The sequence below is a fragment of the Brachybacterium muris genome, assembly GCF_016907455.1.
GTDB classification, from domain to species: Bacteria; Actinomycetota; Actinomycetes; order Actinomycetales; family Dermabacteraceae; genus Brachybacterium; species Brachybacterium muris.
Window position 1 is genome coordinate 2,400,250 of the sequence record NZ_JAFBCB010000001.1, and the last position, 456,064, is coordinate 2,856,313.

Here is a 456,064-nt window from a genome sequence, read left to right on the forward strand (position 1 = left end):
GGCCTGCCACTGCTGCGGTGCCTGCCCCGGTGGGGCGGGTGCATCCCATTGCTGCGGCGCCGGCGACGGCTGCGCATCCGGCTGCGGGGCCGGAACCCCCCAGTCCTGCCCAACTGCGGGCGGGGGCGTGAGGTCGGGGATCTCGGGTGGGGCCCACCCGGTATCGGCGGCCGACTGCGCGTGCTGCGGCGGCGGGGCGTACGGGCTCGGCACACCGGGACCTGCCGCCCAACTGTCCGACTGCACCGGCTCGCCCTCCGCCGCCGACGACGCGCTGGACTCCTGCTGGCCTGCCCAGGCCGCGCCGGGTGTCGCCAGCAGGTTCTCGTGGGTGGTCACGGCGACCAAGGGCGACCCCAGGTAGTGCTCGGCACTGTGACGTTCGAAGTCGTCAGGGCGCGGCTTCATGGGGTTCCGGCCGGCTTTGATGTCCACGACAACGGAATCGACAGCCCGGTCGTGGAAGCCGCGCAGCAGCTTCTTGGGGTCCAGGAAGACCGACAGGGCCATGATCAAGGAGGCAAGGCCGTACAGGAACCAGCGTCCTAGGGAGCGCAGCAGACCGATGGGTCCGCCCTCGGTCAGACGCACGGTGCGCAGCCCCAGGATCAGCTTGCCCAGGGTGAAGCCCTTGGCCCCCTGAAGCCAGATCATCAGCACGGTGTAGGCGGTCGGCAGGGCCACCCCCACACCTACCAGGACCGAGGCGAGCACGCCGACCGTGTCCTGGGTGATGGCGAGCACGAGTCCGATGGTCAGAGGGACCAGCAGCACGGTGGCGATCACGCCATCCACCAGAGCGGCCAGGAAGCGCTTCAGCGGGCTCGCGGGTGTGCACCCGTCCAGCGGCGGCGCCATCTCCATCGCCCCCGAGGAGGCAGAGGGCCCGTCGACAGCGGAGGAGCCGGTCGCGGACGGCGCCCCGGATGCGGAGCCCTGCCCTGGTGCCTTCGTTGGAGGCTGAGTGACCATCATCTGATCGTACTGTTCCTGAGGTCGCAGTGCCGTCGCGCCCGGCGTCTTCGGCTGCAGGGCATCTTGGGAGATCAGCTCGATACCGTCCTGGTCGGGAACGGCTTCCTCCTCCGTGCCGAGGTCGCGGGATCGTGCACGAGGGGCCTGCGCCCACGCCCCTGGCGCATCGGTGGCGCGACGCTCGTACGGAGACTCCTGGTAGCGCGCGCCGCACTCCCCGCAGATCGCCGCTCCTTGCGACAGGAGGGTTCCGCACGTGCTGCAGTACCGCGTCTGGCTCATCATGACCTGCCCTTCTTCGTCACTGCCCGCGCTTTGCCGGAACTTCCCACCGGGGACCGCCGATGCCTCATCGTCCGGGCCCGACGCTCGGCCTGCGCTCGGTTCCGAGCCACTGTGCGGAGCCGGCGCTTCTGATCGCGCTTATCGGCCGCGCGGCGCCGGAACGATCGCAGGGAGAACAGTGCACGCACCCGACGGTGCCACGGCACGGAGGCGGTCATGGTACGCCGTGCATCCTTGACCTGGGCCCAGTACTCGTCCACGACGCCCTGGGGAAGATCATCCGGGCCGAACACCGCCCGGTCTGCCCTGCCTGCCAGGAGTGCGGCCCCCATACCGGGGACCTCGGCATCCAGCAGCGCGGCGGTCTCGGACCGGGTGCGGATCGGATCGGGCCTGCGCCCCATGTCGGCCATGAGGTCCAGGATCTCCTGCCACCCGCCGTCGATGCGATCGGGCAGCACTCCCCTGGTGCGCCGACGCTTGCGCCGCAGCACCTTCGCGATGACGATGGCGGCAAGGGTCGCGATCAGGAGCAGCACCGGGATCGAGGCAAGCCCCACGTACACCAGCCAGCTCGAGGTCTCCTCGGGCTCCGGCTCGGGCTCCGGGATGTCCTCACTCGTCGCGCCGGGCGGCGGCGACGGCGGTTCAGCAGGCGGGGGCGGGGGCTGTGCCACCTGCGGACGGGGCTCCTCCACCTCCGTGGGCTTGGGCTGGGTGGGATCCTGGTCGTCGTCCGGTGCGGGATCGAAACGGACCCAGCCGATGCCCTCGAAGGCGACCTCCACCCAGGCGGTGACGTTGTCACCGGTGATGGAGACCGTCCCCTCGGCCCCTTCGGGGACCTCGAAGCCCATCACCACTCGAGCCGGGATGTCGATCTCCCTGGCCATCACCGCGGTGAGGACGGCGAACTGCTCCTCGTCCCCGATCTTTCCGGTGGGCGCGGCGTCGGCCTGTTCCTTGTCGAAGCCGACCTCCTGCAGCATCGCCCACATCCGGCTGTAGCCGTGACCGGACAGAGAGGCGGTCTCGTCATCGATGCCGTGCGTGTAGAACGCATCGGTCTTGATCATCCGGGAGAGGTTCTGGAACTTGTCCCAGTCGGATTCGGGGGCAGCGGCCCACTCCTCGGCGAACTGGGCGAACTCCGGGCCCACCCTGTCGTTCGGCACGAGCGGGATATCGGCGAACCGTGCGGTGCGCTGCTGTTCGGGGGTGATGTGGGTGTACGGCTCGTACGAGAGCTTGTAGCTGTCGCCCGGTCGCAGACCGGTGGCGTTCACCGCGGTCTGGGACTTCTCGTTGAGGTACAGGTTCTCCGCCAGGGCGCCGGCGCGGTCGACGGGGAGATCGCCGAGGTCGATCCGGTTGGTGCGCTCACCGAGGGTGGGCATCCACACTCCGGTGTACTCGCCGATCGTGATGGTGGAGGTGCGCTGGTTCTCCCCGCCCTCGTGCAGGTCCACGCCATATGCGGTGCGCAGGAACGCCCCGGAGGGGTCATCCTTCTTCTGGGTGCCGGCCACGTTGTACACCTGCAGGTCGTACTGGTCCATGGTGGCCAGGCGTACCTTCTCTCCCCCGCTGACCCCGGTGATGGTGAAGAGCTCGGTGGCGCGCTGGTTCTTGATGTAGCCGCGGAACTCGGTCAGCGGGGAGACGTACTCGCGCGGGTCGAATGGCGGGGGGATCTCGTCGCGCACCGCGTAGCGGATGGTCCCCGCGGGCGGGTCCAGCAGTGACTGCGCACCGATCGCGATGCCGGAGGAGAGCGCCATGATCAGGGCGCCACCGATCACCCTGCGCCGCAGCACCGGGTTCTTCCAGGACCCCGGGCGCACTGTGTCGGAGATGATCGTGGAGCGGGCGCTGTCCAGACGGTCGCTCTCGAAGCGCCAGGTGAGCCAGCCGATGGAGAGCACGGCGAACAGCACACCGCGCACCACCGGCAGGGTGGCCTGGTTGGTGCCGAACACCACGCTGACCAGCAGAAGCCCGAGCGGGAACAGCCACGCGAGCACATAGAAACGGGTGCGCATCACGATCGTCATCGCGAACAGCACCAGCAGCAGCGTGCTGATCCACACCACAGCCAGCACGCCTTGGGCGGTCCCCACCGGAGGAGCGATCGTGAGCGTGGACATCCACGCGGTCACCGGGGCGAACAGCAGCTCCTTCAACGAGCCCAGTGTGGGGACGATCCCCCACAGCGCGCGCGTGGGGGCCGCGAACATCGAGCCGAACAAGAAGTAAACCAGCAGCAGCGCGGGGGTGGTGCGCAGCGGTCCCCAGCGGAACCGGGCGGCGATCAGCGCCACCAGCGTTGCCAGCGCCAGGGCCATCACTCCGGTGAGCAGGTACTGGACGCCGCCGTACACCGTCTGGAAGCCGATCAGCGCGAGCACGAACAGCGCGGCCAGCACCAGGACATCCACCGCTCGGCGCCCGTTGGAGACGGACGAGAAGTATGTGGGCCCGGTGTCCCGCTTCTTCGCCTTCGAGGCTGCGGCGTTCATCGACCCACCGCCCGAAGAGCCTTCGGCAGCGCCTCGAGATCGCCCAGCGTCACCACGTCCAGCCCTCCGATCGCGCTTCGGCGCACCTCGGCTTTGTCCACGCAGCGGATCGCGACGGCCAGCACGCCAAGAGGCAGCTGGTTCGCGGCGGAGTTCAGCTCGCGGGCCGTGGTGTGCGACCCGACCACCATCATCACCGCTGAGGCGTTGGGGGCCAGGTCGGCCGCCTGCTGCCCCAGCTCATGCAGTGAATAGCGTTCCTGCAACTGCTCCAGCACCGTGTAATCATCCATCATCACGCGGAAGGTGTTCGTACGCTGCAGGGCATCGAAGCTGAACGGGGTCAGCTCCTTCTCCTCGCGCATGGTCTGCGCAGAGATCGAGGCGGCGGCGGAGACGGCCAGTTCGAACTCGTCCTCGCTCGCGTAGTGATCAGCGAGGTTGTCCAGTGCCACCACCACGTGGGAACGGCGGGTCTCCTCGAACTGTCGCACCATGAGCTTGCCCGTGCGAGCGGTGGTGCGCCAGTGCACGTGCCGACGGTCGTCACCGGGGGTGTAGTCCCGCAGTGCATGGAAGGCGATGTCCGAACTGGACAGGTCGGAGGACGGGGTTCCCTCCAGGTCGCGCAGGTATCCACTGGCTGCCTCGTCCAGCCGCACCGTGCGGGGGTGCACGTACAGCTCCTGGGACTTGGCCCAGGTGACCTGACGCCGCATCAGCGACAGCGGGTCGTCGCGGACCGAGCGCACGGGCCCGACCACAAGAACAGCACGACGCCTGGTCGGTACGGCGAACAGCTCCTCATGGGACTGCTCCGCCGCCAGACGCGGCACCATGAACTGCGCGGTAGCAGCGCCCACGGCGAGCTCGATACGCGAGGGCAGGATGACCCGCTGGGTGGGGTTGGCGACCTCCACGCGGCCCACCGCACGGGTGCCCACCACCACGCGGTGGGTCTGCAGATCCAGCGTGACCTTGTACGAGGTGCGCCCCAGCACGAACAGGGCTGCGATGACCAGCGGCAGGGTGAGCGCCAGGGCGATCACGTTCAGCTCGGTGATCTTGAAGATCAGGCCCAGTGTCCAGCAGGCCAGGGCCACGCCCAGGACGGCCCACCCGATCGGCGAGATCACGTCGATCACGGGATGGATGCGCCGCATCCAGACCTCAGCCATGCGCTCGCGCAGGCTGACGGGCTTCTGCGCCGCCGAGGCGGAGGGCTGCGTGGCGTCCGCACCAGCCGCCCTCTCGCCCGATGCTGCTGCGCCGGTGGACGCGAGCCGCTTCTGCCTCCGGGCGAGGGCGCGGGCATCAGCACGCTCGCGCTTCCGGGCGGCCTTGGCGGCCCGGCGGGCGGCCTTCGCGTCGGCCGTGTTGCTGGGGAGAGGGGTCTCGACGTTCATGCCGTCTGCTGTCGGGCCTGGGGAGGCGCCACCTCGCTGAGGATCTTGTCCATCACGGTCTTGGCGGTGGTGCCGGCGAACTCCGCTTCGGGATCGAGCACGAAGCGGTGCAGCCACACCACGTCCACCAGTTCCTTGACGTCGTCCGGGATCACGTAGTGACGACCGTGGACCGCGGCCCACACCTTCACGGCGCGCATCAGGGCGAGCGCGCCGCGGATGGAGACACCTACGCGCACCTCGGGCGCCAGGCGGGTCTCCTCCATCAGCCGGGACACGTACTCCAGCACGGCGGGGTCCACGTGCACGGTGGAGGCCAGCTGGGTCATGTCATTGACGGCCTGCAGGGAGATGCGCGGGCTGAGCTGGCGGCTGCGGTCACGCAGCGCGGAGCCCTGGAGGATCTGCACGCTGGAAGCGTGGTCGGGGTAACCGAGCGAGGTCTTCATCAGGAAGCGGTCCAGCTGCGCCTCGGGCAGGCGGTACGTGCCGGCCTGCTCGATGGGGTTCTGGGTGGCGATCACCATGAAGGGGTTCCCCACCTCATGGGTGACTCCGTCCACGGTGACGCGCCCCTCCTCCATCACCTCGAGCATCGCCGACTGGGTCTTCGGCGAGGCGCGGTTGATCTCGTCGGCCAGCACCACGTTGGCGAACACGGGGCCCTTGTGGAACTCGAAGGACTTCGTGTTCTGGTCGTAGATCGTCACGCCGGTGACGTCGGAGGGCAGCAGGTCCGGGGTGAACTGGATGCGGGTGCTGGTTCCCTGCACCGTGGCCGCGATCGAGCGTGCGAGCGACGTCTTGCCGGTGCCGGGGGCGTCCTCCAGCAGCACGTGACCGGGGGCCATCATCGCCGTGAGGACCAGGCGCACCACGTTGTTCTTGCCCAGGACGGCCTGGCCGACGCTCTGGACCAGCTTGTCGAAGGTATCGGCGAACCATCGGGCCTGTTCGGGGGTCATGCTCATGGGCTATGTCTTTCCTCGAGCTGGTAGTGGGGTACGAGGCCGGCGAATGACTACGGCACGGGGCTGAGTAGTCGCGCACGGCGACGGTCAGTCCGGACTGTAGTACCGGCCTACTTCCTTTTGGCCGTTCGACCCATGGCTCACGTACACCACATTGGGGTTCCCCGTGTCTGCCCAGTGGCCGTAGAAGCGCGTCGGCGTCGTCGCGCGACCGTCAGCCCCTGCATTCAGATCGAAGGAGGCCCACTCACGGAACTGTCCATTGGGGTGGACGTTCTTGTAGACCACCGTGTAAGTCTGGCCTGGTTGGAGGTTCTGAAGGGTGATCGTGAAGTAGTAGCAGTTGTCGGAGCTGCACCCACTGGTCCCCGGAGGAACCTTCCCGCCCCAGTTGGGACCGCCCCCGGCCACCTGCGGATCCGGCGGGGTGTACGTGGAGGCCTTCCCGGTGGCCGAGCGCTCCTCGCTGTACATCTCGCGACCGCTCTTGGAGACCGTGCGAACTCGAACATCGATCTTCCGGGACTCCCCGGAGCCGAGCTTCTCCTCCCGGGTGTAGGAGGTGTTCCTGGCGTTCTCCCAGCCGCCTCCGTCCACACGGTACTGCAGGGTCTTACCGCCGGCGCCGCCGTCGCTGCCGTTGGCGGTCATGGTGAAGGTGACCGGACAGGTGTTCGCATCGGTGCAGGGCGAGCTCTTCGTGCTGATCACCGGGGGATCCGGCTTCGTGTAGGGCTTCACCGAGTTGGAGGCCTTGGAGACCTTGCTCTCGCCGCCCTTGAATCGGTTCCGGGCCTGGACCTGGAAGGCGTACGAGGTGCCATTGTCGAGCCCTGTGACCTCCAGTGATGTGGCCGGGGCCTTGACCTCGCGTCGGCCACCACCGCTCCAGGTGACGACGTACTCCTCGATCCGCGTGCCGTTGCCCGTGGCAGCGTCCCAGGTGACGGTCGCCCGACCATTGGGACCATTGCCGGCCCCCTCGTCGGGCATGGACGCCTGCACACCGGTGGGTGCCGCAGGAACCGCCCACGGGGTGACCGGGTTGGAGGGCGCGGAGGCCTTGACTCCCTCCCCCACCGAGTTCACACCCGTGTAGGTGAAGGTGAACTCGGTGTCCTGGTCCAGGCCCCGGAACGTGTGCGACCGGGTGGAGGCGTTCACGGTGGCGGAGACTCCGTTGGATGCACGGACGATGTACTCGGTGATCGGTTCGCCGTTGGCCTCAGCGGTGGTCATGGCCGGCCAGGTCACCTTCACACCACCGCCCAGAGGATTGTTCACGCGTTCTGCGGTGATGGCTCCGGCGGGCTTGCCGGGCCGGCCGGCCGGGTGCTCGGCCACGGACCAACTCGACCACTCCGAGGGCTCCGGCGCCAGATTGTGGGCACGCACGCGGTACTTGTAGTCGGTGCCATTGCTCAGGCCCTCCCACACGTGCTGCGTGACCCCGCCCTCGAAGTTCTTCTCCGTGAGCTCGCCTGTGACGGTGTTCTGCATCTGCAGGTCGTACCGCTGGATGGCGGAACCGCGGTTGGCGGGCGCCGCCCAGGTCACGGTGAGGCTGGTGTCCCCGCGCGTCGCCGACGGCGGGCCGGGAGCCTCCGGGCGCACATCGGGCCGCGCCGGCGCCGAGGGGGCCGAGGGTTCGGACTCCCCCACCTCGTTGATGGAGATCACCTGGAAGGTGTACTCCACATCGTTGGTCAGCCCCGTGATGGTGCACGAGGTCGAGGGGCAGTCCTGCGATACAGCGGGGCCGGAGGCCGTGGTCACGCGGTAACCGGTGATCGGGGCACCGTTGTCGTCACCTCCGGTGAAGTTGAGGTCCACCATCCCGTCACCCACCTCGGCGACGCGGGGCGCCAACGGCGCATCCGGCTTCCCGCGCACAGTCACCTGGATCTCCCCGGGGACATCACGGTCGGGGTCCTCGGTGTCGTCGCGCACGGTGTAGACGACGGTGAGGATGCCGTTGAAGTCGGCGGCAGGGGTGATCACCACGTTCTCACCCTCGACCGCGACCTCAGCGGTGCCGCTGGTGGCGACGGCGTTGGTGATCGTCCTGTTGCCACCCGGGAACGGGTTGGAGTCGTTGGCGAGCACAGGTACCGAGTCCGTGGTCCCGGCATCGATCACGGCGGTGTCCAGCACGGTCGTCAGCAGGGGCCGACTGGACCCGCCCACGGTGATCTGGACGGTGGCCTCGACCGGATCGTTCGTGCCGTCGGTGACGGTGACCGGCACCGAGATGATGGTTCCCTTCGTCGCCTGCGGAGTGGCCTGCGCCGTCACCGAGGTGCCGTCCAACCCGATCGTCACCTCCGGGTCCTCGGTGTACGCGCCGAGGGCGAAGGTCAGTTCATCGTCCTCAGGGTCCGACGCGGAGGCGGCCAGGTCCACCGAGGTCTGCGGGCCGCCCTGCTCCACCTCCATCAGTGCACCCTGCAGGGTGGGGGGCAGGTTCTCGTCCTCGGCGGCCACCTCGACCGGGATCGCGAGGGTCGCGGTTGCGGCCATCGGATCCCCCACCTCGCCGTCGGTGACCTCCACGGAGATCGTGTCCGGACCCGAGAAGTCCTCTGCTGCTCGGTACAGGAGGGTGGACTCGTCCTGGACCAGCTGGGTGCCGTCGGTGCCCCGGGCGACGACCAGATCCGGGTCGGTCACCCTCGCAGACTCGGCGCCCGGCCGAACCCTGATGTTCTGAGGATCGGAGAGGTCGATGGTCGTCTCGCTGCCGGCCTGGACCTGGATGGTCTCCCCCACCCACACCGGTGCCTGCTTGGCGCGGCCCGGCACCCAGATGTACCCGTTGGAGGTGCGATCGTCCGCGTCCTGGATCTCATAGCGGTACCGCTGCTGCTCATCCTGCGGGGTGACACGGACGATGCCGCCCTCGACGATCTCCACGCCCTCGGGGCTGCCCTCGAGGGTGACGGTGAGGTTGGCCGTGCTGCCATCGGGGTCGGAGTCGTTGGCCAGCACGTCCACCTCGATCGCCTCGGCCTCCGGGTCCAGCACGTCGGCCGCTGAGACGAAGTCGTCCCTGGCGATCGGGGAGCGGAACGGCGCGTTCTCATCGACCTTGAGGGTGACAGTGGCCGAGCTCTTCAACTGACCGTCCGAAGCGCTGTACAGCACCTGGTAGGTGCCGTTCTCGGACGGGGTGGTGGCGGTCACCATGTTCTCCGCGGCGTTCTCCGCCTCGCCGTGGACATGGATCTCGGAGAGTGCTTCGGTGTCGGCCGGGACGATGCTCAGCGGTGTCCCTTCCGGGTCGGTGTCGTTGTCCAGCGCATGGACCTGCACCTCGCGATCGGGCCGGACCTCGACGATGTCGTCCACCGCGTACGGGGGCTGATTCATCTCGTTGGGCTCGGCGATGCCCACCAGCACCTCGGCTGTGCCCACCGCCCCCTGGCGGTCCATCACCTGGTACCGGAACCGCTCGGTACCGACGGAGTTCTCATGCGGCACGTACTCGATCCACTCGCCGGTGGCAGAGACCACCTCGCCCAGCTGCGGGGTAGGACTGGTGACGCCCATCAGCATCACGGAGTCGCCGTCGGGATCGATACCGGTGGTGGGGACGGGGATGCGCACGGTGGTGCCGGCGACCGTACGTGCGATCAGGTTCTCCGGGCGCGGAGGAGCGTTGGAGGCATCGGCAGGGATGATCCGAAGCGTCAGGTTCGCGCCACCCTTACGACCTGTCTCGTCGACCGCCTCGTACTTGATGACGGCCTCGCCGCTGGCGTCGTCGTCGGCGATGAAGCGCACCTGGTCCTGGAGGGTCTCCACCCGGCCCTTGCCCTCGGCCTGGGAGCCATCGAGCTCCTGACCCAGTGAGAGCTTGGAATCCGTGGGAGAGATGTCGTTGCTGAGCACGTTGACCACGACCATGTCACCGGCCCGCACCGTGGCGCGGTCGGGCACACCGATGGGGTCGGCGAACTGGGTGTCAGTACTGGCCACCATCACCCGGATGGTGCCCTCCGCGGTACCGGCGGAGTTGGCGACCTGATACGTGAGAGCCACGGGCTCCTCACTCACCACCGCGCCTGGTTCAGCCTCCACGCGAACCAGGGAATGCGCGACCACGGTCACCTTCAGGCCGCTTCCCTCGGGGACCGTGACCGAGTTGACCACCAGGACACCACCGGTGGGGTCCACGTCGTTCTCGAGCGGGTCGACCAGGGTGTCGGCTCCGGTGGTGACCGTGCCCATGTCGTCCACAGCCACCGGCAGCAGCTGCTCGGAGCTGGGTTCCACCACGTCCACGCGGATGATCCCCAGGGACGCTGAGCTGGAGCTGCTCGCCGCGACCGTGTACTCGAGGTAGTAGGTGCCGGGTGCATCGCCGGCCACATTGACGGTTCCTGCTTCGAGAGCAGCGTCGACGGTGAGCGCCTCCGCCTCGGAGACATTGGTCAGTTCGAGCTGACCGCCGTTGGGGTTGAGATCGTTGGCCAATGGCTTGATGGTGGCGGTGCGGCCGGCGACGATGCGCACATGATCAGCAGTGGTGATCGGGGCGAGGTCGTTCTCAGCGACGGCTTCGATCTTGAGGGTGCCCTCGCCCTGCATGCCGTGCTCGTCACGGAAGGTCAGCTGCACATCCTTCTCACCGGTGGCGATACCGGCATCGGTGAAGGTGACGAGGCCGTCCGCCCGGAACGTCACCACATCCTCGGGCTCGACCGTGGCGTTGGCGAGGTAGAAGGCATCACCGTCCGGGTCCTGCCAGTACGGGAGGACGTTGAAGGAGACCTCCTCGCCGGAGCGCACCTGGACCTTGGTGACCATCTGATCCGAGGGCTCCGGGGCCCCGTTCTCGTTGGATGGCTTCACGTCGAGGGTCACGGTAGCGGTGTCGGACTCCTTGCGGCCATCGTCGACGCGATAGGAGAAGGTGGCAGTGCCAGTGGCATCGTCGTTCACCACGATCTGCAGCTGGGTGCCGCCCTGGATCGGGGTGACCGTGCCGACGGACGGCTGCTCCCCCTCCACGGTGACGGTGAGGATGTCACCGTCGGGGTCGTTGTCGTTGCGAGTGACCGGCAGCACGACGCTCTTGCCCGCACGCACACCGAACTGGTCATCGACCGCGACCGGCTTGCGGTTCTGCTCGTCGCGCTCCGCCGCGACATTGGTGATGGTCGTGGTGAGGGTCTTCTTCTCCCGCACCTCCGCTTCGGCCATCTCGATGTCCTGCTCGATCAGCCACTCATCCACGAGCTGCATCTCGTCGCCGATCATCCACGAGAGCCCGAACTTCTGGTCGTTCAGCACGACCAGATCGTGGTTCACGCGCAGGACCAGAGCGCCGTCGCTCTTGGCATCGGGGACCGACTCGCTGATCACCTTGTCGCCGCACGCGCGGACGTAGGCGAGCGATTCGTTCCATGCTCCGTAGGCGCATCCCTTCGCCTGGGCCGGCGCCACGGGGGTACCGGTGCCGCGCGCAGGATGGACCTGAGCGCTGCCTCCGTTCAAGGGGATGACGAACAGCGAGTCCTGAGTGGCCAGGACGACATTCTCGGAGGCGGGGCTGGGCTGCTGGATCCGCGCCGAGCCGAGATCGGCGACACCGTACTCGGTGAGCTGGTACTCCTTGTGCTTCGTGCCGATGCGCAGCATGCGCTGGGCTCGATCGAGGATCACGGGCTCCTCGCCCACTGCGGTCAGCTCCACCGTTCCCGCTTCCGTGGAGAGCCCACCGACCTCGATCGGGTCCTCCGCGGTGGTCTTGCGGGTGTCGATGTTGCGAGGGAACACCAGCAGGCTGTCACCCTCGAGCAGGAACACCGTGCCTGCGGTGCTCACCGCGACCTGGAGATCGCCGGACTTCGACTCGTGCGTGGGCTCCACCGACCCGGCCGAGAACGCGGCCGCTTCATCAGGGGACAGGATCCAGAGCCGGCCATCGGGAGCGGCGATCGCCACCCGGTCCCCTCCGAGGCGCACCTGGGAGTTGGGCGGGAGCTCCACCATGGCGTTGCGGCTCACTGCCGCAGTGTTGATCGGTGTCATGCCGCGCGGACCGGTTTCGATCACCGTGTAGCCCGCTTGCAGCAGTTCGAGATCATCACCGTTCTGGGCGAGACGCGCGTCGAGCTCCTGGGCAGCGACGTTGAGCCGCCCCATCAGCCGCTCCTGCTCGTTCATCACCCAGACGCCACCGTTGGAGACCTCGACGTCCGAGGACGACAGGCCGCGGAAGTTGATCGCGAAACCCGTGATGACCAGCGCCACGATCGCCAATACCGCCGCTGAGACCGTGCTGGAACGGCGTCGTCGCCGCTTCACCCCCGCGGTGATCGACATGGAACCCCCCTATGAAGAACGAACTGACGGACGCCCACCCACGAGCAGATCGTCCTCAGCGACGACATCCTCGGAACCGACCGATCGGTGCGCGCACTGGTCCAGGGTACTGTGCCAACGCACTCTCGGCTACGCGGCACTGGTCACGATGAGCGATACCACTGCTCCCGCACGCGAGACGGCCCGTCGAACAGCCATGATTCAGCGTCGACGCTCCACCAGAGTGCGGGTGAAAGCGATCAGAGCCTCCCGTACCGGCCCCTCCGGCAGCTCCTCGAGGATCGCGACGGCATCGTCGGCGGTGCGTTGGGCGAGTGCGCGGGTCTCTTCCAGCGCCGGGTCCTGACGCAGCATGGTGACGACCCGGGAGAGCGCCTCGTCATCGCTGAGATCGCTTTCGAGCGCATGCACCAGGGATTCGGCGCCGAGATCTCCCTCAGCGGCCCGACGACGCACCAGCAAGGTGGGCATCGTCGGAACTCCTTCCCGAAGGTCTGTACCAGGGGTCTTGCCGCTGGTATCGGGATCACTCTCGAGGTCGAGCACGTCATCGGCGAGCTGGAAGGCAACGCCCACCTTCTCGCCGTAGCGGCGCATCACATCGTCCACACCCTGCGGAGCGCCGGACAGCTGCGCACCGAGCTGACCTGCCAAGGCCAGCAGGGACGCGGTCTTGTCCGCCAGGACGGATACGTAATGGTCGAACGGGTCCTCACCCTCCTGGGGGCCCACAGTCTCGTGCAGCTGGCCGAGGCACAGCCGCTCGAACGTCAGGGAGTGCAACCGGACGGCTTCGGTACCGAGGCGCGAGCTGAGACCGCTGGCCCGGGCGAAGAGGAAGTCGCCGGTGAGGATCGCGACGTTGTTGCCCCACACCTCGTGCGCCGCGCGCGTGCCACGCCGGGTGCTCGCCGAGTCCATGACGTCATCGTGGTACAGGCTGGCCAGATGCGTGAGCTCCACCAGGACGGCACCGTCGATCACGTCGTCGCGGTGCATGTCCCCGAGGGCCGCGGCCAGCAGGACCAGCATGGGGCGAACGCGCTTGCCCCCGGCGTCCATGAGGTGTCGTGCGGTCCACCGCGCGAGGTGGTCATTGGTCGCCACGGAGTCTCGGAGCCGATCCTCGACGGTGACGAGACGCTCCATGACAGCCTGAGCCAGATCCTCATCGATGTCGGGCACGGCCGACAGGCTGGACGACATGGTTCTCCTGGGGGTTTTCTGCCGGCGAACGCGGGAGGCCGGCGGGATACGGTCACGATGGCGGAGGAATCCGTTGCCCGGTTGGGCGCGAGGACCGCAGCCCTCCTCGAACTCTCCGCAGCACACGAGTCTACCGCCCACGGACCGCAATGGTCGGCGATGATGACCGCACGGGCCCAACCGATCTCGGGCATGAAAAAAGGGAAGGGACGAAAGAGGAGCACACCCAAACAGGTGATGCTACAACTCCTTCATCCCTTCCCGAATGAAGATGTCCGGCGGCGACCTACTCTCCCACACCCTCCCGAGTGCAGTACCATCGGCGCAATCGAGCTTAGCTTCCGGGTTCGGAATGGAACCGGGCGTTTCCTCGACGCTATGACCGCCGTAACACAACGAGACCCAACCAGCCCCCAACACAACCCACTAGGGGCCATGCAGGCCGTTGTTTCCCAAGAACCACACAGTGGACGCGAACACACAGATAAACAATCACACAAGTGAAGTGTTTGAGTAAGTCATCAGCCATTAGTACCAGTCAGCTCCACACGTTGCCATGCTTCCACATCTGGCCTATCAACCCAGTCATCTACTGGGGGCCTCTCACACTAAAAGTGCATGGATATCTAATCTTGAAGCAGGCTTCCCGCTTAGATGCTTTCAGCGGTTATCCCTTCCCGACGTAGCCAACCAGCCATGCCCTTGGCAGAACAACTGGCACACCAGAGGTCAGTCCATCCCGGTCCTCTCGTACTAGGGACAGGCCTTCTCAAATATCCAACGCGCGCAGCGGATAGGGACCGAACTGTCTCACGACGTTCTAAACCCAGCTCGCGTACCGCTTTAATAGGCGAACAGCCTAACCCTTGGGACCAACTCCAGCCCCAGGATGCGACGAGCCGACATCGAGGTGCCAAACCATGCCGTCGATATGAGCTCTTGGGCAAGATCAGCCTGTTATCCCCGGGGTACCTTTTATCCGTTGAGCGACACCCATTCCACAATGAGGTGCCGGATCACTAGTTCCTGCTTTCGCACCTGCCCGACATGTCTGTCTCGCAGTCAAGCTCCCTTGTGCACTTACACTCAACACCTGATTGCCAACCAGGCTGAGGGAACCTTTGAGCGCCTCCGTTACTCTTTAGGAGGCAACCGCCCCAGTTAAACTACCCATCAGGCACTGTCCCTGATCCGGATCACGGACCGAGGTTAGGAATCCAGAACGACCAGAGTGGTATTTCAACAACGACTCCACACTCACTGGCGTGAATGCTTCCCAGTCTCCCACCTATCCTACACAAGCCGTCCCGAACACCAATACCAAACTATAGTAAAGGTCCCGGGGTCTTTCCGTCCTGCTGCGCGTAACGAGCATCTTTACTCGTAATGCAATTTCGCCGAGTTCGCGGTTGAGACAGTGGAGAAGTCGTTACGCCATTCGTGCAGGTCGGAACTTACCCGACAAGGAATTTCGCTACCTTAGGATGGTTATAGTTACCACCGCCGTTTACTGGGGCTTAAATTCTGAGCTTCGCTCCGAAGAGCTGACCCGTCCTCTTAACCTTCCAGCACCGGGCAGGCGTCAGTCCGTATACAGCGTCTTACGACTTCGCACGGACCTGTGTTTTTAGTAAACAGTCGCTTCTCCCTGGTCTCTGCGGCCCTCAGAGCTCTCACTCCTTGGGCCCCCCTTCTCCCGAAGTTACGGGGGCATTTTGCCGAGTTCCTTAACCACGATTCTCTCGAACGCCTCGGTATTCTCTACCTGATCACCTGAGTCGGTTTAGGGTACGGGCGACCGTATTCGTCACGCTGGAACTTTTCTCGGCAGTACAGGATCACTCACCTACGCCCATACGGGATCCCCATCACGTCTCACCCTCATGGCCACGCATTACCGTGACCGGGCTGCACGCTTAGACGGACTATTCCATTAAGTCCGCGGAAGCTACCTCTCTGCGTCATCCCTCGCGCTGACCTACTACACCCTTGGTTCCCAGCCTCACTCACGCACGCACCCCGAAGGGCACGAGGCAAGCTCGGGTGGTTAGCATCAGATGCCTCGGTATGGGTCCTCCTACGATCGGTTCGGGAATATCAACCCGATGTCCATCGACTACGCCTGTCGGCCTCGCCTTAGGTCCCGACTAACCCAGGGCGGATTAACCTGGCCCTGGAACCCTTGATCAATCGGCGGACGGGTTTCTCACCCGTCTTTCGCTACTCATGCCTGCATTCTCACTCGTACAGACTCAACCACTGGGTCACCCCGCGGCTTCGCTGTCTGCACGACGCTCCCCTACCCATCCCACAATAAAGTGAAATGACACAGCTTCGGCGGTGTACTTGAGCCCCGCTACATTGTCGGCGCGGAATCACTTGACCAGTGAGCTATTACGCACTCTTTCAAGGGTGGCTGCTTCTAAGCCAACCTCCTGGTTGTCTCAGCAACTCCACATCCTTTTCCACTTAGCACACGCTTAGGGGCCTTAGCTGATGTTCTGGGCTGTTTCCCTCTCGACTACGAAGCTTATCCCCCACAGTCTCACTGCTGCGCTCTCACGTACCGGCATTCGGAGTTTGGCTAAGGTCAGTAACCCGGTGGGGCCCATCGCCTATCCAGTGCTCTACCTCCGGCACGAAACACGCAACGCTGCACCTAAATGCATTTCGGGGAGAACCAGCTATCACGAAGTTTGATTGGCCTTTCACCCCTATCCACAGGTCATCCCCTCCATTTTCAACTGAAGTGGGTTCGCGCCTCCACGCGGTCTTACCCGCGCTTCACACTGCCCATGGATAGATCACTTCGCTTCGGGTCTAGAGCCGGCGACTGAACGCCCCGTTCAGACTCGCTTTCGCTACGGCTACCCCACACGGGTTAACCTCGCCACCGACCACTAACTCGCAGGCTCATTCTTCAAAAGGCACGCCGTCACCCCGTAAGGCTCCGACGGATTGTAAGCGCACGGTTTCAGGTACTATTTCACTCCCCTCCCGGGGTGCTTTTCACCTTTCCCTCACGGTACTTGTCCGCTATCGGTCACGAGGTAGTATTCAGGCTTACCAGGTGGTCCTGGCAGATTCACACCGGATTTCACGGGCCCGGTGCTACTCGGGAACAGCATCACGCCGCACAACAGTTTCGTCTACGGGGGTCACACCCTCTACGCCGTCGCACTCACCACGACTTCGACTACCAATGCACGTCCACGTCGGATCGCCGGCAGACAATCCAGATACGTCCCACAACCCCCAACCTGCAACCCCTGCCGGGTATCACACAGACCAGGTTTAGCCACTTCCGCTTTCGCTCGCCACTACTCACGGAATCACTATTTGTTTTCTCTTCCTGCGGGTACTGAGATGTTTCACTTCCCCGCGTTCCCTCCACACCACCTATACATTCGGTGGCGGGTACCGCGACATGACTCGCGGTGGGTTTCCCCATTCGGACATCCTCGGATCACAGGTCGGTTGTCACCTCCCCGAGGCTTATCGCAGACTCCTACGTCCTTCATCGGCTCCTCGTGCCCAGGCATCCACCGTACGCCCTTAAAGACTTGGCAAACACTACAAAGACACTCATATAAATTGCTTACAAGATGCTCGCGTCCACTATGCAGTTCTCAAGAAACAACCCCACACCACCACCTGAGCCGATACCGGCAACAGGAAGCAGGGAGGACCAGCCACACACCCCCACACAAAGCAGGGGCCGCGTGCAGCCTCACAACCCAATAGCGTGTCTCCACCTCAAACCACACCCACCACCCGTTCCACACCCCAAAGGGCCGTACTAGGACAATGACTGCAGCGAAGCGCCCATTCGTTGATGTTCCACCCTTGAGCAACCACCCCCACCACACGCGGGTGAGCAGATGGCCACCAAAATTGGTGATGCTCCTTAGAAAGGAGGTGATCCAGCCGCACCTTCCGGTACGGCTACCTTGTTACGACTTAGTCCCAATCGCCAATCCCACCTTCGACAGCTCCCTCACGAGGATAGGCCACTGGCTTCGGGTGTTACCGACTTTCGTGACTTGACGGGCGGTGTGTACAAGGCCCGGGAACGTATTCACCGCAGCGTTGCTGATCTGCGATTACTAGCGACTCCGACTTCATGGGGTCGAGTTGCAGACCCCAATCCGAACTGAGACCGGCTTTTTGGGATTCGCTCCACCTCACAGTTTCGCAACCCATTGTACCGGCCATTGTAGCATGCGTGAAGCCCAAGACATAAGGGGCATGATGATTTGACGTCGTCCCCACCTTCCTCCGAGTTGACCCCGGCAGTCTCCCATGAGTCCCCGCCATAACGCGCTGGCAACATGGAACGAGGGTTGCGCTCGTTGCGGGACTTAACCCAACATCTCACGACACGAGCTGACGACAACCATGCACCACCTGTGCACCAGTCCGAAGAAAACCCCATCTCTGGAGTCGTCCGGTGCATGTCAAGCCTTGGTAAGGTTCTTCGCGTTGCATCGAATTAATCCGCATGCTCCGCCGCTTGTGCGGGCCCCCGTCAATTCCTTTGAGTTTTAGCCTTGCGGCCGTACTCCCCAGGCGGGGCACTTAATGCGTTAGCTACGGCGCGGAAAACGTGGAATGTTCCCCACACCTAGTGCCCAACGTTTACGGCATGGACTACCAGGGTATCTAATCCTGTTCGCTCCCCATGCTTTCGCTTCTCAGTGTCAGTAATGGCCCAGAGACCTGCCTTCGCCATCGGTGTTCTTCCTGATATCTGCGCATATCACCGCTACACCAGGAGTTCCAGTCTCCCCTACCACACTCTAGCCTGCCCGTACCCACCGCACGCCCGAGGTTGAGCCTCGGGTTTTCACGGCAGACGCGACAAGCCACCTACAAGCTCTTTACGCCCAATAATTCCGGACAACGCTTGCGCCCTACGTATTACCGCGGCTGCTGGCACGTAGTTAGCCGGCGCTTCTTCTGCAGGTACCGTCACTTTCGCTTCTTCCCTACTGAAAGAGGTTTACAACCCGAAGGCCGTCATCCCCCACGCGGCGTCGCTGCATCAGGCTTTCGCCCATTGTGCAATATTCCCCACTGCTGCCTCCCGTAGGAGTCTGGGCCGTGTCTCAGTCCCAGTGTGGCCGGTCGCCCTCTCAGGCCGGCTACCCGTCATCGCCTTGGTGAGCCATTACCTCACCAACAAACTGATAGGCCGCGAGTCCATCCCCCACCGAAAAACTTTCCACAACACACCATGCGGTGCGAAGTCATATCCGGTATTAGCCCCGATTTCCCGAGGTTATCCCGAAGAGGGGGGCAGGTTACTCACGTGTTACTCACCCGTTCGCCACTAATCAGACAAGGCAAGCCCTGTCGTCATCGTTCGACTTGCATGTGTTAAGCACGCCGCCAGCGTTCGTCCTGAGCCAGGATCAAACTCTCCATGAAAACATAGAAAAAATCCCAGCATTCAAACAAACAACCAGCAAATTCATATCTGCTAATCATCCGAAAAATGCCATTCAAAATAATGGCATCAACAAACAGACACGCTATTGAGATATCAAGCAACACGCGCACATCGTTGACTGACCGCATTGCGGCTCGTCTCAGAGGCTCGGTGGCGCCGGTCGCCTTGCAGGATCTTGATCCTGCCCGGTCCGACTTTTGCTTCGTCGTCCCGGCGCGAGTCACTACTCTAGCAGTTCTCCGCGGCCGTTTCAACTCCGCTCCGTGTGGTCTGCGTCTCGATCGTTTCGCTGTGCGACCTTCTCGATCCGCTCACCTCGCGGCCGACCCCCGAGGGGATCGCATCCCCGCTCCTACTGCCTCTCCGCTTCGCTCCGACCCTCTCGGATCCGCTCTGCTTCGTGGCCGTCCTTGCGGCGACAAGGGAAGACATTACGGGGCTGCGGCACCTCCGTCAAACCGCCGATGTAACCCCTTGTTCACCTCGCCGTGCCCCCATCTCCGCAGGTCAGCGGGCTTTTCTGCCCGCCGATGCCCGGTTTCGGGGCCGAATGTGACCTGTTCTTGTTAGGGGTGTCACCAAGGTCAGTCGGACAGTTGCACCATAGCGGCCGTCTTCCTGCCGCGACGTAGCAGGAGGTGCTTGCCGGGCAGGGGCGAGAGCGCGGCCAGCTCACCGGCGAGATCATCGCCGGCGATCTTCTCGCCGTTCACGGAGAGGCCTCCTTCGTCCGCCGCTCGGCGGGCCGCCCCCTTTGAGGGGACGATCCCCGCAGCGACGAAGGCATCGACCAAGGAGGTGCTGCCGGGCAGCTGGGCCCCGGGCAGTTCACCCGCGATCGCACGGATCGTCGGCTTGTCCAGCTCGCGCACATCACCGCGGCCGAACAGCACGCTGGCGGCGGCCTTCGCCTGATCCGTGGCCTGCTGCCCGTGCACCAGAGTGGTGAGGTCATCGGCGAGGGCACGCTGTGCCCGCCTCTCATGGGAGGCATCCTGAGTGGCCTGCTCCAGCTCCGCGATGTCCTCGCGGTCCCGGAAGGTGAAGAAGCGCAGGTAGTTCATGACGTCCGAGTCCGCAGCGTTCAGCCAGAACTGGTGGAAGGCGTAGGGGCTGGTGAGCTGGGGGTCCAGCCAGACGGAACCGCCCTCGCTCTTGCCGAACTTGGTGCCGTCGGCCTTGGTGACCAGCGGCGTGGTCAGGGCGTGCACGTCGTGGCCCTCCACCTTGTGGATCAGGTCCACGCCCGAGAGCAGGTTCCCCCACTGATCGTTCCCCCCGTACTGCAGGGTGACACCGTGGCGCCGATGCAGCTCGAGGTAATCGATGCCCTGGAGCACCTGGTAGCTGAACTCGGTGTAGCTGATCCCCTCATCGCTGGCCAGTCGCCTGGCCACCGTGTCCTTGGCCAGCATCGTCCCCATGCGGAAGTGCTTGCCCATGTCGCGCAGAAACTCCAGGGCGCTGAGGCCGCCGATCCAGTCCAGGTTGTTCACCATGGTCACGCCGTACTCGCCCTCGAGGTCGAGGAAGCGGGAGATCTGATCGCGCAGCGAGTCCACCCAGCCGGCGACGACGGAGGAGTCATTGAGGACCCGCTCCCCCGACATGCGCGGGTCGCCGATCAGGCCGGTGGCCCCGCCCACCAGGGCGATGGGCTTGTGGCCGGCCAGCTGGAAGCGGCGCATGGTGAGCACCTGGGTCAGGTGGCCGACGTGGAGGGAGGACGCGGTGGGGTCGAAGCCGCAGTACAGGGAGACCGGTCCCTTGGCCAGAGCGCTTCCGAGCGCCTCGCGCCCGGTGGTCTGCACGACGAGTCCTCGCCAGTCGAGGTCGTCCAGGACGGTCTGCATCAGAGTGTTCCTTCCGGTGTACGGCGTGGCCCTGTCGTCGGATCGACCGGTGCGACGCTGGGCGCCGCGGCGTGGCCGGACATGACGTGGGGCCGGTCCCGAGGTGGGACCGGCCCCATTGTGGCAGGAAGCAGGGGCAGACCCCCAGCTGTTTTCGTCAGACGGAACGCTCCAGCGGCGCAGTGCGCTCCGAGAGCTGCTGGATGCGCGCGCCGGCCGCAGCGATCTGCTCACGCACCCGCACCGGCGCAGTGCCGCCCTTCCCGTCGCGGGAGGCGACGGAACCGGCAGCCGTGAGCACTCCCAGCACCTCGGGACTGAGGTGCTCCGAGATGGCGGCCAGGTCACCGGTCGTGAGGTCCGCCAGCTCGATGCCGCGCTCCTCGCACACCCGTACGCACGCCCCGGCGATCTCATGGGCACTGCGGAACGGGACGCCCTCGCGCACCAGCCACTCGGCGATGTCGGTGGCCAGGGAGAATCCCTGCGGTGCCATCTCCTCCATGCGCTCGGTGTGGAAGGTGAGGGTGGCGACCATGCCGGTGATCGCCGGCAGCAGCAGGTCCAGGGTGTCCACCTGGTCGAACACCGGCTCCTTGTCCTCCTGGAGGTCCCGGTTGTAGGCCAGAGGCAGGGCCTTCAGCGTGGCCAGCAGGCCGGTGAGGTCACCGATCACGCGCCCGGCCTTGCCCCGGGTGAGCTCAGGGATGTCCGGGTTCTTCTTCTGGGGCATGATCGACGAACCGGTGGAGAAGGCGTCATCGAGGGTGACGTAGGAGAACTCCTTCGTGTTCCACACGATGATCTCCTCCGCCATCCGCGACAGATCGATCGCGACCATCGCGCACACGAAGGCGAACTCGGCCACCAGGTCCCGCGCGGCCGTGCCGTCGATCGAGTTCTCCACGGAGTCGGAGAACCCGAGGTCTGCGGCGACGGCCTGCGGATCCAGTCCCAGCGAGGATCCGGCGAGTGCACCTGAGCCGTAGGGAGAGACGTCCAGCCGTGCGTCGAGATCGGCGAATCGTTCCGCGTCCCGCAGCAGCGGCCATACGTGCGCCATCAGCTGGTGGGCCAGCAGCACCGGCTGGGCATGCTGGAGGTGGGTGCGACCCGGCAGGATCGCGTCTCCGGCCTGCTCGGCCCGGTCGGTGATCACCTGCGCCAGGGCAAGCACCTGCTCGGACAGGGATCGCACCTGATCGCGCAGGTACATGCGGATCATGGTGGCGATCTGATCGTTGCGGGATCGTCCCGCACGCAGCTTCCCGCCCAGCTCCTCCCCCGCCCGCTCGAGCAGGCCGCGCTCCAGGGCGGTGTGCACGTCCTCGTCGTCCGGACCGGCGATGAACTCACCGGAGGCCACGTCATCGCGCAGCTGCACCAGTGCTCGGTCCATCCCGGCGAGCTCGTCGTCGGTGAGCAGTCCGGCGGCATGGAGCACCCGGGCGTGGGCGCGGGAGCCGGCCACGTCATAGGGCGCCAGGCGCCAGTCGAAGTGGGTGGACACCGACAGCGCCGCCAGCGCCGCCGAGGGCCCGGAGCCGAAGCGTCCGCCCCACAGGGCCAGCCGCTCCGCTGCCGCCTCGGGCTGGGGTGCCCCTGCGGGTCCCGGCGCGGTCACGCGTCGTCCTGCTGGGCGGCCTCGCCGAGGTCCTCGCCGTTGCCGTTGGCGACGTCGCGGGCCGCGGCCTGCTTGGCGGCGAGGCCGTAGATCTCGATGAAGCCCTTGGCGTGGGACTGGTCGAAGGCGTCGCCCTCGTCGTAGGTGGCGAGGTTGAAGTCGTACAGTCCGGTCTCGGAGCGGCGCCCGGTGACCTGGGCACGGCCGCCGTGCAGGATCATCCGAATGTCGCCGTTGACGTACCGCTGGGTGTCGTCGATGAAGGTGTCCAGGGACTTCTTCAGCGGGCTGAACCACTGGCCGTCGTAGACCAGCTCGGTCCAGCGGTCGCCCACGGTGCGCTTGAAGCGGGCCTGCTCACGCTCGAGGGTGACCCGCTCGAGCTCCTGGTGGGCGGCGATCAGCGCCATCGCGCCGGGGGCCTCGTACACCTCGCGGGACTTGATGCCCACCAAGCGGTCCTCGACGATGTCGATCCGGCCCACACCCTGGGCGCCGGCGCGACGGTTCATCTCCTGGATGGCCTGCAGCGGGGTGACCGGGCGACCGTCGATCCTGACCGGGATGCCTTCGGCGAAGGAGATGGTCACCTCGTCGGCCACCGGCGGGAAGGCCGGGTCATCGGTGTAGGTGTAGACGTCCTTGGTTGGCTCGTTCCAGATGTCCTCGAGGTAGCCGGTCTCCACGGCGCGGCCCCACACGTTCTGGTCGATCGAGAAGGGGTTGTGCTTGGTGGTCTCGATCGGCAGGCCCTTGCGCTCGGCGTAGTCGATGGCCTTGTCACGTGTCAGGGCCAGGTCCCGCACGGGGGCGATGCACTTCAGCTCCGGGGCCAGGGAGGTGATGGAGACCTCGAAGCGCACCTGGTCGTTGCCCTTGCCGGTGCAGCCGTGGGACACGGTGCTGGCACCGTACTTCTTGGCGGCGGCCACCAGGTGCTTGGTGATGACGGGGCGGGAGATGGCCGAGACCACGGGGTAGGCGTCCATGTACAGGGCATTGGCCTTGAGCGCAGGCATGCAGTACTCGGTGGCGAACTCGTCGCGGGCGTCTGCGACCACGGCCTCCACGGCGCCGCAGTCCAGGGCGCGCTGGCGGATGACGTCGAGGTCTTCCCCGCCCTGGCCGACGTCCACCGCGCAGGCGATGACCTCGGCGCCGGTGGCGTCGTGGATCCAGCCGATGGCCACGGAGGTGTCGAGGCCGCCGGAGTAGGCGAGGACAATGCGTTCAGTCACTGATGCTCCTATGAGTCGAATTCTTCTGGGTTCAGGATGCGGCATGGTGGGTCCTACCGCAGAACTGGTCTCAGGCGGGGGTGGTGCCCGAGGACGTGGTGGGGTCCGGCAGCGCCGATTGCACTGCCAGGGGATCGGCGGGGTCCGACTCGCGTCGACCGTCGGCGAGGTCCAGCAGCCGGGCGGCGAGCCGGTCCCCTCCGGAGGGGTCCCGGGCGACCAGCAGCACGGTGTCGTCGCCGGCGACGCTTCCGATCATGTCGGGCAGCACCGAGCGGTCCAGTGCGGAGGCCAGGTACTGGGCAGCGCCGGGAGGTGTGCGCAACACCACCAGGTTGCCACTGGCCTCCGCGGAGACAAGGAGGCCCTCGGCCAGCCGCGGCAGTCGGGCCTGCAGCAGCTCGCTCTCGCTGAGGGTGCGCTCGGATCGAGGGGACCCTCCATCAGGCGGCACCCGGTAGACGAGGGTGCCGTGGGCGCCCCGCACCTTCTCGGCCTGTAGCTCCACCAGGTCGCGGGAGAGCGTTGCCTGGGTGACCTCGGTGCCCTCTTCGGCCAGCAGGCGTGCCAGCTGGGCCTGGGAGACCACCTCCTGGTCACGCAGGAGGGAGACGATCTGCTGCTGGCGGGAGATCTTGGTCTGGGCCAGCGCGCGCTTCTGCTGCTCGGTCATCGCACGTCCTCCTGCCCGCGGGCGTGGGCGGCGGTGTGCTCGTCGGGATGCTGGAGCAGCCACGTGATCAGGGCCTTCTGGGCGTGGAGGCGGTTCTCGGCCTCGTCCCACACCTTTGAGCGGGGGCCGTCGATCACGGAGGCGGCCACCTCCTTGCCGCGGTAGGCGGGCAGGCAGTGCAGGAATATCCCCCTGCCGTCCTCGTTCGTGCCGCTCAGGTCCATCAGCTCCCCGGTGACCTGGTACGGGGAGAACGTGAGCTCGTCGCGGCCGTCCTGCCCCTCCTGCCCCATCGACACCCAGGTGTCCGTGATGACGGCAGTGGCCGAGGCCACCGCTTCGCGGGGATCATCCGTGACGGTCACCGATCCCCCGGTGGCCTCGGCGATCTCGCGGGCACGCTCGATGATCGCGGGGTCGGGCCGGTGGCTCACGGGGGCTGCGATCCGCACGTCCATCCCGGCGGTGGCTCCTCCCAGCAGGTAGGAGTGGGCCATGTTGTTCGCGCCATCGCCGAGGTAGGCGAGGGACCTGGAGGAAAGGGACGGGGCCTCCCCCCCGCTCAAACCCCCGGTGAACTCGGCGATGGTCTGCAGGTCAGCGAGGATCTGGCAGGGATGGAACTCGTCGGTGAGGGCATTGATGACGGGAACCGTGGCATGGGCGGCCATCTCCTCGATCCGTTCCTGACCGAAGGTGCGCCACACGATCGCGGAGACCATGCGAGTGAGCACCTCGGTGGTGTCAGCGATGGACTCACCGCGACCGAGCTGGCTGGAATTGGCCTCGAGCACCAGAGGACTGCCGCCGAGCTCCGCCACCCCGGTGGCGAAGGAGATCCGGGTGCGGGTGGAGGACTTGTCGAACAGGATCGCGACCGTGCGGGGGCCCTCGAGGGGGCGTGCGGCGAAACGCTCGGCCTTCAGCTGCTGGGCGAGCCTCAGGACCTCCTTCTGCTCACCCGGTGTCAGGTCGTCGTCGCGCAGGAAGTGGCGGGGCATCTCAGGCTCCTTCTGTGGCGGTTGCCAAGGCGGTGTCGAGCAGGCCGGGCAGGGCTGCGGTGAAGCTGCCGAGCTCCTCGGCGGTGATGATCAGCGGCGGGGCGATGCGGATGGTGGAGGGGTTCGGGGCGTTGACGATGAACCCGGCCTCCAGCGAGGCCGCGGCGACCTGGGGTGCGATCGGTTCGCTCAGCCCGATGCCGCGCAGCAGGCCTGCCCCTCGCACCTCGGTGATGCGGGGATCAGCGAGCGCCGACACCGATTCAGCGAACCGGTCCCCGACCTCGCGCACATGGTCGAGCAGTCCGTCCTCGGTGATGGTGCCCAGCACGGCAAGGGCGACGGCAGCACCGAGCGGGTTGCCGCCGAAGGTGGTGCCGTGCTGGCCGGCGCTCAGCAGTGCGCGCACCTCGGGTCCGAAGGCGATCAGGGCCCCGATGGGGAACCCCCCGCCCAGGCCCTTGGCCAGGGTCATCACGTCCGGGACCACACCGTCGGTGGCCTGGTGGGCGAACCAGTGGCCGCTGCGGGCGATGCCGGACTGGACCTCGTCCAGGATCAGCAGGGTGCCGTGCTCCCGGGTGAGAAGGCGCAGGGCCTGCAGATACGTGGGGTCCAGGGGCCGCACCCCGGCCTCGCCCTGGATCGGCTCGGCGAACACCGCGGCCACGTCCCCCGGCGCGAGGGCCGCCGCGAGGGCGTCCTCGTCGTTGGCCGGGAGGAACTCGACCCCGCCGGGCAGGGGCTCGAAGGGCACACGGTAGGCCTCCTTGGAGGTGAGGGCCAGTGCGCCCATGGTGCGGCCGTGGAAGGAATCGGTCAGTGCGAGGATGCGCGGCCGGTCCGCTCCCCCGTGGCGTCGTGCGATCTTGAAGGCCGCCTCGTTGGCCTCGGTGCCGGAGTTGGCGAAGAACACGCCGGAGCCCTCGGGTGCGCGGGCAAGGCGCAGCAGGGTCTCGGCCAGTTCGATCTGCGGGGCGGTGGCGAAGAAGTTGGAGACGTGGACCAGGTCCTCGGCCTGCTTGGCCAGCGCGCTGAGGATCGCGGGGTGACCGTGCCCGAGGGTGTTCACGGCGATCCCGCCGAGAAGGTCCAGGTACTGCGTACCGTGGTCGTCCCACACGTGCACGCCCTCGCCGCGCACCAGCACCCGCTGCGGGGTGCCGAACACCGGGATCATCGCCTCCGTGTAGCGCTGCGCGTAGCTCTGGCCGTCACCCGCCGCAGCGGCGTCCAGGTTCACGGTGCTCTGCTTCTCAGACATAGTCGTCCCTCCTGACCATGGTGCCCACTCCCTTGGTGGTGAAGACCTCCAGCAGCACCGCGTGCTCGATCCGCCCATCGATCATGGCGGCCGTCCGGACGCCCGCGTCGACCGCACCCAGCAGCGCCTCGGCCTTGGGGATCATGCCCTCGGTGAGGGCGGGCAGCATGGCGCGCAGTTCGCAGGCGGCGATCTCCGGGATCAGCGAGTCGCGGTCCGGCCAGTCGCGGTACAGGCCCTCGACGTCCGTGAGCATCACCAGCTTCTCGGCATCCAGCCCCTGGGCGATGGCTGCGGCGGCGAGGTCGGCGTTGATGTTGAGGACCTCGCCGGTGAGCTGTCCGTGCTCGTCCACCTCGGGGGCGATCGAGGAGATGACGGGGATGCGCCCGGCCTCCAGCAGGTCGCTGATGGACTCGATGCGCACGTCGTCCACCGCTCCCACGTGCCCCAGGTCGATGTCCTCGCCGTCCACGACGGTGCCACGGCGCTTGGCGGTGAACAGGTGGGCGTCCTCCCCCGACATGCCCACGGCGTAGGGGCCGTGCTGGTTGATCAGGCCCACCAGTTGGCGGCCCACCTGGCCCACCAGCACCATGCGCACGATGTCCATGGTGTCGGCGTCGGTGACGCGCATCCCGCCGCGGAAGGTGGAGTCGATGCCCACCCGCTGCAGCATGGCGTTGATCTGGGGGCCACCGCCGTGGACCACGACCACGCGGATGCCGGCCAGGTGCATGAAGATCATGTCGGCGGCGAAGGCGCGGCGCAATTCGTCGTCGATCATGGCGTTGCCGCCGTACTTGATCACCACGATCTTGCCGCGGAAGCGCTGCATCCACGGCAGCGCCTCGATCAGCACGGCCGACTTGTCCCTCGCCTCGATGCGGGCGGCATCGAGCGGGGTGAGGGGGTTCTTGCCGGTGGTGGTCCGGGGGGTGTCGTTCATGAGGAGTAGGCGCTGTTCTCTTCGACGTACTCGTGCGTGAGGTCGTTGGTCCAGATGTCCCCGGTGGCGGTGCCGGCGCCGAGGTCCACCTCGATGAGGGTCTCGCGCGGGGTCATGTCCACCTCGGAGCGGTCACGGTGCGCTCCCCCGGCGCGGCACACCTCCACGCCGTTCACGCTCACGGACAGGTCCTCGACGGCGAACGGGGCGACGTCCTCGGGCACACAGCCCGCGGCGGCGACGATGCGGCCCCAGTTGGGGTCGTTTCCGAACACGGCGGCCTTGACCAGGTTGGAGCGGGCGATCTCGCGGGCCACGGCGAGAGCGGCCTGCTCGGTGGTGGCCGAGCGCACCACCACGTGCACGTCGTGGCTGGCGCCCTCGGCATCGGCCACCAGCTGCCGGGCCAGGTCCGCCGCCACCTGGCGCACCGCGCCTGTGAGTTCGTCCGGCTCCGGGGTGATGCCGCTGGCGCCGGAGGCCAGCAGGATCACGGTGTCGTTGGTGGACATGCAGGCATCGGAGTCGACCCGGTCGAAGGTGGTAGCGGTCGCGGCACGCAGCACCGCATCGGCGGTGGCGGCATCCACGTCGGCATCGGTGGTGAGGACCACCAGCATGGTGGCCAGCTGCGGGGCGAGCATGCCGGCGCCCTTCGCGATACCGCCCACGGTGACGCCGGAGTCGGTGGTGGCGGACGCGGTTTTGGGCACCGAGTCGGTGGTCATGATGGCGCGGGCGGCGTCTGCATCGGCCGCGGGCCCGGTGGCGAGCACGCCCGCGGCGGTGGTGACCCCGGCCAGCAGGGAGTCCATCGGCAGGCGCTCGCCGATGAGGCCTGTGGAGCACACCAGCACGTCCTGGGATGAGAGGCCCAGCTCCTCGGCCGCGTGCTCGGCGGTGCGGTGGCTGTCGGCGAAGCCTTCGGGGCCGGTGCAGGCGTTGGCACCACCGGAGTTCAGCACCACGGCGCGGGCGCGGCCGTCGGCGACGGCCTGCTGGGACCACAGGACCGGGGCGGCCTTGACCCGGTTCGCGGTGAACACGGCAGCGGCGGTGTCGCGGGGACCGTCGTTCACCACCAGGGCAAGGTCGTGCGCGCCGGCGGACTTGATGCCGGCGGCGACACCGGTGGCGCGGAATCCGCGGGGGCGGGTGATCGACACGGTGTTCTCCAGGGGATCGTGGGCGTGAGGCAAGTGGGCCCGGGCGGCTCAGGGAGCCAGTGCCGTGCGGCTGAGGCCCGTCGTCTCCGGCAGGCCCAGGGCGAGGTTCAGGGACTGCAGTGCGGCACCGGCGGTCCCCTTGACCAGGTTGTCGAGGGCCGCGATGACGGTGGCCTGCCCGCTGCGGCGGTCCACGGCCGCACCGATGCGCACGGTGTTGGCGCCGGTCACCTCGCCGGTGCCGGGCATGCGCCCTTCCGGCAGCACGGTGATGAAGTGCTCGCCGGAGTAGTCGGCTCGCAGTGCTTCCAACAGGTCCCCGGTGGTGGTGCCGGCAGGTGCCGGGGCGTTCATCACCGCGAGGATGCCGCGGCTCATCGGTACCAGGACGGGGGTGAACGTGAGGGAGAGGTCCCCGTGGGCGCCTGCCCGGCGCAGGTTCTGCAGGATCTCGGGCACGTGCCGGTGGCTGCCTCCCACCGCGTACGGCGCTGCTGACCCTTGGGCCTCGCTGAACAGCAGGTGCTGCTTGGGGGTGCGGCCGGCACCGGAGTAGCCCACCGGCAGCACTGCGGTCATGGCGGTGCCGTCCAGCAGTCCCGCGCGCAGCAGTGGCACGATGCCGAGGGTGACGGCGGTCGCGTTGCACCCCGGGACGGCGATCTCGCGGGCGCCGACCAGCTGATCGCGCTGCCGACCGCCCTCGGCCAGGGGCAGCTCGGGCATGCCGTAGGTCCAGGTGCCGGAGTGCTCGGTACCGTAGTATTCCGCCCAGTCCTGGGCGCTCTCCAGGCGGTGGTCGGCGCCGAGGTCCAGCACGAGCACACCGGGATCCGCCTCGCGCAGCTGTGCTGCGATCCGGCCGGACTCCCCGTGGGGCAGGGCGAGGACGACGACGTCGTGACCGCGCAGCGTTTCGACGCTGGTCTCCTGCAGCACGGGGTCGTGGCCGAGGTCGATGTGGGGGGCGACCTCGCTCAGGTGCTTGCCCGCACTGGAGTGCGCGGCCACGGTGGCCACCTCCAGTTCGGGATGACCTGCCAGCAGGCGCAGGGTCTCGCCGCCGGCGTAGCCGGAGGCGCCGACGACCGCGACGCGGGGCAGGGACTGTGCTGCAGACATGCCGGAAGTCTATACATACCTATGCATGATCAGCCACTTGGCAAGGAAAGCTCGTACCACTCGCGTCGATAACAGTTCAATCACGCCTCAGGTCGAGTTGCGCGTCACACCCCTGGAGCGGTTAAGCTCTGGTTCAGCGGTTAAGTAGGGTCGGTGCACTGACGGGTCGACCCCGACCATCCCCTTCATTCCTCCGATGTGCCACCGTCGGCACTAGAGCAGGAGCAGACGTGACCAGTACGTCCACCGAGATGTCGCCCCAGGCGCCGGATGCCGAGGTCGACCGCGCCCCCGTGCGCGTTCGACCCCGCCGACGCATCCCCCCGAACCTGGTGTTCCTTGCCAAGCGCGCCGGGACCTACCTGGTGGTCTTCTTCATCTCCGTGGTCCTGAACTTCATGCTCCCGCGCATGATGCCCAACGACCCTGCGCAATCGATGATCCGCGACATCTACGAGAAGACGGGCCAGCGCCCGTCCCAGTACCAGATGCAGATCATCCACAACATGTACGGCGACCCGAACACACCGGTCATCCAGCAGTTCTGGAACTACCTGGTCCAGCTGTCGAACTTCGACCTCGGCCGCTCGATCATGTACTACCCGATGGAGGTCAAGGACCTCATCACCCAGGCCCTGCCCTGGACGCTGTACCTGGGCCTGATCTCCACCCTCCTGGGGTGGCTGATCGGCACCTACCTCGGTGCACGCCTGGGCTGGCGACCCGGCAGGATGCTCGACTCGATCATCACGCCGTTCGCGATGTTCTTCTCCTCGATCCCGGCCTTCTGGTTGGGCCTGCTGGCGGTCTGGTACCTGTCGTACAACAAGGGTCTCTTCCCCGCCCAGGGCGCAGTGAACCAGAGGATCCAGCCCGCCTCCTTCACCAACCCCGACTGGGTGCTCAGCGTGCTGTACCACTCCGCGCTGCCCCTGGTGACCCTGGTGGTGGTGGGCTTCACCGGCTGGCTGTTCAGCATGCGCAACATGATGATCACGACCGTCAACGAGGACTACGTGCACCTGGCCCGCGCCAAGGGACTCTCTCCCGAGCGCGTGCGCAACGCCTACGCCGCCCGCAACGCACTGCTGCCCAACATCACCGGTCTGGCCATGTCGATAGGCGGGGTGCTGATGGCCGTGGTGCTGGCCGAGTCCGTGTTCGTCTACCCGGGCATCGGTGGGCTGATCGGCGCCGCCACCGGAGTGCGCGACTACCCGCTGATGCAGGCACTGCTGCTGATCGTCATCGTCCTCAGCCTTGTCTTCAACTTCATCGCCGACAGCGTCTACGTGGTCCTGGACCCGCGGACACGAGAGGGGAGCTGAGCCATGATCCGTCGCTTCCTCACCAACCCCAAGGTGATCATCGGCCTATCCATCATCGGCTTCTTCACCCTGGTGGCCCTGCTGGGCAAGCCCTTCGCCACCCACGTGCTGGGCAGCACCCCCCAGTCGATATTCCCCGACGCCATGGGGCAGCCACCCAGCTGGGACCACCCGATGGGCACCACCGTCTCCGGGCAGGACGTGCTGACCTGGATGCTGCACGGCACCTACAACTCCATGTTCGTCGGCTTCGCCTCGGCGATCATCGCTTCCCTGATCGCGATCGCGATGGGCACGGCAGCCGGGTTCCTGGGCGGTGTCGTCGACCGGCTCCTCAACGGGATCATCCTCATCTTCCAGAACATCCCTTCTTTCCCCGTGCTGATCATCGCCGCGACGTTCTGGCGTGAGATGCCGCTGATCATCGTGTCGGTGCTGATCGGGCTGTTCGAATGGACCGGAGGCGCGCGTCGTATCCGGGCCCAGGCCCTCAGCCTGCGCGGACGGGACTTCACCACTGCGCTGCGAACGATCGGCGAGTCCAAGCTGCGGATCGTGTTCGTGGAGGTGATGCCCCACCTGTTCGGCATCCTCTCGCCCATCTTCCTGACCCTCATCGCAGCCGGCGTCGGCATGCAGGCGTCCATGGCGATGCTCGGCATCGGCAGCGCTGCCGAGCCCAGCTGGGGACTGATCATCAACTATGCCTTCGGGATGAACGCCCTGTTCCGCGGGATGTGGTGGTGGTTCGTCCCACCTGGTCTGTGCCTGGCCTTCCTCGGCTTCGCCACCACCATGGTCAACTTCGGCCTCGACGAGATCACGAACCCGACGCTCAGCTCGAAGCGGATGAGCCTGATGCGCAAGTTCCTCAAGCGCAACCGTCGCCCTGCTGACGCCCCCTCGTCCGACTCCACTGGTGGATCCTCCGCCGTTCCCGCCCCGTCCGGAGCCGCCTCATGAACATTCCCGAGACCACCACTGCTCCCACCGACACCACCGGCCACGAGGACGAGGTCATGGACACCTCGCAGGTCGTGGTGGAGACCTCCGCACAGATCGCTGAACGACTGGAGCGCTCCGAGCTGTTGCTGGAAGCCCGAGGCCTGGACGTCACCTACGTGACCGAGGACGGGGAGATCCCGGCCTGCAAGGACATCGACATCGAGCTGCGCCGCGGGGAGATCCTGGGCATCGCCGGTGAGTCCGCCTCCGGGAAGTCCACACTGCTCAACGCCCTCTCGCGCCTCCAGCGACCTCCGGCCGTGACCAGCGCGGGGTCGGTGATCTTCCACCCCGCCGACGGCGGGCCGGTGGACCTGACCGCCCTCAGCGAGGAGCAGCTGCGCCGCTACCGGTGGGACTCCCTGTCCATCGTGATGCAGTCGGCGATGGCCTCTCTGAACCCCGTGCTGAGGCTGGACACCCAGTTCATCGACGTGATCATGGAGCACGACTCCTCGATGACCAAGGACAGTGCCCGGCAACGAGCAGGCGAGCTGCTGGAGATGGTGGGCATCCCCGCGGGGCGACTGAAGTCGTACTCGTACCAGCTCTCCGGTGGCATGCAGCAGCGCGCCCTGATCGCGCTCTCCCTCGCCTCGAACCCCGAAGTGGTGTTCATGGACGAGCCCACCACTGCGGTGGATGTGGTGATGCAACGACAGATCCTCACCCAGATCCTGCAGCTCCAAGCGGCTCTGGGATTCGCGATCGTCTTCGTCACCCACGACCTTTCGCTGCTGCTGGAGATCTCCGACCGCGTCGCCATCATGTACGCGGGCCGGATCGTCGAGATCGGCATGCCGAAGCAGCTGTACGCCGAGGCCCAGCATCCTTACACCCGTGGTCTCCGCGCCTCGTTCCCTCCCCTGTCCGAACCGATCAAACGGCTCGAGGGGATCCCCGGGACTCCTCCGGACCTGCTGGACCTGCCGCCGGGCTGTTCCTTCGCCCCACGATGCCCCCTGGCCTTCGACCGCTGTCACGAGGAGCGTCCCGTCCTGCGCCGCAGCAAGGGGGGCGTGGCGGCATGCCACCTCGTCGAGCGCGACGAGGTGGGGCTGCAGGATGCCGTGAAGGAGATGGAACGATGACCGACAACGCGACCGCGCCCGTCTTCGAGACCCGAGACCTCTCCGTCCACTTCCGGGTGGACAGCCCCCGCGGGAAGGTGACCGTCAGAGCGCTGGACGGCATCGACTTCACCCTGCACCGCGGGGAGATCTCCGCACTGGTGGGTGAGTCCGGTTCGGGCAAGACCACCCTGGCTCGGGTGTTCTCCCTGATCTACCAACCCACCTCCGGGGAGGTGCTGGTGAACGGGATCCCGCTGGCGAAGGCTTCCAGGGACGAACGCAAGTACTACCGCGACGTCCAGCTGATCTTCCAGGATCCCTTCGCCTCCCTGAACGCGCTGAAGAAGATCCGGCACATCGTCGAACGCCCGGTGCGCATCCACAGGATCGCCAAGGGCCGCAAGGCCGTCACCGCCAAGGTGGTGGAGCTGCTGGAGAAGGTGAACCTCTCCCCCGCCTCCCGGTACATCGACCGCTATCCCACGGACCTCTCCGGCGGTCAGCGTCAGCGCATCGCCATCGCGAAGTCCCTGGCGGTGAGCCCCAAGGTCCTGCTGGCCGACGAGCCCACCTCGATGCTCGATGCCTCGATCCGCCTGGAAGTGCTGAACCTGCTCGCGGACCTGCGTGATGAGGAGGGCCTGGCTGTCCTCTACATCACCCACGACATCGCCAGTGCCCGGTACCTCTCTGACCGCATCAACGTCATGTACGGGGGACGGATCATCGAGTCCGGTCCCACCGAGCAGATCGTCAGCGATCCGGTCCATCCGTACACGCGGCTGCTGCTCGACTCCGCCCCGGACCCCGCCCATTACAAGGGCTCCGGGCACTCCGCGGCACTGTCGTCCTCCACGGCCGCTCCGGTCGACAACTCCGTGGAGGTCACCGGATGCCGGTTCGCCAACCGCTGCCCTCTGGCCCGCCCCGAGTGCACCGATCGGCCCATCCCCCGATACGTCGGGCCCGATGGCCGGGACGTGCTGTGCGTCCTGGCCGACGAGCGACCAGATTTCATCTCCATGTCCCCCGATGGCCACAACCCAACCACCACCCCTGATGCCGCTGCGGCGGCCCGTTGAGAAGGAACGATCAAGGATGATCAACTCGAAGATGACCCGCCGCGGCGTGCTCGGCGCACTCGGCATCGGTTCTGTCGGACTCACTGCTGTCGCCTGCTCCGGCGGGAGCAGCGGCGGCTCGGACGGCGGCGGCAATGGCGGTGGAGGTGCCGGCGGCGGCATCTTTGTCGTCGGCACCGGCGTGACGGCCACCAACCAGTTCGCCAAGAACTTCAACCGCTACGGCGGCGGCGACACCGCACCTGGCCTGGACCTGGTGTACGAGCCCCTGTTCCGCCTGTCCTCCAAGGACGGCGGCCAGCTGATCCCGATGCTCGCCGAGTCCGCCGAGCACACCGAGGACGGCCTGCAGGTGACCTACACCCTGCGCAAGGACGTCACCTGGTCCGACGGCGAGCCGTTCACCTCCAAGGACGTGCTGTTCACCCTGGGCTCCATCTACGGTGACCCGAACCCGGAGCCGGCCGAGGACGAGTTCGTGTGGCTCTCCGCCCCGATCGAGACCCCCGACGAGCAGACCGTGATCGTGAAGTACAACTCCGATCAGCGTCAGCAGGAGGTCAACCTCGCGCTGTACTACCCGATCGTTCCGGCACACATCTACCAGGACGGCGACAAGCTCGAGTTCCCGCAGGACATCATGGACAACCCGATCGGCACCGGTCCGGCCACCCTGAAGTCCTTCGACACCCAGCTGGTCACCTACGAGATGCGCGACGACTACTGGGGCGGCACCTCCGAGGTGGGTGAGGTGCAGTTCGTGCCCGCCGGACAGGCCGGCAACATCGAGACCCAGATCACCCAGGGAAATGTCGACTTCGCTGAGGGCGGCGCACCCGGTGTGGTCACCGGCTTCGCCTCCATGGCCGATACCAACAACTACCAGTGGATCGCGGATGGCGCTTCCCAGGGCGTCATCTTCATGACCGCACGCCCCGAGTCCCCCATGGCTGACGAGAACGTCCGAAAGGCACTGCGCGCCGCCGTGGACTACGAAGCGGTGATGACGGCCTCCGGGATCGGGTACACGCTGCCGAACTACGCCGGTGTGGACCCCGTGATGAACGAGTCCCTGCAGCAGCCGGAGTTCTCCGAGCCGATGAAGATGGATGTCGAGGCCGCCAAGAAGTTCCTGGAGGACTCCGAGTGGACGGTCAACGCGGCCGGCAACCTGGAGAAGGACGGCAAGGAGCACCCGCTCAGCCTGCAGATCCAGAACGACAACGCGACCTTCATGGTCACCATGCCGATCACGGTGGCGAACTGGAAGGACAACCTGGGGCTCACGGTCACCTTCGATCCCAAGCCCAAGGACGTCATGGACACCATCCTGTCCACCGGCACCTTCGACATGGTCGCGACGGGCCTGGGCTACCCGGGCTCCCCCTGGTCGAACTACACGATGTACAACCAGACGATCAAGCCCATCGAGGAGGAGACCAACAACGGCAACTGGGGTCGCTGGTACTGGGGCGAGGAGGCCGAGGAGAAGATGGAGATCCTCGTGTCCACCCTCAACCGCCCGGAGACCCAGGACAAGATCGCCGAGGGTGTCCAGGGAGTGCAGCAGGCCTTCCTCGAGCAGGCTCCCCACGCTCCCGTCCAGGGCGGCGGCACCGGCATCATGTACTCCACCATCAACTGGACCGGATTCCCCGCTCCAGCCGACGTGGACTACTTCCCGCGCGTGGGCGGCATGGGCAACCTGACCCACCTCCTGATGGCGATCAAGCCCGCCTGATCCCAGGCCGGCAGGCGCCCGTCCCGACGGGCCCGACGACGACAGGGCCGGTTCCTCCTCACGGAGGGACCGGCCCTGTTGCGTGCGGGACGCACCGCATCGTGCTCCCGCTGCCGAGGCGCTCGCTCAGCCCTCCCGGCTGCGCAGGCGCTCGCCCAGCCGTCGCGTCCAGGGGTAGTCGGTGGCGGTGATCGCATCGTCCAGGAAGGGGGCGCCGTCACGGTCGATCGCGTAGGAGAACACGCCCGCCTTGGTGGCCCCAGCGGGCTGCCAGTCCGCGTAGGCCACCGCCCGGGAGTCCTCGAAGGGCTCAGAGATGTCGTCCCATCGGTTGCGGTCGAACTCCTCGTAGAACGAGAAGCCGATCAGGTACCGCTCCGCCGGGATCAGTGGCGCGAAGGTCTCCCAGGTCGGCTGAAGACTGTCGACGGAGCGTCCGTAGGACTGCTGAATATTCGCCTCGCTGGGGTCCGCTGATCGAGGGTTCGGGTGCCACGTCGCTGCCGTAGCGGTGGCGTCGTTCGGGACCACCAGTGGTGTCGTTGGGGCCGCTCTGTCTACGCTCCTTCCGCCGTGTGTATAGGGCACGCGGCGGAAGGAGCAATCTGGAATGGTACGGAAGATCAGGGCGAAGCTGGTGCTCCAGCTGCGCGCAGAAGGTCTGTCGGGGCGAGCGATTTCGTCCTCGCAGGGCATGTCCCGCAAGTCCGTGAGGGCGGTGTTCGAGGCCGCTGACGCTGCAGGGATCGGGTGGGGCGATATCGCGGACGTCGCCGATGAGCAGGTGTATGCCCGGTTGTTCCCGGGCCGGGGCGAGCACGAGAGCGTGTTCGCACAGCCGGACTGGGAACAGGTCCATCGAGAGATGGCCAGGGTCGGCGTGACGCTGAAGCTGTTGCACGGCGAGTACTTCGACGCGACCACGGCGGCTGGGGATCCGGCGATGGGGTATGACCGGTTTTGCCGCACCTACCAGCACCACGTCATGGTCACCGGTGCCGCTTCGAGAGTCGGTCACAAGGCCGGCCAGAGCGTGGAGGTCGACTGGTCCGGCCCCACGATGGAGCTGGCCGATCCGGTCACCGGCGAGGTCTCGAAGGTGTTCTTGTTCGTTGCCTGCCTGCCTTTTTCTCGTTACGCGTTCTGCTTCCCGGCGCTGGATATGCGCCAGGAGTCCTGGCTGCGAGCGCACGTAGCGATGTTCGAGGCGCTGGGCGGGACGGTCCCGAGGATCGTTCCGGACAACCTCAAGACCGGTGTGGTGAAGCACCCCCGCGAGGGCGAGATCGTCCTGAACGATGCGTATCGCGAGATGGCAGCGCATTACTCGGCGGCGGTGCTCCCGGGGAGGGTGCGGAAACCGAAAGACAAGGCGAGCGTGGAGAACACCGTCGCGCACGTCGCGACCTGGGTCATCGCCGGGCTGCGGGATCAGCGATTCACGTCCCTGCCCGAACTTGCAGCCGCCATCGGGCAGCGGATGGAGGCCTATAACGCGGAGCCGTTCCAGAAGCGGCCCGGATCCCGCGCCAGCGTGTTCGACGCGGAGGAGCGGCCGCTGCTGACGCCGCTGCCGGCGGTGCCCTACGAGATCTCGACATGGCACTACGGACGACGAGTGGGCAGGAACGGGCACGTCACGTTCGCGCGGAACTTCTACTCCGCGCCGTTCGCGCACATCGGCGCGAAGGTCGATCTGCGCATCACGGCCCGGACGCTGGAGATCTATCAGGGCAGCCAGCGACTGACCAGTCACCTGCTGCTCCCGGAGACCGCGAGCAATGAGTACCGCACCAACGACGCGGACCTACCTGCGGGCGAGCGTTTCCAGGCCTGGGACGCGCAGAGGGTGCGGGCGTGGGCAGATCGGGTCGGGCCGGCCACGGTGATCGTGATCCAGCGGATCTTCGAGTCCGTGCCGATCGTGGAACAGGGCCTGGATCCCGCGTTGGCGGTGCTACGGCTCTCTCGCCGCTTCTCCGTAGATCGGGTCGAGGCGGCCTGCGCACTCGCGCTGACGGGACGGGTCCGTTCACCGCGCTATGCGCATCTGCACCCGATCTTGGCCACCGGGCAGGACAAGGTCGCCGCCCTGCGTCCACCCCGCGAGGAACCCGCGGAAGACGGCGGATACGTCCGTGGCGCCGACTACTACGCCGGAGGTGTCCGGTGAGCGTGATCGATAACGACACGAAGCGGAAGCTGCGCGAGATGGGCGCGACCGCGCTGCTGGACGCGATCGATGCCCAGGATGAGGCTCACGTGCTGGGGATGTCGTTCCAGGAACGGCTCCAGCTGATCGTGGACGAGGCGCATTCCATCTTCAATCATGGAAAGGTCGAGGGTCTGATCCGCCGGGCGGGGCTGCGTTATCCCGGAGCGGACCTGCGGCGGCTGGATCTGGTCGAGGAACGGGGACTGAACCGGAACGTGATCGCGCAACTGGCAACCTGCTCCTTCATCCAGCGGCAACAGAACGTGGTCTTCCAGGGCTTCACCGGCTCAGGGAAGTCCTACCTCGGCTGCGCGCTGGCGAAGCAGGCCTGCCAGCACCGGCTCCGAGCCCACTACATCCGAATGCCCGACCTCGAAGAGGCCTGGGCCCTGGCAAAGGACAAGCCGCAGGGCCAGACGAAGTTCCTGCGGAAGTACTCCACGTTCTCGCTGCTGGTGATCGACGAGTGGCTGCTGGACCATCCTGACGAGGGAATGCGTTCGATGCTGCTGGAACTGCTCGAGCGCCGCTATGACACCGGCTCGACCGTGTTCTGCACCCAGTACCCGAAGAAGGACTGGCACGCCCGGCTCGGTGGAGCAGTCCACGCCGATGCGATCATGGACCGCATCGTGCACAACACAATCTGGATCGACACCGGCGACAGGAACATGCGAGAACACACCGCACTGCCCCAGTGACCCGATGCCGGCGGGAGCCAGTGGTCCCCACCGCGGCGGCTACTGGCCCCCGTCGGCACGATCGGCGGTCCCCAAGAGCAAGATTCGGTGGCTCCCACGACTACGAATACTCATCGTGCCGGACTCCTTGCCCACCAGGCGCGACAGCTCATGGAACACGGTGGTGGCGCGCTCTGCCTGCTCCGCCGAGAGCCGGGTCTCCATGTCGATGTCCAGGCCGTCGAGCCCGTGTGCGTGCACCAGCTGCTCCACCAGGTGCTCGGCGAGTGCGCGGTTGCCGGAGGGTGTGTCGGGGAAGTCGGGGTTGAGCAGTGAACTGATGTCGGTGGTGCGGGCAACGGCGGTTCCCTGCTCGTGCAGCGCCGGCACGTACTGCTCGCGCAGGGTCTGCCAGAACGGGTTCTCCGGTGGGGTGAAGTCGGGGAACACGAAGGCCACGTCCACCTCGGCGGGGATCTCGCCGAAGCTGTTGGGCTTGGCGGGATCGGCCACGCGGTCGTGCCAGGTGCGGAAATAGGCCATCTGCAGGCCGGTGCGGGGGTGGGGGCTGATCGCCACGGGAAGCTCCTCGAGTCGGGGTGGGTGGTCGCGGTTCACGGTCGAGATGGTGAGGCGGGCCGGTGGACGGCCGGGGGCGTCGTCGTCGAGCGGCGCCTACTGGCGCTCCATGACGGCGGCGAACGGCACCAGCCAGGTGTCCACCAGGTCCAGGGTCTCGGTCTCACCCAGCACGTCGGGGCTGTCGCACCACACGGACAGGGACGCGCCCAGCACCGGGTCGGGCGCTCCCGCAGGAACGGGCGGCACGTCGATGTGCTGGTCCTGGGCGGCCAATCCCATGAAGCGGCGGGGAGCGAACTTCTGGGCCAGCAGGCCGAACCGGCGCTTGCCGTGGGGCTCGGGCACCCCGTCGCCGGAGAGCACGAAGTACAGCAGGTCGCCGTGGGAGTTGATCACCCGGTACCCGGAGTCCAGGTAGTCGGTGACCGAGGGCGTCCATGCTCGCCACCGGATCCACACGTCCACCACGGCACCCGTGGTGATGGGCACCAGCGGACGCTCGGAAGCGGGGACAACGTGGTCGTTCCACAGGATCGGGGTGCGGCCGCTCTCGAGCACCCGGGCGGCGAGGGCGTTCATGAACAGGGCGTAGGAGTCCAGCGCGGTCGCTCCCTCCCCCACCTCGTGCCGGGCGTGCTCGACCAGGGTCGGGAAGCGGTCGGGTCGCTGGGCGTCCTCGTCCTCCCATGGGGCGGCGAAGAACTCGTCCCCGCCCAGGTGCACGGCATCCCCCGGGAACAGGGCGGCCGCCGCCTCCGTGAGGGCGAGCGCGAACTCGAGGGACTCGGGCCTGGACACGTCCAGCCGGTCCGGGTGGACGGTGCCGTGGCGGTCGGTGAGCCGGAGGTGCTCGCGTCCTACCAGCAGTGCCCCGGCGTGCGAGGGCAGATCCACCTCAGGGATCAGGGCGATGCCGGCCCCCTGGGCCGCCTCGACGATCCGCGCGGCGTCCCCGGCCGTCCAGGCGTCATCGGCGGCGAGCTGCTCGAAACCGGGCAGCTGCACCCCCACCCGGTGGGTCTCGGTGAGGTGCAGCTTGAGGGCGGTGAAGCCGAGCGCCGCCATCCGCTCCAGCAGGCGCTCGATCGATTCGACGGAGAAGGCCTTGCGGCCCACGTCCAGACTGAGGCCGCGGTAGTCCGCGGTGCTCAGCCCACTTCCCGTCACCGCCGTAGACGCACTCACGCTCGCAGCACGCCTCCTACGGCGTCCTCCACCGCGCGGATGCAGCGCTCGCGGGCCGCACCGATCTGCTCGCCGGTGAGGGTGCCGTCCTCGGAGCGCAGCCGCACCGCGAAGGCAAGCGACTTCTTGCCCTCGCCGATCTGATCGCCGGTGTACACGTCGAACAGGCGCACGCTCTCGGCGAGATCTCCGATGCCCACCACGATCGCGGCCTCGACGGCCGAGGCGGGCACGTCCTGATCGACCACGAAGGCGAAGTCCTCCTTGGCCGGGGGGAACGTGGGCACCGGTACGGCCTCGACCACCGCGGGGGCCGCCGCGATCACGGCCTCCAGGTCCAGTTCGAGGGCGCTGCTGCGGGCGGGAAGGGAGTACGCCTTGATCACTGCGGGGTGCAGCTCTCCAGCATGTCCCACGACGGTCTGCTCGCCGTCGGCGCCCTGGACGGTCAGCTCGGCGGTGCGGCCGGGGTGGAAGGGCGCGTGCTCGGCCTGACGCACCTCGAGGTGCGCCCCCACGGAGGCGGCGACACGGTGCGCGAGGTCGATGGCGTCGGCCCACCCCCAGGCGGGTGCGTCCCCCATCCAGGATCCGGGGCCGCTGGCTCCACCGATCACGACCGCCAGGCGCCGGGTCTGTGCGGGCAGGGCGTCCTGCACGGCGGCGAGCTCCTCGTCCGAGGGTCGCTGCGCGGCCGAGGGCACGGGCGAGACACCGGCCTCGCCGCGGGAGAGCGACACCGACCCCACCTGGAAGATGGCCACGTTCTCCTCACCGCGGCCCAGGTTGCGGCGCGCCACCGGCAGCAGGGTCTGCAGCAGGGCGGTGCGCATCAGCGGCTCGTCGTCGGCCAGGGGGTTCAGCAGGCGCACGGCGCGGCGGCGCTCGTCCTGCGCGTCGTAGCGCAGCTGGTCGAACACGCCCTCGCCGATGAACGGGTAGGAGGCGACCTCCGTGAGGCCCGCCTCGGCCAGCGCCCGCCCGGCGTTACGGCGGCCCCGCTGGGAACGGGTGAGCCCGCGACCACCGGGGGCGGTGGGCAGCACGGAGGGGATCTGGTCGTATCCGACCAGCCGCGCGATCTCCTCGACGAGGTCCTCACGGACCACCAGATCGGGACGCCAGCTGGGCGGGGTGACGCGCAGCATGTCGCCGCTGTCGCCCGCCGGGGCGCCGGCCTCCTCGACGATGCAGCCGATCATCTCGAGGCTGCTGCGCACCTGCTCGGGGGTGTAGGCCACGCCCACGACGCGCTCGGCGTCCGCGATCGGGAAGTCGATCGCGGAGGGCTCGGTGATGGTGCCCTCGTCGGTGACGCGGTAATCGATCTCGCCGCCGCCGTACTGGACGATCAGCTCGGCGGCACGCTGGGCGGCCACCAGCGGCAGGTGCGGATCCACACCGCGCTCGAAGCGCTTGGAGGCCTCCGAGGGCAGGCGGTGGCGGCGGGCGGTGCGCGCCACGGTGATCTGCTGGAACGTGGCGGCCTCGAGGATCACGTTGCGCGTGTCATCGGTGACTTCCGTCTCCGCTCCGCCCATCACCCCGGCCAGGCCCAGCACACGATCCCCCTCTGGTCCGCCGCAGTCGGTGATCAGCAGGTCCTCGGGATCCAGGGTGCGCTCGACGTCGTCCAGCGTGGTCAGCTTCTCGCCCGGCCGGGCACGGCGAACGATGATCGGGGCGACCACCTTCTCCGCGTCGTAGGCGTGCAGGGGCTGGCCCAGATCCAGCATCACGTAGTTGGTGACGTCGACGATCAGGGAGATGGGCCGCATCCCGGCCAGGGTGAGGCGACGGCTCATCCAGCGCGGCGTGGGGGCGGTGGCGTCGGTGCCGCGAACCTCGAGGGTCACGAACCGGGTGCAGCCCTCGCCGCCCCGCAGCGGGGCATCGTCCCGCAGCTGCACCGGCACCCCGCCGCGGGTGCCCTCCGGCGCGTCGACGGTGGTCACAGGGTCCACGAACGCACCGCTCGTGGCGTGGGAGTACTCGCGGGCCACGCCGCGCATGGAGAAGCAGTAGCCACGGTCCGGGGTCACGTTGATCTCGACGGTCTCGTCCCCCAGACCCAGCAGGGCGATCGCGTCGTCCCCGGGCTCACCGGTGAGGCCTTCGGCGTGGCCACGGCCGAGCACGATGATGCCGTCCTCGCCGGCGGGGTCTGGGCCGAGCCCGAGCTCGTCACCGGAGCAGATCATGCCGTCGGAGGTGTGGCCGTAGGTCTTCCTGGCGGCGATCGCGAAGTCGCCGGGCAGCACGGTGCCGGGCAGGGAGACGACCACCAGGTCACCTGCCTCGAAGTTGTGGGCGCCGCAGATGATGCCGCGGGAGGGCTGCTCGTCCCCGGGCTGCGGGTCCTTGGGGTCGTCGTCGGCGTGGTTGTGCTCGGGGCCCACGTCCACGCGGCACCAGTTGATGGTCTTGCCGTTCTTCTGGGGCTCCTTCACCAGGTCCAGTACGCGGCCCACCACGAGGGGGCCGGTGACCTGGGCGCCGTGGATCGCCTCCTCCTCCAGGCCCACGGAGACCAGGTCGGCGGCGACGGACTCGGCATCGGCCCCGTCGCGCAGGGTGACGTGCTCGGCGAGCCAGGTCAGCGGGATGCGGGGCATCTCAGATCTCCGTTCCGTAGTGCTGGGAGAAGCGGACGTCGCCCTCCACCATGTCGCGCATGTCGGCCACGCCGTTGCGAAGCATCAGGATGCGCTCGATGCCCAGGCCGAAGGCGAAGCCCTGGTACTCCTCGGGGTCCACGCCGCAGGCGCGCAGCACGGCGGGGTTGACCATGCCGCAGCCGCCCATCTCGATCCAGCCGGTGCCGCCACACACCCGGCAGTCCGGGGCGGGGTCGTGGTCCAGGCCGTGGCGGGCATCGCAGGAGAAGCAGCGGAAGTCCATCTCCGCGCTGGGCTCGGTGAAGGGGAAGTAGCTGGGGCGCAGGCGGGTGATCGGCTCCCCGCCGAACAGCTCACGGGCCAGGGTGTCCAGGGTGCCCACCAGGTGGGCCATGGTGAGGTCCTTGTCGATCGCGAGGCCCTCCACCTGGTGGAACACCGGGGTGTGGGTGGCGTCGAGCTCATCGGTGCGGAACACCTCGCCCGGGCACACGATGTACAGCGGCACACCGCGCTCCAGCAGGGAGCGTGCCTGCACCGGCGAGGTGTGGGTGCGCAGGATCTGCCCGCTGCCCTCGCCACCATCAGGGCCTGCCACGTAGAAGGTGTCCTGCATCTGACGGGCCGGGTGGTCCACGTCGAAGTTCAGGGCATCGAAGTTGAACCACTCCGCCTCGATCTCGGGGCCTTCGGCGACCTCCCAGCCCATGCCCACGAAGACGTCGTTGATCCGGTCGGTCAGAGTGGTCAGCGGGTGCGCCGCGCCGCGGGGCCGGCGGTCCACCGGGAGGGTCACGTCGACCGTCTCGGCGGCGAGCGCGGCCTCCTCCTCGGCGGCGGCGAGCTCCTGCTGGCGGGCGGCGATGGCCTGCTGCACGCGTCCCTTGCCCTGACCGACCAGCTTGCCTGCGCCGGCCTTCTGGTCCTTCGGGAGGTCCTTGATGGCGCGGTTCGCGGTGGCCAGCACCGAGGAGTCCCCGGTGTGGTCGATGCGCACCTGCTTCAGCTCGGCGGTGCTGGAGGCAGCCGCGACGGCGGCGAGCGCGGCGTCGACGGCGGATCCGATGGTGGCCTCGTCGATCACGGGCGCCTCGGGGGCGGGGGGTGTTTCGGACACGGGTATCGCTTTCGTCCGGCGGGCACGGGGGCACCCGCGGCGAGCGCGGGCACCGCTGACCATTCTAGGAGGGATGGGGAGTGCACCCCATGCTCGTCCGAGTACAGATCGGACGCAATGGATCGTGCTCAACGGCACCTACCCTCTCCGACACGCACGATGCCAGGACGGGAGCTACCCCAGCTACCCACCCAGCCGCTCCATGGGGAGTACTCCCCATGTCCGTCGTTCCAGGAAGTCCCTAGAATCCTCGTAACTCACAAAGGGGCGATCACATGGTTCTGTACGGGGCGGACACCGAGCAGCTGCGGCAGCTCGCGGAGAACTACCGCAGCTGCGCACAGCGGATGCTCGAGACGAGCGGGCGGCTGACGGCCACCATCACGTCCGTGACATGGGAAGGACCGGATGCCGAGGGCTTCCGTCAGCAGTGGGGTGCGCTCGAGGCGCAGCTTCGATCGCACGGTGAGACGATCACCGAGCGGGGCGCCGATCTCGAACGTCACGCGGAGGAGCAGGACCACGCCTCCTCTTCGGCATCGGACCGCGTCAGGGACCTGATCGACAACGTCCGTGACGGCTTCGGAGACGTGCTCGGCGGGCTCCGGGACTTCTTCGGGGATGCCCTCGACTCCTTGGCCAGGAGCGCGGACGCCGGGGAGGCTATCGGCTTGAACGACACGGCAGCCCTGATGTCCCCGACGCAGATCACCCCCGACGACTTCGACAAGGAGCGCGGAGCGGACAGCAGCACGAACGAAGTCGTCCTCACTCTCCCTGACGGAACCAAGATCGCTGTCAGCATGGAAGGGGACGGTACCCAGACGTTCTCCATGAACGATCCCGTGAAGCTCGAGCAGAAGGGGAAGATCGCTGGCCTCGAGGTCAAGCACGAGGTCGAGATCGGCAACGAGTTCGAGGTGACGGTGAACCCCGACGGGACACTCACCTACACCTTCACCGGCAGCTCGTCCCAGACGTACGGAGCGTCCGAGAAGAACAAGTATGTCGATGGGGAGATCAGTACGTCGACGACCTCGGAATCGGTCTACAGCGTGACGGTGCCACCGGGGACCAGTTTCACCGACGCGATCGCGATCAATCCGTTCAACCCCGCCTCCATCCCCCCGGACGGGTCAGTGACCGTCGGCACCGGTGTCGAGCAGTCCACGAACCTCGGGGTGACCGGGAAGTACCGCGGGCTCGAAGTGGGACTGGGGATCGAGGAGACAGTCGGCAGCGAATGGAACAGTGTGATCTCCCGTGATGGCGACGGGAACCTCTCCATGCTCACCGGTCCCACCAACATGGTGCGCAACGATGGGACGGTCAGTGTCGGGGTCGAAGGGGCCGCATTCGAACTGGGCACGTCCCGGACCAAGGAGCACGGCGTGCTGGAGTACGTCGAGTTCTCGGGCGACGACGCAGGGAACAAGGCCTACAACGATGTGCTGTGGTCCGACGGCTACCCGAAGGACACGACTGCGGACGGGGTCCTGGACCGTTACACGCAGACCCACACCTCCACGTCCTCGGAGTCCAGCATCGGTTTCAAGATCGACGAGGTACTGGATGTGAGTCGGAGCCACAACACCTTCGCGGACGAGGTGATCCACCGCAGTTACCCGGACGGCAGGGAGGAATGGGCCCAGCAGATCCTGCCGCACGGCGAGGGCTCCGGGAACTCGGTGTACGTCCACGGCGGCACGGGCCGCGAGACGGAGTACCAGATGACACTGGGAGACCGGCCCGCCGGGGACGACAGCGGGTACGGGGACGAGTACTGGGGAGGCGCGCACCAGGGAGGCGACCTGGTCATGTCATTCACCCAGGACGAGTTGAACCTCATGCGGGAGAACTACGCCGGGTACAAGGGCAACCCCGACCACTTCAGGAACGAGACCGACTACCTCACCGCCCTCACCGCGTCGGCCTCAGGGAGCGATTCAGGGTTCGTGCTGAACCAGTTCATCACGCACTACAACTACCGGGCCCTCGAGGGGACCATGTGGGACCACGAGAATCCCGTTCATCCCGAGATCCGGGTCCCTGGACGGATGAACTGATCCCAGCGAGCACTCACGTTGTCCGAGCGCACGGTCTAGCCTAATGAGGACATCCCCGACCCTCGCACCGAGGAGTTAGGAGGACCCCGTGTCCTGGACCGTGAAGGGCGTCGTCGCCCGATCTGAGAAGCAGCCGGCGGAGCTGGTGGACATCGTGATCCCCGACCCCGGCCCCACCGACGTGGTGGTCGACATCGAGGCCTGCGGGGTGTGCCACACGGACCTCGCCTACCGTGACGGCGGCATCAACGACGAGTTCCCCTTCCTGCTCGGACATGAGGCCGCCGGCCGCGTCGCCGAGGTCGGCGAGGCCGTCACCCACGTCGAGGTGGGCGACTACGTGGTGCTGAACTGGCGGGCCGTGTGCGGCCAGTGCCGGGCCTGCCGCAAGGGCCTCCCCCAGTACTGCTTCGACACCCACAACGCATCGAAACCCATGACCTTGGAGGACGGCACCGAGCTCACCGCAGCCCTCGGCATCGGTGCCTTCGCTGAGAAGACCCTGGTCCATGAGGGCCAGTGCACCAAGGTGAACGAGGACGCCCCCGCCGAGGTGGCCGGGCTGTTGGGCTGCGGCGTGATGGCCGGCATCGGTGCGGCGGTCAACACCGGCCAGATCCAGCGCGGCGAGTCCGTCGCTGTGATCGGCCTGGGCGGTGTGGGCTGCGCTGCGATCGCCGGCGCGAAGCTGGCCGGGGCCACCACCATCATCGGGCTCGACGTGGACGACAAGAAGCTCGCTGCGGCCGAGGAGCTGGGCGCCACCCACACGATCAACACCAAGGGCCTGGATCCCCAGCAGACCGCCGAGAAGGTGCAGGAGCTCACCGGGGGCTACGGGGCCGACGTGGTGATCGACGCCGTGGGCATCCCCGCCACCTACGAGACCGCCTTCTACGCCCGCGACCTCGCCGGCCGCGTGGTCCTGGTGGGCGTACCCCGCCCGGACGTCGAGATCACGCTGCCGCTGCTGGACGTGTTCGGCCGCGGCGGAGCACTGAAGTCCTCCTGGTACGGCGACTGCCTGCCCGAGCGGGACTTCCCCTACCTCACCGACCTGTTCCTGCAGGGCCGGCTGCCCCTGGACCGGTTCGTCACCGGCCGCACCACGCTCGACGGAGTGGATGATGCCTTGGACTCCCTGCACGACGGCAAGACCCTGCGCACCGTGGTGGTGATCGACCGATGAGCATCCGACTCGATCACGCCGTCACCCACGGCACCTTCACCCTGGACGGCGAGACCCACGACGTGGACAACAACGTGTGGGTGCTCGGCGACGAGAAGCAGTGCGTGGTGTTCGACGCCCCGCATGACGTGGAGACCGTGGAGAAGCTGGTGGGCGACCGCGAGTGCGTGGGCATCCTGCTCACCCACGCGCACGACGACCACGTGCGCATGGCGCCCGAGCTCGCCATGGCGTTGGAGGCCCCGCTGCTGCTGAATCCTGCGGACCGCGAGGTGTGGCAGCTGACCCACGGCGACCTGCCCTGGGACGACGACGTGGCCGACGGCGACATGTTCAGCGTGGGTGAGGCAGACATCGAGGCGATCCATACGCCGGGCCACTCCCCCGGCTCCACCTGCTACTACGTGGAGGCTCTCGGCGCCCTGTTCAGCGGCGACACCCTGTTCCAGGGCGGGCCGGGGGCCACCGGCCGCTCCTTCTCCTCGCGCGAGACGATCGAGGAGTCGATCCGGGAGCGGCTGTTCGTGCTCCCGGAGGACACCGTGGTGCACACCGGCCACGGGGACGACACCACCATCGGGGCCGAGAAGGAGAACGCCACCGGCGACTGGCTCTGAGCCGTCCCCTTCTCGGACTCCGACTGTCGAGCGCCGCGCCCCACTCCGGGGCGCGGCGCTCTTGTCTGCAGACCGCAGCTGGGGGAGCGAGCGGGGCTCGTGCAGCAGGAGGGGGAGCGTCAGCGCGGGGAGTTCTCGCCCGGTGCTGACCCGGCTTCCGAGCTGTGCTCGTCCGGCCCCTGCTGCGCCGGGGCCTGACCCCGCATGGATGACAGGTACGCGTTGTAGGCGGCGAGCTCGGCGTCGCCATCACGATCGGCCTTGCGGTCCCACTGGGCCGCGCGGCGATCGTCCGAGCGCATCCACTGCACCGCGACCACCAGTGCGTACAGCACGGTGGGGATCTCGGACACGGCCCACATGATCGAACCGCCACGAACCTGGATCAGCTCCAGCTCCTCGACGGTGAACATCCCCAGGTCCAGGTACCAGCCCTCGGCGATCAGCCAGGTCGCCGAGACCACCGCCACCCCGAAGAACGCGTGGAATGCCAGGGTCACCAGCAGCGTCACCAGCTTCATCACCGGGTTGATGGGCCTGGTGGAGGGGTCGATGCCGATCAGCACCCAGGCGAACAGGTAGCCCGAGAGCAGGAAGTGCACCGTCATCAGCACGTGGCCGAGGTGGTGGTACATCGCCATCTCGAACAGCGGCGTGAAGTAGAAGACCACCAGCGACCCGGCGAAGAACAGCCCGGCCAGGGGCGGGGACGACACGGTGCGCGCATACCCGGAGTGCAGGGCGGCCAGCACCCACTCACGGATCCCCCGGGATCCATCGGTGCGCGGGGCCTGTGCCCGCGACAGGAGCGTGACCACGCCACCGGCCACCCACAGCGGCGGCACGATCATCATCATCGCCATGTGCTGGACCATGTGCGCATCGAAGCGGAAGCGTCCGTAGGCAGCGGCTCCCCCGCTCATCACCCAGGCGAAGGCCACGCAGCCCAGCAGGAACAGGACCGTGCGGAGCATCGGCCACGCGTCACCGCGTCGGCGCAGCCGCACCACCCCGGCCACGTAGAAGCCGGCCATCACCACGGCCAGCAGCAGCGCCACCCAGTCCGGCTCGACCTGGGTGAACAGGGCCGGCAGCGAGAACGGCTCCTGGGGAGGCAGGTACCCCACCAGCGACAGCACCCGCAGGTCACCGACCGCGGGGACCTCCTGCGGGACCGGAGGGGCGCTTCGCCCCAGTGCGATCGACGCGCCGATCACCAGCGCCATCACCGCCCCCTCGGTGAGGGCGAGGTGCCTGAACCGGATCCGGTCCCCCAGCCGTCGGCGCTGCAGGAAGCCCAGGACTGCAAGCGCCACCAGCGCCACGGCCTTGAACGCGACGATCCGCCCGTAGCCGGTGGTGACCAGCTCGTCGAGGGACGACATGCGGATCGCGGCACTCAGCACACCGCTGAAGGCCAGGCCCACCACCGCGGCAAGGGCCCAAGGTGAGAAGCGGCGGATGGTCGTGGCCAGCTGCGGCACATCCAGCATCGGGCTGATCAGGCCGATCGCCAGCAGTCCGCCGGCCCACACAGTGACGGAGACCAGGTGCACGGCCATGCCGTTGACGGCGTTGAGGTGGTCCAGGCTGGCCCCGGCGTGGCCGGCAAGCCCCAGGAAGCCCGTGCCGATGCCGGCGAAGGCGAGCCCCCAGGCGGCCAGCACGGTGGAGCGAGCGATCGCTGAGAAGAGAGCACTGATCGCGGCGATCACCGCGATGGTCAGCTGCAGTCGGCCCAGATCGGTGGACAGGGCCACTGTCCACGGGTCCAGCTCGGACCCGGCGCCGGTGGCCTCGAGACCGCCGAGCGGTACGAGGGCCAGGGAGGCGGCGGCCCACAGCGCTGCCCCCGCCGCGGCGATCCGCACGGTTCGCCCCCGGGGCCCGGCAAGGCTCGTCACCTCACGTCGGCCAGGACCAGGCAGCAGCAGCACGGCGGTGCCTCCCCCGCCGACGGCGAGCAGCAGCCCCAGGTGGTGCAGGGCCCGCACGATCGGGAGTCCCCAGGTGACCAGGGGCGAGGCGGGCACCAGGGCCTGCGGGGCCAGGGCGCCGGTGGCCAGCAGGCCCAGCAGCGCCGCCGTGATGCTGAGGACCAGCAGCGCGGGGACGGTGATCAGGGCAGGGCGACGGGTGCTCATCCCCGGCCTCGTCGGCGCAGGGTCTCGAACAGGCACACAGTGGCAGCGGTGTGGACGTTGAGGGACTCGGCACGGCCTGCCAGGGGGATCCGCACGGCCAGCGGTGCGGCGTCCAGCGTGGCCTGGTCCAGACCGTGGGCCTCATTGCCCAGCAACCAGCCGATGCGCGCCGGCAGCTCGGCCTGGAACAGGTCGAGCTCGGCGTACCCGCTGGTGGCGGCCGCGGTGATGCCTGCCTGGGCGAGGGAGGCGAGCACGTCGTCGATCTCGGCTCCGGTGACCACGGGCAGATGGAAGAGGCTGCCCACGGAAGCGCGCACGGCCTTCGGGGAGTACGGGTCCGCGCTGGTGCGGGTGAGTATCACCAGATCGGCACCGGCAGCATCGGCGGTGCGGATCAGGGTGCCCACGTTGCCGGGGTCGCGGACCTCGTGCAGGACGGCCACGGCGAGAGGACCTTCGCCATGAAGCGCTGCGATGGCGCTTCGCGCCGCAGCAGGATCCTCCTGGGGAAGCCTGGCCACGGCGATCGCTCCCTGCGGGGTGACCAGGGATCCCTCGCCCTCGCGCACCATGGCCCGCAGTACGGCGTCGTCGACCCGGTGCACGGTGACCCGTGCATCGGTGGCCAGGGAGGCGAGCTCGGGGTGCTCGGCATCCGCGCGCCCGGTGAGGTAGAGGTCCAGGGCGCCACCGGGCTGCTCGCCCAGCAGGGAGCGGACGGCCTGGGGGCCCTCCACCCGGAAGCGTTCCTGCTTGCGACGCGCCGAGCGCCCGGCCAGTGCCGCGATCCGGCGCACCCGCTCGGAGCGGGGCGAGGTGATCGGGGACTGGTCCGGGCGCTCGTTCGTCACAGAGGGCGCCGGTCAGGCCGCGGGGGCGTTGACGTCCTTGGGCAGGGCGCCCTTGGCGACCTCGACCAGGGCCGCGAAGGCCGGGGCGTCGTTGACGGCCAGCTCGGCCAGCATGCGACGGTCCACCTCGACACCCGCGAGGCCGAGGCCCTGGATGAAGCGGTTGTAGGTCATGCCGTTGGCGCGGGCCGCAGCGTTGATGCGCTGGATCCAGAGGCGACGGAAGTCGCTCTTGCGGACCTTGCGGTCACGGTAGTTGTAGGTCGCCGAGTGGAGCACCTGCTCCTTGGCCTTGCGGTACAGACGGGAGCGCTGGCCGCGGTAACCGCTGGCCTGCTCGAGGATCTCCCGACGCTTCTTCTGGGCGTTGACCGCCCGCTTCACGCGTGCCACGTGTACTCCTTCTTCGTTCTACGAGTGTGGGGCGGGGACGGACGTGCGTCCCCGCGCGGGCGTCAGCGGCCCAGCAGCTTCTTGATGCGCTTGGTGTCGGACTTGGACACCTCGGTGTCGCTGCCCAGACGGCGCTTGCGGGTGGAGGACTTGTGCTCCAGGAGGTGGCGAGCGTTCGCCTTCTCCCGCATCAGCTTGCCCGAGCCGGTCACGCGGACGCGCTTCTTGGTGCCCGAGTGGGTCTTGTTCTTCGGCATCTGCCTGTTCTCCTTCGTGCAGTGTCAGGACTCGGAATCGGCGCCGGTGACGGCGTCGTTCTCGGTCCCGTCGGGCGTGGTGGGCGCGGTGTCGTCGCCGCGCTTGTCGGCCTTCTCAGCGTCGGTACGACGCTTGCGCGCCTCCGCCATCGCCTGGGCCTTCTTCTTGTGCGGACCGAAGACCATCACCATGTTGCGGCCGTCCTGTCGCGGATGCGACTCGACGAAGCCGTACTCGGAGACGTCCTCAGCCATGCGGCCCAGGAGCTTCACGCCCATCTCGGGGCGGGACTGCTCACGGCCGCGGAACCGGATGATCACCTTGACCTTGTCACCGCCGGCGAGGAACTTCTCGACGTTGCGGCGCTTGGTCTCGTAATCATGCTTGTCGATCTTCAGGCCCATCCGGATTTCCTTCTGGACGGTGTTGGCCTGATTCTTGCGCGCCTCGCGGGCCTTCAGATTGGCTTCGTACTTGTACTTGCCGTAATCCATGAGGCGTGCGACCGGCGGGTTGGCCCCCGGTGCGACCTCGACCAGGTCGAGGTTCGCTTCGTTCGCCAGCCGGAGGGCGTCCTCCACCCGGACGATGCCGACCTGCTCGCCGGCGGGGCCGACCAGAAGGACCTTGGGCACCCTGATCTGACCGTTGATGCGCTGTTCGCTGATGTTGGCTCCTCACCTCGGTTCGTGTCGGGCATGACGAAGGCCCCCGCAGATGCGGAGGCCCCGTGACGCACGACGCCGAGGCGCCGACCGGGCTGAGTGCCCGGCTGCGATACTGACCCGGTGACCGATGGCCACGAGGTGGGAGGGGATCTCCACTTCCAGGGAACAGGCCCCTGGCCCCCGCGAACCTCCTGTGAGGCGCGGAAGAAAGGGAATCGTCATGTTCCGGTCCACTATCCTACCAGCAGCACGCTCATCGTCCAGGTGATGTGCGTCGCGCCAAGCGAGAGCCGAGGGGGAGCCGGTGGCGACCGATCACGAGGGTCCCGGGCCCCACGAGCCCGCAGGGCCCGAGGGACCCGACAGGCCCGACAGCCCGGTCGAGGACTCGCCGCCGGCTGAGGTCACCGGCCTGCATCCTTCCACCGGTGTGCCCACCGGGACGGCACCGCGGGCGGTACTGCGCCCGGTGCCCGAGGGTTTCCCCACGCCGCCTCCACGGCCAGCGCGCCCGAACCGTCGGCCCGCGCTGCCCGCCCCCGAGCCGCCCCCGGCGCCGCGGCGCTCCGGCACGGTCATCGCCGTCGCGGTCGGCGCCGCGCTGGTGCTGCTCCTCGGGATCGCCGGCGCGGTGCTCGCGATGCGGGCTCTCACCGGTGGCCCACCGGGCGGGGCTGCCCCTGCGGTCACGAGCGCCCCACAGGCCCCGGAGGCCTCCACCGAGACCGGCGCAACGGAGGACGAGTCAGCGGTGGAGCCCGATCAGAACCCCTCCGGTGCTCTCTCCTCCGGGACCGTCCTCGGTGATGTCACGGTCAGCGTGGTCTCCACCGAAGTGGGCGTGGCTTCCGTCGGTGACGACACGGCGGTGGTGGAGCCTCGCGGGCAGTTCGTCACCGTGGTCCTGGAGCTCACCAATGACTCCGATCAGGCCTTGTCCCTGGGAGATCGGGGCCAGGTGCAGCTGCAGACCTCCGACGGCGCGCTGTACTACCCGGACCCCGATGCCTCGGCTGCGCTCGACGCCCCCACTGCCCCCGACGGCGAGGTCCCCGCCGGCGGTACAGGCCGGGTCCATGCAGTCTTCGACATCCCCGCCGATGCCGAACCGCAGACACTGCACATCGACCTTACCGAGTACGGGGGCGCCGGCCCGGTTCCCTGGGCCGGCTGACCACGTCGAGACCGGTTAGCCTCTACTGTTGTGCCGTCGAGCAGGCAGGCGCCTGCGCCGGCACCCCACCGGGACCCGATCGCCGCGGTCCCTCCCCCGCACCTCAGGAGAGACGTGGACGAGTCCCAGAAGACACCGGCCGCAGCCGATGCCACCGCCGGCGACCAGGAACTGCGGGACATCGCTGATGTCGCAGCGGTGGAGGTCATCACCAGTTCCTGCGTGCACCTGATGAGCGCCGCCGCCGTGAAGGTCGGGCTCGCGGACGACGAGGAGACAGGCGGCTACCAGGACCTCGACGAGGCCCGCAAGCTGATCACCGCTCTCGCCGGGCTGGTCACCGCCGCGGCCCCCGAGATCGGCAGCGTGCACGCACGGTCCCTCCGTGATGGCCTGCGCTCGCTCCAGCTGGCCTTCGCCGAAGCACTGCCGTTCCCTGATCCGCCCGGGCAGGCTCCCGGCGAGAAGTGGACCGGCCGGGTGTCCTGACCCGGGATCACGAGCAGCGATCGCCCCGGGACGCCGAGGTGGCACCTCAGGCGGCGTCACCGAACCTGTCCTCGGCACCCGCCTGCGATGGACCCGTCGGATGCTCATCGCCACCAGCCCGCTCACTGCCACCACGGTGGCCAGGAGCGCGGCCGAGCCCACGCCCCAGGCCGGCCCGAAGCCGTCGATGACCGCACCGAACAGTGGTGATCCGACCGCGGAGCCGATCGTCATCGCGCTGCCGTGCCATCCCATGGCCTCGCCGCGCACCTGTTCGGGGACCCGACGCGAGATCGACTCGCTGGTGGCGGTGATGATCGGAGCCAGGGCCAGACCGGCGAAGAACACGGCCACCCCCAGCCACCAGGGGTTCTCCACGAACGCTACGGGGATCGACAGCAGACCGAGCGCCAGCAGCACCCACAGCGGGCCGATGGTGCGCCGAGCGGCCCCGTAGGCGAAGCCGCCCACCAGGGAGCCCGCGCACCACACCGACATGATCGGCGCGATCATCGCGGTCGAGCCGACGTCCTCGAGGATCGCCACCAGCGACAGGTCGGTTGCGGTGATGGTGGTGGAGCCGACCATGGTGGCGATCAGGGCCGCCATCCCGCCCAGGCTCAGCAGCGCCGTGCGGGCGCTCACGCCCACCTGCGGGTCGACCACCGGGGTCTGCCCGGTGGTGAGGTCCTCGGCCACCCGCTGTTCGGCGAAGCCCTCCTTCTGCGCGACAGCCGCGCCTTCGCTGGCCGCAAGTCCCGGCGGGAGCTTCGTGGGCAGCATGACCTGGTCGGAGCGGGTGGGCGGGTCCGCGATCAGCAGGCCGATGCCGGCCAGGGCGATCAGCCCGGCGACGATCAGCAGCGACACCGGGGTGCCGATGGCGATGGCGGCGATGGTGATCGCGGCGGGCCCCGCCATGAACACCAGTTCGGTGGACATGGAGTCCAGCGCGAAGGCGGAGCGGCGCTGCGCGGCCGGCACCAGCACTGACAGAGAGGTGCGCACGATCGACCACACCGGCAGGCTGAAGATGCCTCCCACGAAAGCGATCAGCACCAGCGTCTCGTAGGGGGGCCATCGACGCGGCGATCAGTGCGAGCGGCTGGATCACGATCGAGGGGATCACCGCTCGGCGCAGCCCGTACCGGTCCAGCAGTCTGCCGCGCCACGGTGAGGACAGGGATGGTGCCGATGGTGGAGGCCGCCACGATCAGGCCGGCCTCGAAGTAGCTGCGATCCAGGGTGAGCACCACGTGAAGGGTGAGCAGCAGGCCCAGGGTGGAGAAGGGGATCCGGGCCAGCAGACCCAGCAGCAGCACAGCGGTGGTGCCCGGGATGCTCAGCACCCGGCGATAGGCGTCCACGATCAGCCCTCCAGCGCGAGTCGCAGGGAACTGATCCTCTCGGCCACCAGGGGTTCGGCTCCGAGGTGCGCGGAGATCTCCTGGACCACGGCCTGCACCTGCTCGGCGCTCAGGCCGGGGACCAGGCCGAGGTGGAGGTCCACCTCGCTGCGCTGCCCGGGCCGGGCCACCAGGGAGGTGACGGGGCCGACGGCTGCCGCCACCTGGTCGAGCACGGAGATCAGTTCGGGGTCCTCATGGGGCGGGATCCAGGTGCGTCCCTGGGCCAGGGCCCACAGCACCGAGCGCGGGAGCAGGATCGGCCCGCCCTGCTCGGTGGGAGTGTCGGGATCCAGCAGGAGGGCCGTGCAGCCCTCCTGGACGGCGGCCTGGGCTGCCTGGGGCGCCACCACGGGCACGGGGCGCGCGTCGCCGCGCCAGGTGCTGAGGGCGGTCACCGAGGTGAACAGGGGCAGAACACGGCTGCCGTCCGGTGCGGTGATCGACACCATCGCCATGTCGGCACCGTTGTCCCCGGTGAGGCCGTGGGCGGTGGCCCCCAGCTCGGTGGCCACCGCCATGATCGGCACCAGCACCCGGGAGGTGGCGAGCACCTCCACCAGGGCGCAGCGGTGCGGGTCCTCACCGCGCCGGTGCACGGCCAGCGCGTCGGCCAGGGCAGGCGGGGTCGAGCCGTCGTCCTCGGGGAAGGGGCTGAGGGTGTAGTCGCGTCCGGCCCAGGGCACCCCGGCGGTGTCGGTCAGCGGGGACTTCTCCCGGAAGTGGGCGGGCAGGCTGCGCTGCGCCGCGCCGCCGGTGGCATCGGAGCTGCCACCGGGGACGGAGCTGTCGTCGGGGGCGGAGCTGTCGTCAGGACCGGGCTCAGTCATCCACGCGCCCTGCAACGTCGAGCGCCTCGGGCAGCGTGAATGCGCCCGCATACAGGGCCTTGCCGACGATCGCGCCTTCCACGCCCTCGGCCACCAGGCCACGCAGGGCCTCCAGGTCCGCGAGAGAGGAGACCCCGCCGGAGGCGACCACGGCGGCATCGGTGCGCGAGCACACCTGGCGCAGCAGGTCCAGGTTGGGGCCGCGCAGGGTGCCGTCCTTGGTGACGTCGGTGACCACGTAGCGCACGCAGCCGGCCTCGTCGAGACGCTCGAGGGTCTCCCACAGGTCCCCACCCTCGCGGGTCCAGCCGCGGGCGGCGAGGGTGGTGCCGCGCACGTCCAGGCCCACGGCGATGCGGTCTCCGTGCTCCGCGATCACCTCGGCGGTCCACTCGGGGTTCTCCAGTGCGGCAGTGCCCAGGTTCACGCGGCGGCAGCCCGTGCTGAGGGCGGCGGCCAGGGACTCGTCGTCGCGGATCCCGCCGGAGAGTTCCACGTTCATGTCCACCGCGGCGACCACCTCGGCCAGCATGGCGGCGTTGCTGCCCTTGCCGAAGGCGGCGTCGAGGTCCACCAGGTGCAGCCAGCGGGCGCCGCCCTGCTGGAAGGTGAGGGCGGCCTCCAGGGGTGCGCCGTAGGAGGTCTCGGTGCCGGCCTCGCCCTGGACCAGGCGCACGGCCTTGCCGTCCTGGACGTCGACGGCGGGCAGCAGTTCGAGCACGGGTGCGGTCATGGGGGCCTCCTGGGCGGGGTACGTGGGTGGGGCGAGAGGGACGAGGGGGAGTCGAGCGGTTCGCCGCGGTCCGGTCCTGCTGTCAGCCGGACTGCAGTCGCCAGACGGACACCCCGATGCACAGCAGGGCGAGCGCGGCCATGGCCACGGTCGCCCACCAGGGCTTGCGTGTGCGGTAGAAGGACCAGGTGCCTCCCAGCAGCATCCCGCCGGCGAACAGCATCACGAAGGCGAGGGTCATGCGTGGGCCCCCGACCGATCGGCGCCGAGGCCGGCGAGCCAGTTGCGCAGCAGGCGCGCCCCGGCGGCCCCGGACTTCTCGGGGTGGAACTGGGTGGCGGTAAGCGCACCGTTCTCCACGGCTGCGATGAAGCGGTCCCCGCCGTGCTGGGCCCAGGTCACCACCGGTGCAGCGATCGGGCCGATGCGCTCCATCTCCCAGGTGCGCGCGGCGTAGGAGTGGACGAAGTAGAAGCGCTCGTCCTCGATCCCGTCGAACAGGCGGCTCCCCTCCCCCGCCTCGATGCTGTTCCAGCCCATGTGGGGGACGATGTCGGCCTGCAGCCGGGTGACCTCACCGGGCCATTGGCCCAGGCCCTCGGAGCGTTCACCGTGCTCGTTGCCGGACTCGAACATGATCTGCAGGCCCACGCAGATGCCCATCACGGGGCGCCCGCCGGCCAGGCGCTGCTCGATGACGCGGTGCCCGCCCACGGCCCGCACCTGGGCGATGGTTGCGGCATAGGCGCCGACACCGGGGACCACGAGGCCATCGGCCTCGAGCGCTCGGGGGCGGTCGGCGGTGAGGTCGACGTGTGCCCCGGCGGCCTCGAGAGCGCGCACCACGGAGCGCACGTTGCCGGAGCCGTGGTCCAGGACGACGACGGAAGGGACCTTGCTCACCGGCGCTTCCTCCCGGAGGGGATCCACTGCAGGGCCTGGGTGCGGGAGATGGTGGCGGGGTCGATACCCTCCCCGAGGTCCGCGAGGGTGACGGCGCCCAGCAGCAGTTCCTCGACCGTGTCGGACACCGCGCCGAGCACCAGGGCCGGGGAGACGTCGTCGCCGCGCTCTCCGTTGCGGTACCGGGTGGCGGTCATGCGGTCGCCGCGGCGCCAAAACAGCACCAGGCCGTTGCGCTGGAGCGCGGTGGAGGTGATGGCGGCGAGGGCGTGCGCGTCCTGTTCCTGGAGGGGCCCTGCGGCGATGGCGCCGGTGTCGGTGTCCAGCACCCGGCTGCCGGCGGGGATGTCGGTGCCGTCGGTGCGGGCCTCCCGGCCCAGGCGGATAGCCCCGGCCAGTGCGGTCGCGGCGGCCACCGAGGTGGCGATCACGGCGATGGCGGGCTCGGTGTCCTCGGGGTCGGCCAGTACGTCCTCGACGGTCAGCGGGGTGTCGTCCATGCTGAAGCCGAGGTCCTGGGTGAGGCGGGCGAACTCGGCGTCGATGTCGGTGCCGGAGCCGTCGGGGGCGCCGGTTCCGGAGCGGTCCGGGTCGCGGGGCAGCTCGGGATCGGGTCGGTCGGCGGTGGTCATAGTGCTCCCTTCGTGGAGGGGACGTCCAGCACGCGATCATCCAGTGCGCAGGCGGCGCGCAGTGCCCGGGCGAGGGCCTTGAACTGGGCCTCGACGATGTGGTGGGGGTCCCGGCCGGAGAGCACCCGGATGTGCAGGCAGATCGCGGCGTGGTGGGCGATGGACTCGAAGACGTGGCGGGTGAGGGACCCGGTGAAGTGCCCGCCGATCAGGTGCAGGGCCTGGGCCTCGCTCTCACCGGTGTGCACGCAGTAGGGGCGCCCGGACAGGTCCACCACGGCCTGGGCGAGGGCCTCGTCCAGCGGCACCATGGCGTCGCCGAAGCGGGCGATGCCGCGCTTGTCGCCGAGGGCCTCGCGCAGGGCCTGGCCCAGCACGATCGCGGTGTCCTCGACCGTGTGGTGGGCATCGATGTGGGTGTCGCCGGTGGCGCGCACGGTGAGGTCGAAGCGGGCGTGGGCGCCCAGCGCGGTGAGCATGTGGTCGAAGAACGGCACGGTGGTGGAGACGTCCACCTGACCGGTGCCGTCGATGTCCAGGGTCAGCTCGATGCTGGACTCGCGGGTGGTGCGGGACACGCTGGCGGTGCGGCGCGGACGATCCAGATCCGTGCTGGGCTCCGTGGAACGGGTGGGGTCGGTCATCGGGGGTCGGCCTCCTCGAGTGCGGTGCGGAACGCGGCGTTGTCCTCCGGGGTGCCGATCGACACGCGCAGCCAGCCCTCGGGGCCGACAGCGCGCACCAGCACGTCACGGGCCAGCAGGCCCTCGAACACGGCGGAGCGGTCCTGAAAGGTGCGGAACAGGATGAAGTTGGCGTCGGAGGCGGCCACCCCGTGGCCGCGCCCGGTCAGGTGAGCGGCCAGGGCGTCACGCTCTGCGCGCAGCAGCTCCACCTGGCCCAGCGGCTCCTGGCGATGCGCGAGAGCGGTGCGGGCCACGGCCTGGGTGACGGCGGAGAGGTGGTACGGCAGCCGCACCACGCGCACGGCGTCCACGATCGCACGGTGGGCCACCAGGTACCCCAGGCGGGCGCCGGCCAGGGCGAAGGCCTTGGACATGGTGCGGGTGACCACCATCCCGGGGTGCTCCCCCAGCACGGTGAGGGCACTGGGAACCCCGTCGCGCCGGAACTCGGAGTAGGCCTCGTCCACCACCAGCAGACCGCGGGTGGGTGCCAGCGCCAGGGCCGCTGCCCGGACGGTGTCGAGGTCCAGTGCGGTGCCGGTGGGGTTGTTGGGACTGGTGAGGACCACGATGTCGGGGCGGTGCTCACTGATCGCGGCCGTCACGGTCTCGGGGGTGAGGGCGAAGTCGGGCGCGGGGCCACGGGAGGCCGTCACCCAGGTGGTGAAGGTGTCCCGGGCGTATTCGGGGTACATCGAGTAGTGCGGGGTGAAGCCCAGTGCGGTGCGGCCGGGGCCCCCGTAGGCCAGCATCAGCTGGTGCATGATCTCGTTGGATCCGTTGGCCGCCCATACCGACTCCACGGTGGGCTGTGCGATCCCGGCCTCGTGCGCGAGATAGGAGGCGAGGTCCTCCCGCAGGGCGAGGGCCTCCCGGTCCGGGTAGCGGTTCAGCCCCAGGGCCGCCTCACGCACGGCGGCGGCGATGTCGTCGGCCAGGGCGGCCGAGGGGCCGAAGGGGTTCTCGTTCACGTTCAGCGCATGGGTGACCGGCAGCTGGGGGGCGCCATACGGCTCGGCGCCCGCGAGGTCGGCGCGGGGCGCCGGCAGGCTCGTCTCCGCAGCGGTGGCTGCAGGGGTGGCTGCGGGGTTCTCGGACATGCCCACCATGGTAGGGCTCACGGCTGGGGAGCCTCGGACCGGTCCGTGGTGGGCGGCGCCGTGCGGCGGTGCTGTTCGGGCCCGATATTCTTGATGGATGCTTCGCTCCTTCGGTGCCCTGGTGGGCGATCTGCTGATCGCCCTGGTGTTCGTGTCCATCGGCCTGGTGCAGCACGGCACCCCGCTGACCATGCAGAACGTGTCCTGGGTGGCGTGGCCGTTCGCGGTGGGCGTGCTGCTGGGGCATCTGGCGATCCGCGCGTGGAGGGCTCCGTTCGCGCTGTGGCCGCAGGGCGTGTTCGTGTGGGCGATCACGATCGCCGCGGCGATGATGCTGCGCACCCTGCTGGGCGAGGGCACCGATCTGTCCTTCGTGCTGGTGGCCGCCGGGGTCACGGGCGTGCTGATGCTGGGCTGGCGCGCCCTGGCCCTCTTCCTCACCCGCGGCGAGAGGGTAAGTCCCCCGCGACCCGCGCCGGCCTCCGCACAGCAGACCGCTGATGCCACGGAGCCCGATTCAGCCGCACCGGAGCAGGACGCGGCCCCGCAGCGGGACTGACCCCCGCAGCGGGACTGAGCAGCCCTCGGGCCGCCGCGGTCACGCGTCCTGGTCGAAGCGGATGTCGATCGCGCGTCCGTGGGAGGGCAGGCCCTCGGCCTCGGCCAGCACGGTCGCGGCCCGGCGGGCCCCGGCGAGCGCCTCGCGGTCGTACTGGACCACGTGGATGCCGCGCAGGAAGGTCTGCACGCTCAGGCCGCCGTCGTAGCGGGAGCTGCCCCCGGTGGGGAGCACGTGGTTGGAGCCTGCGGCGTAATCACCCAGGCTGACCGGGGCGTAGGACCCCACGAACACGGCCCCGGCATTGGTGACGCGGGCGGCGACGGCGGGGGAATCCTCCGTGTGGATCTCGAGGTGCTCCGCCCCGTAGGCATTGACCACTGCGAGACCCTGGGTGACGTCATCCACCAGCACCACGCCGCTCTGGGGGCCGGCGAGGGCCTCCTCGATGCGCTCCCGGTGCGGGGCCTGGGAGACCTGCACCGCGAGCTGCTCCTCGACCGCGGCCACCAGCTGGTCGGAGTCGGTCACCAGCACGCTCGCAGCCAGCGGATCGTGCTCGGCCTGGGAGATCAGGTCGGCTGCCACGAACGCCGGATCCGCGGTGGCATCGGCCAGGATCGCGATCTCGGTGGGGCCGGCCTCCGCGTCGATCCCGACGGTGCCGCGCACCAGGCGCTTGGCGGCGGCGACGTACACGTTGCCCGGGCCGGTCACCAGGTCCACGCCGTCCAGGCCGCGGCCGTCGCCGAGGTCGGGGGCGCCGTGGGCGAGCAGGGCGATGGCCTGCGCTCCCCCGGCCGCGATCACCTCGGTGACCCCCAGCAGCGCGCAGGCCGCGAGGATGGTGGGGTGCGGCAGGCCGCCGAACTCCTTCTGCGGCGGGGAGGCGAGCACGATCTGCTCCACCCCGGCCACCTGCGCCGGCACCACGTTCATCACCACCGAACTGGGCAGGACAGCGCGCCCACCGGGCACGTACAGGCCCACGCGACGCACGGGGACCCAGCGCTGGGTGACGGTGCCACCGGGCACCACCTGGACGGTGTCCTCACCACGGCGGTGCTCGGAATCGACCCTGCGCACCCGGTCCGCTGACTCCTCCAGCGCCTCCCGGATCGCCGGGTCCAGCTGCGCCAGGGCACGTTCCAGCTCCTCGGTGGGCACCCGCAGGTGCTGCGGCCGCACGCCGTCGAAGCGCTCGGAGGCATCCAGCACCGCAGCGGCTCCGCGTTCCCGCACGTCCTCGACGACAGGACGGACCGCGTCGACGGCCGCCTCGACGTCCAGCTCAGCGCGGGGCAGCGCCGCGGTCAGCTCGGCGGCGGTGAGGGTGCGTGAGCGCAGGTCGACGGAGGTGAGGATCGGCATGGATCCAGTCTATGGTCGTGCCTGTGCTCATCGCTCTTCTGCTCACGGTCGTCGCCGGCGGTGCCACCAGCATCGGGGCCGCCCTCGGTGTGATGGGCCGCGGCACCTCGGCGAGGACCCTGGCCGGCGGGCTGGGCCTCTCGGCCGGGGTGATGCTGTACGTGTCCTTCGTGGAACTGCTCCCCGAGGGCGCCGCTGTGCTGTCGGGTGCCGGTGCGGGCAGCGGTGGGGGTGCCACCACCGCGCGGGGCACTGCTCTCTCCGTGGCCGCGTTCTTCGGCGGCATCGCGCTGATCGCCCTGCTGGACCGCCTGGTGCCCGAACCGGTCAACCCCCACGAGTTCTCGGGCAGGGTGGACCACTCCGATGTCCACGATGAGCACCGTGACCGCGCAGGCCTGGCCGCGGACGCGGCACTGCGGGCGCGGCTTCTGCGCACCGGCACCGTGATGGCGGTGGTGCTGGCCCTGCACAACGTGCCCGAAGGGTTCGCCACCTTCGTCGCTGCCCTGCAGGCCCCGGAGATCGCGATCCCCGTGGTGGTGGCGATCGCCCTGCACAACATTCCCGAGGGCCTGGCCGTGGCGGTGCCGGTGCACCGGGCCACCGGGTCCAGGGCGAAGGCGTTCTGGCTGGCCACCATGACGGGCCTGGCCGAACCCGCCGGCGCGGTGCTGGGCTACCTGCTGCTGGCTCCGCTTCTCGAGGGACCGGCGATGGGTGCGGTCCTGGCAGGCGTGGCCGGGGTGATGGTGTTCGTGTCGCTGGACGAGCTGCTGCCCGCGGCGGAGGAGACCGGGGAGCACCACACGGTGATCTACTCGCTGATCGCCGGGATGGCCCTGATGGCGGCGACCCTGATCGTGCTGTGAGACGTCGTGCTGCGACGAGGCAGGGCGGCCACCCCGGCCCGGGGTGACCGCCCTGCATCAGGTCGTGTCGCTCTGGGAGCGGATCAGTAGGCGGAGAAGCCGTCCTCGGTGAGCACGTGCTTCTCATCGCCGGTGATCGGCGGGTTGAAGATCGAGACCAGGACCAGGTCCTCGTCGTCGGAGGCCTCGAGGTGGTGCGGATCGTGCTTGTCCAGCACGTAGATCACGCCGGGGGTGATGTCGAAGCGTTCGGTGCGGTCGGCGTTCCACACGGTGCCGGAGCCGCCGATGCAGTAGCAGGCCTCGAGGTGGTTGCGGTACTCCAGTGGCGAGCTGGTGCCCTTGCGCACCACGGTGTGGGCCACGGCGAAGCCCATGTTGTCCTTGGCGGTGAGGACGCGCTGGCTGGTGCCGTTGCCCCACTCGACCTTCTCGACGTCATCGATGGAACGGGTGAACATGAAGCTCCTCCTGGATCGGTGAAACGGTCTCCGGCCCGGCGACCTCTCACGGCGCGGCCGGACTGCTCGAGCCTAGCAATCTGTTCCCTGCGTCACCTGCGTGCCTGTGGGATCCCTGGCCGATCACCGTCCGGTCACGATCCTCGACGGACCCCACCCACCCCCGAAGCAGATCTGTAGTGTCGTGACTCACACACCTCTACGACCCGGGGTGTGCATCTACTGCGAGGAGCCGACATGCGCGAACCCCAGCCGACCCCCGCCGAGCCCCGACCCGCGTCGGGGCCCGATGCCTCGGGAGGCGATCCGCCCAAGAGCGGCAAGCGCAAGGGATCGCTGTTCGGTCCGGGTCTGATCATCGCGGCGTCCTTCATCGGCCCCGGCACCATCACCACCTCGATCGTGACCGGGGCGAGCTACGGCTTCGCCCTGGCCTGGGCGATCGTCTTCTCGATCGTCGCCACGATCGTGCTGCAGGAGATGGCTTCCCGGCTGGGCCTGGGCGGGCGGATCGGCCTGGGCGAGGCGATGCGCCGCACCTTCGCCAACCCCGTCGCGAAGATCCTGATGGTGATCCTGGTGGTCTCGGCCATCGGCATCGGCGGTGCTGCCTACGCCGGCGGTGACACCACCGGCACCGCCCTGGCGGTCTCCTCCGTGCTGCCGATCCCCGTGTGGATCATCGTGGTGGCCATCATCCTGGCGATCGCCGGGCTGCTGATCTCCGGCAGCTACAAGGTGGTGGAGAAGGTCCTGATGGTGATGGTGGTGATCCTCGCGCTGCTGTTCATCGCCACCACCTTCGTGGTGCAGCCGCCGTTCCTGGAGGCCCTGAAGGGGATGTTCGTCCCCTCGATCCCTGCCGGTGCAGCGCTGACGGCCATCGCCCTGATCGGCACCACGGTGGTGCCGTACAACGTGTTCCTCCACGCCTCGCTGGTGCAGGAGAACTGGGGTGACATGGAGGAGAACAAGGCGATCCGCGAGGCCCGCATCGACACGGTCTCCTCGATCGCCATCGGCGGCATGATCACCCTGGCGGTGATGGCCACTGCCTTCGGCGGCATGTTCGTCCACGGGATCTCCGCCGAGACGGGCACCGACCTCGCCAAGGCCCTGGAGCCGCTGCTGGGCGATGCCGCCGGCTGGGTGTTCGCCATCGGCCTGTTCTGCGCCGGCTTCACCTCGGCACTGGCCGGCCCCCTGGGCGCGGCCTACGCGATCTGCGGGGTGCTGGGGCTGAGCACGGACATGAAGTCCTGGAGCTTCCGCCTGGTGTGGATCCTGGTGCTGGCCGTCGGTGCGATCATCGCGCTGACGGGTTTCGAGCCGGTTTCCATCATCATCATCGCGCAGGCGGCCAACGGGCTGCTGCTGCCGATCATCGCGATCTTCCTGCTGATCACGATGAACAACAAGGAGCTGCTGGGCAAGCACGCCAACGGCATCGTCTCCAACGTGGTGGGCGTGCTGATCACCCTGGTGGTGATCGGGCTGGCCGTCTACCAGCTCGGGGGCCTGATCGGCCTGTGGTGACCTGCTGACCCGGTCCCGTACCGTGGGGGCGTCGGCCGCGAGGAGCGGTCGGCGCCCCCTGCCGATAGTCTTGACGTCAAGACAGTTGCCGCACCGACCCGAGGGAGCCCCGCGAACCATGGCGCGCATCATCTACACCCACACCGACGAGGCACCGATGCTGGCCACTGCATCGTTCCTGCCGATCCTCGAGGCGTTCTCCACCACCGCCGGGATCGACGTCACCACCCGCGACATCTCGCTGGCCGGCCGCATCCTCGCGGCCTTCACCGATCTGCTGCCCGAGGACCAGCGCGTGGACGACGCCCTGGCCGAGCTGGGCGACCTGGCCAAGACCCCCGAGGCCAACATCATCAAGCTGCCGAACATCTCGGCCTCCGTGCCGCAGCTGAAGGCCGCGATCGCAGAGCTGCAGTCCCAGGGCGTGGCCCTGCCGGACTACCCCGAGTCCCCCTCCACGGACGAGGAGAAGGACATCCGCGCCCGCTACGACTCCGTCAAGGGCTCGGCCGTGAACCCCGTGCTGCGCGAGGGCAACTCGGACCGCCGCGCCCCCGAGGCCGTCAAGAGCTTCGCCCGCAAGCACCCCCACCGGATGGGCGCGTGGGACTCTTCCTCGAAGACGTCCGTGGCCACCATGGACGCCGACGACTTCCGCCACAACGAGCAGTCCGTGGTGATCGAGGCAGGCGGCGAGCTCTCAATCGTGCACGTGGGCGCCGACGGCTCCGAGACCGTCCTGAAGCAGTCGATCCCGGTACTGGACGGCGAGGTCGTGGACTCCACCGTGATGCGGGCCGAGGCACTGGATGCCTTCCTGCGAGCCCAGGTGGCCGCCGCGAAGGAGCAGGGCGTGCTGTTCTCCCTGCACATGAAGGCCACCATGATGAAGGTGTCCGATCCGATCATCTTCGGCCACGCCGTGCGGGCCTTCTTCCCCACCCTGTTCGCCGAGCACGGCGAGCAGCTGAAGGCCGCGGGGCTCTCCCCCGACAACGGCCTGGGCGGCATCCTCTCCGGCCTCGACGAGCTGGACGCCGAGGTCAAGCAGTCCGTCGAGCAGGCGGTCCAGAAGGACCTCGCCGATGGCCCGGCCCTGGCGATGGTCAACTCCGACAAGGGCATCTCGAACCTGCACGTGCCCAGCGACGTCATCATCGACGCCTCCATGCCCGCCATGATCCGCACCTCCGGCCACATGTGGGGCCCGGACGGCGAGGAGGCCGACACCCTCGCGGTGATCCCCGATTCCTCCTACGCCGGTGTGTACGACGTGGTGGTCGAGGACTGCAAGGTCAACGGCGCCTTCGACCCCACCACCATGGGTACCGTGCCGAACGTCGGTCTGATGGCGCAGAAGGCCGAGGAGTACGGCTCCCACGACAAGACCTTCGAGATCTCCTCCCCCGGCACGGTCGAGGTGCGCGACGCCTCCGGTGCGGTGGTGATGAGCCACGAGGTCGCTGCCGGGGACATCTTCCGCGCCTGCCAGGCCAAGGACGCCCCGATCCGCGACTGGGTGCAGCTGGCCGTGCGCCGCTCGCGCCTGTCCGGCATGCCGGCCGTGTTCTGGCTGGACCCGGAGCGCGCCCACGACCGCAACCTGATCGCCAAGGTCGAGGAGTACCTCGCGGCTGAGGACACCGAGGGCCTGGACATCCGGATCCTCTCCCCGATCGAGGCCACCCGGTTCACGCTGGAGCGGGTGCGCCGCGGCGAGGACACCATCTCGGTGACCGGCAACGTGCTGCGCGACTACCTGACCGACCTGTTCCCGATCATGGAGCTGGGCACCAGCGCCAAGATGCTCTCGGTGGTGCCGCTGATGAACGGCGGCGGCCTGTTCGAGACCGGTGCCGGTGGCTCTGCCCCCAAGCACGTCCAGCAGCTGGTGGAGGAGAACTACCTGCGCTGGGACTCCCTCGGCGAGTTCCTGGCGCTGGCCGAGTCCCTGCGCCACCTCTCCCGCACGGCCAGCAACGCGCGCGCCGAGGTGCTCGCCGACGCCCTGGACCGCGCCACCGCCACCCTGCTGGAGGAGGGCAAGTCCCCGCAGCGCAGGCTCGGCAGCATCGACAACCGCGGCAGCCACTTCTACCTGGCGATGTACTGGGCCCAGGAGCTGGCGAAGCAGACCGAGGACCAGGAACTGGCGGAGGCCTTCGGCCCCATCGCCCAGGAGCTCACCGAGGGCGAGGAGAAGATCGCCGCAGAGCTGCTGTCCGTGCAGGGGTCCCCGGCCGACATCGGCGGCTACTACCGTCCCGATCCGGAGAAGTCGGCCCGCGTGATGCGCCCCTCGGCCACGTTCAACGCGATCCTCGACGAGATCGCCCGGGCTCTCTGAGGTCGTCCCGCCCGTGCCCGTGATCAGTGCGCCGGTCGACGGCATCGACCTGCGCTACGACGTCGCGGGCGCGGGGCCCGCCGTGGTGCTGCTGCACGGCTGCGTGCTCAGCCGCGCCATCTGGCGGGGCCTGGGCTACCTGGGGCCGCTCGCCGAGCATCACACGGTGATCCGGGTGGACCTGCGCGGTCACGGCAGTTCGGGCACGCCGCACGATGTGGAGGCGTACACCCAGGAGCGGTTTGTGCGTGATCTGCTGGCCGTGCTGGATGCCGAGCAGCTCCCCCGCGCCTCCCTGCTGGGCTACTCCCTGGGGGCCCGCGTGGCGCTCAGCACCGCCGTGCACCACCCGGACCGGGTGGAGCGCCTGGTGTGCCTGGGCGGCTCCGCCTCCCGCCAGCACGGTGCCGTCGACGAGGTGTTCTTCCCCGGGGTGATCGACGCCGTGGCGACCGGCGGGATGGATGCCTTCTGCTCCGGTCAGGGTCTGGGTCCGGCCGTCGAAGGGCGCCGCGCCCGCGCCACCCGGGCGGCATTCCTGCGGGCCGACCACGAGGCCGTGGCCGCTCTGCTCGCCGCGACCGATGCGACCGCGGGAATCGACCCGGAGCTGCTGGCCGAGTGCGAGGTTCCTGCCCTGTGGATGGCGGGCACCGAGGACCACCCCCGCTTCGAGGAGTCCCGGCAGGCCGCCGCCGTGATGCCCCGGGCTCGGTTCGTGCCTCTGGAGGGGCGGGACCACGGAGGCAGCCTGTTCCCGCCCGGCCCGGTGCTGGAGCACGTGCTGCCGTTCCTGCAGGAAGAGCTGGCGGGCTGACCCGGACCCGGCGCGCTCCAGGCGATCAGAGGACCTGGCGCACCAGTGCCACCAGGGCGACCACCACGATGATCCCTCGCAGCACCCCGTCGGGCAGCTTCTTGGCCATGTGCGCACCGAAGTAGCCACCCAGCAGGGCGCCGACGGCGATGGCCGCGGTCGCGATCCAGATGATCTCCACCCCCCACACCAGGTGGGCGATCACGTAGACGGTGGCCGCCGCGAGGTTCACCACCAGGCTGGCCAGGTTCTTCACGCTGTTGACGTCGCCCAACGGGCGCCCGGTGAGCGCGCCGAGCACACCGAGGTAGAGGATCCCCTGCGCGGCGGTGAAGTACCCGCCGTACACCGAGGCGGCCCCCATCGCACCCAGCATGGCCGGTCGGCGGTAGGGGCTCGTGGCATCCGTGCTATCCGCACCGGTGGCGGTCGCGGCGGCTGCGGCGGTCCGTCGCGCCTGGCGCTCGCGGATCGCACGGGTGATGCGCTTCTGGAACACCACCATCAGCAGGGCCACCACGATCAGCACCGGCACCACCACGTCCAGCGCCTCGGACGGAGAGACCAGCAGCAGGACCGCACCCAGCGTGGCCATCACGGCGACGACCGCGACCAGAGGGCCCAGCTCGTGGCGCTGGGCGGCGATCTCGCGCCGGTAGCCGGCCACCGAGCCGATGGTGGAGAACAGGATGCCGATGGTGTTGGTGCGCACCGCCGTGCCCGGCGGGATGCCCAGCGCCAGCAGCACCGGAAGTGTGAGCAGTGACCCCGATCCCACCGCCGCATTGATCGCGCCGGCAAGCGTGCCCATCACGAACAGCACCACGAGAGAGAGGGGTTCCACGAGATCCGAGCCTAGTGGGCCAGAAGCGGCTCAGTGACGGAGCAGCCCTTCCAGGTGCTCCTGCAGCACCTGCGCATGGTTGTGTTCGGCGCTCTTGGCCGCATACACCAGCACGATGCTGCCGGCCCCGGCCTCCTGGGCGGGGGTGATCAGGGCGGCGGGCGCCTCGGAGGTCTCGAGCTCGTGGAGGTACCGGTCGCGGAACTCGGCGAAGTCGAGGTCACCGCCATGGAAGGCGCGGCGCAGCTCGGTGGTGGGGGCGACGTCCTTGTCCCAGGCATCCAGGGCTAGCCGTTCCTTCTTCACCCCTCGGGGCCACAGGCGGTCCACCAGGACGCGGTGCTCACCGCAGTCGGATCCGTCGTCGTCCAGAAGATCACGCACCCGCCCCAGGACGATCCTGGGGCGGGTGCGCGAGGTGGTCATGGCGACCGGTCCGGTGCGGTGAACGATCCGGTGGTCAGTTCAGGGCAGCGAGGGCGGCGTCGTAGTCGGGCTCGTCCGCGATCTCCGGCACCTGCTGGGTGTACGTCACGGTGCCGTCGGCGTCGATCACCACGACCGCGCGGGAGAGCAGCCCGGCCAGCGGGCCATCGGACATGGTCACGCCGTAGTCCTCACCGAAGGTGGAGCGGAAGGCGGAGGCGCTGACCACGTTCTCGATGCCCTCGGCGCCGCAGAAGCGGGCCTGGGCGAAGGGCAGGTCGCGGGAGACGCACACCACGGTGGTGTTCTCCAGGCCCGCGGCGAGCTCGTTGAAGCGGCGCACGCTCATCGCGCAGGTGCCGGTGTCCACGGACGGGAAGATGTTCAGCACCACCCGCTTGCCGGCCAGGTCACCGCTGGTGACCGGCCCCAGGTCGGTGCCGACCAGGTCGAACTCGGGGGCGGCGGAGCCCTTGGTGGGCAGCTCGCCGACGGTGGAGACGGGATCGTTCTTGAAGGTGATGGAAGCCATGCCCCCATCCTCACGCGCTTCGACGCGATCCACAAGGACGGAGGCCGGGAGAAGGACGGGCCCGGCCCCTGGAGCTCACGGCCCGTCCAGCTGCCGGTCACTCCCGCCCAATCACTCCCGCCCGGTCACTCCATGGTGGCGCGCAGACGGGCGATCTGCTCCTCGACGTCGAAGTCCGCTGCCGGCCACTGGGGGTCGATCGTCCGCAGGGCGTCCAGCAGCAGCTGCTGGACGGCGATGCGGGCGTACCACTTGCGGTCGGCTGGGATCACGTGCCAGGGCGCCTGCTCGGTGGAGGTGGCGGCCAGGGCCCTGTCGTAGGCCTCCATGTAGGCGGGCCAGTAGGCGCGCTCGTCCACGTCACCGGGGTTGAACTTCCAGTGCTTGTCGGGCCGCTCCAGGCGCTCCATCAACCGCTCGCCCTGCTCGGCGTAGGAGATGTGCAGCATCACCTTCACCACCACGGTGCCGCGGGCCACCAGCTCCCGCTCGAACGCCTCGATCGCCCCGTAGCGGCGCTGGATCTCGTCCTCATCGGCCCAGCCGTGCACCCGGTGGATCAGCACGTCCTCGTAGTGGGAGCGGTCGAAGACCCCGATCTGACCCGGGCGCGGGACGTGCGGGCGGATGCGCCACAGGAAGTCGTGCTTCTTCTCCTCATCGGTGGGTGCCTTGAAGGCGGTGATGTCCACGCCCTGGGGATCCATCGCACCCACCACGTGGCGGATGATGCCGCCCTTGCCGGAGGTGTCCATGCCCTGCAGCACCAGCAGCACGCTGCGATCGGCCGCCCCGGCGCGGCCGTCGGCGAACAGCCGCTCCTGGAGGTCGTCGAGCTGGTCGTCCAGTTCCCGCAGGCGCTGCTTCCCGGCCTTCTTGTCCCCGTCGAAGCCCGGGGTGGACCGGGGGTCGATCTCGGTCACCGAGCCGGTCCAGCCGACGGGGATCCTCACCCCGCGCGGGGCATCGGCGTGCAGGGGCGCGTCATCACGGTTCTCAGTCATGCAGCCCAGGCTAGTCCGGTTTGACGTGCGGCGCTGGTGCGGGAAGGGTCGGGACATGACCACCTTCGCGATCACCCACGCCCATGTCCAGCCCGTCACCGGCCCCGCCTTTGACGGCACCGTCGTGGTCCAGGACGGCACCATCACCGCTTCCGGCCCCGATGTCGAGGTGCCTGACGGCGCCGAGGTGATCGATGCCGGGGGTGCCTGGCTGCTGCCCGGTTTCATCGACGCGCACGTGCACCTCGGCGTGCACGAGGAGGGCGAGGGCTGGGCCGGCAACGACACCAACGAGATGACCGACCCGGTGATGGCTGCCGTGCGAGCGATCGATGCCATCAACCCGGTGGAGGTGGGCTTCGACGACGCCATCGCCGGAGGCGTGACGGCGGTGAACGTGAACCCCGGATCGGGCAACCCCATCGGCGGCCTCGCGGTGGCGATCCGCACCTACGGCCGCGTGGTGGACGACATGGTGCTGCGCGAGCCCTCCGGGCTGAAGGCGGCCCTCGGTGAGAACCCCAAGCGGGTGTACGGCGAGCGCTCGGCCACACCCTCGACCCGCCTGGGTGTGGCGCTGACGATCCGGAAGGCCTTCGCGAAGGCCCGGGACTGGGCGGCCAAGGACCCTGCAGAGCGCGAGAGCGACCTGGTCTCGGAGGCCCTTTCCCGGGTGCTGGAACGCGAGATCCCCTGGCGCCAGCACGCCCACCGGGCCGACGACATCGCCACCGCCCTGCGCATCGCCGAGGAGTTCGGCTATGAGCTCGTGCTGGACCACGGCACCGAGTCCTACTTGATCGCCGACCGCATCGCCGCAGCCGGGGTACCGGTGCTGTACGGGCCGCTGATCGTGTCCCGCTCCAAGGTGGAGGTGCGCCACCGCACCACCCGCGCCCCCGGCATCCTGGCCCGCGCGGGGGTGAAGGTCTCTATCATCACCGACCACCCGGTGGTGCCGATCGACTTCCTGGTGCACCAGGCCGCGCTCGCCGTGAAGGACGGCATGGACCCCGCCGACGCGCTCCGCGCGATCACCCTGAACCCCGCCGAGGTGCTGGGCCTGGGCGACCGGCTCGGCTCGATCGACGTGGGCAAGGACGCGGACCTGGTGCTGTGGGACGGAGACCCGCTGGACCTGCGCCACCGCACCCTGCGGGTGTGGCAGGCAGGCCGCGAGGTCATGCACCGCGATGAGGACGGCCAGCCGGTCATCGCCGAGCGCTGAGCCGCTCGACGTCAGTCGTCGATGCGCACGTCCTTGGTCTCCACGTCGACCACGACGTCCACGTCGTCGTTCGAGCCGGCCGGCATGATGTCGACCCCGTAGTGCACGCGGCCGTCATCGGAGTCCAGGGACCAGCCGGAGACCCGGCCGTCCTGAGCGCCGAGGGCCAGCTCGATGGCCTCCGCGTAGGGCATCGGGGAGGTGACGTCCACGGCGGGCTCGCCGTCGTCGTCCTGGTCGCGCTCGTGCTCGATGACCTCGCCGGTGATGGCGCTGAGCTCGATGTCGTGCTCCTCGGTGCCGTTGCGGATCTCGATCTCCCACTCCCAGCCGTTGCGGCGGTCGTGGTCGATGGTCACCGTGTGCACGTCACCGCCGCCGGCGGCGTCGAGGGCGCGCTGCACGGCGTCCTCCGCAGGGATCGGCAGCTCGGTGGTGGCGAGGTCGGCGTCGGCCGGGAGATCGGAATCAGCCGCGGCGGCGCCACCGCCGTCGGAGGCGGCCGGGGATTCCTCGGCGGCACCGCCACCATCGGAGGCACCGGTGTCGTCGGTCTGCTGGGTCTGCTGAGGCTGCTCGGCGGGGGTCTCGGCCTGGTCGTCCCCGGCGCCGCAGCCGACAGCAAGAGCGAGGACGAACGCCGTGCCGGCGGCGGAGCGGACGAGTCGACGAGTGGTCACGGTCATGGTGGTACCTCCACGGCTGTTGGGTCCTGCCGAGCGTGCAGCCACGGGGCACTGAACGACGGGGCCATGAATATCGACCTGACCAGCCTAGGGACGATTCCCTGAGTGCGTCGGTTCCTGAGAACACTCTCACGCAGTCCTCATGGATCGGCGGTCCAGCAGGTCGCCCTGTTCGCCCTGCCAGCCCTGTGACCTGCATCGTCGCCCCGGCCGACCGACCGTTCGCACCAGTTCCTGGGAGATACGGAGTGACGTGGGCTACGGTCGAGACGTCAGAGGATCCGTGGCCGGGCACATGCCCGGCCGCTCTCGGGTCCGAAGCTGTACGAGAGGAATGCACATGACTTTTCAGGGCAACATCCGAGACCTGCAGCGCGCGAACGTCATCGACTCCACCGGTGACAAGGTCGGCTCCGTCGGCCAGGTGTACGTGACCAATGAGGGCCAGGACCCGTCGTGGGTCACGGTCAACACCGGTCTGTTCGGCACCAAGGAGACCTTCATCCCCCTGTCCGACGCGCAGATCACCGATGGTGACATCCGCGTCCCCTACGAGAAGTCCTTCATCAAGGACGCCCCGAACATCGACGAGGACGGCGAGATCTCGCAGGAGCAGGAGGCCGAGCTGTACCGCTACTACGGCGTCCAGGATCCCTCGCGCGGCACCGGCACCCTCGATGCCGGCGACCGCACCGATCGCACCGTGGGCAACGACCACGCCGACCTCGACGACACCCACCGTGGCACCGCCGCGGGCGTTGGCGCTGCCGGCGCAGGCGCCGGTGTGGACCGCGATCACGACCGTCGTGACGGCGTGGACCGCGACCGTCGTGACGGTGTGGACGGCGACGGCGTCACCCTCCACGAGGAGCGCCTGAACGTCGGCACCGAGCAGCGGGAGACCGGCAAGGCACGCCTGCGCAAGTACGTGGTCACCGAAACCGAGCAGGTCGAGGTTCCCGTGCAGCGCGAGGAGCTGGTCGTCGAGCGCACCCCCGCCACCGGTGAGGACCGTGGCGGCACCCTCGGCGAGGACGAGACCACCGTGACCCTCCACGAGGAGCGCCCCGTGGTCGAGAAGGAGACCGTCGCCACCGAGAACGTGAAGGTCGGCAAGCGCACCGTCACCGACACCGAGACCGTCACCGAGCAGGTGGGTCACGAGGAGGTCGACGTGCAGACCGGCTTCGACAAGGACGGCTACGACCGCGACGGCTTCAACCGTGACGGTGTGAACCGTGAGGGCGTCCGCCGCGACGACCGCGTCTGAGCAGCATCCGAGGGAACCAGGACAGGCAGCGCGTCACGCGCCCTGACCCCTGAGTCCTGATCGACGAAGGGCGCACCACCTCCGAGGTGGTGCGCCCTTCCGCATGCCCGGACCGGATCGGCCCGGATCACCCCGGCGCAGTGATGGTCCCTTACTGCGGCGCGCGGATTGTCCTAGTGTGGAGGCACGGCATCGTCCAGCTCGCACCGTCGAGCACCGAGGAGGCACCATGTCCACCGTTCCGTCCTGGCCCGATGCGGCGCCGAAGGCTCCCAGCGACAGTGAGCTCGAGTCGATCCACGCCTGGTGGCGTGCAGCCAACTACCTCTCGGTCGGCCAGATCTACCTGATGGCCAACCCGCTGCTGCGCGATCCTCTGCAGCGCGAGCATGTGAAGCCGCGGCTGCTGGGGCACTGGGGCACCACGCCCGGCCTCACGTTCCTGTACGCCCATGCCAACCGTGCGATCCGTCAGCGCGGCCTGAAGGCCATGTACATCACCGGCCCCGGCCATGGCGGTCCCGGGCTGGTGGCGGCGAGCTACCTGGAGGGCACCTACTCCGAGGTGTACCCGGCAGTCGGCCAGGACGTGGACGGGCTGCGTCGCCTGTTCACCCAGTTCTCCTTCCCCGGCGGGATCCCCTCCCACGTGGCCCCGGAGACGCCGGGCTCGATCCATGAGGGCGGCGAACTGGGGTACGCCCTCTCCCACGCCTACGGGGCCATGATGGACCGGCCCGACGAGATCGCCTTCACCGTGGTCGGTGACGGCGAGGCCGAGACCGGCCCACTGGCGACCTCGTGGCACTCCAACAAGTTCATCAACCCCCACACCGACGGGGTGGTGCTGCCGATCCTGCACCTGAACGGCTACAAGATCGCCAACCCCACGGTGCTGGCCCGCATCGGGGACGACGAGCTCGCCGACCTGATGCGGGGCTACGGTCACACGCCGCTGTTCTTCACCGGGGGTTTCGATGACGAGGACCCGGTCCAGACGCACCGCCGTTTCGCCGAGGTGCTGGACGAGGCCCTCGACCAGATCGCCACGATCAAGAAGCAGGCGGCCAAGGACGCGAAGGCCGGCAGGACCACCGAGCGACCTGCCTGGCCGATGATCGTGTTCCGCAGCCCGAAGGGGTGGACCGGGCCCAAGGAGATCGACGGGCAGAAGACCGAGGGCTCCTGGCGCTCCCACCAGGTCCCCCTGGCCAGCGCACGGGACACCGATGAGCACCTGGCGGATCTGGACCGCTGGCTGCGCTCCTATGAGCCCGAGGAGCTGTTCGACGAGGACGGCGCCCTGCGTGCCGAGATCGCCGCGACCGCCCCGGAGGGCGAGCTGCGGATGTCGGCGAACCCTGCCACCAACGGCGGTGTGCTGCGCAAGGACCTCCGGCTGCCCGATTTCCGCGACTACACGGTGGATGTGCAGGCCCCGGGCGCGACGATCGCCGAGCCCACCCGGGTACTGGGCACCTGGCTGCGGGACGTGACCGCCCAGAACATGGAGACCTTCCGGATCTTCGGCCCGGACGAGACCGCCTCGAACCGGCTGCAGGCCGTCTACGAGGTGACCGACAAGCAGTGGAACGCGCAGTTCGAGGACCACGATCACACCGAGCACCTGGCCCCCACGGGCCGGGTGATGGAGATGCTCTCGGAGCACCAGTGCCAGGGCTGGCTGGAGGGGTACCTGCTCACCGGCCGACACGGACTGTTCTCCTCCTACGAGGCGTTCATCCACATCGTCGACTCGATGGTGAACCAGCACGCCAAGTGGCTGAAGATCACCAACGAGATCGAGTGGCGCGCCCCGATCTCCTCGCTCACCTACCTGCTGAGCTCGCACGTGTGGCGGCAGGACCACAACGGCTTCTCCCACCAGGACCCGGGCTTCATCGATCACATCGTCAACAAGAAGGCCGAGGTGGTCCGGGTGTACCTGCCGCCGGACGCCAACACGCTGCTGTCGACGATGGACCACTGCCTGCGCTCTAAGCAGTACGTCAACGTGGTGGTGGCCGGCAAACAGCCCAACCCTGTGTGGCTGAGCCGGGAGGACGCGATCACCCACTGCACCCGCGGTCTGGGCATCTGGGAATGGGCGGGCACCGAGGTGGCCGGCCAGGAGCCCGATGTGGTGCTCGCCTGCGCCGGGGACATCCCCACCATCGAGACCATGGCTGCCGCCAAGATCCTGCGGGAGAAGCTGCCGGACCTTAAGGTGCGAGTGGTCAACGTGGTGGACCTGATGCGCCTTCAGGACGACACGGAGCATCCCCACGGGCTGTCCCAGCGGGCCTTCGACGGGATCTTCGGGGAGGACATCCCGGTGGTGTTCGCCTACCACGGCTACCCGTGGCTGATCCATCGCCTGGCCTACCGCCACGACCGCCATGGCCGCATCCACGTGCGCGGCTACAAGGAGGAGGGCACCACCACCACCCCGTTCGACATGCTGATGCGCAACGACACCGACCGCTATCACCTGGTGATGGACGTGATCGACAGGGTGGAGGGGCTGGGCACCGCCCAGGCCCTGCTGCGCCAGGAGATGGAGGACGCCCGCGTGCGTGCCCGCGCCTACGCCTACACCCACGGTGCCGACGTCCCCGAGGTGGCCGACTGGCAGTGGGGCGACGGCGGCGACGCTACGACCGCAGCCCCGGGGGTGGCCGCTGAGACCGGCGGCGACAACGAGTGACCCGCTCATAGGAGGGGCCCGATCCGCACCGCGGATCGGGCCCCTCCATCTGGGAGCGGAGTACCTGGTGGTGGCTCCTGCGGGCGCGGTATCAGCCCAGGCTCCCCAGAGCCTCGTCGATCGGCTGGTCGCCGTCGTTGAACTCGATCACCCGGCCGATGGTGCTCTCGTGCTCGAGGGTCGCTGTGATCACCCGGGCCACGTTGGCGCGGGACACCTCTGCGCCCTCGGTGGCCGTGACGTCGATGCGCCCGCTGGGCTCCTCCAGGGTGAGGGCGGAAGGGCGCAGGATGGTCCAGGACAGCCCGCTGTTCTGCAGGTGCTCATCGGCCTCCGTCTTGGCCTGGGCGTAAGCGTAGAAGTCGTCGCCCTCCGGCACCCCGTGGCCAGGGCCGGCGCCGAAGTAGCTGACGATCACGAAGCGACGCGCTCCGACACGCTGGGCGGCGTCCATGGCGGCGATCGCGGCATCGCGGTCCACGGCCCAGGTCCGCTTCGGGTCGCCTCCCCCGGCTCCGGCCGTCCACACCACGGCCTCCGTGCCGCTCAGCAGCTCCCCCCAGCCCTCCGCATCGAGCCGCTCGATGTCCGTCACCACGGGTCGGGCGCCGGTGAGCTCGATGGCGGCGATGTGGTCCGGATTGCGCACCACGGACCGCACCTCGTGGCCCGCCTGCACCAGCAGCGGCTGGGCGAGAAGGGCGACCTTGCCGTGTCCTCCGATGAGTGTGATCTTCATGTTCCCACCCTGCCATCCCTGCCTGTGACCGTCGAGGGGCGGTACCGGGTGGTCGGGCTGCCGTCGCGCCTCCAGCTCGTCAGCGTATTCTGAGCCAGGCCGTGCCATCCGCCGGCCCTCGCCCCAGGAAGGAACCGCTCCCATGGCCGGTGGTCTTGCCGCCCTGCTCGATGACGTCGCCGCTCTGGCCCGCCTCGCTGCCGCGAGCGCCGATGACGTGGCCGCCGCCTCTGCCCGCGCGGGTGCGAAGGCCGCCGGTGTGGTGATCGACGACACCGCCGTCACCCCGCAGTACGTGCAGGGCATCAAGCCCAAGCGGGAGCTGCCCATCATCTGGCGGATCACCAAGGGCTCCCTGTTCAACAAGATCGTCATCATCCTGCCGATCCTGATGCTGCTGAGCGTGTTCGCCCCGTGGCTGCTGCCTGTGCTGCTGATCTGCGGTGGCCTCTATCTGAGCTTCGAGGGCGCCGAGAAAGTATGGGAGCTGGTACGCGGCCACGAGGAGAGCAAGCCCGCGTCCGCCAAGGGCGGGGACGCCGAGGACTCTGTGGTCAAGGGCGCGGTGCGCACGGACCTGATCCTCTCTGCGGAGATCATGGTGATCGCCATGAACTCCATCGAGCAGGACTCGCTGTGGATCCGCGCCGCGGTGCTGGTGGTGGTGGCCCTCGGCATCACGGCGCTGGTGTACGGCACGGTGGCGATCCTGGTGAAGATGGACGACGTGGGCCTGGCCATGACCAAGGACGAGGACGGCTCGGAGCCCAAGAAGCGCTTCGGCCTCGGTCTGGTCAAGGCCATGCCCGCCGTGATGAAGGTGATCAGCTACGTGGGCATGATCGCGATGCTGTGGGTGGGTGGCCACATCATCCTCGTCAGCACCCATGATCTGGGGCTGGCCCAGCCCTACGAGTGGATCCACGGCCTCGAGGTGGCCGTGGGCGGCGGCGTGCTGGGATGGCTGATCAACACCTTCTTCTCGTTCCTGATCGGCCTGGGCATCGGCGCGATCATCGTGGCGCTGATGCACGTGCTGCCCTTCGGCCGCCGCGGGGATGACGAGGCCGACGAGAAGATCGCTGCCGACGCGGGCCACGGCACCGGGGCTCAGGAGGGCGGTTCCCGCCGGGTGGACGCAGGGAAGCAGAAGCACCCCGCCGTGGGCGATCAGCGCGACACCGAGACCGCAGCCGACCCCCGCATCTGAGCATCGCCCTCCCCCGGACGGACGACGGCCCCGTCGAGCACCGGCTCGGCGGGGCCGTCCGCGCCGCGTGGCCCCGGGGTCGTCAGTGCTCGCGGTCCGCTGCGGGGCGGTCCGGGCCGGAACGAGCATCGCCCGGGCCAGCATGTTCACCATGACCATTCGGTCCGGGAATCGGGGGCCCGCATCGTCCCCGGGAGCGCCCGCAGGATGATGCCCTTGCCACGTGGCCCGGCAGAGGCATACTCGCCCCATGACTCCTCCTCCCCTGGGTCGTATGACGCCGTACGGCGTCGAGCACATCACCGTGCTGATCCTCATCGTCCTGTGCTCGGTCGCCCTGGTGCTGTGGACCCGGCGCACAGACCCCGCACAGGTCGACCGCGCCCTGCGGGTGGCCGGCTGGGTGCTGCTGGTCAATGCCGCGCTGTGGACGCTGTGGGGGTTCATGCCGTGGGCGTGGAACATCGACGAATCCCTGCCGCTGCACTTCTCCGATGCCCTGCGGTTCCTGCTGCCGGCCGCGATGATCCTGCGCCGCCCCTGGATGATCGTGGTGGCCTGCTACTGGGGCCTCACCCTGAACATGCAGTCCGTGCTCACCCCGGATGTGAACTACTTCGTCTGGGTGCCGCTGGAGTTCTTCCAGTACTGGATCTCCCACGGCAGCGGCGTCGTGGTCCCCGTGGTGCTGATCTGGGGCCTGGGGTACCGGCCCACCTGGCGGGGGTACGGCTTCTCCTACGCTGCCACGCTGGGATGGGCCGCCCTCGCCTTCACGGTGAACATGACGATGGGGACGAACTACGCGTACCTGAACCGGGCACCGGCCGGTCCCAGCATCCTGGATCTGATGGGCCCCTGGCCGCAGTACCTGCTGGTCGAGGCAGCGGTGATCGCGATCGGCTGGGCACTGCCGAACCTGCCGTTCGTGCTGCTGGACCGCAGGCAGAACACCCCCGCCACGGGCACCGGCGGTCTGATGAGTCGCGCAGCTCGGGCTTCGGCAGGGGGCTTGCCCACGCCGGCCTCGCAGCAGGCACCTGACAGGACGGGGCCCGGCGGGGCGGTCGACGCGAAGGCCCCGGCGGCTCAGAGCAGCAGTTCGACCTGAGCCAGCCGCAGCGGGCCCTCGGCGGCGATCACCACGATGCGGTGGTGGGTGCACTCCTGCGGCGAGGCGATCTCGAAGGGACGGGTCTGCCGCCGCCAGCGGAAGTGCTGATCGGAGCGCTCGTCCAGCAGCGTCCAGCTGGAGCCGTCGTCGGATCCCTCGAGCCGCCAGGCGATCGGGTCCCCACCCTCCTCGGCACCCGAGGTGAGCGTGAGGAAGCGCGCCCGGCCGGGGCCCGGCAGCGGCGGAAGGTCGATCACGCAGCTGGCGGTGTCCCAGTGCCGCTCCGTGCGCGAGTCGTCGTCCAGCAGCGGGTCCTCGGGATCGGTCTCCAGCAGGTCCACCAGGGCCTCGGGGTGCCCGCCCTCGGAGGTGGGCGAGGGGGGCACCTCGCCCCAGTCGCCGGGATCGGCCGCGAGCGTGAACCTCAGCTCTCCGTGCAGCTGCGCGTGCTCGATCGCGGCGACGCTGTGCTCACGGCCGCGCACGGTCAGGGAGGTGACGTACGGATGCGCGGGTGCCTGACCCTCGGCCACCACCGTGAACGCGGCGCCACCGAGGGGGCGCACCTCGGCCCGGTCGAACAGTGGGGCCACCACGTGGTACCGACCGCTGGCGAGCTGCAGGGGGTACAGGCCGAGCGCGGTCAGCAGCCACCAGGCGCTCATCTCGCCGTTGTCCTCGTCCCCGGGATAGCCCTGACCGATCTGCTCGCCCACGAACAGCCGGCGCTGCACCTCCCTCACGATCTGCATCGCGCGGTGCGGGGCTCCGGCGTGGTGGAACAGGAACGGGATGTGGTGGGAGGGCTGGTTGGACATCCCGAACTGGCCCATCCGCACGGCCCGCGCCTCGTCCATCTCGTGGATGACGTGGCCGTAGGTGCCCTTGAGGTCGGCTCGCTCCGGGGTCGCGAAGAACTCCTCGAGCTTCTCCCACAGGCCCTCGCGACCACCGTGGAGGGAGGCCAGCCCCTCGCCGTCGTGCGGGGCGTGGAAGGCGAAGTTCCAGCCGTCGGTCTCGGTGAAGTCCCCTCCCCACACGCACGGATCGAAGTCGTCGGGCCCCTGGGAGAAGGAGCCGCCGGGCCCACGCCCCTGGAAGAACCCGATGCGCGGATCGAACAGCAGCACGTAGTTCGCGCTGCGAGCGCGCAGGTAGGCGGCCTCCTCGCGGAGCGTACGGCGGCGCTGATCGGGCAGGTCCTCGTCGGCCGCCAGCAGCTCGGCCTGGGCGGCGAGCCCCGCGTCGTTGATGTGCGCCTCCAGGGCCCAGGAGACCGATTCGGGGGTGTCGGTGTCCACGTACCCGGTGAACACCGCACGTTCATTGCCCTTGCGGCCCACCTCGGCGAAGGGCGGGGCGACGGTCGCGTTGCGCAGTCCGGCCTCATAGGTGCCCAGCGGGTCCGGCAGGGGCACACCCTTGACGGCGGCGTCGGCGAAGGCGATGTCGGAGCTGGTGCCGGTCATGCAGTCGGCGTACCCGGGTGAGGACCAGCGGGCGATCCAGCCACCCTCGCGGAACTGCTGGACGAAGCCGTCGGCGAGCTCCGCGCACAGCTCCGGGTACAGCAGCGCATAGGCGGGCCAGGCGGTGCGGTAGGTGTCCCAGAAGCCGTTGTTGACGTGGATCCTGCCGGGCAGCACCTGCGCGTTGGTGCGGGTGTCGGTGGCGTTCCCCTTCACCGGCAGCACGGGGCTGGCGTGCACGGGGACGGGTCGCTCGATGGTGCCGGCGTTCTCCCAGTGCGAGTTGGGGTAGAGGTTCAGCCGGTAGAGGTTGCCGGCCAGGGTGCGGCGCTGGGCCGGGGTGGCGTGGTCGACCCTGATCACGTCCAGCCGCTCCTTCCAGGCGGCGTGGGCGGCGGCCCTGACCTGCTCGAGGCTGCGACCCTCGACCTCCTGGGCGTAGGTGCGGCGAGCCTGGTCCCGGCCGATGAAGCTGGTGACCAGCCGCAGGGTGACCCGCGTGGTGCCGGGTGCGAAGGTGAGCAGGCTGGCGCCGGGGTTCGCGCCATCGGCGGGCTTCACCGTCGCCGGGGCCGGGTCCAGCTGCGCACTGATGTACATGCGGGTGGCGCCATCGGCGCGGGCGTAGCCCTCCGCGAGCCCGGAGTCCACCCAGGCGTGCACAGAGCCGTCGAGCACGGCCCCGGCCGCATCGATCCGGGCATGCTCGTCCACCCCTTCCAGCAGCAGGTGGGCGGGCTGGCCATCGGCGGGGAAGGTGTACTCCTGGATCGAGCCGTGGTCAGTGGGCGCCAGCCGCACACCGATGCCGCCGTCGAGCTCGACGGCGTACAGGTCCGGCCGTGCTGTCTCACGCGCGTGGTCGAAGGCGCGGGCGCGGGCCTGCGGGGAAGCATCGGGGCCCTGGCCCTGCAGGGGCATCACCACGAACTGGTTGCGGTCCCCCATCCACGGGCTGGGCTGGTGGGAGATGCCGATGCCCTGCAGGCGCGGCCGGTTCTGCCCGTCGTTGGCGCGGTGGTACTCGTACACCCAGCGCCGGGTGCGGGCATCGGTCATCGGGGTGAAGAAGGCGAAGCCGTTGGGCCAGGCGGTCAGCGGCAGGGTGTTGCCGCGGGAGAAGTCCCCGGAGGCGTAGGTGCCGCGGCGGGTGTCCACCCAGGCAACGGGATCATCGAGGGGTGGGTCCTGCGGGACGGGCGCGAGGTAGGGGCCGTCGATCCAGGTGACGAGCTCACTGCTGCTGCGCGCATCCTCCTCGTCCGCGGCGTCCTCCGTGCCCTCGGTGAGCGGTGCCGGCGGCGGATCGGCCACCAGCAGCACCCGGGTGATGGTGCGGCCTGCCGCGGCCTCGAGCCCCACCTGGACGTCGTTCCACTGATCGGCGTAGAGGATCCTCCCCTCCCCCATTCCGCGTGCCGTGGCCTCGGTGCCGTACTGGTCCACGGGCCCCAGCTCGGACAGACGGGTGCCGTCCTCGAACTGAAGTTCCACGGCCACGTACGTGGCGCCCCAGGTGAGATCGGGGTCCAGCTCGGGGAACAGGTAGCAGCGCAGCACATCGCCTGCGCCGACCGTGTGGCCCCGGAGATCTCCCGCGCCCGGCATCGGGGGCAGTTCCTGCTCCAAGCGCTCCCCGGGCCGGGTGCGACATCGCAGCGCCGACTGCGCGACGAAGCCTGCACCGTCCTTGCTGGTGGGTGATCCGACGGGGCCGGCGGCATCAGTGGCGATCATCGCTCCAGGCTAGTCAAGCGCGTCCGGCCTGACGGAGACCGCAACGCACGGATGGGGATTTCTCCCCATCCGCTCACGGTGCACCACGGGCTCCGGTGCGGAATACTCGGTGCGGTGCATTCCGCATCATGAGGAGACGACATGAGTTTCGCGCAGCCCCTCCCCTCGGGTCCTGCTGGTTCACGGCCCGGCAAGGCAAAGCGGCCCACCTGGCACTGGGTCGTCCTGGGGGGCTGCTCCCTGCTCGCTCTGCTGATCGCACTGGGCGTGGCCGGCCTGGTGGGGTACCAGATCCTGAACCGCGGCAATCCCCAGGACACCCTCGAGAACTTCTACACCTCGATGGAGAACGGCGATTGCCAGCTGTTCGAGGAGTCCACCACCGAGGAGTACCGCCAGACCACCCAGCTGGCCGACTGCACGACCTTCGAGACGATGACCTCGCAGATGGGTGCGCTGGACTACACGGTCGATGAGCGCATCAACCGTCAGGGCTACGCGATCTTCGAGGTCACCGAGACGTACCAGCGCGACGGCCAGGACGTGGAGGCGCAGCTGCGGTTCTACGTGCGTCGTTTCGAGGGCGGCTGGTTCGTGGACGGCGTCGAGGTCGTCGACGCGCCCACCACCGGCTGAGTCGGCTCGGGGCCGACGGCCTGGGGTCAGGACTCCTCGAGCCGGGCCCGGAAGGCCCGCTCCGCTGCGGCGCCGAACGGCACCAGCACCACCGCGTCCAGGACGTGATCGACCTCGGGGGCGGTCTCGCGGATGGTGTCCACCGCGATGCGAGCGGCATCGTCGATCGGCCAGCCGTACACACCGGCGGAGATCGCGGGGAAGGCCACGGAGCGGGCTCCGAGGTCAGCGGCGGTGCGCAGCGACTCGCGGTAGCACGACGCCAGCACGGCGGAGCGGTCCTCACTGCTCGAATGGACGGGCCCCACTGTGTGGATCACCCACTGCGCCGGCAGGTCGCCGGCCGTGGTGGCGACGGCCTGACCCGCCGGCAGGCCATCGGGCAGGGTGCTCTCCCGCAGCTCCCGGCAGGCGGCGAGGATGCGGGGGCCTCCCCGCCGATGGATGGCGCCGTCAACGCCCCCACCGCCCAGCAGTGAGGAGTTGGCGGCGTTCACGATCGCGTCCACTGCGACGGCGGTGATGTCCCCGGGTTCGATGCGCACGTCCATTCCCTCAGGGTAGCCAGGTCCGGGAACACGGCCGAGGCTCCGTGGGCGGGCCCTGCGCAGCCCGGAGCAGCTGCCCGGGGCTGGGCAGGCCCGGGCTAGGGTCGAAGCATGCGCACCCGACGCCCCTCCCCGCTCCAGGGCCGACGACCCACGCGCGAGGACCTGCAGCGGTTCGCCACCGATGACCCGCACGCGATGGACGACGTGCTGCCCCCGCCCGGGGATCCGCTGCGTCTGCTGGTGGTGGGGATCAACCCCGGCCTGTGGACGGCTGCCGTCAATGCTCCCTTCGCCCGGCCCGGCAATCGCTTCTGGGCCTCCCTGCACCGCGCGGGCCTGACAGGGAACCTCATCGACGCCTCCTGCGGGCTCGACGAAGCCGATGGGCGGGAGCTGACATCACGGGGAATCGGCATCACCAACCTCGTGGGGCGGGCCACCGCCCGCGCCGACCAGTTGGACGTGCACGAGCTGCAGGAGGGCGGTCGGCACCTGGTGGAGCGGGTGGAGCACCTGCGGCCGACGGTGGTCGCCGTGGTGGGCATCACGGCCTACCGCAGTGCGTTCGGCCTGCCCCGGGCGCAGCTGGGCAGGCAGGCGTCTCCTCTTCCTGCCTGCTGGCCTGCCGGCACGGACCTGTGGGTGGTGCCGCAGCCGAGCGGACTCAACGCCCACGCCACCGTCGAGTCCCTGGCCCGTGACTGGCGTGCGGTGGCCCGGGCTGCCGGTGTCGCGCACGCGAACAGCACATGACGGCGGGCGAACATCCGGTGAGACCCGGATGGACACCGGACCGCATGCCCGAGTGCGGCGCGGAACGGGGGCGCTCCATGGCCTACAGTGCGAGGGATCGTTCTGCGGTGGAGGCCGACCGTCCTCACGGGTCCGGTCGGCCGCCCCGCCCCTGACCGAGGAGCACTGGTGAACAGCAATCGGCGTCCAGAGTCACCTGATGACCACAAGCGGTTCTCCCTGAACGAGGACTGGGCAGCCACCCTGGTGGGTCTGCTGCTGTTCGCCGCCTGCATGGCCGGGCTGATCTCCCCGGAGCTGATCCCGTGAGCGACTCCCGGCATCAGGATCAGGGCATCACCGCCACCGAGGCCTCCTCGCTCGCCCACCGCGACGAGACCGCAGCGCCTCCCCCGGCATCCTCCACCGGTGCCGGCTCCCCAGCCGCCACCGCCGCTGAGGCGACCCCGCGCAATTCCCTGCCGTGGACCATCGCCGGCCTGGTGATCGTGGTGGCGCTGGCCGGGATCGTGCGGCTGCTGACCGAGTGGCTTCCCGGCGCCACCGAGGGCACCGGCTTCGGGAAGGTCGCGAAGTCGATCGAGTACCCCGTCTACGCGATCGCACTGGGTTTCCTGGGCAACGCCGTGCTCTCCCTGACCGGGGTGCGGGACCGGATGACCGCCGCGTTCCGCACCGAGTTCTTCATCAAGATCGGGCTGGTGCTGCTGGGCGCCACCATCAACTTCGCGGTCGTGGTGCGTGCCGCAGGACCGGCCGTGCTCCAGGCCATCGCCCTGATCACCGTGGTGTTCCTGTTCACCTGGTGGTTCGCCGGGCTGCTGGGCATCGACGACCGCCTGCGAGCGCTGCTGGCCAGCTCGCTGTCGATCTGCGGGGTCTCCGCGGCGGTGGCCGCCGCGGGCGCCGTGCAGGCGAAGAAGGAGCAGCTCGCGTTCACCGCGACCCTGGTGATCGTGTTCGCGGTGCCGTCGATCTTCCTGCTCCCCTGGTTGGCGAACCTGATGGGGCTGCCCGATGCCGTCACCGGCGCCTGGATCGGCGGCAACATCGACACCACCGCAGCCGTGACGGCCGCCGGAGCCGTTGCCGGTGAGCAGCCGCTGCAGATCGCCTCGATCGTGAAGGTCACCCAGAACGCCCTGCTGGGCGTGGTGGCCGTGCTGCTGACCCTCTACTTCGCGGTGAAGGCTGCACCCGCCGGGGCCTCAGCCGGGACCGAGCCCACCGCTGACCAGCCGGCCGCACCGCCGCGCTTCGGGGACCGCGCGTCACTGGCGATGCTGTGGCAGCGCTTCCCGAAGTTCGTGCTGGGATTCATCGCCGCCTCGATCATCGCGACCGTGCTGGCCGAGTCCGTCGCGGCCGATGTGCTCGAGCCTCGCCTGGACGCGGCCAAGGAGCTGCAGACGTGGGCGTTGACCCTCGCGTTCGTGTCGATCGGGCTGGAGTTCAACGTGTCCTCCGCCAAGGACGCGGGCTGGAAGCCGGTGCTGGTGTTCTTAGTCGCGACCCTGGTGAACCTGGTGGTGGGCCTGGGGCTGGCACTGCTGCTGTTCCGCAGCTTCACCTTCTGACCGATCGGAGCCTCTGACCGACGATCGGATCCGGGCGCTGCCTTCGGGGCGATCCCCCTGGGTCCGGTGTGCTTCGGAGCCTTCCTGATGTACGCGGTCTAGCCTGGGAGGACACACCGGGCCCGCTCCCCGTGCGCCCGCCGAGCAGGGAGGGGCAGCCATGCCTGAGGGCTGGAGCAAGAAGCGAGAGCGCCAGTACGAGCACATCAAGGACGGGCTCGAGGAGCGCGGCGAGAGCGAGGACACCGCGCAGGAGATCGCCGCCCGCACCGTCAACAAGACCCGTGCCCAGCAGGGCGAGGCGGAGGAGTCCAGTCCCACCTCCACGAAGGACAAGTCCCCTGCCCAGCGCGGGGGCGAGCGCTCCGGCTCCGGCAGCTAGGGGCGCACCAAGGACCAGCTCTACCAGGACGCCAAGCGCCAGGGCGTCGAGGGCCGTTCCTCGATGAGCAAGGCGCAGCTCGAGGAGGCGCTCGAGGACCGTGACTGACCCGGACGCGCCCGCGGCACCCCGGCCCGGTCGGGCCGGGGTGCCGCGTGATACCCGCTTCAGTCCACCTGAGCTCATTTCACGGTCAGGGGCCTCACTGTAGACTGCGTCGGGCATCGGGGGAGTATCCCTAGCGCTGTGCACGTCAGCACGAAGACCGTCGTCGGCCTTCCGGGTGCAGCGGCCCGCCGGTGAGGATCCCCTCCTCGCCCGCGGGTGGAGAGACCCGGGTCCCTCCGTCGAACCCGGAAAGCAGAACTCGTGAGCGTCTCCCCCCTGATCTGGATCATCACCGTCATGGTGATCATCGGCCTGCTGGCCTTCGACTACATCTTCCACGTGCGCAAGGCGCACATCCCCACGCTGCGCGAGGCCGCGGTGTGGTCCGCCATCTACGTGGGGATCGCCCTGGTGTTCGGCGTGATCCTGTGGTTCTTCACCCCCGGCCACGAGATGGGCACCGAGTACTTCGCCGGGTACATCACCGAGAAGGCGCTCTCGGTGGACAACCTGTTCGTGTTCCTGGTGATCATGTCCGCCTTCCGGGTGCCCCGCGAGGACCAGCAGAAGGTGCTGCTGTTCGGCATCACCTTCGCGATCATCGCCCGCACGGGCATGATCGCCGGCGGCGCCGCGATCATCGACAACTTCTCCTGGGCGTTCTACTTCTTCGGCCTGATCCTGCTGCTGACCGCCGGCAACATGCTCAAGCCGGAGGATGACGACAAGGACGAGGCCAACAACTTCATCATCCGGATCGCGAAGAAGCTGCTGCCCACCACGGACAATTACGACGGGGACAAGCTGTTCACCCAGGTGGACGGCCAGCGGATGATGACCCCGATGCTGCTGGTGATGGTGGCCATCGGCGGCACCGACATCCTGTTCGCCCTGGACTCGATCCCCGCCATCTTCGGCCTCACCCAGAACACCTACATCGTGTTCACCGCGACCGTGTTCTCGCTGCTGGGCCTGCGTCAGCTCTACTTCCTGATCGACGGCCTGCTGGATCGCCTCGTGTACCTGTCCTACGGCCTGGCGGCGATCCTCGCCTTCATCGGCGTGAAGCTGATCCTGCACGCCCTGCACGAGAACGAGCTGCCCTTCATCAACGACGGCCAGCCCGTGCCGGTTGTGGAGGTGACCACGACGCTGTCGCTGTCGGTGATCATCGGCATCCTGGCCTTCACCATCGTGGCATCGCTGGTCAGCCGCAGGGGCCGCGCCAAGGCGGCGGTCTCCAGTGCCCGTCGCGACGCCGACTCGTACCTGCAGATGACCTACACCTCCTTCGAGGAGGAGCGCGAGCGCATCTTCCGGCGCATGCTGGAGAACGAGCAGACCATCGCCAACCTCCCGCCGAAGTACCAGGACCTGCTCGAGGAGCGCGACCAGAAGCCGCTGACCGAGCTGCTGCGCGAGGCGCACCTGGTGGCCGACAAGCGCTCCGCGGACCGCGAGAAGGGCGTGCGCACCGACACCAGCCCGGAGGGCCTCGAGCTGGCCGCCATCCGCGCTGCCGGTGACGCGGACAGCACGGCCCAGGACGCCGCACTCGGGGCGGACACCAACTCCGGCTCCCGCGGGAGCCACGAGGCCGACGCCCCCGCCGACGTCGACGGGCAGCGCAACCACCCCTGATCCGGCATGACGGCGGGCACGAGTCGGCCCTCGTGCCGCTCGCTCAGGACGGCCCCTGCACTCCGGTGCGGGGGCCGTCGGCCCATCTCCGAGCAGCTGGGCACCCAGATGGACGGCGGAGACGGCGGCGAGGATCCCCGGGCGATGCGCATGCCGATGAGAATGCCGGTCACACCCGGATCCGTGATGCCGTTCACCGGATTCTGCTAGACACGGACCATGACCGTCTACGGCTTCCACGCCTCCCACGAGCAGATCTCGCCCCGGCAGCTGCTGGCCGACGTCCAGCTGGCCGAGCAGGCAGGCTTCCAGGCCGCCATGTGCTCCGATCACCTCGAGCCCTGGTCGAAGCGGCAGGGCCATTCGGGGCTCGCCTGGTCCTGGCTGGGCGCGGCCCTGGCCACCACCGAGCTCAGCTTCGGCACCGTCAGCGCCCCCGGACAGCGGTACCACCCGGCGATCGTGGCCCAGGGCATCGCCACCCTGGGGCAGATGTTCCCGGGCCGGTTCTGGACCGCCCTGGGCACCGGCCAGTACGCCAACGAGCACGTCACCGGCGAGGGATGGCCCCGCAAGGAGGTGCGTCAGCAGCGCCTCGAGGAATGCGTGGAGATCATCTCCCGGCTGCTGGACGGCGAGACCGTCTCGCACGACGGCCTGGTGACGGTGGACCAGGCCACGGTGTGGGAGGTGCCCGATCCGAAGCCCAAGCTGATCGCCCCGGCCATCAGCGTGGACACCGCCGTGCGCGGGGCACGCTGGGCCGACGGCCTGGCCACCGTCAACCAGCCCCCCGAGAAGCTCACCGAGATGCTCGATGCCTGGGAGAACGCCGGGGGTGCGCCCCACCGCATCCTGCAGGTCCACCTGAGCTGGGCGCCCACGGAGGACGAGGCACAGGCCATCGCCTACGAGCAGTGGCGCTCCAACGTGTTCACCTCGCCCGCCAACACCGATCTGCGGGTGGCGGACTACGACGCCGTCAGCGAGGAGGGCGTCCCCGCCGAGCGCGTGGCCGGTGCGGCGCTGATCTCCTCGGACCTGGGCAGGCTCACCGAGCAGATCCATGGCCTCGCCTCGCTGGGCTTCGATGCGGTGTACCTCCACCACATCGGCCAGGAGCAGCGCGGATTCATCGAGGCCTTCGGCGAGAAGGTGCTGCCGCAGCTGCGCTGAGTCCCCACCCGTTCAGGTGGAGTCCCCTCCGATCCACCAGCCCCCGTCACGACCTGAGGAGCGATCATGCTGAAGACCGAGACCGCTGACAACTGGTGGAAGACCGCCGTCGTCTACTGCCTGGACATCGAGAAGTACTTCGATGCGAACGACGACGGCACCGGTGACATCGACGGCCTGTGCCAGCGCATCGACTACCTGGCAGAGCTCGGCGTCACCTGCCTGTGGCTGATGCCGTTCATGCCCACCGAGGGCCGCGACGACGGCTACGACATCACGGACTACTACGGTGTGGATCCCCGTCTGGGGGATCACGGCGACATCGTGGAGCTGATCCGCACGGCGAAGGATCGCGGGATGCGGGTCATCATGGACCTGGTGGTCAATCACACCTCCCACAAGCATCCCTGGTTCGTGAAGGCGCGATCCTCCAAGAGCAGCCCCTACCGCGACTACTACGTGTGGCGCGACCAGCCGCCCGAGGACACCTCCGAGGATGTGGTGTTCCCCGATGCGGAGAACTCGCTGTGGACCCTCGATGAGAGGACCGGCCAGTACTACCTGCACAACTTCTACTCTGAGCAGCCCGACCTCAACATCGCCAACCCGGCCGTGCAGGAGGAGATCGCCAAGATCGTCGGCTTCTGGATGCAGCTGGGCATGGACGGATTCCGGGTGGACGCGGTGCCGTTCTTCATCCAGGAGCGCGGCATCCCGCAGGAGTGGACCGACGTCTACTCCGACCCCCACGACTACCTGCGCGAGCTGACCTCCTTCATGAAGCGCCGACGGGGCGATGCCATGCTGCTGGGCGAGGTCAACCTGGAGTACCCCGACCAGATGGAGTTCTTCGGCGGCGAGAACGGCGATGAACTCAGCATGATGTTCGACTTCGAGCTGATGCAGCGGATGTATCTGTCCCTGGCCCGTCAGGACGCCACGGAGATGGCGCGCACCCTGAAGCGCCGCCCGCAGCTTGCCAGCAACAACCAGTTCGCGAACTTCGTGCGCAACCACGACGAGCTCACCCTGGACAAGCTCAGCGACCAGGAGCGGCAGGAAGTGTTCGACGCCTTCGGGCCCGAGGAGGACATGCAGCTGTACGACCGCGGGCTGCGGCGTCGACTGCCCCCGATGGTGGACGGGGACCCGCGGGTGATGCGCATGGTCTACTCACTGCTGTTCGCCCTTCCGGGCACGCCCGTTCTGTTCTACGGCGAGGAGATCGGGATGGGCGAGAACCTCGAGATCCCCGGTCGGCTCGCGGTGCGCTCCCCCATGCAGTGGACCCGTGGCAAGAACGGCGGCTTCTCCACCGTGGCCCCTTCGCGGCTGGTCGCGCCCCTGACCGGGGGCGGGTACGGTCCCGAGCACGTCAATGCCGAGGACCAGCGCTCCGACCCCGACTCGCTGCTGTCGTTCGTGAGCCTGCTGGCCCGCCGCTACCGTGAGTGCCCCGAGGTGGGCATGGGCGATGCCGAGGTCCTCGACCACGAGGCACCCTCCGTTCTGGCCCACCGCTGCACCTGGAGTCCCTTCGGCGGCGGCAACGCGAGCTCCGTGCTGGTGCACAACCTCTCTCCCGAGGCCACCTCCATCACCGTGACGCTCGAGGACGTCGAGGAGGGCACCGAGGTGCTGGACCTGTTCAGCAGTGACCGGTACGAGGTCACCAAGGGAGGCAAGCTCGCCCTGGAGGTGGGGGCGTACGGCCACCACTGGTTGCGCATCCTCCTGCCCGGGGACCGGCGGCTGCACTGATCGAAGGGCTGATGCTCGCCGTCCTGTTCGGCGGTGCCGGCCGCGCTGGTGATGGTGGGTGTCTCCTCGATTACCGGCGGGGTCATGCCCACGCGCCGAGGTCCAGCTCCTCCTGGTGCGGGCCGTGGGCCGGGGAGTCCGTGATGGTCTGTCCGGTGCGCAGCAGCCGAGCCAGCTGGGCGAGCCCTCCGGCCATCGACTCGATCCTGCCGGCGGCCGAGACCACTGCCTGCAGGGAGAAGGGCGGCACGGTGCCGTCGGCCTCCACATAGCCCGCCAGGTACTCCCCGGCGGGTGAGTCGATGCCGAGCCGCGCGGCGAGCAGCCAGGCCACGATCTCCGCCTCGAACTCGCGGCTGCGCAGGTCCAATGGCCTGCCGGGCCGCACCGTGGACTCCGTGCGGTGATCGAGATGCCTGGCGAACACGTGCCCGAGTTCGTGGAACGCCGTCACCAGGCGGGCCGTGGGGTCCAGCTGGGAGCTGACCACCACGGCGTGCCGCAGGGGGACGGAGCGGCGGGCGCCCTCGCGCGTGAGCGGCGGATCGATCGGCTCGACGGTCCCGGCGAGCTGCGAGCCGACGGCCTCCTCTCGGTAGAGGACACCGGCCTTGGGCAGCAAGGAGGTGAACGCGGTCAGGCCCTCCTCGGTGATCGGACCATCGATGCGGAAGGGGGCGAGGGCGCCCTCCGGGACGGGCTGTCCGTCGGTGTCGGCGATGTCGTACACCAGGTCCACCGGCCCGAAGGGCCGCAGGATGATGAGGGGCCTGGCCCCGGGCAGCACGTGGCGGTGGAACTCGCGGGCCCACACGCTGCGGGAGGCCACGTAGTGGGCGCCGGGACGCTGCAGCTGCACGAGAGCGGCGTTGTAGGGACCGAGCATCGGCAGTCGGGTGAGGAAGGCGCGCAGTTCGCGCAGGTCGTCGGCCTCGCTGCCGCGCTGCGACTGCTCCAGCAGCTCGTCCAGCCCCAGCAGCTCCTGGGGGCTCAGAGCGGTGCCCTCCCCGGGGTCGAGACCATCGTCGATGCCCATGATCTGAGGCTACGCCAGCTGGGCCGGCCGTCCCGGCAGGCGGGCAGGAGGTTCGCCGGCGGCAGCGAGGGGGCGGCCGCCCGTGAGACGCGCGACCCGGATGCGCACCATGTCACACCTGCGGGCACCGCAGGGCGAGGACCGGTCAAGAGCACTGGTCACGGCGGGCTCGTTCCCACCGACGTGGGTAGGGAGTTCCTCCCAGCAGCGGCACGTCCGGGTCAAATCTCCGTCAGGCACCCCGGAAGGCCTTGATCACCCGGGGCGGGGGCTCACTACGGTGGCCGACGTCCACACACCCGAGCAACGCGAGAGGACGGCTTCACATGGCCACACACGCGAAGACCACCAAGACCACCCTGCTGCGGCGCGGCATTGCCCGCACCGCCACCACCTTGGCGGGCGGCGCACTCGTCGCGACCGGCATGCTCGCCACCGGCACCGCCGCGAACGCGGCCTCCGGCTGGGACGACGTCGCAGCCTGCGAGTCCGGCGGCGACTGGAGCATCAACACCGGCAACGGCTACTACGGCGGGCTGCAGTTCTCCCAGTCCTCCTGGGAGGCCGCCGGCGGCACCCAGTACGCGCCTCGCGCGGACCTGGCCTCCAAGTCCCAGCAGATCGCCACGGCCGAGGTGCTGCTGTCGATGCAGGGCCCGGGTGCGTGGCCCACCTGCGGTGTGCACCTCAGCGGCGGCTCCGACACCAGCGGTGCCCCGGCTCCGGAGCAGGACTCCGGCGGCCAGGACTCCCGCGAGGACTCCGACCAGCAGGAGAGCCGTGGGGACTCCGGCGCCTCGAGCAGCCGCAGCGAGCGCAGGGACTCCGGTTCCTCCCAGAAGAGCGAGCCTGCCCGCGAGCGGCAGGGCGACTGGAGCTGCGATGGTGACGGCATCCCTGACAACTGCACCGAGAACGGCTTCACCAAGGAAACCGAGCAGGCACCCCAGAAGTCCGAGAAGAAGCAGCAGGCGCCTCAGCAGGCTCCCACGACGCCGGAGCGAACGGCACCGGCCGGTGCTCCTGATCTGAAGGTCGCCGGCACCCTCGAGGTGGACGGCAAGATGGGCCCCAAGACCATCACCGCCCTGCAGGACTGGCTGGGCGTGGAGCAGACCGGTGAGATGAACGAGGAGACCACCCTGGCGCTCCAGGCCTGGGCCAAGACCGACCAGGACGGCGCGATCGGCCCGAAGACCGTGGCCGGCCTCCAGCACGAGATCGGCGCCGCCCAGAACGGCTCCGAGGACATTGAGTATTCGTAGTCGTGGGAGCCACCGAATCTTGCTCTTGGGGACCGCCGATCGTGCCGACGGGGGCCAGTAGCCGCCGCGGTGGGGACCACTGGCTCCCGCCGGCATCGGGTCACTGGGGCAGTGCGGTGTGTTCTCGCATGTTCCTGTCGCCGGTGTCGATCCAGATTGTGTTGTGCACGATGCGGTCCATGATCGCATCGGCGTGGACTGCTCCACCGAGCCGGGCGTGCCAGTCCTTCTTCGGGTACTGGGTGCAGAACACGGTCGAGCCGGTGTCATAGCGGCGCTCGAGCAGTTCCAGCAGCATCGAACGCATTCCCTCGTCAGGATGGTCCAGCAGCCACTCGTCGATCACCAGCAGCGAGAACGTGGAGTACTTCCGCAGGAACTTCGTCTGGCCCTGCGGCTTGTCCTTTGCCAGGGCCCAGGCCTCTTCGAGGTCGGGCATTCGGATGTAGTGGGCTCGGAGCCGGTGCTGGCAGGCCTGCTTCGCCAGCGCGCAGCCGAGGTAGGACTTCCCTGAGCCGGTGAAGCCCTGGAAGACCACGTTCTGTTGCCGCTGGATGAAGGAGCAGGTTGCCAGTTGCGCGATCACGTTCCGGTTCAGTCCCCGTTCCTCGACCAGATCCAGCCGCCGCAGGTCCGCTCCGGGATAACGCAGCCCCGCCCGGCGGATCAGACCCTCGACCTTTCCATGATTGAAGATGGAATGCGCCTCGTCCACGATCAGCTGGAGCCGTTCCTGGAACGACATCCCCAGCACGTGAGCCTCATCCTGGGCATCGATCGCGTCCAGCAGCGCGGTCGCGCCCATCTCGCGCAGCTTCCGCTTCGTGTCGTTATCGATCACGCTCACCGGACACCTCCGGCGTAGTAGTCGGCGCCACGGACGTATCCGCCGTCTTCCGCGGGTTCCTCGCGGGGTGGACGCAGGGCGGCGACCTTGTCCTGCCCGGTGGCCAAGATCGGGTGCAGATGCGCATAGCGCGGTGAACGGACCCGTCCCGTCAGCGCGAGTGCGCAGGCCGCCTCGACCCGATCTACGGAGAAGCGGCGAGAGAGCCGTAGCACCGCCAACGCGGGATCCAGGCCCTGTTCCACGATCGGCACGGACTCGAAGATCCGCTGGATCACGATCACCGTGGCCGGCCCGACCCGATCTGCCCACGCCCGCACCCTCTGCGCGTCCCAGGCCTGGAAACGCTCGCCCGCAGGTAGGTCCGCGTCGTTGGTGCGGTACTCATTGCTCGCGGTCTCCGGGAGCAGCAGGTGACTGGTCAGTCGCTGGCTGCCCTGATAGATCTCCAGCGTCCGGGCCGTGATGCGCAGATCGACCTTCGCGCCGATGTGCGCGAACGGCGCGGAGTAGAAGTTCCGCGCGAACGTGACGTGCCCGTTCCTGCCCACTCGTCGTCCGTAGTGCCATGTCGAGATCTCGTAGGGCACCGCCGGCAGCGGCGTCAGCAGCGGCCGCTCCTCCGCGTCGAACACGCTGGCGCGGGATCCGGGCCGCTTCTGGAACGGCTCCGCGTTATAGGCCTCCATCCGCTGCCCGATGGCGGCTGCAAGTTCGGGCAGGGACGTGAATCGCTGATCCCGCAGCCCGGCGATGACCCAGGTCGCGACGTGCGCGACGGTGTTCTCCACGCTCGCCTTGTCTTTCGGTTTCCGCACCCTCCCCGGGAGCACCGCCGCCGAGTAATGCGCTGCCATCTCGCGATACGCATCGTTCAGGACGATCTCGCCCTCGCGGGGGTGCTTCACCACACCGGTCTTGAGGTTGTCCGGAACGATCCTCGGGACCGTCCCGCCCAGCGCCTCGAACATCGCTACGTGCGCTCGCAGCCAGGACTCCTGGCGCATATCCAGCGCCGGGAAGCAGAACGCGTAACGAGAAAAAGGCAGGCAGGCAACGAACAAGAACACCTTCGAGACCTCGCCGGTGACCGGATCGGCCAGCTCCATCGTGGGGCCGGACCAGTCGACCTCCACGCTCTGGCCGGCCTTGTGACCGACTCTCGAAGCGGCACCGGTGACCATGACGTGGTGCTGGTAGGTGCGGCAAAACCGGTCATACCCCATCGCCGGATCCCCAGCCGCCGTGGTCGCGTCGAAGTACTCGCCGTGCAACAGCTTCAGCGTCACGCCGACCCTGGCCATCTCTCGATGGACCTGTTCCCAGTCCGGCTGTGCGAACACGCTCTCGTGCTCGCCCCGGCCCGGGAACAACCGGGCATACACCTGCTCATCGGCGACGTCCGCGATATCGCCCCACCCGATCCCTGCAGCGTCAGCGGCCTCGAACACCGCCCTCACGGACTTGCGGGACATGCCCTGCGAGGACGAAATCGCTCGCCCCGACAGACCTTCTGCGCGCAGCTGGAGCACCAGCTTCGCCCTGATCTTCCGTACCATTCCAGATTGCTCCTTCCGCCGCGTGCCCTATACACACGGCGGAAGGAGCGTAGACAGAGCGGCCCCAACGACACCACTGGTGGTCCCGAACGACGCCACCGCTACGGCAGCGACGTGGCACCCGAACCCTCGATCAGCGGACCCCAGCGAGGCGAATATTCAGACATCGACGAGGACACCGTCGAGGTACTCCAGACGTTCCTGAACCTGTACTGATCCGCTGATCGCCACCGGTCCGCTGGTCCTGCGATCCCCGCAGGACCGGTGACCGCACGATCACCGGCAGCAGCCGCGGCCCCCGCATCCCGCCCACCCTGGCGAAGATGCGGGGGCCTTCGGCATGAGGCAGGGATGACACCCCCGTCCGTTGTCCCCCGCTCCCGTGCCGCTGGGCAGCTGTCCTCGCGTGCCGAGAACCGGACTTCCCCCGGCGGTGGGCAGCAGGCAGGATGGTGGCACCGACCCACCCCTGCCGATGAGAGAGGACCAGGCGATGATCCTGATCAACGTGAAGTTCCCGGTGAAGCCCGAGTACGCGGAGAAGTGGCCGGAGATCTCCCGAGAGTTCACCGAGAAGACCCTCGCCGAGCCGGGCAACAAGTGGTTCGAGTGGTCCCGCAGCGTGAAAGACCCCAACACCTACGTGCTGATCGAGGCGTTCACCGACGAGGGTGCCGCCCCGCACGTCCAGTCCGATCACTTCAAGGCCATGCAGGAGGAGTTCCCGCAGTACCTCTCGGCCACCCCGCAGATCGTCTCCCACCAGGTGGAGGGCGACGGCTGGGGCCCGATGGGCGAGCTGAAGGTCGACTGACCACCGATCCCAGGGCCACAACCGACGAAGGAGACACCATGAACGACAAGAGCGTGCGACTCGGGATCATCGGGTTCGGTGCCCAGGGAGGTGTGTACGCCGGATTCGTCGCCGAGGGGAAGGTGAAGGGCATGTCCCTCGGCGCGATCTGCGACATCGATCCCGCCAAGAAGCGGCTGGCCGAGGAACAGCACCCCGGGGTGGCCTTCTACGACGACTACATCGCGATGCTGGACTCCGGGGATGTGGATGCCGTGGTGACCACGGTCCCGCACTACCTGCACCCCGAGATGACCATCGCGGCCATCGGCAAGGGCATTCACACCCTGACGGAGAAGCCGGCCGGCGTGTACACGAAGCAGGTCGAGCAGATGAACGAGTTCGCCGCGGCGCACCCGGAGACCACCTTCGCGATCATGTTCAATCAGCGCACCAACCCGGTGTACACGGACCTGAAGGCCCTCATCGATTCCGGTGAGCTGGGCCGGCTGCGCCACACCTCCTGGATCATCACCACGTGGTGGCGCCCCCAGGCCTACTACGACCAGACGGAGTGGCGCGCCACCTGGGGCGGCGAGGGCGGCGGCGTGCTGGTGAACCAGGCCCCCCACCAGCTGGACCTGTGGCAGTGGCTGGCGGGAACCCCGAAGAAGGTGTTCGCGAAGCTGGCCTTCGGGTTCCAGCGCGACATCGCGACCGAGGACGAGGTCAACGCCCTGGTGGACTTCGGTGAAGGCGCCACCGGGCACTTCCTCACCTCCACCAGCGACATCGCCGGCACCGACCGGCTGGAGATGCTGTTCGACGCGGGCAAGATCGTGGTGGACGCCTCGACGAAGGTGACCATCACCCGCTTGACGCAGGACGAGCGCAGCATCAGCGACAGCATGTCCGTGGCCGATGTGGGCCGCCTGTTCAAGGGCGAGATGAACACCGCAGACCTGTTCAGCACCGAGGTGAAGGAGTACGAGTCGGTGTGGGGCGCCCAGCACGTGGACGTGCTGACCAACTTCGCGGCCCACATCAATGACGGCACCCCGCTGATCGCCGATGGTGCCGAGGGCATCAACGGCGTGCGCCTGGCCTCCGGCATGCAGCTGTCGGCATGGACCGGTCGCGAGATCGACCTGGTGGACTTCCCTGCCGAGGAGTACCTGACCGAACTGAACCGTCGCATCGAGGAGGAGGGGAAGTTCCCCACCCGCTCCTGACCCCACGGTCGGCGCCCCGGCTCACCACCCGGGGTCGGGGCGCCGAGCCCGCAACAACCCGCGCAACGCCCGCGGTTCGCGCAACCCCCGCTGCTGAGGTGCGCAGGGGCGCTGAGGCCGGTCGTCCCGCAGGCCCCACTGCGGCGCACGGCACCGCCGTCAGCGTGACACCCTGCAGGTCCGACGTGGCACCCTGCTGGTATGGACCAGTTGCTGCCGCACCCCGGGACCAGCGTTCCGCACCCCTCCCCGGTACCGCCGGGCAGCGGATGGCCGGGGGACCCAGCGCCCTCCGACACCATTCGCGCGACGACGCCCCCGCAGGTGGCGCGCCTTGCAGCGCGGGCCCGCGCTCTCGACGAGCTGGACGCGCTGGTGTCCGTGTGCCGAGCCTGCCCGGGTCTGGTCCAGTGGCGGGAACAGGTAGCAGGTCAGAAGCGCGCCGCCTATGCCGATCAGCCCTACTGGGGTCGACCCGCGCCGGGCTGGGGCGATCCGCAGGCGCACGCCCTGATCGTGGGACTGGCCCCGGCGGCACACGGAGCCAACCGCACCGGCCGGATCTTCACGGGGGACCGCAGCGGCGACTGGCTGTACGCGGCGCTGCACCGCGCCGGTCTCGCGAACCAGCCCACCTCGAGCCACGCGGCCGACGGGCTCGAGCTGACCGGGGTGCGGATCACCGCGCCGGTGCACTGCGCTCCCCCGCAGAACCTCCCCACCACCACCGAGAAGGCCACGTGCGCACCCTGGCTGGACCGCGAGATCCAGCTGCTCTCCCCCCACCTGGAATCGATCCTGGCGCTCGGTGGGATCGCCTGGACCGAGACCCTGCGCACTGCCCGCCGCCTGAGCTGGACGGTGCCCCGGCCCGCCCCGAGGTTCGGCCACGGCGCCCAGGCCTCGCTGGGCATGCCGGACGGCCGGACGGTGCGTCTGATCGGCTGCTACCACGTGAGCCAGCAGAACACGTTCACCGGTCGTCTCACCGAGACGATGCTGGACGAGGTGATGGGGATGCTGCGTCGCGCGTGAGGAGAGGCCTGGACTGGACCATCGTGCGGCCCTCCGGGCTCACCGACAAGCCAGCCGCCGGCTCCTGGCAGGCGCTGGAGACCTCCGAGCCCGGCACGCTGCGCGGTACGATTACGCGCGCTGATCTGGCCGCCTGCATGCTGGAGGTGCTGGAGGACAACGTGACGATCGGATCCGCCTTGGGTGTCAGCAGCTGAGTGCCGACAGACCCGCATGACGCCGAAAGACCGGCATGGCGTCGACAGACCGGGATGAGCGGCGGGGCCCATCCGCTGGCCACCCTGATCAGCACTACGATGCAGCCATGCCCTCTGCTCCGACGCGTCCGGCCAGGCTGGTCCTGACCCGGCGCGGTCGTCTCGCGCGCAGCATCCTGGTGCTGGCCGCGGTGATCGCCGTGGCGATCGCTCTGGTTCTCGGCATCCGCGCCATCAGTGACGGAAGTGATCCCGCCGGCTCGTCCACCACCGGCGGTGCCCCGACGACGAGCACCGCGCCTTCCGACGGCGGCGGTCCCTCCGACGCCGGTGGCGCGGAGGAAACACCCACACCGGAGACGGATCCGGAGCTGACCGGGGACGAGGAGGCCGCGGAACCTGGGCCCGGCCTGCGCACCGCCCGCAGCGGCATCGTCCGTTCGGACACCGAGGGCGACGGCACGTGGACCGTGGCCCAGCCGGTACCGCCGGCAGGGGAACCGGCCGGGACCGTGCACCGCTACGCTCTGCGCGTCGAGGGAGGCATCGGCATCGCACCAGAGGAGGCAGCCCAGGAGGTGGCCGCGATCCTCGCCGACGAACGCGGCTGGGCGTCCGTGCACGATGTGAGCTTCGAGCAGGTGGCCGATCCCGACCAGGCGGAGTTCACGATCTCCTTGGCGTCACCGCCCACGGTGGACGAGCTGTGCCTGCCGGCGCAGACCCACGGCATCTGGAGCTGCCGGATCGGCCCGGAGGTGGCGCTTAACTCCGACCGCTGGGTGCACATGACCCCCACCTATGACGATGTCGCCGAGTACCGGGCGTACATGGTCAACCATGAGGTGGGGCACTTCCTGGGCCACGGCCACGAGTCCTGCGGCGGTGAGGGCCTGGCCGCGCCGGTGATGATGCAGCAGAGCAAGGGCCTGCAGGGCTGTCGGCCGAACGCGTGGCCCACCAGCGACGGATCCTGACAGCCCGGTCGCCCCTCCGATTGCTCCGGTATGACCGGAAGGGGCTACGGTGAGCCCATGCTCAGACGCCTCATTGCCCGCACGTTCTGGGCATTCAGCCGCTGGACGCTGGTCACCGAGCCCGCCCCGCAGCGACCCACGATCCTGATCGGCGCCCCACACACCTCCAACTGGGACTTCGTGTACATGCTGGGGATCGCCTGGCAGCTCGGCATCGATGTGCGCTGGCTGGGCAAGCACACCCTGTTCAAGGGGTGGGCGGCGCCGTTCTTCCGGGCCGTGGGTGGGATCCCGGTGGACCGCTCGAACCCCCGTGGGATCATCGACGAGGTGGTGCGGCGCGTCCGCGCAGGCGAGGTGTTCGGCCTGGTCATCACCCCGGATGGGACCCGCTCTAACAAGACGGGCCACTGGAAGTCGGGGTTCTACCGGATCGCGATGGAGACCGGGATGCCGGTGACCCTGGGGTACGTGGACCTGCCCACGAAGACCACGGGTCTGGGCCCCACCATCGAGCTGACCGGCGACGTGGCCGCTGACATGGACCGGATCCGCGCGTTCTACGCCGACAAGGCCGGGGTGCGCCCGGAGCTGCGGGTCGAGCCGCGCCTGCGGGACGAGACCGGCAGCTACGGCACTGCGTCAGCGGCCTGATCCCCGTCGGAGCGGCGTCCGGACCGAAGGGTCACAGCCCCAGCACCGCGCGGGCGATGAGGGAGTAGATGATCAGCCCGGTCGCATCGACGATGGTGGTGATGAAGGGGTTGGCGAACACGGCCGGATCCACCTTCAGCAGTCTCCCGATCAGGGGCATCACCCCGCCCAGGGTCGCGGCCAGGGTGCAGATGTTCAGCAGGGTCAGGCCGATGACCGCTCCGATCTGCATCCCGTAGAACGCGGAGGCCACCAGGAATCCGAGCACGCCCAGCAGCACGCCGAGGGTGATGCCGACGCGGACCTCCCGCAGCGCGACCCTGAGGACGTCCCGGGTCGGACGTGCCCGAGTGCGAGGGCACGGGTGACGGTGGTGGCGGCCTAGTTGCCAGTGTTGCCGCCGGTGCCGATCAGCAGCGGGACGAACACGGACAGCACCACCATCTGCGCAAGGGTGTCCTCGAAGACCTCCAGCACCTGGACGGTGAGCGTGGCTCCGATGGCCAGCACCAGCAGCCACACACAGGGCTTTGGTCACCGGCAGGAACTGCCCGCCTGGGCCCGTGCCGCAGTGGGGCACACTGGAGCGGTGGAGGATCTGTGCGTGCCCGCGGGCCCCGGCGCCCCTCGGGGGCTGCGCATCCCGGCCGGGGAGCTCGTCGAGCAGTTCTCCCATGCCTCCGGCCCCGGCGGCCAGGGGGTGAACACCGCGGATTCCCGGGTGCAGCTGAGCGTGGACCTCGCCACCACGACCGCGCTGACCGAACCGCAGCGGAAGAGGGCGCTGGAGGCGCTGTCCGCCAGGCTCAACGGCACGGTGCTCACCATCAGTGCTGCAGAGCACCGCTCCCAGCACCGCAATCGTCGTGCCGCTCGGGAGCGCTTGGCGGGGCTCCTGCGTGAGGCGCTGATCCCGCCGGTCCCCCGTCGGGCCACCCGGCCGACGCGGGGATCGCAGCGCAGGAGGCTGGAGGGGAAGCGTCAGCGGGCGCTCACCAAGCAGCAGCGACGCAGGCCAGGGCGCGATTCGCTCTGAGGGTGCGGTGTCAGTGGCGGTGGCAGTATCGGCTGCGGTCGCTGTGCCGGCCGGTGTGGCCGCGTCAGCTGCGGCTCTCACGTCGGATCCGCCACATGCACCAGACAGCGGCCGCCAGCATGATCAGCAGCCCGATGCCTCCCAGGCCCGGGGAGTCGTCGAGCTGGCCCAGATGCATCACGAAAGCGCCGAGCGCGATCACTCCGGCGGCCGACAGGTACGGAAGGATCCTCATGTGGCCGGCCCCTTGGCGTCGAGGTCGCGGGACCGCTCCACGCGGCGGCCCTCTCGGGCCAGCCAGTAGAGGGTGCCTCCGGCGGCGCTGAGCGCCGCTGCCGCCTGCACCGGGCCGGCGATCCAGGTCGGTCGACGCAGGCTCCGGTGGATGGTGAGCCCTGCCGCGAGCGAACCGGTCAGCGCGGCCGCCGCCTGCACCCCAGGCGCGGCAGTCCGCCAGGACCCCATAATGGTGACCGCCGCGGCGGCGGCCACGGAAGCAGCGGCGGAGGCGAGGGCCACGGCGGTGTCCAGAACGGCGGCGTCACGTCGAGGCATCCAGCGGTCGGGCCGGCCGGCGCGGTCCCAGCGCCGGGGCAGCTGGGCGGGCAGATCCTCTCGTGCCGTGTAGTGCGCGATCACGGCGACGGCGAGTGCTGCGGGCAGTGCTGCCGCGATCCAGTGGGCGGAGGCCGGGGTGGAGGCGAAGGGCACGTCCTCGGCATCGGGCTCGATGATCCCGAGCCTGACGGCCAGTGCACCGAGGTTCAGGTCCCATCCGATGCCGAAGGCCCTGGGGACCAGGATCTCGGGGCGGGACGGATCCCACCAGGCGTGCTGGATTCGCTCAGCAGTAGGGCGGCGCAGGTCGTACGGAACTCCGGCGAGGCGGCCCACCAGGGGGCTGCGCACCAGCTCACCGGCCAGATCGGCCTGGACCGGGCCGAAGCGGTCCGCGAACTCCTGCACATCCTCGGTCCTGGCACTAGCAGGCAATGCCTCGCCGATCGCGGCCAGGAGCTGCTCGCGCAGCACCGGGGCGATCTCGGGGTCGACGTCGCGGACCGCTGCCGTGGCCCACTGCTCAGCCGCGCTGCGGGTGGAGGCGGGGAGGTGCGCGAGGGTCATGGGGTCTTCTTCACAAGGGCGTCGACATCGGTGCGCAGGGCGTTCCAGGCGCGCGTCATCTCTGCGAGCGCGCGGCTGCCCTCTGAGGTGAGGCGGTAGTACTTGCGCGGCGGGCCCACGGGGGACTCCTGCCAGGTCGAGGCGATCAGGCCGTCCTTGAGAAGGCGGGAGACCAGCGGGTAGACGGTGCCGGCCGAGAGTGCGAGCGCTGGGCGTTGGGAGAGGTCCTCGACCAGTTGCTGCCCGTAGCGGGGCCGTTCGCGCAGGAGGGCCAGCACAGCGAGCTCCACCACCCCGCGCCGCAGTCGGGCCGCGTGGTCCTGTTCCTTCGACATGGGTAGATGGTACTGCCGGGTACCTTGCCTTACAAGCTAGAGGGGGCTGGGAGAGGCCCACATGCATGCATGGGCTCATCTCGCCCGAACCCCGGAGCGGGAGCGATCGACCATGGGTGGCCGCGCGGTCCATCTCAGCCGTGACCCCTGCCCCCGAACCACGCCCAGAGGTTCACCACCGTGTTCACCACGAAGGACGGGACCCTGCCGGTGTCCCGGCGCCCTGGCCGGTAGGGGTTCTCCAAGGCGTCGGTGCCGCCGTCGACGATGATCGTGGTGCCCACCACCAGGCTCGCCTGCTCGCTCAGGGTGAAGGCGATGACCTCGGCGACCTCCTCGGGTCGGCCCTCCCTGCCGAGCGCGGAGGGGTAGGCATCCAGGCGATCGCCGAACAGTCGGTCCTCGCGCCGCTCCGCGATCAGCGGCGTGGTGGTCAGGCCCGGTGCGACGGCGTTCAGGCGGATGCCGTCCCGGGCCCAGTCCGCGGCATGGCGGCGCACCCACCATGCCAGGGCGGCCTTGCTGGCGGGGTAGGCCAGGGCACCGTGGAAGCGGCCGGCGACCGCGCGGGCACGGGCCTCGTCCCCACGCAGCAGCACGCGCGCCAGATGCGCCGGGTAGGCGGGGCTGGAGGTGATCGAGTTCGAGGAGAGCACCACCACGGCCCCACCCGCGCGGATGCCGGGGCGCAGGCGCTCGATCAGCTCGGTGGCGCCGAAGTAGTTGATCGAGACCAGCAGGGCGGTGTCGGTGTCGGTCCCGCCGCCGATACCGGCGCAGGCGACGATCCCGTCGATCTCCGGGGCGAGCTCGCGGATCCGCGAGGCGGCTTCTGCCCTGCCCGCCGGGGCGGACAGGTCGGCGCGGACGTCGATCCGCTCCCCCGCGGAGCGATCCACGCCGATCACGCGGTGCCCGCGGGAGCGCAGCAGCTGGGCGGTGGCGGCGCCGATGCCGGAGGCCGCGCCGGTGACGACGTAGATGTTCACCATCCACCGGATACTTGAGGGTAACTGGCCGTGCGGGCGTTCCAGGGCTCTTCCCGGGCTCTCCCCCGCCGAACCTTCCGGTCATCCCCCGGGCGGCCGAGGCCGGGCGGCGCCTACGCTCGATGCATGAAGAAGATCTTCGACTCCATCCGTGACCTCGGCTACCGCCGCGGGCCCAGCCGCCTGCTGGGCGGCATCGGCGGGAGCATCGCCGCGAAATTCGGGCTGAATGTGTGGCTGGTGCGAGTGCTGGTGCTGGTCTCGTTCCTGCTGCCGTTCCTGGGTGTGGGCGCGTACCTGGTCGTGTGGGCGCTCACCCCGTGGCAGGACGGACGCATCCCGCTGGAGCGGGTACTGACTGCCTGAGGGGCAGGAACGAGCCAGCCCCCTGCACGCGCACCTGCGCTGACCCGACAGCGGCCAGCACAGTGATCAGCTGCCCACAGGGGTGTCCTGACTGAAGGTGTTCCACCACCGGCCCTCCCGCTGCTGCCACAGTGAGCTGATGTACATGGCCTGCGACTGCTCGCTGCCGGGCACCGTGTACTCGGCGAGGTAGGAGAGCATCACGGCATCGGGCGCCACCTGCTGCACCCGTGCGTCGCTGAGCTGGTACTCAGCCATCGTCGGCCCGGAGGCCAGTGGAGCTGCATGCTGCTCGCGGTCCGAGAAGCCGCTCGGGTACACCCCGAGGAAGTCCTCCGAGAGCATCGCGCGGTCCGCCTCGGGATCACCGCTGACCAGCGCCTCCCACACCGCCGTCTCGAGGTCCACGAAGAACTGCACGTCCGGGATGTTCATGGCGTCAGCCTTGCACACGACACTGCCTGCAGCGCTCGCCGGCGTGCGATCCTCGGCGAGCCGCAGTGGACGCGACGTCATCGGGTCCATGGCGTCGTCGATCCACACGGCAGGGGCCGGACCGGTCATGGAACCGGCGTTTGCCTGCCGAAGCGGGCCAGGCAGTGGCACACCCGCTTGAGCGATTGCAGGTCATGGGCGCCGGAGCGTGCGGCCTGGCCGATCACAGCCGGGGTGAGCCCCTCGCCCAGAGCTCCCGCGAGTTCCACGTACTGGCGGCCGCGGTAGTCAGGATCGATCGCCCAGGGCGACACCACGAATCCGGGATGCCATTCGATCCGGCATCCCAGGGCCCGTGCCGCCTGCTCGACGACGGAACCGGCGAAACACGGATCCAGGACCAGCGCTTCGACGTCCCGACTGATCACCACTCCCCCGTGCACGTGCGCCTCGACGTAGCGGTCCAGAGGATCGAGCTCGCTCTCCTGTGACTCCTCGATCAGCGGGTCCACGGCCTCGGGGCCGACGATCCTCTTGGGCTCGAACGTCGAATCCGGGAAGCAGAAGGTGCAGCGTGAGGTCACCTCGGGTCGCAGTCGGAAGTGGGCGGAGCCGAAGCGGACGGAACCGCCGTACGGGTCCCCGGTCGGGTTGAGTGCCCCGTAGACGGGCCGGTCCTCAGCCGGGCCGTGGTCGTACCTGTCGGCGAAGAGCCGGCTCTCCCATCGCCATCGGTCGCCGTCCACGTGTGCGGTCAGACCGCCGTTGGATGTCCCGGTCACGAACTGGCTGCGGTATGCGCCGTCCCGCACGATCGACTCGAGCACGGTGCCGGCCCCGAACGGCCAGTCGGGGTGGAACTGGAGGGTCACCTGCACAGCGTCATGCTGGCACGGATTGTCAGTATGGGGCGCCTTGGTCGCATACAGACCGTGTCGGTCATCATCGCCATCGTGGCTCGGGAGGTGGCCGGTCGTTCCTTCCTTCATTGCTCGACGGATACGTCTCCGGTCTCGTCACTTTCATCGGCTGCATCTGGAATCTCGAGCACGGGCGGCTTCCTATCCGCGCGGCGGGCCCGGCTCAGAAGCGATCCCGCCGCGTCCCGTGCTCTGCCGGCGCCGCCCGCAACCGCTCCCCTGGCCCCACGCGCAGCGTTCTTGGCACCCGCCACCGAGCTGTCGAGCATTCCGCTGGCCGCACTGCTCGCCGCCGTGATGCGACCGACGGACGAACCATCCCCGGCAGCTCCCCCCGGCAGACTGAATATTCGCCTCGCTGGGGTCCGCTGATCGAGGGTTCGGGTGCCACGTCGCTGCCGTAGCGGTGGCGTCGTTCGGGACCACCAGTGGTGTCGTTGGGGCCGCTCTGTCTACGCTCCTTCCGCCGTGTGTATAGGGCACGCGGCGGAAGGAGCAATCTGGAATGGTACGGAAGATCAGGGCGAAGCTGGTGCTCCAGCTGCGCGCAGAAGGTCTGTCGGGGCGAGCGATTTCGTCCTCGCAGGGCATGTCCCGCAAGTCCGTGAGGGCGGTGTTCGAGGCCGCTGACGCTGCAGGGATCGGGTGGGGCGATATCGCGGACGTCGCCGATGAGCAGGTGTATGCCCGGTTGTTCCCGGGCCGGGGCGAGCACGAGAGCGTGTTCGCACAGCCGGACTGGGAACAGGTCCATCGAGAGATGGCCAGGGTCGGCGTGACGCTGAAGCTGTTGCACGGCGAGTACTTCGACGCGACCACGGCGGCTGGGGATCCGGCGATGGGGTATGACCGGTTTTGCCGCACCTACCAGCACCACGTCATGGTCACCGGTGCCGCTTCGAGAGTCGGTCACAAGGCCGGCCAGAGCGTGGAGGTCGACTGGTCCGGCCCCACGATGGAGCTGGCCGATCCGGTCACCGGCGAGGTCTCGAAGGTGTTCTTGTTCGTTGCCTGCCTGCCTTTTTCTCGTTACGCGTTCTGCTTCCCGGCGCTGGATATGCGCCAGGAGTCCTGGCTGCGAGCGCACGTAGCGATGTTCGAGGCGCTGGGCGGGACGGTCCCGAGGATCGTTCCGGACAACCTCAAGACCGGTGTGGTGAAGCACCCCCGCGAGGGCGAGATCGTCCTGAACGATGCGTATCGCGAGATGGCAGCGCATTACTCGGCGGCGGTGCTCCCGGGGAGGGTGCGGAAACCGAAAGACAAGGCGAGCGTGGAGAACACCGTCGCGCACGTCGCGACCTGGGTCATCGCCGGGCTGCGGGATCAGCGATTCACGTCCCTGCCCGAACTTGCAGCCGCCATCGGGCAGCGGATGGAGGCCTATAACGCGGAGCCGTTCCAGAAGCGGCCCGGATCCCGCGCCAGCGTGTTCGACGCGGAGGAGCGGCCGCTGCTGACGCCGCTGCCGGCGGTGCCCTACGAGATCTCGACATGGCACTACGGACGACGAGTGGGCAGGAACGGGCACGTCACGTTCGCGCGGAACTTCTACTCCGCGCCGTTCGCGCACATCGGCGCGAAGGTCGATCTGCGCATCACGGCCCGGACGCTGGAGATCTATCAGGGCAGCCAGCGACTGACCAGTCACCTGCTGCTCCCGGAGACCGCGAGCAATGAGTACCGCACCAACGACGCGGACCTACCTGCGGGCGAGCGTTTCCAGGCCTGGGACGCGCAGAGGGTGCGGGCGTGGGCAGATCGGGTCGGGCCGGCCACGGTGATCGTGATCCAGCGGATCTTCGAGTCCGTGCCGATCGTGGAACAGGGCCTGGATCCCGCGTTGGCGGTGCTACGGCTCTCTCGCCGCTTCTCCGTAGATCGGGTCGAGGCGGCCTGCGCACTCGCGCTGACGGGACGGGTCCGTTCACCGCGCTATGCGCATCTGCACCCGATCTTGGCCACCGGGCAGGACAAGGTCGCCGCCCTGCGTCCACCCCGCGAGGAACCCGCGGAAGACGGCGGATACGTCCGTGGCGCCGACTACTACGCCGGAGGTGTCCGGTGAGCGTGATCGATAACGACACGAAGCGGAAGCTGCGCGAGATGGGCGCGACCGCGCTGCTGGACGCGATCGATGCCCAGGATGAGGCTCACGTGCTGGGGATGTCGTTCCAGGAACGGCTCCAGCTGATCGTGGACGAGGCGCATTCCATCTTCAATCATGGAAAGGTCGAGGGTCTGATCCGCCGGGCGGGGCTGCGTTATCCCGGAGCGGACCTGCGGCGGCTGGATCTGGTCGAGGAACGGGGACTGAACCGGAACGTGATCGCGCAACTGGCAACCTGCTCCTTCATCCAGCGGCAACAGAACGTGGTCTTCCAGGGCTTCACCGGCTCAGGGAAGTCCTACCTCGGCTGCGCGCTGGCGAAGCAGGCCTGCCAGCACCGGCTCCGAGCCCACTACATCCGAATGCCCGACCTCGAAGAGGCCTGGGCCCTGGCAAAGGACAAGCCGCAGGGCCAGACGAAGTTCCTGCGGAAGTACTCCACGTTCTCGCTGCTGGTGATCGACGAGTGGCTGCTGGACCATCCTGACGAGGGAATGCGTTCGATGCTGCTGGAACTGCTCGAGCGCCGCTATGACACCGGCTCGACCGTGTTCTGCACCCAGTACCCGAAGAAGGACTGGCACGCCCGGCTCGGTGGAGCAGTCCACGCCGATGCGATCATGGACCGCATCGTGCACAACACAATCTGGATCGACACCGGCGACAGGAACATGCGAGAACACACCGCACTGCCCCAGTGACCCGATGCCGGCGGGAGCCAGTGGTCCCCACCGCGGCGGCTACTGGCCCCCGTCGGCACGATCGGCGGTCCCCAAGAGCAAGATTCGGTGGCTCCCACGACTACGAATACTCAGCAGACCGACGGACGCTGGCGGATCGGCTTGCGCCACCCGCGGCACCCCGATGATCAGCTGGTGGGCAGCCTCGAGGTGGAGGGCGGTTCCGTGGTGACCTCGGGCGTGTACCAGCGGAAACTACGGGAGGGCACGCGCACCTTCCACCATCTGCTGGACCCGAGAACCGGGCACCCGATCGACACCGACATCACCTCGCTCACCATCGCCTCGGGACGCTCGGTGGACGGGGAGATCTGGACCAGCCGCCTGTCCGGCAGGCCGGTGCCCGAGATCCTGCAGGCGATCGATGCCGAACCCGCGGTATCGGCACCTTGTTCAGTCGCTGGCCGGCGAGTAGGAGCCACTCACAGCTCGTCGCCGGCTCAGTTCAGCTCTCCCCCGGGCCCGTGACCTCACGGGGAAGGTGCGCGAGTTCGCGACGGATGTTAGGCGTGCGCACGAGTGCACGGATGCGCGTGAGCGAGGCCTGATCTGCGAGGAGCGGCCACAGTCGCCACAGCTGGTTGTCGCGGTGTCGCCGTACCCAGAACTCTCCATCCAGCTGCCCGATCCGCTCGGCCAGCGGGAGGACTCGCGGGTCTTCCGCCTCGGGATAGGAGGGCAGTTCTCTCAGCAGCTGATCGACCAGCAGCGAGCACTTCGCCGACTCGTCCACGTAGCCGGCGAACTCCCCCTCGAGAAGCTGCACGAGGTCGTCGTACGGAGCGATCTCCGCACTGGCCAGAGCCGCCACGATGTACATCTCCCCAGCCGCTCGTGGGTCTCCACCAGGCGGAGTGCAGCCAATGGTCCTTCTCGGCGGCCGACGGCCGCCACGAGGCTCAGGCGCAGTGCCACCAGCTCCTGTGTTGCTCTGCGCGGCTCGCAGCGGGGCCACTCGGCGAGGAAGCTGTGATGATCCCCCAGCTCCGCGAGGTGGTGGGCGACGTCGCGGTGGCCCCGCAGCGGTTCCTTCATCTGCCCCGCCACCGCATGGGCGTCCTCGAGGCGACCGTTCAGCACCATGGTGCGGATGCGCTGCCGGAGCAGCCCATCGGGTCGATGTTTGACAGCGTGCGCCTGATGACGACGGCATCCGCGGGCAGGTCGGCGAGATCGACGGCACGCAGGCGCACCATGATCTCTTGGGCCACCTCATCGCTGGGGTCGTGGTGGTACCGCACGAACAGCCGGCCGAACGTCGTCATGTCCCGATGATAGTGACCCCTGCACCGGGACTTCTCGGGGGAGCACCCGTGGCTCGCGTCGACCTGGAAGTGCGGTGGGCTCTCGGCTCAGCATGTCTCTGGGCGCAGCCAGGCACGCAGCACCCTGATCCACTCCGGGAACGCATCCAGGTGGGCATCGTGGGAGCCGCCTGCCAGGTCTACCCGATCCGTGGCCGGGCGCCTCCGGATGAGTTCATCCTTCTGGGCCTCAGAGAACATGCCGTCCATGGCGAACACCGCCAGTGTCGAGACCTCGAGTGCTTCCCACTCGGCCCAGCGCGGCTCATGGACCGCCCGGATCGTGCGTTCCATGACGTCGGCTTCGAACCGTGGTTGCAGCCCGTCCGGTCCCGCCTCGAGGTCCGCCACCCAGGCATCGACGATGGCGTCGTCGCCGAGGAACTCCCGGGCTGTGGCCTCATCTGCGAACGGGACCGGCCAGGAGGCGAAGTAGCGGCCCAGCATCGCTGCCTGGTCCGGGTCGTCGTTGCCGGCCACATGGCCTTCGAGCATCACCAGGCGGTCGACAAGGTCCGGCCTGGCCGTTGCAGTGAGGAAGGCTGTGTGCGCTCCCATCGATTGGCCGACCAGAACGCACCTCTCCCCCGGCACGACCTGTTCCATGACCGCGACGATGTCGGCGACGAACGCCTCCCGCGAGAGATCTTCCGGGCGGCGAGTGCTGCGGCCGTGGCCGCGCTGATCGACCAGCAGCACGCGGAACGAGTCGATGAGTGCGTCAGCGGTGGCGAGCATCTCCCGGGAGCTGCCCGCGAGGCCATGGAGCAGCAGCAGGGGCGGCCCGTCCCCGCTAAGGTCGGTGACGGAGATGGTGACGTCTCCGCGAGAGATCTGCAGACTCTCACCGGAATACGCAGAGGTCATGTCGAAGCGCTCCACGGATCGACCAGATCGACCCCGGTATGTGCGAAGTCCTTGATGTTGCGTGTCGCGCAGGTCGCGTCGTGCGCCAGGCAGATCGCGGCGATCTGCGCGTCCGCTGTACTGATCGGCGCACCTGAAGTCTCCCGCGCCATGAGTACATCGGCGTAGCGGTCGGCGGCCAGGTCGTCGAACGGCAGCACCGAACGGCTCCCGCGATAAAGCTCCAGTGTCGCGTCGATGCGCCTGGTCAACCCATCCTTACGACGTCCCTCGGGCAGTCGCCGCACCCCCGCCAGCAACTCCGCGAGCGTGACGGACGTGATCGCGACATCGCCCGTCAGCGACGCGAGCCACTCGATCACAAGCGCCTCCGGCGACGGTCGGAAGATCTCCGAGATGACGTTCGTATCCAGGACGATCACTCGAACTCCACCGCCCGAGCGACATCGTTGCGCACCGGGATCGGCAGGTCATCGACGCCACCGGCGTCCTGCGCAGCAGACAGCAGCGCCATTCCGAAGTGTGGTCGCCGGGCGGCTTTCGTCAGGATCTCGCGGACCTCGGCCTCCATGGAACGGCCGTGATCCTTCGCCTGCGCGGCGAGTTGCTGCTTCACCGCTTCGTCGAGCCCTCGAACAATGATGGATGACATCAGCGATCACCTCCCACGATATCAGCAACGATAGCACTCACCAGGCAATGCCGACGGACACCATCTTCAGAGGAACGCGCAATCGCGATGCAGGAGTCGGCGCCAGTGGCCGATGCCGACTACAGGCTCCCGACTACACGTTGAACCTAAACTCCACCAAGTTCGGGCACGAACCAACCTCTAGCGTTGTAGAGCTATCAGGCTCCCCTGCTGATGACGTAGTCCCGCGTGATTCCAGCCGTTGCGCGGCCCCAACCGCTCGCCTTCACGCGCTTCTGATGCGCGTCGAACGCCGACTGATCAGCGAACCTCTCCGCAACGGACCAGACAAGCGGGTCCTCCGTCTGGACGACCTCGAAGTGAAGACATCCAGCCTCTCCGCGAGTGAGCTCCACGTGTCGCGGCAGGTAACGAATGACAGTCTCCACCTCTTCGTCATCCTCACAGATCAGGCGACCCTTCAGCTCGATCGCGCTCATGCGGTCTTCAGCGGCGTGATCGCGGCGACCTTGTCGCACAGAGCCCGCCGTTCCAGCCGCAGCTCGTAGTTCGACTGCAGGTTCATCCACAACTCCTCGGACGTCCCGAAGTATCGCGCCAGACGGATCGCCGTATCAGCGGTGATCCCCCGCTTGCCGTGCACGATCTCGTTGATCCGACGCGGCGGCACCCCGATCGACACGGCGAGCTTGTTCTGCGTGATCCCGAAGCCCTCGATGAAGTCCTCCATCAGGATCTCCCCCGGATGGATCGGTCCGATCAAGTCGGCCTCAGTGGTAGTCGACGAGTTCGACATCTTCCGCGCCTCCCTCTCTCCAGACGAAACAGATGCGCCATTGCGCGTTCACGCGGATACTGTGCTGCCCCCGACGGTCGCCGACCAGTCGCTCCAACCGGTTCCCCGGCGGGATCCGCAGATCCTCGACATCCTTCGCCGCATGGATCAGTTCGAGCTTCCGCAGAGTCGCTCGCTGCACAGTCCGATCAACGCGCTTGACGTACTGCTCGTGCCAGATGCGCTCGGTGTCCTTACTGCCGAACGATCTGATCACGAGAGGAGCATATAACGGACACCGTCATTGACGCTAGCCTCGAGATTTCACGGGGGTGTGGTCTCGACCGGCGGAATGAATGGCGAAAGGTGCTCCTGGCCTGGGATGATACGAGGTGTTGAGACCCGTACCCATCCGCTGGAAGGAGCACCTTTCAGGTGTCCCACCCTACCTTGTTCTTCTACCCCCGTCCGCGGGTGGACATCGCCGAGGTTCCGGCCCTCGCGCATGCGGGCGCTGTGCTGCTGACCGACACGATTCACGCCACTGGCCTCGCTGCTTCGCTGCGTGAGGCGCTGGATTCGTGGACGAAACCGCTGGCAGAGCATCACGGCTCGAAGGTCCTGCTGGATCTCGCACTCACTCTCGCGATCGGCGGCGAGCACGCTTCGGATGCTGATCTGCTGCGGTGCGAACCGGACCTGTTCGGTGACGTCGCCTCGGCCCCCACGATCTCCCGCATGCTCACCACGCTGGCTGAGGACGCGCCCGCCGTGATCGAGGCGATCTCGAATGCCCGTCGCGCCGCGCGGGAACGGGCCTGGGCCTTGGCCGGGGAGCACTCCCCCGCCGCGGGGGCCAGTGCGAAGAGCCCGCTGGTCATCGACCTCGACGCCACCCTGATCAACGTCCACAGCGAGAAGGAGCAGGCCGCACCGACGTTCAAACGCGGCTTCGGCTATCACCCGCTGTGCGCGTTCCTCGACCACGGCAGCGAAGGGACTGGGGAACCACTGGCGATCCATCTCCGCCCCGGCAACGCCGGCTCGAACACCGCGGCTGATCACATCACCGTCACCAAGGCCGCGCTCGCGCAGCTCCCACCAGCCCTGCTGGCCCGGAGCAGGCGGGGGTCGAAGAAGATTCTGATCCGCACCGACGGAGCCGGCGGCACCAAGGAATTTCTCCAGTGGATGACCAGGCGGCGGCTGGCCTACTCCGTCGGGTTCACTCTCCCCGCGCACACTCCTGACCTGCTGGAACATATCGATGAGGCGCAGGCGTGGACTCCGGCCTATGACACCGATACCGACGGGATCCGCGAGGGGGCGTGGGTGGCGGAGCTGACCGGACTGCTGGACCTGTCCGGGTGGCCTGCCGGGATGCGGGTGATCGTGCGGAAGGAACGCCCCCACCCCGGAGCGCAACTACGGATCACCGATCACGAAGGAATGCGCATCACCGCGTTCGCCACCAACACCCCGCGCGGCCAGCTACCCGTCCTCGAGCTGCGTCACCGCCGCCGCGCACGATGCGAAGACCGGATCCGCAACGCCAAGGACCTGGGCTTGATGAAGTTCCCGCTGCAGGGCTTCGCGCAGAACCAGATCTGGTGCCAGATCATCCAGCTCGCCTCCGAGCTCGTCGCCTGGATGCAGACCATAGCTCTGACCGGCCATGACGCGAGGAAGTGGGAACCCAAACGGCTCCGCGCACGCTTGTTCGAGATCCCCGCGACTCTCGTGCGCCGCTGCCGGCACAAGGTCCTCCATCTCGCCGAACACGCCCCCGAAGCCCGAACCGTCCTAACCGGCATGAACCGGCTCCGCACCGCCGTCGCACAGACCTGACCAGGCGGCTCCACCCGCCCCACCGACCAGCAGAATCCTCCTCTCGGGAGTGGAACCCGACCGCCCGCAACGGACACTGCGACGATCTGTCACACCCACATGCCAGAATCAGCAGCTGAACACCGGCAACGACGCCGAACGCCCCCGCCCACCAGCCCGATGAAACATCGAGGCTAGACGTTAAACCGGAATTCCACCGCGTTCCGTAGCCGAACAACCTCTAGGGTTCAACTTCCGACACAGCCTCGTCAGGCCCAGAGCGGACTGCTGGTCTGCCAGTCGTCAGGGATGCCCATGTGCGCGACGGGCACGGCCTGAACTGCTGGATAGCTCTTCAGAACGGCCCGGAGCAGGCTGCTGCGGCCGAGCCCCAGCCGGTCCGATAGGAACTGCACGAGCGTCAACTGCCCGAACGTGCGACTCCAGTCCGCAGCGCTGGCGTCGAGATCAGCGTGACGGCCGACAGGTGGGAGCTTCGGTGTGAGCGTGTGCACCCGGTTGAAGAGACGGCCGTGATGAGCGCACGTGTTACGCACAACGTTGAGCGACTTTAGCCAGCTCGCCAGCTGGGAAGGGCTGGGCCCGCAAGCATCGGCGACGTCCTCGCGAACCCCGACTGGCGCGAAGTTGTAGAGATGCGTGAGGCTCCCCCAGTCGATGATCTCGACGGCAGCCCAGACCGGAAGACGCCCGCCGTACTTCATGTCGTGGTGCTTCACGAAGTCTTCACGTGACCAGTTGAGTTCGCGCTGGTACTTCTCCAGCCACCTCGGGTAGCGATCACCTTGGCGAGCTATCGGGCCGAGCAGTTCCGCGTCGAGGTGCGCGCAGGGATCGATGCGCCCGAGTTCATGGCCGAGCAGCGCGCGGATGGCCAACTCGACGGGAGTCAGCGTTGTGAACGTCGCGGCTCGAAGCCTGGCGTCGAACTCGTAGAGCGCGACCACGTCACTGAAGCGCGTGCCGTCGTAGAAGTCGTCCTCGCGCCCACCCTCAAACTGCTTGCGGAACGGATACCAGTAACCGCTCAGCCGGTAGTAGTTCACTCGCCGGAGCGTTGCCTCGGCCGACTCGCGGTCGCCCATGTCCATGCCACGGGCGGCGAGGATCTCGACCTGCCGGGCGTAGGACTCGTGCGCCTTGACGCCACTGTCCACGAACACCGCCTGAAAGAATGAGGACCGGCCCTGGACCTACCGAGGTAGGCGGAACCGGTCTTAGTAGTAGCCAGTGTACGCGAGCGGCCGACAGCCGACAACTCGCCTTCATGACCGTGGGAGGTCCTCGTCGAGCGGACGGACCCGTGGATTGGACGTACGAGGCGGCTCCCAGCCCTGCCGCTCGTGAACGCTGAGGGTCATGCTCGTGGCGTGCTCGGTGAGCTCGCTGAGCGCCGGGGCCGGCTCAGGGGAGGAGGTCGCGGATCCTGTCCTGGGTGGGCTCGTCCACGGCGAAGATCCACGGCTTGTCCGGGTCCGCCGGGTCACGGTGCGCGCGGCCGACCAGCCCGGAGAGTCCGCCGACGAACTTGAAGACGTTGCGCGTGCCCTCGTGCTCGATCCCCAGCCGATCCGAGATCTCCAGGCCAGCCTGTTCCCCTTCGCGCATCATCTCGGCTGAGCCGTTCTCCTCCGAGCCGGCTATCGCGGAGTCCTCGGCGTGGTCGAAGAGACTTCCCTCGTTCAGGGGCCGATCTGTCCCGGGGAACATCCAGTCGTCCGGGGCGTACGGGAACACGAACTCCGAGATGGTGTTCGCCGTGCCCAGCCAGGCCGTTCCTGGATTCGCTTCGATGAGGGCTCGGCAGAGCGCGAAGGTAATCTCCTGGGACTCTCCGTTGACGGCATGGTGGGCCGCGTCGAGAAGATCGGGGATCGCCGGGATCGCTTTCTTCCCGAACGTTCGCCAGAACTCGGGAGTCTTGATCTTCTTCAGGAACTTATCCAGGGCCTTCTGCGCCTCATCCATGGTCTTGTCCTTGGCCTTCTCCTCGAGCCACTTCTCGACGACCTTCTCCGCCCGCTCCTGGACGGTGCTCGGCGTCCCGGGGACGAGCCAGGGGGCGATGTCGGACAGGTCGAATCCGTCGGGGGACCAGGCGCCCCCGGACCCGCCGACCCAGGCGACGGCAGTCACCGCGCCCACCGAGGCCAGCAGCTCCTCGGCGAGCTCCATGAGCCGCTGCGCGCGGTCGCCGAAGGTGTCCGAGAGGTCGCGCAGCGCGTCGGTGTCCGCTCCGAGGAATGTCGTCTCGCGTCAGGAATCTAGCGACCGGCTCCCCGAGCCGCGATGGGGAGGACTCCCCAGCCCCCTCGCTCGCTCGAGCTTCGGCACCAGCACCTGCACCTGCACCTGCACCTGCACCTTATCGGCGCTTCCCGGTAGGGTGCCGGACGAGCCCCCGTCCCGATCCGAGAGGACCCCCGATGATCCTGATCAACGTCAAGTTCCCCGTGAAGCCCGAGTTCGCCGACCGCTGGCCGGAGATCTCCCGGCCCTTCACCGAGGCCACCCGCGCCGAGCCCGGCAACAAGTGGTTCGAGTGGTCCCGCAGCGTCGAGGACCCGACCACCTACGTGCTGATCGAGGCGTTCACCGACGAGGGCGCGGAGCCCCATGTGAACTCCGAGCACTTCCGCACCATGCAGCAGGAGTTCCCGCAGTATCTCGCCGCAACTCCGCAGATCGTCTCCCAGCAGGTCGACGTCGAGGACTGGGGCCCCATGGGTGAGGTCACCGTCGACTGACCGCCCCGGCGCCGACGGGCCGGACCGGCTGCCGGTCCGGCCCGTCGGCGTCTCGGCTCTCAGCCGCGCAGGTCCGCGGCGACGGCCCGCAGCGACTCCGCGGAGCGCTGCAGCGCCGCGCGCTCCTCGGCGTCGAACGGCGTCCCCGCGATCGGGCGCGCGCCGTGCCGACCCAGCACGCACGGCACCGAGAGCGCGACCCCGTCGATCCCGTGCTCGCCGCGGAGCACCGGCGCGACCGGCAGGATCGCGTGCTCGTCGCGCAGTACGGCTTCGACGATGCGGGCGCTCGACAGGCCGATCGCGTAGTTGGTGGCGCCCTTGCCACGGATCACCGTGTAGGCGGCATCGCGCACGTCCACCGCGATCCTCCCGAGCTCCGCCCGGTCGAAGCCCGTGCCGTCCTCGCCGCGCCACTCGAGGATCGGGACGGTGCCGATGGTCGCCGTGGACCACACCGGGAACTCGCTGTCGCCGTGCTCGCCGACGATCTGCGCGTGCACGCTCGAGGTCGACACCCCGGCGCGCCGAGCGATCTCCCACCTCAGCCGGGAGGAGTCCAGCGCCGTCCCGGAGGCGAAGACGCGCCCGGCGGGCAGGCCGCTGCTCTCGTCGGCCAGCAGCGTCAGCACGTCGCACGGATTGGTGACGATGACGTACACCGCGTCGGGCGCGACGTCGATCAGCTGCGGCATCAGGGTCCCCATGATCCGCGCATTGGTGGCGGCGAGCTCGAGGCGGGTCTGGCCCGGCCTCTGCTTCGCGCCGGCCGTGATCACGACGATGTCGCTGTCCGCGGCGACCGCGATGTCGCTGCCGCCGGTGATCTGGCTGCTGCCCGCGAAGAAGGAGCCGTGGGCGAGGTCGAGCACCTCGGCCTCGGTCTTCTCGGGGGCGATGTCGTACAGGGCGATGTCCCGGGCGCTCTCCCGGATGAGGGCCGCGTAGGCGACGCTCGATCCGACGGCTCCGGCTCCGACAACGGTCAGCTTCGAGGTTCCGCTCATGCAACGAGGGTAGACGCGCGGATCCGTCCTCCGACAGGGCCGTCCAGCTCCCGCTGGCAACCCATGGCAATCGGACTGTGCGTCAGCACTCAACCCCGAACGTAACCCAGATCCCTTCGGTGGGACAAGAACAACACTGCTGATCAGAACCCCGTTACCGACGAGTGGACATTCCACGATCGCCGGGGCGGCTCTGCAACCTCCGGCAACAACGGCACCGGGCCGCGGCGCAGACTCTCCTCGCCCCGACACACCGGTCTGCCGGAGAGCACCGCGATCAGAGCCGCCCGCACCCCGCGCATGCCGCTCTCGCGACTCAAGGATGAGCCCGAAGTCGCTACGACGATGAGCACCACCGCAGTGACACCCACAGAGACGAAGGGCGTCAGGCCGTTCAGCTGGCGCGACAAGATCGGCTACATGTTCGGCGACTGGGGCAACGACTTCACGTTCATCCTCCAGTCCACGTTCTTCATGATCTTCTACACGAACGTCATGGGCATCAGCGCCGCTCACGTGGGCACCCTGCTCTTCGTCGCGCGCATCCTCGACGCGTTCACCGACGTCGGCGCCCGCCGCCTGATCGACACCCTGAAGCCCCGACGCGCCGGCCGCTTCAAGCCCTGGCTGCTGCGGATCTGCCTCCCGGTGACCGTCATGGCGTTCCTGATGTTGGCGCCCTTCGTGGAGGACGACGCCTACGGCACCCGCCTGGCCTGGATGATCGCCACCTACATCCTGTGGGGCTCGGTCTTCTACACCCTGATCAACATCCCCTACGGCTCCATGGCCTCGGTGATCTCCAACGACCCCGACCACCGCGCCTCGCTGTCCGTCTTCCGCCTCCTCGGCGGCACCCTCGCGAACCTCGCGATCTCCGTGGTCCTGCCGCTCGTCGTGTTCGTGCAGATCAACGGCCAGTCGGAGATGTCCGGGAGCCGGATGATGTGGGCGGCCCTCGGCTGCGGCGTCCTCGCCGTCGTCTGCTACCTGCTGTGCTTCGTCAACGTCGAGGAGCGCATCGCGACCCCGCCGAAGGCGAAGGAGAAGCGCCAGGGCCTCGGCGAGGCGCTCGGCTCGATGGTCACCAACCGCGGCCTCACCGGCCTGATCGCCACCGCGCTCTTCATGCTGATCGCGTTCATGATGCTCGGCGGCATGATGCTCGGCGGCATGATGCCGTACATGCTGAACGAGTACTTCAACAACGGTCAGCTCCTGAGCCTCGTGAACTTCGTGGGCCTCGCCCCGACCCTGCTGATAGCCCCCTTCGCCTCGGCCCTCGCCAAGCGGTTCGGCTAGAAGGAGGTCGGCGGAAGCAGGGCGTGGTCGAGGAGTACTCGGCGCGGGTCGAGCCCCACTCCCCCGGGCTGCGCGAGCGGCTCTGGTACGGCGCCGGCTCCCTCGAGTCCGCGGTGTGGGCCGGGGAGCACGGGCTGCACCTGCTCTCCTCGAGCGTGATCTTTCCCGGGCCCGACGACGAGCCGGACTTCGCCGCGGTCCAGGCCGCGCAGATCCGTGCCTTCCGCGCCGCGGGCGGGACCCGCGCCTCCCAGGGCCTCGTCGTGATCCCGACCGACTCGGCGAGCGCGGCGCAGGAGGAGCGCTATCGCGCCTACGTCGCCGAGCGCCTCCCCCGTACCCGTGCCCCGCAGGGACCGCGCGGGATGCTGTTCGCCCCGGATCTGGTGGGCACGAGCGCGGAGATCGTCGAGCAGCTGTGGGGCCATGCGGGCTTCCGCGAGGTCGACGAGGTCGCCTTCGCGCTCCCCTTCAGCTTCGCGCCCGAGGACTACGTGCAGATCCTCACCGACATCGCCACCCGGCTCGGACCGGCGCTCGGCTGGACGCCCGCACGGGACTGAGCCGTCCCGGGGTCCGGGGCGCCGCGGTCAGGACGGCTCGGCTCCCGCCCCGCCCAGCTCCTCGGCGAGCATGACCAGGATCCCGCTGGGGCCGCGCAGGTAGGTCAGGCGGTACACGTCGCCGTAGGTGGCCACGCCCCGCAGCGGGTGGCAGCCGTGCCGAGCCGCGATCGCGAGCGCCGCGTCGGGGTCGCGCACGGCGATGCCGACGTTCTCCCGATGGATTCCCATGCCGCGAAGGGTAGCCCTCGGAGCGGACGAGGAGGAGGATGCCCGCATGAGCACCCCGCGTCTTGACGTGCAGACCTGCCTCTGGTTCGACGGCCGCATCGACGAGGCCGCCGACTTCTACGTCTCCCTGATCCCTGACTCGAGGATCCTCGCCCGCACCGCCTATGCGGCCGGCGGCGGACCGCCCGACGGACCGGACATGACCGGACAGGCCCTCACGGTCGACCTGCTCCTCGGCGGCGTCCCCTACACGCTGCTGAACGGCGGCCCCGCCTTCCCGCTCTCCGAGGCGGTCTCGATCGTCCTCACAGTGCAGACCCAGGAAGAGGTGGACCACCTGTGGGAGGCGCTGATCGCCGACGGCGGCGCCGAGTCCCAGTGCGGCTGGTGCCGCGACCGCTTCGGACTGTCGTGGCAGGTCGTGCCCGAGCGGCTCAACGAGCTGCTGCGGGGACCCCACGCCCAGGCGGTCATGCGCGAGATGATGACGCAGGTCAAGCTGGACATCGCTCGGCTCGAGGCCGCCGCGGAGTCCTGAGAGGCACGCGCTGGGCGGGGCTCTGAGGTCGACACTGTCGACGCACGAGCCAGAATGAGTCCCGAAATGGTTCGTCAGTCGACACTGTCGACCCCGGCGCGAAGGGAGGTGATCTGATGACGGACCTCCGCGTCGCTCCTGGGCCGGGCGCTCCCCAGGGGGTCGTGATCCCGGAGGCGGAGCTCGTCGAGCGCTTCACCCATGCCTCGGGACCCGGCGGCCAAGGAGTGAACACCGCTGATTCCCGCGTGCAGCTCAGCTGGGACCTCGCCGCGAGCACCGCGCTCACCCCGGAGCAGCGGGCGCGGGCCGTCGGCGTTCTCGGCGAGATCCTGCGGATCGAGGCGTCCGAGCACCGCTCGCAGCACCGCAACCGGGCGGCCGCCCGGGAGCGCCTCGCCGCACGTCTGCGCGAGGCGCTCGCCCCGCCGGTCCCGCGTCGGCCGACGAAGCGCACGCGCGGCTCGCAGCGCCGCCGGCTCGAGGCGAAGACGCAGCGCGGGGCGACGAAGCAGCTGCGTCGTCGGCCGGATATGTAGAGCACGGGTCCCAGAGGGGTCCCTTCCTGGCGGAATACGCTCTGCCCATGCAAGCACAGCCCGTGTCCTTCACCGAGGTGACCACCTCGGGCCTCGAGTCCTCCCCCGTCGCCGACGCCCTCGCCGGTCTGCGCGCCAACGAGGCGCGGTACTTCTCGACCAAGTACCGGCACGTCTTCGCCACCGTCCCCGCCGCGGAGGCTCCCGCGACCCGCGCCTGGGTCGAGGAGATCCTGCGCTCGGAGCGGGAGATCGTGCCCACCAGCCCCGCGCTCGAGGTGAGCGTCAACGACGTCGAGGGGATCCTCTGGGTGCACGTCTTCTACGCGTCCGGGCTCGCCGTGAACGTGCTGTGGACGCGCGCGGAGGGCGGCAAGCGGGCGGTCGGGTTCAAGCTCTCCGAGGGCATGGAGGTCCCTCCCGAGCTGGCGGCCTTCAGGTTCGCGCGCCAGCGATCGAAGCTCGCCGGGGAGATCCGCGGCTCGTTCTTCGTGATCAAGGGAGAGCATCCGCTGCCCGAGGAGGCATGAGTCGGGGATGGCGCTGCGGTGACCGGCCGCCATCCCGACCTCCCAAAGCACCTGTGCCAGCAGTCGGGGGTGATGCTCCCGAGGCCGTCGCCCCCCCCTGTTGCTGAAGCTGGTCCCGCTCGGCCTGCCCGTGATGATCATCTGAGCGGTCACGGTCGAGCACTACCCCGACGGGCTCGGGGGCTGTCTCGGCTTCCTCGGGACGGGCACCTGCGGCGCACCCCGGCCCGGTCCGACGACGCGACGGCCGACCTCGCCCTCAGCTCTCCCCGTCGGCGGGCACGAGCCGCGGCACCAGGCGGACCAGCATCACCAGGACGATCAGCTCGACGAGGGTCTGCGTGACCACGGCGAGCGGGGCGAGGGCGTATGCCGCAGGCAGGGCGAGTGCGAGCGGGAGGACCACGAGCGAGTTCCGGGTGACGCCGCTGAGCACGAGAGCGCGCCGGCCGGGGACGTCGAGGCGGGCGAGCCGGCCCGCGAGGAGGCCGAAAGCCCCCATCGCCGCGGCGAAGAGGACGTACACCGGCACCGTGCGCAGCAGGTCGCCGAGGCGGTCGCCGACGCCGGCGATCTGGGAGGCGACGACCACGGCGAGCGTCGCCACCATGAGCGGCACCATCGCATCCTGCATGCCGCCGCCCACCCGACGGGCGAGCGGGCTCCGGCCCGAGGCCCGCCGGGTGAGCGCCGCCGCGAGGAGCGGCAGCACGATCAGGAACGCGAAGGCCTCGAGGAAGGGCGCGAGGTCGATCGCGCGAGCGAGCTCCTCCCCCGCGAGCATCCACAGGAAGGCCGGCAGGAGCAGCATCTGGCCGAGCATCAGCAGCGGCGAGGCGGCGACGAGCCGTTCCGCATCTCCGCCCGCGATCCCGGTGAAGACGATGACGTAGTCGATGCACGGGGTCAGCAGCACCAGCAGCACGCCGATCAGCAGCGCCCGGTCGTCGGCGACCAGGAGCGAGAGCTGCCAGACGACCAGCGGCACGAGCACGAAGTTCGTCAGCAGCAGGGTCCCGAGGAAGCGGCGGTCGCGCAGCGCCCCGCCGATCCGCTCGATCGGCAGGCCCAGGAAGGTGGCGTAGAGCAGGAGCGCCAGCACCCCGGTGACGGCGCGCTCCGCCCCGGGCGCGATCGCAGGGACGGCGAGGCCGACGACGGCGCCGAGCGCCAGTCCCCCGAGGTAGAGCGGGATCTGGTGGCGCTCCATCCGCTCGACGATCGCGCGCATGCCGCTCCTCCTCAGGGCCGGCGGAGGTCGCTCGCCTCCTCCAGCGCCTCGAATCCTGCCGCACGATAAGTCGCGACCGCCGCCGCGTTCGCCGAGGGTGTGGCGACGATCGCGCCGTCCTCGTCGCGCACCTCGTCGAAACGGGCGCCCCAGCGCGATCCGGTAGCGAGGATCGCGGAGATCGCGGTGCCGCGCAGAAATGGCTCGGAATTAGGCCACGGGACGCCGAAGGGTGGGACGCGCCGGTTCTGCGCGATGTCGTCGCACGCGATCCGCAGGGCGACCACCCCCGCTCCCTGCTGGCCGTCCGGCACCTCGACCGCAAGCTCGACCGCCTCCCCCGAGTCGGTGGAAAGCTTCGACGCCCCCGCGGTGAGCAGGGTGATCGGGCCGCCCTCTGACCGTTTCTCGACCACCATCACCATCCCGCCGATCCTCTCCTCGTGGGCAAGGGGCTCGGCGCCGAGGGCGTCGAAGACGTGGTTCGGGAAGGCGGGATGCGCGCTCATCTCCCCAGCCTCGCAGTGCACCGCCGCGACGTGACGGAGTCCGACGCATCGACCGGCTCGGCCAGGCGCTCCGGAGGGGAGTCGAACGCGAGGAGGACACGAGGAAGATCAGCCTCCCCGGACGCCCGCTCCACGAATGCGGGCGACGAGGTCGTCCAGCCAGGCACCCACGCTCTGCCGCGCCTCCGGGGTGTCCGGGTACCGGCAACGTAGGTGGATGCCGGAGGTGTCGGTGACGAACCACAGCATCACTCCGTCAGTGCGGATGCCGGCGCTGATGTAGTGGGCGTCCAGGCCCCGGGTGTCGATCGTCACCGGCAGGCGACGCATGTCCAGCCACGACACGGCCAGCATCCCCGCCGCCTCGGGCATGCCGCCCCACGGAGTCATGAGCTCGGAGAGCGGATGGGAGCCGAGCCGCAGCGACTCCTTGATCGCGGCGGCACAGGCCGACGGGTCGGGGTCGCCGGATTCCAGCACCGAGTTCGTGATGAACCAGCCGACGCTGTCGTGCCAGCGCTGCTCGTAGCGGCTGTGCACCGGGAACACGGCTCTCAGCGCCGTGCCCGCGAGCTCCTGGGTGGTGCTCGTCATCGCGGAGATCGTCAGAGCGAGGGTCGAGACCCCCTCCTGCCGCGCCCGCTCGGAGTAGGCCGCCAGCGCGTCGCCGTCGAGCACGTCCCGGACGACCACCCTCTCGGGATGGACCGACGGATCTCCCAGCGGCAGCGGGAAGCGGGGCATCGCACCGCCGCCCGCGTCGATGACCTCGCGCCAGCGTCGATGCACCTCCTCCGGCGCCGCGGGACGGTCCCGGAGAGCCTCCGTGTGCTCGACGAAGGAGGGCACGGGCGCCGGTGCGGGGGACTCGCCGCGCTGGATCCTCTCGAGGGCGGCCAGGAGGTCCCGGACGATGACCAGCATCGACCACATGTCCAGGTGGGAGTGGTCGGCGGCGACCACGAGCGTGGGCCCGTCGGACGTCTCGATCATGCACAGCCGGTGCGAGGGTCGCGAGAGCGGTCGGCAGTGCGCGTCCAGGACGTCCTGCAGCGCGGAGCTCAACGACTGCCCGGGCGCGACCTCGTGCTCGACCCAGGTCCCGGGGCCGTACGTGACCTCGTGCAGCGACGCGGGCGCATCGCCCCGATCGACGAAGACGGTGCGCAAGGTGCCGTGGGCCCGGACCACCACCGTCCACGCGGCGGCGAGCTCGTCACGATCGAGAGGGCCGGGCAGCCGGAAGGCGAGAGCCATCCAGGACCCGGGCCGGTCCCCGAGCTGAACGTGCCGTGCCTGGTCGAAGGAGATCGGCAACGACCGTCCGGGCGCTGACGCCTCGAGATCGATCCCGAGCAGTGGCCCGAACGGCAGCCGCAGGTGGGAGACGTGCGTGAGTCGCATGGCGCTACTATAGGCGTGACCAGCGCAGATGCAGAGGCGGCGATCACATGCACAGGATCGAGGTCCCCGGAGCGCAGATCGCCTGGGCGTTCAGCGACGAGTCCGGCCCGCCCGTGGTCCAGCTCCACGGGCTCACCTCGAGCCGCTCACGCGATCGACTGCTGGATCTCGATCTCGGGCGCGGGCTCTCCGACACGCGCCTGCTGCGCTACGACGCGCGCGGGCACGGGCACTCCACCGGCCGTCCGGTCCCGGAGGACTATCTGTGGCCCACCCTCGCCGAGGACCTGCTGCACCTGCTCGAGGTGTGGTTCCCCGGCGAACAGGTGCACGGCGTGGGCCCCTCGATGGGCGCGGGCACGCTGCTGCACGCTGCAGTGCTGGAGCCCGACCGCTTCAGCGGGTTCACCCTGCTGCTCCCACCGACAGCCTGGGCGACGAGAGCGGCGCGGGCCGAGGAGTACCGCAGGGCTGCGACGCTTCTCGAGGCGCACGGCATCGAGCGCATGCTCGCGGCCGACGCCGCGGCCCCGGGCCCGCCGGCGGCAGCAGGCCGCCCCAACACGGTGCCTCACGTCGCGGCGGACCTCCTACCCGCCGTCTATCGCGGTGCGGCGCTCAGCGACCTCCCGACGCCGGAGCAGATCGCGCGCCTCACGCAGCCGACCACGGTGCTCGCCTGGATCGACGACCCGGGTCACCCGATCTCGACCGCCGAGGCGCTGGTCTCGCTCATGCCGAACGCCGCGCTGCAGGTCGCCTCGACACCCGACGAGGTGCGACGGTGGCCGGCCGTGCTCGCCGCCGACATCGCACGGTCGCCCCTCTCCGCCACGGCGACGCTCAGTCGTCCTCGAGGGTGAACTCCCCGGCGCCGTCGGTGAACAGGGCGGTCTACCGGGGCGGATCGCGTCCGCTAACGATCGGCCGTGGACCCGGCCTGCCGACCCGGTGTGGAGGGAGGCCGCGTCCTCGGTGATCAGTCGGCGGCCAGCAGCTCGGCGAGCGTGATGGACGTGATCGCGATGTCGTCCGTCAATGCCATCATCCGCTCGACGACGCGCGGCTCGGGCGTCGATCGGAAGAGTTCCGAGATGACGTTCGTGTCCAGCACGATCATCCGAAGTCCACCCACCCTGCGACGTCATCGCGCTCCGGAAGCGTCAGGTCGTCGATGTCGCCGACGTCCCGAGCAGCGTTCAGCAGTGCACTCCGATGTGCGGCCGCCTCGCAGCTCGCGTGAGGATCTCACGCACCAGCGCTTCCATGGACCGACCATGCTCCTTCGCCCAGAAGGGGCCGACGATCGGGAGCAAGCACATCGGCTCAGACGGCATGCACCGGGGCGAGTCCGGCACGCTCCGGCTCGACGGAATCGTCAGTGCACCCTCAGCTGACGCTGCGATCAGCCTCCATCGACCATAGGCAGCGCGGCGCACTCCGGGGGCGGGTCCGTGCGCAGCCGGCCGTAGGTGTCCACGTCAATCCGCTGCCCGTCGACGAGGAATTTCCCGCGCTCGGTGCCCTCCTTGACGAACCCCGCTCTTCTCGCGACGGCGCCCGAGGCCGGGTTGTTCACACGATGCCCGAGCTCGAGCCGTTCGAGGCCGCGCTCGGTGAGCGCCCAGTGCGCGACGGTTGCGGCGGCGCGGCCGGTGAGCCCGCGTCCGCGCGCGTGGTGCGTCATCCAGTACCAGAACCAGCCGCTGAGGTTCTCCTCGTCGACGGTGACCGCGACGAGCCCGATCAGCTCGTCCCCCTCGGCGATCGCCCAGGGCTCGTGAGACGAGTCGTCTGCAAACAGGTGCGCGAGGTAGCGCTCGGCATCCTCCGACGTGGCCACATCACCCTGGCGGGCCATGTCGTCGGCCGAGGCGAACGCGGCGTGCACCGCCGGGGCGTCGGAGGCGCGAAGCCGGCGCAGCATTGGCGAGGGGGAACGGCGCTCACCTCGTCGAGCGAATCCCGGGTCGAGATGACGTAGTCCCGTGCGATCCCTGCGGTGGCCTCGAGCCAGCGGCTCGTGCGAACCCTCGCCTGGTGCGCATCGAACGCCGCACGGTCCACGAACTGCTCGACGACGGTCCAGACCAGCGGGTCCTCGGTCGGCTCGACCTCAAAGCGGAAGCATCCGGGCTCGGCGCGGGTGAGGGCGATGTGCTCGGGCAGGTGCTGCCGGACCGTGGAGGCCTCGGTGAGGTCAGCGCAGAGGAGCCGCCCGGTGAGCTCGACGACGTCCGCGCTGTTCTGGTCCCTCGTACCGTCCGTCGGCCTGTCATCCATCGGTTGCCCCTCCCCGGCGCGCTCCGCGCCCAGCCGTCGAGACCCTACTCGCCCAGGGCTCAGCACGATGCCGTGGATCGCGGGCGCTGACGGGCAGGTGGTGGAGCAGGTCTCCCCAGCCTCGCTACGCTGGAGGAATGGCGACAGTTCTCCTCGTGCGGCACGGTCGCACCACGGCCAATGCGACGGGCTTCCTGGCGGGCCGAACTCCTGGCGTGAGCCTGGACGATGTGGGACGCGAGCAGGCCGCGCGGACCGGCGACAGGATCGCGGCGGTGCCCGTCGCCGCGGTGGTCTCGAGTCCGCTGGACCGCTGCCGGGAGACCGCCCGGGCCATCGTCGAGCGACAGGCGGTCGCGCCGCCCTCGTCGGTCGAGGACGAGATCACGGAGTGCGACTACGGCCGGTGGCAGGGCCGACGGCTCGACGATCTCGCGAAGGAGGATCTGTGGCGGACCGTGCAGTCGCATCCCTCCGCGGTCGTCTTCCCCGGCGGCGAGTCGATGGCCAGGATGCAGGCCCGGGCCGTGGCGGCGATCCGGCGCCACGACGCGGAGGTCGAGTCCGAGCACGGCCCGGGGGCGGTGTGGGTCGCGGTGAGCCACGGCGACCTCCTCAAGGCGATCCTGGCCGATGCGCTCGGCATGCACCTGGACATGTTCCAGCGGCTCGAGGCGGGTCCCGCGTCGGTGTCGATCGTGAGCTATGGGGCCGGCAGGCCGCGGGTCCTCGCGACCAACACCGACTCCGGCGAGCTGTCCTGGCTCGCGACGAGCGTCCCGTCAGCCGAGGCCGCAGTGGGCGGCGGCGCCGGCACTCCCACCGCCGACGGCCCGGCGCCTAGGATCGAGCCATGACCGACGCTCCCGCCCCTGTCTATGAGTTCGACTGGCCGGACCGCGTCGTCATCGGGACGGTCGGCCTCCCCGGATCCCGCACGTTCTACCTCCAGGCGCGCACCGGGCCGCGGATCGTGAGCGTCGCCCTCGAGAAGGAGCAGGCGGCGCTGCTCGCGCAGAAGGTCGACGAGATCCTCGACCGGCTCCGTGAGGTCGAGGGCAACCGCTGGAGCGTGCCCACGAGCACTCCCGTCGAGCTCGTCGACAACGACCCGCTCGACGCCGTCGAGGAGCAGTTCCGCGCCGGCGCCATCGGCATCGGCTGGGACCCGGCCACGGCCCAGCTGATCCTCGAGGCGCATCCGCTCCCGGACGGCGACGAGCTCGACGAGGATCTCGCGGAGGAGCCACCGGCGCCGGATGCCGAGATGATGCGGGTGAAGATGCCCGTCGGCACCGCCCGGGCCTTCGCCCGGCGGACCCGCGAGGTCGTGAACGCCGGCCGGCCGCTGTGCACGCTCTGCGGCCGGCCCATCGACCCCGAGGGCCACACCTGCACCTTCCCCGAGTTCTGATGACCGCGCCGGAACTGGTGACCGACGAGCTGGTGCTCACCGGTCGGCTCACGACGGCGTCGAACGCGACGTTCCTGGGCTCCATCGGCGAGGCGGTCGTCGTCTACAAGCCCGTCGCGGGCGAGGCCCCGCTCTGGGACTTCCCCGGCGGCACCCTGGCGCGCCGCGAGGTGGCCGCCCACCTCGTCTCCGAGACCCTCGGCTGGGACATCGTGCCGCGCACCTGGCTGCGCGACGGCCCGTTCGGCGAGGGGATGGTGCAGCTCTGGCAGGAGCCGGATCCCGACCAGGACGCCGTCAACCTGGTGCCGAAGGACGAGGTGCCGGATGCGGGCTGGCGGGCCGTCCTCGAGGGCGAGGACCAGGATGGTCAGCAGATCGTCCTGGTCCATGAGGACACGCCCGTGCTGCGGCGCATGGCGGTGTTCGACGCGATCGTCAACAACGCCGACCGCAAGGGCGACCACGTCCTCGCCATGGCGGGAGGGCACCGCTTCGGCGTCGACCACGGGCTCACCTTCCATCACGAGGACAAGCTGCGCACCGTCCTGTGGGGGTGGGTGGGCGAGCCGCTGGCCGTCGAGGAGATGGGCGGCATCGGCCGCATCGCCGACGCGCTGAGCGGCGAGCTCGGCCGGTGCCTCCCGGAGCTGCTCAGCGTCGAGGAGATCGACGCGCTCGCCGCGCGCTGCGCCCGGCTGCGGGCCGACGGGTGCTTCCCGGCTCCGGGCGGGGACATGCCCGCGGTGCCGTGGCCGCTGTTCTGACGGTGATCGCACACGACGCCGCCGGGGTGGTCGTGCGCGTGCAAGCGGACATCCCCGCATAGGGATCCCGCTCCGCCGGGAGAGCTCTTACGCCGCGCGTTCGATGCACTTCGTCGACGCCTCCAGCGCCGCCCAGGAGTCGAGCACAGAACCCGCACCCGCCACGACCGACGAGCGACGACGGCTTCTCCACCTCATGCAGCTCGAGCGCCTCACCGCTTCACACGTTGAAGCGGAACTCCACCCGCGTTCCGGTACCGAGGGGACTGGTGCGCCGATAGGTGACAGCTGGGTTTAGGCCGCCAGGCTGACGGTCGGGTTCATGATGGTCTCGTACTTGATGGGGGTCAATCGGCCCAGGCTGTCCTGCCGGCGGCGGCGGTGATAGGTCCGCTCGATCCAGGTGGGGGCACCTCCCGCTTGCGGGGGAATGATCGCGATCCGGAGCTCCTCTCGCGTGCGCCACCGCTTGCGGTCCAGGACGTTCTTCTGCAGCAGGGCGAAGAAGGACTCCATCGCGGCGTTGTCTCCGGCAGCACCGACTTTCCCCATCGATCCGATGAGGTGATGCCGGGTCAGGGCATGCACGAACGAGCGTGCTCGGAACTGGGATCCTCGGTCCGAGTGCACGATGCATCCGGCCACGTCACGACGCCGAATCACGGCGTTGTCCAGGGCGTTTACCGCGAGGCGTGCCTTCATCCGGTCGCTGATCGAGTAGCCGACGATCCGGCCGGAGAATACGTCTTTGATCGCGCAGAGGTAGAGCTTGCCCTCGCCAGTCGGGTGCTCCGTGATGTCGGTCAGCCATAGTTCGTTGACATCATCGGCGGTGAAGTCCCGCTGCACGAGATCGTCATGCACGGGCGGTCCGGGGCGCTTCCCGTTCTTGCCGCGCTTCTTCCCGAAAGCGGAGAACCACTGGTTGTCCCGGCAGATCTTCCACGCGGTCCGCTCACACATCACCTCGCCCGCTTCCGCGGCCTCGCCGACCAGGAACCGGTAGCCGAACTCGGGATCCTCCAGGTGGGCATCCAGCAGGGCGTTTGCTCGGTAGGCCTCGACCAGTTCGGCCTCGGTGACCTGCCGCTTCCGCCAGCGGTAGTAGGGCTGGCGGGAGAGCTTCAGGACCCGCAGGGACACTGCGACGGGGATCCCGTCGGCGGCGAGCTCGCTAACCTCGAGATTTCACGGGGGTGTGGTCTCGCCCGACGGACGGCATAAAGAAAGGTGCTCCTGGCCTGGGATGATGCGGGGTGTTGAGTCTCGTAATCCCTGGCCGGAAGGAGCACCTTTCAGGTGTCCCACCCTACCTTGTTCTTCTACCCCCGTCCGCGCGTGGACATCGCTGAGGTCCCGGCGGCCGCGCATGCGGGCGCGGTGCTGCTGACCGGCACGATCCACGCCACCGGCCTCGCCCCTTCGCTGCGTGAAGCTCTGGATCCGTGGACGAAGCCACTGGACGAGCATCACGCCTCGAAGGTCCTGCTGGACCTCGCGATGACTCTCGCGATCGGCGGGGAGCACGCTTCGGATACTGATCTGCTGCGATGCGAACCGGGACTGTTCGGAGACGTCGCCTCGGCCCCAACGATCTCCAGGAACCTGACCACGCTGGCCGAGGACGCGCCCGCCGTGGTCGAGGCGATCTCCCAGGCCCGCCGCATCGCGCGTGAACGGGCCTGGGCACTGGCCGGCGACCACTCCCCGGTCCGCAGGCTCAGTGCGAAGAATCCGCTGGTCATCGACCTCGACGCCACCCTGATCAACGTCCACAGTGAGAAGGAGCAGGCTGCACCGACGTTCAAACGCGGCTTCGGTTACCACCCACTGTGCGCTTTCCTGGACCACGGCAGCGAAGGAACCGGGGAACCGCTGGCGATCCACCTGAGCCCCGGCAACGCCGGTTCCAACACCGCCGCCGATCACATCACCATCACCAGGCAGGCCCTTGCGCAGCTCCCGGCTGGTCTGCTCTCCTCCGGCGGAAGGGGGTCGAAGAAGGTCCTGATCCGCACCGACGGAGCCGGTGGCACCAAGGACTTCGTCAAGTGGCTGACCGGGCAGCGTCTGGCCTACTCAGTCGGGTTCACCCTCCCCGCGAACACTCCCGACCTGCTGGAACGTATCGATGAGGCGAAGACGTGGACTCCTGCCTACGACACCGACACCGACGGGATCCGCGACGGAGCATGGGTCGCGGAACTGACCGGGCTGCTGGATCTTCAGGGTTGGCCGCCCGGGATGCAGGTGATCGTGCGGAAGGAACGTCCTCATCCTGGGGCGCAGCTGCGGATCACCGATCACGAGGGGATGCGCATCACCGCGTTCGCGACCACTCCCCCTCCTCGCTGCGCTCGGGGGAGGTGCCCCCACCCCGCGCGGCCAACTTCCCGTGCTCGAGCTGCGACACCGCCGCCGCGCACGATGCGAAGACCGGATCCGCAACGCCAAGGACATGGGCTTGATGAAGTTCCCGCTGCAGGGCTTCGCGCAGAACCAGGTCTGGTGCCAGATCATCCAGCTCGCTAGCGAGCTCGTCGCCTGGATGCAGACCATCGCGCTGACCGGCCATGATGCGCGGAAGTGGGAGCCCAAACGGCTCCGCGCACGGCTGTTCGAGATCCCCGCGACCCTCGTGCGCCGCTGCCGGCACAAGGTCCTCCACCTCGCCGAACATGCTCCCGAAGCCCGCACCGTCCTGACTGGCATCAACCGGCTCCGCACCGCCGTCGCACAGACCTGACCAAGCTGCTCCACCCGCCCCACCGACCAGCAGAATCCTCCTCTCGGGAGTGGAACCCGACCGCCCGCAACGGACACTGCGACGATCTGTCATACCCGAATGCCAGAATCAGCAGCTGAACACCGGCAACGACGCCGACCGCGACCGCTCACCAGCCCCATGAAACATCGAGGCTAGGCGTTGACGGACGGTGGTGACCATGTCGTTTCCGAGCTTGACGAGGTGGAACTTGTCGACCGAGACCGCAGCGCGGGGCAGGTAGGTCCGCAGTGCTTTGCGGAACGCGGCCGAGGGATCGATGGCGACGATCTCGATCCGCTCCCGCCAGAGCTCGGAGCGCTGGGCGAGCCAGTCGCCGACGGCGGTGGAGTCCCGGCCGTCGACGATACCGAGGACCTGCCCAGTGGTCAGGTCGACCAGGGTCGTCATCCAGGGCTCGAACCGTCTCCAGGCACCGTCGTCGGTGCGGAACCAGCGCACCGACCGGTAGCGGTGCTCATCGATGCCCAGGCGCGTCACCGGCACCTCGTCAACGGCAGGCAGGGCCACGGCGGCAGCCGCCAGCGCGGCCTGGACCAGCCACCACGAGACGCCATGGGCCTGAGCGACTTCCGAGGCTGCCCGGCCAGAGGTGATCACCGCGGAGACGATCTGGTTTCGCAGCCGGGTCGTCGAGCGCGCGCGGTGCGGGACCTGGTCGGTGGCTTCCCAGAACGTGCGCCGGGCGCAGGCCGGCTCGAGGCAGAACCAGCGCCGCTTGGCCCACACCACCTGTCAAGTCCCGGGTTTCGTTGAGGGTGTGCGGGTGATGGTTGCTCAGGCCGCGGTGGCGGTCTGAGGGGCGTGCTGACGGACCCGGTGGTCCGTCTCGATCTCGGTGGGGGTGCGGTGGTCGAGCTTGCCGTGGAGGCGGTCGGTATTGAACCAGTGGACCCAGTCGGCGGTGGCCGGCTCGACGTCCTCGATGCCGTTCCAGGGCCCATCGAGAAAGATCAGTTCGTGCTTGTAGAGTGAGTTCAGTGCCTCGGCCATCGCGTTATCGTACGAATCTCCCTTCGAGCCGACAGAAGCGACAACTTCGGCTTCCTCCAGCGCCTGCGAGTATTTGATGGCGCGGTATTGAACTCCGCGGTCGCTATGATGTATCAATCCACTCACGTCTTGGCCAGCTTTCCGACGGTTCCAGAATCCCATGTTAAGCGCGTCGAGGGCCAGATCGGTATAGAGCCGCGTCGAGGTTTGCCAGCCGACGATCATTCGTGAGAACACGTCGAGCACGAAGGCGACGTATACCCATCCCGACCTGGTGGGCACATAGGTGATGTCCGCTACCCATAGCTGATTCGGGGCGGTCGCGGTGAATTCCCGCTGGACGAGGTCCAAGGGGCGGCCGGTCTCCGGGGCCGGCTTCGTGGTGCGCGGGTACTTGCCCCGTACGGTGCCGCGGATGCCGAGGGAACGGCACAGTCGCTCGACTCTGCCCTTGCCGACCGCGATGCCCTCGCGGACGAGCTGCGCATGAATCTTCCGGATCCCGTAGACCCGCATTCGTGGATGAAAATGAATGCGCATAATCTCCTTCGATAATTCGGCATCACGAACACTGCGAGCCGAGGGAGGTCGGCTGCGGGCCGCATAGTAGGTCTGCGGGGCGATCTTCACATGAGTATTCGTAGTCGTGGGAGCCACCGAATCTTGCTCTTGGGGACCGCCGATCGTGCCGACGGGGGCCAGTAGCCGCCGCGGTGGGGACCACTGGCTCCCGCCGGCATCGGGTCACTGGGGCAGTGCGGTGTGTTCTCGCATGTTCCTGTCGCCGGTGTCGATCCAGATTGTGTTGTGCACGATGCGGTCCATGATCGCATCGGCGTGGACTGCTCCACCGAGCCGGGCGTGCCAGTCCTTCTTCGGGTACTGGGTGCAGAACACGGTCGAGCCGGTGTCATAGCGGCGCTCGAGCAGTTCCAGCAGCATCGAACGCATTCCCTCGTCAGGATGGTCCAGCAGCCACTCGTCGATCACCAGCAGCGAGAACGTGGAGTACTTCCGCAGGAACTTCGTCTGGCCCTGCGGCTTGTCCTTTGCCAGGGCCCAGGCCTCTTCGAGGTCGGGCATTCGGATGTAGTGGGCTCGGAGCCGGTGCTGGCAGGCCTGCTTCGCCAGCGCGCAGCCGAGGTAGGACTTCCCTGAGCCGGTGAAGCCCTGGAAGACCACGTTCTGTTGCCGCTGGATGAAGGAGCAGGTTGCCAGTTGCGCGATCACGTTCCGGTTCAGTCCCCGTTCCTCGACCAGATCCAGCCGCCGCAGGTCCGCTCCGGGATAACGCAGCCCCGCCCGGCGGATCAGACCCTCGACCTTTCCATGATTGAAGATGGAATGCGCCTCGTCCACGATCAGCTGGAGCCGTTCCTGGAACGACATCCCCAGCACGTGAGCCTCATCCTGGGCATCGATCGCGTCCAGCAGCGCGGTCGCGCCCATCTCGCGCAGCTTCCGCTTCGTGTCGTTATCGATCACGCTCACCGGACACCTCCGGCGTAGTAGTCGGCGCCACGGACGTATCCGCCGTCTTCCGCGGGTTCCTCGCGGGGTGGACGCAGGGCGGCGACCTTGTCCTGCCCGGTGGCCAAGATCGGGTGCAGATGCGCATAGCGCGGTGAACGGACCCGTCCCGTCAGCGCGAGTGCGCAGGCCGCCTCGACCCGATCTACGGAGAAGCGGCGAGAGAGCCGTAGCACCGCCAACGCGGGATCCAGGCCCTGTTCCACGATCGGCACGGACTCGAAGATCCGCTGGATCACGATCACCGTGGCCGGCCCGACCCGATCTGCCCACGCCCGCACCCTCTGCGCGTCCCAGGCCTGGAAACGCTCGCCCGCAGGTAGGTCCGCGTCGTTGGTGCGGTACTCATTGCTCGCGGTCTCCGGGAGCAGCAGGTGACTGGTCAGTCGCTGGCTGCCCTGATAGATCTCCAGCGTCCGGGCCGTGATGCGCAGATCGACCTTCGCGCCGATGTGCGCGAACGGCGCGGAGTAGAAGTTCCGCGCGAACGTGACGTGCCCGTTCCTGCCCACTCGTCGTCCGTAGTGCCATGTCGAGATCTCGTAGGGCACCGCCGGCAGCGGCGTCAGCAGCGGCCGCTCCTCCGCGTCGAACACGCTGGCGCGGGATCCGGGCCGCTTCTGGAACGGCTCCGCGTTATAGGCCTCCATCCGCTGCCCGATGGCGGCTGCAAGTTCGGGCAGGGACGTGAATCGCTGATCCCGCAGCCCGGCGATGACCCAGGTCGCGACGTGCGCGACGGTGTTCTCCACGCTCGCCTTGTCTTTCGGTTTCCGCACCCTCCCCGGGAGCACCGCCGCCGAGTAATGCGCTGCCATCTCGCGATACGCATCGTTCAGGACGATCTCGCCCTCGCGGGGGTGCTTCACCACACCGGTCTTGAGGTTGTCCGGAACGATCCTCGGGACCGTCCCGCCCAGCGCCTCGAACATCGCTACGTGCGCTCGCAGCCAGGACTCCTGGCGCATATCCAGCGCCGGGAAGCAGAACGCGTAACGAGAAAAAGGCAGGCAGGCAACGAACAAGAACACCTTCGAGACCTCGCCGGTGACCGGATCGGCCAGCTCCATCGTGGGGCCGGACCAGTCGACCTCCACGCTCTGGCCGGCCTTGTGACCGACTCTCGAAGCGGCACCGGTGACCATGACGTGGTGCTGGTAGGTGCGGCAAAACCGGTCATACCCCATCGCCGGATCCCCAGCCGCCGTGGTCGCGTCGAAGTACTCGCCGTGCAACAGCTTCAGCGTCACGCCGACCCTGGCCATCTCTCGATGGACCTGTTCCCAGTCCGGCTGTGCGAACACGCTCTCGTGCTCGCCCCGGCCCGGGAACAACCGGGCATACACCTGCTCATCGGCGACGTCCGCGATATCGCCCCACCCGATCCCTGCAGCGTCAGCGGCCTCGAACACCGCCCTCACGGACTTGCGGGACATGCCCTGCGAGGACGAAATCGCTCGCCCCGACAGACCTTCTGCGCGCAGCTGGAGCACCAGCTTCGCCCTGATCTTCCGTACCATTCCAGATTGCTCCTTCCGCCGCGTGCCCTATACACACGGCGGAAGGAGCGTAGACAGAGCGGCCCCAACGACACCACTGGTGGTCCCGAACGACGCCACCGCTACGGCAGCGACGTGGCACCCGAACCCTCGATCAGCGGACCCCAGCGAGGCGAATATTCATTCACATCGAGCTCTTTGGTGAGAACCCGGCAGATCGGTTCGATCCCCCACGTGTCTTTTTGTTCGTCGATGTAGGCGACGATCACTTCTGTGGGCGGTCGAACTCCGCCGCGAAAAAAGCCGTCGCGGACTTCAGGATCTCGTTCGAGCGGCGCAGCTCACGGTTCTCCGCCTCCAACTGACGAATCCGCGTTTCGGCGTCCACCGCCTCGGTCGGGATGTCTGCGGCTTCTGCCTTGCTGACCCAGTTCCGCAGCGCTTCCTTGTGCACGTTCGTCTGCTTCGCGATCCGCGCGATCGCGCCGATGCGTGTCGCCGGGTCGCGGCGGGCCTCGACGGCCAGGCGGGTCGCTCGCTCCCGCAGCTCGACGGGGTACTTGTAGTTGGCCATGGTGATCAGGGGGTCCTTCCAGGATGTCTGGCTCACCCTCTATCAAACCCCGGACGATTCAACCTGAACCGTCCCGGCCACGGGGACGTCTCGCACCTGCTGAGAGCGGCGGGAGTGGACCTTCGTCGCGATCACCCCGCACGACGGGCACCCGGGTGGGACGCTCGAGGCGATCACCACTTGACGCCCTCCGTCGGACAGGTCGATCGCGTCAACGACGCGGTAGTTGGGCAGGTTGAAGATCGTGCTCGCAGCATCACGCTGCGGACCAGTACTCTCATACACAGGCTCGTGGTCCTCTGAGATATGGATGTCTTGACAACACCCATCACAGCAGGACCACGAGCCGCTCTACGCCAGCGACGCGACGCTCTCCATCACCACGAACCGTGAAGAGCCGTCGATGTCGACTCCGAAGTACTGGTGCACCAGGATGTTGCGGAAGCCCCGAATCTGTGGCCAGGCGATCTCAGGGTGCGCCCCGGTGATCTCATCGGGAAGGTGGTTCACGGCTTCGCCGATGATCTGCAGGTTCCGCTCGATCGCATCCTCTGCCATCTCCGCGATGTCACTCTCACGGTCCAACGCAGCGACATACTTCCGGCATCGCTCAACTGCCTCAAGTACGTCAGCGATGCGCTGCTCCGGACTGCGGCTCAAAGCGGCACCGCCTCGGCGAGCGCCGAAGCGGAGACCGGACGCTTGAGCAGTTGGACAGGAAACACATCGATGTCATCGCGCTCGAACAGCGTGCGCGTCTCCTCGAGCAGACCGGATGCACGCATCAGGAGGTTCCCCTCGGCAGGGTCCATCTCGACGAGGATGTCGATGTCGGATTCTAAAGACGCTGTGCCGCGGGCGACGGACCCGAACAGCTTCGGATTGGTCGCGCCGTACCGGTCGAGGAGCACCTGGAACTCGCCACGGCGCGCAACGAGGAGCTCGCGCAGGGCGAGCGTCTCGGGCGTCATGACGGTCTCAGACATGCTTCAAGGGTACCGGGCCTGACAGCACGTCGACATGGCGCTCTACACGTTGAAGCGGAACTCCACCACGTCGCCGTCGGCCATCACGTAGTCCTTGCCCTCCATGCGCACCCAGCCCTTGGCCTTGGCCTCGTTCTTGGAGCCGGCCTCCATGAGGTGGTCGAAGGAGATCACCTCGGCCTTGATGAAGCCGCGTTCGAAGTCGGTGTGGATCACGCCGGCGGCCTGCGGGGCGGTGGCGCCCTTAGGGATCGTCCAGGCGCGTGCTTCCTTGGGGCCAGCAGTGAGGTAGGTCTGCAGGCCCAGGGTCTCGAAGCCGGCACGGGCCAACTGGTCCAGGCCGGACTCCTCCTGGCCGGTGGAGGCCAGCATCTCGGCGGCCTCCTCGGGCTCCAGCTCGATCAGCTCGGCCTCGAACTTGGCGTCCAGGAAGATCGCCTCAGCCGGGGCCACCAGCTTCCGCAGGGCGTCCTGGGAGGCAGTGTCTGCCAGGCCCTCCTCATCGGTGTTGAACACGTAGATGAAGGGCTTGGCGGTCATCAGCTGCAGCTCGCGCAGCGCGGTCACGTCGATGCCGGCGGCCTTCGCGCCCTGGTACAGGGTGGTGCCCTCCTCCAGCAGTGCCTTGGCCTTGGTGACGTTCTCCAGCACGGCCGGCTCGATCAGGCCGCGCTTGGTCTCCTTCTCCAGTCGCGGCATCGCGTTCTCGATGGTCTGCAGGTCCGCGAGGATCAGCTCGGTGGAGATGGTCTCCATGTCGCCGGAGGGACCGTCGGAGCCGGCCACGCGCGTCACGTCGGGGTCGGAGAACGCGCGGGTGACCTGGCAGATCGCGTCGGCCTCACGGATGTTGGCGAGGAACTTGTTGCCCAGGCCCTCGCCTTCGCTGGCGCCCTTGACGATGCCGGCGATGTCCACGAAGGACACGGTGGCCGGCACCAGCTTCTCGCTGCCGAACACGGTGGCGAGCTGGGCCAGGCGCGGGTCGGGCAGGGGAACCATGCCGACGTTGGGGTCGATCGTGGCGAACGGGTAGTTCGCCGCAAGCACCTCCGCGCGGGTCAGAGCGTTGAACAGGGTGGACTTGCCGACGTTGGGCAGTCCGACGATTCCGATAGTGAGAGCCACGGAAGGAGATTCTACGGGGACACCTGCCGCCAGGTCCCGGCGCCTGCCCGGATCGTGCGCGGAGTCTCGCCCATCTGCCCCGGGTCAGCCTGTCGACACCCTGCGCGCCTCATTCGAAAGCAGGCGGGCGAACGGTGGTGGTGGCGGGTTCGCAGAACGGCGGCAGGGGAAGGCAACCCAGGGATGAGCTCGAGATCCACACCTCACGCACGATCACCAGGAGTTCGACTCCCTCGGGGAGGTCTGCACGTGAGATCGTCGCGGCGGGATCGGTGACGGTGAGTTCGCCCAGGGAGCGGTGAGCGTTTCCTGAGCGGGGCACGCAGGGCAGGTACCCGTCCGGGGTCGCGGTGGTGGTGGCGAACAGGCGCACCTGCCTGTTCCGCACCGGAATGTTCTCGTTGGCCGGGACGGAGGATTCTGCGATCTCACGGCACCCGGTGCGCTGCCCGGATGCTGCCTGCGGTGCCGCGGACCACGCGGGCGTGTCCTCCAGCTGTGCCAGCACGGCGCCTTCAGGGTCATCGATGCCGGAAGGGACGGTGCGGTACTCGAGCTCCCACAGGTGGCAGTCCTGTGCGTGTCCGGCGAGGATCCAGCCACGGTCACGCGGCGCGATCTCGCAGTCGACCTCCTGAATCGTGACCACCGGCGGCCCGAACACGGGATCGAGCACGGCAGCATCGTCCTAGGCCAGCGGCGGGAGGTCCGCGAGCGCTGCCTGCAGCCCGATGGTGGCGTCGTCCTTCGCCGCCGATGGCAGCAGCACGAGGACCCGGAAGAACATGGCCGCCCAGATCAGCAGCACGACGAACAGGACAGCCAGGGCGGTCCGAGCAACTGCGCGGAAGCGACCACGCGGCCCTGGACCCTGGGCAGGGGAAGGGCCGTCTGACGTACTCATCGTCGCTGTCCTCGCTCGTCGGTCATGCGGCCATGACCGCCACACACTCGCCCCATGATGCACAGCCTGCTCCTGCCGCACCAGAAAGGTCCACCACCTCTACGACACCTATGCACCACATCCCGCGTCTCGGCAGATCTGCGCGCCTCGGCAGGTTCGTCACACCCCCGTGGTGTGCTGGATCCATGGACGGAACACAGATGCTCCTGCTGGGCCTGGCCCTCGGTGCGGCCCTCGGTGCCATCGTCACCTGGCTGGTGCTGCGCGAGCGCATGCGCACCCGTGAGGAGCAGCACCGCGCAGGAGCGGACGCCTCCACCCACCTGCTGCGCCTGGCCGACGAGCGCTTCGAGCGGGATGCGGCCCGTCGCGACGCCGAGCAGGAGGAACGCGAGGTCGAGCTGCAGCGCACCCTCGCACCCATCACGGCCACCCTCTCCCATCTGGAGCGCTCCCTGGCCCGCTCCGAAGCCGCACGGATCGATGCCGAAGGGGCACTGCGCGCACACCTGGGGCAGCTCGCCCAGCGCGCCCAGTCCTTGGAGACCGGCACCAACGCACTGACCGCCGCGCTGCGGGCACCGACGGCCCGGGGCCGCTGGGGTGAGGTGCAGCTGCGTCGGATCGTCGAGGCCGCCGGGATGCTCGAGCACGTGGACTTCTCCGAACAGCTGGCCGGTACCCGGGCCGATGGCGACAAGGGCCAGCGGCCGGACCTCGTGGTGCACCTGTCCGGGGACCGGCACATCGTGGTCGATGCGAAGGCACCGATGGACGCCTACCTCGACGCCACCGAGGAACCGGACCCCGCCCGGGCCGCCGCCCGCCGCACCGCCCACGCCAAGGCCCTGCGCCACCACGTGGGCGTGATCTCGTCCAAGGCCTATTGGAAGGCCCTCGGTGACACCCCCGAGTTCACCGTCCTGTTCGTGCCCAGCGACGGGGTGCTCGCTGCCGCCCTGGAGACCGACCCGGCCCTGCTGGACGACGCCTTCACCCGGGAGGTGGTGATCGCCTCCCCCGCCACCCTGGTGGCGCTGCTGCGCACCGTCGCCCACACCTGGCGCACCGATGCCCTGAACCGTGACGCCCGTGAGGTGCTCGAGGCAGGCCGCGAGCTGCACCATCGGCTGGGCACCTTCACCGCGCACCTGGGGAAGGTGGGGCGATCCCTGGACTCCTCGGTCGCCGCCTTCAACGACGCGGTGGGGTCCCTGCAGTCGCGGGTGATGGTCACCGCGCGCCGTTTCGAGGACCTGGGGCTGCCCGGCACGCGGCTGGACGAGGTGGAGCAGTTGGAGCGGCGCGCCCGCACCCTGGACGAGGCCGAGATAGCGAGCCTCGCTGGGGGTTCCCCGTTCGACGGGACGTCCCGGATCGGCCGGGATGCCCGTCGGCAGGACGCCGGCTGAGGCCCGGACGGGCCCGACAGCGTCTGGATGGGGCCGGCAGGGTCAGGCCTGTTCAGCCTTGGCGGGGGTCACCACCAGTTCGTTGATCACCACGTTCTGCGGGCTCTCCAGCACGAACATCACAGTGCGGGCCACGTCCTCGGCCGTGAGCATGAGGGCTCTGTCCGCGTCACCGGGCACCTCGGGTCGTTGTTCCAGGAAGTCGCTGTCCACGTCCCCGGGACACAGGTGACAGGCACGGATGCCGTGGTGGTTCTCCTGAAGGTTCAGGATCTCCGTCAGTGGCCCCAGGGCCGTCTTGGTGGCGCTGTAGGCGACGCCGGCCGAGGGCGAGGTGCGCCACCCCGCGAAGGACGAGATCAGCACCACCGTGCCGCGTCGGCGCTCCCGCATCGCGGGCAGCACCGCGTCGATCACGGCCACCGGGCCCAGCAGATTCGTGCCGGTGATCGCGGTGAACTCCGTGAGGTCCTGGTCGGACCAGGCGCGGCGCTTGGCATTCAAGCCGGCCGAGAGCACCACAGCATCCACCTCCCCCAGTTCCTGCTTGATCAGCGCTGCAGCGGCAGCGACCGCCTCGGGGTCGGTCACGTCCAGGGGCACGACGAGGGCGGTGCCGCCGTGAGCCTCGATCTGCGCAGCCACCTCGCCGAGCACCTCGCGGCGCCTGCCGGAGAGCGCCACCTGCCAGCCCGCCCGGGCGGCGGCGACCGCGCTGGCCCGGCCCATCCCGGAGCCCGCTCCGGTCACCCACAGAGTCCTGGTCGACATGCTTCGTCCTCCCCGTTCACGTGACGATCCCCGGCATCACCCGCAGGGGACGAGCGAGTGTGAGAGCGTCCTTGCATCACCGGTCAGCGTAGACGTCCCGGCAGCGAGTACCCCAGGAGGATCCATGCACATCGATCTCTCGCACCAGGTCGTGGTGGTCACCGGTGCCGGCCGCGGCATCGGCCGCTCCATCGCCCAGGCCTTCCACGACGAAGGGGCCCGAGTCATCGCCCTCGACGTCTCCCCCGGCCTGCTGAGCGTCCTAGAGGCCGACGGCATCGCAGACCTGTGCGTGCCCTGCGACGTCACCGATGTCGACCAGGTGCGCTCAGCCGTCGAGACTGTCGTGGAGCGCTTCGGCCGTCTCGATGTGCTGATCAACAACGCCGGCATCAACATCGAAGGGCCCGTGGAGGACTTCGATGCGGGGCTGTGGGACCGCGTGTTCGCCGTGAACGTGCGGGGCGTGTTCGTGACCAGCCAGGCCGTGATCCCGGTGATGAAAGAGCAAGGATCCGGGCGGATCATCAACGCCGCCTCGTTCGCGGCGATCATCCCCAGTGTCGGGGCCGCCGCCTACGGAGCCTCGAAGGCGGCCGTGGTGCAGCTGACCCGGGTGCTGGCCAGCGAGCTCGGACCCTACGGGATCACCGTCAACGCGTACGCGCCGGGCATGATCCCCGGGGAGATGAACACCTTCGCCTCACTGGACGAGCAGGCGGCCGCCGCCAAGCTGGACCAGCTCAGCGTACGCCGCTGGGGCGAGCCGGAGGACGTCGCGAAGCTGTGCCTGTTCCTGGCCAGCGATCTGTCCTCGTACATCACCGGGGCGCTGCTGGACGTCTCCGGAGGCAAGTTCGCCACCCAGGATCCCGGCGCTGCCTGGCGCGGAGAAGGTCCTGCCGGCCTGCACTGAGGCCGAACCGTTACCTCCACGAAGCGGTCAAGGACCTCGACCCGGCGTTAGGGCATGATGTGATCGACCGAACACCTGCCGCGGACCGACGAGGCCGTCATCGCGGCGGGCCAGCGGGACGATCCCGCGCCTTCGACCGCCGAACCTGCTCACCGAGGAGACACCGATGAGAATCGCACGACGGACTTTCACTGCACTTGGCCCTGTCGCCGCTCTGGGACTGCTTGCCGCATGCGGCAACGACGAGGGTGGCAGCGGCGGCACCAGCAACGGTGGCAGCGGTGGCGGCGAGGGCGACTTCGTCACCGACCTGACCTTCGGCACCGGCGGCACCGGCGGCGTGTACTACCCGCTGGGCGGCGAGTACGCCACCATCTACGAGAACAACATCGACGGCATCACCGTGAACTACACCGACTCCGGCGCCTCGGTGGAGAACATCGGCAAGATCTTCCAGGGCGAGTGGCAGCTGGGCATCTCCCAGTCCGACACCGCCAACGCCGCCGTCACCGGTGACGGCGAGTTCGAGGGCGCACAGGTGGACAACCTGGGCTGGATCGCGGCCCTGTACCCGGAGGCAGCTCATATCGTCACCCTGGCCGGCACCGGCATCGAGACCGTCGCAGATCTCGCCGGGAAGCGCATCGCCGTGGGCGACGTGGGCTCCGGCACGCGCAACGTCTCCGATGCGATCCTCGCCGCAGCAGGCATCGAGGAGGGCGGCTACGAGCCCTTCGAGCAGGACTTCGCCAGCTCCCTGAACCTGCTGCGCGACGGCAACATCGAGGCGTCCATCTTCGTGGTGGGCACCCCCACCGGTTCCCTGGGTGACCTGGCCGCCACCAACGACGTCAAGCTCGTCTCGATGGACGAGGCCGAGGCACAGGGCGTGGCTGACGCCAGCCTCTACGAGGTCTACACCATCGAACCGGACGCCTACGACTTCCTCACCGAGCCGGTCACCACGCTGTCGGTCGCGGCGGCCCTGGTCGGTTCCACCACCCAGATCAGCCCCGATCTCGCCTACGAGATCACCAAGGCCACGTTCGAGCATGCCGAGACGATCACCCTGCCCCAGGGCGACCTGATCAGCCACGACTACGCGCTGTTCGGCCGCGGCGATGTCCCGCTGCACCCGGGCGCGGAGAAGTACTACCAGGAGCAGGGACTGCTCTGAGATGACGCCCGCAGGAAAGAGGAAGGGATCGCGCCCCGCCGATGGTGAGCCGTCGGCGGGCGCGGTGCCCGTGCAGAACGACGTGCCAGGCTCCCCCACCGCCCAGGATCCCGTCGTCCCCCGGGACGACCACGTTGCGCCGGATTCCGCCGAGACGCTGCACGACGGTGAGGAGCACGCCCAGGAGGTGCTGCGCGAGCACGACACCGCCAGCCGGTTCCGCACGAACCTGGGCTGGTGGGCGTGGGTCGTGGGCGGCCTGTCCGTAGCGCTGACCCTGTTCCACCTGTACACCGGTGTGTTCGGCTCGCGCACCTCCCTGATCCAGGGTGCGATCCACCTCGGCGGTGCCACCTCGATCATCTTCCTGCTGTACCCGGCCGGGAAGAAGCTCGTCCGGCGCAAGGGTGGGGTGCCCTGGTACGACGTGCTGCTGGCCCTGCTGGGCCTGGCGGTGAACCTGTACATCGTGGTCGAGTACTCCCACCTCACCAGCAACATCGTGCAGATCATGGGGTACCGCGGCATCGACTATGCCGTCGCGGTGCTGGGCATCCTGCTCACGCTCGAGGCCACGCGCCGCTGCGTGGGCCTTCCGATTGTGGTCATCGCCCTGGGCGCGATCGCCTATGCGATCTTCGGGGCGGGCCAGTCATGGCAGGACTTCGCGGTCAGCACCTACTTCACGGCGCGCTCGGGGATCTTCGGAACTCCGATCCAGGTGTCCTCCACCTTCATCTTCCTGTTCCTGCTGTTCGCAGTGGTGCTGATCCACACCAACATCGGTGCGTTCTTCAACGACTTCGCGTTCCGCCTCACCGGGCGCTTCACCGGTGGCCCCGCCAAGGCCGCGGTCGCGGCGAGCGGGCTGCAGGGAATGATCTCCGGTTCCTCCGTGGCCAACACGGTCGCCTCGGGCTCGTTCACCATCCCGATCATGAAGAAGGCCGGCTTCCGCCCCCACTTCGCGGGCGCGGCCGAGGCGACAGCCTCCACCGGTGGGCAGATCATGCCGCCGATCATGGGTGCCGCTGCGTTCATCATGGCCGAGTACACGGGCATCCCGTACAGCCAGATCATCATCATCGCGATCATCCCGGCGGCTCTGTACTTCCTGGGCGCCTTCCTCTCGGTGCACTTCGAGGCGAAGCGGCACGGGATCAAGGGCCTGCTGCGCTCCGAACTGCCCAGCTGGAAGAGCCTGCTGACGCGGATCGACCTGCTGCTGCCGCTGATCGTGATCGTGTGGATGATGCTCTCGGGCTTCTCGCCGGCCAGAGCGGCCCTGTGGGGCGTGGGCGTGGCCTTCGTGCTGAGCTTCCTGCGCAAGTCCACCCGGCTGTCCTTCACGGGGATCGTGAAGACCCTCGAGGCGGGTGCCCGCACGGCCCTGCCGGTGATCGCCGCCTGCGCCACGGCCGGGATCGTGGCGGGCACCGTGACCGGGACCGGCCTGGGCGGCCGGCTCGGGAACAGCCTCATCGACCTGGCACAGGGCAACTTCCTGCTGGTGCTGCTGCTGACGATGATCGCCTGCCTGGTTCTCGGTATGGGCCTGCCCACCACCGCGAACTACGTGGTCACCGCCACGGTGGCGGCCCCCATCCTGTACAACAACTTCGACGTGCCGCTGATCTCGGCGCACATGTTCGTGTTCTTCTTCGGGATCCTCGCGGACATCACCCCACCGGTGTGCCTGGCCGCCTACGCGGGATCCGGGATCGCGGGATCGAACCCGCTGCGCACGGGCGTCACGGCGCTCAGGCTGGCGATCGCCGGGTTCCTGATCCCGTTCGTGTTCGTCCTGGAGCCGGCACTGCTGCTCGAGGGCACGATCGGGGAACTGATCCCGGCCCTGGTCACCGTGATCCTGGGCATGACCGTGATCGCTGCGGCCCTGGCCGGGCATCTGGTGGTGCGCACCCAGGTCTGGGAGAAGACCGTACTGATCGTCAGCGGCGTGATGATGGTGTACCCGTCGATACCTGTGTCGATCGTGGGCATGGTCCTGGCCGCTGTCGTGGTGGTGGTGCAGGTGATCCGCCGCCGCAATGCGGGGACCGGTGGCAGCGATTCCACAGGACGGGTGGATCCGAAGGCTGCAGCGACGGCCTGACGCTCTCGTCCTCGGCGCCCGTCCGACCCGGTCATGACGATCGGGCCGGGCGGGCGCTCTGCGTCCCGGCAGCGCGCCGCCGCGCTCAGCGCCCCCGTCGCACCAGCACCACGGCAGCGATCGCCGCCACCGCGAGAGCCACTCCCCCGCCGAGGCCCGCTAGCAGGGCCCACACCACCGGATGCAGCGAGAAGCCCGCCCCCTCCTGCGGCGCTTCCTCGAGCTCCACGGGCCCGTCGCCGCCCCCGTCAGACGCGGCAGCCACCTGGCCCGGGTCCGCTGCGGTGCGGTCCTCGGCCGATGCCGCCCCCTGCCCGTCCAGTTCCGGGCCCTCCGCAGGCTCGCCCACAGCATCGATGTCGATCGTGTACGGCACCTCGAACAGCCGGTCCCCGTCGTACCGCGAGGGGATCAGGGTCAGCTGGAGGTAGTAGTCCCCGGCCAGGAACGAGGAGCGGGCCTCGGTAGTACCCTGCTCCCTGTTCTTGAACTGCACGGCGGTGGCCTGGTTCAGCTGCACCTGGAGGCCGGGCCGGGCCTGCTCGGAGAAACCGGCGGTTTCGGCGCCGCCGTCCGGCGACACCATCGAGTACACCTCTCCCCGCAACGGGGACACAAGGGTGGCGTGCAGCGTCAGGTCCATCCCGTCCGGTGGGACGAACTCGCCCAGGGCGAGTGCGCTGCGCACCTGCTGGCCGTACTGCACAGGCACGCGGAAGAACTGAACCTCCCCGGGGATGATGGTGCCGCGAAGGGGTCCGTTCCCGGCCTCGACGGCGGAGGCGAAGGAGAACGCGGGCTGGATCTGCTCACCGTCGGAGGGCACGGCGAGCGGCTCGATCTGTCGGGGCCACTTCACTGCGGGCGGCAGACCGCTGGGATCCACCTCCTGCTCGGCGAAGAACTGCAGCTCCACCGGGATCGCCTCCGCCTCGGACGGGTTGCCGGTGCGCTCCACCTGCAGGATCACCGTGCCGTCCGCGTCAGCGCCGAAGCAGGAGAGGTACTCGGTCTCCGCCATGCGCGGCGTGGCGATGCTGGCCGTGATCGGCCCGTCGCCGAGGTCCGCCTCGGCGCGGGCGGCGACATTGCCGATGCGGCAGTCGGTGCCGTCAGTGGAAGCGGTACGCAGTTGCAGCTGGGCGAGCTTGTTGGTGGCGCCGCCCCCACCGGGCAGCACCATGGTGGCGGTCACGTGCGCGATCTCGCCGGGAGCCAGCTTCAGCCGGTAGTAGCGGGAGAAGCCCTGCCCGTCGTCGATGGCAGGGCTGCCGTGCTCGAGCACGTCCAGGTAGGAGCCTGGCACCAGATCCACCGCGTCCTCAGGGGTGGTGCCACCGGTGATCGGACTGCCTGCGGAGGAGTACCCCTGGATGGCGCGGGTCATCTTCACCAGCAGCTCATCGCGCAGGGTCTCGGCATCGGTGGCGTCGGCGAAGGTGCCGCCGGTGGCCTCGGCGATACATGCCAGTTCGTCCCTGGCGGCCTGCTCGGCCTTGAAGCCGATGGTGTGGATCCGCATCTCGGGATGCTGGGTGGCCAGTTCGGCGGCGACCTCGCACGGGGGCGGTCCACCGCACTCGTCGATCCCGTCGGACACCAGCACGATGGAGCGCATCTCCGCCTCCGGCAGTGCCTCCGCGGCCTTGCGCAGGGACAGGCCGATGGGGGTGAAGCCGGAGGGTTGAACCGCGTCGATCTCCTGCAGCAGTCGGTCGCGGTCCAGGCCGTCCGGTTCCACCAGCAGTTTCACGTCCTGGCAGCCGGCCTCCTGGCTGTTCGCCGTCTGGGCGTCGGAGTTGCCGTAGGTCATCAGCCCCACGCTGGCGTCCTCCAGAAGGAGGGGCACCAGACCGGAGACGGCCTCCTTCGCCACCACCATGCGGCTGCGGCCACCGACGTCTTCAGCCCGCATGGAGCCCGAGGCGTCGAACACGAGCATCGAGGGTGCGGTGCGGCCGGTGTTGTAGCCCTCGGCGAGCGCCGGGCCGGCCGGCCCCGCCATCACGACCAGAGCGGCGATCAGTGCGGCGACGAGTGCAGAAGACAGGCGTGAGATCACCGGGCCATCATGCCGGGTGATTCGCCCGTTCGTCAGCCTCGGATCGGTGGGCGGCCGTCGCCATCGTCCCGGGGCATGCGGCTCAGGTGAGCCCTGCGCCCTCCTCGGGCTGCTCGCGCACCTCGTCGACGTTCCCGGTGGGCTTCGTGCCGACGGAGCCGGACTCGGCGGTGGCCCCGGCGCCGGTGGGGCGCTTGCGGCTGTCGGTCACGCCCTTGGCCTTCATCTCCTGGCGCAGCTCGCGCGGCAGGGAGAACATGAGGTCCTCCGTCGCGGTGCGCACGGGCTTGACGTCCCCGTAGCCGCGTCGGGACAGCTCAGCGAGCAGCTCCTGGACCAGCACATCGGGAACCGAGGCCCCGGAGGTGACGCCCACGGTCTGAACGCCCTCGAACCACTCCTCGCGCAGCTCAGCGACGGAATCGATGCGGTGGGAGGCCTTCGCACCCGCCTCCTTGGCCACCTCCATCAGGCGCACCGAGTTGGAGGAGTTCGGGGAGCCGACCACCAGCACCAGGTCGGACTGCGGGGCGATCTTCTTCACCGCCACCTGACGGTTCTGGGTGGCGTAGCAGATGTCGTCGCTGGGCGGGGACTGCAGGGTGGGGAACCGCTCGCGCAGGCGGTCCACGGTCTCCATGGTCTCGTCGACGCTGAGGGTGGTCTGCGAGAGCCACACGACCTTCTCGGGGTCGCGCACGGTCACGTTGACGGCGTCGTCGGGCGAGTTGACGATCTGCACGTGATCCGGGGCCTCGCCCGCGGTGCCCTCGACCTCCTCGTGACCCTCGTGGCCCACCAGCAGGATGTCGTAGTCCTCGCGGGCGAAGCGCACCGCTTCCTTGTGCACCTTGGTGACCAGCGGGCAGGTGGCGTCGATGGTGCGCAGGTTGCGCTGCTCAGCCATCTCGCGCACCTTCGGGGAGATGCCGTGGGCGGAGAAGATCACCAGCGAGCCCTCGGGGATCTCGTCGACCTCCTCGACGAACACGGCGCCCTTGGCGCGCAGGCTGTCCACCACGAACTTGTTGTGGACGATCTCGTGGCGCACGTAGATGGTCTCGTCGTAATGCTCCAGGGCGCGTTCGACGGCGACGACGGCGCGATCGACGCCGGCGCAGTATCCACGCGGTTCGGCCAGGTACACGGTTCCGGTGCTCACCGCTCCATCGTAGGGAACGGGAGCTGGCTAGGGCACGGCGCTGGGGCATGCCTCACCATCCCTCCACAGGTCCCTCCCCTTTGTTCCTACTTGGCGCCTCCCCTGGTTCCTCTCTGGTGCCTCCCTTGGTTCCTGTCTGGTTCCTCCCCACGGCATGGTGATCCCCACCGCGGGGCGGGACGCTCATCTGTCCCACCGCCGTGCCACAGTGGTGGCCATGAGCGATTTCTCCACGGTTCCCGGTGGTGCTGATGGTACTGCCGGTGGCGGCACTGCCGCCGCCGCGCGCCGCACCCTGGCGCCCACCGCTGCGCAGACCACCGCGGAGAACCCGTGGCCGCTGCGGCAGCTGTCGGTGAAGGTGGGTGAGTACATCGCCCGCATGTCACCACTGTGGGTGGAGGGCGAGATCGTCCAGCTGAACCGAAGGCCGGGCTCCGGCATGTCCTTCATGACCCTGCGGGACATCGACGTGGACATGTCCTTCTCGGTGCCGATCCGCGAGCACGTGCTTCGCACCCTGCCCATCGAGCCGGTCGCTGGTGCCCGCGTGGTGGTGCACGCCAAGCCAACCTTCTGGACCCGCCGCGGCAGCCTGCAGCTGGAGGCCGACGGCATCCGCCCGGTCGGTCTCGGCGAGCTCCTGGCGCGCCTGGAGCAGCTCAAGCGCGTGCTGGCCGCGGAGGGCCTGTTCGACGCCTCCCACAAGAAGGCCTTGCCGTTCCTGCCGCGCACCGTGGGTCTGATCTGCGGCCGCGAGTCCGCTGCGGAGAGGGATGTGGTGGTCAACGCCCGGCGCCGCTGGCCCGCCGTGGAGTTCGCGGTGCGGGAGGTGGCCGTGCAGGGCACCAAGGCGGTGCGGGAGGTCTCTGCTGCCCTGCGTGAGCTGGACGGCCTGGACGAGGTGGACGTCATCATCATCTCCCGCGGCGGCGGCTCCCTGGAAGATCTGCTGCCGTTCTCCGACGAGCAGCTGGTGCGGCTGGTCGCCGGGGCACGGACCCCGATCGTCTCGGCGATCGGCCACGAGGTGGACACCCCGCTGATCGACCTGGTGGCCGACATGCGCGCCTCCACCCCCACCGATGCCGCCAAGCGCGTGGTGCCGGACATCCAGGCCGAGCTCGATCAGCTCACCATGGGCCGCTCCCGCCTGCGCACCGCGATCCGCAGCCGGCTGGAGCGCGAGCAGTCCACCCTCGATGCGATCCGCTCCAGGCCGGTGCTGGAGAACCCCTCCACGATCCTCGCCGGCCGGGCCGATGAGGTGCGAGCCCGCATCAGCTTGGCCCGCACCCTGATCGGGGCAAGGCTGGATCGTGCGGCCGACGAGATCGACCACCTGGGCCGGCAGGTGCAGGCCCTCAGCCCCCTGGCCACCCTGGAGCGCGGCTACGCAGTAGTGCAGGACGCCTCCGGCACCGTGGTGCGCGACCCCTCACAGGCCGAGGTCGACCAGGCCCTGTCCGTGCGCGTGGCCGCTGGCCGCTTCGGCGTGCGCCGCACCGTGGAGGACCCGTACCAACCACCGCCCCAGCCCTAACCCCGCCCCGCACCCCCAGCACCCAGCACCCAGCACCGGGCCGGACCTTCACCACCGACCGTCCCGCCTGACCCGAACGGAGACCTCATGACCCCCCGATCCGCTGACAAGACCACTGCCCCCGCAGGATCCGACCCCACGGCCGGCGACGGCGCACCCGTGGTGGAGCCTGCCGGCGTTGTGCAGCCGCTGCCCGCGGACATCGCCGAGCTCTCCTACGAAGCCGCCCGCGACCAGCTCACCGAGGTGGTTCGCCGCCTCGAGTCGGGGCAGGGCGGGCTGGAGGACTCCATCGGCCTGTGGGAGCGCGGTGAGATGCTGGCCCGTCGTTGCCAGCAGTGGCTGGACGGAGCCCGCGACCGCCTCGATCAGGCCGTCGCTGCCCGCCGGAACTCGGAGGACCAGTCCGACTGACCAGGACTTCAGCGGTCAGTCGATCGAGGTGATGGCCGCTTCGGCCAGCTCCCGCAGCTCCTCCGGCTCGGTGGCACCGTGGATCAGCAGGCCCCACCCGTCACCAGCGCAGGACAGGCCTGTATGGGGCTCGTCGTCGGTGCCGCCGGAGAGCACCTGGCACGGCACGCCGGCGATCTCCTGCTCCTCGCCCTCCACGGCACCCGGGAAGCTCGCCGAGAGCATCGGGGCGGAGATCTCCGGGGCCTGCACCATGGTCACCAGGTGACGCTGCGGCGAGGAGTAGCGCACCTCCCAGCGGTCCTCCGCATCGGTGAATCGTACCGACCGCACCGCCCACTCCTCCCCCGCCGCGGGCACGACCACCGGGTACGGGGCGGACTCCTGGGCCCGCTCGGCGGTCTGCGCCAGGTCCACCTCGGTGTTCGGCAGCGGCTCGCGTGACTGGTCACTGCCCACCCCGAAGAAGCCGATGCCCACCACGACCACGATCAGCATCGTCAGCCCGAGCGCCCAGATCATGTTCCGCAGCGAGGTGTTCTCCCTCGTGGGCAGCTGATAGTGGGACTTCGGTGCAGGCACCGTCGCGGGGGCGGGCGAAGCCTGCGGCTCGGAGGTGGGTCCGCTGCCCTTGCGGTTCGCGTCGCTGTCGTCGTCACGGTGTTCATGCATGGCGCCCATTGTCGCCCTGCATTCGCCCTGCTCCCTGAAACCTGCGATGATCGCCTGGTGACCGCGACATTCCTCACCGTCGGAGAAGCCCTCACCGATATCGTCGTCGATGCCGATGGCAATCGAGCAGAGCACCCGGGCGGATCCCCCATGAACGTGGCCGTGGCGCTGGGGCGCCTGGGCCACACCTCCCACCTGCTCACTCGCATCGGTGACGACCAGCGCGGACAAGCCATCCGCGCGCACGTCACGGACTCCCACGTGCAGCTCACCCCCGGCAGCATCACGGGCGCCCCCACCTCCACCGCCGAGGCGCAGCTGGATGCGAGCGGGGCCGCCACCTACACCTTCGACCTCACCTGGGACCCGGCCGCGACCGGCCTGCCCGAGCAGGTCCATGCCGTGCACACCTCCTCCATCGCCGCTGTGCTGGACCCCGGCGCGGCCACCGTCGCCCAGGTGCTGGACCGCTACCGGGACCACGCCACGATCAGCTACGACCCCAACGCCCGCCCCACCCTGATGGGTGATGCCGCCGCGGCCCGCGAGCGCATCGAGGCGATCATCGTCCGGGCCGATGTGGTCAAGACCTCCGACGAGGACGTGGCCTGGCTGTACGACACCGACGACGTCGAGGACGTGGTCTCCTCGTGGCGGGCCCTGGGCCCCGGGATCACCGTGCTCACCCGCGGCGGTGACGGCGCGGTGGGCTTCACCGACTCCGGCCGGGTGCAGGTCGCACCGGTGCAGGTGGAGGTGGCCGACACCGTGGGCGCCGGGGACACGTTCAGCGCCGGCATCCTCGACGCCCTCGCCGACAAGCGCCTGCTGGGTGCCGGCAACCGTGAGGCCCTGGCCGCCCTGCCCTCCGACGACGTCGCCGCCGTGCTGCGCCGCGCCGCCCGGCTGGCGGCCGTCACCGTCTCGCGCTCCGGGGCGAACCCGCCGTGGAGCCACGAACTGGGCTGACCCGCCGCCCCTTGGACACCCCGGGGCCGGCCGCACGACCAGTCCTCTGCACCCCGTCCTGCCCTGCCCCGCCCATCTTCTGCATCCCGTCCCGTCATCGCCGACCACTCACCGAGGGAGAGACCTTTGACCGAGAACGCTGCCGGCAAGAGCACCGCCGAGAACTCCGCCGCCCAGGGCACTGCCGCTGAGAGCACGTCCACGCCGGGCGAGTACCGCATCGAGCGCGACACCATGGGCGAGGTGCGGGTGCCCGCGTCGGCCCTGTACCGCGCCCAGACCCAGCGCGCTGTGGAGAACTTCCCGATCTCCGGGCAGGGCTTGGAGCCCGCGCACATCCATGCCCTCGCGCAGGTGAAGAAGGCCGCCGCCCGCGCCAACAAGGACCTCGGGGTGCTGGACGCCGCGATCGCCGATGCGATCGTCACCGCGGCCGATACCGTGATCGCCGGTGAGCATGATGACCAGTTCCCGGTGGACACCTACCAGACCGGCTCCGGCACCAGCTCGAACATGAACATGAACGAGGTGCTCGCGACCCTCGCCACCCGCGCGGGTGAGAACGAGGTGCATCCCAACGACCACGTCAACGCCTCCCAGTCCTCCAACGACGTGTTCCCCACCTCCGTGCACGTGGCCGTGACCGCCGCCGTCGCCGAGAAGCTGCTGCCGGCACTGGACCACCTCGCCCAGGCATTGGAGACCAAGGCCGAGGCGTGGAAGCACGTGGTCAAGGCCGGCCGCACCCACCTGATGGACGCCACGCCCGTCACGCTGGGCCAGGAGTTCGGCGGGTACGCGGCGCAGGTGCGCTACGGCATCGAGCGCGTGGAGGCGGCCCTGCCCCGTACCGCCGAGGTGCCCCAGGGCGGCACCGCCGTGGGCACCGGCATCAACACCCCTGCTGGGTTCCCGCAGAAGGTGATCGCCAACCTCGCCGAGCAGACCGGCCTGCCGCTGACCGAGGCCCGCAACCACTTCGAGGCGCAGTCCGCCCGCGACGGCCTGGTGGAGATGTCCGGTGCGCTGCGCACCATCGCCGTGTCGATCACGAAGATCGCCAATGACCTGCGCTGGATGGGCTCCGGCCCCAACACCGGTCTGGGTGAGATCGCGATCCCCGACCTGCAGCCCGGCTCCTCGATCATGCCCGGCAAGGTGAACCCGGTGATCCCCGAGGCCGTGCTGATGGTGTGCGCCAAGGTGATCGGCAACGACGCGGCGGTCGCCTGGGGCGGGGCCCAGGGCTCCTTCGAGCTGAACGTGCAGATCCCGCTGATGGGCACCAGCCTGCTGGAGTCGATCCGTCTGCTGGCCAACGCCTCCCGCGTGCTGGCCGACAAGACCGTTGACGGCCTGGTCGCCAACGAGGAGAAGGCACGCTTCTACGCTGAGGCCTCCCCCTCGATCGTCACCCCGCTGAACAAGCTGATCGGCTACGAGAACGCCGCGAAGATCGCCAAGCACGCCGTGGCCGAGCAGATCTCCGTGCGCGAGGCCACCATCGCACTGGGCTTCGTGGAGCGCGGAGACCTCACCGCGGAGCAGCTGGATGCGGCCCTGGATGTGCTGTCCATGACCGAGCCCAAGGCCTGATCGATGCCCGGGAGATCACCGCGTCCTGCTGCTGAACGGCGTCCCGGGCAGTGAACGACGGTCCCTCGCTGGCGACGGCCCCGTCGGTGCGTCCACTCCCTCTTCCCCCACCATTGGCGGTGCTGCGCGGGGTGTTCACCGTGGCGGGCTGGATGATCGCGACCCTTCCCCTGCTTTTCCTCGGACTGCTCGCCGAGCTCGCGCTCGAAAGCGGTCTGTCGCTCCTGGGCGTCCCGCCCTTCTCCGAATCCCAGACCGGGGACGGCGTGCTGTCTGCCGTCATGGGGTCGGGGGCGCTGGTCTCCGGGGCAGCACTGACCGTGGTCGTGGGTGTGTGGATCCTGCTGGCGACGATCGAACTGCGCATCGCGGAGGCGGTCGCGTCCAGGGAGCGACTCTCGGCACAGGACGCACGCCGGCTCTCCAGCACGGCTGGACAGCGGATCACGGTCTTGGTGGAACTCCTGGCCGGAGCACTCGTGCTGATCGGCGGGATCGTCGCTGTCATCGGTCTCATCTCAGGGAATCCCGAGCTCGGCGGCCGAGCCGGGGCCCTGCTCGCGCTCGTGCCCGGCGGGATCGCGGTCGGCGTCGTGCTGCTGCTCCTGCCGACGGTGGCCGCACCGGGCTCCGCCCGGCTGGACTCCCTGCGGGCACGCTGGCCGGAGGTCGCCTCGGAGCCGATGGACCTCGCTCGGCTGGCCGCGATCGAGCGGGAGCGCCGGGACAGCCCCGCCGACGACACGACGGAGACCGCCCGGTCCACGGGACACGACCACCGGCGGGCTGACGGCCAAGCCGGGCGACCGCTCCTCGTTCGCGCACTCTCCGCGCCGTCACTGCTCATCGCGGGTTTCGTCGGCCTCATCCTGTGCGACGCCCTCGGTCTCGAGGACGCGTGGTTGGCCGCACCCTTCCTGCTCCTGGCCCTCGGTGCAGCGGCTCTGCTTCTCCGGGCCGTCCGGAGGTCAGTGCGCGAGGGACGACGCTGGACGGACGCGACGGCCCCGGGGAGCGAGGCAGCAGCGCCCGTTCTGCAGTATGCGAGTCGCCATCCTGCGGGACTCGGCGCGAAGCTCCTCGCAGTCTCCTCGGGGCTGCTCCTCTCGGGGACCCTTGCCATCACACGAGTTCCGACACTCCCGCAGTCGACTGCCGCGGATCTCGCGATCGCGCTCGGGACTGCCGGTGGTGCGGCGCTGCTGCTGGCGATCTGCCTCAGCACGCACGAACACCTGTCGACCCGCGACTGGCGTGCTCGATTCCTCGCCGCCCGCCCGGATCTCGACCCGGAGTGGACCATCGACCTGCACCATGACGGGTTGGAGGAGATCCACCGCTGGCTGAACGGCTAGCTTCGCGTCCACGGGGGCGCTCGGACAGCCAGCGCAGCGGTCAGTCCCCGCCATCGCCTCCGTCGCCGTCGCCACCATCGCCTCCGCCGCCGTCCGGGTCGTCTACCCCGCCATGGGTCGTGGTGCCGCCCGACCAGCCCGCCGTTCCGGCGTCCCCCGCCCCTGAGCTGCTGCCGCCGTAGCCGCCCGCCGAGGCGAGCAGGCGCCGTGCCACGTCGGCCGGCAGCGCGAGCGGCGGCAGCAGCGCCTTGCGTCCGGTCCCGGGCTCGTGCCGCGCCACATGCACGGTGAGCAGTCCCTCGCCGTCCTCCCAGCCGCCCGGCGCATCGGGGAACAGCTGCGGCGCATAGATGACCGCGCGAGCGCGCATCTCGCCGCGGCGCAGGCGGCCGGTGGCCCGGCGGGCCCCGTACTGCTCCTCCGGGTAGAGCAGGGGCGGCTGGGGGTCAGGGTCGGCGGCGGGCCCGGCGGGGGATGTCGGCCGGCGGGATCCGCGGCGCGGGCCCGAGGAGCTCGGCCCCTTCCCCGGTGCCGCGCAGGAGCCGCCGGGCCATGAGCATCCCGACCCCCAGGGCGAGGACCACCCCCACCGCCATCGCGGGTGCGGGCAGGTCGGGGATGCGCAGCACCAGGAGGAGGACGACACCCACGAAGCCCCCGCCGAGCACGGCGGTGATCACGGTGCCGGCGCGCAGCACGCGGCGGTGCGGGAAGCCGGGCTCGAGCGCCCACGGGTCCCAGCCGAACATCCGACGCCGCCGGCCTCCGGAGGGCTCGCGGCGGTGCAGCGGAGGTGCGCTCTGCTCGCGTGCGGTCACGAGGCCCACGACACGGGGCGAGGTGACGCCGACCCCGCGAAATCGGACCCTTGACCATCGGACCCTTGACCTGGAGTGCACTCCATGGTTTTGGCTGTGACGCATGTGGATCCTGCTGCTCGCGCCCTTCGCGCTCCTCGCCCTGTCCCAGCTGCTCGCCCTCGTCGCCGTCGGCCAGGCCGCGCCCGACACCGGTCTCGGTGCCGCCGCACTGTCGGTGCCCACCGTCGCCTACGTCGCCGCGGCGCTGCTCAGCGTCGCCGTGGTCGTCATCGCCGCGATCCCCGCCCGCGTCTCCGAGCCGGGTCCGCGCGGGGCGCTGATCGCCCTGGCGGTGCTGGCCGGGGCGCTGATCTGCGCCGCTCCCCTGCTGTGGGGTCGGACCATCGGCGAGTTCCACCTCAGCCACCATCTGGTGCGCGCGGCCGCCGTGGCCGTGTGCCTCGTGCTGTACTCCTGGTATGTCGCTGCCCATCGGTGAGGTCGCCCGCCGCAGCGGGCTCAGCCCGGAAGTGCGGGCCCGGGTGGAGGCGGCGCGGGCCGCCCTGGACGAGCTGGACGCGGCCCTGGACGAAAAGGAGCGGGCGCTTGCCGAGGCCCGCGCACAGCTGCGCTCGTGGCGGGAGGAGCTGGACTCCGGGGAGCCCTGGCCGGACACGCCGATCGGCTGAGCCGGGCGGCCCGGAGTTCGATGCCGGGGATCAGTCGCGGCCGGCCGCTCGTCGACGCTCCCCATCAGCACCGGCTCGCCGCGCCGGCTCCCCGACGCTCAATCGTCGTCGGCTGCTGCCCCGTCCAGTTCGTGCCATCGCCCGAGCGGCGTCGTCCTGGCTGAATATTCGCCTCGCTGGGGTCCGCTGATCGAGGGTTCGGGTGCCACGTCGCTGCCGTAGCGGTGGCGTCGTTCGGGACCACCAGTGGTGTCGTTGGGGCCGCTCTGTCTACGCTCCTTCCGCCGTGTGTATAGGGCACGCGGCGGAAGGAGCAATCTGGAATGGTACGGAAGATCAGGGCGAAGCTGGTGCTCCAGCTGCGCGCAGAAGGTCTGTCGGGGCGAGCGATTTCGTCCTCGCAGGGCATGTCCCGCAAGTCCGTGAGGGCGGTGTTCGAGGCCGCTGACGCTGCAGGGATCGGGTGGGGCGATATCGCGGACGTCGCCGATGAGCAGGTGTATGCCCGGTTGTTCCCGGGCCGGGGCGAGCACGAGAGCGTGTTCGCACAGCCGGACTGGGAACAGGTCCATCGAGAGATGGCCAGGGTCGGCGTGACGCTGAAGCTGTTGCACGGCGAGTACTTCGACGCGACCACGGCGGCTGGGGATCCGGCGATGGGGTATGACCGGTTTTGCCGCACCTACCAGCACCACGTCATGGTCACCGGTGCCGCTTCGAGAGTCGGTCACAAGGCCGGCCAGAGCGTGGAGGTCGACTGGTCCGGCCCCACGATGGAGCTGGCCGATCCGGTCACCGGCGAGGTCTCGAAGGTGTTCTTGTTCGTTGCCTGCCTGCCTTTTTCTCGTTACGCGTTCTGCTTCCCGGCGCTGGATATGCGCCAGGAGTCCTGGCTGCGAGCGCACGTAGCGATGTTCGAGGCGCTGGGCGGGACGGTCCCGAGGATCGTTCCGGACAACCTCAAGACCGGTGTGGTGAAGCACCCCCGCGAGGGCGAGATCGTCCTGAACGATGCGTATCGCGAGATGGCAGCGCATTACTCGGCGGCGGTGCTCCCGGGGAGGGTGCGGAAACCGAAAGACAAGGCGAGCGTGGAGAACACCGTCGCGCACGTCGCGACCTGGGTCATCGCCGGGCTGCGGGATCAGCGATTCACGTCCCTGCCCGAACTTGCAGCCGCCATCGGGCAGCGGATGGAGGCCTATAACGCGGAGCCGTTCCAGAAGCGGCCCGGATCCCGCGCCAGCGTGTTCGACGCGGAGGAGCGGCCGCTGCTGACGCCGCTGCCGGCGGTGCCCTACGAGATCTCGACATGGCACTACGGACGACGAGTGGGCAGGAACGGGCACGTCACGTTCGCGCGGAACTTCTACTCCGCGCCGTTCGCGCACATCGGCGCGAAGGTCGATCTGCGCATCACGGCCCGGACGCTGGAGATCTATCAGGGCAGCCAGCGACTGACCAGTCACCTGCTGCTCCCGGAGACCGCGAGCAATGAGTACCGCACCAACGACGCGGACCTACCTGCGGGCGAGCGTTTCCAGGCCTGGGACGCGCAGAGGGTGCGGGCGTGGGCAGATCGGGTCGGGCCGGCCACGGTGATCGTGATCCAGCGGATCTTCGAGTCCGTGCCGATCGTGGAACAGGGCCTGGATCCCGCGTTGGCGGTGCTACGGCTCTCTCGCCGCTTCTCCGTAGATCGGGTCGAGGCGGCCTGCGCACTCGCGCTGACGGGACGGGTCCGTTCACCGCGCTATGCGCATCTGCACCCGATCTTGGCCACCGGGCAGGACAAGGTCGCCGCCCTGCGTCCACCCCGCGAGGAACCCGCGGAAGACGGCGGATACGTCCGTGGCGCCGACTACTACGCCGGAGGTGTCCGGTGAGCGTGATCGATAACGACACGAAGCGGAAGCTGCGCGAGATGGGCGCGACCGCGCTGCTGGACGCGATCGATGCCCAGGATGAGGCTCACGTGCTGGGGATGTCGTTCCAGGAACGGCTCCAGCTGATCGTGGACGAGGCGCATTCCATCTTCAATCATGGAAAGGTCGAGGGTCTGATCCGCCGGGCGGGGCTGCGTTATCCCGGAGCGGACCTGCGGCGGCTGGATCTGGTCGAGGAACGGGGACTGAACCGGAACGTGATCGCGCAACTGGCAACCTGCTCCTTCATCCAGCGGCAACAGAACGTGGTCTTCCAGGGCTTCACCGGCTCAGGGAAGTCCTACCTCGGCTGCGCGCTGGCGAAGCAGGCCTGCCAGCACCGGCTCCGAGCCCACTACATCCGAATGCCCGACCTCGAAGAGGCCTGGGCCCTGGCAAAGGACAAGCCGCAGGGCCAGACGAAGTTCCTGCGGAAGTACTCCACGTTCTCGCTGCTGGTGATCGACGAGTGGCTGCTGGACCATCCTGACGAGGGAATGCGTTCGATGCTGCTGGAACTGCTCGAGCGCCGCTATGACACCGGCTCGACCGTGTTCTGCACCCAGTACCCGAAGAAGGACTGGCACGCCCGGCTCGGTGGAGCAGTCCACGCCGATGCGATCATGGACCGCATCGTGCACAACACAATCTGGATCGACACCGGCGACAGGAACATGCGAGAACACACCGCACTGCCCCAGTGACCCGATGCCGGCGGGAGCCAGTGGTCCCCACCGCGGCGGCTACTGGCCCCCGTCGGCACGATCGGCGGTCCCCAAGAGCAAGATTCGGTGGCTCCCACGACTACGAATACTCATCCTGGCCCGCGCGACAAGCTCCGCCGGGACCGCGCCACGCTGTTCGAGGGCATCGAGCACCGCAGCGCAGGTGCTCTCGAGCGCGTGGCGCTCCGCCTCGGGCAGCCGACGCAGCGTGCGGCGCAGCTCCCCGGCCGCGCCCCGCACGTCGGCGGCTCCTGCATGCCGCCTCGCCGCTGCGGTGTCCTCCCACAGGAGGGTGCCCACCTCGTCGATCGCGGCGCGCACCCCCTCCGCATTGGTCCGCTCGGACCTCGCGGCCCAGAGGTTCAGGGCCGCGAGCCCCATCGCGAGAGCGAACGGGATCAGCCCCAGCGCGGCGACCACTGGGGACGCCATCACGGCCGCCGGGACCGCGAACCACGGCAGCACCAGCAGCATCACCAGCGTGAGCAGCGACGACACCAGGCGTGTCCCGGCTGACCTCAGGGGATTGCGCACCCATCGCAGGAGCAGCCCGAGGTGGAGCAGGCTCACCAGTGCATAGCTCGCACCGAGGAGGATGAGGAACCCCGGCGCCGCCTCCGCGCCCGCGTAAGGGGCGAAGCGGCCAATCGGCGAGGACTGAAGCGGGATCGCGAGGACTAGCAGGAGGAGCACGATCGGCACCCATCGGGGCGATCCCCCGCGGCGCCTCCACCGCTCCGGGTCCGCTGTCCTGCCCTCATGCTCGGCACGCAGCTTCTCTCCGCCGAAGCGCACCGCCCGCACCAGCGAGCGGTCCTGGAGCACGATCCGCGCCTCCGCCTCCCCGAGCCGGAGGGGACCGTCGGCCGTCAGCGCCCAGGTGACCGGGGCACGATGCGAGGGCGGCTGCGCACGAGCGGCGTCCGCGGCGCGCTCGGGATCGGTCATCCCCCGAGTCTCCCAGAGGGGCGGCCGGGCTCACCTCACGGGATCGGCTCGTCCAGGACGTGGGTGACCAGCTCCGCGACCTTAGACCGCTCGGAGCGCTGCAGGGTGATGTGGGCGAAGAGGTCCTTCTCCTTCAGCGCCTCGACCACGCTGGCGATGCCGTCGTACCGGCCGATCCGCAGGTTGTCGCGCTGGGCGATGTCGTGGGTGAGGACCACGCGGGAGTTTTGACCGATGCGGGAGAGCATGGTCAGCAGTACGTTGCGCTCCAGGGACTGCGCCTCGTCCACGATCACGAAGGCGTCGTGCAGGGATCGGCCGCGGATGTGGGTCAGCGGCAGCACCTCGAGCATCCCGCGGGAGAGCACCTCGTCGATCACGTTCTGGGACACCATCGAGCCCAGGGTGTCGAACACTGCCTGTCCCCACGGTCCCATCTTCTCGCTCTGGTCCCCGGGTAGGTAGCCCAGTTCCTGGCCACCGACGGCGAACAGGGGGCGGAACACCATGATCTTGCGCTGGGTGCGGCGCTCCAGCACGGCCTCCAGCCCGGTGCACAGGGCCAGGGCACTCTTGCCGGTGCCGGCGCGACCGCCCAGGGACACGATGCCGATGGACTCGTCCAGCAGCAGATCGATCGCGATGCGCTGCTCGGCGGAGCGACCGGCCACCCCGAACACCGTCTGGTCACCGGGGACCAGTCGCACCTGCTTGTCCTTGGTGACCCGTCCCAGCGCGGAGCCGCGGGGGCTGGTGATGGTGAGCCCGGTGTGCACGGGCTGGTGGGCCACCTCGGGGATCTCCACCAGCTCGCCGTCGTACAGGTCGCTCATGGTCTGCTCGTCCACGGTGGTGGTGACCATGCCGGTGTAGCCGCGGTCGCGGGCGAGCTCGGCCCGGTACTCCTCGGCGTGGACGCCGGAGGCCGAGGCCTTGATGCGCATGGGCAGGTCCTTGGACACCAGCACCACGTGCTTGCCCTCTAGCTGCAGGTTCTTGGCGACCGCGAGGATGCGGGTGTCGTTGTCGCCCAGTCGGAAGCCGTCGGGCAGGGCGGCGGTGGACTGGTGGTTCAGCTCCACGTGCACCCGACCGCCGTCCTGGCCGATGGGCAGGGGCATGGAGAGGTTGCCGTGGAGGTCGCGCAGGTCGTCCAGGATGCGCAGGGCCTGCCGGGCGAAGTAGCCCAGGTCGGGGTGGTGGCGCTTGGCCTCCAGCTCGGTGATCACCACGATCGGCAGCACGATGTCGTGCTCGGCGAAGCGGGTGAGGGAGTGCGGATCGGCCAGCAGCACGGAGGTGTCCAGCACGTAGGTGATCACGCCGGTCTCGACGTCCGGCAGCATCTCCTGAGCGGCCCCGGGCACCAGCGACGGCACGACCGGCGTGCCCCCTCCTGCTCCGGTGACGGCAGCTCCGGGACTGCTGGCCCCGGCAGTGCTGGGCCCTGCGATGTCGCCGTCGGCGGGCATCGTCTCTCGGGCTGTGGTGGTCTCGTCCATGGGAGCCTCCCCGGGGTTCACGCGGTTGCCTGGACCATAACCCTCGTGGCACCCGCACTCGGGCGCGTCCCGCCATGGACGGGTGGGACGTTCACCCGATCGTCACCGGGCGTTCGGCAGAACCCCGGTACCCACATCGTGCCATCGCAACCGCTTCGGACACGGGAGATACGCGAAACCTTCCGGGCCCCGCGGCCCAGCTGCCGAAGCGGCATGCGCTCCCTGCGCACAGGGGGCAGTTCAGCTGCCGAAGCGGCGCTCGCGCCGGCAGAAGTCGCGCAGCGCTCGCAGCAGGTCCACTCTGCGGAAACCGGGCCAGTAGGTCTCGCAGAACCAGTACTCGGAGTGCACCGACTGCCACAGCAGGAATCCGGAGAGGCGCTGTTCACCGGAGGTGCGGATGATCAGGTCCGGGTCGGGCTGCCCACGGGTGTAGAGGTGCTCGGTGATGGAGTCGATGCTGATGCCGGCGGCGATCTGCTCGGGATCCAGACCGCGTGCCCCCAGGTCCAGCACCAGTTCGCGCACGGCATCCACGATCTCCTCGCGGCCGCCGTAGCCGATGGCGACGTTCACGGTGAGACGGGAGTCGGGCTCGGCATCCTCCTGGATGCGGCCGATGGCTCCACGCACCTCCTCCGGGAGGATCTCTGCACTTCCGGTGAGGCGCACGCAGTAGCCGGCGTCGATGATCTGCTCGACGGTGTCCTTGATGATCCCGTACAGGGCGTCGAGCTCCTCCGGGGGGCGGGACAGGTTGTCGGTGGAGAGCATCCACACGGTGACCAGGGGGATGTGGAGGTCCTCGCACCAGGTCAGGAACTCGACGATCTTGGCGGCGCCCACGCGATGTCCCTCGGCGGTGGTGGCACCGGAGGCCTTGGCCCAGCGGCGGTTGCCGTCCACGATCACCCCGAGGTGCTGGGGCAGCTCGTAGCTCTCCAGCTCCCGGGTGAGGCGGCGCTCGTACACGCGGTACAGCAGGGAGTCGTCATCGACCATGGCGTCTCCCCCTTTCCTCCCGCCGGGTGCACGGCGGAGCTTCGATCATCGTGCGGTCGGGCCTCGGCCCACACGTGGCCAACCGGCCCAGCAGCCGGCCCCGATCGCTGTTCGTGTCCATTATCGGCCGTCGCAGTGCCCGAACACGCCCCGAACAGCGATCCTCACCGGATCCGCACAGCTCGTGGCCGCCATGAGAGAACCCCAGCGACTGCCCGACGGCTGAACGAGGGCCGGCGGGCTGAACGCCGAAGTGACGTAACAACGGTTACGGAACCGTAGGTTACGCTTTACCCATGACCACTGGCGAGCGTCGATCCGACGCAACTGCACCTGCTCCGAACGGCCGTTCCACCTCCACTGCACACAGTGGTCACCGGGCTGCGAACGACGGACGACACGAGCAGCCCATTCGCGGGGGCCTCGCCGTTGATGACGCCGCCTTCAGCGAGACCGTCGATGCGGTGGCGGAGTCCGGCGGCACCGAGCTCGCCGCCGAGCAGATCCCCACCGCGGAGCACTACCCGTTCGCGCCGCGCACGCTCACCCGCGCGATGGCACGCCGCGCCGCGCAGCTGGGCCTGCAGCTGCCGAAGCCGCGGCTGCGCGGCATGATCCACCTGGCCACCTTTCCCGTGGTGCTGATCACCGGCCTGCTGCTGGTGGCCTTCGGCGAGACCCTCGCGATCCGCCTGGCGTGCACGGTGTTCGTGGCCACCGCATCCCTGCTGTTCGGCATCAGCGCCCTCTACCACCGCGGCACCTGGTCACCGCAGCACGCGATCATCCTGCGCCGCTTCGACCACGCCAACATCTTCCTGATCATCGCCGGCACCTACACGCCGCTCGCCATCTCCCTGCTTCAGCCGCGCGACGCGGCCACCCTGCTGGCGATCTGCTGGGGCGGCGCCGCCGTGGGCGTGCTGTTCCGACTGTTCTGGACCGGCGCCCCCCGCTGGCTGTACGTCCCGGCGTACATCGCGCTGGGCTGGGTGGCCATCTTCTACATGCCGCAGATGCTGGCCGGCGGTGGCTGGGCAGTCGTATCGCTGCTCGTGGCAGGCGGCCTCGCCTATACCGCGGGAGCGATGGTCTATGCCGTGAAACGACCCGACCCGTCACCGGCGTGGTTCGGCTACCACGAGATCTTCCACGTGGGCACGGTGGCCGGTTTCGCCTGCCACTTCGCGGCCGTCGCGCTCTCGATCAGCTGAGGTAGACGGTCGAGTCGGTGAGCAGGCCGGCGCGATCGCGCTCAGCCTGACAGGGCCGACCCGTGCCTGCGCTCAGCGGTGCGCGGACGGCGGGCCCGGCTCGTCGCTCGGGGGCTCGACGCGTGGGGTCTCGCTGTCCGCGGGGACCTGGTCAACCGCGCGAGGGTCCTGGGGGTCCTGCCCTTCGTACCGCTCCTTGACACGTGCGGCCGCCTGGACGCGGCGCACGCGACGGGCCATGTCCACCAGCAGCAGCACCAGCAGTGCGGCGAGGATGAAGGTGAAGAAGAACCCTTCCAGCCCCGGTGAGACGCTGACCGGCGTGAACTCCTGACCGTCCGAGGGGCTCGGCGCCGCGTGCAGTACCTCCGCCAGCGCACGTTCGGCGGGTACCAGTGCGGGATTCATCGTCCCTCCCCGTCGGACGACGACTCATGGCCCTCACTGCGCACCAGGTCCAGCCAGCCGCCCTCCTCTGGCTGCGCCCTCTCAGGCTCCTCGTGGCGGATCCCGGCGAACAGGTCCGTCTCCGGCAGCTCCACACCGATGCGGGAGATGCGCAGTTCGTAGTCGTCGGTGCCCCAGGCGTGGGTGTCGACGTCGTGCGCGATGCGGAAGAACGGTCCCTCCGGATCGACCTGGGTGGCATGGGCGCGCAGGGCATCGTCCCTGACCTGCAGGTAGTCGCGCACGTCCACGCGGGTGGTGAGCAGGCGGTCGGTGCGCTCGTCGAAGTGCAGCAGCATGTCCTCCAGCTCCTCGTTGGGCTGGCCCTCCTCGCGGAGGTAGCGAGCGATCGCCGCGAAGCGCTGCCGGTGGAATGCGTTGATGTAGTAGAGCTTGGCGATCGCCCACGGCTCCCCCAGCTCCGGGGCGAACTCCGGATCCGCGGCGAGGTCGAAGGCGGCCATGGAGATGCGGTGCACCTGGATGTGGTCGGGGTGCGGGTACCCCCCGTTCTCGTCGTACGTGGTCATCACGTGGGGGCGCAGTCGCCGCACGGCCTCGACCAGAGGACGCGCGGCCTCCTGGACCGGGATGGTCGCGAAGGAGCCCTCGGGCAGCGGCGGCAGCGGGTCGCCGCTGGGAAGGCCGGAGTCCTCGAAGCCGAGCCATTCGTGCTGCACGCCGAGGATCTCCTGGGCGCGGGCCATCTCCTCACGCCGCACGGCCGGGAGGTCCGCTTCGATCTCCGCGTTGCCGCGCAGCTTGGGGTTCAGGATGTCGCCGCGTTCACCGCCGGTGCAGGTGATCACGGTGACCTCGACGCCTTCGCGGGCGTAGCGGGCGGTGCTCCCGGCGCCCTTGGACGACTCGTCGTCGGGGTGCGCATGGACGGCCACCATGCGCAGGGGCTCACCGGGGGCAGGCAGGACGACGTTCACGGATCTCCTCGACCGATCGGGACACGAACAGCTGTGGCGCGGTGGTGCAGCAGTGCTGTGCGGGTGGGACCGCACCGGGCGCTGCCGCCCGCACCACCGGGTGAGCCTACGCCACCTGTATGAAGAAGATCCTTGAGGCCGGGGTCGCCGTTCACACGGGGTCACCGGGCCCGGGACCGCCCCCAGGCCCGTCTGGGACACTGGCCCCATGAGTGCAGCACCGCATCGCCCGGCCGAGCGCTACGGCGGGCCGATCGTCTCCCGTCGCACCGGCCGCATCCTGGTGGTGCTGGTTGCCATCGTCTTCCTGGCCACCGTGGTGCTGATCGGCATCCGCTTCGCCGATCAGCCCGTCAAGGCCGAGATGCTCAGCTACGAGCACGTGGCCGAGGACAGGATCGCGGTGAGCTTCACCGTGACCATGAGCCCCGGCACAGAGGCGGAATGCGCCGTCCAGGCGATGAACGAAGGCCGTGCCCAGGTCGGGTTCGTCGAGGTGGAGGTGCCTGCACAGGATCAGCGCCGTAGCGCCCACCGCGTGGAGATCGCCACCCAGGGTGATGCCGTCTCGGCGGAGGTGCTGGGCTGCGAGCCCCGCTGAGCTTGGGACGCGGTTGAGCTTGGGACGCGGTTGAGCTTCGGGCCCCGCTGAGCCTCGGGCGCGGCTGAGCTTCGGGCGCGGTTGAGCCACCGCCCCTTTCCGGCGCCGGGTCCCGAGGGCATCCCCACTGACCGCCCGCGTCTGGCGAGTCCCGCGTTGACCAGCAGGTTCGCGGTCTCCGCCAGTACTCGTCCAGGGATATGCCCGTGCGCGTGTAAACTGTCCTGATACCGGCTTCGTGCCGGTTATTCATTTCCCGCACACGGGGCGCATGCGCACATGTGCCCCGTATTTGCGTAGGTGGGGCCCTCTGCTCCGCTGCGCACCAGAACTTCGACAGGAGTGAACCCATGAGCAGCCAGCCGAATGGCGCCTGGCTCACCCAGGACGCGTACGACCGCCTGGCCAAGGAGCTCGAGGAGCTCGAGGGCCCGGGTCGCGCCGAGGTTGCGGAGCGCATCGCTGCGGCCCGCGACGAGGGCGACCTCAAGGAGAACGGCGGCTATCACGCCGCCCGTGAGGAGCAGGGCATGATGGAGGCGCGCATCGCCGACCTCCAGCGCCTGCTGAAGAACGCCGTGGTGGGCGAGGCCCCCAAGGATGACGGCGTGGTCGAGCCGGGCATGGTCGTGACCATCTCCCTGGCCGGCAAGGAGCGCACCTTCCTGCTGGGCAACCGTGAGATCGCCGACGGCGACGACCTCGAGGTCTACTCGACCGAGTCCCCGCTGGGCGCTGCCATCCATGGCAGCTCCGTCGGTCAGACCATCGACTACACCGCGCCGAACGGCAAGTCGTTCCCGGTGGAGATCCTGAAGGCGAAGCCGTACAAGAGCTGACCGCCCGGCCATGTGGCCACTGCGCTGAGAAGAGGGCCCCTTCCCGGTATCGACCGGGAAGGGGCCCTCTTCTTGGCTTCGGCAGCAGATCAGCAGCCCTGCCGTGCCGGGTCTTCTCAGGCCACGGTGCGGCGGCGGAGCTGCCGGAAGTGGGCTTCGGCCCCAGCATCGAGCCCCAGTTCGGGGCTGGGATCACGCCCCACCACGTACAGCATCGTGGCGTTGACGAAGGCGATCAGCGGGATCGCGAACAGCGCCCCGGGGATGCCGGCAAGCATCGCACCGGCGGTGACGCCCAGGAACACGGCCAGCGGATGCATCTCCACGGCCTTGCCCATCAGGAACGGCTGCAGCACGTTGCCCTCGATCTGCTGGACGGCCAGAACGATGCCCAGCATGATCAGCGCCGATACCCAGTTGTTCAGCACCAGCACCAGCAGTACGGCGATCGCGCCGGAGGCGAAGGCACCGACCAGGGGGATGAAGCTGAACAGGAACACCAGCAGCCAGATCGGCACCGCGTAGGAGCCGAGGCCCAGCACCACCATGCCGAGCGCGATGCCCACGGCGTCCACGGCGGCCACCAGGATCTGGGTGCGCACATACGCCGATAGGGCCTTCCAGCCGCGGCGGAACGCCTCATGGGTGGGGATGCGAGCGTCCGGGGGCAGCAACCCCACCACCCAGCGCCAGATCGCGGTGCCGCTGGAGAGCAGGAAGAACAGGGTGAACAGGCAGATCACGATGCCGGTCGCCACGTTGCCCAGCACCGCGGCGGTGCTCAGAGCACTGCTGACGAGCTGGGAGGCGTTCTGCTGAAGCTGGGTGATTCCCTCGTTGATCGCCGAGTTGATCATCGGGTCATCGATCTGGAAGGTGGTCTGTGCCCAGTCGAGGATCGCCTGGAAGCCGTCGACGGCCTTTGCCTGGATGTCGGCGAACTGGGCGATCAGCTGCCGACCGGCCAGGGTGAACATCCCGGAGATGACCAGCAGCAGACCGATCAGCGCGATGCCGCTGGATGCTGCACGACCCAGGAAGGTGTACCTGGTGAGGACCTGCACCACGGGCTGAAGCATCACGGCCAGCAGGATCGCGATCAGCACCGGGATCACGATGGTGGTGATCTTCAGCAGACCCCACAGCACCAGGGCGATGGCCGCGACGACGATGATCAGTCGCCATGACCAGGCGGCCGCCCGGCGCACGCCGATCGGGATCTCGTCGACCTCCTGCGGCACAGCGGGGGGACGCGGCGCGGGGCGCAGCTTGGACATGGGGATCTCCTTCCGATGGGTCTGGTCGACCCGGTGCCCACTCTAGTGCGGGCCGCGCCCCCACCCCATGCCCCGTGGACGGCACCGACCCTCGATCACGTCACGTTCGACGAAGGTCGCCCCCGACTCCGCCGCTCGGCCGACATTTCACGCGGACCCTCCACGATAGCTTTGCCACATGCACACGCCTCATGCATCCGAGACCACCACTCCCCCACCTGGCCCTGCACCGGAACCGGCCGCGCAGCCCGCACAGGGCTCAACGGCCACACCGGGCACGGATGCGGCAGCGCCCCTGTCCGCGGATCAGGCCGTCGCCACCGATGCCTCCGTGTCGATCCGCGGGCTGCGCAAGTCCTTCAGCGGCACCGAGGTGGTGCACGGGATCTCACTGGACGTGCCCCGCGGATCGTTCTACGGGATCGTCGGCCCTAACGGCGCCGGCAAGACCACCACACTCTCGATGGCCACCGGCCTGCTGCGACCCGACGCCGGCACCGCGCACATCAACGGGATCGACATGTGGGCCACCCCGGAGAAGGCGAAGGCCGGGCTCGGCGTGCTGGCCGACGGGCTTCGCACCTTCGACCGGCTCACCGGCCGCGAGCTGCTCACCTATGTGGGCCTGATCCGCGGCATGGACCCGGACACGGTCACCGAGCGCACCAACTCCCTGCTGGCGGCCTTCGACCTGGCCGGTGAGGAGGGCAAGCTGGTGGTGGACTACTCCGCCGGCATGACCAAGAAGATCCTTCTGGCCAGCGCCCTGATCCATGCCCCGCGGACCCTGGTGCTGGACGAGCCACTGGAGGCGGTGGACCCGGTCTCCGCCCAGGTGATCCGGTCGATCCTGACCGACTACGTGCGCAGCGGCGGCACCGTGGTGCTCTCCAGCCACGTCATGGAGCTGGTGGAGGGCCTGTGCAGTCACGTCGCGATCATCGCCAAGGGTGAGCTGCTGGCCGCCGGCACCCTGGACGAGGTGCGCCAGGGCGGCAGCCTGGTGCAGACCTTCATCGACATGGTGGGCGGCGGCGCCGTGGAGGAGGGGAGCCTGGCATGGCTGAAGTCCTGAGCACAGCTGACCGACCTGCTGACGGAGCGGCCGGTGGCGGCGCACCTGTCGACGCCACGGCCGCAGGCACCGTCGAGCACGGCTCGCTCCCCCAGAAGCAGCTGATCCCGCTGCTGATGAAGCTGAAGTGGGCGCTGTGGAAGCGGTCCTACCGCAAGAACGTCGGCAAGATCATCGGCACCGTCATCGGCGTGCTGTACGCCGGGGGTGGCCTGGTGGGCCTGGTGTTCGCCTTCATCGGACTCACCATGGCCAGTGGCGAGGGAGCCATGTTCCCCGCCGTGATTCGTGGACTGGGTGCGGTGACCGTGCTGGCCTGGCTGCTGATCCCGATATTCGCCTTCGGGCTCGACGACACCTTGGACCCGCGCCGCTTCGCCCTGTTCCCGCGCTCGGCCAAGGAGCTGCAACCGGGCATGTTCGCGGCCGCGGCCCTCAGCCTGCCCACCCTGCTGACCGCGGTGGCCGTGGCGATCGCGACCGTGTTCGAGGTGATCTGGCTGCTGGCATTCGGAGCGGGCACCCTGTGGGTGGTCCTCGCGCTGATCGCTCTGATCCCTGCGAACCTGGCCGGGATCGCACTGTGCCTGCTGCTGCCGCGTGCCTGGTTCGCCCATTCCGCTTCCCGCAGTTCCTCCCGCAGTGGGAGGGAGCTCGGAGGCATCTTCGGCATGCTGCTGTTCCTCGGCGTGATCTACGGGTTCTCGGTCTCGGTCCAGGGCCTCACCGACCTCGACTTCGACCTGGTGCGCAAGTGGTCCCTGCTCGCCGTATCTGTGCTGGCCTGGACCCCCTTCGGGGCCCTGTTCGCGATCCCCATGGACCTGGCGGAGGGCCAGGTGCTGGTAGCCCTCGTCCGGGCCCTCATCGGCGCGGTCACCATCGTCGCGGTGTGGCTGTGGTGGCGGCGGTCCCTGGATCTCGCCCTCACCTCGGCGCTCACCGGTGACGCCTCCTCCGGGACCGCCAAGGTCACCTCCCTGGTGCCCCGCTGGGTGAAGCCTTCGCCCTTCGGTGCGGCACTGGGCCGCTCCCTGCGGTACTGGAGGCGCGATACCCGCTACCTCGCGGCGGTCGCGATCTACCCTCTGGTGTACGTGTTCCTGATCGCGATGGGCCTGGTGCTGCCGGAATCCCGCCCGATGATGCTGGTGATGGCGGTGTTCATGGCCGGGATGACCGGGATCTCCCTGTCCAACGAGATCGGCTTCGACGGTCCGGCCGGCTGGGTGAACATCACCGCCGGGATGGACGCCCGGGCGAACCTGCTGGGCAGAGTGGCCGCGATCGCCCTGATCATGACCCCAGCGGCACTGCTGGCGATGGTCGCGATCCCACTGCTGTACGGCGTCCCGCACCTGATCCCGCTGCTCGTGCTGGGCACCGCAGGGCTCATGCTCACCGGTTGGGGGGTCTCCCTGATCGTGGGCGTGCTGCTGCCGTACCCCACCTCCGCCCCGGGCACCAACCCGATGAAGGACAAGTCCACCTCCAGCGCGAACGCGTTCCTGGCCATGGGCGCCGCATCCCTGGGCGTGTTCGTGCCGCAGCTGCCGGCGATCGGCCTGGCCGCCTGGGGTGTGCTGAGCGGTTCCCTGATGATCCAGATCATCGCCGGAGTGGTCGCCCTGGCCATCGGTGTGCTGATGCTCTGGCTGGGTGTGCGCATCGGTTCGCGTCGCCTGAGCACTCACTCCCCGGAGCTGTTCCAGAAGGTCCGCGACCACGTCTGAGCAGGTGCTCCGGCCTGTCCGTCAAGCGACCGGTCACAGACACGCGCCCGTCCCGTCACCCGACGGGGCGGGCGCTCGTCACAGAGCGCGCTCCATGACGATCGCGTCGATGCTCCGACCCCGGATGCGGTAGTAGCCACGCCGGCGGCCGATCTCCTGGTACCCGGCGCGACGGTAGAAGGAGCGGGCACGGTCGTTGTCCTCCCGCACCTCCAGCAGCATCCGCTGGGCACCGCCGTCGCACGCGGCCTGCTCGCACCATGCCAGCAGGGCGCGGCCGATGCCCCTGCCCTCGACCAGGGCGCCGATGGTGTGGAGGTCCGCGGTGTCACCGGCCAGCATGATGCCTGCGTACCCGCGCAGCTCCTCCGGGCCATCCTGATCGACGGCGACGACGTAGCGCCGGTCGGGATGCTCGATCTCCTCGGCCAACTGGAACACCGTCCAGGCCTCGTCGGGGAACAGCTCGAGCTCGGCGAAGGCGATCGGTTCCACGTCCTGGATCGTCGCCGGCCGCAGCGCGAACGTCTCGCTCACCCTCAGTGTCCCAGCGCGCTCTTGCGGGCGGTGGGCTTGGCGGCGTCCGGGTCCCGCAGGTACAGCGGATCCGTGCTGGTCAGGTCCTCCCCCTGGGAGTGGAGCAGCGCCGCCACCTCGATCAGGTGGGAGGCGTCCACGTCGTCCAGCTCGGACGTGGCCGGCAGCAGCTCCGGGTACAGGCGGGTCCCTGAGCCCACCAGCAGCTCGCAGGCCGTGAGGTCAGCGGCGACCTCGGCCGGTGGGGCGACCGCGGGGCCGGCCTCGCGCAGCACCGTGCCGTCGGTCAGGCGGCGGTAGCGGGAGTGGTAGACCTCGCGGCGGCGTGCGTCCAGGGCCACCGCGACCGTGCGCTCGGGCAGCGGGCCGGCACCATCCGGGGCTCCGGCCGAGTCCGCCTCGGTGAGCGCCTGATGCGCCAGGGCATCCAGTGAGCACACCCCGTGCAGCGGGATCCCCAGCACGGCAGCGATGGATCGGGCAGCGACCAGCCCCACCCGCAGCCCGGTGAAGGGCCCGGGGCCTCGCCCCACCACGATGCCGTTGAGCTGGGAACGGGCGATACCCGCGTCCTGCAGGACGGCGTCGATCAGGCCCAGCAGGACCTCGTCGTGGTGGCGGGCCCGGGCATCGGAGCGCACGTGCCGCACGTCGAGGTCCAGGCCGTCGAGGTCACCCCCCACGATCGCGACGGACACGGCTCCGGAGGTGTCGATCCCCAGCAGCATCAGTTCTCCTGCTCGATCTGTTCGGTGGGAAGGCCCGCTGCGTCGAGCGCTCGGGCCAGGTCGGTGACCGCGCCCTCGTCCCACCGGGGACCTGCCGGGGTGAGGCGCAGGGTGCGGGGTTCCTCGGGAAGGTCGGGATCGTCCACCTGGTCGGGGCGCTCCAGCTCCACCAGCAGGTGGGACGAGGTCAAGTGCTCCACCCGGTCACGGCCCCATTCGACCACGGTCACGGCGTCGTCGAGGTCGGCCTCGAGGTCGAGGTCCTCCAGGTCGGCGCTCCCACCGAGGCGGTAGGCGTCCACGTGCACCAGCGCGGGCCCGCCGCTCAGGGAGGGGTGCACGCGGGCGATCACGAAGGTGGGCGAGGCCACGGGGCCGCGCACGTCGAGGCCGGCGCCGAGCCCCTGGGTGAAGGTGGTCTTGCCGGCGCCCAGCGGGCCGTCCAGGACCAGCAGGTCACCGGGGCGCAGCACCCCGGCGATCACCTGGGCGGCGAGCCGGGTGCCCTCCGGGTCCGTAGTGCGCAGTTCGAGGACACTCACCCACGGACCTCCCGCGGCACGCGCGCGTTGATCGAGGTGAGGATCTCGTAGGGGATGGTGCCGGCGGCCTCTGCCCAGTCGTCGGCGGTGGGGCCCTGGGGGACATCGCCGAACAGGATCACCTCGTCACCGGCCTTCGCGGTGCTCTCAGGGCCCAGGTCCAGCACGATCTGGTCCATGCTGATGCGGCCGATCTGGGGGACCACGTGGTCGCCGTCGGCGGTGCGCACCAGCACGGAGACCTTGGTGCTGGCGGCGCGGTGCAGGCCGTCGGCGTAGCCCATCGGCACCAGGCCCAGGCGGGTGGTGGCCGCGGTGGTGTGCAGGCGGCTGTAGCCCACGGTGTGCCCAGCCGGCACCTCCTTGACCAGGGCGAGGCGGCTGGTGACGGTCATCGCGGGGCGCAGCTCGAGGTCGGTGGCCACCGGCGGGTAGCCGTACATCGCGATGCCGGGGCGCACCAGGTCGCGGTGCAGGTCGGGGCGGGACAGCAGGGCCGCGGAGTTGGCGAGGTGCTGCAGCGGGATGGGGCCGAACTCCTCGGTGATGGCGGCGACGGTGGAGTCGAAGACCTCCGCCTGCTGATCGGTGGCGGGGGAATCGATGTCGTCGGCATCGGCGAGGTGGGTCCAGGCGGCGACCAGCTGCACGTGGTCGTCCTCCCGGGTGGCCTGCACCACGGGCCTCGCCTGCGCGGGCAGCACGCCGTTGCGGCCCATGCCGGTGTCGATCTTCAGGTGCACGCGGGCCCGGCGGTCCACGCTGCGGGAGGCGTCGATGACCATCCGCAGCATCTCCATCGATCCCACGGACACATCGATGCCGGCGGCGACGAGCTCCGGCAGCAGCGCTTCGGCGGTGCGCGGCTCGTACATCCAGGTGAGGATTGGGACGTCCAAGCCGGCGTGGGACAGGGCGAGCGCACCGGCGGGATGGGCGACGCCGAGCCAGGTCGCGCCCCCTTCGAGAGCGGCGCGGGCGGTAGCGAGCATCCCGTGGCTGTAGCCATCGGCCTTGACCACGGCCATCAGGGCGGTCTGCTCGTCGAGCTTCGTCTTGAGGGCCCGCACGTTGTCGGTGATAGCCGACGGGTCCACCACGGCGCGGTTGGGGATCTGCCGGGGGTCCTCCGCCGGGATCGGGACGCTCATCGTGCTCCTTCGCTCGCTTCGGAATGGTGTTCCGTACCGGTCAGGATAGTCGCCAGCACCTCGGGCACCCGTTCGGCGACGTCCAGGGCCACCAGCGGGACCAGGCCGTCATGGGAGGCAGCCCGGCCCGCACGACCATGCAGGACAGCAGCCAGGGCAGCGGCACGGGACCCGGGCAGCCCGGCGGCCAGGAGTGTGCCCAGGATCCCGGCCAGCACGTCGCCGGTGCCGGCGGTGGCCAGGTACCCGGTGGCATCGTCCTGCGCCAGCAGCGGGGCCTCAGGGTCCGGTGGGGCGATCACGGTGACCGCCCCCTTCATCAGCACGGTGGCCCCGGTCGCCTCGGCGAGCGCCCTGGCCAGCGGGGCTGCGGCCAGTTCGGGGTCGATGTCGAGTCTTCGGGCCAGCCTCTGCGCCTCGCCACGGTGCGGGGTGAGCACCACGTCCGCACCGAAGGCGTCCGAGGCATCCAGTGCGTCCAGCCCACCGGCGTCGATCACGCCGCGGTGGGGCCCTTGGCCGTCCTCACGCAGGGCTTCGATGCAGCTGCGGGCCCGGGCGTCGTCTCCGGGCAGGCCGGGTCCGACGACGAGGGCCTGGGTGCGCCCGATGTCCGCCAGGTCCACTCCCCCGTCCTCGACGGGGTGGCCCAGCACCTCGGGACGGGCCCGGAGTACCAGGTCGAGCACTGGTGCGGGGGCCAGGCAGCGCACCATCCCGGCCCCGGCGCGTGCGGCACCGGAACAGGCAAGCACGGCGGCGCCGGGGTAGCGCGTGCTGCCGGCGGCGATCGCGACCACGCCACGGGTGTACTTGCTGTCATCACGGCCGGCACGAGGCCACAGCCTGCGCACGTCCTCGTCCTCGAGCCGTTCGACGAGCGCTCGCGAGGGAAGATGCGGGCCCAGGCCCAGGTCCACCAGGTGCAGGTCCCCGGCCAGGTCACTGCCTCCGGGCAGCAGGAGCCCGGCCTTCACGGCGCCGAAGGTGACGGTGGTGCGCGCCGGCAGGGCGAGCTGCGCCGCCTCGCCGGTGCTGGCGTCCAGGAAGCTGGGCAGGTCCACGGCGATGACCGGGGTCCCGGCGCGGCGGAGGTGGTCCAGGAGGCGGCGGAGGTGGCCCGGCACCTCGGGGCGCCCGCCGATGCCGAGGATCGCGTCCAGCACCAGGTCACTGCTCCCCAGCAGTCCCTCCAGCGCGTGGCCGGGCCGGGCGGTGAGCTCGGCGAGGCAGTGGAGGGTGCCGCCGGCTTCCCGAAGGGCATCGGCGCCTTCGGCATGGCAGGTCTCGGCCGTGAGCAGGGCGTCGGCGGTGATGCCGTCGCGGCGCAGGATCGCGGCAGCGTGCAGGCCGTCCCCGCCGTTGGCACCGGACCCGGCGAGCACCAGCACCCGCTGAGTCGGTGGAGCGTTCCCGATCGCGCCGCCGCAGAGCTGCTCACGCACATGACCGGCCAGGGAGTGGGCGGCGCGCAACATCAGCGGCTCCCCCACGTCCAGCAGCGGGGCCTCGGCCGCGCGCACCTGATCGGCGCTGAAGCCCCGGATCATGCGAGCGGCTCCGTTTGCGCGGTGGCCCCACTGACCGCCGGGGGAGGATTCGTCCCCCGTTCGGCTACCACGATCGCCGTGGCGACGGAACCGTCGTGCGAGATCGACAGGTGCAGGTGTCCCACACCCAGGCGCTCGGCGGCACGGAGGGTGGCCCCCTCGAGCACCAGGTAGGGACGGCGCGCGGCAGTGCGGTGCACGGTCACGTCGTGCCAGGAGAAGTCCCCCGGGGAACCGAGGGCCTTGCCCACGGCCTCCTTCGCGGCCACCCGTGCCGCCCGTGAGGCCGCGGGGAGGTGCCGCTCGGTGGGGGTGAGCAGGCGGTCCAGCAGCGCCGGGGTGCGCGCGAAGGCAGCGTCCAGGCGAGGGACCTCGACCACGTCGATGCCCACCCCGATCACGGTGCCGTCGTCCCGCGGGGCGAAAGCTCGGACCGTGCGAGCGGAGTCGGTCTCCGTGCCTCGGGCATCACCGGCGGGCGCGGAGGGTTCGTAGGCAGCCTGATGCATCCCTGCAGTATCACACCCGGCGCTGGGCCCGCCTCTGAAGCGGTCCCGGCCCCGGGGGTGCTGCGGTCAGTGCATCGGGCGGCTCACTCGACGGTGACGGACTTGGCGAGGTTGCGGGGCTGGTCCACGTCCAGGCCCTTGGCGGTGGCCAGCTCGCAGGCGAAGATCTGCAGCGGGATCACCGTCAGCAGTGCCGCGAACAGGGTGCGGGTCTGCGGTACGCGGATCACCTCGTCCGCGTAGGGCAGCACGTCGTCGTCGCCCTCCTCGGCGATCACCAGGGTGCGGGCCCCGCGGGCACGCACCTCCTGGATGTTGGAGATCACCTTGGAGTGCAGCACGTCGCGACCGCGCGGGGAGGGCACGATCACGAACACCGGCTGCCCCTCCTCGATCAGCGCGATCGGGCCGTGCTTGAGCTCACCGGCGGCGAAGCCCTCGGCGTGGATGTAGGCGATCTCCTTGAGCTTGAGAGCGCCCTCCATGGCGGTGGGGTAGCCCACGTGACGGCCCAGGAACAGCACGCTGGTGGCGTCCTTCATGTCCTGGGCCAGCTTCTCCACCTGATCGGAGGCGTCCAGCACCTGCTGGATCTTCTCCGGCAGCGCGTGGAGGTCCTCCATGATCTGGGCGATCTCATCGGGGAACAGGTTGCCGCGCACCTGGGCGAGGTACAGGCCCAGCAGGTAGCAGGCGGCGATCTGGCCCAGGTAGGCCTTGGTGGAGGCCACCGCGATCTCCGGGCCCACGTACAGGTACAGGGCGGCGTCGGCCTCGCGGGGGATGGTGGAGCCGCGGGTGTTGCAGATGGCGATCACCTTGGCGCCCTGCTCCTGGGCGTGCCGCACCGCCATCAGGGTGTCCATGGTCTCGCCGGACTGCGAGATGGCGACCACCAGGGTCTTCTCGTTCACCACGGGGTCGCGGTAGCGAAACTCGTGGGCGAGCTCCACCTCCACCGGGATCCGGCACCAGTGCTCGATGGCGTACTTCACCACAGCGCCGGCGTTGGCGGCGGTGCCGCAGGCCACCACCACGATCTTGTCGACGCTGCGCAGCACGGAGTCGTCGATGGACTTCTCGTCCAGGTGGAGCTTGCCGTCCACCAGGCGGCCCAGCAGGGTGTCGGCGATGGAACCGGCCTGCTCGTGGATCTCCTTGGCCATGAAGGAGGGGTAGCCGCCCTTCTGCGCGGCGGTGACGTCCCACTCGATGGTGAAGCGCTTGGGGTCGCTGACCTCGGTGCCGTCGGCGTCGATCACGTGCACGGCGTCGGCGGTGACGGTGACGATCTGGTCGTGGTCGATCTCCAGCGCCTCCTTGGTGGAGTCCACGAACGCGGCGACGTCCGAGCCCAGGAAGTTCTCGCCGTCGCCCAGGCCCACCACCAGCGGGGAGTTGCGGCGGGCGGCCACCACGGTGCCCGGGGCGTCGCGGTGCACGGCCAGCAGGGTGAAGGCGCCCTCCAGGTGAGCGGTGGCGCGTCGCATCGCCTCGGTGAGGTCCCCGGCTCGTTCCATCTCGCGCGCCACCAGGTGGGCGGCGGCTTCGGAGTCGGTCTCGGAGCGGAAGGAGTAGCCCTCCGACTCCAGTTCTGCTCGCAGGGCGGCGAAGTTCTCGATGATGCCGTTGTGCACCAGAGCCAGTTCGTCCTCGCGCCCGCCCAGGTGGGGGTGGGCGTTGGTGTCGGTGGGCGAGCCGTGGGTGGCCCAGCGGGTGTGGCCGATGGAGACGGCCCCGGTCATGTCCTCTCGCGCTTCGAGCGCGTCGCGGAGGTTCTGCAGCTTGCCGGCACGCTTCTCAAGGCGCACGGAGCCGCCGTCGATAACGGCGATGCCGGCCGAGTCGTAGCCGCGGTACTCGAGCCGGGCCAGGCCCTGCAGGGCCACGTCGACGGGACGGGAGGAGGGGGAGGCGCTCTGGGGGCCTGCGTATCCGACGATTCCACACATGCCGCTCACGCTAGCGATCCGTCGACGCCCACAGGGCGCGAATGGGCAGGTGGGGCGAGGTGTCCGTCACGATCCGCGGGCCCCGTGCACGCTCGTGGCGCATCGTGCGCAGCTCCGGTCATGATCGGTCACCGGCCTGTCAGGCACGCACCCGGTCCCGTGGGCTGGAACAATCACCCCATGCGTTCCACCCCGAGATCCCCCGGCGCCGCGAGTGCCGTCTCCCCCTTCGACGAGATCCCTCGTGAGGAGTGGGCACGGCTCTCGCAGCAGACCCCGTTGCCGTTGTCGGAGCAGGACGTGGCCAAGCTGCGGGGCCTCGGCGACCGGGTGGACCTGGAGGAGGTCGATGCGGTGTACCGACCGATCTCCCGGCTGCTGAACATTCAGGTGGCGGCCGCGCAGCAGTTGCGCTTGGCCCGCGGGGACTTCCTGCCGCAGCGGCAGCACCGCACCCCGTACGTGATCGCGGTGGCCGGTTCGGTGGCCGTAGGCAAGTCCACCACCGCGCGCCTGCTGCGGGAGCTGATGGCTCGCTGGCCCGACACCCCGCGGGTGCAGCTGGTGACGACCGACGGGTTCCTGTACCCCAATGCGGAGCTGGAGAAGCGCGGCATCATGCATCGCAAGGGCTTCCCGGAGAGCTACGACCGCAGGCGCCTGCTGCGGTTCGTCTCGGATGTGAAGGCGGGTGTGGAGCGCACGGAGGCCCCGGTGTACTCCCATCTCACCTACGACATCGTCGAGGACGAGTCGGTAGTGGTGGAGCGTCCGGACGTGCTGATCCTCGAGGGCCTGAACGTGCTGCAGCCCTCCCGGCCGCGGCGCGACGGCCGGATGGGTCTGGCGGTCTCTGACTTCTTCGACTTCTCGGTGTACGTGGACGCCCGCGGGGAGGATGTGCAGCGCTGGTACATCGAGCGCTTCCTGCAGCTGAGGCTGACGGCGTTCAACGACCCGCGCTCGTACTTCCGTCGCTACGCGGACCTCACCGACGAGGAGGCACGGGAGACGGCCGAGCGGATCTGGCGCTCCATCAACGGCCCGAACCTGTCCGAGAATGTCCTGCCCACCCGGGGGCGCGCGGACCTGGTGCTGCGCAAGGACGGCCGGCACCGGGTGCAGACCGTCCTGCTGCGCAAGGTGTGAGGAAGGGCCGGCCGCACTGGCGACCGGCCCCTCACAGGACGCGACTCAGAGGCCGACGCGCTCGGAGACGATCGCGGCCAGTCGCTCGGCGACCTCGGCGGCCTGCTCGTCGGTGGGTGCCTCCACCATCACGCGCACCACGGGCTCGGTGCCGGAGGGGCGCAGCAGCACCCGGCCGGTCTCCCCCAGTTCCTGCTCGGCCTGCTCCACGGCGTCCAGCACGCCGCGGTCGATGGTGGCGCGGGCCTTGTCCACGTTCTTCACGTTGATCAGGGCCTGCGGCATGCGGGTCATCACGTCGGCCAGCTCGCGGGCGGTGCGGCCGGTCTCGGCCATCCGCTGGATCAGGTGCAGGGCCGTCAGCTCGCCGTCACCGGTGGTGGCGTGCTCGGCGATGATCACGTGGCCGGACTGCTCACCGCCGATGGAGTACCCGCCCAGGTTCATCTCCTCGAGCACGTAGCGGTCGCCCACGTTGGTCTGCCCCAGGAAGATGCCGTGCTCGCGCATGGCGAGCTTGAGGCCCAGGTTGCTCATCACGGTGACTACGAGGGTGTCGTCGTGGAGCTTGCCGCGCTCCTTGAGGTCCAGGGCCAGGATCGCCATGATCTGGTCGCCGTCGATGATCTCGCCGTCGGCGTCCACCGCGAGGCAGCGGTCGGCGTCGCCGTCGAAGGCCACGCCGATGTCGGCGCCGTGCTCGCGCACGGCTTCCTGGAGGGGACCGAGGTGGGTGGAGCCCACGCCGTCATTGATCAGGCCGCCGTCGGAGAGGTCGCCGATCACGTGCACGGTAGCGCCGGCGCGGCGCAGCACGGCCGGGCCGGTCAGGGCGGCGGCGCCATTGGCGCAGTCGGCCACCACGGTGATGCCCTCAAGGGTGCGGTCCAGGGTGCCGGCCAGGTGCTCGACGTACGCGTCGATGGCGCCCTCGTAGCGGCGGATGGTGCCCACCGCCGTGCCCTCAGGGCGGTCCCACTCCTCGCCGAGGCGGGCCTCGATGGCGTTCTCGACCTCGTCGGGCAGCTTGGTGCCGCCGCGGGCGAAGAACTTGATGCCGTTGTCGGGGGCGGGGTTGTGGGAGGCGGAGATCATCACGCCGAGATCCGCACCGGTGGACTGCACCAGGTAGGCGAGGCCGGGCGTGGGCAGCACCTCGGCGTCCAGCACGTCCACACCGGCGGAGGCAAGGCCCGCGCACACGGCAGCGGTCAGGAAGTCGCCGGAGGGGCGGGTGTCGCGGGCGACGATGGCGCGGGGCTTGGTGCCGCCGAAGGCACCCAGGGTGCCCAGCACGTGGGCGGCGCTCACGGACAGCTCGACAGCGAGCTCCGCAGTGATGTCGGCGTTGGCGCGTCCGCGCACTCCGTCGGTTCCGAACAGTCGTGCCATGGGGGTCCGTTCCTCTCGTCTGTGTGCGCCGCACCGGGGCGGCCGACGGTTCGAGAGTAGCGGCCCTGCGCGCTCCGCCAATGGAGAACGGCCCATGTCACCGCCCGGCGAGAGCAGGACCACGCTCGGCGCCGGAGCGCTCCGAGCCTGCTGCGGACGCACAGCACCCCGGGACGTTCCCGTCCCGGGGTGCTGTGAACGCGGAGGATGCGGCCGTGGCCGCTCCGATCAGCGCTTGGAGTACTGAGGCGCCTTGCGGGCCTTCTTGAGTCCGGCCTTCTTGCGCTCGATGACGCGGGCGTCACGAGTGAGGAAGCCGGCCTTCTTCAGGGTGGGACGGTTGTTGTCCTCGTCGATCTGGTTCAGCGCGCGGGCCACGCCGAGGCGCAGGGCGCCGGCCTGACCGGAAGCGCCGCCGCCGTGGATACGGGCGATGACGTCGAAGCGTCCCTGGATGTCCAGCACGCGGAAGGGCTCGTTGACCTCCTGCTGGTGGACCTTGTTCGGGAAGTAGTTCTCGAGGCTGCGGCCGTTGACGGTCCACTGGCCGGAGCCGGGGACCAGGCGCACGCGGGCGATGGCCTGCTTACGACGGCCGGTGCCGTAGCCCGGGGCGGTGGCCGACTGGCCGCGGCCGGTCGAGCCCTCGGACTCGGTGGACTCGGTGGTGAAGCTCGACGGGGCCTCTTCGTCAGTGACGGTCTCGAGGGCCTCATTGGTGGTCTCGGTCACGGTTCTCCTTGGTCTGTTCCGTGCGGCAGGGCGAAGCGCGGGGCGCGCCCGCTTACTGCGCCACCTGGTCGATGGTGAAGGGGACGGGCTGCTGAGCAGCGTGGGGGTGCTCGGCGCCGCGGTAGACCTTCAGCTTCTTCAGCTGCTGGTCGGCAAGCTTGTTCTTGGGAAGCATGCCGCGGATGGCCTTCTCGACCGCCCGCTCGGGCTTCTTCTCCAGCAGCTCGGAGTAGGGGATGCCGCGCAGGCCACCCGGGTAACCGGAGTGGCGGTAAGCCAGCTTGGTCTCGCGCTTGTTGCCGGTCAGGGCAACCTTCTCAGCGTTGATGATGATGACGAAGTCGCCTGCATCCACGTGGGGTGCGAAGACCGGCTTGTGCTTTCCCCGCAGCAGCTGAGCAGCCTGGGAAGCGAGCCGGCCGAGGACGACATCCGTTGCGTCGATGACGTACCAGGAACGCTCGACATCGCCGGGCTTCGGGGTGAACGTACGCACTCGTGCCTTCTTCTCTCGTCGGAGTGCCCCATGAGCGGTTGCTCGGGGCACGGTTCGATGGACCGTGGACACGCTTCCCTCGGTTGAAGCATGGCCTCTCGCTGTGCCCGGACCGTTCCGCTTACGCCGCGACGGCGGTCCTGGGTGCGGTGTGAGGAGCCCCTTTCGCGCCGACGAGTGAGAAGTCGGCTGCGGACCGGAGCGCGCACCAAGGCACAACGACGGCCAACAGTACTGGCCAGAGTGCGACAGGGTCAACGCGGGGAGGGGGTGGAGGGGGTGTGATCTCCGGCTCGCGGGGCGTCGAGCTTTACCCCCGCAGCACCCGCGCGGCGCGGACCTGGTCGGCGAGGTCCGCGTCGGCCGGGTACTCCACATGGTCCAGGGTGAGCCCCTGGGGCGGGCACAGCGGCGCGGCGCCGGTGGCGGTGCGGGTGGAGGACTGCCGGGTACGGACAGCCAGCACCTGCGCGGGCCAGTCCTCCCCCTTGCGGCCCTCCCCCACGGGCAGCAGGGTCCCCACCAGGGACCGCACCATGTGGTGGCAAAAGGCATCGGCGACCACGGTGGCCACCACCAGGCCCTCGTCGGCCCTCCCGGGCTCGGGGCGCTCCCAGTCCAGCTGCTCGAGGGTGCGGATGGTGGTGGCACCCTCACGGGGCTTGCAGAACGAGAGAAAGTCGTGCTCCCCCAGCAACGCCTGCGAGGCGCGTGCCATCGCCTCGACGTCGAGCTCCCAGCGGTGGCGCAGCACGTCCCGGCGCAGCGGGTCGTGACGGGCCGGACTGTCGGAGATCCGGTACCGGTACCGGCGGCGCAGCGCACCGAAACGGGCATCGAACACGGACGGCACCTCCCGGGCAGCGTGGACGACCACGTCCTCGGGCAGAAGGCCGACCAGCCGGGTCACCAGGGCGTCGGCCGGAGCGCGGTCGGAGCGACCGGGGATCGTGGCGAGCACCGGTCCGGGCAGGTCCAGGTGGCACACCTGGCCGCGGGCATGGACCCCGGCGTCGGTGCGCCCGGCAACGGTGACCTGCACGGGGATGCGGGCGATGCGGGAGAGCGCCTGCTCCAGCTCACCCTGGACGGTGCGCTGACCGGGCTGGGCGGCCCAGCCGTGGAAGCCGGTCCCGTCGTAGGACAGGTCCAGACGCAGTCGCGTCAGGGGCGCGCTCGCACCCGGGGCGAGGTCAACGGGCTGCGGGGTGGACATGGGCCTGATGCTATCGGCGCACCTCGGTACGCTGGCAGCGTGAAGATCCTCGTCATCGGCTCCGGCGGCCGCGAGCACGCGATCATCCGCCGCCTGGCCGCAGATTCCCCCGCCCCCGACCTCCATGCCGCACCGGGCAACCCCGGTATCGCCGCCCTGGCCACCTGTCATGAGGTGACCGTCGGCGACCTCGACGCCCAGGTGGAGCTCGCTCGCCGCCTCGAGGTGGACCTGGTGGTCGTCGGCCCCGAGGCGCCCCTGGTGGCAGGTCTCGCCGATCGCCTGAGCGAGGCCGGCATCCCCGCGTTCGGGCCAACCGCCGCCGCCGCGATGCTCGAGGGCTCGAAGTCCTTCGCGAAGGAGGTGATGGCGAGTGCCGGCGTGCCCACTGCCGCATCGGTCACCGCGAACGACGAGGACACGCTGGTCGCGGGCCTGGACCGCGTGAACCCCCTGGGTGACGTGCCCTTCGTGGTCAAGGCCGATGGCCTGGCCGCGGGCAAGGGCGTGGTGGTCACCACCGACCGGGAAGCAGCTCTCGCCCACGGCCGTGCCGTGGTCGTGGCCGGGGGTTCCGTGGTGCTGGAGGAGTACCTGGACGGCCCTGAGGTGTCGCTGTTCTGCGTGTGCGACGGGCAGCGGGTGGTGCCCCTGGCCCCTGCCCAGGACTTCAAGCGCGCCCTGGACGGGGACAAGGGACCCAACACCGGTGGCATGGGCGCCTACTCCCCTCTCCCCTGGGCCCCCGAGGACCTGGTGGACGAGGTGGTGCGCACCGTCGCCCAGCCCACGGTCGACGAGATGGCCCGCCGCGGCACCCCTTTCGCTGGGATCCTGTACTGCGGGCTGGCGCTGACCGCGCGCGGGGTCCGCGTGGTGGAGTTCAACGCCCGCTTCGGCGACCCCGAGACGCAGGTGGTCCTGGAGCGTCTGGCCTCCCCCTTCGGCGAGCTGCTGCTGGCCGCCGCCCGCGGTGACCTGCGCGAGGCCGAGGCTCCCCGCTGGAGCGACGACGCTGCGGTCGCCGTGGTGGTCGCCTCCGCCGGGTATCCCGCCGAGGCCCGCCTGGGCGACCGAATCACCGGCATCGAGGACGCCGAGACCACCGGGGCGCACGTCCTGCACGCCGGCACCGCGCTGCGCGAGGACGGCACGCTCGTCAGCTCCGGCGGGCGCGTGCTGGCCGTGGTCGGCACCGGTGAGGACCTGCAGGCTGCCCGCCAGGTCGCGATGGCCGGGGTGGAGCGGATCGTGCTGCAGGGCTCCCTGCACCGCACCGACATCGCCCTGGTCGCGGCGCGCAACGAGGGCGTCGAAGGCGGGCAGAACGATGAGCGCTGAACGGGACGGGAGCGCGGAGACCCTGCTGACCGCGCCGGTGCTGCCCGGCTGGGACCATGCCGTCGGCGGCAAGGTGCGGGAGCTGTACGTGCCCGCCGGGACTGACCCCGCGGAGGCGACCGAGGTGCTGATGGTCGCCACCGACCGGATCAGCGCGTACGACCATGCCCTGCAGCCGGGGATCCCCGACAAGGGCCGGATCCTCACCGCCATCAGCCTGTTCTGGTTCGAGCAGCTGGCTGATCTGGTGCCCAACCACGTGCTGTCGGCCCAGGACGTCCCCACCGAGGTGGCCGGCCGGGCTCTGCGCTGCCGCGGCCTGGACATGGTGCCGCTGGAGTGCGTGGCCCGCGGCTACCTCACCGGGTCGGGCCTGGCCGACTACCGCGCCAGCGGCGCCGTGGGCGGCCACCACCTGCCGACCGGCCTCACCGAGGCCTCCCGCCTGGATCCGGCGATCTTCACCCCCGCCACCAAGGCCGAGCAGGGGGACCACGACGAGAACATCACCGTCGAGGAGGCCCGGGAGCGGCTCGGTGCCGCGCTGGTCGACGAACTCGAGCACCTCACGCTTGCTGTCTACGAGCGAGCCCGTGAGATCGCCGCCGAGCGCGGGATCCTGCTGGCCGACACCAAGCTCGAGTTCGGACAGTCGCGCACCGACGGCACCCTGCTGCTCGGTGACGAAGTGCTGACGCCCGACTCCAGTCGCTTCTGGTCGGCCGCCGACTACCGCGAGGGTCGCACCCAGCCCAGCCTGGACAAGCAGTTCGTACGCGACTGGCTGACCTCCCCCGCCTCCGGCTGGGACCGTGCTGCCGACGCTCCTCCCCCGGCCCTGCCGGCAGAGGTCGTCGAGCAGACCAGGTCCCGCTATGTGGAGGCCTACGAGAGACTCACCGGCCGGCAGTTCTGAACCGCCGCCTTCGTCACCGCCTGCACCCGGTCCACGGTCATGCCGTCGTCACTGCTCCTCAGTCGCTGCTGACCTCGACGACGCGATCCGGCTGCGGCCAGTCCCGCACCTCCGTGCCCTCCGGCGCGAGCTGGGTGGACTGTCGCATGTAGATCGCGCGCCCCTGCTCGCTGGCCACCCCGTCGTGCACCGGCAGGGCCAGGCGGGGCCGTACGGCGCGCAGGAACTCGATGGTCTCGGCCATCTTCGACCAGGGGGCGACCACCGCGAAGGCGAGGGCGTCGATGCCGTGGAACTCCTGGACCGGCTCCAGGGAGTCACCGGTGATGCCGAGCCGGGGGCCGTCGCCGGCGCTGATCACCAGCCCGGTGTTGCCCACCCGGGGGATGTCGGGGTGGATGATCGCGTGGCGACCACCCACGGCGGTGATGCGCAGCGGCGCGTGGCCCTCGGCGGCGGAGAACTCATGGACGCTGCCGGCCGGGAGCGGCAGCAGCCTGTCCTGGGCGACGAAGTCGTCGCCTTCGAGCATCTCCGCTGTCTCGGGCTCGGCGATGACCACGGCCTCCGGGGCCGCGGCGAGCACCTCCCCCAGCAGCGCCGGATCCACATGATCAGGGTGCTGGTGCGTGACCAGCACGGCATCGATCCCTGCGAGGACGTCGGCCCCGAGGGCGCGCACCGTCTCGGTGCTGAAGGAGCCGGGGTCGACCAGCAGTCGCCTGCCGGCTGCCTCCACGAGCAGGCACGAGTGGACGAGGTGACGGATCTTCATCGCTGCCTCCCGGCATCGTGATCGGGGTCCGGTGGTCTGACTCGAATGTAGTCCGCTCGTGCCGGGGTGGGGAGGGGATCGGTAGGATGAACCCGCCCTGCCACCTCGGCCCGGGCCCGGATCGAACCCCTCAGGAGAATGCCCATGCCGCGCGTCGTGGTCCACGTCATGCCGAAGCCCGAGATCCTCGATCCGCAGGGGAAGGCCGTCGCCGCCGCACTGCCCCGCCTGGGCTTCGAGGGCATCGGCTCCGTGCGTCAGGGCAAGCGCTTCGAGCTCGAGGTCGACGGCGAGGTGACCGACGAGGTCCTCGCCTCCCTGCGCGAGGCCGCCACCACCCTGCTGTCCAACCCCGTCATCGAGGACGTCGTCGCGATCGACGTCGAGGACTCCGGCTCGCTGGAGCGCGCCCTCGGCACCGGTGCGGAGGAGCGGGCCTGATGCGCATCGGTGTGGTGACCTTCCCCGGCACACTGGACGACCGGGACGCCCTGCGCGCCATCAGCCTGGCCGGCGGGGAGCCGGTGGCCCTGTGGCACGCCGAGGACGACCTGCTGGACGTGGAGGCCGTGGTGCTGCCCGGCGGGTTCTCCTACGGCGACTACCTGCGTGCCGGGGCGATCAGCCGCTTCGCCCCCGTGATGGAGCGCGTGGTGGATGCCGCCAACGGTGGGATGCCGGTGCTGGGCATCTGCAACGGCTTCCAGATCCTGTGCGAGACCCATCTGCTGCCCGGCGCGATGATCAAGAACGCGCACCGCGCGTTCATCTGCCGGGACCAGCCGTTGCGGGTGGAGAACAACCGCACCGCATGGACCACCGATTACGAAGCGGGCCAGGTGATCCGGATCCCGCTGAAGAACCAGGACGGCCAGTACGTGGCCGACGAGAAGACCCTCGCCGAGCTCGAGGCGGAGGGCCGCGTGGTGTTCCGCTACGCCGAGGGAGCCACTCACGGCCCTGAGGGCTTCGAGGTGAACCCCAATGGTTCACGCAACGACATCGCTGGCATCACCAACAAGTACGGCAACGTCGTGGGCCTGATGCCGCACCCGGAGCACGCTGTGGAGGCCGGTTTCGGCCCCGACGAGCCCGGTGCGGGCACCCGCACGGGCACCGACGGCCTGGGGATGTTCACCTCGGTGCTGCGCAGCCTGGTGGGCTGACCTGCTCAGACCCTCTCCGCGCTGAGAACCGTGAAGCGACGGTCGCGTGCACGCTGGCGGGCGGGGCCCACGCGGCGCTCCAGTTCGGCGCGGTAGCGCAGGTGCGAGTTGTGCACCATCCACAGCTGCCCACCGGGGCGCAGCACGCGAGAGGCCGCATCGAGCAGGCCGTGCACCAGGGTCGCGTCGATCGCGGTGCCGTCGTGGAACGGCGGGTTCAGCAGCACCAGGTCCGCGCTGCGGTCCGGGAGCTGCGACAGGGCGTCGTCCCAGGTGACCTCGACCGTGGGGGTGCTCGCCCCGGAGTCCTCGGCGCCCGTGAGGGCATCTGCAGTGGCGCGGGTGGAGAGCACCGCGTCGATGTCGTCGTCGCTGGCGACCACGCGTGCTGCCGGCAGGGCGAGCGCGAGGTAAGCGGTCAGAAGGCCGTTGCCGCTGCCCAGGTCCACGGCGCAGAAACCCTCCGGCCCCTCCGAGGCCGGGGCACCCGGACCCGACTCCCCCAGCTCTCCCGCCTTCAGGGCGCGGTCCAGTGCATCGAGCAGCAGCAGGCTTCCGGCATCGGCCGAGGCCCCACCGAACACCCCGCCCACCGCGCGCAGCGGCAGCTCACGCTCCTGCCCTCGCACGGTGACGGTCGCCGACCCTTCGGCTGGCGTGGCACGCTCCACGTCCGGGCGTGGCCCGGAGGCCCGCAGCGCGCGTGACTTCCCCAGCCCCAGCGATGCGCGCACCTCGGTGAACAGGCCTGCCAGCACGTCGTTCTGGTGGCGGGTCATGTGCTTGACGCGTCCCCCGGCCACCAGTTCGAGGTCCTCCCGACCGGCGGCCGCGGCGGCGCGCGCCAGCCGGCGAGCGCGATCATCGAGCGCCGCGAGCGACTTCGGCAGCCGCGCGAGCGCCAGATGCGCATCGGCCCCGGCAACGAACTCCTCCAGCGGGACCGGCCCGTGACCGTCCGACACCACCAGGCGGCCGGTCTCGATCGCGTCGGCGAACTGCGCGGCGATCTCCCGCGTGCGGGCAGCGGAGGACGACCAGCTCAGCACCCGTGCGTCCTCGTACTCGGACATCGAGTCCAGAGACTCCGCGATGAGGGCTCCGGTGGCGTCGTCCACCACGATCACGTCGCGGGGGCCGCCGGGGCCGCTGGTCTCGGACTGGGCCGTGCGCAGGATGACGCGGTCGGTCTGATCAGCCGAGGAGGACTCTGCGGGCGTGGCGTCGGGCGCGGGGTGCTGGGTCATCGTGTCCTTGGGGCTGAAGTCAGGGGTCATCGGTCGTGGCGCCCGGCGCGGTCGATGCTGGGGCCGGCCACCATCATCGCCACGTCATGGCACGTCCCGGGCCTCCAGCAGCACGAAGGCCTCGAGGGTGGTCACGGCCTCGAGTCTAGGCGCGGTGCGGTGGGCCACCTGGTTGTCCGTACCCTGGGGGAATGCGAACGCCCCTGCTGCTGGACTGTGACACCGGGATTGACGACGCCTTCGCCCTCACCTACCTGGCCTGCAGGCCCGAGGTGGAGATCGTCGGGATCGTCTCCACCGCCGGGAACGTGCCCACCGCAGCGGTGCTGCACAACAACCTGGTGCTCGCGGGGCTGCTCGGTATCGATGCCCCGGTGGCTCGCGGCGCACAGGTGCCGCTCGTGCAGGAGCTGATGACCGCGGAGGACACCCACGGGCCGACGGGCCTGGGCCACGCCCAGCTGCCCGAGCCGACGAGGACGGCCGATCCCCGCACCGGCGCACAGCTGTGGGTCGAGGCTGCCCGGGCGCACCCGGGGGAGCTGGTGGGCCTGGTGCTCGGCCCGCACACGAACCTGGCGCTGGCGCTCGAGATCGAGCCGGAGCTGCCGCACCTGCTGAAGCGCCTGCACGTGATGGGCGGGGCGATCAACCATCGTGGCAACACCGGGGCCACCTCGGAGTGGAACGTGGCCGTCGATCCCGAGGCCGCTCAGCGGGTACTGGCCGCCTTCAGCGCCGCGCCCACCAGGCCGGTGATGGCGGGGCTGGACACCACCGAAGCGGTGCGCTTCCGCCAGCCCGAGCTCGATGCGGTCGAGGCTCTGGGCGATCACCCGGTGGTGGGGATCCTGGCCGATGCACTGCGGTTCTACTTCGAGTTCCATCAGGCCGACGGCTTCGGCTGGAGCGCCCACGTGCACGACCCGCTGGTCGCGGCCCACGCCGTCACCGGCCGCTTCCTTCAGACCACGGCACTGCCGGTGGACGTGGAGCTGGCCGGGACCCTCACCCGGGGACAGACGGTGGCCGACCCCTTGGGCCGCTGGGGGCGGGAGCCGAACGTCGACGTCGCGACCTCGGCCAATGCGCCTGCCTTCATCGCCCACCTGCTGGAGACTCTGCGGCAGGGACTCCACGGACGCTCCGAAGACTGTCGGTGATCAGCCGCCCAGCTGTTGGATCTCCACCTCGAAGCAGCGCCGGGGTGCCTTCTCGCCCCGCGCCGGGCGCCAGCCCACGCAGTGGGTGGTGCCGGCCTCGGGACCGTCCTCGTAGGCCACCAGGACGGTGCCGGGCAGCGTGACCGGTGCATCGAAGGATACGTCCCAGCGCAGCGGCCGGGACAGGTCCACGCGGGCCTCGGTGAAGGCCCGGGAGGCGGTGTACATGCCGTGGGCGATGGCCTTGGGGAACCCGAACGCCTTCGCTGACAGGCCCGACATGTGGATCGGGTTCACGTCCCCGGAGACCTCCGCGTACCGGCGACCCACGTCGGCTGCGAGGCTCCACCGGGCGGTGGGCCGCGGCGGCTCGAACTCACGCGAGGAACGCTCGGTCGAAGCGGGGACGCTGTGCTGGGTGCTGCCCTTGCCGCTGCCGCGCGTCCCGCCCTCCTCTCCGCTGCCCTTGGCGAGGTACGTGGACACGTCGGTGGCGATGATCTGGCCGTCCTGGGACAGGATCGTGGAGACCGCCTCGAAGGTGTGGCCCTTGCGATGGGGACGCAGCTCCCTCACCCGGCACTCCACGTCCACCAGCTCCCCCACCGCGACCGGCCGGTGCTGCAGCAGGGAGTTGCGCAGGTGCACCAGGCCCAGCAGCGGGAAGGGGAAGTCGCCGCGTGCCATGAGGGCCAGGGACACGGGGAAGGCCAGCACGTGCAGCACGCCTGGGTGCACGTTCTCGGTGGCCGGGCCGCCCATCAGGTGGTCGAAGTCGGCGGCGCGGGAGGCGTCGATGCGCACCTTCCGCACCCGGTAGGCGGTGCTCGGCAGTGCGAGCTCGCAACGCCTCGCGCCCCCTCCGCGGCGGGGCAGCAGGGCCGCCGCGTACACCGCCGGGAAGGAGGGCACGTCGGTCAGGTCCTTGATCCGCTCGCCGGGCTGGGAGGTGGTGGTCAGGCCGTTCACCCCGGTCACCGCCCCACGATGTTCTGGCCGCACACGCGCAAGGTCTGGCCCTGGATGCCGCCGGCCTCGGCGGAGGACAGGAAACCGATCGCCTCGGCCACGTCCACCGGCAGGCCGCCCTGCTGCAGGGAGTTCACCCGGCGGGCCACCTCGCGGTTGATGGCGGGCATGCGGGCGGTCATCTCGGTCTCGATGAACCCTGGCGCCACCGCGTTGGCGGTGCCGCCCTGCTCCGCCAGGCGCGAGGACAGGGCATCCACGAAGGCCATCACGCCGGCCTTGGAGGTGGCGTAGTTGGTCTGGCCGCGGTTGCCGGCGATGCCGCTGGTGGAGGCCAGGGACACCACGCGGGGCTGCGCGCCCAGCACGTCACCGGCGTCGATCAGGGCGTTCGTGAGGGTGATCTGACTGGTGATGTTCACGCCGATCACGGGGTCCCAGCGGTCCGGGGTCATGTTGGCGAACAGTTTGTCGCGGGTGATGCCGGCGTTCAGGACCAGCACGTCCAGGGTCAGGGAGTGCTCGCGCAGGAACTGCACCAGGCGCTCACCGGCGCCGTCGGAGGTGACGTCCAGCTGGATCGGCACGGCGCGCAGCTCGTTGGCCAGGCGCGAGAGCTCGGTACCGGCGGCGGGGACGTCGAGCACCACCAGGTGGGCGCCGTCGGCCGCGAGGGTGCGGGCGATCGCCGCGCCGATGCCACGCGCGGCACCGGTGACCAGGGCAGTGCGGCCGGCGAGTGGCTGGGCGCTGTCCTCGGTGAGGGTGCCGGCTGCGGTGGTGACCTCCAGGAACTGGCCGGTGACGAAGGCGCTGCGGGCCGACAGCAGGAACCGCAGGGCACCGATCACCCCTGGGGCGTCCAGGGCGACGCCGTCGGCCGCGAGGATGCCGTTGGCGGTGCCACCGGAGCGCATCTCGTGGGCCAGGGAGCGGGTGAAGCCCTCGATGCCGCCGCGGGTAGCGTCCCGCCCCGGGTCCTGGCCGGTGGCGGGACGGGAGACAGCGACCACACGGGCACCGGGGGCGAGGGTGCGCATCGCCCCGGCCAGCGGCAGCAGCACGGGGCCCAGCTGGTCGGGTGCGTCGACCTCGTCGAGCACGACGACCACGGAGCCCACGCGGCGCAGCTCCTCGAAGCGGCGGCGCACGTCGGCACCCCAGGACAGCAGCAGCTGGGCGACCTGATCGGCGCCGGCGGAGTCGCCGAGCACGACGACGGGGCCCAGCACGGGCTCGGGTCGGTCCTCGCGGCGCAGCAGGCGGGCGGGGCGGGGCAGTCCGGTGCGCTTGGCGATCATGGCACCGGGGGTGGAGCGGACGAAGCGGGTGTAGGCGTCAGCCATGGGGTCCTCCCGGACGAGAAGTGGGCGACAGATCAGGGGGTGACGGACTCGAGCAGGGCCACGGAGCCCTGGCCGGCGGCCGCGCACACGGAGATCAGGCCGCGCTGGGGGCGTCCGGTCTCCAGGGCGCGCTGGTGCAGCAGCTTGGCGAGGGTGGCCACGATGCGGCCGCCGGTGGCGGCGAAGGGATGGCCGGCCGCGAGCGAGGAGCCGGCCACGTTCAGGCGGCTGCGGTCGATCGACCCCAACGGAGCGGAGCGCCCGAGCTTCTCGCGGCAGAACTCCTCGGACTCCCAGGCGGCCAGCGTGGCCAGCACGGTGGAGGCGAAGGCCTCGTGGATCTCGTACAGGTCCACGTCCTGCAGGGTCATGCCGTTGGCGTCCAGCAGCTCGGGCACCGCGTAGGCGGGGGCCATCAGCAGACCCTCCTCGCCGTGCACGAAGTCCACGGCGCTGATACGGGCGTCGACCACGCGGGCCAGCGGCGTGAGGCCGTGCTCGGCGGCCCAGTCGGCGCTGCCCATCAGCACCGCGGAGGCGCCGTCGCTGAGCGGGGTGGAGTTGCCGGCGGTCATGGTGGGCTCGGCGACCTGCGGGGACTTCACGCCGAAGACGGGCTTCAGCGAGGCGAGCTTCTCCATGCTGGAATCAGCTCGCAGGTTCTGGTCCTTGCCCAGGCCCCGGTATCCGGTGACCAGATCGTCCAGGAAGCCTGCCTCGTAGGCGGCGGCGAGGTTGCGGTGGGAGGCGAGTGCCAGCTCGTCCTGGGCCTCGCGGCTCACGCCCCACTGCGCGGCGGTCAGCGCCATGTGCTCACCCATGGACAGTCCGGTGCGGGGCTCACTGTTGCGCGGGGGCATGGGGGCCAGGTCCCCGGGGCGGATGCCTGCGAGTGCCTTCAGGCGCTGCACGGGGGTCTTCGCGGCGAAGGCACGGTGCAGGGTGCGGCGCAGCCGCGGGGTGACCTCGATCGGGGAGTCGGAGGCGGAGTCGACGCCGCAGGCGATGGCGGAGTCGATCTGGCCCAGCTGGATCCGGTTGGACACGTGCACCACGGACTCCAGTCCGGTGGCGCAGGCGCGACCCATGTCGATCGCGGGGGTGCGGGGGTCCAGGGGGGTGCCCAGCGCGCTCTCGCGGGTGAGGTTCAGATCGGCGGCGAGCTTCAGCACGGCACCTCCGGCGATCTCACCGAGCTTCTCCCCCTGCAGGCCGAAGCGGGCCACCAGGCCGTCCAGGGCTGCGGTGAGCAGGTCCTGGTTGGAGATCCCGGCGTAGGGACCGCCGGCGCGGGCGAAGGGGATCCGGTTGCCGCCCAGGACCAGTGCCTCGCGGGGCAGTTCGCGGGCAGCGGGAGCGCCCGGGGTGGTCGGGGCGGCGGACGTGGTGGCGGGGGCTGCGGGGTGGGACTCTGACACGGGGCACCTCTTCGTGGACTGTGCGTGGCTCGACTGTTCGCGGGGTCTCCCGCAGGTTCGTCTGAGGGTTCTTCCGCGAGGGACTTTACATGGAACCGTCGGTACTTGATACTCTAGGTTTCGTGAACGCGATGACGCAAGCCCCCGTCGACGGCCGGTCGGCCCGCTGGGCCCAGCACCGAGAGCAGCGCCGTGCCGAGCTGCTGGACGTGGCCCGGAAGCTCATCCACGTCCAAGGGCCCGACGTGACCATGGAGGAGATCGCCGCGGCCTCGGGCACCTCCAAGTCGATCGTCTACCGCTACTTCACCGACAAGGCCCAGCTCCAGCGGGCCCTGGGTCGCAGCATCCTGTCCACCATGCACCGCCGGCTCGTCGACGAGCTGACGGCGCTCGAATCCGGTTCCGGGCGCAGGCCCGAACCGGAGGAGCGCATCCGCGCCATGATCCGCGCCTACGTCGAGACGGCGCAGCGCTCCCCCGGCGTGTACCGCTTCGTCACCCGCCCCAGCGACGGCCTGGGGCACTTCCTGGAGTCCGTCTCCCGCCTGGTCACCACCTTCCTGCCGCCCCAGGTCCCCTCGCCCGAGCTGTGGGCGCACGGGGCCGTGGGGTTCGTGGAGCGCTCGGTGGACAGGTGGATGGCCCAGCAGGAAACCCATACCGACGGCGAAGGAACGGCTCCGATCACCTCGGAGTCCCTCGTCGACCACCTCGTCACCTGGCTCATGAAGGGAATGCAGCGATGACCGCTACCGCAGACCGCTCCGAACGAGAGGTCGCCGGGGACACCCCGGCCCTGATCCCCACCCCCACCGGCGCCGACACCATCACCACCGAAGGCGCACCCGAGCAGACGGACACCCAGGGCACCGATGCCCCGGGCACCACCGCCTCCGCCACCCCCACCGGCCCCATCCCCGTGGTGCCCGAGGGCGGCGCCCGCCTCGACGTGGCCGCCGTGTCCCAGGCGCTGAAGGGACGCTGGGCCGAGTCCCGCGACGTGGCCCGCGAGCGCGCCGCCCGCCCCGAGCTGCACAAGCCCTACGACGTGAGCGTGGCCGAGCACCGTGCCCGCGTGCTGGAGCAGATGCACCTGCTGGTGGCCGACGACGCCTCCCACAAGATGCTCCCCGAGCACCTGGGCGGCCCCAATGACAACGGCGGCAACGTCGCGGCCTTCGAGGAGCTGGTGGTCGCCGACCCGTCCCTGCAGATCAAGGCCGGCGTGCAGTGGGGCCTGTTCACAGCCGCCATCATCCAGCTGGGCAACGAAGAGCAGCACCGCACCTGGGTGCCGGACGCGATGAGCCTCCAGATCCCCGGCGCCTTCGCGATGACCGAGATCGGCCACGGCTCCGACGTGCAGTCCCTGGCCACCACCGCCACCTACGACGAGGGCACCCAGGAATGGGTGATCCACACCCCGTTCCGCGCCGCCTGGAAGGACTACCTGGGCAACGCCGCCCTGCACGCCCGGGCCGCCACCGTGTTCGCCCGGCTCATCACCCAGGGCGTGGACCACGGCGTGCACTGCTTCTACGTGCCGGTGCGTGACGAGGAGGGGAAGCTGCTGCCGGGCATCTCCTCGGAGGACGACGGCCCCAAGGGCGGCCTGAACGGCATCGACAACGGTCGCCTGGCCTTCGACCAGGTGCGCATCCCCCGCACCAACCTGCTGAACCGCTACGGGGATGTGGCCGAGGACGGCACCTACACCTCCCCCATCGAATCCCCCGGGCGCCGCTTCTTCACCATGCTGGGCACCCTGGTGCAGGGGCGGGTGTCCCTGGACGGCGCCGCGAACCGCGCCTCCCAGCTGGCGCTGCACATCGCCATCACCTACGCCACCCAGCGCCGCCAGTTCACCGCCGCCGATCCCACGCGGGAGATGGTGCTGCTGGACTACCAGAGCCACCTGCAGCGCCTGATGCCGAAGCTTGCCGCCACCTACGCCGGTGCCTTCGCCCACGAGCAGCTGCTGCAGGCCTTCGACGACGTGTTCTCCGGCCGGGGGGACACCCCTGAGGCCCGCGAGGACCTCGAGACGATGGCCGCCGCGCTCAAGCCCACCTCCACCCGCCTGGCCCTGGACACCGTCCAGGAATGCCGCGAGGCCTGCGGTGGGGCCGGGTTCATGGCCGAGAACCAGCTGGTGGGCCTGCACCAGGACCTTGACGTGTACGCCACCTTCGAGGGCGACAACACAGTGCTGCTGCAGCTGGTGGCCAAGCGCCTGCTGAGCGACTACACCTCGGAGCTGAAGAACATCGACCGCGCCGGGATCGGCCGGTTCATCGCCCAGCGCGCCGAGGTGCTGGCCAAGCGCCACACCCCCTGGACCCGCCTGGCCCAGGACCTCAGCGACCGCGGCAACTCCAAGCGCGCCTTCGACACCATGCGCTCGGCCGACTTCCAGGAGGAGATGCTCGCGGACCGCGCCCGGGTGAAGGTGGAGGAGGTGGCGCTGTCCATGCGCCCCGCCGCCCGGATGAGCCCTGCCGATGCCGCAGCCCACGTGAACAAGCACCAGGTGGAGATGCTGGACGCGGCCCGCGCCCACGCCGAGCTGGTGCTGTGGCGGGCCTTCACCGCCGGCATCGAGGCGCTCGAGGACGAGGACTCCCGCACCGTGCTCACCGACGTGCGGGACCTGTTCGGCCTGGACCGCATCAACGCCGACCTCGCCTGGTTCCTGCTCAACGGTCAGATCTCCGCCCAGCGCGGGCGCCAGATCACCTCGGACCTGCGCCGCCTGCTGTGGCGACTGCGCCCCCACGCACTGGACCTGGTGGCTGCCTTCGACGTGCGCCCCGGGCATGTGCGGGCCCCGATCGCCCTGGGCGGGGAGCAGGAGCGGCAGGACGAAGCGGCCGCCTACCATCGCGCACAGCGGGCCAGCAGCGACACCCCGGTCAGCGAGAAGGTACTGCGCGACCGAGCGCAGAAGGAGAAGCGGGCACAGAAGAAGTAGCGCGCAGTTCACTGAGCACCGCCCGGCACGGTCGGATGATCCCCGACGGTGCTGGGCGGTGCCCCTCGCGGGGCCGGCCGATCGTAGACTGGGACAGCTGCGCCAGGACCCGCCGGCGCCCTCGTGACGAACGGACCCGATCCCGCGATGACCGCTGCGAACTCCCACGCCCCCGCTGATCCCACACCGGGAGCACCCGGGCAGACCGACACCGTCGAGCACGCTGCTTCCACCCCCGAGGTGGAGCTGCCCTACGCCGAGCTCGGGCTGAAGGACGACGAGTACGCGCGCATCCGCGAGATCCTGGGCCGCCGCCCCACCGCGGCAGAGCTGGCCATGTACTCGGTGATGTGGTCCGAGCACTGCTCCTACAAGTCCTCCAAGAAGCACCTGCGCCGCTTCGGCGAGCGCACCACCGAGGCGATGCGGGAGCACATGCTGGTGGGCATGGGCGAGAACGCCGGCGTGGTGGACATCGGCGACGGCTGGGCAGTGACCTTCAAGGTCGAGTCCCACAACCACCCCAGCTACGTCGAGCCCCACCAGGGCGCCGCCACCGGCGTGGGCGGCATCGTGCGCGACATCATCTCCATGGGCGCCCGGCCCGTGGCCGTCATGGACCAGTTGCGCTTCGGCGCGATCGACCACCCCGACACCGCCCGCGTGGTCCACGGCGTGGTCGCCGGCATCGGCGGGTACGGGAACTCGCTGGGCCTGCCCAACATCGGGGGGGAGACGGTGTTCGATGCCACCTACCAGACCAATCCCCTGGTCAACGCCCTGTGCCTGGGCGTGCTGCGGCATGAGGACATCCACCTGGCCTCCGCGACCGGGCCGGGCAACCAGGTGGTGCTGTTCGGTGCCCGCACCGGTGGTGACGGCATCGGCGGCGCGTCCATCCTAGCCTCGGAGACCTTCGAGGAGGACGGCCCCGCCAAGCGCCCCAGCGTGCAGGTGGGCGACCCGTTCATGGAGAAGCTGCTGATCGAGTGCTGCCTGGAGCTGTTCGCCGCCGGCGCCGTGGAGGGCATCCAAGACCTGGGCGCCGCCGGCATCTCCTGCGCCACCAGTGAGCTGGCCGCCAACGGCGGCTCCGGCATGCGCATCGACCTGGAGAACGTTCTGCTGCGGGACCCCACCCTGAACGCCGGGGAGATCCTGATGAGCGAGTCCCAGGAGCGGATGATGGCCGTGGTGCGGCCCGAGCGCCTGGAAGAGTTCCGCGGGATCTGCGAGCGCTGGGACGTGGAGATGTCCGTGATCGGTGAGGTCACCGGCGACGGCCGCCTGGTGATCGACCACCACGGCCACCGCATCGTGGACGTGGACCCGGCCACCGTGGCCGTGGACTCCCCCGTCTACGACCGCCCCTACGCCCGGCCCGACTGGCAGGACGCCCTGCAGGCCGACGGCGCCGAGGCCCTCGAGCGTCCCCAGGACGCCGCAGGCATCGCCGATCACCTGCGCCGACTGGTGGCCTCCCCCAACCTGGCCTCCGCCGCCTGGGTCACCGACCAGTACGACCGCTACGTGGGCGGCAACGCCGCACTGGCGATGCCGGACGACGCCGGGGTGGTGCGGGTGGACGAGAGCACCGGTCGCGGGGTGGCCCTGGCCACCGACGCCAACGGCCGCTATGCCGAGCTGGACCCCCGCACGGGTGCGCAGCTGGCCCTCGCGGAGGCCTACCGCAACGTGGCCACCGTGGGCGCGCGGCCGCTCGCGGTCACCGACTGCCTGAACTTCGGCTCCCCCGAGGACCCGGGCCCGATGTGGCAGCTGGTCGAGGCGATCGAGGGCCTGTCCGAGGCCTGCCAGGTGCTGGGCGTCCCGGTGACCGGCGGCAACGTGTCCCTGTACAACTCCACCGGGGAGCCCGGGGTGCAGGGCTCAGCGATCCACCCCACGCCCGTGGTGGGTGTGCTCGGCGTGCTCGACGACGTGTCCCTGCGCACCCCGTCGGGGTGGCGCGAGCCGGGGCAGCCCGTGCTGCTGCTGGGGACCACCCGTGAGGAGCTGTCCGGCTCGGCGTGGGCCGATGTGGTCCACTCCCACCTGGGCGGCATGCCACCGGTCGTCGACCTCGAGGCCGAGCGGTCCCTCGCCGAGGTGCTGATCGGCGCCTCCCGCGAGCAGCTGGCCGCAGCCGCGCACGACCTGTCCGAGGGCGGCCTCGCGCAGTCCCTGGTCGAGGCCTGCACCCGCTTCGGGATGGGAGCGCGCATCGATCTGGCCGAGCTGCTGGAGCGGGACGGGGTGGACCTCGCCACCGCGCTGTTCTCCGAGTCTGAATATTCGCCTCGCTGGGGTCCGCTGATCGAGGGTTCGGGTGCCACGTCGCTGCCGTAGCGGTGGCGTCGTTCGGGACCACCAGTGGTGTCGTTGGGGCCGCTCTGTCTACGCTCCTTCCGCCGTGTGTATAGGGCACGCGGCGGAAGGAGCAATCTGGAATGGTACGGAAGATCAGGGCGAAGCTGGTGCTCCAGCTGCGCGCAGAAGGTCTGTCGGGGCGAGCGATTTCGTCCTCGCAGGGCATGTCCCGCAAGTCCGTGAGGGCGGTGTTCGAGGCCGCTGACGCTGCAGGGATCGGGTGGGGCGATATCGCGGACGTCGCCGATGAGCAGGTGTATGCCCGGTTGTTCCCGGGCCGGGGCGAGCACGAGAGCGTGTTCGCACAGCCGGACTGGGAACAGGTCCATCGAGAGATGGCCAGGGTCGGCGTGACGCTGAAGCTGTTGCACGGCGAGTACTTCGACGCGACCACGGCGGCTGGGGATCCGGCGATGGGGTATGACCGGTTTTGCCGCACCTACCAGCACCACGTCATGGTCACCGGTGCCGCTTCGAGAGTCGGTCACAAGGCCGGCCAGAGCGTGGAGGTCGACTGGTCCGGCCCCACGATGGAGCTGGCCGATCCGGTCACCGGCGAGGTCTCGAAGGTGTTCTTGTTCGTTGCCTGCCTGCCTTTTTCTCGTTACGCGTTCTGCTTCCCGGCGCTGGATATGCGCCAGGAGTCCTGGCTGCGAGCGCACGTAGCGATGTTCGAGGCGCTGGGCGGGACGGTCCCGAGGATCGTTCCGGACAACCTCAAGACCGGTGTGGTGAAGCACCCCCGCGAGGGCGAGATCGTCCTGAACGATGCGTATCGCGAGATGGCAGCGCATTACTCGGCGGCGGTGCTCCCGGGGAGGGTGCGGAAACCGAAAGACAAGGCGAGCGTGGAGAACACCGTCGCGCACGTCGCGACCTGGGTCATCGCCGGGCTGCGGGATCAGCGATTCACGTCCCTGCCCGAACTTGCAGCCGCCATCGGGCAGCGGATGGAGGCCTATAACGCGGAGCCGTTCCAGAAGCGGCCCGGATCCCGCGCCAGCGTGTTCGACGCGGAGGAGCGGCCGCTGCTGACGCCGCTGCCGGCGGTGCCCTACGAGATCTCGACATGGCACTACGGACGACGAGTGGGCAGGAACGGGCACGTCACGTTCGCGCGGAACTTCTACTCCGCGCCGTTCGCGCACATCGGCGCGAAGGTCGATCTGCGCATCACGGCCCGGACGCTGGAGATCTATCAGGGCAGCCAGCGACTGACCAGTCACCTGCTGCTCCCGGAGACCGCGAGCAATGAGTACCGCACCAACGACGCGGACCTACCTGCGGGCGAGCGTTTCCAGGCCTGGGACGCGCAGAGGGTGCGGGCGTGGGCAGATCGGGTCGGGCCGGCCACGGTGATCGTGATCCAGCGGATCTTCGAGTCCGTGCCGATCGTGGAACAGGGCCTGGATCCCGCGTTGGCGGTGCTACGGCTCTCTCGCCGCTTCTCCGTAGATCGGGTCGAGGCGGCCTGCGCACTCGCGCTGACGGGACGGGTCCGTTCACCGCGCTATGCGCATCTGCACCCGATCTTGGCCACCGGGCAGGACAAGGTCGCCGCCCTGCGTCCACCCCGCGAGGAACCCGCGGAAGACGGCGGATACGTCCGTGGCGCCGACTACTACGCCGGAGGTGTCCGGTGAGCGTGATCGATAACGACACGAAGCGGAAGCTGCGCGAGATGGGCGCGACCGCGCTGCTGGACGCGATCGATGCCCAGGATGAGGCTCACGTGCTGGGGATGTCGTTCCAGGAACGGCTCCAGCTGATCGTGGACGAGGCGCATTCCATCTTCAATCATGGAAAGGTCGAGGGTCTGATCCGCCGGGCGGGGCTGCGTTATCCCGGAGCGGACCTGCGGCGGCTGGATCTGGTCGAGGAACGGGGACTGAACCGGAACGTGATCGCGCAACTGGCAACCTGCTCCTTCATCCAGCGGCAACAGAACGTGGTCTTCCAGGGCTTCACCGGCTCAGGGAAGTCCTACCTCGGCTGCGCGCTGGCGAAGCAGGCCTGCCAGCACCGGCTCCGAGCCCACTACATCCGAATGCCCGACCTCGAAGAGGCCTGGGCCCTGGCAAAGGACAAGCCGCAGGGCCAGACGAAGTTCCTGCGGAAGTACTCCACGTTCTCGCTGCTGGTGATCGACGAGTGGCTGCTGGACCATCCTGACGAGGGAATGCGTTCGATGCTGCTGGAACTGCTCGAGCGCCGCTATGACACCGGCTCGACCGTGTTCTGCACCCAGTACCCGAAGAAGGACTGGCACGCCCGGCTCGGTGGAGCAGTCCACGCCGATGCGATCATGGACCGCATCGTGCACAACACAATCTGGATCGACACCGGCGACAGGAACATGCGAGAACACACCGCACTGCCCCAGTGACCCGATGCCGGCGGGAGCCAGTGGTCCCCACCGCGGCGGCTACTGGCCCCCGTCGGCACGATCGGCGGTCCCCAAGAGCAAGATTCGGTGGCTCCCACGACTACGAATACTCAAGCGCCGCTATGACACCGGCTCGACCGTGTTCTGCACCCAGTACCCGAAGAAGGACTGGCACGCCCGGCTCGGTGGAGCAGTCCACGCCGATGCGATCATGGACCGCATCGTGCACAACACAATCTGGATCGACACCGGCGACAGGAACATGCGAGAACACACCGCACTGCCCCAGTGACCCGATGCCGGCGGGAGCCAGTGGTCCCCACCGCGGCGGCTACTGGCCCCCGTCGGCACGATCGGCGGTCCCCAAGAGCAAGATTCGGTGGCTCCCACGACTACGAATACTCACCGAGTCCCAGGCCCGCGCTGTCGTGGCCGTGGACGCAACGCAGGAAGAGGCACTGCGGGCCCTCGCAGCCGAGCACGGCGTTCCCGTGGCGCGCATCGGCGCCACCGGTGGTGACGAGCTCGAGATCGACGGTGTGGCCTCGTTCCCCGTCACCGAGCTGCGGGACCTGCGGGAGGGAACCCTGCCGCGGCACTTCGGCTGAGCAGGAAGAGCAGCGGCCCGGCTCCCGTCAGGGGGCCGGGCCGCTGCCGTCGATACCGTGACCGGTCAGATCGTCGCGTAGACCGGCTCGGCATCACCGAGGCGGAGTTCGAGGGTGGCCTCACCGGGAGCGAGCTCAGTGCGCTGCATGCCGAAGGTGAGGTCCGCTTCCCATCCCTCCCCCATCGCGAGCGTCAGTTCGGGCAGCCGTGCGGGCTCGGAGACCTCGTCCTGGAGGAGCAGGGACACCGTCACTGCCGAGAGCCCGAGCGGCTCCGGGCCGTCGGAGGTGACCATGAGGTGGACGACCACGCCTTGCTCCGTGATCTCCCGCAGGTAGCCGAACGCGGTGCAACCGGTGTCCTCGCCCTGCAGGATCACCTGTGTGTCCACCGGGACGGCCGTGTCCTCCTCGGTGGGTTCGGGCAGATCCGGTTCGGTCTCGGGCTGCGGCGGATCCAGTACCTCGGGGGCGGGGTCGGCGAGCGTATCGGTGGCCACCGGATCGGGCGGGCCGGGGTCCGTGAGCGGGCGTTCGGCGGGAACTCCTGGACGCGCGGGCTGTGTCATGGGTTCGTCCTCCTGCTCGATGCCATCAGACGAAGGGTCGCTTGATGGTGGGCTTGACGGTGTAGTAGCCGTTGTGCGGTTGGCGGGAGTAGTTCAGGTGCGACGTCCGCGTGCTCCAGGACTCGATCATGCGCCCGTTGCCCAGGTACAGCGTCACGTGGGTGACCGGTGCGTTCGCCGTGCGCCCGTAGAAGATGAAGTCACCGCGCCGCCGTTCCGCCAGGGGGAACGACGCCAGTCGCTTGTCCCCGTAGAGCTGCTGGCTGGTGCGGTACGTGGGCTCCGCGTGCTTGACCACGTTGATGGGCTGCGGGTCGAGACCGGCTGCGTACAGTCCCTGCAGCAGCAGCCCCGAGCAGTCGAACCCCGCGACCGAGGTGTTGGACCATCCCGCACCTCCCCACGTGTAGGGGGTGCCCAGCTGACGCTCGCAGAAGCGGATCATCGCCTCGATCCGCTCGTTGCGCGACGCGTTGCTCCTCACCGCCACCGGGGTGCGCCATGCGTCCATGTCGAAGGGGTACTCCGGGGCGAGACGGCGCCATGTCTGCGGACCGACGATGCCGTCGGCGGTGAGCCGGTTGCGGCGCTGGAAGGCGCGCACGGCGTCTTCCGTGCCGAGGTCGTAGGTCTGTCGGGAGCCGGTGCGGTGCACGCCCAGCTTCTTCTGGATGATGCGCACCCGGGTCCCGTTCCAACCACGGCGGATCGTCACCCCGCCTCGGACCGACGTGATCTGCTTGACCGGACCGTGGCGGTTCTCCGGCGGGTTCCAGCCCGAGTAGTAGGTGCGGAACCCTCCCTCGAAGTCCTGCCTCCAGCCAGCGCCGAAGGAGCGCTCATTGCCGGTGGGGAAGCCCAGTCGGCCGGTGGCTCCTCCCTGTCCCAGGTACTCGGTGAGCAGCCCACCGCCCACCGTGCGGCTACCGGTGCGGCTGCTGTACAGCACGAGACCACCTGCGAAGTCCTGCTGGAATCCGCGGGCACCGCTCTTGCCGGAGATCACCGCCCGCTCGTTCCCCTTCGGCGATCCCAGCCGGCCCCAGATCCCTCCGGCCGCCCAGTACGCCTGGGCGATGGCACCCTGGACCCTGATCCCCTTGCCGAAGGCGCCGCCATTGGAGTAACGGTAGAAGAGCGCCGCGATCGCGTCGCGGAGGATCGGCTGCATGGGCCGGAAGGTGTTGTCGTCCCACCCCAGCATGTAGCCGACGTTCCGCGCCCAGGCGATCTCCTTGCGGAAGACGTAGGAGGAGGGCACGTCCTTGAAGGCCGCCGATCCGCCGACGGCTGGTGACCCGGAGAGCCTGTACAGCACCACCACGGCCTGATCGCGCTGCATCGGCACCATGGGACGGAAGGTGCCGTCGTTCCAGCCGCGCAGGATCCCTCCGTCCTGGCACCAGGTGATCTCCTTGTAGAACGTCGTCGTCGGCGTGACGTCGCGGAACGGGGACACCGCAGGCGGTGTGAAAGCGGGTTCACCAGCCAGGCGGTACAGGAATGCGGCCATCTCTGCCCGGCGAGCCGGCTCGTACGGACGGAAGGTGCCGTCCGACCAACCTCGGCTGATGCCCTGGTCCGCCATCCATTGGATCTCGCGCGCGAAGGGCTGGCTCCGGGGGACGTCGATGAAACCGGCGGCGAGGGCCGGTGCCTGTCCGACGATGAGTCCGGACCCGGCAATGGCCGCCCCGATCCCGATCAGTCCGCGCCTGCTGGGCGTGCTCTCCTGCGAATCTCCGACCACGCGTGCTCCTTAGTCCAGGGCATCTGATCCTGCATTCTCGACAGTACGGGCCCGTGTCACCCCATGTACCCGTTTCAGCCCGATATGCCGCAGATCTCAGGTCGCACTGTACAGGGCGTTCGCCTCTGCCCGTTTGGCCCGCACGCCCCGCTCGACGAACCCGCGCGGCCGCTGCAGGGTGGCCAGTGCTGGGAAGGCCATGTCGCTGCCATCGGTGACATGCCAGTTGCTCCCCAGCTCCACCAGCGATCCGTGCTTGACGTCGTAGTAGCCGGAGCGGCCGCTCAGCGCGATCCCCCGTGCCCCGTGCATCGCCGCCACCAGGTGATGGTGGAAGCGGGTCGTGATCCACACCTGGTGCGGACCCGGGGCGAACTCACCTCGCCAGAACGAGGTGAACGGGACGAAGCCGTCCTCGGCCACCACATCGCGCAGTCGGTCGTACCCGGCGTAGTCCGCACCGGGCAGGGCCTCCACGTAGCGCACCCGCTCCCGGGGGATCCGTGAGGCGCGGATCATTCCCCGGGTCCAGTCCACGAACCGGTCGAACACACCCTCGTCCTGAGCGTCGGACTGCACACACACGACCAGCTCCACCTGGTGGTTGCCGATGGTGACGGCCGGGACGGCATCGAGCAGGAACGCGTCATCGACGCCCGGCTCTATGCCGAGCAGCTCGGCACTGGGCGCATCCCGGACCGAGATGTGGTCGAAGCCCTGGAGCTGCTCCGGGCCGGCCGGCATCAGTCCCTGGCCCGTGGCGATCAGGCGGGCACCGCTGATCCGGGCCGCCTCCCGCATCGCCCTGACCACGAGTGCGTTCTCCGTCCACAAGGAATTGACGAACCCACCGCCCAGCAGGTGCAGTGCTCCCGCCTCACGCAGACGGAGCAGGCCGGCGTCGTACAGCGGGGTCCCGAGGTTCGCCACGATGTCCTCGACCTCACGGCCGGAGCCGTGCAGGGAGTCGGCCATCGCCCGGTAGATCGCGTCGGTGACCCGGAGGCGCGGATGGTCGTCCGCGAACAGGGCACTCGCCGTGCCCGGGTGACGGCAGTCCAGCCACACCTCGTCGTCCGGACGGGTGCGGGCCAGATGACGCAGCCAGCGCCGCGCTATCAGCTCGTCCCCGTAGTTCGGGTAGGAGGCCATGGAGACGAGGTACAGGGGCCCCGGGAGCGGGCCGGCGGCAGTGGCGGACGACATGCCCGAATCCTAGCCGAACCGCAGGTCAGGCACGGCCGGTCTGCACCATCCAGCGCATCACGAACGTCGCCATCTGGTCGCGTTTGATGTTCGCGTACGGGCGGAAGGTGCCGTCGGCCCAACCGCGGGAGATCCCGGTCCTCGCGAGCCAGCCGATCTCCTTCGCGAAGATCACGTCGTCCCCGACGTCCTTGAACTGAGCGGAGTCCGCACGCGATGCCGCCGGCTCCCCGGCTGCGCGGTACAGGAACGCCGCCACCGAGTCGCGCTTGACCGGCTCCAGGGGCCGGAAGGTGCCGTCGGCCCAGCCCCGTGCGATCCCGGCCTCGTAGGCCCAGCACAGTTCCCGGTAGAACACGAATCCGGGATCGACGTCCCTGAAGGGCGAGTTGCGAGGGGCGGTGTACGCAGGAGAGCCCAGCGCACGGTAGATGAACACGATCATCGCATCGCGCAGGTTGTCGTTGTCCGGGCGGAAGGTGCGGTCGCCCCAGCCGGTGGTGATGCCGCGGGCCGCCAGGTCCTCGATCTCCAGGTAGAACACCCGGGCCGGCGCCACGTCCCGGAAGCTGGGGGTGACGAAACGGGCAGCGGACCCCTCCAGTGCAGCGGTCCCGTGCTGGAACGGCTGGATGGTGCGATCGCCATCCTTCGAGGCGTTGCGGACGGGGCGGCCCCAGGCTGATCGCCAGCTGCTCGCGAAGGGTGTGGCGTATCCGGTGGCGCCCCCGTTGCCCTCGCTGAGCACGAGGCCCTTGGACAGTTCGGTGGCCCAGTACTTGCCGTTCTGGTGGGCGCTGCGCACGACGGTTCCCAGGCTCGACTCGCCACCGGCGCGCTGGAACGCCGTCAGGTGCACGCGCCAGCCACGATCGATGTGCCGCTGGGCGTCGCCGCGGATGCGGTCGAACTGGCTGTAGAGGCGCGCTCCCGGGCACGCGGTGTAGTTGACGTCGCGGTGGCCCATCACGCGGGCCAGGGAGATCGGCTTGTCCGGGGTGAAACGGGTGCCGGTCCCGGGGGTCCAGGTGGCCTTGTCCCAGGCGCTGGTGTGGAAGGTGTTCAGCAGCTTCCAGCCGACGATCCTCGAGACGGCATCGCGTGCGGCCGCCGGCACGGTGGTGGAGGTGTAGTCGCCCAGCACCGAGATGCCGAAGGAGCTGGTGTTGAAGCCGAAGGCGTGGGCACCGATCACGTTGCGGTGCAGCCCGCCGCTGCGGCCCTCGAAGATGCGGCCGTACTTGTCGACCAGGATGTTGTACCCGGTGTCGGCCCAGCCCAGGGTGCGGGTGTGGTAGCTGTGGATACCGCGGACGATCTGCGCGGACTGGCTGGAGCTGTAGGAGTTGGTGCCGGCCGTGTGATGGATGATGACGGCCTTCAGCTGGCGCGAGGCCGAGGTGGACCGGGTGCTGGACTCGTCCGCACCCCAGGAGGCGCGGGTGATGTAGGTCGGCGCACCGGGCCCCAGCACGGGCGTGGCGGGATTGGTCGCCGTCGCAGAGGCCTGGGGGGTGATCTGACGGCTCTGCGGCTGCGTCGCGGTGGGGCCGCTGAGGTCCCCGACGGAGGCATCGGCGTCAAGGGGCGACGTGGTGACCACATGGGCCGTCACCTCGTCGGTGACGTCCATGCCATCGACCTCGGCGCGCATCTGCAGACCGGTGACGTTGCCCAGCCAGGCCAGCTCGGTGCCGGGTGCCCGGTCCCCGGTCTCCGGGTCCAGTGCGGTCTCCAGCTCGAACCACTCCGTCCAGGTCCCGTCCTCGAGGAGGCCGCGGGCGTGGACGAGGGGCTCGGCGGCGTCGGCCGACCAGGTCGCCCCGGCCATCGTCGCGAGATGGCCGGGCAGGTCACGGACCTGGAGCCCGTCCGCGTCCACGATCGGGGCATCGGACAGCGGCACGTCGACGATGCGGGTGTCGCCCCCGGTCACCGAGGGGTTGGCGGCGGCGGGCAGAGTCCCGGCGACGACCGCGACCACGGGCACGCCGACCGCCGTGGCAGCGAAGAGGGCGCGCCTGCTCAGCGGGCCTCCGGCGGCATCGCTGCGGGTGTCACGGGAGGAGGTGGGGAAGTGCCACTGCGGCATGGAAACGGCTCCGTCGATCGGGGGTGGGGAAGAGGGCCAGGTGCGCCCGGAGGCGCTCCGGGATCGCCGTCCGCGCCGTCCCGACCTGTCCGTCATGCCAATCTAGCCCACGGAGCGCAGGCATGTTCAGGGAGAGGGTGGCCGGGAGGCCAACTCTTGGTCAACTCCTCGAGGACCAGGCCGGCCCCGAGCACGGCCCTGTGCACTCGGCCACATGACGACGGCGGGCCACCGGATCTCTCCGATGGCCCGCCGTGGTGCGAGATCGGCCGTGGCCGACCTCAGGGGGTCACTTCTGCTCGGACTCCGAGGCGGTGCCCTCAGCGCCCTCGACGGGCTCGTCGCTGGAGGGGGTGGTGCCCGCGGTCTCGTCGGAGGCGGTGGCCTCCTCGACCTTGGTGTCCTCGGCCTTGGTGTCCTCGGTGCGAACGGCGTTCTTGGCGGCGCCCTCGGCCTCCTTCACCACGGCCTGCTTGGGCGAGTAAGCCTCCTGGACCAGCTCGATCACGGCCATGGGGGCGTTGTCGCCCTTGCGCGGGCCGATCTTGGTGATGCGGGTGTAGCCACCGGGACGCTCGGAGAAGGTCGGGGCGATCTCCTCGAACAGGGTGTACACCACGCCCTTGTCGCGGATGGTGCGCATCACGCGACGACGGGCGGCCAGGTCGCCCTTCTTGGCGAAGGTCACCAGGCGCTCCGCGTACGGGCGCAGGCGCTTGGCACGGGACTCGGTGGTGGTGATGGCCTTGTGGCGGAACAGCTCGGTGGCCAGGTTGGCGAGGATCATCCGCTCGTGTGCGGGCGAACCCCCGAGGCGCGCTCCCTTGGTGGGTGCAGGCATGGTCGTTCTCCTAGAAAAAGATGAGGGTCAGTACTGGTCGCCGAAGTCGTCGGAGTAGGAGTCCAGAGCGGACGGGTCGAACCCGGCCGGGGAATCCTTCAGCGACAGGCCGAGCTCGGCCAGCTTCGCCTTGACCTCGTCGATGGACTTCTGCCCGAAGTTGCGGATGTCGAGCAGATCGGCCTCGGAGCGAGCGGTCAGCTCGCCGACCGTGTGCACACCCTCGCGCATGAGGCAGTTGTACGACCGCACCGTGAGGTTGAGGTCGTTGATCGGCAGGGCGAGGTCCGCGGCCATGGCCTGATCGGTGGGCGAGGGGCCGATCTCGATGCCCTCCGCCTCCTGGTTCAGCTCATGGGCCAGGCCGAACAGCTCCACCAGGGTCTTGCCGGCCGAGGCCACGGCATCGCGGGGGGAGATGGCGGGCTTGGTCTCGACGTCGACGATCAGGCGGTCGAAGTCGGTGCGCTGCTCGACACGGGTGGCCTCGACCTTGTAGGTCACCTTGAGCACCGGGGAGTAGATCGAGTCGATCGGCACGCGACCGATCTCGCCGTCCACCGACTTGTTCTGCGAGGCGGAGACGTAGCCGCGACCGCGCTCGACGATCAGCTCGATCTCCAGGCGGCCCTTGTCGTTCAGGGTCGCGATGTGCAACTCGGGGTTGTGGATCTCCACGCCTGCCGGAGGGGTGATGTCGGCGGCGGTCACGCTGCCCTCACCCTCCTTGCGCAGGTACATCACGACGGGCTCGTCGTTCTCCGAGGAGACGACGAGGTTCTTGATGTTCAGGATGATCTCGGTGACGTCTTCCTTGATCCCGGGGACGGTGCTGAACTCGTGCAGCACGCCGTCGATGCGGATCGAGGTGACCGCGGCACCGGGGATGGAGGACAGCAGGGTGCGACGCAGGGAGTTGCCGAGCGTGTACCCGAAGCCGGGCTCGAGCGGCTCGATCACGAACCGGGAGCGGTTGTCCGACACGACCTCTTCGGTCAGCGTGGGGCGCTGTGCAATGAGCACTGTGTGTCCTTTCGGCGAGCGTCCGCCATATGACGCTCAAAAGGGGGCGGGGGCGAGGTGGGTGGTCCAGCGTGCGAGGCGCGGCGGCACGGGCCGACGACCGCGCGGGGTGGGACTCCGGCGTGCGGTCGCGCAGGGGCGACCGCCACGGTGCGGGGTCTCAGACGCGGCGGCGCTTCGGCGGGCGGGTGCCGTTGTGCGGCTGCGGGGTGACGTCCTGGATCGAACCCACCTCGAGGCCGGTCGCGGTGAGCGAGCGGATCGCGGTCTCTCGGCCGGAGCCGGGGCCCTTCACGAACACGTCGACCTTCTTCAGGCCGTGCTCCTGCGCCCGGCGCGCGGCGGCCTCGGCGGCCATCTGCGCGGCGTACGGGGTGGACTTGCGCGAGCCCTTGAAGCCGACCTGGCCGGCGGAGGCCCAGGCGATCACAGCGCCGGTGGGGTCGGTGATGGAGACGATCGTGTTGTTGAACGTGCTCTTGATGTGAGCGTGTCCGTTGACGACGTTCTTCTTGTCCTTGCGGCGCGGCTTGCGCGACGCGGTACGGGTCTTGGTTGCCATGAGGCGGAACTCCTCGTTCGGGTTCAGATGATCTGTGCGCCGGATACCTCAGCGGCGCGGAAAGACTGCTGGTGTCGGTGCGGGCCGGACACGCTGGAGCCGGGGCGGATGCCCTGGATCAGCGGGCCTTCTTCTTGCCCGCGACGGTGCGCTTGGGGCCCTTGCGGGTACGGGCGTTGGTCTTGGTGCGCTGACCGCGCACCGGCAGGCCGCGGCGGTGACGCAGACCCTCGTAGCTGCCGATCTCGACCTTGCGGCGGATGTCGGCGGCCACCTCGCGGCGCAGATCGCCCTCGATCCGGTAGTTCGCCTCGATGTGATCGCGCAGCTGGACGAGCTCCTCGTCGGTCAGCTCGCGCACTCGCTTGTCGCCGGAGACGCCGGTCGCGGCCAGGGTCTCCAGGGCGCGGGTGCGTCCCACGCCGAAGATGTACGTCAGGGCGACCTCGAGGCGCTTCTCGCGCGGGAGGTCGACTCCAACCAGACGTGCCATGTGCAGTTCTCTCCTACTGTTCCGGAGGCCTGATCCGACACCTCGCCCGGGTTCTGCCCCATGGCGCCGCAGCCTCCGACTGCGGGTGGCCGGTCCTGGACCGGTGGTGTCGACTCTTCTGTTGTGTGCCCGGTTGCCCGGGCGTGCCCCGAGGGGCTGCCGCATCGCGGCTGTCACGGCAGGAGCCGGACGAACGGATGGCTCCGTTCAGCCCTGGCGCTGCTTGTGACGGGGGTTCGAGCAGATGACCATGACGCGCGAGTGGCGACGGATCACCTTGCAGTTGTCACAGATCGGCTTGACGCTCGGCTTGACCTTCATAGCTTCCTTCTCCCGGGACGAATCACTTGTAGCGGTAGACGATGCGGCCCCGGTCGAGGTCATAGGGGCTCAGCTCGACGACCACGCGGTCCTCGGGAAGGATGCGGATGTAGTGCTGGCGCATCTTCCCGGAGATGTGCGCGAGCACCTTGTGCCCGTTGTCGAGCTCGACGCGGAAACGCGCGTTCGCGAGCGCCTCCGTGACCGTGCCCTCGACCTCGATCACGCCGTCCTTCTTGGCCATGCCTCCCCAATCTCTCGCACCGCCTCGACGGCGACCGAGTTCCGCATTCCTGGAACGCACACCTCGGACACGCTGGGCGAGTACGGTGGTCTGCGATGGTGCACTTCCCTGCTGCACGCGGGCACGGGAACCCTTGCGACCGGGTCGCTCAGGATCTGCAAGCCATCTGCAGCCGTCTCCCACGTGCGCTCACACGGAGCACACCCGATCGACCAGCCTACACGGCGGCGCGCGGATGAGCGAGGGGGTAGCGGGATGACCCCGGTCACGCAAGGCGTCCGTGCAACTCAGGCCACGTGGATCTCAGCGGGTCAGCGGATCCGGTGCGATCGTCACGCCGAGTGCGGCGAGCTCCTCGCGGCCGCCGTCGGCCGCGGTGAGCACCAGGATCCCCTCGGAGGTGACCGCCACGGAGTGCTCCCAATGGGCGGAGCGACCGCCGCCGGTGGCGCGCACGGTCCAGTCGTCGTCCTCCAGCACCCAGTCGCCGGGGCCCTGGATGAGAATCGGCTCGATCGCCAGGCACATGCCGGGCCGCACCTTCGGGCCGCGCGAGCGGGTGCGGTAGTTCATCACGTCCGGCGGCTGGTGCATGGCCGTGCCGATGCCGTGCCCGCCGAAGTCCTCGAGGTGGGAGAGGGTCTCGCCCGCCTCCGCAGCCACGAAGTCCTCGATCGCCTCGCCGATCTCCCCCACCCTCTGGGCGGTGGCGAGGGCGGCGATGCCGGCCCAAAGGGCCTGGCGGGTGATGCGCACCAGGTCCACGTCGGCCTCGCGGCGAGGGGTGCCCACGATGTGGGTGCGGGCGGCATCGGAGTGCCATCCCTCGATGATCAGCCCGGCGTCGATGGAGACCACATCGCCCTCGGCGAGCACCTGGTCCCCGGGGATGCCGTGCACCACCACGTCGTTGACGCTGATGCACAGCGAGGCCGGGAAGCCGTGGTAGCCGAGGAAGTTGGGGGTGGCGCCGTGCTCGCGGATCATCGCCTCGGCGAGCGTGTCCAGCTCACCGGTGGTGATGCCGGGGCGGATCTGCTCGCCGAGCATGTCGTGCACCTGCGACAGCAGCATCCCGCTGCGCCGCATCACGGCGATCTGCTCGGGTGTCTTCAGCTCCACCCGTTCCCGGCGCAGCACGCTCATCGTGCGTCGGGCGCTCCCAGCGCTGCCAGCAGTGCGGCGGTGACATCGTCGATCGAGGCCATGCCGTCAACGCGGCGCACCAGCCCGCGCTTCTCGTACACGTCGACCAGGGGGGCCGTCTGCTCGGCGTACACCTCGAGACGGCGGCGGATGGTCTCCTCGGTGTCGTCGCTGCGGCCCTGCTCGGCACCACGGGCCACCAGGCGCTGCACCACGGCGTCACTGTCCACCTCGAGCAGCAGAACCGCGTCCAGGGAGGCACCGAGGTCGGCGAGCACCGCGTCCAGGGCGTCCACCTGGTCCAGGGTGCGGGGGTAGCCGTCCAGCAGGAAGCCCCCGGTGGCGTCGTCCTCGGCCAGTCTCGAGCGCACCATGTCGTTGGTGACGGAGTCCGGCACGTACTCGCCCTTGTCCATGTACGACTTGGCGAGCACGCCGAGCTCGGTCTGCTGGGAGACGTTGGCTCGGAAGATGTCCCCGGTGGAGATGGCGGGGATCGCCAGGGCCTCGGCGATGCGGGTCGCCTGGGTGCCCTTGCCGGCACCGGGCGGGCCCACGATCAGCAGGCGGCGGGCTGCCGGCGCATCGGCCGACGGGGTCTGTGCGGGGGTGGTCACCGGAGGATCCCTTCGTAGTGGTGCTGCTGGAGCTTCGCGTCGATCTGCTTCACGGTGTCCAGACCCACGCCGATGATGATCAGCAGTGAGGCGCCGCCGAGCGGGAAGTCCTGCGAAGCGCCCAGGTACACCAGGGCGAACAGCGGGATCAGGGAGATCACCGCGAGGTAGATGGCACCGGCGGTCTGGATCCGGTTGATCACGTAGGTGAGGTAGCGCTCGGTGGGCTTGCCGGCGCGCACGTTGGGCACGAAGCCGCCGTACTTCTTCATGTTGTCGGCGATCTCCTCGGCGTTGAACGTGATGGACACGTAGAAGAACGCGAAGAAGATGATCAGGCCCACGTACACCAGGGCGTAGATCCAGGAGAAGGAGAAGCCCATGATCAGGTGCTCGTTGATCCACTGGACCCACTGCGCGTTCGGGTCACCGAAGGAGGCGGCCATCTGCGGCAGCGCCAGGATCGAGGCGGCGAAGATGACAGGGATGACGCCGGCCTGGTTGACCTTGATCGGGATGTAGGTGGAGGTGCCGCCGTACATGCGGCGACCCACCATGCGCTTGGCGTACTGCACGGGGATGCGGCGCTGGGACTGCTCCACGAACACCACGCCGATCATCACGATCAGCGACACCAGGATCACCAGCGAGAAGGTCAGCCAGCCCTGGGTGGCGTAGATCTGGCCCATGGCGGCGGGGAAGGCCGCGGCGATGGACACGAAGATCATCAGGCTCATGCCGTTGCCGATGCCTCGCTCGGTGATCATCTCGCCCATCCACATGATCAGCACGGTGCCCACCGTCATGGTGAGGACCATCAGGAGCAGGGTGGGGATGGACTGGTCGGGCACCAGCTCCAGGGCGCAGCCCACGAAGAAGTTCCCGGAGCGCACCAGGGTGATGATGGTGGTGGACTGCAGGACCGCCAGGCCGATGGTGAGGTACCGGGTGTACTGGGTCAGCTTGGCGGTGCCGGCCTGGCCCTCCTTGTGCAGGGCCTCGAAGCGGGGGATCACCACGCGCAGCAGCTGCACGATGATCGAAGCGGTGATGTAGGGCATCACGCCGAGCGAGAAGATCGACAGCTGCATCAGCGCACCGCCGGAGAACATGTTGACCATGCCCATCACGCTGGCGCCCTGGCCGGTCATCGACTGATCGGCACAGATCATCACGTTGGTGTACTCGAACCCCGGTGTGGGGACGAACACCCCGAGCCGGTAGATCGCGATCAGGCCGAGGGTGAAGAGAATCTTCGCCCTCAGCTCGGGGGTGCGCAGAGCGCGCACGAACGAGTTCACCAGTTTCCTCCTGGAGGTCCGGGGAGGCGGACCGTGCGGTCCCGCCCGTCCTCTGCCTGTCACAGCGCCGGTGGCGCCTGCCGGCGTGCGGACCGACCCCGACGAAATGGAGACGGGGCACCGCGGCACAGGCTATTCTGCGCCGCGGTGCCCCGTCAAAAGAGACTCACGCGGTGGTGGCGGACCCACCCGCCGCGGTGATCTTCTGCTCCGCCGAGGCGGAGAACTTCTGGGCGGTGATGTCGAGCTTCACGCTGATGTCACCGGTGCCCAGCACCTTGACGGGCTGGTTCTTGCGCACGGCGCCCTTGGCGACGAGGTCCTCGACCGTGACAGTGCCGCCCTCGGGGAACAGCTCCTGCAGGGCCGACAGGTTCACGACCTGGTACTCGACGCGGAAGGGGTTGGTGAAGCCGCGCAGCTTCGGCAGACGCATGTGGAGCGGCATCTGGCCACCCTCGAAGCGTGCCGGCACCTGGTAGCGGGCCTTGGTGCCCTTGGTGCCACGGCCTGCGGTCTTGCCCTTGGAGCCCTCACCACGGCCGACGCGGGTGCGCGCGGTCTTGGAACCGGGCGCGGGGCGCAGGTCATGGAGCTTCAGCGGGTTCTCGGGAGTGTTGGTCATAGTCAGTCCACCTCTTCGACCGTCACCAGGTGGGTGACGGCGCGGATCATGCCGCGGATCTCAGGGCGGTCCTCCTTCACCACGGTGTCACCGATGCGCTTGAGGCCGAGGCCGCGCAGGGTGGACCGCTGGGACTGGGTACCGCCGATTTCGGAACGGACCTGGGTCACCTTCAGCTGCATCACGCACCCACCTTCTCGGCGCGGGCCGCGGCGCGACCCTCTGCCTGGGCACGCAGCAGGGCCGCCGGGGCGACCTCCTCGACGGACAGACCGCGACGAGCGGCCACCGCCTCGGGCTCCTCGAGCTGCTTCAGGGCATCGACGGTGGCCCGCACGATGTTGATGGCGTTGGTCGAGCCGAGCGACTTGGACAGCACGTCCTGGATGCCGGCGCACTCGAGCACGGCGCGGACGGGACCGCCCGCAATCACGCCGGTACCCGGAGCGGCGGGGCGCAGCAGGACGATGCCTGCGGCGTCCTCACCCTGGACCGGGTGCACGACGGTGCCCTGGATGCGGGGGACGCGGAAGAAGTTCTTCTTCGCCTCCTCGACACCCTTGGAGATCGCTGCCGGCACCTCCTTGGCCTTGCCGTAGCCGACACCGACCGTGCCGTCACCGTCACCCACGACCACCAGGGCCGTGAAGGAGAAGCGCCGGCCGCCCTTGACGACCTTGGAGACGCGGTTGATGCTCACCACGCGCTCGAGGAACGCCGACTTCTCGGCGTCCTGGCCGCGACCGCGGCCCTCACCGCGACGGCCGCCGCGATCGTCGCGGCGCCCTCCGCGCTGGTTGTCGGAGCCCGACTCGGTGCCGGTTCCGGTGTTCCCGCCCCGTCGGCCGGAGGCCGCGGGACCGTTGCTTCGCTGCTGTGCAGCCATGTTCAGATCCTCTTCTCGTCCTGTGTCCGGGGGGCGATCACAGCGCCAGGCCGGCCTCGCGCGCGCCGTCGGCGACGGCGGCCACGCGACCGTGGTACTTGTTGCCGCCGCGGTCGAACACGACGGACTCGATGCCCGCGGCCTTCGCCCGCTCGGCGACCAGGGCACCGACGGTGCGGGCCTTGTCCGACTTGGTGGCGGTGGCGCCGCGCAGGTCGGCCTCCATGGTGGAGGCAGATGCCAGGGTGCGGCCCAGGGAGTCGTCGACGACCTGGACGAACATGTGGCGCTGCGAGCGGGTGACGACCAGGCGAGGACGCTCGGCCGTGCCCACGACGCGGCGACGCACGCGCAGGTGGCGGCGACCGCGGCTGCGCAGCTTGCTGCCGCGCGAACCCTTGGTGTGCTTGAGTGCGTAACCCATGATCACTTACCAGCCTTTCCGGCCTTGCGCAGCACGACCTCGTCCGCGTAGCGCACGCCCTTGCCCTTGTATGGCTCGGGCTTGCGGATCTTGCGGATGTTCGCTGCGACCTCGCCCACCTGCTGCTTGCTGATGCCGTTGACCGAGAACTTGGTCGGCGACTCGACGGCGAAGGTGATGCCCTCGGGGGCCTTCACCACCACGGGGTGGGAGAAGCCGAGCGCGAACTCGAGGTCCGTGCCCTTCGCGGTCACGCGGTAACCGGTGCCCACGATCTCCAGCTTCTTGGTGTAGCCCTCGGTCACGCCGAGGACCATGTTGTTGATGAGCGTGCGGGTCAGGCCGTGCAGGGCCTTGCTCTCGCGCTCGTCGTCGGGGCGGTTCACCACGATGCTGCCGTCCTCGCCGCGCTCGGCGGTGATGGGGGCAGGGATCTCGTGCTGCAGCTCGCCCTTGGGACCGGTCACAGTGACCAGGTTCCCCTCGATGCTCACGTTCTTGACAGTGGCCGGTACTGCGACCGGCAGGCGTCCGATGCGGGACATTGTGGTTCTCCTCCCCCGCTCACCAGATGTAGGCGAGGACTTCCCCACCCACACCCTTCTTGGCAGCCTGCTTGTCGGTCAGCAGACCGGAGGACGTGGACAGGATCGCCACGCCCAGGCCTCCCAGGACCTTGGGCAGGTTGGTGGACTTCGCGTACACGCGCAGGCCCGGCTTCGAGATACGACGCACGCCAGAGATGGCGCGCTCCCGGCTGTCGGAGTACTTGAGCACGAGGATCAGGTTCTTGCCCACCTCGGCGTCTTCCTCGCGCCAGTCGACGATGTATCCCTCGGTCTTCAGGATGTCGGCGATACGGCTCTTCAACTTCGAATACGGCATGGACACGGTCTCGTGGTACGCCCCGGAGGCGTTACGGATCCGCGTCAGCATGTCCGCGATCGGGTCGGTCATGGTCATGTCGTCTGCTTCTTCCTCACCTGGTTTCCTCCAGCTGTGCCGGAGGACCTATGGCGATAGTGCTTACCAGCTGCTCTTGGTGACGCCGGGCAGCTCGCCGCGGTGGGCCATCTCGCGAAGGCACACACGGCACAACCCGAACTTGCGGTACACGGAGTGCGGACGCCCGCAGCGCTGGCACCGGGTGTAGGCGCGCACCGCGAACTTCGGCTTGCGCTCCGACTTCTTGATCAGGGCGGTCTTCGCCATATCAGTTCTCCTTGAAGGGGAAGCCGAGCAGCTTGAGCAGCGCGCGTCCCTCGTCGTCGGTCTTCGCGGTGGTGACGACCGTGATGTCCATGCCGCGGACGCGGTCGATGCGGTCCTGGTCGATCTCGTGGAACATGACCTGCTCGGTGAGACCGAAGGTGTAGTTGCCGTTGCCGTCGAAGTGCTTCGGGGACAGGCCACGGAAGTCACGGATACGGGGCAGGGCGGTGGACAGCAGGCGGTCCAGGAACTCCCACATGCGGTCGCCGCGCAGCGTGACGTGCGCGCCGATCGGCATGCCCTCACGCAGCTTGAACTGCGCGATGGACTTGCGGGCCTTGGTGACCTGCGGCTTCTGGCCGGTGATGGCGGCCAGGTCCTTGATGGCACCGTCGATGACCTTGGAGTCGCGAGCGGCGTCGCCGACGCCCATGTTCACGACGATCTTGGTCAGGCCCGGCACCAGCATCACGTTCTGGTAGCCGAACTGCTCGGTGAGCTGACCCTTGATGGTCTCGCGGTACTGGGTCTTCAGACGCGGGGTGGGCGCCTGGGTGGCAGTCTCAGTCATCAGATGTCCTTCCCGGAGCGCTTGGAGAACCGCACGCGGGTCTGCTTGCTCCGGCCGTTCTCGAGCTCGATGGTCTCGACGCGGAAGCCGACCTTGGTGGGCTTGTTGTCCTCCGGGTCGACCAGGGCCACGTTGGAGACGTGGATGGGGGCCTCGCGCTGCTCGATGCCGCCTGCACCGCCGGCCTGCGTGGGACGCAGGTGGTGGGTACGACGGTTGACACCCTCGACGAGCACGCGCTCGGTCTCCGGGAACACCTGCAGGACGCGGCCCTGCTTGCCCTTGTCGCCGGCCTTCAGGCCACGAGAGGCGGCCTTGTCGGCGTCACTCGTGCGGCCGGTGATGACCTGGACGAGGTCGCCCTTCTTGATCTTCATCTTTGCCATGTCACAGCACCTCCGGCGCCAGCGAGATGATCTTCATGAACCGCTTGTCGCGAAGCTCGCGACCGACGGGACCGAAGATGCGGGTTCCGCGGGGCTCACCGTCGGTCTTGAGGATGACCGCGGCGTTCTCGTCGAAACGGATGTAGGAACCGTCGCTGCGGCGACGCTCCTTGGTGGTACGCACGACGACCGCCTTGACGACGTCGCCCTTCTTCACATTGCCACCGGGGATGGCGTCCTTGACGGTGGCCACGATGGTGTCGCCGATGCCGGCGTAACGGCGACCGGAGCCACCGAGAACGCGGATGCAGAGGATTTCCTTGGCACCCGTGTTGTCGGCGACCTTGAGTCGCGACTCCTGCTGAATCACTCCGTACTCCTGTCGTCTCGCCGGTTCTCGCTCCCCCGCACTGCGGGAGCGCCGAGCCTGGCGGAACGGATGGTGGACCGCTGCCCGCCGATCCCCGAAGGGAGTCGTCGGCGCGGATGGCGGGCATCAAAAAACCCTCCGTCGGACTCGGGCACATGTACCCACGGCCTGCCGGATGAGCTCCGGTCGATCCGCGGGACGGTGCGAGGTCTCCGTCGGGGGATGGACGCTGCCGTCCGCAGCCTCCTCGCGATCCTCCGGGGCCAGCCCGGGTGACAGCGCGGAAGCGCAACCCGACAAGCATACGGGTTCCGGGCGTTCCATGGGAAGGTGATACCCCTTCCGCTTTCCTGTGTCCTTCAGCACGCAGGCCTCATCCGATCGATCGCCGTACACTCGCGGCCATGATCGATATCGACATCGCCCGCCGCCTGCGTGACGCCGGACTCGACTGGGAACCGGCCGACGGCGACTGGTTCGTGGTCGACAACGAGCTGCTGCGCGGGGACCCCTTCATGCTGTCCTCGATGGTGATCGAGCGCGGGGTGAGCCGACACGGTCAGAACGTGTTCCGCTTCAACGGCACCACCGAGTGGGCACTTGACTCCGTGGAGCAGTACGAGGCGGTGTGGATCCCCCGGGAGGATCAGCTGCGCGAAGCATTGGGCGAGGCGTTCCTCGAGCTGCGGCGCGAGGTGCGGGAGGACGGCGGGTCCTTCGTGGTCAGCACCGCAGTGAGTATTCGTAGTCGTGGGAGCCACCGAATCTTGCTCTTGGGGACCGCCGATCGTGCCGACGGGGGCCAGTAGCCGCCGCGGTGGGGACCACTGGCTCCCGCCGGCATCGGGTCACTGGGGCAGTGCGGTGTGTTCTCGCATGTTCCTGTCGCCGGTGTCGATCCAGATTGTGTTGTGCACGATGCGGTCCATGATCGCATCGGCGTGGACTGCTCCACCGAGCCGGGCGTGCCAGTCCTTCTTCGGGTACTGGGTGCAGAACACGGTCGAGCCGGTGTCATAGCGGCGCTCGAGCAGTTCCAGCAGCATCGAACGCATTCCCTCGTCAGGATGGTCCAGCAGCCACTCGTCGATCACCAGCAGCGAGAACGTGGAGTACTTCCGCAGGAACTTCGTCTGGCCCTGCGGCTTGTCCTTTGCCAGGGCCCAGGCCTCTTCGAGGTCGGGCATTCGGATGTAGTGGGCTCGGAGCCGGTGCTGGCAGGCCTGCTTCGCCAGCGCGCAGCCGAGGTAGGACTTCCCTGAGCCGGTGAAGCCCTGGAAGACCACGTTCTGTTGCCGCTGGATGAAGGAGCAGGTTGCCAGTTGCGCGATCACGTTCCGGTTCAGTCCCCGTTCCTCGACCAGATCCAGCCGCCGCAGGTCCGCTCCGGGATAACGCAGCCCCGCCCGGCGGATCAGACCCTCGACCTTTCCATGATTGAAGATGGAATGCGCCTCGTCCACGATCAGCTGGAGCCGTTCCTGGAACGACATCCCCAGCACGTGAGCCTCATCCTGGGCATCGATCGCGTCCAGCAGCGCGGTCGCGCCCATCTCGCGCAGCTTCCGCTTCGTGTCGTTATCGATCACGCTCACCGGACACCTCCGGCGTAGTAGTCGGCGCCACGGACGTATCCGCCGTCTTCCGCGGGTTCCTCGCGGGGTGGACGCAGGGCGGCGACCTTGTCCTGCCCGGTGGCCAAGATCGGGTGCAGATGCGCATAGCGCGGTGAACGGACCCGTCCCGTCAGCGCGAGTGCGCAGGCCGCCTCGACCCGATCTACGGAGAAGCGGCGAGAGAGCCGTAGCACCGCCAACGCGGGATCCAGGCCCTGTTCCACGATCGGCACGGACTCGAAGATCCGCTGGATCACGATCACCGTGGCCGGCCCGACCCGATCTGCCCACGCCCGCACCCTCTGCGCGTCCCAGGCCTGGAAACGCTCGCCCGCAGGTAGGTCCGCGTCGTTGGTGCGGTACTCATTGCTCGCGGTCTCCGGGAGCAGCAGGTGACTGGTCAGTCGCTGGCTGCCCTGATAGATCTCCAGCGTCCGGGCCGTGATGCGCAGATCGACCTTCGCGCCGATGTGCGCGAACGGCGCGGAGTAGAAGTTCCGCGCGAACGTGACGTGCCCGTTCCTGCCCACTCGTCGTCCGTAGTGCCATGTCGAGATCTCGTAGGGCACCGCCGGCAGCGGCGTCAGCAGCGGCCGCTCCTCCGCGTCGAACACGCTGGCGCGGGATCCGGGCCGCTTCTGGAACGGCTCCGCGTTATAGGCCTCCATCCGCTGCCCGATGGCGGCTGCAAGTTCGGGCAGGGACGTGAATCGCTGATCCCGCAGCCCGGCGATGACCCAGGTCGCGACGTGCGCGACGGTGTTCTCCACGCTCGCCTTGTCTTTCGGTTTCCGCACCCTCCCCGGGAGCACCGCCGCCGAGTAATGCGCTGCCATCTCGCGATACGCATCGTTCAGGACGATCTCGCCTGAGTATTCGTAGTCGTGGGAGCCACCGAATCTTGCTCTTGGGGACCGCCGATCGTGCCGACGGGGGCCAGTAGCCGCCGCGGTGGGGACCACTGGCTCCCGCCGGCATCGGGTCACTGGGGCAGTGCGGTGTGTTCTCGCATGTTCCTGTCGCCGGTGTCGATCCAGATTGTGTTGTGCACGATGCGGTCCATGATCGCATCGGCGTGGACTGCTCCACCGAGCCGGGCGTGCCAGTCCTTCTTCGGGTACTGGGTGCAGAACACGGTCGAGCCGGTGTCATAGCGGCGCTCGAGCAGTTCCAGCAGCATCGAACGCATTCCCTCGTCAGGATGGTCCAGCAGCCACTCGTCGATCACCAGCAGCGAGAACGTGGAGTACTTCCGCAGGAACTTCGTCTGGCCCTGCGGCTTGTCCTTTGCCAGGGCCCAGGCCTCTTCGAGGTCGGGCATTCGGATGTAGTGGGCTCGGAGCCGGTGCTGGCAGGCCTGCTTCGCCAGCGCGCAGCCGAGGTAGGACTTCCCTGAGCCGGTGAAGCCCTGGAAGACCACGTTCTGTTGCCGCTGGATGAAGGAGCAGGTTGCCAGTTGCGCGATCACGTTCCGGTTCAGTCCCCGTTCCTCGACCAGATCCAGCCGCCGCAGGTCCGCTCCGGGATAACGCAGCCCCGCCCGGCGGATCAGACCCTCGACCTTTCCATGATTGAAGATGGAATGCGCCTCGTCCACGATCAGCTGGAGCCGTTCCTGGAACGACATCCCCAGCACGTGAGCCTCATCCTGGGCATCGATCGCGTCCAGCAGCGCGGTCGCGCCCATCTCGCGCAGCTTCCGCTTCGTGTCGTTATCGATCACGCTCACCGGACACCTCCGGCGTAGTAGTCGGCGCCACGGACGTATCCGCCGTCTTCCGCGGGTTCCTCGCGGGGTGGACGCAGGGCGGCGACCTTGTCCTGCCCGGTGGCCAAGATCGGGTGCAGATGCGCATAGCGCGGTGAACGGACCCGTCCCGTCAGCGCGAGTGCGCAGGCCGCCTCGACCCGATCTACGGAGAAGCGGCGAGAGAGCCGTAGCACCGCCAACGCGGGATCCAGGCCCTGTTCCACGATCGGCACGGACTCGAAGATCCGCTGGATCACGATCACCGTGGCCGGCCCGACCCGATCTGCCCACGCCCGCACCCTCTGCGCGTCCCAGGCCTGGAAACGCTCGCCCGCAGGTAGGTCCGCGTCGTTGGTGCGGTACTCATTGCTCGCGGTCTCCGGGAGCAGCAGGTGACTGGTCAGTCGCTGGCTGCCCTGATAGATCTCCAGCGTCCGGGCCGTGATGCGCAGATCGACCTTCGCGCCGATGTGCGCGAACGGCGCGGAGTAGAAGTTCCGCGCGAACGTGACGTGCCCGTTCCTGCCCACTCGTCGTCCGTAGTGCCATGTCGAGATCTCGTAGGGCACCGCCGGCAGCGGCGTCAGCAGCGGCCGCTCCTCCGCGTCGAACACGCTGGCGCGGGATCCGGGCCGCTTCTGGAACGGCTCCGCGTTATAGGCCTCCATCCGCTGCCCGATGGCGGCTGCAAGTTCGGGCAGGGACGTGAATCGCTGATCCCGCAGCCCGGCGATGACCCAGGTCGCGACGTGCGCGACGGTGTTCTCCACGCTCGCCTTGTCTTTCGGTTTCCGCACCCTCCCCGGGAGCACCGCCGCCGAGTAATGCGCTGCCATCTCGCGATACGCATCGTTCAGGACGATCTCGCCCTCGCGGGGGTGCTTCACCACACCGGTCTTGAGGTTGTCCGGAACGATCCTCGGGACCGTCCCGCCCAGCGCCTCGAACATCGCTACGTGCGCTCGCAGCCAGGACTCCTGGCGCATATCCAGCGCCGGGAAGCAGAACGCGTAACGAGAAAAAGGCAGGCAGGCAACGAACAAGAACACCTTCGAGACCTCGCCGGTGACCGGATCGGCCAGCTCCATCGTGGGGCCGGACCAGTCGACCTCCACGCTCTGGCCGGCCTTGTGACCGACTCTCGAAGCGGCACCGGTGACCATGACGTGGTGCTGGTAGGTGCGGCAAAACCGGTCATACCCCATCGCCGGATCCCCAGCCGCCGTGGTCGCGTCGAAGTACTCGCCGTGCAACAGCTTCAGCGTCACGCCGACCCTGGCCATCTCTCGATGGACCTGTTCCCAGTCCGGCTGTGCGAACACGCTCTCGTGCTCGCCCCGGCCCGGGAACAACCGGGCATACACCTGCTCATCGGCGACGTCCGCGATATCGCCCCACCCGATCCCTGCAGCGTCAGCGGCCTCGAACACCGCCCTCACGGACTTGCGGGACATGCCCTGCGAGGACGAAATCGCTCGCCCCGACAGACCTTCTGCGCGCAGCTGGAGCACCAGCTTCGCCCTGATCTTCCGTACCATTCCAGATTGCTCCTTCCGCCGCGTGCCCTATACACACGGCGGAAGGAGCGTAGACAGAGCGGCCCCAACGACACCACTGGTGGTCCCGAACGACGCCACCGCTACGGCAGCGACGTGGCACCCGAACCCTCGATCAGCGGACCCCAGCGAGGCGAATATTCACTCGCCCTCGCGGGGGTGCTTCACCACACCGGTCTTGAGGTTGTCCGGAACGATCCTCGGGACCGTCCCGCCCAGCGCCTCGAACATCGCTACGTGCGCTCGCAGCCAGGACTCCTGGCGCATATCCAGCGCCGGGAAGCAGAACGCGTAACGAGAAAAAGGCAGGCAGGCAACGAACAAGAACACCTTCGAGACCTCGCCGGTGACCGGATCGGCCAGCTCCATCGTGGGGCCGGACCAGTCGACCTCCACGCTCTGGCCGGCCTTGTGACCGACTCTCGAAGCGGCACCGGTGACCATGACGTGGTGCTGGTAGGTGCGGCAAAACCGGTCATACCCCATCGCCGGATCCCCAGCCGCCGTGGTCGCGTCGAAGTACTCGCCGTGCAACAGCTTCAGCGTCACGCCGACCCTGGCCATCTCTCGATGGACCTGTTCCCAGTCCGGCTGTGCGAACACGCTCTCGTGCTCGCCCCGGCCCGGGAACAACCGGGCATACACCTGCTCATCGGCGACGTCCGCGATATCGCCCCACCCGATCCCTGCAGCGTCAGCGGCCTCGAACACCGCCCTCACGGACTTGCGGGACATGCCCTGCGAGGACGAAATCGCTCGCCCCGACAGACCTTCTGCGCGCAGCTGGAGCACCAGCTTCGCCCTGATCTTCCGTACCATTCCAGATTGCTCCTTCCGCCGCGTGCCCTATACACACGGCGGAAGGAGCGTAGACAGAGCGGCCCCAACGACACCACTGGTGGTCCCGAACGACGCCACCGCTACGGCAGCGACGTGGCACCCGAACCCTCGATCAGCGGACCCCAGCGAGGCGAATATTCACCGCAGATCGCGAGGTCCGTGCCCCCAGCGCGGAGGACGCCTACGCCGGGGCACTTCTGCTGACACTCACGAACGGCTGAGCAGGATCCGACCGAAGCAGACCGTATCCGGCACGACCGGCCACGGGCATGCGGAAGGGCCGGCCTCCCTGGGGGAGACCGGCCCTTCTCAGGCGTCGGGTGCGGTCACGAGGACCGCCCGATCACTTGGCCCGCTCGATGACCTCGACCAGGCGCCACCGTTTGGTGGCGCTCAGCGGCCGGGTCTCCATGATGAGGACACGGTCGCCGACACCGGCGGTGTTCTCCTCGTCGTGGGCCTTGAACTTGTTGGTCTTGGTCATGACCTTGCCGTACAGCGCGTGCTTCACGCGCTCCTCGACCTCGACCACGATGGTCTTGTCCATCTTGTCGGAGGTGACGTAGCCGCGCAGGGTCTTGCGGTACGGACGCTCGTGGGAGGACGCGTGCGCACCCTCCTTGCCGGCCTCCGCAGCATGCTCGGCGGTGGTCTCCTCGACCTGGGAGTCGTTCTTGTTCATCTCTAGATTCCTCGCTTCGCGGTCACTCGGCGGAGCCGGGCGCCTGACGGATGCCCAGTTCGCGCTCGCGCAGGATCGTGTAGATCCGTGCGATGTCCTTCTTGACGGACCGCAGGCGGCCGGAGCTCTCGAGCTGACCGGTGGCGGACTGGAAACGGAGCTTGAACAGCTCGTCCTTGGCCTTCGCCAGCTCGTCGGCCAGCTTGGCGTCGTCCAGCTTGTCCAGTGCATCGGCGGTGAGCTTGGTCGCTGCCATCAGATGTCACCACCCTCTCGGCTCAGGATGCGGCACTTCATGGGGAGCTTGTGCATCGCCAGGCGCAGGGCCTCGCGAGCAACGTCCTCGGGGACACCGGCGACCTCGAACATGACGCGTCCCGGCTTGATGTTGGCGACCCACCACTCGACGGAACCCTTACCGGAGCCCATGCGGACCTCGGCAGGCTTCTTGGTGAGCGGTCGATCGGGGTAGATATTGATGAACACCTTGCCGCCACGCTTCATGTAGCGGGTCATGGCGATACGAGCTGCCTCGATCTGACGGTTGGTGACGTACGCAGGCGCGAGCGCCTGAATGCCGTACTCGCCGAATGCCAGATCGGTGCCGCCCTTGGCCATGCCACTGCGGGTGGGGTGGTGCTGCTTGCGATGCTTGGTCCTGCGGGGGATCAGCATGTCGCTCAGGCCTCCGTTCCGGACTGCTGTGCGGGCGCCTGCTCACCGGCGGCCGGGGCAGAGGCGGTGGCCTGCTGCTCCCCACCGTCACGACGGGCGGAGTTGCGCTCGTTGCGACGGCCGCGGGGACGCTCGGCACGCGGGCCGCGTCCGCCGGAGCGGGGACCCTGCGAGGCGGCCTGCTGAGCCGCGAGCTCCTTGGCGGTGACGTCGCCCTTGTAGATCCACACCTTCACGCCGATGCGGCCGAAGGCGGTGCGGGCCTCGTAGAAGCCGTAGTCGATGTTCGCCCGGAGGGTGTGCAGAGGCACGCGACCCTCGCGGTAGAACTCGCTGCGGCTCATCTCGGCGCCGCCGAGACGACCGGCGACTGCCACTCGGATGCCCTTGGCGCCGGCGCGCTGCGCGGACTGCATGCCCTTGCGCATCGCACGACGGAAGGACACACGGGCGGCGAGCTGCTCGGCGATGCCCTGGGCGACCAGCTGAGCATCGGCCTCGGGGTTCTTCACCTCGAGGATGTTCAGCTGGATCTGCTTGCCGGTGAGCTTCTCGAGCTCACCGCGCAGACGCTCGGCCTCAGCACCACGACGCCCGATGACGATGCCCGGGCGGGCGGTGTGGAGGTCGACGCGGACACGATCACGGGTGCGCTCGATCTCGACCTTGGAGATGCCGGCACGCTCGAGCCCCTCGGACATGAGCTTGCGGATCGCGACGTCTTCCTTCACGTAGTCGCGGTACCGCTGCCCCTCCTTGGTGGAGTCGGCGAACCACCGGCTGCTGTGCTCCGTGGTGATCCCGAGGCGGAACCCGTTCGGATTGACCTTCTGGCCCACTGGGACTCCTTACTTCTTCACGGGAGCGACAACCACGGTGACGTGGCTGGTGCGCTTCTTGATCTGGAAGGCGCGACCCTGAGCACGCGGCTGGAACCGCTTCATGGTCGGACCCTCGTCGACATAGGCGGCGGAGACCACGAGGTCGCGCTCATCGAAGCGCTCCCCCGACTGGTCCGCCTTGACCCGGGCGTTGGCGATCGCGGACTCGACGAGCTTGAGGACGGGCTCACTGGCCGCCTGCGGTGCGAACCGCAGGGTGTCCAGGGCCTCGGCCGTGCTCTTGCCACGAATCAGGTCCACAACGCGGCGAGCCTTCATGGGCGACATGCGGAGATGCCGCACCTGCGCCTTGGCTTCCATTGCTGTCCTGCTTTCTTCTGGATGTCGGGGCGTGCTGCCGAACTGACCGGAGGTCAGCGGCGGCGGCCCTTACGGTCGTCCTTCTCGTGGCCCTTGAAAGTCCGCGTGGGAGCGAACTCGCCGAGCTTGTGGCCGACCATCGACTCGGTGACGAACACCGTGACGTGCTTGCGGCCGTCGTGCACTGCGAAGGTGTGGCCGAGGAAGTCCGGCGTGATGACCGAACGGCGCGACCAGGTCTTGATGACGTTCTTGGTGCCCTTCTCGTTCTGGACGTCCACCTTCTTCTGCAGGTGGTCGTCGACGAACGGGCCCTTGGCGATACTGCGAGGCATGTCCTGTGGTTCTCCCTATCAGCGCTTCTTGCCGGTCCGGCGACGGCGCACGATGAGCTTGTCGCTCTCCTTGCCCGGTCGACGGGTGCGGCCCTCGGGCTGACCCCAGGGCGACACCGGGTGGCGACCGCCGGAGGTACGGCCCTCGCCACCACCGTGCGGGTGGTCGACCGGGTTCATGACGACGCCACGCACGTGAGGGCGCTTGCCCTTCCAGCGCATGCGGCCGGCCTTGCCCCAGTTGATGTTGGACTGCTCCGCGTTGCCGACCTCACCGATGGTGGCGCGGCAGCGGGCATCCACGTTGCGGATCTCGCCGGAGGGCATGCGCAGCTGCGCGTACGGACCCTCCTTGGCGACGACCTGCACCGACGAACCCGCGGAACGGGCGATCTTGGCACCGCCGCCGGGGCGAAGCTCGATGGCGTGCACCACGGTGCCCAGCGGGATGTTGCGCAGCGGCAGGTTATTGCCGGGCTTGATGTCGGCGCCGGGACCGTTCTCGATCCAGTCGCCCTGACGCAGCTTGGCCGGGGCCAGGATGTAGCGCTTCTCGCCGTCCGTGTAGTGGAGCAGCGCGATGCGCGCGGTGCGGTTGGGGTCGTACTCGATGTGAGCGACCTTCGCGTTCACGCCGTCCTTGTCGGCGCGACGGAAGTCGATCACGCGGTAGGCCCGCTTGTGGCCGCCGCCGCGGTGGCGGGAGGTGATCCTGCCGTTGCTGTTGCGGCCGCCCGACTTGGACAGCGGACGCACCAGAGACTTCTCCGGTGTGTCGCGGGTGATCTCGACGAAGTCGGCGACGCTCGAACCGCGACGGCCCGGCGTGGTCGGCTTGTGCTTACGAATTCCCATGGTGGGTTTCCCTCAGACTCTCTTCGGCTCCTCGGTGACCGGTCGCTCAGGCGACCGATCCTCCGAAGATGTCGATGGCTCCGTCGGTCAGGGTGATGATGGCGCGCTTGGTGTCCTTGCGCTTGCCGGTGCCGAAGCGCGTGCGCCGCGACTTGCCCTGCCGGTTGATCGTGTTCACCGAGGCGACCTTGACGTCGAAGACGGTCTCGACGGCGATCTTGATCTCGGTCTTGTTGGCGCGGGCATCCACCAGGAAGGTGTACTTGCCCTCGTCCATCAGCCCGTAGCTCTTCTCGGAGACCACCGGGGCCAGCAGGACGTCACGGGGGTCCTTGTTCAGCGAGGTCACTTCGCCTCCTCCTCATCGGCCGGAGCGGACTCCGTGGAGGGCTTGGCGTTGACGAACCCGGCGGCCTCAGCGGCCTCCTCGGTCGCGAACCAGACCTCGGCCTTGGTGCGGTCGTACCACGGGGAATCCACGGTGTGGAACTTCTTCGAGCCCGCGTTGCCCTTGATGGCGAAGCCCTCGGGGGCGGAGCCGTCGGCCTGGGGGGCCGCCGATCCCTCACCGTAGGGGGCCTCGGCCGGAGCATCGGCAGCCGGCTCGGGCGCGGGTGCCTCGGCGTCGACGGACGCCTCGGCGACAGTGGCGGCCGCGGCCCGCTTCTCGGCGAACGAGGAGGTGGGCAGCGACAGGGTGGCCATCGCGACGAAGTCCTCGAGCGCACCGGAGGTGAACACGACGTCGTCGCTGCGCATGACGTCGTAGGTGTTCAGCTGGTCCGCGTACAGGACGTGGGCGATGGGCAGGTTGCGCGAGCTCAGCGCGCCGAGGTCGTCGTCGCGACGCACGACCACCAGCAGGTGGCGACGGTCGGAGACGAGACCCAGGGTGCTGCGCACGGCCTTGGTCGACGGGACGTCACCCTCGAGGAGGGAGGACACCACGTGGACGCGGCCGTTGCGGGCGCGGTCGGAGAGGGCACCGCGCAGGGCGGCGGCCTTCATCTTCTTGGGCGTGCGCTGCGAGTAGTCGCGCGGGACGGGTCCGTGGACCACTCCACCGCCGGCGAACTGCGGCGCGCGGATCGAGCCCTGACGGGCGCGGCCGGTGCCCTTCTGCTTCCACGGCTTCTTGCCGCCACCGGCGACCTCACCGCGGGTCTTGGTCTTGTGGGTGCCCTGACGAGCGGCCGCCTGCTGGGCGACGACCACCTGGTGGATCAGGGGGACGTTGGTCTGCACGTCGAAGATCGACGCGGGCAGCTCGACGGTGCCGGCCTTCTTTCCGGCCGGGTCGAGGACGTCGACGGTCAGGTTCTCTGCCATCGGTCTCAGGCCTCCTTCACGGGGCTCTTGGCGGCCGAGCGGACCAGCACGATGCCGCCCTTGGGGCCGGGGACGGCACCCTTGACGAGCACGAGGCCCTTCTCGACGTCGACCGCGTGGACGGTCAGGTTCTGGACACTGGTGCGGTCGTTGCCCATGCGGCCTGCCATGCGCTGGCCCTTGAACACGCGACCAGGGGTGGAGGCGCCGCCGATCGAACCCGGCTTGCGGTGGTTGCGATGCGCACCGTGGGAGGCGCTCACGCCGGCGAAGCCGTGGCGCTTCATGACGCCCGCGGTGCCCTTGCCCTTGGAGGTGCCGACGACATCGACCTTCTGGCCGGCCTCGAAGACCGACGCGTCGATCTCCTGGCCGACGGTGAAGTCGGCGGCATTGTTGGTGCGCAGCTCCACGAGGTGGCGGCGCGGGGTCACGCCGGCCTTCTCGAAGTGGCCCTTCAGGGGCTTGGAGACCTTGCGCGGATCGATCTGCCCGTAGGCGATCTGCACGGCGTCATATCCGTCGATCTCGACGGAGCGGACCTGCGTGACGACATTGGAACCGGTCTGCACGACGGTCACGGGGACAAGCTTCCCGTTCTCGTCCCAGACCTGGGTCATGCCGAGCTTGGTGCCGAGCACGCCGGACACGGCGCGGGCACGCTGTCCCGTCAGTTCGTTGCTCATATCGACCTGCCTCAGAGCTTGATCTCGATGTTGACGTCCGCCGGCAGATCGAGGCGCATCAGCGAGTCCACGGCCTTGGGCGTGGGATCGACGATGTCGATCAGTCGCTTGTGCGTGCGCATCTCGAAGTGCTCACGGGAGTCCTTGTACTTGTGGGGCGACCGGATCACGACGAACACGTTCTTCTCGGTCGGCAGCGGCACCGGGCCCACGACCGTCGCACCCGCGGAGGTCACCGTGTCGACGATCTTGCGCGCCGAGCTGTCGATCACCTCGTGGTCGTACGACTTGAGCCGGATGCGGATCTTCTGTCCCGCCATGGCGTCCTGTCTCTTTTCTTCCGTCTGGCATTGTTGCGGCCTCCCCCGGTACCCGAGGACGGGCGTGTCGGCCTCCGCGGGGCGGTGAAGCCCAGCATGCGGCCGCCGAGGTCCGGCTACGTCTGCGTCTGTTTCCCTCGTACGATGCGCGTTCGGTGCGTGTGCACCGTTCGCATCCTCGGGACGGACCTCATCCGGTGATCATTCGCCGCCGAGCCTCGAGCAACCGCGCCGAAGCGTGGTGTCGGGAGTCGTGCGGAGAACGGAACCGGGCATGTCGGCCCGCGCAGACAACTCGAACAGTCTGCCAGAGGGGCGGGACCACCACAAGGGCAGCTCGGGTGCGGCCCATCACACCGGCTTCTCTCGGCGCCGCCCCGCTCCCCCAGCAGAAGCCGCCTCGCTCCCTCAGCAGAAATGGACGTTTCCGTACCAAGATCAGTCGATCGTGGTACGGAAACGTCCATTCGGGGAAGGAGCGGGGCACGTGCCGTCCGGTCGAAGGCGGGGCGGGCCCGTCCTCGCCGGCGGCGGGACTACTTGTCGGTGCTGGGGCCGACGCCGCCCTGCAGCTGGCGCTGGAAGATCACGTAGACCACCAGCACCGGGATCACGGTGATCACCACCGAGGCGAACATGCCGCCCCAGTCCACCTGGTACCCCTGCTGAGCCTGGAGGTTCACCAAGCCCTGTGCGAGCACGTGGTTGCTGCGCTCACGGTTCAGCACCAGCGGCAGCAGGTACTGGTTCCACAGTCCCAGGAAGTTGAAGATGGCGACCGAGGCGAGCCCGGGCTTGGCCATCGGCAGCATGATCTGGAAGAAGGTGCGGAAGTCACCGGCCCCGTCGATCGCCGCGGCCTCACTGATCTCCTCCGGCAGGCCGGAGAAGAACGCGTGGAGGAAGAACACGGTGAACGGCAGCGCGAACGCCACGTACGACAGGATCAGGCCCACCAGGCCCAGCTTCCCGTCCAGCAGGCCCATGTTGTTCAGCACGAAGAACAGCGGGACCACGGCCAGGAAGATCGGGAAGGTGAGACCGGCGATCATCGAGAAGTAGATGACACGGTTGCCCGGGAAGGGGAAGCGCGCCAGCACATAGGCGCACATCGCGCCCAGCAGCATCACGATGACCAGTGCCGCACCCACCACGATGATGGTGTTGAAGAAGTACTCGCCGATCCGGGCCTCGGTCCAGGCGCGCGAGTAGTTGTTCCACTGCATCTCGCCGGGCAGCCCGAAGGGATCAGTGAGGATCTCCTGGGAGGTCTTGAACGAGGTGAACACCGTCCACAGCAGCGGGAGGATCACCAGCAGCGCCCACAGGCCCAGCACCAGATGATGGGTGATGGTCATGCCACCCTCGTTGTTCCCGCGGGAACGCCCACGGGGGCGGCGGCCACCTGTGACCTCGGCAGAGGACTCCCCCGGGCCGAGATCGGATTCCGTGGTGACAGTGGAGCTCATCGGTCAGCCTTCTTCGGTCGGATCACGGTGATCACCAGCACGGCCACCACCATCGTCACCAGTGCCATGATCACGCCCATCGCGCTGGCCTCACCGAAGCGGCCGTTTTGGAACGCGGTCTGGTACAGGTGCAGGGAGACGACCTTGGTGCTGTTGGCGGTGCCGCCGTTGGGCGTCATCACCGAGACGAAGGTGAAGGCGTCCAGGGCGAAGATGCCCATGTACACCAGGGCGGTGGAGACGCTGTCGCGCACCATCGGTGCCACGACCTGCACAGCGGTGCGGAAACGACCGGCACCGTCGATGCGGGCCGCCTCCAGGACCTCCTGTCCGATGGACTTGATCGCGGCCACGAACAGCACCATGTAGAAGCCCACGAAGGTCCAGATGATCGCGAAGGCGATCGCCCCGAGCGCGAACTTCTGGTCACCCAGCCAGGCGATGTTCATCGCTGGGATCGGCGAGCTGCCCAGCGCCCAGGTGAGGACGTCGTGCGGCAAGTTCAGGATGCCGTTGAGCAGGCCACCGTTGGGGTGGTACACGAAGTTGAACAGGATGCCGGTGATCACCGCGGGGATCGCGTACGGGAAGAAGCTCACCACGCGGTAGAAGCTCGCACCGCGCACGCCGCGCACACCGCCGCGGGTGTCGCCACCGATGGTCACCATCACGGCCAGCGCGAACGCCAGGGTGATGTGAATATTCGCCTCGCTGGGGTCCGCTGATCGAGGGTTCGGGTGCCACGTCGCTGCCGTAGCGGTGGCGTCGTTCGGGACCACCAGTGGTGTCGTTGGGGCCGCTCTGTCTACGCTCCTTCCGCCGTGTGTATAGGGCACGCGGCGGAAGGAGCAATCTGGAATGGTACGGAAGATCAGGGCGAAGCTGGTGCTCCAGCTGCGCGCAGAAGGTCTGTCGGGGCGAGCGATTTCGTCCTCGCAGGGCATGTCCCGCAAGTCCGTGAGGGCGGTGTTCGAGGCCGCTGACGCTGCAGGGATCGGGTGGGGCGATATCGCGGACGTCGCCGATGAGCAGGTGTATGCCCGGTTGTTCCCGGGCCGGGGCGAGCACGAGAGCGTGTTCGCACAGCCGGACTGGGAACAGGTCCATCGAGAGATGGCCAGGGTCGGCGTGACGCTGAAGCTGTTGCACGGCGAGTACTTCGACGCGACCACGGCGGCTGGGGATCCGGCGATGGGGTATGACCGGTTTTGCCGCACCTACCAGCACCACGTCATGGTCACCGGTGCCGCTTCGAGAGTCGGTCACAAGGCCGGCCAGAGCGTGGAGGTCGACTGGTCCGGCCCCACGATGGAGCTGGCCGATCCGGTCACCGGCGAGGTCTCGAAGGTGTTCTTGTTCGTTGCCTGCCTGCCTTTTTCTCGTTACGCGTTCTGCTTCCCGGCGCTGGATATGCGCCAGGAGTCCTGGCTGCGAGCGCACGTAGCGATGTTCGAGGCGCTGGGCGGGACGGTCCCGAGGATCGTTCCGGACAACCTCAAGACCGGTGTGGTGAAGCACCCCCGCGAGGGCGAGATCGTCCTGAACGATGCGTATCGCGAGATGGCAGCGCATTACTCGGCGGCGGTGCTCCCGGGGAGGGTGCGGAAACCGAAAGACAAGGCGAGCGTGGAGAACACCGTCGCGCACGTCGCGACCTGGGTCATCGCCGGGCTGCGGGATCAGCGATTCACGTCCCTGCCCGAACTTGCAGCCGCCATCGGGCAGCGGATGGAGGCCTATAACGCGGAGCCGTTCCAGAAGCGGCCCGGATCCCGCGCCAGCGTGTTCGACGCGGAGGAGCGGCCGCTGCTGACGCCGCTGCCGGCGGTGCCCTACGAGATCTCGACATGGCACTACGGACGACGAGTGGGCAGGAACGGGCACGTCACGTTCGCGCGGAACTTCTACTCCGCGCCGTTCGCGCACATCGGCGCGAAGGTCGATCTGCGCATCACGGCCCGGACGCTGGAGATCTATCAGGGCAGCCAGCGACTGACCAGTCACCTGCTGCTCCCGGAGACCGCGAGCAATGAGTACCGCACCAACGACGCGGACCTACCTGCGGGCGAGCGTTTCCAGGCCTGGGACGCGCAGAGGGTGCGGGCGTGGGCAGATCGGGTCGGGCCGGCCACGGTGATCGTGATCCAGCGGATCTTCGAGTCCGTGCCGATCGTGGAACAGGGCCTGGATCCCGCGTTGGCGGTGCTACGGCTCTCTCGCCGCTTCTCCGTAGATCGGGTCGAGGCGGCCTGCGCACTCGCGCTGACGGGACGGGTCCGTTCACCGCGCTATGCGCATCTGCACCCGATCTTGGCCACCGGGCAGGACAAGGTCGCCGCCCTGCGTCCACCCCGCGAGGAACCCGCGGAAGACGGCGGATACGTCCGTGGCGCCGACTACTACGCCGGAGGTGTCCGGTGAGCGTGATCGATAACGACACGAAGCGGAAGCTGCGCGAGATGGGCGCGACCGCGCTGCTGGACGCGATCGATGCCCAGGATGAGGCTCACGTGCTGGGGATGTCGTTCCAGGAACGGCTCCAGCTGATCGTGGACGAGGCGCATTCCATCTTCAATCATGGAAAGGTCGAGGGTCTGATCCGCCGGGCGGGGCTGCGTTATCCCGGAGCGGACCTGCGGCGGCTGGATCTGGTCGAGGAACGGGGACTGAACCGGAACGTGATCGCGCAACTGGCAACCTGCTCCTTCATCCAGCGGCAACAGAACGTGGTCTTCCAGGGCTTCACCGGCTCAGGGAAGTCCTACCTCGGCTGCGCGCTGGCGAAGCAGGCCTGCCAGCACCGGCTCCGAGCCCACTACATCCGAATGCCCGACCTCGAAGAGGCCTGGGCCCTGGCAAAGGACAAGCCGCAGGGCCAGACGAAGTTCCTGCGGAAGTACTCCACGTTCTCGCTGCTGGTGATCGACGAGTGGCTGCTGGACCATCCTGACGAGGGAATGCGTTCGATGCTGCTGGAACTGCTCGAGCGCCGCTATGACACCGGCTCGACCGTGTTCTGCACCCAGTACCCGAAGAAGGACTGGCACGCCCGGCTCGGTGGAGCAGTCCACGCCGATGCGATCATGGACCGCATCGTGCACAACACAATCTGGATCGACACCGGCGACAGGAACATGCGAGAACACACCGCACTGCCCCAGTGACCCGATGCCGGCGGGAGCCAGTGGTCCCCACCGCGGCGGCTACTGGCCCCCGTCGGCACGATCGGCGGTCCCCAAGAGCAAGATTCGGTGGCTCCCACGACTACGAATACTCATGATGGTCACCGTGGGCAGCACGATCAGCAGGATGAGGTTGTTGCGCAGGGACTTCCAGAACACGTCGTCGGCGAAGATCCGGCGGTAGTTCTCCAGGCCGATGAACTCCATCGACGGGGACAGACCCGACCAGCTGGTGAGCGAGTAGTAGAACGACTGCACGAACGGTGAGACCACGAACATCACGTAGACGGCGAGGGGGACCCCCAGGAACAGCAGGAAGAACAGCATCCGCTGGACCGTGGGTACCCGACGCCGACGGCGGCGAACGACCGTGTTGGCCGTTGCCGCCGCCTCGCCGAGTCCGGCGACAGGGCCGATCGTCACGAATCGACCTCGAACTTGGTGACCGCGTCGTCCTCCCGCACCTTGTCGATCATGGCCTGCTCCTGCTGACGCAGGGTAGCGGCGTCGATGTCACCCTTGAGGAAGCTGGTCCAGTTGGTGATCGAGTCCGGGCCCAGGCCGTACCAGTCCGAGAAGTTGTAGGTGAAGGTGTTCTCACCGGCATCGGAGATCATCTTGTTCACCGAGGCCAGTGCCGAGGAGCCGAAGCCGTCGTCCGGCACGGTGTCCTTGACGACCGAGGGAGCCTTGGTGAGCTCGGCGAAGTTCGCAGCCTGCTCCTTGGAGAGCATGATGCGCAGGAACTCCGCGCCACCGGCCGGGTTCTCGCCACCGGAGGGGACGAAGAACTGCTCCGCAGCGGTGCCGTGGAACGCCTCGTTCGGCATCGAGCTGCCATCCAGTGAGGGCACCGGGGCGCCGGTCATCTGGTAGCCCTCGGGGGTGACCGAGGCCTGCTCGTTCTCGATCCAGGAACCGGAGGGGTAGAACACGGAGTTGCCCTGGACCCAGTTGGTCTGGGCGTCGGTGTGCTTGATGCCCTCACCGCCGGGCTCGAAGTAGCCGGCCTCCACGGCCTCGGCCATCGCGTCGTAGGCCTGGACGATGGCGTCCTGCTCGAAGGCGCCCTCCTCCAGCTTGTCGATCGACTTGAGCACCTCGGGGCCACCGAACTTGGCGGCCAGGGACAGGGCCATCTCCTGGTAGTAGTTCGAGGCGTTCTGACCGCCGTAGGAGAACAGGTAGCGGCCCTCGCCCTTGACGGTCTCGCCCAGGGTCATGAGCTCCTCCCAGGTCTGCGGGACGCTCCAGCCCTTCTCCTCGAACTCCTTGGCCGAGTACCACAGTGCGAACACGGTGTAGACGTAGTTCATGCCCAGGAACTTGCCGCCGAACATACCGGGGGAGGTGACGCCGGGCAGGAGGTTCTCCTCCACGGTGCCCTCGCCGTCGAGCATCGGGGCCTTCAGCAGGTCGTCCAGGTCCGCCAGCTGCGGCACCAGGCCGTCGATGGCGAGCTTCTGGGCACCGGAGTTGTCGAAGACGTCCGGCGGGTTGCCGCCGGCGAAGCGGGGCTGCAGGTCGGGCTGGATGTTGACAGTGCCGTGCACCTCGACCTCGGCCTCGGGGTACACCTCCTTGTACTTCTCGCCGGCGGCCTCGGCGTACGCGGTGCCGTAGCCACCGTCGAAGATCACTGCCTCGACTGGAGTGGCGCCGTCGACGCCCAGCGGGTTGTCCTCGGAGGTGTTCTCTCCGGTGACGGAACCGCCGCCGTCCGAGCCGTCCTCGTCACCGCCGCCGCCACCGCCTGCGCACGCGGCCAGAGTGGCGGCTGAGGCGCCTGCGCCGGCAAGGGCGAGGAAGCTGCGGCGGGATGCACCGAGACGCTCGAGCGGCGTCAGCGAAGTGGTCTGCTCGTCCATGAGTCCTTCTTTCGTCATTGAAAGCGCATTGCGCTGTCGGTGTCGGCTGCGCGGAGAGCACCAGCTGCTCGCCGTCGCGCCGCCTGCGCCCAGAGTATGAGTATTCGTAGTCGTGGGAGCCACCGAATCTTGCTCTTGGGGACCGCCGATCGTGCCGACGGGGGCCAGTAGCCGCCGCGGTGGGGACCACTGGCTCCCGCCGGCATCGGGTCACTGGGGCAGTGCGGTGTGTTCTCGCATGTTCCTGTCGCCGGTGTCGATCCAGATTGTGTTGTGCACGATGCGGTCCATGATCGCATCGGCGTGGACTGCTCCACCGAGCCGGGCGTGCCAGTCCTTCTTCGGGTACTGGGTGCAGAACACGGTCGAGCCGGTGTCATAGCGGCGCTCGAGCAGTTCCAGCAGCATCGAACGCATTCCCTCGTCAGGATGGTCCAGCAGCCACTCGTCGATCACCAGCAGCGAGAACGTGGAGTACTTCCGCAGGAACTTCGTCTGGCCCTGCGGCTTGTCCTTTGCCAGGGCCCAGGCCTCTTCGAGGTCGGGCATTCGGATGTAGTGGGCTCGGAGCCGGTGCTGGCAGGCCTGCTTCGCCAGCGCGCAGCCGAGGTAGGACTTCCCTGAGCCGGTGAAGCCCTGGAAGACCACGTTCTGTTGCCGCTGGATGAAGGAGCAGGTTGCCAGTTGCGCGATCACGTTCCGGTTCAGTCCCCGTTCCTCGACCAGATCCAGCCGCCGCAGGTCCGCTCCGGGATAACGCAGCCCCGCCCGGCGGATCAGACCCTCGACCTTTCCATGATTGAAGATGGAATGCGCCTCGTCCACGATCAGCTGGAGCCGTTCCTGGAACGACATCCCCAGCACGTGAGCCTCATCCTGGGCATCGATCGCGTCCAGCAGCGCGGTCGCGCCCATCTCGCGCAGCTTCCGCTTCGTGTCGTTATCGATCACGCTCACCGGACACCTCCGGCGTAGTAGTCGGCGCCACGGACGTATCCGCCGTCTTCCGCGGGTTCCTCGCGGGGTGGACGCAGGGCGGCGACCTTGTCCTGCCCGGTGGCCAAGATCGGGTGCAGATGCGCATAGCGCGGTGAACGGACCCGTCCCGTCAGCGCGAGTGCGCAGGCCGCCTCGACCCGATCTACGGAGAAGCGGCGAGAGAGCCGTAGCACCGCCAACGCGGGATCCAGGCCCTGTTCCACGATCGGCACGGACTCGAAGATCCGCTGGATCACGATCACCGTGGCCGGCCCGACCCGATCTGCCCACGCCCGCACCCTCTGCGCGTCCCAGGCCTGGAAACGCTCGCCCGCAGGTAGGTCCGCGTCGTTGGTGCGGTACTCATTGCTCGCGGTCTCCGGGAGCAGCAGGTGACTGGTCAGTCGCTGGCTGCCCTGATAGATCTCCAGCGTCCGGGCCGTGATGCGCAGATCGACCTTCGCGCCGATGTGCGCGAACGGCGCGGAGTAGAAGTTCCGCGCGAACGTGACGTGCCCGTTCCTGCCCACTCGTCGTCCGTAGTGCCATGTCGAGATCTCGTAGGGCACCGCCGGCAGCGGCGTCAGCAGCGGCCGCTCCTCCGCGTCGAACACGCTGGCGCGGGATCCGGGCCGCTTCTGGAACGGCTCCGCGTTATAGGCCTCCATCCGCTGCCCGATGGCGGCTGCAAGTTCGGGCAGGGACGTGAATCGCTGATCCCGCAGCCCGGCGATGACCCAGGTCGCGACGTGCGCGACGGTGTTCTCCACGCTCGCCTTGTCTTTCGGTTTCCGCACCCTCCCCGGGAGCACCGCCGCCGAGTAATGCGCTGCCATCTCGCGATACGCATCGTTCAGGACGATCTCGCCCTCGCGGGGGTGCTTCACCACACCGGTCTTGAGGTTGTCCGGAACGATCCTCGGGACCGTCCCGCCCAGCGCCTCGAACATCGCTACGTGCGCTCGCAGCCAGGACTCCTGGCGCATATCCAGCGCCGGGAAGCAGAACGCGTAACGAGAAAAAGGCAGGCAGGCAACGAACAAGAACACCTTCGAGACCTCGCCGGTGACCGGATCGGCCAGCTCCATCGTGGGGCCGGACCAGTCGACCTCCACGCTCTGGCCGGCCTTGTGACCGACTCTCGAAGCGGCACCGGTGACCATGACGTGGTGCTGGTAGGTGCGGCAAAACCGGTCATACCCCATCGCCGGATCCCCAGCCGCCGTGGTCGCGTCGAAGTACTCGCCGTGCAACAGCTTCAGCGTCACGCCGACCCTGGCCATCTCTCGATGGACCTGTTCCCAGTCCGGCTGTGCGAACACGCTCTCGTGCTCGCCCCGGCCCGGGAACAACCGGGCATACACCTGCTCATCGGCGACGTCCGCGATATCGCCCCACCCGATCCCTGCAGCGTCAGCGGCCTCGAACACCGCCCTCACGGACTTGCGGGACATGCCCTGCGAGGACGAAATCGCTCGCCCCGACAGACCTTCTGCGCGCAGCTGGAGCACCAGCTTCGCCCTGATCTTCCGTACCATTCCAGATTGCTCCTTCCGCCGCGTGCCCTATACACACGGCGGAAGGAGCGTAGACAGAGCGGCCCCAACGACACCACTGGTGGTCCCGAACGACGCCACCGCTACGGCAGCGACGTGGCACCCGAACCCTCGATCAGCGGACCCCAGCGAGGCGAATATTCACAGAGTACTTGCTGAAGTGCTCGATGTTGCAGGATTCATCATCGAAACGATCACGGATTCGTAACGGCAGATCACGTTCGTCCCAGGTACCACGACGGGCCGCGCTCAGACGGCTCCAGGGTTCCGAGCAGGTCCCGGGTCTAGCCTGTGCCCATGACTCAACCCAAGAACTCTCCCCTGAACTCGCAGCTGTTCCGACTGGAGTACCCGCGATCGCTGGGCACCTATGCCACCTACGCGGAGGTGCAGGCGGTGGTCGACATGCTGGCCGACAAGCAGTTCCCGGTCCAGCACACCCTGATCGTGGGGACCGATCTGAAGCTGATGGAGCGAGTCACCGGCCGGCAGTCCTGGGGCCGGGTGGTCCTGGGCGGCGTCCTCAGTGGCATGTGGATGGGTCTGTTCATCGGCATCCTGTTCGCGATGTTCACCGATCAGCCACTGGTCACCGTGATCTCCTCGGTGCTGATCGGCATCGTGTTCTTCACCATCTGGTCCGTGATCGGCTACGCCGCCAGCGGAGGCAAGCGCGATTTCACCTCCATGACCTCCACCATCCCCATGCAGTACGAGCTGCTGGTGGAGCACCGCCACGCCGAGGAGGCCCGCCGGCTGCTGGTCGCCGAGGGCGCGGCCCAGCCGCTCCCCCACCAGGGCGCGGCTCCTCAGCCGCAGTCCGATCTGCCCGGCCAGCAGCCTGTGCACAGCACCCAGGCCCCTTACGGCGCAGTCCCCACCGCCACGGACACCGAAGGCAGCCGCTCGGAGGGTCGCCGCAGCGAGGGCCGCTACGGGCAGCCCGCCCCCACGCCCGCGCACGCGGACGATGCCGACGTCCAGCAGCGCCGCAGCGCTCGGCCCAGCTACGGACAGCCCGCACCCCAGGACCCCCCGACGGATCAGCCGTCCTGAGCCCGGGCATGCAGAAGGCCCCGGACCGGTTTCCCGGTCCGGGGCCTTCCTCGTGCTCAGCGTCCGACAGGACGCGTCACAGGCGCGGGGCGAGCCCCGCCTCGATCACTTGGTGATCTTGGTGACGCGGCCGGAGCCCACGGTGCGGCCACCCTCACGGATGGCGAAGCCGAGGCCCTCCTCCATGGCGATCGGCTGGATCAGCTCGACCGACATCTCGGTGTTGTCGCCGGGCATCACCATGTCGGTGCCCTCGGGGAGGGTGATGACGCCGGTGACGTCGGTGGTGCGGAAGTAGAACTGCGGACGGTAGTTCGAGTAGAACGGGTTGTGACGGCCGCCCTCGTCCTTGGACAGGATGTAGACCTGTGCCTCGAAGTTGGTGTGCGGGGTGATCGAACCCGGCTTGCAGACGACCTGGCCGCGCTCCACGTCCTCGCGCTTAGTGCCACGCAGCAGCAGACCGCAGTTCTCGCCGGCCCACGCCTCGTCCATCTGCTTGTGGAACATCTCGATACCGGTGACGGTGGTCTTCTGCGCCGGACGGATGCCGAGGATCTCGACCTCCGAGTTGATGGCGAGCTTTCCACGGTCCACCTTGCCGGTGACCACGGTGCCGCGGCCCTGGATGGTGAAGACGTCCTCGATGGGCATCAGGAAGGGCTGGTCGAGGTCACGAACCGGGTCCGGGATGGACTCGTCGACGGCCTCCATGAGCTCCTCGATGGACTTGACCCACTCGGCGTCGCCCTCGAGGGCCTTCAGAGCGGAGACCTTGATGACGGGAGCGTCCTCGTCGAAGCCCTGGGCGCCCAGCATCTCGCGGACCTCCATCTCGACGAGCTCGAGGATCTCCTCGTCGTCGACCATGTCGGCCTTGTTCAGCGCGGCGAGCAGGTAGGGGACGCCGACCTGCTTGGCGAGCAGGACGTGCTCACGGGTCTGGGCCATCGGGCCGTCGGTGGCGGCGACCACGAGGATCGCGCCGTCCATCTGAGCAGCGCCGGTGATCATGTTCTTCACGTAGTCGGCGTGGCCGGGGGCGTCGACGTGCGCGTAGTGACGCTTCTCGGTCTCGTACTCGATGTGCGACACGTTGATCGTGATGCCGCGCTGCTTCTCCTCGGGCGCGTTGTCGATCGTGTCGAAGTCGCGCTTCTCGTTCAGATCCGGGAACTTGTCGTACAGGACCTTCGAGATGGCGGCGCTCAGGGTGGTCTTGCCGTGGTCGACGTGACCGATGGTGCCGATGTTGACGTGCGGCTTGGTCCGCTCGAACTTGGCCTTCGCCATGGTGGTGTCCTCCTAGGACTTCGTATCTCTGGGTACTTCTGGATCGGGATCGGATTCCTGCCCGGGTGGCAGGCTCCGACGGAGAGGAGGGGGAGCGAGAGAGGATCCTACCCGCTCCCCCGGCTCCCTCACTCGCCCCGGGTCTTCGCGATGATCTCTTCCGAAATGCTGGAGGGGACCTCCGCGTAGCTGTGGAACTGCATGGTGTACATCGCACGACCCTGGGTCTTGGACCGCAGGTCGCCGACGTAGCCGAACATCTCCGACAGCGGGACGAGAGCGCGGACGATCTTGACCCCGCTCGCATCCTCCATCGACTGGATCTGACCTCGACGGGAGTTCAGATCGCCGATGACATCTCCCATGTACTCCTCAGGGGTGCGCACCTCGACGTCCATGAGGGGCTCCAGGAGCACGGGCTGGGCCTTGCGCAGGGCCTCCTTGGTCGCCATGGAACCGGCGATCTTGAAGGCCATCTCCGAGGAGTCGACGTCGTGGTAGGCGCCGTCGATCAGCGAGGCGCGAACGTTGACCACCGGGTAGCCGGCGAGGATGCCCGACTGCAGGGCGTCCTGGATGCCGGCGTCGATGCTCGGGATGTACTCGCGCGGGATGCGACCGCCGGTGACCTTGTTCTCGAACTCGTAGAACACGCCCTCCTCGGCATCGGTCAGCGGGCCGTAGGTGATCTGCACCTTGCCGAACTGGCCGGAGCCACCGGTCTGCTTCTTGTGCGTGTAGTCGAACTTCTCGACGGTGCGCTTGATGGTCTCGCGGTACGCGACCTGCGGCTTGCCGATGTTGGCCTCGACCTTGAACTCGCGGCGCATGCGGTCCACGAGGATGTCGAGGTGCAGCTCGCCCATGCCCTTGATGACGGTCTGGCCGGTCTCCTCGTCCAGCTCGACCTGGAAGGTGGGATCCTCCTTGGCCAGCTTCTGGATCGCGACACCGAGCTTCTCCTGGTCACCCTTGGTCTTGGGCTCGATGGCCACCGAGATCACGGGCTCGGGGAAGCTCATGGACTCCAGCTGGATCGGCGAGGACGGATCGCACAGGGTGTCGCCCGTGGTGGTGTCCTTCAGGCCGATGAACGCGTAGATGTGGCCCGCGAAGGCCTCCTCCACCGGGTTCTCCTTGTTGGAGTGCATCTGGAACAGCTTGCCCACGCGCTCCTTCTTGCCGGTGGTGGCGTTCAGGATCTGATCGCCCTGCTTGACCTGGCCGGAGTACACGCGCACGTAAGTGAGCGAGCCGAAGAACGGGTGGGTGGCGACCTTGAACGCGAGCGCCGAGAAGGGCTCGTTCCAGTCGGGCTTGCGGGAGAGCTCCTTCTCCTCGTCCTTGACGTCGTGGCCGACCATGGCCGGGACGTCGAGCGGGGAGGGCAGGTAGTCGATCACGCCGTCGAGCATGGGCTGGACGCCCTTGTTCTTGAAGGCGGAACCGCAGAAGACCGGGTAGGCCTCGGAGTTCACGGTGAGGTGGCGGATGCCCTGCTTGAGCTGCTCGGTGGTGAGCTCGCCGTCCTCGAGGTAGGCGTCCATGAGCTCCTCGGAGCTCTCGGCGACGTCCTCGACCAGCTTGGCACGGTACTCGTCGACCGTGTCCTGCAGCTCGGCGGGGATCGGGATCTCCCGCTGCCACTGCCCCAGAGCCGGATCGCCCTTCTTGGCGTTGATCGCGGGCATGTCCTCCTCGAGGGTCTCGGGCCACTCGTAGGCCTTCATCTCGACGAGGTCGATGACGCCGCGGAACTCGTTCTCAGCACCGATCGGGACCTGCATCACCAGCGGCTTGGCGCCGAGGCGGTCCTTGATCGTGCGGACGGTGAAGAAGAAGTCGGCACCGAGCTTGTCCATCTTGTTGACAAAGCAGATGCGCGGCACGTCGTACTTGTCGGCCTGGCGCCACACGGTCTCGGACTGGGGCTCCACGCCCTCCTTGCCGTCGAACACTGCGACGGCGCCGTCGAGCACGCGCAGCGAGCGCTCCACCTCGACGGTGAAGTCGACGTGGCCGGGGGTGTCGATGATGTTGATCTGGTTGTCGTGCCAGTAGCAGGTGGTCGCGGCGGACGTGATGGTGATGCCGCGCTCCTTCTCCTGCTCCATCCAGTCCATGGTGCCCGCACCGTCGTGCGTCTCGCCCATCTTGTAGTTGACACCGGTGTAGAACAGGATCCGCTCGGTGGTGGTCGTCTTGCCGGCGTCGATGTGCGCCATGATGCCGATGTTGCGGACCTTCGTGAGGTCGCTGAGCACTTCAAGTGCCACGGGCTTGTGCCTTTCTGGAGAACTGAATCTGGTCGACAGATCCGGGAAGCCGGTGAGGGGTGCCGGGGCCCGCCACGAGGGCGGGCCCCGACGACCTCACCAGCGGTAGTGAGCGAAGGCCCGGTTGGACTCGGCCATCTTGTGGGTGTCCTCGCGGCGCTTCACGGACGCACCGAGGCCGTTGGAGGCGTCGAGGATCTCGTTCATGAGGCGCTCGGTCATGGTGTGCTCACGACGAGCGCGCGAGTAGCCCACCAGCCAGCGCAGGGCCAGGGTGGTGGAACGGCCGGGCTTGACCTCGATCGGCACCTGGTAGGTGGCACCGCCGACTCGGCGGGAGCGCACCTCGAGGCTGGGACGGATGTTGTCCAGCGCAGCCTTCAGGGTGACCACCGGGTCCTGGCCGTTCTTCTCGCGGCAGCCCTCGAGGGCGCCGTAGACGATGGCCTCGGCGACGGTCTTCTTGCCGTCCAGGAGGATCTTGTTGATGAGCTGGGTGACCAGCGGCGACTCGTAGACCGGGTCCACGACGAGCTGGCGCTTGGGAGCTGCTCCCTTACGAGGCATTACTTCTTCTCCTTCTTCGCGCCGTAGCGGGAACGGGCCTGCTGACGGCCCTTGACACCCTGGGTGTCGAGGGAGCCGCGCACGATCTTGTAGCGCACGCCGGGCAGGTCCTTCACACGGCCGCCGCGGACGAGCACGATCGAGTGCTCCTGGAGGTTGTGGCCCACACCCGGGATGTATGCGGTGACCTCGATGCCGGTGGACAGACGCACACGGGCGATCTTCCGCAGGGCCGAGTTCGGCTTCTTCGGGGTGGTGGTGTAGACGCGCGTGCAGACACCGCGGCGCTGGGGCGAACCCTTGAGCGCCGGCGTCTTCGAGGCGGAGGACTTGTCCTTCCGCCCCTTGCGCACCAGCTGCTGGATAGTTGGCACTGATTCTCTTCCTGTTCGGCCCCCGGACCTGTTGACTCCGGAGGATCGACAACTTCGACCGCTGCAGTGAACGTCCACTGCTGCGGACGGCGACCCGGTTCGCCGCTGCCCATGCCCGGGAAGCGGTGGCGGACCGACCCGCCCGACCGGTATGGGACCGGCCGGTCGTACGGAGGACCGTGATCGGTGCCCGAGGTGCGGGGCCGGGCATGGCCGCCGCACCGGTTTCGGGCACGCCGCAAGGATCCGCTCCTCGCGGGGGACACCCTGCCTCGCCGATGATCACCGGAGAAGCTGTGGGTTCGTCCCAGCTCACGACCAGAGGGCACTCCGGACGCTCTGACAGTCTACGGAGGCCCGGCGGGCAGGGTCAAAGGGATGACGAAGCTCCGACGCACATCACATCGCCCCCGCGCCTGCCCGACCGCGAACCCGGACCGGGGCGCCGGCAGAGGAGCCCCTGCCCGGATGCACCTCGGCCGCAGACCCGCGTGCGCGGGCCTGCGGCCGAGGTGGAGTACTGCGCTGAGCTGAACGGGTCAGCGGATGCCGAGCTTCTTGGTGCATGCGGGCCAGGCGCCCCAGCCCTGCGAGGCCTGGGTCTTCTTGGCGATCGCGATCTGCTGGTCGCGGGTGGCCTGGTTCGCGGTGGGTGCGTACTGCCCGCCGCCGTAGGCCAGCCAGGTGGACTTGCTGAACTGCAGGCCGCCGTAGTAGCCGTTGCCGGTGTTGATGGACCAGTTGCCACCGGACTCGCACTGCGCCAGGCGGTCCCACACGGAGCCGTTGGAGGTGGAGGGTGCGGGGGCGGAGGAGCGCTCGGAGCTGCGCGAGGACTCGGAGGAGCGGGAGGACTTCTTCTCGCTCTTCTTCTCCGCGGCGGGCTCAGCCTTCTTCTCGGCCTTCTTCTCGGCCTTCTTCTCGGCCTTCTTCTCGGCCTTCTTCTCCTGCTTCGGCTCGGGCTTCTTCTCCTGCTTCGGCTCGGGCTTGGGCTCCGGCTTGGCCTTGGTGCCCTCGAGGGTCACCTGGGCAACGGGCTCGGTGACGACCTTCTCGGAGACGACCTCGGTCTCGGTGACCTTGCCGTCCACGACGGTCTCGGAGACGACCTTCTCACGGGAGCCGTCCTTGCCGGGGGTCTTCACCTTGGTGGTGCCCTCGTACAGGGAGTCGTCCTTCTCGGTCTTCTTCTCGAAGGGGATCTTCTCGGTCTCGGTGCGCGCCACCTCGCGCACGCGCTGCACCGTGATGGTCGCGCCGTCGGTGAGCACCGAGTCGCGGTTCACGGAGGCGGTGTCGGTGTCCTCGATGTCGCCCAGCACGGCGCGCATGGCCTCATCGACCGTGAGGGCGGTGACCTCGAAGGTGGCCTCGCCGTACTGGCCCACAAAGGTGACGGTCTTGCGGGTGATGACCTCGACGTCGGTGCCACCGGCCTCGAGCTCGGTGGTGGGCTCCGGGGTGATGCGGGCGCCCTCGGCTGCGTAGTCGACCTCGTCCAGGGCGTCGGCCACGGTGCTGCCGGTGGTCAGCAGCTCCTGGGGCTCGCCGTCCACGGTCACGGTGACGGGGGTGCGCTCGATGATCTGGATCTCGGTGCCGTCGGTGACCTGCTCGTCCAGACCCGGGACCACGAGGTCGGTGTCCTTGACCTCGATGCCCTGGTCGGCGAGTACCTCGGCCACGGTGGGGCTGAAGGTGCGCACGCTGGACTGCTCGCCGTACGCGTCCACGGTCACCTCGTTCGACATCGCGTAGGCGGTGCCGCCGCCTCCGACGCCGATGACGCAGGCCGTAGCGGCTGCGATGATCCACGGGGTCTTCTTCACTGTTCCACCTGTTCCTCGGCCGCCTGGTGACGGCCCCGTCGTTCCCTGGGCTCGTGGGCCCCGGTGCGGGGCCGGCGTGATCGGCGCGGAGCGCACAGCGACCGGGGAGGTCGAGCAGTGCGAGGAAGGTCGCGCGGCGGATCCGCCTGTTCCATGGTTGCGCGTTCCGGCCCGCCCTGAAAGGGCCCCTGCCGGACCTTGAACGGAGGTCAGGGGGATCTTTACCCTCCCGTGAACCTCTGCGCGGGACAGGTCACGTCCTCTGCGGTGCCGGGTGGCGCCCCTCACGCAGCGAACACTGCCGGACGACGAACGACAGGGGCGGCCCCACCCGGAGGTGGGACCGCCCCTTGTCAGTGTTCAGCTGTGACTCAGCGGAAGTCGGTGCGGAACGGATCGGCGTAGTCGATGTCGTCCAGGTTCACGGAACCGGTCTGACCGAAGCCGGAGAAGTCCAGCTCGTCGTACCCGGGCACCTGGTACATCTGCGCCTTGGCCTCGTCGGTGGGCTCCACCACGATGCGGCGGAACCGCGGCAGGCCGGTCCCGGCAGGGATCAGCTTGCCGATGATGACGTTCTCCTTGAGCCCAAGGAGCTGATCGCTCTTGCGGTTCAGGGCGGCCTCGGTCAGCACGCGGGTGGTCTCCTGGAAGGAGGCCGCCGACAGCCACGAGTCGGTCGCCAGCGACGCCTTGGTGATGCCCATCAGCTCCGGACGACCGGAGGCCGGCTGGCCACCCTCGGCGAGCACCCGACGGTTCTCGGTCTCGAAGGCCACGCGCTCGGCGAAGTCACCGGGCAGCAGGTCGGTGTCACCGGACTCGATGATCGTCACGCGACGCAGCATCTGGCGCACGATGACCTCGATATGCTTGGCGTGGATGTCCACACCCTGCGAGATGTACACCTTCTGGACCTCGTCCACCAGGTGCTGCTGCACGGCGCGGGGGCCGAGGATGCGCAGCACCTGCTTCGGGTCGACCGAGCCCACGGTGAGCTGGTGGCCAACCTCCACGTGGTCGCCGTCGGCGACCCGCAGGGTCACGCGCTTGGAGACGTTGTAGGTGATGGGCTCCGAGCCGTCGTCGGGGGTGACGGTGATGCGACGCTGCTTGTCGCTCTCCTCCACCTCCACGCGGCCCGCGGACTCGGTGATCGGCGCGAAGCCGGCCGGGGTACGGGCCTCGAACAGCTCCTGCACACGGGGCAGACCGTGCGTGATGTCGCCGTCGGCGCTGGCCACACCGCCGGTGTGGAAGGTACGCATGGTCAGCTGGGTGCCGGGCTCACCGATGGACTGGGCGGCGATGATGCCCACGGCCTCGCCAATGTCCACCAGGTGACCGCTCGCGAGCGAACGGCCGTAGCAGGCGGCGCAGGTGCCTACGGCGGAGTCGCAGGTGAGCACGGAGCGGATCTTGACCTCGCGCACTCCCCCGGCGACCAGCTGCTCGATGAGCACATCGCCCACCTCGGCGCCGGCCGGAGCCAGCTCCTGGCCGTCCTCACCGGTGACCGCAGCGGCCAGCACACGGCCGTACACGGTGGTCTCCACGTTCTCGTGGGGCACCAGCGCACCGGCCTCCTCCACAGCGATCGGCAGGACCAGGCCCTTGGAGGTGCCGCAGTCGGCCTCGCGGACGATGACGTCCTGGGAGACGTCGACCAGACGACGGGTCAGGTACCCGGACTGGGCGGTCTTCAGCGCGGTGTCCGCCAGGCCCTTGCGGGAGCCGTGCGAGGCGATGAAGTACTCCAGGACCGAGAGCCCCTCCTTGTAGTTGGAGAGGATCGGGCGCGGGATGATCTCACCCTTGGGGTTGTTCACCAGACCGCGCATACCGGCGATCTGACGGATCTGCATCCAGTTGCCACGAGCACCGGAGTCCACCATCCGGTAGATGGTGTTGCCCTTGTCGAAGTTGGCCCGCATCGCTGTGTCGACCTCGTTGGTGGCCTCGGTCCAGATGTCGATGAGCTCCATGTTGCGCTCGACCTCGGAGACCAGGCCCAGGTCGCGGTTCTCCTGCACCTGCGCGGCCTTGGCCTCGTACTTTTGGACGATCTCGTCCTTGTTCGGCGGGACCACCACGTCGGAGAACGCGAAGGACACACCCGAACGGGTGGACCAGGAGAAGCCGTAGGCCTTCAGGGCGTCCAGGGACGCGGAGACCTGCACCTTCTCGTAGCGCTCGGCGAGAGCGTTGACGATGCCACCCAGTCGCTTCTTGCCCACCTGGCCCTCCACGTACGGGAAGTCCTCGGGCAGGGTCTCGTTGAAGTACACGGTGCCCAGGGTGGTGGTGAGGGTGATCGGGTCGCCCTCGGTCCAGCCCTCCGGGGCCTCCCAGCCGTTCGGCGGCACGATGTCGGTGAAGCGGATGCTCACCGGGGCGTTCAGGTCCAGCTCGCCCGCGTCGAAGGCCATGATGGCCTCGGCCTCGGAGGAGAAGGAGCGGCCTGCGCCCTTGGAGTCCTCACGCACCGTGGTCAGGTGGTACAGACCGATCACCATGTCCTGCGCGGGCATGGTCACCGGACGGCCGTCGGACGGCTTGAGGATGTTGTTGCTGGAGAGCATCAGGATGCGGGCCTCGGCCTGCGCCTCAGCGCTCAGCGGCAGGTGCACGGCCATCTGGTCGCCGTCGAAGTCGGCGTTGAAGGCGGCGCACACCAGCGGGTGCAGGTGGATGGCCTTGCCCTCGACCAGCTGCGGCTCGAAGGCCTGGATGCCCAGACGGTGCAGGGTGGGTGCACGGTTCAGCAGCACCGGGTGCTCGGTGATGACCTCCTCGAGCACGTCCCACACCTCGGGACGGGCACGCTCGACCATGCGCTTGGCGGCCTTCACGTTCTGCGCATGGGACAGCTCCACCAGGCGCTTCATCACGAAGGGCTTGAACAGCTCCAGCGCCATGCCCTTGGGCAGACCGCACTGGTGCAACTGCAGCTGCGGGCCGTTCACGATCACGGAACGACCGGAGTAGTCCACGCGCTTGCCCAGCAGGTTCTGACGGAAGCGGCCCTGCTTGCCCTTGAGCATGTCCGAGAGCGACTTCAGCGGACGGTTGCCCGGACCGGTGACCGGACGGCCACGACGACCGTTGTCGAACAGCGAGTCCACCGACTCCTGCAGCATGCGCTTCTCGTTGTTCACGATGATCTCGGGGGCACCGAGATCCAGCAGCCGCTTGAGGCGGTTGTTGCGGTTGATCACGCGGCGGTACAGGTCGTTGAGGTCGGAGGTCGCGAAGCGGCCACCGTCCAGCTGCACCATCGGGCGCAGGTCCGGGGGGATCACCGGCACGCAGTCCAGCACCATGCCGTCGGGCGAGTTGGTGGTGGTGCGGAAGGCGGAGACCACCTTCAGGCGCTTCAGGGCGCGGGCCTTCTTCTGGCCCTTGCCGGTGGCGATGATCTCGCGCAGGGTCGCGGCCTCGGTGTCGAGGTCGAAGTCCTGCAGGCGCTTCTGGATCGCCTCGGCGCCCATGCCGCCCTCGAAGTAGGTGCCGTAGCGCAGCTTCATGGCGCGGTACAGCTGCTCATCGCCCTCGAGGTCAGCGACCTTGAGCGACTTGAAACGCTCCCACACCGCGGTGATACGGGCGATCTCGGCGTCGTACTTCTTGCGGATCTGGGCCTGCTCACGCTCGGAGGAGTCGCGGACCTTGCGCTTCGCGTCGGCCTTGGCACCCTCCTCCTCGAGCTGGGCGAGGTCCTTCTCGGCGGTGACGGCGCGGCTGTTGACGGCGCTGTCGCGCTCGTTCTCCAGCTCCTTGATCTCCAGGTCATGGCGGGCCTGGAGATCCGGGAGGTCCTCGTGGCGGGCATCCACGTCCACCGCGGTGATCATGTACGCGGCGAAGTAGATGACCTTCTCGAGGTCCTTGGGCGCCAGGTCCAGCAGGTAGCCCAGACGGCTGGGCACGCCCTTGAAGTACCAGATGTGGGTGACGGGAGCGGCGAGCTCCACGTGGCCCATGCGCTCACGGCGCACGGAGGACTTGGTGACCTCCACGCCGCAGCGCTCGCAGACGATGCCCTTGAAGCGCACGCGCTTGTACTTTCCGCAGTAGCACTCCCAGTCCCGGGTGGGACCGAAGATGCGCTCGCAGAACAGGCCGTCCATCTCGGGCTTCAGGGTGCGGTAGTTGATGGTCTCCGGCTTCTTGACCTCGCCGTGTGACCAGGTGCGGATGTCATCGGCGGTCGCGAGGCCGATGCGCAGCTCGTCGAAGGTGTTGACGTCGAGCACAGGTGTCCTTCTCTCGAATCGGAAGTCATGCGGTCTGAAAGTTCAGGGTCCAGGGGCGGGCCGACGGGTGCGCTGGGCGCTCCCGTCGGGCCCTGTCTCTCAGACCTCTTCGATGGAGCCGACGCCCTCGTGGGGCCGGCGGGACAGGTCGATGCCGAGCTCCTCGGCGGCGCGGAAGACCTCCTCGTCGCTCTCCCGCACCTCCTGGGCGGTGCCGTCGGAGGAGAGGACCTCGACGTTCAGGCACAGCGACTGCATCTCCTTGAGCAGCACCCGGAACGACTCCGGGATGCCGGGCTCGGGGATGTTCTCGCCCTTGACGATCGCCTCGTAGACCTTGACGCGGCCGGAGATGTCGTCGGACTTGATGGTGAGCAGCTCCTGCAGGGCGTAGGCGGCGCCGTAGGCCTCCAGGGCCCACACCTCCATCTCGCCGAAGCGCTGGCCGCCGAACTGGGCCTTACCGCCCAGGGGCTGCTGCGTGATCATCGAGTACGGGCCGGTGGAGCGGGCGTGCAGCTTGTCGTCCACCAGGTGGTGGAGCTTCAGGATGTACATGTAGCCCACCGAGATCGGCTCGGGGAACGGCTCACCGGAGCGACCGTCGAACAGCTGCGCCTTGCCGTTCTCCTTGACCATCCGCACACCGTCCCGGTTGGGGCGGTGGTTGGCGATCAGGCCCTCCAGCTCCTCGGCCGAGAGGCCGTCGAAGACGGGCACGGCCACGGGGGTGCCGGGCTCGCCGTGCAGGGCGGCCTCGGGCAGGTCGTCCACAGCCACGGAACCCTTCTCGAGGTCCCAGCCGTTCTTGGCGACCCAGCCGAGGTGGGTCTCCATGACCTGGCCGATGTTCATACGACCGGGCACACCCATCGGGTTCAGGATGATGTCCACCGGGGTGCCGTCCTCGAGGAACGGCATGTCCTCCACGGGCAGGATCTTGGCGATGACGCCCTTGTTGCCGTGGCGGCCGGCGAGCTTGTCGCCGTCGGTGATCTTGCGCTTCTGGGCCACGTACACGCGGACCATCTCGTTGACACCGGTGGGGAGGATGTCTCCGTCCTCGTCATCGGTGAACACGCGCACACCGATCACGGTGCCGGACTCGCCGTGGGGCACGCGCAGGGAGGTGTCGCGCACCTCGCGGGCCTTCTCGCCGAAGATGGCGCGCAGCAGGCGCTCCTCCGGGGTCAGCTCGGTCTCGCCCTTGGGGGTCACCTTGCCGACCAGGATGTCGCCCGGCTCCACCTCGGCGCCGATGCGGATGATGCCGCGCTCGTCGAGGTCGGCCAGGACATCGTCACCCACGTTGGGGATGTCCCGGGTGATCTCCTCCTTGCCCAGCTTGGTGTCGCGGGCGTCGACCTCATGCTCCTCGATGTGGATCGAGGTGAGGACGTCGTCCTGGACCATCCGCGAGGACAGGATGATGCCGTCCTCGTAGTTGTGGCCCTCCCACGACATGAACGCCACCAGCAGGTTCTTGCCGAGGCTCAGCTCGCCCTGGTCGGTGGAGGGACCGTCGGCCAGGATGGACCCGGCCTCGACGCGGTCGCCCTCGTCGAACAGGACGCGCTGGTTGTAGCTGTTGCCGGCGTTGGAGCGCTGGAACTTCCCGATCGGGTAGGTCTGGCGGGTGCCGTCGTCGGCCATGACGGACACGAGGTCCGCGCTGAGCTCCTCGATGACGCCGCCCTTCTGGGCCACCACCACGTCGCCGGCGTCCACCGCGGCGCGACGCTCCATGCCCGTGCCGACAAGCGGCATCTCCGGGCGCAGCAGCGGCACGGCCTGGCGCTGCATGTTCGAGCCCATCAGGGCGCGGTTGGCGTCGTCGTGCTCGAGGAACGGGATCATGGCGGTCGCCACCGACACCATCTGGCGGGCGGAGACGTCCATGTAGTCCACGTCGGAGGCGTCCACCAGGTCCGGCTCGCCGCCGGTGAGGCGCACCAGCACCTGCTCCTCGGCGAAGCGGCCGTCGTCGGTGAGCTTCGCGTTGGCCTGCGCGATGACGTGGCGGTCCTCGTCATCAGCGGTCAGGTACACGATCTCGTCGGTGACCTGGCCGTCGGTGACCTTGCGGTACGGGGTCTCCACGAAGCCGAAGGGGTTGATGCGGGCGAAGGTGGCCAGCGAGCCGATCAGGCCGATGTTCGGGCCCTCAGGGGTCTCGATGGGGCACATGCGGCCGTAGTGCGAGGGGTGCACGTCGCGCACCTCCATGCCCGCACGGTCGCGGGAGAGGCCGCCCGGGCCCAGCGCCGAGAGGCGACGCTTGTGCGTCAGGCCCGACAGCGGGTTGTTCTGGTCCATGAACTGCGAGAGCTGGGAGGTCCCGAAGAACTCCTTGATCGCCGCGGTCACGGGCCGAATGTTGATCAGGGTCAGCGGGGTGATCGCCTCGACGTCCTGCGTGGTCATGCGCTCGCGGACCACGCGCTCCATGCGGGACAGGCCCGTGCGGACCTGGTTCTGGATCAGCTCGCCCACCGCGCGGATGCGACGGTTGCCGAAGTGGTCGATGTCGTCGGTCTCCACGCGCACGGTGTGCCCGTCGGAGGAGGTGTACTCCGTCAGGCCCTCGTGCAGGGCGACGATGTACTTGATGGTCGCCACCACGTCCTTCAGACGCAGGCTGGACTCGGACAGCGAGCCGTCCACGCCGAGCTTCTTGCCGATCTTGTAGCGCCCCACCTTGGCCAGGTCGTAGCGCTTGGGGTTGAAGTAGAGGTTGTTCAGCATGGCCTCGCCCGCATCGCGCGTGGGCGGCTCGCCCGGGCGCTGCTTGCGGTAGATGTCCATGAGGGCCTCGTCGGGCGAGGAGATGCGGTCCTTCTCCAGGGTGGAGCGCATGGACTCGAACTCGCCGAACTCCTCGAGGATGTCGCTGTGCGACATGCCGAGGGCCTGCAGCAGGGTGGTGACCGACTGCTTGCGCTTGCGGTCGATGCGCACGCCGACCTGGTCGCGCTTGTCGACCTCGAACTCCAGCCACGCACCGCGCGAGGGGATGATCTTGGCGGAGAAGATGTGCTTGTCGCTGGTCTTGTCGACCGACTCCTCGAAGTACACACCCGGGGAGCGCACCAGCTGCGAGACGACGACACGCTCGGTGCCGTTGATGATGAAGGTGCCCTTGTCGGTCATCAGGGGGAACTCACCCATGAAGACCGTCTGGGTCTTGATCTCACCGGTCTCGTTGTTCATGAACTCCGCGATGACGTACAGCGGAGCAGCGTAGGTGAGGTCCTTCTCCTTGCACTCGTCGACGGTGTACTTCGGATCGTCGAAGGTGTGGTCCCGGAACGACAGGGACATGTTGCCCGCGAAGTCCTCGATCGGGGAGATCTCCTCGAGGATGTCGGCGAGACCGGAGGTCTGCGGGACGTCCTCGCGACCGGCGGCGGCGGCCTCAGCGGCACGCTCCTGCCAGCGCTCGTTGCCCAGCAGCCAGTCGAACGACGTGGTCTGCAGGCTCAGGAGGTCCGGCACGTCGATCGGGTCGCCGAGCTTGGCGAACGTGACGCGCGGCGAGGCGGTACGGCGAGAGATTGCGGTGGTGGTGTCGGTGCTCGAGGCAGCCAAGGGGGGTCCTTCCAGGCCGATGACGGAATCCCAGGCGCGGCGAACACCCCGTGAGGTGATGGAACATGTGCCAGGGCACACCGGAGCGACGCACAGCGCAAAGTCCGATCATACACAAAACCGCGGATGGACACAAGGGTCGCTTCGCGACGGGTCCATCCGCGTCGACCGCCATATGCCTGGCGCGGAAGGCGAAGCCTCCTGCCCGTCTGTCTCGACGTGGCCACCAGGACTCTCGCTCACCCGGCGCCTGTAGGCGAAGGGTGGGGGTCCTGGTGCCGAAAGCGGCAGGAACAGCTTCGTACGTCACACAGGATGCGTGTTTATCCCTCGCGAGTCAAGCAGCGGACCGCCGTGTCGGAGCAGCAGTGTGGAGCAGCCACGTCTCGTCCGGACCACCATCGGATCCTCCCCCGCGTTCGGAACCGGCAACGCGGAACGGCGCGGACCCGGCTGAGCCGGATCCGCGCCGTCATGGTCGGATCACGCGGACATCCCGCGCTGATCGTCCCCCGCGGGTTCAGCCCCGCGGAGGCGCCTGCCGCGTCAGCGGCGTCGCAGCCCCACCATCAGGGCACCGCCGCCCAGGAGGGCCAGCGCCGCAGCGGCCATGCCCCAGGCCTCCATGCCGGTGCGGGCCAGCGGACCACCGGGGCGGTGGTCATTGCCTCGGCCGGGGGTGTCACCGGGCTTCCCGCCACCCGGCTTCTCACCGGGCTTGCCGGGGGTGTCGCCGGGCTTGCCCTCACCGGGGGTGTCACCGGGCTTGCCGGGCGTCCCCCCGCCAGGAGTATCGCCGGGCTTGCCGGGCGCCCCGCCACCGGGGGTGTCACCGGGGCCACCGGGCGCGGAAGGCTCCACGATCCGGTAGGTGCCCTTGGACGGGCCCTCGAAGGTGAGGGTGCCATCGGCCCAGGTCACCGGGACCGCGACCTCCTGGCCGTCCGGCAGCACCCGGATCACGCTGGATCCTTCGACGCCGGGCACCGTGATCACGGACTGCAGGGAGGCGAACTCCTCGCTGTTGGTGATGGTGAGGACCCGGTCGCCGTCCTCCGTCGTGATCCTCGCGGTGAGCGCGTCGTCGGAGCGGAAGGTGGAGGTGGCGGTGACGTCACCATCGGTGAGGGTCACCTCCTTCAGCGTGATCGTCACCGTCAGCTCGCGCTCCGCAGTGCGGCCATCAGCATCGGTGGCGATCACGGTGACCGTGTTCTCGCCCTCGACCAGCACCTGGTTCGGTGCGATGGAGAGCGTGGCACCGGCGGCCTCGGCGGCCTCCGCGTCACCGTCGAGCACGGCCTGGAGGTCCGCCAGGGCCAGGTCGGCCAGAGCCGCCTGATCGCCCAGCAGCTCACGGTGCACCTCGAGCTCGATGGCCTCGGGGCCCTCGATCTCCAGGCGGGAGTCGATCGTGAACACCCGCGACTCGACCGTGCGGTTGCCGGCCAGATCGGTGGAGATCACGGTCAGGGTGTGCTCGCCCGGTGCGAGGTCGGCGGTGTCCACCACGGCCTCCAAGCGGGTCTGCTCCACCTCGGCCGCGGCTGCGGTGGCGAAGGGCTCCAGCTCGCGCAGGTCGATCAGGACGTCCTCGAAGGCATGCTCGCGAACGGTGAGATCCGTGGCCTGGCTGGAGACCACCTCACCGTCCAGGCCCACCAGGAAGGTGGCGAGGTTGTCGTCCTCGGCGGCCACGGTGATCTCGCGGTCCTCGGTGATCACCTCGCCGTCGGTGAGCTCCTCGAAGGTCACCTCGGGGGCGAGCTGGTCCAGGACCACGGGCACGTAGCCCACCAGCACGTTGCCGTTGGAGTCCGAGAACTCGACCAGCAGGGTGTCGCCGTCGGCCACTGTCAGCTCGGTGGAGAAGTCGCGCTGGTTGGACTGCTCCCCCGGGCTGGAGAGGTCGAACCGCTCCAGCACCACGGAGTCGTTCAGCGCGAAGCGGTAGCCCCAGCCGTCGTCCGAGGCGGTGCCCGCCAGGGTGACCTGCTCGTCGGCGGTGTAGAGGGTGCCGTCGATCAGGGTGGGCTCGGCCACCTCCAGGGTGGGGGCGGTGACGTCGAAGAAGATCCGCACGCCACGGTCGTAGCGCACGTTCCCCTCGGCGTCGGTGACCACCATGCGCACGCGGTTCTCACCGGTGCGCACGGGGATGTCGGCGGCGAAGGTACCGTCCTCGGCGATGGTCGCCTCGATCGGCGTGCGGTCGGGGTAGGTGCCGTCCTCGCCCACGCGCAGTCCCGGGTACAGGGTGATGGTGCCACCGGCCGGGTACGAGCCGCGAAGGGTGAAGACGCTGCCGTCCTCGTTCACGTCCGGGGTGTCCCCGTCCACGAAGCAGGCGCCCTGGTCGAGGATGCACTCGGCGTTGGTGATCTCGGGCATCGCCCAGGTGGGCGCTGCCTCACGGCCGGCGATCGGCACGGCAGCGGAGGCACGGTTGACCCCGTCGGAGGCCACCAGGGTCACCGCAGGTGAGTCCGCCCCAGGCGTGAGGGTGAGGGTGAAGCTGCCGTCCTCGGCGACCTCGGCGGACTGGCCGCCGGAGGTCACGGTGAGCGCTGCACCGTCACGCGTGTCGGTCACGGTGCCGGCGATGGTGACCGAGCCGTCCTCTGCCGGGGTGACGGTCTGGCCGTCGGCCGGCGAGGTGAGCGTCAGCACCGGCGCCTCGGAGTCGTAGGTGACGGTGAGGGTCTGCGACTGGACCACGGCGCCCTCGGCGTCCACGGCCTCCACCAGGATCTCCTGGGTGCCCTCGGTCAAGGCCACCGGCAGCACGAACTGGCCGTCGACGGCCTCGACGCCCTCGCCACCGGCACGGACGGCGGCGATGTCATCGGAGACGTAGCCGGACAGCATCAGCTTGCCCTCGTCCACCACGGGTGAGCCCGGGCCGATGACCGTGGTGGCCAGCTGCTCGGCAGCCGGGATCAGCAGGGCGCTCTCTGCGAAGACATGGGTCGCCACGCCCTCGTTGAGCCCGAGGTCGGCAACGGCCACGGTCACGAACGGCACCTGCGCAGGGTCCACCTCGATGGTGTAGCTGCCGTCGGCCGCCTGGACCACGGGCAGTTCCTGGCCGCCTGCGGCGGTCGCGGCGGGCAGGCCGAGCAGACCCGAGCCGTTCTCCTCCACCGTGAAGGTGAGGGTCCCGCCCTCGTAGGCGCCGAAGGTCACCACCGGTGCGGTGGCGTCGATGCCGAAGGAGAAGTCGGTGGTCTGAGGCTCCTGGTCCGCGCTGAGGCGGGCCTCGACGCGGTAGGTGTAGCGGCCATCGGGCAGTGCGGTGAAGTCAGCGGCCTGGGGGTCCCAGGTGCCGCCGTCGAAGTTGGCGCCGGCCCAGCGCAGCTGGCGGGGATCCTGCGCGGCCAGGTACTGGGAGAGGATCGGGCGGTACACGCCCTGCTCCTGACCGAGCAGTTTCACACTCTGCCCGGACTCGTCCAGGACCTCGTACTGGATGTCGGAGGCGTTGCGCAGGACCACCAGGTTGGCGGCCACGGTGTCGAGGTAGCCGTCACCGTTCGGGGAGAGCCAGAGCTCGCCGAACGCCTGGTTCAGGGGGACCACACCGTTGCCGTAGCCGCCCACCAGCTCGCTGCGCAGACCAGCCTGGATGAAGTCCTGACCGGCAGGCAGGACGATGTCCTCGGCGTTCCAGTCACCGGCGAAGCCCAGGTAGGGGACGGTCAGCGAGGGCTGACCGTCGGTGGTGGACTCGAAGGCTGCCCAACCGCCCACGAAGCCCTCGGCCCCGTGGGTCAGCGTGAAGGCCACGGTCGCGGTACCGCCGGCGGGGACCGCCACGGTGTCGGTGTCGGCACTGAGGGAGCCGCCGGTCACCCGCACGGTGGTCTCGGCACCGGCCGCGTTGGTCTCGACCAGCACCTGCTGGGAGGCGGGCACGGAGAAGGCCGCCTCGGTGTCGCCGAAGTTCCGCAGGGTCACGGTGAAGCTCGCAGAGCCATCGATCTCACGCAGGGCAGCTGCGCCTTCGCCGTCCACGGTGGCGATGACGTCGCTGTCCACGGCCTTGTCGACCTGGGCGAGGCCCGCACCGATCTGGCGGGGCGAGTAGGGCACGCCGGCATCGTCCACCGGGATCATGGCGGTGTTCATCAGCAGCACGGTGGCGAGGTCCACCCGCTCGGCGCCGCTGAGCTCCGGGGCGATCTCATCGAGGTGCTGCATCACCAGGGCCGACAGTCCGGCCACGTTCGGGGATGCCATGGACGTGCCCGAGTTCAGACCGTAGGTGCCGTCGTTGTAGGTGGAGTACACGTTGCCGCCGATACCCGCGATCTCGGGCTCGAAGTCCAGCGAGGGGGTGGAGCCCCAGGAGGTGAAATCGGAGGGGGTGAGACCGGAGGGGCTGGCCGCGACGGCCACCTCCTCGGTGACGCGGATGGTGGTGCTGCCGGCCTCGGCGGCAGCACGGACAGCCAGGCCGTCGTCGCGGCTCACCGTGATGCCGGGGATGGTGAAGGTGTCCACGCCGGCCATGCCGAAGGTGCCGGGCTCGCTGTTGAACACCACCACACCGCCGGCACCCGCGGCGATGGCGTTCTCGTACTTCTCGGTGAACGTGATCTCGCCACGCTCGATCAGCGCCCAGGCACCGTCGAGCTGGACGCCCTGGACGTCGGCCGCGGTGGCCAGGCCGATGTCCACGATCTCGTGGTCCTGACCATCGGCGGGCTCACCGGTGGCCACGGAGTAGCCGATGCCCTCGGGGGAATCGCCGATGAAGGCGAGCTTCTGGGTGAGGACGGTGTTGTCGACAGAAGCGACGGTGAGGGCGGAGCCCTGGGTGCCGGGGGCGCCCACCGTGCCGTCGTCGTACAGGCCGAACGCGTCGTCGTCCACGGCGGTGGGTGAGAAGTTCTGCCCGTCGTTGCCGGCGGCGATCACGGTGAGCACGCCGGCGTCGCGGGCGGCGTCGATCGCGAGGCCTGCGGCGTCGGAGGCGTTCTTCTGTCCGTTCGGCGAGCCGAGCGACATGTTGATCACGTCGGCATCAAGCTTCACGGAGTCCTCGATGGCGGCGACGATGTCGGAATCGGCGGCCCCTCCCCCAGTGTTGGAGAACACCTTCATCGCGAGGATCTGGGCATTCGGGGCGACACCGTCGATGGTGCCGGTCTCGGTGACGTCGGTGGGCTCATCACCCGGGGAACCGTTGGCGGCGGCGATGCCGGCCACGTGCTGGCCGTGGGCGTCGACGGTGGCGTCCTTGACCACGAAGTTCTCGTCGGCGTAGTTGTAGCCGCTGGGGACCTTGCAGTTGAAGCCCGCCTCTGGGGTGTCGTTGATCTCCTGGATCGCGGCCGCACCGCAGTCGTCCAACCTCATCGCGGGGTGGGCGGGGTCGATGCCGGAGTCCACCACGGAGATGACCATGCCGGTGCCGTCCAGGCCGTGCTGCTCGAAGGCGGTGGGGACACCGTGGAGGTCACGGGCGGTGTGCTCGGTGCGCTCGTACACCCGCTCGCGGCGCACGGAGGCGACCTCGGGCTCCAGGGCGAGGGTGTGCAGCTCGCCGGCGGGGATCGTTGCGGAGAAGCCGTTGACCAGGTAGCCGAACTGGCGGTCCAGCTCGAGGTCGTACTTCCCGGCCCAGGCATCGGCCAGGCCCTGCTGCGCCTGCAGGCGGCCCTTCTCGCCGTCGATGGAGAGGGAGGACGGCTGGTCCTTCAGCAGCACGATGACGCTGATGCGCTCGGTCGCACTCTCCTCCACCGGGGCCGGGGCCGCGGGCGGTTCCGGCGCGGCGTGCACCGCGGTCATGCCGAGACCGAGGGTCCCGATCAGAAGGGCGCCGGTGAAGGCGCTGAGACGACGAACGGGACGAAAGGGCACGGGCCACTCCCCCTGTGAGCGATCTGACAGACCCTCCTACAGTAGGGCCCGTTCAGACTGCGTCCAGGCCGTTTGCATCTTTCTCTCGGTCACGATCCGGTCACGCACAGCCGAACCCGTGGTCGCAGCGCGCAGACCCATCCGTACCTGCCGGTCCGGACCGCCCGGGGCCGGCACAGGAACGACCGGGAAACGGCGGAAGGGCCGCCCCGCTGCTGCGGGACGGCCCTTCCGAGGCTGATGCCTGTGCTCGCCCGGCTACGTGCGCCGGGACGAGCCCGTGATCACTTGACGGTGACGGTGGCGCCGGCGGCCTCGAGCTTCTCCTTCGCGGCGTCGGCGTCCTCCTTCTTGACACCCTCGAGGACGGCCTTGGGGGCGTTGTCCACGACATCCTTGGCCTCCTTCAGGCCGAGGGAGGTCAGGGCGCGCACCTCCTTGATGACGCCGATCTTGCCGGAGCCGGCGGACTCGAGGATGACGTCGAACTCGGTCTTCTCCTCCTCGGCGGCGGCCTCGCCACCGGCGGCGGCGCCACCAGCGGCGGCGACGGCCACGGGGGCGGCGGCGGTGACGTCGAAGACCTCCTCGAACTGCTTCACGAACTCGGAGAGCTCGATGAGGGACATCTCCTTGAAAGCTTCGATGAGCTCGTCGGTGCTGAGCTTCGCCATGGTGGCGTTCCTTCCTGTCGGTGGGACCTGGTCCCTGGGTTCCGGTGCATCCGCGTTCCGCGGGTGCGTGGTACTTCAGTGGCGCTGGTGCGCCAGGTCGAGCTGCCGGGTCACCCGTGAGGGGCGGCCGACGGTTCAGCGCTGACGCGCTGAGCGGGTGCCGGAGCACTGAGCCGGTGGCTCAGGCCTCCTGCTTGGCCCGCAGCGCGTCCACGGTGCGCGCTGCCTTGGACAGCGGCGCCTGGAACACGGCGGCAGCCTTGGACATCGACGCCTTCATGGCGCCGGCGGCCTTGGCCAGCAGGACCTCGCGGGACTCGAGGTCCGCGAGCTTCTGCACGTCGGCCACCGAGAGCAGGTTGCCCTCGAAGTAGCCGGACTTGATGACGAGCTGGTCATGCTCCTTGGCGAAGTCACGCAGGGCCTTGGCGGGCTCCACCGGCTCACCCTTGATGAAGGCGATGGCGGTGGGGCCGCTGAGCTGGCCCTCGAAGACGTCGATACCGGCCTCGCGGGCGGCGATCTCGGTCAGCGTGTTCTTCACCACGGCGTAAGTCGTCTCGGAGCCCAGAGCGCGACGCAGCTGCTTGAGCTGGTCCACGCTGAGCCCGCGGTACTCGGTGACGACGGCGGCGTCGGAGTCACGGAACAGTTCCGCGATCTCCGCGACGGCGTCCACCTTCTCGGGGTTCGCCATGGCCCTCCTTCCAGAGGTCTCGCGCCGCCGGGTGAAGGTCTCCGGACACGAGAAAGGCCTCGACACACAGGTGTCGAGGCCCGGGGCGCACAGCACGTGCTCGCCGCTCCCGGGAGGGAGCACCGGGCACGACCGTGCGACGGTCGTCCTAGTTCACCTGCGCAGGCCATCCCGTGAGGGATTGCTTCGGCCGCTCTCAAGGTGAGGGCGGCGACCGGCGGTCTTCGGTATCGGCAACTCTAACGGACGACGGGTCCCGGCGCCACGGCGAAGGTGGGCGGAATAGCTCACACACCGCTCTGCACCGCGTCGGACGCGGCGTCACCGGTGCAGGCAAGGCATCACCCGGAGCGACGTGATCCCCGCCACCTTGGATGTTGTCGTATCGACCGAAAAGGACTCTCGTCCCAATGACGACCGGACATCACCGCCCGGCAGCATCGGCATACCTCACGGAGGCATCACTCCGACGAAAAGGGCCCTTCTCCCGCCAGTGTCCATTGGACCACCGAACAGCCTGGTCGGAGCGGGACGAAGGGCACGTCGCGGGCAGGGAGTGCGCCGGGGCGGGCGACCCCTCGCCGCGGACCGGCAACACGCCCGGGCCACTTCCCCACCTCCCGCCCGTCAACCGGCGATATCGGTTCTGACCAGCACTTTCCTTGGATCCTGTGCAGCTGACGAAAGGATGCTGGAGTTCCGGGACGGCGTCCCCTAGCGTGATCGGTGACGGGCCACCACGGACCGTCGGCTCCCCCGCTCGCGGGACGGAGCAGCCGACAACAAGGCAAGGACAGAACCGAGATCATGACCGGCAAAGCCGACAGCGCGACCACCGCCAAGAGCACCTCCACCGCGTCCGCCATCGACACCCTCGCCGACCGCGCCTCCGAGGCACTGGCCGCCTTCGACTCCTTCGAGCAGAAGGAGATCACCGACATCGTGCACGCCATGGCCCTGGCCGGCGTGGACCAGCACATGCCGCTGGCGAAGCTGGCCGTCGAGGAGACCGGCCGCGGCCTCTTCGAGGACAAGTGCGTCAAGAACATCTTCGCCACCGAGTACATCTGGAACTCCATCAAGTACAACCGCACCGTCGGGATCATCGCCGAGGACAAGCAGAAGGGCATCATCGAGATCGCCGAGCCCGTCGGCGTGGTCGCGGGCGTCACCCCCGTCACCAACCCCACCTCGACGGTCATGTTCAAGTGCCTGATCTCGATCATGACCCGCAACCCGATCGTGTTCGCCTTCCACCCCAGCGCCCAGCAGTGCTCCGCCGCTGCGGCCACGGTGATGCGCGATGCGGCTGTCGCAGCCGGCGCCCCCGAGCACTGCATCCAGTGGATCGAGCAGCCCTCCCTGGAGGCCACCGACGCCCTGCTGAACCACCCCAAGGTGGCGCTCACCCTGGCCACCGGTGGATCCGGCATGGTCAAGGCCGCCTACTCCACCGGCAAGCCTGCGCTCGGTGTGGGCCCCGGCAACGTGCCCGTCTACATCGAGAAGAGCGCCAAGATCTCCCGGGCCGTCAACGACCTGCTGATCTCCAAGACCTTCGACAACGGCATGATCTGCGCCTCGGAGCAGGCGATCATCGTGGACGAGGAGATCGCCGAGCAGATCCTCGAGGAGTTCCAGGCCTACGGGGCCCACGTGGTCACCGAGGCCGAGCGCAAGAAGCTCGAGGACTTCATGGTCACCGAGAAGGGCGGCATCGCCGCCTCGGTGGTGGGCCAGAGCGCCGAGGACATCGCCAGTGGAGCCGGCATCGAGGTGGCCAAGGGCACCAAGCTGCTGATCGCCCCCATCGACGGCGTGGGCGAGGACCACCCGCTCTCCCGCGAGAAGCTCTGCCCGGTGCTGGCCATGCTCACGGTGCCCGGGAAGAAGGAGGGCTTCGACCTGGCCCAGAAGATGCTGGAGTTCGGCGGCCTCGGCCACACCGCGGTCATCCACACCTCCGACAACGCCATCGAGCGCGAGTACGGGCTGCGGATGAAGGCCTGCCGCATCATCGTCAACGCCCCCAGCGCCCTGGGCGGCATCGGCGACGTGTACAACGGCCTGCTGCCCTCGCTCACCCTGGGCTGCGGCTCCTACGGCCACAACTCGGTCTCCCGCAACGTCAGCGCGGTGGACCTCATCAACGTCAAGCGGATCGCGGAACGGCGGAACAACATGCAGTGGTTCAAGGTGCCCCCGAAGACCTACTTCGAGCGGTACTCCGTGCAGTACCTGCAGAAGATGCCCGAGATCAAGCGGGTGTTCATCGTGACCGACCCGGGCATGGTCCAGTTCGGCTACGTGGACGTGCTGATCGACCACCTCAAGCAGCGCCGTGAGGAGGTCGCCTGGACGATCTTCTCGGACGTGGAGCCCAACCCCACCTCCACCACCGTGTTCAAGGGCGCCCAGTGGATGCGGGACTTCGAGCCGGACTGCATCATCGCCCTCGGCGGTGGCTCCGCGATGGACGCCGCGAAGGGTATGTGGCTGTTCTACGAGCACCCCGAGGCCAGCTACTTCGGCATGAAGCAGAAGTTCATGGACATCCGCAAGCGCACCTACCGCTTCCCCAAGCTGGGGCAGAAGGCGGAGTTCGTCGCGATCCCCACCACCTCGGGCACCGGCTCGGAGTGCACCCCCTTCGCGGTGATCACCGATGCGGAGACACACGTGAAGTACCCGCTGGCCGACTACGCGCTCACCCCGAGCGTGGCGATCGTGGACGCCCAGTTCGTGGACACCGTGCCGCGGCGCACCGCGGCCGACTCCGGCCTGGACGCCCTCACCCACGCGATCGAGTCGTACGTGTCGGTGATGGCGAGCGACTACACCCGGGGCCTCTCGATCAGGGCGGCGCAGCTGATCTTCGAGAACCTGCGGGCAGCCGTGCTGGAGAACGACATGGACGCCAAGGAGAAGATGCACAATGCCTCGGCGATGGCCGGCATGGCCTTCGCCAACGCGTTCCTGGGCATCGTCCACTCCCTATCCCACAAGTGCGGTGCGGAGTTCGGAATCGCCCACGGCCGCACCAACGCGATCTTCCTGCCTCACGTGATCCGGTACAACGCCACCAAGCCCTACAAGCACGCGATCTTCCCGAAGTACGAGAACTACCGGGCCGACAAGGACCTGGCCGACTTCGCGCGGTTCATGGGCTTCCCGGCCACCACCACGGAGGAGGGCGTGCAGTCGCTGATCGACGAGGTGAGCAAGCTGGCCGAGGACCTGGGCATCGAGCTCAGCCTGAAGGCCAACGGCGCCACCCAGGAGCACCTGGACCAGGTGATCGACGAGCTCGCTTACCGGGCCTTCGAGGACCAGTGCACCCCGGCCAACCCCAAGGTGAATATTCGCCTCGCTGGGGTCCGCTGATCGAGGGTTCGGGTGCCACGTCGCTGCCGTAGCGGTGGCGTCGTTCGGGACCACCAGTGGTGTCGTTGGGGCCGCTCTGTCTACGCTCCTTCCGCCGTGTGTATAGGGCACGCGGCGGAAGGAGCAATCTGGAATGGTACGGAAGATCAGGGCGAAGCTGGTGCTCCAGCTGCGCGCAGAAGGTCTGTCGGGGCGAGCGATTTCGTCCTCGCAGGGCATGTCCCGCAAGTCCGTGAGGGCGGTGTTCGAGGCCGCTGACGCTGCAGGGATCGGGTGGGGCGATATCGCGGACGTCGCCGATGAGCAGGTGTATGCCCGGTTGTTCCCGGGCCGGGGCGAGCACGAGAGCGTGTTCGCACAGCCGGACTGGGAACAGGTCCATCGAGAGATGGCCAGGGTCGGCGTGACGCTGAAGCTGTTGCACGGCGAGTACTTCGACGCGACCACGGCGGCTGGGGATCCGGCGATGGGGTATGACCGGTTTTGCCGCACCTACCAGCACCACGTCATGGTCACCGGTGCCGCTTCGAGAGTCGGTCACAAGGCCGGCCAGAGCGTGGAGGTCGACTGGTCCGGCCCCACGATGGAGCTGGCCGATCCGGTCACCGGCGAGGTCTCGAAGGTGTTCTTGTTCGTTGCCTGCCTGCCTTTTTCTCGTTACGCGTTCTGCTTCCCGGCGCTGGATATGCGCCAGGAGTCCTGGCTGCGAGCGCACGTAGCGATGTTCGAGGCGCTGGGCGGGACGGTCCCGAGGATCGTTCCGGACAACCTCAAGACCGGTGTGGTGAAGCACCCCCGCGAGGGCGAGATCGTCCTGAACGATGCGTATCGCGAGATGGCAGCGCATTACTCGGCGGCGGTGCTCCCGGGGAGGGTGCGGAAACCGAAAGACAAGGCGAGCGTGGAGAACACCGTCGCGCACGTCGCGACCTGGGTCATCGCCGGGCTGCGGGATCAGCGATTCACGTCCCTGCCCGAACTTGCAGCCGCCATCGGGCAGCGGATGGAGGCCTATAACGCGGAGCCGTTCCAGAAGCGGCCCGGATCCCGCGCCAGCGTGTTCGACGCGGAGGAGCGGCCGCTGCTGACGCCGCTGCCGGCGGTGCCCTACGAGATCTCGACATGGCACTACGGACGACGAGTGGGCAGGAACGGGCACGTCACGTTCGCGCGGAACTTCTACTCCGCGCCGTTCGCGCACATCGGCGCGAAGGTCGATCTGCGCATCACGGCCCGGACGCTGGAGATCTATCAGGGCAGCCAGCGACTGACCAGTCACCTGCTGCTCCCGGAGACCGCGAGCAATGAGTACCGCACCAACGACGCGGACCTACCTGCGGGCGAGCGTTTCCAGGCCTGGGACGCGCAGAGGGTGCGGGCGTGGGCAGATCGGGTCGGGCCGGCCACGGTGATCGTGATCCAGCGGATCTTCGAGTCCGTGCCGATCGTGGAACAGGGCCTGGATCCCGCGTTGGCGGTGCTACGGCTCTCTCGCCGCTTCTCCGTAGATCGGGTCGAGGCGGCCTGCGCACTCGCGCTGACGGGACGGGTCCGTTCACCGCGCTATGCGCATCTGCACCCGATCTTGGCCACCGGGCAGGACAAGGTCGCCGCCCTGCGTCCACCCCGCGAGGAACCCGCGGAAGACGGCGGATACGTCCGTGGCGCCGACTACTACGCCGGAGGTGTCCGGTGAGCGTGATCGATAACGACACGAAGCGGAAGCTGCGCGAGATGGGCGCGACCGCGCTGCTGGACGCGATCGATGCCCAGGATGAGGCTCACGTGCTGGGGATGTCGTTCCAGGAACGGCTCCAGCTGATCGTGGACGAGGCGCATTCCATCTTCAATCATGGAAAGGTCGAGGGTCTGATCCGCCGGGCGGGGCTGCGTTATCCCGGAGCGGACCTGCGGCGGCTGGATCTGGTCGAGGAACGGGGACTGAACCGGAACGTGATCGCGCAACTGGCAACCTGCTCCTTCATCCAGCGGCAACAGAACGTGGTCTTCCAGGGCTTCACCGGCTCAGGGAAGTCCTACCTCGGCTGCGCGCTGGCGAAGCAGGCCTGCCAGCACCGGCTCCGAGCCCACTACATCCGAATGCCCGACCTCGAAGAGGCCTGGGCCCTGGCAAAGGACAAGCCGCAGGGCCAGACGAAGTTCCTGCGGAAGTACTCCACGTTCTCGCTGCTGGTGATCGACGAGTGGCTGCTGGACCATCCTGACGAGGGAATGCGTTCGATGCTGCTGGAACTGCTCGAGCGCCGCTATGACACCGGCTCGACCGTGTTCTGCACCCAGTACCCGAAGAAGGACTGGCACGCCCGGCTCGGTGGAGCAGTCCACGCCGATGCGATCATGGACCGCATCGTGCACAACACAATCTGGATCGACACCGGCGACAGGAACATGCGAGAACACACCGCACTGCCCCAGTGACCCGATGCCGGCGGGAGCCAGTGGTCCCCACCGCGGCGGCTACTGGCCCCCGTCGGCACGATCGGCGGTCCCCAAGAGCAAGATTCGGTGGCTCCCACGACTACGAATACTCACCAAGGAGCCCCTGGTGATCGAGCTGAAGGAGATCATCCAGGACGCCTTCGAGGGCGAGGTGGGCTACACCAAGCGCACCGGCGGCGAGGTCAAGGAGCCCTCCACGACCGCCTCGGCGGTGGCGATCGGCGAGAAGGCCCCCGCTGCCGATGAGAGCGACGAGGCCGCCGAGGACACCGCAGAGTTCGTCGACTCGGTGGACCCGGAGCAGGAGCGGGAGAAGGGCAAGGCCTGAGCTGCCGCTTCCCCGACGAGACGGCCCCGCACCGGATCCCGGTGCGGGGCCGTCCGCTGCACGCGGGCAGTGCGCGGGATCAGGCGGCAGCCGGTGTCCCGGTGCCCGCTCCTCGCGGCTTCCTGTCCCGCGGGTGCAGGCGGACGACGCGCCACGCGCGAGTGGTGCGGTCCCGTTCGAACAGGCTCAGCAGCGAGCCCACGGCCAGGGAGACACCGAGCATCTCGAGGGTCTCCTCCACCAGGGTGACCAGGACGAACCGCCAGTCCACCAACCAGTCATTGCCTATCAGCAGGAATCCGCTGGCGGTCTCGACCCCCACCGCGCCGCTGAGGAAGATCGCGCCGGCAGCCAGGATCCCAGCATGGTGCGGCGGGGCAGGGATAGCACCAGCGGGAGCAGCAGCAGCCCCACCACCACGGCCAGGGGCACGCCGATCACCAGCCAGGGGAAGGGCACCGCGAAGGGCAACGACGGCAGCAGCGGGATGCCGAAGGCGTCCAGGCGCTCATGCAGCTCCTGGTACTCGTCGATCGAGGCGGCCAGCCCCACCACCCCGAGAAGGGCCCAGGAGATCCGGAAACGACGGGCCTGGGAGCCGATGACGAGGGCGAGCACTCCCAGCAGCGCCCACAGCATCGAGGAGTACCAGGTGGTGATGTTGTACTCACGGCCCACGTCGAACAGGTAGAAGATGTGGTGGAAGTTCTGGCTGGTCCGACCCTCGGTGAGGATGTATGCGGAGAAGGTGAGGCCGGCGATCAGGGGGATCAGCAGGGCCACGATGCCGAAGGGCAGCCATGCGCGCAGTACCGGCACATGGCGGAACGTCGATGTCTCCTCGGCGCTGTGCGCATGGCTGCTCGAACGGTCAGCCGGTGATCCGGGAGCACCCGTGGGACCAGCATCGGCATCGCTATCGGGGCGGGGATCGGGACCGGTGTCCCGAGTCGGGGGGACCTCGGGGGTCGACTCGTCGGCATCACGCATCGGCGGGGAAACCTCGCAGGTCGGGCCGCCGGGACTCGTCACCGGTGACCGGGACGTCCCGACGGGCGGGGGCAGTGGGGGTCAGAATAATCGAATCACCCAGGATCGATGGGACCCTGGTCCTTCGACGTCAGTGATCCCTGGACGTCAGGGGTCCCTGGACATCAGCCCACCGGTCCCCGGGGATATGAGAACGATCCTTTGGACGAGAAAGGGCGTTTCCGTACCGGGATCTCGCGATCGTGGTACGGAAACGCCCTTTCAGCGACGTGGAGAGCGGTCGGTCAGGCCCTCGCAGTGATTCGATCAGGCCTCGTCGGTGTCCTCGGTGAGGTTGCGCGTACGGTTCACGTCGACCGGGATGCCCGGGCCCATGGTGGTGGACACGGTGATCTTGGTGATGTAGCGGCCCTTGGAGGAGGACGGCTTCAGACGCAGGATCTCGTCGAGCGCTGCGACATAGTTCTCCACCAGCTGCTGATCGGTGAAGGAGGCCTTGCCGATCATGTAGTGCAGGTTCGCCGCACGGTCGGTGCGGAACTCGATCTTGCCGCCCTTGATGTCGGACACGGCCTTGGCGGTGTCCATGGTGACGGTGCCGGTCTTGGGGTTCGGCATCAGGCCACGGGGGCCCAGCACGCGGCCCAGACGACCGACCTTGCCCATCAGGTTCGGCGTGGCCACGGCCGCGTCGAAGTCGGTCCAGCCGCCGGCGACCTTCTCGATCAGCTCGTCGTCGCCCACCTCGTCGGCGCCGGCCTCACGGGCGGCGTCGGCCTGGGGGCCGGTGGCGAACACGATCACGCGGGCCGTCTTACCGGTGCCGTGGGGCAGGTTGACGGTGCCGCGCACCATCTGGTCGGCCTTGCGCGGGTCCACGCCCAGACGCATCGCGACCTCGACCGAGGCGTCGAACTTCGACGGGCTGGTCTTCTGGGCCAGACGCAGGGCGTCCAGCGGCGAGTAGAGGCGGCCGTCCTCGATCTTGGCGGCGGCGTCCTTGTATGCCTTGCTGCGGAATGCCATGTCGTCAGTCCTCCACCGTGATGCCCATGGAACGAGCGGTGCCGGCGACGATCTTCGCCGCGGCCTCGATGTCGTTCGCGTTCAGATCAGGCATCTTGGTCTCCGCGATCTCGCGGACCTGTGCCTGGGTGATCTTGCCGACCTTGTCGGTGTGCGGCGTCGCGGAGCCCTTCTGCAGGCCCGCGGCCTTCTTGATCAGCTCGGCGGCCGGGGGGGTCTTGGTGATGAAAGTGAACGAGCGGTCCTCGTACACCGTGATCTCGACCGGCACAATGTTGCCGCGCATGTCGGCAGTGCGATCGTTGTAGGCCTTGACGAACTCCATCATGTTCACGCCGGCAGCGCCGAGCGCGGGACCCACGGGCGGCGCAGGGGTGGCCTGGCCGGCCTGGATCTGGAGCTTGATGATGCTCGCGATCTTCTTCTTGGGAGCCATTGCTCTTCCTTACTGTGTCGTGGTCCGGGCGGAGCTCATCAAGCGCTCCTCCCACAAACGGCCCCTGTCCCGCGAGGCGCGACGGGGGCCGGGTGCGACGCTACGGGAGCATCGCGCGGGCGTCGAGGGGGATCGGGAGTGATCTTCGTCGACGCCCGTCGATCAGATCTTGGCGACCTGATCGAAACCGAGCTCGACCGGGGTCTCCCGGCCGAAGATGGAGACCAGCACCTGGAGCTTCTGGCTCTCGGTGTGGATCTCGGAGATGGTGGCCGGCATGGTCTCGAAGGGACCGTCCATAACGGTGACGGACTCGCCCACCTCGAAGGCCGGCATCTTCTGCGCGGCGGCCTTGGCGGCCGAGGCGCTGCGCTTCTTCTCCGGCAGGCCCACGGAGGGGGCCAGCAGCGAGAAGATCTCGTCGAAGGTCAGCGGGGTGGGATCGGTGGCGTTGCCCACGAAGCCGGTCACACCGGGGGTGTCGCGCACCACTCGCCAGGACTCATCGGTCAGGTCCATGCGCACCAGCACGTAGCCGGGCACGCGCACCCGGCGCACGACCTTCTTCTGGCCGGCCTTGACCTCGGTGGCGTCCTCCATCGGGACCTCGACCTGGAAGATGTACTCCTCCATGTCCTGGGTCTCGATACGGGTGGTGAGCTGGGTCTTCACACGGTTCTCGTGGCCGGAGTAGGAGTGGACGACGTACCACTCGCCGAGGGAGGAGCGCAGCTCGCGCTTGAGGACCGCCAGCGGGTCCTCCTCCTCGGGCTCCTCGGACTCGGTGTCCGCTGCGGGGGTGTCCTCGTCGGCGGCGGCGTCGGCCTGCGCCTCGGGGTCGGCGACCTCGCCGGCCTCCAGAGCGTCCTCGGCGTCGGCGCTCACGCCGAGCCCCTCGCCATCGGGGTCGACGGCGTCGAAGGTGTCCAGGGTCTCGTCCACGGTCTGCTCGTCGACGTCTGCCTGCTCGGCATCGGCCGGTGCGTCATCGTCGGCGGGGGCGCTGCCCGCCTGCGGGGAGGACGAGAACGACAGGGTGTCGTCGATGTCGTCGTAGGAGTCCTCGCGCGGTGCGTTCGGGTCGCTCACCATCGTGAACCTGCCTTCCTGGCGGCTGTGGATCGGATCGGGCCTGGTCGCGGACCCGGTGGGGTCTCGACGCGAACTCAGAGCCCTGCGTCCGGGACCACGAACGCGATCCGGGACAGCCAGCTGGAGACGAAGTCGAGACCGAAGATGAAGAGGATCATCACGACGACGAACGCCAGGACCGTGATCGAGTAGACGATCAGCTCCTTGCGGGTCGGGACGACGACCTTCCTGAGCTCTGCGATGACCTGACGGACGAACAGACCGATCGCCAGGAACGGGTTGCTGGACCCGGTCCCCCGACCGTCGCCGCTCGCGGGCGTCGACGGTGCGTGCTGGCTGGAGTTCACGTCTGGACTGTCCGATCTCGTCGTGGTCATCCGCATCCTCCCGGGCGGACCCGGGCGGACGGGCAGGGTAGACAGGGCTCGAACCTGCAACCTGCGGTTTTGGAGACCGCTGCGCTACCAATTGCGCCACTACCCTTCGCGGGAGGGAGCCTCCCGCGCGGTCCGAGCAGCGCCGCGGCAATGCCGCGGCCGTCCGGGCCAGCGATCAGCATACAAGTCCCGGCCATCCGGTGCGAATCAGCCCGGGGCAGATCACACGGGCCGGCCCACCGGAACCCGGGGGGCGGTCCCCCAGGACGCATCCGGACGCAGTGGGCCGGGCCTCCTGACGAAAGGGCCCCGCCTCTGCCACGATGGGGGCGTGACCACCGACGACGATCGCACCCCCGCCCCTGCACGCGCCAGGATCTCGCAGCGCATCGGATCCATCGCCCCCTCCGCCACCCTGGCCGTAGACGCCACCGCGAAGGCCCTCAAGGCCGCCGGTCGGCCCGTGATCGGGTTCGGTGCCGGGGAGCCGGACTTCCCCACCCCCGCGCACATCGTGGACGCGGCACGCGAGGCCGTGAGTGATCCCGCGAACCACCGCTACTCCCCCACCGCGGGCCTCCCGGCGCTGCGCCAGGCAGTGGCCGACAGCGCCACCGCGATGGACGGCATCACGGTGGAGCCGTCCCAGGTGCTGATCACCAACGGCGGCAAACAGGCCGTGTACCAGGCGTTCGCGACCCTGCTGGACCCGGGCGACGAGGTGCTGCTGCCGGCCCCGTACTGGACCACCTACCCCGAGGCGATCCGCCTGGCCGGGGGCCGCGAGGTGCCGGTCCTGGCCGGTGCGGACCAGGGCTACCTGCCCACCCTGGCCCAGCTGGAGGCCGCCCGCACCGGGGCCACGCGCGCCATCCTGCTGTGCTCGCCTTCCAACCCCACCGGTGCGGTGATGAGCGCGGACCAGCTGCGCGAGATCGGGCAGTGGGCGCTCGAGCACGACCTGTGGGTGATCAGCGACGAGATCTACCAGCACCTCACCTACGACGACGTGCCGTTCACCTCCGTGCTCGGGGAGGTGCCGGAGCTGGCGGAGACCACGCTGGTACTGGGTGGGGTGGCCAAGACCTACGCCATGACCGGGTGGCGGGTGGGATGGATGATCGGTCCGAAGGACGTCATCGCCGCGGCCACGAACCTGCAGTCCCACCTCACCTCCAACGTCAACAACGTGGCCCAGCGCGCAGCGATCGCTGCCCTCACCGGGCCGATGGAGCCGATCCGGGAGATGCGCGAAGCGTTCGACCGCAGGCGCCGCCTGATGGTGGACAAGCTCTCCCAGGTGCCCGGCTTCACGGTGCCCACACCCACCGGGGCGTTCTACGCGTTCCCGGACGTCGCCGGGGCGCTGGGACGCGAGATCCGCGGCACCCGCGTGACCACCTCGGCGGAGCTCGCAGCGGTGATCCTGCAGGAGGCCGAGGTGGCTGCGGTGCCCGGCGAGGCCTTCGGTGCCCCCGGCCACCTGCGGTTCTCCTACGCCCTGAACGACGACAACCTGGTGGAGGGCATCGACCGGGTGATCGCCCTGCTCGACTCGTGACCGGCACCGCGGACATGCGCAGGCACCTGGGCGCGCCCGAGGACGCAGCGGGCAGCGGCGGCACAGGCCGGGACCTCGCGGCGCTGCCCAAGGCCCATCTGCACCTGCACTTCACGGGGTCGATGCGACCGCAGACCCTGTGGGAGCTGGCGGCCGAGCGCCGGATCCGCCTTCCGCGCTCCCTCACCGACGACGTGGCCCTGCAGGTGGAGCCCACCCATCGCGGCTGGTTCCGCTTCCAGCGGCAGTACGACGCCGCCCGCGCCGTGGTGGACTCCGAGCAGGCGATGCGGCGACTGATCCGGGAGGCCGCGGAGGACGATGCCGCCGAGGGCTCCGGCCGCCTCGAGCTGCAGGTGGACCCCACCAGCTACGCGCCGCACGTGGGAGGTCTCACCCCGGCGATCGAGATCGTGCTGGACGAGGCCGAGGCCACCGAGAACGAGACCGGAGTGAGCATCGGCATCATCATCGCCGCCTCCCGCACCCGGCACCCGCTGGATGCGCGCACCCTGGCCCGCCTCGCCGCGCGCCATGCGGACCGTGCCTCGGGCCGGGTGGTGGGCTTCGGCCTGTCCAACGACGAACGGCGCGGCGACACCCGGGACTTCGCCGCCGCCTTCCGCATCGCCAAGGACGCGGGGCTGCTGTCCGTCCCTCACGGCGGGGAGCTGCTGGGCCCCGACCACGTGCGCGAGGTGGTGGACTCGCTGGCCCCGGACCGTCTGGGCCACGGCGTGCGCGCCGCCCAGGACCCATGGCTGCTCGAGCAGATCGTCGAGCAGGGCATCGGACTGGAGGTGTGCCCCGCCTCGAACGCCTCTCTCGGTGTGTTCCAAGAGGCCACTGATGTGCCCCTGCGCACCCTGGTGGAGTCAGGCGCCCTGATCGCGCTCAGCGCGGACGACCCGCTGCTGTTCAACTCCCGGCTGCTGGACCAGTACGAGACGGCCCGCGCGATCGGCTTCACCGACGAGGAGCTGGCCCACCTGGCGGCGTCCTCGATCCGCCTCTCCAGCGCCCCCGAGGAGGTGCGCACGCGCCTGCTGGACGGGGTGCAGGGATGGCTGCGCACCCCACCGGAACCGGCCGGCTGACGGGGAGCCTGCCGAGCCGGGCCGAATGTGCCCCGCCCGGCAGATCAGGCCGGTCAGCAGTCCTGGCTGGCCAGCGATCCTGTCTGGTCAGCGGTCCTGGCCCGCGCCCTCGCTGGGCAGCGCCAGGAAGAACACCGGCTCGCCCAGGTCCTTCTCCTCGAAGGCGCGGGCGATGGCAGATGCCACGGCCTCGGCCTGGTCCGCCTCCACCAGGGCGATGGTGGAGCCGCCGAAGCCGCCGCCGGTCATGCGGGCGCCATGGGCACCGGCCGCACGCGCAGCGTCCACCGCCACGTCCAGTGCAGGCACGGTGACCTCGTAGTCATCCCGCAGTGAATCGTGCGAGGCGTTCAGCAGGGCACCCAGCTCGTCGAGGTGCTCGCGCACGGTGCCGCTCGCCAGCAGGCGGTCGAACTCCTCCACGCGGCGGATCTCAGTGACAACGTGCCGGGCGCGACGGCGCACCGTCTCATCATCGATGCGGCCCAGGGCCTCCTCGAGCTGCTCGAAGGGGACGTCGCGCAGAGTGGGCACGCCGATCAGCTCGGCCGCGCGCTCACTGTCGGAGCGGCGGGCCACGTACTCGCCGTCCACGTGGGAGTGCTCGGCGCGGGTGTCGGTGATCAGCAGTGCGAGCCCCTGGGAGGCCAGGTCCCACGGCACCGGGCGGGTGGAGAAGTCGCGGCAGTCCAGGAACAGCGCGTGGCCGGCGCGGGACAGCACCGAGGCGGACTGGTCCAGTCCCCCGGTGGACGCGCCCGCGAACTCGGTCTCCGCGGTGATCGCGGCCTTCACCCGCTGCAGCGGGGTGGTGCCCAGGCTCAGCAGGGATTCGATCGCCTCGGCGGTGGCGCACTCCAGGGCCGCGGAGCTGGACAGACCCGAACCCAGCGGCACGTGCCCGTCGATCAGCACGTCCATGCCCTGGGTGGTGGAGCCGGAGATGAACGAGCGCAGCGCCCACAGCACCCCGGCGACGTAGGCGGGCCAGCCGTCGACAGCGCCGGGGGTGAGGTCCTTCGCGTCGATGTCCAGCTCGACGTCGCTCTGCAGGGAGCGCAGGCGCACCCGGTCGGTGGGGGTGCGGGCCGCGGCGGCGAAGCAGCGGTGGGAGATCGCCATCGGCAGGCACAGGCCGTCCTGGTAGTCCACGTGCTCACCGATGATGTTGACACGCCCGGGTGCGGACCAGACCCCATCGGGGCTGTACCCGAAGGACTCCGCGAACGCCTCCTCCACCCGCTGGGCGGCCTCAGCCCGGTCAAGGGCGGCCGACAGCAGCGCCGTGGCATGCGTAGGGGTGTTCTGGCCAGGGGCAGGTGTGGTCATCAGGGTCCTTCCGTGACGGTCGCCGTCCCGGCAGGACCTGACGTCCCCGGGATCATCGCTTTGGCGGTGGGGAGTCTATAAGGCCCGCGGCCCCGTGCTCAGGGACGCACCGCGATGCAGGCCACCGAGGGCGCCTCGATCGGCGCTGCAGCCACGCTGAGCCGCTCCCCGTCCACACGGAGCAGGTCGATGCGATCCGCCTCCTGGGCGGCCACCAGCACCAGGTCCCCCCGCTGCGCGAAGTGGCGCGGGTGGGCGCCCACCTCGATCTCGTCGACGATGCTGGGGCGCATCGACACCAGCGACAGCAGGGAGAGGGTGTCGGGCCCGCGGTTGGCGACCAGCAGGTGCCCCTCGTCGGCGGTGAGCTCGAGATGCGACAGCTCGTTGGTCCCCTCGTGCCGGCTCGCCGGTTCCATGGAGCGCACGGCCCACCGGTACTCGGCACCGCGAGCGATGCGCGGCAGGGCGGGGTCGGCATCGTTCTGCTGACGCACGGCGGTGGCGATCATGCCGCTGCGCTCGCAGGAGATGTGCAGCTGCTCGGACTCGTGATCAGCAGCGAGGTGGCGCGGACCGCTGCCCCGGCGCAGCGGGATCTCACCGGCCAGATCGATCTGCCCGGTGCTGTCCTGCGCGTAGAGGAACACGCGGTCCAGACCCAGGTCCGGCACCGCCAGCAGCTCGGTGCCGGGCATCGGGACCACCTGATGGGGGTGGGGGTCCAGGCCGTCGGCGCGGTCGCCGTGGGAGTCGAAGTCGACGAGTTCCTGGGGGATCCCATCGGTATCGAGCTTCACGGTCTCCACCGTGCCGGAGCCGTAGTCGGCCACCACCAGGGTGCTGGCTCGGTGACCGAATGCCAGGTGGCAGGCACCCTCGCCCTGGAGGGCGAGGTCGGCGACGACCTCCGCCGAGGTGCCCTCCTGGCCCACGCGCAGGGCCACCAGGCGGCTGGGAGAGGTCTCCAGTACGGCGTACAGCAGGGAACCGTCTCGGCTCCACAGCAGGAAGGTCGGATTCTCCAGTTCGACGGAGGTCAGGTGCTCGACAGTGGGAGCGCCGTCCGGTTGCCCTGTGACCAGCCGCATCAGCTCCACCCCGGTGCCGCGGCCGCTGCCGCTGCGGGAGTACGCGCCGGTGGCGACGATCGCGTGGGTGCTCATCTGGTCTCCTCAGGGTCGGAGCGCCGCACCGGGGTGCTCTCGAGTTCCTCGAGGAGGCTCGGCGACAGCGCTGTCATCTCACCGGTCATCGTAGACGGCTCCAGCGGGACCGGACGGCCCTTTCGTCTCGACCTCCGCAGACCCAGTGACCTTCGTCGCCTGCGTTGCGTGGTGAACGGTGAGGAGATGACGGGCGTGTACGTGATCTGGCCACGAGGCAGTCGCGCGATCAAGCGGGAGAGCACCAACTGGCCCAGGATCGCGCCCGCAGCGATGGCCACGGCCACCTCGGCCGCCCCGAACAGCTCCACCGCACCCTCGGCGACGTCGCTGCCCAGCCCCAGCAGTCCGCGGAAGATGCGACTGCCGGGCACCATCGGGATCACCCCGGCCATCACGATCGCGAGCGACGGGGCCCGCAGCCGGTCACCGAGGACCACGGACACCGCGCCCACCAGGAAAGCGGTGATCGCGACCGCGTACACCCGGTCCAGGACCAGGCCGGAGAGCACGTGGGAGGTGACCGCGGAGCCCACGGCCACCAGGGCCGTCCATGCCAGGACGCGGGCCGGCACCTGCGTGCCCACTCCGTATCCCAGGCCCATCCCGGCGCCGGAGACCACCAGCACCAGTATCGAGGCCAGCGAGACCGGGAGGGAGGCGGTCACCGAGATATCGGCCCCGATCCGGTCGGCCAGCAACAGCCCTCCCCGCACACCGGCCACCACCCCCACGGTGAGCATGAGGGTCTCCAGGATGCGCGCGGAGGCGGTGATGTACCACCCGGTGACGGCGTCCTGCATGGCACCGAAGGATGTCAGCCCTGCGAGCTGCACGATGATGCAGGCCACCACCACGATGGAGGAGTTCACGGTGGGGTCGATCATGTCCACCACGACGGCGGTCATCACGCCCACCAGTCCACCGAGGACCTGCGAGTAGAACTGCGGGACCCGGCGCCGGGCCAGGTACTCCCCTGCCAGCGTGAGGATCCCCGCGGCGATGGTGGCGGCCATCATCACCAGCGGCTTGGCACCCAGGCTGAGGGCCGCGGCGCCGCCCATCACCGCGAACCCCGCAGTGACCAGGCCCAGGTGGTACGCGGGCTTGCCGCGCGGGATCTCCTCGGCCTGGCGGCGCGCCTCATCGAGGTCCAGGTCGCCCACGATGTACCGGTGGGTGATCTCCTCGAAGGCGGCGAGGCGGGAGAAGTCCTGCACCCGGGCGCCGGCAGAGCGCACCCTGGTGAAGGGAGCGGAGAGCTCATCGGGCAGGTAGGAGATGCTCACCTCGTCGAAGGTGACCTGCACGGAGACGTTGCGCAGTCCCGAGGAGCTGGTGACCCGCAGCACGGTGGCGGTGACGTCGGAGGCGGCGGCGCCGTTGGAGAGCAGGCCTTCACCGATCCTCATCGCGAGGTCGAACACAGCGTGCAGGCGCGCGGTATCGGTGGGCACGATCCTGATCGTGTCACACTGTCTCGCGTGTTCTCCAACGCACCGGACCCCCGCTCCCGACCGACTCCGTCACAGGCCCTGCAGTGGCTGCTGGACGGCAATGCGCGCTTCGCCTCGGGCAGGCCCCAGCGGCCCCACCAGGACGATGCCCATCGCCGCGCCCTGACCGGCGGCCAGCACCCCCACGCGGTGGTCCTGGCCTGCTCGGATTCCCGGGTGAGTGTGGAGATCCTGCTGGACCAGGGCTTCGGTGACCTGTTCGTGGTGCGCACTGCCGGTCACGTGCTGGACCGCTCGGTGGTGGCCTCGGTGGAGTTCGCGGTGGCGCAACTGGGGGTCTCCGTGGCCCTGGTGTTGGGACACGAGTCCTGCGGCGCTGTTGCGGCAGCCCAGCGGTACCTGGCAGGGGGCCATGAGCTGCCCGGCTCGATGCCTGCCCTGGTGGAGGGGGTGCGGGAGCACCTCGATCCCGAGGACCCCTCCCGGGATGCGGTGTCCCGGCACGTGCGCGGCACGATCTCCGAGCTGCTGGCAGGCTCCACCCTGGTGCGCGAAGCCGTCCAGGAGGACCTGCTCGCCGTGGCGGGCGGGGTGTACGGCCTGGCCGACGGGCGCATCACCCTGGTCGACCGCTGATCCGCACGCGCGCGGGGGGCTGATCGGACGGGGCACGAACAGCGAACCGTGGATTTTGGGGCTTATGAGCGCGAATACACCCCAAGATCGACGACTCGATATCGAACCCTGCCCCCACTCGGGCTCGGGAACTGGGCTCGGGCACGGCTCAGAGGTTCGGCGAGGTGGGAAGCACCGCGAGGCAGGCCCCGGGGCTCAGAGGTTCGGGGACGTGGCCAGCACCGCGAGACCGGCGGCGATGACCAGCATCACCGTGGCGTCCACGCCGCGGGAGCGCACGGCGAGCGCCCCGACCCTGCAGGTGGGCAGCACCAGTCGCAGCACGGCCAGGGTGGCCAGCAGCCCGGCCAGCAGTATCCCGGCCAGCGGTACCGCCCCGGTGGCACCGATCGCCACGATCACCACCAGCAGCACCAGGGCCACCGTGAGCACCGCCTGACGGCGGAAGGCCGCGCGCAGGGTGAACGGGGACGGTTCGGTGGTCACGGGGCCATGCTACGGGCCTGCGGGATACGCTGGACGGGGTCGGCAACGCCGTCGGCCGTCTCCCCACTCCGGTCCCACCGCAGCGACCGGGAACGCTCATCCCGGAGGATCCCCCCTGATGACCACTCCCCCCACCGCCACCCGTCCCGAGCACGACCTGCTGGGCGACCGCGACGTCCCGGCCGAGGCCTACTACGGCATCCAGACCCTGCGCGCACAGGAGAACTTCCACATCACCGGGGTGCCGCTGAGCCACTTCCCCAAGCTGATCGTGGCCCTGGCCCAGGTGAAGCGGGCCGCGGCCCGTGCGAACCGGCGACTGGACGCACTGGACGAGCGCCGGGCGGAAGCGATCGAGCAGGCCTGCGCCGAGATCGTGGACGGCGACCTGCACGAGCACTTCGTAGTGGACATGATCCAGGGCGGCGCCGGCACCAGCACCAACATGAACGCCAACGAGGTGATCGCCAACCGGGCCCTGGAGCTCCTGGGCCACCAGCGGGGCGACTACGAGCACCTGCACCCCAACAACCATGTGAACCTGGGGCAGTCCACCAACGACGTGTACCCCACTGCGGTGCGTCTGGCGATGCTGCTGAGCTTCCCGGCCCTGGCCGAGGCGATGGACCAGCTGATCGGGACCCTGCGCGACAAGGGCGAGGAGTTCTCCGAGATCCTGAAGATGGGCCGCACCCAGATGCAGGACGCAGTGCCGATGACCGTGGGCCAGGAGTTCCACGGCTGGGCCACCACCATCGCGGAGGACGTGGAGCGCCTGACCCGCACGGCCCGGCTGTTCCGGGAGGTCAACCTGGGGGCCACCGCGATCGGCACCGGCATCACCTCCGATCCCCGCTACGCACAGCTGGCGACCGCCGAGCTGTCCGAGCTGACGGGGATCCCCTTCACCGTCTCCGCTGATCTGGTGGAGGCCACCAGCGACACCGGCGCGTTCGTGACCTTCTCCGGGGTGCTGAAGCGCATCGCCGTGAAGATCTCGAAGATCTGCAACGATCTGCGTCTGCTGTCCTCCGGACCGCGGGCGGGCTTTGCGGAGCTGCGTCTGCCGGCGGTGCAGCCGGGCAGCTCGATCATGCCGGGCAAGGTGAACCCGGTGATCCCGGAGGTGGTGAACCAGGTGGCGTACGAGGTGATCGGCAACGACATGACAGTCACCTTCGCGGCCGAGGGCGGACAGCTGCAGCTGAACCCCTTCGAGCCGGTGATCTGCTTCAACATCCTGGAGTCCACTCGCATCATGACCCGGGCGATGACCACGCTCGCCGAGCGCTGCATCGCCGGCATCGAGGTGAACCGGGAGGTGGTGGACGGGTACGTGCGCCATTCCATCGGTGTGATCACCGCGCTGGTGCCGGTGATCGGGTACGCCGCCGCGACCGATGTGGCCAGCGAGGCACTGTCCACGGGGCGGCCGGTGGCTGACCTGGTGCTGGAGAGGGGCCTGCTCGACGAGCGGCGACTGGCGGGGCTGCTGTCCCCGGCCTCGATGACCCGGCCGGTGCGCCCCACGGCCACCGGCACCATCCCGGCGCTCACGGTCGAGGAGGAGCCCCCGGCTGCCGAGGAGCGGACCGCCGAGGACGAGGAGCGGACCCACGAGAGCTGACTGACTACTCGTCGGCCTCTTCCTGCTTGCCGCGCATCACGAGCTTCGGATCCGGCTCGCCCACCACGTCGTGGTCCTTGCCCTCGTACTCGAACTGGGACAGGAAGTACCGCATGGCGTTCAGCCGGGCGCGCTTCTTGTCGTTGGAGCGGATGATGGTCCACGGCGCGTACTTCTTGTCCGTGCGGCGGAACATCTCCAGCTTGGCCTCGGTGTACGCGTCCCAGCGGTCCAGGGACTCCAGGTCCATCGGGGACAGCTTCCAGCGGCGCACCGGGTCCAGCTGACGGATCGCGAAGCGGGTGCGCTGCTCCTTCTGGGACACGGAGAACCAGAACTTGGTGACGTGGATGCCGGAGTCCACCAGCATCCGCTCGAAGTACGGCACCTGGTTCATGAATGTCTCGTACTGCTCCGGGGAGGCGAAGCCCATCACCCGCTCCACACCGGCACGGTTGTACCAGGAGCGGTCGAACAGCACCATCTCACCGGCTGTGGGCAGGTGCTGGATATACCGCTGGAAGTACCACTGGCCGCGCTCGCGGTCACTGGGCTTGTTCAGCGCCACCACGCGGGCCGTGCGCGGGTTCAGGTGCTCGGTGAACCGCTTGATGGTGCCGCCCTTGCCGGCCGCGTCCCGCCCCTCGAAGATGATGATCGCCTTCTGATCGTTGTCCTCGAGCCAGTACTGGTACTTCAGCAGCTCCACCTGCAGGCGGTACTTCTCCAGCTCGTACTCGTCGCGGTCCATGCGCGTCTCGTACGGGTACCCCTCCTGCCAGGTGTACACCGGGTTGCCCTGGGGGTCGATGAGGTCAGGGTCCGGGGTGTGGCCGTCGGTGACGGAGTAGCCCTCGTCCCTCAGGTGCTCGATGTACTCGCGCAGGCTCTGGTTGTCGGGGATCTTCACCGATGGACTCCTTCGTTCACTCGCCGGGCTTCGGGTTCACTCTATTGCCCCGGGATGACAGTCGGCCGTGACTTCCGCGGCCCGGCGGCAGGAATGTCCTGCACCAGGAATGTCCGGCACCGGGCCGGCGGAGGCACGTTGAAGAGGGGTCAGTGCGCGAAGTGGCGGGTACCGGTGAGGTACAGCGTCACCCCGGCCGCGCGGCAGGCCTCGATGACCTCGCCGTCGCGGATGGAGCCGCCGGGCTGGACGATCGCCCGCACACCGGCGTCGATCAGGATCTGGGCGCCATCGGCGAAGGGGAAGAACGCGTCCGAGGCGGCGACCGCACCGCGGGCCCGCTCGGGGGCCTGCTCACCCTCGGCGTGCTCGCCGAGGGTGTTCGCTCGGGCCACGGCCAGGCGGCAGGAGTCCAGGCGGTTCACCTGGCCCATGCCGATGCCCACCGCGGCACCGTCCTTGGCCAGCAGGATCGCGTTGGACTTCGGGGCGCGCACGGCCCTCCAGGCGAAGGCGAGGTCGGCGAGGGTCGACTCGTCGGCCGCGTCCCCGGCTGCGAGGGTCCAGCTGCTGGGGTCATCGCCCTCGGCAGCGATCGCGTCGGCGTCCTGCACCAGGGTGCCGCCCCAGATGGTGCGGATCTCCACACCGCCGCGTGGCCTGTCGCCGACCTGGAGGATCCGCAGGTTCTTCTTGCTGCGCAGCAGCTCGAGCGCCTCGGGATCGTAGGCGGGGGCCAGGATCACCTCGGTGAACACCGGCTTGACCTGCTGGGCCATCGCGAGGGTGACGGGGCGGTTGGCGGCGATCACGCCGCCGTAGGCGGAGACGGGGTCAGTGCCGTGGGCGCGCTGGTGGGCCAGGGCGATGTCCTCGCCCTCCGCGGCCACGGCGATGCCACAGGGGTTGTTGTGCTTCATCACCACCACGCAGGGCTGGTCGTGGTCGTAGGCGGCGCGCAGGGCGGCGTCGGCGTCGACGTAGTTGTTGTAGCTCATGGCCTTGCCGCCGAGCTGCTCGGCGCCGGCCAGGCCCGGGTCCTCCTCGTCGACCACGGCAAGGCGGGCCCGCTGGTGGGGGTTCTCGCCGTAGCGCAGGGTGGTGGCGAAGCCCATGGTGGCGGCGTCCTCGTCGCTCATGTCCAGCAGGTAGGTGTCCGCGGCGCTCTCGTCGGCCTCGTCACCGGCGTCGCCCCGCGCGTCCTCGCCCTGCCAGTCGGAGTCCAGCGCGCCCATCATCCAGGCAGCGATCGCCTCGTCGTACCCGGCGGTGATCTCGAAGGCGGCAGCGGCCAGCTCCTGCCGCTCCCCGAGGGTGAAGCCACCGGCCACGGCAGCGCGGGCGGCCTCGGCGTAGTCCTCGGGCTCCACCACCACAGCCACCGAGGCGAAGTTCTTGGCCGCGCCGCGCACCATGGTGGGACCGCCCACGTCGATCTTCTCGATGATCTCCTGGAAGCTGCCGCCGGCGGCGACGGTCTCGGAGAAGGGGTAGAGGTTCACGACCACCAGGTCGAAGGGCTCGATGCCGTGCGCGTCCAGCTGCCCCAGATGGTCCTTCAGCCGCTGGTCGGCGAGGATTCCGCCGTGGATGCGGGGGTGGAGGGTCTTCACGCGGCCGTCGAGCATCTCGGGGAAGTCGGTGACCTGCTGGACATCGGTGACGGGGATCCCTGCCTCGCGCACGGTGGCGGCGGTAGAGCCAGTGGAGACGATCTCGCAGCCGTTCTCGGCCAGTGCACGGGCGAGATCCACGATGCCTGTCTTGTCGTAGACGGAGAGCAGGGCGCGGCGGAAGGGACGGCGGTCAGTGGTGGTCACGGTGACGTGCTCCTGTTCGGTTCGGTTCCTCGGGCGGGCACCCAGTTCCTCGGGTGGGCACCCAGGCGGTCGATGCCCACGAACGTCACTCCCCGGTGGTCGCCCACCTTCGCCAGTCGTGTGGTCTCACTGTATCGGGCGCGGCCGCGACGGCGCTGGGGCGGTGCAGCCCGGGTCGTTCGCCTTCAGCCGCGCGCGCTCAGGCGCTTCACCACGTCCACCAGCAGCGGCTGCTCGGCGGCCTTGATGCGCTCGTGGAGGGTGGCTTCGGTGTCGTCGTCGCGGACCTCGACGGGCACCTGGGCGAGGATCCGGCCGGTGTCCACGCCGGCATCGACCTCGATCACGCTGGCGCCGGTGATCTTCACCCCGTGGGCGAGGGCGTCCCGCACCCCGTGGGCGCCAGGGAAGGACGGCAGCAGAGCCGGGTGGGTGTTGATGATGCGACCCGGGTACGCCTCCAGCAGCGGCGCCCCGAGCAGCTTCATGAACCCGGCGAGCACCACCAGCTGCGGTCGGTGCTCGGCAACGGCATCGGCCAGGGCCTGGTCCCAGGCGGCGCGGTCCACGTGGTCGGCGAGGCGCACCACGGTGGTGGGGATCCCGGCCCGGCGGGCGTGGTCCAGACCGGGGGCGTCCTTGTCGGCGATCACGCCGACCACCTCGTAGGGGCAGTCGGTGTCGCGGCTCGCCTGCAGCAGTGCTGCGAGGGTGGAGCCGGTGCCGGAGATGAGGACGACGACAGGGGTGCGTGACACCTGGCCAGGGTAGTCCAGCTGCGTCGTGCCGCGATGACCGGGCCCACGGCCCGGGCAGGGCACAATGGATCCTGATGAGCAGCGAAGAGAAGAAGCCGAACGACGGCGCACGGGACGAGTCCACCTCCACCACCCGGCAGCGTCGACTGCTGGGTGCGCTCACGATCGCCCTGCTGGCGTCGTGGCTGCTGATGTCGGCTCCCCTGCCGTACTCGCTGCTGAGCGGTGTGGCGGGCCTGGTGGCGTTCGTCCTGCTGGTCCCGCTGATCATCACGGCGTTCCGCGAGGGCCGGCGCGGCATGGCGATCTTCTCGGCGGTGGTGGGGGTCCCCGCGACGCTGCTGATCGTGCTGGGGACCGTCACCTCGCTGCTGTTCTACGGCCCGACCGCGGAGCGCGAGGAGTGCGTGCGCACTGCGATCACCGAACGTGCGCAGTCGCAGTGCAAGCAGGACGCGCAGGAGTCGATGACCGACTGGGTCACCGGTCTGCTGGGCGGCTGACCTCGTCCTCGGGGATCTCGACAGGCTGCTCGGGGGCCTCGTCGGTCGACGCTCCGGTCTCCGCCACCTCCACGGTCTCCTCCGCCTCCACAGTCCCCGTATCCCCTACGGTCTCCACATCCTCCCCGGTCTCCGCATCCGCGGTGGCGCCCTGTGTCTGGACGGAGTCCTGTTCGGCGGTGGCGCCCTTCTCGGCCCGCTCCTTCTGCTCTGCGGTCTCGACCCGCTCACGCAGGGACGCCACGGAGGCACGCACCCACGGGATCAGGGGCGTGGCCATGATCGCCAGCACTGCGGCGGTGGCGCCGACGGTGAGCAGCAGCAGGGGAAGCAGGAGGGTCCCCATCCGGGGACCGAGGTGCAGCAGTCGACCGTCTCCGATGCCGCCGGTGGCCAGGCCCGCCAGCAGCAGGACGGCAACGGTGGTCACCAGCGGGTATGCCACCCAGGCGATGACCCGGTCGCGGCGTTGGAGGTGCCGGGTGTCCCGCACCAGTCGCACCGCCCCCAGCACCAGCGGGATCAGCGGCAGTGCCATCAGCAGGACCGCCCACCCCGGTGCCTCGCCGGGCTGCGGCAGGGCGGCGAGCATCGGCAGAGCGGGCATCACACCGCTCTCCACACCCGCGAGGGAGTACGCGGTGCCGGTCCCCATGGTGACGGTGCCGCCCAGCAGGATCACCAGCGCCCACACCATCAGCAGCGGCAGCAGGGCCAGCTGCAGCAGGACCAGGACGATGCCGCCCACGATGCCTGGACCGAGCTCGTCGAACAGCGCGCCCGCCGACCGGATGCCGAACAGCAGCTGCCCCGTGGCGGCGAGGGCACCCACGCCCACCAGCCCCGTCATCGCCAGCAGTACGGCGCGGGCCACGGCATCGAACGGCATCGGCAGCAGGTCCAGCACCCGCACCCCGGGGTGGGTGGCCGTGGGGCGGCGGGCCAGGGACCACAGCACGCCGGTGAGGCCGCCCACCAGCGCGACCAGGGCCCCGGAGATGACCGCGGGCACGATCATGGGGCTCGCATCACCGCTGCGCCCCAGCGCGGCCAGCACGCCGACACCGATCGCGTACACGACGGTGTAGGACCCCAGCGCACTGCCGGCGTCCCCCAGGGCGCGGGGGCGCAGTCCGGTCTCGACATCCACCAGCTCCAGCACGTGCCCCACCCGGCGCATGGCGATGGCGCAGACCAGCATCAGCAGGGCCATCAGCCCCAGAGGGGTGAGGGTCACGGTGCCGTCGATCACGCCGGTCGACAGGGTGATCCCCCCGCCGTGCCCCAGCACCAGCACGTTCAGGCCGATGAGGATGGCGTCCAGGGCGGTGGCGGAGGAACGGGTGCCTGCCACCTGGGCTGCGAGAGCGGGGATCACGGTGAGCGCGACCGCCGTGCCCAGCGTGATCACGGCAGCGAGCACTCCCCGCACCAGAGGGCTGGCGATACTCTGGCCACTGCTGTTCACGCACTGCTCCGTCCGGACGTCCGGGACCCGGCCCGGGGCGGGCCGAGAGGCACCCCGACGGGGCGCCCGGTCCATCGTCGCACCTGAAGCCGCCCCCTCCGCGCAATCGGGCTGTGACGCATAATGAGTCGCGATGCCTGCCCTCCCCTCCTCCCCCGCGCCCCTCGACGAACCGTCGGAACTGGTGGTGCGCACCCTGCGGATCGACGAGCCCGTCGATCTCCTCGCGCACATCCCGCCGGGCCTCAGCGGTGCCTGGCTGCGTCACGGGCAGGGTCTGGTGGCCGTGGGTACCGCGTGGTCGGTGCGGACGGCGGGTCCGCACCGTTTCTCCGCCGCCAGCGCTGCCTTCCAGCACCTGGCTGCACGCAGCCGTATCGACGACGAGGTGCGCACCCGGGCCAGCGGACTGATCGCCCTGGGCAGCTTCTCCTACGCCGACGCATCCGCCCGGCCCTCCACCCTGATGGTGCCGCGAGCGGTGCTGGGGGTGGAGGAGGGCGAGGCCTTCCTGACCGTCGTGGGTTCCGGGACGGAACCGGAGGTCCCCGCATCCTGGCGCGATCTGTTCCCCTCGACCCCCCGGGCGGCGGATCGGCCGGACCTGGACGTGGACCCCGAGCACACGCCCGAGCAGTACCGGGCGCTGGTGCGCGAGGCAGTCACCGCGATCCAGGGCGGACAGGCGCAGAAGGTGGTGCTCTCCGAGCTCACCACGGTGCGCTCGACCACCCCGATCGATGTCGCGCCACTGGTGGCGGGACTGGCCCGCGAGTACCCGAGCACCTGGGTGTACCACCTGGAGGACGTGGTGGGTGCGAGCCCGGAGATGCTCGCGCAGACGGAGGACGGCCGGGTGTTCTCCCGGGTGCTGGCCGGCACCCGGCCGGTCGCCGAGGGCGGCGAGCTGTCCGAGCAGGACCGACGCAGCTTCCGCGGTGATGCCAAGGAGCGCTCCGAGCATGCCTTCGCGGTGGACTCCGTGGTGGACCGCCTGGTGGACGTGGCGTTCGACGTGTCGGTGTCACCGGAGCCGTTCGTGCTGCGCCTGCCGGGGCTCGAGCACCTGGCCTCCGACGTCTCCGCAAGCCTGCTGCGCGGGGTGACCAGCCTGGATGTCGCGGCACGGCTGCATCCCTCGGCGGCGGTGTCCGGCACTCCTCGTGAGGAGGCCGATGAGATCATCGCGCGCCTGGAGCCCCGCGACCGTGGCGGCTACGCCTCCCCCGTGGGCTGGATGGACGCGAACGGGGACGGGCAGTGGGCGATCGCCCTGCGCATGGCGCACCTGGTGGACGAGCACACCGTGACCCTGCAGGCCGGGGGTGGTCTGGTCGCGGCCTCCGATCCGGTGTCGGAGCACGCCGAGGTGCTCGCCAAGAACCGACCGATGCTGCGCGCCCTGCGCGGCTAGGGCCGCTCCCCCAACGTGATGGTGATGGTGCGCTCCTCGTCGCAGCGCACCACGGTGAGCTCGTGCTCGGAGCCCACGGCCTGACCTCGCACCACGCCGGTGAGCGCTGCGGCACCACCGATGGTGACATCGTCGAAGGCAGTGACCAGATCACCCTCCCGCATGCCGGCCGCGGACGCGGGACTGTCCGATTCCACCCCCACCACCTCGGCACCGCGGTGGGTCACATCGCCGACGGTGCGGCTGCCGTCCCTCGTGGTCACCCCCACGAAGGCGTGGCGGACGGTGCCGTCGGCGCCGAGCTGCTCGGCGATCATGCGGGCGGTGTTGGAGGGGATCGCGAATCCCAGGCCGATGCTCCCGATGGAACGGTCCGTGCCGGGGATCGCAGCGATCGCGGTGTTGATGCCCACCACCCGGCCCTGAGCGTCGACCAGGGGCCCGCCGGAGTTGCCGGGGTTGATGGCGGCGTCGGTCTGGAGGGCGGAGGTGTAGGTGGCGTCGGAGCCGTCGTCCTCCTCGCCCTCGGTGGTGACCGGTCGGTCCACAGCCGAGACGATGCCGGTGGTGACGGTGTTCTCCAGGCCCAGTGGCGTGCCCACGGCCATCACCGGGTCCCCCACCTCCACCAGCTCCGAGTCACCGAAGGCGGCCGGCTGGAGGGTCGAGGGCGGCGCCTCGAGCCGGATCACCGCCAGGTCGGTGCTGGGGTCGGCGCCCACCACGCCCGCGGTGTAGGTGAGCCCGTCCGCGAGGGTGACGTTGACCTGCTGGGCACCGGCGACCACGTGGTTGTTGGTGAGGATCGAGCCGTCGACGGCGAGCACCACACCGGTCCCCTGGCTGGTCCCGGTCGAGGTGCGCACCCCGATGGCGACGGCACTGGGGGCCACCTGCTCGGCGACCTCGCTCCAGTCCGCCAGAGGGGTGGTGCTGGAGGCGGGCTCGGCATCGGTCCCACCGGTCGACGGCTCGGGGGACTCCTCCTGAGTGGGGGCGGCAGTGAGGGGCTCGATGATCTGGTCATAGGCGATCACACCGCCCAGAGTGGCGCCGCTGGAGAGCAGCATCCCGGTCAGCACCAGACCGCTCACACCGCCCCACCCGGGGCCTCGCCGTGCGGGCTGCGAGGGCGGGCGCGGTGGTGCCGACGGGGCCGTGGTCGACTGCGCGGTGTCTTGAGCGGGTGCCAGCGGCGTGCTCGGACCGGTCGGGGAGCCGAAGGGCTCCCACGGGTGCGGGGTCTGCTCCGGGTGGTCCTGCATGGGCATCATTCGATCACCTCCGTCGGCGGGATCGGTGGCCGTCCGCTGGGGAGTTCCTGGACGACCAGTACCCGGATCCCTGCCGGGGCGCTGCGCAGCGCGGGGCCGAGGTCATCGGTGCCCAGCACCGCGGCGTCGGCGCCCAGGGCGCGGGCGGCAGCGGCGATGTCCGCGCCGTGGGGGGTGGTGAAGAAGCGGCGCAGCAGCGCGGCAGGGGCGGCGGCGTGCTCGAGGCCGCCGAAGATGCGGCCGCCACCGTCGTCGACCACCACCACGTCGAGGTCCGGCCGCGGCTCCTCCGGCCCGATGATCAGCCCAGTGAGGTCGTGGAGGGCGGTGAGGTCACCGACCAGCAAGCGCACCCGCCCCGGGGCGTCCTTCCGTGCCAGGGCGATCCCGGTGGCCACTGCGGTGGTGCCGTCGATGCCGGCCAGGCCGCGGTTGGCGATCACGCGTCCGCGGGTCCCGCCCGCGTACTGCTCCAGGTCCCTCACCAGCGAGGAGGAACCCAGGACCAGGACGTCGTCCTCCTCGGTGGCGTCCCACACGGCCAGGGCCGCTGCGACCTGCCAGTCCAGGGGGCGGGCGGCATCGGACCGCGCGGCGCTGCGCCATGCCTGCACCCTGGTGCGGCGCTGGGCGAGCTCCTCGCTCCCGGCCGGGTCCTCCCCGACGGCGGCCGGGACCACCAGGGAGGCCCGGCCGGCGGCATCGGGCCAGTCGGCGGTGGGGTCCACCACGACCACCTCCACGTCCTCGGCCCCCAGCAATGATCCGAGCACGGGCCGGGAGAGCGTGGGGTGGCCGAAGACGACGGCCCGGTCCGGGCGCAGCGGGTGCTCGGGATCGGCCATGACCGTGCGCAGCAGGGCGGGGTATCCAGGCACCAGCATGTCGCCGTCGCGGCAGCCGGAGCTGGGCTCGGCCAGCAGGGGCAGCCGGTGCCGTTCGGCGAAGCTGCGAGCAGCCGGACCGGCGCTGTCCCCGGCCACGACCACGGTGCGCTCGGAGACGGGGACCGGGTGCGGCCGGGGTGAACTGGGACGGGGATGGCGGGTCAGGATGATCGGGGGCGCCTCGGCGACAAGGTCCCCGGCGGTGGCCTGCACCTCATCGGGGGCCGGGACCAGTGGGTCGCGGAAGCCGAGGTTCAGGTGCACCGGCCCGGGATGGGCACCGGTGGCGGCGGCGACCGCGCGGGCGATGGTGGTCACAGCGGTGCGCAGCTCGACGGGGGTCGCCTGCTCGGCGGTCGGTGCCGGCAGGTCGGCCTCGAAGCGCACGAACTCGCGGTACAGGCCCACCTGGTGGGTGGTCTGGTTGGCGCCGGTGCCGCGCAGTTCGGCGGGCCTGTCGGCGGTGAGCACGATCAGCGGCACCCGGGAGTGGTGGACCTCCATCACCGCCGCCAGCAGGTGGGCGGTGGCGGTCCCGGAGGTGGTGGCCACGGCCGCGGGGTGGGCGGGGTCGTGGCGCGAGATCCCGAGCGCGGTGAAGGCAGCGGCCCGTTCGTCGATCCGCACGTGGGGGCGGATCAGCCCGCGGACCTGCTCGTCGGCGAGGGCGTACACCAGGGGCGCCGATCGTGAGCCGGGGGCGATGACCGCCTCGCGCACCCCGAGCATCCCGAGGGCGCGCCACAGCACCACTGCCTCGTCCACCGCTCCCGAGCCGGTGGGCACAGGCGGGCTGACGTGGCTGGTCCCGGTGCTGTCCTCGGCCTCACGCATGGTGCAAGCGTAGGCCGGTCACAGCTGGGCAGCGCACTCCTGGAGGCGGATCTCCCACCTCTCGGCGAGCTGCGCGGGGGCGGCGTGGCGCTCCAGCAGCTCCTCGGTGGGGACCGGGCGCTGGGCGGCGATCATGCCTGCCGAGGCGTGCAGGGGCCGGTCCACCACGTCGCCGGTGAGCAGGGCGGCGGTGGCCAGACCGCAGGCGTGCGGGAGCTCGGGCAGCGCGGCCGCCAGCGCCAGACCGGCGCTGAGGCCCACACTGCTCTCCAGGGCGGAGGAGACGACCACCGGCAGGCCGGCCTGATCGGCCAGTTCCAGGCAGCGGCTCACCCCGCCCAGGGGCTGCACCTTCATCACCAGCACGTCCGCAGCCTCTGCACGGGCCACCCGCAGGGGGTCCTCGGCGCGGCGCACCGATTCGTCGGCCGCGATCGGCACGTCCAGGGCACGGCGCAGGGCTGCGAGGTCCTCGATGCTCGCACAGGGCTGTTCGGCGTACTCCAGGCCCCCGGCGGCGCGCTCCAGCACCGGCAGTGCGGCCAGCGCCTCCTCCAGGGTCCAGGCGGCGTTGGCGTCGATGCGGATACGTGCGCCGGGCCCCAAGGCCTCGCGCACGGCGGCGAGCCGCTCGGCGTCCTGATCGAGGTCGGAGCCGGGATCGGCCACCTTGACCTTCGCGGTGCTCGCCCCGCCCACCCGGGCGATGCGGGCGGCGAGGGCGGGCGCCACCACGGGCACGGTGACGTTGACGGGGATCTCGCTGCGCACCGCGGCCGGCCGCGGCTGTGTGGCATCGGCGAGCGCGGCGCGCAGCCAGGCAGCGGACTCGACCGGGTCGTAGTCCCAGAACGGGGAGAACTCCGCCCATCCCTCGGGGCCGCGCAGCAGGATGCCGTCACGTTCGGTGAGACCGCGGAATCGGGTGGTCATCGGGATCGACCAGGCCACGGCCCGGTCGATGCCCCGCTCACGAAGGGGTGTGGGGATGCGCATGGCGTCGAGGGTATCGGGCAGCGAGGATCGGGTAGGACTGATCAGGAAGAATGGAGTGATGGCCCCGGAACCTCGTACACCGTCCCCGCCCCCGTGCACCCTGCGCGCTGTGCGCCCGGCTGATGCCGAGGCGGTGCTCGCGGCGTTCACCGCGAACCCCGACATGGCGCGCCAGGGCGAGGTGGGGACCCTCGACCAGGCCCGCACCTATGTGGAGTGGCTGCTCGGTGAGAAGCGCCGGGCCGTCGCCGTCGCGGGCCCCGACGACACGATGATCGGCCTGGTCGCGGTCAGCATCGAGGAGGACAACAAGGTCGGCTGGTTCTTCTACTGGATGCACACCGATGCCCGCGGGCGAGGCCTGGCGGCGCGTGCGGCGGCGACGGTGGCCGACCGCGCGCTCAGCCGTTCCGATCAGGGCGGGTGGGGTCTGGACCGCCTGGAGCTGGGCCACCGGGCGAACAACCCGGCCTCCGGTGCCGTGGCCCGAGCCGCCGGGTTCGTGCACGAGGGGACCGAACGCCAGAAGTTCCTGATCGACGGCGAGCGCCACGACGTGCTCACCTACGGACGCCTGCGCACCGATCCGCCGCCTGCCACGCCGCACCTGCCGCGAGGGTGACGCCTGCCACAGGGCCATCGGTCCCGTTGCGCAGCACCGGCCAGGTGCTACTGTCCTGCCTGAACGACAGTTCGCAGGATTGTTACTCCTCGGAGGCAAGACCTGAGATGCACCCCGGTGCGTCTCGGGTCTTTTTTGTTGCCTGGATGCGGGGAGCCGAGCACGAGGACAGGATCCATGGCACAGAACCAGACGCGCACCGCCGCGCAGGAGATCGTCGATGGGGTGGGCGGCGCCGGCAACATCGAGAGCCTCACCCACTGCGCGACCCGCCTCCGTTTCCAGCTCCACGACGGCGACAAGGTCGACCAGGGGCGCATCGAGGCGGTCCCCGAGGTGATGGGGGCGGTCCCCCAGACCGGCGACCGCTTCCAGGTGGTCATCGGGGGCGCCGTCGCCTCCATGTACAACGACATCCTCGCCCTGCCCTCGATGGGTGCGGAGACGGCGAAGACCGACGCCCAGGTGAAGGACGAGATCCGCTCGAAGTCCCGTGGCCGGTTCTCCTTCGTGGACAACTTCTTCGAGTACCTCTCGGACAGCTTCCGCCCCCTGCTGGGCGTGCTGCTGGGGGCATCCCTGATCATCGCCGGCGCCGCGGTGCTGGACGCCCTGGGATACGTGGACTTTCGTGCGGCCGACAAGTCCTCCAGCTGGGTGTTCGTCGACGCCATGTGGCGCTCGGTGCTGTACTTCCTGCCGCTGATGGTCGCCTACAACGCGGCCCTCAAGCTGAACATCGACCCGTGGCTCGGGGCCACCGTGATGGCGGCGGTGATGACGCCGAACTTCACGGGCCTGCTCAACGGCGAGGTGCCGGGCGTGACCTGCACCCTGAATGAGACGCTGCAGACCCAGCAGTGCGTGGCCGAGGTGTTCGGCCTGCCGATGCAGCTGAACGACTACGGCGGCCAGGTGTTCGTGCCGCTGATCATGGTGGCGCTGCTGGCCCCGCTGTACCGGGCACTGCAGCGAATCTTCCCGCAGAACGTGCATATGGTGTTCGTGCCGTTCTTCTCGATGCTGATCATGATCCCGGTGACCGCGTTCCTGATCGGCCCCCTGGGCGTGTGGCTGGGCAACGGGCTCGGTGAGGGGCTGGCGTGGCTGAACGGCAACGCCCCGATCGTGTTCGCGATCCTGATCCCGCTGCTGTACCCGTTCCTGGTGCCGCTGGGCCTGCACTGGCCGCTGAACGCCCTGATGCTGGTGAACATCCAGACCCTGGGCTACGACTTCATCCAGGGCCCGATGGGTGCCTGGAACTTCGCCTGCTTCGGCGCGACCGCCGGCGTGCTGCTGCTGTCGATCCGTCACCGTGAGCGGGACATGCGCCAGACGGCCACCGGCGCCCTGGCGGCGGGCCTGTTCGGCGGCATCTCGGAGCCGTCCCTGTACGGCATCCACCTGCGGTTCCGTCGCATCTACCCGCGGATGCTGGTGGGCTGCCTCGTGGGCGGTCTGATCATCGGCCTGATGGGCGGGGTCAACGCGAACGCCTTCGCCTTCACCTCGGTGCTGACCATCCCGATCTTCTCCCCGATCCTCACCTACGTCATCGCGATCACCGCCGCGTTCCTCACCGCGATGACCCTGGTGTACCTCTCGGACTACCGAACCCCCGAGCAGCGCCGCGAGGCCAACGCCGCCCGTGACGCCATCGAGACCGGCAACCGCGCAGCCACCGCTCCCGTGGGGACCGAGCAGCCCGCCGAGGCCCACGCCGAGGAGCGGATCCCTGCCGCTGTCGGTGCAGTGGGCACGGGCACTGCTCCTGCTACCGGCACTGAGGCGGCCGCGACCGGTGCGTCTCTGCCGCCGTCCGGGGCCACCTCCCTCGGTGCCCCCGTCGCAGGGCGCGTGCTGTCCTTGGACGACGTACCGGACCCGGTGTTCTCCTCCCGCGCCCTCGGCGAGGGCGTGGGCATCGACCCCACGGACGACCGGGTGATCGCACCGGTGGCCGGGGAGCTGATCACGGTGGCCGGCACCGGGCACGCCTTCGGCATCCGCAGCGCCGACGGCATCGAGGTGCTGGTGCACGTGGGCATCGACACCGTGAAGATGAACGGGGCCGGGTTCACCGTGGAGGTCGAGGCCGGCCAGATGGTCGAGGCCGGGCAGCTGCTGGCACGGGTGGATCTCGACGCGGTCCGGCAGGCCGGGTTCTCGCCCATTACGCTGATGACCGTCACCAACACCGCGTCCCTCGGCGCAGTGAGGCCGCAGCTGTCCGAGGACGAGGTGCCCGCCGGGACCCCGGTGGTCACCGTCGAGCGCTGATCGGCCACGCCATCGCGCAAGGACCGCACGAGCACAAGAGGACGCGGAGGTCACCCCGATGAAGATCCTTCGGGTGCTGAACAACAACGTCGTCCTCTCGCGCGACGCCTCCGGCCGGGAGGTCATCCTCACCGGCCGGGGGCTCGGCTTCCAGAAGCAGCCCGGGCAGGAGGTGGACCCGCGTGCGGTGGTTCGCACCTTCGTGCCCACCGATGGCCGGGACCCCGACAACCTCGCCACCGTCCTGGCCGCCCTCGACCAGGACGTGGTGCGCGCGGTGGTCCTGGCGATTTCCGAGACCCAGCTGGAGCCTGCCGAGTCCACCCAGCCCACCCTCGCCATCGCGGTGGCCGACCACATGGCCCAGGCGCTGAAGAGGGAACGAGACGGGACCCGTATCGACTACCCGCTGCGGGCCGAGGTGCAGACCCTCTACCGCGAGGAGTACGACAAGGCGGCGCGCCTGCTGGCTGCGATCAACCACCACATCGACCCTCCCCTGCCGCCGACCGAGGCCACGGCACTGGCCCTGCACCTGGTCAACGCCGGGTTCAGCTCCGGGGACCTCTCGTTCACGTACACGATGACCGGTGTGATCCAGCAGATGCTGACGGTCATCTCCGAGCGGTACGGGATCCCCGCCGAGCGCGACTCGATCAGCGGGGCCCGTTTCATCACCCATGTGCGCTACCTGTTCGTGCGGGTCCATCAGCACCGCCAGCTGACCCGGCAGGACTCGGTGATCGGGGAGAGCATCCGCACCGCCTACCCGGAGGCGACCCGTACCGCCCGCCAGCTCGCCACCATCGTGGAGGTGCGCCTGGGGACGGCCCTGACCGAGGACGAGGTGTCCTACCTCGCCCTGCACGTGGCCCGCATGACCTTGGACGCCGAGACCGACGAAGTCCGCTGATGCCGGGCGCACTCGGCCCACTACCCTGGGAGCCATGACGCCGACCCCCGCCCCTGAGCCCCGCCAGGTCTCCGAGACCTTCGATCCCTCGCGCTGGCGGGAGGTGACGGCGGCCGAGCACGGTGGCCCCGCCTTCACCGACATCACCTACCACCGGGGCGTGCAGCGCAGCGACGCCGCCACCGGCCATGACCTGCCGGTGGTGCGCATCGCCTTCGACCGTCCTGAGGTGCGCAACGCCTTCCGCCCCCACACGGTGGACGAGCTGTACCGGGCGATCGACCATGCCCGCCTGGACACCGGGGTGGGTGTGGTGCTGCTGACCGGCAACGGCCCCTCCCCCAAGGACGGCGGTCGCTCGTTCTGCTCCGGCGGCGACCAGCGGATCCGCGGCCGCGCCGGCTACGAGTACGCCGACGCCGAGGAACTGGGCGAGACCGACCAGGTGCGCACCGGCTCCTCCGGTCGCCTGCACATCCTGGAGGTGCAGCGCCTGATCCGCACCATGGGCAAGGTGGTGATCGCCGTGGTCAACGGCTGGGCCGCAGGCGGCGGCCACTCCCTGCACGTGGTCGCCGACATGTCCATCGCCTCCCGGGAGCACGCCCGGTTCAAGCAGACCGACGCGAACGTGGGCTCCTTCGACGGCGGCTACGGCTCCGCGTACCTCGCCAAGCAGGTGGGGCAGAAGCGGGCCCGGGAGATCTTCTTCCTGGCCGAGGAGTACTCCGCCCAGGACGCCTACGACTGGGGCGCCGTGAACCGCGTGGTGGACCACGCCGATCTCGAGGACGAGGCGCTGCGGATGGCCGCGACCATCGCCACCAAGTCCCCGCAGGCGATCCGGATGCTGAAGTTCGCCTTCAACCTGACCGACGACGGCCTGATGGGCCAGCAGGTGTTCGCCGGGGAGGCCACCCGATTGGCCTACATGACCGATGAGGCTGTGGAGGGGCGCGACAGCTTCCTGGAGAAGCGCGACCCGGACTGGTCCCGGTTCCCCCACCCCCAGGGCTGACCGGGCCGTGGCGTCTACCGACCTCTCATGGCTGCGGCCCTCCCCCTACGACGCCTCCGCTGGATCGCTGGCCGAGCACGCCGAGGCAATCGGGGCGGTGATGGCGGGCAGGGCCCGGCTGTGGCTGGGCCCCTTCGACCCGCCCGCGGCTCTCCCCGCCGGCTTCGAGGACACGGCGCTGGTGGTGCCCACCTCCGGCTCCACGGGGGCGGCGAAGGCGGTGGCCCTGTCCCGGCAGGCCCTGCTGGCCTCGCAGGACGCGACCGCCTCGCTGATCGGCAACGGCTTCTGGCTGCCGCTGCTGCCTCCTACGCACATCGCCGGTGTGCAGGTGCTCGCCCGCGCCCACCGCACCGCTCAGGTCCTGGACCTCGATTCCCCTGCCCTGCCGATTCCGCTGCCGGACCTGCGGGGTCACTTCGACTCCGCGGCCTTCGTGGCACTCGCCGAACCCGCACTCGACCAGGCCCGGGCGGCGGGACTGCCGGCGCTTACCTCCCTGGTGCCCACCCAGCTCACCCGCATCGTCACCGGGGCCACCGGGGCCGACGCCAGAGCACGCGCCGTCCTGCGCGGTTTCTCCGCGGTGCTGGTGGGAGGGGCGGCGACGCCCCGGGAGGTGCTGGCCCGCGCGCGGGGGCAGCGGATCGCGGTGCGCACCACCTACGGCTCCTCCGAGACCGCGGGTGGCTGCGTGTACGACAGCGCCCCCCTGCCCGGGGTTCACCTGCGAATCGATGCCCCCGATGCCGAGGGCGCCGGCCGCCTGGTGATCTCCTCCCCCACGCTGGCTCTGGGATACCTGTTCGCCGACGGGACGGGGCAGGTGATCGGCGATGCGTTCGCCACCTCGGACCTCGCCACGCTCGGCCCGGACGGTGACCTGACGGTGCTGGGCCGTGCGGACGACGTGATCATCACCGGCGGCCGCAAGGTGCTCCCGCAGGACGTGGAGCGGGCCATCGATCGTTCGCTGATGCTGCGGGGCCTGGTGCGCACCGCGGTGGTGGTCGGGGTCCCGGATGCGGAGTGGGGCAGCCGGGTGGAGGCCCTGGTGACGATGGAGACGGGAGCGGTGGCCGAGGCCTCCGATGTCCCGGCCCTGGTGCGCTCGGCACTGCGCACCACGGAGGTGCCCTCGTTCATGATCCCCAAGCGGGTGCACGTGGTGGAGGAGCTGCCCCTGCTGGGGATCGGTAAGATCGATCGGTCCGCCGCCGCGCGGATCGCCGCCGGTATCTGACCCGCTCACCGTCCCCCGGCGCCTGGTACGGGCGCCTGACCCAGCACTTCCCGGAAGGACCGCCGTGGCCACCGTCTCCCAGTGGATCGAAGGGGCACGCCCCCGCACATGGCCGGCGGCCGTGGCACCCGTGGCCGCCGGCACCGGGGCAGCCATCTGGCAGCTGCGCAGCATCGGCGAGCTCGACGCCGGGATCGTGGCGACGGTCGTGCTGCCCCGGGCCCTGCTGGCCCTCGCCGTGGCGCTGGCCCTGCAGATCGGCGTGAACTACGCCAACGACTACTCCGACGGCATCCGCGGCACCGACGACGACCGGGTGGGCCCGTTCCGGCTCACCAGCTCCCGGGCGGCGGCACCGGCCACCGTCAAGCGGGCCGCGATCGGTTCGCTCGCTGCGGGGGCCGTGTTCGGGGTGGTGCTGATCGCCGTGGCCGGCATCTGGTGGGCGCTGGTGGTGGGTGCGGCCGCGGTGGCCGCCGCTTGGTTCTACACCGGCGGGAAGAAGCCCTACGGGTACCTGGGGCTCGGCGAGCTGTTCGTGTTCGTGTTCTTCGGACTGGTGGCCGTCAACGGCACCGCCTATGCGATCACCCTGCGGTTCGGGTGGGTGGCGCTGCTGGCCTCGATCGCGATCGGACTGCTGGCGGTGGCGATCATGCTCACCAACAACCTGCGCGACATCCCCACCGACACCGTGGCCGGCAAGCGCACCCTCGCGGTGCGGCTGGGCGATCGGGGCACGCGGCTGCTGTTCGCCGCCACGATGCTGCTGCCGTTCGTGCTGATGGTGCCGGTGATGGTGGTGCAGTGGCCGGTGGCGCTGGTGCTGCTGGCGCTGCCGTTCGCGATCATCCCGGCGCGCACCGTGCTGCGCGGGGCCGCCGGCCGGGACCTGATCCCGATGCTGGGGGCGTCCGGGAAGCTCGAGCTGCTGTTCTCGCTGCTGCTACTGGCGGGCCTGGTCCTCTGATCCCTGGTCGGTGGACTGCTCAGCGTCCAGCAGGGCGTCCTCCTCCTGGGCGTCCTCGTCCACCACGGGGCCGCGGCGCTCGCGACGGCGATCGTCGGCCGCCTTCCACCGCATGGCCGCGCGGTCGCGCACCTTGTCCAGGAACAGGATCGACAGCAGCATCGAGATCAGGGCCGCCAGCACGCCAGCCAGCATCACCCCGACCCCGGCCAGGGTGAGCAGCCACCAGATCACACCGAACAGGGCGAGCCGGAGCACGGCATAGACGACCATCTCTCGCATGCCTCCAGGGTAGGTCCCCGCTCCGACCCGCCACGACGCGAGCACGGACAGCGCGATGCGGATCATGCCCGCGTTGCCCGTCCCGACCGACGATCAGACTCGTTGCCTAGACTTCGCCCATGTTGCGCGCTATTCCGGCCATCCTCTCCGTCGCCATCGCGATCTTCGCGCTGGCGGACTGCATCCAGACGGAGGACGACAAGGTGCGCGGGCTGCCGAAGTGGGCCTGGATCGTGCTGATCGTGCTGATCCCCTGGATCGGGCCGATCACCTGGCTGCTGGTGGGCAAGGACCGCACCGGCGGCACCGGCCGACGGGCCGGACGTGGTGCACCGCAGCGGGGTGGCCCGCTGGCTCCCGACGAGGACCCGGAGTTCCTGCGCAAGCTCGACGAGGACATCCGTCGGGAGCGTCGCGAGAAGGAACGCCTCCGGCGCGAGCGGGAGGCCCAGGAGTCCGCAGGTGGAACCGCACCCGACCAGCCGGGCACGAGCGCTCCTTCTCCCGAGACCGAGGGTCCCGAGGATCCCCAGCATCACTGACCCGGTCGGGAGGGCGTGGATCAGGCGTCCGACGAGGCCCGGACTGCCCGGTCCTCGGAATGGGGACCGCTCAGCTCCCCGCGGCGGTGACGCACGATGAAGGTCGCGACCAGCAGCACGATGATCACCAGGCCCGCGTACCCGAGGATCGGGTAGACGGTGCCGATCAGCGAGCTGAAGCCGATGGCAGACAGCAGCACGGCCAGTGCACCGGTGAGCACGGCGACCAACCAGTTGGGCAGCTTCGTGATCGGGCCCGCCTTGCGGAACCGTTCCACGGAGCCGAACAGGCAGGACACGGCGGTGGTGAACTGCGCCAGCAGCAGCACGATGGTGTACACGACCATGGCCCAGGGGGCGATGGTGGCAGCGAGCTCGACCATCGGCAGGTCTGCGGTGCCGACCACGGCGGCGTTGGCCGACAGCGCCCACACCATCGCACCTGCCATCACGCCGATGCCCAGCGCGCCCAGCAGCGCACCGGAGAACAGGGTGAGACCGCCCTTGGACTCCTTGCCCACGGGCGCGAACACCGCGTACACGAGCTGGATGTTGAAGGCGACGTAGAGCACGCCGGAGAGCATCCAGTTGTTGATCAGCGGGGAGGAGTTGACCATGTCGGCCGCCGCCTGCCCGGTGGAGGGACCGGCGTTGACGATGGCCCAGGCGGCCACGCCCACGGCCACCACGATGATCAGCGGCACCACGATCTTCTGGACGATCACCAGTCCGCTAGTGCCGGCGAGGATGCTCACCACGCACACCGCGGCCATGATCGCCGAGCCGACGATGGCGGGGATGCCGGTCTGCAGCTCGATGGCGGCACCTGCGCCGGCCAGCATGATCACCAGGGTGCCGAAGAGGGACACGGTGATGGAGAGGTCCACGAAGCGGGTGGGCCAGCGGCTGTCCACGGGGTTGACCAGGTCGTGGATGTCGTCGGTGCGCAGCCGGTGGGCGAGCCACAGCACCGCCCAGCCCAGCAGGAAGAACAGGACGGTGGCGATCGCGAGCGCGATGGGCCCCCTCACGGGGCCGAAGCTCACGAAGTACTGCAGGATCTCCTGGCCGGAGGCGTAGCCGGCACCGATGGTGGTGCCGATGAAGGTGGCGCCGATGCTGAATATTCGCCTCGCTGGGGTCCGCTGATCGAGGGTTCGGGTGCCACGTCGCTGCCGTAGCGGTGGCGTCGTTCGGGACCACCAGTGGTGTCGTTGGGGCCGCTCTGTCTACGCTCCTTCCGCCGTGTGTATAGGGCACGCGGCGGAAGGAGCAATCTGGAATGGTACGGAAGATCAGGGCGAAGCTGGTGCTCCAGCTGCGCGCAGAAGGTCTGTCGGGGCGAGCGATTTCGTCCTCGCAGGGCATGTCCCGCAAGTCCGTGAGGGCGGTGTTCGAGGCCGCTGACGCTGCAGGGATCGGGTGGGGCGATATCGCGGACGTCGCCGATGAGCAGGTGTATGCCCGGTTGTTCCCGGGCCGGGGCGAGCACGAGAGCGTGTTCGCACAGCCGGACTGGGAACAGGTCCATCGAGAGATGGCCAGGGTCGGCGTGACGCTGAAGCTGTTGCACGGCGAGTACTTCGACGCGACCACGGCGGCTGGGGATCCGGCGATGGGGTATGACCGGTTTTGCCGCACCTACCAGCACCACGTCATGGTCACCGGTGCCGCTTCGAGAGTCGGTCACAAGGCCGGCCAGAGCGTGGAGGTCGACTGGTCCGGCCCCACGATGGAGCTGGCCGATCCGGTCACCGGCGAGGTCTCGAAGGTGTTCTTGTTCGTTGCCTGCCTGCCTTTTTCTCGTTACGCGTTCTGCTTCCCGGCGCTGGATATGCGCCAGGAGTCCTGGCTGCGAGCGCACGTAGCGATGTTCGAGGCGCTGGGCGGGACGGTCCCGAGGATCGTTCCGGACAACCTCAAGACCGGTGTGGTGAAGCACCCCCGCGAGGGCGAGATCGTCCTGAACGATGCGTATCGCGAGATGGCAGCGCATTACTCGGCGGCGGTGCTCCCGGGGAGGGTGCGGAAACCGAAAGACAAGGCGAGCGTGGAGAACACCGTCGCGCACGTCGCGACCTGGGTCATCGCCGGGCTGCGGGATCAGCGATTCACGTCCCTGCCCGAACTTGCAGCCGCCATCGGGCAGCGGATGGAGGCCTATAACGCGGAGCCGTTCCAGAAGCGGCCCGGATCCCGCGCCAGCGTGTTCGACGCGGAGGAGCGGCCGCTGCTGACGCCGCTGCCGGCGGTGCCCTACGAGATCTCGACATGGCACTACGGACGACGAGTGGGCAGGAACGGGCACGTCACGTTCGCGCGGAACTTCTACTCCGCGCCGTTCGCGCACATCGGCGCGAAGGTCGATCTGCGCATCACGGCCCGGACGCTGGAGATCTATCAGGGCAGCCAGCGACTGACCAGTCACCTGCTGCTCCCGGAGACCGCGAGCAATGAGTACCGCACCAACGACGCGGACCTACCTGCGGGCGAGCGTTTCCAGGCCTGGGACGCGCAGAGGGTGCGGGCGTGGGCAGATCGGGTCGGGCCGGCCACGGTGATCGTGATCCAGCGGATCTTCGAGTCCGTGCCGATCGTGGAACAGGGCCTGGATCCCGCGTTGGCGGTGCTACGGCTCTCTCGCCGCTTCTCCGTAGATCGGGTCGAGGCGGCCTGCGCACTCGCGCTGACGGGACGGGTCCGTTCACCGCGCTATGCGCATCTGCACCCGATCTTGGCCACCGGGCAGGACAAGGTCGCCGCCCTGCGTCCACCCCGCGAGGAACCCGCGGAAGACGGCGGATACGTCCGTGGCGCCGACTACTACGCCGGAGGTGTCCGGTGAGCGTGATCGATAACGACACGAAGCGGAAGCTGCGCGAGATGGGCGCGACCGCGCTGCTGGACGCGATCGATGCCCAGGATGAGGCTCACGTGCTGGGGATGTCGTTCCAGGAACGGCTCCAGCTGATCGTGGACGAGGCGCATTCCATCTTCAATCATGGAAAGGTCGAGGGTCTGATCCGCCGGGCGGGGCTGCGTTATCCCGGAGCGGACCTGCGGCGGCTGGATCTGGTCGAGGAACGGGGACTGAACCGGAACGTGATCGCGCAACTGGCAACCTGCTCCTTCATCCAGCGGCAACAGAACGTGGTCTTCCAGGGCTTCACCGGCTCAGGGAAGTCCTACCTCGGCTGCGCGCTGGCGAAGCAGGCCTGCCAGCACCGGCTCCGAGCCCACTACATCCGAATGCCCGACCTCGAAGAGGCCTGGGCCCTGGCAAAGGACAAGCCGCAGGGCCAGACGAAGTTCCTGCGGAAGTACTCCACGTTCTCGCTGCTGGTGATCGACGAGTGGCTGCTGGACCATCCTGACGAGGGAATGCGTTCGATGCTGCTGGAACTGCTCGAGCGCCGCTATGACACCGGCTCGACCGTGTTCTGCACCCAGTACCCGAAGAAGGACTGGCACGCCCGGCTCGGTGGAGCAGTCCACGCCGATGCGATCATGGACCGCATCGTGCACAACACAATCTGGATCGACACCGGCGACAGGAACATGCGAGAACACACCGCACTGCCCCAGTGACCCGATGCCGGCGGGAGCCAGTGGTCCCCACCGCGGCGGCTACTGGCCCCCGTCGGCACGATCGGCGGTCCCCAAGAGCAAGATTCGGTGGCTCCCACGACTACGAATACTCACGATGCCGAAGGCGCCGACAGCGGAAGGCCTGCGCAGGCCGGCACCGGTGCCGCGAGCACTGGTGGCGGTGGTGGTGGCGGGGGCGCTAATGCGCGCACTCCGTCGACGCAGGGACAGTGGAACATCGTCATTGAGGTTCTCCGTTACGAGGGACCGCGAAGCGGGGGCACCCCGAGGCTCATGCGGTCGGGCTGACGGGGGTTCTGCTCACCATAGAACCGCCGTGACAGACAGACCAAACCGAAGTGTCAGAACACTTGATCGCAGGGCCCCGAACACGAGCGGATCGCGGCCCTCGCCTTGAGCGTCTGCCCTGCTCAGAGCCCGGAGTAGGAGTGCAGGCCGTTGATCACCGTGTTGACGATCGTGTAGTTGAACACAACGGCGACAAAACCGGCCAGTGCCAGCCATGCCGCACGGCTGCCGCGGAAGCCACCGGTGGCGCGGGCGTGGAGGTAGGCCGCGTAGATCACCCAGATCACGAAGGTCCACACCTCCTTGGGGTCCCAGTTCCAGTAGCGGCCCCAGGCCTCACGGGCCCAGATGGAGCCGAAGATCAGGGTGAAGGTCCAGCACACGAAGCCCACCGAGTGGATGCGGAAGCTCAGGCCCTCGAGGGCCGTGGAGGCGGGCAGGCGGTCCAGCACGTGCCCGAACCGGCCCCAGTGCTCCCGAGAGGCATCCGGGGCGTCGACGGTGCCGGCGACGGCGCGCTCGTGCCGGGCCTGGAGCAGCTGCATCCCGGCCACCACGGCACCGAGGATCGACAGGGCGGTGGCCAGGATCGCCACGCCGATGTGGATCACCAGCCAGTGGGAGTTCTGCAGGCTGGGGGTGAGCTGGGCCGCGGGCACGATCCAGAAGCGCTGGGCGATGAACAGCAGCAGCAGGATCGGCCCCACCACGAAGGTGCCCAGCACCCGCAGGTCACGGCGCCGGATGGAGAACACCAGGAAGCAGACCATCACCAGGGCGGCGCTGGTGACGGCGAACTCGTACATGTTGGTCCACGGCACGCGCTCGGTGGCGACGGCGCGCAGCACCACGCCGATCGTGTGGGCGACAGTGGCCGCGGTGGAGATCAGGAAGGCGAATCCCTGAGCGGACAGGGACCGCGGGGCTCCGGCGGTGTCAGCGCTCCCGGCCCCGCCCGAGGGGTGCCCGCTGAGGTCCGGGGAGGCGTCCCCGGGGACGCCGGGGACATCGCTGCCCGCGACCGCCGGTGCGCCGGCTCCCACCGGTACGGCCTGGCGCTGTTCGGCCTGGGCGGCCTGCTCCGCGCGGCGGGCCTCCTCGGCGGCGATGCGGGCATCGCTGCGGCGGGCGGTGGTGGCGGCGAGGTCGGCGGTGAAGCCGAACAGGGCCAGCACGTACAGCACGATGGCCACCACGATGAGGAGGTTGGAGACCTCGGCGAGCTGCTGATCGATCACGAGGAACGACCTCCTGGGGTCGGGTCGGGGGCTGCGTCGTCGGTCGTGGCGGCGCCTGGCTCACCGCGGGGGTGGTCAATCGAGGAGGATAGCCGCTGTACCAGGGAGTGCACGTCGTCCTCGAGGGAGGGGTCCTGGCTGCGGGCCAGACCCGCGACCTCCATCACGGTGGTGCCGCCTGTCTCGCGCACCCGTACCCACATGCGGCGGCGGGGTACGAACAGCGAGAGGATCAGGCCGGCCACCGCGGCCAGGGCCGAGCCCAGCAGCCACGGCTCGAAGGGATTGTGGGCCACGTCGAAGGCGGCGTAGCGGCGGATCCCGTCGAAGGACAGGGTGGAGCCGTCGGGCAGGTCGATGGCCTCCCCGGGGGCCAGGCGGATCAGCACCGGGTTGCCATCCTGGCCGGTGAGAGGCTCCAGCTGGGAGATGTCCACCTCGTACACGTTGCGGGGCACGCCCTCGTCCAGGCCCAGGTCGCCCTGGTGCACTGTCACCGCGATCTGCGGGTCCACCAGGGCCGGGAACACGGAGTGCGGGCCCTTCTCGTCGATCACGCCGGTGGGCAGGAAGTAGCCCACCACGGCGGTCTGCTCCGGTCGGGCGTCCGGGGCCTTGATCACCAGCTGGGAGGTGTAGCCCATGTCCCCGGTGGGGACGGTGATGACGGGCCCCTCGGCCACGACGGTGCCCTCGGGGTCGCGCAGGGTGATCTCGGGGGCGTAGCCGTTGCCCAGCAGGTACATGGAGGCACCGGGCACGTGCAGGGGCTTGTTGACCTGCAGGGTCTGCTCGAAGGGCTCCTGGCCGGGGGTGGTCACGTGCACGTCGGCCTCGAAGCTGAGCGGCTGGCCGACGGTGGGAGAGTCGGGGGCGGTGTCGTACTCGGCGCGGAACTGCTCCAGGGTGAAGCGGAACTCGGGCAGCTCCGCGGGGTCGAACCACCCACCAGGCTCGAAGGAGTCGTACTGGGTCAGCGAATTGGAGAAGCCCGCGCCCTCCACCACCGTGATCTGGCCGCGGTAGCTGGTCAGGGAACCGACCGCCACGCACACCAGCACGCCCACCAGTGCGATGTGGAACAGCAGGTTGCCGCTCTCGCGCAGCAGTCCCCGCTCGGCGGTGACCGAGGCCGAGTCGCGCTCCTGGAGGCGCTCGGTGCGGTAGCGGGAGCGGCGCAGCTGGGCGTGGGCACGGCCCAGGAGCTCCTCGGCGTCCACGCCCGGTAGCTCGGTGCGGGTGTAGCCGACGAAGCGGGTGAGCTTGGCGGGGGTCCGCGGGGGCTTGGCCCGCAGCTGCTTCAGGTGCACCCCCACCCGCGGGACGATGCAGCCGATCAGGGAGATGAACAGCAGCAGGTAGATCGCCGAGAACCACGGCGAGGAGAACACGTCGAAGAAGCCCAGGGAGTCCAGGAACTCACCCCAGCTCCCGTTCTGCTCCAGGAACTGCTCGGTGAGGCCGGGATTGACGTTGCGCTGGGGGTACAGGGAACCGGGGATCGCGGCGATCGCCAGCAGCATCAGCAGGATCAGGGCCGTCTGCATGCTGGTGAGCTGGCGCCACAGGAAGCGCAGGGTGCCCATCAGGCCCAGGGAGGGGGCGGCGGGGCGGGTCCTCCCCGTCGTCGGCTTCTGGTCGGTCATCACACCACCGGCTCGAAGGTCGAGATCATGCCCTGCAGCTGGTTCATCCAGGTGGCCCACTGCCCGGTCAGCAGCAGCACCCCGATCACCACCAGCAGCGCACCGGAGAGCAGGCCGATGGTGCGGCGGTGGCGGCTGAGCGCGCGGCTGAGGCCCAGGGCGCGCTCGAACAGCAGGGCGAACAGCACGAAGGGCAGCCCGAGTCCCAGCGAGTAGGCCAGCGCCAGGATGCCGCCGCGCACGGCGGCCCCGCTGCCGGCGCCGCCGTCGAGGCTGAGCGCGATGATGGCGGCGTAGGTGGGGCCGATGCACGGGGTCCAGCTGAGGCCGAAGACCAGGCCCATCAGGGGTGCTCCCAGCAGCCCTGCGTCTGGTCGCTTGCTGGACACCTTCCGGGTGCCGCTGAGCTGGGGGAACACTCCCATGAACAGCAGGCCCATCAGGATCACGATCACCCCGGCCACGCGGTTGATCCACACCGCGTACTCCTGCAGCAGGTAGCCGACGGCGCCGGCGAAACCGCCCAGCAGCATGAACACCACGGTGAAGCCGGCCACGAACAGGGCGCTGCCGACGAGCATGCGGCCCTTCGAGGGGGCCTTCGGCGTGCGGGGCGCCTTCGGGCCGACGGCCGCGGTGGCGCTCTGCCCGGCCAGGCCCGAGACATAGCCCAGGTAACCGGGCACCACGGGCAGCACGCACGGGGACAGGAAGGCGACGATGCCGGCGGCGGCGGCGACGGCGATGGCCAGCAGCAGGGACCCGGACAGTGCTGTGGCCTGGAACGCTTCCCCGATCTCGGCGGTGATCATTCGGCCAGGACCCGGTCCAGCATGGCCCGCAGCACGGAACCGTCGGCCGCTCCGGAGATGCGGGCGGCCACCCGGCCCTCGCGGTCCAGCACCAGGGTGGAGGGCACCGCATTGGGGGCGACCTGCCCGCGCAGTGCGTACATGATCTGGGCGTCCGTGTCGGGCAGGGAGGGGTAGGTGATGCCGTAGTTCTGCTCGAACGCCTGGGCGGGGCCGGCGGCGTCACGCACGTTGACGCCCACGAACTGCACGCCGTCCTCGGCGTACTCCTCGTTGATGGCCTGCAGTTCCGGGGCTTCCTTGCGGCAGGGCGGGCACGCGGCGTACCAGACGTTGACCACCAGCACCTCACCGCGCTGATCGGCGGCGGCGAACTCCTCGCCGGTGTAGGTGGTGCCGGTGAAGTCCAGGGGCTCGGCCCGGTCCTCCGGCGGGATCTCGGTGGTCACGCCGTCGCCCCCCACGTACCCGGAGTCGTAGCGGTCGGAGGTGTCGGTGCCGCAGGCGGCGAGCAGCGCGGCTGCGGGCAGCAGTCCGAGGGCGCCCAGCAGGTGGCGCCGGCCCGGGGCGCGGCGGGGGGTCATGTGAGCTTGCCCCCGGTGGCGTCGACGGCCCCGGCCACCAGGTGGGCGGCGGGCTCGGCGTAGTCCACGCCGGACAGGTGCGGGCCCACGAAGCGGAAGCTGGTGACCGAGCACAGCGAGCACTGGCGACGGCGCGGGTCGTGCGGGAGCGGCTTGCCCTCGGCGCTGCGGCGCACCAGCCAGATCGGCAGCTGGTGCAGGACCAGCACGGCCTCGTGCCCCTCGGCCTCCGCGCGGGCCTGGTGCATGGCCTCGGTGACCCGCGCCACCTGTTCGCGGTAGGGCTCGCCCCAGGAGGGGCGCAGGGGGTTCAGGAACCAGCGCCAGTTGCGGGGATCGCTGAGCTTGGCGTCGCCGTGGCCCATGCGCTGGCCCTCGAAGCGGTTGCCGGACTCGATCAGTCGCTGATCGGTGCTGACCGGCAGCTGGTGGGCCGCGGCGATGGGGGCGGCCGTCTGCTGGGCGCGCAGCAGCGGCGAGGACCGCACCAGGGCGATGTCCCTGTCGGCCAGGTGGTCGCCGACGCACTGCGCCATCTGCTCCCCGCGTTCGGACAGCCGGTAGCCCGGCATCCGCCCGTACAGGATGCGGTCGGGGTTGTTCACCTCGCCGTGGCGCACGAGGTGGACGGTGGTGGTGGTCATGGGTGCGGGTTCCTCCAGAGGCTGAGCGGGCCCACGGTACCAACCGAAGCTCCGAGTCAGTCGGTGCTGGAGCGCTCCGTGTGAGCGGACGGACGGCCCAGCGCCACAGGCGCGTCGGCGGGGATGGTGCGGCCCATGATCCGGCCGAGCTCCAGGAAGTCCTCGTGGCCCACCACGTCCAGCAGCAGCTCGCGCACGGAGCGCACGTGGGCGGGGGCGGCGCGGCGCAGGAGATCGGCGCCCTGGGCGGTCAGGTGGGCCTGGCGCCCGCGGCCGTCCGCGGAGCAGCGGGCCCGCTCCACCAGGCCTCTCTTCTCCATGCGGGTGATGGTGTGGGTGAGGCGGGAGCGGGAGTGCACCACCTGGTCGGCCAGGTCGGACATGCGGATGAACCCGGCCTCGGCCTCGGACAGCCGCACCAGGATCTCGTACTCCCCCAGGGTCAGGTCGATCTCGGGATCGGCTTCCAATGCCATGGAGAGCCGATCGGTCATGAGGGTGGTGGCGTAGAGGAAGCGACGCCAGGCACCCTGCTCGACCTGGCTGAGCCACAGGCCCTCGGGGGTGGAGACGTCAGGGGAGGTGCCCGGCTGCGACGACACGGGCGAGCTCCCATCAGGGATGGACTGCATCACATACTCCTGGTTCAGTGGGGGCGGGCGGTTGCACCGACCCCGAGTATAGTTTATGTTTCAAGCATGCTTCGGCACCCACACCGGGTGCCGCTCGGTGCCCCACCCCGGGGCGCCGCCCCGTCTACTGAAGGAGACACCCCATGAGCGAGCAGTTCGACGGCCTCACCCCCGGCGTCTGGACCCTGGACCCCGCACACACCTCCGCGAGCTTCACCGTGCGCCACGCCGGCATCTCCAAGGCCCGCGGCCGGTTCGGCGACGTCGAGGGCACCCTCACCGTGGGTGAGGGACAGGATCTCAGCTTCAAGGCCGTGATGAAGACCGCTACCATCAGCACCGGCAACGAGGACCGCGACAACCACCTGCGCAGCGGCGACTTCTTCGACGTGGAGACCTACCCGGAGATCACCTTCGTCTCCACCAAGGTCGAGGGCGATGAGCTGCACGGCGAGCTCACCATCCGCGACACCACCCGTCCGGTGGTCCTGGAGTTCACCTACGAGGGTGCCGCCACCGATCCCTTCGGCGTGTACCGCGCGGGCTTCACCGGCGAGACCAAGATCTCCCGCAAGGAGTTCGGCCTGACCTGGAACGCTGCCCTCGAGACCGGCGGCGTGCTGGTCGCCGACGATGTGCGCATCTCCATCGAGGCCGAGTTCACCGCTCCCACCGCTGCGTGAGTCGCTGGGTCTGCAGGATCCACTGGACCTGCTGACCGGCTGATCATGCGCCTCTGAGCCGGCGCACCGCCCCCTCGGTGCGCTGTCGACGGGCCGCCCGCCTTCCGGCGAGCGGCCCGTCGTGCTGTCTAGCCTCCACCCGCACCGGCGGCGTCCCTCCCGCCCTGTACGCCTCGATAGGGTTCCCCCATGGCCGACCGTCGTATCCCCGCCCCCGCCGATCCGGACGCCCGCGTCCTGTACCTCACCCGCACTGGCTGCCACCTGTGCGACGAGGCGCTGCCGCTGGTGCGCGCCGAGGCCGATCGCGTCGGCACCGCGGTGGAGGTGCGGGACATCGACGAGGACGAGACCCTGCGCCGCGACTGGGACTTCGATGTCCCGGTGATCATCGTGGACGGGAAGCTGCACGCCCGGTACCGGGTGGACGCCGAGCAGCTGCGCGCGGCGCTCAAGCTGCCGCTGTGGCGACGCCTGCTGCGCCGAGACTGAGCCCGCCCACCCCGACTTCTGGGCGCTGCGTGTGACCTGACGACGCGGAACGGGCTCGAGGCGGCAATCCGCGCCCATTTGTTGGGGTGACACGAAGTGGTCTGCAGTGCCGGGATGACGCGGTGTGCGGTGCCGGGGATGATCCACAGCGCTCGGTAGGGCGACAAAGGACCACCACCTGACCGGGGGCGACTGTTCCCCATACAGAACACAGCGGCCCCCGCCCTGATGGGCGGGGGCCGCTGTTCTCACGCTGCGCTCACTTCTTGTTGCGGCGCTGGTGACGAGTCTTGCGAAGCAGCTTGCGGTGCTTCTTCTTGGCCATGCGCTTACGACGCTTCTTGATGACAGAACCCATAGGTGCCTCAGTTCTGCAGGCTAGAGCCTGCGGGTGGTCCAGCGGTGCGGGAGTGCGCGACCCGTGGTCCGTGCCTCAGCGCTGCTGCGCGGGCGTGGTCACGGGCATGCGCCACGGTCGACGCATCATTCTACACGCCACCTCAGCGGGACTCCCCCGCCGCCAGTGCGAGATCGCTCGCAGCGGCGGCGGCGCGGTCCAACTGCTCCTGCACCGGGTCCACCACCAGGTCGTCGGCCACGTCCCGTACCCGGGTCAGCAGCACCCGGCGGGCCCGTCGGCGGTGCCAGGCACCGGTCATCGCCGCGAGCGCCGCCCCGGCGATGCCCAGCAGGATGCCCGCTGCCACCCCCAGCACGATCAGGGCGGTGGGCAGCGGGATCGGGATCCACAGGCCCTCGAGCATGGGCAGCGGCAGGGGCGGCACCCCGAAGAACACCAGGGCGGCGTTGATGGCCAGCCAGCCCAGTCCCACCACCCAGGTGAGCAGGGCCAGCCACTGCAGCACGTCGAACACCGGCCACCACCAGGAGGTGGCGCGGCCGCGCAGGTCGGCCTCGGCCACGGCCTGGTCCAGGGCGTCGGGCAGGGTCTCCTCGTGGGAGCGGGCGGCGCGGCGCACCGCGGAGCGCCAGGGATCGGTGCCCCCGGCGGAGGCGGAGTCGGCGAAGGCCCTCACCCCACCGGAGGCACGGGCGCGGGTGCCGGCGTCGGGCTCCGGCAGGGAGGTGCGCTCCAGCCCCTCGGCGTCGCGTTCCTGCCCGATCCCCAGGCGGCGCAGGGGGTCCGCCCGGAAGCGGCGCAGCCATCGCAGCGGCGGCCAGCCCACGCGGCCACCGGCGCGGTAGCGGTAGGAGGCGCCGACGGCCGTGGCCACCGGCTCCACGCGGGCGGCGACCGCGAGGTCTGCGACCAGGGTGTCCACGGTGGAGTCGTCCACCCGCTCGTCCAGGCCCTCGGGGTCGGCGGCGGTGCGCAGGCGCCGGGCGGCATCGGCCACGTCGGCGCGCTGGCGGGAGGCAGCGGCGTCGCGGGTGCGGGCGATGTCCAGCAGGTGGGTGCGCAGCTCCTCCAGGCCCTCGCCGGTGGTGGCGGAGGCCGCGAGCACCGGGGCGGAGGTGAGGCCGTCGGCCCGGGCGATGCCCTGCAGGGAGGCCACCACGGCTTCCCGCTCATCGGGCCGCACCCGGTCGATCTGGTTCAGCACGAACACGGTGACGGCGTCGTGGCTGGCGAAGCGCTGCACGAACTCGCGGTGCAGCACCGCATCGGCGTACTTCTGGGGATCGGTGACCCAGACGATCACGTCCACCAGGCCCGTCATCCGCTCAGCCACGGCACGGTTGTCGGTCTGGACGGAGTCGAGGTCCGGCAGGTCCAGCAGCACCAGGCCCGGTGGTACTTCCTGGTCGGCCGCGTGGCGCCGGCGCCCGGAGGCGGGGGCCTTGCCTGCGAGCTCCAGGGCGGTGCCGGTGCCGTCGAGGTGGTGGCGGTCCGGCACTCCCAGCCAGTCCAGCAGTTCGTCCGAGCCCACCTCCCCCAGCACCGCCGCGACGGGGCGGGCGGTGGTGGGGCGGCGCACCGCGGCCTTGCTCACCTCGGTGCCCACCAGGGCATTGACCAGGGAGGACTTCCCGGAACCGGTGGCGCCGAACAGGCCGATCACGGTGTGCTCGGCGGAGAGGGCACGACGGCGGTCGATGCGCTCGATGATCTCTCGGGCGGAGTCCACCTCCCCGGAGGGGGCCACGTCCTCCAGCACCTCGACGGCACGGTCCAGCGCGTCCAGGCGCTGCACCAGGGGGACGGCGCGGTCCTTGCGCCGACGCGGGCTCATCGGGGGTCCTCGGGAAGGTCCCCACGGTCCTCGCGGATCTCGTGGGCCAGGGCCTCCAGCGCGTCGGCGTCGGCTTCCATCGCCTCGGCGCCGCCGATGCCGGCCAGCTCGGCCAGGCGCTGCTCGAAGGGTGCGGAGCGACCGGCCACCAGGGCGTCCAGTCGGGTGGTGAGGCGCTCGCGGGCGATGCGGGCCATGCGGCGCACCGCCTCGTCGCCGAAGATGGTCTCCAGCAGCTTTTGGCCCACCACGGCGGTGCCGGCGCCCACCCCCACCTCGAGGCCGGTGGGGATGAAGGCGGTGGAGGCGAACACGGCGATCATCAGCGCTACACCCACCACGTTCACGCCCAGGGACATCAGGCGGGCCTTGGTGCGACGGTCCGCACCCTCCTGGCGCACCAGCTCCAGCACATCGCCCTGCCAGGCGCGCACGGCTGCGGCCACCTCCTCCGCGTATCCGTCGGGGATGCGGGAGAGGTCCTGCCCCTCGGCGAGGTGGCGACCGGCGGCGGTGGCCCGCCAGGACTGCTCGGCGCGCTCGGCCCCGCGGGCGGTCTCGTCGATCACCACGGCCACCAGGGAGGTGCCGAGCGCCTGTTCGGCGGCGACCGAGGGGGCGGGCTTGCCGCTGAGCATCCCGCCGATGCGGTCGCGCATGCGGCCCACGAAGGTCTCGACCCCGCGGAAGAACTCGCCGGTGCCCACCACGTCCTGCCAGCGGGCCAGCACCTCGCCGCGCAGCAGGGAGCCGTCGCCGATGGACTCCTCGATGCGGTCGCGGGCGTCGGCGAAGGCCGCCACCACCTCGCCGTGGAGGCGATCCCTCTCGGCCTCCTGCACGCGGGCGTGGGCGGCGATGTCGCGGGCGGATCCGGCCAGTCGGCCGACGGCCCCGGCCAGGGTGCGGCGGGCGATCGCGCCGCGGCCCTCGGCGTCGGCCGCGAGATCGCGCAGGTGCCCCGTGAGCTCGCCGACGGCGGCGGCGGGCAGCATGCCCCGCTCGTCCACGTCGCTCTCGGCCACCAGGAACAGGTGGGCCACCTCGATGCCCTCCCGGTCCAGCATGGCGCGCAGGTCCGGACCCAGCTCCTCGGCCACCCCGGGGCGGTCGGGGATGCGGTTCATCACCACGGCGACGGTGACGTCGCGCTCGGCGGCGGTGCGCAGCACCTCCCACGGCACGGCGTCGGCGTAGCGGTTGGCGGTGGTGACGAACAGCCACAGGTCCGCGGCGCGCAGCAGCTGACGGGCCAGCTCCCGGTTGCCGGTGGAGACGGAGTCGATGTCCGGGGCGTCCAAGATCGCCAGGCCCCGCGGGATGGAGGGCTCGGCGCGCAGTTCGAGACTGGTGGCCGCGGCCTCCTCGCCGCTGGTGGAGGGGGCACCGTCGGGACCGACGGCGGCCAGGGCCTCCTGCGCGGCCACCGGCTGCCCGTCACCGCGCACCCGGGCCAGGCCCGGCAGGATGCGGGAGCCGGCGAACCAGGCGGAGTCCTCGGGGTGGTGCAGCAGCACGGGGCGACGGGTGGTGGGGCGGATCGCACCGGTCCGGCTGACCGGATGACCCACCAGGGCGTTGACCAGGGTGGACTTGCCGGCGCCCGTGGAGCCGCCCACCACCACCAGCAGCGGGGCGTCCAGGGATGCCAGGCGCGGGGCGACGTGGTCGGCCAGCTGCGACAGCGCGCCGGAGACCTCCGCCCGGGCCTGCTGGGCCCCCTCGATGGGCAGCGGCAGCTCGAGAGCGCGCAGGTCCTTCGCGAAGGTACCGAGCACGGTGGGCTGCTCGATGCTGTGGGTCCCGCTGCTGATTCCGAGGTCTGTCATTTCTTCCCCGTCCTACGGTGATGTGACCGGCTCATTGTGGCAGGTGACCTGCCCGGGGCGGACCTGCCGGGACGCTCAGTCGTGGAAGGGGTCCAGTCCCCACTCGGGGAAGACTGCACGGCGGGTGGCCTGGACCGCTCGGTCCAGCGGGTCCTCCGGGTCGAAGCCCGCCTCCCAGTCGCGCACGGCCAGTGGCCTGCCCTCGCCGAAGGTGCGCATCGCCGGGTCCAGGGAGAGCCCGTGGGCCTCACGGACGCGGGCATCGGCATCCAGATAGGCCTGTGGGAGGGGCTCGTCGGGATCGACCGGCTCCCCCGTGGCTACGGCGATCAGGTGGGCCCAGGAGCGGGGAACCACGTCCACCACCGCGTAGCCCCCGCCGCCGAGGGCCAGCCAGCGCCCCTCGCACACCTCCTCGGCGATCTCGCGCATCAGGATCATCACCTCGCGCTGGGCCTCCAGCGACACGGTGAAGTCGGCCAGGGGGTCCACCCGGTGGGTGTCGGCCCCGTGCTGGGTGACCAGCAGGGTGGGGCGGATCGCGCGGGCCAGGGCCGGCACGGTGGCGCGGATGGCGCGCACCCAGCCGTCGGCGTCGGTACGGGGCGGCAGCGGCAGGTTGATCGCGCTCCCGGGGGCCTTCTGCCCGCCGGTGTCCTGGACGAAGCCGGTGCCGGGGAACAGGTGCTCGCCGCTCTCGTGCACCGAGAGGGTGATGGCTCGCGGCTCGTCCCACAGCGCCGTCTCCACCCCGTCGCCGTGGTGCACGTCCACGTCGGCGTACAGCACGCGCTGCTCCCCCGCGTCCAGGGCATGGCGGATCGCGATCGCGGCATCGTTGTACACGCAGAACCCGGAGGCGCGGCCCGGGCGGGCGTGGTGCATGCCGCCTGCGACGTTCACCGCGCGCCGCACACTGCCTGTCAGGATCGCGTCGATCGCGGCCAGGGAGCCGCCGGCGATGCGGGCAGAGGCCTCGTGCATGCCCAGGAAGGCGGGCACGTCGTCGCCGCCGATGCCGTAGGCGATCAGCTCGTCGTCGGTGGCGAGGTCGTGGGGCGCGGAGGCGCGGCGCACCGCCTCGATGTAGGCGGCGTCGTGCACGGAGGCGAGCTGCTCCTGGCTCGCCACCGGGGCGTCGATCACGGTGACGCCCGGGCGGTCCAGGAGTCCGGCGGCACGAGCGAGGTCCCTGGTGAGCGTCAGCCGCACCGGCGACATCGGGTGATACGGGCCGAAGTCGTACTGCGCGAAGGCGTCGTCCCACACCACGGCGCAGCTGTCCGCGGTCCCGGCAGCAGGGGGCGGTGCTGTCGCGTCATCGGCGTGCATGCCCCGAAGCGTACCCAGACGATGCCCATGGCGGACACAGCGGGCACCCATCGCGGACGTAGACTGCGCCGCGACGACCGCACCAGCAGAGGGGCGGGTGTGAGAAGCGGGAGGTGTGATGCCCCAACGGACCTCGGGTGCCACCGGCCACCTCCCGACCCCCTCGCGCGCCACTCGCTGGCGTCATGCGGTCAGCGACTTCTTCGCCGAGCTGGGACGCTCCTCCCCCGCCCGTTTGCTGCTGATCGTGTTCACCGCGATGATCGGCGTGTTCACAGCCCTGCTGTCCCTGCCGATCTCTGCGGCCGACGGGCAGCGCACTCCCTTCGTGGACGCCCTGTTCACGGCCGTCTCCGCGATCTGTGTGACGGGCCTGGTCACGGTGGACACCGGCACCCACTGGTCCACCTTCGGGCTCACGGTCATCATGGTGGCGATGAAGGTGGGCGGCCTGGGCGTGCTGACGCTGGCCTCCCTGCTGGGCCTGTCGGTGATGCGCTCGATGGGGCTCGCACAGCGACTGATCGCCGCGCGGGAGACCCGCGCCGAGCAGCTCGCCGAGGTGGGCGGGGTGCTGCGCACCATCGTGATCACCTCCACCGCCTTCGAGGTGGCCACCTTCGTGGCGCTGACGCCGTACATGGTGGTGACCGAGCACGGCTTCGGGGAGTCGCTGTTCCTGGGCCTGTTCTACGCGATCAGCGCCTTCAACAATGCCGGTTTCGTGCCGGAGGCCGCCGGCACCGCCCAGTACCTGGCCGATCCGTTCTTCACCGTCCCGGTGGGCCTGGCCGTGGCGGTGGGATCCCTGGGCTTCCCGGTGATCCTGGCGGTGGCGCGGGCCTGGCGCACCCCGAAGCGCTGGTCCCTGCACGCGAAGCTCACCCTCGCGACCTCCGGGATCCTGCTGGTTGCCGGTTGGGCCGGCCTGCTGCTGATGGAGTGGTCCAACCCCTCCACCCTCGGCGGGCAGAGTGTGGGCACCAAGATCCTGGCCTCGGCCTTCGCCTCGATCATGCCGCGATCCGGTGGCTTCTCCACCCTGGACATCGGGCAGATGACGGGGGAGTCGCGCCTGTTCATCGACCTGCTGATGTTCATCGGCGGCGGTTCCGGCTCCACCGGTGGCGGCATCAAGGTCACCACCTTCGCACTGCTGGTGCTCTCGATCTGGGCGGAGATCCGTGGCAACCCCGACGTGGAGACATTCGGTCGCCGCATTCCGCAGGAGACCATCCGCCAAGCCATCGGCGTGCTGGTGATGAGCTCCGCAGTGGTGTTCGTGGCCACCTTCGTGCTGCTGCGCATCACCCCGTTCACCCTGGACCAGACCCTGTTCGAGGCGCTCTCCGCCTTCGGTACGGTAGGACTGAGCACAGGCATCACCCCGGACCTCTCGAGCCCGGCGAAGTACGTCATCATCGTGTGCATGTACGTGGGGCGCCTGGGGCCGATGACCCTGGGTGCAGCCCTTGCGCTGCGGCAGCGCTCCCGGATGGTGCGCCTGCCCCTGGAACGGCCGGTCGTGGGTTGATGAGTCGTGGGTTGATGAGTCGTGGGTTGATCGGTCGCGGACCGGCACCGTGCGTCGCGCGTGACCGCCCGCGCCTAGACTGTGGCGGCCGACGAAGGAGGACAGGTGGCACGCAGCAGACGTGACGACAGCGGGGTGCTGGTGATCGGCCTGGGCCGTTTCGGTGCCTCGATCGCCCTGACCCTGGAGGAGCTGGGCACCGACGTGCTCGCGTTGGACGCCCGCGACGACCTGGTCCAGGAGTACTCCGGTCGCCTCACCCATGTGGTCCAGGCCGACGCCACCCAGATGGAGTCCCTGGCGCAGGTGGGCGCAGCAGAGTTCTCGGTGGCGGTGGTGGGCGTGGGCACCTCGCTGGAGGCCAGCGTGCTGATCACCGCGAACCTGGTGGACCTGGGCAAGCCCGTGATCTGGGCGAAGGCCATCTCCTCCGCACACGGCAAGATCCTGGAGCGCATCGGTGCCCACCACGTGGTCTTCCCCGAGGCCGACGCCGGCCGCCGCGTGGCCCACCTGGTCAACGGCCGGCTGCTGGACTTCATCGAGTTCGACGACGGCTTCGCGATCGTGAAGATGCGGCCGCCGCGCGAGACCCAGGGCTACACGCTGGCCCAGTCCGACATCCGCGCCAAGTACGGCGTGACCGTGGTGGGCGTGAAGTCACCGGGCAGGGACTTCACCTACGCCACCCCGGAGACCATCGTGACCCAGCACGACCTGCTGATCGTCGCGGGGCACACGGATCTGATCGAACGGTTCTCCACCCGGCCCTGAGGCCGGTCCCCGGGGTCAGTCGCCGGTGAGCTCGCGGGAGCGCTCAGCGGAGGCCTGCATGGCCGAGGCGATCCCGGGACGGACCCCCAGGCGCTCCATCACCGCCAGGCCCTCCACCGTGGTGCCGCCGGGGCTGGACACCCCGTTCTTGGCGACCGCCGCGTGCTGCCCGGTCTGCATCAGCATGGTGGCGGCGCCGCGCACGGTCTGCTGCACCAGGCGATCGGCGAGGTCCCGCTTCAGGCCCAGCCGCACCGCCTCGTCGGTCATCGCCTCGATCAGCGAGAACGTGAACGCCGAGAGCGACCCGGCCGCACCGATGAACGCGTGGACCTGCTGCTCGGTGATGTCCTCGACCACGCCGGCCTCGGCGAACAGGGCGTGGACCAGCTCGTACTGCTCGTCGCTCACGGCGCTGCCGCGCATCAGGCCCACGGCCCCCTCCCCCACCGAGATGGGCGTGTTGGGCATTGAGTATTCGTAGTCGTGGGAGCCACCGAATCTTGCTCTTGGGGACCGCCGATCGTGCCGACGGGGGCCAGTAGCCGCCGCGGTGGGGACCACTGGCTCCCGCCGGCATCGGGTCACTGGGGCAGTGCGGTGTGTTCTCGCATGTTCCTGTCGCCGGTGTCGATCCAGATTGTGTTGTGCACGATGCGGTCCATGATCGCATCGGCGTGGACTGCTCCACCGAGCCGGGCGTGCCAGTCCTTCTTCGGGTACTGGGTGCAGAACACGGTCGAGCCGGTGTCATAGCGGCGCTCGAGCAGTTCCAGCAGCATCGAACGCATTCCCTCGTCAGGATGGTCCAGCAGCCACTCGTCGATCACCAGCAGCGAGAACGTGGAGTACTTCCGCAGGAACTTCGTCTGGCCCTGCGGCTTGTCCTTTGCCAGGGCCCAGGCCTCTTCGAGGTCGGGCATTCGGATGTAGTGGGCTCGGAGCCGGTGCTGGCAGGCCTGCTTCGCCAGCGCGCAGCCGAGGTAGGACTTCCCTGAGCCGGTGAAGCCCTGGAAGACCACGTTCTGTTGCCGCTGGATGAAGGAGCAGGTTGCCAGTTGCGCGATCACGTTCCGGTTCAGTCCCCGTTCCTCGACCAGATCCAGCCGCCGCAGGTCCGCTCCGGGATAACGCAGCCCCGCCCGGCGGATCAGACCCTCGACCTTTCCATGATTGAAGATGGAATGCGCCTCGTCCACGATCAGCTGGAGCCGTTCCTGGAACGACATCCCCAGCACGTGAGCCTCATCCTGGGCATCGATCGCGTCCAGCAGCGCGGTCGCGCCCATCTCGCGCAGCTTCCGCTTCGTGTCGTTATCGATCACGCTCACCGGACACCTCCGGCGTAGTAGTCGGCGCCACGGACGTATCCGCCGTCTTCCGCGGGTTCCTCGCGGGGTGGACGCAGGGCGGCGACCTTGTCCTGCCCGGTGGCCAAGATCGGGTGCAGATGCGCATAGCGCGGTGAACGGACCCGTCCCGTCAGCGCGAGTGCGCAGGCCGCCTCGACCCGATCTACGGAGAAGCGGCGAGAGAGCCGTAGCACCGCCAACGCGGGATCCAGGCCCTGTTCCACGATCGGCACGGACTCGAAGATCCGCTGGATCACGATCACCGTGGCCGGCCCGACCCGATCTGCCCACGCCCGCACCCTCTGCGCGTCCCAGGCCTGGAAACGCTCGCCCGCAGGTAGGTCCGCGTCGTTGGTGCGGTACTCATTGCTCGCGGTCTCCGGGAGCAGCAGGTGACTGGTCAGTCGCTGGCTGCCCTGATAGATCTCCAGCGTCCGGGCCGTGATGCGCAGATCGACCTTCGCGCCGATGTGCGCGAACGGCGCGGAGTAGAAGTTCCGCGCGAACGTGACGTGCCCGTTCCTGCCCACTCGTCGTCCGTAGTGCCATGTCGAGATCTCGTAGGGCACCGCCGGCAGCGGCGTCAGCAGCGGCCGCTCCTCCGCGTCGAACACGCTGGCGCGGGATCCGGGCCGCTTCTGGAACGGCTCCGCGTTATAGGCCTCCATCCGCTGCCCGATGGCGGCTGCAAGTTCGGGCAGGGACGTGAATCGCTGATCCCGCAGCCCGGCGATGACCCAGGTCGCGACGTGCGCGACGGTGTTCTCCACGCTCGCCTTGTCTTTCGGTTTCCGCACCCTCCCCGGGAGCACCGCCGCCGAGTAATGCGCTGCCATCTCGCGATACGCATCGTTCAGGACGATCTCGCCCTCGCGGGGGTGCTTCACCACACCGGTCTTGAGGTTGTCCGGAACGATCCTCGGGACCGTCCCGCCCAGCGCCTCGAACATCGCTACGTGCGCTCGCAGCCAGGACTCCTGGCGCATATCCAGCGCCGGGAAGCAGAACGCGTAACGAGAAAAAGGCAGGCAGGCAACGAACAAGAACACCTTCGAGACCTCGCCGGTGACCGGATCGGCCAGCTCCATCGTGGGGCCGGACCAGTCGACCTCCACGCTCTGGCCGGCCTTGTGACCGACTCTCGAAGCGGCACCGGTGACCATGACGTGGTGCTGGTAGGTGCGGCAAAACCGGTCATACCCCATCGCCGGATCCCCAGCCGCCGTGGTCGCGTCGAAGTACTCGCCGTGCAACAGCTTCAGCGTCACGCCGACCCTGGCCATCTCTCGATGGACCTGTTCCCAGTCCGGCTGTGCGAACACGCTCTCGTGCTCGCCCCGGCCCGGGAACAACCGGGCATACACCTGCTCATCGGCGACGTCCGCGATATCGCCCCACCCGATCCCTGCAGCGTCAGCGGCCTCGAACACCGCCCTCACGGACTTGCGGGACATGCCCTGCGAGGACGAAATCGCTCGCCCCGACAGACCTTCTGCGCGCAGCTGGAGCACCAGCTTCGCCCTGATCTTCCGTACCATTCCAGATTGCTCCTTCCGCCGCGTGCCCTATACACACGGCGGAAGGAGCGTAGACAGAGCGGCCCCAACGACACCACTGGTGGTCCCGAACGACGCCACCGCTACGGCAGCGACGTGGCACCCGAACCCTCGATCAGCGGACCCCAGCGAGGCGAATATTCAGGCATCGCGCGCACCACTGCCTGACCGTCCGGCAGTGCCTTCTCGATGGCCTCCAGGGTGATGCCGGCGGCAAGGGAGATCACGATCGCCTTGTCCTTCAGCTGCTCGGCGATCTCACCGGCGAGGTCGACGATCTGGTAGGGCTTCACACCGAGCACCACCACGTCGGCCCCGCTGACGGCCTGATCGCGCTCACCGGCGCGACCTCCGAGCTCCTTCGCGGCGCGCTCACTGCTCTCCTGCGACGAGTTCACGATCGTGAGGGCGTCACCCGGCAGCCCGGAGGCGAGGCACGCCTTCGCGACGGGGCCGCCCATGTTGCCGGCCCCGATCACGGTGACCTCGACGGTGGTGGTATCGGGCTTCGATGCAGCGCTGGGAGTCATCCCTCCAGGGTAGTGGCCGCGCGCTCGCGGTCGAGGGTGCGCCGTTCGATCAGCACCAGCAGCTGCACCAGCACCACGCCGCCGACGGCCACGGCCATCATCAGTGGCCAGTTCGCCTCAGGCGCCTGCAGTCCACCGGCAGAGTCCTGCCAGGGCCACAGGGTGCGCAGGGCCCCGATCATCAGACCGGCCAGCACCACCATGGTGCCGCGGTGATGCCGCACCAGCAGCACCCGCATGATCCGCACGATCACCACCAGGCCCACCAGTGCCCACAGTGCGAACCAGGCCAGGTAGCCCAGGTCCCGTTCGTCGACCGCGGTCAGCGTGGGCTGGTACAGGCCCAGGGTCAGCAGGATGAAGGAGCCCGACAGGCCGGGCAGGACCAGGGCGCACACGGCGATAGCCGCGGCCGGCGCGATCACCCAGGCAGTGGGTTCCAGCCCTGCGGCGGGCAGGGACGTGGCGAAGAAGGCGCCGATGACGCCGAGCAGGAACAGTCCGATCTCGGGCAGTCGCCAGGAGCCCCCGGACAGCGCGACCGGGACCATCACGGAACCCGCGACCAGTCCCAGGAACAGGGCGCGCATGGTCTGTGGGTTGTGCTCGACCAGGTGGGAGATGGGGCCGGCGACGGTGAACACGGCTAGCGCCATGCCGATCATGAGCGGCACGATCAGACGCCAGGACACCTGCCGCAGGTGGCCGAGGGCCTCTGCGCGTCGATCGGGCCCGGTCACCAGGTGCTTCGCGGCGCTGGTGAGCGCGGCCCCGGATTCGATCAGCTCGTCGTAGATGCCGGTGACCAGGGCGACGGTGCCGCCGCTGACGCCGGGGATGGTCTCCACCACGCCGATCAGTGCCCCTCGGGCGAGGTTGCCCAGGGGGTGGCGGCGGGGCGGTGCGGGAGCGTCGGTCATCGGGCCTCGGGGTTCGGTTGATGGGAGGGGGCGGGCCGGGCTCATCGTCCGCGACCCCAGTGAGGAGGGACGTCGCTGGCGATCCTGGCGTCGTTGGACTCGTCGGCGCCCGGCTCGGGCCGGTCCTCGTCCATCCGGTCCGGGAGGATCGGGGCGCGCGGGGTCCTGGAGCCGCTGGGCCGGGCCGCTGGGTCGTCAGCAGTCTGCCCGTCCCAGTCCATGGGTCTACCGGTCAGGGAGGAGATCACGACGGGGCCGGAGCGGGGGCGCCGCTTCTCGCCCGCGGTGCCGTCGTCGCTCACTGCCGTTCCTGGTAGCGACGGATGGCGCTGGAGACGGACACGTCCAGCAGCACCGAGCGCTGCTCGAAACCCAGGAAGCTGCGCACCTCGGTGGCCAGGTGCTCCTCCAGGCGCGCGCGACCGTCGGAGCAGATGTACTCCACCACCGCGTCGAAGTCCTCGCTGGAGTAGAACGACAGCGGGTGCCCGGCGGGGATCTGCGGCCGCGGCAGGCGGTGCCGCACAGTTCCCACACCGGTGAGCGAGTCGGTCTGCTCCTCGGTCTGCATCAGTCGCAGTGCTCGTTCCACGGCGCGCCGGATCCGCTCGGCCTCGCCGTCGGGGTCGATGAACAGCGCCCAGGACCACACGCGCTCGGTGGCCCAGCCGGCCCGCTCGAGCCGCTCGGCGCGCAGGCGGTCACGCTCCCGCTGACTGCGGGTGCTCACGTAGCGGGAGCCGTCGGTGTCCACGGCCAGCAGCAGGCGGCCGGGCAGTTCGGGGTGTCCCAGGGCTAGTTCGATCCGGTCCGAGGTGAGCCCGAAGTCGCTCTCGACCACCAGGCCCAGTCGCCACAGCCGGTCGGCCAGGTCGCGCACCAGGGCGTCGGTCTCCAGTTCGCCGGGGGCCGCGGGCACCGTCTCGGAACCGGCATCGGAGCCGCCCGTCGCGTCGGCGGTCTCGGAACTGTCGGTCGCCACACCGGCGTCCGCGGATGCCTGCTCGACCGGCTGCTGCTCGTCCGACGGACCCGAGCGGATGGCCCCGTCCTGATCGTCGGCGTCGTCCGGATCGTCGGCGTCATCTGCAGCGTCGTCCTGGCCGCCACCCTGTGGAGCCTGCTCCCCGGCGGCCTTGCGGGCCAGGGCCGCTTCGAGGGCGGCGTCGAAGTCCTCGTCGGACATCTCCGCGTCGCCGTCGGCAGCGAAGGCGGAGACAGGCTCTGTGGTGTCGGTGGCATCGGAGCGGGCCTCGGTTCGCACCTGGGCAGTGTTCGCCGCGGGCGCGGCTGTCTCTTCCGCCGCAGGCGCGGCCGTCTCGTCCGTTCCGGTGAGGGCCGCGACCTGCGGGACCACCTCGACGTCGGCACCGCCGCGCAGCACCCACAGCATGGCCCGCAGATCGCGGGCACCCTCGGAGCGAAGGCGCGAGGGATCCAGGTCCTGCACGTCGATCGAGGACACCACGGTGGTGCGGCCGCGGGCGCGGGTGATCACGGTGGCCAGGGCCTTGCGGCCGCCGGCCTCGGAGAGCGGCCCGAAGCGGTGCAGCAGGCGTCCGTGTGGGGTGCGCCCGAAGCCCACCGAGACGATCACGTCGTCCCGCACGATACTGGAGGCGTGGGCGGCCGGCAGCACGGTGAAGAACTCCGGGGCGCCCGGGTCGAAGAAGCCGCGCAGTGCGGGGATCACCGCGACGGTCTGCATGATGCGCTCCATCAGGCGGCGGGCGTGCTCGGAGGTGAAGGTGAGCACCGCCAGGGACCGCTCGGGACGGGTGCGTGCGTGCTCGATCACCAGGTCGGTGACGCGGCGCAGCTCCCCCTCAGTGCTCTCGACGTACTCCATACCCTCGGTGACCGGGCCGCGCCCGTTCTCCACCAGGACCAGACGATCCGGTTCGGGGGCCACGGGGCTGGGCACCGCGAGCACCTCGCGCATCAGGGCGCGGCGATGGGCGAAGGCCCGCAGGCCCTCGGCGGCGGGGCGGCCGTCGCGCCCCAGTTCCACGACCTCGGCGATGCGCAGCATGTCGTCCAGCAGGCTGGGCTGGTCCTCGCCGCCGTACTCGAGGGGGTCTCCCACGACCACGGTCTGGGAGGCCCGCACGATCGAGGGCAGGGCCGCGGCGGTGGGCAGGCGGCCGCCGTCGGCCACGATCACCACGTCGAAGTGGCGGCCCCGCGGGATCACCTGCGGCACCAGGTACGGGGAGGCCAGCCAGGTGGGCCGGGAGCGGAACAGGATGTCCTCGTACTTCGCCGACAGGTCCCGGATGGACACCGTGGAGGCGCGGGCCAGTTCGGCGATCGCGGCGCGGGAGGTGTCCGGGTAGGACTTCATGGTCGCCACCCGCACCTCGTCGGCCGCGGCGTGCACGCGGGTGGCAGAACCGGCCAGGTGCTCGGCGTCCAAGCGGCGGAACCGCTCGGCGACCTGCGAGAGGGAGGTGCCGTCGTACTGGGAGATGGTGGGCTCGGCGCCGGCGATGAACTCCAACACGCTGCGCCACCACGCCAGGTCCAGCTCGCTGGTGACCTGGGCGGCGGGGACCCGACGGGTGCGCAGGTCCTCCACCAGCTCACCCAGGCCGTCGAACTCGAGGCGGCGCAGCAGCTCGGTGCGGCGCGGCAGGGTATCCAGGTCACCACGGTCGCGGTGCAGGGCATCCAGGCGCCCCTCGAGGTCGTCGAAGGGCGTGCCGGCCAGGTCGCGGCCGGTCTCGGTGCCGTCCGCAGACACGGTGCCGTCCAGCAGCACGGCAAGCTCGTCGAGGATCCGCTGGGCCTTCTGGGCGGTGGCCCGCACCTGCTCGAGGTCCTCCGGCAGGGTGGGCAGCCTGGTGTCGTCCACGGCGATCTGACGCCAGGAGTCCCGCACCCGTCGGGCATCCAGCAGGTCCCGGTGCAGATCGGTGGTGAGGGAGGCGGGTCGCTGCAGGGCCTCGCCCTCCTTGCGCAGCCGCCGCCTCACGCCCCAGCCCATCGTCACGCCGTGATCGGCGCGCCAGGTCTTGTCCCCGGTGGCGGCCACCAGCTCGGCCAGCTCAGCGCGGAACACGGCGGGCTGGAAGGTGGCGAGCACGCCGCGCACCCGGTCCAGCAGGGCGATGCGCCCCAGCAGTTCGTCCAGGGACGTCGCGGGGCGCAGACCGATGCCGTTCCCCGTGGAAGCGGCGGCCTTGCGCAGCTGGGGCAGCATGACCGTGCGCAGTTCGTCGACAAGGGCCGCGGCGCGCTCGGCCTGGGTGTCGGAGCTGATGGGTGCGCCGTACCAGGCGGTGGTCTCGGGCCCGGAGGTGAGGACACCCACGGTCGCGGCCTCGCGCAGGGCTTCGGCGTAGCGCTCGCGGTCCTCGCCGATCATCTGGGCGGCCACGTCGGAGCGCAGACGCACGGTGGTGCGCGGGGCAGGACGCTGCCGGGTCAGCGCGGCGAGAGCGGAGATCGCGTCGTGGGCGGAGGCCTGCCAGGGCTGCTGGATGCGGTGCATCGCCTCGACGTGCCCGGTGAGGATCTCGCGGGTGCGGGTGAGCTCGGCCGGTTCGGCAGCGGAGTCCTCGGTGCCCAGGCCGAAGGTGCCGGCGCGCCGCAGACTGCGCAGCAGGGCGGCCGAGGCGTTGCGCTGGAGCGAGGGATCCGGGGAGAGGTCGAACACCAGCTCCTCGATGCCGCGCTCCTCGGCGGTATCGGTGAGCTGGGAGAGGTTGCGGCGGCGCTGGGAAACCACCAGCACGCTGCGACCACGGGCATTGAGCTCCTCGGCCAGGTCCACCACCAGGTCCAGGGTGTCGGAGCCGGGGGGCGCGGCGATCGCGAGGTGCTTGCCTGCCAGGACCTTCGCGAGGGCCTCGCGGCGGTCAGGGTCCACGGCCGCGACCAGTTCGTCCTCGGGCGCCAGGGCTTCGATGTCCGGGGGGTTCTCGCTCTCGTGCAGGATCCCGGCCCGCACCTCGGTGCGGGCTGGCTCATGGCCGGCGAGCGCTGCGACCACGGGGCTCGCAGACCAGTCGGCGAGGTCGGAGTCGAGGTCGTCGCCGACGGAGCCGGCGGCGTCCATGATGTTGCCGACCACCAGCGCGTGGGTGATGCGGAAGCCCGGCAGGGGCTGGCCGAGGGCCCGAAAGGCGTCCAGCACCGGGTTGGGGTCGAAACCGTGATGCTTGTCGGTGGTCGCCAGCAGCGCGCGGGCATCCACCGCCACGCCGGCCTCGCGCAGGGCGCGCAGCAGAACGGGGTTCAGGTCGGCGGTGGCATCGAGGTCCAGGTCCACGTCCTCGCGGGCGTTGCCGCGCAGGCGCAGGGTGATCGGCCGCACCAGCACCGGGGCGTGGACGGGCTCGGAGCCGTCCTCGGGGTGCCAGGTGGCCTCGCCGATGCCCAGGTGGCAGGTGGTCAGGCCCACTTCCTCGGCGTGGCGCTCGGCGATCTCCCGCAGGGTGCGGGCGTGGGCGCGGGCATCGGCCAGTGCCCCCACTTCGCGCACCAGGGAGGACAGGCGGGTGGGGCCGCGGCCGGCCAGCAGCTGAGCGAGACCGGAGGGGTGGGAGTGGGTGAGGTCCAGGTAGGTGGCGCCGGCCCGCATCTGGGTGAGGAACGACGGGGCGGTCTCGCCGCCGGTGATCTGCCGGTGCCAGCGGTCCAGGGCGTCGGCCACGACGTCCTCGCGGCTGAGGGGACGGTGCTCGCGCACGGGACGCGGCAGATCGTCCTCGTCCTGCTCAGGGGCGGTACCGGCGTCGGCCCCACCCAAGCGCTGGGCGACCACGACGTCGATCCCGGGGTGCAAGGGCGGCTCCCCCGCGGCGCGGCGGCGCTCGGCGAGGTGGGCAGGGGGCTGCGCTGCGCTGCCATCACGGCCGGTGTCGTCATCCCTCCCTGCGCCGGTGGCAACGGGGGCGGCGTCGCCGCTGGTGGCGGGTGCGCGGGAGGTGCCGCGATCAGCCTTCTGGGCGTCGTCACGACGGGCATCGGCCGGGGCCGAGGCTTCGGGGTTCTTCTTCCCGCGCAGGAATCTCCACATAGCCCGCAACGCTACCGGGGCGGGCCCACAGGCAGGCGCAGGCGTGCCGGACGCCGCCGTCGGTCATGCCTCACAGGTGCACAGGTCCGTCCAGGTGCACAGGTCCGCGATCGGGGTCTCACACCTCGTGCAGTCGCACCGATGCCTCGGCCAGGTGCTCGCGCAGTTCGTCGGTGATCGTGCCTGCGATCACCAGGTCGGTGAGGGCGGAGACGGGGCAGATGCCGGCGAGGGCCCGGTGGCCGATCTTGTCGGCCGTGGCCAGGCCCACCACGCGGCGGGAGTGGCCGATCATGATGCGGGTGACCCCGGCCTCGGCGTCGGAGTTGCAGGTGAGGCCGGCCTGGACGTCCAGTCCGATGGTGCCCACGAACATCACGTCCAGCCACAGATCGCGCATGGTGGCAGTCGCCAGGGGGCCGGTGAGCTCGAAGGAGTACGGCTCGGCCACGCCTCCCAGGACCACGGTGCGCACGGACGGTCGCAGCACCGACTCGGTGGCGATGTTCAGCGCGGCGCACACCACGGTCAGGCCCGGGCGCCCGTCTCGGCCGTCGATGTCGGGGCGGGCCACGGCGCGGCGGGCGGTGGAGGTGGTGGTGCGGCCACCGTTGAAGCCGATGATCTGACCAGGGGCGACCAGGGACGCGGCGTGAGCGGCGACCTGTTCGCGTTCAGCGGCGGCATGGTCGGAGCTGCGGGGCGTGGTGGCCAGGGAGTAGGCCACGTCCACCGCGACGATCCCGCCATGGGTGCGGCGGGCCAGCTGCGCGCGTTCCATCTCCACGAAGTCGCGCCGCACGGTGGACTCGCTGATCCCCAGGTCGGCGGCGACCTCGGTGACGCTGAGCCGTTTGGCCTGGGACAGCAGGGTCAGCACGTGGTCCCAGCGGGAGGACTTGTCCTTGCTCACGTTCACGCACCCAGTATTGCGCGGATGGCGACCCGGTCATGCGCGATCACGCAGGATCGTTCAGTTCGCGGTCGAATCCTGGGTCCCGGTGGTGTGGTGGCTGGATGTCGTTCTACGGTGGCCGCACCGCCCCGATCGGGGTCGGAGACCAACGCGAGAGGAGTTCCCCATGGGCATCGGCGATTCGCTGAACAACGCTGTGAACAAGGCCAAGGACCACGCGGAGAAGAACCCGGATCAGGTCGACAAGGCCTTCGAGTCCGGCACCAAGCACGTCACCGACCGCACCCCGGACCAGTACGACCAGCACGTCCAGAAGGGCTCCGACGCAGCCCGCGACTACCTGGGCGGCAAGGGGAACGACGCTGCGGCCGACAAGGCAGCGGGCACCGACCCGAAGCAGAACTGATCGGCCCGAATCAAAGCTGATCGCTCCGGGCGGCCCCGCCGCCCTCGGTGAATGACAACGCCCCCGGCACCGCGTGGTGCCGGGGGCGTCGCGCTGTGCGGGTCAGCGGCGGCGCAGGGCGAAGAATGCGGCGAGCGCCACGCCGAGGACGGCCACCCCGACCACACCGAGCAGCAGGGGCAGGGTGTCTGCGCCCTCCTCCTGCCCGGTGCCGGCGGATCCCGTCTCAGGAGCTGGGATCTCCGGGGCTGCCGACGCGGTTGCCGACTCGGAGGCAGATGCGGTCGCCTCGCCGGTGCCGGCTGCCTCGCCGGTGGCGGTATCTGCGGTCTCCGTCGGCTGACCCTCGGTGGGCTCGGGGCCGGTCTCGACGGTGAAGGTGAAGGACCCCTCGATGGGGTGACCGTCGGAGGAGACCACCCGCCACTGCACGGTGTGGGTGCCGGCGGCGAGCGGCTCGGGGATCTCGGCGGTGACGGTGGGGCCGTCGATGACGGGGGTCAGTTCGACCGGTTCGCCGCCCTCCCCCGCGCTGATCTGGACCACGGGGCTCACCTCGAGCACCTCGGCGCTGTAGGTGAGGGTGATCTGCTCGGGAGAGGTCTCCAAGGTGGCGCCATCGGCGGGATCGGAGGAGATCAGGCTGTCGTGGGCGTGGGCGGGAGCAGGGGCCAGCAGCATCGCGGCACCGAGCAGCACCGTCGCGAGCACTGCCAGCAGCACTGGCAGGCCCGGTGACGAGCGGCGGGCAGGTGTGGCAGGGAGGGCACAGGTGGTGGGTCGCACCCGGCCAGGCTACGACGAACGCCTGAACACGTCGTCGGCGGCAGTGCCGTGTTCGAGGACGGGCAGGGAACGGCGTGCCTCGTCGACCTCGGCGAGGTCGAGGTCCACCACAAGCATCCCCTCCTCGCGTCCCAGTTCGGCCTGCACCTTCCCCAGTGGTGAGATGACGGCGCTCTCGCCGATCCCGCGGGGGGCCCGGCCTGTGTAGTCCGGGGGCGGGGCCTGATCGGCAGCGAGGATCACGCTGGTGGAGTCCAGTGCGCGGGCCCGCAGCAGCAGGCGCAGCTGCTCGCTCTTGGTGGGGCCCTCGGCCCAGGCCAGCGGCACCAGGATCGCGTGGGCACCTTGGCGGGCGAGCGCCGTGAACTGCTCGGCGAAGCGCACGTCGTAGCAGGTGGCGATGCCCAGGCAGGTTCCGTCGAGGTCGATGGTGACCAGGTCGGTGCCGGGGGCCACGGTCTCGGATTCACGGCTGCCATAGGCGTCGAACAGGTGGATCTTGCGGTAGTCGGCGTGCACGCCGGGGCCACGGGCGATCACGGTGTTGTGCACGCGGTCCCCGTCGGCCACGGTGAAAGAGCCGGCGACGATCACCAGGTCGTGCTGTGCGCTGAGCTGTTCGATGAGTGCTTCGAATGCCTGGTGGTGCTGTTCGGCGGTGCGGCGCAGATCGGTGCCGAAGGGGGTGAGGGTGGCCTCGGGCAACAGCAGCAGATCGGCACCGCGCTCGGCGGCCTCGGCGACGGTGCGGCGCACGGTCTCGAGGTTGTCTGCCACGTCCTCGCTGATCCGCACCTGCGCGAGGGCGATGCGGGCCCCGGCACTGCGGCGCACCTGGTCGAGGTCCTCGGGGGTGTCCATGTCGGCTCCTTCGTGGCCATGGGCGGGCCGGGTGATCAGCTCGTCGGGCCCCAGATCGGCGTAGAGGCGTCGCAGGCTGAGGTCCTGCCAGCCGCCGTCGGGGTGCGCGACGGCGTCGAGGGCGGCGCGGAGCCTGCGAAGCGGCCAGGCGGCGCAGAGGAACTGCGTTCGCCCGTCGGCCTCGAGTGCAGCGACGCGGTCGGTGGCGTGCTCGCGCAGGGCGGTGAGGGTCTCGGTGCGCAGCAGCGGCATGTCGCCGCCGAGCAGCAGGATCCGCGCGGGTCCCCCTTCGGTTAGGAGCCGCTGCGCCTCCTCCACTCCCCTGGCCAGTGCAGCGAGTGGACCCGAGCCGGGTGGGTCCTCCCGCACGAACCAGGCACTGTAGCGGGCGTGGAGGTCAGCGGCGTCCTGCTGTTCGGGGCCGACGACGATCAGGTGATCCGCGGGGGCTGCCCGCAGCACGCGCTCGAGGGAACTGGTTCCGGCCACGGGCAGGCGGGTCTTGTCGACCCCTCCCATGCGGGACGAGGTGCCTCCGGCCAGCACGATCGCAATGGTGTAGCCGGGGGTGTGGTCGTCATCGCTCGCCATGGGGCGATCCTCCCACGGGGCGCTAGGATGTCCGAGGCCTCGCGTGCGGGGCCGCATGCGATCGCGGGCCGGTGGGCCGGCTGATCCGCCTCCGTAGCTCAGGGGATAGAGCACCGCTCTCCTAAAGCGGGTGTCGCAGGTTCGAATCCTGCCGGGGGCACTGTTGCATCACCAGGTCAGGCCGTTGTGGCACTTCAAGGGTGCAGCCTGCCAGCGACCCTGGTCCGCAAACAGTCCGCAAGAGATTGAGCGCGACGGTCCCCAGTGGGTACGGCAGTGCTGATGGAAGATCCGGACGTCCGCGGCGCCACGTCATCCGGGGTCGTCATCCGGATCGGCCCCGCGTCCCCTCGATCTGCGAGCAGTTGCCGTTGCAGTTGCGATTGCCGTGTGACCTTGTCCGGGACCATCGGGGCGCCCTACTCGTTCCCACAACGAGGGAACCGGTGAGACGTGAGTGTGGCCGGTTGGCGTGGTGATCGTCAGTTCGCCAGACCCGGGGCCCGCCTGTGTTCCCCACCCGGGCAGCTCTGCGACGTAGTTGAAGCGCTCGCACAGCGCTGCCGCGTTGCTGGGCGTGGTGAGGCCACCGTCGGCGTATCGCTCGACGTGGTGGACGTGGCGCGGTGCGGCTTCGCACCCAGGGGTTCTGCACTGGCGGTCCCGGGCGATCACGAAGCGGCGCACAGCTCCGCTGAAGAGTCTCTTGCGGGTGTCCATCGATTCGAGCTCGCCGGTGACGGGATCTGCGTAGAGGCGTCGTATCCAGCGGGGCACTGATGGATCGGGGGCCGCGGGATGCTGCCCCGTCGCGTCGTGGGCGTCAGTCGTACTCGAACGGGGTTCGACCTGAGGGATCAGATCACCGGTCAGTGCGAGATGTCGGGCAACCGAACCGGGGATGGCCTGCCCTTCGAGTTCGGCTGCGTCGGAGGCACCGGCGAGCAAGGTGCGATCGGTCATCAGCAGCTGGATCTCCACGGGAACGATCGCTCCCGGCGTGCCGGTGACGCGCTCGGCGAGCTCATCAGCCATCACCTGGCCGCGCGAGCGCTCATCACCCTGTGCGCGAGCAGAATCTGCGGCGGCACTGAGCGCGGCGAACGCGGCGACGCCTGTATGCAGGGGCAGCAGTACCGACAGGCGCATCATCCCCTCAGCGGCCGGCCGCTGAGATACGTGCCTTTGTGTGTGGTTGCGGCGGATCCTCGCCAGCGCGGCCTCCTGGTCCAGCGCATCGGCCCGGGCTCGTGCCCGACGACCTGCGGTGCGGGGTGACAGCTCATGGAGGACGGGGGCCAGTTCCTGGTCGATCTGAAGGCGGTCCTCATCGTCGAGGACGAAGACGGAGCTGGCGACCTCTTCTGCGGTCCAGGCAGAGACGTCACCTTCAGCCATGCGCTTCCAGGTGCCGGGCAGAGTCTCGACGATCACCCGGCGCAGGGCCAGCTGGCGACTCGCGCGAGAGGGCGAGATCCCGCGTGCCAGGGCCACCTCGTCACCGACACCCGAGCCCAGCTTCGCCTTGGGAAGGCCAGCCTCCTGCTGCGTGCGGATGCGCTCGTCACGCAGGGCAACCTCGTAGTACGACTGGAGGGCATCGAGGGAGTTCTTGAGCTTCTCGATCCCGGAGATCGCCTCGACGAGGTCCGAAGGGTCGAGGGATTGTCCGGGACGTGCCGCACGAAGACTCCCGGCATCCGAATCCTTTGTCAGTACTCGCATCCGTGTACTGCTAGGGAGCGTTGCGCCCTCGATCAGGTCGCGCACCGCACCACGGATGGCGCCGATCGGCTCAGCGAGGCTGGAGGCGCTGGAGAGCGCTGATGCCACCGTCATGACCCCACCCCCTCCATGCAACTTTCCTCATGCCAAACCAAGACGTGTATCGAATGCTCGTTCGATAACACTATGGCCTTGACGGCGGCGACACACGAGGTGTGGATGAATTCGTACAACACGGGAGTACGAGGGGACGCCGGATGCGGCTTTGTGGACAACACGCAGGTGGGGAGGAACCTCGATGTGGACAACTACTCACTTTCTTGTCGCCAAATCCTTGCGCCGACCTCCCCTTCGAAGAATCCTTGTGGATAACGCACCATGTGTTGCAGAAAAATGTGGACAGCGGGGCAGTGAGAACTGCCGCGCTGTGGAAAAGAAGGCAGTGGGGAGGAACCTCGGCACCACGAAGGGTGGAAGAAGGGTGGAAGAAGGCTGGAAGAGGCGCCGCAACCGGAACGAGGGCCGGAACCGCTGGAGCAGACCCCGTGGCGCGGAGGGTCTACCGTGGAGGTGCGGCCGCACACCACCGCGCACCTCCCTGTCGGACGGAGATTCCCATGGCTACGAACGAGCGTCGCGTCTTCGACGCCACCTGGTTGCCCTTCGGGCTGCCCATCGGCCTGATCATCGGTATCTCTGTGGGCATGGTGTGGTTCGACAGTCTCGTCCTGGGTGCCGTGCTCGGCGTGATCCTGGGCCTCGCCCTGGGCGCAGCCATCGGCTTCCGCCGCGGCGATGGCGGCGAGGAGGAGCGCATCGAGGACGCCTGGCGTGAGGAACAGCTTCGCGCTGCGGAGATCCGGGACGTGCAGGTGCGCCAGGAGGAACTGCGCGAAGGGCCGTCGCAGAGTGGGCTGTCGCAAGGCGGCCGGCCGCGCACCGAGGGCCCCGGGTCAGATCCCTCACCGGAGGATCCCGCCCCGGGCTCGGATCGTCTACGGTGACAGTGCGCTGCTGAGCAGGCGCGGCCCCCGGGACGACCCGGCAGGTCAGGACCCGCGCGAGGACGGCCTCGCGGAACAGGACCATCCCCTATGCCGTCCCCCTCGACAGCTGGCCCGTCGACAGCAGGCCAGTCGATCATGCGCCGCGTGCTCACTCGCGCCGCCGCCATGCGCCTCATCATCGGATGGGCCGCCGTGGGCGCCCTCGCCCTGGCAGGCCCCCTGCTCGCACCTCCCGTTCCCGGCCCGCTGCTGATCGGTGCCCTCGCCGTGATCATCGCGGTGATCCTGCTGTGCGCCTTCGGCGTGGTGCACGAGGCCGAGGCCCTCGCTCACCGCCTGGGCGACCCCTACGGCACGCTGGTCCTCACCCTGTCGATCGTGACCATCGAGGTGGTGCTGATCGCCGCGGTGATGCTGGGACCGGGTGACCACACCACCATCGCGCGCGACTCCGTGATGGCGGTGTCCATGATCATCCTGAACCTCATCGCCGGGGTGTGCCTGCTGGTGGGCGGACTGCGCCACGGGGACCTGCGCGCCAACCGCACCGGTGCCCTGGCCTACACGACACTGCTGGTGGTGCTCTCGGCCACCGCCTTCGCACTGCCCGCGATGATCGGGGCCGATGGGGCCTACACGCCCGCCCAGGCAGTGCCGGTGATCGCGATGACGCTGGGGCTGTACGGGTTCTTCCTGTGGCGGCAGATGGGCGCGCAGGCTGCGGACTTCCAGGAGGTCACGGGGCCTGCCGGTGAGGAGGCCGCCCACCGAGCAGCCACCGTCGGCAGCGAGTCGGAGTCCGGTACCGCGTCGGAGTCCGCTACTGCATCGGAGACCGACACCGTCCCCGACGTCGACCACTCCCCCTCGATCCGCGAGATCATCGCCGAGCACCGGCCCGAGGTCCTTGCCCGCACTGCGTTGCTGGTGGCCACCGTGCTGCCGATCGTGCTGCTCTCCCACGACATGGCCACCCTGCTCGACGACGGGCTGGGCCGCGTGGGGGCTCCGGTCGCGCTGGCCGGGGTGCTGATCGCGATGATCGTGTTCACGCCGGAGTCGATCACTGCGGTGCGCGCAGCCCTCGGCGGCGAGATGCAGCGGGTGGTGAACCTGTGCCACGGGGCGCTGGTCTCCACCGTGGGCCTCACGATCCCCACCGTGCTGGTGATCGGGCTGCTCACCGAGCAGCACGTGGTCTTCGCCGAGTCACCGGCGAACCTGTTGCTGCTGGGCACCACGCTGGCACTGACCGCCGTGACCGCCGCCTCCCCGCGCGTCACGGCGATGCACGGCGCCGCTCACCTGATGCTGTTCGCGCTGTACGCACTGGCACTGTTCAGCTGAGAGTGGTGCTCAACGGCGCGTGCGGCTCAGCGTCGCAAGCAGCTCAGCGTCGCGTGTTGCTCGGCAGGGAGTGCTTCCGTCGGCCGTCCGTTCAGTCCCTGTGCCGACGCCGGTCGATCTCCTCGAGCCGGGCGCGCACCTCGCGGCGCAGCACCTTGCCCATCTCGTTGCGGGGCAGTTCAGGGATCACGTGGAAGCGGCGCGGCACCTTGTAAGCCGTCAGCCGCTCCTTCAGGCGTCGACGCAGGGCCTCGACGTCCGGCAGCAGACCGTCGGGGGTGACCACCGCGGCCACGACCTCCTCGGTGCCGAGCTCGTCGACCATGCCCACCACGGCGATGTCCTCGATGCCCTCGTGGCCACGGATCGCCTCCTCCACCTCGGAGGGGTACACGTTGAAGCCGCCGGTGATCACCATCTCCTTGAGGCGGTCCACGATCTTCAGGAAGCCGTCCTCCCCCGCCACCGCGATGTCACCGGTGCGGAACCAGCCGTCGTGGAACGCCTCGTCGGTCTCCTCGGGGCGGTTGCGGTACCCGGAGAACACCTGCGGTCCCTTGACCAGGATCTCGCCGGCCTCACCCAGCTCCACATCGCGGTCCAGGTCCTCAGGATCCGCCAGGCGCACACGGGTGTCCGGGAAGGGCACACCGATGGAGCCGGGGGTGCGGGTCTCGTCCACCGGGTTGCCGGCCACGATCGGGGAGCACTCGGTCAGGCCGTAGCCCTCGATCAGCAGCCCGCCGGTGGCCGCCTCCCAGGCCTCGACCAGTTCGGGGCGGAGGGACATGGCCCCGGCGATCCCGGTGCGGATGCCCTGCAGGGAGATGCCGCGCTCCTTCGCGCCGTCCACCAGCCGCTCGAACAGGGGCGGCACCGCGATCATGGTCGTGGGCGTGCGCCGACGGATCGCATCCAGGATCAACCCGGTCTCCGGCTTGGGGATCAGGTGGAGCATCGCGCCGACGGTGAGGCCGGCGTTCATCGACAGGGAGCAGCCGAACACGTGGAACAGCGGCAGGCAGGCCATGAACACCTCCTCGCCGGGCCTCATCGGCGTCACCCAGGCGCGGGCCTGGGCGGCGGTGGCGTTCAGGTTCCGGTGGCTGAGCTGCACGCCCTTGGGAGTGCCGGTGGTGCCGGAGGTATACAGCAGCAGCGCGACGTCATCGGCCGACGGGCGCGCCTCCCGCGGGGCGCGGGCATCGCTGCGCAGCAGCTCGCCGAAGGGGATGGTGCCGGCGGGGGCGGGCTTGGTGAGCTGGTCACGGGAAGCACGGGCCTTCTTCAGCGGCAGGCTCAGCAGCATCCGCTTGCCCAGCGGCATCTGCTCGATGAGGTTCACGGCGACCAGGGCTCGGGGGCGCACCTCCGCGGGCAGCGACTGCACGGTGCCGCAGGCGGCGTCCCACACGATCGCCACCTCGGCGCGGTGGTCGGCGAACATCGGCTCCAGTTCCGGGGCCGGGTACAGCGGGTTGTGCTCCACCACGGTGCCGCCGCAGGCCAGCACCGCGTAGAAGGCGATCACGTGCTGCGGGCAGGTGGGCATCAGCAGTGCCACCGTGGTGCCGGGACCCACGCCGAGGGTGTGCAGGGCGCCGGCCACCGTCTCCACCTGCGAGGCGAGCTCGCGGTAGCTGGTGCGCCGGCCGAAGAAGTCCAGGGCGGGCTTGTCGGCCCAGGTGCGGGTGGCCACGTCGAGCTCGTCCACCAGGGAACCGGTCGGGTAGTCCAGGCCGTGGCGGGTGACGCCGTCGTGGTAGGCGGCGCTCCAGCGCTCCTCGAGCATGGTCATGATGGCTCCTCGGGGACGTGACAGGCGAGTGACGTGACAGGCGGGTGACGTGACAGGTGGGTGAGGCGACGGACGGGGTCGGGAATGGTGCGGGGGTCGGCCTAGGTAAGGGTAAGCCCCGCCCCTGACCCTCGCGGTACAGTCGCGACGTGACTGCGACGATGCTTCCGATCCCCACCGACGATGGCGACATCCCGGGCCTGCTGTGGCTCCCGCCCGGCCCAGGCGGCACCGACCGATCGGTCCCCGGTCTGGTGGTGCTGCAGGAGATCTTCGGGCTGACCGAGTACATCGAGCAGCGCTGCGCACAGCTGGCCGAGCTCGGCTACGCGGTGCTGGCCCCGCAGCTGTTCGCCCGACTGGACCCGCCGGTGGTGGGCCTGCCCGACGGCGAGGACTTCGAGTCCTGGCTGGGTGAGGGTGTGGCGCTGACCCAGGCCTTGCCGTGGGAGCGCGCCGAGGCCGACGCGGTGGCGGCGCTGAACGCCCTGCGCGCGCACGTGGCGGTCGATGCCGGGCGCGTTGGGATCATGGGCTTCTGCTACGGCGGCGGCCTGGCGTTCTCTGCCACGGCGACCGCGAGCGAGCAGGGCAAGGCCCCTGCTGTGCTGGTCAGCTACTACGGCTCCGCACTGCCCACGCTGCTGGAGAGGGCGGGCTCGGTGACCGTGCCCAGCCTGCACGTGTTCGGCACGGATGATGCCTTCATCCCGATGGAGCAGGTGGGGCAGATCCGCGAGGCCGTCACCGCCGGCGGCACCCGGCAGCAGGTGCGGTTCGAGCTGCACGAGGGCGCTGGTCACGCTTTCGACAACCCTCACCCCGCCCTTCATCACGCCGAGGCGGCGCAGCGGGCCTGGATGCAGACAAGGCAGTTCCTCGGTGAGGAACTGCCTGTCGGCTGAGGGCTGAAGGGATCAGCGGCCCTTGTTGAGGATCTCCAGTGCGGCCTGTGCGCGGTCGAAGGGGACCTCCACGGTGTAGGAGCTGGCCTTCATCGTGGACTGGGAGTAGAAGTTGCGGTTCTGCCCCTGGGCGGCGAAGGCGATGAGGCCGAAGATCGCGCCCCAGATCGCGCCGAACACCACGGCGCCGAGCACGGTGCTCAGGAAGCCGATCGGCACGAAGATCGCGATCAGCAGACCGATCAGCAGACCGAACCAGGCACCGGAGCCAGCACCGAACAGGGCGGCCTTGCCGTAGTTCATGCGGCCGCGCACGATCTCCACGCTCTTGAGGTCATGACCCACGATGCGGGTTGAGCCCACCTCGAAACCGGAGTCGGACAGCAGGTCCACCGCGGCCTGCGCCTGGGTGTAGTCCGAGAAGTCGGCGACCTTGGTCATCGACGGGGCAGCAGTGAAGGCGGCGCCGCCGGGGGTGGCATGGGTGTTCTGGGCGTCCTGCACGGGCTCGCGGTCCAGGGGCTGGGCGCCGTCCTGCGGGGTCTGGTTCTGCATCTGGGTCATGATCTCTCCTCCGTGTCGCGGTGATAGTTTGATTGTATAAACCAACTTGGCGGACCGTCAAGTTGAGAACTCAACGACCGAAAGGAGCGGCGTGGAACAGTCATACGGGCACGGTGCCGGAGAGAGGACAGCAGACCCTGAGGACGAGGCCCCGAGGCTGAGAAGTCAGCAGGCCGGGGAGACGGGAGGGGCCCACGGGCACGACGGCCGGGCCGTAGTGGCACGCGAACTGCGGCGCACCGTGGCGGAGATCCAGCGGTGGACCCAGCGCTGGCTCCACCGACGCACCGGCACCAGCCTCTCCCCCAACGAGACCCACCTGCTCAGCCACCTCCAGAAGGCCGGGCCCCAGCGTATGAGCGCGCTCGCCGCGTGGCAGAACGTCGACAAGTCCACCATGACCATGCAGGTCAAGACGCTGCTGAAGCGCGGCTTCGTGCAGCGCAGCCCCGACCCGGAGGACCGGCGAGCCGTCATCGTCGAACTGACCGAGGCAGGCCGCGAGGTGCTGGCCGCCTACGCAGACCGCGCATCGGAGATCCTGGCCGACTCCCTGGAGGGCTGGAGCGATGAGGACCTCAGCAGGTTCAGCCGGGACCTGGCCCGCTTCGCCGGCGATCTCGAGAGCGCGCTCGAGCAGACCATCGAGCACCGGGGCTGAGGGGAGGCGCCGGTGGGCACCCGGGCCCGCTGGGGGCACCGATCTCCGTGCAGTCCTGGGGTGGCGTGCAGGAGACGAGGACCAGCGGGGCGAGCATCAGCACGGCCGGCAGGAAACGGGTCCCCGCACGGCCGCGCATCGCATCAGCCCTTCACGGAGCCGGACATCAGCCCGGCGATGAAGTACTTCGAGAGGATCACGTACACCAGCAGCGTGGGGAGCGAGGCCAGCAGCGCGCCGGCCATCGAGACGCCGTAGTTGGTCAGCAGGGCGCCGTTGGCGATGTTGTTCAGCACCAGGGTGACCGGACCGTTGTTCGGGGTGGAGAAGAACACCGCGAACAGGAAGTCGTTCCAGGCGCTGGTGAACTGCCAGATCAGCACCACCACGAACCCGGGGATCGCCACCGGCAGCGCCACCGACCAGAAGGTGCGCAGCATCCCGGCGCCGTCCACCTTCGCGGCCTCCATCAGCTCATGGGGGACGGTCTCGAAGTAGTTGCGGAAGATCAGGGTGGTGATCGGGATGCCGAACACCACGTGCAGCAGGATCAGCGAGGGCACCCCGTTGGGGATCTGGAGGGCCAGCACCAGCTCCAGCAGCGGGATCATCACCGCCTGGTACGGCAGGAACATGCCGAACAGGATCAGGGTGAACACGATGTCGGCCCCGGGGAACCGCCAGCGGGAGAGCACGAAGCCGTTCAGGCAGCCCAGCACCGCGGAGATGATCGTGGAGGGCACCACCATCGAGACGGTGCGACCGATGGCGGGAGCGAGCTGCTCCCAGGCACTGGCCCAGTTCTCCATCGTCCAGGTGGTGGGCAGCAGCCAGGCGCGGGCCGGGGACGCATCGCCCACGCCCTTGAAGCTGGTCACGAACAGCACGTAGACGGGGATGAACACGAACACCACGCCGGCCAGCAGCAGCGCGTAGCGCAGGGTGCGGGCAAGGGCGCGCTTGCCCGGGTCCGGGGCGTTGCGCTTGCGGGGCGGGGTGGACGCGGCCTGAGGATTGCCGAGGCCCGCGGCGGGGGTTGCGGTGGTCATCGGCGGCGCTCCCGGCTCTGGTGGATGAGGTAGGGCACGATCAGCACGGCGATGACCAGCAGCAGGATGGTGCCCACGGCGGCGGCGTTGGCGTAGTCGTAGCTGGACTTGAACACGAACATGTCCACGGCCGGCACCTTGGTCTGGTAGTTCGCCGGCTTCGAGATCGACATGATCAGGTCGAAGGACTTCAGCGACATGTGCGCGATGATCACCAGGGCGCTCATCAGCACCGGGGTGAGCTGCGGGAAGATCACGTGGCGGTACATCTGCATCTCGGTGGCGCCGTCCACCCGGGCGGCCTCGCGCAGCTCGTCGGGCACCCCGCGGAAGCCGGCCAGGAACAGCGCCATCACGTAGCCGGACAGCTGCCACACCGCCGGCAGGGCGATCGCCAGGATGCCGAAGGTGATGTTGTTCCACCAGGGGTTCTGCAGGAAGTCCAGCCCTACCATCTGGAACAGGCGGTTCAGGCCCGAGGCGTTCTCGCCCTGGTTGGAGTTCAGCAGCCAGCGCCACACCACACCGGAGGCCACGAAGGAGATCGCCATCGGGAAGAGGTAGACGGTCTGGAAGAAGCGGCCACCGGCCAGGGGGCGCTCCAGCAGCCAGGCCCACACGAAGCCGATCGCCATCGCGCCCACCAGGAACGCCGCGGTGAACAGCAGCAGGTTCGTCATGGAGTGGCGGAACGCCTGGGTGGAGAACAGGTCGATGTAGTTCTGCAGGAACACGAACGCGACCGGCTGGCGGCCGTTGGCCTGCGCAGCGGTGTGGTTGTCGGTGGAGGCCATCCACAGGTTCTGCGCGATCAGCAGATACACGAAGACGCCGACGAGGATCAGCGACGGCGAGATGAGCAGGAGCGGTGGGCCGTATCGGCGCAGGCTCGCGGGCATGGGCACCTCTTGCGAGTTCGGCGGGGCGGTGGGTCGACGGGGGCACCCGGCGTGGTGCCGGATGCCCCCGTCGCCCGGATCAGCCCTGGTTGGCGTCGGCGGCGGCCTTGAGGGCTTCCTGGTAGCCCGCGAGGTCGGTGGCGCCGGTGGTGAACTGGCTGGTGGCATCCGCGATCGCGTTCAGCCAGGCCACAGAGGTGGCGGCGCCGTGCGCGATCGAGGAGCAGATGGCGTCCTCCGCGAAGGAGGTGACGGCGGTCTGCGCGTACTCGCTGAACTCCGCGGTGTCCACGTCGGTACGGGCCGGGATGGAGCCCTTGGCGAGGTTGAAGGCGAGCTGACCGTCGGTGGAGGCGATGGTCTCCAGCCAAGCCTTCGCGCCGTCGGGGTGCGGTGCACCCTCGGGCAGGGTGAAGGAGTCGGCCAGGAACCCGAAGATCTTCTCCTTGCCGGGCAGCTCGAAGGCCACGAAGTCGTCGCCCAGGGCCTGCTCGGCCTGCTCGAAGGCGGCCACGGCCCAGTCGCCCATGACGTTGTAGGCGGCGGTGCCGTCGATGATCTGCTGGGTGGCGTCCGGCCAGTCCAGTCCGTCACGGTCGGTGTTGGTGTAGCTCATCATCTGCTCGAACTTCTGCAGACCGGCGGTGACCTCCGGGGTGTCCCAGCCGGTGGAGCCGTCGAACAGGCCGTTGTAGACCTCGGCACCCAGCTCGGCCATCAGCACGGCCTCCAGCAGGTTCACCTGGGTCCAGGTGGTGCCCACTGACAGTGCGGTCACGCCGGCGCTCTTGAGGGTCTCCAGCTGCTCGAGGAACTCGTCCAGCGAGGCGGGCGGGGTGGCGGTGTCGATGCCGGCGTCGGTCAGGGCCTTGGTGGAGCCCCACACCACGTTGGAGCGGTGGATGTTCGAGGGGATCGAGTAGATCGCGTCGTCCACGGTGAGGCGCTCCACGAGGGAGTCGGGGAACGCGTCACGCAGGCCGAACTCGTCGAACAGGTTCGCCACGTCGGTGATCTGACCGGCGTCGATGTAGTCGTTGAGCTCGGCACCGGCGTGGGCCTGGAAGGTGTCCGGCGGATCGCCGGCCTGCAGGCGGGACTGCAGCATGTCCTTGGCGGCGGAACCGGCGCCGCCGGCCACCGCGCCGTTGACGAACTCGACATCGGGGTGCTGCTCCTTGAACACCTCGACCAGGGCGTCGAGCCCGGCCTTCTCCGAGCCCTGCGCCCACCAGGTGAAGACCTCGACGGAGCCGCCGCCACCTCCACCGCTGCCGCCGGAGCCGCCGTTGTCATCGCCGCCACAGGCGGCCAGGGTCCCGGCGGCCGCGACCGCACCGGGGAGAGCGAGAACATACCTGCGCTTGATCAACTGAACGTTCTCCTTCGAACCGCCGCGGCCTCGGTGCACGCGGACTTCCGTCGTTGTCCCGCACATCGTCCCACCGTTGGGCACTCCGAACTGCGCTATTGCGCGATTGTGATCGAATCGTTCCCGAATCCAAGCGAATCCACCATCACGCCGGGTTGATGGCGAGACTGATGGGTGGGCCGATGGTGGGCCGCGCAGCGCGCCTCACAGATCGATCGACACCTCCGCGCCCTGCTTGGCGGATGCGTAGCAGGCATCGAGGATCCGTGCCCGGCGCAGGGCCTCAAGGCCCACGTGCTGCCCGGGCTCGCCGGTGCGCACCTTCTCCAGGAAGTTCGCGACGGCCGCGGCGTGCTTGCCGTGCTCGCCCACCTCGGGGCGCAGCTCGGCTGGCATGCCCTGCACCTCGGTCCACACGTTCAGACGCTGATAGGGGTCGCGGGGGTTGCCGCCCCACTCCACGCTGGCCCCGCCCTCGGAGCCGTACAGGGTCACGTACACCTGGTCGTAGGGGATCCACTGGGCCCAGCTGGTCTCCAGCAGCAGGGTGCCGCCGTCCTCCATGCGCAGGAAGGCGGAGGCGAGGTCCTCCACCTCGAAGGGCATGTCCTCCACCACGCTGGAGACCCCGAATCCGCTGCCCCCGCGACCGCGGGGTCCGAACTGGGCATGGGTGGAGGCGGAGACGGCGGTGACCTGCGGCTCCCCCATCAGGTGCAGCGACATGTCCAGCATGTGCACGCCGATGTCCATCAACGCTCCACCACCGGCACTGGCGGCGCTCGTGAACCAGGTGCCCATGCCGGGGATGCCCTTGCGGCGCAGCCATCCGGTCTTGGCGTAGTAGATCTCCCCCAGCACCCCGGACTCGACCACCTCGCGCAGGGAGGTGACGTCACCGCGCTGGCGGTGGTTGAAGGCGATGTCCAGCACCTTCCCGGTGCGACGGGCCGCCTCGACCATGGTGGCGGCCGCCTCCCCGGTCTCGGCCATCGGCTTCTCGCACAGCACGTTCACCCCGGCCTCCAGTGCCTGCACGGTCATCGGGGCGTGCAGGAAGGTGGGGGTGGCGATGGAGACCACGTCCAGCTGCTCCTCGGTGAGCATGGTGGTGTAGTCCGGGTAGCGGCCCGCGACATCGTGCTGATCGCCCAGCTGATCCAGCAGGTGCTGCTCCTTCCCGGAGATCGCCACCAGCTCCACCGCGGGATCAGCGGCGTAGGCGTCGATGTGCTGCTGGCCGGCCCAGCCCAGTCCGATCACCCCGGCCCGCAGGACGCTCCCGGTCTGCGAGTCGGTGGCACGGCCGGTTCCGGCGGGGTCAGCACCGGCAGGGTCAGCACCGGCAGGGTTCGTCGCGGTCATGGGGGTGCTCCTCGGTGGTGCGTGGTCGCGGTCGTTCAATCCAGACTAGGGGCGCGGGCAGGGGCTGCGCTGCCGTCGCCACGTGTCGGATCCAGAAGGGCCAGTGGGTCCTCGCGCAGTCTCGCCAGTGCCAGCTCGATAGCGCCGTGCACCACCACCTCGGGGCCGTGCTCGCTGGCGATCACCACCGTCTCCACGCCCAGCAGACTCCAGAAGATCGCTACGTGCCGCTCGGGATCCCCTGCGGCGACGGTCGATGCCGGGCCGTGGGTCCTCCCACCGGCTCGGGCGACTACCAGTCCGTTCCCTGCCGGCCGTGCGACCGCACACCACTGAGGCTGCCCTGCATGGCCGTCCCAGGGATACCGGGCTCTCAGGGCCGTGCGTCGAGGGTGACCGTGATCTCCTGGGCCTCACCGTCGCGGATGATGTCGAGGGTGACCTCGGTGCCCACCGGCCGTTCACGGATCTGCGCGATCAGCGAGAGGGCGGAGTCCACGGCCTCGTCGTCGATCGCGAGGATGCCATCGCCCTCCTGCAGGCCGGCCTGCGCTGCGGGGCCGTCGGGTGCCACGTTCGCGACACCTGCGGCCCACCGCTGGGCCCCGTCGACCTCGACGATCACGTCGCCCACACCCACGCCCAGGTAGGCGTGCTGGACGGTGCCTTTCTCCAGGATCTGGTCAACCACGGACCGCATCTGCCGTGAGGTGATCGCGAAGCCGATGCCGATGTTGCCGGATTCGGGGCCGAGTGCGGCGATCGAGGAGTTGATGCCCACCAGCTGGCCGTTCGCGTCGACCAGGGCGCCCCCGGAGTTGCCGGGGTTGATCGCGGCGCTGGTCTGGATGGCGTTGGTGACCACGGGCTCCTGCGCCTCCGACGCCGACGGTTCAGCGCTGCCAGCCGTCACGGGACGATCCAGCGCGCTGACGATGCCGGTGGTGACCGTGCCGGACAGTCCCAGCGGGTTACCCACGGCCATCACGGGTTCGCCGACCACCAATTCGTCGGAATCGGCGACCTCGATCGGGGTCAGGTCTGCGGGAGCATCGGCGATCTCCAGGACCGCGAGGTCGCTGGCCTGATCGCTGCCCAGCACGGACGCCTCGAAGACCCGCTCGTCAGCGAGCGTCACCAGGATCTGCCCGCCCTCGGTGGCCCCGGCGATGACGTGGTGGTTGGTGACCACGTGGCCCTGCTCGTCGATGATCACGCCGGATCCGGCGCCACCGCCCTGCGAGGTGCGCACCGAGATCGAGACCACGCTCGGTGCGACCTGCGCTGCCGTGGCAGACCAGTCCCCGCCCGCCGATGCCGCGACGGCAGCCGGCTCAGAGGCCGGTTCGGAGGCGGAGGAGGCAGGCGATGCATCGGGGGCAGCGGGACCGGTGTCCGCGCCTGTGCACCCCGCCAATGCCAGGGCCACACAGGATGCCAGGACCAGTGGTGCAGCGGTGCCTCTCACCCGTCGGATCGTCCTGATCGTGCTCGGCCGCGTGATCCTCATCCCTGATCTACCCCTCTCATAGACAGCGCAGCGGCGCACGATGCGCCGCGACGGCGAAAGAGGTGGACCGCCGGCGCCTCTTCGCAAGACACCGGCGATCTCCCCCTACGGGAAGCATCCCACCGCATAGTCTCTGCCAACTGTAAGGGATGCGAAAGCCTCCTGGGAGACGGACGGTGAACCGCTCAGATCTCCTCGAGTGCCTCCGGGGTCTCCGGCAGGATCTGTCCGCCATCCACCACGATGCCTTGCCCGGTGATGTACCGGGCGCCGTCCGAGGCGAGGAAGGCGACGGTCGCACCGATGTCCTCCGGCTCACCGAGGTAGCCGGCAGGCACGGACCGTGCCATCTGGTCCAGGTAGTCCTGCCCCAGCTCCTTCAGACCCGGGGTCAGGATGTTGCCGGGCAGCACAGCATTGATCGTGATGCCCCTGCGTGCCAGTTCGATCGCGGCGGAGCGCACGAACCCCATCTGCGCGGCCTTGGTGGCCCCGTAGTGGGACCACGCCGGGAAGCCCGTGTAGTTGCCGGTGATCGAACTGGTCACCACGATGCGACCGCGCCCCGATGCCTCCAGTGCGGGGATCGCCGCCTGGACGGCGTGGATGGTGCCCTTGACGTTGATGTCGAAGATCAGATCAATGTCCTCGTCGGTCATCGTCTCGATGCGGGCCTGCGGGTACACCCCTGCGTTGGAGGCCAGCACGGAGAGTCCTCCGAGCTCGTCGGCCGCTCGGGCGATCACCTCGTCGCACGCCGCGCGATCACGCACGTCGAGCACGTAGGCGGTGAAGCCGTCCTCCCTTGCCTGGGAGCATTCGTCCTCGGTGAGGCCGGTGACGATGACCTGGGCGCCGTGGTCGCGGAGCTGGCGTGCGATGCCGGCGCCGATGCCGACGGTCCCTCCGGTCACCAGGGCGGTGCGGGAATCAAGCAGTGCGGTCACGGAGATCCACTCCTCGGTCGAGATCAGAGTCCTGGCTCGCCGACCGTGGTTCGACGGCCGCTTCCACTGTAGTTCGGCAAGCGGGCCCCGGGCCGGGACCTGCGATGGGCCCCGGAGCAGGTCAGCGCTGCAGGACGGCTGACCGGCGCATTGAGGCACCGCCGCGGAGGATCAGCTAGTTGGATTCCGCAGGCTCTGACGCGCCGCGGGCGTGGCTGATAGGTCCCGTCTATGCCACCCGTGAGCGGCCCTCCCCCACACAGGCACGCGGCCCAGCTGAGTATTCGTAGTCGTGGGAGCCACCGAATCTTGCTCTTGGGGACCGCCGATCGTGCCGACGGGGGCCAGTAGCCGCCGCGGTGGGGACCACTGGCTCCCGCCGGCATCGGGTCACTGGGGCAGTGCGGTGTGTTCTCGCATGTTCCTGTCGCCGGTGTCGATCCAGATTGTGTTGTGCACGATGCGGTCCATGATCGCATCGGCGTGGACTGCTCCACCGAGCCGGGCGTGCCAGTCCTTCTTCGGGTACTGGGTGCAGAACACGGTCGAGCCGGTGTCATAGCGGCGCTCGAGCAGTTCCAGCAGCATCGAACGCATTCCCTCGTCAGGATGGTCCAGCAGCCACTCGTCGATCACCAGCAGCGAGAACGTGGAGTACTTCCGCAGGAACTTCGTCTGGCCCTGCGGCTTGTCCTTTGCCAGGGCCCAGGCCTCTTCGAGGTCGGGCATTCGGATGTAGTGGGCTCGGAGCCGGTGCTGGCAGGCCTGCTTCGCCAGCGCGCAGCCGAGGTAGGACTTCCCTGAGCCGGTGAAGCCCTGGAAGACCACGTTCTGTTGCCGCTGGATGAAGGAGCAGGTTGCCAGTTGCGCGATCACGTTCCGGTTCAGTCCCCGTTCCTCGACCAGATCCAGCCGCCGCAGGTCCGCTCCGGGATAACGCAGCCCCGCCCGGCGGATCAGACCCTCGACCTTTCCATGATTGAAGATGGAATGCGCCTCGTCCACGATCAGCTGGAGCCGTTCCTGGAACGACATCCCCAGCACGTGAGCCTCATCCTGGGCATCGATCGCGTCCAGCAGCGCGGTCGCGCCCATCTCGCGCAGCTTCCGCTTCGTGTCGTTATCGATCACGCTCACCGGACACCTCCGGCGTAGTAGTCGGCGCCACGGACGTATCCGCCGTCTTCCGCGGGTTCCTCGCGGGGTGGACGCAGGGCGGCGACCTTGTCCTGCCCGGTGGCCAAGATCGGGTGCAGATGCGCATAGCGCGGTGAACGGACCCGTCCCGTCAGCGCGAGTGCGCAGGCCGCCTCGACCCGATCTACGGAGAAGCGGCGAGAGAGCCGTAGCACCGCCAACGCGGGATCCAGGCCCTGTTCCACGATCGGCACGGACTCGAAGATCCGCTGGATCACGATCACCGTGGCCGGCCCGACCCGATCTGCCCACGCCCGCACCCTCTGCGCGTCCCAGGCCTGGAAACGCTCGCCCGCAGGTAGGTCCGCGTCGTTGGTGCGGTACTCATTGCTCGCGGTCTCCGGGAGCAGCAGGTGACTGGTCAGTCGCTGGCTGCCCTGATAGATCTCCAGCGTCCGGGCCGTGATGCGCAGATCGACCTTCGCGCCGATGTGCGCGAACGGCGCGGAGTAGAAGTTCCGCGCGAACGTGACGTGCCCGTTCCTGCCCACTCGTCGTCCGTAGTGCCATGTCGAGATCTCGTAGGGCACCGCCGGCAGCGGCGTCAGCAGCGGCCGCTCCTCCGCGTCGAACACGCTGGCGCGGGATCCGGGCCGCTTCTGGAACGGCTCCGCGTTATAGGCCTCCATCCGCTGCCCGATGGCGGCTGCAAGTTCGGGCAGGGACGTGAATCGCTGATCCCGCAGCCCGGCGATGACCCAGGTCGCGACGTGCGCGACGGTGTTCTCCACGCTCGCCTTGTCTTTCGGTTTCCGCACCCTCCCCGGGAGCACCGCCGCCGAGTAATGCGCTGCCATCTCGCGATACGCATCGTTCAGGACGATCTCGCCCTCGCGGGGGTGCTTCACCACACCGGTCTTGAGGTTGTCCGGAACGATCCTCGGGACCGTCCCGCCCAGCGCCTCGAACATCGCTACGTGCGCTCGCAGCCAGGACTCCTGGCGCATATCCAGCGCCGGGAAGCAGAACGCGTAACGAGAAAAAGGCAGGCAGGCAACGAACAAGAACACCTTCGAGACCTCGCCGGTGACCGGATCGGCCAGCTCCATCGTGGGGCCGGACCAGTCGACCTCCACGCTCTGGCCGGCCTTGTGACCGACTCTCGAAGCGGCACCGGTGACCATGACGTGGTGCTGGTAGGTGCGGCAAAACCGGTCATACCCCATCGCCGGATCCCCAGCCGCCGTGGTCGCGTCGAAGTACTCGCCGTGCAACAGCTTCAGCGTCACGCCGACCCTGGCCATCTCTCGATGGACCTGTTCCCAGTCCGGCTGTGCGAACACGCTCTCGTGCTCGCCCCGGCCCGGGAACAACCGGGCATACACCTGCTCATCGGCGACGTCCGCGATATCGCCCCACCCGATCCCTGCAGCGTCAGCGGCCTCGAACACCGCCCTCACGGACTTGCGGGACATGCCCTGCGAGGACGAAATCGCTCGCCCCGACAGACCTTCTGCGCGCAGCTGGAGCACCAGCTTCGCCCTGATCTTCCGTACCATTCCAGATTGCTCCTTCCGCCGCGTGCCCTATACACACGGCGGAAGGAGCGTAGACAGAGCGGCCCCAACGACACCACTGGTGGTCCCGAACGACGCCACCGCTACGGCAGCGACGTGGCACCCGAACCCTCGATCAGCGGACCCCAGCGAGGCGAATATTCAGCCCAGCCGATGATCCGGTGCGTGCTGCCGCGTTCGCAGGGGTCGGGCTGGGGCTCGGCCCAGCCCTGAGGGGTAGGGGTCAACCATGGGGTCATGGGGAGAGGGTAGGAGCGGGGGCCGACATGCCTGCGCTACCCGAAGCGCGACGGACACCATCGCGTTGCTGTCAGCGCTGCTGTCAAGAGGTGTTCGAGACGAGTCGGCATCTGTTCCTTGGGGATGGTGTCTCCAGAAGCCCTAGTCACACGTGCGCTCGGCTTTCCTCAACCTTGGACTGGAATGTCGAGTGGCTCGCGGGACAGCAAGCTGCCGATGAGCTCCTCGATGCGGGTGCGGATCTCGTCGCGCACCGGGCGGACTTCCGCGACGCCCTTGCCGGCTGGGTCCTCGAGTTTCCTGTCCTCGTACCGCTTGCCGGTGTAGTAGGGGCAGGCGTCGCCGCATCCCATGGTGATGACCACGTCGGAGGCCTGGACGGATTCGGGGGTGAGGACCTTCGGCTTCTGGTGGGAGATCTCGATGCCGACCTCCGCTATGGCCTCCACCGCTGCGGGGTTGATCGAGTCGGCGGGCGCAGACCCGGCGGAGCGGACCTCGATGCGGTCCCCGGCGAGCTCCCTCAGCCACCCGGCTGCCATCTGGGATCGACCGGCGTTGTGGACACAGACGAACAAGACGCTGGGGCGAGCGGTCATGGGAGCCTCCCGACCGGGGGTGAGGTTCAGGCGATGTCGAGGAACGCGCGGAGTTCGGCAAAGGCGGACGGGACGACGGAGTAGTGGGCCCAGCGGCCCTTCTGCTCGCGCGTGAGCAGGCCGGCGTCGACAAGCTTCTTCATGTGGTGGCTGACGGTGGGCTGACTGATGCCGAGCGGCTCGGTGAGATCGCACGCGCAGACCGACTCACAGCCCTGGGCGGCGACGTGGGAGAGGAGCCGGAGGCGTGTGGGGTCGGACAGCGCCTTGAACAGGGAGGCGATCCTCTCGGCGTCGACGGTGTCGACCGGACCTGCGGACAGCGAGCAGCACTCCTCAGAGCCGATCCTCGCCGTGAATCCGGTGGCTGTGGCGTCGGTCGTCGTGGACATGCCCTCACCTTACATTGACAGTCATCGATGTGGGGCATAGCGTACGCATCGATAACCGTCGATGGAAGGAACATGGCCCTGATGAGTACGACCACCAAGGATGTGGAGCAGCCGCGCGTAATGGAGGAGATGTCCTTCCTCGATCGCTGGCTCCCGGTATGGATCCTGGCCGCCATGGCCGTGGGGCTCCTCCTGGGGCGGTTCGTCCCCGGCCTGAACACCGCACTGGAGGCGGTAAAGATCGGATCCGTGTCCCTCCCCATCGCGATCGGACTGCTGGTGATGATGTACCCGGTCCTGGCGAAGGTCCGCTACGACGAGACCCGCAGAATCGGAGCTGACCGACGCCTGCTGGTGACCTCCCTGGTGCTGAACTGGCTCGTCGGACCGGCACTCATGTTCGGCCTCGCGTGGATCTTCCTTGCCGACCTGCCGGAGTACCGGACCGGCCTGATCATCGTGGGCCTCGCGCGCTGCATCGCGATGGTGCTCATCTGGAACGACCTCGCCTGCGGCGACCGCGAAGCTGCCGCCGTGCTGGTCGCGATCAACTCCGTCTTCCAGGTGATCGCCTTCGGTGCCCTGGGCTGGTTCTACCTCCAGGCGCTGCCGTCGTGGCTAGGGCTGCCGACCACGTCGGCCGAATTCTCGATCGGCGCGATCGTCCTCAGCGTGCTGATCTTCCTCGGGATCCCCCTGGTCGCCGGCTTCCTGACCCGCATCCTCGGGGAGAAGGCGAAGGGTCGGGCCTGGTACGAGGAGCGGTTCCTCCCGAAGATCGGCCCGTGGGCGCTGTACGGGCTGCTTTTCACCATCGTGCTGCTGTTCGCTCTCCAAGGCGACGCGATCCTCTCCGCCCCGGGTGAATATTCGCCTCGCTGGGGTCCGCTGATCGAGGGTTCGGGTGCCACGTCGCTGCCGTAGCGGTGGCGTCGTTCGGGACCACCAGTGGTGTCGTTGGGGCCGCTCTGTCTACGCTCCTTCCGCCGTGTGTATAGGGCACGCGGCGGAAGGAGCAATCTGGAATGGTACGGAAGATCAGGGCGAAGCTGGTGCTCCAGCTGCGCGCAGAAGGTCTGTCGGGGCGAGCGATTTCGTCCTCGCAGGGCATGTCCCGCAAGTCCGTGAGGGCGGTGTTCGAGGCCGCTGACGCTGCAGGGATCGGGTGGGGCGATATCGCGGACGTCGCCGATGAGCAGGTGTATGCCCGGTTGTTCCCGGGCCGGGGCGAGCACGAGAGCGTGTTCGCACAGCCGGACTGGGAACAGGTCCATCGAGAGATGGCCAGGGTCGGCGTGACGCTGAAGCTGTTGCACGGCGAGTACTTCGACGCGACCACGGCGGCTGGGGATCCGGCGATGGGGTATGACCGGTTTTGCCGCACCTACCAGCACCACGTCATGGTCACCGGTGCCGCTTCGAGAGTCGGTCACAAGGCCGGCCAGAGCGTGGAGGTCGACTGGTCCGGCCCCACGATGGAGCTGGCCGATCCGGTCACCGGCGAGGTCTCGAAGGTGTTCTTGTTCGTTGCCTGCCTGCCTTTTTCTCGTTACGCGTTCTGCTTCCCGGCGCTGGATATGCGCCAGGAGTCCTGGCTGCGAGCGCACGTAGCGATGTTCGAGGCGCTGGGCGGGACGGTCCCGAGGATCGTTCCGGACAACCTCAAGACCGGTGTGGTGAAGCACCCCCGCGAGGGCGAGATCGTCCTGAACGATGCGTATCGCGAGATGGCAGCGCATTACTCGGCGGCGGTGCTCCCGGGGAGGGTGCGGAAACCGAAAGACAAGGCGAGCGTGGAGAACACCGTCGCGCACGTCGCGACCTGGGTCATCGCCGGGCTGCGGGATCAGCGATTCACGTCCCTGCCCGAACTTGCAGCCGCCATCGGGCAGCGGATGGAGGCCTATAACGCGGAGCCGTTCCAGAAGCGGCCCGGATCCCGCGCCAGCGTGTTCGACGCGGAGGAGCGGCCGCTGCTGACGCCGCTGCCGGCGGTGCCCTACGAGATCTCGACATGGCACTACGGACGACGAGTGGGCAGGAACGGGCACGTCACGTTCGCGCGGAACTTCTACTCCGCGCCGTTCGCGCACATCGGCGCGAAGGTCGATCTGCGCATCACGGCCCGGACGCTGGAGATCTATCAGGGCAGCCAGCGACTGACCAGTCACCTGCTGCTCCCGGAGACCGCGAGCAATGAGTACCGCACCAACGACGCGGACCTACCTGCGGGCGAGCGTTTCCAGGCCTGGGACGCGCAGAGGGTGCGGGCGTGGGCAGATCGGGTCGGGCCGGCCACGGTGATCGTGATCCAGCGGATCTTCGAGTCCGTGCCGATCGTGGAACAGGGCCTGGATCCCGCGTTGGCGGTGCTACGGCTCTCTCGCCGCTTCTCCGTAGATCGGGTCGAGGCGGCCTGCGCACTCGCGCTGACGGGACGGGTCCGTTCACCGCGCTATGCGCATCTGCACCCGATCTTGGCCACCGGGCAGGACAAGGTCGCCGCCCTGCGTCCACCCCGCGAGGAACCCGCGGAAGACGGCGGATACGTCCGTGGCGCCGACTACTACGCCGGAGGTGTCCGGTGAGCGTGATCGATAACGACACGAAGCGGAAGCTGCGCGAGATGGGCGCGACCGCGCTGCTGGACGCGATCGATGCCCAGGATGAGGCTCACGTGCTGGGGATGTCGTTCCAGGAACGGCTCCAGCTGATCGTGGACGAGGCGCATTCCATCTTCAATCATGGAAAGGTCGAGGGTCTGATCCGCCGGGCGGGGCTGCGTTATCCCGGAGCGGACCTGCGGCGGCTGGATCTGGTCGAGGAACGGGGACTGAACCGGAACGTGATCGCGCAACTGGCAACCTGCTCCTTCATCCAGCGGCAACAGAACGTGGTCTTCCAGGGCTTCACCGGCTCAGGGAAGTCCTACCTCGGCTGCGCGCTGGCGAAGCAGGCCTGCCAGCACCGGCTCCGAGCCCACTACATCCGAATGCCCGACCTCGAAGAGGCCTGGGCCCTGGCAAAGGACAAGCCGCAGGGCCAGACGAAGTTCCTGCGGAAGTACTCCACGTTCTCGCTGCTGGTGATCGACGAGTGGCTGCTGGACCATCCTGACGAGGGAATGCGTTCGATGCTGCTGGAACTGCTCGAGCGCCGCTATGACACCGGCTCGACCGTGTTCTGCACCCAGTACCCGAAGAAGGACTGGCACGCCCGGCTCGGTGGAGCAGTCCACGCCGATGCGATCATGGACCGCATCGTGCACAACACAATCTGGATCGACACCGGCGACAGGAACATGCGAGAACACACCGCACTGCCCCAGTGACCCGATGCCGGCGGGAGCCAGTGGTCCCCACCGCGGCGGCTACTGGCCCCCGTCGGCACGATCGGCGGTCCCCAAGAGCAAGATTCGGTGGCTCCCACGACTACGAATACTCAGTGCTTGGCTCGCTCCCGGTCGCGGTGGTTGCCGTCGCAGTAGATCCGCACGAATAACGCAAGGGTGCGCAGGTCGCGGCGCACGGACTCGTCCTGGACCATGCGCAGGTAGCGCGGGCTGGGGCCGCGACGCCGTGGAGCAGGCAGCGTCCGCGGCCGCGGCCCGGCCGTAGATGTCTCCGCGTCAGGGCTGACCAGGGGAGCTGCGCTGAGCGGGGCGTCGGTCATCGCTACACCGTAGTCCACTTTGCTGACGTTCTCGGGTCGAACGTCACTGCGTGCCGTCGGGGCCCGGAGTCAGCGCAGGGCTGTTGTCGCAGGGCGCGGGGAGCCCACTCGAGCGGCTTGACCGCGGTGTGCACAGTGGCCTGCTCGATGGCGTAGTACGACAAGCGTTCATCGGGGACCTTGGTCCTCCCGGCGCCGGTTTCGTCGGACCCTGAACCACTACACCTGGGGGTGTCGGCGTGTTGCGACCCCAACATGTTGTGGTCGATTCCTACGGTGGCAGAGCCGCGGCGCACACCACACACCCGCAGCATTGCGCGCAACCCGTGCCCACACCCGCAGCATTGCGCGCAACCCGTGCCCACACCCGTGCACCGCGCCCCGTCCCGAAGGAGAGAGCCCATGACCGCGTCCCCGAAGCAACCCGCCCCGATCGAGCCTACCGAGCCCGGCGCGGCCCCCGTCGGCCGCCGCATGATCGATCCGGTCGCCACCGTCACCGAGTACGTGGACCGCTCCGACTGGCGCGTCAACGCCAACGCCAACCAGGGCTACTCCGTGGGCGGGCTGGTGCTCAACGCCGCGGGCAAGATGATCGCCAACTACTGGCTGGACGAGGTGTTCAGCGCCGAGGCCGGCCGCGCCCACCGCGAGGGCGACATCCACATCCACGACCTGGACATGCTCACCGGGTACTGCGCCGGCTGGTCGCTGCGGCGTCTGCTGGAGGAGGGCTTCAACGGAGTGCCCGGAGCCATCTCCGCCAGGCCTGCCCGCCACTTCTCCTCCGCCTGCGGGCAGATCGTCAACTTCCTGGGAACTCTGCAGAACGAGTGGGCCGGCGCCCAGGCCTTCAGCTCCTTCGACACCTACATGGCGCCGTTCGTGCGGCTGGATGCCATGACCTACGAGCAGGTGCTGCAGTGCATGCAGGAGCTGATCTACAACCTCAACGTGCCCAGCCGTTGGGGGTCGCAGTGCCCCTTCACGAACCTCACCTTCGACTGGACCTGCCCCGAGGACCTCCGCGATCAGCAGCCCCTGATCGGCGAGGAGCTGTGCGACTTCACCTATGGCGAGCTGCAGCACGAGATGGATCTGGTCAACCGCGCCTACATCGAGGTGATGACCGAGGGCGACGCCGATGGTCGTGCCTTTACCTTCCCCATCCCCACCTACAACATCACCAAGGACTTCGACTGGGAGGCGGAGAACACCGAGCGCCTGTTCGCGATGACCGCGAAGTACGGCCTGCCCTACTTCCAGAACTTCATCAACTCCGACCTGGACCCCGGGATGATCCGCTCGATGTGCTGCCGCCTGCAGCTGGACCTGCGCGAACTGCTCAAGCGCGGCAACGGCCTGTTCGGCTCCGCCGAGCTCACCGGCTCCATCGGCGTGGTCACGGTGAACATGGCCCGTCTGGGCTACCTGTACGCAGGGGACCGCAACGGCCTGCTCACCGAGCTGGATCGCCTGCTGGAGGTCGGCAAGGACACCCTGGAGAAGCGCCGCGCCACCGTGCAGGAGCTGATCGACGGCGGTCTGTACCCGTACACCAAGCGGTACATGGGCCACCTCGGCAACCACTTCTCCACCCTCGGGGTCAACGGCATGAACGAGATGGTCCGCAACTTCACCGGGGATGCACACGACCTGATGGACGAGGACGGTCAGCGCATGTGCGTGGAGATCCTGGACCACGTGCGCGAGACGATGGTGCGGTTCCAGGAGGAGACCGGGAACCTGTATAACCTGGAGGCCACCCCCGCCGAGGGCGCCACCTACCGATTCGCCAAGGAGGACCGGGCCCGCTTCCCCGGCATCCTCACCGCCGGCACCGTGCAGAACCCCTACTACACCAACTCCTCGCAGATCCCGGTGGGCGCCACCGAGGACCCCTTCGAGGCGCTCGAGCTGCAGGAGGAGCTGCAGAGCAAGTACACCGGCGGCACCGTGCTGCACCTGTACATGAACGAGGCGATGAGCTCGGCGACCACCTGCCGGGAACTCGTGCGCAGAGCACTGACCCGGTTCCACCTGCCGTACCTGACCATCACCCCCACCTTCTCGATCTGCCCCAGCCACGGCTACCTCACCGGCGAGCACCACCAGTGCGAGCGCTGTGGTGAAGCCTGCGAGGTGTGGACCCGTGTGATGGGCTACTTCCGGCCCGTGGCCTCCTTCAACATCGGCAAGAAGGGCGAGTACGCCGAGCGCACCTTCTTCACCGAGCAGGCCTCCGGCGTAGGCGGCTGCCAGGAGGCGGCCGACGGGCCCGCTGCGGCGGCCGACGAGCCCGCGGCCGCAACCGACCGCCCAGGGGCTGAGATCACCCCGGTGACGGCGTGAGCCCTCTGGCCAGCCTGACGGCACCGGACCTGCGCATCGCAGGTCTGGTGCCGCTGTCCACCGTGGACTGGCCCGGCCGCCTGGTGGCCACGGTGTTCTGCCAGGGCTGCCCCTGGCGCTGCACCTACTGCCACAACGCCGCGATCCTGGATCCCCACGCCCCTGGCGCCGTGCCCTTCGATGAGCTGGGTCGGCTCCTGGAGCGACGACGAGGCCTGCTGGACGGCGTGGTGTTCAGCGGGGGAGAGGCCACCATGCAGCACGCTGTGGTGCCTGCCGCCCGGGCCGTTCGCGAACGCGGCTTCGCCGTCGGGCTGCACACCGGCGGGGCATTCCCCACCCGGATGCAGGCCCTGCTCGGGGTCGACACCGACGGGCGCCGCGTCGGCTCACCGCTGGTGGACTGGGTGGGGTTCGACGTGAAGGCCGCGCCGGCCGGCTACACGGACCTGGTGGGACGGGCCGGTGCCTGGCAGCGAAGTGCAAGGTCCCTCCAGCTCCTGCTGGCCTCCGGTGTGGACCACGAACTGCGGATGACGGTCACCCCGCAGCTGATCGACCAGGTACCCACGGTGATCGAGACCGTCGGCCGCGCCGGCGGCACCCACCTGGTGCTGCAGAAGGCTCGGGCCGACGGTGCCGACAGCGGCTTCGCCACGCAGCTGGCGGCGGTACCGGACTGGGCGGAGCGATTCGACGCTGCCGCGCACAGAACACGGCAGCTCGGAGCGCAGCAGGGCCTTGAGGTCACGGTCCGAGCGTGATGGGACCGTGACCAGCAGCAGCGCCGGTCCGGAAAAGGGCAGTCCTAGGATGACCGTGACGGGGTCCCCCGTCAGCGAATTCTGGCCCGTCCCTGTTCCCCTGCCCGTTTGGAGTCGTCATGGATGACCTCGTCCTCAACTGGGAACTCGGCACAGCCGGGCTGCTGATCGTGGCAGTCTCGGCCATCGCCGTACTTCTCATCCTCATCATGGCCTTCAAGGTCCATGCATTCCTCGCCCTGATGATCACCTCGATCGGAACGGCCCTGGCTGCGGGCATCGCCCCGGCCAGCGTGCTGCCCGCCCTCGCCTTCGGCTTCAACACGACCCTGGGCAACGTCATGCTGCTGGTCGCACTCGGCGCGATGCTGGGCAGGATGATCGAGACCTCCGGCGGCGCCCAGGTGCTCGCCGACCGGATGATCGACCTGGTCGGCGAGAAGCGGGCCGGCTTCGGCCTGTCCCTGGCCAGCCTGCTGATGGGCTTCCCCATCTTCTTCGACGCCGGCCTGGTGGTCATGATGCCCATCATCTACGCCGTGGCCCGACGGGTCGGCGGCTCCTTCCTGTCCATCGCGCTGCCCTCGGCGGTGGCTTTCAGCGCCATGCACATCTTCGCCCCGCCGCATCCCGGCCCGGTGGCCGCCTCGGGCATCGTCGGTGCTGACATCGGCCTGGTGATGCTGGTGGGTCTCGTGTTCGCTGTCATCATCTGGTACCTGGTGGGCGCGCTGCTGGCACCCCGCCTGGGCATGCGCTTCGACATCCCGGTGCCGGACATCCTCGAGGGCGACAAGGACGAGATGGGCTTCTCCTCCAGCCCCCGCGTCCCCACCATCATCGGCCTGCTGCTGCTGCCGTTGATCCTCATCCTGCTGAACACCGGTCTGAACACCATCGGTTCGACCCGTCCGGACAAGGACGCGTTCCTGGCCGACGGCGTGGTCTCGACCCTGCGCCTGCTGGGTGAGACCCCGATCGCCCTGCTGATCACCGTGATCGTCTCGATGTTCGTGCTGGGCTGGGGTGCCGGCAAGAAGGGCACCCTGATCGAGAAGGTGGCTGATTCAGCCCTGGGGCCGATCTGCTCGGTGGTGCTGGTGACCGGCGCCGGCGGCATGTTCGGCGGTGTGCTGCGCGTGACCGGGATCGGGGACGCGGTGGCGGATTCGCTGAACAACGTCGGCCTGCCGGTGATCGTGGCGGCCTACCTGATCGCCCAGATCGTGCGCCTGGCACAGGGCTCGGCCACCGTGGCTCTGACCACCGCGGCCTCCCTGATGGCCGGCGTGATCGCCGCCAGCGACTTCAGCCCCCTGCAGGTGGTCGCGATCGTGATGGCGATGTCGGCCGGCTCGGTGGGCTTCTCCCACGTCAACGACTCCGGCTTCTGGCTGGTCAGCAGGTTCTTCGGGATGGACATGAAGCAGACCCTGGCCACCTGGACTCTCATTCAGGGCGCGATGGCCATCGTCGGCTTCATCCTGTCCTACATCCTCTACGGCGTCGCCTCGGCGATCGGCTGAGCCCCTGCCTGCGCCGCCGCATCCTGCTTCCCGTAGGTGAGGCGGCGCAGCAGACGCTCAGCTGGGCCTCGCATGTCCTTCGATGCCATCCATCCGGCGATCAGCACCGAGATCAGCCACACCCCCAGTGCCAGCGCGGTCGAGGCGGTGGTGGACAGGTGCTGTCCCAGGCCGAAGCCCCAGGCGGCCAGCAGGGGAGCGAAGATGATCGACTGGAACAGGTAGAAGGTGAGCGAACGCTGCCCCACTGCGGCGATGGCGCGCACTGGGGCACTCACCTGCCGTGTCACCGGTGTCACCGGTGATGCCGGGGCCCCATAGGAGCGTGAGGCCACCAGAGCGGACCGGGCATCGGGGGAGAGGCCACGCTTGCGCACGGCCGGTTCGGGGGCCTTGGCGGGCGCGGCGGTTCTGCTCGTCGCGGGACGGGTGCGTCCCTCCAGGTGCGCTGCCAGCAGCCCGAAGGCCGCGGCGTACCCCAGCCCGCAGGCCACACCGGAGATCATCTCGGTTCCCATGAATGTCCAGAACAGTGCTTCGGGCAGTTCCAGGATCCCCATCAGCCCGAGGATCCTCGTCAGGCCGCCGATCCAGCCGATCGTTATCCCGATGGCCGCGGTCAGGCGCAGCAGGCGCATGTGGTTCCAGGGCTCGTCGAGCACGCGGTGCCGCGCCGCCAGCCAGCCGAGCATGATCGACACCGGCACTGCGAAGCCGAGGGCCGTGGCCGGCAGGCTGAAGGCCCACATCCCCACCCGGAGACCGGCGGCGAGCAGGTAGTTCGACTCCCCGTGGGCGATGTCGCGGAAGGCGGCCATCGAGAAGCTCGCACCGCTGGCATCCATGGCCTCCAGGATGTCCGGCTGGCTGGACAGGTACAGGCCGCTGACCGTGGAGCCCAGGGAGTACAGGGCGAACAGGGCCGTCGCCGCGCTGATCCAGATCAGCAGGGTGCGATCGCGCCGTCCGAAGAAGATCCACACCAGCAGCAGCCCGGCGATCGCGTAGGCCCCCAGGATGTCGCCGAGGAACAGCAGCAGGGCGTGCAGGAACCCCAGCAGCAGCATCGCCCAATGGCGGCGACGCAGCATGCGCCGCACGGTGCGGTGCTCGAGGCCGCGATCGATGCGGGAGCGGAAGAACTGCACCATGCCGTACCCGAACAGGAAGGCGAACAGCGGGAAGCTGCGGCCGTCCACCCCCAGGCCCATCACCACCTGGATCGCCGTGTCCAGGGCATTGCGGGCCGGCACGTGGATTCCGAACGCCCCGGACTCCTGGCCCCACAAAAACCAGGGCACGTTCGCCATCGCGATCAGGGCGAGCATCAGGCCGCGCGCGAGATCGGGCGCGAGGGAACGAGGTGGACGTGCCTGCGTATCGGGGCAGCCCTCGCGGATACGAGGGCGTGCGGGGACCGGTTCGGTGGCGCTCACGATGATCGACCCTCTCGGCTCGTGGGGCTGTGGTTCGACCGTAACCGCCTCGCTGCCGGCGCGCACCCCGACGAAGGTCGCCGCTCCTGGCGGGTGGTGGCGCGGTGGTGGCGCGTCCCACCGTGGGGAACCGGATGCCGCGGTCCCTTTGGGCACCGCCTCTGCCTAGACTGGCAGGCATCCGAACCCGACCCCTGAAGGAGCAAGTGAGGCAGCGGTGAACGACCACCTGAAGACGTCTGTCCAGGCGATCAACTGGAACCGGATCCCCGATCCCAAGGACCAGGAGGTATGGGACCGCCTGACCGGCAACTTCTGGCTGCCGGAGAAGGTGCCGCTGTCCAACGACATCCCCTCCTGGGGCCGTCTGACCGAGCAGGAGCAGACCCTGGTGATGCGGGTGTTCACCGGCCTCACCCTGCTGGACACCGTCCAGGGCACCGTCGGCGCCGTCTCCCTCATCCCCGATGCGGTCACCCCGCACGAGGAGGCGGTGTACACCAACATCGCGTTCATGGAGTCGGTGCACGCGAAGTCCTACAGCCAGATCTTCTCGACCCTCTCGAGCACCAAGCAGATCGACGAGGCCTTCCGCTGGAGCGAGTTCAACGAGCCGCTGCAGAAGAAGGCCAAGATCGTCATGAGCTACTACCAGGGCGATGACCCGGAGAAGCGCAAGGTGGCCTCCACCCTGCTGGAGTCCTTCCTGTTCTACTCCGGCTTCTACCTGCCCATGCACTACTCCAGCCACGGCGAGCTCACCAACACCGCCGACATCATCCGGCTGATCATCCGTGACGAGGCCGTGCACGGCTACTACATCGGCTACAAGTTCCAGAAGGCACTGGAGAAGGCCTCGCCCGAGCGTCGTGCCGAGATGAAGGACTACACCTTCTCGCTGCTCATGGAGCTGTACGACAACGAGGAGGAGTACACCGAGGATCTCTACGACCCGGTGGGCTGGACCGAGGAGGTCAAGACCTTCCTGCGGTACAACGCCAACAAGGCGCTGATGAACCTGGGCTACGAGGGCCTGTTCCCCTCCGAGGCCACCGAGGTGAACCCGGCGATCCTTGCCTCGCTGTCGCCGAACGCGGATGAGAACCACGACTTCTTCTCCGGCTCCGGCTCCAGCTACGTGATGGGCAAGGCTGTGGAGACCGAGGACGACGACTGGGACTTCTGAACCGGCCGTGCCAGGGAGTGTGCGGGCTAAAGGTGTTGTAAAGCCCACCTTCGGATATGCACAACTTCTTCGCGCACCCGGCACGCGCAAAGTGTCACAAAGCGGGGCGAATCGGTCACCAGTACGCCGGAACTCCTGTACTTCTGACCGCTAGGTCGGCCGCGTGTTCCACCATGCGAGCGTCATCTGGGGCAGAATGGTCGCCGTAGTCCCTGATCCCTTCCCCTGATTGGAGAAAAACAATGGGTCTTCTCTGGGCCATCATTTCCTGGATCATCATCGGTGCCATCATCGGCCTGATCGCTCGCGCCATCATGCCGGGCAAGCAGTCGATGGGCCTCGGCCTGACCATCGTCCTGGGCGTCATCGGCGCCATCGTCGGTGGCTTCCTCGGCGGCCTGTTCGGTGGTGACGGCATCTCCGGCATCATGAACAACCCGTGGAGCATCGGCACCATCCTGCTCGCCGTCATCGGCGCGCTGATCGTCATGGTCATCTACGGCCTGGCCACCGGCAGCCGCAACCGCGTGTGATCCACATGCGCTTCGCCTGACACGTCAGGCACACATCGCCGCAGCGCCGTCCCCGACTCAGGTCGGGGGCGGCGCTGTTCTTCTGCACGCGTCGGTCAGGCCATGGGCACGTCCGCATCGCGGCGGCCTGCCTCGGTGACGCGTACGCGGCCGGAGGACCAGCGGGCCACATCGGCCGCGAAGTCCTCGAGCAGCGGCGGGTCCAGCAGCACGTCCAGCCGGGCGAGCCGGGAGGTGTACTCGGTGGGCTCCGCCTTTGCGCCGTGGGCGCCGGCCCACACCCGTACCGCGTTCTCGGCGATGCCCACCTCAGCCAGCGGCACCTCCAGGCGCGCCACCACGAGCTCCGTGCGCCGCAGCAGGGTCGCGGCCGCCACGGCCTGCTCCACCCCGGCGGTGTAGGCGCGCAGCAGACCCCCCGCCCCCAGCTTCACCCCACCGAAGTAGCGGATCACCACCGCCAGGGTGTCGGTGAGATCAGCGTGCAGCAGCGCTTGCAGCATCGGCATGCCGGCGGTCCCGGAGGGCTCCCCGTCATCGCTGGAGCGGTGCACAGGAGCGGCTGTGCCCGTGGCGCCGATGACCAGGGCAGTGCAGTGATGGCGTGCATCAGGGTGATCGGTGCGCGCGGCGCGGATGCGCTCCTCGGCCTGCTCGACCGAGGTGACGCGGTGCAAGCGGGTGAGGAAGCGGGAGCGACGCTCGACCAGTTCGGTCTCGACGTCGGCGGCGAGTACGAACAGATCGGACATACGGAAAGTCTAGGCGCGTTGCCGTGCGGGAACCGGTTCGAGCGCGACGGCGCGGGGGGGGGTGACAGGGGATACGCTGAGCGCGGCCGCAGCTTCGACCCGGGAGGTCCCGATGTCCACGTCCCAGCCCGCACCTCAGCCCCACTCCGACCCAGCGCCCGGCTTCGCTCCGGAGTTCGGCTCCGCCCCCGCGCCCCGGAAGAAGTCCAAGGGACCGGCGATCCTCATGGTCCTGGGTGGCATCATCCTGCTGCTCAGCCTGATCATCGGCACGATCCTCACCGTGGTCGGTGTGGGTAATACCGCCGACGGTCTGAGCGAGATCGAGCAGCTGCCCGGCGGCAGCGGCAGCATCACCGCGGAGGAGGGGGACGTGCTCCAGCTGTACGCGCCCGAGGGAACCACCGCCACCTGCACCATCATGACTCCGGACGGGGCTGAGCCCGGCCCGGGCACCAACCAGTCCAGCAGCACCACCATCGACGGCGCCACCTGGGTCTCCTTCGACTCCTTCGAGGCCACCGCTACCGGCGAGCACCAGATCGACTGCGACAGCCCCCAGGTGGCCGTGGGCCCGCCCGTCTCCCTTGGCGGGATCTTCGGCGCCATCGGCGGGATCCTGCTGGGCATCGGCGGCGGCATCCTGGGCTTCCTGCTGCTGCTGGCCGGCCTGATCTGGTGGCTGGTCACCCGCAAGAAGGACTGACGTCCATCGAGCCGCCGTTCTTCACCTGGCTGGCACCCCCAGCGCGAGCGAGCGCTCGTACGTGCTGCGGCCGCGCCGGTCCGGCCACTGGGAAGACCGTGCGCCTCGGTGCAGGCGAACGATCGGTCGGTGCCCGCCGGAACCGTTTGCCGAGCCCCCGGGCGGCCGGTACGGTCGAATCCCGACCTGATCCGGAGGTGCCCGATGGGCCATCCAGTCCACCTCATCGTCGATGGCCAGCCGCATGACCTGACCGTCGACCCGCGCACCACCCTGCTCGACGCGCTGCGGGACCACCTGGGGAACATGTCCCCGAAGAAGGGCTGCGACCACGGCCAGTGCGGCGCCTGCACCGTGCTGGTCGACGGGCGGCGGCTGAACTCCTGCCTGCTGCTGGCCGTGTCCCTCGACGGCGCGGAGGTGCTCACCTCAAACGGCCTCGCCACCGACGGCGAGCTCTCCGCCCTGCACACTGCTTTCCTCGAGCAGGATGCCTTCCAGTGCGGCTACTGCACCCCCGGGCAGATCTGCTCCGCGACCGGTGTGCTCCGCGAGGCGGCCGAGGGGCACCCCAGCGTGGTCACCGAGGACCACGGCCACGACCACCCGATCGAGCTCACCGAGGACGAGATCCGCGAGCGCATGAGCGGTAACCTGTGCCGCTGCGGCGCGTACGTCAACATCGTCGCCGCCGTCCAACAGGCTGCCGGGGCGAGCGCCGCGAACGAGGGGACGGACCGATGAGACCCTTCGACTACGTACGCGCGGACGACCCCGCCGGCGCTGTCGCCGCGATCGCCGAACGGCCCGGCGCGGCCTACCTCGCCGGCGGCACCAACCTCGTCGACCACCTCAAGCTCGGGATCACCGCCCCCGATCTGCTGGTCGACCTCGGCCGTCTCGACCTCGCGGACATCGAGGAGCTGCCGGACGGCGGCCTGCGCGTCGGCGCCATGGTCCGCAATAGCGATCTGGCCGCCGATCCGCGCGTGCGTCGCGACCACCCGATGCTCTCCCGCGCCCTTCTCTCCGGCGCCTCGGGCCAGTTGCGCAACGCCGCCACCACCGGCGGGAACCTGCTGCAGCGCACCCGTTGCGTCTACTTCCAGGACCCCACGACCCCCTGCAACAAGCGTGCCCCGGGCAGCGGCTGCTCGGCGCTCGGCGGATACACCCGCTACCACGCGATCCTCGGCGCCTCCGACGCGTGCATCGCCACCCACCCCTCCGACATGGCGGTCGCGCTCGCCGCCCTGGACGCGACCGTGGTGGTGCTGGGCTGCGACGGCGAGAAGCGTCTGCCCCTGACCACGTTGCACCGCCTTCCGGGGGACGAGCCCGAGCGCGACACTGTCCTCGAGCACGGCGACCTGATCACCGCCGTCGAGTTGCCCCCGCCGGGCCGCGCCGCCCGCACCCGTTCCACGTATCGCAAGATCCGCGACCGCGCCTCCTACGCCTTCGCCCTGGTCTCGGTCGCCGCGGTGCTCGAGCTCGACCCGGACGCCGCGCGGCCCACGATCCTCTCCGCAAGGATCGCCCTCGGAGGCGTCGCCCACGCCCCCTGGCGGGCTCGCCGCGCCGAGCAGCTCCTCGCCGGCGCCCCCGCCACCCGCGAGAGCTTCCGCCGGGCCGCGGCGGCCGAGCTCGAGCAGGCCCGGCCCGTCGCGGGCAACGAGTTCAAGGTGACGATGGCCCAGGGCGTGATGGTGAGCGTGCTCGCCGAGCTCGCCGGCCTGGACGAGGAGAACGAGGAGCCCCGTGATGAGTGACCTCCTGCGAGCCTCCGCGATCGGCACCGGACGGGTGCGTCTGGACGGGCCCGACAAGGTGCGCGGCCTCGCCCCCTACGCCTACGAGCACCCGGTCGAGGATCCGCTCTATCTCTTCCCGCTGTGCTCGACGATCGCGCTCGGCCGCGTCACCGCGATCGACGCCACAGCCGCGCTCGCGCTCGACGGGGTGGTGCGCGTGATCACCCACGAGAACGCCCTCCGGCTCGCCGACACCGAGGACGGCGAGCTGGCGATCCTCCAGGACGACCGGATCGGCTTCCGCGGCCAGTACCTCGGCGCCGTCCTCGCCGAGACCCCGGAGACGGCCCGCCACGCCGCCGGCCTCGTCGTGGTCACCACCGAGGCTGCGCCGCACGACGCCGAGTTCCGCCCCGACCACCCCGCAGTGCGCGAACCCGAGGGCGGCGCCGACGACATCGACACCGGTGACCTCGAGGCCGCGCTCGCCGCCGCGGAGATCGTGGTGGACCAGCGGTACTCCACCCCTCTCGAGCACAACAACCCGATGGAGCCGCACACCACCATCGCCCGCTGGGACGGCGAGCAGCTCACGCTGTGGACCTCCACCCAGGGCGTGCATCCCGCGCGACAGACCCTCGCCCCGATACTGGGCATCGAACCCGAGCAGCTGCGGATCGTCAGCCCGCACGTCGGCGGCGGCTTCGGCTCCAAGGGCCTGCCCCACGCGGACATGATGCTCACAGCGATGGCCGCGCACGCCATGCCCGGCCGCGCCGTGAAGTATGCCGTCACCCGCCAGCACATGTTCGCGCTGACCGGGTACCGGCCCGCCACCTCCCAGCACCTCCGGATCGGGGCCCGGGCCGACGGCACGATCACCGCCTTCGGGCTCGAGGCGGTCTCCAGCTCCTCGCACACGAAGGAGTTCCCCGAGATGGCGATCAAGCCCTCCCGGCAGATGTACGCCGGCGAGCACCGCCGCATCACCCAGCGCGTGCTCCCGCTGGACATCGCCGTCCCCTCTTGGATGCGCGCCCCGGGCGAGGCACCGGGGATGGTGGGCCCGGAGATCATGATGGACGAGCTCGCCGAGGCCTGCGGGGTCGACCCGATCGAGCTGCGGGTGCGCAACGAGCCGGAGCGTGACCCCGACACCGGGATGCCCTTCAACCAACGCCGGCTGATCGACTGCCTGCACGAGGGCGCCACCCGCTTCGGCTGGGCCGACCGCGACCCGCGGCCCCGTGCCCGCCGGGAGGGCGGATGGCTGATCGGCACCGGCGTCGCCTCGTCGACCTACCCCGCATCCAGGCAGCCCGGCTCGAAGGCCCGGATCCGTCACGAGGCGGGGGTCTACGAGGTGGCCATCGGCGCCGCCGATCTCGGCACCGGCACCTGGACCGCCCTCACCCAGGTCGCCGCCGACGCCCTCGAGGTCGACCCCGCCGACATCGCGCTGCGGATCGGCGACACCGCGCTGCCGAACGCGACCGTCGCCGGCGGCTCCACCGGGCTCGCCAGCTGGAGCGCGGCTGTGCTGGCCGCGGCGGACGCCTTTCGCCGCGAGCACGGCACCGCCCCGGCCGACGGCGTCGAGGCGATCGGGGAGGCGGCGGAGAACCCTGCCGAGAAGCAGTTCGCCATGCACTCCTATGGCGCCCAGTTCGCCGAGGTCCGCGTCCAGGAGGAGACCGGTGAGATCCGTGTGGACCGCATGCTCGGGGTGTTCTCCGTCGGGCGGATCATCAACCCCCGCACCGCCCGCTCGCAGCTCCTCGGTGGGATGACCATGGGGGTGGGGATGGCGCTGCTCGAGAAGGGTGAGCTCGACCCCCGCTTCGGACACGTCGTCAACCACGACCTGGCCGAGTACCACGTGCCCGTCAACGCCGACATCCGCTCTCTCGAGGCGCACTGGCTGGACGAGGAGGACCCCCAGGCCGGGCCGCTCGGCGCGCGCGGCATCGGCGAGATCGGCATCGTCGGCGCCGCTGCGGCGATCGCCAACGCCGTCCACCACGCCACCGGGGTGCGGGTGCGGGACCTGCCCGTGTTCGGCAGCGACCTCCTGGCACGGTGAGCGCCGCGTCGTTCGACGTCTCCCGGCCGGCGGCCGCGCCTCCCGTCGGCCTGCTCCTCGCCGCGGGCGCCGGACGGCGCCTGGGCCGCGGCCCGAAAGCACTGCTGCTCCTGCGCGGCGTCCCCCTGGTCGAGCACGTCGCTCGCGCCCTGCGCGAGGGCGGCTGCGCCGAGGTCGTGGTCGTCACCGGCGCGGGCGCCGAGCGGGTGGGCTTCGTCGTAGACAAGATACCGTGGGCGCGCACGGAGCAGAACCCGTGCTGGCGCGAGGGGATGGGGACCTCCCTGCGCACCGGCCTGGCCGCGATCGGACCGGGCCGCGACGTGCTGGTCACGCAGGTGGACCGCCCAGGGATGTGCGCGGAGGAGGTGGCCCGGGTGCTGGCCGCGCACCGCCCCGGAGGGATCACCGCCGCCGCCCACCGCGAGGCCTCCGGCGGGCTCCGACGGGGCCATCCGGTGCTGTTCGACGCCGCCTGGACCACCGCCGCCGCGGAGGCCGCGCACGCGGACGTGGGCGCCCGCGACCTGCTCCGCGCCCGACGGGATCACGTGCAGCTCGTGGACTGCACGGATCTCGACGACGGTGCGGACCTCGACCTGCCCGAGGACCTGTGGCGGCTGGACGTGCGGGGCTGACCTCTCAGCCGCTCGCAGCAGTGCGCGCATGCAGCGGACCGCTGCCGTCGCGCAGCGGCTCGACGGTGCGGCGCTCGGCCCGCACGGCCAGGATCTCCGCGAGGATCGCGATCGCCACCTCCGCAGGGCTCTCCGCCCCCAGGTCGAGGCCGATCGGGGAGCGCAGCCGCGACAGCGCCTCCTCGTCCACCCCGGCCTCGCGCAGCGCTGTGCGTCGATTGTGATCGCTGCGTCGGGACCCCATCGCACCGACGTAGGCGATGTCCAGTCGCAGAGCGGTGGCGAGCACCGGCACGTCGACCTTGGGATCGTGCGTGAGCACGCAGACCATGCTGCGGGCATCGAGGTCCCCGCGCTCCGCGGCCGCGGCAAGGAACCGGTGCGGCCAGGCACGCACCACCTCCGCCCCCGGGAACGCCGTGGGATCGGTGAACGCCGGCCGATGGTCGCACAGCGTGATCCGCAGCCCGAGCGGCCGCGCGGCCTCCACCAGCGCCTGCCCGAAGGCGTTCGCCCCGCACACCACCAGGTGCGCGGGCCGGATACGGGACTCGACGAACAGGTCGGTCGTCGAGGCGCCCGCAGGGAGGCGGAGGGTGCCGGTGCGAGCCTCGCGGAGCATGGCGGCGACCTGGGTGCTCCCCGCCTCGAGCAACTCCGGGGGCAGCAGCATCGTGAGCGCGCCGCGGACCTCCTCGGCTCCATCGCCCGCGAGCAGGACAGCGCGCGGGCCGTCGGCGTCGTCACCCTCGGGGGCGACCGTCCGTGGTGCGTCGGACTCCTGCGGCAGCCGGGTCACGTAGGCGGCGGGGGAGGGGTCGTTGACCGTGCCGAGGGGGCTCTGCGTCCCCGGGGGCGGGGGAGCGAACGGCTGGATCAGCACCTCGAGCGAGCCTCCGCACATCAGTCCGACGGCGAAGGCGTCCTCTTCGCTGAACCCGAAGCTTTGCAGGCTGCTCCTCCCGGTCTGGAGCGCTTCGCGGCAGGCCTCGAGCACCGCTCCCTCGACGCAGCCACCGGAGAGCGAGCCGTGCAGTGCGCCATCGGCGCCCACCAGCATCGAGGTGCCCACGGGCCGCGGCACGGAGCCCTGGGCGGAGACGATGGTCGCGACGGCGCAGGGGACCGGATCGGAGGCGCGGGCGAGGCGCTCCCGGGCGCCGTCGAGGATGTCGAGCACCTCCTCACCCTATGCGGCGGCCCCGATCGACACGACGGTTTCGACCTCCCGATCGGGCGGGGTGCAGATCACCAAGGCGGTGCTGCTGGTGGCGGCCGTCGACGTCTCGATGGTGTGTCGATGGTGTGGATCCTGGCGCTCAACCGCTTCGATCTCTGCGAGGTGCTCGGGAGGGCCGTCGCGATCGAACTCGTCGACGGGCACCGAGAGACGTTACCGTTGCCCGGGCGTGGCATCTGGACCTCCCCATTGCGCCAGCGAGCCCGCACAGGGCGCCTCGCCCGAGTTCGCCGACCATCCGAACGGAGCCCGACCATGAGCGAAGCACTGAACCTCCACCCAGGAGAGACCGTCCTCAAGAAGGGCCGCGCCAACATGCAGCGGGGCATGGAGACCGTGGGCGGCAAGCTCACCCTCACCAACCAGCGATTGCTGTTCGATGCCCATGCCCTGAACTTCCAGCGCGGAGCCACCGAGGTGTGGCTGCAGCAGGTGGTGGGCCAGAAAGGCGGATGGACCAAGTTCCTCGGCTCGATCCCGCTGGTGCCCAACTCGATCGTGCTCACCCTGGCCGACGGCCAGGAACTCAGCTTCGTGGTCACCGGACGCGCTAAGTGGCTCGCCGCGATCGAGCAGGCGCGTGGCGGCGGCGGGGTGGCCGCCTCCCACTGACCTGCCAGGGCGACCGCCACTCGCGGGTAGACTGATGTGGCCCGAAAGGGCTGGGGCCTGTAGCTCAGTCGGCAGAGCATCGGACTTTTAATCCGCGGGTCGTGGGTTCGATCCCCACCGGGCCCACCCTGGTCGAAGCCTGTCGTCGGCGACATGGCCGCGTCCTGTGGGGAGTCGACGGGAACTTGGTCGCACACCCGGCCCGTATGGCGGGGAGTGCCTGCCGGCTGCGTCCGCAGGACGAGCAGGGTGTACACGGTGCGAGAACCATGTCGGCGACCCATCGGTGTTGAAGCGCGGTCTCCCCTGCGCGAGTGCCCAGGCGGAGGCGCTGGTAGGCGCCGCTCTATTGACGGGTCCGGCATCCGGGGCAAGGAGCCGAGCGCCGCGTTCTCAGAGGTGGGCGGCAGCGGCCGGGCCGATGGGGCCAGTGCCGATGACGACCAGGGAGGCGAGTTCGATGCGGTGGCGAGGTCGGGCCGTGTCGCTGCGGACGCGGTCAGTTCGCGGTAGGGGCGAGGTCGTTCATGAGTGCGCGGACGTGGGCGTCGATGTCGTCCCGCACCAGGCGCATGCGCTCCATCCCTTCGATGCCCCGCTGGGAGGGCTCATCGGTGTGCCAGGTGGAGACCGGCGCGGTCATTCCCTCAACGGGTTCAATGACGGCTTCGCCGCCGATGACGATCACGTGATCGACGCTGCGCAGCAGCTCGGGGGTCACCGGCTGCGGGACAGCGGAGGACATGTCCGCGCCGACCTCGGCGATCGCCTCCGCGGACTGGGCATTGATGGCGGTGCCGGGGCGGGTGCCGGCGGAGTGCACCTCGACGGCATCTCCGGCGTGATGGCGCATGAGGGCGGCCGCCATCTGTGACTTACCGCCGTTCTTCACGCACACGAACAGGACTGCGGGGCGTTTCGCGGTCATGATGACTCGACCTCTCTGCTGGTTCATCGGGTGGGAACGGTCGCGTCGCCGGGGAAGAGCCGGCGGCCCATCGCGAGGGCGACGTAGACGAGGGCGACGAGGACCGGGACCTCGATCAGGGGGCCGACGACACCGGCGAGGGCCTGGCCGGAGGTGACGCCGAAGGTGCCGATGGCGACGGCGATGGCGAGCTCGAAGTTGTTGCCCGAGGCGGTGAACGCGACGGTCGTGGACTTGGCGTAATTCAGGCCGATCGCCCGTCCGAGCAGGAAGGACCCCAGAAACATGACCACGAAGTAGACCAGCAGCGGCAGAGCGATGCGGGCCACGTCTCCCGGTGAGTATTCGTAGTCGTGGGAGCCACCGAATCTTGCTCTTGGGGACCGCCGATCGTGCCGACGGGGGCCAGTAGCCGCCGCGGTGGGGACCACTGGCTCCCGCCGGCATCGGGTCACTGGGGCAGTGCGGTGTGTTCTCGCATGTTCCTGTCGCCGGTGTCGATCCAGATTGTGTTGTGCACGATGCGGTCCATGATCGCATCGGCGTGGACTGCTCCACCGAGCCGGGCGTGCCAGTCCTTCTTCGGGTACTGGGTGCAGAACACGGTCGAGCCGGTGTCATAGCGGCGCTCGAGCAGTTCCAGCAGCATCGAACGCATTCCCTCGTCAGGATGGTCCAGCAGCCACTCGTCGATCACCAGCAGCGAGAACGTGGAGTACTTCCGCAGGAACTTCGTCTGGCCCTGCGGCTTGTCCTTTGCCAGGGCCCAGGCCTCTTCGAGGTCGGGCATTCGGATGTAGTGGGCTCGGAGCCGGTGCTGGCAGGCCTGCTTCGCCAGCGCGCAGCCGAGGTAGGACTTCCCTGAGCCGGTGAAGCCCTGGAAGACCACGTTCTGTTGCCGCTGGATGAAGGAGCAGGTTGCCAGTTGCGCGATCACGTTCCGGTTCAGTCCCCGTTCCTCGACCAGATCCAGCCGCCGCAGGTCCGCTCCGGGATAACGCAGCCCCGCCCGGCGGATCAGACCCTCGACCTTTCCATGATTGAAGATGGAATGCGCCTCGTCCACGATCAGCTGGAGCCGTTCCTGGAACGACATCCCCAGCACGTGAGCCTCATCCTGGGCATCGATCGCGTCCAGCAGCGCGGTCGCGCCCATCTCGCGCAGCTTCCGCTTCGTGTCGTTATCGATCACGCTCACCGGACACCTCCGGCGTAGTAGTCGGCGCCACGGACGTATCCGCCGTCTTCCGCGGGTTCCTCGCGGGGTGGACGCAGGGCGGCGACCTTGTCCTGCCCGGTGGCCAAGATCGGGTGCAGATGCGCATAGCGCGGTGAACGGACCCGTCCCGTCAGCGCGAGTGCGCAGGCCGCCTCGACCCGATCTACGGAGAAGCGGCGAGAGAGCCGTAGCACCGCCAACGCGGGATCCAGGCCCTGTTCCACGATCGGCACGGACTCGAAGATCCGCTGGATCACGATCACCGTGGCCGGCCCGACCCGATCTGCCCACGCCCGCACCCTCTGCGCGTCCCAGGCCTGGAAACGCTCGCCCGCAGGTAGGTCCGCGTCGTTGGTGCGGTACTCATTGCTCGCGGTCTCCGGGAGCAGCAGGTGACTGGTCAGTCGCTGGCTGCCCTGATAGATCTCCAGCGTCCGGGCCGTGATGCGCAGATCGACCTTCGCGCCGATGTGCGCGAACGGCGCGGAGTAGAAGTTCCGCGCGAACGTGACGTGCCCGTTCCTGCCCACTCGTCGTCCGTAGTGCCATGTCGAGATCTCGTAGGGCACCGCCGGCAGCGGCGTCAGCAGCGGCCGCTCCTCCGCGTCGAACACGCTGGCGCGGGATCCGGGCCGCTTCTGGAACGGCTCCGCGTTATAGGCCTCCATCCGCTGCCCGATGGCGGCTGCAAGTTCGGGCAGGGACGTGAATCGCTGATCCCGCAGCCCGGCGATGACCCAGGTCGCGACGTGCGCGACGGTGTTCTCCACGCTCGCCTTGTCTTTCGGTTTCCGCACCCTCCCCGGGAGCACCGCCGCCGAGTAATGCGCTGCCATCTCGCGATACGCATCGTTCAGGACGATCTCGCCCTCGCGGGGGTGCTTCACCACACCGGTCTTGAGGTTGTCCGGAACGATCCTCGGGACCGTCCCGCCCAGCGCCTCGAACATCGCTACGTGCGCTCGCAGCCAGGACTCCTGGCGCATATCCAGCGCCGGGAAGCAGAACGCGTAACGAGAAAAAGGCAGGCAGGCAACGAACAAGAACACCTTCGAGACCTCGCCGGTGACCGGATCGGCCAGCTCCATCGTGGGGCCGGACCAGTCGACCTCCACGCTCTGGCCGGCCTTGTGACCGACTCTCGAAGCGGCACCGGTGACCATGACGTGGTGCTGGTAGGTGCGGCAAAACCGGTCATACCCCATCGCCGGATCCCCAGCCGCCGTGGTCGCGTCGAAGTACTCGCCGTGCAACAGCTTCAGCGTCACGCCGACCCTGGCCATCTCTCGATGGACCTGTTCCCAGTCCGGCTGTGCGAACACGCTCTCGTGCTCGCCCCGGCCCGGGAACAACCGGGCATACACCTGCTCATCGGCGACGTCCGCGATATCGCCCCACCCGATCCCTGCAGCGTCAGCGGCCTCGAACACCGCCCTCACGGACTTGCGGGACATGCCCTGCGAGGACGAAATCGCTCGCCCCGACAGACCTTCTGCGCGCAGCTGGAGCACCAGCTTCGCCCTGATCTTCCGTACCATTCCAGATTGCTCCTTCCGCCGCGTGCCCTATACACACGGCGGAAGGAGCGTAGACAGAGCGGCCCCAACGACACCACTGGTGGTCCCGAACGACGCCACCGCTACGGCAGCGACGTGGCACCCGAACCCTCGATCAGCGGACCCCAGCGAGGCGAATATTCAAGCACCGCTCCCCGGCTGTGGACTCGGGGGTCTACGGCGACTCCGCGGCCATGCTGTGCGCGGACTGCTCCCAGCACCTCTCCTACGGGGAGGCGCGGCGAGTGTTCTGCGCGCTGGACCCTAAGCCGTTCTGCGCGCACTGCGAGGTGCACTGCTTCAAGGCCGAGGAGCGCGCCTGGAACCGCCAGATGATGCGCTACGCGGGTCCCCGGTCGCTGACCCGCGGCTTCGCACGGCAGGGTGCACGGCACTTCGCAGGAAGTGTGCGCACCCGGATCCGCCGGCTGAGAAATCGCACCTGACCCAAGGATGAACCGGGGCCCGGTGGAGGAACGAATCCTCGACCGGGCCCCGGTTCGTCGGCCGATGTCGGCTCAGAGCATGCAGCTCACGCAGCCCTCGACCTCGGTGCCCTCGATCGCCATCTGCCGCAGGCGGATGTAGTAGAGGGTCTTGATGCCCTTGCGCCATGCGTAGATCTGCGCCTTGTTGACGTCACGCGTGGTGGCGGTGTCCGGGAAGAACAGCGTCAGCGACAGGCCCTGGTCCACGTGCTTGGTAGCCTCGGCGTAGGTGTCGATGATCTTCTCGAAGCCGATCTCGTACGCGTCCTCGTAGTACTCGAGGTTGTCATTGGTCATGAAGGGCGCCGGGTAGTACACCCGCCCGATCTTGCCCTCCTTGCGGATCTCGATCTTGGAGACGATCGGGTGGATCGAGGATGTGGAGTGGTTGATGTAGGAGATCGAACCGGTGGGCGGCACCGCCTGCAGGTATGCGTTGTACATGCCGTGCTCGCGCACCTGCTCGCGCAGCTGCACCCAGTCCTCCTGGGAGGGCAGGTGCACGCTCGAGCCGGCGAACAGCTCACGCACCTTGGCGGTCTTCGGCTCCCACACCTGCTCGGTGTACTTGTCGAAGTACTCGCCGCTGCCGTACTGCGACTTTTCGAACTCGAAGAAGGTCTCCCCGCGCTCCTTGGCGATCTCCATCGACGCCTTGATGGCGTGGTAGGTGACCGCGTAGAAGTACATGTTCGTGAAGTCCAGGCCCTCCTCGGATCCGTAGTGGATCGCTTCGCGGGCCAGGTAGCCGTGCAGGTTCATCTGTCCCAGGCCGATGGCGTGGGACTTGCGGTTGCCCTCGGCGATCGTGGGCACCGACTCGATGTCGGAGGTGTCCGAGACCGCTGTCAGGCCGCGGATCGCGGTGGAGATGGTGGTGGCGAAGTCCGGGGAGTCCATCGCCTTGGCGATGTTCAGCGAGCCCAGGTTGCAGGAGATGTCCCGCCCCATCTTGTCGTAGGAGAGATCCACGTTCATCTCCGACGGGGTGGCGATCTGCAGGATCTCCGAGCACAGGTTGGAGTGGGTGACCTTGCCGGGGATCGGGTTCGCCCGGTTCACCGTGTCCTCGAACATGATGTACGGGTAGCCGGACTCGAACTGGATCTCGGCCAGCACCTGGAAGAAGTCGCGCGCGCGGATCTTCTTCTTGGAGATCGCAGGGTTGTCGACCATCTCGTGGTAGAGCTCCGAGACGTTCACGTCCGCGAAGGGCTTGCCGTACTCGCGCTCCACGTCGTACGGGGAGAACAGGTACATCGGCTCGTTCTTCTTGGCCAGCTCGAAGGTGATGTCGGGGATCACCACGCCGAGGGAGAGGGTCTTGATGCGGATCTTCTCGTCGGCGTTCTCGCGCTTGGTGTCCAGGAACCGCAGGATGTCCGGGTGGTGCGCGTGCAGGTACACGGCGCCGGCTCCCTGGCGGGCACCGAGCTGGTTGGCGTAGCTGAAGGAGTCCTCCAGCAGCTTCATCACGGGGATCACGCCGCTGGACTGGTTCTCGATGTGCTTGATCGGCGCACCGTACTCACGCAGGTTGCTCAGCAGCAGCGCCACGCCGCCGCCGCGCTTGGACAGCTGCAGGGCGGAGTTGATGGAGCGGCCGATGGACTCCATGTTGTCCTCGATGCGCAGCAGGAAGCAGGAGACCAGCTCGCCGCGCTGCGCCTTCCCGGCGTTGAGGAAGGTGGGGGTGGCCGGCTGGAAGCGGCCGTCGAGGATCTCGTCGACCAGGTTGCGGGCGAGGGTCTCGTCGCCGCGAGCCAGGGTGAGGGCCACCATCATCACGCGGTCCTCGAAGCGCTCCAGGTACCGCTTCCCGTCGAAGGTCTTCAGGGTGTACGAGGTGTAGTACTTGAAGGCACCCAGGAAGGTGGGGAAGCGGAACTTCTTGGCGTAGGCCTGCTCGGAGAGCGACTTGATGAACTCGAAGTCGTACTGGGCCAGCACCTCGGGCTCGTAGTACTTGTTCTCCACCAGGTAGTCGAGCTTCTCGCGCAGCGAGTGGAAGAACACGGTGTTGGGGTTCACGTGCTGCAGGAAGTACTCGCGGGCGGCGAGGCGGTCCTGCTCGAACTGGATCTTGCCGTCCGGTCCGTAGAGGTTCAGCATCGCGTTGAGCGCGTGGTAGTCCAGCTGCTTGTGGTGCTCCGCGGGGGGCATCTCGGTCAGTGTCGCCAAAACTCTTCCAATCCGTCATGGACCTTCTGCACGTCGCGTGCAGTGCCCAGCAGTTCGAACTTGTACATGTGGGGGACCTTGCACTTCGCGGAGATGATGTCCCCTGCGATGCAGTAGGCCTCCCCGAAGTTGGTGTTCCCCCCGGTGATGACGCCCCGGATCAGATCCCGGTTGCGCTTGTCGTTGAGGAACTTGATGACCTGCTTGGGGACGGCACCGCCGTGGTTGCCGCCGCCGTAGGTCGGGACCATCAGGACGAACTCCTCGTCCATGACGAGGGGCTCGTCCTTCGGGTAGAGCGGGATGCGGTGGGCGGGGATCCCCAGCTTCTCGACGAAGCGATGGGTGTTCTCCGACACCGAGGAGAAATAGACGAGGGTTCCCACGTCGACGCCTCCTGTGCTGGCTGTGCTGGGTCTCAGATGGCGGCGGCGCGACGCTGCACGCCGGCGGAGGCAGCGATCGCCTTGATCTTGTCGGGGCGGAAGCCGGACCAGTGGTCCTCGCCGGTGATCACCACGGGGGCCTGGACGTAGCCCAGGGACTTCACGCGGGCGAGGGCGTCGGCGTCCTCGGTGATGTCGACGACGTCGTAGGCGATGCCGGCCTTGTTCAGGGCGCGCTTGGTCGCATCGCACTGGACGCACAGGGGCTTCGAGTACACGGTGATGTCCACGGGAGGAAGACCTTTCTCGGGCACCGCGCCGAGACGGCGCGAGGAGGAGCGGGTGATGCAGGTGTGGGGCGGTCCGAGGACCGGTTCCGCTGGTTCCTGCCCATCTCCCCGAGCGCGGTTCCTCGCTGGCGACGAGGCGGCGCACGCTCCGTGAGGAGCGGGAAGAGGGTGGATCCCTGCGGCCTCGCCAACACTACACCTAGTGGTCGATCGCCGGAACCACCACAAGATGTACTGAGTTACAACATTGTCATCCACATCGCAGTGTTGACGGGCTGTGGATGGCTCGGGAGGGATGTGGACACTGCGCGCCCCCGACGCACTAAACCGCAGGACGACGCCGGTGGGAGCCTGTGGACGGGCGAGGAAGGGCGGCCCCGGGGTGTGGACGGAGGGTCGGCCGGACGCCTCGGAACGCCCTCGGAAACCGGCGTCGGTGACCCTTCTCGCGCTCGGATCCCGGGCGCGTCGCGGCGTGTCGTACGGGGCGCCTGGGCGTGGCGGAATCAGCCCATCGCGCCACCGGGCGGCAGAGCCGGAGAGCCGGTCCTGCGGGTGACGGATCGGGAAGGCAGCTGACAGCAGAGGCCCGGTGGCGTTCCCTCGGGAACGTCACCCGGCCCTGAGGTGCCTGAGCAGGCGGCCTGCCCTCAGCGGTCTCCCTCGCGGGGCCGGCTGTCCTGGTCGAGACTCCACACGTCCACCTCGTCGGTGGGAAGCGTGGGCAGAGAGCGGGTGGGCTTCTCCTCGACACTGGGTTCGTCCACTGCAGGCTCCCGAGCCTCGGGCTCGTCGATGCCCGGCTGCTCGGTACCGGGCTCACTGATGCCAGGCTCATCGATGCCGGGCTCATCGATGCCGGGCTCATCCGCAGCTGGCTCCTGGACGCCCGGTTCGTCGATGCCGGGTTCGTGGGCGGGGAAGCTGACATCCTCGAGAGGGACCGCGTCCGTGACGGGCACCGGCTCGGTGACGGGCTCCGGTTCGGCCACCGGGGCGGGATCGGCCAGCGGAGCAGGGTCGGCCGCGGCAGCGGTTTCGCCTGCGGGAGCGGGATCATTCACCGGGGCGGGGTCCGTCACGGTGGCGGGCTCGAGCGGCGGCGCATCGTCCGGCTCGGCAACGGGTTCCGGCTCCGGCTCCCCCTCCGTGGGGACATCAGCCTCCGACTCGGACCCGGGCTCGACAACGGGCTGCGTCTCGGACCCGAGCTCGACATCGGGCTCCGACTCGGCCTCCATCTCGACTTCCGAATCGGACTCGGGCTCCGGCTCCGGCTCCGGCTCGGGCTCGAGGCTGCGTCCGTCGGCCTCCACGATCGCCGCGAGCACCTCGCGCATCAGCAGCAGCTGTGCGCGTGCCTCCTCCGCCCCCATGATCGGGCGCGTACCGCGGTCCACGAAGGCGTGGAACGCCTCCCACATCGCCTCGGCCGCCCCTGCTGTGGCCGTGCTCGCCGTGGTGACCACCGCCCCGGCGGACTTCTCCCGCAGGCTGATGCGCGAGCGCCGATCGCCCAGTGACGGAGCCGGCAGCTCCACGTCCATCCGCTTGCGCGCCGACAGCACCTCGATGCGCTCGGAGTACTCCGGGGCGAACGGCAGGTAGTGCCACACCAGACGCACCGGTGCGCCGTTCTCCAGCTCTCCCAGGATCTCGATGGACCCCGGGATCACGCCCTTGGGCCAGTGCCGCACCGCGACCAGACGGGTGACCGGCCCGTAGGCGCGCTCGACCACCGCGGCCTGGTGAGCCACACCGGTGAGCAGGCCCTTGACGTACAGGTCGCGGTCGCGCTGGGTAGCGCCGCCTCCGGCGCCCGCCTCCACGGCGGCCTGGAGGGACTTGCGGCGCTGGGAGCGCACCTCGGTGGGCAGGTCGTAGGCCGAGGTGGTCACGTGCGCCCAGCCGAACAGCGGCTGGCTGGCCGGCATCAGCACCTCGTGGTCGATCATCCGCACGTCCTTCGCGGCGATCTTCTCCGACAGCGCGATGACGGAATCGTCGTACTGCTGGGGGTGGGCCATCATCACCAGGTGACGCCCGGTCATGCGCTCGAAATCGACGACCTCGGCGATCTCCTCGGCGGAGAACCCCAGCGGCGGCTCCACCAGCACCGGGATGCCCCGCCGCATCAGCTGCATCAGATCGCTGACGTGCAGGCCGTCGGTGGACAGCAGTGCGGCGTCCACCGCGACCTTCTTGCCGCGCACCGCGGTGATCAGATCGGCCACCGACTCGTAGCGCGACTCCTCGGCCACCCCCCACACCTCGGAGGCCTCGCGGCGGCGGCGCGGTGAGTGCTCGACCAGGGCGGTCACCGTGAACCTGTCCCAGCGACGACGCAGCACCGGCAGGTGCACGGCCTGTGCCATCGTTCCGGCACCGATCACGGCGATGTTCAAGGTCTTCGGCATCGGGCGGGCTCCTCGAGGGCTCGGCGGAGGCGGGCGGCGGCTCCCGGGTTCCGGGGCGGGGCGCCGCGCAGGACTCCGGCGCCGCCGGCGGCGGCGCGCTGCGCTGTGGCTGTTCTACCACACGCGATCGGGCCCCTCCGGCGGCTATCGTGGGGCGTCGTCCAGCACGCCCGGGGAGGTCACGATGCCCACATTGTTCTACACCGTCGCCCGCAGGGCCGCCGTCCCGCTGCTGCACGGCATCTGGCGGCCGCGCGTGACGGGCGTGGAGAACGTGCCCCGCGAGGGAGGCTTCATCGTGGCCTCCAACCACCTGGCCTACATCGACTCGGCGATCATCCCGATCGCGATCCCCCGCCCCGTCCACTTCGTCGCCAAGGACGACCTGTGGAAGCAGACGGGCCCCCTTGGCCGGATGCTCAACGGGTTCTTCGAGCAGGTGGGGGCGGTCCCGGTGGACCGGCAGGCCCTCTCCTCCGGCAAGGGTGCCCTGCAGGCCGGGCTGGAGATCCTGCGCCGGGGCGACGGGTTCGGCATCTACCCCGAGGGCGGCCGATCCAAGGACGGCCTGCTGCATCCGGGCAAGCAGGGCGCGGCTTGGCTCGCACTGGAGTCGGGCTGCCCGGTGATCCCGGTGGGTCTGAAGGGAACACCGCACTTCCGACCCCGTCGCCTGCTTCCCGAGCGCGGTGCGATCTCGGTGCGGATCGGCGCGCCGATCGACTTCTCCGACCTGGACCCCGGGCTGTCCAAGGGTGCCCGGCGGCGTCAGATGACCGCGCGGATCATGGACGAGATCCAGGCGCTGTCCGGGCAGCGCCGCTCCCCCGTCGCCCATCAGGATCCGCAGCCCTGATCCTCGCCCGCCCCCCGGCTCGGACCCTCGACCCGACATCGCGGCCCGTCTGCGCCTAGTATCGATGCAGGCCACCCGTCGTCGCGGGGGCCGCCCGCAACCGCAGCGCAGCGCAGGAGAGCAGATGGCCGTCGTCGTCGGATTCATCCCCACCGAGGTGGGCTACAAGGCGCTGGATGCCGCGCGCGATGCCGCCGAGCAGCGCGGGGGCCCGCTGATCGTGGTCAACGTGGTGCGCGAGGGCGTCTCCGAGGACCCCCGCCACGCCGACGACCTCCAGCTCGAGACGGCACTGGAACGCCTGCGGCGCTCCGCCGTGCGCGTGCAGGTGCGCCAGGAGCACACCGAGGACGACATCGCCGATGTCCTGCTGAAGGTGGTCGACGAGGAGAGGGCCGAGCTGCTGGTGCTCGGCATCCGCCGTCAGAACGATCTGGCGCGCCACCTGCTGGGCCTGACGGTGCAGAAGCTGCTGCTGGCCGCCCGCAGCGAGGTGCTGGTGGTGTGAGACCGGTCGACCGGAGTGCGCCGGCCGCTGCGAACGCACGGCCCGCACCCGGACACGGACCGACGAAGCGGCCCGCCCCCGGATGGGAACGGGCCGCTTCGTCGTTCAGCTGTTCAGCCGGGTTCAGGCCTGCTCGGCAGGGGTCTCGGCATCCAGCGGGTCACCACCGGGCTGGGAATCGGCCTTGGGGGTGTTGACGGCGCGCTCGATCGCCTCGCCCACCTCCTGGTCGATGTTCTTCCAGTACTGGAAGGCACGAGAGAGGACCGGCTCCTGCACCGTGCTCAGCGAACCGGAGACCGTCTCCACCAGGCGCTCGCGCGCCGCGTCGTCGAAGACCTCGCGCACCAGGGTGTGGGCCTGGCCGAAGTCGTCGTCCTCCGGGTGCAGCGTGTAGGCCGAGCGCACCAGGGTGCCGTCGGCCTCCCAGCCGTTGTCCACCGGGCCCTGGGGTTCCTGCCAGGCACGTCCGTAGGAGTTCGGTGCGTATACCGGGGCGTCGCCCGAGTGGTGGTACTCCATGTTGCCCTCCTTGTCGTAGGAGTTCATGGGGACCACGGGGGCGTTGACCGGCAGCTGGTTGAAGTTGGTGCCGATGCGGTGGCGCTGCGCGTCCGGGTAGGAGAACACCCGGCCCAGCAGCATCTTGTCCGGGGACACCCCGGTGCCCGGCACGGTGTTCGAGGGGCTGAAGGCGGCCTGCTCGATCTGCGCGAAGTGGTTGACCGGGTTCTCCTTCAGGGTGAACCGGCCCACCTCGTGCAGCGGGTAGTCCGCGTGCGGCCACACCTTGGTGAGGTCGAAGGGGTTGAAGCGGTAGTCCTTCGCGTCCTCGTAGGGCATGATCTGCACGCTCATGGTCCAGGAGGGGTACTCGCCGCGCTCGATGGCCTCGAACAAGTCCCGACGGTGGTAGTCGGAGTCCTCACCGGCGAGGTGGCCCGCCTCCTCGTTGCTGAGGAACTGCATGCCCTGGTCGGTGTGGAAGTGGTACTTGACCCAGAACCTCTCACCGGCCTCGTTGACCCACAGGTAGGTGTGCGAGGAGTAGCCGTTCATGTGGCGCCAGGACTTGGGCAGGCCACGATCACCCATCAGGTAGGCCACCTGGTGGGCGGACTCCGGGGAGAGGGTCCAGAAGTCCCACTGCATGGTGTTGTCACGCAGCCCGGAATCAGGGGTGCGCTTCTGGGAGTGGATGAAGTCGGGGAACTTCATGGGGTCGCGCACGAAGAAGATCGGCGTGTTGTTGCCGACCATGTCGAAGTTGCCGTCCTCCGTGTAGAACTTCAGAGCGAAGCCGCGCACATCGCGCCAGGTGTCGGGCGAACCGAGCTCACCGGCCACGGTGGAGAAGCGGGCCAGCATGTTGGTCTTCGCACCGGGCTGGAGGAACTTGGCCTTGGTGTACTTCGAGACGTCCTGGGTGACCTCGAACTCGCCGAAGGCACCGGAGCCCTTGGCGTGGGGGCTGCGCTCCGGGACGCGCTCGCGGTCGAAGCGGGCCAGCTTCTCGACCAGGGCCACGTCGTGCAGCAGCAGCGGGCCGTCGGCACCGACGCTCAGGGAGTGCGCATCGGACTGGCGGGGCGCACCGGACTCGGTGGTGGAAGGCTTATTGGGATCGAACTGGGTCATTACTGCTCCTCGTGAAGTTGCGGGGTTCGGATGGTCGGGATGACGGTCGGGGTCACGGCCGGTGGAGTGCGCCGGCCACCGGGTCAGGTGCTCTCCCTGCAGGTCGAGCACAGTCCCCGGTAGACGACCTCGGCGATCTCGATGTCGAAGCCGAGATCGTCGTGGGGCGTCAGGCAGGGCGCGGCGCCGACGGCGCAGGGCACGTCCTCCAGGCGGCCGCAGCGGCGGCACACCAGGTGGTGGTGGTTGTCGTGGCGGTGCAGCTCGTAGCGGGTGCGGCGACCGTCCACGGGGACGCGGCGCAGCAGCTCGGCATCGGTGAGGGCGTGCAGCACGTCGTAGACGGCCTGCCGGGACACGGTGCCCAGCCGTTCACGGACGGCCTGGGCGACGCTCTCGGCATCGACGTGGGGGTGCCGCTCCACCACCTCGAGGGTGGCCAGGCGCGGCCCGGTGACCCGTAGACCGGCACCGCGCAGTGCAGCGGCGTGATGCGCTGCCTGATCGGTGGCGTGGTCGGTGGAGGTCATACCCCGACCCTAGCTCCTTATCTGGACCAGTTCAAGAAAACGGCTGGATCCATTCATCGACTGTTCACTACTGGGGATTCACATGATGGCGATGGCGAACACCCCACCCCCCTCCCCTCTAGTCTGGCCGGGTGACCAGCCGGGTCGCTCGCCCTTCCCCCGAGATCGCATCGGGCGCGCCCTTCAGCCACGCGCGCTCCGCTTCGATCCTGCTGGCCCTGCTGCTGATGGCGGCCTCGGTCCCGGTGGCCGCCGGGGAGAGCGCCCTGGCCGTGGTGATCGCCGCGGTGCTGAGCATCGCCGGCGGCCTCAGCCTGCGGTTCCCCCTTGCCGCCTGCACGATCATCGGCCTCACCTTCACCGTCGCGGTGGTGTCCGGCCCGGCCCACGTTGGGCCCGGCACCCTCGCCTCCACCGTGGCCATCGCCTCCACCGCGGCCCACGGTCGCCTGGTGGGCGCGATCCTGATGGCGCTGTGGCACGTGGGGGCCCTGACCACGATCTCCGTGACGCGCGGGGACCAGCCGGAGTACGTCGTCTCCGAACTGCTGCTGCTGATCGTGCTGCAGGGCGGGGCGGTGGTGGCGGGGACCTGGGGCAGGCGCCTGTTCGAGCGATCCGTGGCCGAACGGGCCCAGCGTCTGCACGACCTGTCCGAGCAGCGCCGCGCGATCGCCCGCGAACTGCACGACACCGGGGTGCGAGCCATGACGGAGGTGGTGATGCTCGCGGAGAACGGCGCCCTGCGGCCGGACGCCGCACCCGGCACGGCCCAGGAGTTCGGTCGCATCTCCAGCACCTCCCGCCAGGACTGGAAGGGGTGAGGGAACGGCTCGCCGCCGTGGGCGGCAGTCTGGAGGCCCGCAGCGAAGGCACCACTTTCCTCACCCGCATCGAGATACCCGGGGAGATTCGATGACCACTGTGATGATCTGCGACGACGACCCGATCGTGCGGGCCGCCCTGGCCTCGTACCTGGACCGGGAGAGCGACCTCTCCGTGGTGGCCGCCGTGGACTGCGCCGAACAGGCGCTGGAGGTGCTGGATGAACACAGCCCCGATGTGGTGCTGATGGACATCGCACTTCCCGGCCAGGACGGCCTGGAGGCCACTGCCCGGATCCGGGAGCAGCGTCCGCAGTCCTCCGTGCTGGTGCTGACCACCTTCGGGACCGACGAGCACCTTCGGGCGGCCCTGGCCGCCGGGGCCAGCGGCTTCCTGCTGAAGACCACGGCGGCAGCGGCACTGGTCGCGGCGGTGCGGGCAGCGGCTTCCCATGCCGGCACCGTGATCACCCCTGAGCTGGCGCACCAGATGGCGGGCGAGCAGCCGGCCGATGCCGCCGGCGCCCTGGTCGACGCGGAGGCGATCGCGCAGCTCGGGCTCATCGAGCGGGAGCAGGAGGTGCTGGTGCTGCTGCGCCAGGCGGAGTCCAACGCCGGGATCGCCGAGAAGCTCACCCTGTCGGAGTCCACCGTGAAGACCCACGTCTCCTCCCTGATGGCGAAGCTGGGCTGCTCCTCCCGCCTGCAGGTGGCGCTGACGGCCTTCGAACGAGGCCTGGCCACTCCCCCGCACCCGTGAGGGCACCGAAGGAGAAGGCCCGGCCCCCTTTGGGGGAACCGGGCCTGACCTGTGGTGATGTGGAGCCGCCTGCGAGAATCGAACTCGCGACCTATTCATTACGAGTGAATCGCTCTACCGACTGAGCTAAGGCGGCATGCCCTCCACCGGCACGGACCTGGTCGGTCCCCCGACAGGCAGGACCTGACGGGGCACAGGGCGGACCGGGCCACTCTATGGGACCCGTCGCGGACCGCGCAAAGCCGATGGACGTGCGCTTGGTCGCATCCGCGCCCGGGCCCCGCCTGCCCGACTCAGCCGCCGGAGGAGCAGGTCAGGCCGTCCTGCGGGGTGGTGCCCTCGAGCAGGTAGGCGTCCACCGCCTCCTCGATGCATCCGCCGGAGCGGCCGTAGGCGGTGTGGCCGTTGCCCTCGAAGGTCAGCAGCACGGCATCGTCCAGCTGCTCGGCCAGGCTCTGCGACCACCGGTAGGGCGTGGCGGGGTCGCCGGTGGTGCCGATGACCACGATGGGCCCCGCGCCCTCGGCGGAGATCGGGGCGGGCTCACGCAGGGGAGGCACCGGCCATTGGGCGCACATGGTGGCTCCGTAGCCCATGGACGGACCGAAGGTGGGGTACTCGGCGGCCAGGCGCTCGGCCTCCTTCGCCTGCCAGTCCTGGTCGGCGATACCGGGATGGTCCAGGCAGTTGATGGCGTTGATGGCGAACATGCCGTTGCCCTTGTAGCTGCCGTCGGGCTGGCGCTCGGAGGAGAGGTCGGCGATCTGCAGCAGGGCGCTGCCGTCTCCCTGCATCCCCTGGGCGAGGGCATCGCGCCCGACCTGCCAGAGCCCGTCCTCGTACATCAGCAGCAGCACGGCCGACTGGGCCAGCGAGACGGTGAGCGGGCGCTGCGGATCGGAGGTCTCCAACGGCTGCGCCTCGATGCTGTCGAAGAAGTTCTGCAGCTGCTGCTTGGCCTCGGCCGGCTCCCCCTTGAAGGGGCAGGAGTCGCCCTGGGCCAGGCAGTCCTCGAGGAAGGCGTCGGTGGCCAGTTCGAAGCCCTCCGCCTGCCCGGCGCTGATCTCGTCGAGCGTGGAGGAGGGGTCCAGGGCGGCGTCGAGCACGAACTTGCCCACCCGCTCGGGGTAGAGGTCGGCGTAGGTGGCTCCGAGGTAGGTGCCGTAGGAGTAGCCGAAGTAGTCGAGCTGCTCGGAGTCCACCGCTGCGCGCAGCACGTCCATGTCGCGGGCGGCGGAGTAGGTGTCGAGGTAGGGCAGCAGCTCACCGGAGTCCTGCTGGCAGCCCTCGGCGATGCGCTTCATCCACGCGAGTCCCTCCTCCAGGGGGTCCTCCGTGCCCATGTCCCCGGTGCCGGCCAGGTACTCGTCGGTCTCCTCGTCGCTGAGGCACTGGATGCCGGCCGAGCGGGCCACACCGCGGGGGTCGAAGCCGATGATGTCGTAGGCGTCCACCACCGGGCGGGAGAAGAGGAACGGGGCGGAGGCGGTGAAGTCCACGCCGGAGCCGCCCGGGCCGCCGGGGTTCAGGATCAGGGATCCGGTGCGGTTGCCGGAGGCGGCGTGCCGTGCGACGGCCAGGTCGATGTCCCCGGCCCCGGGGTCGTTCCACACCATGGGCACGGTGAGGGTGCCGCATTCCAGCTCGCTGCCGCCCTCCACGTCATCGCAGGGGCCCCAGGTGATGTCCTGCTCGTAGTAGGCGGCGTAGGCCGGGTCCTCGGCGGGGTCGGTGGGCAGGTCCTTCGCGGCGGAGGTGCCCAGCGTGGCGAGCTCCTGGCCGTCCCCGGAGGTCCCGTCGGTCGTGCCGTCGCCGCTTCCCGCGCCCCCGTTGTCGCTCTGCCCTGTCGACGGGGTCTCCCCGGGTCCCTGACCCTCCTGGGGTACGCAGCCCGCGACGACGAGCACAGCAGCCGCGGCCACGGCCGACAGGCGGGCCAGCGGGCGGCGGGTCGGCGGGCGATGGGCCGGCGACCGGCGGGGGGTGGATCCGAGGCGCATCGGTTCTCCTGTTCGGGCGGTCCGGAGCCCCCTGCCCACAGCAGGGAGCTCCGGTCATACTAGGTGCCCAGGCGCTGCTGGCGCCGTGCGGGCCGGCCGGTCATCCGATCTCGCGGCGGCTCCACCTCCAGGCCCCGAGGGCCAGTGGCAGCACCACCAGGATCAGCAGCGGAAGCACGTCGAAGGCCTCTGCCTGGCCGTCACCGAAGGCCACCGCTGCGGCCTGCAGGTCCACTGACCGCAGCACCCCGTCGAGGGTCTCCGATCCGGCCAGCATCGCGATCTGCCGGGAGGTGGAGACCACGAACGGGATGCCGATGGCGGCCAGCAGCCCCATCACGGTGGACTGGGTGAGCACACCCATCGCCACCGAGAAGGCGAGGGTGGCCAGCAGCGCAGTGACCTGCGTGGTCAGCACGCGATCCATGGAGGCGAAGTCGCTGCCGTCGCCGATGCTGCCGCCGATCCAGGTGGTGGCCATGGACAGCAGGACCGATCCAGCGATGATCGCGCCCACCACCATCAGGGTGGACAGCAGCTTGGAGGTCAGGACGCGAAGCCTGCCGGGTCGCTGCAGCAGGGTCACCTGGATGGAGCGGTCGCTCCACTCCCCCGCGGTCATCATCACGGCGATCACCGGGATGATCAGGCTCAACGGCAGGGACACGGCGATCACGGTGAGCTCCACGTCCACGGCCTCGTCGGGGAGCAGTCCGCCCTGCAGTAGGCCGCCGGCCACGGCGATCGCGGCCACGGCCAGGGCGGAGATCAGCACCACCGCCAGGCCGGCACGGGTGTCGAAGTAGCTGCGGATGTCGATGTCGGGTCTCATGACGGCCTCCTCAGGCGATCGTGGCCGGGATGCGGTCGGCCGGTGCGGGGTGGGACGGGGAGTCGGGGCCGGGCAGGCCTGGGGCCCGCCGCCCGGGAAGGGTGGCATCGGGCTGCGCCTCGGCAGCACCGGTGAGGGAGAAGAAGACCTCCTCGAGGCCGCCGGACTCGGCCACCCCCAGGGAGGTCAGCACGATCTGCTCGCGCAGGGCCAGGCGCCCCATGTCGGCCGGTGCCAGTTCCGCGTCGACCAGACCGTCGAGCCGCGCGACGTGGGGCACCTCCTCGCGCTGGAGCGCTGCGAGCAGTGCCTGGGGCTGCTCGGCACCCACGCGGGTGCCGCGGGTGGTGGTGAGCTCCTCGAGGGTGCCCTCGCGCACCAGGCGGCCCTGGTTGATCACCACCAGGCGGTCCACGGTGGCCTGCACCTCTCGCAGCTGGTGGCTGGACAGCAGCACGGTGCCGCCGGAGTCGGCGAAGGAGCGCAGCAGGCGGCGCATCCAGCGGATCCCCTCGGGGTCCAGGCCGTTGGCGGGTTCGTCCAGCACGAGCACCTTGGGTTCGCCGATGAGGGCTACCCCGATGCCGAGCCGCTGCCGCATGCCGTAGGAGTAGCCGCCGACCCGCTTGCGGGCGGCGTCGGCCAGGCCCACGCGCTCCAGGATCTCCTCGGCGCGACCGGCGGGCATCCGCAGGGTGCGCTCGGCCAGCCGCAGGGTCTCCAGGCCGGTGCGGCCGCGGCCGAGGGCTGTCGCATCGAGCATCACGCCCATGGTGCGGGCGGGATTCTCGAGGTCGACGAAGCGCCGACCGCCGACCAGGGCCTCGCCGGCATCGGCCTGGGCGAGCGAGGTGAGGATGCGCAGGGTGGTGGACTTGCCGGCCCCGTTCGGACCGAGGAAGCCGGTCACGGTGCCGGGCTCGCAGGTGAAGGTGAGGTCGTCGACGACGGTGCGGGTGCCGTATCGCTTGGTCACCCCTCGCACCTCGATCGCCATCCCCTCGGGATGAGTACGTCCCGGTATGGCGGGAGGTGCCGCGCGATGGGTCGGCGTCGAGTGCGAGATGGGCTGCTGGGTGGGGGTCGGCTGCTGGCTCATGGTGGACCGTCCTGCCTGGTGGATGTGGTTTCTCGATGTGGTTCGGGAGATGCCTCCACCTTCCTCCAGCGGGCTGCACCGCCGGAACCGTCGGCGGGATCGAGGCGCAGCGACGTTGGTCGCCGTGGTGCGCAGCGCAGCCTTCGACCATCGATGCGGGCCCAGCGTCGAAGGTCGACCCTGGGGAGGGCTCATGCGGGGCTACAGTGACGGCGTGGATGACCTGGGACAGCCGGTGCGGCGCAGATGGCAGGAAGCTCTGATCCTCCTGGCCGTCGCCGCCGATTCCGCCTTCCTGGGGCTCATCGCAGACGGGGACCCCTGGGTGATCGCCCAGACGGTGGCCACAGCGCTGCTGGGTGCCGCTCTGCTGGCGCGGCACCGGCACTGGCGGTGGCTGCTGCCGCTGCTGCTCGTGCTCGGAGCGCTGACCGGCTCGATCGTGGTCCCGATCGTCTCCCTGTATTGCTTCGCCACCCGCAGCACCCACCGTCTCGTCACCGTCCTGGTGGGCCTGCTGGGGGTGGTGGCGCTCGCCCTGCCGTCGCTGGACAGCCTGCTGCCGGAGCGGATCACGCAGGCGATCCTGCTGATCTTCTTCGTGGTGGCGGCCACGGTGGCCGTGGGCATGTACACCCAGGCGCGCCGTCAGCTGCTGGCACAGTTCCAGCGCCGAGCCATGGACGCCGAGCAGGGGCAGACCGAGGCCGAGGACCGTGCCCGTCGGGCAGAGCGCACGCGCATCGCCCGCGAGATGCACGACATCGTGGCCCACAAGATCTCCCTGGTGGCCCTGCAGGCGGGCGCGCTGGAGGTGAACCCGAACCTGGACCGGGCGCAGGTGGTGGAGTCGGTGGGGCTGATCAGACAGACGGCCACCACCGCCCTGTCGGAACTGCGGGAGGTGCTCGGCGTGCTGCGCAGCGAGGACGAGGGCGCACCGCTGGCCCCCCAGCCCACCTGGGGGGACGTGCGCGACCTGGTGATCACGTCCCAGTCGGCGGGGATCGCGGTGGAACTGTTCGACTTCATCGACGACCCCGTGCCGGACACGATGGCGCGCACTGCCTACCGGGTGGTGCAGGAGGGCCTGACCAACATCCACAAGCACGCCCGGCACACCAAGGCCCGGGTGGCGCTGATCGGCGAGCCGGGGACCGACCTGGTGATCGAGGTCAGTAATGTTCTTCCCGTGGGGTTCACCACGGATCTCCCGGGGGCGAGGATGGGACTGTCGGGAATCGAGACCCGCGTCCTGCACGCCGGGGGGTCGATCACGTCGGGCCCCACCGACGACGGACGTTTCGAAGTGAAAGCGGTGATCCCATGGCCGACGACGGCGTGACTCGCGTAGCGCTGGTGGACGACGACTCCCTGGTGCGGGCAGGCCTGGCGATGATCCTGGGGGCCGACCCGGGCATCGAGGTGGTGTGCCAGGGCGGGGACGGTTCCGAGGCCGTGCCGCTGGTGCAGAAGCACCGCCCCGACGTGCTGCTGATGGACGTGCGCATGCCCGGCCTGGACGGCATCGCCGCGACCAAGGCCGTCACTTCCCAGCCGAACCCCCCGCGGATCATCATGCTCACCACGTTCGACATGGACGAGTACGTGTTCCGGGCGCTCGAGGCCGGGGCCAGCGGGTTCCTGCTGAAGGACACCCCGCCGCAGGACCTGATCCGGGCGGTGCACGTGGTGGCCGGCGGCGATGCGATGCTCTCCCCCACCATCACCCGGCGGATGCTCTCGCACTTCTCCGATGCGAACCCCGGCACCCGCCAGGACAAACACCCTGGACTGGACCAGCTCACCGAGCGGGAGACGGAGGTCCTCGGCGCCGTGGGTGCGGGACTGTCCAACACCCAGATCGGGATGCGGCTGTTCATGAGCGAAGCCACCGTGAAGGCCCATGTCTCGAAGATCTTCGCCAAGCTGGACTGCACCAACAGGGTGCAGATCGCGATCATCGCCCATGAGGCGGGCCTGACGGACATCGACCATGCGCCTGCCTGAGCCGGTCTGAGCGGTCCGCCCTACACAGCGCTGCAACAGCAATGCCCCCGACGGGACCCGTCGGGGGCATTGCACAACTGGTACCCCCAACGGGATTCGAACCCGTGTCGCCGGCGTGAAAGGCCGGTGTCCTGGGCCACTAGACGATGGGGGCCCTGGGCACAGAATGCACGTCCGGAAGCATACCCGCCCTGGATCAGCCCGCGCGAACGCAGCGATGAGGGTGCGGCGCATCCGACATCGACCATCGACGCGAGCCCGCACTCCCGCAGCTCCCTCGCGCCACCTGTACCCCGCACCAGCCCCCGCCGTGGTTCGATGGGGCGCATGGTCCACATCAGTCGCGCCGAGTTCGAGGAAGCGGTGGACGACGCCCTGGACTCCCTCCCCGATGAGATCGCCGAGGCGATCGCCCGCTCCAACGTGGCAATCCTGGTGGAGGAGGAACCGGATCCTCAACCGGACGGCACCGAGCTGCTGGGCCTGTACGAGGGCATCCCCCTGGATCACCGCAGCGTGTTCGACGGCTACGCGCAGCCGGATCGCATCTTCGTGTATCGAGGCCCGCTGCAGCGTGTGAGCGGAACTCGCGAGGAACTGGTGGAGCAGATCGCGGTGACCGTGCTGCATGAGCTGGGGCACCTTTTCGGCATCAGCGACGCGCGGCTCCACGAGCTCGGCTGGGCCTGAGACCGCCACCCGTCAGGTGCGAGCGGGCTCACAGCCGCAACGTTCGCGAGGACCGAAAACCTCCGGTAGAGTTGTCCAGGTCGATCAGGGAGAACCACTGAAGTGGGGTTCGAGATCGGCGGTCAGGCCCTGTAGCTCAGTTGGTTAGAGTGCCGCCCTGTCACGGCGGAGGTCGCCGGTTCAAGCCCGGTCAGGGTCGCCCCCTCGCGAAGGCCCCGGAGTTCAGCTCCGGGGCCTTCGCCGTTCCCACGTCATGCACGCCCCGGGCCTCGTGGTGTGCCTCTCACCGCCGCGTACGGGTTGGGAGCAGTGCCTGCGCACTGCTACCCTGGTCCTCGGCCGCTTCACGGCGGTCACGGCTCTGTAGCTCAGTTGGTAGAGCGTTCGACTGAAAATCGAAAGGTCACCGGATCGACGCCGGTCGGAGCCACCACCGAAGCCCCCGCCCCACGGCGGGGGCTTCTCGCATCCTGGCCCAGCGGCCCCGGCACCGCCGCCCCCAGCACGTCCCGATCTTCCGGCCCGTCGCCATCCCCCGGCCCGTCGCGATCTCCCGGCCCGTCGCGACCTCCACGCACCTCGCCCCGCGAGTTCCCGCGTACGCCAGTCAACGCACGGATCCCCGCCGTACAGTGTGACCTGCGCCCCGGACACCCACCGGGCGCCCATCGACACCCTTCTGGAGGACGACACCGATGTCTGCCGAGAACCCGGACCTTGCCATCGCCCAGGCCGCGACCCTGGAGCCGATCCAGGACATCGCCGATCGCGCGGGCATCCCCGCCGAGGCGCTGATCCCCTACGGCTCCTACAAGGCGAAGGTCGACATCCGGAAGGTCCCCCAGGGCCAGGGCAGCTCGAAGCTGGTGCTGGTCTCGGCCATGTCCCCCACGCCCGCAGGTGAGGGGAAATCGACCACCACCGTGGGGCTCGCCGATGCCTTCACGCAGAAGGGCAAGCGCACCATGGTGGCGCTGCGCGAACCGGCCCTGGGCCCGATCATGGGCATCAAGGGCGGCGCCACTGGCGGCGGCTACGCCCAGGTGGTGCCGATGGAGGACATCAACCTCCACTTCACCGGTGACTTCCACGCCATCCAGATCGCCAACAACACCCTCGCCGCACTGGTGGACAACCACATCCATCAGGGCAACCAGCTGAACATCGATCCGCGCCGCATCCAGTGGAAGCGCGTGGTGGACGTCAACGACCGCGCCCTGCGGCAGACGGTCATCGGCCTGGGCGGTCCCGCCCAGGGCGTGCCGCGCGAGGACGGCTTCGACATCGTGGTGGCCTCCGAGATCATGGCCATCCTGTGTCTTGCCACCGACCTGGCGGACCTCTCCCGCCGCATCGGCGACATCGTGGTGGGCTTCACCTACGGCCGCGAGCCGGTCACTGTGCGCGACCTCAAGGTGGAGGGTGCGATCACGATGCTGCTCAAGGACGCACTGATGCCGAACCTGGTGCAGACCCTGGGCGGCACCCCTGCCCTGGTGCACGGCGGCCCCTTCGCCAACATCGCCCACGGCTGCAACTCGCTGACCGCCACGCGCCTGGCGCTGTCCCTGGCCGACATCACCGTCACCGAGGCCGGCTTCGGCTCCGACCTGGGCGCCGAGAAGTTCCTGGACATCAAGGCCCGCTTCGGCGACCTGCGGCCCGACGCGGCTGTGGTGGTGGCCACCGTACGCGCGCTGAAGATGCACGGCGGTGTGGCCAAGGACGACCTGTCCAACGAGGACATCGACGCGGCTCTGAAGGGCACCGAGAACCTGGCCCGCCACGTCCAGAACCTGCGCAAGTTCGGCATCGAGCCGGTGATTGAATATTCGCCTCGCTGGGGTCCGCTGATCGAGGGTTCGGGTGCCACGTCGCTGCCGTAGCGGTGGCGTCGTTCGGGACCACCAGTGGTGTCGTTGGGGCCGCTCTGTCTACGCTCCTTCCGCCGTGTGTATAGGGCACGCGGCGGAAGGAGCAATCTGGAATGGTACGGAAGATCAGGGCGAAGCTGGTGCTCCAGCTGCGCGCAGAAGGTCTGTCGGGGCGAGCGATTTCGTCCTCGCAGGGCATGTCCCGCAAGTCCGTGAGGGCGGTGTTCGAGGCCGCTGACGCTGCAGGGATCGGGTGGGGCGATATCGCGGACGTCGCCGATGAGCAGGTGTATGCCCGGTTGTTCCCGGGCCGGGGCGAGCACGAGAGCGTGTTCGCACAGCCGGACTGGGAACAGGTCCATCGAGAGATGGCCAGGGTCGGCGTGACGCTGAAGCTGTTGCACGGCGAGTACTTCGACGCGACCACGGCGGCTGGGGATCCGGCGATGGGGTATGACCGGTTTTGCCGCACCTACCAGCACCACGTCATGGTCACCGGTGCCGCTTCGAGAGTCGGTCACAAGGCCGGCCAGAGCGTGGAGGTCGACTGGTCCGGCCCCACGATGGAGCTGGCCGATCCGGTCACCGGCGAGGTCTCGAAGGTGTTCTTGTTCGTTGCCTGCCTGCCTTTTTCTCGTTACGCGTTCTGCTTCCCGGCGCTGGATATGCGCCAGGAGTCCTGGCTGCGAGCGCACGTAGCGATGTTCGAGGCGCTGGGCGGGACGGTCCCGAGGATCGTTCCGGACAACCTCAAGACCGGTGTGGTGAAGCACCCCCGCGAGGGCGAGATCGTCCTGAACGATGCGTATCGCGAGATGGCAGCGCATTACTCGGCGGCGGTGCTCCCGGGGAGGGTGCGGAAACCGAAAGACAAGGCGAGCGTGGAGAACACCGTCGCGCACGTCGCGACCTGGGTCATCGCCGGGCTGCGGGATCAGCGATTCACGTCCCTGCCCGAACTTGCAGCCGCCATCGGGCAGCGGATGGAGGCCTATAACGCGGAGCCGTTCCAGAAGCGGCCCGGATCCCGCGCCAGCGTGTTCGACGCGGAGGAGCGGCCGCTGCTGACGCCGCTGCCGGCGGTGCCCTACGAGATCTCGACATGGCACTACGGACGACGAGTGGGCAGGAACGGGCACGTCACGTTCGCGCGGAACTTCTACTCCGCGCCGTTCGCGCACATCGGCGCGAAGGTCGATCTGCGCATCACGGCCCGGACGCTGGAGATCTATCAGGGCAGCCAGCGACTGACCAGTCACCTGCTGCTCCCGGAGACCGCGAGCAATGAGTACCGCACCAACGACGCGGACCTACCTGCGGGCGAGCGTTTCCAGGCCTGGGACGCGCAGAGGGTGCGGGCGTGGGCAGATCGGGTCGGGCCGGCCACGGTGATCGTGATCCAGCGGATCTTCGAGTCCGTGCCGATCGTGGAACAGGGCCTGGATCCCGCGTTGGCGGTGCTACGGCTCTCTCGCCGCTTCTCCGTAGATCGGGTCGAGGCGGCCTGCGCACTCGCGCTGACGGGACGGGTCCGTTCACCGCGCTATGCGCATCTGCACCCGATCTTGGCCACCGGGCAGGACAAGGTCGCCGCCCTGCGTCCACCCCGCGAGGAACCCGCGGAAGACGGCGGATACGTCCGTGGCGCCGACTACTACGCCGGAGGTGTCCGGTGAGCGTGATCGATAACGACACGAAGCGGAAGCTGCGCGAGATGGGCGCGACCGCGCTGCTGGACGCGATCGATGCCCAGGATGAGGCTCACGTGCTGGGGATGTCGTTCCAGGAACGGCTCCAGCTGATCGTGGACGAGGCGCATTCCATCTTCAATCATGGAAAGGTCGAGGGTCTGATCCGCCGGGCGGGGCTGCGTTATCCCGGAGCGGACCTGCGGCGGCTGGATCTGGTCGAGGAACGGGGACTGAACCGGAACGTGATCGCGCAACTGGCAACCTGCTCCTTCATCCAGCGGCAACAGAACGTGGTCTTCCAGGGCTTCACCGGCTCAGGGAAGTCCTACCTCGGCTGCGCGCTGGCGAAGCAGGCCTGCCAGCACCGGCTCCGAGCCCACTACATCCGAATGCCCGACCTCGAAGAGGCCTGGGCCCTGGCAAAGGACAAGCCGCAGGGCCAGACGAAGTTCCTGCGGAAGTACTCCACGTTCTCGCTGCTGGTGATCGACGAGTGGCTGCTGGACCATCCTGACGAGGGAATGCGTTCGATGCTGCTGGAACTGCTCGAGCGCCGCTATGACACCGGCTCGACCGTGTTCTGCACCCAGTACCCGAAGAAGGACTGGCACGCCCGGCTCGGTGGAGCAGTCCACGCCGATGCGATCATGGACCGCATCGTGCACAACACAATCTGGATCGACACCGGCGACAGGAACATGCGAGAACACACCGCACTGCCCCAGTGACCCGATGCCGGCGGGAGCCAGTGGTCCCCACCGCGGCGGCTACTGGCCCCCGTCGGCACGATCGGCGGTCCCCAAGAGCAAGATTCGGTGGCTCCCACGACTACGAATACTCAGGTGATCGCCCTGAACCGCTTCCCCACCGACACCGAGGCCGAGCTGGATGCCGTGCTGGAATGGGCGAAGGAGCAGGGCTTCCGGGCGGCACTGTCCGAGGTGTGGGCCAAGGGCGGCGAGGGCGGTCTCGCTGTGGCCGACGAAGTGCTGGCCGCCTTCGAGGACGGCTCCGAGTTCCACCACCTCTACGACCCGGAGGCCGGGGTCGAGGAGTCCCTGCGCACCCTGGCCCGTGAGATCTACGGGGCCGACGACGTGGTCTTCTCCGACAAGGCCCCTGCCGCGCTGCGCACCCTGAAGAAGAACCGCTGGGACAAGCTCCCAGTGTGTGTCGCGAAGACCCAGTACTCCTTCTCCGATGATCCCAAGGCGCTCGGGGCACCCACCGGGCACGTGCTGCACGTGCGCGACCTGGTGCCGCGCATCGGCGCCGGCTTCGTGGTGGCCCTGACCGGGTCGATCATGACGATGCCGGGCCTGCCCAAGGAGCCCGCCGCACTGCGCATGGGCGTGAACGAGGACGGGGAGGCCTTCGGCCTGTTCTGATCCTGTAGCGCTCGTACTGGTCGCGTTCCAGTCGCCACCGCCACCGAGCCGTGGTTCTTGGGACTTATCCCGCCGGATACCCCCCAAGAACCACGGCTCGGTGCATGAGCGGGGCGTGGGGGGGGACGTGACTGGCGCGGGATGAACGGGGCTGAGGGACGGCCGGTGCGCGGGCGCGGGATGAACGGGGGTGAGGGACGGCAGGTGCGCGGGCGCAGGATGAACGGGTGAGGGACGGCAGGTGCGCGGGCGCAGGATGAACGGGTGAGGGCTGGGGCCGGGCAGGCTGCCGGTCAGCGACGGTCGCGCTCGGCGACCTCCTCGGCCTCCCGCTCGGTCTCGTCGGCGAGGTCCACGTCCAGGCTGTCGTCGTCGGACTCGGCGGTACCGGCCTCCGGCTCCCCCCAGTTCGGCAGGGTGAGGTCGGAGCCCTCCGAGGAGGTCTCCACGACGTTCTCGGGAAAGCGGTCCTCCTCGCCGGAGAGGCCCTGATGGTCGTCGTCCCCCTCGTCGATGAAGCCGTCCTCGTCGTCGTCCTCATCGTCCTCCGCCGCCAGGCGCGGGGTGAGGTCGTCCACGGCGTACTGGCCTCCGCGCACGAAGCCGCGACGGAACGCGGCACGGCCCACCATCGCGCTGGCGACCGGCACGGTCGTCATCTGAGCCAGCATCACCACCAGCATCATCGCGGCCAGCGCCCAGGAGCCCGCGGCGATGGCGGCACCGGCCAGCACCAGCATCAGGCCGAGGGTCTGCGGCTTGGAAGCGGCGTGGATACGGGTGAGCACGTCGTTGAACCTGTTCAGGCCGACGGCGGCGACCACGGCGAGCACGGTCCCGGCGATGATCAGCACGCTGGCGAGGATCTCGGCGATGGTCATCGCTGCCCCTCCTCACGGTCTGCGGGGAAATCCTCGGTTCCGGCATCCCCAGCTGCGGCATCCGAAGCGGAGGGCTCGCCGGTGCCCGATTCCTCGATGTCCAGATCTTCCCCTGCGCGGTCACCCGAGCCGGCAGCGGTCGCGTCGTCCACACCGAAGGTCCCCCGCTCGGGATGCTCCGCCGTCGCCATCATGTGGTTCTCGGGGCCGCCGTCGCCGCGGTGCAGGTGCACTGCTTCCAGAGGGCCGCTGGTGGTGTCGGGCTCCTCGCTGTGCCGCCGCATCTCCCGCTGACCGGCCGCGACCTCACGGGCCACGAAGCGGGCGAAGGTGACGGTGCTGATGAACGCGAGCCCCGTCATGGCCAGCATCGCGGGGCCGGCCCACCCGGCGCCGGTGTGCGCGGTGTACAGGGCCATCGCCATCACCACCAGCACCACCAGCACGTCGTTGGAGACGGCGCGGTCCAGGATGGTGGGGCCCACGATCATCCGGTACACCACCGACACGCTGGTCACGGCCAGCACGGCGCCGCACACCAGCAGCACGATCTCGAACGGCGTCATCGCAGCCCCGCCTCCTCGAGGATCTCGCGGCGGGCCATGGCCCACAGCAGGCGCTCCTCCTGCTCGAGCACCCGCTGGCGGGCCTGCTCGGCCTGCTCCTCGTCCTCCGCGCCGATCACGTGCAGGAACAGGGTGCCGGTGGCGCGCTGCGCCTCCACGACCACCGAACCGGGGATCAGGGTGGACAGCATGCCGGTGCCCGTGAGGAACAGGTCGGAGCGGGAACGCAGCTTCACCGCGATCACGGAGTTCAGCGGCTGCGGGGCGGGCCGGATCGAGTACCAAGCCACCTCGATCGCGGACTTCACCATGTCGAACAGGAACACGCCCACGAAGTACACGAAGCGCAGGGGGCGAATGGTGATCTCGTGCCCGGTGGGCGGCATCGGGAACAGCACGAAAACGATGGTGGCCGCGAGGATGCCACCCAGCACGTTCTTGGCGTCGACCCCACCCCAGAGCATGCACCAGAAGATCACCGAGACCAGCAGGCCCACCCAGTTTTTGGGCAGGTCCAGGAAGCGGCGCTTCATCACTCCACCACCTTCTGGCCCTCGGAGCCGATGTGGTAGACGAGCTGGTCGGCCGCTTCGTCACCGAGCACGGCGCTGACGTAGGGCTTGCGCTCCAGCACGGCCTCGGCGGCCTCGTCGGCGTAGCGCATGATGGGGCCGGCGAAGACGGTCAGGGCGATCGAGAAGGCCACCATGGCGCTGGTGGCGCCGATCATCACCTTCGGCATCGGCTTGTCGTTCTCCAGGACGTCCTGATCGGGCTCCTGCCAGAACGCACGGTTCCAGATCTTGGCGATCGCGTACAGGGTGAGCAGGCTGGTGAGCACGCTGACCACGATCAGGATCCACGCGGCGGTGCTGTCGTACTCGATGCCGGCCTGGATCAGGCCCACCTTGCCGATGAAGCCGGAGAACGGCGGGATGCCGGCCAGGTTCATCGCGGGGATGAAGAACAGGATCGCGATCACGGGGGCGAGCTTCGCCAGCCCGCCCAGGCGGATCAGGTTGGTGGTGCCGCCCCGGTGCTCGATCAGCCCGGCTGCCAGGAACATCGTGGACTGCACGGTGATGTGGTGGGCCACGTAGTAGATGGTGGCGGCCATGCCCAGCTTGGTGGTCAGGCCGATGCCGAACAGCATGTAGCCCATGTGGGAGACCAGGGTGAAGGACAGCACTCGCTTGAGGTCCGTCTGCGCAACCGCACCGAAGATGCCGATCATCAGGCTCAGCCCGGCGGCGGCCAGCAGCAGGTTGGAGATCTGCGAGGCGGGGAACAGCAGAGTCTCCAGGCGCAGGATCGCGTAGATGCCCACCTTGGTCAGCAGGCCCGCGAACACGGCGGTCACCGGCGCGGGAGCGGTGGGGTACGAGTCCGGCAGCCAGGCGCTCAGCGGGAATATTGCGGCCTTGATCGCGAACGCCACCAGCAGCACCAGCTCCAGGGCCATCCGGGTGCCCGGCTCCAGCATGTCCAGCCGCACCGCCAGCTCGGCCATGTTCACGGTGCCCACCGCGGCGTAGATGAACGCGATGCCGGACAGGAAGATCACCGAGCTGAGCAGCGAGACGATCACGTACGTCGTGGCGGCTCTGATCCGGGACGCGGAACCGCCCAAGGTCAGCAGCACATAGCTGGCCGAGAGCAGCACCTCGAAGCCCACGTACAGGTTGAACAGGTCGCCGGCGAGGAACGCCATGGACACGCCCGCCACCAGCGCCAGGTAGGTGGGGTGGTAGATCGCCACCGGTGTGCGGGCGGTGTTCTCACTGACCGACTGGGCGCTTGAGTAGATCAGCACCGCGAAGGTGACGAAGGTGGAGACCACCAGCATCAGCGCCGTGAGCCTGTCTGCCACCAGCACGATCCCCAGCTGCGGGGTCCAGTTGCCGATCTGGAGCACCAGCACGCTCTCGGCGTTGACGTAGTAGGCCAGCACCAGGGCCACGGTGAAGTTCACCAGCAGCGTCAGGATGGTCACCCCCAGCTGGATCCGCAGGTGGTGGCGCAGCAGCAGGGTGACCGCGGCGCCGCCCAGGGGCAGCAGCACGGGAAGGGCCAGCAGCAGTTCCATGCTCATGGCTTCTCCTTCCCGTCGTCGCGTCCGTCATGGTGCCCGGCGTCGTACTGGTCGTGGCCGCCGCCGGGGCTGGCGTCGGCATCGGTGACCGGTCCGGTGCCCGGGATGGTGGTCACGCCTCCGGAGGCAGGGGGCAGGTGGTCGTCGTCGGCCGGATGATCGCGGGGCGTCTCCAGGCCGGCGTGCGCATACGGCGCTTCATCGGCATCCGTGACGGCCGAGGACTGGTGCGAGGCCGCTCGGCTCTCCGGGGGCCGCTCGGCCCCCGGTCCCGGTTCGGATCCCGGGGCCCGTCCGGTCCGCTTGCCGGCGTCGGCGCGGGCGGCGCGCTCGGGCCGGGCTGGGCGGGCTTCGCCCTCGTCGGCCTCGGTGTGGTCCTGGGGGACGTCCTCGGCGCTGGTGAGGTCCGAGCCCAGCGAGTCGTCCTCCTCGGCGGGCGCGAAGCCCTGGGAATGCATGAGGGCGCCGCGGCGCGACTCCTCGGTGAGGGCCTGCGCCCAGGGCAGCTTCTCCTCCCCGGCGCGACGCCGGCTGCGGCGCAGCACGCGGCGGTCCTCCACGTCATCGGGGACCTCGTCGTGGCCGAACAGCTGCCAGGCGCGGTAGGCCAGGGCCATGCCGAAGGCCGTCACGCCCATGGAGATCACGATGGCGGTGAGCACCATCGCGAACGGCAACGGGTCGCTCATCTCGGACGGGTCGGCGGTGCCCTCGAACGGGGGCTTGCCGGGCGGGCCGGCGGCCACCACGAACAGCAGGTTCACGCCGTTGGAGAGCAGCAGGAAGCCGAGGATGATGCGAGTCAGGGTGCGCTCGAGCACCAGGTACACGCCGCAGGCGATCAGCACCCCGGCGGTGAGCAGCAGCGCGAGACTAACGGACATCGTTCTCCACCTCCTGCTGCTGGTCGATCTGGGCGCCCAGGGAGCGCAGGAAGTCCAGCAGCACGCCCACCACCACGAGGTACACGCCGATGTCGAAGATCAGGGCGCTGGGGAACTCCAGCTCGCCGAGCACCGGCACATGGACCACGGGGGTGGCGGTGGCGAAGATCGTGCCGCCGAACAGCAGGGGCAGCACGGAGGCGGACACGGCGATGGCCATGCCCAGGCCCAGCACGAAGCCAGCCTGGACGGGGGCGGCCTCGGCCAGCTCGTAGCGGCCACCGGCGAGGTACCGCAGGGCCAGGCCCAGGCCTGCCACGAGACCGCCGGCGAATCCGCCGCCGGGGTGGTTGTGCCCGGCCATCAGCAGGTACACGGAGAACAGCATGATCAGCGGGAACGCGACGCGGGTGACGACCTCGAGGATCACCATGCGGCGCTCCGGGGCCAGGGTCAGCCCGGCCGAGAGCCAGGTGCGCCAGCGGTTCGAGCCGGTGACCTCGTCGGGGCGGGCATCGAAGTTCAGGGCGTTCTGCGGCAGCGGGGCATCGGCCCGGCGGCGCCAGATGGAGGTGCCGCCGTCGAGGTCGCGCACCCGGGAGATGCCCTGCTCGCGGCGGGTCACGAAGATCAGGGAGGCGACGCCGGTGGCCACCACCAGCAGCACGCCGATCTCGCCCATGGTGTCCCACACGCGGGCGTCCACCAGGGCCACGTTGACCACGTTGTGGCCGCCGCCGATCTCGTAGGCGGGTTCGATCAGCTCGGGGCCCAGCGGGGCGGTGTAGCGGGCGTCGGCGGCGTAGAGCGCGCCGCCGCACAGCACCACCGCGGTGGAGATGGCGATCGCCCAGCGGCCCACGGCACCGATCCGCAGGGGGCGGCGGGAGAAGTGAATGGGCAGGCGTCGCAGCACCAGCACCAGCACCACGGTCAGGGCGGTCTCCACCAGCACCTGCGTGGTGGCCACGTCCACCGCGCCCGCGGCGAGGAACAGGAGGGCCACGGCGAAGCCGGTCACGGAGATCAAGAACACGGCCCGCAGGCGGCGGCGGGAGCGGGCGGCACCGATCGCGGCGGCCACGGCCGCCGGCAGCACCAGCACCTCGACGGGGTGGTGGAACAGCACCAGGTTGTCCGGCAGCGGCGAGGTGGCCACGGTGACCGGGGAGGCCAGCAGGATCAGCACCAGCAGCATCGTGCCCAGGGTGTAGGGCAGCGAACCGCGCTGGAACAGGGGCGTGACGACCACGGCGAGCTTATCGATCCAGCGCATGAGCCGGCGGAACCCGCGCTCGGCGTCCACCCAGTCCTCGATGCCGTCGCGCCCCCAGGTCGTCGGGGACACGATCTCCTGGAAGCGCTCCAGGGGGCGGGCCAGCACGCACAGCAGCGCGCCCAGTCCCAGGGTGAGGGCGGACAGAAGCAGCGGGACGCCCAGGTGCGGGATGACCACCAGGTGGATGCCCTTGCCCTCGGCGGGCAGGCCCGCGCTGAAGCTGCCGGCCACCTTCTCGATCCCGGTGGCGGCGAAGGACAGGGCCACGCTGCCCACGGCGATCACTGCGGGCGGCAGCCAGTACAGGGGCGAGATCTCGGGGGTGGCAACACGGGGTGCGCCGGGGGCGCGACCGAAGGCGCCGCGCACGAAGCGCCAGGAGTAGGCGACGGTGAGGATCGAGCCGGCCACCAGGGAGATCAACAGGGCGCGCTGCCAGGAGCCGCCCTCCCACAGTGCCGCGTAGATGCCCTCCTTGGCGACGAACCCGAACAGCGGCGGGACCGCGGCCATGGAGGCGGCTGAGACGGTGCCGATGATCGCCACCACGGGGGCGGCGCGGCCCACGCCGGAGAGCATCCGCAGGTCACGGGTGCCGAACTTCTTGTCGATGATTCCGACCACCATGAACAGGGGCGCCTTGAACACGGAGTGGGCGATCAGCATGGCGATGCCGGCCAGCACGGCGTCGTCGGTGGCCAGGCCCGAGACGGCCGCCAGGAAGCCGAGCTGGGAGACGGTGCCGTAGGCCAGCAGCAGTTTGATGTCGGTCTGCCGCAGGGCCCGCCAGCCGCCCAGCAGCATCGTGGCCGCACCGAACACGGCGATGATGATGCTGATGGACTCGTTGGGCGCGATCGCCGGGGACAGGCGCAGGATCAGGTAGATGCCGGCCTTCACCATCGCCGCGGCGTGCAGGTAGGCCGAGACGGGGGTGGGGGCGGCCATCGCCCCGGGCAGCCAGAAGTGGGTGGGCACCAGGGCTGACTTCGACAGCGCCCCGGCCAGCACCAGCAGCATCGCCACGATCAGGAAGGGGCCGGCGTCGGCCCAGATGTCCGAGGCCATGATCCCGGAGAGGCGCAAGGTGCCGGCAGCGCGGGCGAACATCAGCAGCCCCACCAGCATCGCCAGTCCCCCGGCGGTGGTTGAGATCAGGGCGTTCATCGCCGCACGGCGCGAGGACTGCTTGTCCTGGTAGTGACCGATCAGCAGGTAGGAGAAGACGGTGGTGAGCTCCCAGAAGGTGTAGAGCACCATCACGTCGTCGGCCAGGACCAGGCCCACCATCGCACCCGCGAAGGCGGTGAGGACCCCGGCGAAGCGCCCCAGGCCCGGCTCGGTGTCCTTGAAGTAGCGGGCGCAGTACAGCAGCACCAGCGCGCCGATGGCGGTGGCGATCATCGCCATCACCCAGCTCAGCGGGTCCAGGCGGAACGCCAGGTCGATCCCGAAGGCCGGGATCCACGGCACGCTCACCTCACGGGGAGCGTCGGCCAGGGTGAGGGGGTCGATGGTGGCCAGCCACACCGCGGAACCGGCCGGCACCAGTGCCAGCAGGTAGAAGGCGTTGCGCCCCAACGCACGCACCAGGAGCGGTCCCACGAGCGCCGCCGCCAGATGGGCGAGGAGCATCGTGTACACGCGGTCTCCGTCCGGGGTGTTGGGGAAGGGGTGCAAGGAAGGGGAGGGCAGTCGGCCGTGAACATTCTACGGGACGACCTGTCAAAATCCTGAGGCGTACGGTTTTCATCACATCCGGCTTCGGACAGGGCGTGAGCCGTTCCACGCCCGTGGCCCCGCTCCTTCGTAGAGTGGCCCCATGGCGACCTCTCCGGACCGGGCCGACGACGGCTCGTCCCCCTCCTTCTCCTCCTCCGGTGGCCCCGCTGCCGAATCGGGTTCATCTCGCCCCGACGACACCTTCGCGCCGGCGGGATTCACCGCAGCCGGGCATGCCACCGGCGACAGCGGTGCCGGCCCGCGCACCACCGACCGGCGCACGCTACGCAAGCAGGTCGCGTCGTTCGCCCTGTGGGACGGCGGGATGAGCGCGTTCAGCTCGGTGATCCTCACCTTCGTGTTCGCCACCTACGTGGCCAGTGCCGTGGCTGCCGAGGGTGCTGTCGGCGACGGGGCGATCAAGGCGGCGCAGGACCACGGCTCCCAGGTGCTCACCACCTGGCAGGCCGTCGGCGCCGTGGCCGTGGCACTGCTGGCACCGCTGCTGGGGAACCTCGCCGACTCCGGGGGTGGGCGCAACGCCCTGCTGCGCATCACCACCCTCGGGACCGTCGCCGTGATCGCCCTGATGCCGCTGGTGGCTCTGGACTCCGACTTCCTGACGCTGGGCGCGATCCTGATCGCCCTCGCGGTGGTGTTCAGCGAACTTGCCGGGGTGTTCGTGAACTCGGTGCTGCCGGAGATCTCCACCCCCGCCAACCGCGGCCGGGTCTCCGGCACCGCCTGGGCAGTGGGCTACTGGGGCTCCATCGTGTGCCTGGCCCTGGTGCTGGTGCTGTTCGTGATGCCGGGCACCGGGCTGCTGGGCATCACCGGGGACGACGGCTGGAACCTGCGGGCCATCCCGATCTTCGTGGCGATCTGGATCCTGGTGGGCACCCTGCCGCTGATGATCTGGGCGCCCCGCCACCGGGCCCGCACCCCGGGTGCGGGCTGGAACCCCGTGCAGGGGTACGTGAGCATCGTGAAGCACGTGCGCCGGGCCCTCCGCGAGGAGCCGGTGATGCTGATGTACCTGGTGGCCTCCGCCGTCTACCGCGACGGTCTGGGGGCGGTGTTCTCCATCGCCGGTGTGCTCGCCGCGAACGCCTACGGCTTCAGCACCGTCGAGGTGATCATCTTCGGCATCGCCGCGAACCTGGTGGCCGGCTTCGGGGTGTTCATCGGCGGCTGGATCGACGACAGGGTGGGCCCGCGCCCGGTGATCATCGGCGGCTGCGTGGGGATCATCGTGCTGGGCCTGGTGGTGCTGGTGTTCGGCTCCGCCGCGGTGTTCTGGGTGGCGGGCCTGGCGATCTGCCTGTTCGTGGGACCGGTGCAGTCCGCCTCGCGGAACCTGCTGACCCGCCTGTCACGCCCGGGCCGGGAGACGGAGAACTTCGGCCTGTACGCCACCACCGGGCGCGCCCTGGGCTTCCTGGGAACCGCGGCCTTCGCCCTGACCGTGTGGATCTCCGGCGACACCCGCACCGGGATCCTGGGGATCGTGCTGGTGATGGCGCTGGGCCTGGCGGCGTTCTTCCCGATCCCGCTGGGTGCGGCGGGCCGGGCCGTGAAGGCCGACGGGGCCCCGGCCAGCACAGGCTGACCCGGCGGCGCCAGTCCGTCGATCCGGCGCGCAGGGTGCCGGTCCGGCCTCAGGCGAGGTCGGCGGGATCGACCAGGAACCCTTCGAGGTCCACCACGTACCCGCCGACGGTCTCCACCAGCAGCCCGGCGATCAGGCCGATGCGCCGGTAGACGCCGGTCCAGCGCTCGGTGACCTCGGCGTCCGGTGACTCCAGGGCGTCCTCCGTCTCGTCTGCCGCGATGTGCACCAGTTCGTAGTCCACCGCGTCCTCCAGCCAGGCCAGCTGCTGCAGGGCCACGGGGCGAGCACTGCGACCCACCCGCAGGCTGATCTCGTCCCCGCCGTCGACGGGGATGGTGATGCTGTACCCGGTGGCGTCGGCCTCCTCGGGCACCTCGTCCAGCTCGGCCTCCGGCTCCAGCGGGGCCAGCAGCTGGGCGAGGGACTCGGGGGCCAGGGCGTGGGGGCTCACCACTGTCAGGTCCCGCACGTGGTACGGATGCGGCTCCAGGCGAACACCCGAGTCGGTGACCACAGCACCGTACAGCCGCCTACCCAGGGACCAGGTCAGGTCCAGGGCGGAGCGCTCGGTGCCGAAGGGCAGCCCCTCGGGGAACGCGCGGGCGTAGCCGTGGGAGTCACGAAGGCCCTCGGGCGCAGGGTCCTCCCGCACCCGTGCCACCTCCAGGTCCCAACGGCCGGCGCCGCGGGGACCGCGGTCGGGCACCAGGCGGGCATCCTGCCCCAGGTCGATGGTGCCGTCGTCATCGCGGACCGCCTGCGGGCGCACGTTGCGCACCATGGCGAACACGTCGGCGGGGTCGGTGTCCCGGGGCAGCTGGAGGCGGTGGGAGGTGGTCTCAGTGCTCATGCCTGCTCTGCCTCCACGGGGATCCGGGTGCGGTGGAAGTTCTGGGCCGATCGTGACGGGGTGGGGCCGCGCTGGCCCAGGTAGCGGTTGAGGTTGCCCTCGCTGCCGTAGGGACTCTGCGCCGCACTGGACAACTGGAAGAAGCACAGTTGGCCGATCTTCATCCCCGGCCACAGGGCCACCGGCAGGGTCGCCATGTTGGACAGCTCCAGGGTGATGTGCCCCTGGAAGCCCGGGTCGATGAACCCCGCGGTGGAGTGAGTGAGCAGGCCCAGCCTGCCTAGCGAGCTCTTGCCCTCGAGGCGGGCCGCCACGTCATCGGGAAGGGTGATCTGCTCGTAGGTGGAGGCCAGCACGAACTCGCCGGGGTGCAGCATGTACGCCTCGTCGGGATCCACGGCGATCTCTCGGGTGAGGTCGGCCTGCTCGGTCGCAGGGTCGATCATCGCGTACTTGTGGTTGTCGAACACCCGGAAGAAGCGGTCGATGCGCACGTCCACGGAGGCGGGCTGGACCATGGAGTCGTCGAATGGCTCGAGGCGAACACGATCGGCCTCGATCTGGGCCCGGATGTCACGATCACTCAGCAGCACGAGCCCAGCCTAGCGGCGGAAACCCGGGACGTCAGCGCGGCGTCCACACCGGGTACTCCCCCGCCCCTCCCACGTCGCCCACCAGGTGCGCTCCGAGGCATGGCGTCCCCGGGACCTCGGCTTTGGGGTTATGATGGACGGCGTTCGCGGGTGTAGTTCAATGGTAGAACTTCAGCTTCCCAAGCTGATAGCGCGGGTTCGATTCCCGTCACCCGCTCCCGGTCCCGAGCCGCGGCGTCGCCTGGTGGACGCCGCGGCTCCGGCTTTTCGCGGTGGATGTGAAGCGATTCCACTCATGTGCCACCGGGACCTTCGGGGTTCCGACACCGATATGTCACGGTGTAATAATGTGCCATGCCCAAGATCATCGGCGGTTCGCTCGAGGAGCACCGCGAACGCACGCGGGAGAAGATCTTCCAGGCGCTGGACGAGCTGCTGAAGGAGCAGACGTTCGAGCAGATCACCTTCTCCTCGATCGCCGGCGCGGCCGGGGTGGGCCGCACCGCGATGTACAACCACTTCCCCGACAAGGACACGCTCCTGGTCGAGTACGCGCTGCACGAGACCTCCGGGTACATCGCGCAGCTGCAGGCAGGCAGTCAGGCCGCCACTCCCCGCGAAGCGGCGCTGCAGTACGTGCGCACCCAGTTGGAGCTGACGGTCTCCTTCCACATGCCCCATTCGGTCAGCCGCAACCGGCTCACCGCGGAGACCGCCGCGCGGATGCGCGAGCACGTGGTGCTGATCGAGGACGTGCTGCGGCGCATCGTGCGCGCGGGGATCGACAGCGGGGACTTCGCCGCTGATCTGGACCTCGATGCGACGGTGCGCATCATCAACGGGCTGCTGATCGGCACCGCCCCGGGCCGCTTCGACCAGCAGGCCCTGGAGGCGTTCGTCCTGAGGGGGCTGGGCGCCGAGGTCTGAGCCTCAGCGCTCCTCAGTGCTCTTCAACGCTTGTCGGTGCTGTCGTCGTCCCAGTCCATCGCATCGAGGGTGTCCTCGCGCTGATCCTCCTCGCCGCGACGGGCGAACAGCGGGCGGGAGCTCTCCTCCAGCTCGTCCTCGAGGTCCACCTCGGGGGCGGTGGCCGAGGCGACCCAGCAGGTCCCGGCGATCACCAGTGCCACCACGGCCACGCCCCAGCGCAGGAACGGGCCGGAGCCGTCGATGACGATCCCCACCATGGACGACACCGCGACGGCGGAGACCAGGGTGCCGGTCAGCAGCAGCGCCGGGGCCACCGAGCCGATGCTGGAGCGCAGCACACCGGTGAGAACCGCACCGCCCAAGGCGCCGGAGTGTCCCCAGGAGCCCGGGCCTCCGTAGCGCCCGGCGGCGATCAGGTCAGCAGCGCCGTTCATCGCGGCCGCGGATCCGTGGGCCCACAGGCCCAGGCCCGCCGCGGCGAGCACCAGCCCGGCCACGAAGCCGGGCAGCGCGGAGACGCCGAACCCGAAACCGGCCACCACCGGAGCCAGGACGGCCAGCGCCAGCGGGGTGATGGCGGCGCGACGCAGACCGTAGGTGAGGTCGTCCAGCATCACACGGTCCCGGGAGGCGAGCATGCTGGCGCGGGTCTCCACCACAGCGGCGGCGCCGGCACGGCGCGAGGCATCCAGCAGGGACGCGGTGACCAGCAGCACCGTCACCACGCCCAGGCCGATGCCGGCCAGCAGCGGGAGCGCCTGCGGGGTGAGGGCGTGCAGGGCACGGTCCTCCCACACGGTGGCCGCGCGGGGTGCGGCCTGCACAGCGGCCACGATCGGGCCCAGCAGCGGCAGTGCCGCGAGGGCGGCCACCAGCAGCAGTGCCGTGCGGGGACCGGTGCCGGCGGAGGTCGCGGCCTCGCGCACGGCGGTCGAGGTGCCGCGGCGGTCCAGCAGGGCCGGGGCGGCGAGGGAGCCCGCGAATCCCAGGGTCACCACCAGGGCGCCGAGTCCGGCGTAGGCGACCAGCGCGAGGGCCAGGCCGGGGACGCCGGCACTGAGGACGCTGAGGGCGACCAGCACCAGCAGCACCAGGCCGAGGGCGAGGGCGGCGGTGAGGGCGGTGGAGCCCAGGGCCGCGGCGGTGCCGAGGGCTCCGCCGGTGCGGCTGGTGCGGGCCGCGCGCAGCACTGTGCCACTGCGGCGCTCCCCCGTGGTGTCCATCAGCAGCAGCGCAGCCAGTGCAGCAACGGCTCCCAGGGCGATCGCCCCGGCCACCACGGCGCTGGGCGAGACGGTGTGCAGGGTCAGCACGTCCAGGAAGGCCCCCGCGTCGCGGGAGTCGTCGGTGACCGAGACCCACTGGCCCATGTCGGTGACGGCCTGCTCGATCTGCGGCACCATCTGCTCGCGCGGCAGCGGCTCCGGGCCGGCGACGGCCGGGTCGGTGAAGCTGCCCATGCCCACGTGGCCGAAGCGCAGCGACTTGTACTGGGTGGGAAGCCACAGGGCTGCGGCGGCCACGGTGAGTGAGCCGCCCAGCACGGCGGGCATCAGGCCGTTCATGCGCAGGGAGCTGCGTTCGCGACCATCGGGCATGCGGTGCGGGATCACGGCGGCGGCCGCGGCGGTGAGCATCGCGGCCCCCAGGCCCAGCAGCACCACCAGGATGCCCTCGGCGGCGATCACCGGCACACCCAGGATCATCCCGGAGGCGGCCAGTGCCACGGTGAGGAGCACCAGGTCGGCCGCGCGGCCCCCACCGTGGCGCACGATGCGGGCGGTGAGCTGGTGCTCGGCGCCGAGGTTGTCCTCGGCGTCGGCCTCCAGGTCGTTCTCGTCGGTGCCCACCAGCACGGCCGAGGCCGCACCGGCGGTCTCCAGCGGTGCCGAGCACACGCGAACGGCCAGGGCGGAGATCGCCACACCCGCGGCAAGGGCGATCAGTGCGGTGCTCGCCTGCTCGCGCAGGAACCACACGGCGATGACCACCGGCAGCACACCGAGGGCGAGCGCCCCGGTGATGCTCAGAGCACCCAGGCGACCCACGAGGGCCTCACGTCGGCGGGGGCCGACCGACAGCGCGGCGACCTGCAGGGCCACCCCGCGCCAAGCGGCCAGCGGCCCCAGCAGCAGGCCGGCCAGCAGCAGGGCTGCGCGCAGGATGCGCTGGTCGGTGCTGCCGGGCACCAGGTACGCCAGTACCGCTACCGGGATCCCCACCCCGGCGGTGACCACACCGATGGTGGACAGCTGCGCGCCCAGGCGGCGGGCCAGGCCCGGGTCGGCGACCAGATCGGTCACCTCGTCACTGTCCTCGGACTCGGCTGGGACGACGCGTGAGGCGGATCGTGAGGAGCGCTTGCGGGGGGCGACGGCACGCTTGCCCTTCGGCTCGTCCTCGTCGAGATCGATGTCGAGGTCGTCGTCGAGATCGCCCTCCGTGGAGGCGGCTGTCGCGGGACGGTCGTCGCGGCGCAGGCGGCCGGGGACCACGGCCCCGGCGATCAGGGCGAGGATGGACAGCAACGCCAGGACCAGCAGGGTCACGGCGATGTCGTCCCCGAGGGGGTACTGGGTGATGAGGTCCACGTAGGCGCTTCCGTCCGGGGGTGGGGAGAGCGGCGCCGACCCCGCGCGGGGTCGGCGCAGCGGGTCAGGCGAGCAGGGAGAGGTCCAGGTGGTCAGGGCCGCCCTCGACCACGCGGATCGGGACCCCCCAGTCCTGCTGGTGCATGTGACAGGCGGGGAACTCGACGGTGGGGTCCGCGTCGCAGGAGGCGGCGCGGGCGTTGACGTGCAGCACTCCCTCGGTCATGGCGGGGTCCAGCTCGAGCACGCGCTCCAGCTCGGTGCCGGTACCGGCACCGTCGCGGATCATGCTCGCCGGGGAGGTGGTGATCGACACCTGCGTGGAGGGGCCCAGGGAGTCGTCGAGCTTGTGGCCCTCGGGCGGGGTGAACAGCACCCGCACCGTGAGCGGGCCGGGGCCCACCTCGGTGACGGGCCGTTCGGAGCGCTGGGCGCCCTCGTCGATCACGCGCTCGGCAGCCTTGGCCACCGGCACCCACGTGAGGCGGTGCGCGCCGGACTCCACGACGATCAGCTGGCCGATGCCGTCCACGGGCGGGCCGACGCGGGCGTCGGAGGGCTCGCGCAGGTCGGTGGCGACGGTGACGACGGTGGCGCTGTCGTCCTCGGCGCCGTGCTCGTCGATCAGGCGGATCGCTCCGTTGTAGGTGTCGGCCACGGCGATGCGGCCGTCGGGAAGGGCGGTCACGCCCAGTGGATGCTGCAGGCGGGCGGTGGCGGCTGCGCCGTCCACGTGGCCGTAGTCGAACAGCCCCTCACCCACCAGCGTGCTCACCCGCATCACACGCGGGTCCAGGATCCGCACGGCGGAGGTCTCCGAGTCGGCGATCACCAGGCGGCCATCGGGCAGTTCGTCGACACCGGAGGGCTGGGCCCACCAGGAGCCGACGACGGGACCGTCCACCAGACCCTCCTGGGTGGTGCCCGCGAGGACCGCGAGGCCCTGGACCACGGGGTCGAACATCCACATCTGATGGATGCCGGCCATGGTGATCACGGAGCGGTTCAGCACGGTGGACCAGGCCAGGTCCCAGGGGGTGGACAGGTCGAAGCTGCGGGGGTCGTCCTCGCCGCGGGGCAGGGGCCGGCCCTGCATCCACTGCTGGCCGGTGCCGGCCACGGTCATCACCTCAGTGGCGGTGCGGGCCCGCAGCAGGCGGTCCTGCCCCAGCTTCACGCCGCGCAGCAGGTGGTTAGCGGTATCGGCCACCAGCAGGTCGTAGCCGACCTCCTCAGCCACCTCCTCCGGCAGCTCCAGGACACCGTTGGGCTCCGCGAAGCGGGCCTGCTCGGCGTCACCGTCGACGTGCCCCCGGATGCCCTCACCGATCACCTCGTCCACGGTGACGCCGTCGGGGCGGAACACCACGATGCGGTGCTGGCCGGCGTCGGAGACCACCACGCGGCCATCGCGCAGGGAGGTCACCTTGGAGGGGTAGCGCAGGGTCTGCGGGGTGCGCTCGGTGAGCACGGTGGGGGCGGGGCCGCGACGCAGGGACCCGTCGGCCTCCCCCTCGGCGACGAGCCGCTCGATCAGCGCATCGAGGTTCGCGGCATGGCCCTCACCGGAGAGGTTCCCGGCGATGCGGCCATGGGTGTCCAGCACCATCAGGGTGGGCCAGGCGCGGGCGCCGTACTCGCTCCAGGTGCGCAGCTCGGGGTCGTCCAGCACGGGGTGGGACACCTCGTAGCGCTCGATGTTGTCGGCCAGCGCTTCCGGGTCCTTCTCGAACTCGAACTTCGGGGAGTGCACGCCGATGACCACCAGCTCCTGGGACCACTTCTCCTCCAGGGGCCGCAGCTCGTCCAGCACGTGCAGGCAGTTCACGCAGCAGAAGGTCCAGAAGTCCAGCAGCACGATCTTGCCGCGCAGGTCCTCCAGGTCCAGCTCGACGCCGCCGGTGTTGAGCCAGGCCCGTCCGCGCAGGGGCGAGCCGTGCGCGCGTGCGGACAGGGGCTGCGAAGGATCGGCCGGAGTGCTCATGGTGCCAGTGAACACCGCCGCGGCGCACAGATGCCAGTCAGCGTGATATCTGCCGGTCGGTACGCCACGTGCAGGGGGCTCACCAGGTGGCGATCCATTCCAGCAGGGCAGGGTCCTCCAGGGAGGTCAGGGCGAGGTCCGCCGGCGGTGCCGCCATGCCCGGGGCGGGGACAGCGATCAGCCGCAGCCCGGCATCGCGGGCGGCCCGCGCACCGGTGCCCGAGTCCTCGAAGGCCAGGGTGTGCTGCGGCGCCGCACCGAGGGCCTTCGCGGCCGCGGCATACATGTCGGGGGCGGGCTTGGGGTTCTCGACCGTGTCCGAGGCCTCCAGCACAGTGAAGTGCTCCCGCAGGCCACCGGTGGTGAGCTTGCCCTCCAGTGCTTCGAGCCAGGAGTTGGAGGCGCACCCCACCGGCACCTTCGCGGCCACGGCCCTCACCAGTGCCGCGGCACCGGGCATCGTCTCGATCCCAGCGGACAGCTCCTTGTCGAAGGCCTCGTGCAGGCGGGCCAGCACCTGGGGCTCGGCGGTGCCGGAGCGCTCGGCGATGATCCGGGCGGCGGTCTCGATGGTGGAGCCGTGGAGGTGCTCGTCGTCCTCGGCGGTGAGCTGGGCGTCCAGTTCCTCGACCACCACGTCCTGGGCGCGGTACCAGGAGGACTCGGTGTCCAGCAGCAGGCCGTCGCAGTCGAACACCACGGCCTGCGGGGTCCAGGTGCCGAACGCGGAGGTGAAGTCCTGCAGGGTGCGGGTCCCGGGGCTGCTGTCGTGCGGGGCGCTCATGCGGTGGGCTCCCATCGGGCAATCCATTCCTGGAGCACCGGGTCCTCCAGGGAGGCGATCCGGCGCGGGGCTCGGGGGTCCTGACCGGGCAGGGACGGCACCGCGATCAGCTGCAGCCCGGCGCCCAGGGCGGAGGCGGCACCGGTCTCGGAGTCCTCGAAGGCGAGGCAGTCGGCAGGGTCGGCCCCCAGCATCCGCGCTGCCTGCGCGTACATGTCCGGGGCGGGCTTGGGGTTCTCGACGTCCTCCACCGCCACCTGGGCGGTAACGAACTCCGCCAGGCCCAGGGCGTCGATCTTGAAGGCGAGCTCCTCGCGCGGGGAGTTGGAGGCGACTGCGACGGGCCGCACCGAGGCGATGGCCCTGACGGTCTCGTACGCGCCGGGCATGGGCACCATCTCCGTCTCCCGGCGGGATTCGCGGTGGGCGTGGAGCAGCTCGTCGGCGACGGCGTAGGGGTCCTTGCCGATCAGCTCGGCGATCGCCACGATCACCACGTCCGCAGCGCGCCCGGTGAGGGAGCGGCGGGTGACGGGGTCGAAGGCGGCGTCGTGCCGGGCCAGGTACTCGTCCTGCAGCGCCACCCAGGCGGCCTCGGTGTTCACCAGCAGCCCGTCGCAGTCGAACACCACGGCCGCGGGCGTCCAGGCGGGGGGCCAGGTGTCCAGCGGGGACGGGGCGAGGGCAGGCGGAGGGGAAGCGGGGTCGTTGCTCATGATGGGGCCAGCGTATCCAGGCACCCTGGACGACGTGAGGGACACCTCTCCCCTCCCTTGCCTCTCGTTCCTGCCCGACCTTCGCTCAGCTCGCGGCGGCCAGGCCCCGCTCCAGGTCCGCCAGGATGTCGTCGATGTGCTCGATGCCCACGCTGAGCCGCACGAAACCGGGCTCGATGCCGGCCGCGCGGTGCTCGGCCTCGCTGAGCTGGGAATGGGTGGTGGAGGCGGGGTGGATCACCAGGGAGCGCACGTCACCGATGTTGGCAACGTGGGAGTGCAGGGTCAGTGCATCCACGAAGCGCCTGCCGGCATCGATCCCGCCCGGGAGCACGAACCCCAGCACACTGCCGGCGCCGCGCGGCAGATACCTGTCGGCCAGCTCCTTGTAGGGGGAGGAATCCAGGGAGGCCCAGGTGACGGACTGGACGCGGTCGTCGGCCTCGAGGAACTCGGCGACCTTCCGGGCGTTCTCCAGGTGGCGGTCCATGCGCAGCGGCAGCGTCTCCAGGCCCTGGCCGATCAGGAAGGCGTTGAACGGGGAGATCGCCGGGCCGATGTCGCGCAGCAGATTGGTGCGGGCGCGGGTGGCGAACGGGGCGGGGACCTGGGCGAACACCAGGCCGTTGTAGGACTCGTCGGGCTCGGTGAACTGCGGGTACTTCTCCGCATGGGCGGTGAAGTCGAAGCTGCCGCCGTCCACGATCGCCCCGGCGATGGAGGTGCCGTGGCCGCCCAGGAACTTCGTGGCGGAGTGGACCACCACATCGGCACCGTGCTCGAGCGGCCGCAGCAGGTACGGGGTGGCGACGGTGTTGTCCACCACCAGCGGCACCCCCACCTCGTGGGCGACGGCGGCGACGGCCTCGATGTCGAGGATGTCGTGCTTGGGGTTGGGGATGGTCTCGGCGAAGAAGGCCCGGGTGGTCTCATCCGAGGCGGCCCGCCAGGACTCCGGGTCCGAGGGATCCTCCACCCACTGCGGGGTGATGCCCAGGCGCGACAGGGTGTGCTTGAACAGGTTGAAGCTTCCGCCGTAGAGGCTGGGCGAGAGCGCCACCGAGTCCCCCGCACCGGCCAGGTTCAGGATCGCGAGGGTGATCGCGCTCTGCCCGGAGGCCAGCAGCAGCCCGGCGGCGCCGCCCTCCAGTGCCGCGATGCGATCCTCGACAGCGCCCTGGGTGGGGTTGGTGATGCGGGTGTAGATGGGGCCGGCCTCGGCGAGCGCGAAGCGGTCCGCGGCGGACTCGGCGCTGGGGAACACGAAGCTGGTGGTCTGGTGGATCGGCAGGGCGCGCGAGCCGGCTGCGGCGTCGGGCTCCTGCCCGGCGTGGATGGCCAGGGTCTCGAACTTCAGGGCCTGCTCGGCCATGGGGATCCTCCTGGGGTGGGTGCGGTGCGCGACGGACCCAGGGCTCGACGGGTGGCGCTCCCGGATGGTCCGTGACGTCAGCGTGCCCCAGGCTGGCCCCGGGGCGGCAGGAACATGAACATGTGTGACGGCACCGGTCCCGGGTGTCACCGGGGGGCAGGCAGGGCTGCAGGGCTGGTTCACCACCCAGTTCCGTGCGGCCAGCTTCCACAATCTGGAACGTACTCGCACGTAACCGTCCCGCTCCCGGCGGCAGTGGCGGCAACGAGCCCAGTTGGCGGTGCTGGTCGCAAGCGCAGTTGGCGGTGCCTGCGGCGGCGCTCCTGATGCGGGGCCGGATCAGGGCAGGCGGCGGGACTCGATCGCGGAGCGGGTGCGCTCCAGGGCCGGTCGGCCCAGGTCCGGCAGGCGCTGCGCCACCGCCACCAGGATGCAGTCGATGACGGTGAGCTGGGCGATGCGCGAAGCGGTGGCGCCGGAGCGGAATGCGGACTCGGTGGCCGCGGTGACCAGCACGTGGTCGGCCCCGCGGGCAAGCGCCGATCCGGAGGCGTTGGTGAGGGCCACGGTGGTAGCCCCGGCCGCTGCCGCCACCTGCAGGGCATCGAGCACATCGGTGGTCTGGCCGGTGTGGGACAGGCCCACGGCCACGTCGCCCTCCCCCAGCAGTGCCGCAGCGGGAAGTCCCTCGTGCACGTCGCGGTACACCGCGCAGGACAGGCCGATGCGGGTGAGCTTCTGGGTCAGGTCCATCGCTGCCAGGCCGGAGGCGCCGGCGCCGAAGGCCGCGATGCGGCGGGCACCGGCGATCTGCTGGGCTACCTCTCCCAGCACTGCGATGTCCAGGGCACCGGCGGTGTCGCGCACTGCGCGGGCGTCGGCGAAGGCGATCTTGCCGACCACGGTCTCCAGGTCGTCGCCGGGGTCGATGTCGCTGTCGTAGGCGGTGTCGGAGGTGCGTTCGCGGTGGATCGCGGTCTCCTCCAGCAGGCTGAAGCGGAACTCCCGGTACCCGCTGTACCCGAGTTCGTTGGCCAGGCGCACCACGGTGGCCTCGGAGCAGCCGGCGGCCTTGGCGAGAGCCCCGATGGTCATGCCACCGGCGGCCTGCGGGTCCTTCAGGACGATCTCGGCGATCTGCCTCAGCTTGGGCTGCAGGTCGCCGAGCCGTCCGCGCAGGCGCACCGTGACCGGGCCGACGCCGTTCACCGGGCCTCGCCTTCCTGGAGGGCGGCGACGGCGGAGCGAATCCCGGCGGGGTCGCCGTGACGCGAGGGATCGGCGGGGAAACGGCCGACGGCCTCGCGGGCGGCGGCGACGTCGACCGGCCCATGGGCACTGCCGGTGCCCACCGCACCGGCTCCGGCCAGCAGCGCCACCAGGGCCACCCGCAGCTCACCGCCGGCTTCCTCCAGCACGTCGGCGGCGTGGTCGGCGTCGGCCCCGGTGGCCTGCACCAGCATCCGCACCGTGCGTGCCACCAGCTTGGCGTTGGTGGGGCGCACGTTGATCATCAGATTGGAGTAGGTGGTGCCCAGGCGCACCATGGTGGCGGTGGACAGCGCGTTCAGCGTGAGCTTCTGCGCGGTGGCGGCCTTCATGCGGGTGGAACCGGTGACCACCTCGGGGCCCACGTCCAGCAGGATCGCGAGCTCGGCGTCGGCCGCGAGCGGGGCGGCGGGGTTCGCGGCGATCAGGGCGGTGGGCAGGCTCCGGTCGCGGGCGGCCCGCAGGGCTCCTCCGACGAAGGGGGTGCGTCCGCTGGCGGCCAGTCCGATCACCACGTCGTGGTCCCCGCAGTGTTCGGCAACCAGGGCAGCGCCTGCCTCGGGATCGTCCTCGGCACCTTCGACGGCCTTCATCATGGCGCCGTCGCCACCGGCGAGGTGAGCGGTCACCATCTGAGGGGTGGCGTTGTAGGTGGGGACCAGCTCCACCGCGTCCAGCACCCCGAGCCGGCCGGAGGTGCCCGCGCCCACGTAGTGCACGGTGCCGCCGGCGTCGATCGCGCTCACGCACACCTCCACCAGACGGGCGATGTCGGCGCTGACGGCCTGCACGGCGGCGGCGACGGTGGCGTCCTCCGCGAGGATCACATCCACCAGTTCCGTGGCCGGGAGGGTGTCCAGGCCTTCGCTGCGGGGGTTGCGCTCCTCGGTCGGGGAGGCGAGGGAGACCAGGGACCGCCACTCAGAGCGGTCGGATGAGGTGGGGTGCTGGGTCATGGGGTCTCCTGCGTCATCGAGGGGAGAGGGGTGTGGGTCGGGGTGAACCGGAGGCGGTGCACGGGGCGGCCGGGGTGCTGCGCCGGCGGGAGTGCTCCGGCAGGGGTGAGGGAGCCGAGCACGGTGGGGGCGGTGGCACCGGTGACGGCGGTGCCGTCGGCCCGGGCCGACACGGCGGGGACCTGCTCGGCGCTGAGCCAGCCGATCAGTGCCATCAGTACCGCCTCCTTGGCGTCGGCGGGGATGCCGGCGCTCTCGGGGTCCAGTATTTCGGAGCCCTGGAGCAGAGTGTCGAGGCGCTGGCGCAGGACAGGGTTGTGGATGCCTCCGCCGGAGAGCACCACGCGCTGGGCACCGAGGTCCTGCACGGCGCGGGCGATGGTGAGGGCGGTCAGCTCGGTGAGTGTGGCGACAAGATCAGAGAGGTCGGGGAGGTCGGGTAAGCGGCGCCCCGTGGCCGGTGCGGGACCGTGCTGGGCGACGAGGCGGTCCACATAGGCGGCGTCGAAGTGCTCGCGGCCGGTGGAGCGCGGCATGGGGGCGGCGTAGAAGGGCTCGGCCAGCAGCAGGTCCAGCAGTTCCTGGTCCACGCGGCCGGCACGCGCCAGGTGCCCGTCGAGGTCGCAGGTCTGCTCGCCGTCGGTGCCACGCAGCACGGCGGCGTCGATCAGGGCATTGCCTGGGCCGATGTCCCCCGCGATCACGTCGCCCGCACCCACGCAGGACACGTTGGCGATGCCGCCGATGTTGATCACCGCGGTGGGCAGCTCCCCGAACACCAGCTGGTCCAGGACCGGCACCAGCGGGGCGCCATGGCCGCCGCGGGCCACGTCGGCCGAGCGCACGTCGAACAGCACCGGCAGCCCGGTGGCGGCGGCGATGCGGGAGGCGTCCCCGATCTGCAGGGTGCCGTGGGCGCGGCCGTCCTGCACCCAGTGGTAGAGGGTCTGTCCGTGGGTGCAGATCAGATCGGCGGGGCCTCCCACGGCGGGGCCCTCCACGCCGGTGGTGCCTGTGGGGCCTGCTGCGTCGCTCAGGGCGGCGCGGGCGGCATTGGCGAAGGCGTCGCCCACCTGCGCGTGCAGGCGGCACCAGGTGCCCACATCGCTCGTGGCCGGGGGCAGCACCGCCAGCAGGTCCCTGCGCAGCTGTGCAGGCCAGGGATGCTCGCCGTGGTGGAGGATCCGCCCCTGCACGGTGGCGGGGTCGTCCTGGTCGCGTGAGAGCTCGATCAGTGCCACGTCGATCGCGTCCAGGCTGGTGCCGGACATCATCCCCAGGACCCTCACCGCGACGGCCTCCCCTGGTAGTGACCGTTCGACGAGGTGCGGCCCAGCAGCAGTGCGGCGGCCGCCGCCATGGAGGCGCGGCCCGCGCCGTGGGCCAGTACGTACCGCGAGTGCGGGGTCGCGGCGTCGGGCACGCCGGTGTGGACCACGATCGCGTCGGGCCTCAGTCGCAGCAGCTCGACCAGCTGCTGCTGCTCCTCAGGATCGGCACGCGGCAGGCGGGTGAGGATCAGGGCGGAGGCGTCAGGGCGGGTGATGTCGGCCGGGTAGTGGATCTCCTGAGCGTCGATGCCCTGCTCGGCGAGCACCCCTGCCAGCAGGCTCCGACGGGTGCCGGAGGCATGGTCGCGGCGCCGACGGGCATCGGCGATCATCACGGGGCCGCCGGTGAGGACGCCCTCGGCGTTCCGTCCCCGCACGGCGCGGGTGGCGGCCTCGGCCCCCACCCGGCCCAGGGCCTCCATCGACTCGGGCAGCTGCGGGACGGGCAGGCCCCGCCGGCGGTCGCGAAGCCAGCCGCGGCGCTGCCGCACCTCGGCGGCTCGCTGGGCCAGCACCTGGCGCGGGAGGCGCCCGGAGTCCACGGCGGCGAGCAGGGCGTCGTGGGCCTCGCGCAGCATCTCGGCGTCGTCACGGCGAATCGAGGTGCCCAGGCACAGCAGGTGGGCACCGGCCTCGACGGCCCGCACCGCTGCCTCGCCGTACCCGTAGGTGTCGGCCACGGCGGCCATGTCCAGGGCGTCGGTGATCAGCAGGCCGTGGAAGCCTCCCTCACCGCACAGCTCGTCCAGCACCTCGCGGGCCCAGGAGGCGATGCTGGCCGGCCCCTCCCCCAGGGCGGGGACCAGCAGGTGGGCGGTCATCACCGCGTCCATCCAGGGGGCCAGGTGCCAGGGCTCGAGGTGCTCGCGCTCGAACTGCTCCCGCCCGAGGGTGATGGTGGGCAGCGCCGTGTGGGAGTCCACGTGGGTGGCGCCGTGGCCGGGGAAGTGCTTGCCGCACACGCCCACCCCCGCGTCACGGATCCCGCCGGCCATGGCGCGGGCATGGCGGGTCACCAGGCCCGGCTCGTCCCCGTAGGCGCGGGTGCCGATCACGGGGTTGGCGGGGTCGGTGGACACGTCCAGCACCGGGGCCAGGTCCAGGTCCACGTCACAGGCGGCCAGCACGTCGCCGAGCGCCCGGCCCACGCGGCGGGTCAGGCCCACGTCGTCGATCTCGCCGAGGGCCCAGGCGGTGGGCAGGGAGGAACCCGTGGAGTCCTGCAGGCGGGTCACGTCCCCGCCCTCCTCGTCCACCGCCACCAGCACATCGGGCTCGATGGCGTGCAGGTCACGGGACAGGCGCGCGCAGGTGGCGGCGTCCGGGGTGTTGTGGCCGAACAGGATCACACCGCCCAGGCCCGCCCGCAGAGGCCCCTCGAGGAACGTGGGGACCTCGGTTCCGGTGAAAGGGGCCAGCAGCACGCCGAGGGCGTCAGGATCCCAGCCGGCGTCGTCCATGCCGGACCCGTCGCCGTTCTCGCCGTCGGCCCCCGTGCTCATCCCTTCACCGCTCCCGAGGTGAGGCCGGAGGCGAGGTTGCGCTGCACCAGCACGAAGAAGATCACCACGGGCATCGCGATGATGGTCGAGGCGGCCATGATCGATCCCCAGTCGGCGGTGTTCTGGGTGAAGAAGGCGCGCAGCCCCACGCCCACGGTGTACTTCGAGGAGTCCTGCATGAAGGTGAGGGCGAAGATGAACTCGTTCCACGCGGCGATGAAGGAGAACACCGAGGTGGCCACCAGTCCCGGCGCCACCAGGGGCAGCAGCACGGACCAGAGCATGCGGAACCAGTTCGCGCCGTCGATGTAGGCGGCCTCCTCCAGTTCCTTGGGCACGGCCGCGACGAAGCCGCGCAGGTTCCAGATCGCGAACGGCAGCGAGAACGCCAGGTACACGATCACCAGGCCCAGCAGGGAGTTCAGCATCTGCAGGTTGCGGGCCTGGAGGAACAGCGGGATCACCAGTGCCTCCAGCGGCACCATCTGCACCATCAGCACCATCACCAGCACCACGGTGCGCAGCCGGAAGCGGAACCGGGCCACGGCCACGGCGGCCAGCAGCGCCAGGATGCCGCTGGCCAGCACGGTGCCCAGTGCCACGATCAGGGATATCCGCACATAGCGCAGGAAGTTGGCGTCCACCAGCACGTAGCGGAAGTGCTCGAGGGTGAACCCACCCGGCAGCAGGGAGGCGCCGCGGGACATGGGGTTGGGGTCCACCGCGGTGGAGAGCATCCAGTAGAAGGGGAACAGGGAGCCGAACAGCACCAGGGCGATGCCGAGGGCCTGCAGCACGCCGATGCGGTTGCGGCGGGCGCTGCGGGGCCGACGGGACCGGCCGCGCCGTCCCGAGGAGGCCGGCCGGGTATCGGCATCGGCCCCGGGCACGTCGACGGCCATCGGGGCGGATGCGGCGGCGGGGGACGCTGGGGTGCTCACAGTTCGTCCTCCTTCATCAGGAAGCGCAGGTACACCACGGTGATCGCCAGCAGCAGCAGGGTCAGCAGCACCGCGATGGTCGAGCCCATGCCGTACTCGCCCTGGGAGAAGGACTCGGTGTAGGACCACACGCCCAGGTTCATCACGTCGCGGTTGGTGCCGTCACCACCGGGCATCAGGTAGATCTGCGTGAACACCTTGAAGTCCCAGATCGTCGACAGGATGATGCACACCGCGAAGATGGGTCGCAGGGCCGGCACGGTGATGCTGGTGAAGCGGCGCACGGCACCGGCGCCGTCCATCTCGGCCGCCTCGTACAGCTCCTTGGGCACGGTCATCAGGCCCGCCAGCACGGTCACCGCGATGAACGGGAAGCCGTGGTAGACCACGTTGATGGTGGCGATCGCGTAGAAGGAGAGCCGGTCGGCGAACCAGTTGACCGAACCGGGCTCGAACAGCCCCAGCTCCCCCAGCAGGTTCGCCACCAGTCCCGCACGCGGGTCGAACAGCCACACGAACACGTACGTGTTGGTCAGCGCCGGCACCGCCCACGCCACCATGATCGCGGTGGTGCACAGGCTGCGCCACACCGGGGTGAGGGTGTTCAGGAACAGGGCCACCGCCGTCCCCACGACCATCGTGAGCACCACGCACACCACCGCGAAGCCGACGGTGTTGGGCAGCACGGTGCCCCACAGGAACGGATCGGTGAGCACCTGGACGTAGTTGTCGAACCCGATGTAGTTCGACTCGCCACGGATCAGGTTGCGCAGCTCGAAGTCCTGCAGCGACAGGTTCAGCACCCGGGCCAGGGGCCACAGCAGCAGCACCGCGAGCACCACCAGCGCGGGGGCCAGCAGCAGCCACGGTGCACCTGCGCGTCGGATCCGACGGCCGCGGGGGATGGTCCGGGAGGGCCCCGTCACCGGGGCCCGTCCCGTGGTGGCGGTGGAGGTCATGACTGGAAGATCTGGTCCATCTCCTCGGCGGCGGTGTCGGCCGCCTGCTGCGCGTCGGTGCCGCCGAGCACATTGGTGAGCAGGGTGGGCAGGGTCTTCTTGCCCTCGATCTTGCCCCAGGCGGGGGTGACCGGCACCGAGGTGCCGCCCTCGCTCATCTGCTGGGCGAACACCTGGGTGAGCTCGTTGCCGGAGGCCACGACCTCGTCCAGTGCCGCCTGCTCACCGGGGAAGAAGTTGGTCTCGGTGGCCCAGCGGGTGGCGAACTCGCCGGTGGCCATCAGCTTGATCAGCTCGAAGGCCAGCTCGGGCTCCTCGGAGTCCTCGAAGCGGCACAGGTGGGAGCCGCCCAGGAAGGACTTCGCCACGGCGCCGTCCTTGGCGGGGATGGTGTAGGCCACCAGCTTCTCGAACATCTCCGGGGAGTCCTGCTCGATGGTGGCGGGCACCCAGGAGCCGGTGATGAACATGGCCACGTCACCCTGCAGGAAGGCGGCCAGGGAGTCGGTCTCCTTCCAGGTGGAGGCGGCGGCGGTGGAGGCGTCGTGCTTCAGGGCCAGGTCGGTGTACCAGGTCAGGCCCTCCACGGACTCGGGGGAGTTGATGGTGGCCTTCCACTGCTCGCCCTCCTGGGTGGCGATGTCGCCGCCGGCGCCCCAGACGAAGGGGAGCATGGAGAACAGGCTGGCACCGGCCACCGGGAAGGGGATGGTGTCGGGGTTCTGCTCCTTGATCGTGGTGATCATGGTGAGCAGGTCCTCCCAGGACTGGGGCTGCGCGGCCACGCCCGCGGCCTCGAGCATCTCCTTGTTGGCGAGGATGGAGCGCACTCCGGCGTACCAGGGCATGCCGTAGGTCATGCCGTCCAGGGAGCCGGACTCCACCAGGCCCTGCACCAGGCCGTCACCGAGGCCTGCTTCCTCGATCTCGGCGGTGAGGTCCGAGAGGCCGCCGGCGTCGGCGAACTCGGGGGTCCAGGTGGTGCCCACCTCGGCCACGTCCGGGCCGGTGCCGCCGCTCATGGCGGTCACGAACTTGTCGTGGGCGCCGTCCCAGGGCTGGACCTGCACGTCGAGGGTGGCGCCGGTCTTCTCGGTGAAGGCGGTCTTCAGCGCCTCGACGTACTCGTCGGTCTTGGCGTTGGTGCCCTGCATGATCCACAGGGTGACGGTCTTGTCGGCGTTGGCCTCGGTGTCGGTCGGGTCGGTGTCACCACCGCCGGAACCACCGGATCCACCGGAGCCGCAGGCGGCCAGGGTGAGGGCGGCGCTGCCGGCGGCACCGGCTGCGAGTACACGTCGTCGTGCGATCATGAGAACTCCTTTGAGGCCCGCGGGTTCCCGCGGGGATCCTGGGGGGATCGAAGAAACTTTGACACCCTATGGTGTGACACCGAAGTTAACACGATCGGAGCCGGCATGGGACGCCCTGAGGAACGCCCACTCGATACGACTCGCGCCCTGCTGGCGGCCGACATCGGCGGCACCAGCAGCCGCATCGAGGTGCGCACGCCCAAGGGGCAGTTGCTCGGTGCCGCCACCGGCCCCGGCTGCAACCTGCGCTCCAGCGGCCCGGACGCCTTCACCTCCCTGGCCGCGACCATGCGCGAGGCGCTCGGGGCCGTCCCGGGCAAGGACGTGGCCCATGCGGTGCTGGCCTTCTCCGGCGCGGGCCCGGCCCAGCACCAGCAGGTCCAGCGCGCCACCCACGAGGCCGCCGCACCCCTGGGGATCGACGGCTCCCGCATCACCGTGACCGACGACCACCTGGTGGCGTTCCTGGCAGGCGGCGTGGGGGATGACGGGATCCTGCTGCTGGCCGGCACCGGCGCGGTGACCGTCTCCTACCGGGACCGCCGGCCGATCCAGCGGCGCGACGGGATGGGCTGGCTGCTGGGCGACGTCGGCTCGGCGGTATGGCTGGGCCGGCGCACCGTGCAGGCGGTCGCGGCCGACCTCGACCACCGCGGCCCCCGCACCCGCCTCACCGAGCTGGTGGGCGACATGCTGGACCTGGACCTGCGCGACGGGCTGCTGCCCCCCTCCCCCACCGGTGACACCCGGCAGGACCTGATCCGTGCCCTGGACTCCCTGGTCCCGGCGGGCTCCCCCGCGGGGCTGGGCCGCTTCGCGCCACTGCCCGGCACCGTGCTGGAGGACCCGGTAGCCCGCGACATCCTGGACACCGCCATCCGCCACTTCTGCGCCACCGTGCGAGAGCTGGACCCCTCCCTGGAGCTGCCGGTGGTGCTGGCAGGGTCGGTGCTGGCCACCCCCGGCCCGATCCGGGAGGAGGTGACGTGCGGCTTCGAGGCAGAGGGGCGCGAGCACCGCACGGTGGCCTCGGGGCTGCCCGGGGCGATAATCCTGGCCCGCGAGATGGCCGAGGACGACACGGCCCTCGGCGACATGGCCGGGGACGACATAGCAGAGGGCGGTACAGCCACGGGAGTCGGGGCATGAGCAGCGCGGCGCCTCCACCCCCGTCGTCCCGCCGCCAAGCGATCCAGGGCGGGAGGGCGCGGCCCACTCGTCCCGCCCGCAGCAGGCGCCGGAATCGCACCTGGCGCGAGCACCTGCAGAGCGAGAACCTCCGCATGCTGCTGTCACTGCCCATGGGCGTGGTCACCGGTACTGCGCTGATCCTGCTGTTTCCGCAGACGAACTACCTGCTCCGCGAGCAGCAGGACGATCAGCTCTTCTCACTGCTGCTGCTGGTGATCGTGTTCCTCATCTCCTACAGCGCCGCGTTCACCGTGCTCACCTTCCTGGCGCTGCATGACCAGCCGCGCGCGCGGCTGATCGCCCTGGCCCGACTGGGGCACGTGCGCCGCCACGTAGCGGTGTACAGGTACCTCATCGGCCGCTCCGGGCCGATCGGCGAGGTCATCCAGCTCATGGGCACCGCGGTGGTGGCTATCGTGCTACTGGCCCTGCGGCCACCCGAGTTCGCCGTCGCCCTGCTGCTGGCCATCACGGCCGCGGCCCTGGTGTGCGCCTGGGCGAGCACGGTGATGACCTTCGCGCTGGAGTACGCGGCGCAGGATGCCCGCGGCGACGCCTTCTCCTTCCCGGCCACGCCCCCGTCGGAGCGCCTGCTGGAGGAGTACCTGTACGCGGCGGTGGTGATCCAGGCGGCGCCGGGGCCGTCCGGCGTGGAGCCGATCTCCCGGGGTGCGCGGCGCCTGGTGCGCAACCACGTGATCATCGCCCACACCACCAGCACCATCATCATCACCCTCGCGGTGTCGGTGGTGATCACGGCGCTCACCTAGGATGATCGTGTCCGCCCGCCGCTGGGCGAGGCGCCGGAGCCCGCTCCGCGCGCCCGCCTGATGCCCGATCCGGAAGGCCCCTCGATGTCCGAGCTCCACGACCAGGTCCCCACCCGCGAGAAGGTGCTGGTGATCGGCGCCGGTCCTGCCGGCCTCGCCGCCGCCGCCGCCCTGAAGGCACTGCAGGTGCCGTTCGACCTGGTGGACCGCTCCGCCCACGTGGGCGGCATCTGGGACGAGGACCGCGAGGACTCCCCCACCTGGCGCTCGATGGACATGGTCTCCTCGCGGCGCTTCACGCAGTACGAGGACATGATCCAGCCGGTGTCCTTCCCCGACTACCTGCGCCCTGAGCAGATGGGCAAGTACCTGCGCGCCTACGCCGCGCGCTACGACCTCACCGAGCACTTCCGCCCCGGCGTGGAGGTGCGCTCGGCCCGCCCCTTCTCCGAGGGCGTGTGGCAGGTGGAGTTCTCCACCGGCGAGATCCAGGTCTACGCCGCGGTGATCTCCGCCCACGGCATCTCCGAGCGTCCCCACTGCCCCGCCTGGGCGGCAGACGTGGACCCGGCGATCCGCGTGATCCACTCCAAGGAATGGACCGGGGCCGACGGCCTCGAGGGCAAGCGTGTGCTGGTGGTGGGGTCCGGGCAGTCCGCCGCCGACATCGCCGTGGACGCGGCCCGCCGCGCCCTGGAGGTGCGCTGGTCGGTGCGCACCGGACACTGGATCGTCCCGCGTCGCATCGGCGGGATGCCCGGGGACGTGGCCGCCTCCCGAGAGCCCGCCGTGCTCGGCAAGCTGAACGACAGGATCGCGGAGACCGTGCTCGGTCGCGTGGCCGGGGACCCCTCCTCGGTGGGGCTGCCGAAGCCCGCCGTGAGCCCGCTCGATGACGCGGTGATCATCTCGGACGAGGTGCTGGACCGGATCCGCGAGGGCCGCATCACCCCGATCGCCCCGGTGACCGGGGTGCGGGCCGACGGCACCGTGGTGTACGCGGACGAGTCCGACTACCGCCCCGACCTGATCGTGCTGGCCACCGGTTACGAGACCGGCGCGAACCATCTGCCGGAGGACGTGGTCCCCCGCACCGCCCACGGTGAGCTGGACCTGTTCCTGGGCGCGTTCCCGCGGGGCCGCGACGACCTGGTGGTGCTGGGGCAGAACCGGGTCTCCGGCGGTGTGCTGCCGATCCTGGTGGAGCAGGCCGACATCGCCGCGTACCTGATGAAGGCCGTGCGCGACAGCTCCCCCGCCCTCACCCAGTTCCACCGTGCCCGCGCCGGGTCGGATTCCGCGGTGCCGGTGACCACGCGCGAGCAGGGCGGTCTGCTGGGTCGGATCGGCGAGAAGCTGGGCACAGCCCCGCTGAACCGTCGTGCCGCCGAGTCCGCACCGCCCGCCACCCGCAACCCGGCCGACTCCGCCGAGGGCCGCCTGGTGCCGTTCGTGGACCGCGACCGTCTGCTGGGGCGCCTGCGCACGGTGCGCTCACTGTTCGACTGAGCGCGACCCCGGGTACTCCGGCCGTAGTCTCGTCACTCACGAACGGTGGCTCGAGACCCTGACGCAGCCGGTCCTGCGTCTGGGCAGTGCCCGTTCCCCGCAGGTTCTCTTGGACACCATCTTGCGGTGGGAGCGGGGAACGTTCCCGCGGGAACGTCATCCTGAGCGATTCCGTCAGCTCCCCACGTCGTCGGTGACGGCGGTCCAGCCCGGGCCGGAGGTCACCTCGTGCAGGGATTCAGCCAGGTCACCTCTGAGAAGCGCGCGAAGTCGGAGTCAGCACTGACGACGGGCACGCCGTACTGGACCGCGAGGGCAGCGAGTTGGGCATCCGGAACCAGGTTGCCGGTCACGCCGTGCTTCTCGATCAGCCCGCGCAGGATCGACCAGCTCGCGGGGGTGACGTCTGGCATCCATGCCGCCGGTGCCGACAACCAACCATCCACGAATCCGGCGGCCTCGCTGCCCGACAGCGGCGCCGCCATGATGCGGGGGTGGGTCGCGATGCGCAGGAACGACGCCACACTCTGCCAGGGGAGCCCTATTCTCACGTCACCGTTGAGGTGCTCCTCGAGGAACGACCGGGCGGCGGGATGATCTGCTGCCGATTCATCCACGGCGTACAGCAGGATGTTGGCGTCGATGATCATTCGTGGTCCAGGAGGTCGAGCACCGCACCGATGTCGGTGACGTCGATCCGTGCTCCGAGGGGTGCTGTGCGCTGGACGAACCGCTGCGACGTGGATCCCCGGTCCATCCCTCGCCGGGCCAAGGCCACCACGGCTTCGCTCGTGCCCAGACCCTGCTCGCGCCGCAGCCGGGCGACCTCGGCCTCGACATCGGGAGTGAGATTGACGGTGGTCCTCATGACGTCACTCTAGCATCAGTGATGCGGCAGATCTGCATCACTGATGCGGCTCCGCGATCCTGAGGTGGGAGCCCGAGAACGTTCCCGCGGGAACGTCATCCTGAGCGACTCCGTCAGCCCCGGGTCTTCTCCGGTGTCCTGCTCCGCACCGGTTCCGTACCGCGCAGGAGCGTCGCTGCAGCGAGCAGCAGCCCGACCACACTGAGGACGATGACTGCTGCCCCGCCGCGGTGCTGATCGGCCAGGGCATCCATGCGCCAGTCCCGCCCGGTGGCGCCGAACCAGCTGGCCGCCAGCAGGGTGTCCGTGGTGGACAGGACGATGCCCGCGACCAGCAGCAGGAGCACAGGCGCGCCCGCCACCGCGACGGCCCGGATCGCCCGGGAGTCACGGCGCCCGCGCTGAGCGTTCGGGTCGGGGGCGTCGCCGAGCACGGCGCGCACCAGCAGCACCGCGAGCACTCCCCCGCCGAGGGCCAGCATCTGCAGCCCCAGGTGGGCGACGTGGCTGTCCAGGGCCAGGCGCAGCAGCGGGCCGGCGTACGCCCCGGCCAGCAGGGCCACCGGGGCAGCCGCCAGCAGGGCAGCGAGCCAGGTGCGCCGGCGCACCAGCACCCTCAGGGCAGCGAGCACGGTGACGGCACTGCCGATCAGCGTGCCGGCCAGCGCCAGCAGCAGCACGTGCTGCAGCACATGGGCGGAGATCAGCACCTTGCTGTACACGTTCAACGGGCCGGAGGTGAGCAGCACCAGCACCGAGGCTCCCGCCACCAGGCGGATACTCGCCGCTCGTTCGCGTGCCGGTGCGGTGGGGCGCCACCAGGCCAGCAGCAGCACGCAGGCCAGGGCCATGCCGAAGGGGTCCGGGCGCCACTGCGTGAGCACCGCGGCGAGGTCCGGGGCCGGGGGCAGGGCGTAGCCGGAGAGCACTGCCGCGGGGCCCGGCGGGGGCGCAGCAGCCTCGGCGGGCGGTGGGGAGGAGCTCATCGCGGCGGCGAGCGACACCGCCAGTCCCAGCAGGGCCAGTTCCATCAGCGCGAGCCGGCGGTACACCGCCACCGGGGGCAGGCCCTCACCGGGGGCGGTGCGGGCAAGGCCCGTGGCGATCTGGCGGCGCTGCAGCACACCCATCGCTCCGAGGGCCAGCAGCAGCGCGGCCTTGGCGGCGGCGATCTGCACATACGCGGAGGTCACCAGGTCGCCGAGGCCGTTCATCCGCACCCCGAGGGCCCACACGCCGCTGAGGCCCAGGGCGATCCAGGCGATCAGGGCCAGGTGAGAGTAGCCGCGCACCACGGCGGCGTCGTCCCGGGAGGTGGCCGGCAGCAGCTGCAGCACGGCGAGGCCGCCCAGCCAGATGCCCACGGCCAGCAGGTGCACCATCATCGTGGAGGTGGCCACCTCGTGGTTGCTGTCGCCGGAGGCGTGCCCGGTCATCGCGGCGCAGAACATCACCGCGACCATCATCACCGTGACCACCCGCGCGAGGCCCCGGGAGGTACCGGTGACGGCCACGGCGGTGGCGGCGGCGCTGACCAGCAGCGCGGTCAGCAGCCACACCCCGAGGTCGGTGGCGAGGTACACGGCGAGGTCGGAGCCGAAGCGTTCGGAGCCGACGGGCTGGCCGGTGGCGATCGCGTAGGAGAACAGCAGGGCCAGCCCCCGGGCCACGGTGGTCACGCCCACGGCGACCGCCACCACCAGCATGGCGCGGGAGCGGTCGGCGGGTACGCGCAGCAGCCAGCCGGCCAGCAGGGCGCCGCCCAGGGCGATGGCCCCGGCGAGGTCGGCGACCAGGGCCGCGATGGGCGCACCGGCGCCGGCGATCGCCCCTGCATTGCGCAGCACCACGTTCCCGGCTCCGGCGGCGTCGGCCGCGAGCACGGCGATCACAGCGAGGATCAGCAGGACCGCACCGGTGACCACGGCCGGGACGATCGGGGGCCTGGTGCTCACGAACCGATCACCAGTCCCAGCCACAGCGCGGCCATGCCGGTGCCCACGGTCAGCAGCACGTAGGCGAAGCCGAGCACGGTGGCCCCGCGGCGCACCAGGTTCACCACGTCCAGGGCGGCGGTGGAGACGGTGGACAGTGCACCGCAGAAACCCACCCCCAGCAGCATGAATGCGAGCTCCGCCGAGCCTCCCACCGCGCCCAGGCGCATCACCAGGATGCCCAGCAGCAGGCAGGCCAGGATGTTCGCGATGAAGGTGGGCCAGGGCACCAGCTCCAGTCCGGTGGCAGGCGCGGCACGACCCGCTTGCTGGCGGGCAGCGGAGCGTCGGGTCATGAACTCGGCGATGCCCCAGCGGGCAGTGGCACCGAGGGCCCCGCCGATCACGACGGCCAGGGCGCTGAGCAGGAGGGTCATGCGCGCTCCTCCTGGTCGGGGCGGGCGAGGCGACGGGCGAGCAGCAGGCCCGCCACCAGCGCCCCGATGCTGAGCAGGAGGGAGAGGGAGGCATAGACGATCGCGAGGATCGCGAAGTCGGCCCCCATCATGGCGGCGCCGTCCAGCACCGCGGCGGACATGGTGGTGAAGCCGCCGCACAGCCCGGTGCCCAGCAGGGGCTGCATCCAGGGGCGGCCGGGGCGCACCTCGAGCACCCCGGCCAGGGCGCCGAGCCCCAGGCAGCCCAGGGTGTTGGCCAGCAGCGTGGCCTCGGGCAGCTCCACCAGGGTGGGGGTCGCCAGGGACGGCATCGCCACGCCCAGCAGGTATCGCAGCAGGGCACCGAGGGCGCCGCCGGCGGCGACCAGCAGCGCCACCTTCAGCGTGGGAAGGGGTGCGTGGGTGGGGCCGGAGGTGAGGGTGTCGGCCTCCGTGTCGTCGTCCATCCGCAGCGCAGCCATCTCGACGGTGCGCATGCGGGGGTCGTCGCCGCGGGCCGGCGGGCGCTCGGAGGGGGAGGTCACCGGCCCAGGGTACCGAGGTCGGCGCGCTGGAGCCGGTCAGGCTGCCGCCTGCGCACAGCGGGCGGGGTCAACCCCACACGAGACCCAGCGACGGGTCCTCCAGCACGGCGGAGATGTCGCGCAGAAGTTCCGCCCCCAGTGCCCCGTCGATCAGGCGGTGGTCGAAGCTCAGTGCCAGCTGGGCGACCTGGCGGGGAACCACCTGTCCGTCCACCACCCAGGGCTTCTCCTTGATCGCGCCGACGCCCAGGATCACGGACTCCCCGGGGTTCAGGATCGGGGTGCCCGAGTCGATGTTGAACACGCCGAAGTTGGTGATGGTGATGGTGCCCTCACGGGTCGCGGAGAGCGGCGTGCGGCCGGCCCTGGCCGTCTTGGCGAGCTCGTCGATCTGCTCGGCCAGCTCCCGCAGGGTCATCAGGTGGGCGTCCTTGATATTGGGCACGATCAGGCCGCGCGGGGTGGCCGCGGCGATGCCGAGGTTCACGAAGTGCTTGTAGACGATCTCGCCGGCGTCCTCGTCCCAGGAGGCGTTGACCTCGGGGTTGCGGCGGATCGCGGTCAGCAGCGCCTTGGCCACGACCACCAGGGGGCTCACCTTCACGCCCTGCCATTCGCGGGAGGCGCGCAGCTGCTGCACGATCCGCATGGCCTCGGTCATGTCGATCTCGTTGAACACCGTCACGTGCGGGGCGGTGAAGGCGGAGGCCACCATCGCCTCCGCGGTGCGCTTGCGCACCGAGCGGATCGGCACCCGGGTGGTGCGCTCGTCGCTGGTGACGCCCGCGAAGGGCTGGTGGAGGCTGGACTTCATCGCCGCGTCCAGGCCGGCGGGGGCCTGCGGGGACTCCTCGGGGAAGTACTGGCCGTCGTGCACGGTGACGGTGTCGCCGCTCATGGCGCGCTGCTGGGCGGCCAGCACGTCCTCACGGGTGACCGTGCCATCGGGCCCGGTGGCCAGCACGTCGGCGAGCGCGATGCCGAGGTCGCGGGCGAGCTTGCGCACGGGGGGCTTGGCGAGGATCCGGTCGATGGGGACCTGGGTGTCCTCCTCCTGGGTGGTGCGGCGACGGCGGCGGCGCTGCGGGGCCGACGGGGCGCCGTAGCCGACGAGGTTCTTGGGCTGGTCCTCGTCCTTCGGCTCATCGTCCTCGGAGGCGGCCTGGGCGGTCTCCTGCGGGGTGGACTCCACGGCCTCGCCCGCGGCGGGGCTCTGCTGCGGGGCGGGGCCGCCGCTGGTGTCGACCTCGAACAGGGGGGCGCCGACGGGCACCTCCTGGCCCACGGACACCAGCACCTTGGTGACGGTGCCGGCGACGTGGCTGGGCAGTTCGACGGCGCTCTTGGCGGTCTCCACCTCGATCACCGCGTCGTTGATGGCGACGGTGTCGCCGACGGCCACCTTGATGTCGACGATCTCGGCCTCGGTGAGGCCCTCACCGGGGTCGGTGAGGTTGATCCGCACGATGCTACCGGTGGCCTGGGGGTCGGTGGGCTCAGCCATGGGGTGATCCTTCCACAGGGGTGGGTGCGCTCAGTGTGCGAGGACGCGGTCCACCGCGTCCAGCACCCGGTCGAGGTCGGGCAGGTAGGCGTGCTCCATGCGGGCCGGTGGGTAGGGGGTGTGGTAGCCGCCAACCCGCAGCACGGGGGCTTCGAGGTGGTAGAAGCACTCCTCGGCCACGCGCGCGGCAATCTCCCCGCCGAGACCACCGACGACGGGCGCCTCGTGCACGATGACGAGGCGGCCGGTGCGCTTCACGGACTCGTAGATCGTGGGCAGGTCCAGGGGTGCCAGGGAGCGGGCGTCGATCACCTCGAGGTCCACGCCGTCGGCCGCGGCGGCCTCGGCGCTCTCCAGGGCCAGGGGCACGCTGGGGCCCCAGGCGAGCAGCGTGGCGTCGGTGCCGGGGCGGGCCACGGCTGCCTGCCACGGGGGCAGCTCGGGGCGGTGGTCGGGGTCCACGTCGCCCTTGACCCAGTAGCGGCGCTTGGGCTCCAGCATGATCACCGGGTCGTCGCTCTCGATGGCCTGGCGGGTCATCCAGTAGGCGTCCTGGCTGGTGGCGGGGGCCAGGATGCGCAGCCCGGCGGTGTGGGCGAACAGCGCCTCGGGGCTCTCGGAATGGTGCTCCACCGCGCCGATGCCGCCGCCGTGGGGGATGCGGATCACGATCGGCATGCTCACGGCGCCCTGGGTGCGGTAGTGCATCTTGGCGACCTGGGTGGTGATCTGGTTGAAGGCGGGGAACACGAAGCCGTCGAACTGGATCTCCACCACGGGCCGGTAGCCGCGGTAGGCCAGGCCCACGGCGGTGCCGACGATGCCGGCCTCGGCCAGGGGGGTGTCCACCACGCGCTGGGAGCCGAACTCGGCGTGCAGGCCGTCGGTGACGCGGAAGACGCCGCCCAGCACGCCCACGTCCTCCCCCATGATCAGCACGCGGTCGTCGGCGTGCATGGCGTCGCGCAGGCCGGCGGTGATGGCCTTGGCGATCGGCAGGGTGCTGGAGGTGGTGCTCATCGGCCGGTCCCCTCGTCGGTCTCGAACTGGGCGGCGTACCGCAGGTACTGCTCCCGTTCGCGCTCCACCACCGGGTGGGGCTCTGTGTACACGTGGTCGAACATGGCGATCGGGTCCGGGTCGGGCATGTCGTGGATGAAGTGGTGCAGGCGCATGGCGAGGTCGTGGGCCTCCTCGTCGCAGGCCTTCACGAAGTCCTCGTCGATCTGGTCCAGCTGCTCGAGGTGGAGGCGCAGGCGCAGGATCGGGTCCTTCTCGCCCCACTCCTGCTCCTCCTGGCTGCTGCGGTAGCGGGAGGCGTCGTCGCTGGTGGTGTGGGCGGCCATGCGGTAGGTCATGGCCTCGATGAAGCGGGGGCCCTGGCCAGCGCGGGCGGAGTCCATCGCCGAGCGCACGGCAGCCAGCACGGCCAGCACGTCGTTGCCGTCCACGCGGATCGAGGGGATACCCCAACCGCGGGAGCGCTGGGCCAGCGGCACGCGGGTCTGCACGGATGTGGGCACGGAGATCGCCCACTGGTTGTTCTGGGTGTAGAACACCACCGGCGCCTGGAAGGAGGCGGCGAAGGTGAAGGACTCGGAGACCTCGCCCTCGCTGGAGGCGCCGTCGCCGAACAGGGCCAGCACCGCGGTGTCGGTCTCGAGGTCGCCGGTACCGACAACGCCGTCGCGCTGCAGGCCCATCGCGTAGCCCACGGAGTGGGGCGCCTGGGAGCCCAGCACGATCATGTACGGGTGGGTGCGCAGCTCGTAGGGGTCCCAGCCGCAGTGGGAGATCCCCCGGTACATCTCCAGCAGTCGCATCGGCTCGATGCCGCGCGCCCAGGCCACGCCGTGCTCGCGGTAGGTGGGCACCAGGTAGTCCTGGGTCCTGGCCGCGTGGCCGGCGCCGATCTGGGCGGCCTCCTGGCCGAGCGCACTGGCCCACAGGCCCAGCTGGCCCTGGCGCTGCAGGGAGGTGGCCTCGAGATCCGCCGCGCGGATCATCACCATGTCGCGGTAGTAGCCGCGCAGGCGCTCCGGGGAGGCGAGATCCGCACCGGCACCGTTCACGGCGGCGCCGTCACCTGCCAGGACGGCATCGAACTCCTCGTGCGGGGTGCGGGTGCCGTCGGGCCCCAGGAGCTGGATCATCGGCTCCTGGTCGGCGACGGAGGGGATGGTCGTCGAGAACGCGCTCACGACGGAATCGTAACCTACGGTTCCGTAGGTATGAAGGCGGTGTGCCTCACTCGGCGACGGTTCCCTTCCTCGCCTCCTGCTCGGCGAACAGAGCGTCGAGGTCCAGGGGCTCCTGATCAGCGTCCAGGTCCTGCACCGGCAGCGGGCAGTCGCCCAGGTCGTTGATCGGCAGGCGCTCGCCGCCGCGGTTCATCGACTGGTGGGCGATCACCCCGGGCAGGGTGTAACGGGCGGCCTGCCAGGCGTTGACCATCGGCTGCATGCCGTCGACCACGGCGCGGGCGAAGTCGTCCACCAGGAAGTGGTGGGCACCCTCGTGGCCGTTGGGCTTGCCCTGGAACTCCTTGGGCAGGCGGGCCTGGTTGTGGGCTGAGGCGGCGCCGGCCACGAAGGCGTCGCGCAGCGCCGGGGACACATCGGCCAGGCGCGGATCGTCCAGGCTCATGGTGGCATCGGTGCTGATCAGGTCGGTCACCTCCAGCACGCGCTCCTTGTCGTGCCAGTAGGTCACCTCGATGGTCTCCTCGAAGGAGGAGTCCTCACCGAAGAAGCGGAAGCGGGACTCGCGCTTGTGGGAGGGGTAGCCCACGCGGCGCAGCTCGTTGGTGCGGAAGGCGCCGCCGTTGTCCATCTCGAACAGGGCGAAGGCATTGGAGACGTCGTTGCCGAACATCGAGACGTCCTTGTCGAACACGCCATCACCGCGGGTGTCGGGCCGGCCGATCGCCGAGACGGACACGGCGTGGTTGGGTATCACGCCCAGGATGCCGCCGATGGAGTGGGTGGGGTACAGCAGGGGCGGGTAGGAGGCGGTGGACTTCCACTGCTCGCCGCCGGAGTACTTATAGGCGTCGTAGAACCCCAGGTCCATGTCGTGCACGTAGTCGCCCTCGGCGTAGAACACCTCGCCGAACACGCCCTGCCGGTACAGGCGGCGGGCCAGCACCACGGCGGCGTTGTACTGGCTGGTCTCGCCCATCATGTACACCAGCCCGGTGCGCTCCACCTCCTCGGTGATCTGCCGGATCTCCTCCTCCTCGATGGCCATGGGCACCGCGGAGTACACGTGCTTGCCGGCTCGCAGGGCCATCAGGGCGTGCTCGCCGTGGGTCCAGCGCTGGGTGAAGATCGCCACCGCGTCCACGTCCGAGGCCAGCAGGTCCTCGATGGTGTCGAAGCGCCCGGCGAACGGCACACCGCGTGCTTCGACGGCGTCGATCCGCTCGGGGATGGAGTCCACCGCGTACAGGGCGTCGATCTCGGGGTGAGCGGCGAACAGCTCCGCGAAGTGCGAGCCGAACTGGCCGATGCCGACGATGCCGAGGGTGAACGTCATGGAAGGCTCCTGAGCTGGAAGAACGACGAAGTGGGGGCGGGGCTGCGGGGCTTGGGCACGGCCACGCGGCACCGGGCGGGTGGTTGCGGACCAGCCTAGTGATCGTCCCGGGCCGACACGCCACGAGCGTCCCCCGGGATGGCCGGCGGCATCCGGTCCGGGGGTCAGATCCTCCGCCAGCGGCCGTTGCGGAGCACCTCGCGCCACGGCGGGACCACCTGCCCGCGGGCAGCCATGCGGCGGCGCAGGTTGCGGCGGCACACCAGCATCCCGGTGATCCCGGCGAGGATCAGCGGGATCTGCACCGCGAAGGCGATGCGGAAGGCCTCCAGGTCGTAGGCACCGTCGGGACGCAGGGCGTCCAGCACCAGGCCGATCACCAGGATCGCCACCAGGCCGCCGACGAAACCGCCCATGATCACCACACCGGTCGCGGTGCCCAGGCGGTGCCGGGCCAGGTCCGTGCGCGGGAAGTCGAAGCCCACGTTGGAACCGGGACCGCCGATCGCCAGGCCTGCCACCAGCACGATCAGCAGCCACATAGGGGCGGGTCCCGGCCAGAGCACCAGGGCGATCAGCGGAACCAGGATGGTGGCGATGATCAGCAGCACCAGGGTGGAGCGGCGCAGCGGGTGGCGCTGGGTGAGCGCGCCGATCACGGGCCCGGAGACGATGCCTGCGAGCACCAGGACCGTCATCACCCCGGATGCCACCGGCAGCGGCAGCCGCTCCCCCGCCGTGAGGTACGGGAACCCCCACATCATGGAGAACGCGATCCCGGGGAACCCGGAGGTGAGATGGGTGAAGAATCCGAGCTGGGTGGCGGGGTGGCGGAGGATGCGTCCCAGCACCAGGGGGATGCGCCGAAGGTCCTGCTTCACGGTGGGGCGGCGCGTCCCAGGTGGGGTGGCTCGAACCAGGAGAAGTGCCAGCAGCGCTCCGCAGGCCGCCACCCCGGCAGAGGCGGTGAAGGCCGGGGCCCACCCGTGCAGGGACAGGATCATCACGAAAGGCACGGCGGAGGCGATCTGCCCCACCTGGCCCAGGATCCCGGTGAGCTGGGTGAGGATCGGGACCCGGGCGGCGGGGAACCAGGCCGGCACCAGGCGGATGGCACTGGAGAACGTGAGGGCGTCCCCCGCGCCCACCACCACTCGCGCCAGGATCGCCACGGTGACGGTGTCGGCGTGGGCCAGCAGCAGCTGACCGGCGGCCATCAGCACTGCGCCGGCGGTGAGCGTGACCCGGGAGCCGTACCGGTCCAGCAGCAGGCCGGCCGGGACCTGCGCCAGCGCATACACCAGCAGCTGCACCACCACGAAGGTGGAGACGATGGTGGCGGAGGCGCCGAAGCGCTCGGTGGCGTCAAGTCCGGCCACGCCCATGGTGGTGCGCTGGAGCACTGCCGAGGCGTAGGCGAGCACCGCCGCGATCCACACCGCGTAGGCCCGCGAGCCTCCCAGACGTGGCGCGTTGACGCTGCTCATCCGCTCTGCTCCTCCTTCGATCCGGCTCGGTCCTGCTGGCCCGCCGCCAGGAGGGTACGCCCAAGGGCCGCTCGGGGCGTACCGGCCCCAGTGGGTTGCCGTGGGCCGTCGGCGCCTCTCAGGCCTGCGCGTCGCGCTCACGCCACTGGCCGCAGATGTCGATCAGCAGGTCGTTGGCCTCCTGCTCGGCGATGGTGGCACGCACACCGTCCACCCCATAGGCCCGCAGCACCAAGCCGCGCTGCTCGGCGAAGGCGGCGAACTCGCCGCTGCGCTCGGCCATCGGGAAGTACAGGAAGTTGCCCTGCGAGCGCGGCAGGTCCCACCCGTCGGCGGCCAGGGCGCCCTGCACGCGATCGCGTTCGGCGCGCAGAGCATCGGCCCGTCGGTCGAGCTCCTCGAGCACCTCTGGCCGCAAGCAGGCCAGGGCGGCGGCCTGCGCAGGAGCGCTGGTGCCGAAGGGGATGGTGACGGCGGTGAGGGCTCGGGCCAGGCGCGGGTGAGCGATCGCGTAGCCGATCCGCAGGCCGGCCAGGCCCTGCAGCTTCGAGAAGGTGCGCAGCAGCACCACGTTGGCGTGCTCGCGAAACAGCGCGGTGGTGTCGGCGACGGTGGCGGGCTCGTGGAACTCGCGGTACGCCTCGTCGATGGCGACCACGACGTCCTCGGGCACCCGGCGTAGGAAGTCGGCGAGCGCCTCGTGGCTCAGAGCCGTCCCGGTGGGGTTGTTCGGGGTGCACAGCAGCACAAGCCGGGTCCGGTGAGTGATCGCCGCAGCCATCGCCGGCAGGTCGTGCTCGTGGCTCGCGGTCAGCGGCACGCGGACGCTGTTGCCGCCCTGGGCGCCGACGATGATCGGGTACGCCTCGAAGGACCGCCACGGGTAGACCACCTCGTCGCCCGGGTCGACGACGGCCCGCACCAGGTCGGCGATGACGGCGGTGGAGCCGGTGGAGACGCAGATCTGCTGCGGGTCGACGTCGTGCCGGGCGGCGAGCGCCTCGCGCAGGGCGAGCACGCCCATGTCCGGGTAACGGTTGCTGGTCGCCAGCGCCTCAGTCGCCGCCTCGACGACCGCGGGGATCGGGGCATAGGGCGACTCGTTGGAGGAGACCTTGAAGCGGCGTCGGCCGTCGTCCACGGACGGCTTCCCGGCGATGTAGGCGGGCAGCGCCTCGAGGCAGGCGCGGGTGCGGATCCGCTCTACGGGGGCCAGCGGGTCGGCGGCGGGCTGGTACTGGTCGGGGGCGCTGGTCTCGTTCATGCCGACAGGGTAGGGCGCGGCCGGCCGACGGGACCGGGCCGTCCGCCGTGCACCGACGTGCGCGCGGGTCAGCTCAGCTGCTCGACCGTGGCGGGATCCACGCGATGGCTCACGTCTCTACCGTGCAGGAAGCGCTCCGTCTCGTCGACGGCGGTGTCGCCCATCTCCCAGCGAGCTTCTCGCGTCGCCCCGGCCACATGGGGGGCGAGCAGCACGTTCGGGAGTCCGTACAGGGGCGAGTCGGCGGGCAGCGGCTCCTGGTCGAACACGTCGAGGCCGGCGCGCAGGCGGCCGGCGACGAGCTCGGCCTCGAGCGCCGCGGCGTCGACGATCGCGGCCCGGGCCGTGTTGAGCACGATGCCGCCGTCCGGGACGAGGGCGAGCTCCCGGGCTCCGATCATGCCGCGGGTCTCCGGGGTGACCGGCGCGTGGAGCGCGACGACCGGGTGGGCCATCGCCTCCTCGAGCCCGACCATGCGCACGCCGAGCTGCTCAGCGCGCTCGGCGGAGATGTAGGGGTCGTAGGCAACGATGTCGGTGCATCCCAGGCCCTGCAGCATGCGCAGATGCCACAGGCCCACGCGGCTCAGGCCGATGAGGCCGTGGCCCACGGCGTGGATCGCCGTCCCGTACTCGGGCTGCCGGCTCGCGGTGTAGTCGCGGGTGGTCTGCATGCCGCGGTCGTAGGTGTGGGCCTCGCGCAGCAGCATGAGCTCCATCGTGAGGGCGAACTCGGCGACAGCACGGGCCATCGGATCGCTGCCGGCCTGGGTCACGGTCACTTCGGAGGCGAAGACCTCCGGCCCAAGGGCGTCCCGCCAGGTGCCAGAGGTGTGCACGATCAGCCGCAGGCGGTCCCCGTTGACGCGGGCCAGATGCGGGGTGTCCCAGCCTGTCAGCAGCACATCGGTGGTCGAGAACAGATCCTCCGGGAGCGCGGTGGCGTCCTCCGGGAGCACGGTGACCTCACCGAGCGCGCACAGTCGCGCCCAGGCACTGTCGGTGAACAGCACGCGTCGGTGCCGGGCGGGGATGGCGACATGGATGGCGGTCATCTCAGGGGGTCTCCTGGTCTCGGGCCTCACTGCGGCGGGAGAGGCGGGTGGCGTCGGCGACGGCCTGCAGGACGGCACGGCTGCGGGGCCAGGGCAGCGGGGAAGGCGCGCCGCCGGCCATCGCGAGCAAGTGGCCGGCGAGGGTGCGGAAGCCGAAGGGGTCCTCCTGTCCGTCCTCGCCCAGGGCGATGGTCCGGGTGCCGTCGGCGGTGTCGATCTCGAGCGTGTAGTGCTGGCCGCCGACGGCGCCGTCCAGGGTGAAGACGGCCTGGCGCCCGTCGGCCTTCGCGCGACCCTCGGCGTGCCACGGCGAGGTGAGCACGCCGTCCCTCGGCGGGCCCGTCGTGCAGGCGGTAACGCGCAGGGAGGGGCCGAGGGCCAGTTCGAGCAGGTCGAGGGCGTGCACGCCCATCATGGGCACGAGCCCGCCGGCCTCGTCCTGCCAGTGGTTCTCGGGCCTCGTCCAGTAGCCGATGTCGTGGGCAGCGTGGGCGCGGGCGGCGACCGTCGCGTCACCGAGGGCGCGCAGCTGCGCGGCGACGGCCGGCGCCATACGCAGCGGTGAGCAGGTGAGGACCCTGTCCTCGTGGCCGCGGACGGCGGCGTCCAGCGCCTCCAGCTCCTGCGTCGTGGTGGCTGCCGGCTTCGTGATGAGCACGGCGGTGCTGGCCTCGAGCAGCGGGCCGACGAGCGAGGCGACCTGCGCCGGGGGCACGGTCACCAGGGCCGCCGCGCAGCCGGCGTCCACGACGTCGGCGACGGTCGCGGCCTGCTCGGCTCGCTCGGGGTGCTCGGCGAGGAAATCCTGGACCCGCGCCGGATCCTCGTCCTGCACCAGGAAGCGCACGCCGGGACGCAGGGACGCCAGGTTGCGGGCGTCGATGCGCGGGTGGCTGTTGGCGAGGCCGATGATCGCGATGCGGGTCATGCGGCGGCGTCCTCCGGGAGCCCGAGGGCTTCGGTGCCGAACAGTCGCACGGCGTTGCGCCACAGGACGTCCTCGAGCTGGTCCTGCGGGAGGTCCGCGGCGGCGATCTGTCCGAAGGCGACCGCAGGGTCCAGGAGGGTCGAGTCGGTGCCCAGCAGCACGCGGTCCGTCGGTCCGTGCGTCATGACGTGGCGCATCTGGCCGGCGAGCGCGACGGAGCAGGACGGCTCGATCCACAGGTTCGGGGTGTCGTTCGCGACCTCGGCGGCGAGGTCCCAGCGGTCCGCGCCCATGTGCCCGGCGATCACCTGGAGGCCGTCCAGGTCCTTGACGGCGCGGGCGAGGTCGACGACGTCGGTGCCCCAGGTGTGGATCAGCATGACGGTGCGCCGTTGGGCGAACAGGGCGAAGGCGTCGCGCAGCTGGGGGGAGCTCATGGTGGTGTGCGGGTAGTGGGTGTGCACCTTGACGCCGACGAAGGGGCTGCCGGGCTGCAGCCATCGGTCCATCTCCTTCTCGGCCATGTCGAGGTTGCGCTGGTTGATGACGGCGTAGCCGCGCAGGTTCTCGTTGCCCTCGAGGTCTCGGGCCATCTGCTCGTTGCCGGCGACGGCGTCGTGGAAGACGCCGCGGGAGGCGGAGACGATCTGGCGGGTGATCCCCCAGTGCTCGCACATTCGCAGGTTCTCGCGCACGTCGTCGGAGCCCATGTGGAAGAAGTAGGGCCCGGTGTGGGAGTGGGTGTCGATGATGTAGCGGGTTCGGGCGATCGGATGGAGGTCAGGCATCGGTGCTCCCGAGGTCGGCGGCGATCTGGGCGAGGTCGCGGGCGGAGGTCTCGATCTGCGCCGGGGTGAGGTTCTCGTTCACCGCGATGGTGACGAGGGTGGAGCCGACGAGGATCTCGGCCTGCGGGCAGTGCGGGCTCCCGCGCTCGCTGAGCGTGAACGGCCACCCGGAGGTGCCGAAGGTGCGGCGCTGGGTGAAGACCGGGTTGGCGTACAGGACGCGCTCGAGATAGCCGGCAGAGGCGGGGAGTCCGACGGCGCGGATCCGCGCGACGAGCTGGTCGCGGTCGATCACGGCCGGGTCGATGACGACGGGGTACAGCCAGTAGCTGTGGTCCTCGGGCCGTGGAGCGAGGGTGAGGCCGGGCCTCTCCAGCGCCTGGTCCCAGGCCTGTGCGACGCGTCGCCGGTCGGCGACGACGCCCACGGCGCGGGTGATCTGGACGCGGGCGACGGCGGCGATGAGCTCGGACATCCGGTAGTTCAGTCCGTGCTCGAGGTGCGTTCGGGTGCCCTCCTCGCGAGGCCACCCTTTGTCGGCGAAGAGCCGCGCCCGACGGGCCAGAGCGGGGTCGTCGGTGATCAGCAGGCCGCCGTCGCCGGTGGTGACGTGCTTGGACTGCTGCAGGGAGAAGCAGCCGATGTCGCCGACGGTGCCCGCGACGGCGCCCGACGGGGTCCGGGTCCAGTACGCCTGGGCGCAGTCCTCGATGATGCGGACGCCGCGGGGGCGGCACACTTCGGCGATGCCCTCCACGTCGGCGCCGCCGCCGAAGAGGTGGACGACCATCACGGCGCGGGTGCGCGGGCCGATCGCGGCGGCGACGGTCTGCGCGGTGAGGCAGCCGGTGACGGGGTCCAGGTCGGCGAAAACGGGGACAAGCCCCTCGGCGATGACGCCGATGGTGGTGCCGGCGTCGGTGATCGGCGGGACGATGACCTCGTCCCCGGGCTCGAGGTCCAGGGCTGCGACAGCGGCGTGCAGGGACGCGGTGCCGGTCGCGAAGGCCGCCGCGTGCCGGGCGCCCATCAGCTCGGCGAACTCGTGTTCGAGGGCGGGCGTATCGGTGCCGTCGACTCGCCACAGGTGGCCGCTGCGCAGCACGCGCAGAACTGCTTCCTCCTCCTCGACGCCGATCCGTCGGCCTGGGGCGCTGAAGACGTCGGGGTATCCGCTGCTCATGAGCCCGGCTCGAGCAGAGATCGGAGGGTGCCTCCGGCGACAGCCTCGAAGTCCGCGGGGCTCAGGCGTGCGTCGCGCAGGCGCCACACGGTCGGCTCGAGGTCCTGCAGCGGGCTACCGGAGCCGAAGGCGAGGTGGGAGGCGCCGACCTCGCCACACACGGTCTCGAAGGCGTCCGGGCCGAGCATCTTGCGGGTGGAGGTGACGAAGCCCGGCTCCTCCTGGGCGACCAGGAGGAAGTCCGCCATCTCGTAGTAGGTGGCGTCCAGGAAGACCACCTTGGCCCCCTTGCCGCGGAAGAAGCTGTGGACCTGTGAGAACAGCCCTTCGACGAGCATGACCATGCCGCGGGAGGCGGCCTCGTCGACGATCCGCTGGTAGCCGGGCCGTCCGGGGGCGACGTTCTGGGTGGTGGATCCGATGCGGATCGCGCGCACGCCGTCTTCGAGCCAGGCGTCCAGGCGGTCGTCGATGCCGATCGCGTCGTGGAGGTTGACGGCGTTGCAGCGGAGCCAGCCGTGGACCTGCGACCACGCCTGGAGCTCCTCGGCGCCGCCGGCCTCGTCGTACCAGCAGGCCTGGGCGGAAGCGACGAGCGCATTGGCGATGCCGCCGCGACGCAGGATCGCGTCGATCGCCTCGGGCGAGCCGTCGACGTCGGCACGGGAGGGCCACAGGCCAGCGGCCACGTCGCAGTCCAGCGCGATGGGCCGCTCGTCGGCGGCCAGCCGCTCGAAGAACCCTGGCATCGGATGCCCTTTCGGTGGTCGGTGGTCCCTGGATATCACGCAGTCGCGGGGCGCGGGCCGGATCGGTGCGGCCCGCGCTCCCGTGCTCGGACGGCCTGCCCGGTCAGCCGCGGCAGTCGGGGGCCGACTGGTCGGGGCAGCCCGGCCGCAGGTCGGAACGCGCCGTGTCCACGAGCATGGTGCGGATGCCCTCGCGGTGCATCGCGGCATCGACGGACCGGTATTCGAGCCGATACGGGCTCGACGACGGCCTGAAGGCGATCGGCCCGTCATAGACCGTCCAGGCGCCGCCATCGATCCGGTACTCGGTGCCGGTGACGGTGCCCGCGTCCTCGGCGCTGAGGGTGACGGCGAGGCGTCGCGGCCCCTTGCCGCTGGTGAAGCCCCGGGTCGCCGTGGTGACGGGTGCGGCGAGGTCGCCGCCGGCGCTCTCGGCCGCGAAGTCCCATCGATACAGGCGCGATCCACGGGCGAAGTACAGGTCGCCGCTGGCGTCCTGCGCCAGGTAGGCGACGCGGGTGTGCGCCATGCGGATGGTCTCCAGGCTGACGGGGTCCACGCGCCACAGGGCGCCGCCGGAGGTGGCGTACAGGTAGCCGTCCTCGCGGAATTCGATGTGCCGGTCGGTGCCGTACATGGAGCGGGAGACCGGGAAGATCTGCTCGGCGAGCTCCACCTCGCGGGTCTCCGGGTCGAAGCGGACGAGCGCACCGTCTGCGTTGGCCCACAGCTTGCCGGCCTCGTCGAAGCTCAGGGCCGAGACGGTCTGCGCGCCGGGCACCGGGACGACGTCATGGACCACCTCACCGGTGTCTGGGTCGATGACGATCAGGTGCGCCTCGGTGGCGACGGGATCGATGCCGTAGCCGCCGTTGATGGTGGTGCCGGCGTACAGCAGGCCGTCACGCTCGGCGAGGGAGACAGGGGCCTGGTCCTTCACGTGACCGGTGTGCACCTCCATCTCGCCACTGATCGGATCCCAGAAGGTGATGGCGCCGCCGAGGCGCCCCGACTTCGGCACCGAGGAGACGGCGACGCGGTCACCGACGCGGACGATCGACTGGGGGCGGTCCTGCTCGGAGCCGAGCTGTCGGGGCTCGGCCGGGTTGGTCCCACTGTCCCAGGGCTGAGTGGTGTCGTAAGAGGTCAGAAGGCCGTTCGGATACCGGCCCATGAGAAGCAGGTCGTCGTAGACGCCGAGGCCCTCGACCTGGCCGGCGCCGGCGAGCTGGGTGAAGGTGTCGTCGGCCGGATCGAACTGCGCCATGCTCGGCGGCGACAGGAAGCCGGGGACGTAGATCTTCCCGTCGGGCCCCGCTGCGACCTCCTGGATAGGGTTGGGGGTCTTCTCGAGGATCGACTCTCCGATGTAGAGGCCCTTGCTGCTCTCGAAGTTCCGCGCGTAGGTGCGGCCGCGGTTGTAGGTGAGGACGAGGCTGTGACCGGGGAAGGTCTCCTGGTCCTCGAACTCGTGCCAGATGTATGCGCCGGGGAACGCGTTGGGGTTGAAGCCGGTGTGCTCCAGGCGGTGGTCCTCGACGTAGTAGCGGTAGATACCGACGGGGTCGACGCCGTTGTTCAGGCGCAGCATGACGAAGCGGCCCGTCGGGTCGAGGTCGGAGATGACGCGGCCGGTGATCTTCTCGACCGTGTTCACGATCTCGAGGGTCTCGAGGTCGTAGACGACGAGGGCGTTGATCGGCTCGTAGCGCACGAACAGCAGCCCGGCGGCGATGGTGATGTCATAGGCGGTGTTCTGGACGCCGAGCGGGGACTCGACGGCGCGGACCTCGCCGGTGTCCCGGTCGATGCGGGCGAGCTCGGCGTTCGGCTGGCTTCCGGCGACGACGTAGTCCTCGTTCGCGTCGAGGCCGCGCAGGTAGGTCTCGCCGGGCAGCGGGGAGCCGAGGTCCTCGAACTCGCCGCTAGCGGGGTCGTAGGAGAACAGCAGGGCGCCCGGGTAGGTGCCGCCGTAGATCAGGCCGTCGGGGGCCGCGGTCAGGCGCCACACGCCCTCGCCCTCGAACGGGGTGCCGAGGTCGGTGATCTCGGTGTCGCCCGCGCCCCAGGAGTACATGTCGCCGTCGGTAGAGCCGAAGTAGACCCGCTGATCGTGCGGGGAGTACGCGGTTGCCCAGGAGTTCTTGCCGCGCGGGGCGCGCTGGAAGAAGGCGAGCTCCTGCTTCTCGACGTCGACGACCTGGAGCATGATCGGCACTTCGTCGTTGCCGTTGCTCACGTAGAAGGCGTAGAGGCGCCCGTCGGATCCGACGCCGAGCGAGGAGTCGGGCGAGAGCACGGAACCTGGGATCGCGTAGCCGAGGTCCTGCTCGGCACCGGGCACAGGTGTCGCCGCCTGGTCATCGGCGACGGCCGGAGCGCCGGGCGCGCCGAGGGTGACACCCAGCGCGAGGGCCAGTACCAGGACGAGCAGTCTCAGGGCCCCGGGGCGGGCCGCGGTGACGGTCGTGGGAGTGCGCATCCATCCTCCTCGATAGAAAAGCGTTTCTGTACCGTACCCTAGCAGCCCTAGCCACACCACCCTTCTCGGACAGCGAATCCGCTCGACAGCGTCTCGAGCGACCACATCGTCGGTCTCCATTGCGAGCCGGACAGTAAGGCTTTACTATCGGACCACATCGTCAAGGAGGATCCGATGACACTGCACCGCCCTGAGGACGAGACGGCGCTCGACGAGCTACTGTCCGCGCCGACCCCCGGCGTCACCGAGGCCCTGTCCGCGATCGACGGGGACATCGTCCTGCTGGGCGGCGGTGGCAAGGTCGGCCCCACCCTTGCACGCATGGCGCGCCGCGCGCTCGACGAGGCCGGTTCCGACTCCCGCGTGATCTCCGTGTCCCGCTGGTCCGACGAGACGGCCGCCGCCTCCTTGCGCGAGCACGGCATCGAGATCGTCTCGGCCGACCTCTCCGACCCCGACTCCTGGGCGGGCCTGCCTGACGCCGGCGCGGTCATGTATCTACTCGGCCACAAGTTCGGTGCCACGGGGAATCCGGCGAAGACCTGGTGGCTCAACGCCGTCGTCCCCGGCTTCTGCGCCTCCCGCTACCGCGGGGTCCCCTCCGTCGCCTACTCGACCGGCAACGTCTACCCGCTGCGCCCGGTCTCCAGGGGTGGCGCCACCGAGCAGGATCCGATCGGCCCCGTCGGCATGTACGCGCAGTCCTGCGCGGCGCGCGAGCAAGCCTTCGCCGAGGCCGCCGACCGCTGGGGCACCCCCACTGCGATCTACCGGCTGAACTACGCCTGCGAGCTGCGCTACGGCGTCATCGCGGACATCGCCCGCACCATCGCCGAGGGCGCCCCCGTCGACGTCACCATGCCGGCCGTCAACGTCGTGTGGCAGCGCGACTCGAACGCCTGGAGCTTGCAGACCCTGGCGCACGCCTCGAACCCGGCCTTCGTCCTCAACGGCACCGGCCCGGAGACCCTCTCCACCCGGTACATCGCCGAGGTCCTCGCCGAGCACGCCGGCTGGGACCTGGAGATCACAGGCGAGGAGGCGAACACCGCTCTGCTGAACAACGCCGCCCGCGCCCACGAGATGTTCGGCTACCCGAGCATCCCGCCGGCCACGATCATCCGCTGGGTCGCCGAGTGGGTCAGCAGCGGCGCCCGAACGCTGGGCAAGCCCACCAAGTTCCAGCAGCGGGACGGTGGCTTCTGATGCATTTGTTCGGCACCCCGCCCCACGTCATCCCCGCCCATCCGCTGGCCGTCGACGAGGACGGCCACCCCGACTGGGCCGCGCAGCGCCTGCTGACCCGCTACTACCTGGCGGCCGGCGCCACCGGCCTCGGCGTCGCCGTCCACACCACCCAGTTCGAGGTCCACGACGATCGCGGTCTGCTGCGCCGCGTCTACACCGAGGCCGCCGAGGTCGCCGAGAGCTTCGGCCCGGAGGCGACGCTGGTGGCCGGCATAGTCGGCGATGCGCGCACCGCCGCCGAGGAGGCCGCCCTGGCGGCGGACCTCGGCTACGAGGCGGCGCTGCTCTCCCCGCACGGGCTCACCGACCGCACTGAGCGCGGCATCCTGGACCGCGCCCGCGCCGTCGCCGCGGAGCTACCGATCGTCGGCTTCTACATGCAGGAGTCCGTTGGCGGTATGTATCTCTCCCCCGCCTTCTGGGAGGAGCTGCTCACCATCGAGCGGCTGGTCGGCATCAAGGTCGCACCCTTCGACCGCTACCGGACGAAGGACATCATGGAGCAGCTCGCCCTCAGCGGCCGCGAGGACGTCGCACTGCTGACCGGCAACGACGACGCGATCGTCCCGGACCTCATGACCCCCTTCACCGTGGACGGCCGCGAGATACGCTTCCGGGGCGGTCTGCTGGGCCAGTGGGCGGTGGGCACCCGCGCCGCCGTCGAGCTGACCGGCCGCCTCTGGAAGGGCCATGACGGTCCTGTCCCGCAGGAGCTGCTCGATACCGGCATGGCCATGGTCGACGTGAACCAAGCCGTCTTCGATCCGCAGAACCGCTTCGCTGGCTCCATCGCCGGCGTCAACGAGATGCTGCGCCAGCAGGGCCTGCTGCCCAGCTCCCGCTGCCTGTCCGACACCGAGATCCTCTCTCCCGGCCAGGCCGACCGCATCCGTCTCGTCCGCGAGCGTCACCCCGAGCTCCTGGACGAGGACTTCATCGCCGAGAACATCGACTCCTGGCGCGAGGACATCGCCTGAGGAGCACCGCCCGTGGCCGGCGTCGCCGTCGGTCACGGGAGCACAACGATCAGCCCACCGCATCGACCCCGAAACGCCTGATAGATAACCTTTTCTCACAGCAGTTGCCAACCCCTAAGGAGAGACGCCATGACACCGAAGTCATCGCACCGCGCCCCCATCTCGACGACCTCCCGCCGCATGTTCCTGGGCTCCGCCGCCGCCGTCACCGCGGCGGCCAGTCTCGCCGCCTGCGGCGGCGGCGGCGACTCGGGCAGCGTCTCCGGCAGCTCCGAGATCGTCCTGTGGATGTACCCGGTCGTCCCGGACGAGAACAAGAGCCAGGAGTTCTGGAACAAAGTCAAGGACGACTTCAACAGCAAGAACGAGGATGTCCAGCTCGCCATCGAGCTGCTGCCCTGGGACGGCCGCGACGAGAAGATCGCCACCGCGATCGCCGGCAAGGAGGGCCCGGACATCGTCCTGCTCACCCCGGACCTCACCCTGAACTACTTCACCACCGGCGGCCTCAAGCCGGTGGACAAGGCGATCGAGTCCATCAAGGACGACTTCCTGCCCAGCTCCCTGGAGGCGGTCACCTTCGAGGGCGGCCTGTACGGCGTCCCGATCTACAACACCTCCACCACCACCGCCTACAACAAGAAGCTCTTCGAGGAGGCCGGCATCGACGCCCTCCCGGAGACCTGGGACGAGGTCAAGGCCGCCGCTCCCGCCCTCGCCGAGAAGGGCGTCGTGGCGATGGACTACGTCGGCTCCCCGAACATGACCCTGAACCTCAGCTTCTACCCGCTGCTGTGGCAGGCCGGTGGCACCGTCTTCACCGAGGACGGCTCCGACATCGCCTTCGACGGCCCCGAGGGCGTCGAGGTCCTGCAGTTCCTCGTCGATCTCAAGGGCATGGGCGGCATCCCGGAGGACGCCGCCACCAAGGACAACGACGTCGAGGGCGGCGGCCTGGGCAACGGCAAGACCGCGATGGGCTACGCCCTGTCCATGTCCGAGGTCGAGCTCATGAAGGCCGGCGTCGGCGAGGAGAACGTCGTGGTCGGCCAGCCGCTGAAGAACAAGGAGCAGGCGAGCTTCGGCATGCCGGGCGTCCTGGCGCTCACCGCGATCAACGAGAACGAGGACGCGGCCGCCAAGGTGCTGCAGTACCTCGCCTCGCCCGAGGTGACCGACGAGCTCATCAAGATCGCCAGCCAGTTCTCCTCGCTCAAGGACGCCGCCCCGCCGGCGGACGACGAGGCCACCAAGGCGTTCACCGAGGCGCTCGAGTACGCGCGCCCCGGCGAGATCTACCCCAAGTCGCGTCAGGTGATGGAGGTCCTCAAGCCCCACATCCAGTCCGCGCTGCAGGGTGACAAGACCCCCGAGGAGGCCATCAAGGCGGCCGCCGAGGAGGCGCGCGGGGTCCTCGGCTGATCCCGTCCGCCATCGCTTGACACGGGGAGCGGTCGCGGCTGTGCCCGACCGCTCCCCGCTTCCCTGAGGAGACCCCCATGTCCGCACCCCCCGCCCCCGGCGCCGCGCCGACGACCCCGTCGGAGGCGCAGCGCGCCCCGCTGCGCCAACGCTCCTGGAAGAGCCGGATGCGCGAGCCGCTCACCGGCCTGATCTTCATCCTGCCGATGCTCGTGCTGTTCGTGATCTTCCGGTACGTGCCCACGCTGGGCGCCGGATTCATGAGCTTCACCGACTACAAGCTGTACGGCGGGTTCGAGTTCGTGGGACTCGACAACTACACCGATCTGATCGGCGACACCCTCTTCCTCAACAGCGTGAAGATCACCCTGCTGTACGCGGTAATCTACGTGCCGCTGATCTTCATCGTCGCCATGGGCACCGCCCTGCTGCTGAACACCGTGGTGTGGGGGCAGGGCTTCTTCCGCGGCGCGATCTTCCTGCCCTATGTCACGTCCTTCGTGCTGGCCGGCATCATCTGGCTGTGGGTCTACCAGGGCGACGGCCTCATCAATGGCATCATCACGCAGCTGGGTGGTGATCGGATCGCCTTCGTCACCGGCGGCCAGATGGAGGTCCTCAGCTCCCTGGCCGTGGTCTCGGTGTGGAAGGGCTTCGGCTATTCGATGCTGATCCTCATGGCGGGCCTGAAGTCAGTACCCGAGGAGTATCACGAGGCCGCGAAGATTGACGGGGCCGGTGCGGTGCGCCGCTTCTTCTCGATCACGCTGCCGCTTCTGAAGCCGGTCATCTTCTTCGTCATGGTGATCGAGACGATCGCCGCCTTCCAGGTCTTCGACACGGTCTACGTGATGACCGGCGGCGGCCCGGCCCGCGCCTCGAACGTGCTGGTCTACATGCTGTACCAGCAGGGCTTCCAGTTCTTCAACTTCGGCTACGCCGCCGCGATCGGCGTCGCGCTGTTCGTGATCGTCTTCCTCATCTCGATCGTCCAACGTTTCTTCCTCGACAGGGAGGTCTCATGAGCACCGCGACCACCACGTCGGCCTCGTCGGCCGCGACGAGCGCGCCCCAGCGCCGGACCCGCCTGTCCCGCCCGAAGTCCCATCTGACGCGCGGCCAGCTGCCGGCGATCCTCCTGCTGCTGGCGCTGTGCGTCTTCACCGTCGGGCCGTTCATCGTCATGCTGATCCTGGCGCTGACCCCGGTGGGCGCCCAGACCATCCCGTTCCGCTGGCCGGACACGCTCACGCTGGAGAACATCACTCGCGTGCTGCAGCAGCAGAGCCTGAAGCGCTGGGTGTGGAACTCCTTCGTCTACTCCGTCGTCTCCGTGGTGATCATCCTGTTCACGGCGGCGATGGCCGGCTACGCCTTCGCGAAGAAGCGCTTCCCGGGCCGCGACGTCATCATGTGGTCGTTCCTGGCGACCCTGATGGTCCCCACCCAGGCGACGCTCATCCCGATGTTCGTGCTGATCTCGAACCTGGACGGCATCAACACCTACTGGGGTCTGATCGTGCCGACCCTGGCGAACTCGCAGGCCGTCTTCCTCATGCGCCAGTTCATCCGCGATCTGCCCGATGAGCTGTTCGAGGCGGCCCGCGTGGACGGCGCTGGCGAGTGGACGGTGTTCCTGCGGATCGTGCTGCCCTCGACGAAGCCGATCCTCGCGACCCTCGGCATCTTCGTGTTCCTGTGGCACTGGAACGACTTCCTGTGGCCGCTGGTCATCGCGCAGAGCGACCGGATGAAGACTCTGACCGTAGGCCTGGCGGGACTGAACTCCGAGAGTGTCTCGACCTCGAACCTGATGGCGGCCTCCGCCGTCAGCGTGGTCCCCTGCCTCGTGATCTTCTTCCTGCTCCAGCGCTACCTGGTCAACAGCATCACCATGAGCGGCATCAAGGGCTGATCGTTCCTGGTGCGGCCGCGCCCCGTCTCTCCGCTGCTGCGGGAGGCGGGGCGCTGTCGGTCTGCGGGCGCCGGTGCGAGCTCGGGTGCGAGGGGAACGGCCGACGGGTGGGTCAGAACCGCCGACGGGCCGGGCGGGCGCGAGCCCCCGTCTCAGGAGCGGGCGGGCCCGGTGGAACTGCGCACGACGAGCCGAGGGTAGGTCTCTCGCACGCTGAGATCGCCATCGAGGCCCCGCAGCCCCAGCTGCATGGCGAGCCGCCCCATCTCCTCCAGGGGGAGGTGCATCGTGGTCAGCGACGGCACCATGTCCGCGGCCGGACTGATGTCGTTAAAGCCGGTGACGGAGATCTGCCCGGGCACGTCCACCCCGGACTCCCGCAGGCGCGTGAGCGCGCCGAAGGCCAGCTGATCGGCGCCGCAGGCGATCGCGGTGACCTCGGGATGCTGGGCCAGGACGCGGCCGGTCGCCTCGTAGCCACCGTCGCGGTTCGGCTCGGCGCCGCATTCGACGAGGCCGCCCCCGAAGACGTCGCGGAACCCCTCGACGCGGTCCGTGATCGTCAGCAGCCGCTCGGTGCCGGCGAGCATCGCGACCCGGCGGTGGCCGAGATCGTGCAGGTGCTGCGCGAGCTGGCGGGCAGATTCGCGGTGGTCCATGAGTACCCGGGAGACGCCGAGCCTCTCGGAGACGCGGTGGTGGCCGATGAGGACGCCGGAGTTGCCGCTGTCGACGAAGCCGCGCAGCTGCCTCTCGATGCCCTGGGTGTGCTGCTCGTCGGTGAGGCCGGAGGCCGCAACGATCATGATGTCAACGCGCTGGGCGCGGAAGCGGACGACGGTGTCCAGCTCCTTGCCGGGCTCACGGTACGTGTTCACCACGGCGACCATGTAGCCGGCGCGATCGGCGACCTCATGGATGCCCCCCACCATCTGCGCGAAGAAGGAGTCGGAGACGTCTCCGACGATGACGCCGACGGTGCGGCTGCGTCCGGACAACAGGCCGCGGGCGTTGGCGTTAGGCACGTAGTCGAGCTCCTCGGCGGCGCGCAGCACGCGCTGACGCGTCTCCTCGGTCACGGGGTAGCGGCTGCCGGACAGGACGCGCGACGCCGTGGCCAGGGACACATTCGCCCGTTCGGCGATCTGCTTGAGGTTCACGGCGACCATGACGGAAGCCTACCGAGGCCTGCTTCGATGTTCCGGGCCTTCACGAGGTTGTGGACCACAGTCGGGCGCGCACCTGATGGAATGGTCCCATGCGCTTCCTAGGACAACTCATCGTCACAGCCCTCGCCCTGTGGGTGACCGCGCTGATCCTGCCGGGCATGCACCTGGGCGACGACAGCGCCCCGCTGCTCACCCAGGTGCTCACCATCGGCGCGATCGCCCTGATCCTCGCCCTGGTGACCACGATCGTGCGGCCCATCCTCTCGCTTCTGGCCCTGCCGATCACCTGCCTCACCCTGGGCCTGTTCCAGCTCGTCATCAACACCCTGATGCTGCTGCTGACCAGCTGGATCTCGGCTCAGTTCGGGCTGACCCTGCAGTTCGACTCCTTCTGGTGGGCGCTGCTGGCCGGCATCGTGATCGGCGTGCTCTCGGCGATCGTGGAGGCCGTGACCGGACTGGGTGACGGCGAGCGCCGCGAGGCCTGAGCAGCGAGCCGGGTCCTGTCGCTCGGGGGTGCGGACCTCCCGACCGGCCGGGCCCGAGGTGATGGGACAATGGTCCTCATGGCCCACTCCTTCGCCGACATCACTCCGCCGATCGCGCTGACCCCGCTGGACGGGCGCTACCGCGCACAGGCCGCGCCCCTGGTCGATCACCTTTCCGAGGCGGCCCTGAACCGCTCCCGCCTGGTGGTGGAGACCGAGTGGATGATCCACCTGCTCGACGCCGGCGCGATCCCCGGCCTGCGCACCCTCACCGAGGACGAGATCGCGCTGCTGCGCGCCATCCCTGAGGACTTCGGCGCCGAGGGCATCGCCGAGCACGCCGAGATCGAGCGCGAGACGGTGCACGACGTCAAGGCGATCGAGTACTACATCAAGCGCCGCCTGACCGGAACCTCCCTGGAGCCCCTTGCGGAGGTGGTGCACATCTACTGCACCAGCGAGGACGTCAACAACCTCTCCTACGCCCTGATGGTCAAGGGCGCCATCGAGCAGGTGTGGTTGCCGGCGCTGCGCGAGGTGATCGATGACCTCACCGCCCTGGCCCGCGAGACCGCCCAGGTGCCGATGCTCTCGCGCACCCACGGCCAGCCCGCGACCCCCACCACCCTGGGCAAGGAGATGGCGGTGTTCGCCCACCGCCTGGCGCGGCAGGTGCGCCGCATCGAGGCCGATGAGTACCTGGGCAAGATCAACGGCGCCACCGGCACCTACGCCGCCCACGCGATCTCGGTGCCGGGCACGGACTGGGAGCAGGTGTCCCGGACCTTCGTGGAGCATCTGGGGCTCACCTGGAACCCGCTGACCACGCAGATCGAGTCCCACGACTGGCAGGCTGAGCTGTATGCGGACGTGGCCCGTGCCGGCCGGATCCTGCACAACCTGGCCACCGACATCTGGACCTACATCTCGCTGGGCTACTTCCGCCAGCGGCTCTCGGCCCAGGGCGGCACCGGGTCCTCGACGATGCCGCACAAGGTGAACCCGATCCGCTTCGAGAACGCGGAGGCGAACCTGGAGATCTCCGGGGCTCTGCTGGACTCCCTCGCGCAGACCCTGGTCACCTCGCGCCTGCAGCGCGACCTCACCGACTCCACCACCCAGCGCAACATCGGGCCGGCGCTGGGCCATTCGCTGCTTGCGATCTCCAACCTGCGCCGCGGCCTGGCAGGCCTGGACGTGGACGCCGAGGCGATGGCCGCGGACCTCGAGGGCAACTGGGAGGTCCTCGGCGAGGCCGTGCAGTCGGTGATGCGCACCCTCGGTGTGCAGGGCACGGGCGGCATGGACAGCCCCTACGAGCGGCTGAAGGAGCTCACCCGCGGGCAGCGGGTGGACGGTGCCGCGATGCGGGAGTTCATCGAGGGTCTGGGGCTGCCGGAGGCGGAGCGGGAGCGGCTGCTGGCGCTGACCCCGCACAGCTACGTGGGCTACGCGGCCCGCCTGGTGGACCACCTAGATCCGTCCGGCGGGAAGGACAGCTGATGAACGACGACGTCCAGGCCGTGGATCCCGTCGAGCCCGCCGGCCCGTCCGGTCCGGTGGCTCCTGCCGGGGCCCCCGGCGCCGCCGGGTGCTGCGGTGGTGGCTCGGACCATGCTCCCGAGTCCGACCACGGCCGGCACGGCGACCCCGGCTACCACGGCTCCAAGACCGCGTACATGCGTCGGCTGAAGCTGATCGAGGGCCAGGTGCGCGGCCTGCACCGCATGGTGGAGGACGACACCTACTGCATCGACGTGCTCACCCAGGTCTCCGCCGTCACCAAGGCCCTGCAGTCCGTCGCGGTGGGCCTGGTGGACGACCATGTGCACCACTGCGTGCACGCCGCCGCGCAGTCCGGGGACTCCGCGGAGCTGGACCGCAAGATGGAGGAGATCATGTCGGCCGTGAAGCGGCTGATGAAGTGACGGATCCCGTCACCGGACCGTTCGCCGCACGGCCCCTCCCCCGCGCCTTCTTCGACCGTCCCGTGCTGAACCTGGCTCCGCTGCTGCTGGGCTGCGTGCTGGTGGGCCGCGGGGTCGGGCTGCGGATCACCGAGGTGGAGGCCTATGTGGGCTCGCAGGACCCCGGCTCCCACGCCTACCGCGGGCGCTCCGCCCGCAACGCCACCATGTTCGGGCCG

421 protein-coding genes, 8 tRNA genes, 3 rRNA genes, 14 pseudogenes, 1 riboswitch and 1 other annotated feature (2 of these 448 running past the window's edge) are annotated in these 456,064 nt (G+C 69.5%); of the genes and pseudogenes, 163 read left to right on the top strand and 283 right to left on the bottom strand.

Translation table 11 applies throughout. The features are described 5' to 3' along the window. The 18 genes from JOD52_RS11145 to argC all read right to left on the bottom strand — a co-directional run. Positions 1–972, bottom strand: partial view of an RDD family protein gene (locus JOD52_RS11145; RefSeq protein ID WP_237738728.1) — the 5' portion only. Its footprint begins 609 nt before the window's first position; the window shows 972 of its 1,581 coding nt (coding positions 1–972); its start codon is at positions 970–972; the stop codon falls past the left edge of the window. A 284-nt stretch (positions 973–1,256) separates the two neighbouring features. Beyond that, positions 1,257–3,779 (bottom strand): transglutaminase-like domain-containing protein, encoded by a 2,523-nt coding sequence (locus JOD52_RS11150; protein WP_204410000.1) that lies wholly within the window; start codon positions 3,777–3,779, stop codon positions 1,257–1,259. Then, positions 3,776–5,185, bottom strand: coding sequence for a DUF58 domain-containing protein (locus JOD52_RS11155; RefSeq protein ID WP_204410002.1), 1,410 nt, complete (start codon positions 5,183–5,185; stop codon positions 3,776–3,778). Before JOD52_RS11155 ends, JOD52_RS11150 begins: the two co-directional genes overlap by 4 nt. Next, positions 5,182–6,156, bottom strand: a complete 975-nt coding sequence (locus JOD52_RS11160) for an AAA family ATPase (protein ID WP_204410004.1) — start codon at positions 6,154–6,156, stop codon at positions 5,182–5,184. The genes JOD52_RS11155 and JOD52_RS11160 overlap by 4 nt, the downstream gene beginning before the upstream one ends. An 87-nt stretch (positions 6,157–6,243) precedes the next feature. After that, positions 6,244–12,486: an Ig-like domain-containing protein gene (locus JOD52_RS11165; RefSeq protein WP_239551876.1), complete on the bottom strand. Its 6,243-nt coding sequence runs from the start codon at positions 12,484–12,486 to the stop codon at positions 6,244–6,246. Between the two features lie 201 nt (positions 12,487–12,687). Beyond that, a complete protein-coding gene (locus tag JOD52_RS11170; protein ID WP_017824178.1) occupies positions 12,688–13,692 on the bottom strand; it encodes a polyprenyl synthetase family protein in 1,005 nt (334 codons plus the stop codon). Positions 13,693–13,965: 273 nt separating this feature from the next. Further along, positions 13,966–14,082: ribosomal RNA gene (gene rrf / locus JOD52_RS11175) — 5S ribosomal RNA — on the bottom strand. A 119-nt stretch (positions 14,083–14,201) separates the two neighbouring features. After that, positions 14,202–17,261: ribosomal RNA gene (locus tag JOD52_RS11180) — 23S ribosomal RNA — on the bottom strand. A gap of 342 nt (positions 17,262–17,603) precedes the next feature. Continuing rightward, a 16S ribosomal RNA gene (locus JOD52_RS11185) occupies positions 17,604–19,122 on the bottom strand. Together the 16S, 23S and 5S rRNA genes form the textbook arrangement of a ribosomal RNA operon. 606 nt (positions 19,123–19,728) lie before the next feature. Continuing rightward, complete coding sequence (tyrS, locus tag JOD52_RS11190; protein WP_204410006.1) at positions 19,729–20,997, bottom strand: tyrosine--tRNA ligase; 1,269 nt, start codon at positions 20,995–20,997, stop codon at positions 19,729–19,731. A 157-nt stretch (positions 20,998–21,154) separates the two neighbouring features. Then, a complete protein-coding gene (gene argH, locus JOD52_RS11195) occupies positions 21,155–22,621 on the bottom strand; it encodes an argininosuccinate lyase (protein WP_204410008.1) in 1,467 nt (488 codons plus the stop codon). Then, complete coding sequence (locus tag JOD52_RS11200; RefSeq protein ID WP_204410010.1) at positions 22,618–23,859, bottom strand: argininosuccinate synthase; 1,242 nt, start codon at positions 23,857–23,859, stop codon at positions 22,618–22,620. The genes argH and JOD52_RS11200 overlap by 4 nt, the downstream gene beginning before the upstream one ends. Before the next feature lie 70 nt (positions 23,860–23,929). After that, positions 23,930–24,532 (bottom strand): arginine repressor, encoded by a 603-nt coding sequence (locus JOD52_RS11205; RefSeq protein ID WP_204410012.1) that lies wholly within the window; start codon positions 24,530–24,532, stop codon positions 23,930–23,932. After that, complete coding sequence (gene argF / locus JOD52_RS11210) at positions 24,529–25,533, bottom strand: ornithine carbamoyltransferase (RefSeq protein ID WP_204410013.1); 1,005 nt, start codon at positions 25,531–25,533, stop codon at positions 24,529–24,531. The genes JOD52_RS11205 and argF overlap by 4 nt, the downstream gene beginning before the upstream one ends. A 1-nt stretch (position 25,534) precedes the next feature. Continuing rightward, the gene (locus tag JOD52_RS11215; RefSeq protein ID WP_204410015.1) at positions 25,535–26,797 is read right to left on the bottom strand and encodes an acetylornithine transaminase; all 1,263 of its coding nucleotides are present in this window, start codon (positions 26,795–26,797) and stop codon (positions 25,535–25,537) included. Then, positions 26,790–27,746, bottom strand: a complete 957-nt coding sequence (gene argB / locus JOD52_RS11220; protein WP_204410017.1) for an acetylglutamate kinase — start codon at positions 27,744–27,746, stop codon at positions 26,790–26,792. Before argB ends, JOD52_RS11215 begins: the two co-directional genes overlap by 8 nt. Next, a complete protein-coding gene (gene argJ / locus JOD52_RS11225) occupies positions 27,743–28,912 on the bottom strand; it encodes a bifunctional glutamate N-acetyltransferase/amino-acid acetyltransferase ArgJ (protein WP_204410019.1) in 1,170 nt (389 codons plus the stop codon). Before argJ ends, argB begins: the two co-directional genes overlap by 4 nt. A 48-nt stretch (positions 28,913–28,960) precedes the next feature. Then, positions 28,961–30,034, bottom strand: coding sequence for an N-acetyl-gamma-glutamyl-phosphate reductase (gene argC, locus JOD52_RS11230; protein WP_204410020.1), 1,074 nt, complete (start codon positions 30,032–30,034; stop codon positions 28,961–28,963). 230 nt (positions 30,035–30,264) lie between these two features. Between argC and JOD52_RS11235 the strand changes: the two genes are divergently transcribed. Genes JOD52_RS11235 through JOD52_RS11255 form a run of 5 tightly spaced genes read left to right on the top strand, consistent with a single transcriptional unit; the run spans position 30,265 to position 36,263 of the window. Further along, complete coding sequence (locus JOD52_RS11235) at positions 30,265–31,362, top strand: ABC transporter permease subunit (RefSeq protein WP_259879716.1); 1,098 nt, start codon at positions 30,265–30,267, stop codon at positions 31,360–31,362. A gap of 3 nt (positions 31,363–31,365) precedes the next feature. Continuing rightward, positions 31,366–32,325, top strand: coding sequence for an ABC transporter permease (locus JOD52_RS11240; protein WP_204410022.1), 960 nt, complete (start codon positions 31,366–31,368; stop codon positions 32,323–32,325). Continuing rightward, a complete protein-coding gene (locus JOD52_RS11245; RefSeq protein ID WP_239551877.1) occupies positions 32,322–33,458 on the top strand; it encodes an ABC transporter ATP-binding protein in 1,137 nt (378 codons plus the stop codon). The genes JOD52_RS11240 and JOD52_RS11245 overlap by 4 nt, the downstream gene beginning before the upstream one ends. Then, the gene (locus JOD52_RS11250; protein WP_204410024.1) at positions 33,455–34,522 is read left to right on the top strand and encodes an ABC transporter ATP-binding protein; all 1,068 of its coding nucleotides are present in this window, start codon (positions 33,455–33,457) and stop codon (positions 34,520–34,522) included. The genes JOD52_RS11245 and JOD52_RS11250 overlap by 4 nt, the downstream gene beginning before the upstream one ends. Positions 34,523–34,538: 16 nt before the next feature. Beyond that, entirely contained in the window at positions 34,539–36,263 is a 1,725-nt protein-coding gene (locus JOD52_RS11255) for an ABC transporter substrate-binding protein (RefSeq protein ID WP_204410025.1), read from the top strand. A 126-nt stretch (positions 36,264–36,389) separates the two neighbouring features. On the opposite strand, the gene JOD52_RS11260 is transcribed toward JOD52_RS11255, so the two are convergent. Continuing rightward, positions 36,390–36,794 (bottom strand): EndoS/ChiA family endoglycosidase, encoded by a 405-nt coding sequence (locus JOD52_RS11260; RefSeq protein ID WP_204410027.1) that lies wholly within the window; start codon positions 36,792–36,794, stop codon positions 36,390–36,392. A 79-nt stretch (positions 36,795–36,873) separates the two neighbouring features. Between JOD52_RS11260 and istA (JOD52_RS11265) the strand changes: the two genes are divergently transcribed. Both istA (JOD52_RS11265) and JOD52_RS11270 read left to right on the top strand, forming a co-directional pair. Then, entirely contained in the window at positions 36,874–38,436 is a 1,563-nt protein-coding gene (istA, locus tag JOD52_RS11265; RefSeq protein ID WP_204408388.1) for an IS21 family transposase, read from the top strand. Beyond that, positions 38,433–39,179, top strand: a complete 747-nt coding sequence (locus tag JOD52_RS11270) for an ATP-binding protein (protein ID WP_338124028.1) — start codon at positions 38,433–38,435, stop codon at positions 39,177–39,179. The genes istA (JOD52_RS11265) and JOD52_RS11270 overlap by 4 nt, the downstream gene beginning before the upstream one ends. A 39-nt stretch (positions 39,180–39,218) precedes the next feature. Here JOD52_RS11270 and JOD52_RS11275 read toward each other — a convergent pair whose 3' ends face one another. The 4 genes from JOD52_RS11275 to pheS all read right to left on the bottom strand — a co-directional run bounded on the left by JOD52_RS11275 (position 39,219) and on the right by pheS (position 44,660). Further along, positions 39,219–39,737: an EndoS/ChiA family endoglycosidase gene (locus tag JOD52_RS11275; protein WP_204410029.1), complete on the bottom strand. Its 519-nt coding sequence runs from the start codon at positions 39,735–39,737 to the stop codon at positions 39,219–39,221. A gap of 96 nt (positions 39,738–39,833) precedes the next feature. After that, positions 39,834–40,925, bottom strand: coding sequence for a family 20 glycosylhydrolase (locus JOD52_RS11280; protein WP_204410031.1), 1,092 nt, complete (start codon positions 40,923–40,925; stop codon positions 39,834–39,836). After that, positions 40,922–43,540 carry a phenylalanine--tRNA ligase subunit beta gene (gene pheT / locus JOD52_RS11285; protein WP_204410033.1) on the bottom strand — a complete coding sequence of 873 codons (2,619 nt, stop codon included), beginning with the start codon at positions 43,538–43,540 and terminating at the stop codon, positions 40,922–40,924. Before pheT ends, JOD52_RS11280 begins: the two co-directional genes overlap by 4 nt. Before the next feature lies 1 nt (position 43,541). Further along, positions 43,542–44,660: a phenylalanine--tRNA ligase subunit alpha gene (gene pheS, locus JOD52_RS11290; protein ID WP_031307432.1), complete on the bottom strand. Its 1,119-nt coding sequence runs from the start codon at positions 44,658–44,660 to the stop codon at positions 43,542–43,544. 275 nt (positions 44,661–44,935) lie between these two features. Between pheS and JOD52_RS11295 the strand changes: the two genes are divergently transcribed. The 3 genes from JOD52_RS11295 (at position 44,936) to JOD52_RS11305 (ending at position 48,532) form a co-directional block, all read left to right on the top strand. Beyond that, complete coding sequence (locus JOD52_RS11295) at positions 44,936–46,726, top strand: WXG100 family type VII secretion target (RefSeq protein ID WP_204410034.1); 1,791 nt, start codon at positions 44,936–44,938, stop codon at positions 46,724–46,726. 88 nt (positions 46,727–46,814) lie between these two features. Continuing rightward, the gene (locus JOD52_RS11300) at positions 46,815–47,915 is read left to right on the top strand and encodes an S-(hydroxymethyl)mycothiol dehydrogenase (protein WP_204410036.1); all 1,101 of its coding nucleotides are present in this window, start codon (positions 46,815–46,817) and stop codon (positions 47,913–47,915) included. Beyond that, positions 47,912–48,532 (top strand): MBL fold metallo-hydrolase, encoded by a 621-nt coding sequence (locus tag JOD52_RS11305; RefSeq protein ID WP_017824695.1) that lies wholly within the window; start codon positions 47,912–47,914, stop codon positions 48,530–48,532. The genes JOD52_RS11300 and JOD52_RS11305 overlap by 4 nt, the downstream gene beginning before the upstream one ends. Positions 48,533–48,651: 119 nt before the next feature. Here JOD52_RS11305 and JOD52_RS11310 read toward each other — a convergent pair whose 3' ends face one another. From JOD52_RS11310 to infC, 5 genes are all read right to left on the bottom strand, one after another. Continuing rightward, positions 48,652–50,676 carry a bifunctional copper resistance protein CopD/cytochrome c oxidase assembly protein gene (locus tag JOD52_RS11310; RefSeq protein WP_204410037.1) on the bottom strand — a complete coding sequence of 675 codons (2,025 nt, stop codon included), beginning with the start codon at positions 50,674–50,676 and terminating at the stop codon, positions 48,652–48,654. After that, on the bottom strand, positions 50,673–51,530 hold the full coding sequence (locus JOD52_RS11315) for a TrmH family RNA methyltransferase (RefSeq protein WP_204410039.1): 858 nt from the start codon (positions 51,528–51,530) through the stop codon (positions 50,673–50,675). The genes JOD52_RS11310 and JOD52_RS11315 overlap by 4 nt, the downstream gene beginning before the upstream one ends. Before the next feature lie 12 nt (positions 51,531–51,542). After that, positions 51,543–51,923 (bottom strand): 50S ribosomal protein L20, encoded by a 381-nt coding sequence (gene rplT, locus JOD52_RS11320; RefSeq protein WP_017824692.1) that lies wholly within the window; start codon positions 51,921–51,923, stop codon positions 51,543–51,545. Between the two features lie 62 nt (positions 51,924–51,985). Beyond that, the gene (rpmI, locus tag JOD52_RS11325) at positions 51,986–52,180 is read right to left on the bottom strand and encodes a 50S ribosomal protein L35 (RefSeq protein ID WP_017824691.1); all 195 of its coding nucleotides are present in this window, start codon (positions 52,178–52,180) and stop codon (positions 51,986–51,988) included. 24 nt (positions 52,181–52,204) lie between these two features. Next, complete coding sequence (gene infC / locus JOD52_RS11330) at positions 52,205–52,816, bottom strand: translation initiation factor IF-3 (RefSeq protein ID WP_017824690.1); 612 nt, start codon at positions 52,814–52,816, stop codon at positions 52,205–52,207. Between the two features lie 337 nt (positions 52,817–53,153). Between infC and JOD52_RS17760 the strand changes: the two genes are divergently transcribed. Beyond that, positions 53,154–54,023, top strand: a complete 870-nt coding sequence (locus tag JOD52_RS17760; RefSeq protein WP_017824689.1) for a DUF4352 domain-containing protein — start codon at positions 53,154–53,156, stop codon at positions 54,021–54,023. Positions 54,024–54,137: 114 nt separating this feature from the next. Beyond that, entirely contained in the window at positions 54,138–54,512 is a 375-nt protein-coding gene (locus tag JOD52_RS17110; RefSeq protein ID WP_259785597.1) for a DUF1844 domain-containing protein, read from the top strand. An 81-nt stretch (positions 54,513–54,593) separates the two neighbouring features. Here the strand turns inward: JOD52_RS17110 and JOD52_RS17765 are convergent. From JOD52_RS17765 to JOD52_RS11380, 9 genes and pseudogenes are all read right to left on the bottom strand, one after another. Then, positions 54,594–55,454 (bottom strand): annotated as a pseudogene (locus tag JOD52_RS17765) (MFS transporter); the annotation flags it as partial. Positions 55,455–55,564: 110 nt separating this feature from the next. After that, positions 55,565–55,879, bottom strand: a complete 315-nt coding sequence (locus JOD52_RS11345; protein ID WP_204410043.1) for a hypothetical protein — start codon at positions 55,877–55,879, stop codon at positions 55,565–55,567. Positions 55,880–55,881: 2 nt separating this feature from the next. After that, entirely contained in the window at positions 55,882–56,748 is an 867-nt protein-coding gene (locus tag JOD52_RS11350) for an SseB family protein (protein ID WP_204410045.1), read from the bottom strand. Next, positions 56,741–57,481, bottom strand: coding sequence for a bifunctional 1-(5-phosphoribosyl)-5-((5-phosphoribosylamino)methylideneamino)imidazole-4-carboxamide isomerase/phosphoribosylanthranilate isomerase PriA (gene priA / locus JOD52_RS11355; protein WP_204410047.1), 741 nt, complete (start codon positions 57,479–57,481; stop codon positions 56,741–56,743). Before priA ends, JOD52_RS11350 begins: the two co-directional genes overlap by 8 nt. An 82-nt stretch (positions 57,482–57,563) precedes the next feature. Then, positions 57,564–57,722 carry a hypothetical protein gene (locus JOD52_RS11360; protein ID WP_204410048.1) on the bottom strand — a complete coding sequence of 53 codons (159 nt, stop codon included), beginning with the start codon at positions 57,720–57,722 and terminating at the stop codon, positions 57,564–57,566. Then, entirely contained in the window at positions 57,719–58,384 is a 666-nt protein-coding gene (gene hisH, locus JOD52_RS11365; protein WP_204410050.1) for an imidazole glycerol phosphate synthase subunit HisH, read from the bottom strand. The genes JOD52_RS11360 and hisH overlap by 4 nt, the downstream gene beginning before the upstream one ends. Then, positions 58,381–59,016 (bottom strand): hypothetical protein, encoded by a 636-nt coding sequence (locus tag JOD52_RS11370; RefSeq protein WP_204410052.1) that lies wholly within the window; start codon positions 59,014–59,016, stop codon positions 58,381–58,383. The genes hisH and JOD52_RS11370 overlap by 4 nt, the downstream gene beginning before the upstream one ends. Beyond that, positions 59,013–59,660, bottom strand: coding sequence for an imidazoleglycerol-phosphate dehydratase HisB (gene hisB / locus JOD52_RS11375; RefSeq protein ID WP_204410053.1), 648 nt, complete (start codon positions 59,658–59,660; stop codon positions 59,013–59,015). The genes JOD52_RS11370 and hisB overlap by 4 nt, the downstream gene beginning before the upstream one ends. Continuing rightward, positions 59,657–60,811, bottom strand: coding sequence for a histidinol-phosphate transaminase (locus JOD52_RS11380; protein WP_204411676.1), 1,155 nt, complete (start codon positions 60,809–60,811; stop codon positions 59,657–59,659). Before JOD52_RS11380 ends, hisB begins: the two co-directional genes overlap by 4 nt. A gap of 88 nt (positions 60,812–60,899) precedes the next feature. Between JOD52_RS11380 and JOD52_RS11385 the strand changes: the two genes are divergently transcribed. Then, positions 60,900–61,361: a DUF3054 domain-containing protein gene (locus tag JOD52_RS11385; protein ID WP_017824680.1), complete on the top strand. Its 462-nt coding sequence runs from the start codon at positions 60,900–60,902 to the stop codon at positions 61,359–61,361. 39 nt (positions 61,362–61,400) lie between these two features. Here JOD52_RS11385 and hisD read toward each other — a convergent pair whose 3' ends face one another. Then, on the bottom strand, positions 61,401–62,732 hold the full coding sequence (gene hisD / locus JOD52_RS11390) for a histidinol dehydrogenase (RefSeq protein ID WP_204410055.1): 1,332 nt from the start codon (positions 62,730–62,732) through the stop codon (positions 61,401–61,403). 23 nt (positions 62,733–62,755) lie between these two features. Here hisD and zupT point away from each other — a divergent pair, with 23 nt between their 5' ends. Next, complete coding sequence (zupT, locus tag JOD52_RS11395; RefSeq protein WP_338124087.1) at positions 62,756–63,604, top strand: zinc transporter ZupT; 849 nt, start codon at positions 62,756–62,758, stop codon at positions 63,602–63,604. A gap of 83 nt (positions 63,605–63,687) precedes the next feature. Here zupT and JOD52_RS11400 read toward each other — a convergent pair whose 3' ends face one another. Then, on the bottom strand, positions 63,688–64,065 hold the full coding sequence (locus JOD52_RS11400) for an ectoine synthase (RefSeq protein ID WP_204410057.1): 378 nt from the start codon (positions 64,063–64,065) through the stop codon (positions 63,688–63,690). A gap of 237 nt (positions 64,066–64,302) precedes the next feature. Between JOD52_RS11400 and JOD52_RS11405 the strand changes: the two genes are divergently transcribed. From JOD52_RS11405 to JOD52_RS11415, 3 genes are all read left to right on the top strand, one after another. Next, complete coding sequence (locus JOD52_RS11405; RefSeq protein ID WP_204410059.1) at positions 64,303–65,601, top strand: Nramp family divalent metal transporter; 1,299 nt, start codon at positions 64,303–64,305, stop codon at positions 65,599–65,601. Positions 65,602–65,719: 118 nt separating this feature from the next. Then, positions 65,720–67,948, top strand: coding sequence for an NADP-dependent isocitrate dehydrogenase (locus JOD52_RS11410; protein WP_204410060.1), 2,229 nt, complete (start codon positions 65,720–65,722; stop codon positions 67,946–67,948). 13 nt (positions 67,949–67,961) lie between these two features. Beyond that, the gene (locus JOD52_RS11415) at positions 67,962–68,765 is read left to right on the top strand and encodes an alpha/beta fold hydrolase (RefSeq protein ID WP_204410062.1); all 804 of its coding nucleotides are present in this window, start codon (positions 67,962–67,964) and stop codon (positions 68,763–68,765) included. Between the two features lie 25 nt (positions 68,766–68,790). Here the strand turns inward: JOD52_RS11415 and JOD52_RS11420 are convergent, their stop codons facing one another. The 4 genes from JOD52_RS11420 to JOD52_RS11435 form a co-directional block, all read right to left on the bottom strand. Further along, on the bottom strand, positions 68,791–69,609 hold the full coding sequence (locus JOD52_RS11420; protein WP_031307428.1) for a sulfite exporter TauE/SafE family protein: 819 nt from the start codon (positions 69,607–69,609) through the stop codon (positions 68,791–68,793). Positions 69,610–69,639: 30 nt separating this feature from the next. Continuing rightward, on the bottom strand, positions 69,640–70,035 hold the full coding sequence (locus JOD52_RS11425) for a DUF488 domain-containing protein (RefSeq protein ID WP_239551878.1): 396 nt from the start codon (positions 70,033–70,035) through the stop codon (positions 69,640–69,642). A 34-nt stretch (positions 70,036–70,069) separates the two neighbouring features. Continuing rightward, entirely contained in the window at positions 70,070–70,567 is a 498-nt protein-coding gene (gene tpx, locus JOD52_RS11430; RefSeq protein ID WP_204410063.1) for a thiol peroxidase, read from the bottom strand. Positions 70,568–70,692: 125 nt separating this feature from the next. Beyond that, positions 70,693–71,571, bottom strand: coding sequence for a polyphosphate kinase 2 family protein (locus JOD52_RS11435; RefSeq protein ID WP_204410065.1), 879 nt, complete (start codon positions 71,569–71,571; stop codon positions 70,693–70,695). A 55-nt stretch (positions 71,572–71,626) separates the two neighbouring features. Between JOD52_RS11435 and JOD52_RS11440 the strand changes: the two genes are divergently transcribed. After that, entirely contained in the window at positions 71,627–72,799 is a 1,173-nt protein-coding gene (locus tag JOD52_RS11440; RefSeq protein ID WP_204410067.1) for an amidohydrolase, read from the top strand. Positions 72,800–72,810: 11 nt separating this feature from the next. Here JOD52_RS11440 and JOD52_RS11445 read toward each other — a convergent pair whose 3' ends face one another. Beyond that, the gene (locus JOD52_RS11445; protein WP_204410068.1) at positions 72,811–73,485 is read right to left on the bottom strand and encodes a PepSY domain-containing protein; all 675 of its coding nucleotides are present in this window, start codon (positions 73,483–73,485) and stop codon (positions 72,811–72,813) included. A 340-nt stretch (positions 73,486–73,825) separates the two neighbouring features. Here JOD52_RS11445 and JOD52_RS11450 point away from each other — a divergent pair, with 340 nt between their 5' ends. Further along, a complete protein-coding gene (locus JOD52_RS11450) occupies positions 73,826–74,755 on the top strand; it encodes a PRC and DUF2382 domain-containing protein (RefSeq protein ID WP_204410070.1) in 930 nt (309 codons plus the stop codon). A 229-nt stretch (positions 74,756–74,984) separates the two neighbouring features. Continuing rightward, positions 74,985–77,462 carry a phosphoketolase family protein gene (locus JOD52_RS11455; RefSeq protein ID WP_204410071.1) on the top strand — a complete coding sequence of 826 codons (2,478 nt, stop codon included), beginning with the start codon at positions 74,985–74,987 and terminating at the stop codon, positions 77,460–77,462. A gap of 91 nt (positions 77,463–77,553) precedes the next feature. On the opposite strand, the gene JOD52_RS11460 is transcribed toward JOD52_RS11455, so the two are convergent. Then, positions 77,554–78,201 carry an SDR family oxidoreductase gene (locus JOD52_RS11460; RefSeq protein ID WP_204410073.1) on the bottom strand — a complete coding sequence of 216 codons (648 nt, stop codon included), beginning with the start codon at positions 78,199–78,201 and terminating at the stop codon, positions 77,554–77,556. A gap of 142 nt (positions 78,202–78,343) precedes the next feature. Between JOD52_RS11460 and JOD52_RS11465 the strand changes: the two genes are divergently transcribed. Both JOD52_RS11465 and JOD52_RS11470 read left to right on the top strand, forming a co-directional pair. Then, positions 78,344–79,411, top strand: a complete 1,068-nt coding sequence (locus tag JOD52_RS11465) for a DUF808 domain-containing protein (RefSeq protein ID WP_204410075.1) — start codon at positions 78,344–78,346, stop codon at positions 79,409–79,411. 250 nt (positions 79,412–79,661) lie between these two features. Next, positions 79,662–80,522: a YwaF family protein gene (locus tag JOD52_RS11470; RefSeq protein ID WP_239551879.1), complete on the top strand. Its 861-nt coding sequence runs from the start codon at positions 79,662–79,664 to the stop codon at positions 80,520–80,522. Here the strand turns inward: JOD52_RS11470 and JOD52_RS11475 are convergent. Next, positions 80,501–83,731: a GH92 family glycosyl hydrolase gene (locus tag JOD52_RS11475; RefSeq protein ID WP_204410077.1), complete on the bottom strand. Its 3,231-nt coding sequence runs from the start codon at positions 83,729–83,731 to the stop codon at positions 80,501–80,503. The genes JOD52_RS11470 and JOD52_RS11475 overlap by 22 nt on opposite strands. A gap of 141 nt (positions 83,732–83,872) precedes the next feature. On the opposite strand from JOD52_RS11475, the gene JOD52_RS11480 reads away from it, so the two are divergent. Continuing rightward, complete coding sequence (locus tag JOD52_RS11480) at positions 83,873–84,367, top strand: nuclear transport factor 2 family protein (protein ID WP_204410078.1); 495 nt, start codon at positions 83,873–83,875, stop codon at positions 84,365–84,367. 26 nt (positions 84,368–84,393) lie between these two features. Here JOD52_RS11480 and JOD52_RS11485 read toward each other — a convergent pair whose 3' ends face one another. Continuing rightward, on the bottom strand, positions 84,394–84,918 hold the full coding sequence (locus JOD52_RS11485) for an O-acetyl-ADP-ribose deacetylase (RefSeq protein WP_204410080.1): 525 nt from the start codon (positions 84,916–84,918) through the stop codon (positions 84,394–84,396). A gap of 108 nt (positions 84,919–85,026) precedes the next feature. On the opposite strand from JOD52_RS11485, the gene JOD52_RS11490 reads away from it, so the two are divergent. From JOD52_RS11490 to JOD52_RS11520, 7 genes are all read left to right on the top strand, one after another. Next, the gene (locus tag JOD52_RS11490; protein WP_204410082.1) at positions 85,027–85,671 is read left to right on the top strand and encodes a mismatch-specific DNA-glycosylase; all 645 of its coding nucleotides are present in this window, start codon (positions 85,027–85,029) and stop codon (positions 85,669–85,671) included. Between the two features lie 168 nt (positions 85,672–85,839). Next, a complete protein-coding gene (locus JOD52_RS11495; RefSeq protein WP_204410084.1) occupies positions 85,840–85,980 on the top strand; it encodes a hypothetical protein in 141 nt (46 codons plus the stop codon). Then, the gene (locus JOD52_RS11500; RefSeq protein ID WP_338124088.1) at positions 85,977–87,248 is read left to right on the top strand and encodes a YeiH family protein; all 1,272 of its coding nucleotides are present in this window, start codon (positions 85,977–85,979) and stop codon (positions 87,246–87,248) included. Before JOD52_RS11495 ends, JOD52_RS11500 begins: the two co-directional genes overlap by 4 nt. Before the next feature lie 160 nt (positions 87,249–87,408). After that, positions 87,409–87,630 (top strand): hypothetical protein, encoded by a 222-nt coding sequence (locus JOD52_RS11505; protein WP_239551880.1) that lies wholly within the window; start codon positions 87,409–87,411, stop codon positions 87,628–87,630. Between the two features lie 369 nt (positions 87,631–87,999). Continuing rightward, the gene (locus JOD52_RS11510) at positions 88,000–89,379 is read left to right on the top strand and encodes a TerC/Alx family metal homeostasis membrane protein (protein ID WP_204410086.1); all 1,380 of its coding nucleotides are present in this window, start codon (positions 88,000–88,002) and stop codon (positions 89,377–89,379) included. 219 nt (positions 89,380–89,598) lie between these two features. Beyond that, positions 89,599–90,555 carry a TIGR03885 family FMN-dependent LLM class oxidoreductase gene (locus JOD52_RS11515; protein ID WP_204410088.1) on the top strand — a complete coding sequence of 319 codons (957 nt, stop codon included), beginning with the start codon at positions 89,599–89,601 and terminating at the stop codon, positions 90,553–90,555. A gap of 66 nt (positions 90,556–90,621) precedes the next feature. Continuing rightward, positions 90,622–92,316 (top strand): alpha-amylase family protein, encoded by a 1,695-nt coding sequence (locus JOD52_RS11520; protein WP_204410090.1) that lies wholly within the window; start codon positions 90,622–90,624, stop codon positions 92,314–92,316. 82 nt (positions 92,317–92,398) lie between these two features. Here the strand turns inward: JOD52_RS11520 and JOD52_RS11525 are convergent, their stop codons facing one another. After that, complete coding sequence (locus tag JOD52_RS11525) at positions 92,399–93,352, bottom strand: ImmA/IrrE family metallo-endopeptidase (RefSeq protein WP_204410091.1); 954 nt, start codon at positions 93,350–93,352, stop codon at positions 92,399–92,401. 326 nt (positions 93,353–93,678) lie between these two features. Between JOD52_RS11525 and JOD52_RS11530 the strand changes: the two genes are divergently transcribed. Then, a complete protein-coding gene (locus tag JOD52_RS11530; RefSeq protein ID WP_204410093.1) occupies positions 93,679–94,617 on the top strand; it encodes a transglycosylase family protein in 939 nt (312 codons plus the stop codon). A gap of 100 nt (positions 94,618–94,717) precedes the next feature. On the opposite strand, the gene JOD52_RS11535 is transcribed toward JOD52_RS11530, so the two are convergent. Then, positions 94,718–95,464 (bottom strand): ATP-binding protein, encoded by a 747-nt coding sequence (locus tag JOD52_RS11535; protein WP_338124028.1) that lies wholly within the window; start codon positions 95,462–95,464, stop codon positions 94,718–94,720. Next, a complete protein-coding gene (gene istA / locus JOD52_RS11540) occupies positions 95,461–97,023 on the bottom strand; it encodes an IS21 family transposase (RefSeq protein WP_204408388.1) in 1,563 nt (520 codons plus the stop codon). The genes JOD52_RS11535 and istA (JOD52_RS11540) overlap by 4 nt, the downstream gene beginning before the upstream one ends. A 493-nt stretch (positions 97,024–97,516) precedes the next feature. Between istA (JOD52_RS11540) and JOD52_RS11545 the strand changes: the two genes are divergently transcribed. The 6 genes from JOD52_RS11545 to JOD52_RS11570 all read left to right on the top strand — a co-directional run bounded on the left by JOD52_RS11545 (position 97,517) and on the right by JOD52_RS11570 (position 101,911). Further along, positions 97,517–97,837: a putative quinol monooxygenase gene (locus JOD52_RS11545; RefSeq protein WP_193864540.1), complete on the top strand. Its 321-nt coding sequence runs from the start codon at positions 97,517–97,519 to the stop codon at positions 97,835–97,837. Between the two features lie 38 nt (positions 97,838–97,875). After that, positions 97,876–99,048, top strand: coding sequence for a Gfo/Idh/MocA family protein (locus JOD52_RS11550; protein ID WP_204410095.1), 1,173 nt, complete (start codon positions 97,876–97,878; stop codon positions 99,046–99,048). A gap of 201 nt (positions 99,049–99,249) precedes the next feature. Beyond that, positions 99,250–100,083 carry a uracil-DNA glycosylase gene (locus JOD52_RS11555; RefSeq protein ID WP_204410097.1) on the top strand — a complete coding sequence of 278 codons (834 nt, stop codon included), beginning with the start codon at positions 99,250–99,252 and terminating at the stop codon, positions 100,081–100,083. Beyond that, complete coding sequence (locus JOD52_RS11560) at positions 100,080–100,280, top strand: NAD(P)H-binding protein (protein WP_204410098.1); 201 nt, start codon at positions 100,080–100,082, stop codon at positions 100,278–100,280. The genes JOD52_RS11555 and JOD52_RS11560 overlap by 4 nt, the downstream gene beginning before the upstream one ends. 107 nt (positions 100,281–100,387) lie before the next feature. Then, positions 100,388–101,257 (top strand): DUF3152 domain-containing protein, encoded by an 870-nt coding sequence (locus tag JOD52_RS11565; protein WP_204410099.1) that lies wholly within the window; start codon positions 100,388–100,390, stop codon positions 101,255–101,257. 57 nt (positions 101,258–101,314) lie between these two features. Next, positions 101,315–101,911: a 1-acyl-sn-glycerol-3-phosphate acyltransferase gene (locus tag JOD52_RS11570; protein WP_204410101.1), complete on the top strand. Its 597-nt coding sequence runs from the start codon at positions 101,315–101,317 to the stop codon at positions 101,909–101,911. A gap of 31 nt (positions 101,912–101,942) precedes the next feature. Here JOD52_RS11570 and JOD52_RS11575 read toward each other — a convergent pair. After that, a pseudogene (locus JOD52_RS11575) lies at positions 101,943–102,433 on the bottom strand (magnesium transporter); the annotation flags it as partial. Positions 102,434–102,500: 67 nt separating this feature from the next. Between JOD52_RS11575 and arfB (JOD52_RS11580) the strand changes: the two are divergent. After that, a complete protein-coding gene (gene arfB / locus JOD52_RS11580) occupies positions 102,501–102,947 on the top strand; it encodes an alternative ribosome rescue aminoacyl-tRNA hydrolase ArfB (protein WP_204410103.1) in 447 nt (148 codons plus the stop codon). Between the two features lie 64 nt (positions 102,948–103,011). Here the strand turns inward: arfB (JOD52_RS11580) and JOD52_RS11585 are convergent, their stop codons facing one another. The 4 genes from JOD52_RS11585 to JOD52_RS11600 all read right to left on the bottom strand — a co-directional run bounded on the left by JOD52_RS11585 (position 103,012) and on the right by JOD52_RS11600 (position 105,399). Beyond that, on the bottom strand, positions 103,012–103,182 hold the full coding sequence (locus tag JOD52_RS11585) for a hypothetical protein (protein ID WP_190271852.1): 171 nt from the start codon (positions 103,180–103,182) through the stop codon (positions 103,012–103,014). Continuing rightward, on the bottom strand, positions 103,179–104,072 hold the full coding sequence (locus JOD52_RS11590; RefSeq protein ID WP_204410105.1) for a DUF5808 domain-containing protein: 894 nt from the start codon (positions 104,070–104,072) through the stop codon (positions 103,179–103,181). The genes JOD52_RS11585 and JOD52_RS11590 overlap by 4 nt, the downstream gene beginning before the upstream one ends. Beyond that, positions 104,069–104,407 carry a PadR family transcriptional regulator gene (locus JOD52_RS11595; protein ID WP_204410107.1) on the bottom strand — a complete coding sequence of 113 codons (339 nt, stop codon included), beginning with the start codon at positions 104,405–104,407 and terminating at the stop codon, positions 104,069–104,071. The genes JOD52_RS11590 and JOD52_RS11595 overlap by 4 nt, the downstream gene beginning before the upstream one ends. 134 nt (positions 104,408–104,541) lie before the next feature. Then, complete coding sequence (locus tag JOD52_RS11600; RefSeq protein WP_204410108.1) at positions 104,542–105,399, bottom strand: SDR family oxidoreductase; 858 nt, start codon at positions 105,397–105,399, stop codon at positions 104,542–104,544. A 123-nt stretch (positions 105,400–105,522) separates the two neighbouring features. Here JOD52_RS11600 and JOD52_RS11605 point away from each other — a divergent pair, with 123 nt between their 5' ends. Then, positions 105,523–105,762, top strand: a complete 240-nt coding sequence (locus JOD52_RS11605; protein ID WP_017824639.1) for a PspC domain-containing protein — start codon at positions 105,523–105,525, stop codon at positions 105,760–105,762. A gap of 66 nt (positions 105,763–105,828) precedes the next feature. Here JOD52_RS11605 and JOD52_RS11610 read toward each other — a convergent pair whose 3' ends face one another. Together JOD52_RS11610 and JOD52_RS11615 are read right to left on the bottom strand one after the other, a co-directional pair. Continuing rightward, on the bottom strand, positions 105,829–106,326 hold the full coding sequence (locus JOD52_RS11610) for a nuclear transport factor 2 family protein (RefSeq protein WP_017824638.1): 498 nt from the start codon (positions 106,324–106,326) through the stop codon (positions 105,829–105,831). Then, on the bottom strand, positions 106,323–107,186 hold the full coding sequence (locus JOD52_RS11615; protein WP_239551881.1) for a DUF3626 domain-containing protein: 864 nt from the start codon (positions 107,184–107,186) through the stop codon (positions 106,323–106,325). The genes JOD52_RS11610 and JOD52_RS11615 overlap by 4 nt, the downstream gene beginning before the upstream one ends. Positions 107,187–107,622: 436 nt before the next feature. Between JOD52_RS11615 and istA (JOD52_RS11620) the strand changes: the two genes are divergently transcribed. Genes istA (JOD52_RS11620) through JOD52_RS11635 form a run of 4 tightly spaced genes read left to right on the top strand, consistent with a single transcriptional unit; the run spans position 107,623 to position 110,435 of the window. Beyond that, positions 107,623–109,185, top strand: a complete 1,563-nt coding sequence (gene istA, locus JOD52_RS11620; protein WP_204408388.1) for an IS21 family transposase — start codon at positions 107,623–107,625, stop codon at positions 109,183–109,185. Beyond that, positions 109,182–109,928 (top strand): ATP-binding protein, encoded by a 747-nt coding sequence (locus tag JOD52_RS11625; protein ID WP_338124028.1) that lies wholly within the window; start codon positions 109,182–109,184, stop codon positions 109,926–109,928. Before istA (JOD52_RS11620) ends, JOD52_RS11625 begins: the two co-directional genes overlap by 4 nt. 4 nt (positions 109,929–109,932) lie before the next feature. Further along, complete coding sequence (locus JOD52_RS11630; protein WP_204410110.1) at positions 109,933–110,139, top strand: hypothetical protein; 207 nt, start codon at positions 109,933–109,935, stop codon at positions 110,137–110,139. After that, entirely contained in the window at positions 110,103–110,435 is a 333-nt protein-coding gene (locus tag JOD52_RS11635) for an FAD:protein FMN transferase (protein WP_017824636.1), read from the top strand. Before JOD52_RS11630 ends, JOD52_RS11635 begins: the two co-directional genes overlap by 37 nt. Here JOD52_RS11635 and JOD52_RS11640 read toward each other — a convergent pair. The 8 genes from JOD52_RS11640 to JOD52_RS11675 all read right to left on the bottom strand — a co-directional run bounded on the left by JOD52_RS11640 (position 110,413) and on the right by JOD52_RS11675 (position 113,842). Next, positions 110,413–110,778 carry a hypothetical protein gene (locus JOD52_RS11640; RefSeq protein ID WP_204410112.1) on the bottom strand — a complete coding sequence of 122 codons (366 nt, stop codon included), beginning with the start codon at positions 110,776–110,778 and terminating at the stop codon, positions 110,413–110,415. The genes JOD52_RS11635 and JOD52_RS11640 overlap by 23 nt on opposite strands. A gap of 262 nt (positions 110,779–111,040) precedes the next feature. Beyond that, positions 111,041–111,232: a hypothetical protein gene (locus tag JOD52_RS11645; RefSeq protein ID WP_204410114.1), complete on the bottom strand. Its 192-nt coding sequence runs from the start codon at positions 111,230–111,232 to the stop codon at positions 111,041–111,043. An 87-nt stretch (positions 111,233–111,319) separates the two neighbouring features. Beyond that, positions 111,320–112,153 carry an alpha/beta fold hydrolase gene (locus JOD52_RS11650; protein WP_204410115.1) on the bottom strand — a complete coding sequence of 278 codons (834 nt, stop codon included), beginning with the start codon at positions 112,151–112,153 and terminating at the stop codon, positions 111,320–111,322. Then, positions 112,135–112,560 (bottom strand): type II toxin-antitoxin system VapC family toxin, encoded by a 426-nt coding sequence (locus JOD52_RS11655; protein WP_017824632.1) that lies wholly within the window; start codon positions 112,558–112,560, stop codon positions 112,135–112,137. The genes JOD52_RS11650 and JOD52_RS11655 overlap by 19 nt, the downstream gene beginning before the upstream one ends. Beyond that, positions 112,557–112,790: a FitA-like ribbon-helix-helix domain-containing protein gene (locus JOD52_RS11660; protein ID WP_204410117.1), complete on the bottom strand. Its 234-nt coding sequence runs from the start codon at positions 112,788–112,790 to the stop codon at positions 112,557–112,559. The genes JOD52_RS11655 and JOD52_RS11660 overlap by 4 nt, the downstream gene beginning before the upstream one ends. Positions 112,791–112,987: 197 nt before the next feature. Next, the gene (locus tag JOD52_RS11665; protein WP_017824630.1) at positions 112,988–113,269 is read right to left on the bottom strand and encodes a putative quinol monooxygenase; all 282 of its coding nucleotides are present in this window, start codon (positions 113,267–113,269) and stop codon (positions 112,988–112,990) included. After that, positions 113,266–113,586 (bottom strand): HigA family addiction module antitoxin, encoded by a 321-nt coding sequence (locus JOD52_RS11670; RefSeq protein WP_204410119.1) that lies wholly within the window; start codon positions 113,584–113,586, stop codon positions 113,266–113,268. Before JOD52_RS11670 ends, JOD52_RS11665 begins: the two co-directional genes overlap by 4 nt. Beyond that, complete coding sequence (locus JOD52_RS11675) at positions 113,561–113,842, bottom strand: type II toxin-antitoxin system RelE/ParE family toxin (RefSeq protein WP_204410121.1); 282 nt, start codon at positions 113,840–113,842, stop codon at positions 113,561–113,563. Before JOD52_RS11675 ends, JOD52_RS11670 begins: the two co-directional genes overlap by 26 nt. A 158-nt stretch (positions 113,843–114,000) precedes the next feature. On the opposite strand from JOD52_RS11675, the gene JOD52_RS11680 reads away from it, so the two are divergent. Further along, positions 114,001–115,413, top strand: a complete 1,413-nt coding sequence (locus JOD52_RS11680; RefSeq protein ID WP_420887414.1) for an IS1380 family transposase — start codon at positions 114,001–114,003, stop codon at positions 115,411–115,413. A 248-nt stretch (positions 115,414–115,661) separates the two neighbouring features. Here the strand turns inward: JOD52_RS11680 and JOD52_RS11685 are convergent, their stop codons facing one another. Together JOD52_RS11685 and JOD52_RS11690 are read right to left on the bottom strand one after the other, a co-directional pair. Next, a complete protein-coding gene (locus JOD52_RS11685) occupies positions 115,662–116,576 on the bottom strand; it encodes an Abi family protein (protein WP_204410122.1) in 915 nt (304 codons plus the stop codon). Between the two features lie 241 nt (positions 116,577–116,817). Next, the gene (locus JOD52_RS11690) at positions 116,818–117,588 is read right to left on the bottom strand and encodes a hypothetical protein (RefSeq protein WP_204410124.1); all 771 of its coding nucleotides are present in this window, start codon (positions 117,586–117,588) and stop codon (positions 116,818–116,820) included. Positions 117,589–117,839: 251 nt separating this feature from the next. Between JOD52_RS11690 and JOD52_RS11695 the strand changes: the two genes are divergently transcribed. Then, positions 117,840–118,160 (top strand): putative quinol monooxygenase, encoded by a 321-nt coding sequence (locus JOD52_RS11695; protein ID WP_204410126.1) that lies wholly within the window; start codon positions 117,840–117,842, stop codon positions 118,158–118,160. A 59-nt stretch (positions 118,161–118,219) separates the two neighbouring features. Here the strand turns inward: JOD52_RS11695 and JOD52_RS11700 are convergent, their stop codons facing one another. After that, entirely contained in the window at positions 118,220–119,167 is a 948-nt protein-coding gene (locus JOD52_RS11700) for an L-lactate dehydrogenase (protein ID WP_204410127.1), read from the bottom strand. A 345-nt stretch (positions 119,168–119,512) separates the two neighbouring features. On the opposite strand from JOD52_RS11700, the gene JOD52_RS11705 reads away from it, so the two are divergent. After that, positions 119,513–120,469, top strand: a complete 957-nt coding sequence (locus tag JOD52_RS11705) for an MFS transporter (RefSeq protein WP_239551882.1) — start codon at positions 119,513–119,515, stop codon at positions 120,467–120,469. A gap of 14 nt (positions 120,470–120,483) precedes the next feature. Continuing rightward, a pseudogene (locus tag JOD52_RS11710) lies at positions 120,484–121,032 on the top strand (LLM class flavin-dependent oxidoreductase); the annotation flags it as partial. Positions 121,033–121,059: 27 nt separating this feature from the next. On the opposite strand, the pseudogene JOD52_RS11715 reads toward JOD52_RS11710, so the two are convergent. Beyond that, a pseudogene (locus JOD52_RS11715) lies at positions 121,060–121,263 on the bottom strand (VOC family protein); the annotation flags it as partial. Positions 121,264–121,309: 46 nt separating this feature from the next. On the opposite strand from JOD52_RS11715, the gene JOD52_RS11720 reads away from it, so the two are divergent. The 3 genes from JOD52_RS11720 (at position 121,310) to JOD52_RS11730 (ending at position 122,870) form a co-directional block, all read left to right on the top strand. Beyond that, complete coding sequence (locus tag JOD52_RS11720) at positions 121,310–121,801, top strand: VOC family protein (RefSeq protein ID WP_204410129.1); 492 nt, start codon at positions 121,310–121,312, stop codon at positions 121,799–121,801. A 116-nt stretch (positions 121,802–121,917) separates the two neighbouring features. After that, positions 121,918–122,340: an alternative ribosome rescue aminoacyl-tRNA hydrolase ArfB gene (arfB, locus tag JOD52_RS11725; protein WP_204410131.1), complete on the top strand. Its 423-nt coding sequence runs from the start codon at positions 121,918–121,920 to the stop codon at positions 122,338–122,340. 47 nt (positions 122,341–122,387) lie between these two features. Next, a complete protein-coding gene (locus JOD52_RS11730) occupies positions 122,388–122,870 on the top strand; it encodes a phage tail protein (protein WP_204410132.1) in 483 nt (160 codons plus the stop codon). A gap of 259 nt (positions 122,871–123,129) precedes the next feature. Here the strand turns inward: JOD52_RS11730 and JOD52_RS11735 are convergent, their stop codons facing one another. The 3 genes from JOD52_RS11735 to JOD52_RS11745 all read right to left on the bottom strand — a co-directional run bounded on the left by JOD52_RS11735 (position 123,130) and on the right by JOD52_RS11745 (position 126,014). Then, on the bottom strand, positions 123,130–124,101 hold the full coding sequence (locus tag JOD52_RS11735; protein WP_204410134.1) for an arsenic resistance protein: 972 nt from the start codon (positions 124,099–124,101) through the stop codon (positions 123,130–123,132). An 11-nt stretch (positions 124,102–124,112) separates the two neighbouring features. After that, a complete protein-coding gene (locus JOD52_RS11740; protein WP_204410136.1) occupies positions 124,113–124,610 on the bottom strand; it encodes a hypothetical protein in 498 nt (165 codons plus the stop codon). A gap of 108 nt (positions 124,611–124,718) precedes the next feature. Beyond that, on the bottom strand, positions 124,719–126,014 hold the full coding sequence (locus JOD52_RS11745) for a condensation domain-containing protein (protein ID WP_204410138.1): 1,296 nt from the start codon (positions 126,012–126,014) through the stop codon (positions 124,719–124,721). A gap of 47 nt (positions 126,015–126,061) precedes the next feature. Here JOD52_RS11745 and JOD52_RS11750 point away from each other — a divergent pair, with 47 nt between their 5' ends. Continuing rightward, positions 126,062–126,877, top strand: coding sequence for an alpha/beta fold hydrolase (locus tag JOD52_RS11750; protein WP_204410139.1), 816 nt, complete (start codon positions 126,062–126,064; stop codon positions 126,875–126,877). Between the two features lie 116 nt (positions 126,878–126,993). On the opposite strand, the gene JOD52_RS11755 is transcribed toward JOD52_RS11750, so the two are convergent. From JOD52_RS11755 to JOD52_RS17120, 4 genes and pseudogenes are all read right to left on the bottom strand, one after another. Then, the gene (locus tag JOD52_RS11755; protein ID WP_204410141.1) at positions 126,994–127,134 is read right to left on the bottom strand and encodes a PIN domain-containing protein; all 141 of its coding nucleotides are present in this window, start codon (positions 127,132–127,134) and stop codon (positions 126,994–126,996) included. A gap of 79 nt (positions 127,135–127,213) precedes the next feature. Continuing rightward, on the bottom strand, positions 127,214–127,351 hold the full coding sequence (locus JOD52_RS17885) for a FitA-like ribbon-helix-helix domain-containing protein (RefSeq protein ID WP_420886616.1): 138 nt from the start codon (positions 127,349–127,351) through the stop codon (positions 127,214–127,216). Positions 127,352–127,419: 68 nt separating this feature from the next. Further along, entirely contained in the window at positions 127,420–127,941 is a 522-nt protein-coding gene (locus JOD52_RS11760) for a GNAT family N-acetyltransferase (RefSeq protein WP_239551883.1), read from the bottom strand. A 164-nt stretch (positions 127,942–128,105) separates the two neighbouring features. Beyond that, positions 128,106–128,297 (bottom strand): annotated as a pseudogene (locus JOD52_RS17120) (hypothetical protein); the annotation flags it as partial. A gap of 137 nt (positions 128,298–128,434) precedes the next feature. Here JOD52_RS17120 and JOD52_RS11770 point away from each other — a divergent pair. From JOD52_RS11770 to JOD52_RS11780, 3 genes are read left to right on the top strand one after another with little or no spacing between them, the layout of a single operon-like run. Further along, the gene (locus JOD52_RS11770) at positions 128,435–129,154 is read left to right on the top strand and encodes an MSMEG_4193 family putative phosphomutase (protein ID WP_204410145.1); all 720 of its coding nucleotides are present in this window, start codon (positions 128,435–128,437) and stop codon (positions 129,152–129,154) included. Then, positions 129,151–129,711 carry a DUF3090 domain-containing protein gene (locus JOD52_RS11775; RefSeq protein WP_204410146.1) on the top strand — a complete coding sequence of 187 codons (561 nt, stop codon included), beginning with the start codon at positions 129,151–129,153 and terminating at the stop codon, positions 129,709–129,711. The genes JOD52_RS11770 and JOD52_RS11775 overlap by 4 nt, the downstream gene beginning before the upstream one ends. Then, on the top strand, positions 129,711–130,478 hold the full coding sequence (locus JOD52_RS11780; RefSeq protein WP_204410148.1) for an SCO1664 family protein: 768 nt from the start codon (positions 129,711–129,713) through the stop codon (positions 130,476–130,478). Before JOD52_RS11775 ends, JOD52_RS11780 begins: the two co-directional genes overlap by 1 nt. Before the next feature lie 294 nt (positions 130,479–130,772). On the opposite strand, the pseudogene JOD52_RS11785 reads toward JOD52_RS11780, so the two are convergent. Next, a pseudogene (locus JOD52_RS11785) lies at positions 130,773–131,657 on the bottom strand (IS3 family transposase); the annotation flags it as partial. A gap of 120 nt (positions 131,658–131,777) precedes the next feature. Between JOD52_RS11785 and JOD52_RS11790 the strand changes: the two are divergent. Then, a pseudogene (locus tag JOD52_RS11790) lies at positions 131,778–133,224 on the top strand (IS1380 family transposase). A 156-nt stretch (positions 133,225–133,380) separates the two neighbouring features. Here JOD52_RS11790 and JOD52_RS17770 read toward each other — a convergent pair. From JOD52_RS17770 to JOD52_RS11840, 10 genes and pseudogenes are all read right to left on the bottom strand, one after another. After that, a pseudogene (locus JOD52_RS17770) lies at positions 133,381–133,995 on the bottom strand (transposase); the annotation flags it as partial. Between the two features lie 45 nt (positions 133,996–134,040). After that, positions 134,041–134,886, bottom strand: coding sequence for an IS3 family transposase (locus tag JOD52_RS11800; protein ID WP_204410152.1), 846 nt, complete (start codon positions 134,884–134,886; stop codon positions 134,041–134,043). Between the two features lie 114 nt (positions 134,887–135,000). Next, on the bottom strand, positions 135,001–135,747 hold the full coding sequence (locus JOD52_RS11805) for an ATP-binding protein (RefSeq protein WP_338124028.1): 747 nt from the start codon (positions 135,745–135,747) through the stop codon (positions 135,001–135,003). Next, positions 135,744–137,306 (bottom strand): IS21 family transposase, encoded by a 1,563-nt coding sequence (gene istA / locus JOD52_RS11810; protein WP_204408388.1) that lies wholly within the window; start codon positions 137,304–137,306, stop codon positions 135,744–135,746. Before istA (JOD52_RS11810) ends, JOD52_RS11805 begins: the two co-directional genes overlap by 4 nt. A 179-nt stretch (positions 137,307–137,485) precedes the next feature. Beyond that, positions 137,486–137,590 (bottom strand) — a sequence feature (AL1L pseudoknot). Continuing rightward, the gene (locus JOD52_RS17920) at positions 137,551–137,859 is read right to left on the bottom strand and encodes a transposase (RefSeq protein WP_031306842.1); all 309 of its coding nucleotides are present in this window, start codon (positions 137,857–137,859) and stop codon (positions 137,551–137,553) included. (Overlaps the previous feature by 40 nt.) A gap of 42 nt (positions 137,860–137,901) precedes the next feature. After that, positions 137,902–138,144, bottom strand: coding sequence for a transposase family protein (locus JOD52_RS17530; RefSeq protein ID WP_338124091.1), 243 nt, complete (start codon positions 138,142–138,144; stop codon positions 137,902–137,904). Positions 138,145–138,210: 66 nt separating this feature from the next. Further along, positions 138,211–138,519, bottom strand: coding sequence for a HepT-like ribonuclease domain-containing protein (locus tag JOD52_RS11825; protein WP_275579103.1), 309 nt, complete (start codon positions 138,517–138,519; stop codon positions 138,211–138,213). Beyond that, on the bottom strand, positions 138,516–138,845 hold the full coding sequence (locus JOD52_RS11830; protein WP_204410156.1) for a nucleotidyltransferase family protein: 330 nt from the start codon (positions 138,843–138,845) through the stop codon (positions 138,516–138,518). The genes JOD52_RS11825 and JOD52_RS11830 overlap by 4 nt, the downstream gene beginning before the upstream one ends. A gap of 42 nt (positions 138,846–138,887) precedes the next feature. Further along, positions 138,888–139,973 (bottom strand): redox-regulated ATPase YchF, encoded by a 1,086-nt coding sequence (gene ychF / locus JOD52_RS11835; protein ID WP_204410157.1) that lies wholly within the window; start codon positions 139,971–139,973, stop codon positions 138,888–138,890. 109 nt (positions 139,974–140,082) lie between these two features. Further along, positions 140,083–140,649, bottom strand: coding sequence for a hypothetical protein (locus JOD52_RS11840; RefSeq protein ID WP_204410159.1), 567 nt, complete (start codon positions 140,647–140,649; stop codon positions 140,083–140,085). A 413-nt stretch (positions 140,650–141,062) separates the two neighbouring features. On the opposite strand from JOD52_RS11840, the gene JOD52_RS11845 reads away from it, so the two are divergent. Beyond that, positions 141,063–142,289: a DNA recombination protein RmuC gene (locus JOD52_RS11845; protein ID WP_239551884.1), complete on the top strand. Its 1,227-nt coding sequence runs from the start codon at positions 141,063–141,065 to the stop codon at positions 142,287–142,289. Positions 142,290–142,331: 42 nt separating this feature from the next. On the opposite strand, the gene JOD52_RS11850 is transcribed toward JOD52_RS11845, so the two are convergent. Next, positions 142,332–143,060 carry an SDR family oxidoreductase gene (locus JOD52_RS11850; RefSeq protein ID WP_017824599.1) on the bottom strand — a complete coding sequence of 243 codons (729 nt, stop codon included), beginning with the start codon at positions 143,058–143,060 and terminating at the stop codon, positions 142,332–142,334. Positions 143,061–143,184: 124 nt separating this feature from the next. Here JOD52_RS11850 and JOD52_RS11855 point away from each other — a divergent pair, with 124 nt between their 5' ends. The 3 genes from JOD52_RS11855 (at position 143,185) to JOD52_RS11865 (ending at position 147,269) form a co-directional block, all read left to right on the top strand. Further along, positions 143,185–143,976, top strand: a complete 792-nt coding sequence (locus JOD52_RS11855; RefSeq protein WP_204410161.1) for an SDR family NAD(P)-dependent oxidoreductase — start codon at positions 143,185–143,187, stop codon at positions 143,974–143,976. 166 nt (positions 143,977–144,142) lie between these two features. Further along, positions 144,143–145,153, top strand: a complete 1,011-nt coding sequence (locus JOD52_RS11860) for a TAXI family TRAP transporter solute-binding subunit (RefSeq protein WP_204410163.1) — start codon at positions 144,143–144,145, stop codon at positions 145,151–145,153. Positions 145,154–145,217: 64 nt separating this feature from the next. Continuing rightward, positions 145,218–147,269: a TRAP transporter permease gene (locus JOD52_RS11865; RefSeq protein WP_338124092.1), complete on the top strand. Its 2,052-nt coding sequence runs from the start codon at positions 145,218–145,220 to the stop codon at positions 147,267–147,269. Between the two features lie 85 nt (positions 147,270–147,354). On the opposite strand, the gene JOD52_RS11870 is transcribed toward JOD52_RS11865, so the two are convergent. Both JOD52_RS11870 and JOD52_RS11875 read right to left on the bottom strand, forming a co-directional pair. Then, positions 147,355–149,331 (bottom strand): VWA domain-containing protein, encoded by a 1,977-nt coding sequence (locus JOD52_RS11870; RefSeq protein ID WP_204410164.1) that lies wholly within the window; start codon positions 149,329–149,331, stop codon positions 147,355–147,357. Between the two features lie 82 nt (positions 149,332–149,413). After that, a complete protein-coding gene (locus JOD52_RS11875) occupies positions 149,414–150,493 on the bottom strand; it encodes a 4-hydroxy-3-methylbut-2-enyl diphosphate reductase (protein ID WP_204410166.1) in 1,080 nt (359 codons plus the stop codon). 217 nt (positions 150,494–150,710) lie between these two features. Between JOD52_RS11875 and xseA the strand changes: the two genes are divergently transcribed. Continuing rightward, a complete protein-coding gene (gene xseA / locus JOD52_RS11880; protein WP_204410167.1) occupies positions 150,711–152,036 on the top strand; it encodes an exodeoxyribonuclease VII large subunit in 1,326 nt (441 codons plus the stop codon). A gap of 87 nt (positions 152,037–152,123) precedes the next feature. Then, complete coding sequence (locus tag JOD52_RS11885) at positions 152,124–152,450, top strand: exodeoxyribonuclease VII small subunit (protein ID WP_017824592.1); 327 nt, start codon at positions 152,124–152,126, stop codon at positions 152,448–152,450. A gap of 15 nt (positions 152,451–152,465) precedes the next feature. Here the strand turns inward: JOD52_RS11885 and JOD52_RS11890 are convergent, their stop codons facing one another. Further along, the gene (locus tag JOD52_RS11890) at positions 152,466–153,122 is read right to left on the bottom strand and encodes a DUF4245 domain-containing protein (protein ID WP_239551885.1); all 657 of its coding nucleotides are present in this window, start codon (positions 153,120–153,122) and stop codon (positions 152,466–152,468) included. 57 nt (positions 153,123–153,179) lie between these two features. Between JOD52_RS11890 and JOD52_RS11895 the strand changes: the two genes are divergently transcribed. The 3 genes from JOD52_RS11895 (at position 153,180) to JOD52_RS11905 (ending at position 157,042) form a co-directional block, all read left to right on the top strand. Further along, positions 153,180–154,091: a PfkB family carbohydrate kinase gene (locus JOD52_RS11895; RefSeq protein ID WP_204410171.1), complete on the top strand. Its 912-nt coding sequence runs from the start codon at positions 153,180–153,182 to the stop codon at positions 154,089–154,091. 219 nt (positions 154,092–154,310) lie between these two features. Continuing rightward, positions 154,311–155,687: a class II fumarate hydratase gene (locus tag JOD52_RS11900; RefSeq protein WP_259849886.1), complete on the top strand. Its 1,377-nt coding sequence runs from the start codon at positions 154,311–154,313 to the stop codon at positions 155,685–155,687. A 131-nt stretch (positions 155,688–155,818) separates the two neighbouring features. Beyond that, positions 155,819–157,042: a hypothetical protein gene (locus tag JOD52_RS11905; protein WP_204410174.1), complete on the top strand. Its 1,224-nt coding sequence runs from the start codon at positions 155,819–155,821 to the stop codon at positions 157,040–157,042. A 40-nt stretch (positions 157,043–157,082) separates the two neighbouring features. Here JOD52_RS11905 and JOD52_RS11910 read toward each other — a convergent pair whose 3' ends face one another. Together JOD52_RS11910 and JOD52_RS11915 are read right to left on the bottom strand one after the other, a co-directional pair. After that, entirely contained in the window at positions 157,083–157,412 is a 330-nt protein-coding gene (locus JOD52_RS11910; RefSeq protein ID WP_031307409.1) for a hypothetical protein, read from the bottom strand. Positions 157,413–157,488: 76 nt separating this feature from the next. Continuing rightward, positions 157,489–157,860: a hypothetical protein gene (locus JOD52_RS11915; RefSeq protein ID WP_204410176.1), complete on the bottom strand. Its 372-nt coding sequence runs from the start codon at positions 157,858–157,860 to the stop codon at positions 157,489–157,491. Between the two features lie 103 nt (positions 157,861–157,963). On the opposite strand from JOD52_RS11915, the gene JOD52_RS11920 reads away from it, so the two are divergent. From JOD52_RS11920 to JOD52_RS11935, 4 genes are all read left to right on the top strand, one after another. After that, the gene (locus tag JOD52_RS11920) at positions 157,964–158,341 is read left to right on the top strand and encodes a hypothetical protein (RefSeq protein WP_204410178.1); all 378 of its coding nucleotides are present in this window, start codon (positions 157,964–157,966) and stop codon (positions 158,339–158,341) included. Then, positions 158,322–158,531, top strand: a complete 210-nt coding sequence (locus tag JOD52_RS11925; RefSeq protein WP_017824585.1) for a hypothetical protein — start codon at positions 158,322–158,324, stop codon at positions 158,529–158,531. Before JOD52_RS11920 ends, JOD52_RS11925 begins: the two co-directional genes overlap by 20 nt. A 323-nt stretch (positions 158,532–158,854) precedes the next feature. After that, entirely contained in the window at positions 158,855–160,417 is a 1,563-nt protein-coding gene (istA, locus tag JOD52_RS11930) for an IS21 family transposase (protein ID WP_204408388.1), read from the top strand. Next, positions 160,414–161,160 carry an ATP-binding protein gene (locus tag JOD52_RS11935; RefSeq protein ID WP_338124028.1) on the top strand — a complete coding sequence of 249 codons (747 nt, stop codon included), beginning with the start codon at positions 160,414–160,416 and terminating at the stop codon, positions 161,158–161,160. Before istA (JOD52_RS11930) ends, JOD52_RS11935 begins: the two co-directional genes overlap by 4 nt. Before the next feature lie 39 nt (positions 161,161–161,199). Here JOD52_RS11935 and JOD52_RS11940 read toward each other — a convergent pair whose 3' ends face one another. From JOD52_RS11940 to JOD52_RS11950, 3 genes are all read right to left on the bottom strand, one after another. Further along, positions 161,200–162,129: a hypothetical protein gene (locus JOD52_RS11940; protein WP_204410180.1), complete on the bottom strand. Its 930-nt coding sequence runs from the start codon at positions 162,127–162,129 to the stop codon at positions 161,200–161,202. Positions 162,130–162,164: 35 nt separating this feature from the next. Next, complete coding sequence (locus tag JOD52_RS11945; protein ID WP_204410182.1) at positions 162,165–163,631, bottom strand: PhoH family protein; 1,467 nt, start codon at positions 163,629–163,631, stop codon at positions 162,165–162,167. A 240-nt stretch (positions 163,632–163,871) separates the two neighbouring features. Continuing rightward, complete coding sequence (locus JOD52_RS11950; protein WP_204410184.1) at positions 163,872–164,633, bottom strand: isoprenyl transferase; 762 nt, start codon at positions 164,631–164,633, stop codon at positions 163,872–163,874. A 464-nt stretch (positions 164,634–165,097) separates the two neighbouring features. Here JOD52_RS11950 and trhA point away from each other — a divergent pair, with 464 nt between their 5' ends. Then, entirely contained in the window at positions 165,098–165,847 is a 750-nt protein-coding gene (trhA, locus tag JOD52_RS11955) for a PAQR family membrane homeostasis protein TrhA (RefSeq protein ID WP_338124093.1), read from the top strand. 72 nt (positions 165,848–165,919) lie between these two features. On the opposite strand, the gene JOD52_RS11960 is transcribed toward trhA, so the two are convergent. Both JOD52_RS11960 and mca read right to left on the bottom strand, forming a co-directional pair. Beyond that, a complete protein-coding gene (locus JOD52_RS11960) occupies positions 165,920–166,255 on the bottom strand; it encodes a hypothetical protein (protein WP_017824580.1) in 336 nt (111 codons plus the stop codon). Then, positions 166,252–167,232 carry a mycothiol conjugate amidase Mca gene (gene mca / locus JOD52_RS11965; RefSeq protein WP_017824579.1) on the bottom strand — a complete coding sequence of 327 codons (981 nt, stop codon included), beginning with the start codon at positions 167,230–167,232 and terminating at the stop codon, positions 166,252–166,254. The genes JOD52_RS11960 and mca overlap by 4 nt, the downstream gene beginning before the upstream one ends. Positions 167,233–167,440: 208 nt before the next feature. Here mca and JOD52_RS11970 point away from each other — a divergent pair, with 208 nt between their 5' ends. After that, entirely contained in the window at positions 167,441–167,833 is a 393-nt protein-coding gene (locus JOD52_RS11970) for a DUF4307 domain-containing protein (RefSeq protein ID WP_204410188.1), read from the top strand. Between the two features lie 350 nt (positions 167,834–168,183). After that, positions 168,184–168,672 (top strand): transcription elongation factor GreA, encoded by a 489-nt coding sequence (greA, locus tag JOD52_RS11975; RefSeq protein ID WP_017824577.1) that lies wholly within the window; start codon positions 168,184–168,186, stop codon positions 168,670–168,672. A 116-nt stretch (positions 168,673–168,788) separates the two neighbouring features. Here the strand turns inward: greA and JOD52_RS11980 are convergent, their stop codons facing one another. After that, positions 168,789–169,949, bottom strand: coding sequence for an AI-2E family transporter (locus JOD52_RS11980; protein ID WP_204410189.1), 1,161 nt, complete (start codon positions 169,947–169,949; stop codon positions 168,789–168,791). Positions 169,950–170,127: 178 nt separating this feature from the next. On the opposite strand from JOD52_RS11980, the gene JOD52_RS11985 reads away from it, so the two are divergent. Both JOD52_RS11985 and JOD52_RS11990 read left to right on the top strand, forming a co-directional pair. Next, a complete protein-coding gene (locus JOD52_RS11985; RefSeq protein ID WP_083871829.1) occupies positions 170,128–171,024 on the top strand; it encodes an ABC transporter ATP-binding protein in 897 nt (298 codons plus the stop codon). Further along, on the top strand, positions 171,009–172,757 hold the full coding sequence (locus JOD52_RS11990; protein WP_204410191.1) for a hypothetical protein: 1,749 nt from the start codon (positions 171,009–171,011) through the stop codon (positions 172,755–172,757). Before JOD52_RS11985 ends, JOD52_RS11990 begins: the two co-directional genes overlap by 16 nt. A 78-nt stretch (positions 172,758–172,835) precedes the next feature. Here JOD52_RS11990 and JOD52_RS11995 read toward each other — a convergent pair whose 3' ends face one another. The 7 genes from JOD52_RS11995 to glmS form a co-directional block, all read right to left on the bottom strand. Continuing rightward, positions 172,836–173,294, bottom strand: a complete 459-nt coding sequence (locus JOD52_RS11995) for a GNAT family N-acetyltransferase (protein WP_204410193.1) — start codon at positions 173,292–173,294, stop codon at positions 172,836–172,838. Positions 173,295–173,296: 2 nt separating this feature from the next. Next, a complete protein-coding gene (tsaB, locus tag JOD52_RS12000) occupies positions 173,297–174,022 on the bottom strand; it encodes a tRNA (adenosine(37)-N6)-threonylcarbamoyltransferase complex dimerization subunit type 1 TsaB (protein WP_017824572.1) in 726 nt (241 codons plus the stop codon). Further along, positions 174,022–174,564, bottom strand: a complete 543-nt coding sequence (locus JOD52_RS12005) for a bifunctional tRNA (adenosine(37)-N6)-threonylcarbamoyltransferase complex ATPase subunit type 1 TsaE/phosphotransferase (RefSeq protein ID WP_017824571.1) — start codon at positions 174,562–174,564, stop codon at positions 174,022–174,024. Before JOD52_RS12005 ends, tsaB begins: the two co-directional genes overlap by 1 nt. After that, positions 174,561–175,715, bottom strand: a complete 1,155-nt coding sequence (alr, locus tag JOD52_RS12010) for an alanine racemase (RefSeq protein ID WP_204410195.1) — start codon at positions 175,713–175,715, stop codon at positions 174,561–174,563. The genes JOD52_RS12005 and alr overlap by 4 nt, the downstream gene beginning before the upstream one ends. Then, complete coding sequence (locus tag JOD52_RS12015; protein WP_204410197.1) at positions 175,712–177,265, bottom strand: NAD(P)H-hydrate dehydratase; 1,554 nt, start codon at positions 177,263–177,265, stop codon at positions 175,712–175,714. The genes alr and JOD52_RS12015 overlap by 4 nt, the downstream gene beginning before the upstream one ends. After that, positions 177,262–177,774, bottom strand: coding sequence for a holo-ACP synthase (locus tag JOD52_RS12020; protein ID WP_017824568.1), 513 nt, complete (start codon positions 177,772–177,774; stop codon positions 177,262–177,264). The genes JOD52_RS12015 and JOD52_RS12020 overlap by 4 nt, the downstream gene beginning before the upstream one ends. An 83-nt stretch (positions 177,775–177,857) precedes the next feature. Further along, complete coding sequence (gene glmS / locus JOD52_RS12025; protein ID WP_204410199.1) at positions 177,858–179,726, bottom strand: glutamine--fructose-6-phosphate transaminase (isomerizing); 1,869 nt, start codon at positions 179,724–179,726, stop codon at positions 177,858–177,860. A 180-nt stretch (positions 179,727–179,906) separates the two neighbouring features. On the opposite strand from glmS, the gene coaA reads away from it, so the two are divergent. Next, entirely contained in the window at positions 179,907–180,875 is a 969-nt protein-coding gene (gene coaA, locus JOD52_RS12030; protein ID WP_204410201.1) for a type I pantothenate kinase, read from the top strand. A 45-nt stretch (positions 180,876–180,920) separates the two neighbouring features. Here the strand turns inward: coaA and glmM are convergent, their stop codons facing one another. The 4 genes from glmM to truA all read right to left on the bottom strand — a co-directional run bounded on the left by glmM (position 180,921) and on the right by truA (position 184,711). Continuing rightward, complete coding sequence (gene glmM / locus JOD52_RS12035) at positions 180,921–182,267, bottom strand: phosphoglucosamine mutase (protein WP_204410204.1); 1,347 nt, start codon at positions 182,265–182,267, stop codon at positions 180,921–180,923. A 228-nt stretch (positions 182,268–182,495) separates the two neighbouring features. Next, positions 182,496–182,999, bottom strand: coding sequence for a 30S ribosomal protein S9 (rpsI, locus tag JOD52_RS12040; RefSeq protein ID WP_017824564.1), 504 nt, complete (start codon positions 182,997–182,999; stop codon positions 182,496–182,498). Between the two features lie 52 nt (positions 183,000–183,051). Next, a complete protein-coding gene (gene rplM / locus JOD52_RS12045; RefSeq protein ID WP_204410206.1) occupies positions 183,052–183,495 on the bottom strand; it encodes a 50S ribosomal protein L13 in 444 nt (147 codons plus the stop codon). Between the two features lie 310 nt (positions 183,496–183,805). Further along, positions 183,806–184,711: a tRNA pseudouridine(38-40) synthase TruA gene (truA, locus tag JOD52_RS12050; RefSeq protein WP_204410209.1), complete on the bottom strand. Its 906-nt coding sequence runs from the start codon at positions 184,709–184,711 to the stop codon at positions 183,806–183,808. 39 nt (positions 184,712–184,750) lie between these two features. On the opposite strand from truA, the gene purD reads away from it, so the two are divergent. After that, positions 184,751–186,052: a phosphoribosylamine--glycine ligase gene (gene purD, locus JOD52_RS12055; RefSeq protein WP_204410211.1), complete on the top strand. Its 1,302-nt coding sequence runs from the start codon at positions 184,751–184,753 to the stop codon at positions 186,050–186,052. Continuing rightward, on the top strand, positions 186,042–186,968 hold the full coding sequence (locus JOD52_RS12060; protein ID WP_204410214.1) for a phosphoribosylaminoimidazolesuccinocarboxamide synthase: 927 nt from the start codon (positions 186,042–186,044) through the stop codon (positions 186,966–186,968). The genes purD and JOD52_RS12060 overlap by 11 nt, the downstream gene beginning before the upstream one ends. 58 nt (positions 186,969–187,026) lie before the next feature. Here the strand turns inward: JOD52_RS12060 and JOD52_RS12065 are convergent, their stop codons facing one another. Next, on the bottom strand, positions 187,027–187,743 hold the full coding sequence (locus tag JOD52_RS12065; RefSeq protein ID WP_204410216.1) for an MBL fold metallo-hydrolase: 717 nt from the start codon (positions 187,741–187,743) through the stop codon (positions 187,027–187,029). A gap of 144 nt (positions 187,744–187,887) precedes the next feature. On the opposite strand from JOD52_RS12065, the gene purS reads away from it, so the two are divergent. Further along, positions 187,888–188,184, top strand: a complete 297-nt coding sequence (purS, locus tag JOD52_RS12070; protein ID WP_204410219.1) for a phosphoribosylformylglycinamidine synthase subunit PurS — start codon at positions 187,888–187,890, stop codon at positions 188,182–188,184. Continuing rightward, entirely contained in the window at positions 188,184–188,909 is a 726-nt protein-coding gene (purQ, locus tag JOD52_RS12075) for a phosphoribosylformylglycinamidine synthase subunit PurQ (protein ID WP_204410222.1), read from the top strand. The genes purS and purQ overlap by 1 nt, the downstream gene beginning before the upstream one ends. Positions 188,910–188,914: 5 nt before the next feature. Here purQ and JOD52_RS12080 read toward each other — a convergent pair whose 3' ends face one another. Then, entirely contained in the window at positions 188,915–190,156 is a 1,242-nt protein-coding gene (locus JOD52_RS12080) for a class I SAM-dependent methyltransferase (protein ID WP_204410227.1), read from the bottom strand. Positions 190,157–190,347: 191 nt separating this feature from the next. On the opposite strand from JOD52_RS12080, the gene JOD52_RS12085 reads away from it, so the two are divergent. Beyond that, positions 190,348–191,319, top strand: coding sequence for a nucleoside hydrolase (locus JOD52_RS12085; protein WP_204410229.1), 972 nt, complete (start codon positions 190,348–190,350; stop codon positions 191,317–191,319). Here the strand turns inward: JOD52_RS12085 and JOD52_RS12090 are convergent, their stop codons facing one another. From JOD52_RS12090 to JOD52_RS12100, 3 genes are read right to left on the bottom strand one after another with little or no spacing between them, the layout of a single operon-like run. After that, complete coding sequence (locus JOD52_RS12090) at positions 191,320–192,297, bottom strand: MaoC/PaaZ C-terminal domain-containing protein (protein ID WP_204410231.1); 978 nt, start codon at positions 192,295–192,297, stop codon at positions 191,320–191,322. Further along, a complete protein-coding gene (locus tag JOD52_RS12095) occupies positions 192,294–193,634 on the bottom strand; it encodes a 3-oxoacyl-ACP reductase (protein WP_204410233.1) in 1,341 nt (446 codons plus the stop codon). Before JOD52_RS12095 ends, JOD52_RS12090 begins: the two co-directional genes overlap by 4 nt. 32 nt (positions 193,635–193,666) lie before the next feature. Then, positions 193,667–195,052, bottom strand: a complete 1,386-nt coding sequence (locus tag JOD52_RS12100; protein ID WP_017824552.1) for an acetyl-CoA C-acetyltransferase — start codon at positions 195,050–195,052, stop codon at positions 193,667–193,669. 131 nt (positions 195,053–195,183) lie between these two features. Here JOD52_RS12100 and JOD52_RS12105 point away from each other — a divergent pair, with 131 nt between their 5' ends. The 7 genes and pseudogenes from JOD52_RS12105 to JOD52_RS12135 all read left to right on the top strand — a co-directional run bounded on the left by JOD52_RS12105 (position 195,184) and on the right by JOD52_RS12135 (position 203,390). Further along, positions 195,184–195,801: a TetR/AcrR family transcriptional regulator gene (locus JOD52_RS12105; RefSeq protein ID WP_237738751.1), complete on the top strand. Its 618-nt coding sequence runs from the start codon at positions 195,184–195,186 to the stop codon at positions 195,799–195,801. Beyond that, entirely contained in the window at positions 195,798–198,026 is a 2,229-nt protein-coding gene (locus JOD52_RS12110; RefSeq protein WP_204410235.1) for an acyl-CoA dehydrogenase family protein, read from the top strand. The genes JOD52_RS12105 and JOD52_RS12110 overlap by 4 nt, the downstream gene beginning before the upstream one ends. Before the next feature lie 147 nt (positions 198,027–198,173). Beyond that, complete coding sequence (gene purL / locus JOD52_RS12115; protein ID WP_239551886.1) at positions 198,174–200,375, top strand: phosphoribosylformylglycinamidine synthase subunit PurL; 2,202 nt, start codon at positions 198,174–198,176, stop codon at positions 200,373–200,375. 101 nt (positions 200,376–200,476) lie between these two features. After that, positions 200,477–202,039, top strand: coding sequence for an IS21 family transposase (gene istA, locus JOD52_RS12120; RefSeq protein ID WP_204408388.1), 1,563 nt, complete (start codon positions 200,477–200,479; stop codon positions 202,037–202,039). Next, complete coding sequence (locus tag JOD52_RS12125; protein ID WP_338124028.1) at positions 202,036–202,782, top strand: ATP-binding protein; 747 nt, start codon at positions 202,036–202,038, stop codon at positions 202,780–202,782. Before istA (JOD52_RS12120) ends, JOD52_RS12125 begins: the two co-directional genes overlap by 4 nt. A gap of 100 nt (positions 202,783–202,882) precedes the next feature. Further along, positions 202,883–203,074 (top strand): annotated as a pseudogene (locus JOD52_RS17535) (ATP-binding protein); the annotation flags it as partial. Between the two features lie 4 nt (positions 203,075–203,078). Further along, positions 203,079–203,390 (top strand): hypothetical protein, encoded by a 312-nt coding sequence (locus tag JOD52_RS12135; protein WP_204410239.1) that lies wholly within the window; start codon positions 203,079–203,081, stop codon positions 203,388–203,390. Positions 203,391–203,455: 65 nt separating this feature from the next. On the opposite strand, the gene JOD52_RS12140 is transcribed toward JOD52_RS12135, so the two are convergent. From JOD52_RS12140 to rplN, 23 genes are all read right to left on the bottom strand, one after another. Further along, positions 203,456–203,959, bottom strand: a complete 504-nt coding sequence (locus tag JOD52_RS12140) for a hypothetical protein (protein WP_204410241.1) — start codon at positions 203,957–203,959, stop codon at positions 203,456–203,458. A 25-nt stretch (positions 203,960–203,984) separates the two neighbouring features. After that, the gene (locus tag JOD52_RS12145) at positions 203,985–205,709 is read right to left on the bottom strand and encodes an S-layer homology domain-containing protein (RefSeq protein ID WP_204410243.1); all 1,725 of its coding nucleotides are present in this window, start codon (positions 205,707–205,709) and stop codon (positions 203,985–203,987) included. A 96-nt stretch (positions 205,710–205,805) separates the two neighbouring features. Continuing rightward, on the bottom strand, positions 205,806–206,915 hold the full coding sequence (locus JOD52_RS12150) for a polysaccharide pyruvyl transferase family protein (protein WP_204410244.1): 1,110 nt from the start codon (positions 206,913–206,915) through the stop codon (positions 205,806–205,808). A gap of 25 nt (positions 206,916–206,940) precedes the next feature. After that, a complete protein-coding gene (locus JOD52_RS12155; protein WP_204410246.1) occupies positions 206,941–209,007 on the bottom strand; it encodes an S-layer homology domain-containing protein in 2,067 nt (688 codons plus the stop codon). Positions 209,008–209,296: 289 nt separating this feature from the next. Next, complete coding sequence (gene rplQ / locus JOD52_RS12160) at positions 209,297–209,848, bottom strand: 50S ribosomal protein L17 (RefSeq protein ID WP_204410248.1); 552 nt, start codon at positions 209,846–209,848, stop codon at positions 209,297–209,299. A 27-nt stretch (positions 209,849–209,875) separates the two neighbouring features. After that, complete coding sequence (locus JOD52_RS12165) at positions 209,876–210,871, bottom strand: DNA-directed RNA polymerase subunit alpha (protein WP_204410250.1); 996 nt, start codon at positions 210,869–210,871, stop codon at positions 209,876–209,878. A 160-nt stretch (positions 210,872–211,031) separates the two neighbouring features. Beyond that, entirely contained in the window at positions 211,032–211,433 is a 402-nt protein-coding gene (gene rpsK / locus JOD52_RS12170; protein ID WP_017824544.1) for a 30S ribosomal protein S11, read from the bottom strand. A 118-nt stretch (positions 211,434–211,551) separates the two neighbouring features. After that, positions 211,552–211,926 (bottom strand): 30S ribosomal protein S13, encoded by a 375-nt coding sequence (rpsM, locus tag JOD52_RS12175; protein WP_017824543.1) that lies wholly within the window; start codon positions 211,924–211,926, stop codon positions 211,552–211,554. A 207-nt stretch (positions 211,927–212,133) separates the two neighbouring features. Then, the gene (gene rpmJ / locus JOD52_RS12180; RefSeq protein ID WP_010532506.1) at positions 212,134–212,247 is read right to left on the bottom strand and encodes a 50S ribosomal protein L36; all 114 of its coding nucleotides are present in this window, start codon (positions 212,245–212,247) and stop codon (positions 212,134–212,136) included. Positions 212,248–212,269: 22 nt separating this feature from the next. Next, positions 212,270–212,491, bottom strand: coding sequence for a translation initiation factor IF-1 (gene infA / locus JOD52_RS12185; RefSeq protein ID WP_010532507.1), 222 nt, complete (start codon positions 212,489–212,491; stop codon positions 212,270–212,272). Between the two features lie 303 nt (positions 212,492–212,794). Next, positions 212,795–213,637 carry a type I methionyl aminopeptidase gene (map, locus tag JOD52_RS12190; RefSeq protein WP_017824542.1) on the bottom strand — a complete coding sequence of 281 codons (843 nt, stop codon included), beginning with the start codon at positions 213,635–213,637 and terminating at the stop codon, positions 212,795–212,797. Beyond that, on the bottom strand, positions 213,634–214,254 hold the full coding sequence (locus JOD52_RS12195; protein ID WP_017824541.1) for an adenylate kinase: 621 nt from the start codon (positions 214,252–214,254) through the stop codon (positions 213,634–213,636). Before JOD52_RS12195 ends, map begins: the two co-directional genes overlap by 4 nt. Next, positions 214,251–215,555: a preprotein translocase subunit SecY gene (secY, locus tag JOD52_RS12200; RefSeq protein ID WP_017824540.1), complete on the bottom strand. Its 1,305-nt coding sequence runs from the start codon at positions 215,553–215,555 to the stop codon at positions 214,251–214,253. The genes JOD52_RS12195 and secY overlap by 4 nt, the downstream gene beginning before the upstream one ends. A 166-nt stretch (positions 215,556–215,721) precedes the next feature. Continuing rightward, on the bottom strand, positions 215,722–216,180 hold the full coding sequence (gene rplO / locus JOD52_RS12205; protein ID WP_239551887.1) for a 50S ribosomal protein L15: 459 nt from the start codon (positions 216,178–216,180) through the stop codon (positions 215,722–215,724). 2 nt (positions 216,181–216,182) lie between these two features. Further along, entirely contained in the window at positions 216,183–216,365 is a 183-nt protein-coding gene (gene rpmD / locus JOD52_RS12210; RefSeq protein ID WP_017824538.1) for a 50S ribosomal protein L30, read from the bottom strand. Then, complete coding sequence (rpsE, locus tag JOD52_RS12215) at positions 216,362–217,066, bottom strand: 30S ribosomal protein S5 (protein ID WP_017824537.1); 705 nt, start codon at positions 217,064–217,066, stop codon at positions 216,362–216,364. Before rpsE ends, rpmD begins: the two co-directional genes overlap by 4 nt. Before the next feature lie 37 nt (positions 217,067–217,103). Then, a complete protein-coding gene (gene rplR, locus JOD52_RS12220; RefSeq protein WP_204410252.1) occupies positions 217,104–217,490 on the bottom strand; it encodes a 50S ribosomal protein L18 in 387 nt (128 codons plus the stop codon). A 2-nt stretch (positions 217,491–217,492) separates the two neighbouring features. Beyond that, on the bottom strand, positions 217,493–218,035 hold the full coding sequence (gene rplF / locus JOD52_RS12225) for a 50S ribosomal protein L6 (RefSeq protein ID WP_017824535.1): 543 nt from the start codon (positions 218,033–218,035) through the stop codon (positions 217,493–217,495). 19 nt (positions 218,036–218,054) lie between these two features. Then, positions 218,055–218,453: a 30S ribosomal protein S8 gene (gene rpsH, locus JOD52_RS12230; RefSeq protein ID WP_017824534.1), complete on the bottom strand. Its 399-nt coding sequence runs from the start codon at positions 218,451–218,453 to the stop codon at positions 218,055–218,057. A 63-nt stretch (positions 218,454–218,516) separates the two neighbouring features. Then, a complete protein-coding gene (locus tag JOD52_RS12235) occupies positions 218,517–218,702 on the bottom strand; it encodes a type Z 30S ribosomal protein S14 (RefSeq protein ID WP_010550318.1) in 186 nt (61 codons plus the stop codon). A 1-nt stretch (position 218,703) separates the two neighbouring features. Continuing rightward, entirely contained in the window at positions 218,704–219,273 is a 570-nt protein-coding gene (rplE, locus tag JOD52_RS12240; protein WP_017824533.1) for a 50S ribosomal protein L5, read from the bottom strand. Beyond that, the gene (gene rplX, locus JOD52_RS12245) at positions 219,273–219,659 is read right to left on the bottom strand and encodes a 50S ribosomal protein L24 (RefSeq protein ID WP_017824532.1); all 387 of its coding nucleotides are present in this window, start codon (positions 219,657–219,659) and stop codon (positions 219,273–219,275) included. Before rplX ends, rplE begins: the two co-directional genes overlap by 1 nt. A gap of 1 nt (position 219,660) precedes the next feature. Further along, positions 219,661–220,029 (bottom strand): 50S ribosomal protein L14, encoded by a 369-nt coding sequence (rplN, locus tag JOD52_RS12250; protein ID WP_017824531.1) that lies wholly within the window; start codon positions 220,027–220,029, stop codon positions 219,661–219,663. Between the two features lie 404 nt (positions 220,030–220,433). On the opposite strand from rplN, the gene JOD52_RS12255 reads away from it, so the two are divergent. After that, positions 220,434–220,838 carry a hypothetical protein gene (locus JOD52_RS12255; RefSeq protein WP_239551888.1) on the top strand — a complete coding sequence of 135 codons (405 nt, stop codon included), beginning with the start codon at positions 220,434–220,436 and terminating at the stop codon, positions 220,836–220,838. 39 nt (positions 220,839–220,877) lie between these two features. On the opposite strand, the gene JOD52_RS12260 is transcribed toward JOD52_RS12255, so the two are convergent. The 18 genes and pseudogenes from JOD52_RS12260 to JOD52_RS12345 form a co-directional block, all read right to left on the bottom strand. After that, on the bottom strand, positions 220,878–221,624 hold the full coding sequence (locus tag JOD52_RS12260) for an ATP-binding protein (RefSeq protein ID WP_338124028.1): 747 nt from the start codon (positions 221,622–221,624) through the stop codon (positions 220,878–220,880). Beyond that, positions 221,621–222,607 (bottom strand): annotated as a pseudogene (locus JOD52_RS12265) (Mu transposase domain-containing protein); the annotation flags it as partial. The pseudogene JOD52_RS12265 and the gene JOD52_RS12260, both read right to left, overlap by 4 nt. 20 nt (positions 222,608–222,627) lie before the next feature. Beyond that, positions 222,628–223,374 carry an ATP-binding protein gene (locus tag JOD52_RS12270; RefSeq protein ID WP_338124028.1) on the bottom strand — a complete coding sequence of 249 codons (747 nt, stop codon included), beginning with the start codon at positions 223,372–223,374 and terminating at the stop codon, positions 222,628–222,630. After that, the gene (istA, locus tag JOD52_RS12275) at positions 223,371–224,933 is read right to left on the bottom strand and encodes an IS21 family transposase (RefSeq protein WP_204408388.1); all 1,563 of its coding nucleotides are present in this window, start codon (positions 224,931–224,933) and stop codon (positions 223,371–223,373) included. The genes JOD52_RS12270 and istA (JOD52_RS12275) overlap by 4 nt, the downstream gene beginning before the upstream one ends. Before the next feature lie 162 nt (positions 224,934–225,095). Further along, positions 225,096–225,770 (bottom strand): annotated as a pseudogene (locus tag JOD52_RS12280) (transposase); the annotation flags it as partial. Positions 225,771–226,134: 364 nt separating this feature from the next. Then, the gene (rpsQ, locus tag JOD52_RS17540; RefSeq protein ID WP_017824529.1) at positions 226,135–226,473 is read right to left on the bottom strand and encodes a 30S ribosomal protein S17; all 339 of its coding nucleotides are present in this window, start codon (positions 226,471–226,473) and stop codon (positions 226,135–226,137) included. A 22-nt stretch (positions 226,474–226,495) separates the two neighbouring features. Further along, a complete protein-coding gene (gene rpmC, locus JOD52_RS12290; RefSeq protein WP_017824528.1) occupies positions 226,496–226,729 on the bottom strand; it encodes a 50S ribosomal protein L29 in 234 nt (77 codons plus the stop codon). Further along, entirely contained in the window at positions 226,729–227,148 is a 420-nt protein-coding gene (gene rplP / locus JOD52_RS12295; protein WP_017824527.1) for a 50S ribosomal protein L16, read from the bottom strand. Before rplP ends, rpmC begins: the two co-directional genes overlap by 1 nt. A gap of 5 nt (positions 227,149–227,153) precedes the next feature. Next, on the bottom strand, positions 227,154–227,987 hold the full coding sequence (rpsC, locus tag JOD52_RS12300) for a 30S ribosomal protein S3 (RefSeq protein ID WP_017824526.1): 834 nt from the start codon (positions 227,985–227,987) through the stop codon (positions 227,154–227,156). 9 nt (positions 227,988–227,996) lie between these two features. Next, positions 227,997–228,350 carry a 50S ribosomal protein L22 gene (gene rplV / locus JOD52_RS12305; protein WP_017824525.1) on the bottom strand — a complete coding sequence of 118 codons (354 nt, stop codon included), beginning with the start codon at positions 228,348–228,350 and terminating at the stop codon, positions 227,997–227,999. A gap of 53 nt (positions 228,351–228,403) precedes the next feature. Beyond that, positions 228,404–228,685, bottom strand: a complete 282-nt coding sequence (gene rpsS / locus JOD52_RS12310) for a 30S ribosomal protein S19 (protein ID WP_017824524.1) — start codon at positions 228,683–228,685, stop codon at positions 228,404–228,406. An 18-nt stretch (positions 228,686–228,703) separates the two neighbouring features. Then, entirely contained in the window at positions 228,704–229,540 is an 837-nt protein-coding gene (gene rplB, locus JOD52_RS12315) for a 50S ribosomal protein L2 (RefSeq protein WP_017824523.1), read from the bottom strand. Positions 229,541–229,586: 46 nt separating this feature from the next. Beyond that, a complete protein-coding gene (rplW, locus tag JOD52_RS12320; protein ID WP_017824522.1) occupies positions 229,587–229,889 on the bottom strand; it encodes a 50S ribosomal protein L23 in 303 nt (100 codons plus the stop codon). Then, on the bottom strand, positions 229,886–230,869 hold the full coding sequence (rplD, locus tag JOD52_RS12325) for a 50S ribosomal protein L4, sunset domain variant (protein ID WP_204410254.1): 984 nt from the start codon (positions 230,867–230,869) through the stop codon (positions 229,886–229,888). The genes rplW and rplD overlap by 4 nt, the downstream gene beginning before the upstream one ends. 5 nt (positions 230,870–230,874) lie before the next feature. After that, the gene (gene rplC / locus JOD52_RS12330) at positions 230,875–231,555 is read right to left on the bottom strand and encodes a 50S ribosomal protein L3 (RefSeq protein ID WP_204410256.1); all 681 of its coding nucleotides are present in this window, start codon (positions 231,553–231,555) and stop codon (positions 230,875–230,877) included. 11 nt (positions 231,556–231,566) lie between these two features. Beyond that, positions 231,567–231,875, bottom strand: coding sequence for a 30S ribosomal protein S10 (gene rpsJ, locus JOD52_RS12335; RefSeq protein ID WP_010550334.1), 309 nt, complete (start codon positions 231,873–231,875; stop codon positions 231,567–231,569). A 536-nt stretch (positions 231,876–232,411) separates the two neighbouring features. Continuing rightward, the gene (locus tag JOD52_RS12340) at positions 232,412–233,233 is read right to left on the bottom strand and encodes a carbohydrate ABC transporter permease (RefSeq protein WP_239551889.1); all 822 of its coding nucleotides are present in this window, start codon (positions 233,231–233,233) and stop codon (positions 232,412–232,414) included. Positions 233,234–233,340: 107 nt separating this feature from the next. Next, positions 233,341–234,123, bottom strand: a complete 783-nt coding sequence (locus JOD52_RS12345; protein WP_338124094.1) for a carbohydrate ABC transporter permease — start codon at positions 234,121–234,123, stop codon at positions 233,341–233,343. 79 nt (positions 234,124–234,202) lie between these two features. Here JOD52_RS12345 and istA (JOD52_RS12350) point away from each other — a divergent pair, with 79 nt between their 5' ends. After that, positions 234,203–235,765 carry an IS21 family transposase gene (gene istA, locus JOD52_RS12350; RefSeq protein WP_204408388.1) on the top strand — a complete coding sequence of 521 codons (1,563 nt, stop codon included), beginning with the start codon at positions 234,203–234,205 and terminating at the stop codon, positions 235,763–235,765. Beyond that, positions 235,762–236,508, top strand: coding sequence for an ATP-binding protein (locus JOD52_RS12355; RefSeq protein ID WP_338124028.1), 747 nt, complete (start codon positions 235,762–235,764; stop codon positions 236,506–236,508). Before istA (JOD52_RS12350) ends, JOD52_RS12355 begins: the two co-directional genes overlap by 4 nt. Before the next feature lie 39 nt (positions 236,509–236,547). Here JOD52_RS12355 and JOD52_RS17145 read toward each other — a convergent pair whose 3' ends face one another. From JOD52_RS17145 to istA (JOD52_RS12380), 5 genes are read right to left on the bottom strand one after another with little or no spacing between them, the layout of a single operon-like run. After that, positions 236,548–236,949 carry a carbohydrate ABC transporter permease gene (locus JOD52_RS17145; protein WP_239551890.1) on the bottom strand — a complete coding sequence of 134 codons (402 nt, stop codon included), beginning with the start codon at positions 236,947–236,949 and terminating at the stop codon, positions 236,548–236,550. After that, positions 236,946–238,394: an N-acetylglucosamine/diacetylchitobiose ABC transporter substrate-binding protein gene (gene ngcE, locus JOD52_RS12365; protein ID WP_204410261.1), complete on the bottom strand. Its 1,449-nt coding sequence runs from the start codon at positions 238,392–238,394 to the stop codon at positions 236,946–236,948. Before ngcE ends, JOD52_RS17145 begins: the two co-directional genes overlap by 4 nt. Before the next feature lie 14 nt (positions 238,395–238,408). Then, the gene (locus tag JOD52_RS12370; protein ID WP_204410263.1) at positions 238,409–238,600 is read right to left on the bottom strand and encodes a hypothetical protein; all 192 of its coding nucleotides are present in this window, start codon (positions 238,598–238,600) and stop codon (positions 238,409–238,411) included. A 4-nt stretch (positions 238,601–238,604) separates the two neighbouring features. Continuing rightward, positions 238,605–239,351 (bottom strand): ATP-binding protein, encoded by a 747-nt coding sequence (locus JOD52_RS12375; RefSeq protein WP_338124028.1) that lies wholly within the window; start codon positions 239,349–239,351, stop codon positions 238,605–238,607. Beyond that, positions 239,348–240,910, bottom strand: a complete 1,563-nt coding sequence (gene istA, locus JOD52_RS12380) for an IS21 family transposase (RefSeq protein WP_204408388.1) — start codon at positions 240,908–240,910, stop codon at positions 239,348–239,350. Before istA (JOD52_RS12380) ends, JOD52_RS12375 begins: the two co-directional genes overlap by 4 nt. Positions 240,911–241,225: 315 nt before the next feature. On the opposite strand from istA (JOD52_RS12380), the gene JOD52_RS12385 reads away from it, so the two are divergent. Then, positions 241,226–241,984: a YflT domain-containing protein gene (locus JOD52_RS12385; protein ID WP_204410265.1), complete on the top strand. Its 759-nt coding sequence runs from the start codon at positions 241,226–241,228 to the stop codon at positions 241,982–241,984. Between the two features lie 105 nt (positions 241,985–242,089). Here the strand turns inward: JOD52_RS12385 and tuf are convergent, their stop codons facing one another. The 10 genes from tuf to rplJ all read right to left on the bottom strand — a co-directional run bounded on the left by tuf (position 242,090) and on the right by rplJ (position 263,406). Further along, positions 242,090–243,277: an elongation factor Tu gene (gene tuf / locus JOD52_RS12390; RefSeq protein ID WP_204410267.1), complete on the bottom strand. Its 1,188-nt coding sequence runs from the start codon at positions 243,275–243,277 to the stop codon at positions 242,090–242,092. Between the two features lie 128 nt (positions 243,278–243,405). Further along, positions 243,406–245,553, bottom strand: a complete 2,148-nt coding sequence (fusA, locus tag JOD52_RS12395; protein WP_204410269.1) for an elongation factor G — start codon at positions 245,551–245,553, stop codon at positions 243,406–243,408. 96 nt (positions 245,554–245,649) lie between these two features. Next, positions 245,650–246,120 (bottom strand): 30S ribosomal protein S7, encoded by a 471-nt coding sequence (gene rpsG / locus JOD52_RS12400; protein WP_017824513.1) that lies wholly within the window; start codon positions 246,118–246,120, stop codon positions 245,650–245,652. Beyond that, positions 246,120–246,494, bottom strand: coding sequence for a 30S ribosomal protein S12 (rpsL, locus tag JOD52_RS12405; RefSeq protein WP_193864424.1), 375 nt, complete (start codon positions 246,492–246,494; stop codon positions 246,120–246,122). Before rpsL ends, rpsG begins: the two co-directional genes overlap by 1 nt. A 539-nt stretch (positions 246,495–247,033) precedes the next feature. Next, positions 247,034–248,323, bottom strand: a complete 1,290-nt coding sequence (locus JOD52_RS17545; protein ID WP_204410271.1) for a transglycosylase family protein — start codon at positions 248,321–248,323, stop codon at positions 247,034–247,036. Between the two features lie 371 nt (positions 248,324–248,694). Continuing rightward, entirely contained in the window at positions 248,695–252,579 is a 3,885-nt protein-coding gene (locus JOD52_RS12415) for a DNA-directed RNA polymerase subunit beta' (protein ID WP_204410272.1), read from the bottom strand. Positions 252,580–252,678: 99 nt separating this feature from the next. Continuing rightward, positions 252,679–256,167, bottom strand: coding sequence for a DNA-directed RNA polymerase subunit beta (rpoB, locus tag JOD52_RS12420; RefSeq protein ID WP_204410274.1), 3,489 nt, complete (start codon positions 256,165–256,167; stop codon positions 252,679–252,681). Between the two features lie 546 nt (positions 256,168–256,713). After that, on the bottom strand, positions 256,714–262,035 hold the full coding sequence (locus JOD52_RS12425; RefSeq protein ID WP_204410276.1) for a S8 family serine peptidase: 5,322 nt from the start codon (positions 262,033–262,035) through the stop codon (positions 256,714–256,716). A gap of 284 nt (positions 262,036–262,319) precedes the next feature. Continuing rightward, positions 262,320–262,709: a 50S ribosomal protein L7/L12 gene (gene rplL / locus JOD52_RS12430; protein ID WP_204410278.1), complete on the bottom strand. Its 390-nt coding sequence runs from the start codon at positions 262,707–262,709 to the stop codon at positions 262,320–262,322. A 181-nt stretch (positions 262,710–262,890) separates the two neighbouring features. Further along, positions 262,891–263,406, bottom strand: a complete 516-nt coding sequence (rplJ, locus tag JOD52_RS12435) for a 50S ribosomal protein L10 (protein WP_017824506.1) — start codon at positions 263,404–263,406, stop codon at positions 262,891–262,893. 807 nt (positions 263,407–264,213) lie between these two features. On the opposite strand from rplJ, the gene adhE reads away from it, so the two are divergent. The 4 genes from adhE (at position 264,214) to JOD52_RS12455 (ending at position 269,578) form a co-directional block, all read left to right on the top strand. Further along, positions 264,214–266,790 carry a bifunctional acetaldehyde-CoA/alcohol dehydrogenase gene (adhE, locus tag JOD52_RS12440; protein ID WP_204410280.1) on the top strand — a complete coding sequence of 859 codons (2,577 nt, stop codon included), beginning with the start codon at positions 264,214–264,216 and terminating at the stop codon, positions 266,788–266,790. Positions 266,791–266,923: 133 nt separating this feature from the next. After that, positions 266,924–268,486 carry an IS21 family transposase gene (gene istA / locus JOD52_RS12445; protein WP_204408388.1) on the top strand — a complete coding sequence of 521 codons (1,563 nt, stop codon included), beginning with the start codon at positions 266,924–266,926 and terminating at the stop codon, positions 268,484–268,486. After that, a complete protein-coding gene (locus tag JOD52_RS12450) occupies positions 268,483–269,229 on the top strand; it encodes an ATP-binding protein (protein ID WP_338124028.1) in 747 nt (248 codons plus the stop codon). Before istA (JOD52_RS12445) ends, JOD52_RS12450 begins: the two co-directional genes overlap by 4 nt. Positions 269,230–269,233: 4 nt before the next feature. Then, on the top strand, positions 269,234–269,578 hold the full coding sequence (locus JOD52_RS12455) for a hypothetical protein (RefSeq protein WP_204410282.1): 345 nt from the start codon (positions 269,234–269,236) through the stop codon (positions 269,576–269,578). Between the two features lie 79 nt (positions 269,579–269,657). Here JOD52_RS12455 and JOD52_RS12460 read toward each other — a convergent pair whose 3' ends face one another. From JOD52_RS12460 to JOD52_RS12490, 7 genes are all read right to left on the bottom strand, one after another. Further along, entirely contained in the window at positions 269,658–269,849 is a 192-nt protein-coding gene (locus JOD52_RS12460) for a hypothetical protein (RefSeq protein WP_204410285.1), read from the bottom strand. A 17-nt stretch (positions 269,850–269,866) separates the two neighbouring features. Beyond that, complete coding sequence (locus JOD52_RS12465; protein WP_204410286.1) at positions 269,867–270,568, bottom strand: hypothetical protein; 702 nt, start codon at positions 270,566–270,568, stop codon at positions 269,867–269,869. Positions 270,569–270,874: 306 nt separating this feature from the next. Beyond that, on the bottom strand, positions 270,875–271,594 hold the full coding sequence (rplA, locus tag JOD52_RS12470) for a 50S ribosomal protein L1 (protein WP_204410288.1): 720 nt from the start codon (positions 271,592–271,594) through the stop codon (positions 270,875–270,877). 4 nt (positions 271,595–271,598) lie between these two features. Next, complete coding sequence (rplK, locus tag JOD52_RS12475; RefSeq protein ID WP_017824502.1) at positions 271,599–272,030, bottom strand: 50S ribosomal protein L11; 432 nt, start codon at positions 272,028–272,030, stop codon at positions 271,599–271,601. 162 nt (positions 272,031–272,192) lie between these two features. Continuing rightward, complete coding sequence (gene nusG, locus JOD52_RS12480; protein ID WP_204410290.1) at positions 272,193–273,119, bottom strand: transcription termination/antitermination protein NusG; 927 nt, start codon at positions 273,117–273,119, stop codon at positions 272,193–272,195. Positions 273,120–273,196: 77 nt separating this feature from the next. Further along, the gene (gene secE, locus JOD52_RS12485; RefSeq protein ID WP_017824500.1) at positions 273,197–273,469 is read right to left on the bottom strand and encodes a preprotein translocase subunit SecE; all 273 of its coding nucleotides are present in this window, start codon (positions 273,467–273,469) and stop codon (positions 273,197–273,199) included. A gap of 63 nt (positions 273,470–273,532) precedes the next feature. After that, a tRNA-Trp gene (locus JOD52_RS12490) sits at positions 273,533–273,605 on the bottom strand. A 225-nt stretch (positions 273,606–273,830) separates the two neighbouring features. On the opposite strand from JOD52_RS12490, the gene JOD52_RS12495 reads away from it, so the two are divergent. Continuing rightward, entirely contained in the window at positions 273,831–275,060 is a 1,230-nt protein-coding gene (locus JOD52_RS12495) for an aminotransferase class I/II-fold pyridoxal phosphate-dependent enzyme (RefSeq protein ID WP_204410293.1), read from the top strand. A 14-nt stretch (positions 275,061–275,074) separates the two neighbouring features. Continuing rightward, a complete protein-coding gene (locus JOD52_RS12500) occupies positions 275,075–276,157 on the top strand; it encodes an adenosine deaminase (protein ID WP_204411692.1) in 1,083 nt (360 codons plus the stop codon). A gap of 87 nt (positions 276,158–276,244) precedes the next feature. Here the strand turns inward: JOD52_RS12500 and galK are convergent, their stop codons facing one another. From galK to JOD52_RS12515, 3 genes are all read right to left on the bottom strand, one after another. Further along, on the bottom strand, positions 276,245–277,486 hold the full coding sequence (gene galK / locus JOD52_RS12505; RefSeq protein ID WP_204410295.1) for a galactokinase: 1,242 nt from the start codon (positions 277,484–277,486) through the stop codon (positions 276,245–276,247). 98 nt (positions 277,487–277,584) lie between these two features. Next, the gene (locus tag JOD52_RS12510; protein WP_017824496.1) at positions 277,585–278,652 is read right to left on the bottom strand and encodes a lactonase family protein; all 1,068 of its coding nucleotides are present in this window, start codon (positions 278,650–278,652) and stop codon (positions 277,585–277,587) included. Continuing rightward, a complete protein-coding gene (locus JOD52_RS12515; RefSeq protein WP_204410296.1) occupies positions 278,649–280,109 on the bottom strand; it encodes a threonine/serine exporter family protein in 1,461 nt (486 codons plus the stop codon). The genes JOD52_RS12510 and JOD52_RS12515 overlap by 4 nt, the downstream gene beginning before the upstream one ends. Positions 280,110–280,136: 27 nt before the next feature. Between JOD52_RS12515 and JOD52_RS12520 the strand changes: the two genes are divergently transcribed. Next, a complete protein-coding gene (locus tag JOD52_RS12520; RefSeq protein WP_017824494.1) occupies positions 280,137–280,745 on the top strand; it encodes a carbonic anhydrase in 609 nt (202 codons plus the stop codon). A 195-nt stretch (positions 280,746–280,940) separates the two neighbouring features. On the opposite strand, the gene JOD52_RS12525 is transcribed toward JOD52_RS12520, so the two are convergent. Next, on the bottom strand, positions 280,941–281,231 hold the full coding sequence (locus tag JOD52_RS12525; RefSeq protein WP_204410298.1) for a DUF3017 domain-containing protein: 291 nt from the start codon (positions 281,229–281,231) through the stop codon (positions 280,941–280,943). 118 nt (positions 281,232–281,349) lie between these two features. On the opposite strand from JOD52_RS12525, the gene JOD52_RS12530 reads away from it, so the two are divergent. Then, a complete protein-coding gene (locus JOD52_RS12530) occupies positions 281,350–282,858 on the top strand; it encodes an aspartate ammonia-lyase (protein WP_204410300.1) in 1,509 nt (502 codons plus the stop codon). A gap of 4 nt (positions 282,859–282,862) precedes the next feature. Here the strand turns inward: JOD52_RS12530 and ppk2 are convergent, their stop codons facing one another. The 3 genes from ppk2 to purN form a co-directional block, all read right to left on the bottom strand. Further along, positions 282,863–283,768, bottom strand: coding sequence for a polyphosphate kinase 2 (gene ppk2 / locus JOD52_RS12535; RefSeq protein ID WP_017824490.1), 906 nt, complete (start codon positions 283,766–283,768; stop codon positions 282,863–282,865). Positions 283,769–283,917: 149 nt separating this feature from the next. Continuing rightward, the gene (gene purH, locus JOD52_RS12540) at positions 283,918–285,588 is read right to left on the bottom strand and encodes a bifunctional phosphoribosylaminoimidazolecarboxamide formyltransferase/IMP cyclohydrolase (protein WP_204410302.1); all 1,671 of its coding nucleotides are present in this window, start codon (positions 285,586–285,588) and stop codon (positions 283,918–283,920) included. A 52-nt stretch (positions 285,589–285,640) separates the two neighbouring features. Next, positions 285,641–285,718, bottom strand: a riboswitch (ZMP/ZTP riboswitch). Positions 285,719–285,773: 55 nt separating this feature from the next. Next, a complete protein-coding gene (gene purN, locus JOD52_RS12545; protein ID WP_204410305.1) occupies positions 285,774–286,346 on the bottom strand; it encodes a phosphoribosylglycinamide formyltransferase in 573 nt (190 codons plus the stop codon). Between the two features lie 74 nt (positions 286,347–286,420). Between purN and JOD52_RS12550 the strand changes: the two genes are divergently transcribed. Continuing rightward, positions 286,421–286,849, top strand: coding sequence for a hypothetical protein (locus tag JOD52_RS12550; protein ID WP_017824487.1), 429 nt, complete (start codon positions 286,421–286,423; stop codon positions 286,847–286,849). Here JOD52_RS12550 and JOD52_RS12555 read toward each other — a convergent pair. After that, on the bottom strand, positions 286,827–288,317 hold the full coding sequence (locus JOD52_RS12555) for a cell division protein PerM (protein ID WP_031307388.1): 1,491 nt from the start codon (positions 288,315–288,317) through the stop codon (positions 286,827–286,829). The genes JOD52_RS12550 and JOD52_RS12555 overlap by 23 nt on opposite strands. A 133-nt stretch (positions 288,318–288,450) precedes the next feature. Here JOD52_RS12555 and JOD52_RS12560 point away from each other — a divergent pair, with 133 nt between their 5' ends. Further along, positions 288,451–289,731, top strand: coding sequence for an isochorismate synthase (locus JOD52_RS12560; protein WP_204410307.1), 1,281 nt, complete (start codon positions 288,451–288,453; stop codon positions 289,729–289,731). Here the strand turns inward: JOD52_RS12560 and JOD52_RS12565 are convergent. Genes JOD52_RS12565 through JOD52_RS12575 form a run of 3 tightly spaced genes read right to left on the bottom strand, consistent with a single transcriptional unit; the run spans position 289,728 to position 293,722 of the window. Further along, positions 289,728–291,005: a S1C family serine protease gene (locus JOD52_RS12565; protein WP_204410308.1), complete on the bottom strand. Its 1,278-nt coding sequence runs from the start codon at positions 291,003–291,005 to the stop codon at positions 289,728–289,730. The genes JOD52_RS12560 and JOD52_RS12565 overlap by 4 nt on opposite strands. Then, the gene (gene menD / locus JOD52_RS12570; RefSeq protein ID WP_239551893.1) at positions 291,002–292,726 is read right to left on the bottom strand and encodes a 2-succinyl-5-enolpyruvyl-6-hydroxy-3-cyclohexene-1-carboxylic-acid synthase; all 1,725 of its coding nucleotides are present in this window, start codon (positions 292,724–292,726) and stop codon (positions 291,002–291,004) included. Before menD ends, JOD52_RS12565 begins: the two co-directional genes overlap by 4 nt. An 18-nt stretch (positions 292,727–292,744) precedes the next feature. Beyond that, complete coding sequence (locus tag JOD52_RS12575; protein ID WP_204410311.1) at positions 292,745–293,722, bottom strand: o-succinylbenzoate synthase; 978 nt, start codon at positions 293,720–293,722, stop codon at positions 292,745–292,747. A gap of 109 nt (positions 293,723–293,831) precedes the next feature. Here JOD52_RS12575 and JOD52_RS12580 point away from each other — a divergent pair, with 109 nt between their 5' ends. The 6 genes from JOD52_RS12580 (at position 293,832) to JOD52_RS12605 (ending at position 300,771) form a co-directional block, all read left to right on the top strand. Then, positions 293,832–294,344, top strand: coding sequence for a GNAT family N-acetyltransferase (locus JOD52_RS12580; protein WP_259849103.1), 513 nt, complete (start codon positions 293,832–293,834; stop codon positions 294,342–294,344). A gap of 177 nt (positions 294,345–294,521) precedes the next feature. Then, positions 294,522–296,627, top strand: coding sequence for a glucose PTS transporter subunit IIA (locus JOD52_RS12585; RefSeq protein ID WP_204410316.1), 2,106 nt, complete (start codon positions 294,522–294,524; stop codon positions 296,625–296,627). 58 nt (positions 296,628–296,685) lie between these two features. Next, complete coding sequence (locus JOD52_RS12590) at positions 296,686–297,540, top strand: PRD domain-containing protein (protein WP_204410318.1); 855 nt, start codon at positions 296,686–296,688, stop codon at positions 297,538–297,540. A 34-nt stretch (positions 297,541–297,574) separates the two neighbouring features. Beyond that, a complete protein-coding gene (locus JOD52_RS12595) occupies positions 297,575–298,558 on the top strand; it encodes a 1,4-dihydroxy-2-naphthoyl-CoA synthase (RefSeq protein WP_204410320.1) in 984 nt (327 codons plus the stop codon). 7 nt (positions 298,559–298,565) lie between these two features. Continuing rightward, positions 298,566–299,801 (top strand): AMP-binding protein, encoded by a 1,236-nt coding sequence (locus JOD52_RS12600; protein WP_204410322.1) that lies wholly within the window; start codon positions 298,566–298,568, stop codon positions 299,799–299,801. Between the two features lie 64 nt (positions 299,802–299,865). Further along, the gene (locus JOD52_RS12605; protein ID WP_204410324.1) at positions 299,866–300,771 is read left to right on the top strand and encodes a 1,4-dihydroxy-2-naphthoate polyprenyltransferase; all 906 of its coding nucleotides are present in this window, start codon (positions 299,866–299,868) and stop codon (positions 300,769–300,771) included. Here the strand turns inward: JOD52_RS12605 and JOD52_RS12610 are convergent. Beyond that, positions 300,748–301,053: a DUF4229 domain-containing protein gene (locus JOD52_RS12610; RefSeq protein ID WP_204410326.1), complete on the bottom strand. Its 306-nt coding sequence runs from the start codon at positions 301,051–301,053 to the stop codon at positions 300,748–300,750. The two genes, JOD52_RS12605 and JOD52_RS12610, sit on opposite strands and share 24 nt — an antisense overlap. Positions 301,054–301,172: 119 nt before the next feature. Here JOD52_RS12610 and JOD52_RS12615 point away from each other — a divergent pair, with 119 nt between their 5' ends. Next, positions 301,173–301,595, top strand: coding sequence for a PLD nuclease N-terminal domain-containing protein (locus JOD52_RS12615; protein ID WP_017824474.1), 423 nt, complete (start codon positions 301,173–301,175; stop codon positions 301,593–301,595). Positions 301,596–301,615: 20 nt separating this feature from the next. Here JOD52_RS12615 and JOD52_RS12620 read toward each other — a convergent pair whose 3' ends face one another. After that, on the bottom strand, positions 301,616–302,641 hold the full coding sequence (locus JOD52_RS12620; protein WP_204410327.1) for a YkvI family membrane protein: 1,026 nt from the start codon (positions 302,639–302,641) through the stop codon (positions 301,616–301,618). 236 nt (positions 302,642–302,877) lie between these two features. On the opposite strand from JOD52_RS12620, the gene istA (JOD52_RS12625) reads away from it, so the two are divergent. Both istA (JOD52_RS12625) and JOD52_RS12630 read left to right on the top strand, forming a co-directional pair. Continuing rightward, the gene (istA, locus tag JOD52_RS12625; protein ID WP_204408388.1) at positions 302,878–304,440 is read left to right on the top strand and encodes an IS21 family transposase; all 1,563 of its coding nucleotides are present in this window, start codon (positions 302,878–302,880) and stop codon (positions 304,438–304,440) included. Then, positions 304,437–305,183 carry an ATP-binding protein gene (locus JOD52_RS12630; protein ID WP_338124028.1) on the top strand — a complete coding sequence of 249 codons (747 nt, stop codon included), beginning with the start codon at positions 304,437–304,439 and terminating at the stop codon, positions 305,181–305,183. The genes istA (JOD52_RS12625) and JOD52_RS12630 overlap by 4 nt, the downstream gene beginning before the upstream one ends. 431 nt (positions 305,184–305,614) lie before the next feature. On the opposite strand, the gene ccsB is transcribed toward JOD52_RS12630, so the two are convergent. Genes ccsB through JOD52_RS12660 form a run of 6 tightly spaced genes read right to left on the bottom strand, consistent with a single transcriptional unit; the run spans position 305,615 to position 311,048 of the window. Further along, positions 305,615–306,730 carry a c-type cytochrome biogenesis protein CcsB gene (gene ccsB / locus JOD52_RS12635; RefSeq protein WP_204410329.1) on the bottom strand — a complete coding sequence of 372 codons (1,116 nt, stop codon included), beginning with the start codon at positions 306,728–306,730 and terminating at the stop codon, positions 305,615–305,617. After that, on the bottom strand, positions 306,727–308,376 hold the full coding sequence (gene resB, locus JOD52_RS12640; protein WP_204410331.1) for a cytochrome c biogenesis protein ResB: 1,650 nt from the start codon (positions 308,374–308,376) through the stop codon (positions 306,727–306,729). Before resB ends, ccsB begins: the two co-directional genes overlap by 4 nt. Next, positions 308,376–309,188 (bottom strand): cytochrome c biogenesis CcdA family protein, encoded by an 813-nt coding sequence (locus tag JOD52_RS12645; RefSeq protein WP_204410333.1) that lies wholly within the window; start codon positions 309,186–309,188, stop codon positions 308,376–308,378. Before JOD52_RS12645 ends, resB begins: the two co-directional genes overlap by 1 nt. After that, a complete protein-coding gene (locus tag JOD52_RS12650) occupies positions 309,185–309,772 on the bottom strand; it encodes a TlpA family protein disulfide reductase (protein ID WP_204410335.1) in 588 nt (195 codons plus the stop codon). Before JOD52_RS12650 ends, JOD52_RS12645 begins: the two co-directional genes overlap by 4 nt. Then, positions 309,769–310,416 (bottom strand): histidine phosphatase family protein, encoded by a 648-nt coding sequence (locus JOD52_RS12655; RefSeq protein WP_017824468.1) that lies wholly within the window; start codon positions 310,414–310,416, stop codon positions 309,769–309,771. Before JOD52_RS12655 ends, JOD52_RS12650 begins: the two co-directional genes overlap by 4 nt. A 56-nt stretch (positions 310,417–310,472) precedes the next feature. Beyond that, positions 310,473–311,048, bottom strand: a complete 576-nt coding sequence (locus JOD52_RS12660; protein ID WP_204410337.1) for a MarR family winged helix-turn-helix transcriptional regulator — start codon at positions 311,046–311,048, stop codon at positions 310,473–310,475. 143 nt (positions 311,049–311,191) lie between these two features. On the opposite strand from JOD52_RS12660, the gene JOD52_RS12665 reads away from it, so the two are divergent. Both JOD52_RS12665 and JOD52_RS12670 read left to right on the top strand, forming a co-directional pair. Further along, complete coding sequence (locus tag JOD52_RS12665; RefSeq protein WP_204410339.1) at positions 311,192–311,731, top strand: YceI family protein; 540 nt, start codon at positions 311,192–311,194, stop codon at positions 311,729–311,731. A 189-nt stretch (positions 311,732–311,920) separates the two neighbouring features. Beyond that, positions 311,921–312,223: a glutaredoxin family protein gene (locus tag JOD52_RS12670; protein WP_204410340.1), complete on the top strand. Its 303-nt coding sequence runs from the start codon at positions 311,921–311,923 to the stop codon at positions 312,221–312,223. 259 nt (positions 312,224–312,482) lie between these two features. Here the strand turns inward: JOD52_RS12670 and JOD52_RS12675 are convergent, their stop codons facing one another. From JOD52_RS12675 to JOD52_RS12690, 4 genes are all read right to left on the bottom strand, one after another. Further along, a complete protein-coding gene (locus tag JOD52_RS12675) occupies positions 312,483–312,581 on the bottom strand; it encodes a 30S ribosomal protein bS22 (RefSeq protein ID WP_003792170.1) in 99 nt (32 codons plus the stop codon). A 142-nt stretch (positions 312,582–312,723) separates the two neighbouring features. Continuing rightward, positions 312,724–314,418 (bottom strand): GTPase, encoded by a 1,695-nt coding sequence (locus JOD52_RS12680; RefSeq protein ID WP_017824464.1) that lies wholly within the window; start codon positions 314,416–314,418, stop codon positions 312,724–312,726. Next, a complete protein-coding gene (locus JOD52_RS12685) occupies positions 314,415–316,247 on the bottom strand; it encodes a dynamin family protein (RefSeq protein WP_204410342.1) in 1,833 nt (610 codons plus the stop codon). The genes JOD52_RS12680 and JOD52_RS12685 overlap by 4 nt, the downstream gene beginning before the upstream one ends. 75 nt (positions 316,248–316,322) lie before the next feature. Beyond that, the gene (locus JOD52_RS12690; protein WP_204410344.1) at positions 316,323–317,579 is read right to left on the bottom strand and encodes an acetoin utilization protein AcuC; all 1,257 of its coding nucleotides are present in this window, start codon (positions 317,577–317,579) and stop codon (positions 316,323–316,325) included. A 118-nt stretch (positions 317,580–317,697) separates the two neighbouring features. On the opposite strand from JOD52_RS12690, the gene JOD52_RS12695 reads away from it, so the two are divergent. Further along, positions 317,698–319,113 (top strand): TrkH family potassium uptake protein, encoded by a 1,416-nt coding sequence (locus JOD52_RS12695; RefSeq protein ID WP_017824461.1) that lies wholly within the window; start codon positions 317,698–317,700, stop codon positions 319,111–319,113. A 105-nt stretch (positions 319,114–319,218) separates the two neighbouring features. Continuing rightward, on the top strand, positions 319,219–319,887 hold the full coding sequence (locus tag JOD52_RS12700; protein ID WP_204410346.1) for an NAD-binding protein: 669 nt from the start codon (positions 319,219–319,221) through the stop codon (positions 319,885–319,887). Positions 319,888–319,902: 15 nt separating this feature from the next. Here JOD52_RS12700 and JOD52_RS12705 read toward each other — a convergent pair whose 3' ends face one another. From JOD52_RS12705 to JOD52_RS12740, 8 genes are all read right to left on the bottom strand, one after another. Then, positions 319,903–320,358 carry a pyrroline-5-carboxylate reductase family protein gene (locus JOD52_RS12705; protein WP_239551894.1) on the bottom strand — a complete coding sequence of 152 codons (456 nt, stop codon included), beginning with the start codon at positions 320,356–320,358 and terminating at the stop codon, positions 319,903–319,905. 113 nt (positions 320,359–320,471) lie between these two features. Then, positions 320,472–321,218, bottom strand: coding sequence for an ATP-binding protein (locus JOD52_RS12710; protein ID WP_338124028.1), 747 nt, complete (start codon positions 321,216–321,218; stop codon positions 320,472–320,474). Further along, positions 321,215–322,777, bottom strand: a complete 1,563-nt coding sequence (gene istA, locus JOD52_RS12715; RefSeq protein WP_204408388.1) for an IS21 family transposase — start codon at positions 322,775–322,777, stop codon at positions 321,215–321,217. Before istA (JOD52_RS12715) ends, JOD52_RS12710 begins: the two co-directional genes overlap by 4 nt. Before the next feature lie 101 nt (positions 322,778–322,878). After that, entirely contained in the window at positions 322,879–323,325 is a 447-nt protein-coding gene (locus JOD52_RS12720; protein WP_239551895.1) for a pyrroline-5-carboxylate reductase family protein, read from the bottom strand. After that, on the bottom strand, positions 323,322–324,245 hold the full coding sequence (locus tag JOD52_RS12725; protein ID WP_204410347.1) for a DUF368 domain-containing protein: 924 nt from the start codon (positions 324,243–324,245) through the stop codon (positions 323,322–323,324). The genes JOD52_RS12720 and JOD52_RS12725 overlap by 4 nt, the downstream gene beginning before the upstream one ends. Before the next feature lie 41 nt (positions 324,246–324,286). After that, entirely contained in the window at positions 324,287–324,547 is a 261-nt protein-coding gene (locus JOD52_RS12730) for a hypothetical protein (protein ID WP_204410349.1), read from the bottom strand. After that, positions 324,544–329,268, bottom strand: coding sequence for a hypothetical protein (locus JOD52_RS12735; RefSeq protein WP_204410351.1), 4,725 nt, complete (start codon positions 329,266–329,268; stop codon positions 324,544–324,546). Before JOD52_RS12735 ends, JOD52_RS12730 begins: the two co-directional genes overlap by 4 nt. Positions 329,269–329,386: 118 nt before the next feature. Continuing rightward, positions 329,387–330,187 (bottom strand): DeoR family transcriptional regulator, encoded by an 801-nt coding sequence (locus tag JOD52_RS12740; RefSeq protein WP_204410353.1) that lies wholly within the window; start codon positions 330,185–330,187, stop codon positions 329,387–329,389. 163 nt (positions 330,188–330,350) lie between these two features. On the opposite strand from JOD52_RS12740, the gene JOD52_RS12745 reads away from it, so the two are divergent. Next, positions 330,351–330,590, top strand: coding sequence for an antitoxin (locus JOD52_RS12745; RefSeq protein WP_204410355.1), 240 nt, complete (start codon positions 330,351–330,353; stop codon positions 330,588–330,590). 102 nt (positions 330,591–330,692) lie between these two features. Here JOD52_RS12745 and JOD52_RS12750 read toward each other — a convergent pair whose 3' ends face one another. Then, a complete protein-coding gene (locus JOD52_RS12750; RefSeq protein WP_259850540.1) occupies positions 330,693–331,376 on the bottom strand; it encodes a copper resistance protein CopC in 684 nt (227 codons plus the stop codon). Positions 331,377–331,385: 9 nt separating this feature from the next. Continuing rightward, a complete protein-coding gene (locus tag JOD52_RS12755) occupies positions 331,386–332,828 on the bottom strand; it encodes a nitrilase-related carbon-nitrogen hydrolase (protein ID WP_204410357.1) in 1,443 nt (480 codons plus the stop codon). 87 nt (positions 332,829–332,915) lie between these two features. Here JOD52_RS12755 and JOD52_RS12760 point away from each other — a divergent pair. After that, positions 332,916–332,988: transfer RNA gene (locus JOD52_RS12760), tRNA-Arg, on the top strand. 152 nt (positions 332,989–333,140) lie between these two features. On the opposite strand, the gene JOD52_RS12765 is transcribed toward JOD52_RS12760, so the two are convergent. Continuing rightward, a complete protein-coding gene (locus JOD52_RS12765) occupies positions 333,141–334,667 on the bottom strand; it encodes an HNH endonuclease (RefSeq protein WP_204410359.1) in 1,527 nt (508 codons plus the stop codon). Positions 334,668–335,170: 503 nt separating this feature from the next. On the opposite strand from JOD52_RS12765, the gene JOD52_RS12770 reads away from it, so the two are divergent. Together JOD52_RS12770 and JOD52_RS12775 are read left to right on the top strand one after the other, a co-directional pair. After that, positions 335,171–335,557 carry a SoxR reducing system RseC family protein gene (locus JOD52_RS12770; protein ID WP_204410360.1) on the top strand — a complete coding sequence of 129 codons (387 nt, stop codon included), beginning with the start codon at positions 335,171–335,173 and terminating at the stop codon, positions 335,555–335,557. A 138-nt stretch (positions 335,558–335,695) separates the two neighbouring features. Further along, positions 335,696–336,907 carry a calcium:cation antiporter gene (locus JOD52_RS12775; RefSeq protein WP_204411698.1) on the top strand — a complete coding sequence of 404 codons (1,212 nt, stop codon included), beginning with the start codon at positions 335,696–335,698 and terminating at the stop codon, positions 336,905–336,907. Positions 336,908–336,998: 91 nt separating this feature from the next. On the opposite strand, the gene JOD52_RS12780 is transcribed toward JOD52_RS12775, so the two are convergent. Beyond that, on the bottom strand, positions 336,999–338,705 hold the full coding sequence (locus JOD52_RS12780; protein ID WP_204410363.1) for an AMP-binding protein: 1,707 nt from the start codon (positions 338,703–338,705) through the stop codon (positions 336,999–337,001). A gap of 149 nt (positions 338,706–338,854) precedes the next feature. Between JOD52_RS12780 and JOD52_RS12785 the strand changes: the two genes are divergently transcribed. After that, complete coding sequence (locus tag JOD52_RS12785) at positions 338,855–339,610, top strand: dienelactone hydrolase family protein (protein WP_204410364.1); 756 nt, start codon at positions 338,855–338,857, stop codon at positions 339,608–339,610. A 12-nt stretch (positions 339,611–339,622) separates the two neighbouring features. On the opposite strand, the gene JOD52_RS12790 is transcribed toward JOD52_RS12785, so the two are convergent. Continuing rightward, positions 339,623–340,174, bottom strand: coding sequence for a general stress protein (locus tag JOD52_RS12790; protein WP_239551896.1), 552 nt, complete (start codon positions 340,172–340,174; stop codon positions 339,623–339,625). 91 nt (positions 340,175–340,265) lie between these two features. On the opposite strand from JOD52_RS12790, the gene JOD52_RS12795 reads away from it, so the two are divergent. Continuing rightward, on the top strand, positions 340,266–340,835 hold the full coding sequence (locus JOD52_RS12795) for a MarR family transcriptional regulator (RefSeq protein ID WP_259842789.1): 570 nt from the start codon (positions 340,266–340,268) through the stop codon (positions 340,833–340,835). A gap of 143 nt (positions 340,836–340,978) precedes the next feature. On the opposite strand, the gene JOD52_RS12800 is transcribed toward JOD52_RS12795, so the two are convergent. The 11 genes from JOD52_RS12800 to JOD52_RS12850 form a co-directional block, all read right to left on the bottom strand. After that, entirely contained in the window at positions 340,979–341,884 is a 906-nt protein-coding gene (locus JOD52_RS12800; RefSeq protein WP_204410366.1) for a carbohydrate ABC transporter permease, read from the bottom strand. Beyond that, entirely contained in the window at positions 341,881–342,783 is a 903-nt protein-coding gene (locus JOD52_RS12805; protein WP_204410368.1) for a carbohydrate ABC transporter permease, read from the bottom strand. Before JOD52_RS12805 ends, JOD52_RS12800 begins: the two co-directional genes overlap by 4 nt. A gap of 79 nt (positions 342,784–342,862) precedes the next feature. Beyond that, a complete protein-coding gene (locus JOD52_RS12810; RefSeq protein ID WP_204410371.1) occupies positions 342,863–344,155 on the bottom strand; it encodes an ABC transporter substrate-binding protein in 1,293 nt (430 codons plus the stop codon). A gap of 204 nt (positions 344,156–344,359) precedes the next feature. Further along, a complete protein-coding gene (locus JOD52_RS12815) occupies positions 344,360–345,520 on the bottom strand; it encodes a Gfo/Idh/MocA family protein (protein ID WP_239551897.1) in 1,161 nt (386 codons plus the stop codon). Between the two features lie 373 nt (positions 345,521–345,893). Further along, entirely contained in the window at positions 345,894–347,030 is a 1,137-nt protein-coding gene (locus JOD52_RS12820; protein ID WP_239551898.1) for a S1C family serine protease, read from the bottom strand. A 185-nt stretch (positions 347,031–347,215) separates the two neighbouring features. Next, positions 347,216–347,977, bottom strand: coding sequence for a 3-oxoacyl-ACP reductase FabG (gene fabG, locus JOD52_RS12825; protein WP_204410375.1), 762 nt, complete (start codon positions 347,975–347,977; stop codon positions 347,216–347,218). A gap of 390 nt (positions 347,978–348,367) precedes the next feature. Further along, the gene (locus JOD52_RS12830; RefSeq protein WP_338124028.1) at positions 348,368–349,114 is read right to left on the bottom strand and encodes an ATP-binding protein; all 747 of its coding nucleotides are present in this window, start codon (positions 349,112–349,114) and stop codon (positions 348,368–348,370) included. Then, positions 349,111–350,673, bottom strand: coding sequence for an IS21 family transposase (gene istA / locus JOD52_RS12835; RefSeq protein WP_204408388.1), 1,563 nt, complete (start codon positions 350,671–350,673; stop codon positions 349,111–349,113). Before istA (JOD52_RS12835) ends, JOD52_RS12830 begins: the two co-directional genes overlap by 4 nt. A gap of 101 nt (positions 350,674–350,774) precedes the next feature. Next, positions 350,775–350,930 (bottom strand): hypothetical protein, encoded by a 156-nt coding sequence (locus JOD52_RS12840; RefSeq protein WP_204410377.1) that lies wholly within the window; start codon positions 350,928–350,930, stop codon positions 350,775–350,777. A 168-nt stretch (positions 350,931–351,098) separates the two neighbouring features. Next, positions 351,099–351,530 (bottom strand): arsenate reductase ArsC, encoded by a 432-nt coding sequence (locus tag JOD52_RS12845; protein ID WP_204410379.1) that lies wholly within the window; start codon positions 351,528–351,530, stop codon positions 351,099–351,101. Between the two features lie 26 nt (positions 351,531–351,556). Then, positions 351,557–351,922, bottom strand: a complete 366-nt coding sequence (locus JOD52_RS12850) for an ArsR/SmtB family transcription factor (protein WP_204410380.1) — start codon at positions 351,920–351,922, stop codon at positions 351,557–351,559. Positions 351,923–352,003: 81 nt separating this feature from the next. On the opposite strand from JOD52_RS12850, the pseudogene arsB reads away from it, so the two are divergent. From arsB to JOD52_RS12865, 3 genes and pseudogenes are all read left to right on the top strand, one after another. Further along, a pseudogene (gene arsB, locus JOD52_RS12855) lies at positions 352,004–352,816 on the top strand (ACR3 family arsenite efflux transporter); the annotation flags it as partial. Positions 352,817–352,947: 131 nt separating this feature from the next. Continuing rightward, the gene (istA, locus tag JOD52_RS12860) at positions 352,948–354,510 is read left to right on the top strand and encodes an IS21 family transposase (protein ID WP_204408388.1); all 1,563 of its coding nucleotides are present in this window, start codon (positions 352,948–352,950) and stop codon (positions 354,508–354,510) included. Beyond that, positions 354,507–355,253, top strand: a complete 747-nt coding sequence (locus tag JOD52_RS12865; protein WP_338124028.1) for an ATP-binding protein — start codon at positions 354,507–354,509, stop codon at positions 355,251–355,253. Before istA (JOD52_RS12860) ends, JOD52_RS12865 begins: the two co-directional genes overlap by 4 nt. A 110-nt stretch (positions 355,254–355,363) precedes the next feature. On the opposite strand, the gene JOD52_RS12870 is transcribed toward JOD52_RS12865, so the two are convergent. Beyond that, a complete protein-coding gene (locus tag JOD52_RS12870; RefSeq protein WP_204410382.1) occupies positions 355,364–355,594 on the bottom strand; it encodes a hypothetical protein in 231 nt (76 codons plus the stop codon). Positions 355,595–356,068: 474 nt separating this feature from the next. On the opposite strand from JOD52_RS12870, the gene JOD52_RS12875 reads away from it, so the two are divergent. From JOD52_RS12875 to JOD52_RS12885, 3 genes are all read left to right on the top strand, one after another. Then, positions 356,069–357,946, top strand: a complete 1,878-nt coding sequence (locus JOD52_RS12875) for a ribonucleoside triphosphate reductase (RefSeq protein ID WP_239552374.1) — start codon at positions 356,069–356,071, stop codon at positions 357,944–357,946. Then, a complete protein-coding gene (locus JOD52_RS12880; protein WP_338074823.1) occupies positions 357,943–358,710 on the top strand; it encodes an anaerobic ribonucleoside-triphosphate reductase activating protein in 768 nt (255 codons plus the stop codon). The genes JOD52_RS12875 and JOD52_RS12880 overlap by 4 nt, the downstream gene beginning before the upstream one ends. Positions 358,711–358,829: 119 nt before the next feature. After that, positions 358,830–360,236: a GntP family permease gene (locus JOD52_RS12885; protein ID WP_204410384.1), complete on the top strand. Its 1,407-nt coding sequence runs from the start codon at positions 358,830–358,832 to the stop codon at positions 360,234–360,236. On the opposite strand, the gene JOD52_RS12890 is transcribed toward JOD52_RS12885, so the two are convergent. Then, positions 360,209–361,672 (bottom strand): DUF418 domain-containing protein, encoded by a 1,464-nt coding sequence (locus JOD52_RS12890; protein WP_204410386.1) that lies wholly within the window; start codon positions 361,670–361,672, stop codon positions 360,209–360,211. The genes JOD52_RS12885 and JOD52_RS12890 overlap by 28 nt on opposite strands. Before the next feature lie 217 nt (positions 361,673–361,889). Between JOD52_RS12890 and nrdF the strand changes: the two genes are divergently transcribed. Then, on the top strand, positions 361,890–362,858 hold the full coding sequence (nrdF, locus tag JOD52_RS12895) for a class 1b ribonucleoside-diphosphate reductase subunit beta (protein WP_204410388.1): 969 nt from the start codon (positions 361,890–361,892) through the stop codon (positions 362,856–362,858). A 242-nt stretch (positions 362,859–363,100) separates the two neighbouring features. Further along, complete coding sequence (locus tag JOD52_RS12900) at positions 363,101–363,391, top strand: GlsB/YeaQ/YmgE family stress response membrane protein (protein ID WP_204410390.1); 291 nt, start codon at positions 363,101–363,103, stop codon at positions 363,389–363,391. A 95-nt stretch (positions 363,392–363,486) separates the two neighbouring features. Here JOD52_RS12900 and JOD52_RS12905 read toward each other — a convergent pair whose 3' ends face one another. Further along, entirely contained in the window at positions 363,487–364,143 is a 657-nt protein-coding gene (locus JOD52_RS12905; protein WP_204410392.1) for an IMPACT family protein, read from the bottom strand. 112 nt (positions 364,144–364,255) lie between these two features. Between JOD52_RS12905 and JOD52_RS12910 the strand changes: the two genes are divergently transcribed. From JOD52_RS12910 to JOD52_RS12930, 5 genes are all read left to right on the top strand, one after another. Beyond that, positions 364,256–364,849 carry a hypothetical protein gene (locus JOD52_RS12910; RefSeq protein ID WP_204410393.1) on the top strand — a complete coding sequence of 198 codons (594 nt, stop codon included), beginning with the start codon at positions 364,256–364,258 and terminating at the stop codon, positions 364,847–364,849. A 204-nt stretch (positions 364,850–365,053) separates the two neighbouring features. Beyond that, positions 365,054–365,593: a (2Fe-2S)-binding protein gene (locus JOD52_RS12915; protein WP_204410395.1), complete on the top strand. Its 540-nt coding sequence runs from the start codon at positions 365,054–365,056 to the stop codon at positions 365,591–365,593. Then, positions 365,590–366,621: an FAD binding domain-containing protein gene (locus JOD52_RS12920; RefSeq protein WP_204410397.1), complete on the top strand. Its 1,032-nt coding sequence runs from the start codon at positions 365,590–365,592 to the stop codon at positions 366,619–366,621. The genes JOD52_RS12915 and JOD52_RS12920 overlap by 4 nt, the downstream gene beginning before the upstream one ends. Then, positions 366,614–368,686, top strand: coding sequence for a xanthine dehydrogenase family protein molybdopterin-binding subunit (locus JOD52_RS12925; RefSeq protein ID WP_204410399.1), 2,073 nt, complete (start codon positions 366,614–366,616; stop codon positions 368,684–368,686). Before JOD52_RS12920 ends, JOD52_RS12925 begins: the two co-directional genes overlap by 8 nt. Further along, positions 368,683–369,324, top strand: a complete 642-nt coding sequence (locus JOD52_RS12930) for an NTP transferase domain-containing protein (RefSeq protein ID WP_204410401.1) — start codon at positions 368,683–368,685, stop codon at positions 369,322–369,324. The genes JOD52_RS12925 and JOD52_RS12930 overlap by 4 nt, the downstream gene beginning before the upstream one ends. Positions 369,325–369,328: 4 nt before the next feature. Here JOD52_RS12930 and JOD52_RS12935 read toward each other — a convergent pair whose 3' ends face one another. Next, positions 369,329–370,504, bottom strand: a complete 1,176-nt coding sequence (locus JOD52_RS12935; RefSeq protein WP_204410403.1) for an XdhC family protein — start codon at positions 370,502–370,504, stop codon at positions 369,329–369,331. Positions 370,505–370,513: 9 nt separating this feature from the next. After that, positions 370,514–370,708: a hypothetical protein gene (locus JOD52_RS12940; RefSeq protein ID WP_204410404.1), complete on the bottom strand. Its 195-nt coding sequence runs from the start codon at positions 370,706–370,708 to the stop codon at positions 370,514–370,516. A gap of 111 nt (positions 370,709–370,819) precedes the next feature. On the opposite strand from JOD52_RS12940, the gene JOD52_RS12945 reads away from it, so the two are divergent. Next, positions 370,820–371,176 carry a hypothetical protein gene (locus JOD52_RS12945; RefSeq protein ID WP_204410406.1) on the top strand — a complete coding sequence of 119 codons (357 nt, stop codon included), beginning with the start codon at positions 370,820–370,822 and terminating at the stop codon, positions 371,174–371,176. Positions 371,177–371,229: 53 nt separating this feature from the next. Next, positions 371,230–371,302, top strand: a tRNA-Lys gene (locus tag JOD52_RS12950). 373 nt (positions 371,303–371,675) lie between these two features. Here JOD52_RS12950 and JOD52_RS12955 read toward each other — a convergent pair. The 4 genes and pseudogenes from JOD52_RS12955 to istA (JOD52_RS12970) all read right to left on the bottom strand — a co-directional run bounded on the left by JOD52_RS12955 (position 371,676) and on the right by istA (JOD52_RS12970) (position 374,861). Continuing rightward, positions 371,676–372,104 (bottom strand): arsenate-mycothiol transferase ArsC, encoded by a 429-nt coding sequence (locus tag JOD52_RS12955; RefSeq protein ID WP_204410408.1) that lies wholly within the window; start codon positions 372,102–372,104, stop codon positions 371,676–371,678. Positions 372,105–372,127: 23 nt separating this feature from the next. Continuing rightward, a pseudogene (locus JOD52_RS12960) lies at positions 372,128–372,445 on the bottom strand (arsenic resistance protein); the annotation flags it as partial. A gap of 110 nt (positions 372,446–372,555) precedes the next feature. Continuing rightward, positions 372,556–373,302, bottom strand: a complete 747-nt coding sequence (locus JOD52_RS12965) for an ATP-binding protein (RefSeq protein ID WP_338124028.1) — start codon at positions 373,300–373,302, stop codon at positions 372,556–372,558. Beyond that, entirely contained in the window at positions 373,299–374,861 is a 1,563-nt protein-coding gene (gene istA, locus JOD52_RS12970) for an IS21 family transposase (RefSeq protein ID WP_204408388.1), read from the bottom strand. Before istA (JOD52_RS12970) ends, JOD52_RS12965 begins: the two co-directional genes overlap by 4 nt. A gap of 179 nt (positions 374,862–375,040) precedes the next feature. On the opposite strand from istA (JOD52_RS12970), the gene JOD52_RS12975 reads away from it, so the two are divergent. Continuing rightward, entirely contained in the window at positions 375,041–375,325 is a 285-nt protein-coding gene (locus JOD52_RS12975) for a nitrous oxide-stimulated promoter family protein (protein ID WP_204410410.1), read from the top strand. Between the two features lie 72 nt (positions 375,326–375,397). Here the strand turns inward: JOD52_RS12975 and nrdE are convergent, their stop codons facing one another. The 4 genes from nrdE to JOD52_RS12995 all read right to left on the bottom strand — a co-directional run bounded on the left by nrdE (position 375,398) and on the right by JOD52_RS12995 (position 380,641). Then, complete coding sequence (gene nrdE / locus JOD52_RS12980; protein WP_204410411.1) at positions 375,398–377,530, bottom strand: class 1b ribonucleoside-diphosphate reductase subunit alpha; 2,133 nt, start codon at positions 377,528–377,530, stop codon at positions 375,398–375,400. Positions 377,531–377,535: 5 nt separating this feature from the next. After that, complete coding sequence (nrdI, locus tag JOD52_RS12985; protein ID WP_017824413.1) at positions 377,536–377,934, bottom strand: class Ib ribonucleoside-diphosphate reductase assembly flavoprotein NrdI; 399 nt, start codon at positions 377,932–377,934, stop codon at positions 377,536–377,538. Positions 377,935–377,966: 32 nt separating this feature from the next. Continuing rightward, complete coding sequence (gene nrdH, locus JOD52_RS12990; RefSeq protein WP_017824412.1) at positions 377,967–378,224, bottom strand: glutaredoxin-like protein NrdH; 258 nt, start codon at positions 378,222–378,224, stop codon at positions 377,967–377,969. Positions 378,225–378,874: 650 nt separating this feature from the next. Continuing rightward, entirely contained in the window at positions 378,875–380,641 is a 1,767-nt protein-coding gene (locus JOD52_RS12995) for a Gfo/Idh/MocA family protein (protein ID WP_204410413.1), read from the bottom strand. Positions 380,642–380,825: 184 nt separating this feature from the next. Between JOD52_RS12995 and JOD52_RS13000 the strand changes: the two genes are divergently transcribed. Continuing rightward, positions 380,826–381,497, top strand: coding sequence for a lysophospholipid acyltransferase family protein (locus tag JOD52_RS13000; protein ID WP_204410415.1), 672 nt, complete (start codon positions 380,826–380,828; stop codon positions 381,495–381,497). Positions 381,498–381,621: 124 nt separating this feature from the next. Continuing rightward, positions 381,622–382,005, top strand: coding sequence for a universal stress protein (locus tag JOD52_RS13005; RefSeq protein ID WP_193866764.1), 384 nt, complete (start codon positions 381,622–381,624; stop codon positions 382,003–382,005). A gap of 123 nt (positions 382,006–382,128) precedes the next feature. Here JOD52_RS13005 and JOD52_RS13010 read toward each other — a convergent pair whose 3' ends face one another. Then, the gene (locus tag JOD52_RS13010; RefSeq protein WP_204410416.1) at positions 382,129–383,643 is read right to left on the bottom strand and encodes a catalase; all 1,515 of its coding nucleotides are present in this window, start codon (positions 383,641–383,643) and stop codon (positions 382,129–382,131) included. A gap of 83 nt (positions 383,644–383,726) precedes the next feature. After that, positions 383,727–384,173 carry a Fur family transcriptional regulator gene (locus JOD52_RS13015; RefSeq protein WP_204410418.1) on the bottom strand — a complete coding sequence of 149 codons (447 nt, stop codon included), beginning with the start codon at positions 384,171–384,173 and terminating at the stop codon, positions 383,727–383,729. Positions 384,174–384,304: 131 nt separating this feature from the next. Here JOD52_RS13015 and JOD52_RS17555 point away from each other — a divergent pair, with 131 nt between their 5' ends. Then, entirely contained in the window at positions 384,305–384,997 is a 693-nt protein-coding gene (locus JOD52_RS17555; protein WP_204410420.1) for a sensor histidine kinase, read from the top strand. A 91-nt stretch (positions 384,998–385,088) separates the two neighbouring features. Next, the gene (locus JOD52_RS13025; protein WP_204410422.1) at positions 385,089–385,757 is read left to right on the top strand and encodes a response regulator transcription factor; all 669 of its coding nucleotides are present in this window, start codon (positions 385,089–385,091) and stop codon (positions 385,755–385,757) included. A gap of 60 nt (positions 385,758–385,817) precedes the next feature. Here JOD52_RS13025 and JOD52_RS13030 read toward each other — a convergent pair. From JOD52_RS13030 to JOD52_RS13045, 4 genes are all read right to left on the bottom strand, one after another. Further along, positions 385,818–385,893: transfer RNA gene (locus JOD52_RS13030), tRNA-Thr, on the bottom strand. 157 nt (positions 385,894–386,050) lie between these two features. After that, complete coding sequence (locus JOD52_RS13035; RefSeq protein WP_204410424.1) at positions 386,051–387,757, bottom strand: alpha/beta hydrolase; 1,707 nt, start codon at positions 387,755–387,757, stop codon at positions 386,051–386,053. Between the two features lie 100 nt (positions 387,758–387,857). Further along, positions 387,858–388,589, bottom strand: coding sequence for an ABC transporter permease (locus JOD52_RS13040; RefSeq protein ID WP_204410425.1), 732 nt, complete (start codon positions 388,587–388,589; stop codon positions 387,858–387,860). Between the two features lie 10 nt (positions 388,590–388,599). Beyond that, positions 388,600–389,586, bottom strand: a complete 987-nt coding sequence (locus JOD52_RS13045; protein ID WP_204410427.1) for an ATP-binding cassette domain-containing protein — start codon at positions 389,584–389,586, stop codon at positions 388,600–388,602. A 316-nt stretch (positions 389,587–389,902) separates the two neighbouring features. Between JOD52_RS13045 and JOD52_RS13050 the strand changes: the two genes are divergently transcribed. Then, positions 389,903–391,033, top strand: a complete 1,131-nt coding sequence (locus tag JOD52_RS13050; protein ID WP_338124096.1) for a sensor histidine kinase — start codon at positions 389,903–389,905, stop codon at positions 391,031–391,033. Further along, the gene (locus JOD52_RS13055) at positions 391,015–391,698 is read left to right on the top strand and encodes a response regulator (protein ID WP_204410431.1); all 684 of its coding nucleotides are present in this window, start codon (positions 391,015–391,017) and stop codon (positions 391,696–391,698) included. Before JOD52_RS13050 ends, JOD52_RS13055 begins: the two co-directional genes overlap by 19 nt. A gap of 78 nt (positions 391,699–391,776) precedes the next feature. On the opposite strand, the gene JOD52_RS13060 is transcribed toward JOD52_RS13055, so the two are convergent. Further along, a tRNA-Glu gene (locus JOD52_RS13060) sits at positions 391,777–391,852 on the bottom strand. A 173-nt stretch (positions 391,853–392,025) separates the two neighbouring features. Here JOD52_RS13060 and JOD52_RS13065 point away from each other — a divergent pair. The 7 genes and pseudogenes from JOD52_RS13065 to JOD52_RS13095 all read left to right on the top strand — a co-directional run bounded on the left by JOD52_RS13065 (position 392,026) and on the right by JOD52_RS13095 (position 397,341). Beyond that, complete coding sequence (locus JOD52_RS13065) at positions 392,026–392,388, top strand: metallopeptidase family protein (RefSeq protein ID WP_017824398.1); 363 nt, start codon at positions 392,026–392,028, stop codon at positions 392,386–392,388. A 125-nt stretch (positions 392,389–392,513) separates the two neighbouring features. Beyond that, positions 392,514–392,587, top strand: a tRNA-Asp gene (locus JOD52_RS13070). Between the two features lie 158 nt (positions 392,588–392,745). After that, positions 392,746–392,821, top strand: a tRNA-Phe gene (locus JOD52_RS13075). A 262-nt stretch (positions 392,822–393,083) separates the two neighbouring features. After that, positions 393,084–394,214, top strand: a pseudogene (locus tag JOD52_RS13080) (formate--tetrahydrofolate ligase); the annotation flags it as partial. 161 nt (positions 394,215–394,375) lie between these two features. Next, on the top strand, positions 394,376–395,938 hold the full coding sequence (istA, locus tag JOD52_RS13085; RefSeq protein ID WP_204408388.1) for an IS21 family transposase: 1,563 nt from the start codon (positions 394,376–394,378) through the stop codon (positions 395,936–395,938). Further along, on the top strand, positions 395,935–396,681 hold the full coding sequence (locus tag JOD52_RS13090; RefSeq protein WP_338124028.1) for an ATP-binding protein: 747 nt from the start codon (positions 395,935–395,937) through the stop codon (positions 396,679–396,681). The genes istA (JOD52_RS13085) and JOD52_RS13090 overlap by 4 nt, the downstream gene beginning before the upstream one ends. A gap of 114 nt (positions 396,682–396,795) precedes the next feature. Further along, positions 396,796–397,341, top strand: coding sequence for a formate--tetrahydrofolate ligase (locus JOD52_RS13095; RefSeq protein ID WP_338124097.1), 546 nt, complete (start codon positions 396,796–396,798; stop codon positions 397,339–397,341). A 293-nt stretch (positions 397,342–397,634) separates the two neighbouring features. Here JOD52_RS13095 and mnhG read toward each other — a convergent pair whose 3' ends face one another. The 6 genes from mnhG to JOD52_RS13125 are packed head-to-tail and all read right to left on the bottom strand — an operon-like array spanning position 397,635 to position 404,678. Continuing rightward, positions 397,635–398,222 carry a monovalent cation/H(+) antiporter subunit G gene (gene mnhG, locus JOD52_RS13100; RefSeq protein WP_204410433.1) on the bottom strand — a complete coding sequence of 196 codons (588 nt, stop codon included), beginning with the start codon at positions 398,220–398,222 and terminating at the stop codon, positions 397,635–397,637. Beyond that, positions 398,219–398,788, bottom strand: a complete 570-nt coding sequence (locus JOD52_RS13105; RefSeq protein ID WP_017824395.1) for an MrpF/PhaF family protein — start codon at positions 398,786–398,788, stop codon at positions 398,219–398,221. The genes mnhG and JOD52_RS13105 overlap by 4 nt, the downstream gene beginning before the upstream one ends. Then, a complete protein-coding gene (locus tag JOD52_RS13110; protein WP_017824394.1) occupies positions 398,785–399,321 on the bottom strand; it encodes a Na+/H+ antiporter subunit E in 537 nt (178 codons plus the stop codon). The genes JOD52_RS13105 and JOD52_RS13110 overlap by 4 nt, the downstream gene beginning before the upstream one ends. Continuing rightward, positions 399,321–400,880: a Na+/H+ antiporter subunit D gene (locus JOD52_RS13115; protein ID WP_017824393.1), complete on the bottom strand. Its 1,560-nt coding sequence runs from the start codon at positions 400,878–400,880 to the stop codon at positions 399,321–399,323. The genes JOD52_RS13110 and JOD52_RS13115 overlap by 1 nt, the downstream gene beginning before the upstream one ends. Next, positions 400,877–401,764: a Na(+)/H(+) antiporter subunit C gene (locus tag JOD52_RS17775; protein ID WP_017824392.1), complete on the bottom strand. Its 888-nt coding sequence runs from the start codon at positions 401,762–401,764 to the stop codon at positions 400,877–400,879. The genes JOD52_RS13115 and JOD52_RS17775 overlap by 4 nt, the downstream gene beginning before the upstream one ends. Beyond that, entirely contained in the window at positions 401,754–404,678 is a 2,925-nt protein-coding gene (locus tag JOD52_RS13125) for a Na+/H+ antiporter subunit A (protein WP_204411709.1), read from the bottom strand. Before JOD52_RS13125 ends, JOD52_RS17775 begins: the two co-directional genes overlap by 11 nt. 187 nt (positions 404,679–404,865) lie before the next feature. Here JOD52_RS13125 and JOD52_RS13130 point away from each other — a divergent pair, with 187 nt between their 5' ends. Further along, positions 404,866–406,374, top strand: coding sequence for an MFS transporter (locus JOD52_RS13130; RefSeq protein WP_204410435.1), 1,509 nt, complete (start codon positions 404,866–404,868; stop codon positions 406,372–406,374). 49 nt (positions 406,375–406,423) lie between these two features. Here JOD52_RS13130 and JOD52_RS13135 read toward each other — a convergent pair whose 3' ends face one another. Then, positions 406,424–407,227, bottom strand: coding sequence for a hypothetical protein (locus JOD52_RS13135; RefSeq protein ID WP_204410437.1), 804 nt, complete (start codon positions 407,225–407,227; stop codon positions 406,424–406,426). Continuing rightward, complete coding sequence (dcd, locus tag JOD52_RS13140; protein ID WP_204410439.1) at positions 407,224–407,820, bottom strand: dCTP deaminase; 597 nt, start codon at positions 407,818–407,820, stop codon at positions 407,224–407,226. The genes JOD52_RS13135 and dcd overlap by 4 nt, the downstream gene beginning before the upstream one ends. A 146-nt stretch (positions 407,821–407,966) precedes the next feature. Between dcd and JOD52_RS13145 the strand changes: the two genes are divergently transcribed. Together JOD52_RS13145 and JOD52_RS13150 are read left to right on the top strand one after the other, a co-directional pair. Further along, positions 407,967–408,037 (top strand) — tRNA-Gly (locus tag JOD52_RS13145). 137 nt (positions 408,038–408,174) lie between these two features. Next, entirely contained in the window at positions 408,175–408,747 is a 573-nt protein-coding gene (locus tag JOD52_RS13150) for a TetR/AcrR family transcriptional regulator (protein WP_204410441.1), read from the top strand. Between the two features lie 23 nt (positions 408,748–408,770). Here the strand turns inward: JOD52_RS13150 and JOD52_RS13155 are convergent, their stop codons facing one another. The 12 genes from JOD52_RS13155 to JOD52_RS13210 form a co-directional block, all read right to left on the bottom strand. Further along, positions 408,771–411,341, bottom strand: coding sequence for a sodium/proton-translocating pyrophosphatase (locus tag JOD52_RS13155; protein WP_204410442.1), 2,571 nt, complete (start codon positions 411,339–411,341; stop codon positions 408,771–408,773). Positions 411,342–411,405: 64 nt separating this feature from the next. Continuing rightward, on the bottom strand, positions 411,406–413,325 hold the full coding sequence (locus JOD52_RS13160) for a thioredoxin-like domain-containing protein (RefSeq protein WP_204410444.1): 1,920 nt from the start codon (positions 413,323–413,325) through the stop codon (positions 411,406–411,408). 79 nt (positions 413,326–413,404) lie between these two features. Continuing rightward, entirely contained in the window at positions 413,405–414,109 is a 705-nt protein-coding gene (locus JOD52_RS13165) for an HAD family hydrolase (RefSeq protein ID WP_204410446.1), read from the bottom strand. After that, entirely contained in the window at positions 414,106–414,825 is a 720-nt protein-coding gene (locus tag JOD52_RS13170) for an HAD family hydrolase (RefSeq protein ID WP_239551901.1), read from the bottom strand. The genes JOD52_RS13165 and JOD52_RS13170 overlap by 4 nt, the downstream gene beginning before the upstream one ends. Before the next feature lie 85 nt (positions 414,826–414,910). Beyond that, entirely contained in the window at positions 414,911–416,197 is a 1,287-nt protein-coding gene (locus tag JOD52_RS13175) for an O-acetylhomoserine aminocarboxypropyltransferase/cysteine synthase family protein (protein ID WP_204410448.1), read from the bottom strand. 339 nt (positions 416,198–416,536) lie between these two features. Further along, entirely contained in the window at positions 416,537–417,406 is an 870-nt protein-coding gene (locus JOD52_RS13180; RefSeq protein WP_204410449.1) for an SIS domain-containing protein, read from the bottom strand. Next, positions 417,403–418,422, bottom strand: coding sequence for an N-acetylmuramic acid 6-phosphate etherase (locus JOD52_RS13185; protein WP_204410451.1), 1,020 nt, complete (start codon positions 418,420–418,422; stop codon positions 417,403–417,405). Before JOD52_RS13185 ends, JOD52_RS13180 begins: the two co-directional genes overlap by 4 nt. Continuing rightward, complete coding sequence (locus tag JOD52_RS13190; protein ID WP_259849862.1) at positions 418,419–419,696, bottom strand: anhydro-N-acetylmuramic acid kinase; 1,278 nt, start codon at positions 419,694–419,696, stop codon at positions 418,419–418,421. Before JOD52_RS13190 ends, JOD52_RS13185 begins: the two co-directional genes overlap by 4 nt. A gap of 11 nt (positions 419,697–419,707) precedes the next feature. Further along, positions 419,708–421,255: a glycoside hydrolase family 3 N-terminal domain-containing protein gene (locus JOD52_RS13195; protein ID WP_204410454.1), complete on the bottom strand. Its 1,548-nt coding sequence runs from the start codon at positions 421,253–421,255 to the stop codon at positions 419,708–419,710. Beyond that, positions 421,252–422,196, bottom strand: a complete 945-nt coding sequence (locus tag JOD52_RS13200; protein WP_259849865.1) for an ABC transporter permease subunit — start codon at positions 422,194–422,196, stop codon at positions 421,252–421,254. The genes JOD52_RS13195 and JOD52_RS13200 overlap by 4 nt, the downstream gene beginning before the upstream one ends. Further along, positions 422,193–423,155, bottom strand: a complete 963-nt coding sequence (locus tag JOD52_RS13205) for a carbohydrate ABC transporter permease (RefSeq protein ID WP_204410456.1) — start codon at positions 423,153–423,155, stop codon at positions 422,193–422,195. Before JOD52_RS13205 ends, JOD52_RS13200 begins: the two co-directional genes overlap by 4 nt. Beyond that, the gene (locus JOD52_RS13210; protein WP_204410458.1) at positions 423,152–424,468 is read right to left on the bottom strand and encodes a sugar ABC transporter substrate-binding protein; all 1,317 of its coding nucleotides are present in this window, start codon (positions 424,466–424,468) and stop codon (positions 423,152–423,154) included. The genes JOD52_RS13205 and JOD52_RS13210 overlap by 4 nt, the downstream gene beginning before the upstream one ends. 105 nt (positions 424,469–424,573) lie before the next feature. On the opposite strand from JOD52_RS13210, the gene JOD52_RS13215 reads away from it, so the two are divergent. The 3 genes from JOD52_RS13215 (at position 424,574) to JOD52_RS13225 (ending at position 427,938) form a co-directional block, all read left to right on the top strand. Beyond that, a complete protein-coding gene (locus tag JOD52_RS13215) occupies positions 424,574–425,617 on the top strand; it encodes an N-acetylglucosamine kinase (protein WP_204410460.1) in 1,044 nt (347 codons plus the stop codon). A gap of 134 nt (positions 425,618–425,751) precedes the next feature. Continuing rightward, the gene (locus tag JOD52_RS13220; RefSeq protein WP_204410462.1) at positions 425,752–426,429 is read left to right on the top strand and encodes a DUF1345 domain-containing protein; all 678 of its coding nucleotides are present in this window, start codon (positions 425,752–425,754) and stop codon (positions 426,427–426,429) included. An 84-nt stretch (positions 426,430–426,513) separates the two neighbouring features. Further along, positions 426,514–427,938, top strand: coding sequence for a flavin-containing monooxygenase (locus tag JOD52_RS13225; protein WP_204410463.1), 1,425 nt, complete (start codon positions 426,514–426,516; stop codon positions 427,936–427,938). Positions 427,939–428,159: 221 nt separating this feature from the next. Here JOD52_RS13225 and JOD52_RS13230 read toward each other — a convergent pair whose 3' ends face one another. From JOD52_RS13230 to JOD52_RS13310, 17 genes are all read right to left on the bottom strand, one after another. Continuing rightward, complete coding sequence (locus tag JOD52_RS13230) at positions 428,160–428,588, bottom strand: TA system VapC family ribonuclease toxin (protein ID WP_204410465.1); 429 nt, start codon at positions 428,586–428,588, stop codon at positions 428,160–428,162. After that, the gene (locus JOD52_RS13235) at positions 428,585–428,806 is read right to left on the bottom strand and encodes a hypothetical protein (protein ID WP_017824369.1); all 222 of its coding nucleotides are present in this window, start codon (positions 428,804–428,806) and stop codon (positions 428,585–428,587) included. Before JOD52_RS13235 ends, JOD52_RS13230 begins: the two co-directional genes overlap by 4 nt. A gap of 113 nt (positions 428,807–428,919) precedes the next feature. After that, the gene (locus tag JOD52_RS13240) at positions 428,920–430,761 is read right to left on the bottom strand and encodes a cytochrome c oxidase assembly protein (protein ID WP_204410467.1); all 1,842 of its coding nucleotides are present in this window, start codon (positions 430,759–430,761) and stop codon (positions 428,920–428,922) included. Then, on the bottom strand, positions 430,758–431,177 hold the full coding sequence (locus tag JOD52_RS13245) for a fluoride efflux transporter FluC (RefSeq protein WP_204410469.1): 420 nt from the start codon (positions 431,175–431,177) through the stop codon (positions 430,758–430,760). The genes JOD52_RS13240 and JOD52_RS13245 overlap by 4 nt, the downstream gene beginning before the upstream one ends. Further along, on the bottom strand, positions 431,174–431,722 hold the full coding sequence (locus JOD52_RS13250; RefSeq protein ID WP_259784924.1) for a CrcB family protein: 549 nt from the start codon (positions 431,720–431,722) through the stop codon (positions 431,174–431,176). Before JOD52_RS13250 ends, JOD52_RS13245 begins: the two co-directional genes overlap by 4 nt. Before the next feature lie 67 nt (positions 431,723–431,789). Beyond that, a complete protein-coding gene (locus JOD52_RS13255; protein WP_204410471.1) occupies positions 431,790–433,226 on the bottom strand; it encodes a dihydrolipoamide acetyltransferase family protein in 1,437 nt (478 codons plus the stop codon). Positions 433,227–433,256: 30 nt separating this feature from the next. Next, positions 433,257–434,246 (bottom strand): alpha-ketoacid dehydrogenase subunit beta, encoded by a 990-nt coding sequence (locus JOD52_RS13260; RefSeq protein ID WP_204410473.1) that lies wholly within the window; start codon positions 434,244–434,246, stop codon positions 433,257–433,259. Beyond that, positions 434,243–435,379 (bottom strand): thiamine pyrophosphate-dependent dehydrogenase E1 component subunit alpha, encoded by a 1,137-nt coding sequence (locus tag JOD52_RS13265; protein WP_204411718.1) that lies wholly within the window; start codon positions 435,377–435,379, stop codon positions 434,243–434,245. Before JOD52_RS13265 ends, JOD52_RS13260 begins: the two co-directional genes overlap by 4 nt. A gap of 94 nt (positions 435,380–435,473) precedes the next feature. Further along, on the bottom strand, positions 435,474–436,763 hold the full coding sequence (locus JOD52_RS13270) for a Gfo/Idh/MocA family protein (protein WP_204410475.1): 1,290 nt from the start codon (positions 436,761–436,763) through the stop codon (positions 435,474–435,476). 164 nt (positions 436,764–436,927) lie between these two features. Then, a complete protein-coding gene (locus tag JOD52_RS13275; RefSeq protein WP_204410476.1) occupies positions 436,928–438,250 on the bottom strand; it encodes an MFS transporter in 1,323 nt (440 codons plus the stop codon). Between the two features lie 118 nt (positions 438,251–438,368). Then, complete coding sequence (locus tag JOD52_RS13280; protein ID WP_204410478.1) at positions 438,369–439,514, bottom strand: histidinol-phosphate transaminase; 1,146 nt, start codon at positions 439,512–439,514, stop codon at positions 438,369–438,371. Between the two features lie 68 nt (positions 439,515–439,582). After that, on the bottom strand, positions 439,583–440,569 hold the full coding sequence (locus JOD52_RS13285) for an NAD(P)-dependent oxidoreductase (protein ID WP_204410480.1): 987 nt from the start codon (positions 440,567–440,569) through the stop codon (positions 439,583–439,585). Position 440,570: 1 nt separating this feature from the next. Then, the gene (locus tag JOD52_RS13290; RefSeq protein WP_204410482.1) at positions 440,571–441,497 is read right to left on the bottom strand and encodes a Gfo/Idh/MocA family oxidoreductase; all 927 of its coding nucleotides are present in this window, start codon (positions 441,495–441,497) and stop codon (positions 440,571–440,573) included. Beyond that, complete coding sequence (locus JOD52_RS13295) at positions 441,494–442,285, bottom strand: amidohydrolase family protein (protein ID WP_204410484.1); 792 nt, start codon at positions 442,283–442,285, stop codon at positions 441,494–441,496. Before JOD52_RS13295 ends, JOD52_RS13290 begins: the two co-directional genes overlap by 4 nt. Further along, a complete protein-coding gene (locus tag JOD52_RS13300) occupies positions 442,278–443,468 on the bottom strand; it encodes a DegT/DnrJ/EryC1/StrS family aminotransferase (RefSeq protein ID WP_204410486.1) in 1,191 nt (396 codons plus the stop codon). The genes JOD52_RS13295 and JOD52_RS13300 overlap by 8 nt, the downstream gene beginning before the upstream one ends. Next, the gene (locus tag JOD52_RS13305; RefSeq protein ID WP_204410487.1) at positions 443,465–444,217 is read right to left on the bottom strand and encodes a hypothetical protein; all 753 of its coding nucleotides are present in this window, start codon (positions 444,215–444,217) and stop codon (positions 443,465–443,467) included. Before JOD52_RS13305 ends, JOD52_RS13300 begins: the two co-directional genes overlap by 4 nt. 103 nt (positions 444,218–444,320) lie before the next feature. Then, positions 444,321–446,699, bottom strand: a complete 2,379-nt coding sequence (locus tag JOD52_RS13310; RefSeq protein ID WP_204410489.1) for a hypothetical protein — start codon at positions 446,697–446,699, stop codon at positions 444,321–444,323. Between the two features lie 174 nt (positions 446,700–446,873). Here JOD52_RS13310 and JOD52_RS13315 point away from each other — a divergent pair, with 174 nt between their 5' ends. The 5 genes from JOD52_RS13315 to JOD52_RS13335 all read left to right on the top strand — a co-directional run bounded on the left by JOD52_RS13315 (position 446,874) and on the right by JOD52_RS13335 (position 452,261). Next, complete coding sequence (locus tag JOD52_RS13315; RefSeq protein WP_204410491.1) at positions 446,874–447,905, top strand: NAD-dependent epimerase/dehydratase family protein; 1,032 nt, start codon at positions 446,874–446,876, stop codon at positions 447,903–447,905. Beyond that, positions 447,905–448,924 (top strand): dihydrodipicolinate synthase family protein, encoded by a 1,020-nt coding sequence (locus tag JOD52_RS13320; protein WP_204410493.1) that lies wholly within the window; start codon positions 447,905–447,907, stop codon positions 448,922–448,924. Before JOD52_RS13315 ends, JOD52_RS13320 begins: the two co-directional genes overlap by 1 nt. A gap of 129 nt (positions 448,925–449,053) precedes the next feature. Further along, entirely contained in the window at positions 449,054–450,346 is a 1,293-nt protein-coding gene (locus JOD52_RS13325) for an ABC transporter substrate-binding protein (RefSeq protein ID WP_239551903.1), read from the top strand. Between the two features lie 77 nt (positions 450,347–450,423). Beyond that, positions 450,424–451,371, top strand: coding sequence for a carbohydrate ABC transporter permease (locus JOD52_RS13330; protein ID WP_204410495.1), 948 nt, complete (start codon positions 450,424–450,426; stop codon positions 451,369–451,371). Beyond that, entirely contained in the window at positions 451,368–452,261 is an 894-nt protein-coding gene (locus JOD52_RS13335) for a carbohydrate ABC transporter permease (protein WP_204410496.1), read from the top strand. The genes JOD52_RS13330 and JOD52_RS13335 overlap by 4 nt, the downstream gene beginning before the upstream one ends. A gap of 152 nt (positions 452,262–452,413) precedes the next feature. On the opposite strand, the gene JOD52_RS13340 is transcribed toward JOD52_RS13335, so the two are convergent. Beyond that, positions 452,414–453,430, bottom strand: coding sequence for a LacI family DNA-binding transcriptional regulator (locus JOD52_RS13340; protein ID WP_204410498.1), 1,017 nt, complete (start codon positions 453,428–453,430; stop codon positions 452,414–452,416). 89 nt (positions 453,431–453,519) lie between these two features. Between JOD52_RS13340 and JOD52_RS13345 the strand changes: the two genes are divergently transcribed. The 4 genes from JOD52_RS13345 to JOD52_RS13360 form a co-directional block, all read left to right on the top strand. Continuing rightward, a complete protein-coding gene (locus JOD52_RS13345; RefSeq protein ID WP_193865382.1) occupies positions 453,520–453,918 on the top strand; it encodes a phage holin family protein in 399 nt (132 codons plus the stop codon). A gap of 78 nt (positions 453,919–453,996) precedes the next feature. Beyond that, positions 453,997–455,421: an adenylosuccinate lyase gene (gene purB / locus JOD52_RS13350; RefSeq protein ID WP_204410500.1), complete on the top strand. Its 1,425-nt coding sequence runs from the start codon at positions 453,997–453,999 to the stop codon at positions 455,419–455,421. After that, positions 455,421–455,846: a metal-sensitive transcriptional regulator gene (locus tag JOD52_RS17170; protein ID WP_017824354.1), complete on the top strand. Its 426-nt coding sequence runs from the start codon at positions 455,421–455,423 to the stop codon at positions 455,844–455,846. The genes purB and JOD52_RS17170 overlap by 1 nt, the downstream gene beginning before the upstream one ends. After that, on the top strand, positions 455,843–456,064 hold the beginning of the coding sequence (locus tag JOD52_RS13360; protein ID WP_204410502.1) for a DNA-3-methyladenine glycosylase. The gene runs 480 nt beyond the window's last position; the window shows 222 of its 702 coding nt (coding positions 1–222); its start codon is at positions 455,843–455,845; its stop codon lies off the right edge, out of view. Before JOD52_RS17170 ends, JOD52_RS13360 begins: the two co-directional genes overlap by 4 nt.

Coding starts and splice junctions, on each gene's coding strand:
- JOD52_RS11150 (WP_204410000.1), bottom strand. CDS start 3,779: ATGAACGCCGCAGCCTCGAAGGCGAAGAAGCGGGACACCGGGCCCACA.
- JOD52_RS11155 (WP_204410002.1), bottom strand. CDS start 5,185: ATGAACGTCGAGACCCCTCTCCCCAGCAACACGGCCGACGCGAAGGCC.
- JOD52_RS11160 (WP_204410004.1), bottom strand. CDS start 6,156: ATGAGCATGACCCCCGAACAGGCCCGATGGTTCGCCGATACCTTCGAC.
- JOD52_RS11165 (WP_239551876.1), bottom strand. CDS start 12,486: ATGTCGATCACCGCGGGGGTGAAGCGGCGACGACGCCGTTCCAGCACG.
- JOD52_RS11170 (WP_017824178.1), bottom strand. CDS start 13,692: ATGTCGTCCAGCCTGTCGGCCGTGCCCGACATCGATGAGGATCTGGCT.
- tyrS (WP_204410006.1), bottom strand. CDS start 20,997: ATGCAGACCGTCCTGGACGACCTCGACTGGCGAGGACTCGTCGTGCAG.
- JOD52_RS11205 (WP_204410012.1), bottom strand. CDS start 24,532: ATGACCGAGCAGCAGAAGCGCGCGCTGGCCCAGACCAAGATCTCCCGC.
- argF (WP_204410013.1), bottom strand. CDS start 25,533: ATGCCCCGCCACTTCCTGCGCGACGACGACCTGACACCGGGTGAGCAG.
- JOD52_RS11215 (WP_204410015.1), bottom strand. CDS start 26,797: ATGTCTGAGAAGCAGAGCACCGTGAACCTGGACGCCGCTGCGGCGGGT.
- argB (WP_204410017.1), bottom strand. CDS start 27,746: ATGAACGACACCCCCCGGACCACCACCGGCAAGAACCCCCTCACCCCG.
- argC (WP_204410020.1), bottom strand. CDS start 30,034: ATGTCTGCAGCACAGTCCCTGCCCCGCGTCGCGGTCGTCGGCGCCTCC.
- JOD52_RS11240 (WP_204410022.1), top strand. CDS start 31,366: ATGATCCGTCGCTTCCTCACCAACCCCAAGGTGATCATCGGCCTATCC.
- JOD52_RS11245 (WP_239551877.1), top strand. CDS start 32,322: ATGAACATTCCCGAGACCACCACTGCTCCCACCGACACCACCGGCCAC.
- JOD52_RS11250 (WP_204410024.1), top strand. CDS start 33,455: ATGACCGACAACGCGACCGCGCCCGTCTTCGAGACCCGAGACCTCTCC.
- JOD52_RS11255 (WP_204410025.1), top strand. CDS start 34,539: ATGATCAACTCGAAGATGACCCGCCGCGGCGTGCTCGGCGCACTCGGC.
- istA (WP_204408388.1), top strand. CDS start 36,874: ATGGTACGGAAGATCAGGGCGAAGCTGGTGCTCCAGCTGCGCGCAGAA.
- pheT (WP_204410033.1), bottom strand. CDS start 43,540: ATGCCCCGCATCCCGCTGACCTGGCTCGCCGAGCACGTCACCCTGCGC.
- JOD52_RS11295 (WP_204410034.1), top strand. CDS start 44,936: ATGGTTCTGTACGGGGCGGACACCGAGCAGCTGCGGCAGCTCGCGGAG.
- JOD52_RS11305 (WP_017824695.1), top strand. CDS start 47,912: ATGAGCATCCGACTCGATCACGCCGTCACCCACGGCACCTTCACCCTG.
- JOD52_RS11310 (WP_204410037.1), bottom strand. CDS start 50,676: ATGAGCACCCGTCGCCCTGCCCTGATCACCGTCCCCGCGCTGCTGGTC.
- rpmI (WP_017824691.1), bottom strand. CDS start 52,180: ATGCCGAAGAACAAGACCCACTCGGGCACCAAGAAGCGCGTCCGCGTG.
- JOD52_RS11350 (WP_204410045.1), bottom strand. CDS start 56,748: ATGACTGAGCCCGGTCCTGACGACAGCTCCGCCCCCGACGACAGCTCC.
- priA (WP_204410047.1), bottom strand. CDS start 57,481: ATGACCGCACCCGTGCTCGAACTGCTGCCCGCCGTCGACGTCCAGGAC.
- JOD52_RS11360 (WP_204410048.1), bottom strand. CDS start 57,722: ATGACCCTCGCCTTCGTGATGCTGTTCGCCGGCGGGATGCTGCTGGGA.
- JOD52_RS11370 (WP_204410052.1), bottom strand. CDS start 59,016: ATGACCACCGCCGACCGACCCGATCCCGAGCTGCCCCGCGACCCGGAC.
- hisB (WP_204410053.1), bottom strand. CDS start 59,660: ATGACCGACCCCACCCGTTCCACGGAGCCCAGCACGGATCTGGATCGT.
- JOD52_RS11380 (WP_204411676.1), bottom strand. CDS start 60,811: ATGGTGGGCATGTCCGAGAACCCCGCAGCCACCCCTGCAGCCACCGCT.
- JOD52_RS11385 (WP_017824680.1), top strand. CDS start 60,900: ATGCTTCGCTCCTTCGGTGCCCTGGTGGGCGATCTGCTGATCGCCCTG.
- hisD (WP_204410055.1), bottom strand. CDS start 62,732: ATGCCGATCCTCACCTCCGTCGACCTGCGCTCACGCACCCTCACCGCC.
- JOD52_RS11400 (WP_204410057.1), bottom strand. CDS start 64,065: ATGTTCACCCGTTCCATCGATGACGTCGAGAAGGTCGAGTGGGGCAAC.
- JOD52_RS11405 (WP_204410059.1), top strand. CDS start 64,303: ATGCGCGAACCCCAGCCGACCCCCGCCGAGCCCCGACCCGCGTCGGGG.
- JOD52_RS11410 (WP_204410060.1), top strand. CDS start 65,720: ATGGCGCGCATCATCTACACCCACACCGACGAGGCACCGATGCTGGCC.
- JOD52_RS11425 (WP_239551878.1), bottom strand. CDS start 70,035: ATGACCACCTCGCGCACCCGCCCCAGGATCGTCCTGGGGCGGGTGCGT.
- tpx (WP_204410063.1), bottom strand. CDS start 70,567: ATGGCTTCCATCACCTTCAAGAACGATCCCGTCTCCACCGTCGGCGAG.
- JOD52_RS11435 (WP_204410065.1), bottom strand. CDS start 71,571: ATGACTGAGAACCGTGATGACGCGCCCCTGCACGCCGATGCCCCGCGC.
- JOD52_RS11440 (WP_204410067.1), top strand. CDS start 71,627: ATGACCACCTTCGCGATCACCCACGCCCATGTCCAGCCCGTCACCGGC.
- JOD52_RS11445 (WP_204410068.1), bottom strand. CDS start 73,485: ATGACCGTGACCACTCGTCGACTCGTCCGCTCCGCCGCCGGCACGGCG.
- JOD52_RS11450 (WP_204410070.1), top strand. CDS start 73,826: ATGACTTTTCAGGGCAACATCCGAGACCTGCAGCGCGCGAACGTCATC.
- JOD52_RS11455 (WP_204410071.1), top strand. CDS start 74,985: ATGTCCACCGTTCCGTCCTGGCCCGATGCGGCGCCGAAGGCTCCCAGC.
- JOD52_RS11460 (WP_204410073.1), bottom strand. CDS start 78,201: ATGAAGATCACACTCATCGGAGGACACGGCAAGGTCGCCCTTCTCGCC.
- JOD52_RS11465 (WP_204410075.1), top strand. CDS start 78,344: ATGGCCGGTGGTCTTGCCGCCCTGCTCGATGACGTCGCCGCTCTGGCC.
- JOD52_RS11470 (WP_239551879.1), top strand. CDS start 79,662: ATGACTCCTCCTCCCCTGGGTCGTATGACGCCGTACGGCGTCGAGCAC.
- JOD52_RS11475 (WP_204410077.1), bottom strand. CDS start 83,731: ATGATCGCCACTGATGCCGCCGGCCCCGTCGGATCACCCACCAGCAAG.
- JOD52_RS11480 (WP_204410078.1), top strand. CDS start 83,873: ATGAGTTTCGCGCAGCCCCTCCCCTCGGGTCCTGCTGGTTCACGGCCC.
- JOD52_RS11485 (WP_204410080.1), bottom strand. CDS start 84,918: ATGGACGTGCGCATCGAACCCGGGGACATCACCGCCGTCGCAGTGGAC.
- JOD52_RS11490 (WP_204410082.1), top strand. CDS start 85,027: ATGCGCACCCGACGCCCCTCCCCGCTCCAGGGCCGACGACCCACGCGC.
- JOD52_RS11505 (WP_239551880.1), top strand. CDS start 87,409: ATGCCTGAGGGCTGGAGCAAGAAGCGAGAGCGCCAGTACGAGCACATC.
- JOD52_RS11515 (WP_204410088.1), top strand. CDS start 89,599: ATGACCGTCTACGGCTTCCACGCCTCCCACGAGCAGATCTCGCCCCGG.
- JOD52_RS11520 (WP_204410090.1), top strand. CDS start 90,622: ATGCTGAAGACCGAGACCGCTGACAACTGGTGGAAGACCGCCGTCGTC.
- JOD52_RS11525 (WP_204410091.1), bottom strand. CDS start 93,352: ATGGGCATCGACGATGGTCTCGACCCCGGGGAGGGCACCGCTCTGAGC.
- JOD52_RS11530 (WP_204410093.1), top strand. CDS start 93,679: ATGGCCACACACGCGAAGACCACCAAGACCACCCTGCTGCGGCGCGGC.
- istA (WP_204408388.1), bottom strand. CDS start 97,023: ATGGTACGGAAGATCAGGGCGAAGCTGGTGCTCCAGCTGCGCGCAGAA.
- JOD52_RS11545 (WP_193864540.1), top strand. CDS start 97,517: ATGATCCTGATCAACGTGAAGTTCCCGGTGAAGCCCGAGTACGCGGAG.
- JOD52_RS11550 (WP_204410095.1), top strand. CDS start 97,876: ATGAACGACAAGAGCGTGCGACTCGGGATCATCGGGTTCGGTGCCCAG.
- JOD52_RS11555 (WP_204410097.1), top strand. CDS start 99,250: ATGGACCAGTTGCTGCCGCACCCCGGGACCAGCGTTCCGCACCCCTCC.
- JOD52_RS11565 (WP_204410099.1), top strand. CDS start 100,388: ATGCCCTCTGCTCCGACGCGTCCGGCCAGGCTGGTCCTGACCCGGCGC.
- JOD52_RS11570 (WP_204410101.1), top strand. CDS start 101,315: ATGCTCAGACGCCTCATTGCCCGCACGTTCTGGGCATTCAGCCGCTGG.
- JOD52_RS11585 (WP_190271852.1), bottom strand. CDS start 103,182: ATGAGGATCCTTCCGTACCTGTCGGCCGCCGGAGTGATCGCGCTCGGC.
- JOD52_RS11590 (WP_204410105.1), bottom strand. CDS start 104,072: ATGACCCTCGCGCACCTCCCCGCCTCCACCCGCAGCGCGGCTGAGCAG.
- JOD52_RS11595 (WP_204410107.1), bottom strand. CDS start 104,407: ATGTCGAAGGAACAGGACCACGCGGCCCGACTGCGGCGCGGGGTGGTG.
- JOD52_RS11600 (WP_204410108.1), bottom strand. CDS start 105,399: ATGGTGAACATCTACGTCGTCACCGGCGCGGCCTCCGGCATCGGCGCC.
- JOD52_RS11605 (WP_017824639.1), top strand. CDS start 105,523: ATGAAGAAGATCTTCGACTCCATCCGTGACCTCGGCTACCGCCGCGGG.
- JOD52_RS11610 (WP_017824638.1), bottom strand. CDS start 106,326: ATGACCGGTCCGGCCCCTGCCGTGTGGATCGACGACGCCATGGACCCG.
- JOD52_RS11615 (WP_239551881.1), bottom strand. CDS start 107,186: ATGAAGGAAGGAACGACCGGCCACCTCCCGAGCCACGATGGCGATGAT.
- istA (WP_204408388.1), top strand. CDS start 107,623: ATGGTACGGAAGATCAGGGCGAAGCTGGTGCTCCAGCTGCGCGCAGAA.
- JOD52_RS11630 (WP_204410110.1), top strand. CDS start 109,933: ATGCCGGCGGGAGCCAGTGGTCCCCACCGCGGCGGCTACTGGCCCCCG.
- JOD52_RS11645 (WP_204410114.1), bottom strand. CDS start 111,232: ATGACGACGTTCGGCCGGCTGTTCGTGCGGTACCACCACGACCCCAGC.
- JOD52_RS11660 (WP_204410117.1), bottom strand. CDS start 112,790: ATGTCATCCATCATTGTTCGAGGGCTCGACGAAGCGGTGAAGCAGCAA.
- JOD52_RS11665 (WP_017824630.1), bottom strand. CDS start 113,269: ATGAGCGCGATCGAGCTGAAGGGTCGCCTGATCTGTGAGGATGACGAA.
- JOD52_RS11670 (WP_204410119.1), bottom strand. CDS start 113,586: ATGTCGAACTCGTCGACTACCACTGAGGCCGACTTGATCGGACCGATC.
- JOD52_RS11690 (WP_204410124.1), bottom strand. CDS start 117,588: ATGGAGCTCGCCGAGGAGCTGCTGGCCTCGGTGGGCGCGGTGACTGCC.
- JOD52_RS11695 (WP_204410126.1), top strand. CDS start 117,840: ATGATCCTGATCAACGTCAAGTTCCCCGTGAAGCCCGAGTTCGCCGAC.
- JOD52_RS11700 (WP_204410127.1), bottom strand. CDS start 119,167: ATGAGCGGAACCTCGAAGCTGACCGTTGTCGGAGCCGGAGCCGTCGGA.
- JOD52_RS11705 (WP_239551882.1), top strand. CDS start 119,513: ATGAGCACCACCGCAGTGACACCCACAGAGACGAAGGGCGTCAGGCCG.
- JOD52_RS11720 (WP_204410129.1), top strand. CDS start 121,310: ATGAGCACCCCGCGTCTTGACGTGCAGACCTGCCTCTGGTTCGACGGC.
- arfB (WP_204410131.1), top strand. CDS start 121,918: ATGACGGACCTCCGCGTCGCTCCTGGGCCGGGCGCTCCCCAGGGGGTC.
- JOD52_RS11730 (WP_204410132.1), top strand. CDS start 122,388: ATGCAAGCACAGCCCGTGTCCTTCACCGAGGTGACCACCTCGGGCCTC.
- JOD52_RS11735 (WP_204410134.1), bottom strand. CDS start 124,101: ATGCGCGCGATCGTCGAGCGGATGGAGCGCCACCAGATCCCGCTCTAC.
- JOD52_RS11740 (WP_204410136.1), bottom strand. CDS start 124,610: ATGAGCGCGCATCCCGCCTTCCCGAACCACGTCTTCGACGCCCTCGGC.
- JOD52_RS11745 (WP_204410138.1), bottom strand. CDS start 126,014: ATGCGACTCACGCACGTCTCCCACCTGCGGCTGCCGTTCGGGCCACTG.
- JOD52_RS11750 (WP_204410139.1), top strand. CDS start 126,062: ATGCACAGGATCGAGGTCCCCGGAGCGCAGATCGCCTGGGCGTTCAGC.
- JOD52_RS11755 (WP_204410141.1), bottom strand. CDS start 127,134: ATGATCGTGCTGGACACGAACGTCATCTCGGAACTCTTCCGATCGACG.
- JOD52_RS17885 (WP_420886616.1), bottom strand. CDS start 127,351: ATGCCGTCTGAGCCGATGTGCTTGCTCCCGATCGTCGGCCCCTTCTGG.
- JOD52_RS11760 (WP_239551883.1), bottom strand. CDS start 127,941: ATGCTGCGCCGGCTTCGCGCCTCCGACGCCCCGGCGGTGCACGCCGCG.
- JOD52_RS11770 (WP_204410145.1), top strand. CDS start 128,435: ATGGCGACAGTTCTCCTCGTGCGGCACGGTCGCACCACGGCCAATGCG.
- JOD52_RS11775 (WP_204410146.1), top strand. CDS start 129,151: ATGACCGACGCTCCCGCCCCTGTCTATGAGTTCGACTGGCCGGACCGC.
- JOD52_RS11780 (WP_204410148.1), top strand. CDS start 129,711: ATGACCGCGCCGGAACTGGTGACCGACGAGCTGGTGCTCACCGGTCGG.
- istA (WP_204408388.1), bottom strand. CDS start 137,306: ATGGTACGGAAGATCAGGGCGAAGCTGGTGCTCCAGCTGCGCGCAGAA.
- JOD52_RS17920 (WP_031306842.1), bottom strand. CDS start 137,859: ATGGCCAACTACAAGTACCCCGTCGAGCTGCGGGAGCGAGCGACCCGC.
- JOD52_RS11830 (WP_204410156.1), bottom strand. CDS start 138,845: ATGTCTGAGACCGTCATGACGCCCGAGACGCTCGCCCTGCGCGAGCTC.
- JOD52_RS11845 (WP_239551884.1), top strand. CDS start 141,063: ATGGACGGAACACAGATGCTCCTGCTGGGCCTGGCCCTCGGTGCGGCC.
- JOD52_RS11850 (WP_017824599.1), bottom strand. CDS start 143,060: ATGTCGACCAGGACTCTGTGGGTGACCGGAGCGGGCTCCGGGATGGGC.
- JOD52_RS11855 (WP_204410161.1), top strand. CDS start 143,185: ATGCACATCGATCTCTCGCACCAGGTCGTGGTGGTCACCGGTGCCGGC.
- JOD52_RS11860 (WP_204410163.1), top strand. CDS start 144,143: ATGAGAATCGCACGACGGACTTTCACTGCACTTGGCCCTGTCGCCGCT.
- xseA (WP_204410167.1), top strand. CDS start 150,711: ATGAGCGATTTCTCCACGGTTCCCGGTGGTGCTGATGGTACTGCCGGT.
- JOD52_RS11885 (WP_017824592.1), top strand. CDS start 152,124: ATGACCCCCCGATCCGCTGACAAGACCACTGCCCCCGCAGGATCCGAC.
- JOD52_RS11890 (WP_239551885.1), bottom strand. CDS start 153,122: ATGCATGAACACCGTGACGACGACAGCGACGCGAACCGCAAGGGCAGC.
- JOD52_RS11910 (WP_031307409.1), bottom strand. CDS start 157,412: ATGCGCGCTCGCGCGGTCATCTATGCGCCGCAGCTGTTCCCCGATGCG.
- JOD52_RS11920 (WP_204410178.1), top strand. CDS start 157,964: ATGTGGATCCTGCTGCTCGCGCCCTTCGCGCTCCTCGCCCTGTCCCAG.
- JOD52_RS11925 (WP_017824585.1), top strand. CDS start 158,322: ATGTCGCTGCCCATCGGTGAGGTCGCCCGCCGCAGCGGGCTCAGCCCG.
- istA (WP_204408388.1), top strand. CDS start 158,855: ATGGTACGGAAGATCAGGGCGAAGCTGGTGCTCCAGCTGCGCGCAGAA.
- JOD52_RS11940 (WP_204410180.1), bottom strand. CDS start 162,129: ATGACCGATCCCGAGCGCGCCGCGGACGCCGCTCGTGCGCAGCCGCCC.
- JOD52_RS11945 (WP_204410182.1), bottom strand. CDS start 163,631: ATGGACGAGACCACCACAGCCCGAGAGACGATGCCCGCCGACGGCGAC.
- JOD52_RS11950 (WP_204410184.1), bottom strand. CDS start 164,633: ATGGTCGATGACGACTCCCTGCTGTACCGCGTGTACGAGCGCCGCCTC.
- JOD52_RS11960 (WP_017824580.1), bottom strand. CDS start 166,255: ATGAATCCCGCACTGGTACCCGCCGAACGTGCGCTGGCGGAGGTACTG.
- JOD52_RS11970 (WP_204410188.1), top strand. CDS start 167,441: ATGAGTGCAGCACCGCATCGCCCGGCCGAGCGCTACGGCGGGCCGATC.
- greA (WP_017824577.1), top strand. CDS start 168,184: ATGAGCAGCCAGCCGAATGGCGCCTGGCTCACCCAGGACGCGTACGAC.
- JOD52_RS11980 (WP_204410189.1), bottom strand. CDS start 169,949: ATGTCCAAGCTGCGCCCCGCGCCGCGTCCCCCCGCTGTGCCGCAGGAG.
- JOD52_RS11985 (WP_083871829.1), top strand. CDS start 170,128: ATGCACACGCCTCATGCATCCGAGACCACCACTCCCCCACCTGGCCCT.
- JOD52_RS11990 (WP_204410191.1), top strand. CDS start 171,009: ATGGCTGAAGTCCTGAGCACAGCTGACCGACCTGCTGACGGAGCGGCC.
- tsaB (WP_017824572.1), bottom strand. CDS start 174,022: ATGCTGCTGGGGATCGACACCTCCGGAGCCGTGTCCGTCGCGATCGTG.
- alr (WP_204410195.1), bottom strand. CDS start 175,715: ATGAGCGTCCCGATCCCGGCGGAGGACCCCCGGCAGATCCCCAACCGC.
- JOD52_RS12015 (WP_204410197.1), bottom strand. CDS start 177,265: ATGATCCGGGGCTTCAGCGCCGATCAGGTGCGCGCGGCCGAGGCCCCG.
- JOD52_RS12020 (WP_017824568.1), bottom strand. CDS start 177,774: ATGCATCAGGCTGCCTACGAACCCTCCGCGCCCGCCGGTGATGCCCGA.
- glmS (WP_204410199.1), bottom strand. CDS start 179,726: ATGTGTGGAATCGTCGGATACGCAGGCCCCCAGAGCGCCTCCCCCTCC.
- coaA (WP_204410201.1), top strand. CDS start 179,907: ATGCGTTCCACCCCGAGATCCCCCGGCGCCGCGAGTGCCGTCTCCCCC.
- glmM (WP_204410204.1), bottom strand. CDS start 182,267: ATGGCACGACTGTTCGGAACCGACGGAGTGCGCGGACGCGCCAACGCC.
- truA (WP_204410209.1), bottom strand. CDS start 184,711: ATGTCCACCCCGCAGCCCGTTGACCTCGCCCCGGGTGCGAGCGCGCCC.
- JOD52_RS12060 (WP_204410214.1), top strand. CDS start 186,042: ATGAGCGCTGAACGGGACGGGAGCGCGGAGACCCTGCTGACCGCGCCG.
- JOD52_RS12065 (WP_204410216.1), bottom strand. CDS start 187,743: ATGAAGATCCGTCACCTCGTCCACTCGTGCCTGCTCGTGGAGGCAGCC.
- purS (WP_204410219.1), top strand. CDS start 187,888: ATGCCGCGCGTCGTGGTCCACGTCATGCCGAAGCCCGAGATCCTCGAT.
- purQ (WP_204410222.1), top strand. CDS start 188,184: ATGCGCATCGGTGTGGTGACCTTCCCCGGCACACTGGACGACCGGGAC.
- JOD52_RS12080 (WP_204410227.1), bottom strand. CDS start 190,156: ATGACCCAGCACCCCGCGCCCGACGCCACGCCCGCAGAGTCCTCCTCG.
- JOD52_RS12085 (WP_204410229.1), top strand. CDS start 190,348: ATGCGAACGCCCCTGCTGCTGGACTGTGACACCGGGATTGACGACGCC.
- JOD52_RS12095 (WP_204410233.1), bottom strand. CDS start 193,634: ATGGCTGACGCCTACACCCGCTTCGTCCGCTCCACCCCCGGTGCCATG.
- JOD52_RS12105 (WP_237738751.1), top strand. CDS start 195,184: ATGACGCAAGCCCCCGTCGACGGCCGGTCGGCCCGCTGGGCCCAGCAC.
- JOD52_RS12110 (WP_204410235.1), top strand. CDS start 195,798: ATGACCGCTACCGCAGACCGCTCCGAACGAGAGGTCGCCGGGGACACC.
- purL (WP_239551886.1), top strand. CDS start 198,174: ATGACCGCTGCGAACTCCCACGCCCCCGCTGATCCCACACCGGGAGCA.
- istA (WP_204408388.1), top strand. CDS start 200,477: ATGGTACGGAAGATCAGGGCGAAGCTGGTGCTCCAGCTGCGCGCAGAA.
- JOD52_RS12135 (WP_204410239.1), top strand. CDS start 203,079: ATGCCGGCGGGAGCCAGTGGTCCCCACCGCGGCGGCTACTGGCCCCCG.
- JOD52_RS12140 (WP_204410241.1), bottom strand. CDS start 203,959: ATGACACAGCCCGCGCGTCCAGGAGTTCCCGCCGAACGCCCGCTCACG.
- JOD52_RS12150 (WP_204410244.1), bottom strand. CDS start 206,915: ATGTCGTCCGCCACTGCCGCCGGCCCGCTCCCGGGGCCCCTGTACCTC.
- JOD52_RS12155 (WP_204410246.1), bottom strand. CDS start 209,007: ATGCCGCAGTGGCACTTCCCCACCTCCTCCCGTGACACCCGCAGCGAT.
- rplQ (WP_204410248.1), bottom strand. CDS start 209,848: ATGCCTGCACCCACCAAGGGAGCGCGCCTCGGGGGTTCGCCCGCACAC.
- rpsK (WP_017824544.1), bottom strand. CDS start 211,433: ATGGCAACCAAGACCCGTACCGCGTCGCGCAAGCCGCGCCGCAAGGAC.
- rpsM (WP_017824543.1), bottom strand. CDS start 211,926: ATGGCACGTCTGGTTGGAGTCGACCTCCCGCGCGAGAAGCGCCTCGAG.
- rpmJ (WP_010532506.1), bottom strand. CDS start 212,247: ATGAAGGTCAAGCCGAGCGTCAAGCCGATCTGTGACAACTGCAAGGTG.
- infA (WP_010532507.1), bottom strand. CDS start 212,491: ATGGCCAAGAAGGACGGCGTGATCGAGGTCGAGGGCACGGTCACGGAG.
- map (WP_017824542.1), bottom strand. CDS start 213,637: ATGAGCGTGCTGCGCCGGGAACGGGTGGAGCTGAAGACACCCGAGCAG.
- rplO (WP_239551887.1), bottom strand. CDS start 216,180: ATGACCAACACTCCCGAGAACCCGCTGAAGCTCCATGACCTGCGCCCC.
- rpsE (WP_017824537.1), bottom strand. CDS start 217,066: ATGGCTGCACAGCAGCGAAGCAACGGTCCCGCGGCCTCCGGCCGACGG.
- rplR (WP_204410252.1), bottom strand. CDS start 217,490: ATGGGTTACGCACTCAAGCACACCAAGGGTTCGCGCGGCAGCAAGCTG.
- rplF (WP_017824535.1), bottom strand. CDS start 218,035: ATGTCCCGCATCGGACGCCTGCCGGTCGCAGTACCGGCCACTGTCAAG.
- rpsH (WP_017824534.1), bottom strand. CDS start 218,453: ATGACCATGACCGACCCGATCGCGGACATGCTGACGCGGATCCGTAAC.
- JOD52_RS12235 (WP_010550318.1), bottom strand. CDS start 218,702: ATGGCGAAGACCGCCCTGATCAAGAAGTCGGAGCGCAAGCCGAAGTTC.
- rplE (WP_017824533.1), bottom strand. CDS start 219,273: ATGACTGAGACTGCCACCCAGGCGCCCACCCCGCGTCTGAAGACCCAG.
- rplX (WP_017824532.1), bottom strand. CDS start 219,659: ATGGCAAAGATGAAGATCAAGAAGGGCGACCTCGTCCAGGTCATCACC.
- JOD52_RS12255 (WP_239551888.1), top strand. CDS start 220,434: ATGATCGATATCGACATCGCCCGCCGCCTGCGTGACGCCGGACTCGAC.
- istA (WP_204408388.1), bottom strand. CDS start 224,933: ATGGTACGGAAGATCAGGGCGAAGCTGGTGCTCCAGCTGCGCGCAGAA.
- rpsQ (WP_017824529.1), bottom strand. CDS start 226,473: ATGAACAAGAACGACTCCCAGGTCGAGGAGACCACCGCCGAGCATGCT.
- rpmC (WP_017824528.1), bottom strand. CDS start 226,729: ATGGCAGCGACCAAGCTCACCGCCGATGCACTGGACAAGCTGGACGAC.
- rplP (WP_017824527.1), bottom strand. CDS start 227,148: ATGCTGATCCCCCGCAGGACCAAGCATCGCAAGCAGCACCACCCCACC.
- rplV (WP_017824525.1), bottom strand. CDS start 228,350: ATGGAAGCCAAGGCGCAGGTGCGGCATCTCCGCATGTCGCCCATGAAG.
- rpsS (WP_017824524.1), bottom strand. CDS start 228,685: ATGCCTCGCAGTATCGCCAAGGGCCCGTTCGTCGACGACCACCTGCAG.
- rplB (WP_017824523.1), bottom strand. CDS start 229,540: ATGGGAATTCGTAAGCACAAGCCGACCACGCCGGGCCGTCGCGGTTCG.
- rplD (WP_204410254.1), bottom strand. CDS start 230,869: ATGGCAGAGAACCTGACCGTCGACGTCCTCGACCCGGCCGGAAAGAAG.
- rplC (WP_204410256.1), bottom strand. CDS start 231,555: ATGAGCAACGAACTGACGGGACAGCGTGCCCGCGCCGTGTCCGGCGTG.
- rpsJ (WP_010550334.1), bottom strand. CDS start 231,875: ATGGCGGGACAGAAGATCCGCATCCGGCTCAAGTCGTACGACCACGAG.
- JOD52_RS12340 (WP_239551889.1), bottom strand. CDS start 233,233: ATGACCATCACCCATCATCTGGTGCTGGGCCTGTGGGCGCTGCTGGTG.
- istA (WP_204408388.1), top strand. CDS start 234,203: ATGGTACGGAAGATCAGGGCGAAGCTGGTGCTCCAGCTGCGCGCAGAA.
- ngcE (WP_204410261.1), bottom strand. CDS start 238,394: ATGGACGAGCAGACCACTTCGCTGACGCCGCTCGAGCGTCTCGGTGCA.
- JOD52_RS12370 (WP_204410263.1), bottom strand. CDS start 238,600: ATGCCGGCGGGAGCCAGTGGTCCCCACCGCGGCGGCTACTGGCCCCCG.
- istA (WP_204408388.1), bottom strand. CDS start 240,910: ATGGTACGGAAGATCAGGGCGAAGCTGGTGCTCCAGCTGCGCGCAGAA.
- JOD52_RS12385 (WP_204410265.1), top strand. CDS start 241,226: ATGACTCAACCCAAGAACTCTCCCCTGAACTCGCAGCTGTTCCGACTG.
- tuf (WP_204410267.1), bottom strand. CDS start 243,277: ATGGCGAAGGCCAAGTTCGAGCGGACCAAGCCGCACGTCAACATCGGC.
- rpsG (WP_017824513.1), bottom strand. CDS start 246,120: ATGCCTCGTAAGGGAGCAGCTCCCAAGCGCCAGCTCGTCGTGGACCCG.
- rplL (WP_204410278.1), bottom strand. CDS start 262,709: ATGGCGAAGCTCAGCACCGACGAGCTCATCGAAGCTTTCAAGGAGATG.
- rplJ (WP_017824506.1), bottom strand. CDS start 263,406: ATGGCGAACCCCGAGAAGGTGGACGCCGTCGCGGAGATCGCGGAACTG.
- adhE (WP_204410280.1), top strand. CDS start 264,214: ATGACCGGCAAAGCCGACAGCGCGACCACCGCCAAGAGCACCTCCACC.
- istA (WP_204408388.1), top strand. CDS start 266,924: ATGGTACGGAAGATCAGGGCGAAGCTGGTGCTCCAGCTGCGCGCAGAA.
- JOD52_RS12455 (WP_204410282.1), top strand. CDS start 269,234: ATGCCGGCGGGAGCCAGTGGTCCCCACCGCGGCGGCTACTGGCCCCCG.
- JOD52_RS12465 (WP_204410286.1), bottom strand. CDS start 270,568: ATGCGTGATGCCGACGAGTCGACCCCCGAGGTCCCCCCGACTCGGGAC.
- rplA (WP_204410288.1), bottom strand. CDS start 271,594: ATGGCATTCCGCAGCAAGGCATACAAGGACGCCGCCGCCAAGATCGAG.
- rplK (WP_017824502.1), bottom strand. CDS start 272,030: ATGGCTCCCAAGAAGAAGATCGCGAGCATCATCAAGCTCCAGATCCAG.
- JOD52_RS12500 (WP_204411692.1), top strand. CDS start 275,075: ATGCGCAGGCACCTGGGCGCGCCCGAGGACGCAGCGGGCAGCGGCGGC.
- galK (WP_204410295.1), bottom strand. CDS start 277,486: ATGACCACACCTGCCCCTGGCCAGAACACCCCTACGCATGCCACGGCG.
- JOD52_RS12510 (WP_017824496.1), bottom strand. CDS start 278,652: ATGAGCACCCACGCGATCGTCGCCACCGGCGCGTACTCCCGCAGCGGC.
- JOD52_RS12530 (WP_204410300.1), top strand. CDS start 281,350: ATGACCACTCCCCCCACCGCCACCCGTCCCGAGCACGACCTGCTGGGC.
- JOD52_RS12550 (WP_017824487.1), top strand. CDS start 286,421: ATGAGCAGCGAAGAGAAGAAGCCGAACGACGGCGCACGGGACGAGTCC.
- JOD52_RS12560 (WP_204410307.1), top strand. CDS start 288,451: ATGCCTGCCCTCCCCTCCTCCCCCGCGCCCCTCGACGAACCGTCGGAA.
- JOD52_RS12565 (WP_204410308.1), bottom strand. CDS start 291,005: ATGATGCCCATGCAGGACCACCCGGAGCAGACCCCGCACCCGTGGGAG.
- menD (WP_239551893.1), bottom strand. CDS start 292,726: ATGCGTGAGGCCGAGGACAGCACCGGGACCAGCCACGTCAGCCCGCCT.
- JOD52_RS12575 (WP_204410311.1), bottom strand. CDS start 293,722: ATGCGCATCCCCACACCCCTTCGTGAGCGGGGCATCGACCGGGCCGTG.
- JOD52_RS12585 (WP_204410316.1), top strand. CDS start 294,522: ATGGCACAGAACCAGACGCGCACCGCCGCGCAGGAGATCGTCGATGGG.
- JOD52_RS12590 (WP_204410318.1), top strand. CDS start 296,686: ATGAAGATCCTTCGGGTGCTGAACAACAACGTCGTCCTCTCGCGCGAC.
- JOD52_RS12595 (WP_204410320.1), top strand. CDS start 297,575: ATGACGCCGACCCCCGCCCCTGAGCCCCGCCAGGTCTCCGAGACCTTC.
- JOD52_RS12610 (WP_204410326.1), bottom strand. CDS start 301,053: ATGCGAGAGATGGTCGTCTATGCCGTGCTCCGGCTCGCCCTGTTCGGT.
- JOD52_RS12615 (WP_017824474.1), top strand. CDS start 301,173: ATGTTGCGCGCTATTCCGGCCATCCTCTCCGTCGCCATCGCGATCTTC.
- istA (WP_204408388.1), top strand. CDS start 302,878: ATGGTACGGAAGATCAGGGCGAAGCTGGTGCTCCAGCTGCGCGCAGAA.
- resB (WP_204410331.1), bottom strand. CDS start 308,376: ATGACCGACCAGAAGCCGACGACGGGGAGGACCCGCCCCGCCGCCCCC.
- JOD52_RS12645 (WP_204410333.1), bottom strand. CDS start 309,188: ATGATCACCGCCGAGATCGGGGAAGCGTTCCAGGCCACAGCACTGTCC.
- JOD52_RS12650 (WP_204410335.1), bottom strand. CDS start 309,772: ATGACCCCCCGCCGCGCCCCGGGCCGGCGCCACCTGCTGGGCGCCCTC.
- JOD52_RS12655 (WP_017824468.1), bottom strand. CDS start 310,416: ATGACCACCACCACCGTCCACCTCGTGCGCCACGGCGAGGTGAACAAC.
- JOD52_RS12660 (WP_204410337.1), bottom strand. CDS start 311,048: ATGCAGTCCATCCCTGATGGGAGCTCGCCCGTGTCGTCGCAGCCGGGC.
- JOD52_RS12665 (WP_204410339.1), top strand. CDS start 311,192: ATGAGCGAGCAGTTCGACGGCCTCACCCCCGGCGTCTGGACCCTGGAC.
- JOD52_RS12670 (WP_204410340.1), top strand. CDS start 311,921: ATGGCCGACCGTCGTATCCCCGCCCCCGCCGATCCGGACGCCCGCGTC.
- JOD52_RS12675 (WP_003792170.1), bottom strand. CDS start 312,581: ATGGGTTCTGTCATCAAGAAGCGTCGTAAGCGCATGGCCAAGAAGAAG.
- JOD52_RS12680 (WP_017824464.1), bottom strand. CDS start 314,418: ATGAGCCCGCGTCGGCGCAAGGACCGCGCCGTCCCCCTGGTGCAGCGC.
- JOD52_RS12685 (WP_204410342.1), bottom strand. CDS start 316,247: ATGACAGACCTCGGAATCAGCAGCGGGACCCACAGCATCGAGCAGCCC.
- JOD52_RS12690 (WP_204410344.1), bottom strand. CDS start 317,579: ATGCACGCCGATGACGCGACAGCACCGCCCCCTGCTGCCGGGACCGCG.
- JOD52_RS12695 (WP_017824461.1), top strand. CDS start 317,698: ATGCCCCAACGGACCTCGGGTGCCACCGGCCACCTCCCGACCCCCTCG.
- JOD52_RS12705 (WP_239551894.1), bottom strand. CDS start 320,358: ATGCCCAACACGCCCATCTCGGTGGGGGAGGGGGCCGTGGGCCTGATG.
- istA (WP_204408388.1), bottom strand. CDS start 322,777: ATGGTACGGAAGATCAGGGCGAAGCTGGTGCTCCAGCTGCGCGCAGAA.
- JOD52_RS12720 (WP_239551895.1), bottom strand. CDS start 323,325: ATGACTCCCAGCGCTGCATCGAAGCCCGATACCACCACCGTCGAGGTC.
- JOD52_RS12725 (WP_204410347.1), bottom strand. CDS start 324,245: ATGACCGACGCTCCCGCACCGCCCCGCCGCCACCCCCTGGGCAACCTC.
- JOD52_RS12735 (WP_204410351.1), bottom strand. CDS start 329,268: ATGTGGAGATTCCTGCGCGGGAAGAAGAACCCCGAAGCCTCGGCCCCG.
- JOD52_RS12745 (WP_204410355.1), top strand. CDS start 330,351: ATGGGCATCGGCGATTCGCTGAACAACGCTGTGAACAAGGCCAAGGAC.
- JOD52_RS12755 (WP_204410357.1), bottom strand. CDS start 332,828: ATGGCGAGCGATGACGACCACACCCCCGGCTACACCATTGCGATCGTG.
- JOD52_RS12765 (WP_204410359.1), bottom strand. CDS start 334,667: ATGACGGTGGCATCAGCGCTCTCCAGCGCCTCCAGCCTCGCTGAGCCG.
- JOD52_RS12770 (WP_204410360.1), top strand. CDS start 335,171: ATGGCTACGAACGAGCGTCGCGTCTTCGACGCCACCTGGTTGCCCTTC.
- JOD52_RS12775 (WP_204411698.1), top strand. CDS start 335,696: ATGCGCCGCGTGCTCACTCGCGCCGCCGCCATGCGCCTCATCATCGGA.
- JOD52_RS12780 (WP_204410363.1), bottom strand. CDS start 338,705: ATGACCATGCTCGAGGAGCGCTGGAGCGCCGCCTACCACGACGGCGTC.
- JOD52_RS12790 (WP_239551896.1), bottom strand. CDS start 340,174: ATGACCCAGATGCAGAACCAGACCCCGCAGGACGGCGCCCAGCCCCTG.
- JOD52_RS12800 (WP_204410366.1), bottom strand. CDS start 341,884: ATGACCACCGCAACCCCCGCCGCGGGCCTCGGCAATCCTCAGGCCGCG.
- JOD52_RS12805 (WP_204410368.1), bottom strand. CDS start 342,783: ATGCCCGCGAGCCTGCGCCGATACGGCCCACCGCTCCTGCTCATCTCG.
- JOD52_RS12815 (WP_239551897.1), bottom strand. CDS start 345,520: ATGACCGCGACGAACCCTGCCGGTGCTGACCCTGCCGGTGCTGACCCC.
- JOD52_RS12820 (WP_239551898.1), bottom strand. CDS start 347,030: ATGAGGATCACGCGGCCGAGCACGATCAGGACGATCCGACGGGTGAGA.
- istA (WP_204408388.1), bottom strand. CDS start 350,673: ATGGTACGGAAGATCAGGGCGAAGCTGGTGCTCCAGCTGCGCGCAGAA.
- JOD52_RS12840 (WP_204410377.1), bottom strand. CDS start 350,930: ATGACCCCATGGTTGACCCCTACCCCTCAGGGCTGGGCCGAGCCCCAG.
- JOD52_RS12845 (WP_204410379.1), bottom strand. CDS start 351,530: ATGACCGCTCGCCCCAGCGTCTTGTTCGTCTGTGTCCACAACGCCGGT.
- JOD52_RS12850 (WP_204410380.1), bottom strand. CDS start 351,922: ATGTCCACGACGACCGACGCCACAGCCACCGGATTCACGGCGAGGATC.
- istA (WP_204408388.1), top strand. CDS start 352,948: ATGGTACGGAAGATCAGGGCGAAGCTGGTGCTCCAGCTGCGCGCAGAA.
- JOD52_RS12870 (WP_204410382.1), bottom strand. CDS start 355,594: ATGACCGACGCCCCGCTCAGCGCAGCTCCCCTGGTCAGCCCTGACGCG.
- JOD52_RS12875 (WP_239552374.1), top strand. CDS start 356,069: ATGATCGATCCGGTCGCCACCGTCACCGAGTACGTGGACCGCTCCGAC.
- JOD52_RS12885 (WP_204410384.1), top strand. CDS start 358,830: ATGGATGACCTCGTCCTCAACTGGGAACTCGGCACAGCCGGGCTGCTG.
- JOD52_RS12900 (WP_204410390.1), top strand. CDS start 363,101: ATGGGTCTTCTCTGGGCCATCATTTCCTGGATCATCATCGGTGCCATC.
- JOD52_RS12905 (WP_204410392.1), bottom strand. CDS start 364,143: ATGTCCGATCTGTTCGTACTCGCCGCCGACGTCGAGACCGAACTGGTC.
- JOD52_RS12910 (WP_204410393.1), top strand. CDS start 364,256: ATGTCCACGTCCCAGCCCGCACCTCAGCCCCACTCCGACCCAGCGCCC.
- JOD52_RS12915 (WP_204410395.1), top strand. CDS start 365,054: ATGGGCCATCCAGTCCACCTCATCGTCGATGGCCAGCCGCATGACCTG.
- JOD52_RS12920 (WP_204410397.1), top strand. CDS start 365,590: ATGAGACCCTTCGACTACGTACGCGCGGACGACCCCGCCGGCGCTGTC.
- JOD52_RS12925 (WP_204410399.1), top strand. CDS start 366,614: ATGAGTGACCTCCTGCGAGCCTCCGCGATCGGCACCGGACGGGTGCGT.
- JOD52_RS12945 (WP_204410406.1), top strand. CDS start 370,820: ATGAGCGAAGCACTGAACCTCCACCCAGGAGAGACCGTCCTCAAGAAG.
- JOD52_RS12955 (WP_204410408.1), bottom strand. CDS start 372,104: ATGACCGCGAAACGCCCCGCAGTCCTGTTCGTGTGCGTGAAGAACGGC.
- istA (WP_204408388.1), bottom strand. CDS start 374,861: ATGGTACGGAAGATCAGGGCGAAGCTGGTGCTCCAGCTGCGCGCAGAA.
- nrdE (WP_204410411.1), bottom strand. CDS start 377,530: ATGCCCCCCGCGGAGCACCACAAGCAGCTGGACTACCACGCGCTCAAC.
- JOD52_RS12995 (WP_204410413.1), bottom strand. CDS start 380,641: ATGCCGAAGACCTTGAACATCGCCGTGATCGGTGCCGGAACGATGGCA.
- JOD52_RS13000 (WP_204410415.1), top strand. CDS start 380,826: ATGCCCACATTGTTCTACACCGTCGCCCGCAGGGCCGCCGTCCCGCTG.
- JOD52_RS13005 (WP_193866764.1), top strand. CDS start 381,622: ATGGCCGTCGTCGTCGGATTCATCCCCACCGAGGTGGGCTACAAGGCG.
- JOD52_RS13010 (WP_204410416.1), bottom strand. CDS start 383,643: ATGACCCAGTTCGATCCCAATAAGCCTTCCACCACCGAGTCCGGTGCG.
- JOD52_RS13015 (WP_204410418.1), bottom strand. CDS start 384,173: ATGACCTCCACCGACCACGCCACCGATCAGGCAGCGCATCACGCCGCT.
- JOD52_RS13025 (WP_204410422.1), top strand. CDS start 385,089: ATGACCACTGTGATGATCTGCGACGACGACCCGATCGTGCGGGCCGCC.
- JOD52_RS13035 (WP_204410424.1), bottom strand. CDS start 387,757: ATGCGCCTCGGATCCACCCCCCGCCGGTCGCCGGCCCATCGCCCGCCG.
- JOD52_RS13040 (WP_204410425.1), bottom strand. CDS start 388,589: ATGAGACCCGACATCGACATCCGCAGCTACTTCGACACCCGTGCCGGC.
- JOD52_RS13045 (WP_204410427.1), bottom strand. CDS start 389,586: ATGGCGATCGAGGTGCGAGGGGTGACCAAGCGATACGGCACCCGCACC.
- JOD52_RS13055 (WP_204410431.1), top strand. CDS start 391,015: ATGGCCGACGACGGCGTGACTCGCGTAGCGCTGGTGGACGACGACTCC.
- JOD52_RS13065 (WP_017824398.1), top strand. CDS start 392,026: ATGGTCCACATCAGTCGCGCCGAGTTCGAGGAAGCGGTGGACGACGCC.
- istA (WP_204408388.1), top strand. CDS start 394,376: ATGGTACGGAAGATCAGGGCGAAGCTGGTGCTCCAGCTGCGCGCAGAA.
- mnhG (WP_204410433.1), bottom strand. CDS start 398,222: ATGACCATCGCCGAGATCCTCGCCAGCGTGCTGATCATCGCCGGGACC.
- JOD52_RS13105 (WP_017824395.1), bottom strand. CDS start 398,788: ATGACGCCGTTCGAGATCGTGCTGCTGGTGTGCGGCGCCGTGCTGGCC.
- JOD52_RS13110 (WP_017824394.1), bottom strand. CDS start 399,321: ATGAAGCGCCGCTTCCTGGACCTGCCCAAAAACTGGGTGGGCCTGCTG.
- JOD52_RS13115 (WP_017824393.1), bottom strand. CDS start 400,880: ATGAGCATGGAACTGCTGCTGGCCCTTCCCGTGCTGCTGCCCCTGGGC.
- JOD52_RS17775 (WP_017824392.1), bottom strand. CDS start 401,764: ATGTCCGTTAGTCTCGCGCTGCTGCTCACCGCCGGGGTGCTGATCGCC.
- JOD52_RS13125 (WP_204411709.1), bottom strand. CDS start 404,678: ATGCTCCTCGCCCATCTGGCGGCGGCGCTCGTGGGACCGCTCCTGGTG.
- JOD52_RS13130 (WP_204410435.1), top strand. CDS start 404,866: ATGGCGACCTCTCCGGACCGGGCCGACGACGGCTCGTCCCCCTCCTTC.
- JOD52_RS13135 (WP_204410437.1), bottom strand. CDS start 407,227: ATGAGCACTGAGACCACCTCCCACCGCCTCCAGCTGCCCCGGGACACC.
- JOD52_RS13150 (WP_204410441.1), top strand. CDS start 408,175: ATGCCCAAGATCATCGGCGGTTCGCTCGAGGAGCACCGCGAACGCACG.
- JOD52_RS13160 (WP_204410444.1), bottom strand. CDS start 413,325: ATGAGCACTCCGGCCGATCCTTCGCAGCCCCTGTCCGCACGCGCGCAC.
- JOD52_RS13165 (WP_204410446.1), bottom strand. CDS start 414,109: ATGAGCGCCCCGCACGACAGCAGCCCCGGGACCCGCACCCTGCAGGAC.
- JOD52_RS13170 (WP_239551901.1), bottom strand. CDS start 414,825: ATGAGCAACGACCCCGCTTCCCCTCCGCCTGCCCTCGCCCCGTCCCCG.
- JOD52_RS13175 (WP_204410448.1), bottom strand. CDS start 416,197: ATGGCCGAGCAGGCCCTGAAGTTCGAGACCCTGGCCATCCACGCCGGG.
- JOD52_RS13185 (WP_204410451.1), bottom strand. CDS start 418,422: ATGACCCAGCACCCCACCTCATCCGACCGCTCTGAGTGGCGGTCCCTG.
- JOD52_RS13190 (WP_259849862.1), bottom strand. CDS start 419,696: ATGATGTCCGGCACCAGCCTGGACGCGATCGACGTGGCACTGATCGAG.
- JOD52_RS13195 (WP_204410454.1), bottom strand. CDS start 421,255: ATGAGCACGGGGGCCGACGGCGAGAACGGCGACGGGTCCGGCATGGAC.
- JOD52_RS13205 (WP_204410456.1), bottom strand. CDS start 423,155: ATGACCTCCACCGCCACCACGGGACGGGCCCCGGTGACGGGGCCCTCC.
- JOD52_RS13210 (WP_204410458.1), bottom strand. CDS start 424,468: ATGATCGCACGACGACGTGTACTCGCAGCCGGTGCCGCCGGCAGCGCC.
- JOD52_RS13215 (WP_204410460.1), top strand. CDS start 424,574: ATGGGACGCCCTGAGGAACGCCCACTCGATACGACTCGCGCCCTGCTG.
- JOD52_RS13220 (WP_204410462.1), top strand. CDS start 425,752: ATGCTGCTGTCACTGCCCATGGGCGTGGTCACCGGTACTGCGCTGATC.
- JOD52_RS13225 (WP_204410463.1), top strand. CDS start 426,514: ATGTCCGAGCTCCACGACCAGGTCCCCACCCGCGAGAAGGTGCTGGTG.
- JOD52_RS13230 (WP_204410465.1), bottom strand. CDS start 428,588: ATGATCATCGACGCCAACATCCTGCTGTACGCCGTGGATGAATCGGCA.
- JOD52_RS13235 (WP_017824369.1), bottom strand. CDS start 428,806: ATGAGGACCACCGTCAATCTCACTCCCGATGTCGAGGCCGAGGTCGCC.
- JOD52_RS13245 (WP_204410469.1), bottom strand. CDS start 431,177: ATGACCCTCCTGCTCAGCGCCCTGGCCGTCGTGATCGGCGGGGCCCTC.
- JOD52_RS13255 (WP_204410471.1), bottom strand. CDS start 433,226: ATGGCTGAGCCCACCGACCCCCAGGCCACCGGTAGCATCGTGCGGATC.
- JOD52_RS13260 (WP_204410473.1), bottom strand. CDS start 434,246: ATGAGCACCACCTCCAGCACCCTGCCGATCGCCAAGGCCATCACCGCC.
- JOD52_RS13265 (WP_204411718.1), bottom strand. CDS start 435,379: ATGATCCAGCTCCTGGGGCCCGACGGCACCCGCACCCCGCACGAGGAG.
- JOD52_RS13270 (WP_204410475.1), bottom strand. CDS start 436,763: ATGACGTTCACCCTCGGCATCGTCGGCATCGGCCAGTTCGGCTCGCAC.
- JOD52_RS13275 (WP_204410476.1), bottom strand. CDS start 438,250: ATGAGCAGCGTCAACGCGCCACGTCTGGGAGGCTCGCGGGCCTACGCG.
- JOD52_RS13280 (WP_204410478.1), bottom strand. CDS start 439,514: ATGAACGAGACCAGCGCCCCCGACCAGTACCAGCCCGCCGCCGACCCG.
- JOD52_RS13285 (WP_204410480.1), bottom strand. CDS start 440,569: ATGACCGCCATCCATGTCGCCATCCCCGCCCGGCACCGACGCGTGCTG.
- JOD52_RS13290 (WP_204410482.1), bottom strand. CDS start 441,497: ATGACCCGCATCGCGATCATCGGCCTCGCCAACAGCCACCCGCGCATC.
- JOD52_RS13295 (WP_204410484.1), bottom strand. CDS start 442,285: ATGCCTGACCTCCATCCGATCGCCCGAACCCGCTACATCATCGACACC.
- JOD52_RS13300 (WP_204410486.1), bottom strand. CDS start 443,468: ATGAGCAGCGGATACCCCGACGTCTTCAGCGCCCCAGGCCGACGGATC.
- JOD52_RS13305 (WP_204410487.1), bottom strand. CDS start 444,217: ATGCCAGGGTTCTTCGAGCGGCTGGCCGCCGACGAGCGGCCCATCGCG.
- JOD52_RS13310 (WP_204410489.1), bottom strand. CDS start 446,699: ATGCGCACTCCCACGACCGTCACCGCGGCCCGCCCCGGGGCCCTGAGA.
- JOD52_RS13315 (WP_204410491.1), top strand. CDS start 446,874: ATGACACTGCACCGCCCTGAGGACGAGACGGCGCTCGACGAGCTACTG.
- JOD52_RS13320 (WP_204410493.1), top strand. CDS start 447,905: ATGCATTTGTTCGGCACCCCGCCCCACGTCATCCCCGCCCATCCGCTG.
- JOD52_RS13325 (WP_239551903.1), top strand. CDS start 449,054: ATGACACCGAAGTCATCGCACCGCGCCCCCATCTCGACGACCTCCCGC.
- JOD52_RS13330 (WP_204410495.1), top strand. CDS start 450,424: ATGTCCGCACCCCCCGCCCCCGGCGCCGCGCCGACGACCCCGTCGGAG.
- JOD52_RS13335 (WP_204410496.1), top strand. CDS start 451,368: ATGAGCACCGCGACCACCACGTCGGCCTCGTCGGCCGCGACGAGCGCG.
- JOD52_RS13340 (WP_204410498.1), bottom strand. CDS start 453,430: ATGGTCGCCGTGAACCTCAAGCAGATCGCCGAACGGGCGAATGTGTCC.
- JOD52_RS13345 (WP_193865382.1), top strand. CDS start 453,520: ATGCGCTTCCTAGGACAACTCATCGTCACAGCCCTCGCCCTGTGGGTG.
- purB (WP_204410500.1), top strand. CDS start 453,997: ATGGCCCACTCCTTCGCCGACATCACTCCGCCGATCGCGCTGACCCCG.
- JOD52_RS17170 (WP_017824354.1), top strand. CDS start 455,421: ATGAACGACGACGTCCAGGCCGTGGATCCCGTCGAGCCCGCCGGCCCG.